General features: G+C 63.7%; 319 protein-coding genes, 7 tRNA genes, 1 pseudogene and 1 riboswitch (1 of these 328 only partly in view). Of the genes and pseudogenes, 197 read left to right on the top strand and 130 right to left on the bottom strand.

From position 1 onward, the window contains the following. Positions 1-580: 580 nt before the first annotated feature. The 4 genes from AC1DE1_RS04420 to AC1DE1_RS04405 all read right to left on the bottom strand — a co-directional run bounded on the left by AC1DE1_RS04420 (position 581) and on the right by AC1DE1_RS04405 (position 5,281). Positions 581-1,627: a DUF2955 domain-containing protein gene (locus AC1DE1_RS04420; protein WP_477177512.1), complete on the bottom strand. Its 1,047-nt coding sequence runs from the start codon at positions 1,625-1,627 to the stop codon at positions 581-583. Beyond that, a complete protein-coding gene (locus tag AC1DE1_RS04415; RefSeq protein WP_477177513.1) occupies positions 1,624-2,793 on the bottom strand; it encodes an HlyD family secretion protein in 1,170 nt (389 codons plus the stop codon). The genes AC1DE1_RS04420 and AC1DE1_RS04415 overlap by 4 nt, the downstream gene beginning before the upstream one ends. 20 nt (positions 2,794-2,813) lie before the next feature. Then, entirely contained in the window at positions 2,814-4,346 is a 1,533-nt protein-coding gene (locus AC1DE1_RS04410) for an efflux transporter outer membrane subunit (protein WP_477177514.1), read from the bottom strand. A gap of 92 nt (positions 4,347-4,438) precedes the next feature. Further along, the gene (locus AC1DE1_RS04405; RefSeq protein WP_477177515.1) at positions 4,439-5,281 is read right to left on the bottom strand and encodes a hypothetical protein; all 843 of its coding nucleotides are present in this window, start codon (positions 5,279-5,281) and stop codon (positions 4,439-4,441) included. Positions 5,282-5,708: 427 nt separating this feature from the next. On the opposite strand from AC1DE1_RS04405, the gene AC1DE1_RS04400 reads away from it, so the two are divergent. Then, the gene (locus AC1DE1_RS04400) at positions 5,709-6,167 is read left to right on the top strand and encodes a hypothetical protein (protein WP_441604601.1); all 459 of its coding nucleotides are present in this window, start codon (positions 5,709-5,711) and stop codon (positions 6,165-6,167) included. A 116-nt stretch (positions 6,168-6,283) separates the two neighbouring features. Then, the gene (locus AC1DE1_RS04395) at positions 6,284-6,640 is read left to right on the top strand and encodes a hypothetical protein (protein WP_441604602.1); all 357 of its coding nucleotides are present in this window, start codon (positions 6,284-6,286) and stop codon (positions 6,638-6,640) included. 90 nt (positions 6,641-6,730) lie between these two features. Here the strand turns inward: AC1DE1_RS04395 and AC1DE1_RS04390 are convergent, their stop codons facing one another. Further along, positions 6,731-7,249, bottom strand: a complete 519-nt coding sequence (locus tag AC1DE1_RS04390; protein WP_477177516.1) for a cytochrome P460 family protein — start codon at positions 7,247-7,249, stop codon at positions 6,731-6,733. Positions 7,250-7,323: 74 nt separating this feature from the next. Beyond that, a complete protein-coding gene (locus AC1DE1_RS04385; RefSeq protein ID WP_477177517.1) occupies positions 7,324-8,229 on the bottom strand; it encodes a LysR family transcriptional regulator in 906 nt (301 codons plus the stop codon). A gap of 128 nt (positions 8,230-8,357) precedes the next feature. On the opposite strand from AC1DE1_RS04385, the gene AC1DE1_RS04380 reads away from it, so the two are divergent. Continuing rightward, complete coding sequence (locus AC1DE1_RS04380) at positions 8,358-9,140, top strand: SDR family oxidoreductase (protein WP_477177518.1); 783 nt, start codon at positions 8,358-8,360, stop codon at positions 9,138-9,140. Between the two features lie 122 nt (positions 9,141-9,262). On the opposite strand, the gene AC1DE1_RS04375 is transcribed toward AC1DE1_RS04380, so the two are convergent. Beyond that, entirely contained in the window at positions 9,263-11,740 is a 2,478-nt protein-coding gene (locus AC1DE1_RS04375; protein ID WP_477177519.1) for a TonB-dependent receptor, read from the bottom strand. Positions 11,741-12,061: 321 nt separating this feature from the next. Here AC1DE1_RS04375 and AC1DE1_RS04370 point away from each other — a divergent pair, with 321 nt between their 5' ends. Next, positions 12,062-12,859, top strand: coding sequence for a TOBE domain-containing protein (locus tag AC1DE1_RS04370; RefSeq protein WP_477177520.1), 798 nt, complete (start codon positions 12,062-12,064; stop codon positions 12,857-12,859). A 93-nt stretch (positions 12,860-12,952) separates the two neighbouring features. Here the strand turns inward: AC1DE1_RS04370 and AC1DE1_RS04365 are convergent, their stop codons facing one another. The 4 genes from AC1DE1_RS04365 to AC1DE1_RS04350 form a co-directional block, all read right to left on the bottom strand. Further along, the gene (locus tag AC1DE1_RS04365; protein ID WP_477177521.1) at positions 12,953-13,525 is read right to left on the bottom strand and encodes a zinc-ribbon domain-containing protein; all 573 of its coding nucleotides are present in this window, start codon (positions 13,523-13,525) and stop codon (positions 12,953-12,955) included. Between the two features lie 181 nt (positions 13,526-13,706). Further along, complete coding sequence (locus AC1DE1_RS04360; protein ID WP_477177522.1) at positions 13,707-14,447, bottom strand: SDR family NAD(P)-dependent oxidoreductase; 741 nt, start codon at positions 14,445-14,447, stop codon at positions 13,707-13,709. A 103-nt stretch (positions 14,448-14,550) separates the two neighbouring features. Beyond that, positions 14,551-15,297 carry an SDR family NAD(P)-dependent oxidoreductase gene (locus AC1DE1_RS04355; RefSeq protein WP_477177523.1) on the bottom strand — a complete coding sequence of 249 codons (747 nt, stop codon included), beginning with the start codon at positions 15,295-15,297 and terminating at the stop codon, positions 14,551-14,553. A gap of 25 nt (positions 15,298-15,322) precedes the next feature. After that, positions 15,323-15,718, bottom strand: coding sequence for a DUF427 domain-containing protein (locus tag AC1DE1_RS04350; RefSeq protein WP_477177524.1), 396 nt, complete (start codon positions 15,716-15,718; stop codon positions 15,323-15,325). Between the two features lie 202 nt (positions 15,719-15,920). On the opposite strand from AC1DE1_RS04350, the gene AC1DE1_RS04345 reads away from it, so the two are divergent. The 10 genes and pseudogenes from AC1DE1_RS04345 to AC1DE1_RS04300 all read left to right on the top strand — a co-directional run bounded on the left by AC1DE1_RS04345 (position 15,921) and on the right by AC1DE1_RS04300 (position 26,496). Continuing rightward, entirely contained in the window at positions 15,921-16,820 is a 900-nt protein-coding gene (locus AC1DE1_RS04345) for a LysR substrate-binding domain-containing protein (RefSeq protein WP_441604612.1), read from the top strand. A gap of 409 nt (positions 16,821-17,229) precedes the next feature. Next, complete coding sequence (locus AC1DE1_RS04340) at positions 17,230-17,412, top strand: DUF3606 domain-containing protein (protein ID WP_441604613.1); 183 nt, start codon at positions 17,230-17,232, stop codon at positions 17,410-17,412. A 44-nt stretch (positions 17,413-17,456) separates the two neighbouring features. Then, positions 17,457-18,446, top strand: coding sequence for a cation diffusion facilitator family transporter (locus AC1DE1_RS04335; RefSeq protein WP_477177525.1), 990 nt, complete (start codon positions 17,457-17,459; stop codon positions 18,444-18,446). A 98-nt stretch (positions 18,447-18,544) separates the two neighbouring features. Beyond that, positions 18,545-20,647, top strand: a complete 2,103-nt coding sequence (locus AC1DE1_RS04330; RefSeq protein WP_477177526.1) for a catalase — start codon at positions 18,545-18,547, stop codon at positions 20,645-20,647. 134 nt (positions 20,648-20,781) lie between these two features. Continuing rightward, the gene (locus AC1DE1_RS04325) at positions 20,782-21,405 is read left to right on the top strand and encodes a (2Fe-2S)-binding protein (RefSeq protein WP_477177527.1); all 624 of its coding nucleotides are present in this window, start codon (positions 20,782-20,784) and stop codon (positions 21,403-21,405) included. Between the two features lie 9 nt (positions 21,406-21,414). Then, positions 21,415-22,419, top strand: a complete 1,005-nt coding sequence (locus tag AC1DE1_RS04320) for an FAD binding domain-containing protein (RefSeq protein ID WP_477177528.1) — start codon at positions 21,415-21,417, stop codon at positions 22,417-22,419. Positions 22,420-22,434: 15 nt separating this feature from the next. Next, a pseudogene (locus tag AC1DE1_RS04315) lies at positions 22,435-24,663 on the top strand (xanthine dehydrogenase family protein molybdopterin-binding subunit). Between the two features lie 636 nt (positions 24,664-25,299). Beyond that, complete coding sequence (locus AC1DE1_RS04310; RefSeq protein WP_441604617.1) at positions 25,300-25,455, top strand: hypothetical protein; 156 nt, start codon at positions 25,300-25,302, stop codon at positions 25,453-25,455. Positions 25,456-25,574: 119 nt separating this feature from the next. Next, on the top strand, positions 25,575-25,796 hold the full coding sequence (locus tag AC1DE1_RS04305) for a hypothetical protein (protein WP_477177530.1): 222 nt from the start codon (positions 25,575-25,577) through the stop codon (positions 25,794-25,796). 445 nt (positions 25,797-26,241) lie between these two features. Continuing rightward, positions 26,242-26,496 (top strand): hypothetical protein, encoded by a 255-nt coding sequence (locus AC1DE1_RS04300; RefSeq protein ID WP_441604619.1) that lies wholly within the window; start codon positions 26,242-26,244, stop codon positions 26,494-26,496. A 96-nt stretch (positions 26,497-26,592) separates the two neighbouring features. Here AC1DE1_RS04300 and AC1DE1_RS04295 read toward each other — a convergent pair whose 3' ends face one another. Continuing rightward, a complete protein-coding gene (locus AC1DE1_RS04295) occupies positions 26,593-27,066 on the bottom strand; it encodes a hemerythrin domain-containing protein (RefSeq protein ID WP_477177531.1) in 474 nt (157 codons plus the stop codon). A gap of 283 nt (positions 27,067-27,349) precedes the next feature. Here AC1DE1_RS04295 and AC1DE1_RS04290 point away from each other — a divergent pair, with 283 nt between their 5' ends. From AC1DE1_RS04290 to AC1DE1_RS04275, 4 genes are all read left to right on the top strand, one after another. Next, entirely contained in the window at positions 27,350-27,748 is a 399-nt protein-coding gene (locus AC1DE1_RS04290; protein WP_441604621.1) for an ArsR/SmtB family transcription factor, read from the top strand. Next, positions 27,726-28,226 carry an SRPBCC family protein gene (locus AC1DE1_RS04285; protein WP_441604622.1) on the top strand — a complete coding sequence of 167 codons (501 nt, stop codon included), beginning with the start codon at positions 27,726-27,728 and terminating at the stop codon, positions 28,224-28,226. Before AC1DE1_RS04290 ends, AC1DE1_RS04285 begins: the two co-directional genes overlap by 23 nt. A 421-nt stretch (positions 28,227-28,647) precedes the next feature. Beyond that, positions 28,648-29,403: a DUF1223 domain-containing protein gene (locus tag AC1DE1_RS04280; RefSeq protein ID WP_477177532.1), complete on the top strand. Its 756-nt coding sequence runs from the start codon at positions 28,648-28,650 to the stop codon at positions 29,401-29,403. Positions 29,404-29,552: 149 nt separating this feature from the next. Next, positions 29,553-30,053 carry a DUF6491 family protein gene (locus AC1DE1_RS04275; RefSeq protein ID WP_477177533.1) on the top strand — a complete coding sequence of 167 codons (501 nt, stop codon included), beginning with the start codon at positions 29,553-29,555 and terminating at the stop codon, positions 30,051-30,053. Positions 30,054-30,191: 138 nt separating this feature from the next. Here the strand turns inward: AC1DE1_RS04275 and AC1DE1_RS04270 are convergent, their stop codons facing one another. Next, positions 30,192-31,010 (bottom strand): alpha/beta fold hydrolase, encoded by an 819-nt coding sequence (locus tag AC1DE1_RS04270; protein WP_477177534.1) that lies wholly within the window; start codon positions 31,008-31,010, stop codon positions 30,192-30,194. 213 nt (positions 31,011-31,223) lie between these two features. Here AC1DE1_RS04270 and AC1DE1_RS04265 point away from each other — a divergent pair, with 213 nt between their 5' ends. Both AC1DE1_RS04265 and AC1DE1_RS04260 read left to right on the top strand, forming a co-directional pair. After that, positions 31,224-31,574: a DUF3147 family protein gene (locus AC1DE1_RS04265; RefSeq protein WP_477177535.1), complete on the top strand. Its 351-nt coding sequence runs from the start codon at positions 31,224-31,226 to the stop codon at positions 31,572-31,574. 842 nt (positions 31,575-32,416) lie between these two features. Then, positions 32,417-32,731 (top strand): HigA family addiction module antitoxin, encoded by a 315-nt coding sequence (locus tag AC1DE1_RS04260; protein ID WP_477177536.1) that lies wholly within the window; start codon positions 32,417-32,419, stop codon positions 32,729-32,731. A 331-nt stretch (positions 32,732-33,062) separates the two neighbouring features. On the opposite strand, the gene AC1DE1_RS04255 is transcribed toward AC1DE1_RS04260, so the two are convergent. Together AC1DE1_RS04255 and AC1DE1_RS04250 are read right to left on the bottom strand one after the other, a co-directional pair. After that, on the bottom strand, positions 33,063-33,812 hold the full coding sequence (locus tag AC1DE1_RS04255) for a Fe-Mn family superoxide dismutase (RefSeq protein WP_477177537.1): 750 nt from the start codon (positions 33,810-33,812) through the stop codon (positions 33,063-33,065). Positions 33,813-33,878: 66 nt separating this feature from the next. Continuing rightward, positions 33,879-34,850, bottom strand: coding sequence for a chromate resistance protein ChrB domain-containing protein (locus AC1DE1_RS04250; RefSeq protein ID WP_477177538.1), 972 nt, complete (start codon positions 34,848-34,850; stop codon positions 33,879-33,881). 386 nt (positions 34,851-35,236) lie between these two features. On the opposite strand from AC1DE1_RS04250, the gene AC1DE1_RS04245 reads away from it, so the two are divergent. Genes AC1DE1_RS04245 through AC1DE1_RS04235 form a run of 3 tightly spaced genes read left to right on the top strand, consistent with a single transcriptional unit; the run spans position 35,237 to position 36,966 of the window. Beyond that, entirely contained in the window at positions 35,237-35,599 is a 363-nt protein-coding gene (locus tag AC1DE1_RS04245) for a PadR family transcriptional regulator (RefSeq protein ID WP_046972573.1), read from the top strand. Then, the gene (locus tag AC1DE1_RS04240; RefSeq protein ID WP_477177539.1) at positions 35,599-36,516 is read left to right on the top strand and encodes a sensor domain-containing protein; all 918 of its coding nucleotides are present in this window, start codon (positions 35,599-35,601) and stop codon (positions 36,514-36,516) included. Before AC1DE1_RS04245 ends, AC1DE1_RS04240 begins: the two co-directional genes overlap by 1 nt. Positions 36,517-36,519: 3 nt before the next feature. Next, on the top strand, positions 36,520-36,966 hold the full coding sequence (locus AC1DE1_RS04235) for a DUF1579 family protein (RefSeq protein ID WP_477177540.1): 447 nt from the start codon (positions 36,520-36,522) through the stop codon (positions 36,964-36,966). 85 nt (positions 36,967-37,051) lie between these two features. Here the strand turns inward: AC1DE1_RS04235 and AC1DE1_RS04230 are convergent, their stop codons facing one another. From AC1DE1_RS04230 to AC1DE1_RS04220, 3 genes are all read right to left on the bottom strand, one after another. Further along, positions 37,052-38,254, bottom strand: coding sequence for a DUF1501 domain-containing protein (locus AC1DE1_RS04230; protein ID WP_477177541.1), 1,203 nt, complete (start codon positions 38,252-38,254; stop codon positions 37,052-37,054). A 9-nt stretch (positions 38,255-38,263) separates the two neighbouring features. Further along, positions 38,264-39,808, bottom strand: a complete 1,545-nt coding sequence (locus tag AC1DE1_RS04225; protein ID WP_477178909.1) for a DUF1800 domain-containing protein — start codon at positions 39,806-39,808, stop codon at positions 38,264-38,266. Positions 39,809-40,095: 287 nt separating this feature from the next. Beyond that, complete coding sequence (locus tag AC1DE1_RS04220) at positions 40,096-40,383, bottom strand: hypothetical protein (RefSeq protein WP_477177543.1); 288 nt, start codon at positions 40,381-40,383, stop codon at positions 40,096-40,098. A 107-nt stretch (positions 40,384-40,490) separates the two neighbouring features. Between AC1DE1_RS04220 and AC1DE1_RS04215 the strand changes: the two genes are divergently transcribed. Continuing rightward, positions 40,491-41,087, top strand: a complete 597-nt coding sequence (locus AC1DE1_RS04215; RefSeq protein ID WP_477177544.1) for a class I SAM-dependent DNA methyltransferase — start codon at positions 40,491-40,493, stop codon at positions 41,085-41,087. Positions 41,088-41,091: 4 nt separating this feature from the next. On the opposite strand, the gene AC1DE1_RS04210 is transcribed toward AC1DE1_RS04215, so the two are convergent. After that, positions 41,092-41,907, bottom strand: a complete 816-nt coding sequence (locus AC1DE1_RS04210) for a class I SAM-dependent methyltransferase (protein ID WP_477177545.1) — start codon at positions 41,905-41,907, stop codon at positions 41,092-41,094. 215 nt (positions 41,908-42,122) lie between these two features. Between AC1DE1_RS04210 and AC1DE1_RS04205 the strand changes: the two genes are divergently transcribed. Continuing rightward, positions 42,123-43,010: a hypothetical protein gene (locus AC1DE1_RS04205; RefSeq protein WP_477177546.1), complete on the top strand. Its 888-nt coding sequence runs from the start codon at positions 42,123-42,125 to the stop codon at positions 43,008-43,010. Positions 43,011-43,155: 145 nt separating this feature from the next. On the opposite strand, the gene typA is transcribed toward AC1DE1_RS04205, so the two are convergent. Next, positions 43,156-45,006 carry a translational GTPase TypA gene (typA, locus tag AC1DE1_RS04200; protein WP_441604636.1) on the bottom strand — a complete coding sequence of 617 codons (1,851 nt, stop codon included), beginning with the start codon at positions 45,004-45,006 and terminating at the stop codon, positions 43,156-43,158. A 315-nt stretch (positions 45,007-45,321) separates the two neighbouring features. On the opposite strand from typA, the gene AC1DE1_RS04195 reads away from it, so the two are divergent. The 3 genes from AC1DE1_RS04195 to AC1DE1_RS04185 all read left to right on the top strand — a co-directional run bounded on the left by AC1DE1_RS04195 (position 45,322) and on the right by AC1DE1_RS04185 (position 48,295). Continuing rightward, positions 45,322-47,100 (top strand): 3-hydroxybutyrate oligomer hydrolase family protein, encoded by a 1,779-nt coding sequence (locus AC1DE1_RS04195; protein WP_477177547.1) that lies wholly within the window; start codon positions 45,322-45,324, stop codon positions 47,098-47,100. Positions 47,101-47,193: 93 nt separating this feature from the next. After that, positions 47,194-47,703, top strand: coding sequence for a peptidylprolyl isomerase (locus AC1DE1_RS04190; protein ID WP_477163784.1), 510 nt, complete (start codon positions 47,194-47,196; stop codon positions 47,701-47,703). Between the two features lie 160 nt (positions 47,704-47,863). Further along, complete coding sequence (locus AC1DE1_RS04185; RefSeq protein WP_441604639.1) at positions 47,864-48,295, top strand: YidB family protein; 432 nt, start codon at positions 47,864-47,866, stop codon at positions 48,293-48,295. Positions 48,296-48,364: 69 nt separating this feature from the next. Here the strand turns inward: AC1DE1_RS04185 and AC1DE1_RS04180 are convergent, their stop codons facing one another. Then, positions 48,365-48,622 (bottom strand): GlsB/YeaQ/YmgE family stress response membrane protein, encoded by a 258-nt coding sequence (locus tag AC1DE1_RS04180; protein WP_477177548.1) that lies wholly within the window; start codon positions 48,620-48,622, stop codon positions 48,365-48,367. A gap of 242 nt (positions 48,623-48,864) precedes the next feature. On the opposite strand from AC1DE1_RS04180, the gene AC1DE1_RS04175 reads away from it, so the two are divergent. From AC1DE1_RS04175 to AC1DE1_RS04125, 11 genes are all read left to right on the top strand, one after another. Beyond that, entirely contained in the window at positions 48,865-50,064 is a 1,200-nt protein-coding gene (locus AC1DE1_RS04175) for an aminotransferase class I/II-fold pyridoxal phosphate-dependent enzyme (RefSeq protein WP_477177549.1), read from the top strand. Positions 50,065-50,136: 72 nt separating this feature from the next. Then, complete coding sequence (locus tag AC1DE1_RS04170; RefSeq protein ID WP_046972585.1) at positions 50,137-51,123, top strand: malate dehydrogenase; 987 nt, start codon at positions 50,137-50,139, stop codon at positions 51,121-51,123. Positions 51,124-51,269: 146 nt separating this feature from the next. Further along, on the top strand, positions 51,270-51,611 hold the full coding sequence (locus tag AC1DE1_RS04165) for a hypothetical protein (RefSeq protein WP_477163789.1): 342 nt from the start codon (positions 51,270-51,272) through the stop codon (positions 51,609-51,611). Between the two features lie 117 nt (positions 51,612-51,728). Further along, a complete protein-coding gene (gene prpE, locus AC1DE1_RS04160) occupies positions 51,729-53,630 on the top strand; it encodes a propionate--CoA ligase (protein ID WP_477177550.1) in 1,902 nt (633 codons plus the stop codon). A gap of 1,237 nt (positions 53,631-54,867) precedes the next feature. Continuing rightward, entirely contained in the window at positions 54,868-55,755 is an 888-nt protein-coding gene (gene prpB / locus AC1DE1_RS04155) for a methylisocitrate lyase (RefSeq protein ID WP_441603574.1), read from the top strand. A 75-nt stretch (positions 55,756-55,830) separates the two neighbouring features. After that, positions 55,831-56,976, top strand: coding sequence for a bifunctional 2-methylcitrate synthase/citrate synthase (gene prpC, locus AC1DE1_RS04150; RefSeq protein WP_441603573.1), 1,146 nt, complete (start codon positions 55,831-55,833; stop codon positions 56,974-56,976). 446 nt (positions 56,977-57,422) lie between these two features. Continuing rightward, a complete protein-coding gene (locus AC1DE1_RS04145) occupies positions 57,423-58,385 on the top strand; it encodes a hypothetical protein (protein WP_441603572.1) in 963 nt (320 codons plus the stop codon). 118 nt (positions 58,386-58,503) lie between these two features. Beyond that, complete coding sequence (locus tag AC1DE1_RS04140) at positions 58,504-58,923, top strand: hypothetical protein (RefSeq protein ID WP_441603571.1); 420 nt, start codon at positions 58,504-58,506, stop codon at positions 58,921-58,923. After that, positions 58,920-59,606, top strand: a complete 687-nt coding sequence (locus AC1DE1_RS04135) for a C39 family peptidase (RefSeq protein ID WP_477177618.1) — start codon at positions 58,920-58,922, stop codon at positions 59,604-59,606. Before AC1DE1_RS04140 ends, AC1DE1_RS04135 begins: the two co-directional genes overlap by 4 nt. A 9-nt stretch (positions 59,607-59,615) precedes the next feature. After that, on the top strand, positions 59,616-60,218 hold the full coding sequence (locus tag AC1DE1_RS04130; RefSeq protein ID WP_477177617.1) for a hypothetical protein: 603 nt from the start codon (positions 59,616-59,618) through the stop codon (positions 60,216-60,218). A 169-nt stretch (positions 60,219-60,387) separates the two neighbouring features. Next, complete coding sequence (locus AC1DE1_RS04125; RefSeq protein WP_477177616.1) at positions 60,388-61,791, top strand: coiled-coil domain-containing protein; 1,404 nt, start codon at positions 60,388-60,390, stop codon at positions 61,789-61,791. 19 nt (positions 61,792-61,810) lie between these two features. Here the strand turns inward: AC1DE1_RS04125 and AC1DE1_RS04120 are convergent, their stop codons facing one another. From AC1DE1_RS04120 to acnD, 4 genes are all read right to left on the bottom strand, one after another. Next, a complete protein-coding gene (locus AC1DE1_RS04120) occupies positions 61,811-62,419 on the bottom strand; it encodes a glutathione S-transferase family protein (protein ID WP_477177615.1) in 609 nt (202 codons plus the stop codon). Between the two features lie 55 nt (positions 62,420-62,474). Then, the gene (locus AC1DE1_RS04115; protein ID WP_441603566.1) at positions 62,475-63,161 is read right to left on the bottom strand and encodes a TerC family protein; all 687 of its coding nucleotides are present in this window, start codon (positions 63,159-63,161) and stop codon (positions 62,475-62,477) included. A 220-nt stretch (positions 63,162-63,381) separates the two neighbouring features. Then, positions 63,382-64,566 (bottom strand): 2-methylaconitate cis-trans isomerase PrpF, encoded by a 1,185-nt coding sequence (prpF, locus tag AC1DE1_RS04110; RefSeq protein WP_441603565.1) that lies wholly within the window; start codon positions 64,564-64,566, stop codon positions 63,382-63,384. 92 nt (positions 64,567-64,658) lie between these two features. After that, on the bottom strand, positions 64,659-67,268 hold the full coding sequence (gene acnD, locus AC1DE1_RS04105) for a Fe/S-dependent 2-methylisocitrate dehydratase AcnD (RefSeq protein WP_477177613.1): 2,610 nt from the start codon (positions 67,266-67,268) through the stop codon (positions 64,659-64,661). A 183-nt stretch (positions 67,269-67,451) separates the two neighbouring features. Here acnD and AC1DE1_RS04100 point away from each other — a divergent pair, with 183 nt between their 5' ends. The 4 genes from AC1DE1_RS04100 (at position 67,452) to AC1DE1_RS04085 (ending at position 72,549) form a co-directional block, all read left to right on the top strand. Continuing rightward, positions 67,452-68,903 (top strand): bifunctional 2-methylcitrate dehydratase/aconitate hydratase, encoded by a 1,452-nt coding sequence (locus AC1DE1_RS04100; RefSeq protein ID WP_477177612.1) that lies wholly within the window; start codon positions 67,452-67,454, stop codon positions 68,901-68,903. Positions 68,904-69,109: 206 nt separating this feature from the next. Beyond that, complete coding sequence (locus tag AC1DE1_RS04095; protein WP_441603562.1) at positions 69,110-70,225, top strand: OmpA family protein; 1,116 nt, start codon at positions 69,110-69,112, stop codon at positions 70,223-70,225. A gap of 349 nt (positions 70,226-70,574) precedes the next feature. After that, entirely contained in the window at positions 70,575-71,672 is a 1,098-nt protein-coding gene (locus tag AC1DE1_RS04090) for an OmpA family protein (RefSeq protein WP_441603561.1), read from the top strand. A gap of 118 nt (positions 71,673-71,790) precedes the next feature. Next, on the top strand, positions 71,791-72,549 hold the full coding sequence (locus AC1DE1_RS04085; RefSeq protein WP_477178908.1) for a pseudouridine synthase: 759 nt from the start codon (positions 71,791-71,793) through the stop codon (positions 72,547-72,549). Between the two features lie 139 nt (positions 72,550-72,688). Here AC1DE1_RS04085 and kbl read toward each other — a convergent pair whose 3' ends face one another. The 3 genes from kbl to tdh all read right to left on the bottom strand — a co-directional run bounded on the left by kbl (position 72,689) and on the right by tdh (position 79,055). Then, positions 72,689-73,882 carry a glycine C-acetyltransferase gene (kbl, locus tag AC1DE1_RS04080; RefSeq protein ID WP_441603559.1) on the bottom strand — a complete coding sequence of 398 codons (1,194 nt, stop codon included), beginning with the start codon at positions 73,880-73,882 and terminating at the stop codon, positions 72,689-72,691. Between the two features lie 252 nt (positions 73,883-74,134). Continuing rightward, entirely contained in the window at positions 74,135-77,854 is a 3,720-nt protein-coding gene (locus AC1DE1_RS04075; RefSeq protein ID WP_477178907.1) for a DUF748 domain-containing protein, read from the bottom strand. A gap of 166 nt (positions 77,855-78,020) precedes the next feature. Continuing rightward, on the bottom strand, positions 78,021-79,055 hold the full coding sequence (tdh, locus tag AC1DE1_RS04070) for an L-threonine 3-dehydrogenase (RefSeq protein ID WP_441603557.1): 1,035 nt from the start codon (positions 79,053-79,055) through the stop codon (positions 78,021-78,023). A gap of 143 nt (positions 79,056-79,198) precedes the next feature. On the opposite strand from tdh, the gene AC1DE1_RS04065 reads away from it, so the two are divergent. The 9 genes from AC1DE1_RS04065 to AC1DE1_RS04025 all read left to right on the top strand — a co-directional run bounded on the left by AC1DE1_RS04065 (position 79,199) and on the right by AC1DE1_RS04025 (position 89,245). Next, positions 79,199-81,361, top strand: a complete 2,163-nt coding sequence (locus AC1DE1_RS04065) for a S46 family peptidase (RefSeq protein ID WP_477178906.1) — start codon at positions 79,199-79,201, stop codon at positions 81,359-81,361. 161 nt (positions 81,362-81,522) lie between these two features. Next, a complete protein-coding gene (locus AC1DE1_RS04060; RefSeq protein WP_477177608.1) occupies positions 81,523-82,275 on the top strand; it encodes a carbonic anhydrase family protein in 753 nt (250 codons plus the stop codon). Between the two features lie 111 nt (positions 82,276-82,386). Continuing rightward, positions 82,387-83,334, top strand: a complete 948-nt coding sequence (gene miaA, locus AC1DE1_RS04055) for a tRNA (adenosine(37)-N6)-dimethylallyltransferase MiaA (RefSeq protein ID WP_477177607.1) — start codon at positions 82,387-82,389, stop codon at positions 83,332-83,334. A 159-nt stretch (positions 83,335-83,493) separates the two neighbouring features. Beyond that, positions 83,494-83,763: an RNA chaperone Hfq gene (hfq, locus tag AC1DE1_RS04050; protein ID WP_477163810.1), complete on the top strand. Its 270-nt coding sequence runs from the start codon at positions 83,494-83,496 to the stop codon at positions 83,761-83,763. Positions 83,764-83,913: 150 nt separating this feature from the next. Further along, positions 83,914-85,239 (top strand): ribosome rescue GTPase HflX, encoded by a 1,326-nt coding sequence (gene hflX / locus AC1DE1_RS04045; RefSeq protein ID WP_477178905.1) that lies wholly within the window; start codon positions 83,914-83,916, stop codon positions 85,237-85,239. A gap of 296 nt (positions 85,240-85,535) precedes the next feature. Next, entirely contained in the window at positions 85,536-86,708 is a 1,173-nt protein-coding gene (hflK, locus tag AC1DE1_RS04040; protein ID WP_441603552.1) for an FtsH protease activity modulator HflK, read from the top strand. Continuing rightward, complete coding sequence (gene hflC / locus AC1DE1_RS04035) at positions 86,705-87,574, top strand: protease modulator HflC (protein WP_441603551.1); 870 nt, start codon at positions 86,705-86,707, stop codon at positions 87,572-87,574. Before hflK ends, hflC begins: the two co-directional genes overlap by 4 nt. A 13-nt stretch (positions 87,575-87,587) precedes the next feature. Next, on the top strand, positions 87,588-87,773 hold the full coding sequence (locus AC1DE1_RS04030; RefSeq protein WP_441603550.1) for a DUF2065 domain-containing protein: 186 nt from the start codon (positions 87,588-87,590) through the stop codon (positions 87,771-87,773). A 179-nt stretch (positions 87,774-87,952) separates the two neighbouring features. Then, positions 87,953-89,245 carry an adenylosuccinate synthase gene (locus AC1DE1_RS04025; RefSeq protein ID WP_441603549.1) on the top strand — a complete coding sequence of 431 codons (1,293 nt, stop codon included), beginning with the start codon at positions 87,953-87,955 and terminating at the stop codon, positions 89,243-89,245. Between the two features lie 184 nt (positions 89,246-89,429). Here the strand turns inward: AC1DE1_RS04025 and AC1DE1_RS04020 are convergent, their stop codons facing one another. Continuing rightward, positions 89,430-89,585, bottom strand: coding sequence for a hypothetical protein (locus AC1DE1_RS04020; protein WP_477177605.1), 156 nt, complete (start codon positions 89,583-89,585; stop codon positions 89,430-89,432). A 565-nt stretch (positions 89,586-90,150) separates the two neighbouring features. Here AC1DE1_RS04020 and AC1DE1_RS04015 point away from each other — a divergent pair. The 6 genes from AC1DE1_RS04015 (at position 90,151) to AC1DE1_RS03990 (ending at position 94,283) form a co-directional block, all read left to right on the top strand. Then, on the top strand, positions 90,151-90,981 hold the full coding sequence (locus tag AC1DE1_RS04015; protein WP_477177604.1) for a hypothetical protein: 831 nt from the start codon (positions 90,151-90,153) through the stop codon (positions 90,979-90,981). A gap of 323 nt (positions 90,982-91,304) precedes the next feature. Beyond that, positions 91,305-91,649, top strand: a complete 345-nt coding sequence (locus AC1DE1_RS04010) for a hypothetical protein (RefSeq protein ID WP_477177603.1) — start codon at positions 91,305-91,307, stop codon at positions 91,647-91,649. 139 nt (positions 91,650-91,788) lie between these two features. Then, entirely contained in the window at positions 91,789-92,103 is a 315-nt protein-coding gene (locus AC1DE1_RS04005) for a HigA family addiction module antitoxin (RefSeq protein ID WP_477178904.1), read from the top strand. Between the two features lie 205 nt (positions 92,104-92,308). After that, the gene (locus tag AC1DE1_RS04000) at positions 92,309-92,752 is read left to right on the top strand and encodes a hypothetical protein (protein ID WP_477175906.1); all 444 of its coding nucleotides are present in this window, start codon (positions 92,309-92,311) and stop codon (positions 92,750-92,752) included. A gap of 81 nt (positions 92,753-92,833) precedes the next feature. After that, positions 92,834-93,346, top strand: a complete 513-nt coding sequence (locus AC1DE1_RS03995) for a demethoxyubiquinone hydroxylase family protein (protein WP_477175905.1) — start codon at positions 92,834-92,836, stop codon at positions 93,344-93,346. A 91-nt stretch (positions 93,347-93,437) separates the two neighbouring features. After that, positions 93,438-94,283, top strand: a complete 846-nt coding sequence (locus AC1DE1_RS03990; protein WP_477175904.1) for an RES domain-containing protein — start codon at positions 93,438-93,440, stop codon at positions 94,281-94,283. A 165-nt stretch (positions 94,284-94,448) separates the two neighbouring features. Here AC1DE1_RS03990 and AC1DE1_RS03985 read toward each other — a convergent pair whose 3' ends face one another. Then, a complete protein-coding gene (locus AC1DE1_RS03985) occupies positions 94,449-95,792 on the bottom strand; it encodes a carbohydrate-binding protein (RefSeq protein ID WP_046970478.1) in 1,344 nt (447 codons plus the stop codon). A gap of 417 nt (positions 95,793-96,209) precedes the next feature. On the opposite strand from AC1DE1_RS03985, the gene AC1DE1_RS03980 reads away from it, so the two are divergent. After that, positions 96,210-96,719, top strand: a complete 510-nt coding sequence (locus tag AC1DE1_RS03980) for a hypothetical protein (protein ID WP_477175903.1) — start codon at positions 96,210-96,212, stop codon at positions 96,717-96,719. 73 nt (positions 96,720-96,792) lie between these two features. Here the strand turns inward: AC1DE1_RS03980 and gcvP are convergent, their stop codons facing one another. Beyond that, complete coding sequence (gene gcvP, locus AC1DE1_RS03975; protein ID WP_477175902.1) at positions 96,793-99,684, bottom strand: aminomethyl-transferring glycine dehydrogenase; 2,892 nt, start codon at positions 99,682-99,684, stop codon at positions 96,793-96,795. A gap of 53 nt (positions 99,685-99,737) precedes the next feature. Beyond that, a riboswitch (glycine riboswitch) is annotated at positions 99,738-99,846 on the bottom strand. A gap of 200 nt (positions 99,847-100,046) precedes the next feature. Between gcvP and AC1DE1_RS03970 the strand changes: the two genes are divergently transcribed. Continuing rightward, positions 100,047-100,469, top strand: coding sequence for a VOC family protein (locus AC1DE1_RS03970; RefSeq protein ID WP_477175901.1), 423 nt, complete (start codon positions 100,047-100,049; stop codon positions 100,467-100,469). 192 nt (positions 100,470-100,661) lie between these two features. Here the strand turns inward: AC1DE1_RS03970 and AC1DE1_RS03965 are convergent, their stop codons facing one another. From AC1DE1_RS03965 to AC1DE1_RS03945, 5 genes are read right to left on the bottom strand one after another with little or no spacing between them, the layout of a single operon-like run. After that, entirely contained in the window at positions 100,662-101,261 is a 600-nt protein-coding gene (locus AC1DE1_RS03965) for a cytochrome c3 family protein (RefSeq protein ID WP_477163827.1), read from the bottom strand. A gap of 1 nt (position 101,262) precedes the next feature. Beyond that, a complete protein-coding gene (locus AC1DE1_RS03960) occupies positions 101,263-101,829 on the bottom strand; it encodes a nitrate reductase cytochrome c-type subunit (RefSeq protein ID WP_477175900.1) in 567 nt (188 codons plus the stop codon). Positions 101,830-101,836: 7 nt separating this feature from the next. Continuing rightward, positions 101,837-104,338, bottom strand: coding sequence for a periplasmic nitrate reductase subunit alpha (gene napA / locus AC1DE1_RS03955; RefSeq protein ID WP_477178903.1), 2,502 nt, complete (start codon positions 104,336-104,338; stop codon positions 101,837-101,839). After that, positions 104,335-104,631 carry a chaperone NapD gene (locus AC1DE1_RS03950; protein WP_477175898.1) on the bottom strand — a complete coding sequence of 99 codons (297 nt, stop codon included), beginning with the start codon at positions 104,629-104,631 and terminating at the stop codon, positions 104,335-104,337. The genes napA and AC1DE1_RS03950 overlap by 4 nt, the downstream gene beginning before the upstream one ends. Before the next feature lie 25 nt (positions 104,632-104,656). Further along, positions 104,657-104,815: a periplasmic nitrate reductase, NapE protein gene (locus AC1DE1_RS03945; RefSeq protein WP_477175897.1), complete on the bottom strand. Its 159-nt coding sequence runs from the start codon at positions 104,813-104,815 to the stop codon at positions 104,657-104,659. Between the two features lie 210 nt (positions 104,816-105,025). Here AC1DE1_RS03945 and AC1DE1_RS03940 point away from each other — a divergent pair, with 210 nt between their 5' ends. Then, on the top strand, positions 105,026-105,562 hold the full coding sequence (locus AC1DE1_RS03940) for a molybdopterin-dependent oxidoreductase (RefSeq protein ID WP_477175896.1): 537 nt from the start codon (positions 105,026-105,028) through the stop codon (positions 105,560-105,562). 111 nt (positions 105,563-105,673) lie between these two features. Here AC1DE1_RS03940 and AC1DE1_RS03935 read toward each other — a convergent pair whose 3' ends face one another. The 6 genes from AC1DE1_RS03935 to AC1DE1_RS03910 are packed head-to-tail and all read right to left on the bottom strand — an operon-like array spanning position 105,674 to position 113,371. Further along, on the bottom strand, positions 105,674-105,904 hold the full coding sequence (locus AC1DE1_RS03935) for a formate dehydrogenase subunit delta (protein ID WP_441603535.1): 231 nt from the start codon (positions 105,902-105,904) through the stop codon (positions 105,674-105,676). Between the two features lie 5 nt (positions 105,905-105,909). After that, positions 105,910-106,743, bottom strand: coding sequence for a formate dehydrogenase accessory sulfurtransferase FdhD (gene fdhD, locus AC1DE1_RS03930; protein WP_477175895.1), 834 nt, complete (start codon positions 106,741-106,743; stop codon positions 105,910-105,912). 2 nt (positions 106,744-106,745) lie between these two features. Continuing rightward, on the bottom strand, positions 106,746-109,628 hold the full coding sequence (fdhF, locus tag AC1DE1_RS03925; RefSeq protein WP_477175894.1) for a formate dehydrogenase subunit alpha: 2,883 nt from the start codon (positions 109,626-109,628) through the stop codon (positions 106,746-106,748). Between the two features lie 14 nt (positions 109,629-109,642). Further along, positions 109,643-111,199: a formate dehydrogenase beta subunit gene (locus tag AC1DE1_RS03920; protein ID WP_477178902.1), complete on the bottom strand. Its 1,557-nt coding sequence runs from the start codon at positions 111,197-111,199 to the stop codon at positions 109,643-109,645. Then, a complete protein-coding gene (locus tag AC1DE1_RS03915) occupies positions 111,196-111,696 on the bottom strand; it encodes a formate dehydrogenase subunit gamma (protein WP_477175892.1) in 501 nt (166 codons plus the stop codon). Before AC1DE1_RS03915 ends, AC1DE1_RS03920 begins: the two co-directional genes overlap by 4 nt. Before the next feature lie 19 nt (positions 111,697-111,715). After that, on the bottom strand, positions 111,716-113,371 hold the full coding sequence (locus AC1DE1_RS03910; RefSeq protein WP_477175891.1) for an OFA family MFS transporter: 1,656 nt from the start codon (positions 113,369-113,371) through the stop codon (positions 111,716-111,718). A 252-nt stretch (positions 113,372-113,623) separates the two neighbouring features. On the opposite strand from AC1DE1_RS03910, the gene AC1DE1_RS03905 reads away from it, so the two are divergent. The 11 genes from AC1DE1_RS03905 (at position 113,624) to AC1DE1_RS03855 (ending at position 123,135) form a co-directional block, all read left to right on the top strand. After that, positions 113,624-114,874, top strand: a complete 1,251-nt coding sequence (locus tag AC1DE1_RS03905; RefSeq protein WP_477175890.1) for a molybdopterin molybdotransferase MoeA — start codon at positions 113,624-113,626, stop codon at positions 114,872-114,874. Beyond that, positions 114,871-115,218 (top strand): DUF7009 family protein, encoded by a 348-nt coding sequence (locus AC1DE1_RS03900; RefSeq protein WP_441603528.1) that lies wholly within the window; start codon positions 114,871-114,873, stop codon positions 115,216-115,218. The genes AC1DE1_RS03905 and AC1DE1_RS03900 overlap by 4 nt, the downstream gene beginning before the upstream one ends. Before the next feature lie 74 nt (positions 115,219-115,292). Continuing rightward, positions 115,293-116,072, top strand: coding sequence for a molybdate ABC transporter substrate-binding protein (modA, locus tag AC1DE1_RS03895; protein WP_477175889.1), 780 nt, complete (start codon positions 115,293-115,295; stop codon positions 116,070-116,072). A 9-nt stretch (positions 116,073-116,081) separates the two neighbouring features. Beyond that, on the top strand, positions 116,082-116,765 hold the full coding sequence (gene modB, locus AC1DE1_RS03890; RefSeq protein ID WP_477175888.1) for a molybdate ABC transporter permease subunit: 684 nt from the start codon (positions 116,082-116,084) through the stop codon (positions 116,763-116,765). Beyond that, entirely contained in the window at positions 116,758-117,858 is a 1,101-nt protein-coding gene (gene modC, locus AC1DE1_RS03885) for a molybdenum ABC transporter ATP-binding protein (RefSeq protein WP_477175887.1), read from the top strand. Before modB ends, modC begins: the two co-directional genes overlap by 8 nt. A gap of 54 nt (positions 117,859-117,912) precedes the next feature. Beyond that, positions 117,913-119,115 (top strand): molybdopterin molybdotransferase MoeA, encoded by a 1,203-nt coding sequence (locus AC1DE1_RS03880; protein WP_477175886.1) that lies wholly within the window; start codon positions 117,913-117,915, stop codon positions 119,113-119,115. Position 119,116: 1 nt separating this feature from the next. Then, positions 119,117-120,163, top strand: coding sequence for a GTP 3',8-cyclase MoaA (gene moaA / locus AC1DE1_RS03875; protein ID WP_477175885.1), 1,047 nt, complete (start codon positions 119,117-119,119; stop codon positions 120,161-120,163). A gap of 95 nt (positions 120,164-120,258) precedes the next feature. Further along, on the top strand, positions 120,259-120,753 hold the full coding sequence (moaC, locus tag AC1DE1_RS03870; protein WP_477175884.1) for a cyclic pyranopterin monophosphate synthase MoaC: 495 nt from the start codon (positions 120,259-120,261) through the stop codon (positions 120,751-120,753). Continuing rightward, positions 120,750-121,349 carry an NTP transferase domain-containing protein gene (locus AC1DE1_RS03865; RefSeq protein ID WP_477175883.1) on the top strand — a complete coding sequence of 200 codons (600 nt, stop codon included), beginning with the start codon at positions 120,750-120,752 and terminating at the stop codon, positions 121,347-121,349. The genes moaC and AC1DE1_RS03865 overlap by 4 nt, the downstream gene beginning before the upstream one ends. Continuing rightward, positions 121,346-121,588: a MoaD/ThiS family protein gene (locus AC1DE1_RS03860; protein ID WP_477175882.1), complete on the top strand. Its 243-nt coding sequence runs from the start codon at positions 121,346-121,348 to the stop codon at positions 121,586-121,588. Before AC1DE1_RS03865 ends, AC1DE1_RS03860 begins: the two co-directional genes overlap by 4 nt. Next, positions 121,585-123,135, top strand: a complete 1,551-nt coding sequence (locus tag AC1DE1_RS03855) for a ThiF family adenylyltransferase (RefSeq protein ID WP_477178901.1) — start codon at positions 121,585-121,587, stop codon at positions 123,133-123,135. The genes AC1DE1_RS03860 and AC1DE1_RS03855 overlap by 4 nt, the downstream gene beginning before the upstream one ends. Positions 123,136-123,212: 77 nt before the next feature. On the opposite strand, the gene AC1DE1_RS03850 is transcribed toward AC1DE1_RS03855, so the two are convergent. Continuing rightward, positions 123,213-123,297: transfer RNA gene (locus tag AC1DE1_RS03850), tRNA-Leu, on the bottom strand. Positions 123,298-123,444: 147 nt separating this feature from the next. Between AC1DE1_RS03850 and rnr the strand changes: the two genes are divergently transcribed. From rnr to sugE, 4 genes are all read left to right on the top strand, one after another. Beyond that, entirely contained in the window at positions 123,445-126,096 is a 2,652-nt protein-coding gene (gene rnr, locus AC1DE1_RS03845; protein ID WP_477175880.1) for a ribonuclease R, read from the top strand. Continuing rightward, on the top strand, positions 126,093-126,839 hold the full coding sequence (gene rlmB / locus AC1DE1_RS03840; protein ID WP_441603518.1) for a 23S rRNA (guanosine(2251)-2'-O)-methyltransferase RlmB: 747 nt from the start codon (positions 126,093-126,095) through the stop codon (positions 126,837-126,839). The genes rnr and rlmB overlap by 4 nt, the downstream gene beginning before the upstream one ends. Continuing rightward, on the top strand, positions 126,836-127,123 hold the full coding sequence (locus AC1DE1_RS03835) for a CBU_0592 family membrane protein (RefSeq protein ID WP_046970454.1): 288 nt from the start codon (positions 126,836-126,838) through the stop codon (positions 127,121-127,123). The genes rlmB and AC1DE1_RS03835 overlap by 4 nt, the downstream gene beginning before the upstream one ends. Positions 127,124-127,250: 127 nt before the next feature. Continuing rightward, positions 127,251-127,574 carry a quaternary ammonium compound efflux SMR transporter SugE gene (gene sugE, locus AC1DE1_RS03830; RefSeq protein WP_477175879.1) on the top strand — a complete coding sequence of 108 codons (324 nt, stop codon included), beginning with the start codon at positions 127,251-127,253 and terminating at the stop codon, positions 127,572-127,574. 105 nt (positions 127,575-127,679) lie between these two features. On the opposite strand, the gene phoU is transcribed toward sugE, so the two are convergent. From phoU to rnt, 6 genes are all read right to left on the bottom strand, one after another. Beyond that, positions 127,680-128,414, bottom strand: coding sequence for a phosphate signaling complex protein PhoU (phoU, locus tag AC1DE1_RS03825; RefSeq protein ID WP_121879212.1), 735 nt, complete (start codon positions 128,412-128,414; stop codon positions 127,680-127,682). Positions 128,415-128,505: 91 nt separating this feature from the next. Beyond that, complete coding sequence (gene pstB / locus AC1DE1_RS03820) at positions 128,506-129,321, bottom strand: phosphate ABC transporter ATP-binding protein PstB (RefSeq protein ID WP_121879214.1); 816 nt, start codon at positions 129,319-129,321, stop codon at positions 128,506-128,508. Next, the gene (gene pstA, locus AC1DE1_RS03815; protein WP_441603516.1) at positions 129,314-130,189 is read right to left on the bottom strand and encodes a phosphate ABC transporter permease PstA; all 876 of its coding nucleotides are present in this window, start codon (positions 130,187-130,189) and stop codon (positions 129,314-129,316) included. Before pstA ends, pstB begins: the two co-directional genes overlap by 8 nt. Further along, positions 130,189-131,208 (bottom strand): phosphate ABC transporter permease subunit PstC, encoded by a 1,020-nt coding sequence (gene pstC / locus AC1DE1_RS03810; RefSeq protein WP_441603515.1) that lies wholly within the window; start codon positions 131,206-131,208, stop codon positions 130,189-130,191. The genes pstA and pstC overlap by 1 nt, the downstream gene beginning before the upstream one ends. Before the next feature lie 181 nt (positions 131,209-131,389). Further along, positions 131,390-132,424 carry a phosphate ABC transporter substrate-binding protein PstS gene (gene pstS, locus AC1DE1_RS03805; protein WP_477163853.1) on the bottom strand — a complete coding sequence of 345 codons (1,035 nt, stop codon included), beginning with the start codon at positions 132,422-132,424 and terminating at the stop codon, positions 131,390-131,392. Positions 132,425-132,608: 184 nt separating this feature from the next. Continuing rightward, positions 132,609-133,268 carry a ribonuclease T gene (gene rnt, locus AC1DE1_RS03800; protein ID WP_046970448.1) on the bottom strand — a complete coding sequence of 220 codons (660 nt, stop codon included), beginning with the start codon at positions 133,266-133,268 and terminating at the stop codon, positions 132,609-132,611. A 212-nt stretch (positions 133,269-133,480) separates the two neighbouring features. Here rnt and AC1DE1_RS03795 point away from each other — a divergent pair, with 212 nt between their 5' ends. The 4 genes from AC1DE1_RS03795 (at position 133,481) to AC1DE1_RS03780 (ending at position 138,097) form a co-directional block, all read left to right on the top strand. Beyond that, the gene (locus AC1DE1_RS03795; RefSeq protein WP_441603513.1) at positions 133,481-135,115 is read left to right on the top strand and encodes a hypothetical protein; all 1,635 of its coding nucleotides are present in this window, start codon (positions 133,481-133,483) and stop codon (positions 135,113-135,115) included. A 214-nt stretch (positions 135,116-135,329) separates the two neighbouring features. Continuing rightward, the gene (locus AC1DE1_RS03790; protein WP_441603512.1) at positions 135,330-135,680 is read left to right on the top strand and encodes a hypothetical protein; all 351 of its coding nucleotides are present in this window, start codon (positions 135,330-135,332) and stop codon (positions 135,678-135,680) included. Between the two features lie 208 nt (positions 135,681-135,888). Beyond that, complete coding sequence (locus tag AC1DE1_RS03785; protein ID WP_477175878.1) at positions 135,889-136,572, top strand: carbonic anhydrase; 684 nt, start codon at positions 135,889-135,891, stop codon at positions 136,570-136,572. Further along, positions 136,535-138,097, top strand: a complete 1,563-nt coding sequence (locus AC1DE1_RS03780; protein WP_477175877.1) for a SulP family inorganic anion transporter — start codon at positions 136,535-136,537, stop codon at positions 138,095-138,097. Before AC1DE1_RS03785 ends, AC1DE1_RS03780 begins: the two co-directional genes overlap by 38 nt. A 97-nt stretch (positions 138,098-138,194) precedes the next feature. Here the strand turns inward: AC1DE1_RS03780 and AC1DE1_RS03775 are convergent, their stop codons facing one another. The 10 genes from AC1DE1_RS03775 to metG form a co-directional block, all read right to left on the bottom strand. After that, positions 138,195-139,679, bottom strand: coding sequence for an efflux transporter outer membrane subunit (locus AC1DE1_RS03775; protein ID WP_477175876.1), 1,485 nt, complete (start codon positions 139,677-139,679; stop codon positions 138,195-138,197). Between the two features lie 4 nt (positions 139,680-139,683). Continuing rightward, positions 139,684-140,865 carry an efflux RND transporter periplasmic adaptor subunit gene (locus AC1DE1_RS03770; protein ID WP_477175875.1) on the bottom strand — a complete coding sequence of 394 codons (1,182 nt, stop codon included), beginning with the start codon at positions 140,863-140,865 and terminating at the stop codon, positions 139,684-139,686. Then, positions 140,855-144,094 carry an efflux RND transporter permease subunit gene (locus AC1DE1_RS03765; protein WP_477175874.1) on the bottom strand — a complete coding sequence of 1,080 codons (3,240 nt, stop codon included), beginning with the start codon at positions 144,092-144,094 and terminating at the stop codon, positions 140,855-140,857. Before AC1DE1_RS03765 ends, AC1DE1_RS03770 begins: the two co-directional genes overlap by 11 nt. 148 nt (positions 144,095-144,242) lie before the next feature. Next, positions 144,243-145,643 (bottom strand): sensor histidine kinase, encoded by a 1,401-nt coding sequence (locus AC1DE1_RS03760; RefSeq protein ID WP_441603506.1) that lies wholly within the window; start codon positions 145,641-145,643, stop codon positions 144,243-144,245. Continuing rightward, complete coding sequence (locus tag AC1DE1_RS03755; RefSeq protein WP_477175873.1) at positions 145,640-146,305, bottom strand: response regulator; 666 nt, start codon at positions 146,303-146,305, stop codon at positions 145,640-145,642. The genes AC1DE1_RS03760 and AC1DE1_RS03755 overlap by 4 nt, the downstream gene beginning before the upstream one ends. A 253-nt stretch (positions 146,306-146,558) precedes the next feature. Further along, the gene (locus AC1DE1_RS03750; protein WP_441603504.1) at positions 146,559-146,867 is read right to left on the bottom strand and encodes a hypothetical protein; all 309 of its coding nucleotides are present in this window, start codon (positions 146,865-146,867) and stop codon (positions 146,559-146,561) included. A 511-nt stretch (positions 146,868-147,378) separates the two neighbouring features. Next, a complete protein-coding gene (nth, locus tag AC1DE1_RS03745) occupies positions 147,379-148,014 on the bottom strand; it encodes an endonuclease III (RefSeq protein WP_441603503.1) in 636 nt (211 codons plus the stop codon). Further along, positions 148,011-148,634, bottom strand: coding sequence for an electron transport complex subunit RsxB (locus AC1DE1_RS03740; protein WP_477175872.1), 624 nt, complete (start codon positions 148,632-148,634; stop codon positions 148,011-148,013). Before AC1DE1_RS03740 ends, nth begins: the two co-directional genes overlap by 4 nt. A gap of 9 nt (positions 148,635-148,643) precedes the next feature. Beyond that, the gene (locus AC1DE1_RS03735) at positions 148,644-149,342 is read right to left on the bottom strand and encodes an alpha/beta fold hydrolase (RefSeq protein WP_477178900.1); all 699 of its coding nucleotides are present in this window, start codon (positions 149,340-149,342) and stop codon (positions 148,644-148,646) included. A gap of 33 nt (positions 149,343-149,375) precedes the next feature. Next, complete coding sequence (gene metG / locus AC1DE1_RS03730) at positions 149,376-151,475, bottom strand: methionine--tRNA ligase (RefSeq protein ID WP_477175870.1); 2,100 nt, start codon at positions 151,473-151,475, stop codon at positions 149,376-149,378. Between the two features lie 250 nt (positions 151,476-151,725). On the opposite strand from metG, the gene AC1DE1_RS03725 reads away from it, so the two are divergent. The 3 genes from AC1DE1_RS03725 to AC1DE1_RS03715 are packed head-to-tail and all read left to right on the top strand — an operon-like array spanning position 151,726 to position 154,338. After that, positions 151,726-152,898 (top strand): MFS transporter, encoded by a 1,173-nt coding sequence (locus AC1DE1_RS03725; RefSeq protein WP_477175869.1) that lies wholly within the window; start codon positions 151,726-151,728, stop codon positions 152,896-152,898. Continuing rightward, positions 152,895-153,539 carry an HAD family hydrolase gene (locus tag AC1DE1_RS03720; RefSeq protein ID WP_477175868.1) on the top strand — a complete coding sequence of 215 codons (645 nt, stop codon included), beginning with the start codon at positions 152,895-152,897 and terminating at the stop codon, positions 153,537-153,539. Before AC1DE1_RS03725 ends, AC1DE1_RS03720 begins: the two co-directional genes overlap by 4 nt. Beyond that, positions 153,532-154,338, top strand: coding sequence for a DeoR/GlpR family DNA-binding transcription regulator (locus AC1DE1_RS03715; protein WP_477175867.1), 807 nt, complete (start codon positions 153,532-153,534; stop codon positions 154,336-154,338). Before AC1DE1_RS03720 ends, AC1DE1_RS03715 begins: the two co-directional genes overlap by 8 nt. 105 nt (positions 154,339-154,443) lie before the next feature. Here AC1DE1_RS03715 and AC1DE1_RS03710 read toward each other — a convergent pair whose 3' ends face one another. Beyond that, the gene (locus tag AC1DE1_RS03710) at positions 154,444-154,890 is read right to left on the bottom strand and encodes a DUF2147 domain-containing protein (RefSeq protein WP_477175866.1); all 447 of its coding nucleotides are present in this window, start codon (positions 154,888-154,890) and stop codon (positions 154,444-154,446) included. A gap of 148 nt (positions 154,891-155,038) precedes the next feature. Here AC1DE1_RS03710 and apbC point away from each other — a divergent pair, with 148 nt between their 5' ends. From apbC to AC1DE1_RS03695, 3 genes are all read left to right on the top strand, one after another. Continuing rightward, the gene (apbC, locus tag AC1DE1_RS03705) at positions 155,039-156,127 is read left to right on the top strand and encodes an iron-sulfur cluster carrier protein ApbC (protein ID WP_477175865.1); all 1,089 of its coding nucleotides are present in this window, start codon (positions 155,039-155,041) and stop codon (positions 156,125-156,127) included. A 630-nt stretch (positions 156,128-156,757) separates the two neighbouring features. Continuing rightward, positions 156,758-157,324, top strand: a complete 567-nt coding sequence (gene dcd / locus AC1DE1_RS03700) for a dCTP deaminase (RefSeq protein WP_441603494.1) — start codon at positions 156,758-156,760, stop codon at positions 157,322-157,324. A 131-nt stretch (positions 157,325-157,455) separates the two neighbouring features. Next, a complete protein-coding gene (locus AC1DE1_RS03695) occupies positions 157,456-157,917 on the top strand; it encodes a hypothetical protein (protein ID WP_477175864.1) in 462 nt (153 codons plus the stop codon). Between the two features lie 67 nt (positions 157,918-157,984). Here the strand turns inward: AC1DE1_RS03695 and AC1DE1_RS03690 are convergent, their stop codons facing one another. Further along, positions 157,985-158,401 (bottom strand): HIT domain-containing protein, encoded by a 417-nt coding sequence (locus AC1DE1_RS03690; protein ID WP_441603492.1) that lies wholly within the window; start codon positions 158,399-158,401, stop codon positions 157,985-157,987. Then, positions 158,398-159,069: a dienelactone hydrolase family protein gene (locus AC1DE1_RS03685; RefSeq protein ID WP_477175863.1), complete on the bottom strand. Its 672-nt coding sequence runs from the start codon at positions 159,067-159,069 to the stop codon at positions 158,398-158,400. Before AC1DE1_RS03685 ends, AC1DE1_RS03690 begins: the two co-directional genes overlap by 4 nt. A gap of 117 nt (positions 159,070-159,186) precedes the next feature. On the opposite strand from AC1DE1_RS03685, the gene rimO reads away from it, so the two are divergent. The 4 genes from rimO to AC1DE1_RS03665 all read left to right on the top strand — a co-directional run bounded on the left by rimO (position 159,187) and on the right by AC1DE1_RS03665 (position 163,010). Then, complete coding sequence (rimO, locus tag AC1DE1_RS03680) at positions 159,187-160,506, top strand: 30S ribosomal protein S12 methylthiotransferase RimO (protein ID WP_477175862.1); 1,320 nt, start codon at positions 159,187-159,189, stop codon at positions 160,504-160,506. A gap of 13 nt (positions 160,507-160,519) precedes the next feature. Next, a complete protein-coding gene (locus AC1DE1_RS03675; RefSeq protein ID WP_477175861.1) occupies positions 160,520-161,323 on the top strand; it encodes a DUF3025 domain-containing protein in 804 nt (267 codons plus the stop codon). 80 nt (positions 161,324-161,403) lie between these two features. Beyond that, a complete protein-coding gene (gene phnD / locus AC1DE1_RS03670; protein ID WP_441603488.1) occupies positions 161,404-162,447 on the top strand; it encodes a phosphate/phosphite/phosphonate ABC transporter substrate-binding protein in 1,044 nt (347 codons plus the stop codon). 71 nt (positions 162,448-162,518) lie between these two features. Beyond that, positions 162,519-163,010: a hypothetical protein gene (locus AC1DE1_RS03665; RefSeq protein WP_477175860.1), complete on the top strand. Its 492-nt coding sequence runs from the start codon at positions 162,519-162,521 to the stop codon at positions 163,008-163,010. Here AC1DE1_RS03665 and greB read toward each other — a convergent pair whose 3' ends face one another. The 5 genes from greB to AC1DE1_RS03640 form a co-directional block, all read right to left on the bottom strand. Continuing rightward, complete coding sequence (greB, locus tag AC1DE1_RS03660; protein ID WP_477175859.1) at positions 163,011-163,508, bottom strand: transcription elongation factor GreB; 498 nt, start codon at positions 163,506-163,508, stop codon at positions 163,011-163,013. 99 nt (positions 163,509-163,607) lie between these two features. Further along, positions 163,608-164,039, bottom strand: a complete 432-nt coding sequence (locus AC1DE1_RS03655) for a hypothetical protein (RefSeq protein ID WP_441603485.1) — start codon at positions 164,037-164,039, stop codon at positions 163,608-163,610. 145 nt (positions 164,040-164,184) lie between these two features. After that, positions 164,185-165,459 carry a hypothetical protein gene (locus AC1DE1_RS03650; protein WP_477178899.1) on the bottom strand — a complete coding sequence of 425 codons (1,275 nt, stop codon included), beginning with the start codon at positions 165,457-165,459 and terminating at the stop codon, positions 164,185-164,187. Positions 165,460-165,498: 39 nt separating this feature from the next. Then, on the bottom strand, positions 165,499-165,657 hold the full coding sequence (locus AC1DE1_RS03645) for a hypothetical protein (protein WP_477163881.1): 159 nt from the start codon (positions 165,655-165,657) through the stop codon (positions 165,499-165,501). A 10-nt stretch (positions 165,658-165,667) separates the two neighbouring features. After that, positions 165,668-167,173: a helicase HerA-like domain-containing protein gene (locus tag AC1DE1_RS03640; RefSeq protein ID WP_477175857.1), complete on the bottom strand. Its 1,506-nt coding sequence runs from the start codon at positions 167,171-167,173 to the stop codon at positions 165,668-165,670. 141 nt (positions 167,174-167,314) lie between these two features. Between AC1DE1_RS03640 and AC1DE1_RS03635 the strand changes: the two genes are divergently transcribed. Beyond that, entirely contained in the window at positions 167,315-168,823 is a 1,509-nt protein-coding gene (locus AC1DE1_RS03635) for a transglycosylase SLT domain-containing protein (RefSeq protein WP_477175856.1), read from the top strand. 78 nt (positions 168,824-168,901) lie between these two features. On the opposite strand, the gene AC1DE1_RS03630 is transcribed toward AC1DE1_RS03635, so the two are convergent. The 3 genes from AC1DE1_RS03630 to AC1DE1_RS03620 form a co-directional block, all read right to left on the bottom strand. Continuing rightward, positions 168,902-169,336 (bottom strand): hypothetical protein, encoded by a 435-nt coding sequence (locus AC1DE1_RS03630; RefSeq protein WP_441603480.1) that lies wholly within the window; start codon positions 169,334-169,336, stop codon positions 168,902-168,904. 152 nt (positions 169,337-169,488) lie between these two features. After that, positions 169,489-170,334 carry an archaetidylserine decarboxylase gene (gene asd / locus AC1DE1_RS03625; RefSeq protein WP_441603479.1) on the bottom strand — a complete coding sequence of 282 codons (846 nt, stop codon included), beginning with the start codon at positions 170,332-170,334 and terminating at the stop codon, positions 169,489-169,491. A gap of 92 nt (positions 170,335-170,426) precedes the next feature. Next, positions 170,427-171,557 (bottom strand): FG-GAP repeat domain-containing protein, encoded by a 1,131-nt coding sequence (locus AC1DE1_RS03620; protein ID WP_477175854.1) that lies wholly within the window; start codon positions 171,555-171,557, stop codon positions 170,427-170,429. Between the two features lie 233 nt (positions 171,558-171,790). Here AC1DE1_RS03620 and prmB point away from each other — a divergent pair, with 233 nt between their 5' ends. The 10 genes from prmB to AC1DE1_RS03570 all read left to right on the top strand — a co-directional run bounded on the left by prmB (position 171,791) and on the right by AC1DE1_RS03570 (position 182,019). Next, positions 171,791-172,717: a 50S ribosomal protein L3 N(5)-glutamine methyltransferase gene (gene prmB, locus AC1DE1_RS03615; protein ID WP_477175853.1), complete on the top strand. Its 927-nt coding sequence runs from the start codon at positions 171,791-171,793 to the stop codon at positions 172,715-172,717. Positions 172,718-172,723: 6 nt separating this feature from the next. After that, complete coding sequence (locus AC1DE1_RS03610; protein ID WP_477175852.1) at positions 172,724-173,287, top strand: GNAT family N-acetyltransferase; 564 nt, start codon at positions 172,724-172,726, stop codon at positions 173,285-173,287. Positions 173,288-173,321: 34 nt separating this feature from the next. Beyond that, positions 173,322-174,410: a chorismate synthase gene (aroC, locus tag AC1DE1_RS03605; protein ID WP_477175851.1), complete on the top strand. Its 1,089-nt coding sequence runs from the start codon at positions 173,322-173,324 to the stop codon at positions 174,408-174,410. 49 nt (positions 174,411-174,459) lie between these two features. After that, on the top strand, positions 174,460-175,479 hold the full coding sequence (locus AC1DE1_RS03600; protein WP_477175850.1) for a 2-hydroxyacid dehydrogenase: 1,020 nt from the start codon (positions 174,460-174,462) through the stop codon (positions 175,477-175,479). Positions 175,480-175,591: 112 nt separating this feature from the next. Continuing rightward, positions 175,592-176,620, top strand: a complete 1,029-nt coding sequence (locus AC1DE1_RS03595) for an aspartate-semialdehyde dehydrogenase (RefSeq protein WP_477175849.1) — start codon at positions 175,592-175,594, stop codon at positions 176,618-176,620. Further along, entirely contained in the window at positions 176,620-176,910 is a 291-nt protein-coding gene (locus AC1DE1_RS03590) for a hypothetical protein (RefSeq protein ID WP_441603472.1), read from the top strand. The genes AC1DE1_RS03595 and AC1DE1_RS03590 overlap by 1 nt, the downstream gene beginning before the upstream one ends. Positions 176,911-177,092: 182 nt before the next feature. Further along, the gene (locus AC1DE1_RS03585; protein ID WP_477178898.1) at positions 177,093-179,453 is read left to right on the top strand and encodes a motility hub landmark protein FimV; all 2,361 of its coding nucleotides are present in this window, start codon (positions 177,093-177,095) and stop codon (positions 179,451-179,453) included. 117 nt (positions 179,454-179,570) lie between these two features. Next, complete coding sequence (gene truA / locus AC1DE1_RS03580) at positions 179,571-180,338, top strand: tRNA pseudouridine(38-40) synthase TruA (protein WP_477175847.1); 768 nt, start codon at positions 179,571-179,573, stop codon at positions 180,336-180,338. Beyond that, complete coding sequence (locus AC1DE1_RS03575) at positions 180,335-180,964, top strand: phosphoribosylanthranilate isomerase (protein ID WP_477175846.1); 630 nt, start codon at positions 180,335-180,337, stop codon at positions 180,962-180,964. The genes truA and AC1DE1_RS03575 overlap by 4 nt, the downstream gene beginning before the upstream one ends. 50 nt (positions 180,965-181,014) lie before the next feature. Continuing rightward, the gene (locus AC1DE1_RS03570; protein WP_477175845.1) at positions 181,015-182,019 is read left to right on the top strand and encodes a cupin-like domain-containing protein; all 1,005 of its coding nucleotides are present in this window, start codon (positions 181,015-181,017) and stop codon (positions 182,017-182,019) included. 245 nt (positions 182,020-182,264) lie between these two features. On the opposite strand, the gene AC1DE1_RS03565 is transcribed toward AC1DE1_RS03570, so the two are convergent. Continuing rightward, the gene (locus tag AC1DE1_RS03565) at positions 182,265-183,161 is read right to left on the bottom strand and encodes a LysR family transcriptional regulator (RefSeq protein WP_477175844.1); all 897 of its coding nucleotides are present in this window, start codon (positions 183,159-183,161) and stop codon (positions 182,265-182,267) included. A gap of 109 nt (positions 183,162-183,270) precedes the next feature. On the opposite strand from AC1DE1_RS03565, the gene trpB reads away from it, so the two are divergent. The 3 genes from trpB to accD are packed head-to-tail and all read left to right on the top strand — an operon-like array spanning position 183,271 to position 186,203. Then, positions 183,271-184,479, top strand: coding sequence for a tryptophan synthase subunit beta (gene trpB, locus AC1DE1_RS03560; RefSeq protein WP_204635509.1), 1,209 nt, complete (start codon positions 183,271-183,273; stop codon positions 184,477-184,479). Then, complete coding sequence (gene trpA, locus AC1DE1_RS03555; protein WP_477175842.1) at positions 184,476-185,276, top strand: tryptophan synthase subunit alpha; 801 nt, start codon at positions 184,476-184,478, stop codon at positions 185,274-185,276. The genes trpB and trpA overlap by 4 nt, the downstream gene beginning before the upstream one ends. A gap of 54 nt (positions 185,277-185,330) precedes the next feature. Further along, positions 185,331-186,203, top strand: coding sequence for an acetyl-CoA carboxylase, carboxyltransferase subunit beta (accD, locus tag AC1DE1_RS03550; RefSeq protein ID WP_441603465.1), 873 nt, complete (start codon positions 185,331-185,333; stop codon positions 186,201-186,203). A 632-nt stretch (positions 186,204-186,835) separates the two neighbouring features. On the opposite strand, the gene AC1DE1_RS03545 is transcribed toward accD, so the two are convergent. Together AC1DE1_RS03545 and AC1DE1_RS03540 are read right to left on the bottom strand one after the other, a co-directional pair. Beyond that, positions 186,836-187,408 carry a phosphatase PAP2 family protein gene (locus AC1DE1_RS03545; RefSeq protein ID WP_441603464.1) on the bottom strand — a complete coding sequence of 191 codons (573 nt, stop codon included), beginning with the start codon at positions 187,406-187,408 and terminating at the stop codon, positions 186,836-186,838. After that, positions 187,377-188,537, bottom strand: a complete 1,161-nt coding sequence (locus tag AC1DE1_RS03540) for a glycosyltransferase family 4 protein (RefSeq protein WP_441603463.1) — start codon at positions 188,535-188,537, stop codon at positions 187,377-187,379. Before AC1DE1_RS03540 ends, AC1DE1_RS03545 begins: the two co-directional genes overlap by 32 nt. A 170-nt stretch (positions 188,538-188,707) precedes the next feature. Here AC1DE1_RS03540 and AC1DE1_RS03535 point away from each other — a divergent pair, with 170 nt between their 5' ends. Then, on the top strand, positions 188,708-189,142 hold the full coding sequence (locus tag AC1DE1_RS03535; protein ID WP_477175840.1) for a DUF4399 domain-containing protein: 435 nt from the start codon (positions 188,708-188,710) through the stop codon (positions 189,140-189,142). Here the strand turns inward: AC1DE1_RS03535 and AC1DE1_RS03530 are convergent. After that, complete coding sequence (locus AC1DE1_RS03530; RefSeq protein ID WP_477175839.1) at positions 189,129-189,872, bottom strand: transporter; 744 nt, start codon at positions 189,870-189,872, stop codon at positions 189,129-189,131. The two genes, AC1DE1_RS03535 and AC1DE1_RS03530, sit on opposite strands and share 14 nt — an antisense overlap. A gap of 118 nt (positions 189,873-189,990) precedes the next feature. On the opposite strand from AC1DE1_RS03530, the gene gltX reads away from it, so the two are divergent. From gltX to AC1DE1_RS03500, 6 genes are all read left to right on the top strand, one after another. Next, positions 189,991-191,391, top strand: coding sequence for a glutamate--tRNA ligase (gltX, locus tag AC1DE1_RS03525; protein ID WP_477175838.1), 1,401 nt, complete (start codon positions 189,991-189,993; stop codon positions 191,389-191,391). Between the two features lie 35 nt (positions 191,392-191,426). After that, complete coding sequence (locus AC1DE1_RS03520; protein ID WP_477175837.1) at positions 191,427-191,711, top strand: hypothetical protein; 285 nt, start codon at positions 191,427-191,429, stop codon at positions 191,709-191,711. Positions 191,712-191,757: 46 nt separating this feature from the next. Beyond that, a complete protein-coding gene (locus AC1DE1_RS03515) occupies positions 191,758-192,264 on the top strand; it encodes a transcriptional repressor (protein ID WP_441603454.1) in 507 nt (168 codons plus the stop codon). Between the two features lie 114 nt (positions 192,265-192,378). Next, positions 192,379-192,804 carry a MerC domain-containing protein gene (locus AC1DE1_RS03510; RefSeq protein WP_477163907.1) on the top strand — a complete coding sequence of 142 codons (426 nt, stop codon included), beginning with the start codon at positions 192,379-192,381 and terminating at the stop codon, positions 192,802-192,804. Positions 192,805-192,864: 60 nt separating this feature from the next. After that, positions 192,865-193,845 carry a cation diffusion facilitator family transporter gene (locus tag AC1DE1_RS03505; RefSeq protein WP_477175836.1) on the top strand — a complete coding sequence of 327 codons (981 nt, stop codon included), beginning with the start codon at positions 192,865-192,867 and terminating at the stop codon, positions 193,843-193,845. Between the two features lie 71 nt (positions 193,846-193,916). After that, on the top strand, positions 193,917-194,078 hold the full coding sequence (locus tag AC1DE1_RS03500; RefSeq protein WP_121879330.1) for a 30S ribosomal protein THX: 162 nt from the start codon (positions 193,917-193,919) through the stop codon (positions 194,076-194,078). 60 nt (positions 194,079-194,138) lie between these two features. Here AC1DE1_RS03500 and hutI read toward each other — a convergent pair whose 3' ends face one another. Genes hutI through AC1DE1_RS03485 form a run of 3 tightly spaced genes read right to left on the bottom strand, consistent with a single transcriptional unit; the run spans position 194,139 to position 198,423 of the window. Further along, entirely contained in the window at positions 194,139-195,371 is a 1,233-nt protein-coding gene (hutI, locus tag AC1DE1_RS03495; RefSeq protein ID WP_477175835.1) for an imidazolonepropionase, read from the bottom strand. Then, the gene (locus tag AC1DE1_RS03490; RefSeq protein WP_477175834.1) at positions 195,368-196,852 is read right to left on the bottom strand and encodes a chloride channel protein; all 1,485 of its coding nucleotides are present in this window, start codon (positions 196,850-196,852) and stop codon (positions 195,368-195,370) included. The genes hutI and AC1DE1_RS03490 overlap by 4 nt, the downstream gene beginning before the upstream one ends. Then, the gene (locus AC1DE1_RS03485) at positions 196,849-198,423 is read right to left on the bottom strand and encodes a GNAT family N-acetyltransferase (protein WP_441603449.1); all 1,575 of its coding nucleotides are present in this window, start codon (positions 198,421-198,423) and stop codon (positions 196,849-196,851) included. Before AC1DE1_RS03485 ends, AC1DE1_RS03490 begins: the two co-directional genes overlap by 4 nt. A gap of 81 nt (positions 198,424-198,504) precedes the next feature. On the opposite strand from AC1DE1_RS03485, the gene AC1DE1_RS03480 reads away from it, so the two are divergent. Then, positions 198,505-199,875 carry a formimidoylglutamate deiminase gene (locus AC1DE1_RS03480; RefSeq protein ID WP_441603448.1) on the top strand — a complete coding sequence of 457 codons (1,371 nt, stop codon included), beginning with the start codon at positions 198,505-198,507 and terminating at the stop codon, positions 199,873-199,875. A gap of 133 nt (positions 199,876-200,008) precedes the next feature. Next, entirely contained in the window at positions 200,009-200,179 is a 171-nt protein-coding gene (locus tag AC1DE1_RS03475) for a hypothetical protein (RefSeq protein ID WP_441603447.1), read from the top strand. Here AC1DE1_RS03475 and AC1DE1_RS03470 read toward each other — a convergent pair. Then, on the bottom strand, positions 200,164-201,099 hold the full coding sequence (locus tag AC1DE1_RS03470; protein WP_477178897.1) for a LysR family transcriptional regulator: 936 nt from the start codon (positions 201,097-201,099) through the stop codon (positions 200,164-200,166). The two genes, AC1DE1_RS03475 and AC1DE1_RS03470, sit on opposite strands and share 16 nt — an antisense overlap. Positions 201,100-201,205: 106 nt before the next feature. Between AC1DE1_RS03470 and AC1DE1_RS03465 the strand changes: the two genes are divergently transcribed. Continuing rightward, positions 201,206-202,312, top strand: a complete 1,107-nt coding sequence (locus AC1DE1_RS03465) for an aldo/keto reductase (RefSeq protein WP_477175831.1) — start codon at positions 201,206-201,208, stop codon at positions 202,310-202,312. A gap of 206 nt (positions 202,313-202,518) precedes the next feature. Here AC1DE1_RS03465 and AC1DE1_RS03460 read toward each other — a convergent pair whose 3' ends face one another. Then, the gene (locus AC1DE1_RS03460) at positions 202,519-203,010 is read right to left on the bottom strand and encodes a Spy/CpxP family protein refolding chaperone (RefSeq protein ID WP_441603444.1); all 492 of its coding nucleotides are present in this window, start codon (positions 203,008-203,010) and stop codon (positions 202,519-202,521) included. A 161-nt stretch (positions 203,011-203,171) separates the two neighbouring features. Between AC1DE1_RS03460 and AC1DE1_RS03455 the strand changes: the two genes are divergently transcribed. The 4 genes from AC1DE1_RS03455 to AC1DE1_RS03440 all read left to right on the top strand — a co-directional run bounded on the left by AC1DE1_RS03455 (position 203,172) and on the right by AC1DE1_RS03440 (position 207,289). Continuing rightward, positions 203,172-203,858, top strand: coding sequence for a response regulator (locus tag AC1DE1_RS03455; RefSeq protein ID WP_441603443.1), 687 nt, complete (start codon positions 203,172-203,174; stop codon positions 203,856-203,858). Next, complete coding sequence (locus AC1DE1_RS03450; RefSeq protein WP_477175830.1) at positions 203,855-205,219, top strand: sensor histidine kinase; 1,365 nt, start codon at positions 203,855-203,857, stop codon at positions 205,217-205,219. The genes AC1DE1_RS03455 and AC1DE1_RS03450 overlap by 4 nt, the downstream gene beginning before the upstream one ends. Before the next feature lie 79 nt (positions 205,220-205,298). Next, positions 205,299-206,285, top strand: a complete 987-nt coding sequence (locus AC1DE1_RS03445; RefSeq protein ID WP_477175829.1) for a multidrug resistance efflux transporter family protein — start codon at positions 205,299-205,301, stop codon at positions 206,283-206,285. Then, a complete protein-coding gene (locus tag AC1DE1_RS03440) occupies positions 206,282-207,289 on the top strand; it encodes an alpha/beta hydrolase (RefSeq protein ID WP_477175828.1) in 1,008 nt (335 codons plus the stop codon). The genes AC1DE1_RS03445 and AC1DE1_RS03440 overlap by 4 nt, the downstream gene beginning before the upstream one ends. Before the next feature lie 6 nt (positions 207,290-207,295). Here AC1DE1_RS03440 and AC1DE1_RS03435 read toward each other — a convergent pair whose 3' ends face one another. Continuing rightward, on the bottom strand, positions 207,296-209,008 hold the full coding sequence (locus AC1DE1_RS03435; protein ID WP_477175827.1) for a sensor domain-containing diguanylate cyclase: 1,713 nt from the start codon (positions 209,006-209,008) through the stop codon (positions 207,296-207,298). 302 nt (positions 209,009-209,310) lie between these two features. Here AC1DE1_RS03435 and AC1DE1_RS03430 point away from each other — a divergent pair, with 302 nt between their 5' ends. After that, positions 209,311-210,528 (top strand): MFS transporter, encoded by a 1,218-nt coding sequence (locus tag AC1DE1_RS03430; RefSeq protein ID WP_477175918.1) that lies wholly within the window; start codon positions 209,311-209,313, stop codon positions 210,526-210,528. Between the two features lie 45 nt (positions 210,529-210,573). Here AC1DE1_RS03430 and AC1DE1_RS03425 read toward each other — a convergent pair whose 3' ends face one another. Next, complete coding sequence (locus AC1DE1_RS03425) at positions 210,574-211,863, bottom strand: alkaline phosphatase family protein (RefSeq protein WP_477175917.1); 1,290 nt, start codon at positions 211,861-211,863, stop codon at positions 210,574-210,576. Positions 211,864-211,971: 108 nt separating this feature from the next. On the opposite strand from AC1DE1_RS03425, the gene AC1DE1_RS03420 reads away from it, so the two are divergent. Then, on the top strand, positions 211,972-212,244 hold the full coding sequence (locus tag AC1DE1_RS03420) for a hypothetical protein (protein ID WP_441603438.1): 273 nt from the start codon (positions 211,972-211,974) through the stop codon (positions 212,242-212,244). Positions 212,245-212,267: 23 nt separating this feature from the next. Here the strand turns inward: AC1DE1_RS03420 and AC1DE1_RS03415 are convergent, their stop codons facing one another. Together AC1DE1_RS03415 and AC1DE1_RS03410 are read right to left on the bottom strand one after the other, a co-directional pair. Further along, positions 212,268-212,795 (bottom strand): methylated-DNA--[protein]-cysteine S-methyltransferase, encoded by a 528-nt coding sequence (locus AC1DE1_RS03415; RefSeq protein ID WP_477175826.1) that lies wholly within the window; start codon positions 212,793-212,795, stop codon positions 212,268-212,270. Then, the gene (locus AC1DE1_RS03410) at positions 212,795-214,285 is read right to left on the bottom strand and encodes an AlkA N-terminal domain-containing protein (RefSeq protein WP_477175825.1); all 1,491 of its coding nucleotides are present in this window, start codon (positions 214,283-214,285) and stop codon (positions 212,795-212,797) included. The genes AC1DE1_RS03415 and AC1DE1_RS03410 overlap by 1 nt, the downstream gene beginning before the upstream one ends. Before the next feature lie 144 nt (positions 214,286-214,429). Between AC1DE1_RS03410 and AC1DE1_RS03405 the strand changes: the two genes are divergently transcribed. Further along, the gene (locus AC1DE1_RS03405) at positions 214,430-216,091 is read left to right on the top strand and encodes a tetratricopeptide repeat protein (RefSeq protein ID WP_477175824.1); all 1,662 of its coding nucleotides are present in this window, start codon (positions 214,430-214,432) and stop codon (positions 216,089-216,091) included. Positions 216,092-216,107: 16 nt separating this feature from the next. On the opposite strand, the gene AC1DE1_RS03400 is transcribed toward AC1DE1_RS03405, so the two are convergent. Further along, the gene (locus tag AC1DE1_RS03400) at positions 216,108-216,647 is read right to left on the bottom strand and encodes a YybH family protein (RefSeq protein ID WP_477175823.1); all 540 of its coding nucleotides are present in this window, start codon (positions 216,645-216,647) and stop codon (positions 216,108-216,110) included. A 157-nt stretch (positions 216,648-216,804) separates the two neighbouring features. On the opposite strand from AC1DE1_RS03400, the gene hutU reads away from it, so the two are divergent. The 5 genes from hutU to AC1DE1_RS03375 all read left to right on the top strand — a co-directional run bounded on the left by hutU (position 216,805) and on the right by AC1DE1_RS03375 (position 224,023). Beyond that, the gene (gene hutU, locus AC1DE1_RS03395; RefSeq protein WP_441603433.1) at positions 216,805-218,475 is read left to right on the top strand and encodes a urocanate hydratase; all 1,671 of its coding nucleotides are present in this window, start codon (positions 216,805-216,807) and stop codon (positions 218,473-218,475) included. A gap of 124 nt (positions 218,476-218,599) precedes the next feature. After that, positions 218,600-219,622: a class A beta-lactamase gene (gene bla / locus AC1DE1_RS03390; RefSeq protein WP_477175822.1), complete on the top strand. Its 1,023-nt coding sequence runs from the start codon at positions 218,600-218,602 to the stop codon at positions 219,620-219,622. Positions 219,623-219,691: 69 nt separating this feature from the next. Then, positions 219,692-220,087, top strand: coding sequence for an MAPEG family protein (locus AC1DE1_RS03385; protein WP_477175821.1), 396 nt, complete (start codon positions 219,692-219,694; stop codon positions 220,085-220,087). Positions 220,088-220,427: 340 nt separating this feature from the next. After that, positions 220,428-221,201: an iron-containing redox enzyme family protein gene (locus AC1DE1_RS03380; RefSeq protein WP_441603430.1), complete on the top strand. Its 774-nt coding sequence runs from the start codon at positions 220,428-220,430 to the stop codon at positions 221,199-221,201. A gap of 71 nt (positions 221,202-221,272) precedes the next feature. Next, a complete protein-coding gene (locus AC1DE1_RS03375; protein WP_477175820.1) occupies positions 221,273-224,023 on the top strand; it encodes a putative bifunctional diguanylate cyclase/phosphodiesterase in 2,751 nt (916 codons plus the stop codon). A gap of 3 nt (positions 224,024-224,026) precedes the next feature. Here AC1DE1_RS03375 and msrA read toward each other — a convergent pair whose 3' ends face one another. Then, a complete protein-coding gene (gene msrA / locus AC1DE1_RS03370) occupies positions 224,027-224,731 on the bottom strand; it encodes a peptide-methionine (S)-S-oxide reductase MsrA (RefSeq protein ID WP_477175819.1) in 705 nt (234 codons plus the stop codon). Positions 224,732-224,907: 176 nt separating this feature from the next. Here msrA and AC1DE1_RS03365 point away from each other — a divergent pair, with 176 nt between their 5' ends. Next, positions 224,908-225,732: an arylamine N-acetyltransferase family protein gene (locus tag AC1DE1_RS03365; RefSeq protein WP_477175818.1), complete on the top strand. Its 825-nt coding sequence runs from the start codon at positions 224,908-224,910 to the stop codon at positions 225,730-225,732. Here AC1DE1_RS03365 and AC1DE1_RS03360 read toward each other — a convergent pair whose 3' ends face one another. The 6 genes from AC1DE1_RS03360 to AC1DE1_RS03335 all read right to left on the bottom strand — a co-directional run bounded on the left by AC1DE1_RS03360 (position 225,733) and on the right by AC1DE1_RS03335 (position 231,119). Continuing rightward, on the bottom strand, positions 225,733-225,954 hold the full coding sequence (locus AC1DE1_RS03360; RefSeq protein ID WP_441603426.1) for an RNA-binding S4 domain-containing protein: 222 nt from the start codon (positions 225,952-225,954) through the stop codon (positions 225,733-225,735). A 14-nt stretch (positions 225,955-225,968) separates the two neighbouring features. After that, entirely contained in the window at positions 225,969-226,403 is a 435-nt protein-coding gene (locus tag AC1DE1_RS03355; protein WP_441603425.1) for a barstar family protein, read from the bottom strand. Next, positions 226,400-226,825: a guanyl-specific ribonuclease gene (locus tag AC1DE1_RS03350; RefSeq protein ID WP_441603424.1), complete on the bottom strand. Its 426-nt coding sequence runs from the start codon at positions 226,823-226,825 to the stop codon at positions 226,400-226,402. The genes AC1DE1_RS03355 and AC1DE1_RS03350 overlap by 4 nt, the downstream gene beginning before the upstream one ends. Positions 226,826-226,888: 63 nt before the next feature. Further along, complete coding sequence (locus tag AC1DE1_RS03345) at positions 226,889-227,731, bottom strand: DUF72 domain-containing protein (RefSeq protein WP_441603423.1); 843 nt, start codon at positions 227,729-227,731, stop codon at positions 226,889-226,891. Positions 227,732-227,818: 87 nt separating this feature from the next. After that, the gene (locus tag AC1DE1_RS03340) at positions 227,819-228,634 is read right to left on the bottom strand and encodes an AraC family transcriptional regulator (protein ID WP_477175816.1); all 816 of its coding nucleotides are present in this window, start codon (positions 228,632-228,634) and stop codon (positions 227,819-227,821) included. 49 nt (positions 228,635-228,683) lie between these two features. Beyond that, positions 228,684-231,119 (bottom strand): DUF3772 domain-containing protein, encoded by a 2,436-nt coding sequence (locus tag AC1DE1_RS03335; protein ID WP_477175815.1) that lies wholly within the window; start codon positions 231,117-231,119, stop codon positions 228,684-228,686. A gap of 86 nt (positions 231,120-231,205) precedes the next feature. Here AC1DE1_RS03335 and nfi point away from each other — a divergent pair, with 86 nt between their 5' ends. Then, positions 231,206-231,895: a deoxyribonuclease V gene (gene nfi / locus AC1DE1_RS03330; protein ID WP_477175814.1), complete on the top strand. Its 690-nt coding sequence runs from the start codon at positions 231,206-231,208 to the stop codon at positions 231,893-231,895. A gap of 3 nt (positions 231,896-231,898) precedes the next feature. Here the strand turns inward: nfi and AC1DE1_RS03325 are convergent, their stop codons facing one another. Next, a complete protein-coding gene (locus AC1DE1_RS03325) occupies positions 231,899-232,255 on the bottom strand; it encodes a Fur family transcriptional regulator (RefSeq protein WP_477175813.1) in 357 nt (118 codons plus the stop codon). Between the two features lie 4 nt (positions 232,256-232,259). After that, a complete protein-coding gene (locus AC1DE1_RS03320; protein ID WP_477175812.1) occupies positions 232,260-232,904 on the bottom strand; it encodes a PadR family transcriptional regulator in 645 nt (214 codons plus the stop codon). Positions 232,905-233,202: 298 nt separating this feature from the next. On the opposite strand from AC1DE1_RS03320, the gene AC1DE1_RS03315 reads away from it, so the two are divergent. Then, complete coding sequence (locus AC1DE1_RS03315) at positions 233,203-235,059, top strand: ABC transporter ATP-binding protein (RefSeq protein ID WP_477175916.1); 1,857 nt, start codon at positions 233,203-233,205, stop codon at positions 235,057-235,059. Positions 235,060-235,190: 131 nt separating this feature from the next. Then, complete coding sequence (locus AC1DE1_RS03310) at positions 235,191-235,718, top strand: DUF6496 domain-containing protein (RefSeq protein WP_477175811.1); 528 nt, start codon at positions 235,191-235,193, stop codon at positions 235,716-235,718. A gap of 3 nt (positions 235,719-235,721) precedes the next feature. On the opposite strand, the gene AC1DE1_RS03305 is transcribed toward AC1DE1_RS03310, so the two are convergent. The 4 genes from AC1DE1_RS03305 to AC1DE1_RS03290 form a co-directional block, all read right to left on the bottom strand. Further along, positions 235,722-236,165, bottom strand: a complete 444-nt coding sequence (locus AC1DE1_RS03305) for a PaaI family thioesterase (protein WP_477175915.1) — start codon at positions 236,163-236,165, stop codon at positions 235,722-235,724. 2 nt (positions 236,166-236,167) lie between these two features. Beyond that, complete coding sequence (locus AC1DE1_RS03300; RefSeq protein ID WP_477175810.1) at positions 236,168-236,761, bottom strand: TetR/AcrR family transcriptional regulator; 594 nt, start codon at positions 236,759-236,761, stop codon at positions 236,168-236,170. 84 nt (positions 236,762-236,845) lie between these two features. After that, a complete protein-coding gene (locus AC1DE1_RS03295; RefSeq protein ID WP_477175809.1) occupies positions 236,846-237,472 on the bottom strand; it encodes a cytochrome b in 627 nt (208 codons plus the stop codon). Beyond that, positions 237,472-238,557, bottom strand: a complete 1,086-nt coding sequence (locus AC1DE1_RS03290; RefSeq protein ID WP_477175808.1) for a catalase family peroxidase — start codon at positions 238,555-238,557, stop codon at positions 237,472-237,474. Before AC1DE1_RS03290 ends, AC1DE1_RS03295 begins: the two co-directional genes overlap by 1 nt. Before the next feature lie 916 nt (positions 238,558-239,473). On the opposite strand from AC1DE1_RS03290, the gene AC1DE1_RS03285 reads away from it, so the two are divergent. Next, positions 239,474-240,328: a class I SAM-dependent methyltransferase gene (locus AC1DE1_RS03285; protein WP_477175807.1), complete on the top strand. Its 855-nt coding sequence runs from the start codon at positions 239,474-239,476 to the stop codon at positions 240,326-240,328. A 449-nt stretch (positions 240,329-240,777) separates the two neighbouring features. Beyond that, positions 240,778-241,896 (top strand): acyltransferase family protein, encoded by a 1,119-nt coding sequence (locus AC1DE1_RS03280; RefSeq protein WP_477175806.1) that lies wholly within the window; start codon positions 240,778-240,780, stop codon positions 241,894-241,896. Positions 241,897-241,962: 66 nt separating this feature from the next. Here the strand turns inward: AC1DE1_RS03280 and AC1DE1_RS03275 are convergent, their stop codons facing one another. The 3 genes from AC1DE1_RS03275 to AC1DE1_RS03265 all read right to left on the bottom strand — a co-directional run bounded on the left by AC1DE1_RS03275 (position 241,963) and on the right by AC1DE1_RS03265 (position 244,765). Continuing rightward, on the bottom strand, positions 241,963-242,937 hold the full coding sequence (locus tag AC1DE1_RS03275) for a GlxA family transcriptional regulator (protein WP_477175805.1): 975 nt from the start codon (positions 242,935-242,937) through the stop codon (positions 241,963-241,965). Positions 242,938-243,017: 80 nt separating this feature from the next. Further along, on the bottom strand, positions 243,018-243,578 hold the full coding sequence (locus tag AC1DE1_RS03270) for an RNA polymerase sigma factor (RefSeq protein ID WP_477175804.1): 561 nt from the start codon (positions 243,576-243,578) through the stop codon (positions 243,018-243,020). A 152-nt stretch (positions 243,579-243,730) separates the two neighbouring features. Then, on the bottom strand, positions 243,731-244,765 hold the full coding sequence (locus tag AC1DE1_RS03265; RefSeq protein ID WP_477175803.1) for an alpha/beta hydrolase: 1,035 nt from the start codon (positions 244,763-244,765) through the stop codon (positions 243,731-243,733). A 582-nt stretch (positions 244,766-245,347) separates the two neighbouring features. Between AC1DE1_RS03265 and AC1DE1_RS03260 the strand changes: the two genes are divergently transcribed. From AC1DE1_RS03260 to AC1DE1_RS03205, 12 genes are all read left to right on the top strand, one after another. Further along, a complete protein-coding gene (locus AC1DE1_RS03260) occupies positions 245,348-248,152 on the top strand; it encodes a helix-turn-helix transcriptional regulator (protein WP_477175802.1) in 2,805 nt (934 codons plus the stop codon). A 702-nt stretch (positions 248,153-248,854) separates the two neighbouring features. Continuing rightward, the gene (locus tag AC1DE1_RS03255) at positions 248,855-249,328 is read left to right on the top strand and encodes an NUDIX domain-containing protein (RefSeq protein WP_477175801.1); all 474 of its coding nucleotides are present in this window, start codon (positions 248,855-248,857) and stop codon (positions 249,326-249,328) included. Positions 249,329-249,451: 123 nt separating this feature from the next. Further along, entirely contained in the window at positions 249,452-249,877 is a 426-nt protein-coding gene (locus AC1DE1_RS03250) for a MerR family DNA-binding protein (RefSeq protein ID WP_441603412.1), read from the top strand. 137 nt (positions 249,878-250,014) lie between these two features. Next, positions 250,015-252,291 (top strand): heavy metal translocating P-type ATPase, encoded by a 2,277-nt coding sequence (locus AC1DE1_RS03245; RefSeq protein ID WP_477178896.1) that lies wholly within the window; start codon positions 250,015-250,017, stop codon positions 252,289-252,291. A 98-nt stretch (positions 252,292-252,389) separates the two neighbouring features. After that, on the top strand, positions 252,390-252,548 hold the full coding sequence (locus tag AC1DE1_RS03240) for a hypothetical protein (protein WP_441603410.1): 159 nt from the start codon (positions 252,390-252,392) through the stop codon (positions 252,546-252,548). Between the two features lie 85 nt (positions 252,549-252,633). Then, on the top strand, positions 252,634-253,038 hold the full coding sequence (locus AC1DE1_RS03235; protein ID WP_477175799.1) for a ketosteroid isomerase-related protein: 405 nt from the start codon (positions 252,634-252,636) through the stop codon (positions 253,036-253,038). 3 nt (positions 253,039-253,041) lie between these two features. Next, positions 253,042-253,638, top strand: a complete 597-nt coding sequence (locus AC1DE1_RS03230; protein ID WP_477175798.1) for a GNAT family N-acetyltransferase — start codon at positions 253,042-253,044, stop codon at positions 253,636-253,638. Between the two features lie 11 nt (positions 253,639-253,649). After that, positions 253,650-254,942 (top strand): bifunctional tetrahydrofolate synthase/dihydrofolate synthase, encoded by a 1,293-nt coding sequence (gene folC / locus AC1DE1_RS03225; RefSeq protein WP_477175797.1) that lies wholly within the window; start codon positions 253,650-253,652, stop codon positions 254,940-254,942. Positions 254,943-255,003: 61 nt separating this feature from the next. Beyond that, entirely contained in the window at positions 255,004-256,065 is a 1,062-nt protein-coding gene (locus AC1DE1_RS03220; RefSeq protein WP_477175796.1) for an SPOR domain-containing protein, read from the top strand. A gap of 35 nt (positions 256,066-256,100) precedes the next feature. Further along, positions 256,101-256,706 carry a CvpA family protein gene (locus AC1DE1_RS03215; RefSeq protein WP_441603405.1) on the top strand — a complete coding sequence of 202 codons (606 nt, stop codon included), beginning with the start codon at positions 256,101-256,103 and terminating at the stop codon, positions 256,704-256,706. Between the two features lie 16 nt (positions 256,707-256,722). Then, positions 256,723-258,198, top strand: a complete 1,476-nt coding sequence (gene purF / locus AC1DE1_RS03210; protein ID WP_046971130.1) for an amidophosphoribosyltransferase — start codon at positions 256,723-256,725, stop codon at positions 258,196-258,198. A gap of 115 nt (positions 258,199-258,313) precedes the next feature. Then, positions 258,314-259,126, top strand: a complete 813-nt coding sequence (locus AC1DE1_RS03205) for a ferritin-like domain-containing protein (protein ID WP_477175795.1) — start codon at positions 258,314-258,316, stop codon at positions 259,124-259,126. A 129-nt stretch (positions 259,127-259,255) separates the two neighbouring features. Here AC1DE1_RS03205 and AC1DE1_RS03200 read toward each other — a convergent pair whose 3' ends face one another. Beyond that, the gene (locus tag AC1DE1_RS03200; protein WP_477175794.1) at positions 259,256-261,286 is read right to left on the bottom strand and encodes an acyltransferase family protein; all 2,031 of its coding nucleotides are present in this window, start codon (positions 261,284-261,286) and stop codon (positions 259,256-259,258) included. Between the two features lie 331 nt (positions 261,287-261,617). After that, positions 261,618-261,694, bottom strand: a tRNA-Pro gene (locus AC1DE1_RS03195). Between the two features lie 200 nt (positions 261,695-261,894). Here AC1DE1_RS03195 and hisS point away from each other — a divergent pair. Next, positions 261,895-263,280, top strand: a complete 1,386-nt coding sequence (gene hisS, locus AC1DE1_RS03190; protein ID WP_477178895.1) for a histidine--tRNA ligase — start codon at positions 261,895-261,897, stop codon at positions 263,278-263,280. A gap of 88 nt (positions 263,281-263,368) precedes the next feature. Further along, positions 263,369-265,261, top strand: coding sequence for an HAL/PAL/TAL family ammonia-lyase (locus AC1DE1_RS03185; RefSeq protein ID WP_477175792.1), 1,893 nt, complete (start codon positions 263,369-263,371; stop codon positions 265,259-265,261). A gap of 126 nt (positions 265,262-265,387) precedes the next feature. Here AC1DE1_RS03185 and AC1DE1_RS03180 read toward each other — a convergent pair whose 3' ends face one another. The 3 genes from AC1DE1_RS03180 to AC1DE1_RS03170 are packed head-to-tail and all read right to left on the bottom strand — an operon-like array spanning position 265,388 to position 268,026. Further along, positions 265,388-266,014: a DUF998 domain-containing protein gene (locus AC1DE1_RS03180; protein WP_477175791.1), complete on the bottom strand. Its 627-nt coding sequence runs from the start codon at positions 266,012-266,014 to the stop codon at positions 265,388-265,390. Positions 266,015-266,023: 9 nt separating this feature from the next. Beyond that, complete coding sequence (locus AC1DE1_RS03175) at positions 266,024-267,571, bottom strand: MDR family MFS transporter (protein WP_477175790.1); 1,548 nt, start codon at positions 267,569-267,571, stop codon at positions 266,024-266,026. After that, positions 267,568-268,026 carry a MarR family winged helix-turn-helix transcriptional regulator gene (locus tag AC1DE1_RS03170; protein ID WP_441603399.1) on the bottom strand — a complete coding sequence of 153 codons (459 nt, stop codon included), beginning with the start codon at positions 268,024-268,026 and terminating at the stop codon, positions 267,568-267,570. Before AC1DE1_RS03170 ends, AC1DE1_RS03175 begins: the two co-directional genes overlap by 4 nt. A 285-nt stretch (positions 268,027-268,311) precedes the next feature. Here AC1DE1_RS03170 and AC1DE1_RS03165 point away from each other — a divergent pair, with 285 nt between their 5' ends. From AC1DE1_RS03165 to AC1DE1_RS03100, 14 genes are all read left to right on the top strand, one after another. Then, positions 268,312-268,647 carry a YerC/YecD family TrpR-related protein gene (locus AC1DE1_RS03165; RefSeq protein ID WP_441603398.1) on the top strand — a complete coding sequence of 112 codons (336 nt, stop codon included), beginning with the start codon at positions 268,312-268,314 and terminating at the stop codon, positions 268,645-268,647. Then, the gene (gene hisG, locus AC1DE1_RS03160) at positions 268,644-269,537 is read left to right on the top strand and encodes an ATP phosphoribosyltransferase (protein ID WP_441603397.1); all 894 of its coding nucleotides are present in this window, start codon (positions 268,644-268,646) and stop codon (positions 269,535-269,537) included. The genes AC1DE1_RS03165 and hisG overlap by 4 nt, the downstream gene beginning before the upstream one ends. A 27-nt stretch (positions 269,538-269,564) precedes the next feature. Next, positions 269,565-270,872: a histidinol dehydrogenase gene (hisD, locus tag AC1DE1_RS03155; RefSeq protein ID WP_477175789.1), complete on the top strand. Its 1,308-nt coding sequence runs from the start codon at positions 269,565-269,567 to the stop codon at positions 270,870-270,872. After that, entirely contained in the window at positions 270,869-271,966 is a 1,098-nt protein-coding gene (gene hisC / locus AC1DE1_RS03150) for a histidinol-phosphate transaminase (protein ID WP_477175788.1), read from the top strand. Before hisD ends, hisC begins: the two co-directional genes overlap by 4 nt. Further along, positions 271,963-273,027, top strand: coding sequence for a bifunctional histidinol-phosphatase/imidazoleglycerol-phosphate dehydratase HisB (gene hisB / locus AC1DE1_RS03145; protein WP_477175787.1), 1,065 nt, complete (start codon positions 271,963-271,965; stop codon positions 273,025-273,027). Before hisC ends, hisB begins: the two co-directional genes overlap by 4 nt. Continuing rightward, positions 273,027-273,617 carry an imidazole glycerol phosphate synthase subunit HisH gene (gene hisH / locus AC1DE1_RS03140; RefSeq protein WP_477175786.1) on the top strand — a complete coding sequence of 197 codons (591 nt, stop codon included), beginning with the start codon at positions 273,027-273,029 and terminating at the stop codon, positions 273,615-273,617. The genes hisB and hisH overlap by 1 nt, the downstream gene beginning before the upstream one ends. After that, positions 273,614-274,342, top strand: coding sequence for a 1-(5-phosphoribosyl)-5-[(5-phosphoribosylamino)methylideneamino]imidazole-4-carboxamide isomerase (hisA, locus tag AC1DE1_RS03135; protein WP_477175785.1), 729 nt, complete (start codon positions 273,614-273,616; stop codon positions 274,340-274,342). Before hisH ends, hisA begins: the two co-directional genes overlap by 4 nt. Next, a complete protein-coding gene (hisF, locus tag AC1DE1_RS03130; RefSeq protein WP_477175784.1) occupies positions 274,336-275,106 on the top strand; it encodes an imidazole glycerol phosphate synthase subunit HisF in 771 nt (256 codons plus the stop codon). Before hisA ends, hisF begins: the two co-directional genes overlap by 7 nt. A 23-nt stretch (positions 275,107-275,129) precedes the next feature. Further along, complete coding sequence (gene hisIE / locus AC1DE1_RS03125) at positions 275,130-275,762, top strand: bifunctional phosphoribosyl-AMP cyclohydrolase/phosphoribosyl-ATP diphosphatase HisIE (protein WP_441603390.1); 633 nt, start codon at positions 275,130-275,132, stop codon at positions 275,760-275,762. A 257-nt stretch (positions 275,763-276,019) separates the two neighbouring features. After that, complete coding sequence (locus AC1DE1_RS03120) at positions 276,020-277,414, top strand: FAD/NAD(P)-binding protein (protein WP_477175783.1); 1,395 nt, start codon at positions 276,020-276,022, stop codon at positions 277,412-277,414. 126 nt (positions 277,415-277,540) lie between these two features. Beyond that, positions 277,541-278,542: a sulfate ABC transporter substrate-binding protein gene (locus AC1DE1_RS03115; RefSeq protein WP_441603388.1), complete on the top strand. Its 1,002-nt coding sequence runs from the start codon at positions 277,541-277,543 to the stop codon at positions 278,540-278,542. 4 nt (positions 278,543-278,546) lie between these two features. Further along, positions 278,547-279,371: a sulfate ABC transporter permease subunit CysT gene (gene cysT, locus AC1DE1_RS03110; protein WP_441603387.1), complete on the top strand. Its 825-nt coding sequence runs from the start codon at positions 278,547-278,549 to the stop codon at positions 279,369-279,371. Further along, positions 279,368-280,231, top strand: coding sequence for a sulfate ABC transporter permease subunit CysW (cysW, locus tag AC1DE1_RS03105; RefSeq protein ID WP_441603386.1), 864 nt, complete (start codon positions 279,368-279,370; stop codon positions 280,229-280,231). Before cysT ends, cysW begins: the two co-directional genes overlap by 4 nt. A 9-nt stretch (positions 280,232-280,240) precedes the next feature. Then, the gene (locus AC1DE1_RS03100) at positions 280,241-281,359 is read left to right on the top strand and encodes a sulfate/molybdate ABC transporter ATP-binding protein (protein WP_477175782.1); all 1,119 of its coding nucleotides are present in this window, start codon (positions 280,241-280,243) and stop codon (positions 281,357-281,359) included. Between the two features lie 12 nt (positions 281,360-281,371). Here the strand turns inward: AC1DE1_RS03100 and AC1DE1_RS03095 are convergent, their stop codons facing one another. The 4 genes from AC1DE1_RS03095 to AC1DE1_RS03080 all read right to left on the bottom strand — a co-directional run bounded on the left by AC1DE1_RS03095 (position 281,372) and on the right by AC1DE1_RS03080 (position 284,437). After that, on the bottom strand, positions 281,372-282,403 hold the full coding sequence (locus tag AC1DE1_RS03095; RefSeq protein WP_477175781.1) for a C13 family peptidase: 1,032 nt from the start codon (positions 282,401-282,403) through the stop codon (positions 281,372-281,374). A 17-nt stretch (positions 282,404-282,420) separates the two neighbouring features. Further along, positions 282,421-283,107, bottom strand: a complete 687-nt coding sequence (gene mtnC / locus AC1DE1_RS03090; protein ID WP_441603383.1) for an acireductone synthase — start codon at positions 283,105-283,107, stop codon at positions 282,421-282,423. A gap of 119 nt (positions 283,108-283,226) precedes the next feature. Next, on the bottom strand, positions 283,227-283,793 hold the full coding sequence (locus AC1DE1_RS03085; protein ID WP_477175780.1) for a 1,2-dihydroxy-3-keto-5-methylthiopentene dioxygenase: 567 nt from the start codon (positions 283,791-283,793) through the stop codon (positions 283,227-283,229). Continuing rightward, complete coding sequence (locus AC1DE1_RS03080; RefSeq protein ID WP_441611055.1) at positions 283,790-284,437, bottom strand: methylthioribulose 1-phosphate dehydratase; 648 nt, start codon at positions 284,435-284,437, stop codon at positions 283,790-283,792. The genes AC1DE1_RS03085 and AC1DE1_RS03080 overlap by 4 nt, the downstream gene beginning before the upstream one ends. A 163-nt stretch (positions 284,438-284,600) precedes the next feature. Between AC1DE1_RS03080 and AC1DE1_RS03075 the strand changes: the two genes are divergently transcribed. Continuing rightward, positions 284,601-284,933: a high-potential iron-sulfur protein gene (locus AC1DE1_RS03075; protein ID WP_441603380.1), complete on the top strand. Its 333-nt coding sequence runs from the start codon at positions 284,601-284,603 to the stop codon at positions 284,931-284,933. 469 nt (positions 284,934-285,402) lie between these two features. Here AC1DE1_RS03075 and AC1DE1_RS03070 read toward each other — a convergent pair whose 3' ends face one another. Further along, positions 285,403-286,845: an amino acid permease gene (locus AC1DE1_RS03070; RefSeq protein ID WP_121879474.1), complete on the bottom strand. Its 1,443-nt coding sequence runs from the start codon at positions 286,843-286,845 to the stop codon at positions 285,403-285,405. Positions 286,846-286,920: 75 nt separating this feature from the next. Then, positions 286,921-288,426, bottom strand: coding sequence for an amino acid permease (locus AC1DE1_RS03065; RefSeq protein WP_441603379.1), 1,506 nt, complete (start codon positions 288,424-288,426; stop codon positions 286,921-286,923). Positions 288,427-288,671: 245 nt separating this feature from the next. On the opposite strand from AC1DE1_RS03065, the gene AC1DE1_RS03060 reads away from it, so the two are divergent. Then, on the top strand, positions 288,672-289,205 hold the full coding sequence (locus tag AC1DE1_RS03060; RefSeq protein ID WP_477178894.1) for an NUDIX hydrolase: 534 nt from the start codon (positions 288,672-288,674) through the stop codon (positions 289,203-289,205). A gap of 12 nt (positions 289,206-289,217) precedes the next feature. Here the strand turns inward: AC1DE1_RS03060 and AC1DE1_RS03055 are convergent, their stop codons facing one another. The 3 genes from AC1DE1_RS03055 to AC1DE1_RS03045 form a co-directional block, all read right to left on the bottom strand. Continuing rightward, positions 289,218-289,751, bottom strand: a complete 534-nt coding sequence (locus AC1DE1_RS03055; RefSeq protein ID WP_477175778.1) for a 3-hydroxyanthranilate 3,4-dioxygenase — start codon at positions 289,749-289,751, stop codon at positions 289,218-289,220. A 373-nt stretch (positions 289,752-290,124) separates the two neighbouring features. After that, complete coding sequence (gene parE, locus AC1DE1_RS03050; protein ID WP_204635612.1) at positions 290,125-292,014, bottom strand: DNA topoisomerase IV subunit B; 1,890 nt, start codon at positions 292,012-292,014, stop codon at positions 290,125-290,127. Continuing rightward, complete coding sequence (locus tag AC1DE1_RS03045; RefSeq protein WP_477178893.1) at positions 292,011-293,879, bottom strand: aminopeptidase P family protein; 1,869 nt, start codon at positions 293,877-293,879, stop codon at positions 292,011-292,013. Before AC1DE1_RS03045 ends, parE begins: the two co-directional genes overlap by 4 nt. A 225-nt stretch (positions 293,880-294,104) precedes the next feature. On the opposite strand from AC1DE1_RS03045, the gene cyoA reads away from it, so the two are divergent. From cyoA to cyoD, 4 genes are read left to right on the top strand one after another with little or no spacing between them, the layout of a single operon-like run. Next, the gene (gene cyoA / locus AC1DE1_RS03040; RefSeq protein ID WP_477175775.1) at positions 294,105-295,103 is read left to right on the top strand and encodes a ubiquinol oxidase subunit II; all 999 of its coding nucleotides are present in this window, start codon (positions 294,105-294,107) and stop codon (positions 295,101-295,103) included. A gap of 3 nt (positions 295,104-295,106) precedes the next feature. Then, positions 295,107-297,131 carry a cytochrome o ubiquinol oxidase subunit I gene (gene cyoB, locus AC1DE1_RS03035; RefSeq protein WP_441603375.1) on the top strand — a complete coding sequence of 675 codons (2,025 nt, stop codon included), beginning with the start codon at positions 295,107-295,109 and terminating at the stop codon, positions 297,129-297,131. 3 nt (positions 297,132-297,134) lie between these two features. Beyond that, a complete protein-coding gene (gene cyoC / locus AC1DE1_RS03030) occupies positions 297,135-297,767 on the top strand; it encodes a cytochrome o ubiquinol oxidase subunit III (protein ID WP_477175774.1) in 633 nt (210 codons plus the stop codon). After that, complete coding sequence (gene cyoD, locus AC1DE1_RS03025; RefSeq protein WP_477175773.1) at positions 297,767-298,135, top strand: cytochrome o ubiquinol oxidase subunit IV; 369 nt, start codon at positions 297,767-297,769, stop codon at positions 298,133-298,135. Before cyoC ends, cyoD begins: the two co-directional genes overlap by 1 nt. A gap of 49 nt (positions 298,136-298,184) precedes the next feature. Here the strand turns inward: cyoD and AC1DE1_RS03020 are convergent, their stop codons facing one another. After that, a complete protein-coding gene (locus tag AC1DE1_RS03020; RefSeq protein ID WP_477175772.1) occupies positions 298,185-298,346 on the bottom strand; it encodes a hypothetical protein in 162 nt (53 codons plus the stop codon). An 11-nt stretch (positions 298,347-298,357) separates the two neighbouring features. Here AC1DE1_RS03020 and AC1DE1_RS03015 point away from each other — a divergent pair, with 11 nt between their 5' ends. The 8 genes from AC1DE1_RS03015 to truD all read left to right on the top strand — a co-directional run bounded on the left by AC1DE1_RS03015 (position 298,358) and on the right by truD (position 306,294). Further along, on the top strand, positions 298,358-300,028 hold the full coding sequence (locus AC1DE1_RS03015) for a CTP synthase (RefSeq protein ID WP_477175771.1): 1,671 nt from the start codon (positions 298,358-298,360) through the stop codon (positions 300,026-300,028). Beyond that, positions 300,025-300,858, top strand: a complete 834-nt coding sequence (gene kdsA / locus AC1DE1_RS03010; RefSeq protein WP_477175770.1) for a 3-deoxy-8-phosphooctulonate synthase — start codon at positions 300,025-300,027, stop codon at positions 300,856-300,858. Before AC1DE1_RS03015 ends, kdsA begins: the two co-directional genes overlap by 4 nt. A 102-nt stretch (positions 300,859-300,960) precedes the next feature. Further along, complete coding sequence (gene eno / locus AC1DE1_RS03005) at positions 300,961-302,274, top strand: phosphopyruvate hydratase (protein ID WP_477175769.1); 1,314 nt, start codon at positions 300,961-300,963, stop codon at positions 302,272-302,274. A gap of 18 nt (positions 302,275-302,292) precedes the next feature. Then, entirely contained in the window at positions 302,293-302,619 is a 327-nt protein-coding gene (gene ftsB, locus AC1DE1_RS03000; RefSeq protein ID WP_204635621.1) for a cell division protein FtsB, read from the top strand. After that, a complete protein-coding gene (ispD, locus tag AC1DE1_RS02995; RefSeq protein ID WP_477175768.1) occupies positions 302,616-303,308 on the top strand; it encodes a 2-C-methyl-D-erythritol 4-phosphate cytidylyltransferase in 693 nt (230 codons plus the stop codon). The genes ftsB and ispD overlap by 4 nt, the downstream gene beginning before the upstream one ends. 28 nt (positions 303,309-303,336) lie before the next feature. After that, on the top strand, positions 303,337-303,810 hold the full coding sequence (ispF, locus tag AC1DE1_RS02990) for a 2-C-methyl-D-erythritol 2,4-cyclodiphosphate synthase (RefSeq protein ID WP_477175914.1): 474 nt from the start codon (positions 303,337-303,339) through the stop codon (positions 303,808-303,810). Next, positions 303,807-305,225, top strand: coding sequence for a magnesium transporter (gene mgtE, locus AC1DE1_RS02985; RefSeq protein ID WP_477175767.1), 1,419 nt, complete (start codon positions 303,807-303,809; stop codon positions 305,223-305,225). Before ispF ends, mgtE begins: the two co-directional genes overlap by 4 nt. Positions 305,226-305,277: 52 nt before the next feature. Then, positions 305,278-306,294, top strand: a complete 1,017-nt coding sequence (gene truD, locus AC1DE1_RS02980) for a tRNA pseudouridine(13) synthase TruD (protein WP_477178892.1) — start codon at positions 305,278-305,280, stop codon at positions 306,292-306,294. A gap of 650 nt (positions 306,295-306,944) precedes the next feature. Here truD and AC1DE1_RS02975 read toward each other — a convergent pair. Then, positions 306,945-307,496, bottom strand: a complete 552-nt coding sequence (locus AC1DE1_RS02975; RefSeq protein ID WP_477175765.1) for a Smr/MutS family protein — start codon at positions 307,494-307,496, stop codon at positions 306,945-306,947. A gap of 196 nt (positions 307,497-307,692) precedes the next feature. Between AC1DE1_RS02975 and surE the strand changes: the two genes are divergently transcribed. The 4 genes from surE (at position 307,693) to AC1DE1_RS02955 (ending at position 310,876) form a co-directional block, all read left to right on the top strand. After that, positions 307,693-308,487, top strand: coding sequence for a 5'/3'-nucleotidase SurE (gene surE, locus AC1DE1_RS02970; RefSeq protein ID WP_441603165.1), 795 nt, complete (start codon positions 307,693-307,695; stop codon positions 308,485-308,487). Between the two features lie 4 nt (positions 308,488-308,491). Continuing rightward, entirely contained in the window at positions 308,492-309,187 is a 696-nt protein-coding gene (locus tag AC1DE1_RS02965; RefSeq protein WP_082121017.1) for a protein-L-isoaspartate(D-aspartate) O-methyltransferase, read from the top strand. A gap of 25 nt (positions 309,188-309,212) precedes the next feature. After that, positions 309,213-309,821 (top strand): YqaA family protein, encoded by a 609-nt coding sequence (locus tag AC1DE1_RS02960; RefSeq protein WP_046971491.1) that lies wholly within the window; start codon positions 309,213-309,215, stop codon positions 309,819-309,821. A gap of 65 nt (positions 309,822-309,886) precedes the next feature. Next, entirely contained in the window at positions 309,887-310,876 is a 990-nt protein-coding gene (locus AC1DE1_RS02955; protein WP_477175913.1) for a peptidoglycan DD-metalloendopeptidase family protein, read from the top strand. A 108-nt stretch (positions 310,877-310,984) separates the two neighbouring features. Here AC1DE1_RS02955 and AC1DE1_RS02950 read toward each other — a convergent pair whose 3' ends face one another. Both AC1DE1_RS02950 and yhbY read right to left on the bottom strand, forming a co-directional pair. After that, complete coding sequence (locus AC1DE1_RS02950; RefSeq protein ID WP_477175764.1) at positions 310,985-311,359, bottom strand: Mth938-like domain-containing protein; 375 nt, start codon at positions 311,357-311,359, stop codon at positions 310,985-310,987. 13 nt (positions 311,360-311,372) lie between these two features. Next, positions 311,373-311,669 carry a ribosome assembly RNA-binding protein YhbY gene (yhbY, locus tag AC1DE1_RS02945; protein WP_441603167.1) on the bottom strand — a complete coding sequence of 99 codons (297 nt, stop codon included), beginning with the start codon at positions 311,667-311,669 and terminating at the stop codon, positions 311,373-311,375. An 82-nt stretch (positions 311,670-311,751) separates the two neighbouring features. Between yhbY and rlmE the strand changes: the two genes are divergently transcribed. From rlmE to AC1DE1_RS02905, 8 genes are all read left to right on the top strand, one after another. Then, positions 311,752-312,402 (top strand): 23S rRNA (uridine(2552)-2'-O)-methyltransferase RlmE, encoded by a 651-nt coding sequence (gene rlmE, locus AC1DE1_RS02940; RefSeq protein ID WP_477175763.1) that lies wholly within the window; start codon positions 311,752-311,754, stop codon positions 312,400-312,402. After that, positions 312,399-314,345: an ATP-dependent zinc metalloprotease FtsH gene (gene ftsH, locus AC1DE1_RS02935; protein ID WP_441603169.1), complete on the top strand. Its 1,947-nt coding sequence runs from the start codon at positions 312,399-312,401 to the stop codon at positions 314,343-314,345. The genes rlmE and ftsH overlap by 4 nt, the downstream gene beginning before the upstream one ends. A gap of 402 nt (positions 314,346-314,747) precedes the next feature. After that, positions 314,748-314,824, top strand: a tRNA-Arg gene (locus AC1DE1_RS02930). Positions 314,825-314,998: 174 nt separating this feature from the next. After that, positions 314,999-315,075: transfer RNA gene (locus AC1DE1_RS02925), tRNA-Pro, on the top strand. 27 nt (positions 315,076-315,102) lie between these two features. Then, a tRNA-Arg gene (locus tag AC1DE1_RS02920) sits at positions 315,103-315,179 on the top strand. A gap of 14 nt (positions 315,180-315,193) precedes the next feature. After that, positions 315,194-315,270: transfer RNA gene (locus AC1DE1_RS02915), tRNA-His, on the top strand. 29 nt (positions 315,271-315,299) lie between these two features. Continuing rightward, a tRNA-Lys gene (locus AC1DE1_RS02910) sits at positions 315,300-315,375 on the top strand. A gap of 336 nt (positions 315,376-315,711) precedes the next feature. Further along, positions 315,712-316,200, top strand: coding sequence for a DUF4760 domain-containing protein (locus tag AC1DE1_RS02905; RefSeq protein WP_477175762.1), 489 nt, complete (start codon positions 315,712-315,714; stop codon positions 316,198-316,200). Positions 316,201-316,311: 111 nt separating this feature from the next. Here AC1DE1_RS02905 and AC1DE1_RS02900 read toward each other — a convergent pair whose 3' ends face one another. Beyond that, a complete protein-coding gene (locus tag AC1DE1_RS02900) occupies positions 316,312-317,112 on the bottom strand; it encodes an SDR family oxidoreductase (RefSeq protein ID WP_477175761.1) in 801 nt (266 codons plus the stop codon). A gap of 357 nt (positions 317,113-317,469) precedes the next feature. On the opposite strand from AC1DE1_RS02900, the gene AC1DE1_RS02895 reads away from it, so the two are divergent. The 9 genes from AC1DE1_RS02895 to AC1DE1_RS02855 all read left to right on the top strand — a co-directional run bounded on the left by AC1DE1_RS02895 (position 317,470) and on the right by AC1DE1_RS02855 (position 327,820). Further along, complete coding sequence (locus AC1DE1_RS02895) at positions 317,470-318,093, top strand: XrtA/PEP-CTERM system exopolysaccharide export protein (protein WP_082121019.1); 624 nt, start codon at positions 317,470-317,472, stop codon at positions 318,091-318,093. Positions 318,094-318,126: 33 nt separating this feature from the next. Continuing rightward, positions 318,127-319,671 carry an XrtA system polysaccharide chain length determinant gene (locus AC1DE1_RS02890; RefSeq protein WP_477175760.1) on the top strand — a complete coding sequence of 515 codons (1,545 nt, stop codon included), beginning with the start codon at positions 318,127-318,129 and terminating at the stop codon, positions 319,669-319,671. A 2-nt stretch (positions 319,672-319,673) separates the two neighbouring features. After that, positions 319,674-320,453, top strand: coding sequence for a P-loop NTPase family protein (locus AC1DE1_RS02885; RefSeq protein ID WP_477175759.1), 780 nt, complete (start codon positions 319,674-319,676; stop codon positions 320,451-320,453). 83 nt (positions 320,454-320,536) lie between these two features. After that, a complete protein-coding gene (locus AC1DE1_RS02880; RefSeq protein ID WP_477175758.1) occupies positions 320,537-321,883 on the top strand; it encodes an outer membrane beta-barrel protein in 1,347 nt (448 codons plus the stop codon). Then, entirely contained in the window at positions 321,880-322,653 is a 774-nt protein-coding gene (locus tag AC1DE1_RS02875; protein ID WP_441603175.1) for a serine aminopeptidase domain-containing protein, read from the top strand. The genes AC1DE1_RS02880 and AC1DE1_RS02875 overlap by 4 nt, the downstream gene beginning before the upstream one ends. Beyond that, complete coding sequence (locus AC1DE1_RS02870) at positions 322,653-323,474, top strand: alpha/beta hydrolase family protein (RefSeq protein ID WP_477175757.1); 822 nt, start codon at positions 322,653-322,655, stop codon at positions 323,472-323,474. The genes AC1DE1_RS02875 and AC1DE1_RS02870 overlap by 1 nt, the downstream gene beginning before the upstream one ends. Positions 323,475-323,476: 2 nt before the next feature. Further along, entirely contained in the window at positions 323,477-324,481 is a 1,005-nt protein-coding gene (gene galE, locus AC1DE1_RS02865) for a UDP-glucose 4-epimerase GalE (RefSeq protein ID WP_441603177.1), read from the top strand. 68 nt (positions 324,482-324,549) lie between these two features. Then, positions 324,550-326,229: a hypothetical protein gene (locus AC1DE1_RS02860; RefSeq protein ID WP_477175756.1), complete on the top strand. Its 1,680-nt coding sequence runs from the start codon at positions 324,550-324,552 to the stop codon at positions 326,227-326,229. 46 nt (positions 326,230-326,275) lie between these two features. Beyond that, positions 326,276-327,820, top strand: coding sequence for an oligosaccharide flippase family protein (locus AC1DE1_RS02855; protein ID WP_477175755.1), 1,545 nt, complete (start codon positions 326,276-326,278; stop codon positions 327,818-327,820). Between the two features lie 593 nt (positions 327,821-328,413). Here AC1DE1_RS02855 and AC1DE1_RS02850 read toward each other — a convergent pair. From AC1DE1_RS02850 to AC1DE1_RS02835, 4 genes are all read right to left on the bottom strand, one after another. Next, complete coding sequence (locus AC1DE1_RS02850) at positions 328,414-329,166, bottom strand: glycosyltransferase family 2 protein (RefSeq protein WP_477175754.1); 753 nt, start codon at positions 329,164-329,166, stop codon at positions 328,414-328,416. After that, complete coding sequence (locus AC1DE1_RS02845; RefSeq protein WP_441603181.1) at positions 329,163-330,107, bottom strand: methyltransferase domain-containing protein; 945 nt, start codon at positions 330,105-330,107, stop codon at positions 329,163-329,165. Before AC1DE1_RS02845 ends, AC1DE1_RS02850 begins: the two co-directional genes overlap by 4 nt. A gap of 7 nt (positions 330,108-330,114) precedes the next feature. Beyond that, complete coding sequence (locus tag AC1DE1_RS02840) at positions 330,115-331,359, bottom strand: hypothetical protein (protein ID WP_441603182.1); 1,245 nt, start codon at positions 331,357-331,359, stop codon at positions 330,115-330,117. Between the two features lie 66 nt (positions 331,360-331,425). Beyond that, the gene (locus AC1DE1_RS02835; protein WP_441603183.1) at positions 331,426-332,058 is read right to left on the bottom strand and encodes a polysaccharide deacetylase family protein; all 633 of its coding nucleotides are present in this window, start codon (positions 332,056-332,058) and stop codon (positions 331,426-331,428) included. 439 nt (positions 332,059-332,497) lie between these two features. Between AC1DE1_RS02835 and AC1DE1_RS02830 the strand changes: the two genes are divergently transcribed. Then, positions 332,498-333,688, top strand: coding sequence for a glycosyltransferase (locus AC1DE1_RS02830; RefSeq protein ID WP_477175753.1), 1,191 nt, complete (start codon positions 332,498-332,500; stop codon positions 333,686-333,688). Further along, positions 333,685-335,784 (top strand): NAD-dependent epimerase/dehydratase family protein, encoded by a 2,100-nt coding sequence (locus AC1DE1_RS02825; RefSeq protein ID WP_477175752.1) that lies wholly within the window; start codon positions 333,685-333,687, stop codon positions 335,782-335,784. The genes AC1DE1_RS02830 and AC1DE1_RS02825 overlap by 4 nt, the downstream gene beginning before the upstream one ends. 755 nt (positions 335,785-336,539) lie before the next feature. Here AC1DE1_RS02825 and AC1DE1_RS02820 read toward each other — a convergent pair. The 7 genes in view from AC1DE1_RS02820 to AC1DE1_RS02790 are tightly spaced (at most 46 nt apart) and all read right to left on the bottom strand, a layout consistent with a single transcriptional unit that may run on beyond the window. Further along, entirely contained in the window at positions 336,540-337,721 is a 1,182-nt protein-coding gene (locus AC1DE1_RS02820; protein WP_477175751.1) for a glycosyltransferase family 4 protein, read from the bottom strand. After that, positions 337,718-338,833 (bottom strand): GT4 family glycosyltransferase PelF, encoded by a 1,116-nt coding sequence (gene pelF / locus AC1DE1_RS02815; protein ID WP_477175750.1) that lies wholly within the window; start codon positions 338,831-338,833, stop codon positions 337,718-337,720. Before pelF ends, AC1DE1_RS02820 begins: the two co-directional genes overlap by 4 nt. Then, positions 338,830-340,188, bottom strand: a complete 1,359-nt coding sequence (locus tag AC1DE1_RS02810) for a phenylacetate--CoA ligase family protein (RefSeq protein WP_477175749.1) — start codon at positions 340,186-340,188, stop codon at positions 338,830-338,832. Before AC1DE1_RS02810 ends, pelF begins: the two co-directional genes overlap by 4 nt. 46 nt (positions 340,189-340,234) lie before the next feature. Continuing rightward, positions 340,235-341,500 (bottom strand): O-antigen ligase family protein, encoded by a 1,266-nt coding sequence (locus AC1DE1_RS02805; protein WP_477175748.1) that lies wholly within the window; start codon positions 341,498-341,500, stop codon positions 340,235-340,237. Next, positions 341,488-342,594: a polysaccharide deacetylase family protein gene (locus tag AC1DE1_RS02800; protein WP_441603190.1), complete on the bottom strand. Its 1,107-nt coding sequence runs from the start codon at positions 342,592-342,594 to the stop codon at positions 341,488-341,490. The genes AC1DE1_RS02805 and AC1DE1_RS02800 overlap by 13 nt, the downstream gene beginning before the upstream one ends. Then, positions 342,588-343,718 (bottom strand): glycosyltransferase family 2 protein, encoded by a 1,131-nt coding sequence (locus AC1DE1_RS02795; RefSeq protein WP_441603191.1) that lies wholly within the window; start codon positions 343,716-343,718, stop codon positions 342,588-342,590. The genes AC1DE1_RS02800 and AC1DE1_RS02795 overlap by 7 nt, the downstream gene beginning before the upstream one ends. Positions 343,719-343,748: 30 nt before the next feature. Beyond that, positions 343,749-349,893: the 3' portion of an amino acid adenylation domain-containing protein gene (locus tag AC1DE1_RS02790; RefSeq protein WP_477175747.1), read on the bottom strand. Its footprint extends 299 nt past the window's final position; only the last 6,145 of its 6,444 coding nucleotides appear in the window; the start codon falls outside the window, past its right edge; its stop codon occupies positions 343,749-343,751.

Here is a 349,893-nt window from a genome sequence, read left to right as displayed (position 1 = left end):
CTACAAGGGAGCGGCTGCGTCCTTTCATTCGCAACCCAACACCGTAGGGCCACCCCTGTGGGAGCGCACCCTGTGCGCGACAGCCACGCCTGGGTGTATCGCTTCGTCGGCTTGTCGCGCACAGGGTGCGCTCCCACAAATGGCCGAACCGCAACGTTGATCCACCATTCGTCCGCCTGCGCCCCCTTTGTAGGAGCGCACTTGTGCGCGACCGCAGCGCTGTGGCGTACCGCTCCGTTGGTTTGTCGCGCACAAGTGCGCTCCTACAAGGGAGCGGCCCGGGTCATTTCATCCGCCATGCAGCGGCGTGCGAAAAACTCCTGTGGGAGCGCACCCTGTGCGCGACTGCCACGCCTGGGTGTATCGCCTCGTAGGCTTGTCGCACACAGGGTGCGCTCCCACAGGTTGGCACTACGCGCGTCGGTTCTCAGCCTTGGCGCTTGGCCATGTCCTCATGCAACGAGCGAACGCAGCCTTGCGCCGAACACATAATCACGCGATCCCAACACGCGGCTCACCGCGCGAAGATTATCCACGCCCGGCTCGTAGACCTGCGCAGGCTCATACCGCCCCATACCCTTCAATGAGTGGCGGAAGGGTGTTTCGCGAGCGGCCGACTCATCGCGCGATGCCAGGCCAGGGTCATCATGCCCACCGCAAAAGCACCGGCGAGGGCGAACTGGATGACGCGAGTCAGCCACAGCCAAAGCGTGCCTGTGTCAGAGGAAATCGACGTACTGAGGATGATCAACATCGCATTGCACGCCAGCACGGCCACGGCGGCGGCCGGCCCGCCGGCGCAAACGCGCTGTCCAAAGCCGATCAGCACCACCAGCAACAATCCGGCGAGGAAGGGCAGGCTGGGCGAGGTCAGCAAGAGCGTATGCATCAGCAAGCCGAGCAGACCGCCGGCAAAGTTGCCGATGATCATGCCCATCGCGTGGGCGCGGCCACGCTGCAGGTCGAAATTGGCCACCAGCATCACGGTGGCAATCATCACCGGCAAGACATCGGTCAGGCCAAAGAGCAGATAGACCAGCATCAAGGGCATCACGATGGCAACGCCGGCCACGGCCATAGCCACGGGCGCCTCCCGGCCCGGTGCGGCGTTGGCCGGCGGCTTGGGCGCCGCCGTGAGCGGCCACGCGGCGTATACCAGCCAGATCGCCAGCAGCGCGACCGCCATGCTGCGAATGAAGGCCAGTGGCAGGATGCCCGCCTGGGCCGGCGCCACCATCACGACCACGGGGATGGTCGCCAGGCTGATCAACAACAGCAGCGGCGGCAGCGGCGGCGCGCCTCGGAGTATGCGAAGAAAGGCCAGGAACACGCCCAGGCCGATCAAGCCAAACAGCACCACCGGCGTGTCGCGAAACAGCGAGGCGATGGCAAACGCGAACAGCGACGTCACCGACATCACCGCCATCAGGCCTATCGCCATTTTCAGCGGCGGTCGCATCGGGAGGTTCGACAGCAGCACCGCGGCAAGCACCGGCCCCAGAAAGCTTGGCGCCCATTGCAGCATCTCGCTGAGCACGAACGCCGCCGTGACACCCACCGCAAAGCGCAAGGTGGCATGCAAGGTCACATCGCCTTGCGTGGGAGCCTCGGTGCGCGAGGCGCTCATCGCACGTAACTGAGCATGGCGATCATCCAGATCCACACCCGCGCCAATGGATTCATCAGCGAGTTTTCGCGCGTGAGGACCACCACGTTGGCCTGCGCACCACTGCGGCCGGGCGGCAGCTGTTGGTCCGGGCTGCGAGGTGGATCGAGCATGATGCGCACCGGAAAACGCTGCGGCTCGCGCAGCCATCCGCTGGGTGCATTGACCGTGGGCAGCTGGCCGTTCGGCGCTTCATCGCCCTGTGCAATGCCCCAGCCCACGCTGTCGACGTGCGCGGGGAAGACCTTGCCCGGCTGGTCGTCGAACACCACCAGGGCGCGGTTGCCCGTGGCGATATGGCCGAGCTGGTTCTCGCGCATGGCCGCACTGATCCAGCGCGGACCGTCGGCGACGAAACTCATTACGGGCTGGCCGCGGCTGGCGAACTGGCCAGGCGAGAGGCGCAGATTGGTGACCACGCCATCGCTCGGAGCGACCACGGTCGTGTGGCGCAGATCGAGTTCGGCCTGGTCGAGGGCGGCGCGCGCCTGACGTACCTGCGCATTGCTGGCACCGGTCTCGCCCATGCGTATGCGTGCGCGTTCGGTTTGCGCCTCGCCCTGGCCGATATCGGCAATGTTCTTGGCGATATCGGAGCGGGCGCGGATGGCCGACGTTTCCGAGAGCGCGCGCTTGGCCGACAGATCCAGCACGATCTTGCCTAATTGCTGGGACGCGGCCAGATCCACGCGCTGCCGGTTCAGTTGCGCTTCGGCCACCTGGACGTCGGCCACCGACGCGTCCGCGGCCTGCGTCGCCAGCACCAGGTTGGCCTGGGCTGCCCGCAGCGCGATCTGAAACGGCCGCTGATCGATGCGGAACAACACGTCCCCTTGCTTCACCCGGCGGTTGTCGGACACCTCGACCGTCACCACCGGTCCGGTGACCTCCGGTGCGATCTGCACCAGGAACGTGTCGATCGCTGCCTGCGATGTGTACGGCGTAAAGCGATCAGCGATCATGTGATAGATGAAGATCACCAGCAACACCAAGAGCGTCACCAGCACGATGCGGCGTTCGCGCGACGCGCCGGCCGCGGGGGCGGCGGGTGATGCTGCGGGAGGCGGCGACTCGTTCGCTGGGCTCTCGGCGCATTCTTGACGATCGTTGGATGGCTCGGTGGACATGTGCGCTCTCGTCACGTGACTCACGGTAGGGGTGGTCGCGCGCCCGGTTGGCGCGACGTGCTGGTGGCACGGTCTGGGCTGGTCGCCTGATGCGCTACCGGCAGCGGCGCCACCTGGGCGATCCAGTCGCCACCCAGCGCACGGTACAAATCCACCAGCGAGCGATAGCCGTCGCCGCGCGCCGAACTCAACGACAGTTGCGCGGAGAACAGACTGCGTTCGGTATCGAGCACTTCGAGATAGTCGGTATAGCCGTTGTCGTAGCGCTCTCGCGTGAGCTCGACTGCACGCGTCAGCGCCGCCACCTGCCGTTCCAGCGAGGCGACCAGGACGCGCTTGGCCTGGATGGCCGCGAGCGCATCGTCGACATCGCGAAAGGCGCTCTGGATGGTCTTCTGATAGGCCTCCAGCGCCTGGTCGCGGCGCGCTTCGGCCTGACGGTTGGCGGCATCGATGGCGCCACCTGAAAAAATGGGGCCGAGCAGTTGGCCCGCATACGACCATGTGCGGGAACGTCCGGAGAACAGCCCATTGAGTTCCGGGCTTGCACCGCCGCCGGCAGCAGTCAGCGAGAGGGTGGGGAAGTACAGCGCGCGTGCTGCACCTATCAGGGCATTGGCCGCCACCAGCTGTTGCTCTGCCTGCAGGATATCGGGACGTCGCGTGATCAGCTCCGAAGGCAAGCCGGCAGGTACGCGCGGCACGCTCAATTGCTGCAGGGTGTGTCCGCGCTTGATTGGTCCCGGGTTGCGACCGATCAGCACCGACAAGGCATGCTCCTGCTGCGCAATGGCCTGCTGCAGCACCGGGATCGCGGACGCGGCGGTTTCATACTCCGCCGTGACCTGCATCATCTCGAACTCCGATACCGCGCCGCCATCCAGGCGCAGCTGAAACACTTCGACAGTGCGCCTGCGGCCATCCAGCGTGGCTTGGGAAATCTCCAGCTGGCGATCCAGATCGAGCAGCGTGATGTAACCGGAGACGATGCTGGACACCAGGGTCAGGGCGACGCCCAGTCGCGCTTCCTCAGTCGCGAACAGGTTGGCTCGCGCCGCTTCGTTCTCACGACGAATACGCCCCCAAAGGTCGAGCTCCCAGCTCGCCGACAGCAGGGCGGAATAGCTGGTGATTTCGGGATTGGCGCCCGCCGGCAGCGGCGTCGTGCTCTGGCTCACGCGTTGGCGGCTGGCATTGGCGCCATAGCCGATTTGCGGCAGACCTTGCGCCCGAGAGCTGATCACCAGCGCGGCGAATTCATCGACGCGAGCCGTCGCAATACGCAGATCGTGGTTGGCCGCCAATCCTTCATCCACCAACGCATCGAGCTCAGTGTCGCCAAAACTGCGCCACCAGGCGGGTACATCAGCCAGGGTCGCCGTGGGTATGGCGTAGCCTTTGGCGGCATCGGCAAAGCGATAGCCCTGCGGCGCATGGACCGTCGGCCGTGCATAGTCGGGGCCGAGTGTGCAGCCCGAACCCACGCATGCCATCGCGACGACGATCATCGCGATGGCTAAGGGGAGCTGGTCGATTCGCGGCTTGCGACTCACGCTTCCCCCTCTCGCGTTGGCTCAAGACCACGGGTGGCCAGGTCGCACGTTCGCCCGGGCGATCGGAAACGAACATGCTGTGGGATCTGCCACTAGAAGCGGACCTTGAGCAGCAGCTGGAATCCATTGAACTTGAAGCTCGTGTGCCCCTTGAAGCTGCTCTTGTCGATGTCGGCGTTGATCTTGTTATAGGCGTACTGGGTCACGACGCCGAAGTTGGGCCATGGATAGAACTCCACGCCCAGGCGCGCGTTGTAAAGCTTGGCGTCGATGTCGCCGATATTGGCCTTGAAGGCGCCGGCATCGGCGACAAAGCGGGCCCAATCTTCCAACTGGTAACGATAGGACACGCCAACGGACGGATCAGGCAAGTCGGTGGATGCGCTGGCCGAGACCGTGCGCGTCGCCGAGGCGCTGCCGCTTGCACCGGCCGCGTTGACCGTGCCCTTCAGACGCAGGTCGAAACTGTAATTCTGCAAGCCGCCGGCGAGAGCAAAGGCGCCCTTGTCGCCGATCCAGATCCAATACCGGTACGTCAACCCGCCCGCATCCAGCGTGAACTTGGAACTCAGGGTGCTACCGACCGCAATGGTCTGGTTGTTGAACACCAGCGTCCGGTTGACCGTGCGCGAATGGTCGTTGTCGTCATGGAAGTAGGTCAATTCAAATTCATGGCGCTCCCAGGGGCGCCAGCTTGCCGAGATGAAAGGCAGGCTTTTGGTTCCCCCCTGGCCAAGGTCGCGCGAAAAATCCAGCGACGTACCGGAGCGCTTGATATCGCCGTCGACACGCATGGTCGCCGACAAGTCATTGGAAAAAATGCCGGCATCGATGGCGACATAATCGAGCATCGGGTGGTCGTCGGCGACGGCGGGACCTAGCGCATCGGCAAGCATGCAGCACAACAGCGCAAAGGCGATGAGTGGATACTTCATATATCCCCCTTCGTTGAATCACTACCCGTGGACCATGCGCTGATGCGCACAGCCGGTCGTGGTCAGATGATTCACGCGACACCCCGATCGCATGGAAGATCCCTACCAAATCATGAGACGCGTGACGTAGCATCCTCGTGAATTTGCGCGCTATCGATCGCGCTCCCATCAAAAATGCGCATGGGTAATCTGAGCTATCCCGTCTTGATGACGCGACGCTCAGTAGATCTACCTAAAATCACTACGTATATCTTTTTCGCGTTCTCCAACATGCATCGATTAGGCATGCGCATCCACTCGCTTCGGGCGAATCAGCTAACCACCGCATCGACAAACTCTGCGCTATCTTGGGGTAACGGCGCGGGAGGTTGTCGTATCCGCAGATGGGCTGCCATGCGCCTTGAACTGACACCGTTGGGGAATAGCCATGACGAGCGAAGCGCTCCTGCCGGTCACAGGTGAAGCACCGTCGAACAGGCAGCGTCTGTTCGTGCGCTACTACACCGGGATCCTGATGGACCTGGTGGTGCTCAACCTTTTTGCCGAGTACTGGAAGAATGTCTACGTCGATACCTTCACGACGTCCTTGCTTTGCGCGATCGTGTTGCAGGTGCTGCTGAAACTGACGGTAGCCCTCGAACATAAAGTCGGCGGCTACTTCAAGAAGAAGCCCGGTGGGTGGATGAAGTTCCTCCGGTTCTTCTGTGCGTGGCTGATCCTGTTCGGATCGAAGTTCGTGATACTGGAGGCGATCGTCCAGCTCTTTGGCGAGGACGTGCGGTTCTACGGTGCATTCCACGGCATCGTCGCGCTTATCGTTGTGGTCGTGGTGATGCTGGTCGCCGAGGAGCTGATCGTGCGCCTGTATCGCAAGCTGGCCGACTGAGCGCGCAAGCTGGCGGATATCGGCCACGCTGGCTGCATTGCTCTCAATCCCGCCCTTGGGCCAAGCCGGAGCGGCGCTGTGGTGGTTCCTTCGGCCGACGCTAACGAGTGGCATTCATGCGTACGACTTCTGACTCTCTCATCGCCGGGCTGTTTGATCGAGGCGGCTTGAGAGCCATCTTCGACCATGCCAGAAATGCGGTGGTCGCCACGCTTATCGTGGCAGCGGGACTCGGCACGGCCCGCACCCAGGACCTGACCGACTTGATTGGTGTCCCGTATCCGCTGATCGCTGGCTATGTCGTTGCGGGGCTCGGTTGTGCGCTCGTTGCGCTCAACTTTCTCGACGGACTGCGCAAGCTGGCTCGCTTGCGCTGGCATGTGGTGCTGCAGATCGCCCTGGGTCTGGGTTACCTGTTCGCTTCGATTCGCATCGTGCAGTTCCTGATCTTCATGCGCACCCACGTCTGCTAGGCGGCCAGCGGCTGACGACTGCAAGCAGGTTGGCATAGCGTGCTGCCACTGAGTTCGAGCCCTGATGACCGCAGGCTTCCACCTGAATGCTCAGGGCGAATAGCGCGTAAACACAAAGTCACGTTTCTCGACCGGCACATGGCACGCATAGCAGGCGTGCGCATCCATGTGGGCCGGTTTCCCATCGTTGAACTGCACGAATCCCCAGCCGCCCGATGACGCATAGGCTTTGGAATCCTTGATCATGAACTGAACATTCGTCGGCTGGCCCGCGACGAAAGACTGGGCACGGCCGAACGCCTTGTTGTTCTCTTCCGACGGAACGTATTGCCAGGCGATTCGCGCAATGATGGCGCCGTCGGGGAAGGGCAGCTTGCCCGATCGATAGGCCTCGATCGCGATATCGTTGCCAAGGATGGCCCGTATATCGTTGAGACTCCCTTCCTCGTGGGCCACGGAGACCAGCTTCCAATCCCGGTAGCCCGCCGGCATGGCGTCGGCGATGGCGGCCGCATTCTTGGTGGCATCCTCCGCATGCACGGGCTGGATGGTCCCGGCGAGGCTCAGGGAAAGAGCGAGAAATAAGACAGGTGCGTCGATCTTGTTCATGGAGCCTCCACCGTGCATGCCGACGACTGATTCGCCATCATCGGCGGCTGGTCTGCAACAAGCAAGCCGCGCTGCTAAGCGTCCTGATACCGCGCATAGACCTCGGTAATCCAGCTGACAAAGACCCGGACCTTGGCATTCAATTGCCGACTCGGGGCGTAAACGATATAGACGTCCAAAGGATCGGGGCGCCATGGCTCCAGCATGGGAACAAGCTCCCCACGCGCGATCGAGGGTCGCACCATGAAATCAAGCGTGTGGATCAGGCCAAGGCCAGCAAGTGCCGTGGCCAGATGCGCATTGCTTTCGTTGACGGTCACGCTGGTGACCGGCTCGATCTGGAACGCACCGTCCTGGTCTTGGAAGTGCAGTGGCTGGACCAGGCCACTTCGTGCGGAGAAATAACCAGCGACGGGATAGCTGCCGGTGAGGATCTGGCGAGGATGGCCAGGCACGCCGTAGCGTTCGATATAGGCGGGGCTGGCGCAGGTGGTCCAACGGAGTTTGGCAATGCGACGGGCGATCAGCGAGCCGTCATTGGCCGTGCTTCGAATGGCGCAGTCGACATTTTCGCCGATGACATCCACCACGCGATCCGTCACGCCGATATCGAGATGGATGTCGGGATAGCGCTCGCGAAATTCCGGCAGGGCGGGTATCAGGATGCCGCTTGCGGTTGAACCTCCGGTGTCGACCCTCAGGCGGCCGCGCGGATTGGCATGGGTCCGGCCGAGCGTCGACTCGACATCGTCCAGTTCGGCCAGCAACTGGCGCATGCGTTCGTAATAAGCCGTGCCTTCGTTGGTGACCTGCACCCGACGCGTGTTGCGCTCAAGCAGGGCCACGCCAAGGTGGGTCTCCAGCGAGCGCACCCATTTGCTCACGGTGGCGTTGGGCATCTGCAGCGATTGGGCGGCTCGATTGAAGCCGCCGGTTTCGACCACGCGACTAAAGACTCGGATGGCTTGCAAATGATCCATGGGAGGCTCCAGAACTTCGCTCGATTATCCACGCGGGTGGATAAACAAACCACCGAAGCGGCATTTATTCACCAGATTGGACACCCATTAACTGAGCTCACCGGGCGAGTTGACCCACAGGAGAGCACATGAACACCGTAAATCTCAGCAAAATCAATGTCGAACGTCATGAGGGGAAGATCGCCCTGGTGACTGGCGGGAGTTCTGGCATCGGTCTGGCCACGGCCAGGCGTCTGGCCCTGGAGGGCGCCAAGGTCTACATCACCGGCCGTCGCCAGACCGAGCTGGACGCGGCGGTCGCCGAGATCGGTCATCACACGACGGCGATCCAGGGAGACGTGTCGGACAACGCCGATCTCGACCGGATCTATGAGGTCATCCAGACCGCCGAGGGGCGCCTGGATCTGCTCTTCGCCAATGCCGGCGGCGGTGAGTTTGCTCCACTGGGCGCGATCACCGAAGCGCAGTTCCACAAGTACTTCAACATCAACGTCAAGGGAACGCTCTTCACTGTCCAGAAGGCACTGCCGTTGATGGGGCAGGGCTCTTCGATCGTGGTGACAGGGTCGATCACTGCGGTCAAAGGGGCTCCCGCCTTTGGCGTGTACGCGGCAACCAAGGCCGCCTTGCGTTCGTTCGTCCGCACATGGGCATCGGACCTCAAGGGTCGGGGCATCCGCGTCAATATCGTCGCCCCCGGCACCGTGGTGACGCCGGCGTACAAGTCGGAACTTGGCCTCAACGACGAGCAGATCGAGCAATTCGTCGCCCAGGTATCCGAGAGCACGCCGCTGGGCCGCGCGGGAACTACCGAGGAAATCGCCAGCGCGATGTCGTTCCTTGCATCCGATGAAGCCAGCTACATCACAGCGACCGAGCTGTTCGTGGACGGCGGTCAGGCGCAGGTCTGACGGGATCTGCGGCGGGCAATCGGAAATCGTCTTGCTCTTTTCGCCGATGCCATCGTGATCGATCGCTGCGCGGGCCGAGTCAACGGTCCGCGCAGCGTTAAAGCTGCCCGGGCGAAAAAAACCTAGAAGTTCGCACGCACCGTCACGCCCACCATCCTCGGATCACTGGGCTGTCCCAGGATCAGGCCGGAATTGCCCGTCTGGATGGTGAGTGCCGTGATGTAATTGCTGTCGAACACGTTGCGCGCGAACACGTCTGCTTCCCAATGGTCGTTGAAGCGGTAGCCCACGCTCGCATTGGTGACGTTGTAGCCGGCAATCCTCGTATAGATGGAATTGCTGGTATCGCTGTTGTAGCCGCTGCGCGCACTCGAGTCGACATGGAAGAGGAAGGCGCCGCTGCGAAACGGCAATTCATAGTCGAAACCCAGCGAACCCGCCCATTTGGACAAGCCCGCCAGCGGCAAGCCGGTGAGCACGTAAGCTCCCGGCACATTCGGGTTGCCTCGCGGATTGGACGTCTTGATGGCCAGCGAGGCCGGTGCCTTGAACGGCTGGCAGCCGCCCGCGGCGTTGGGGTTCTGCCATTCCAGCGGGCAGGGTCCCAGCGGATAGTCGGAGTATTTGCCATCGGCATAGGCAAGCGATGCATGCACCACGAAACCCTGGAAGACCTGCGCGGCGAAGTCCGCCTCCAGGCCTTTCACCGTGACTTCGGGAATATTGGCCGGGTACGTTCGCAGCGCCGCCGTCTCCACGCTGGAGGTGATGTTGGCTTGGTAGTTATCGACAGTCGTGTGATAAGCGGCAAGGTTCAGTGTCGCGCGGCCGTTCCACCACGCCGACTTCAGGCCTGCTTCCCACGTCTTGTTCGTTTCGTCCTTGATCACGGCCGTGGCGAGCGCCGGATTGTTCAAGGCATCCAGCGGCAGGCCGGACATGTTGAGCCCGCCGGATTTGTAACCGCGTGCATAGCTCAAGTAGCTCATCAGCGAGTCGGTGAACTGATAGGCCAGATTCGTACGCCCTGAAACGTTGCCGCCGCTGTCGGAGGCCGAGTAACTCTGCGGCCGGAACAGCGAGAGCTTGGCGTTGTCCTGGATGCTGCCCGGCGTGGTCGGCAGGCCGCCCGACACCGTGGTCGAATAGTCGCCATTCTTGTCTTCGTACGTATAGCGCAGGCCCAGCGTCGCGGTCAGCTTGTCAGTGATGCGGTAGTTGGCCTCGCCAAAGGCGGCATAGCTCTTCATTTCGAAATGCGAGTTGCCGTATTGGCCATAGCCGTCGGCAAGATTGTCCGGCATGCGCGGGAAATTCGTGGTGCTCACCAGCCAGTACGTGGCGGCCGGACCATACACGCTGATCGGCTTGCCATTGATTTCCTGCGTGTAGAAATACAGGCCGCCGACGTAGCTCAAAGGCCCCTCGCCGTTGGAGGCAACGCGAAACTCCTGGCTGTACTGATCCTGCCGCGACGGTATGCGCTGCACTGTCTGGATCGGCAGGCCGATGTAGTCGCGATCATTGGCGACATCCCATTTCCAGTAGCGCCAGGCCGTGATCGAGGTCAGCGTGACGGCGCCAAGATTCCAATCGGCATTCAGCGACACGCCGCCATCCTGCGTATTGATGTGCAATGGCGCGTCGATATCGGTGAGCCGATCGTAGACGTTGCGGCTAGGCGGCACATACACCGGAAAGCCATGCGCGGGCAGGTTGAGGGCGAGTCCTTCGAATTGCCGCGCCGCGCTCTTCAGGCTGGTGCCGACGCGCAGATAGTTTTGCGTGCAGCAGTCCGAATCGAGATTGGACACATCGGCAATCAGGCGCACGTTGAGATCGTCGTTGGGCTTGAACAGCAACTGGCCGCGCAGGGCGTAGTTGTCCAGTGAGTTCTCATCCTTGCCGGTGTTGACGTTGTGCAAGACGCCATCGCGCTCGGTGAATTGCGCGGCGAAACGACCGGCGACCGTATCGCTGAGCGGGCCGGAGACATTCGCCTTGGCCTGCAGGAAGCCGTTCTCGCCGACCGAAAGCTCACCGCTGCCCTCCGGCACGAACGTAGGTTCACGGCTGGTGATGTTGATCGCGCCGGCCGTGGTGTTCTTGCCGTACAGCGTGCCTTGCGGGCCGCGCAGCACTTCGATGCGTTCGATATCGGTGAAGTCGAACGCGGCCGTCGCCGGGCGGCCGTGATAGACGCCATCCACATAGAAACCCACGCCCGGCTCGATGCCATCGTTGGCCGCACTGACTGACAAGGTGTTCGAGCCCAGCCCGCGTATCGTGTAAGCGGTGTTGCGTGGGTTGGCGGAGTTGTAATAGAGCGAGGGTACGAGCAGGCTCAGTTGCTGGGTGTTGACCGTGTACGAGCGGTCGAGCCATTCACCGCTCACGACGGATACGGCAACCGGAACTTTTTGCAGCTCCTCTTCACGCTGGCGGGCGGTGACGGTGATCTTGTCGAGCGTAGCGGCGTCGTTCTTGTCGGCGGGCGGCGGTGGTGTTGGTGCCGGCGCCGGCGCGTCATCGGGCTGGGCGAAGGCGGCCATCGTGGTCGAACACGCCAGCATGGCGGCAAACAGAGGTGCACGACGCATGGGTGGTGAGTCCTTTTGGTCGACACAGCGGTGGACTGGCGCACGTGAGGGCGGGGTAGCCTTGCCCTACCGTTATGTAGGCAACTATATAGCGAAGATCAGGCTTGCATCAGCTTCTTGCGACAAATTTTTGCGTCTGCTGCGCAATTATTTGTCTAGGCAGCTATCGAGGGCGTCGAGGTCGGGGCCTGAGCAGGCGCGACGGTGCGTGGGGCGTGGCCGGTCGATGCCTGCATCCACGGGATGTACGCTAGGACGGTCGCACCCCGGCACCCTCGGCGCGGGGACGCACGTGTCGGGCGTGAAGAAGGAGCAAGCCCCATGCTAGCCATCAAAGGGACACTCGGCCTGGAAGCCGATGGCCGCAACTTCGGCGGGCGCGAACGCATCGCGTTGCTGATGAAGATCGACGAATCAGGCTCCATCGCAGCCGCTGCCCGCGAAGTGGGCATGAGCTACAAGGGCGCGTGGGAGGCTGTTGACGCCATGAACAACCTGGCGGGCGAGCCGCTGGTGCTTCGGGCCGCCGGTGGACGCAGCGGCGGAGGCACCGTGCTGACGGCGCGCGCGCGGCGGCTCATCGACGTCTTTCAGCGCATGGAAGCCGTCCATCAGCAATTCCTCAAGCATTTGTCCCAGATTGCGGACAACCCGCTTTCCGATATCGACCTGGTGAGGCGCTTTACGATGAAGACGAGTGCACGAAATCAATTGGCCGGTACGGTGGCAGCCGTGGAGTCCGGCGTCGTCAACGACGTGATCCAGCTGGACATCCAGGGTGGACAGCAGCTGGTTGCCACCGTGACCCATGAGAGCACCCAGAACCTCGGTCTTGCAGCAGGCAAGAGTGCCTTTGTACTGATCAAGGCATCCTCCGTCATCATCGGCCTGCCGGATAAATCGACGCGCTTGTCCGCACGCAATCAGTTGCAGGGAAAAGTCGCTTCGATCAAGCGCGGCGCCGTGAACGCCGAAATCGGCATCGAGCTGGATGGCGGCAACGCCCTCGTTTCCATCATCACCATTGCGAGCCTCGATTCGCTTGCCCTGCGCGAGGGGACGCCCGTCGTCGCGATCATCAAGGCATCGAGCCTGATTGTTGGCACCTTCGATAGCTAAGCATCGAGCGCCAAGAAGGATTTCTCGCGGCTGCTGAAAGCGACTGTCACCTTGCGTGACGGTCTTCGATCTGCGCGCGACGAATGATATCTGTCACTGCAAGCGGACACGGGCAGTCACATCCATGCCCGTCTGCTGCGCACATGACTTCGCCCAAGAGGTTTGTTCGCTGCCGACATCGGCTTTGAGCTCCTGGCTATCCGGCAATAGGACAGCGGTTTTGGCGTCCGTGCCACCGGATGGATTTTGGGTGTGATAGCTGTAACACACGGTGCCATCGTCCATGAGCATCGCACGATCCACGCCGTAGCCATCCGTGTGGAGCTGGGCATCGTGAAGCATGATGCTGCCAAGCATCGCTCGGCGTATTGAATCATGGCGTTTCGCGTCGGCGTCGCTCCGCTCGCGCTTCTCTGCAGAGGGCGCCATGGCAGCATCGGCAGCTTTGCGGTAGTGGTTTGCGGACCAGACTGCAGCGATGACTCCCACGACGAGCAGTGCACCGACGAGCACCGGAAGCATGGGGAACGATCCCAAGGACTTCTTTCCGGTGACGGTATCCGCAGGTGTGGATGCCGCTTTCGAAAGGGTCACCCCGCAGGAAGGACAGACGAGCTCACCTTCGCTAACCTCTGCTCCACACTCAGGACAGGTGCTCAGGGCCATGGCGGCGCGTCCGTGTCTAGGTAAGCGTTTATCGCTCCAGCGGTGTCGATTTCGCGTGGACAATGGCTTGCGAAAGGCGGCACGACGCCGTCGTTGGGCGGGGTTTCATTACGCAGCGCGGAGCGGGTCTTTCGATCCGCTCCGCGCCCATGCTGGCTTACAGACGACTTGGCGCGTGCGCTTACGCGTTCGTCCCGCCATCAACAGTCAGATTAGCGCCGGTGATATAGGCGGCCTCCGGGCTGGCAATGAATGCCACCAGCGCGGCGACTTCATCCACCTGGCCGTAGCGATTGAGCGCCGTGGCTGCCTTCTGCGGCACCGCCCATTCGCCTGCGGCGGGATTGAGATCCGTATCGATCGGGCCGGGCTGCACGTTGTTGACGGTGATGCCGCGACTGCCCACTTCACGGGACAGGCCCTGGGTGAACATCTTCACGGCGCCCTTCGTCGCTGCATACGGCACCAGTCCGGGCGTCAGCACGCGTTCGCCCACGCACGAGCCGATCATGATGATGCGGCCGTTGTCATTCATGTGCTTCAACGCTGCCTGCGTCGTGATGAAGACACCGCGGACGTTGATATCGATCACGCGATCCAATTCGTCCAGCGTGGTTTCTTCAAACGGCTTGGGAATGGCCGTGCCGGCATTGTTCACCAGTACATCGAGCCGGCCGAGCGCGGCAACCGCTTTTTCCACCGCGCTCTTCACGGCGTCGGCGTCGGCGGCATCCGCCTGGATGGCCATAGCCTTGCCGCCATTGGCTTCAATGGCTTGAACCACGGCGGTCGCCATCCTGGCGTCCTTCGCGTAGGTGATGGCCACGCTTGCTCCATCGGCGGCCAGGCGCTTGGCGATGCCTGCGCCAATGCCGCGCGAACCACCGGTTACAAGGGCTACTTTCTTGGCTAACTTGGACATGGAATTTCCTCGGGTTTCATGGGGGTGGGGGGGGGTTGAGAAGAACGGGATTGCATGTTGCGTAGATGAACTGCGTTGCGCGCAGTCCGGGCGATGACAAAGCTCAGAGCTTGGAGCCACCATCGACGCGCAGGGTCTCGCCGGTCACCCAGCGCGCACCGTCGGTAGCGAGAAACAGCATGGCGTCGGCAATGTCCGCAGGCGTCGCGAGGTGCTTGAGTGCCTGCATCGACAGTGCGCGATCGCGACCTTCCTCGGTCTTGGTGAAGTTGGACATATCGGTATCGACCACGCCCGGCGCCACCGCATTGACGCGGATGCCGCGTTCACCCAGTGCCGCAGCGAAGTGCTTCACGAGCGTGTCGACGGCACCCTTGGTGGCCGCATAGGCAGACAGCGTGCCGGCAACGGCACGTGCCACCAGCGATGAGGTGAAGATGATGCTGCTGCCCTTGCACATGATCGGCAGCAGCTGCTGCACCAAGAAGTAGGGTGCGCGTACGTTTACTGCAAACAACTGGTCGAACTCATCCACGGTGAGCTCTTCGATCGATGCCGCTTTGGAGATGCCGGCATTGGCCACGAGGATGTCGAGGCGGTGGCCGACTATGTCGCGCACCTGCCTGGCCAATTCATGCGCGCCGTCGGGCTTGCTCAGATCGGCCGCTACCTTCTGCGCGCGGCCGCCCGCGGCGAGGATCTCCTTCACGACGGCATCGGCTTCCTTCTGCGCGTTGCCGTAGTGGACGATGACCTGCGCGCCTTCCTTGGCGAGCGCGAGTGCAGCAGCGCGACCGATGCCGCGGGATGCCCCGGTGACCAGGGCAGTCTTGCCAGTAAGCGTCGACATGGTTGAATCCCGTCAATGAGGGGCGTCAGACGATTTCTTCGATCGCATCGACGCGATCCGCATAGAACGCGACGTGGTCCTTGATGGAAGCAACGGCGCGGTAGGGGTTTTCATAAGTCCATACCGAGTTGATGGAGCGCTCGCCGCCGGACGGGATGCTGAAGTAGTTGCACTCGCCCTTGTACGGGCAATACGTGGTGTGATCCGAGCGCTCGAGCATGGACATGGCTACGTCCTCACGCGGGATGTATTGCACGGCCGGATAGCCCGCTTCCTTGAGCGTCAAGGCACGACGAGTATCGGCAACCACGCGTCCAGCGACGGTGACTACGACTCGACGGGCATTGAGGGCGATGTCGATCGGATGGTCGGGTCCCGGCTCTCTGATCGTGCGGGTGTTGGATGGCTGAGGCTGGTTCATGGTCGATCCTCCTGGGCAACACGTGCCGTTGGTTTCGGTGTCTGGGGCGGGCTGCGTTTGGTGCGGTCGGGAAGGCCTTTGAGGCATCGCCGCTGCGTGATGCGTTTTCCGATGGCGCGAAATTTAGGCCTTCATGGCGCTTTTGAATAAGACTTTGTAAGCTCCTCCCCATGCCGAGCAGGCATGGCCAAGTCGAGCCGCCATGGAGCTTCGCCATCTTCGCTATTTCGTGGCCATCGCCGAGACAGGCAGCCTTACCGTGGCCGCCGAGAAAAAGCTCTTTACCTCGCAGCCTTCACTGAGCCGCCAGATCAAGGATCTTGAAGACCAGGTCGGCACGCCCTTGCTCAACCGCAGTGCGCGCGGCGTTACCCTCACCGAGGCCGGCAAGGCATTCCTGGATCACGCCCGACTCGCACTCCATCAGGTGGATGCCGCGGTGGAGGCAGCACGACGTGCTGCGCAACCTGCCAAACAACGTTTCAGCCTTGGGTTTCTGACCGGTCAGGAGATGACGTGGCTGCCTGAAGTCATGCGTGTACTTCGCGCCGAACTGCCCAATATCGAGGTCATCGTGTCGAGCGATTACTCGCCCGATCTCGGCGAAGCAGTGGCCCGCGGGCGGCTGGATGTGGCCTTCATGCGAGCCGAGCCGGAGTTGGAGCTGACTTACCGGCGCGTAGCGAAAGAACCTCTGGTGGCCCTGATGCCGAGCGACCATGCGTTGACCGCGCGTGCTTCCGTACGTGCAAAGGATCTCGTCGGCCTGCCGTTCATCGCCATGGCGAGCAAGGCGAAAGTGCTGCGCGCGGTGATCGACCAATACCTCGAAGATGCCGGCATCGAGATCACGCCCGCGCAAGTGGTCGACAACCCCGCGATGGTGATGTCCCTGGTGGCGTCTACCCGCGGCATCGCACTTATTCCGTCCTACGTGGAACCGCTGATGCCCTGGTCGGTGGTCAGTCGACCGTTGGCGGGCAAGGCGCCGACCATCGACCTGGTGGTGGGTTACAGCGAGTCCAATCCATCGCCGATTCTCCAGCTGTTCCTCGCCCATCTGGATGAGTTGAGGGCGAGTGTGGGCAAGGCGGACGTCTAGTTGTTGCGTGTCGTCACCCGGAAGGTCGCTGCGACAAATCCGTCGCCTGCGAATGACAGGTTGACGCCCTCGATCAGCTCGCGGCCGCGCAAAGACGCGAGCGTTTCGGTCGGCGCCTCGGCATCGGGCTCTGAATCGTCCAAAGGAAGGGGCGCCGAACTGCCCTCGGGGTTCGGATCTGACGTCGTGCGTTTGCCGAAACCGTTTGGGCGCCGGGACTTGATGGAGGCGATACACAAAGCGAGCGGACCGCGCGATCAACGTCAGTTCGCTTGGGTGCACGCGGCAACAGGCCCGGCGGCACCCAACCTGACCCGGCCGTGATTGAAGACCTGCGCTTCACACGGGTGAGTGCTTCGCTTTACAAGCGCTGTGTCATTGCTCGTCGCAAGAACATGGAGGGTGCGCAATGAGCAATGACAAATCCGGAACAGGCATCAGGGACAGGCAGCGCATCAATATTCACGAGGACTATGAACTTCGCGCCTGGGCAAAGGAATTCGGCGTCACCGAGCAAGAGATCTGCGACGCCATCGCCAAAGTGGGGGTCATGTCCGAGGACGTGGAGCGCGAACTGAAAAGGAAAGCCTAGGCGCCGCTGCCAGGCTGGCAATCCAATCCCGGTAAAGGAGCGATATGGACGGCACCTCGGCCCAGCCGCAAAGTCAGGCCCATCGCTCCAAGGCGGTGGTCTGGGCAGCGTTGGGCGGCAATCTCGCCATTGCGATCTCCAAAGTCATCGCAGCAAGCTTCACCGGGAGCTCCGCGATGTGGAGCGAGGCCGTCCATTCGCTGGTCGATACGGGCAATCAGTGGTTGATGCTGCTGGGCATGCGCCGTTCGTCGAGGCCGCCGTCGGAGACACACCCGTTCGGGCATGGCCTGGAGCTGTATTTCTGGTCGTTTGTCGTTGCCATCATGATCTTTGGCCTGGGTGCGGGCGTTTCGATCTACCAGGGCATTGAGAAGATCCTCCATCCGGAGCCCATTCGGAACGTGTGGGTCAACTACGTGGTACTGGGCGTAGGGGTGGTGTTTGAAGGCGCCGTCTGGACATTCGCCTTGCGCGAATTTCGCCGCAAGAACAGCAAGCTCGGATGGATTCGAGCCATCCGCTCCAGCAAGGACCCGACCGTATTCACCGTACTGTTCGAAGACACGGCGGCCTTGCTGGGCCTGTTTGTCGCACTGGCAGGCATCTGGGTGTCGGAGCTCACGGGCGAGCCGATCTATGACGCCGTGGCTTCCATCGTCATTGGATTGATCCTGGCGGCCACGGCAACGCTGCTCGCCAACGAGTGCCGGGGCCTGCTCACGGGCGAAGCGGCCAGCGCAGCGGTGCGCAAGCAGATCTGCGCACTCCTGTACCAGAACACTGCCGTTGAGGATGTACACCGCGTACTGACCATGCATTTTGCGCCGGAGGACGTGCTACTCACGGCCAGCATCAAGTTCAGCGATCGCCTTACTGTCCCCCAGCTTGAGCAAGTCATCGCCGAAATCGAGGACCACATCCGAACCCACCATCCCGAGATCAAGCGAATATTTCTCGAGCCACGACGCCGACTGAGCCCCGCAGCCGAGCGCACGAAGGTTCAGCCACAGCGCTCTTCTGGCCCCGAGTAGGAAACACGAGTACGACATGGGTTTCACGTGGACAGGGACACTCTTTTTTTCTTGGTGGACTCGACCGTCACCCATCGTTGGATATCGGAGCTGAGATCATGGCATCGAAGAAATTGTCGCCCAAGCCAGGCAAGAAAACCCCACACTCCCAGCGGCAGGCGCCTAATCGCGGGTCAGGGGATGAATTGCACGAGCAAGCCGGTGGCGATCATCCGGTGCTGACGACGAACCAGGGCCTTCCCGTTTCGGACAACCAGAACTCGTTGCGCGCCACACCGCGGGGACCGACGCTTCTCGAGGACTTCGTTCTTCGTGAAAAGATCACGCATTTTGACCATGAGCGCATTCCAGAGCGCATCGTGCATGCGCGCGGCAGCGCCGCTCATGGTTACTTTGAACTCACCAAATCGCTGGCGAAGTACACGAGAGCAAAAATACTCACCGAAGTAGGAGTGAAGACGCCCGTGTACACTCGTTTTTCCACGGTGGCGGGTGGCGCCGGCTCAGTCGACACGCCGCGTGATGTACGCGGTTTTGCGGTGAAGTTCTACACCAAGGAAGGAAACTGGGACCTGGTGGGCAACAACATCCCGGTGTTCTTCATCCAGGATGCGATCAAGTTCCCAGACCTTGTTCATGCCGTCAAGATGGAGCCGGATCGCGCCTTCCCACAGGCAGGTTCGGCGCACGACACCTTTTGGGATTTCGTGTCACTCATGCCCGAAGCCATGCACATGATCATGTGGGCGATGAGCGATCGCACCATTCCGCGCTCCCTGCGCATGATCGAAGGCTTTGGCGTGCATAGCTTCCGCCTAGTGGATGCCGATGGGGCATCGACGTTCGTGAAGTTCCATTGGCGGCCCAAGCTAGGCATCCAGTCCACGGTGTGGGACGAGGCGGTGAAACTGCAGGCGGCTGACAACGATTTCCATCGCCGCGATCTGTTCGAGGCGATCGAAGGGGGCAATTACCCGGAATGGAACTTGGCCGTCCAGTTGTTCACGGAAGAAGACGCGTCAAAGTTTCCATTCGACCATCTTGATCCGACGAAGTTGATCCCCGAAGAGATGGTGCCGCTCACCATGATCGGGCGCATGGTGCTGGATCGTTGGCCGGACAACTTCTTTGCGGAGACGGAGCAAGTGGCCTATTGCCCTGCCAACGTTCCGCCCGGTATCGATTTCTCCAACGACCCGCTGCTGCAGGGGCGCCTGTTTTCGTATCTCGATACGCAGCTCTCGCGGCTGGGTTCGCCCAACTTCAACCAGATTCCCGTCAACGCGCCGAAGTGTCCCTTCGCCAACCTGCAGCGCGATGGCCACATGCAAATGCAGGTGCCAAAAGGGCGGGTGAACTACGAGCCGAGCTCGCTTCAGGCGGATTCGCCGCGTGAAACGGCAGACGGTTTTCGCAGCGCGGCGGTGCCGGAAGAAGAGGGCGCCAAAGGCCGTATTCGCGCCGAAAGCTTCGCCGATCACTACAGCCAGGCCCGGCTGTTCTTCCGGAGCCAGAGCAAGACGGAGCAGGCGCATATCGCCTCCGCCATCACCTTCGAGCTATCCAAGGTAGGCACGCCGCATGTGCGCGAGGCTATCGTTGGTCATCTGCGTCATGTCGATCCTGACCTGGCCCAGCGCGTGGCCAATGGGCTCGGACTGGCCTCGCTGCCTGCAGCCCCGCCCGCCGCCGTCCAGCCCATCGATATGGCGCCGTCACCGGCCCTGCAGATCATCGGCAAGATGAAGGACACGCTGGAGGGTCGTGCCGTCGGCATCCTCGTTGATGATGGCTCCGACGCTGCCGCGGTCAAGGCACTGCGGAAAGCAGCCACGGACGCCGGCGCCACCGTGAAACTGGTGGCACCCAAGCTGGGCACGACCCTGAGTGACGGTAAGCGATTGAACGCCGATGCCCAACTCGCGGGTACCCCATCGACCGTGTTTGACGCCGTGGCCCTGATCCTTTCCGAAGAGGCCGGTAAGCGCCTTGCCAAGAATGGATCGGCGGTGGATTTCGCGCGCGATGCGTTTGCTCACCTCAAGGCTATCGCAATGGATGCGGGCGGCCAGCAGGTGCTCAAGGCTGGCAACGTGGGCCGGGACGCCGGCGTGGTCGACGCAGCCGATATCAAGGCGTTCATCAAGGCTGCCAAGACGCGACAGTGGGATCGCGAGCCCAAGCTGCGCCTGCTTGCGTGATGGAGCGGAAGAGGGCTTTGGAAGCTATGCACATGCGTCCAACGTGACTCGCGCGAGCTGGCTTTCGCCCTCCCTGTACATCGCGCTAACTCGTTCTGGTTTGGAATGACGCCATTCCCTTGTGAGGTGTTGGCATGGCTCACCAACAACACTTGCCATTTGCGGGACTGCCCTTCAGTCGCCGGAAATTTTTGCAGATGATCACGGTCGCGGGTGCCACCACCGGTCTCGCGTCATTCAACTTGATTGCCGCGTCGGTGCCCACACGAGGCGCGCCAGAGAAAACGGCCGGTTCGGGCCAGGAAACCATCAAGCTGACGGTGAATGGCCAGACGCGAAACGTGTCGGTCGACAGCCGGACGTCGCTGCTGGACGCGCTGCGTGACCATCTTCAGTTGACGGGCACCAAGAAAGGTTGCGATCACGGCCAGTGCGGGGCCTGCACCGTCCACGTCAACGGTCGCCGCGTGCTCTCGTGCCTGAGTCTCGCCGTGATGCACGACGGCGACACCGTAACGACGATCGAAGGCCTGGGTCAGCCCGGCTCGCTGCATCCGATGCAGCAGGCGTTCGTCGATCACGACGGCTATCAATGCGGCTACTGCACCTCAGGCCAGATCATGTCGGCAGTAGCCGTGCTGAAAGAGCCGTGGGGCAGGGACGATGACAGCCTCCGCGAGGCGATGAGCGGAAACATCTGCCGATGCGGCGCGTACAAAAACATACTCGCAGCGATCAAGCAGGTCCAATCTGCCTAGGCCATCCCCATGCAGGCATTCAACTACACACGCGCAAAGAGCATCGACCAGGCAATCGCGACCGCCGCGCAGGCCACCACGGCTCAGCAAGGCGCCGAGATTCGCTTCGTCGCTGGTGGCACCACCCTGCTTGATCTGATGAAGCTGGACGTCGAGCACCCTGTGCACGTGGTCGACATCAACCGGCTTCCGCTGTCGTCCATCGAGTCGAGCGCGGAGGGTGGCCTCACGATCGGCGCCTTGGTGCGTAACTCGGATCTCGCCAATCATCCCGAGATTCGCGCCAAGTATCCGGTGCTGTCCCAGGCCATCCTCGCCGGGGCGTCGGGACAGATACGCAATATGGCCACGACCAGCGGCAACCTGCTTCAGCGCACCAGATGCGTCTATTTTCGTGATATTCACAGCGCCTGCAACAAGCGCGAGCCTGGCAGCGGCTGCTCGGCGTTGAGTGGTTATCATCGAAATCTCGCCATCCTCGGCGGTAGCGAGCATTGCATCGCTACCAACCCGTCGGACATGAATGTGGCACTGACAGCGCTCGATGCCGTTGTATCCATCCAGGGGCCGCAGGGACGGCGTGATGTACCGGTGGCGGAGTTCTTCGTCTTGCCCGGCGCGACGCCGCAGCGCGAGACCGTGATGGAGCCGGGTGACCTGATTACCGGGGTTCGTCTGCCCAAGGCGACGGACCATGCGAAATCGCTCTATCTGAAATTGCGCGATCGTGCTTCCTATGAGTTCGCGCTCGCTTCCGTCGCCATCGTGCTCGTGCTGCAGGATGGCCACATCCAACAGGTGGCCATGGCCATGGGCGGCGTCGGTACGCGCCCGTGGCGTTCCGCTTCCGCCGAACAGGTGCTGCGCGGCAACGCGCCCAGCCCCGACTTGTTCAAGCGCGCCGCCGACGCTTTCCTCGCCAACGCCCAGCCGCAGGCGGACAACCGATTCAAAGTGGAACTGGCCCGCCGTTGCCTGATCAAGGCCATGAGCGACGTGTCCACGGCGGCGTGACAGGAGACGCTGAGCATGAATCAGCCCGCAAACTACGTCGAACTGCCGATCGTTGGCAAAGCGATGAGTCGCATCGACGGCCCTCTGAAAGTCAGTGGTGCCGCTCGCTATGCCTCTGATTTCTCCTTCCCCAACATGGTTTATGCCGTACCTGTTTGCGCCACCGTGGCCAAGGCGCACATCGAGGACATCGATGTCGTGCGGGCGCAAGCACTGCCCGGTGTCCGCAAGATCTATACACGGGAGAATATTGGACGCTTCTATCGCGTCTCCAAAGGCAGCAAGGCTAAGATCGACGAGAGCCGGCCGCCGCTCGACGACGATGAGGTGCGTTACTACGGCCAGTACGTCGCTCTCGTCGTTGCCGATACCTTCGAACAGGCCACTGCAGCGGCGCGAGCCGTCGCGGTCCGTTACTCGAACGTGGAAACGCCATCCGTTTCGCCCACGCTGGACGCCAGCCAGCCGCCGCAGACCGAGACCGAGCGTGGCGATCCCGATGGCGCGTTCGAGCATGCTGCCGTCAAGGTCGACCACACCTACAGCACGCCGGTGGAAACGCATAACCCCATCGAGCTGCACGCCAGCGTGGCGCTCTGGGATGGCGTGCGCTTCACGTTGTATGAAACGACTCAGGCCATCATGAACTTTCGCGCCGTGATGGCGCAGATGCTCGGTGTCCCGACGGACCATGTGCGCGTCATCACCGAATATCTCGGTTCGGGCTTTGGCGGCAAGCTATGGCCATGGACACAGGCGCTGCTCGCCGCGGCTGCGGCACGCGATCTTCATCGTCCCGTGAAGTTGGTCGTCGATCGCCAGATGATGTTCCACAACGTGGGTCACCGACCATCCACCAAACAACGCATACGACTGGGCTGCGATGCGTCCGGCAAGCTCACGTCGTTGCGGCAGGACTACGTCTACCAGCGCGCACTGCTGGCCGACTACAAGGAGGACTGCGGCGAGGCCACGGGCTTCCTCTACAGCACGCCCCATCTGCGCGTGACCGGCACCTACGCAGAGCACTTCGTCGGACCGGCCACCTCCATGCGCGGGCCCGGCGCCGTGCCTGGGCTATATGCGCTTGAATCGGCGATGGACGAACTCGCCATCGCGCTGAAGATGGACCCCGTTGCGTTGCGTCTCAAGAATGAGCCCAAGATCGACGAGAAGGAAAACATCCCGTTCTCGTCGCGGCATCTTAAGGAGTGCCTCACGCGAGGCGCCGAATCCTTCGGCTGGGCTCGCCGCAATCCCAAGGTGGGATCGATGCGCGAGGGCGAGAGCATTCTTGGCTGGGGCGTCGCCGCGTGCAGCTGGATCGCCGAGCGATTCAGTGCGGAGGCCGCCGTTACGTTGCTCGCGGATGGTTCCGTGCGCATCGCCAGCGGTACGCAGGACATAGGCACGGGCACCTATACCGTGATCGCGCAGATGGTCGCCGGCCTTACCGGCGTCGATGTCGACAAGGTCAAGGTCACCATCGGCGACAGCCAGCTGCCGCCTGGCCCATGGTCTGGCGGTTCGATGGCCACCGGATCGATGGTCCCCGCGCTGGTGCAGGCCGTCGAGCAGGCGGGCAATCAACTTATCCAGATCGCCGCCGAAGATGCCAAGTCGTTCTCGGGCGCCACGCCCGACCAGCTTGCCTTTACACAGGGGAGGGTGCATCGCCAGGGCCAGGAGCCGGGCTCGGGCACGCATTTTTCCGACCTGCTGCGCTAGGCGCGCCTGGGACAGGTCGAAGGACATGGCAAGGCCGAGGGCACCTTCGGGCAGAAGAAAAAGAGCTATTCCACCCACTCCTACGGCGCGCACTTCGTCGAAGTGCGCTGGCAGCCTGAGCTGGCGCGGCTACGCGTCCATCGCGTGGTGACCGTGATCGATGCGGGCCGCATCGTCAATCCGTTGACCGGCAAAAACCAGATCGAAGGCGCGCTGGTGATGGGCATGGGCATGGCCCTGTTCGAAGAAACACAGTACGACGCGCGCAACGGCATGGCGGTCAACAGCAATCTGGCCGACTACATCATGACCAGCCATGCCGATATGCCGCCAGAGATGGAGGTCATTTTCCTCGATTACCCCGATACCAAGGTGAACGCCATGGGCGTGCGCGGTATCGGCGAAATCGGCCTGGCGGGCATCGCCGCGGCGATTACCAATGCGGTCTATCACGCTACAGGTAAACGCGTGCGTGATCTTCCCGTACGCATCGAAGATCTACTGGCAACGGGGTAGCGCCGTTCCACTCTGGCCGATTCGCGGCGGGTGGCTTGGCATGGTGACCACGGAGCTACACGCGAGTGAACCAGGACGTGCCGCACACTGTTTCGAAGCCGTTAGGGGTTCGATGGAGCCGTGTGCCGTCGGCCAGGAAGTAAGTCGGTGGACCTTCGGAGCTGGCATGCGGGTCGCTGGCCGATGCTGCCGGCAGCCGCGGCGTGACCTTGGTGATGGCAACACGCTTGCCGCTGTTGTCTACAGTCTCAATCCGTTCGTGACGCTCAGCCATGTCGAGACCTCTATGCCAAGTGGCGATTGTGTTGAGAGTGACACAAACGGGGCGCGTCGGTTCGCAAGCACGGATACGGAGGAAGCGAGCCAGGAAGATTAGTCGTTTGCGGCGTGCGACTGCACCTGCTTTTTTCACGGTGCGTACGCTTGAAGTGCTCGGCGAACGAATTGACCCGACTTCTCCTTGCAGTTCACGGTGGCGCACAGGAGACGTGATGGGTGTGTAGGTTTTTCATTCCGTTGCGGACAACTCGGAAGGAATGAATGCAAACATCAGCCCCCAACAGAGATGTCACGCTGCCGCGACCCTCCAATGGCCAGTGTGGACCCCGCGGCATACCTACCGCCCTGGAGTAGTACATGAGCAACGCCAACAACATGAATGCACCCCGCACCCCGCAGACGGATCCGTCCAAAGCGCCTCAAGAAAAGGAAGCGCAGCGTACCGATCGATCCAAGGATGAAAAGGACACGAAGGGACAGCCGTCCGATAACCCGGGACATTCGAAGAAGTAACGACCATTGGATCGCCATGAGGGCCGCCTTTGCGCGGCCCTTTGGTGCACGAGCGCGAGGTTGGGTACGCATGCTCGCGGGAGCAGCGTCTGCAGTGCGTCCTTCTAGAGATTTATTCCATGTTCGATGTAGCCGGCAATACCAGTGATGGAGTCAGCTTCACTGGGCTATACACCCATGCAGCCTCGAACAGTGTCGTTTGGGCCGCGACCTATCGTAAGGACGGGGTCTATAGCGGAAGGCGCAACGGGAGGGTCTTCGGCGTCGGTACCTTTACGGCAGTCGAAACCGACCAAGCCGTCGCTAACGATATCGAACAGGCATGGTTCGACCTGACATGAGGCATGCGGACTCCTCGTGGCTTTGATGCGCGCGTCGTATCGCGAGCTCCTTCGTCAAAGCGTGGCAACCCTGGCCATCATTAGCCGAYCGGCAGCTGAAGATCGATAGCCCTCGTCCCGCACAGCGCTCCATGGAGGCATACAGTGTCCACATGCATTGGGACGTGTATTGCGAGAAAGACTATAGCGGCTACTGGGTCGTGACCAATTATGCGCATCATAAGACCGACGTGGGGCCCTTCACATTAGAGTCCGACGCAGTCGATAACGCCGTCGATGCACGTGAGAAAATACGGGCGGTATACGGCTTTGACGCATTTTTGGAAGTCGCTGAGCATTAGCGACGTGCGCCTCCCCTGTTAACAGTGAATACCGCCGTGTTTCACGATGCCCTACAACCGTCTGGATAAACTCCAACGGCAGGGTGCCCTACAGGACATCGACCATGGGCGACATCAGAGGTGTGCACCGCACCGTCTCGTATCGAGCGACATCACGCGAGCAAGACGGGCAAACGCACTGGCACGCCAGGTTTCACTACGACGGACAAACATCCGAAGCGCTGGGTTCGGTCCGCAACGACTGGTCGCCGTTAGCAGATCCGGATATCAGAATGCACGTGACCCTGCAGCTCTATATCGAGGCTACCTTGCTACGCGGCGGCTATGAGTTGGAGCCGGACGGGTGGCCGGCGATATGAAGATACGCGCCACGTTCGGCTTCGATGTGCTCGCCGAGCAAAGACGGCGACTGAGCTGATCGACCGGCTTTGCCTTGCCAACTGGGGAGTGACTGCTCAGGCTGCCTGTTGCTTTTTGGCCTCGGCGACCAGTTCCTTTTTCCGCTCCGCCATCGCTTCGCCAAGAGACCGCAATTGGTCCTCGTCGAGCAGCTCCTTGGCCTGTTTGAACATCTCCTGTTCTTCCTCTTCGATGTGATGCTCAATGAGCTCCTTGAGCACCTTTGCGCGACCCGAAAATTTCTCTGAATCTGGCTCGGTCTTGAAGAGGTCGCCTAGAACCAGGTCCTTCGCAGCTCGATGCTCTTCAAGAGCCTCGTAATACATCTTCTCCTGCTCCTTGCCACCCGCATCCCGATAGGCCGGGTAGAAGATTTCTTCTTCGATGGCGACGTGTGCGGACAGTTTGGTTTGAATCGTCGCGATCAGCTCCGCGCGTCGTTTGACAGCACGTGATGTTGTTTCTGTGAGCTCAACAAGGAGCTCTTTGACTTCTTTGTGCTCGGATTTCAGCAATTGGATGGCGTCCACGGTGTTCTCGCGTTGAGTGGAAGAGTAGACGGAGCGTGCGGCCTGGCGTGTGAGGCGGATGGCGGTCGTGCGAGAAGGTGGCGTCAAGGCATCGTGTTCCCGCCAACCGGCACTCCTATGATCCAGCGAGTGGCGCACAGTGGCGACGCTGCTCTTATGAACAAAATCCAGCGCGGAAGGCCGAGGGCGCCAGTCGGAACGTTGGCTGCGCCAGGCATGCGCAGTTTGGGCTCGGAGCGGCCGAGCCCAAACTGCGCGCGATTTGCTCCCGCGGATCATCCGCTTGCAAACCCGCAATGCGTGCCATACAGTGAACCATATGGTTCACTATCAAGCCCGCCTCGACACAACGTTCGCCGCTCTCTCCGATGTCACCCGACGCGGCGTGCTGGAGCAGCTTGGGGGTTCAGACGCCTCGATCTCCGAGCTCGCCCAAAGGTTTCACATGACGCTCACGGGCATGAAGAAGCACGTCAGCATCCTGGAGCAGGCGGGCCTCGTGACTACGGAGAAGGTCGGGCGTGTACGAACATGCAAGCTCGGAAAGCGCCGACTTGAAGAAGAGGCCGCCTGGATCGAGCAGCACCGCCAACTATGGAGCGCACGCTTCGATGCACTGGACAAGCTTGTCGAGCACTTGAAATCCAAGGAGAAGGCAGATGCCCAACGAAGAAAAAGGTAGTCCCGCCGCCACGAACCGCACCACCGTGGAACGCATGTCCGACCGCGAACTCGTGGTGAGGCGAACGTTCAATGCCTCCGCGCGCATCGTCTTCGAAGCGTGGAGCAAACCCGAATTGTTCAAGCAGTGGTGGGTTCCCAAGTCGGTGGGCATGTCGCTGGTCTCGTGCGACATGGATGTTCGCACCGGGGGCACGTATCGCCTCGTGTTCAGCCATCCGGCCTTCGATCAACCGATGGCATTCTTCGGCACCTACAGAGAAGTAACGCCGCACAGGCGCCTCGTATGGACGAACGAAGATAGCGACCAAGGCGCATTGACCACGGTAACGTTCGAAGAAAATGCCGGCAAGACGCTGGTCACCTTTCACGAACTCTACCCCACAGAAGCGGCACTCGACGAAGCCCTCGCCGGTTCGGCGGAAGGCCTGCCCGAACAGTTCGCACAACTGGATGACTTGCTCGCAGGCCGATCGTGAACATACGGCGGCTACCGACGCATGGAAGGAGTGGCGATGAAGCACACCATTCCCCGCCGCGCTGATCAGTTCGGCGCCTCGTGAGAACGGTGTGCTCAGATGCGATTTCCTGAAGAGCGCCATGTCGACAAGGGAGTCACCTGGTCTGCGGCCGAAGCGGGCTGCGTGCAGCACATCGACTTGTCGCGTAGTCCGTTGAAGCGTTGAAGGGAATGTCCGCTATCGACCCAAAGCGGCCCCGGGAACAATCGACGTCCCATCATTCGGGTATCTTGGCTATCCGCTCGTCGAGTATCACCCTCCAATGACTTGGGCCGGATACGCGCATCCCGCTTCGTGTAACTTTGCCTCCGGCCGCAACGAAGTACTTTACGAAGGCGCGCACTAGGCGTAGCTGACCTGACAACCGACTCGGAGGGGCATGGCCATGATTGCTCGAGCGTTACTGAAGTTGCTTGTCAGCATCATCGGGGCAGGGGGATTCGCAGCCCTAAGCCACGCACAGGACGGGCCGCCGACGCCACAGCGTCCACTGGTCGTTGTCGAGCTATTCCAGAGCCAAGGTTGTTCGTCATGCCCACCCGCGCAGGACAACCTCAATGCCATTGCCGGAAAGCCGGGGATTCTCGCGTTGTCCTTTGCCGTGACCTACTGGGATAACCTCGGGTGGAAAGATACGTTTGCTCGAGACGCCTATACACAAAGGCAGTGGGACTACGCGCATAACAAGAAGCACGATAACGTCTGGACGCCACAGATCTATATCAACGGTCAGGTCGACCTGGTGGGAACCAATCGCCGCCAGCTCGACGAGGCCATTGAACATGCCTCCAGCCAAGGCCCCTCCATGAGCTGGGACAGAGGCCAACTTGCGATAGGCGCCGGCCAGGCATCGTCGCCCCGCGACGTGTGGCTGGTGCGTTATGACCCTCGTGCGGTCAGTGTCCATGTTCGTGCGGGGGAGAACAGTGGCCGTACGCTGCTGCATCGCAATGTTGTGCACGAGCTTGTTCACTTGGGGAGGTGGAACGGAGCGCCGCTCTCGTTCGCATTGCCGCCAAGGTCGTCGTCAGGTTTGTCGACCGCCGCGTTGGTACAGATCCCCAAAGGGGGTGACATTCTCGCGGCATCCGAGGAGCCGTCTGAGTCGGAAAAGGGGACGGAGGCAGTTAAATAGGTTAACTACCTCGGTCTCTTTTCCGATTGGTTTGCCATGCCCTCATCCCTCGAGACAGCGCATGAAACAATCTTCATGCGCCGCCGGTTGATCCTGCGGGGCGCGGCTTGTAGAAGAGGTAACCGAGCATCGTCCCAGGGAGCGTCGTCATGAAGATACGCAAGGGCAAGGTTTGGAATCTAGCCTGCTTCGCATGGCTGATGGCGAGTGGCGTTGCCATGGCGGGTCCGCAAAAAGATCTGCAGGCCGCCGAGCGCGATGCCTACATTAAGTCCGCCGGCCATGCGGTGGAAAGCATCGCCGATACCGCCGTCATGACTAGCGTGGATCCGCTCGGCGATCATCGTATTGCCGTCTATACCGTGGACGGATCGCATAAGGATGTCTGGCTCGTGACCACGGATGAAGGCTGCCCGCAACCGGTGCTGTCAGGGGGCCGCATCGTGTCGCTCGATGCCGGCGTTTCGCACGAATGCCGTTCCGTAGTTATCCAGACGATGGACAAGCGGGATCTGGGTCATCGCCTCAGGGTGATCGAGCCCCGCCCAGCGCGGAGCCCGGATGCCACCTACCCGTCGGAGCCAGAGACACTGCGCTGGCGAACCATGTTCCGTACCGACGAAATGACCGACGGTGGCCGTACACGGTAGAACATTGCGGCCGTTGCGGGGTTACATAAGGTCGATCGAGATGTCCCCGTTTCCGACGCGAAGCGGCAATTAGACTGAGTGGCACACCCATGGGCGCGCCACTCAAATTGCCTGGCTCTGGTTCGGGCGGGTGTCCCGTCAGGATTTGATAAATGCGAGAAGGTCGGGGTTGAGGACGTCCGCGTGGGTAGTGAGCATGCCGTGCGGGTAGCCAGGGTATGTCTTCAGCTTACCGTTCGCGAGCAGGTCGACCGCGCGCGGCACCGCACTGGCGAATGGGACGATCTGGTCGTCTTCGCCATGCATGACCAGGACCGGCACCGTGATCTTCTTCAGATCTTCGGTGTAGTCCTCCAGCCAGGAGGCGACGGTTTCGTAGTGGGCCTGAGCGCTGCCGGCCATGCCCTGGCGCCACCAGTTCGCGATCACCGCCTCGGACGGCTTGGCGCCCTGACGGTTGAATCCGTAGAACGGACCCTCAGGGACGGCCCGGTAAAACTCCGACCGGTTGCCAAGCACGCCTGACCTGACCCCTTCAAAAAACTCCTGCGGCTGGCCGCCAGGGTTCGCGTCGGTTTTCACCATGTTCGGTGTCAACGAGGCCACCAGCACTGCCTTGGCGACACGCTTCTGGTGGCGTGCGACGTAGCGGGCCACTTCGCCACCGCCGGTCGAGTGCCCGATGTGGATAGCGTCGTGGATGTCGAGGTGCTCGGTCAGTGCAGCGAGGTCAGCGACCCAGTGGTCCATGTCGTTGCCGGTGCCGACCTGCTCGGACCGACCGTGCCCGCGCCGGTCATGGGCGATCACCCGGTAGCCGTGCTGAAGAAAAAACGTCATCTGGGCGTCCCAGTCGTCGGCCGACAAGGGCCACCCATGACTGAAGACGATCGGCTGACCGGAGCCCCAGTCTTTATAAAAGATCTCTACGCCGTCCGGCGTGGTGATCGTAGCCATTACTGACACCTCCTCTCGTGGTCTGTCCCCTGGTGTCTCGGGCGGTTCGCACCGTTCAATAGCACCGCGAGCGTGATTCCGTTGTCACGACGTTCCCGCTGCATGTAAATCACCTGCTTGTTGAAGCGAGGCAGCTTGATTCACAGGGTCTGCCTTCGATCCATAGCGGACGTTTTTCAATCCGCAGATCCCGCCGCGCGTTAGACTCCGACCATGCTCTGGATCATTACGAAATACCTCATCACAGCCGCCATCGTCGTGGCTGTGTCAGAAGTCGCCAAGCGCAGCGATCGGGCGGGTGCTCTGCTGGCGTCGCTGCCATTGGTGACGCTACTGGCGCTGACATGGCTTTACATCGAAAAGCAGCCGGCTGAGAAAATCACCAACCATGCTTGGTACACCTTCTGGTATGTGGTGCCGACCTTGCCGATGTTCTTGGCGTTCCCGCGCCTCTTTGCACGATTTGGATTCTGGCCGGCGCTCGGTCTCAGCGCTATCATCACCATCGTTTGTTTTGCCTTGTTCGCGTGGGCTGTGCGCCCGCTGGGAATCAGGCTGATTTGATGCGAGAGCGCCACTAGCGGGACCGAGGTAATTAAGTCCCGTCGCCATGGTTCGAATTAACTATCTCCGTCGCGCTTGCTCCGCAGAAAGTCGCATGCTCTCTTCTGCTTTCAAAGGGAAGGGCGCTGACATTTCGCCGGCCCAGAGACCTCACGCTCGCCTGCGGCCACGCGGACGTCCATCTCGCTCAACCCTGACAGACGATGCCGCCCCTGCTTGTTAGGGTCGATCCGTCACTTTCGCTGTCGTAGTGCAAGGCTTAGAGGGTGACCATGACGACCAAGTCATGAGGCGCGAGCCGTGAGTGCTGAGAACACCCACGACCCGCTAACCATCACCAACTAAGTGGAGTTGATCATGGCTACCCGCGATCATACGGTACGCATTCGCTCGTCCGTTCCCCTTGACGACACCCTCACTCCTCCGCCTCGCGACTCGTCATCCTCGGCGGTTGCATGGCCCGACACCCCACGTCATAGCACTCGCAGTGACATCGCCCTTGCGGTACTCGCCCTCACGCGGCTGCGTCTCGACAGCGAGCAATGCCGCCACGCTCAGGCGAGGGGATTCCCTGGCAGAGCGCTGCCATGGCCGCTTCCCGTGGCCGTCTCGGCCAGCCTGGGCACGGCCATCCACTGCTTGCAGCAGTACGCCCGCCTGCTCGGTGACGAGCCTCGAGTGAACACCACACGCCTCCGATGATCGCCGTTACGGCGCATCGGCCAGCACGGCGATGCGCCGCACCCGGGCGACCACCGACGAAGCTGCTAAGCATTCACTGACACGGAGCGCTGTAAGCGCCTGAGCCGCTGCGCAGCCGTGTCCGACAGAGAGGAACCGCCATGGAACTGATCCAGCTCACACCGCACTCGGAAGTAGACCCCTCGCAACCACTGCGAGCCCCCGGCGACATTCTGCTGCACGCCTACCTGATCCCGAGCGCCCTCAACCCCGCACAACTCGCCCGCCGCACCGGCATACCCTCTAATCAGATCAAAGCCTTCATCGCCGACACTCACCCCATCACCCCCAAGGTCGCCATCCGCCTCTCCCTGGCTTTCGACACCACCGCCTTCTACTGGCTGGCACTTCAGGCGCGATACGATTTGGAAAGGGCGAAGCCTGTGGTCCGCGCCTATCGTCCGCTCGTTGATTAAGGACAAACGCGCGACACGACAAACCGGACGGAGATAGTTGAGCCCCACCGCCATTGTTCGAATTAACTACCTCCGTCCCGTTTGCTCTCGCTACGGGTAAAGCGTGCTTGATCTTCCGATTTGYATCGAAGATCTGCTAGCCGAGCGCTAACCGAAGCGTCCCGAAGAAATACCGTGGTCGACGCAATTTCGCCCGACGCACTCATCGCGAAGCTGATCGCAGTTCACTTCTGAGCGTTCCAGCTCGCGTTGCCTAAATTCTTTTCACTTAACGTCGGGCAACGGTCGGGCGAAGGCCAGCAAGTTACGCCCGCGATCGGCTTAGGAAGGTCTAACTCGCCTCGGCAAAGCGGTGGGCGCTAGCCAAACGCGCTGCCACCACGCTCCAGCGGATATTCTGGAAGAAGGCATCGACGTATTTGGGCGCGGCGGCGCCGTAATCCATCTGGTAGGAATGCTCGTACATGTCCATGACCAGTAGCGGCCAGGTCGCGGCGGGACCGTGCAGATGGTCCCACAGCCAGTAGTTTTCGATCTGCCCAGTGTGCAGGTTGTAGCCAAGTATCACCCAGCCCGATCCACCGCCCAGGCCCGCACCGATCTTGCGGAACTCTTCCTCCCAGGCCGTGTAGCTCCCGAAGGCCTCGCCGATGGCGCGGCGCAGCGTCTCGTCGGCCTGGCCATCGCCACCGAGGTTCTCGAAATAGAGTTCGTGGAACACCACCGAACCGGTGCGCATCAGGTGCTCGCGCTTGAGGTCGTCGTAGACGTAGGGCGGCGTTTCCTTGTCGGTCAGGGCCAGGGCCAGCTTCTGCTTGACGGTGTTCAGCGCTTTCACCGAACCGCCGTAGTTGTTCTCCCAGTGCGATCGGATCAACTTTTCGGATATGCCGTGCAGTTTGGTCGGATCGAACGGCAGCGGTTTGGGCTGGTGCCGCGGCGTGAAAGCAGGATTGGCGACTGTCGTCGCGCCAGCGGCAGCACCGACTTGGTCGGCGGCCTGAACCGTGCCAGCTAGCATGGCACCGGCCACGGCGACTGAGGCGGTTTGCAGGAATTGGCGGCGAGAATCATTGTTCATGGCGTTATTTCCTTGGGGACGGAAAACATTCATGGCATCGCTACATGCAGCATCGCGGAGAGCGGCTCATGAGCGCTTCTGTTGGGTATCGCTTTTGCCGAAATGGGCATAGAGGGAGTCGAGTACGTAGCCCGCCTGTTCGAGCAGTTGATCGTCATTGAGGCCACGTTCGCGCGCACCGCCGAGGAAGGCTTCAAAGCCACCCGCCTCCGGCACCGGCGCACCGCCGACGTCGAGCACGTGCACCATTTGGCCCAGGCGTAACAGGCCGCGATCGTCGTCCAGCCCGAAGCTGGCCAGCAGCACCTCGAAGGTCACGCGTTCGCCAACATGGGTGAAGGCTGCACCGTCGAAGTCGAAGCCCAGCGCTTTTTTTGGGCAGGCCGAGGGCTTCTCCAGCCATAGAAAGCGCGCCTGTGTATCGATGAAGCGCTGGATCAGCCAGGCACTGGCAACGCGGTCTACCCACAGGCCCCGCCGCGTCGCCCATGTACGAGCTTGGTAGTCGCCGATATTTCGCCGTGCAATCGATCCATGGGCGGCGTGTGGTTCGTCGGGTGAAAGCAGCATATCGACGACGCCTACGAAATCGCTCCACGTGGCTTCGGCGCGTACCGTAGCCTCGCCAGGAAAATAATCGATGGCTCGCAAGGCGTCGTACTCGCGGCGCAAACGACGTAGCAGGCGATTCACTTCGGGTGCGGACAGGCCCGATAGCGACTTGCGCACCGTGGACAGCGATTGGCCGAATTCCGTGTAGGCCTCGCTGCGATCGAACAGGCCGAGGAACAACATGTCCTGGGTCTCATCGCGGCTTGAGGTGTCGATCAGCATGGCCGTGCCGCCGGCTTCGACGATGGCGTCGGCCAGCTCCTGCAGCGCCTCCTGGTGTTGAGGGGCCTGGGGCAGCAGATAGACCCCGTCACGCAGCACCGCGCAGCCCATCGCTTTCAGAGCGCGCCAGAAGCGCATGCGCGCCGTGGCGTTCTCGGTCGGCAAGGTGAGAATCAACAGCAGCCAGCTTCGTGCCTTATGCATGGTCACGAACTCTACGTATCTGTAGGAGTTAATACAAGCTATCTCGCCTCGGGGTGCTAGGCCGGCGCGCGTCCGGCGACCACGACATACAGCATGGGATCGCATTCGGCATCGACGGTGGGGAAGGTCAAAATCGGCCTAGGCGATCAAGTCCGGGAGCTAGGCGGCCGAGCTGAGCCCGTCGTCCGACCCACGCGAACTGATCCCCGAGTCCCGAGGTGCCGCGTGTCCCCTCAGCCGCCTAAGCGCGCTGACACCAATGTCTGTACCCCCCCTCTGACACCAATGTTTGTATCTGGAGCGGCCTCCCATGACTTCATACCCATGCACTAGTGCGAACTTCACACTATTGTTCACTCCATGATGAGTAGCAGTGCGGGTGGGGCGTGGAAGACAACAGCAGCCATCTGAAGAAATTCCAGAAGGAGCTGTCGGCGGGCACGGTGTCGCTGGTGCTGCTGGCGGTGCTGGGGCAGTCGCGGCAGCCGATGTATGGCTACCAGATCGCCAAGCGGCTGGAAGAGGTGGGCGAGGGCGTGCTCGCCGGCAAGCAGAGCGCGCTGTATCCGGTGCTGCGCAATCTCGAAGGGGCGGGGTTGTTGGCCAGCGAGGTGGAGCCTTCCATCAGCGGTCCGCCGCGGCGCTATTACCGCATCACCAAACAAGGGCGCGAGGTGTTGCGCGACTGGGTGCAAGCCTGGGCGGCCACGCGCGATTCTGTCGACGGGGTTTTGCAAGGAGGGGTGTAATGAACGCACCACGCACGATTGCCGAATATCTGAATCAGTTGCGCGCTGCGCTCAAGGGCGCGGATCCGGCCTTGATCCAGGATGCGCTGTACGACGCCGAGGAACACTTGCGCGCCGAGCTGGCCGAAGACCCCAAGCGCAGCGAAGCGGACATGCTGGCCCATGTGGTGAGCACCTATGGCGCGCCGGAAGAGGTTGCCGATATCTATCGCGACCAGGAGATCAAGATCCAGCGCGCGCTGCGTCCGCCGCCGATGCCGCGTCGCCGCTCGGCACTGGGTCGTTTCTTTGGCGTAGCCGTCGATTCCCATACCTGGGGAGCCTTGTTCTACATGCTGCTGGCACTGGGCACGGGCATCTTCTACTTCACGTGGGCCGTGACCGGGCTTTCGCTTTCGCTGGGTCTGGCAGTGCTGGTGATCGGCATTCCCTTCATGATTTTGTTCCTCGGCACAGTGCGTGCGCTGTCGCTGCTGGAAGGGCGCATCGTGGAAACCATGCTCGGTGTGCGCATGCCGCGCCGGCCGCCGTATCCGACGAATGGAAGCAAGTCGTTCTGGGGGCGCGTCGGTGCGATCTTCACCGATGGCCGCACCTGGACCACGATGTTCTACATGATCCTGATGCTGCCGCTGGGTATCCTGTATTTCACGCTCACCATCACCTTCCTGAGCATCTCGCTGGGCTTGATCGCCACGCCGATCCTCAAGGCGCTCAGCGTGGCCGATGTGATCTACCTGCAATGCGGCATCCCGCATTGGCTGTGCGACAACAATTACTGGCCGCTGGCCATACTCACCTGCATCGGTGGCGTGTTCCTGTTGTTCGCAACGCTGCATATGGTGCGCGGACTGGGCAAGCTGCATGGCGCCATCGCCAAGGGCTTGCTGGTGCGCAGCGTGAACGAGGGCACCTGAGTCATGTCCGCGAACATGCTGACCCGCCTTGCAGGCGAATGGCAGGGCGAGGAAACCATCGCCACCACGCGCTGGGGACAAGGCGGAGTGGCGATAGGCTGGTTCTCGGCGCACATGCAACTCAATGGGCGCGTGCTGATCCAGGACTACCGCGAGGAACGCGACGGCAAGCCGTCATTGCAGGTACACGCGGTGTTCGTGGCCGAACCCGAGCATGATCAGTACAGCCTCTATTGGTTCGATAGCTACGGCTTCGTGCCGGGTACGCCGGCGCCGGGGCTGTGGAATGGCGAACGGCTGACCTTCGTGCGCAGTTCACCGCGCGGGCAGACGCGGCACGTCTACGCATTCGAGAGTGATGAGGTGTTTACGCTGAAGCTGGAGAGTTCGTTTGACGGTGGCGTGAGCTGGGAGTTGGTGATGACGGGGCGTTATGGCCGTTATGGGTGAAGAGCGTCGCGCACAGGGTGCGCTCCCACAGGGCTAGGGCGGCCCTCACCCTTTGTGGGAGCGCACCCTGTGCGCGACTCAACAGCTAGACAAGCTGTAAATCCCTCGGCTTCGCCCCCGGAAACACCGACAACAACTGGCTGTTCGACAATCCCCACATTCTTCCCATCACCCCAGCCAACACATCGCGGTAATTGTTGATCACCGGATAGTCGCGATTCTGCAGCAGGCTCTGCGCATTCACGGCCACTTGCTCGCCCGCAATGCGACCGCCGTTCACCTTGCCGCCCAGCACCCAGTACACCGTGCCGTGTCCATGGTCGGTGCCCTTGTTGCCGTTCTCACGGAACGTGCGGCCGAATTCGGACACGACGACCACGACGGTGTTGTTCCATTCGTCGCCCAGTGCATCGGCATAGGCGGCCAGTCCCTTGCCGAGGTTGGCGAGATTGTTGGCCAGTTGGCCTGTGGTATTGCCTTGGTTGACGTGCGTGTCCCAGCCGCCGACATCGACGAAGCCAAGCCGATACTGGTCGCGCATCATGGTGGCGATGCGCTGGGTTTCGTCGGCGAAATTCTTGGCGTTCGGCGCGCCGCGGTTGGCCTTCACCATCTCGTCCTGCAGCTCCTTGGACACGCTCTGGCGCAGTTCAAGGCCGTCCGCCGCGGCGGAGGCCAGCGAGGTATTACGGTACATGCTGGCGAGAATGCCTGCCTGGCGCTCGTCGTACACCGGCTTGGGATTGCCGCGCAGTGAGATATTGGGAATGTCGCGGCCGCTGCCCTGGAAGCTGAGGGGCAGTGCGTCGGTAAAGGCGATCGAGGGCACCGTACTCATCTGTCCCGACAGCCGCGCCATGAAACCCGAGCGATAATTGCTGCGCTGTGCCGATGGCTCGCCCGATTCGATATTGTCCTGCGTTTCGAAATGGCTGCGCGACAAATCATCGGTGCCGGCAAAGGGAACGAAGGCGACCTGGCGCTTCTGCCATAACGGATAGATGGAATCGCGCAGCACCGGGTTCAAAGCCCAGTTGCTGTCGAGGCCGATGGCGCTGTTGGTGTTGTACGGATCTGGCTTGGCGATGGCCAGGGTCGGACGCGACTCGTAGTAGAAATCGCTGCTATAGGGCACCAAGAGGTTGTTGCAGTCGTAGCCGCCGCGCAGAAACACCAGCAAAAAGCGCGGCGTATTCGCCGGTGCGGCAAACAGCTTGCCGGAGAACGACATCGCCGGTGCGGCAACGGCAGCGGTGGCAGCGGCAAGCAAAAATTCGCGACGATTCATGGCGATGCCTCAGCGATAATTGAAGTCGGGCGACGAGAGCAGGAAGGTGTTCCATTCCTGTTGAGTCGTCGCCTTGGCCAGCGCATCACGCGTGGGCGCGCTCAGCGTCGTATCAAACGTGTCGTAATACAGGCGCGTGGTGAGCATGGGGAAATCGCCGCCGCTCTTGGGCTGGCCTTCCGCCGTCAGAAGGCGGTTGTTGCCGGTGCCGATGGCGCCGGCAATCTCAAAACGTTTGGCCATCTGTCCGGAGCTGGACCAGCCGGCGCTGTCGAGCGGCCAGCCATCCGGCGTCAGGCGCCCAAACACCGGCTCACCCAGCTGATTGAGCCAGTTGAGCAGCGGTTTGGCGTTGGCGATCGGTTTGCCGTCATAGGCCATGCGCACCGAGGACACCATGAATTGCATCGGGTCCTTGAACTTCTTGCCATAGCTGGCGGCCAATTCCTTGGACTCGAACATCGTGCGCAACACCTGGGCGATATCGCCATCGGTGTGCTGGAAGGTGCGCGCCATCTTCGCCACCAGTTCGGGTGACGGATTATCGGCAACGAAGTACTCGGCGATTTTCTTCGAGACGAACTGCGCGCACGCCGGCTGTTTGGTGATCAGGTCCACCGCTTCGCTGATTTCATCGAAGCCGCTGCCCTTGATGGTGTGGCCGAGCAACACCTTGTCGCTATAGTCGTGGCGCTTGGGATTGAACTCGAACAGGCCATTGCGCACGACCATCTCGGCAAGGCGAGGGCGCATGACGCCGGGGGCACGCAATGGCGCCACGCCGGCGCCGGTAAGAATCAGGGCGAGCTGCTGCACGTCCTGTTGCGTATAGCCCGAGCCCACGCCCAGCGTGTGCAGCTCCATCAGCTCGCGCGCATAGTTTTCGTTGACGTGGCCCTTCGCGTTCTGCGCGTTGTCCAGGAACTCCATCATCGCGGGACTTTCCAGCGTCGCCATCACCAGGTCGCGGAACTTGCCCAGCGCGTGGGGGCGAATCGCGTTCTGCGTATAGTCGGCCGCCACCCAGCGCACGCGTCCCTTGGCGCCGTACACGCTGAAATGGTTGAGCCAGAACCACACCATCTGTTCCTTCAGCTGGTTCGGTCCGTAGATGGCGTGCAGCAGTTCGATTTCCTGCGCCTGCTGCAGCAGATCATTGGCGTGTTGTTGCTGCGCTTTCTTGGCGGCGGTCTTGTCATCGCCGTCGGGCATGTTCTTGATCTTCTCCTGCTCGTCGCGCAGGTTGCCCAGCAGTTGCTCGGTCGGCGTATTGGCGGCTTCGTAGGAGTTGATCAGCGACTGGATCGGTGCGGGAAGGTCGTCGCTGATGCGCCGATCGAGTTGTCGGTCGAGCAGGCGGGAACGGCCCAGGTCGCGATACATGGCGACGGTGGCGCTGTCGAGCTCGAAGCTGTCGCGGCGCAGCCAGTCCACATCGTCCTGTGACAGCGCATGCGCATCGCGTGCCGCTGCGGCGCCGAGACCGAGTACCAACAACAGGCTGCAGGCGGCCAGCCAGGGACGAATGCCAGGGCGGTTCGGGGTATCACGCATGCGGCGGATGTCCTGAGGTGAGGGCTGGGATTCAGTCATGGGAACGCGGTTCCGCACGCCCGGCTTACCGTCCGGCGCACGGCTCCCGCGATTTTGTTCGGCGCGGATTCATGCGGCGCAGCCTTGAGGCGCTCTCGGCGAGGCGCTTGCTTCGTTTTCGTCATACTCGCGAAAGCCAGGCGTGACGGCAGATTGCGACCGATGGTCGATGCATGGGGCCGGTGGGCGCTGTGACACGGCGCAGGTTTCGTTGCGCAAGACCTTGGGCAGGCAGCGCGGGCGGGTGGTCAGAATTCGTCGACGAATTCGACGACCGCACCAAGCAGGGAGGCTTCCACTTCGGTCACCGCGCGCACGGCGTCACTGTGCAAACGATCGGAGGCAAGCACCTCGATCATGAAGAGCTCACTGCCGTTGTCGTCGGGCAGTTCGGTGGAGCTGGAATCGTCGCGCGGGTAGGCGGTCTCGTCGTCGATTTCCTCGACGTGCTCGATGCCGTCGATCCCATGCAGGATCGAGAGCAAGGTGTCGGCATCGTCGCGCGTGCCGGTCATGCGGATGCGGATCGTGGGCATACGGGGCGGCTCCCAGGTTCCTGCGGAAGAATGCTGCGGCATGGCATGTTCAGGCCAGGTGATCGCCGTCGCTGGGCTATTATTTATCCTTAAGCCGGAGATCGCTTGTGCCCAAGATTTACGACCGCGACTATTTCGACAAGTGGTATCGCCACCCCGACCACACCGTGGCATCAGCCGCGGAGCTGCGCCGCAAAGTGGCCATGGTGGTAGCGCAGGCCGAGTACTACCTTGGCCGGCCCGTGCGCTCGGTGCTCGATGTGGGATGCGGGGAGGGGGTGTGGCGCGCGCCGCTACTGAAGCTGCGTCCCGGCCTGCTTTACCAGGGCATCGATGCGAGCGAATACGCCGTGGCGCGTTATGGGCGCAGCCGCAATATCGGCCTGGCGCGCTTTGGGCAACTGGAATATCTGCGCTTCGACCAACGTTTCGACATCATCGTTTGCACGGATGTGCTGCACTACCTCAAGCCTGCGGAAATTCGCGCGGGCCTTGGCGGCATCAGCGACATGCTCGAGGGCGTCGCCTTCCTGGAAGTGTTCACCAGCAAGGATGGGGTGGATGGCGATATGGACGGCTTCCATGCACGCGCGCCGTCCTGGTATTTGAAGGCGTTCAATGAGGTGGGCCTGATGCCGTGCGGGTCGCATTGCTATCTGGGGCCGCGTTTGGAACGGCGTGTGGCGGCGCTGGAGCGTGCTTGAAGCGTCACCAGGCCGGCGTTGCCACGATTCCGGACCGCTTCTCTTTTAGCTCAATTTCGGCATGAATATTGGGTCGCAATAGCGGACAAATATCCAGTGCTCTCTGTACGAATCGCTTCCAAGATACGTCTGACGGGCGGTAGGTACGCATCAATCGAAGTTTGACGACGCGGAAGTCGGGTGAAAGAAGCCGAAAATAGCGAGAGACCTCGCGTGCACTGTATTCCCGCCAGTGGTGGGCATAGGTGTGCTTGCCCAAGACCTCATCCACGGAAATGCTACCGCCAAAGCCGCGAAGGAATCGCAGGGGCTGCCACGCCCGACCCTTCCACGAGTAGTAGTTCGGCGTTGTGACCAGGATGCGGCCGCCTGGCTTCAGGATGCGGTGAATTTGCCGCCAGAAGCCAACCGGGTTGAAGGTGATATGTTCAAGGATCTCCGTGAAGATTACGACGTCGATCGAATCATCTGGAAGTTGATTCAATTCGTTGGCTTGTTCCATGTCCATGCAAGGAAGTAGGGAAATGCTGAGTTCGCCGGCGACGCTTTGGATTCGCGGATCTCGCAATGTACCTGGTAGATCCATGGCGACTATATCGAAGCCAGCTCGCCGCCATATCACGGCTTGATGCAGCCAGTGGGCTCCGACATCCAACGCGTGCTGACCCTCCTTTTGTGACGTTGAACAAAACTCGCGCAGCGTCGCTGTGAAGCGCAAGTAGTGGTCGTCGAGATACCCGTCAGCGGTGCCGCCGTGCCTGGCAAAGAAATCCAAAAATTGCCTGTAGTCGTTTGCCATCGCGGCCCTGGTGGACTTCATCGTGTGATCCTCGGCTTAAAAAATGAAGCTAAGTGCCGGTAGAAGATCGCCCACTCTTCGCTCGTGACCCAATGGCCTGAAGCTACGACGTTCGTAGGATTTCCCCCTTATGTGAATTGCATAGGGGTTGAGACACTGCGGGTCGCTGGATAGCAAAGGAGAGTTAACTCTCCGGGCGTCCAGCACTGCGTAGTTTCATATCGAAGGAGAGTTCCATGAAATGGAGAATCAGGTCGCTGCTGGTCCTTAGTCTGCTTTTTTTCTGGAATGCTTGTTTTGCCTCTGGATTGCTGCTTCCAGGACAAGGCCTATCTGCCGGTCAGCGTATCTACTCAAATAATTCGAGATATTTCGCGACCATGCAGGCCGACGGAAATTTCGTGGTTTACACGAGTGGCGGAAAGCCACTCTGGTCCACAAATACGACCGGGCGCGGGGCCGATTACGCGGCGATGCAGGGCGACGGAAATTTCGTGCTCTATAACAGTCGCACTGGGGGCGCTGTCTGGTCCTCGAATACAACCTATCGGATGAGCGGATTTGCTGCGATTTCTGATTACGGTCAGTGGATCGTGTTCAAGAACACGCCCGTTTGGTCTTCAAACACTTCAGATAGGAGTAACCCGATAGGCGCAAACGCCATGGTGTTCGGTTACAACTCGAAGTTCGATCGTGGCAAATCCTACGGCCTTGGGAAGTACAGCGTCACTTTTCAAACGGATGGAAACTACGTCTTATATGGGCCATCAGGGGCCATGTGGTCATCAAGGACGACAGGAAAGCCTGTCGACGTTGCCTACGTCTATCTGGGAAGATTGGTGGTGGACTACTCGTGGAGAACTGACTACTCCACCGCGAATCCATTCATTTTTCAAACGCCCAGCAATGTGCCGGTTTCGCAGTTCAGCAACACCGATTGGATTTCAACATATGTGGCCTTGCAGGCCGACGGAAATCTTGTCGTTTATGTACCCCAGCGGGTGTTCACATCACCTTCGCCTTACGCACCGGTGAGCTTTCCCATCAGTGATGGGCCCGGCTGTTATGGCCCGCCGGATGCGTGTTTTGGTTCGGCATTTCCCATCTTTCAATATAGCTGGTGAGGTGCGCCCGAGACCTTCGGTGTTTCAAGCGGAGCTGGGCATCCAGCGCGTACTGCAGGGCATCTGGTCGCCATACGGCCACCACTATCAAGCAAAAGGCCGCCTTTCGGCGGCCTTTTCTTTACACGTATCGCTGATCCAAAGATCAAGCCACGCCGCGCGAAGCCTTCTTGCGGTCGTTTTCCGTCAGGTGCTTCTTGCGCATGCGGATTTCCTTCGGGGTGACTTCGACCAGCTCGTCGTCGTCGATGAAGTCCAGCGCCTGCTCCAGCGAGAACTTGGTCGCCGGGGTGAGCTGGATCGCATCGTCCTTGCCGGAGGCGCGCATGTTGGTCAGCGGCTTGGGCTTGATGGCGTTGACGGTGAGGTCGTTGTCCTTGGCGTGGATGCCGATCAGCTGGCCTTCGTACACCGAGTCGCCTTCGGCGGCGAACAGCTTGCCGCGATCCTGCAGCGGTCCAAGCGAGTAGGCCGGGGTGGTGCCGCCGGCGTTGGCGATCATCACGCCGTTGAGGCGCTTGGCGATCGCCACCGGGGTGTACGGACCGTAATGGTCGAACACGTGGAACAGCAGGCCCGAACCCTGGGTCAGGGTCTTGAACTGGTTCTGGAAGCCGATCAGGCCACGGGCCGGGATCAGGTATTCAAGGCGCACGCGGCCCTTGCCGTCCGACACCATGTTCTTCAGGTCACCCTTGCGGATGCCCAGGCGCTCCATCACGCCGCCCTGGTGCTGCTCTTCGATGTCGACCACCAGCTGCTCGATCGGCTCCATCTTCTGGCCGTCGATTTCCTTGATGATCACTTCCGGACGCGACACGGCCAGCTCGTAGCCTTCGCGGCGCATGTTTTCGATCAGCACCGACAGATGCAGTTCGCCACGGCCCGAGACCAGGAACTTGTCGGCGTCGGAGCCGTCTTCCACGCGCAGTGCCACGTTGTGCACCTTTTCGCGGTCGAGGCGCTCACGCAGCTGGCGGCTGGTGAGGAACTTGCCGCCCGACAGATCCTTGTTGCCGACGAACGGCGAGTTGTTGACCTGGAAGGTCATGCTGATCATCGGCTCGTCGACGCTCAGCGCCGGCAGCGCTTCAGGCACTTCCAGCGAGGTGACGGTATCGGAAATGGTCAGCTCGGAAATGCCCGAGATGGCGACGATATCGCCGGCTTCGGCCGACTCCTGCTCGATGCGCTCGAGGCCGAGGAAGCCGAGCACCTGGCCGATCTTGCCCTGGCGCTTCTTGCCTTCACGGTCGATCACGGACACCGGCATGCCCTTCTTCAGGGTGCCGCGCTGGATGCGGCCGATGCCGATGACGCCGACGAAGTTGTTGTAGTCGAGCTGGCTGATGCGCATCTGGAAGGCGCCGTCCGGATCGACGTCCGGCTTGGGCGCGTGCTGCATGATCGCTTCGTACAGCGGGGTCATGTCGCCTTCGCGGGCGTTCTCGTCCAGCGAGGCATAACCGTTCAGCGCCGAGGCGTAAACGATCGGGAAGTCCATCTGCTCATCGGTGGCGCCGAGCTTCTCGAACAGATCCCACACCTGCTCGACCACCCACTCCGGACGCGAGCCCGGACGGTCGACCTTGTTGACCACGACGATCGGCTTGAAGCCCATGGCGAACGCCTTCTGGGTCACGAAGCGCGTCTGCGGCATCGGGCCGTCCATCGCGTCGACCAGGATCAGCACGGTGTCCACCATCGACAGCACGCGCTCCACCTCGCCGCCGAAGTCGGCATGGCCTGGGGTGTCGACGATGTTGATGCGGTTCTTGGCGCCGGTCTTCTTGTTTTCCCAGGTGATGGCCGTGTTCTTGGCCAGGATCGTGATGCCACGCTCCTTTTCCTGGTCGTTGCTGTCCATCACGCGCTCGGCCAGCACGGTGCGCTCATTGAGCGTGCCGGACTGCTTGAGCAGCTGGTCGACGAGCGTGGTCTTGCCATGGTCGACGTGGGCGACGATGGCGATATTGCGCAGATTTTCGATGGACATGAGGTCGGCTCGGGCGGGATAAAGCCGCCGCGTGAGGTTTCTGGAGGGATAACCCGAGAATTATACGGGGTTATGTGACAGCTTGCTTGAAAAGTCTTAGTAAATTGTTCAGACCGTGACTCGACGACGGTTTAAGGCCGCTCCGGGAGGGGTTCGTCACCCGGGAGCGACCGAACCTGTGCTGGACTGATCCCGAGGGCGGCCTGTCGCCCGAGAGGGATGGAGGGCATGGGCCATCGCCTTTCCCTGTGGATATGCTTGGTCGCACCGTTGCTGGCGTCGTGCGCCGCACCGCCGTTGACCAAGGATTCCGGCATGCATGCCCCCGATTTCGTGCGTGGCGAGGTGCTCCAGACCGAGCATCGCCAGGGCGACGACCTTCTGAGCGCGGGCCTGGGGCTGGATGGCCTGGCCGGTCCGCCATCGCCGATCGCACATCCCTTGCAGCCCACGGCCGCCGAATTGCGCCGCCGTGCGATCCAGGCGAGCTGGAAGGGCATTGCCGATCTGGGACCGCTGGGCGGTTACGGCCATGTCTATGGTGGAGTGCCCGATGTGCCCGGCCGCGAATACCAGGCGTTCGCCTGGATTTCCGGGGCAAACGCGCCGCACCGCGTGCTGTTGCAGGCGCCCGACAACTTCGACCGCTCGCGCCGTTGTCTGGTGGTAACGGCGTCGTCGGGTTCGCGCGGCATCTATGGGGCGATTGCGCTGGCTGGCGCCTGGGGCCTGCCGCGCGGCTGCGCCGTGGCCTATACGGACAAGGCCGCTGGCGCAGGTTATTTCGACCCCGCCAACGACTCAGGCGTCGCGCTCGACGGCACGCGGGTCAAGCGCGGCACGACCACACTGGAATTCGAACCGACCTCCCACGCCAGTCGCGTCGATCTAGGTGTGAAGCACGCCCATTCAGGCGACAACCCCGAGGCCGACTGGGGCCGGCATGTCCTGCAGGCAGCGCAATTTGGGCTGGCCATGCTCAATCGGGCCTTCCCCGACCAGGCGCCTTTTACGCCGGACAACACTCGCATCATTGCCACCGGCCTTTCCAATGGTGGCGGTGCGGTGCTGCAGGCGGCGGGTCTGGATGACGGCCGCATGCTCGCTGGCGTCGTGGCGCTAGAGCCCAATGTGCGCGTGCCTGAGCAGGGGCGTGCGTTGTTCGATTACGCCACCGATGCCTCGATCTGGTTGCCGTGTGCGCTCGCCGATGCGCGATTCGATGCGGCACCGATGGCACGCACGCCGCAGGGTGAGGTGCCGCCGCGCTGGGCACAGCGCTGCCATCAACTTCATGAGCGCCAGCTGGTCAGCGGCACACGCGTGGCGGCGCAGGCTGCCGAGGCGTATGAGCACCTGCGCGCCAGCGGCTGGACTGACGAGGCGATGACCACCGCAGCCTCCACCACCTCGCTGGATCTGTGGCGTGCCATCACGGTCGCCTATGCCTCCGCGTATATGCGTCGTGGGCCCGACGATATGCCTTGCGGATTTCGCTACGGCGGCGTGGCTGCATCAGGCGTATCGGTGCCGGTCGATGCAGCGGCACGTACCACCTGGTGGGCCGATGCCTCGGGCATTCCGCCCGGGAATGGCGTGGGTTTGTTTGGCGGCGCCGATCGTTCCGGCGATCCCACGCTGCCCGGCGTGCTGTGTTTGCGCTCGCTATGGGAAGACCGGGATGCGAGCACGCAGGCGCTGCGCGATGGCGTCGCCGCGACCACGGTGAAAGCACCACGCGCCAGCCTGCCGGTATGGGTGGTGCATGGCGCCTCCGACGGCTTGTTGCCGACGGCGTTCACCTCCGAACCCTATGTCACCTGGCTGCGCAGCAAGGGCGGCCATCCGCTGTACTGGAAAGTGCCGCACGCCCAGCATTTCGATGCCTTCCTGGCCATCCCCGGTTTCGGCGATCGTCACGTGCCCCTGCTGCCGTACGGCTATGCGGCGCTGGATCGTCTGTGGTCGCACATCTATGAAGGCGCACCGTGGCCCGCCCTGGTGCCGACGCCATCGCCACGGCCGCGCGGTTCGAACGCGTTGGCTCGCGATGCGCTGGATCTCCCCGCCACCTGGACCCAGGCCCCTCGCTGAACCAGAGGCTGGCGGCTCATCCCAGCTGCGGTATCCTTGCGTGCTTGCAGGGCGCCTGTGGTTGCGCGCTGCCTTTCAACGAAGGATCCCCTGATGACCATCAACGTCACCATGACCACCAACCGCGGTCCCATCCATCTGCGCCTGCACGATGACAAGACGCCGGTGACCGTGGCCAGCTTTGTCAATCTGGCCCGTCGCGGCTATTACGATGGCCTGTCGTTCCATCGCGTCATCGCCGATTTCATGGTGCAGGGCGGCTGCCCGGAAGGCAGCGGTCGCGGCGGCCCGGGCTACCGTTTCGAAGACGAATTCGACGCATCCTTGCGTCATGACAAGCCGGGCGTGCTGTCCATGGCCAATGCCGGCCCGCGCACCAATGGCAGCCAGTTCTTCATCACCCATGGCGCCACGCCGTGGCTGGACGGCAAGCACAGCGTGTTCGGCGAAATCCTTGGCCCGGAAGATCAGGCCGTCGTCGATGCGATCCGTCAGGGCGATATCGTCGAGAAAGTCACTGTGGAAGGCGACGTCGATGCCTTGCTGGCCGCCCAGGCCGACCGCGTGAAGGAATGGAACGCGGTGCTCGACGAGCGCGGCTGAGCCCGTTCGTAGTCATTGCGTGAAGAAGCCGCCGTCGTCATCGACGGCGGCTTTTTTTGTGGCTGCGCTGTCATGGCGATGTGGGAAACAGGGGCCTAGAATCGGACGGCTCCACGCAAGAAGCGATGTGCGTCAATCCCATTCCCAAGGAGATGCAGTCATGTCTTTTCTCAATGATCTGCTCGGCGGCGGTCAGGGTAACCCGGCAGGTGGTTCATCCCTGGTGGCCGTGGCGGGCCAGCTGATCGAAAAGGCCGGCGGTGTGCAGGGCCTGGTGGCCATGCTGCAGCAGCACGGTCTGGGCGATGCCGTGCAGTCGTGGGTCGGTACCGGTGGCAACCAGGCGGTGTCGGGCGACCAGCTCGGCCAGGCACTGCAGAACGGCGGGCTCGGCACCGTGCTGCAAGAGGCGGCAGGCAAGCTGGGTGTCGACCAGGGCCAGCTGCTGGGCCAGCTCTCGCAGGTGTTGCCGCATGCGGTCGATCATCTGACGCCCGAGGGCCAGTTGCCGGCGCAGGGGCAGGGTGGTTTCGACCTGGGCTCGCTGGCGTCGCTGGCAGGCAAGCTGTTTGGCGGGGCCAACCGGGCCTGAGTCCAGGCACTGAAAAAAACACCGGCGACGCGCAAGGCGTCGCCGGTTTCGCGTCCCTGCGCCAGGAGGTCAGGCGGAGGCTTTGCGCTTGAACAGCAGGTGATAAAGCAGGAGCAGGACGATCGCGCCGCCGATCGATCCGAGGAAATGCGCGAGGCCCGTCTCGCCCCACCATCCCAGCTTTTCGCCGATATAGGTGGAGATGACCGAGCCGAGGATGCCCAGGATCGCGGTGATGATGAAGCCGCCCGGATCCTTGCCCGGCATCAGCATCTTGGCGATCAGACCCACGACCAGACCCACGATGAATACCCAGAGCCAGTGCATATGCGTTCCTTGGCGGCCATTGGTGGGTCGAATCTAGGCTTACATCGTGCGCCAATCCATAGGCAGATCAGCCAGTTGACGGCACGGTTTTGCAAGTGACGAACGTCACTGGCATGGGCCTGACGATGTCTCGCACGGGCGGGGCCTTCGACCATCGGGTAAAGCGGAGGCGTCGGACAGCACGCTTCCACATGCTAAAATCGTGGAGTTTGCTGTCTTCGTTCCCCATACACGAGGAAGTCATGCCCCAGCTTGCCCAGCGTGTCGGTCGCGCCAAGCCCAGCGCGATCATGGTCATCGCCGAAAAGGCCAAGCAGCTCAAGGCTGCCGGTCGCGACATCATCAGCTTCTCGATTGGCGTTCCCAATTTTCTACCTGGCGAGCATGTGTATGCCGCCGCACGCGAAGCGCTGCAGCGTGATTCCGGCCAGTACGGCAGCAACCGCGGTGCGGATGCGCTGCTCGATGCCTTCCTGGTGCATATCGAGAAACTCGGCTTCACCGGCTACGGCCGCGCGAATCTCTCGATCGGTATCGGCGCCAAGCAGGTGTTGTACAACCTGGGCGAAGCGCTGTTGAACGAAGGCGATGAAATCTGCTTCGCCGCACCGTTCTGGACCACTTATCGCGACATCGCCGACATCCTGGGCGCCAAGGCCAACATCCTGCATTGCGGCCCCGAGCAGAACTACAAGCTCACGCCGGCGCAGCTCGATGCGGCGCTCGCGCGCAAGCCCAAGGTGTTCCTGTTCAACAACCCGTCCAATCCCACCGGCATGGTCTATACGCGCGATGAAATCGCTGCGCTGGCCGAGGTGCTGGCGAAGTATCCGGACACCTGGATCATCACCGACGACATCTACAACTCGATGGTGTTCGACGGCATCGGCTATCACAACTTCGTGCATGCCAGGCCGGAGCTGAAGGATCGTTTGATCTTCGTCGACTCGGTGTCCAAGACCTATGGCATGCCGGGCTGGCGCGTGGGCCTGATTGCCGCACCGGAAATCGTGGCCAAGGCCATCACCACGCTCAACTCCAACCACATCACCAGCCTGCCCGAAGTGATCACGGCCGCTGCCGTCGCCGCGTTTGCCGGACCGCAGGATATTCCGCAGGCCAAGTGCAAGGAATTTGCCGAGAAGCGCGACATCGTGGTCAACGCATTGCGTGCGATTCCCGGCGTGGTGTGCCCGTATCCGCAGGGCGCGTTCTACGCGTTCCCCGATATCTCCGTGGCATTCGGCAAGAGCTACAAGGGCGTGCGCATCAACGACGACGTCGAGTTGTGCGCCGTGCTGCTCGAAGCGGTGGGCGTGGCCTGCGTGCCGGGCTCGGCGTTTGGCGAGCCGCGTGCCCTGCGCATTTCCTATACCTGCCCAACGGCACAATTGCAGCCCGGGCTGGAACGCATCCAGGCGTTCTTTGCAGAACTGACCTGATGGTCTTGGGCCCGCGCCGCATGGCGTGGGCCTTGTCTTTTGTACGTTAGCCAAGTTGAAGGAGTTTCTCCGATGAAAGCCCCCGTTCGTGTTGCCGTTACCGGCGCTGCCGGCCAGATCGGTTACGCCCTGCTGTTCCGCATTGCCGCGGGCGACATGCTGGGTCCGGATCAGCCGGTGATCCTGCATCTGCTGGAAATCACCCCGGCGCTGCCTGCGCTGCAGGGCGTGGTGATGGAACTCAACGATTGCGCGTTCCCGACGCTGGCCGGCGTGGTCGCCACCGACGACCTCAACGTCGCCTTCAAGGACGTCGATTACGCGCTGCTCGTGGGTGCGCGTCCGCGCGGCCCGGGCATGGAGCGCAAGGATCTGCTCGAAGCCAACGGCGCCATCTTCGGCCCGCAGGGCAAGGCGCTGAACGATCACGCCAAGCGCGACGTGCGCGTGCTGGTGGTCGGCAACCCGGCCAACACCAATGCGCTGATCGCCCAGCAGAACGCACCGGATCTCGATCCGAAGTGCTTCACCGCGATGGTCCGCCTTGACCACAACCGCGCGCTGTCGCAGCTGGCCGAGAAGACCGGCAAGCACAGCACCGACATCAAGAAGATGACCATCTGGGGCAACCACAGCTCCACCCAGTACCCGGACCTGCACCACGCCACCGTCGGCGGCAAGCCGGCGCTGTCGCTGGTCGACCAGGCCTGGTACGAGAGCGATTTCATCCCGACCGTGCAGCAGCGCGGCGCCGCCATCATCAAGGCGCGCGGCGCTTCCTCGGCCGCTTCGGCTGCTTCGGCTGCCGTCGACCACATGCGCACCTGGGCGATGGGCACCGCGGAAGGCGACTGGGCCTCGATGGGCATCCCGTCGGATGGTTCGTACGGCATCGAGCCGGGCGTGATCTACGGTTACCCGGTGACCGTGAAGGACGGCAAGTACGCCATCGTGCAGGGCCTGGAAATCAACGATTTCTCGCGTGCCCGCATGGACGCCACCAACAAGGAACTGCGCGAAGAGCGCGCCGGCGTCGAGCACTTGTTCGCCAAGAAGTAAGTCGCACGCGCAAGCGTCGATGATGGAATGGGCAGCTTCGGCTGCCCATTTCTTTTTGGGGGCAGGGCAGCCATTTCCCCGGGGGGGTGGCTGGCGGCGTGCCCTAGGAACGGTAGAATCGGCGGAGCACTGACCGGAACCCAGACATGAAGCGACTTCTTGCGACCCTTTCCCTCTGCGCCCTGCTCACCGCCTGCGGTGGCACCCACGGCCTGCGCGACACCACGCCGAAGATGAGCAGCCGTACCAACAAGGACATTCCGACCTATCTGGAATGCGTGCGCGCAAAGTGGGCTGAAACCGCTGAAGTGAGCATGTCGCACAAGGACCAGTCGGGCGAGCTGTCGGGCAACGACAAGCAGGGCGCGCACGAGCTGATCAACGTGACCGCCGACGGTACCGGCGCCCTGGTCGTGATGTACGAAGGCCAGGACATGAAGAAGGACTACAACTCCGCCTATCGCGACGCGGCGGTGTCCTGCCTGTGAGCCATGCGCGTGGATGATCGACGCGCATGGCGATCATCCACGCACGACTCGACCAAGGTCGCAAAGCCCGTGGGGCGGCGCTGATCTAGGCTAGAACGATCAGCCGTTGAAACGAGGGTGATCGCGATGCGCTATGAGGAGTTCTATCAGCGTTCGATAGAGCAGCCCGAAGCGTTCTGGGCTGAACAGGCGCAGCGCATCCATTGGCATACGCCACCCGAGCGCATCCTCGATGTGTCCCGTCTGCCGTTCCGGCAATGGTTCGTCGGCGGCACCACCAATCTCTGCTACAACGCCGTCGACCGCCATCTTGAAGAGCGCGGCGGCCAGCTCGCGCTGGTCGCGATCTCCACCGAAACCGGTATCACGCGCGAGCTCAGCTATCGCGATCTCTATCGCGAAGTGAATACCTTCGCTGCTGTGCTTGCGTCCCTGGGCGTGGGCAAGGGCGATCGCGTGGTGATCTACCTGCCCAATATCGCCGAAGCGGTATTCGCCATGCTCGCCTGCGCGCGACTGGGTGCGATCCACTCCGTGGTGTTCGGCGGCTTTGCCGCGCACAACCTCGCGCTGCGCATCGACGATGCCGAGCCCGCGCTGTTGATCGCCACCGACGCGGGCATGCGCGGCGGCAAGATCATCCCGTACAAACCCTTGGTCGATGCGGCGCTCGAGGAAGCCAAACACCAGCCGTCAAACGTGCTCATCATCGATCGTGGACTCGATCCGCAGATGACGCGTGTCGCTGGACGCGATCTCGACTACGCCAGTTTGCGCGCTTCCTATGAGGGCGCCGAAGTGCCCGTGGTATGGCTGGAATCGAACGAGCCCAGCTACCTGCTCTACACCTCGGGCACCACGGGCAAACCCAAGGGCATACAGCGCGACGTGGGCGGCTACGCTGTCGCCATGGCGATGTCGATCGACGCGATCTTCGACATCAAGCCGGGGCAGGTGATGTTCTCCACCTCGGATGTGGGCTGGGCCGTGGGCCATTCGTACAACGTGTACGCGCCGCTGATCGGCGGCGCCACGTCGTTGCTATACGAAGGTCTGCCGGCACACCCCGATCCGGGCATCTGGTGGCGTCTGTGCGAACGCTACGGCGTGCACAGCATGTTCTCCTCGCCCACCGCATTGCGCGTGCTGAAGAAACAGGATCCGAGCTGGCTCAAGAAGTACGACCTGCTGAAACTGCACTGGTTGTTCCTCGCCGGCGAACCACTCGACGAACCCACCGCGCACTGGGCCACCGAAGGCCTGGGCGTACCCGTGATCGACAACTACTGGCAGACCGAAACAGGCTGGCCTGCGATCACCTTGATGCCAGGCCTGGACCTGAAGCGGCTGAAATTCGGCTCGCCCGGATTGCCCAGCCCCGGCTATCGCATGAAGGTGATCGACGAGAACACCGGCGAGGAACTGCCACCGCACCAGAAGGGCGTGCTCGTATTTGTTCCTCCGCTGCCGCCCGGTTGCCTGACCACGGTATGGCGCAACGACGAACGCTACGTGGCCAGCTACTTCAGCCACTTCAAGGAACTGCTGTACAGCTCGCTCGATTGGGCGATTCGCGATGAGGACGGCTACACCACCATCCTTGGCCGCACCGACGATGTGATCAATGTGGCGGGACATCGCCTGGGCACGCGCGAAATCGAAGAATCCGTGGCGATGCATCCCGCCTGCGCGGAAGCTGCGGTGATCGGCATGCACGACGACGTGAAGGGGCAGGTACCGGTGGTGTTTGCCACGCTGCGGCAAGGCGTGACGGAGGCTTCGGTGGATGTCGCCAAAGGCATGCAGCAATGCGTGGTGGATCAACTGGGCAAGATTGCGAAACCGGCGCGCATCTATGTGGTCAATGCGTTGCCCAAGACACGCTCCGGAAAACTGCTGCGACGGTCGCTGCAGGCTTTGGTGCAGCACACGGATCCTGGGGATCTTTCTACGTTGGATGATCCGGCGGCGTTGGAGGAGATTCGCAGGGCGTTGGAGAGGGGGCCCGATCAAGGTTGAGTTTCTCCCTCTCCCCTCCGGGGAGAGGGTTGGGGTGAGGGGCCAACCTAGCCCCATTGTGTGGCGGTGCCACAGTCTTCGTTCTGCTCGTCATCCCGGCGTAGGCCGGGATCCAGAGCCTCGGTATTTAGTTGTCGCGCTGCCGCGACCTGGCTCGCCTGCCGCGGACTTCCGACCTCCTGCCGGAGGCCGGGTCACTTTTCTTTGCTTGCCCAAAGAAAAGTAACCAAAAGAAAGGGCCCCCCGGATGACGCGCCTTCCGGGCTGCGCCCTCCATGTGCGCGGTCGGGTTCCGGGGTTTTTCGACAGGACATCCCTGTCCTGTCGAAAAACTGGCCGCATCCCTGCGGCCACCCTTCGGGCTTTCCTCCACCCGCCCGCCGCGTCATACGGGGACCCCGGGGCAGAGCCACATCAAGAGCCCAACACCCGGCGTTGCGGGGCCGAGCAGGTCTTTTTGTAGGAGCGCACTTGTGCGCGACCAACCGGAGCGATGCACTGCGACGCCGCGGTCGCGCACAAGTGCGCTCCTACAAGGGATCGCGCAAGCCAGTATCGATCGGCTCTTTGTGGGAGCGCACCCTGTGCGCGACGAACCTACGGAGCGGTACACCGCAGCGTGGCTGTCGCGCACAGGGTGCGCTCCCACAGACAAGCAGGCGCGGCAGACGGAAGAAGGGCTGACTAAAGCCGATGCGCAGCGAGGCCCGGCTTTAAGTCCTCAGCGATTCGGGCGCGTTGCGCAGCGCATTGAGGTACCCGCTGTGTACCCTCGGAGGTTGTCCCACAACAGCTCGCCTCAAGCGTTCGGGCTTATCCCAACACGATGCTGCGGGCGTTATCAAGCCATTCTCTTTGGGTTACTTTCGACGCGAAGCTAGTCCCGTGGGATCTCTTGGGCCAGCAAAAGAAAAGTGACTCGAGCGGCGGCAGCCGATCGAAACGCCCGCCGCGTCCCACAGGGACTAGCTTCGCGTCGTAGGCGGCACCCTGGCGGAAACGCAACAACCAGAAACCGAGCCTCCGGATAACCAGCCTTCGGCAGTTGAAAAGCGCCGGCCCTCGCCCCCACTTGTGGGGTGCGCCCAGACGACGAACAAATCGCCACCCCGCCGCGCGACGAAGAAAAAAACCACCCCCCAATCCACTACACGCTCCCTTCGAAACCATTCATGCTGCCGCGCAACAGCCCCCTTACAAACCCTGCGCTAAAATCTCCCCTTTAAGCGGAGGTTTCATGGCCCACATCGCATCCCCTGGCGCGGCATTCCGCGCGGCCCTGGCGGCCGAACACCCCTTGCAGGTGATCGGCGCCATCAACGCGAACCACGCCTTGCTGGCCAAGCGCGCCGGCTACCGCGCGATCTACCTCTCGGGCGGCGGTGTGGCGGCCGGTTCACTGGGTCTGCCAGATCTGGGCATCAATACGCTGGACGACGTGCTCACCGACGTGCGCCGCATCACCGACGTGTGCGATCTGCCGCTGATGGTGGACATCGACACCGGCTTTGGTCCTAGCGCATTCAATATCGCCCGCACGGTAAAGAGCCTGATCAAGTTCGGCGCGGCCGCCTGCCATATCGAAGACCAGGTGGGCGCCAAGCGCTGCGGTCATCGTCCGGGCAAGGAGATCGTGTCGACCAGCGAGATGGCTGATCGCGTCAAGGCCGCGGCCGATGCGAAGACCGATGCCGATTTCTTCCTGATCGCGCGCACCGACGCGATTGCCGTCGACGGTGTGGACGCCGCCATCGAGCGCGCCATCGCCTGCGTGGAAGCCGGTGCCGACGGCATCTTCGCCGAGGCCGCGTATGACTTGCCGACCTATCGCCGCTTCGTCGATGCCGTGAAGGTACCGGTGCTGGCCAACATCACCGAGTTCGGCCAGACACCGCTGTTCAGCGTGGAAGAGCTCGCCAGCGCAGGCGTAGGCATCGTGCTGTATCCGCTTTCCGCGTTCCGCGCCATGAACAAGGCGGCGGAGAATGTTTATCAGGCCATCCGCCGTGATGGTCATCAGCGCAACGTGATCGACACCATGCAGACGCGTGAAGAGCTTTACGACCGCATCGGCTATCACGAGTACGAGCGCCGCCTGGATGAGCTTTTCTCAAAGAAGAGCTGATCGTCCCCATCGAGATAACCGGCATCACGGTGCCGTCCACGTTTGACGCAAGCATGTCTTCAGGAGATGTACCGAATGACTGAGCAAACTCTTCCCAAGCCCAAGAAATCCGTCGCGCTGTCGGGTGTAGCCGCCGGCAACACCGCGCTGTGCACGGTGGGCCGCAGTGGCAACGATCTGCATTACCGCGGTTATGACATCCATGACCTGGCGGCCAAGGGTTGCTTCGAGGAAGTCGCCTATTTGCTGGTGCACGGCGTGTTGCCGAACTGGGCCGAGCTCAATGCCTATCGCGCCAAGCTCAAGCGCCTGCGCGGCCTGCCGGCGCCGGTGAAGAGCGCGCTGGAGCTGCTGCCCGCCGCCACGCATCCGATGGATGTGATGCGCACGGGTTGTTCGGTGCTGGGCACCGTGCTGCCGGAGAAGGACGACCACAACGTCACCGGCGCGCGCGACATCGCCGACCGCCTGATGGCGAGCTTTGGTTCGATCCTGCTGTACTGGTTCCACTTCAGCCACAACGGCAAGCGCATTGAAACGGAGACCGAAGACGAGTCCATCGCCGGTCACTTCCTGCACCTGCTGCATGGCAAGAAGCCGAGCGAGCTGTGCACGCATTCGTTGGACAAGTCGCTGATCCTGTACGCCGAGCACGAGTTCAACGCGTCCACCTTCACCGCGCGCGTCATCGCCGGCACGGGGTCGGACATGTACTCGGCGATCACCGGTGCGATCGGTGCGCTGCGCGGTCCCAAGCACGGCGGCGCGAACGAAGTGGCGATGGAAATCATCGCGCGCTACCGCAATGCAGCCGAGGCGGAAGCGGACATCCGCGCCCGCGTCGAGCGCAAGGAAATCATCATCGGCTTTGGCCACCCGGTGTACACGGTGTCCGATCCGCGCAACGAGATCATCAAAGAGGTCTCGCGCAAGCTGTGCACGGAAGGCGGCAACCCGACCCTGTTCGACGTGTCGGAGAAGATCGAGAAGCTGATGTGGGAGCAGAAGAAGATGTTCCCGAATCTCGATTGGTTCTCGGCCAGCGCGTATCACATGATGGGCGTGCCGACGGCCATGTTCACCCCGTTGTTCGTGATCGCCCGCACCTCCGGCTGGAGCGCCCACGTGATCGAGCAGCGCGAGGACGGCAAGATCATCCGCCCCAGCGCCAACTACACCGGTCCGGAAGATCTGGCCTACGTGCCGATCGAAAAGCGTTGATCGCGGCCTAGGCCTATGTCGAATGAAGGAGCCGAAAGGCTCCTTCATTCTTTCCAAGTTTCGTTATGGTTCAGGACCCTGTACGACATTGCTATGGTTTCGTATGCGTCGGTGTAAACCACCTGATACATGTGTTCCACAGCGTTATGAGAAGACAGCAACACGCGCTAAAGCGCTGAAATATAGACTCATGCACGAGCGTTTATGTCCCAGGTGCAAGGCCTGTTCGACGACGCGGTGTAACAGCCTTGATGCAGTCCTGCTTTCCAGGTCCCTGACCGTAGTCAAACTCAGCCTCCGTGATTCTCTTCAAGTGGCTGATTTCATGGTCTTCATGTTTGTGAGCTGACGTGCACAAGCCGTGGCACGCATGTTGCGACAAGAGCGTGCTGGATTTGCAACTCCGGCAACACAGGGGGTCACCGCATCGTTCCAGGAGAAAGACTATGCGCAAGACTCTAATAGCGACCGCGATTGTGTTGGGTCTGGGGCTTACGCTCCCTGCGTTTGCAGACGACAACAACACTTCGAAAGGTTCAAGCACGCTTACTAATACCGATTCGAGCACCCGTACACGGACTGACACCAGCACCTACACCACCTCAGCGGCTGGTGCGAATGGTTCAGCCGCTAGCAGCGGTGGCACGGCCAGTTCCTTCAACACCAGCAAGGCAGTAGCGAACAGCACCCTCAACGGCGAAGTCACCAAAGTAGCCGTGTGGGGCATCGGCAATTCGTCTTACAACGATGGCAACGCGAACGGAGGTCGTGGAGGCAGCGGCGGTGATGGCGGCAAGGGCTACGGCGGCAAGGCCGGCGGCGCCAACGGTGGCGACGGCGGTAATGGCGGTCGCGCCAGTGCTCACAGCGGTCGCGCCGGTGGTTCGGGCGCCGATTCGGGCGACGCCGGTGGTTGGGGTGCTTCGTTGGCTGGCGGCGGTGACGGCGGCGACGGCGGCAACGCCGGTGGCATCCGTAACCACAATCGTGCTGGCGGCGGTGGCGGTACGGCAGGTGGCGGCGCCAACACTGGTGGTACCGGTGGAGCGGGCGGCGCAGGCGCAGGTGGCACGGCAGGTGCAGCATCACCGACCGGAACCAGCGGCTCAGCAAGCGCGACGGGCGGCACGAGCGGTGCAGATACCGCTACGGCAGGTACCGGCGGTGCGGGCGGCGCAGGCGGCACCAATACTGGTGGCGCAGGCACGGGCGGCGCAGGTGCGGCTGGCGGTGCTGGCGGCGCAGGCGGTACGGCATCGTCGACGACTGGTGCGTTCGATATGTCGAACCAGATGAACGGCTCGGCAGCGGCGGCAGCCGGTGTGTCGATCCTTGCGCAGAACAGCGGCGCGGCAGCGCTGGTACAGCAGAGCGTCAACGTTCAGGCCAACCTGAACTTCGCGCACTGAGCCATAGGGCGGCTGGCACGAGGGAACGCTTGCGTTCCCTCGTGTCGGTTTCAAAGGGAATGGCCTCGCCGATATCGGCGTCGGTCATGGGTCAGCTCATGCGTGAGGGAGAAGTGCCGTGCAATCGTGCAAGTGGCTACTGGGTATCACCGCGCTAAGCGCGCTCGCTCTTCCTGCGGTTGTCTGCGCGGAAGACGCAGGCATTCCTCCCGCGTATATGGTGCAGGGCGCGGATTCTCCTCTTGCGATCTACAACGCGGCGGTCGAGGTGGATCACCAGGGCGTAGCGTCCGGACTGGGCGAAAGCGTCGACAGCGCGACGCTGGAGAAGCTCAGCGGCGGCACCTTGATCGTGCAGAACACCAATCTTACGGGCACCGTGTCCGACAACTCGGCTGACCATCTCACCACGGGCGACAATACGATCACCGGTGGATCCGTCGCAGGGGCAACAGGTTTCCCGACCATCATCCAGAATTCGGGCAACAACGTCCTGATCCAGAACGCGACGGTACTCAACGTCGAATTCAAGCAATGAACAAGCTCGCGGCGCTGCTGATCGTCATCGCGGCGCTGCCGCCGGGGAGTCATGCGTCCACGCCGGTAAGCGTGGTCAGCAACGGCCCCGGCAACTACACCGTGCATCTGACGAGCCTCAAAGAGGCCCGCTACAAGGCCACCATCCACCAGAAATACGACTTCAGCTGTGGATCGGCCGCGGTGGCGACGCTCTTGACTTATCAATACGGCTATCCCGTCAACGAGCAGGTTGCCTTCGAGCAGATGTACACGCACGGCGACCAGGCCAAGATCAGCAAAGAGGGCTTTTCGCTGCTGGACATCAAGCGCTTCCTTGCCGCCAATGGTTTCGAAGCCGATGGCTTCAAGGTGCCCATCGAGAAGCTGGCGCAGGAAAACCTGCCGGCGATCGTGCTGATCGACGAGAAGGGCTACCACCACTTCGTCGTCGTCAAAGGCATGCGCAACGATCGGCTGCTGGTGGGCGATCCCGCGCTAGGCACGCGCGTGATGTCGACTGCCAAGTTCAAGGCGCTGTGGAAGAACGACCTGGTGTTCGTCATCCACAACCGTCGCAACCTGGCCGTGTTCAACAGTCCCAACGATTGGAGAGTGGCGCCAGCGGCGCCCATCAGCAACGCGATCGATCGCAACGGTCTCTACAACACCGTGATGCCCAAGCACGGGCCGGACGACATTTGAGGACGGATGATGAAACCGCTCGCACACATCGCTGGTTTCGCCGTCCTTTGCGTGGCATGCGTATCGGGGATGGTGGGAGCACAGGCGCAGGACAGTGCTTCCACCCTGGCGTCGCCGCCGGCGATGGCGACTGCGGCGGCCCCCACGGCAGCACTGGAGACGGTGGTCGCAGGCATCCCCACCTCCAAGGATATGCCGGGCTGGACGCCGGTAGGCGAGGACACGCTCGACCAGACACGCGGCGGCTTCGACCTTGGCAACGGCCTGGTGGCCTCCTTCGGTATCGATCGCGCGGTCTACGTCAACGGCAACCTGGTGTCCTCGACCAGTTTCTACGTGCCCGACATCGCGCATATGACGCCAGCACAGGCGCAGGCCATGCAGTCGGCGCTGAACACCGTGCAAGTGACGCAGATCGGCCCGAACAACAGTTTCGATCCGTCCGCCCTGGCCGGCAAGATGGGCGGCACGGTGATCCAGAACACGTTGAACAATCAGAACATCCAGAACATCACCACGATCAACGCAGCGACCAATTCGCTCAACGCATTCCGGGCAGGAAGTCTCCAGGAAGCGTTGCAACAGGCGCAGCTGCAGTCCCTGGGGCACTGACATGGGACGCGCACCGCCAAGCTTTGGACCTTTCCGCGAATGCGCCGCGGCTCTCGCCGCGGCGCGTTCGTCTGCGCGATTTGAACAACGGGCATGAGGAAGCATGATGCGACACTCAGCGTTGCGATACGTATGGTCGGCAGGATGTGCGGGGCTGGTGGCGCTCGGCATGCCTGTCGCGGCCCAACAGGAGTCGCCGTCCCAGCAGGCCAATACCGGGACGACGCCGGCGGTAGCGGCTAACGCCATTGCGGCGGCCCCATCCGCGAAACCCGCGCCAATCGATCCAGCCGACTTGCGCAAACAGGTCGCCGAGCAGGGCGACCGCATCGATGCCATGCGCAGCCAGATCAGTGCGCAGATCGCGCAACTGGATGCAATGAAACGTGCGCTGGCCGAGCAGGAGGCCGACTATCAATCGCTGCGGCATGCCGTAGGCATGGACGTGCTGGACAAGCAACGTGGAGGCAGCATCGCCGCCGGCGGCCCGATGGCATCCGCGCAACCGATGCCGGCCGGCGATGCGGTGGCAGCCAACGCACCCCAGCAACAACAGCAACAGCCGGTCGGCGAGGCGCCCAAGGCCGATACGCGTCCGCCGGAAGTGGCGCCCATCTTCCAGCAGCCCGGCGTACTCACGCCCAAGGGCAAGTTCATCATCGAGCCGGCGTATCAGTTCGGCTATTCGAACGTCGATCGCGTGGCGCTGGTGGGATATACGGTGATTCCGGCCATCCTCATCGGCCTTATCGATGCGCGGCAGGTCAGGACGACCACGCAAGTGGGCTGGCTGACCGGCCGCTACGGCATCAGCAACCGGATGGAAGTGGAAGTCCGCGTGCCCTATGTCTATGCGCATGAAGACGTGACCAGCCGCGAGATATTCACCGGCAGCGCCACCGACAAGGCGTTTGGCAACAGCGGACATGGCCTCGGCGACGTCGAAGCCACCTTGCGCTACCAGTTGAATGTCGGTGGCCCGGACAAGGCGTACTACGTGGGCTGGCTGCGCGTGAAGTCGAACACGGGCAGGGACCCGTTCCAGGTCACCACTGATTGCGTGCAGCGTTGCGTGGAGAACGTGATCAACGAAGTGGACTTGTCGGCCACCGGCACGGGCCTGCCCCTGTCGCAGCCGGTGGGTACCGGCTTCTGGGCGATACAGCCAGGCGTGACCTGGCTGTATCCGACCGATCCGGTGGTGTTCTTCGGCAACCTCAGTTATCTCTACAACGTGCCGCGCGACAACGTGACCCGCAAAATCCTCCTGGGCGGTACGGAGGATCTGGGCAAGGTCAAGCTGGGCGATATCGTCGACGTGAGCATCGGCATGGGTCTTTCGCTCAACGAAAAGGCGTCGATCAGTATTGGTTACGACCAAAGCTTCGTCGGCGCGACGAAGCAGAACAATCACAATGTTCCCGGTTCGACCAAGGTCGTGCTGGGCACGCTGCTGATCGGTGGCTCATGGCGCTTCAGCGACAAGCGCACCCTCAACTTCACGTTGGGCGTAGGCGTCACGCGCGACACGCCGGATGCGACGGTGACGGTGCGCGTGCCGATGATGTTCTAAGCCCCGCGCGCAGGCCCGCTCAGAGGCCTTCCTGCTGCATCGCCGCCTTGACGCCGGCGTCGTCCTGCATGCGTGCATGGAAGCGGATCAGATTGTCCAGGCCTGACAGATCTACGCCCTTGCCGATGGCCCAGCGCAGCACCACGAACAGATACGGATCGGCGAACGAGCGCGTGCCCGTCAGCCAGTCGCGACCATGCAACTGCGCATCGAGGCGTTGGTAGTAGATGCGCAGCCGATCGACCGCCTTGCTGCGAAGATTTTCCTGCGCGTGCTCGCCATCGATGTAGCGCTCTGGGCGAAACACCGGCTTGAAGGTCGGATGCAGATCCGAATTGAGATAGGCCAGCCAGCGATTGACTTCGGCACGGCCGCGCGCGCCTTCGCCGCCGAGACCGGCGAGCGGAAACTTGTCCGCCAGGTAATTGAGGATGGCCGCGTTCTCGGTCAGCACCCAGCCGTCCGCTTCCTGCAGGGCAGGGACCACGCCCGAGGGATTGATGCGCAGATACTCGGGCGAGCCCAGTTCTTCGCGCGCGACGCGATGCGCTTCGTACGGCTGGCCGATCCATTCGAGCACGATGTGGTCGGCGAGCGAACAGGCGCCCGGCAGGTAGTACAACTTCATGGGAATTCCTTGGGTGGCGTCAGCCATGAAGTGTCGCCCGCCGGGTGCCTGCAGCTCAAGCCGACGCTTGCGCGCGCAGGCGGCGGCGCTGCATCCACCAACCGCCCAGGCACACGCTGATCACCAGTACCGCATCGAGCACGTAACGCGCCCACTCATGCGCATCGAACCACGGCGATACCCAATGATCGTGCGCGATCATGCGCGCGGCCGTCCATGCGATGGCACCTGCGCCGATATAGATGATCACCGGGAAGCGTTCGATCAGCCGCAGGATCAGCGAAGAGCCCCACACCACCAGCGGCACGCTGATCGCAAGGCCGATGATCACCAGCGCCATATGACCCTTGGCGGCGCCCGCGATGGCAAGCACGTTGTCCATGCCCATCAGCGCATCGGCAACAATGATCGTGCGCATGGCTGCCCAGAAGCTGCCGGCGGCGCCGACGTGATGCGACGCGTGGTCATCCGGCTTCATCAGCTTCCACGCGATCGGCAGCAACAACACACCGCCGATCAGCATCAGGCCGGGCAGCTTGAGCAGATAGACCACCACGCCGGTGAGCGCCAGGCGCACGATGATGGCGCCGAGGGTGCCCCATAGCACCGCTTTCCTCTGGATATCGCGGGGAAGCTTGCGCGCAGCCAGTGCAATCACGATGGCGTTATCGCCCGCGAGCACCAGGTCGAGCAGGATGATGGCCATCAGGCCGGAGAGGAATTCGGTAACAGCAAGGTCCATGTGCGGGTCTCTGCGCGTCAAGACGAATGCAATCAAGACGGACGCGCGCGGCCCGTCATGACTGCAAAAGTCTCGTTCGCGGCAGAACCGCCGCAGTGACCGGAGCGTTTTTGACGCTCGTGATGACGACCACTGCAAGGACACCGATGGAACCGGTGTCCTGAACTACTCCCTTTTGGGATCAGTATTTATCTATTGTCGATGCCATGGCGTGCGTGGGTCAAGCTGCCGGCACGCGCACCCAGCCTTCCATCAGCACGCGTGCGCTGCGGCTCATGACCGCCTTGGTGACCGTCCACGACCCATCCACCAGCGCCGCCGCGGCGCCCACCCGCAAAGTGCCCGACGGGTGGCCAAAGCGCACCGCCTGGCGTTCGCCGCCGCCCGCCGCCAGGTTCACCAGGGTGCCCGGGATCGCCGCCGCGGTGCCAATGGCTACGGCTGCCGTGCCCATCATGGCGTGATGCAGCTTGCCCATCGACATGGCGCGAACGAGCAAGTCGATGTCGGTCGCCTTTACCGGTTTGCCGCTCGAGGCGACGTAATCGGCGGGGCCGGCAACGAAGGCCACCTTGGGCGTGTGCTGGCGCGTGGCGATCTCATCCAGCGATGGGATCAGGCCCATGCGCAGCGCGCCGTGCGCGCGAATGGTCTCGAACTTTGCCAACGCCTCGGCGTCGCTGTTGATGGCGTCCTGCAGCTCCGTGCCGGTGTAGCCGATCGCGGCGGCCTCGATGAAGATGGTGGGAATGCCGGCGTTGATCATGGTCGCCTTGAGCGTGCCGACGCCCGGCACATCCAGCTCGTCGACCAGGTTTCCGGTGGGGAACATCGCGCCGCCGGCGCCATCTTCCTCGGCGGCCGGATCCATGAATTCCAGTTGCACTTCGGCGGCGGGGAAGGTCACGCCGTCCAGCTCGAAATCGCCGGTTTCCTGCACCGCACCGTCGGTCATCGGCACATGGGCGATGATGGTCTTGCCGATATTGGCTTGCCAGATGCGCACGATGGCGATGCCGTCGCGCGGCACACGCGCAGGGTCGATCAGGCCGCCTGCGATGGCGAACGGGCCGACGGCTGCCGAGAGATTGCCGCAGTTGCCGCTCCAGTCGACGAAGGCCTTGTCGATCGCCACCTGGCCAAACAGGTAGTCCACGTCGTGGTCCGGGCGCGTGCTCTTGGACACGATCACCGTCTTGCTGGTGCTGGAGGTGGCGCCGCCCATGCCGTCGATCTGCTTGCCGTACGGGTCGGGGCTGCCGATCACACGCAGCAGCAGTGCATCACGCGCCGCGCCCGGTACCTGCGCCGTTGCCGGCAGGTCCTCAAGGCGGAAGAACACGCCCTTGCTGGTGCCGCCGCGCAGGTAGGTGGCGGGAATGCGGATCTGGGGAAGCGATGCCATGAATGGATTGTCCTGTAATGACCAGGGCTCACCGCGTTGCACGCAGGAGCCACCAGGCGCGAGGCGTTGCCGCCCCGCGCATCAACATGTGATCACGCCGCCTGCGAGGCTTCGAGGAAATCCTGCGCAAAACGCTGCAGCACGCCGCCCGCCTCGTAGATCGATACTTCTTCGGCGGTATCCAGGCGACACGTCACCGGTACTTCGACGCGCTCGCCGTTGCTGCGATGAATGACCAGCGTGAGATCCGCACGCGGCGTGCGCGCGCCCATCACGTCGAAGGTTTCGGTGCCGTCGATGCCCAGCGTCCTGCGGTCGGTGCCCGGTTTGAACTCCAGCGGCAGCACGCCCATGCCGATCAGGTTGGTGCGATGGATGCGCTCGAAGCCCTCGGCCGCAATCGCTTCCACGCCGGCAAGACGCACGCCCTTGGCGGCCCAGTCACGCGACGAGCCCTGGCCGTAATCGGCGCCCGCGATGATGATCAGCGGCTGCTTGCGCTCCATATACGTTTCGATCGCTTCCCACATGCGCATCACCTTGCCTTCGGGCTCCACGCGCGCCAGCGATCCCTTCTTCACGGCGCCATCGACCACCGCCATTTCATTGCTCAGGGTCGGGTTGGCAAACGTGGCGCGCTGCGCGGTGAGGTGATCGCCGCGATGGGTCGCGTACGAATTGAAGTCCTCTTCCGGCAGGCCCATCTTGGCGAGGTATTCGCCTGCGGCGCTGTCGAGCATGATCGCGTTCGACGGCGACAGATGATCGGTGGTGATGTTGTCGCCGAGCACGGCCAGGGGACGCATGCCCTTGAGCGTGCGCTCACCGGCAAGCGCGCCTTCCCAGTACGGCGGACGGCGGATATAGGTGCTCTGAGCGCGCCAGTCGTACAGTGGCGCAGCGCTGGTGCCTTTGCTGCCGCTGCGCGCGAACATCGGTTCGTAGACCTTGCGGAACTGCTCGGGCTTCACGCTCGATGCCACGATCGCATCGATCTCTTCGTCGGACGGCCAGATGTCCTTGAGCGTCACCGGCTGTCCATGGGCGTCGAGGCCCAGCACATCCTTCTCGATATCGAAGCGGATGGTGCCGGCGATCGCATAGGCGACCACCAGCGGCGGCGAAGCGAGAAACGCCTGCTTGGCGTACGGATGGATGCGGCCGTCGAAGTTGCGGTTGCCGGAAAGCACCGCGGTCGTATACAGGTCGCGATCGATGATCTCCTGCTGGATCACCGGATCGAGCGCGCCGGACATGCCGTTGCAGGTGGTGCAGGCGAACGCGACGATGCCGAAGCCAAGCTGCTCCAGATCCGACAGCAGGTTCGCTTCCTTCAGATACATCTCCACCGCCTTGGAGCCGGGCGCGAGCGAACTCTTCACCCACGGCTTGCGCACCAGGCCGCGCGCATTCGCATTGCGCGCCAGCAGGGCGGCGGCGATCACGTTGCGCGGATTGCTGGTGTTGGTGCAACTGGTGATGGCGGCAATGATCACCGCGCCATCGGGCATCTGGCCGGGCTGCTCGGTCCACTCGCCGGCAATGCCGCGTGCGGCGAGATCAGAGGTGGGCAGGCGCTTGTGCGGGTTCGACGGGCCGGCCATGTTGCGCACCACCGACGACAGATCGAAAGTGAGCGTGCGCTCGTACTGCGCATGGTCCAGCGTGTCGGCCCACAAGCCGGCAGCCTTCGCATAGGTTTCGACTAGTTTGACCTGCTCGTCGCTGCGGCCAGTGAGGCGCAGGTAGTCGATGGTCTGGCCGTCGATGAAGAACATCGCGGCGGTGGCACCGTATTCGGGCGCCATATTGGAGATGGTGGCGCGATCGCCCAGGGTCAGGCTGGCCGCGCCTTCACCGCGGAATTCCAGGTACGCACCGACGACTTTTTCCTTGCGCAGGAATTCGGTGAGCGCGAGCACGATGTCGGTGGCAGTGATGCCGGGCTGACGCTTGCCGGTAAGTTCCACGCCGATGATGTCGGGCAGGCGCATCCACGACGCGCGGCCGAGCATCACGTTTTCTGCTTCAAGACCACCGACGCCAATGGCGATCACGCCGAGTGCATCGACGTGCGGCGTATGACTGTCGGTACCAACGCAGGTATCGGGATAGGCCACACCCCTGCCGTTATCGGCGTGTTGCACCTGGATCACCGGCGACATCTTCTCCAGATTGATCTGGTGCATGATGCCGTTGCCCGGCGGGATCACGTCGACGTTCTCGAACGCCTTCTTGGTCCAGTTGATGAAGTGGAAGCGGTCTTCGTTGCGGCGATCTTCGATCGCGCGGTTCTTGGTGAACGCGTTCGGATCAAAGCCACCGCACTCCACCGCCAGCGAGTGATCGACGATCAACTGCACCGGCACCACCGGATTGACCTTGGCCGGATCGCCACCTCGCTCGGCAATCGCATCGCGCAGGCCGGCCAGGTCGACCAGGGCGGTCTGGCCGAGAATGTCGTGGCATACCACGCGCGCCGGGAACCAGGGGAAATCGCGATCGCGCTTGCGTTCGATGATCTGCTTGAGCGACTCGGTGAGGATCGCCGGATCGCAGCGGCGCACCAGATTCTCTGCCAGCACGCGCGAGGTATAGGGCAGCGCGTCATAAGCGCCGGCTTCGATCGCCTCCACGGCGGCGCGCGCATCGAAATAATCCAGCGACGTGCCGGGAAGGGATTGGCGGTAGACGGTATTCATAAGTATCAAGAACCCTGGAGTAATCGCGCGGCTGACCGCAGGCCGAAATCGCACTATGAAGCCGGCTATTGTAACGCAGCGTTCCCGACCCGCCTCAGGCTGGTTCTGCGGGTGACGGCTATCAGTTAATGCGATGATCGCTCCGATCCTCCATGCAGCATCGTCCCCAGCCGCGAGGTCCCCATGAGTGCGCATGACATCCGCTCCGCCCAGCGTCCCGATCCGGATCAGCCGATGGTGGACGTCGCCGACTACGTGATCGATTACCGCATCGACTCCACCGAGGCCTATGACACGGCGCGCTACATGCTGCTGGATTCGCTGGCGACGGCGATGATGGCCATGAAGTTTCCCGAATGCGTCAAGCACCTCGGCCCGGTCGTGCCGGGGGCGAACCTGCCGGGCGGTGCCCGCGTACCGGGCACCAGCCACGAACTCGATCCGGTGCAGGCGGCATTCGCCATCGGCAGCCAGATCCGCTGGCTGGACTTCAACGACACCTGGCTGGCGGCCGAGTGGGGCCATCCCTCGGATAACCTGGGCAGCATTCTGGCGGTGGCCGACTACCTCAGTCGCAAGGCCGAGCGCGAGGGCGGGCAGCCGATGACCGTCCGCGACGTACTGACTTATGCCATCAAGGCCCACGAGATCCAGGGTTGCTACGCCCTCAAGAACAGCTTCAACCGCATCGGGCAGGACCATGTGATCCTGGTGCGCCTGGCCTCCACGGCCGTCGCCACGGCGATGCTGGGGGGCAATAAGGAGCAGATCGTCACCGCGGTCTCCCATAGCTGGGTCGACAACGGGGCGCTGCGCACCTACCGGCACGCCCCGAACACCGGCCCGCGCAAGAGCTGGGCTGCCGGCGACGCCTGCCGTCGGGCCGTCATGCATGCCATCAATGCGGTCTACCGCGGGGTGGTGGGCTACCCCTCGGCCCTCAGCGCCAAGACCTGGGGCTATTACGACGTGGCCTTCAAGGGCAACGCTTTCCAGTTCGAACGCCCGTTCGGCAGCTATGTGATGGAAAACGTGCTGTTCAAGATCAGCTATCCGGCCGAATTCCACGCCCAGACGGCGGTGGAATGCGCCATGCAGCTGCACGGCGCGGTCGCCGGCAAGCTTGGGCAGATCGACAAGGTAGTGATCGAGACCCAGGAGGCGGGCGCCCGCATCATCGACAAGACCGGCCCGCTGGCCAATTACGCCGACCGCGACCACTGCATCCAGTATATGGTGGCCGTGCCCCTGATCTTTGGCCGCCTGACCGCCGACGACTATGGCGACGAAGTGGCCGCCGATCCCCGCATCGACGCCCTGCGCGAAAAGACCGTGGTCAGCGAGAATCCACAGTTCACCAAGGACTACTACGACCCGGAAAAGCGCTATATCGGCAACTCGGTTCAGGTCTTCTTTAAGGACGGTAGCAGCACCCAGAAGGTATCCATCGACTACCCGATCGGCCACCGCAAGCGCAGGGGGGAGGGTATCCCGGTGTTGTTAAAGAAGTTTGAGGCCGCCATGCGCAGCCAGTTGCCCTCCCACCAGGTCAAAACCATCCTGAACGCCACGGCAGACCCCGTTAAGCTAGACGCCATGCCAATCCAGCAGTTCCTTGGTTTCTTCACGCTGTAAAGACGGCGTGAGCTGAAAATGAACGGGCGTTTGGGGTCGATTTGCAATTGCTTAACTTTTGCTAAGCTACTCCGCGCCCGTTTCGGGTAAACAAGCACTAGGTTAGAAGTCAGGTCCGAGATTCACTAGGAGTAGGAATCGAGGCTTGATCGCTTTTCCCGTCTGGGGTGAACGGACGCGTACACCAATAAACGAGGAGACACCTGATGAAACGTAAGGGCTTGTACATCCTGATTGCCCTGGCCCTGGGCGGCGCAGGCGCCGCCCATGCACAGGACAACACCGGCACTGCGGCACCGGTCACCACCACCGAAACGTCCAGCTACGACGACCGCTGGTATATCGCGCCGACGGTGGGTGGCTACTACAACGACACCGACCGCAACACCAATAGCCGCCAGTTCTATTACGGCATTGGCTTTGGTCGCTATTTCGCGCCCAACTTCTCGCTGGATTTCTTCGGTGACCGCACCAAGCGCACCGTGGATACCGCTGCCGGCGGCGGTCGTTGGTCGAACAACACCTACGGCGTGGCAGCTCGCTACTACTTCCTCGACTGGAACGCATGGCGTCCGTACCTGTTGGGCGGCGTGATGGGCAGCCAGCACATCAGCGACTTCGAGCACGGCTGGTCGCCGGCGGCTGAAGTGGGTGTTGGTGTATCCAAGACCGTCACCGACAGCACCGACGTCCGCTTCGAAGGCGGCTACCGCTACGACTGGGACGACAAGACCCAGCCGGACAAGAGTGGTTACGGCGACTGGTTCCTGGGCTTCAGCATCGTGTCGCGCATCGGTGCGCCGCCGGCCCCGCCGGCTCCGCCGCCGCCGCCGCCGGCTCCGGACTGCTCCAAGCAGTTCCGCAATGGCGTAAATCTGTGCGACAACAAGTGCCCGGATCTGCCGGAAGGCACCATCGTTGGTCCGGATGGTTGCCCGCAGAAGGTCGTCATCGACCTGCGCGGCGTCAACTTCAAGTTCGATCGTCCGAAGAAGGGCGAGAAGGACATCAGCAAGGCGCTGGCTGAGCCGACGAAGGATTCGTTGGCCGTGCTCGACCAGGCTGTCGATACCTTGCAGCGTTATCCGCAGGTGCACGTCACCGTTGCCGGTTACACCGACAGCGTGGGTACGGCGGAGTACAACCAGGGTCTGTCGGAACGTCGTGCGAAGATCGTGTACGACTACCTGACCTCGCACGGTATCGATGCAAGTCGTTTGGAAGGTCCGATCGGTCACGGCAAGAACGATCCGATCGACACGAACGACACGGATGCTGGTCGCGCCCGCAATCGTCGTACGGAGTTGCAGGTTCAGCAGTAATCGAACCACTGCGTTAGATGTAGGAAAAGCCCGGCAAAAGCCGGGCTTTTCTTTTTTGCAATATGGCTTATCGAAGTAAGGCGTTGTTTCGCAGTGACAGGTTGTCGCAGTTGTTCAACAACATCGTCATCGACGCGTTCGTTGCCTGAACAGTGGCTCACCAACAGCGTCTTGCGAGCCGTGCGATGCTCTTAACGATTTTGCTACACTCCGCCGCGCTTGAAGTCTTGTGACATTTCCCCCGATCGGGACGCAAAGCACGGGACAGGAAACGTCCCGTAGTAGGAGACGCGCGTTTTCCGTCTGGGGTGGAACGGACGCGAATACCAATAATATGAGGAGACACCTGATGAATCGTAAGGGCCTGTATTTCCTGATTGCCCTGGCTCTGGGCGGCGTAGGTGCCGCTCACGCGCAAGACAGCACCACCACGTCGACAACGTCGAGCTACGACGGCCGTTGGTACATCGCCCCGACCGTGGGCGGCTACTACAACGATACCGATCGCAACACCAACAGCCGCCAGGTCTATTACGGTCTGGGCTTTGGTCGCTTCATTGCGCCGAACACCTCGATCGACGTGTTCTTCGACCGCACCAAGCGCACCATCGACGGCGGTTCGGATCGTTGGGCCAACAACAACGTCGGCGTTGCTGCTCGCTTCTACTACGGTGACTGGAACGCATGGCGTCCGTACGCTCTCGTGGGCGTGATGGGCAGCTACCACATGAACCCGGCTGACCACGCCTGGTCGCCGGCTGCTGAAGTGGGCGTCGGCCTCTCCAAGACGGTCACCGACAGCACCGACTTCCGCGTGGAAGGTGGCTACCGTTACGACTGGGATGACAAGTCCCAGCCGGAGAAGAACGGTTACGGCGACTGGTTCCTGGGCTTCAGCATCGTGTCGCGCTTCGGCGAGCCGGCTGCTGCTCCCGTGGCTGCCGCTCCGGTGGCTCCGGCCGCTCCGGACTGCTCCAAGCAGTTCCGCAACGGCGTGAACCTGTGCGACAACAAGTGCCCGGATCTGCCGGAAGGCACGATCGTTGGTCCGGACGGCTGCCCGCAGAAGGTCGTGATCGACCTGCGCGGCGTCAACTTCAAGTTCGACCGCCCGAAGAAGGGCGAGACGGACATCAAGAAGGCGCTGGCTGAGCCGACCACCGACTCGGTTGCCATCCTCGACCAGGCTGTCGACACCCTGCAGCGTTACCCGCAGGTCAAGGTCACGGTTGCCGGTTACACCGACTCGGTCGGCAAGGACCAGTACAACCAGGATCTGTCGGAGCGTCGCGCTGCGATCGTGTTCAAGTACCTGACGGCCCACGGCATCACGGCTGATCGTCTGGTTGGCCCGATCGGTCACGGCAAGAACGACCCGATCGACTCCAACGACACGGACAGCGGTCGCGCTCGCAACCGTCGCACCGAACTGCAGGTCCAGCAGTAATAGGATCTGTTACAAGCTGTACGGAGAAGCCCGGCGCAAGCCGGGCTTTTCTTTTGTGGATGCACGCAGGTATCGCCTACCATGCGTGGTGTCGTCATCTGTTTTGCGAGTTTCACTCATGCGTCCGCCTCGTCCCGCTTCACGCCCGTCCACACCATCGGCGCCTCGCCATGGCCTGGCGCGCGTGCTCAGCAAGCTGGGCGTGTGTTCGCGCAGCCAGGCAGAGAAGGCGATACGCGAAGGGCGGGTCAGCGTCGACGGCAAGGTCGTGCTCGATCCGGAGCGTCCCGCCGATGCGGATCGCCAACGCATCCTGCTGGACAACGAACCCATCGTCGCCAGCACGCGCGTCTATATCGCGATCAACAAGCCGCGCGGGATCGTGGTCAGCGCCGCCGACGAACGCGGTCGCGACACCGTGTATGACCTGCTGAAAGATGCCGGCCTGCCATGGCTGGGGCCGGTGGGGCGACTGGACAAGGCCAGCGAAGGCCTGCTCTTGCTGACCAACGACAGCGTCTGGGCGGCGCGCTTGACCGAACCCAGGCATCACGTCGACAAGACGTATCACGTGCAGGTCAACGATATTCCTGACCAGGCTCTACTGGATCAGTTGGTCACCGGCGTGGTGGAAGAGGGCGAACGCCTTGCTGCACGTCGCGCGATCTTGCTGCGACATGGCGAAAAGAATGCGTGGCTGGAAATCGTGCTCGATGAGGGACGCAACCGCCATATCCGGCGATTGCTGGCTGCGCATGGGATCGATGTGCTGAGGCTGATCCGCGTGGCGATTGGTTCGATGCCGCTTGGCGAATTGCCGAAGGGGCAGTGGCGGAATCTGACCGCCGAAGAAGTGGGATTGCTCAGCGGCAAGTAGAACCTGTGGGAGCGCACCCTGTGCGCGACAGCCCCAGCTAGCCGACCATCCTGCACGTTGCAGTCGCGCACAGGGTGCGCTCCCACAGGAAGGCATGGCTGCGCCTCTCCTAAGAGGAAAGGCGCAGCTCCAAGCTGGGTTAAATCACGCCCAGCTTCTTACCCACCTTCGTAAACGCCGCAATCGCCTGATCCAGCTGCTCACGCGTATGCGCCGCACTCATCTGCGTGCGGATGCGCGCCTGGCCTTGCGGTACGACCGGGTAGAAGAAACCGGTGACATAGATGCCCTCATCAAGCAGCTCGGTCGCCATGGCCTGGGCTTTCTTGGCGTCGTAGATCATCACCGGCACGATGGGATGTACGCCGGGCTTGATGTCGAAACCCGCCTTGGTCATCGCTTCGCGGAAGTAGCGGGTGTTCTCTTTGACCTTGTCACGCAGGTCGCCCGCGGCGGCCAGCATCTCGAACACCTTGGTGCCGGCGGCCACGACGTGCGGCGGCAGCGAGTTGGAGAACAGGTAAGGGCGCGAACGCTGGCGCAACATCTCGATCACTTCGCGCGGGCCGGTGGTGAAACCGCCCAGCGCACCACCGAGTGCCTTGCCCAGCGTACCGGTGATGATGTCGATCTTGTCGAGCACACCGTTGACCTCGGCCGAACCGCGGCCGGTGTCGCCGAGGAAGCCCGTGCAATGGCATTCGTCGATATGCACCAGGGCGTTGTACTTCTTGGCCAGCGCAGTGATCTGATCCAGCGGCGCGATAAAGCCGTCCATCGAGAATGCACCGTCGGTCGTGATCAGCTTGGTACGCGCGCCTGCAGCATCGGCAGCCTGCAGCTGCTTTTCCAGATCGGCCATGTCGCAATTGCTGTAGCGGAAGCGCTTGGCCTTGCACAAACGAATGCCATCGATGATGGAGGCGTGATTGAGCGCGTCGGAGATGACGGCGTCTTCCTCGCCCAGCAGCGGTTCAAACAGACCGCCGTTCGCGTCGAAACACGCGGCGTAGAGGATGGTGTCCTCTTTGCCGAAGAACTCCGAGATCTTCTTTTCCAGCTCCTTGTGCAGATCCTGCGTGCCGCAGATGAAACGCACCGACGCCATGCCGAAGCCATGCGTGTCGAGCGCGTCCTTCGCTGCCTGGATCACTTCGGGATGATCGGCGAGTCCCAGATAGTTGTTGGCGCAGAAGTTCAGCACTTCCTTGCCACTGTCGAGACGGATCTTCGCCGACTGCGGCGAGACGATGATGCGCTCGGCCTTGAACAGGCCCTGCTCACGGATCGATTCGAGTTCGCTGGCGTAGCGAGACTGGCCGGGGTAGCTCATGGGGGAATTCCAGCTGGGTCAAAAGGCTATTTTGACCCCTTGGACGCGGGCTGGGAAGGCGAGCCTCTACTCCCTCTCCCCTCCGGGGAGAGGGTTGGGGTGAGGGGCGGGTGCTCGCGGCGACGTTTCTTCTTTAGCCAGGTCGCTCTTACGAAGCCAAGAGCAACGAACGAATCTATGAAGGCATGAGGCTAGGCCGGCCCCTCACCCCAGCCCTCTCCCCGCCGGGGAGAGGGAGCAGAGCAGAGCCCCTCACCCCTGGTGCAACCCAAACTCCACCCGTGTCGTCTTGCCCTTATCGTCGATGTCCTTGGTATCCAGCTTCGGATCCTTGATCGCGACGCGCTTGTCGTCGATCTTGCCCTTCAGCCACGCCTGCACCGCGGTGGCACGACGCTGCGCGAGGTCGCGCATGGCGGCATCGTCGACGGAGATGTTGGTTTCCATCAGGCTGCGCATCTCGTCCGGTTCCAGCGATTTCTTCAGGCCGATGATGTTCTTGGGCTTGCCCTTGAAGTCATCGTCCTTATAGGCGCGCTTGAGGTACTTCTCGTACTCGTCGGGCGTCACGTTGACCGAGGCGAGTGCAGCATCCGACGTATCCGCATTCTTGCCATCCTGGTCGAGCGCCTTCGCGCGGCGAACCATGTTGTCCACGGTCACCTTGCGCAGGCCGTCCTGATCCTTGGACGGATCGATACGGCCGATGATGTCCAGGTTCAAGGTGTTCTTCTGGTTGAGCATCGCCACGACCTTGCCCAGGCGATCCTGCGCATTCTTGTCGAGCACGGCCGAGCCCGCATCGAACTCCACGTAACCCAGATCCTCATGGCTGCCGCCGCCGAAGGCCGCGCCGAGCAGACGGAACGGCGCCGTGGCGGCCTTCGCGATCAGGTTGCCGATGGCGCGCCAGATCAAGCCGCCCATGCTGAACTGCGGATCGTCGAGCGAACCCGATACCGGCACGTCCACGTCGATATTGCCCTGGGTGTCCTTGAGCAAGGCCACGGCCAGCTTGACCGGCATGTGCTTGATGCCCGGGCTTTCATCGCGATCGCCGAAGGTCAGCTGGGTGATGAAGATATGGTTGTCGGCGTTGAGCTTGCGCTGGTCCAGCGTGTAATGGACGTCCATCGTCAGCTTGCCCGCTGTGATGGGATAGCCGGTGTATTTGGTGGAGTAGGCGCTGAGTCCGGTCAGCTCGACTTCGTTGGCCTTGCCCTTGATGTCGAGGAAGGCCACCGGCTGCAGCGGATTGATGGTGCCGTCGATATCCACCGGCGAGTTGTCGTTGAGCGCTGCCTGCACCGACAGCTCCGCCGGCGGATCGCCAGGCGTGGTCGCAATCGTGCCGATCTTGCCGGTGACCTTGGTGAGGTTGGCCGTGTAGTTGGGCTTGATGAAGTTGTCGGTGTAGTTGAGCTGACCGTTGACCAGGGTGATGCCGCCGATACGCACATCCGCAGCCGGCGTCGCCGGTGCGTTGGTGTCAGGGACGATCGCCGTGGTGGTGGTGCCCTTGGTGGTCTTGGACGGCGCAGCGGCGGTCGCGGCGGCAGGCGCTGGTGCCGTTGCCGCTGGTGCCGGGGCGGGCGGCACCGCTGCACCGGAAGGCTGCTCGTTGGCGGCACGCGTGACGGACACCGGTGCCACCTCGGGATTGGCCACCACTTCGGAGAGGTTCAAGGTGCCGTTGGGATTGACGATCACGCGCGCGTAGAACGAACTGAGCACCAGTCCGGCCACATGCATGCGCGGCGCGCCCGAGCCATAGGCGACATCCAGGTTCGAGCCACTGAGCGTGCGCCAGCGCAGGAAATCATCGCCGGTAAGTTTGTCCTGGATGCGCACCTGTTCCAGCGCCGCATTGCCCTTATAGGTGAACTTCGGTTCCGCACTGCGCCCGTCGTAATGCAGCTTGCCGTTGCTGGTGACGCGCGCGCTGGAAATGACCACGTTCAACGGCACGCTGATATACGGCTGGAAATTGGTGATATCCAGTCGCTTGGTATCGATCTGCAGGTCGGCCATCGTAGGCAGCGGTTGCAGCTTGCCGTTGGCGGTGAAGCTGCCCTTGGCCACCGTGCCCGACAATTTCATATCGCGCGGTTCGTTGAGCTTGTCGCTCAGGTTGTCCATCGAGCCGCTGACCGAATCGATCTTGATCTTCACCGGCTTGTCGCCGGCCGCCATATCGGTGAACGCAACCGCGGCATTGTCGAAGGTGAGGTGAGCCACGCTCCAGTGCCACGGCGGACCGCTGGCGGCGGTTTGCTTCTTCGGTGCATCCTTGGCAGCGAACAGATCGACCAGGCTGATGTACTTCTTGCTGTCGCGCTGCACGTCCAGGCTGAGGCCGGTGGCCTTGACCGTACCCAGCTGCGCCTGTTGCGTGACCAGGTCGACCTGGGTGATCTCCGCTTCCATCGTGTTCCACGACACGGGCGAACCATGTCCCTTGAATTGCGGCTCCATCGCAAAGTCGGTCACCGTGGCATGCGCATCGGCGAGATGGACGTTGAACGGTGCGCCCCAATCCACTTGCAGCTGGCCGGTGGCATCGATTTTGCCCTTGGTCAGGCGCGCATTGATGCCTTGATAGGTGGCTGCCTGCAGCGGCGCCATGTCGACCTGCTTGAGCGTCAACGCAGCGACCAGCTTGTTCTTGGCCAGATCCACCGTGCCCTTCATGCCGAGGTCGCCGCCGAAAAACTGCGCCGTCACATCAAGCTTTGCCACAGGGGCTGCCTGCAGACTCAGGCCCTGCATATTGCCGCGCAGATTGCCCAGGTCGATCTTGCTGCCGGCAGCATCCGTGTAATGGATGGCGCTGTTGGCGAGCGTCATCGAGGCAATGCGCAGATCGGTAGGTGCGGCCTTCTTGTCTGCATCGGCTTTGGCGGGGGCCGCCGTGAGCGCGTCGAAATTGCTGTGGCCGCCGGCGGCAGCGGTGTAATAGAGCTGCGCACGGTCCAGCACGAGTGCGCCCAGCACATAACGCGACGTCAGCGGCTGCACGTCGCTGAGCTCGGCCGTGCCCTTGCCCAGGCTCAGGATCGACTGGCCGTTGCTGCTGTTGAGCACGAAGTCGTCGATCTGCAGTTTGCCGGTGAGTTGCAGCTGCGGCGTCGGTTTGGCCTGCACGAAATGCAGCACCAGATCACCGCTGAGCAGGCCCTTGGGTATCGCCACCGGCAGGGTGGTGGGCGCATAACCGATGTAGCGCGCCAGATCGAGGCGATCCAGGCGGAAATTGATGGTGGAATCGCGACTGTCGGCAAACGGCTTGGTGTGGCCTTCGACACGCAGCGGGCTGCCATCCACGCTCATCGACAGCAGCGGCTGCACGAATACGTCGGTATCGCTGGGCAGGTTGGCGATGAAGGGAATGCCCAGCTCCAGCTGTTCCACGTGATGGTTGGCTTTCATCGCCTCATCGGCGAACTGGATATCGCCGTTGTGCACGCTGATGTTGGAAAGCGCAAAGCGCGCCGGTGCCGCCTTCGGGTCGGACGGCGTGGCGTTGAAGCGATCGATGATGTCGCTGAAATTGAAGCGCTGGTCGCCGGTGCGCACGATGCGGACGCGCGGATGCTGCACGACCAGTTCATCCAGCACGGGCGCCATGCGGAACAGCGAGGCCCATGACACATTGATCACGGCCTGATCCACATCAACGAAGGCCGACTTGCCATCGCTGTCGGCGATATGCAGCTGATCCAGCTGCAGCCGCAACGTATAGGGATTGAGATGCGCGGCACCGAGCGTGACGGGGCGTTGCAGCGCGGCGCTGGCGCGCTTTTCGATCTGACTTCGAATGATCGATGGCGCGGCAAGGAAGCCGAGGATGCCGAAGACAATCACCACGATCGCAACGATCAAGGCGATCTTGCGTGTGCGATGCGATTGGTAGACGGCGATGGCGCGGTCGCGTCCCGCGGCCAGATGACGATTGCTGAACAGATCAGCCATGCGGACGATGCTCCCGTGCCATCGCGCGCCGACCGTATCCAGCCCTTGGGCCGGATACCTTCACAATCCCAGCGATTAGTCGGCCGCCTTGGTCGAAGTGTACTAGGGCGGCCGACCTTTCAGGTTGGATTTCCCGCAGGAAATTCCGAGGTGTGACAGGGTTCGCTCAGCTCCAGGAGCAGACGACCTTGCCGCACTTGCCCGCATCCATCAGATCGAAGCCCTTCTGGAAATCGTCGATGTGAATCTGGTGCGTGAGAACTTTCTGAAGCGGGAAGCCGGTGAGCACCATCTGGGTCATCTTGTACCAGGTCTCGTACATGCGACGGCCGTAGATGCCCTGCATGGTGAGGCCCTTGAAGATCACCTTGTCCCAGTCGATGCCGGCACCCTTGGGCAGGATGCCGAGCAGCGCGATCTTGCCGCCGTGGTACATGCAATCGAGCATGTCGTTGAAGGCGCGCGGGTTGCCGCTCATTTCCAGGCCCACGTCGAAGCCTTCCATGTGCAGGTCTTTCATCACGTCCTTCAGCGACTGGTTGGCCACGTTCACCACACGCGTGGCGCCCATGTCCGCCGCCAGCTTCAGGCGGTAGTCGTTGACGTCGGTGACAACTACGTTACGGGCGCCCACATGCTTGGCGATGCCCGCGGCGATGATGCCGATCGGGCCGGCGCCGGTGATCAGCACGTCTTCGCCGATCAGGTCGAACTCCAGCGCGCAATGCGCAGCGTTGCCATACGGGTCGAAGAAGGCGGCCAGCTCGGACGGGATCTGGTCCGGGATCGGCCACAGGTTCGAGGCCGGCATGGTCATGTATTCGGCAAACGCGCCATTGCGGTTCACGCCGATGCCCACGGTGTTCGGGCACAGGTGCTGGCGGCCGGCGCGGCAGTTGCGGCAGTGGCCGCAGACGATGTGGCCTTCGGCGGAGACACGGTCGCCGATCTTGTAGCCGGTCACGCCCGGGCCGATCTCCACGATGCGGCCGACGAACTCATGGCCGATGGTGAGGCCGGGCTTGATCGTGCGCTGGGACCACTCGTCCCACTTATAGATGTGCAGGTCGGTGCCGCAGATCGCGGTCTTTTCCAGCTTGATAAGCACCTCGTTGGGGCCGACCTCGGGAACAGGCACTTCTTCCATCCAGATGCCCTGTTCGGGTTTGCGCTTGACCAGGGCTTTCATCATCTGAGGCATGGTATTTCCGTGGGGGAAGGGCGGGAAAACGGACATTATAGAAGCCTGGGCAGGGCGCCGCCTTCGTGCAGTGCAGCGTTGCCCCCGGGCCGGCCAAGGATTATGGTCGCAATTTTTTGCGACCACCCAGGTCGGGAACAGGCATGAAACGACGGACATTCACGCTGCTGGCGGCAACATGGGGCTTGATGATGGCCATTCCTAGCCACGCTGACGAAGGCATGTGGATGCCCTCGCAGCTGCCCTCCATCGGCAAGCAGCTGCATGCGGCGGGCTTCCAGGGCAATCCGGCCGACCTGGCCGACCTGACCAAGGCGCCGCTGAGCGCGGTGGTGAAGGTGGGCGGGGCCACGGGTTCGTTCATCAGCGACGACGGCCTGGTGCTGACCAACCACCACGTCGCATTCGGCGTGATCCAGTACAACAGCAACGCGCAGCGCGATCTGATCCAGAACGGTTTCGTCTCGCACGAGCGCGCGGAGGAGCTGCCGGCCAACCCTGATTTCCGCCTGCGCGTGACCACCGGTTTCGACAAGGTCAGCGAGCAGGTGCTGGCGGCCGCCAGGGGCAAGACCGGGCGGGCCTATTTCGATGCGATCGACGCCATCAGCAAGACCCTGGTGGCCGATTGCGAGCGCGAAGCCGGCGTGCGTTGCAGCGTGGTCAACATGTTCTATGGCCGCGACTTCTACCTGGTCAAACAACTTGAACTGCGCGACCTGCGTCTGGTCTACGCGCCGCCGCGCGCCATCGGCAACTACGGCGACGAAGTGGACAACTTCGTATGGCCGCGCCATGCGGGCGACTTCACCCTGTTGCGCGCTTACGTCGGCCCCGACGGCAAGCCGGCTGATTTCGCCAAGGACAACGTTCCCTATCACCCGCCTGCGCACTTGCAGGTGGCACGCGATGGCGTGCGCGATGGGGATTTCGTGATGCTGGCGGGTTATCCCGGTACGACGTATCGCCATCGCACGGCGGCGGAGTTTGCCGATCAGGTGCAGTGGCGCTTGCCGACCACGGTGGCGGTGATGCAGCAGCTGCAGCATGTGATCGAAGACGCCGGTCGCGATGATCGGCCTGCAGCCATCCGCTATGCCTCGCAACTGCAGTCGTTGAAGAACAACATCAAGCGCTATGAGGGCGAGTTGGATGGCCTCAAGCGCAGTGATGCGGTGACGATCCGCCGCACGGATGAGGACGCGATGATGGCGTGGCTGGCTTCACAGCCGCAGGCTGGCACGCTGCGTCCGCAGATCGATGAGGTCAATCGCCTGATTGCCGCCGGCAATGCGATGCGCGAACGCGATCTGCTGCTGGGCATGATGCAGACGCAAACGCAGTTGCTGCGTTCGGCCATCATGCTGCAGCGCCTCGCCATTGAGCGCGGCCAGGCCGATGCCCAGCGCGAGGCGGGCTATCAGCAGCGCGACGAAGAGCTGATCGCCGGCACGCTGCGCCAGGTTCAGCGCCGCTACGATCCAGCGGTCGAGAAACATCTGTTGCGGGCCTTGCTCACGCGCTATCAGGCCTTGCCCGATGCGCAACGCCTGCCTGAATTCGACGCTGCGTTCGGGCACACGCCTGAGACTTTGTCGCACAAGCTCGAGCAGGTTTACGGCGCCACGCAGCTGGGTGACGAAGCGAAACGGTTGGCTTGGCTCAAGGCAGAGCCTGCGGCGGTGAGCAAGTCCGATGATGCACTGCTCGCGCTGGCTGTCCAGCTGCAACCTGCACTGCTGCGCGTGGAAGACGAGCGCAAATCGCGCGAAGGTGACTTGCTGCGTCTTCGTCCGGCGTATATGGATGCGCTGATTGCCTATCGCGAAAAGCAGGGGCGCGCTGTCTATCCCGATGCCAACAGCACCCTGCGCGTGAGCTACGGCAAGGTCACACCGTTGAAGGCGCGCGATGCCGTGTCCTATGAACCGCAGACGACCACCGCGGGCATCGTGGAGAAGAACACCGGCGCGGAACCGTTCGACGCGCCCAAGCCCTTGCTCGACGCCATCGCCAAGGGCGACTACGAGGGCTATGCGGATGCGAAGACCAAGGCCATGCCGGTCGACTTCCTGAGCAATCTGGATACCACCGGCGGCAACTCGGGTTCACCCGTATTGAACGCCAAGGGCGAGCTGGTAGGCCTCAATTTCGACAGCAACTGGGAGGCGGTAAGCGCGAGCTGGATGTTCGATCCGCGTTACAAGCGCGCCATCCATGTCGACCTGCGCTACATGCGCTGGCTGATGGACAAGGTCTATCCGGCCCCGCAGTTGTTGAATGAGATGGGTGTGCCGAGGCGCTGATTCCCCCACTGTGGGAGCGCACCCTGTGCGCGACGGCCTCACCCTGTCGCGGCGCTAGTCGCGCACAGGGTGCGCTCCCACAGACAGCCGACGAACTGAGGTTCACACCGGTTTCATCCCCCCAGGCGTGCAGTAGTTCCTTCCATTAGGGAGGGGACGTTATGCAGCATGACGACGCTTGTTGCGCCGGCGCGACGGATCCCGCGCGCCGCTCGCTGTTGAAATCTGCCATCGGTGCCGCCGCGTTTGCCGCGGTGGGCGGCGTTTCCTGGCTCATGCCCGGTCTGGCACAGGCTGCCGCCTTGACCAAGGAGCAGCGCGATGCGATGACGCCAGACCAGGTCATCGCCATGCTCAAGGAAGGCAACGAGCGATTCTGTGCCGGCAAGATGCAGGGACACGACTATCTGGCACAGAAGCGTGCCAGCGCCGGCGGGCAATACCCGGCAGCGGTGATCCTCAGCTGCATCGACTCGCGCGCGCCGGCCGAAATCATCCTGGATGCAGGGATCGGCGACACCTTCAATGGGCGCGTCGCCGGCAACGTCGCCAACGACGATCTCTTGGGAAGCATGGAGTTTGCCTGCGCGCTTGCCGGCGCCAAGCTTGTGCTGGTGATGGGGCACACAGCCTGCGGTGCGATCAAGGGCGCCATCGACAACGCCAAGCTCGGCAACCTCACCGGCCTGCTCGACAAGATCAAGCCAGCCGTCGAAGCCACCAAATTCAGCGGCGAACGCACCAGCAAGAACGATGCTTTCGTTGATGCCGTGGCCGCGACCAATGTGCGTCAGACGGTGGCGGAGATCCGCCGTCGCAGCGATGTGCTGGCCGGCCTGGAGAAGGACGGCAAGATCAAGATCGTGGGTTCGATGTATCACCTCGTCGGCGGCAAGGTGGAGTTTTATTCCTAGGCGCGCGCACCTTCTGTGGGAGCGCACCCTGTGCGCGACTGGCGTGCCGCAGTCGCGCACAGGGTGCGCTCCCACAATGAGGATGGCAGGGTTCGCCAGTACAATGGCCCGATGCCGATCGATCAGCGCCCACTCGCCGTATTCCTGATGGGCCCGACCGCGTCGGGCAAGACCGCGCTTGCATGCGCCTTGAGCGATCAGTTCCCGCTCGACCTGGTAAGCGTCGATTCCGCCCTGGTCTATCGTGGCCTCAATATCGGCGCGGCCAAACCGGATGCGCCGACGCTCGCGCGCTACCCGCATCGACTGATCGATATCCGCGATCCCGCCGAGCCTTACTCGGCCGCGGATTTCCGCGGTGACGCCGTAGCCGCCATGCAGGACATCACGGCGCAGGGCAGGGTGCCACTGCTCGTTGGCGGCACGGGGCTTTATTTCCGCGCGCTGCAACAAGGCCTTTCGCAGCTGCCCGAAGCCCATCCGGCGGTGCGTGAGCGCCTCACTGCGCAGGCGGCGGATGATGGATGGCCTGCGCTGCATGCGCGTCTGCAACAACTCGATCCCTCCGCCGCCGAACGCATCGGGCCCAACGACGCGCAGCGTATCCAGCGCGCGCTGGAAGTGATCGAGCTCACCGGTCGCCCGTTGTCAGAGCAGCAGCGCGGCGGCAGCGGCGAGCGTTTCCCATGGCGCGTACTCAAGCTGGCGCTCGTGCCGCAGGACCGTGCGCCCTTGCACGAACGGATCGCACAACGTTTCGACACGATGTTGCGCGACGGCTTTCTCGACGAAGTTCGCGCCCTGCGCGCCCGTGGCGACCTGCATGCCGATCTTCCGGCCATACGCGCCGTAGGCTACCGACAGGCCTGGGATTATCTGGACGGCCAAACCAGCGAGGCGGAATTTCGCGACCGCGGCGTGTTCGCGACACGTCAGTTGGCCAAACGGCAGATCACCTGGCTGCGCAGCGTGCTCGACGCACGGATGCTTGATCCGGAGGGTTCTGCGACGTGGAATCTTGCCGAGGATGCCCTGCGTTTGTTTCTCGGCGAACAATAGTGTGCCGCCCAGTTCTCTAAACACCATTTTCACGCCTGACGAAAGCTGCATTCGCCCTTTCATCAACGATTTAAAAGTGGTTAATATTCCTCCGCCTTGGACCGGGGCGCGTCACGCGTCTTTTATCCCGGTCCGTCCGTTGCGAGGGGAGAACAAGAAATGTCCAAAGGGCAATCATTGCAAGATCCGTTTCTTAATGCGCTGCGCCGTGAACGCGTTCCGGTCGCTATTTACCTGGTCAATGGCATTAAGCTGCAGGGCACGATCGAGTCGTTCGATCAGTTCGTGGTGCTGCTGCGCAACCAGGTAAGCCAGATGGTCTACAAGCATGCCATCTCCACCGTGGTACCCAGCCGCAATGTGCGCATGGGCAATGGCCACGACGGTCCGGGCGATGCGCCGGGCGGTGCGCCCGAAGCGGAAGCTTGATTACGACGGGTGGTCGACCCATCTGAGTAGGGTAGGCGTCGCGGCATTATCGGCCGGCGGCGTATCCACATACACTTCCCACTCCGATCCGTGCCGTGGACCGTCTTAAGGTCCGCGGCATCGCGTCTTCATAAAGGTCTTCCCGCCCTCGTGTTTGATCGTCAAAAGAAAGGCGAACGCGCCGTCCTCGTGCTCCCGCATTCCCGTGGAGAGGGCGATACAGCGCGGCGCGCCGAAGAATTCGCCGAGCTCGTGCGCTCGGCAGGCGCCGAGATCCTCGGCAGCATCCCCGCACGCGTCGTCGAGCCCAACCCGCGCTATTACATCGGCACCGGCAAGGCCGACGAGGTGGCTGAGGCCGCCCGGGCGCTCGAAGCCGACCTGGTCCTGGTCGATCACCTGCTCACCCCGGTGCAGGAGCGCAACCTCGAAAAGCTGCTCAATGTGCGCGTGGTGGACCGCGCGGGCCTGATCCTGGACATCTTTGCCCAGCGCGCCCGTTCCCACGAAGGCAAGCTCGAAGTGGAGCTGGCCCAGCTCAAGCATCTTGCGACGCGACTGGTGCGCGGCTGGACTCACCTTGACGCCCAGCGCGGCGGTGCCATCGGCAACCGCGGCCCGGGCGAAACCCAGCTGGAAACCGACCGCCGCCTGCTCGCCGAGCGGGTGAAGATGCTGACCAAGCGCCTGGAAAAGGTGCAGACCCAGCGCGTCCAGCAGCGCCGCGCGCGCCTGCGCAACACCGTGCCGAGGGTCGCCCTGGTGGGCTATACCAATGCCGGCAAATCCACCCTGTTCAACGTGTTGACCGAAGGCGAAGTATTCGCCGCCGACCTGCTGTTCGCCACGCTGGACCCGACCGTGCGCAAGCTCGACGGGCTGTCCTGCGGGCCGGCGGTGCTGGCCGACACGGTGGGCTTTATCCGCGAGCTGCCGCATGACCTGGTCGCCGCTTTCCGCGGCACCCTGGCCGAGGCGCGCGACGCCGATCTGCTGCTGCATGTGAGCGACGCGGCCGACGAGGAGCGCGAGCGCCTCGCCCGCGTGGTCGACAACGTGCTCGAAGAGATCGATGCCGGCGACCTGCCGCAGCTGCGGGTGATGAACAAGATCGACCTGGCCGGCACCGAGCCGCGGATCGACCGCGACGCCGAAGGACGCCCCACCACGGTGTGGCTGTCGGCCGCCAGCGGGCAGGGCCTGGACCTGCTCCGGCAGGCCCTGGGCGAGCTGCTGGGCGGCGAGCGGGTGCAGTCCGAACTGCGCCTGCCGCATACCGCCGGCCGCCTGCATGCCCTGCTCAAAGCCGCCGGCGCCATCGTGGGCGAAGAGGTGGACGAGGATGGCTGGCGCTTGAACATCGACGCGCCGCGCAGCGTGATTGCGCCCTTGAGCGGCGGTAGCGCCAGCGAGGCAGCCTTGCTCCAGCCCATCCTTGACACGGCCGAAGAGGCCTTGCAGGACGGCACCCGCTAAACAGCGAACCCCCTATGGGAGCGCACCCTGTGCGCGACAGGCGCCCGAGCGCCCGGCGAACACCGGTTGTCGGGGTGGCCTTGCGGCGCCAGTCGCGCACAGGGTGCGCTCCCACAAGTGGAGCGCTTCCATGGGGAGGAATCCCTGGCGGGCTCTGTTAGAATGGTCGCTGTTTGTGTGCGGCCATTCGCGCTCGCGCGGTACCCATCTCAAGCAGCCGACCCTATGTCCAAACCCGTTCAACGCGCTTTCCGGCCAACGCAGCCGGCCTCCCAGCGGCCTTAAGGAGACTGACCATGGCCTGGAACGAACCCGGTAACGGGCAACGTGATCCGTGGAACAGGAACCGCCAGCCTGGCAACAAGCCGGGTCTGGAGGACATGCTCAGGCAGCTGCGCAACCGGCTGGGCAAGCTTGGCGGCGGCGCCGGCGGCATCTTCACCATCCTGCTGGCCTTCCTGATCGTCTGGATCGCCATGAGCAGCTTCACCATCGTGGATGCCCGCCAGGCCGGCGTGGTGCTGCGCTTTGGCCAGTACTCGCGCACCCTTCCGCCGGGTTTCCACCTTAAGTTCCCCAGCCCGATTGAAACGGTGACCAAGGTCGGCACCACCGAGATCCGTTCGGTGTCCGACAAGGTGCGCATGCTGACCAGCGACGAGAACATCATCTCGGTCGACTTCAACGTGCAATACCAGGTAGCCGACGCCCGCAAGTTCCTCTTCTCGTTGAGCGGCCCGCCGGAAGACACGCTGCGCCAGGCCTCCGAGGCCGCCGTGCGCACGGTGGTGGGCGCCAATGTGATGGACAACATCCTCACCAGCCAGGGCGAAGGCGAGACCGTCGCGCCCGCCGCTGCCAGCACCGTGGCGGGCGCCTCGTCCGTGGCGACCCCGGCCGTTGTACCCGTGACCGGCGTGAAGGCACAGACGCGCGACACCTTGCAGCAGCAGACGCGCGAGATCCTGCAGGCCACGCTGGACGAATACGACGCCGGCCTGGTGGTGACCGACGTGAGCTTCCAGAACGTGGCCCCGCCGCAGGAAGTGAAGGACGCCTTCGACGACGTCAACGCCGCACGCGAAGACAAGCAGGGCACCGAGAACAACGCACGCGCCTACGCCAGCCAGGTGGTGCCGGTGGCGCGCGGCGATGCGTCGCGCATTTCCGCCGAGGCCCAGGGTTATGCCGCTGCCCGCGTGGCCACCGCCACCGGTGATGCCTCGCGCTTCAACCTCATCCTAAAGGAATACAAGGCCGCGCCGGATGTCACACGCCGTCGCCTGTGGCTGGAAACCGTCGAGGATGTGATGTCGAACAATCCCAAGGTGCTCGATGGTTCCGGCGGTCGCAACATGATCTACCTGCCGCTCGATCGCGCGACCGGCAAGGATGTGCCGAACGTGGGCTCGGTGATGCAATCGGCAGGCAGCGACAGCAGCCTCGGCGGCAAGGAGAAGCAGCCATGAAAATCGTCTCCGCCATCATCGCCGTGCTGATCGTGTTGCTCGGCTTCAACAGTTTGTTTGTCGTGCACGAAGGGCAGACCGCACTCGTGCTGCAGTTCGGCCGCATCGTGCGCACCGGCGACCAGCCGGGCCTGCACGCCAAGTTGCCGTTCATCCAACAGGTGATGACGTTCGACAACCGCATCCTCACGTTGGAAGCGCCGCCCGAGCGCTACTTCACCTCCGAGAAGAAGAGCGTCAACGTCGACTTCTATGTGAAGTGGCGCATCGCCGACAACGCCGCCTATTACCGCGCCACCGCCGGCGACGAGCTGCAGGCGGCCAATCGCCTCACGCCGATCGTGAAGGATGCGCTGCGTTTTGAATTCAACGGTCGCACCTTGCAGGAGCTGGTCTCGGCCGGTCGCAAGGACGTCACCGAGCGCGTGCGCAAGCAGACCGACACGGCCGCCCGCAAGAATTTCGGCATTGCCGTGGTCGACGTGCGCATCAAGCGTATCGATCTGCCGGACGAAGTGAGCGAGTCGGTGTACAAGCGCATGCGCGCCGAGCGCACGCAGCTCGCCAACGAATTGCGCTACACCGGTCAGCAGGCCGCCGAAACCATCAAGGCCGACGCAGATCGTCAGGCCCAAGTCGTCAAGGCGGAAGCCGAGCGCGATGCGGCCAAGGTGAAGGGCGAGGGCGATGCCCAGGCCGCGGCGATCTACGCGCAGGCTTACGGCCAGGACCCGGAGTTCTTCGCGTTTTATCGAAGCCTGGCCGCGTACCGTACCTCCTTCAAGGACGGCAAGGGCGTGCTGGTGCTGCGACCGGATTCGGAATTCCTGAAGTATTTCAGCGACGGCGCATCGTCCAAGCATTGAGTGGCAGGGGACGATGTCGAAGGAATTGGCAGGCGCGTTGTGCCTGGTGTTGGTGTTTGAAGGGCTGGTGCTGTTTGCCGCGCCGCGCGGGTGGCAAGCCACCATGCGCGAGGCAGTCAACATGAGCCCGCGCACGCTGCGCGTGTTTGGCGCGCTGGCCATCGGCATTGGCCTGGTGGCGCTGCAGTTGGTGCATTGAAAAGATGCGGCGATGGGCCGTTCAACCCATCGGAAACCGCCACGGTTTCCTCATCGTCATCCCGGCCGATGTCGGGATCCAGCGACGTCGAAGGCGCTGGCGTGACGAGTTGAGGTTGCCAGCCGAATTCGCGGCCCCCGGGCCATCCGATTTTTCAAATTGACGAGAGCAACATCATCATGGGCAAGTCAGTAGTCATCCTTGGTGCGCAGTGGGGCGACGAAGGCAAGGGCAAGATCGTCGACCTGCTGACTTCGAAGGTCAGCGCCGTCGCTCGCTTCCAGGGCGGTCACAACGCCGGCCACACGCTGGTCATCGGTGGCAAGAAGACCGTGCTGCATCTGATCCCGTCGGGCATTCTGCGCGACGACGCGCTGTGCCTGATCGGCAATGGCGTGGTGCTTTCGCCGCAGGCGCTCAAGCAGGAAATCGAAGAGCTCGAAGCGCAGGGCGTGGAAGTGCGTTCGCGCCTCAAGATCAGCCCGGCCACGCCGTTGATCATGCCGTACCACATCGCCGTCGATAAGGCGCGCGAAATCGCTGCCGGCAAGAGCGCCATCGGCACCACCGGCCGCGGCATCGGCCCGGCGTACGAAGACAAGGTGGCTCGCCGCAGCGTGCGCGTGGCCGACCTGATGTATCCGCACGAGCTGCCCGAGAAGATCAAGGCCGCCGTCGAGTACCACAACTTCATCCTCACCCAGTGGCTGAAGGCCGAGCCGGTCGACTTCCAGACCGTGCTGGACGATGCGCTGGCCTATGGCGAATTCATCCGCCCGATGGTCGACGACGTCGCCACCATCCTGCACGACGTGCGCAAGGAAGGCGGTCACATCCTGTATGAAGGCGCGCAGGGCGCACTGCTCGACATCGACCACGGCACCTACCCGTACGTGACCTCGTCCAACACCACCGTCGGCGGCGCACTTGCCGGCACCGGCGTGGGCGCAGGCGACATCGACTACGTGCTGGGCATCTGCAAGGCGTACGCCACGCGCGTGGGCGGCGGTCCGTTCCCGACCGAGCTCAACGACGAGATGGGCGAACGCCTGCGCAAGGTCGGCAACGAGTTCGGCGCGAGCACAGGCCGTCCGCGCCGCTGCGGCTGGATCGACCTCGTCGCGCTCAAGCGCGCCGTGCAGATCAACGGTATCAACGGCCTGGCCATCACCAAGCTCGACGTGCTCGACGGCCTGCCGACCATCAAGGTCTGCATCGCCTACGAATACCGCGGCAAGCGCCGCGAACTGGCCCCGCTCGACGCGGACGGCTGGGCCGAGTGCAAGCCCGTCTACCTGGAATTCCCGGGCTGGGACGAATCCACCGCCGGCATCCGCGAGTGGGACAAGCTGCCTGCTGCTGCTCGTGCTTATCTGCGTGCTGTGGAAGAGCTGTCGGGCTGCAAGCTGTCGCTGGTTGCTACCGGTGCGGATCGTGATGACACGATCGTGTTGGATGATCCATTCGCCTGAGCGATTAGTGCGTAAGCAACAAGAACAAGAAAGCCCCGCAAACGCGGGGCTTTTTTTTGACTACCAGATGGCGTTGGAGTCAGTTCGCCTCGAACATGTAGCCGTTTTGGCTACGAGCGTAGCGTTATTGGCTGCACCATCGAGCGTTAACTACCGCCGTCCCGTTTACTCACCAAGTTTGGCCCTACCGCTTCTTGCCATTGCCTGCAGGCTTACGATCAGGCGCTTGTGTCAGAACTGATCCCGCCAGCTTCTTTGCCGCGCTGGAAGAGGATTTCTGCTGGAGGACCTTGCCGGCCAAGCTCGCCAGCTCCTTTGAGGACTTCTCGTTCTTGCTCATTGCGACTTACCTCGTGAGTTGTGGGAATGTTTCATCTGCACATCTGCAACCTTGCTTCATCGGGCTGTCCAGAGAAAGCGTGGGGCACGAGTGCCCCACGCCCCGCCCTGCATCAGTCGAACAAGTTCAACTGACCGGGATGCGACCGCCAGTGTTGGCATACAAACTCTGTCCGGTTGAACCGGAATCGCGTGTACGCCCGCACGAAGACGGATCTCACCTCGGAAAGCCTGACCATAGGCAAACCTCCAATTTGAGTAATTGGAGGGCAGTTGTTGCCCACGACTCTCGACAGTAGAATGCCGAGCTGTCCTCACAAGACTGTCGTAGGTGGCGGGTCGCCCTCGTTCACCTTCGCCACATGAGCCCCGGGTCACCTCTCTTGCAGGAGGGGTGGCGCCGGGGCTTTTCTTTGGCCGTTTTCACGCCTAAGAAAGCTTAGTCACACAACACGACGAGCAAGGTATCACCAGTTCTTTGCCGGTGCAAGACTTACGGAGACTGCGAATCTGACAAATTGAAGAACTGGTGTTAGACTGCGAGCGTCCCATCCAGGAGAGCGGCTATGAGCGATGCTGAGGCAAGCAACAAGGGGAACCGCGGCGCAGTGCACCGCAGCCCATCATTTCCTTCGATTGACCTGAAGACTGCGATCGAACGAGCACGGATCTTCTATCAGCATGAGAAGCGCCTTCCAGCCAATGTGGCAGTGGTGGCCAAGCACTGGGGCTACTCGCCGCAGAGCAGCGGCGGAAAGCAAGTTTTGGCTGCTCTTCTGTCTTTTGGCCTGATGGAGGACAAGGGCAGTGGCGACCAGCGACAGGTGAAGCTGACCGACCTGGCGCTGCGGATTCTTCTGGACGAGCGCCCGGGATCCTTGGAGCGCCGCGAGGCCCTTCAGCGCGCTGCATTCATGCCCAAAATTCATTCCGAGCTTTTCACGAAGTGGGATGAATCTCTGCCGTCAGATCCTAACCTGCGCCACTATTTGCTCATCGAAAAGAAGTTCAATGAGAACGGTGCTGCTGACTTCATCAGACAGCTTCGCTCGACGGCTGATTTCGCGGGGATTTATGCGTCATCATCATTGGATTCTGATTCGCCTGAAGAGCAGCTGGATGATATTGGAGTTGAAGAAGCCCGTCAGACTAGCCCCATGACGGCAGGTATTGCGGCACGTTCTGCCGCGCAGCAACACAGCACTCCTGCCGCACCCGCAGCTCCTGTCACCCATGTTGTAGGTGCGAACGTGCGCCAGGATACATTTTCCCTTGATGAGGGCATGGTTGTCCTTCAGTGGCCAGCTCATTTGAGCAAAGCAAGCTTTGAGGATCTAAAGGATTGGATGGAGCTTCAGTTGAGAAAAATTGCCAGAAGCGTGCAATCAAGCGATTGAAGTAAGCACGAAAACGTACCAGGGGCAATTTCATGAGTCTGAGTGCACGTTTTTGAGCGCGCTCTGCCTTCAGGTCGTCTAAGGGAATGGTGCTGACATTCAGTCGGCCTTGCGCCGTCACGCGCCGCCTCGCCCCGGTGGACACCCTTCTCGCCGATCCCTGACAGACGATGCCAACCCTACTCGTTAGGGTCAGTTAGTCACTCTCGCTGTCGTGTTTCAAGGCGCGTACGTGACCATGACCACCAGGTCATGAGCCGCGGGCCGTGAGTGCGGAAACACTCACGACCCGCTAACCATCACCAACTGACTGAGAGTTGATCATGGCTGTCCGCGATCATACGGTACGCATTCGCTCGTCCGTTCCCCCTGACGACACCCTCACTCCTCCGCCTGGCGACTCGTCGTCCACGGCGGCGGCATGGCCCGAAACTCCGCGTCACAGCACTCGCGGTGACACCGCCCTGGCGGTGCTCGCCCTCTTGCGTCTGCGTCTCGACAGCGAGCAGTGCCGCAACGCGCAGGCGCGGGGACTCCCCGGCAGAGCGCTGCCATGGCCGCTTCCCGTGGCCGACACAGCCAGCCTGGGCACGGCCATCCACTGCCTGCAGCAGTACGCCCGCCTGCTCGGTGACGAGCCTCAAGTGGATACACCACGCCCCCGATGATCACCGTTTGGGCGCATCGGCCGGTAGGGCGATGCGCCGCACTCGGGCGATCACCGACGAAGCTGCCAAGCATTCACTGACACGGAGCGCTGTAAGCGCCTATCCGCTGCGCGGCCGTGTCTGACAGGGAGGAACCACCATGGAACTGATCCAGCTCACGCCGCATTCGGAAGTGGACCCCTCGCAACCGCTGCGAGCCCCTGGCGACATCTTGTTGCACGCCTACCTGATCCCAAGCGCGCTCAATCCCGCCCAACTCGCCCGTCGCACCGGCATTCCCTCCAACTACATCAAAGGCTTCATCGCCGGCACCCACCCCATCACCCCCAATGTCGCCCTCCGCCTCTCCCTTACCTTCGACACCACCGCCTTCTACTGGTTGGCACTTCAGGCGCGGTACGATTTGGAAAGAGCGAAGCCTGTGGTCCGCGCCTATCGTCCGCTCGTTGATTAAGGACAAACGCACGACAAGCGGGACCGACAATCGAGACGGAGGCAGCTAAATCCCATCGCCATTGTTTGAATTAGCTACCTCCGCCCCGTTTGCGGGGGAAATGCCTGTTTGACGGGCCTCATCTGTCAGATTGAATCGGGCTGCACGAAAGGTCTGCTTCCGACCCGCAGCGGACATGTCGTCATCAGATTCTAAGGAGCGATCAGTGCACGAAGCCGCCGAGCAGTTCCTCGCCCTGGGCAGCGACAAGAAGCGCGCCGCCTGCATCCAGCTTTGTGAGCGTGCATTGAAAGTATGGGAAGCGAATTTCCCTGACAGTTGCCGCGTGGCTTATCAAGAGTCAGTAGCCGGGAGTCCCAGAATTTTGGACTGCGGGCTTCCTCGCGAGGCGCTGGCTGCGGTCCGTGCGGGGACGGATTCGGCGAATATCGGCCAACGTTACCTGGAGCCGCTTGCCGCCCTACAGGATGATGATCTCGTCCTTCCCGAGGCAGCCCAGTTTGCCTATTACGCGATCTACAACGCCTTTGAATGCTATGTCAGGCAGAAGAAGACGGACGAGTGGACAATCGTGAATCAGGCGCTCGCAAGTGCGGACACGCACGACCCAGGGGCTGTTCTCTCTCACCTGCTTCGTGAGGTAGTTTGATCTACATGTCGCTTAGGTCCGCTGCCGACCCACAGCGGACGTCGCAAACGTGAGGGGCGCAAATTGGAGGTGCCGGCACAGATGGATCTGGGAAGTCGAATCTTGAAAGTGGACCACGCGGGCGAATTTGGCGCGATATCCATTTATACAGGCCAGATCTGGATGGCCCATCTGCGGGCACCTGACCTCATTCCGGAGCTCATGGAATTCAGGTCGCATGAGCGTCGTCATCGCGCCATCTTCAGCGCAGAGCTTGAACGACGGTCGCAGCGGCGATGCAGAAGCTATGCCCTATGCGGGGTTGGCGGTTTCTTGCTTGGTCTGATCACGGGACTACTGGGACGTTCGGCGATAGCCGCGACAACGGTTGCTGTGGAGAGTGTGGTTCTAAGGCACTTGGAAGAGCAGTTGGGGCGTCTTCGCGGTATAGACGAAGACGCGGCTTCCGCGATTTCTGCCATCGTCTCGGAGGAAAGAGAACATCATGATCGATCCGCTGCACACGTTCCGAGCGCAAGCTTTTGGTACCGAACGCTGCGCCCGGTTGTAGCCGTGGCAACAGAGTCTGTCATTTGGCTCGGGATGCGACTTTGATCTGTTCAGAGCGTCCGCCTCCGACTCGTAGCGGTCCTCTTGCATAGGTGAGTGCTGCATCCTCACTGCTTAATTTTCGCGGACGATATACATGTTTTCTTCTGATATCAGCATTGAAGAAATGAGAGGCCGGGTCTTTGATTTTCGGGCTCGCGCAGAAGCCGGAATTGACGATAAAGATTGCATAGATGCCTTATTGTCATTGTTCGGAAGTCGTTTTTCGTTCCCAACGCAGATCAACCATTACGAGAAAGGGACATTGTTCTATCGTGCACGGGCGATTCCATTTGACGACGCCGATATCCCATTTCGGACAATCTGGAAGGTTGGCGATGCTTGGGAGCCGCCTACGGAAGTCGTGAAAGTACAGGGCCGCCTCAATGCAATTCATCAGAGCATTTTGTACTGCTGCGCGCATGACCCCTTTTTGGCGATCACCGAGGCCAGGGCAAACGGACACAAACATGTTGCAGTCATCGTATACAGATCACGCCGGCCGGTAGGTGTCTCGGTTCTTGGTAATTATGGCAATTCCAATCTCCCCAAAGATCTTGGGACGAAGTTCTTCTACTCGTTCTTGGACGAAGAATTTTCGAGGCATGTTCCGGCGGGAGGTGAGGGACGTTACTCCATCACTCGTGCAATTGCGGACTCATTCTTCAACTATCCTGAGCAAGACGCGTGGTGCTATCGCTCTGTTCAATCGCCAGATCAATTCAATACGGCGTTCTTACCCGGAAAGTCGAAAAAGGTCCTTGATTTGGTCGGTGTATTGATCTGCAATCTCGCAGGTTCTTATGGCACGCAGTTGAGTGTTGATTGGGTCGTGGATTTTGACGAAGCAGGGGATGCTCGTTATCACCGAATTGGTACGGAAGAGCAGAGGAAGATATTTCCCTCGATAACCCCGACTCCCATGGTGGCGGGGACCCCATGAGGGGACGTTTTTAGCACTCTGGCAGGGTCTTCTTCCGACCCAGAGCGTACACTTTCGATTCGGACAAACGGGACGGAGGTAGCTAAGTCCCGCTGCCATTGTCCAAACAAAAAACCCCGCCTTCGAGCGGGGCTTTTTTGTTTCTTTGACTAACGCGCGTGCCGCTTAACGGCCCAGGTCGCTGAGGAACCGCTTCGTGTATTGCAGCGGCGTCGTCGATGGCACCGAGTTGCACGTGGGCGAGGCGTAGTTCTGGTTGCACGGCGTGTCGCGATCGAGTGACCAGAAGTGGATGCCGGCGAGGCCGTTGGCGACGGCGTAGGTGGTGATGGCGTCGGCGTTGGCGATGGTGAAGTTTTCGCTCGCGGCATCGTTGATGCCGATCATCGGGGTGATCTCGATCTTGTTCGGCGAGATGCCGTAGGTGTGTTCGAGATTCTTCACCGCCTGGATGGCCGACTGGCCCATATCGCAGCTGCTGCCCGATACCACGCACAGGTACGAGGCGGCGGATGAGCCGTAATCCATGGCCATCAGGTTGATGGTGTAGTTGGTCAGCGAGGAGGCCTTGATCGCCTTCACCACCATATCGCCGAGGCTGTTGACGCCGCCGTAGCTGCCGTCCGACGCGCCCAGCGTGGCGAGGGTGAAGGAGAAGCGCAGGTTGGGATACAGCGACTGGCCGTACACGGCGGCAGCAACGAGATTGTTGATGGTCGCCTGCGATTGGCCGCCTTCGATGTCGAAGTCCACGCCCACCATCTTCGGCGACATGTAGCGCGACAGGAACGTAGCGAAGTTGGCGGTGCTTCCGCAGGTGAAGGTGCCTGCCTGTCCGCCGGTGGAGACGATGTAAGACACGCCGGCGTTGGAGAGCGCGGAGATATTGGCGCTGGCGAAGCTGGCGCCCGGGACGCCGCCCCAGTTCTCGCTGCCGCATTCGCCGGTGGCGAAGGCGAGGGTGATGGCGCCAAGGTTGGTCACGTAGTTGGACTTGAGGCTGCCGCTGCCGACCACCGGGATCGACGAGCCCGTGGCCGCCGCGGTCTGCATGACATTGGTGTTCCAGTTGAGGTTGATGGTCACGTCCTTGTAGGGACTGAACACCAGGTTCGCGCCGGTGCCGGGCGGATTGGTGGGACCTGTGCCACCGCCACCCGTGCCGCCGCCGCCAGTACCACCGCCGCCTGTGCCGCCACCACCGGACGATCCGCCCGTACACGCACCTTGCGAGGTCCACGGCTGGCCGGAGCCTGCACCGCCGCTGTTGGTGGCGGGGTCATTGCCCTGCGTCCACCAGTTGGCGAGGTAGTTGGTGCCGTTCTCGCTCGCGGTCTGGCCGCCGGTGTAAACCGTGCTTGCGCTCCACGCCGCGGCGCAGGTGGCCTGCGCATGTACCGCTTGAACGGGTGCGAGCGTCATCAGGCTCATGGCCATCGCACCACCTGCAGTGGTGCCGATCGCGTTGAGTGCCGTGCGTAGCCAAACAACCGACTTCTTCAAGTGCATGGAAGCGTCTCCTGGTTGTGTTGCGTCACTGAGGCGGAAGGTTTCCCTGGCGACGAGCCGAGTCCGATCGGCGGTGGGCGTCCCCTTGCGTTCCCTGCGGGTCATGACTTGCCGTGGTCATGACGATGTCGTCTTTGTGTCCACTATTGACAACGTTGTCCTTAAAAGGCGACGAGAACTGTGATGGGGGTTGTGAATTTGGGAAGCGAAATCGGTCGATATGGATGGATGGTTATATGGCGCGACGTGCCGTGTTTTTCGTGCGTTGCAGCGCGTTCGACGGCGGATTGCTTGAGGTCTATGGCGATGCGGGATGGTGCGTTGCGACTAGAACGATTCAGACGTTTGGATGGCTAGCCGTTTCCGTTGAGACTTTTCTGACAACGTTGTCTAAGGTCGGCATAGCGATCTGGCCAGGTGCCGAAACAGCAGATAGCCCTTACCATCGCTGAGCCGGCACGGGGGTGCCGGCGCAAGAAATCACAGGGGGGAGTTATGGGATCGCGTTACAAGCAGGAACGCTGGTACTGGCCGACGTTCGGAAACATCGCCGATGCCGAGCAGGCATCCAATCAGGGCTTCTGGGCCGCAGCGTTTTGTGCGGTCGTGACGGCAGTCGTCGCCACCATCAGCCTGCTGTCCAACCACAGCGTCATGGGCATCAATGCGTTCGCTTACGCCGACGCGCTGTTCCTGGCCATCATTGCCTGGCGCATCCGGCGTCGCTCGCGGGTGTTCGCGGTGATTGGCCTGGTGTTGTTTGTGCTGGAAAAGATTTTCCAGTTTGCCACGCAGCCGCAGGCTTACTTTGGCATCTTCATGGCCGTGGTGCTGTTGTTTTGCTTTATCAATGGCGTGCGCGGCACCTTCGCCTACCATCGCATGATCGCGGCCAAACCGCAGGAGCCCGCTGTCGCAAGCGTCTGACGTGCTGCATGGCTTTCAACAAAAAAAGGGCTCCGCATGCGGAGCCCTTTTTCTATTCACGCTGAGGGCAAGCTCAGGCGACGTTCGGTTCGCTGAAAGCCTCGATCTCGCCCTTGAACGCTTCCACCGGCACGCAGCTGCAGAAGACGTTTTTGTCGCCGTAGACGTTGTCCACGCGGGCGACTGGCGACCAGTACTTCTGGAACTTCAGGCTGGGCAGCGGGAAGGCGGCCAGTTCGCGGGTGTAGGCGTGGGTCCACTCTGAGGCGGACACCATCACGGCGGTGTGCGGGGCGTGCTTGAGCGGGTTGTCTTCGCGGTCGAGCTTGCCTTCGTCCACGGCGCGGATTTCGTCGCGGATCTGGATCATGGCGTCGATGAAGCGATCGAGCTCGGACTGCGATTCGCTTTCGGTCGGTTCGACCATCAGCGTACCGGCAACCGGGAAGCTCAGCGTCGGTGCGTGGAAGCCGAAGTCGATCAGGCGCTTGGCGACGTCTTCTGCGCCGATGCCGGTGGCGTCCTTGAGCGGACGCAGGTCGAGGATGCACTCGTGTGCCACCAGGCCGTTGCGGCCGGTGTAGAGCGTCTCGTAATGCGGCGCCAGGCGCTTGGCGATGTAGTTGGCGTTGAGCAGCGCGACCTGGGTGGCGCGGCGCAGGCCGCTGGCGCCCATCATGGTGATGTACATCCAACTGATCGGCAGGATCGAGGCGGAGCCGTAGCTGGCAGCCGACACCATGCCCACGGTGCTTTCAGCGCCATACGTTCCCGGGAGGAACGGAGCCAAGTGCGACTTCACCGCGCACGGGCCGACGCCCGGGCCGCCACCGCCGTGCGGGATGCAGAAGGTCTTGTGCAGGTTGAGGTGCGAGACGTCCGAACCCCACTTGCCCGGCTTGGCCACGCCGACCAGCGCATTCATGTTGGCGCCGTCGGTGTACACCTGGCCGCCGTGCTCGTGCACGATCTCGCAGATCTTGACGATGTCTTCCTCGAACACGCCGTGCGTGGACGGGTAGGTGATCATCAGGGCGGCGAGGCGATCGCTGAACTTCTCGGCGGCGCGCTTGATGTCTTCCACGTCGACGTTGCCGTTCGCATCGCACTTGGTCACCACCACCTGCATGCCGCACATCTGCGCGGAGGCCGGGTTGGTGCCGTGCGCGGACTCCGGGATCAGGCAGATATCGCGATGGCCTTCGCCGCGCGAGCGGTGATAGGCGCGGATGGCGAGCAGGCCGGCGTATTCGCCTTGCGCACCGGAGTTCGGCTGCAGGCTGACGGCGTCGTAGCCGGTGCATTCCACCAGCATCGCTTCGAGCTCGTCGATCAGCTGCTTGTAGCCGGTGGCCTGGTCAGCCGGGGCCAGCGGATGGATGTTGGCGAACTCGGGCCACGTCACCGGGATCATCTCGGCGGTGGCGTTGAGCTTCATGGTGCAGCTGCCCAGCGGGATCATCGTGCGATCCATCGCCAGATCCTTGTCGGCCAGCGAACGCATGTAGCGCAGCAGCTCGTGCTCGCTGTGGTGCGTGTTGAACGCCGGGTGCGTCATGAACTTCGACGTACGGGCGAGGCCGGCGGGCAGGGCGTCGTTGGTCTTGGCGTCGAGCGCGTCGATATCGGCGATGGTGGCGCCAAACAGCGCAGCGACGGCGATGACGTCCGCGCGCGTGGTGGTTTCATCGAGGCTGATGCCCAGGCTCTTGCCGTCGATCTGGCGCAGGTTGATGCCGGCGGCCTTGGCCTTCGCATGGATGGCGGCGGCATCGACGTTGACCACGTGCAGCGTGTCGAAGAAATCCGGACCGACGGTGACGCCGGCATCGCGCAGCGCACCGGCAAGGATCGCGGCGAGGCGATGCGTGCGGCGCGCAATGCGCACCAGGCCTTCCGGACCGTGGTACACGGCGTACATGCTGGCCATCACGGCGAGCAGCACCTGCGCGGTACAGATGTTGGAGGTGGCCTTCTCGCGGCGGATGTGCTGCTCGCGCGTCTGCAGCGTGAGGCGGTAGGCGGGCTTGCCTTCGGCGTCGATGGAGACGCCGATCAGGCGACCCGGCATCGAACGCTTGTAGCTGTCGCGGCAGGCCATGAAGGCGGCATGCGGGCCACCGAAGCCGAACGGCACGCCAAAGCGCTGGGTGTTGCCGACCACGATGTCCGCGCCCCATTCGCCCGGCGAGGCGATCACGGTGAGGGCGAGCAGGTTGGTGGCCACGCAGACCACGCCGTGGCGCGCGTGCACCGCGTCGGCCAGCGCCTTGTAGTCGTTGATCTGGCCGAAGGTGTTGGGGTACTGCAGCAGCACGCCGTAGCTGTCGACGCTGGCGGCTTCGCTGTCGTCGCCGATATGCAGGTCGATGCCCATCGCTTCGGCGCGGGTCTTGATCACTTCCAGCGTCTGCGGATGCACGGCGTTGGACACGAAGAACAGGTTGGACTTGGACTTGGTCGAACGCTTGGCCAGCGTCATCGCTTCGGCGGCAGCGGTGCCTTCATCGAGCAGGGACGCGTTGGCGATCTCCATGCCGGTGAGGTCGGCGCACATGGTCTGGAAGTTGATCAGCGCTTCCATGCGGCCCTGCGAAATCTCCGCCTGGTACGGCGTATAGGCCGTGTACCACGCCGGGTTCTCCAGAATGTTGCGCAGGATGACGTTCGGGGTCAGCGTGCCGTAGTAGCCCTGGCCGATGAAGCTGCGGAACACCTGGTTCTTGTCGGCGATGGCACGGATCTTGGCCAACGCTTCCACTTCGGTGATCGGCGAGGGCAGGGCCAGCGGCGCCGGCGACTTGATCTTGCCCGGCACGATGGCGTCGGTCATCGCTTCCAGCGAGTCGAAGCCCAGCAGCGCCAGCATCTTGGCGATTTCAGCGTCGTTGGGGCCGATATGACGCTCGATGAAGGCGTCGTGGTGCTCGAGATCACGCAGGGAAGGATGGGCGTTCTGACTCATGGCAGGGGCTTCCGAAAATGGCCAATAAAGGCCGAACGTGCATGCCGCACGCGAAGCGCCCCTCTGTCCTTTTGCCTGAGAGTTTGGAAGAGCAGGCTCAACGAGCCCACGCTTCGTGCCCCTTCGGCGCCGGATCTAACCGGTCTCTCCAGAGTTTCTGTGCGTGCGATGGTCTGGGGCCTGAGCGATTACGGGCGTTGCGCCTTCGGCAGCGGTTCTCACCGCTTCTCCCACCACACGCTAAACGACGATTATAAGCTGCCTCGGCCGGGATTTCCTCCCTGCCGGTCGGGGACGCCGTCCACCGTGCGGGCCTTGTCTCAAACGGCATAAGATGAAAGGCCCGCCCAAAGAGCCTCCCCATGCCCAAGCCCCCGTTTCAGCTGGCCCGGATCGACCACGTGGTGCTGCGCGTACGCGATGCCGAGGCCATGCAGCGTTTCTATGTCGACGTGCTGGGCTGCCTCGAAGAACGCCGCCAGGACGAGATCGGCCTGGTCCAGCTGCGTGCCGGCGACTCGCTGATCGACCTGGTGGCGCTGGACAGCAAGCTCGGGCGCCTGGGTGGCGCGGGGCCGGGCAGCGAGGGCCACAACATGGATCACCTGTGCCTGCAGGTGGAGAACTATGACGAGGCGGCCATCGTGGCCCACCTCAAGGCGCATGGCGTGCGCGTGGGGGAGATCGGGTCGCGCTATGGGGCGAAGGGCGAGGGGCCGTCGATTTACCTGTACGACCCGCAGGGGAATATGGTCGAGTTGAAGGGGCCGCCCGCCGCTACCTGACCGCCCTTGTGGGAGCGCACCCTGTGCGCGACGACCCAGCGGAGAGGTGCGCCGCAGCGGGACGGTCGCGCACAGGGTGCGCTCCCACAGGGAGGGCGGCCTCCTCAGCCCTGCGGCACGCCGGTCATATCTAGCAGGTGATGCGCGATACGGTCGCGCACAGGGTGCGCTCCCACAGGGAGGGCGGGCTCCTCAGCCTTGCGGCACGCCGGTCATATCCGGCAAATGATGCGCGATGCCCTTGTGGCAATCGATGCACGTCTTCTCGCCCGAGCCCAGCCAGCGCTTGTGGATTTCCGCCGCGCGCGTCGACTGGCGCGTGAGGTCCATCGATGTGTAGTTGTGGCAGTTGCGGCACTCCAGCGAATCGTTGGCTTTCAATCGCGCCCATTCGTGTTCGGCCAGTTCCAGGCGGTGGTCGAGGAACTTCTCGCGCGTGTTGACGGTGCCGAAAATCTTGCCGTAAACCTCCTTGGAGGCCTGCATCTTGCGGGCGATCTTGTCGGTCCACTGATGTGGCACGTGGCAGTCGGGGCAGGTGGCGCGCACGCCGGAGCGGTTGGTGTAGTGGATGGTCGACTTCAATTCCTGGAAGACGTTGTCGTGCATCTCGTGGCAACCGGTGCAGAACGCCTCGGTATTGGTCAACTCAAGTCCCGTGTTGAACGCACCCCAGAACATCACGCCCGCGATAAAGCCGCCCAGGGTGAGAAAGCCGAGGCTGTAGTGGACGCTGGGGCGGCGGATCGTCCGCCATAACGCGATGAGCCATTCCTTGAGCCGCGGCCACATATCAGTTCGCCTTCTGCTCGGGCTGCTCGGAGAGCACGGTGTCGATGTCTTTGAAGTTGTTCGCGACCAGCGGCTTGGCGTCGGTCTGCACCACATGGCACTGGTTGCAGAAATAGCGGCGCGGCGAGATGGTGGCGAGGAACTGGTCGTTGCGATCCATGTAGTGGGTGACGCTGACCGGCGGCGCCTGGAATTTGTCGGCGTTGGCGCGCGCGTGGCACAAGAGGCAACGGTTGGAATTCTTGTCGATTTGGTAGTTGTCGATGGAGTGCGGGATCGTCGGCGGCTGCATCGGATAGGCGCGGATGCGCTTGATGTCCGCGTTCTCCACGCGGGCCATCAGCGGGGCGGCGATTTCCTGGTTCACCGGGGCGCCGCGGCGGATGGCGTCGATCTGGTCGCCGGCGGCCACGGGTTCGGCGGTGCTTGCGATCGCCGGTGGCGCGGCGCTCTGCACGGTGGCTACGTGCGGCTCGGGCGAGGATTTCTTGCCCACCGCGAATCCAACCGCGGCGGCCACCAGCACCACGATGACGGCGAGGACGATGAGGGCTTTGTCGCGCATCATGTCTCTCCTAAACCGCTATGACCTTGACCGCACACTTCTTGTAGTCGGTCTGTTTGGAGATCGGATCAGTCGCGTCCAGCGTCACCTTGTTGATCAGCTGGCCGGCGTCGAACCACGGCACGAACACCAGGCCTTGCGGCGGCTTGTTGCGCCCACGCGTCTCCACGCGCGAACGCATTTCGCCGCGACGGGACACCACTTTCACTTCGTCGCCGCGCTTGAAGCCGCGCTTGCGCGCATCGTCGGGATTCATGAACACGACGGCTTCGGGGAACGCGCGATACAACTCCGGCACGCGCATGGTCATCGAGCCGGAGTGCCAGTGTTCAAGCACGCGACCGGTAGACAACCAGAGGTCGTATTCCTTATCGGGAATCTCGGGAGGTGCCTCGTAGGGCAGGGCCCAGATCACGGCGCGTCCATCGGGATTGCCATAGAACTCGAAGCCCGTGCCGGCTTTCACGTAGGGATCGGCGCCTTCGCGATAACGCCAGCGCGTCTCTTTGCCGTTGACCACGGGCCAGCGCAGGCCGCGCGCCTTGTGGTAATCGTCGAATGGAGCGAGGTCGTGGCCATGGCCGCGGCCAAACGCGGCGTATTCCTCGAACAGGCCCTTCTGCACGTAGAAGCCGAAAGCAGCTGCTTCGTCGTTGTCGTAACCCGCTTCCATTTCCGTGGAGGGGAACTTGTCCACGTTGCCGTTGCGATAGAGCACGTCGAACAAGGTCTTGCCCTTGAACTGCGGATTGGCGGCGAGGATCTCCGCCGGCCAGCATTCGTCGGTGGTGAAGCGCTTGGAGAATTCCATCAGCTGCCACAGATCCGAGCGGGCCTGGCCCGGCGCCTTCACCAGCTGGTGCCAGAACTGCGTGCGCCGTTCGGCGTTGCCATAGGCGCCTTCTTTCTCAACCCACATGGCGGCGGGGAGGATCAGGTCGGCCGACTGTGCGGTGACGGTGGGGTAGGCGTCCGATACCACGATGAAGTTGCGTGGATCGCGATAGCCCAGATACGTCTCCTGCATCAGGTTCGCGCCGGCCTGCACATTGTTGTTGCACAGCACCCAGTAGGCGTTGAGCTTGCCATCGCGCAGCATGCGGTTCTGCTGTACCGCGTGGTAGCCGGGCTTGGGCTGGATGATGCCGTGCGGGATCTTCCAGATGTCCTCGGCGTGTTTGCGATGCTCCGGATTGGTGACCACCATGTCGGCGGGCAGGCGGTGGCTGAACACGCCCACCTCGCGCGCCGTGCCGCAAGCGGAAGGTTGGCCGGTCAACGAGAATGGGCTGTTGCCGGGCGTAGCGATTTTTCCGGTGAGCAGGTGGATGTTGTAGACCATGTTGTTGGCCCACACACCGCGGGTGTGCTGGTTGAAACCCATGGTCCAGAACGACACCACCTTGATGTCCGGATTGGCGTAGAGCTCGGCCAGCTGCTGCAGCCAGCCTTTGTCCACGCCGGTCATCTCGACGGTTTTTTCCAGTGTGTACGGCGCCACGAAGGCGGCGAACTGGTCGAAGTCGATCGGCTCGCTGGCGGTCGGGTCCTTCGCGTTCTTGGCTTTTTCTTCCAGCGGATCGTCGGGGCGAAGGCCGTAGCCGATGTCGGTGACGCCGCGTTTGAAACTGGTGTGCTTGGCGACGAAATCCTTGTTGACGCGATTCGTCTTGATGATGTGGTTGGCGATGTAGTTGAGGATCACCAGATCGGTTTGCGGGGTGAACACGATCGGGATATCGGCCAGTTCGAAACTGCGATGCTCGAACGTAGAGAGCACGGCGACTTTGACATTGGGATTGGACAGGCGCCGGTCGGTGACGCGCGTCCACAGGATCGGATGCATCTCGGCCATGTTCGAACCCCACAGCACAAACGCATCGGCCGCTTCGATATCGTCGTAGCAGCCCATGGGCTCGTCCATGCCGAACGTGCGCATGAAGCCCATCACGGCCGAAGCCATGCAATGGCGTGCATTGGGGTCGAGCGTATTGCTGCGGAAGCCGCCTTTGAGCAGCTTGTTGGCTGCGTAGCCTTCCCACACGGTCCATTGGCCGGAGCCGAACATGCCGACGGCTTCGGGGCCTTTCTCCTTGAGCACGCGCTTGAACTGCTCGGCCATCACGTCGAACGCCTCGTCCCACGAGACTTCGGTGAAGGCACCGTCCTTGGCGTAGACGCCGTTCTTCTTGCGCAGCATCGGCGCAGTCAGGCGATCCGCGCCGTACATGATCTTTGAGAGGAAATAGCCCTTCACGCAGTTGATGCCGCGGTTCACTTCGGCGAGCTGATCGCCATGCGTGGCCACCACGCGGCCATCCTTCACCGCCACGTTGACGCCGCAGCCGGTGCCGCAGAATCGGCAGGGCGCCTTGCTCCACTTGAGCTGGACCATGTCGCCTTCGAGCAGCACATTGGTCGCGGCGGCGGGCAGCGCCAGGCCCGCCACATTGGCGGCGACGGCGACCGCCGTGTTGCGAATGAATTCGCGGCGCGTCATGGACAGGCTCATGGCTCGGCTCCTTGATGTATTGCGCCCGTGGACACCAGTTCGTCCATGACGGCGGCGGGCTCCACGTGGTGGTAGATCAGCGATACGTTGATGACCCCGGGCAGCATCTGCAGTGCGTCGATGTGATCCATCACGGCGCGCTGGTTGTCGGTTTCGCACACCATCACGCAGCGGCATTCGCCTTGTATGGCGATGTCCAGTGCGTCGTGATCGTTGACGAAGGCGCTAAGCGTTGGTGCGGCATCCGGGCGATGCAGCACGACCAGGCTGGAGATGTGATGCTCTTCCCTCATGGCAGTCCCCTGTGCTTGGCCAAGGTCAGACATGCGGCGGGCCGCTGACAAACATCTGCCAGAACCACACGGCGAAGCCAAAGGCGGCGATAAACATCACCGACAGCACGGGGAACAGAAAGAGCAGCAACAGGAACGTGGTGCGCTCCTGCTTGCGGGTGCTTGGGTTGGCCGATGGTTCCACGCGCACCTCCCACAGGCTGGACGTTACTTCCCAGATCTGCGCGTTAAGCTAAACCGATCATTCCCCTGGCCCCCTGACCTGGATCAGAGCAGCCTTCCGTGTTGGCGATCACTGGCAAGGCATGCTTGTATGCAACAAGCCGAGTGTACGCTTCACGCTTTTCCGCAGCGGTGAAAGCCGCGTGAATTCACTGCTCATAGGGAGCTAGGCATGGCAATCCGCAGGTGGCATCGATATGCCCTTAGTGCTCTGTTGCTTGGCGTTTGGGTGGTCCTTTTTGCCCATGGCGCTGACGCACCTTCGTCCGCTGCGCCGACAGCCATAGAAGTATCGGTCGCGGGCAAGCCGGCGCTATCGCTGGATGCCAAGACCTTGGCCGCGATGCCGCATGAAGAAGTCACGGCGTCCGCGCACGATGAGGCGGCCAGCCAGTGGCGGGGTGTGAAGCTGGAAGATGTGCTGGCGCGGGCAGGCGTGTCGCTGGACAAGCCGTTGCGTGGCCGCGCGCTGGCTTCGTTTGTGCGGGTGACGGCGGCTGATCAGTATCAGGTGGTGTTTGGACTGGCGGATCTTGATCCCACGCTGGGGCATACGCAGGTGCTGCTGGTGGATATGCGCGATGGCAAGGCGCTGGACAAGGATGGTCCGGTGCGCTTGCTGGTGCCGGGGGATGAGCGGCCGGCGCGCTGGGTGCGGAACGTGACGGCGATTGAAGTCGTCGATGGTGGGACGACCACGCGTCCGTGACGAGGCGAAGCGCCATGTGGGAGCGCACCCTGTGCGCGACAACCTGACGGAGCGTTGCCGCCGTTGTGCCGCGGTCGCGCACAGGGTGCGCTCCCACAAGGTGTCGCAGGTTTAGCGCACGTCTACCGGTGGCAGCTCCAACTCACTCACAGCTTCTCGCGCGAGCGGAATCAAACCCTCGCCGCCTTCCGCGACATAGGCCTTCAACTGTCGCCGCATGCTCGGATCCCAGAACCGCTTGAGGTGGTCGCGCACGCTGATCACCGCCGCCGCGTGATCGGGTTCGACGGTGAAATAGGTGGCGATGTCGTTCGCCATGGTGACGAGTCGTTCGATGCGCATCGTGCTTACTCTGACACCGGCGGCTGCAGGCGGCCGGGATGGGTATAGATATTGTGGCTGCCAGGTCGCGCAAAGCCCACCAGGGTGATGCCGGCGCTGCGCGCGAGTTCGACTGCGAGTGCGGTGGGTGCGGAGATGGCGGCAAGCATGGCGATGCCCGCGCTGGCGGCCTTGGTGACCATTTCGTAGCTGGCGCGACTGGTGACCACGGCAAAGCCTTGGTTGACGTCGATGCCCGCACGGGTCATCGCGCCGATGAGTTTGTCCAGGGCGTTGTGGCGACCAACGTCCTCGCGCACCAGCAGGATGCGGCCTGACGCGTCGGCCCAGGCGGCTCCGTGCACCGCACCCGTCGCGAGGTTCACCGGTTGGCGGCTCTTGAGTTCGTGCAGGGCGATTTCCAGCGCCTCGCGCGACACCCTCGGGCCATCACCCACGGAACCATCGTGGCGCACGGCATTCTCGAGATCCCGCGTGCCGCAAATGCCGCAACCGCTGCGACCGGGCAGCAGACGTTCCTGTTCGCGACCGAGGTGCGCGCCATGCGCGTCGTCGGTCACGCGCATCGCCAGCTCGATACCCTCGATCAAGGTACGTACTTCCAGCTGCAACAGTTGCGCGGGTTGGCCGATCAGGCGTTCGGTGAGCGAGAAGCCCAGCGCGAAGTCCTCCAGGTCGTGCGGCGTCGCCATCATCACGGCGAACGTGGCGCCGTTGTAGATCATGGCGATGGGTATTTCCTCGGCGACGAAATCCTCTTCGTGCGTCGCCTCGCCATTGCGCCAACGATCGACGGAACGCACGGCATAGCCGCGCATCGCTTCGTCTTCGTCAGCCATGGTCAAGCGGGCTTCGCCGATTGTTCGAGCAACGCTTCCTGCGCCTCGGTGAAGGCGCGATAACGCTTCTGCCACTCGGACGGCTGGTTGACGCGGGTCACCTGTACTGCGGTCACCTTGTATTCGGGACAGTTGGTGGCCCAGTCCGAATTCTCGGTCGTGATCACGTTGGCGCCGGAGCCCGGGAAGTGGAAGGTGGTGTAGACCACGCCGGGCTGCATGCGCTCGGACACGACTGCGCGCAGCACCGTTTCACCGGCGCGGCTGACGATGCCGACCCAATCGTTGTCGCTGATGCCGCGTTCCTCCGCATCGTGCGGATGGATTTCGAGGCGGTCTTCGTCGTGCCACATCACGTTGGCGGTGCGGCGTGTCTGGGCGCCGACGTTGTACTGGCTGAGGATGCGGCCGGTGGTGAGGATCAGCGGGTGCTCGGCGCTCACTTTCTCGGTGGTCGCCACGTATTCCGTCAGCATGAAGCGGCCTTTGCCGCGCACGAACTCATCGACATGCATCACCGGGGTGCCTTCCGGATGCTCGTCATTGCATGGCCATTGGACCGAACCCAGCTTCTCGATCTTGTCGAAGCTGACCCCGTGGAAGGTCGGCGTCAGTTCTGCGATTTCATCGAGGATCTGCGAGGCATGCGTGTAGTTCATCGGATAGCCCATGGCCTGCGCCAGCAGCTGAGTGATTTCCCAGTCGGCGTAGCCGCCCTTGGGTTCCATCACCTTGCGCACCAGCGACATGCGCCGCTCGGCATTGGTGAAGGTGCCATCCTTTTCCAGGAACGAACTGCCGGGCAGGAAGACATGCGCGAACTTGGCCGTCTCGTTGAGGAACAAGTCCTGCACCACGATGCATTCCATCGAGGTCAGCGCAGCGGTGACGTGCTGGGTATCGGGATCGGACTGCGCGATATCCTCGCCTTCGATGTACAAGCCCTTGAAGCTGCCATCCATCGCGGCCTCGAACATATTGGGAATGCGCAGGCCGGGCTCGCCCAGCAGCGGCACGCCCCAGGCCTGCTCGAAGGACTGGCGGACGGTGGTGTCGCTGACATGGCGATAGCCCGGGAATTCGTGCGGGAACGAGCCCATGTCGCAGGAGCCCTGCACGTTGTTCTGTCCACGCAGCGGATTCACGCCCACGCCTTCGCGGCCGATGTTGCCGGTGGCCATGGCGAGATTCGCAATCGCCATCACCGAGGTCGAACCTTGTGCGTGTTCGGTGACGCCCAGGCCGTAATAGATGGCACCGTTGCCGCCGGTGGCATAGAGGCGGGCAGCGCCGCGCACCAGGTCGGCCGGCACGCCGGTGACGCTTTCCATCGCCTCGGGGCTGTATTTTTCCTGCGACACGAACGCACGCCACTTGGCGAATGCTTCGGGCTCGCAGCGGAGCGCGACGAAGTCCTCGTCGACCAGGCCTTCGGTGACGATCACGTGGGCCAGCGTATCGAGCAGGGCCACATTGGTGCCCGGGCGCAGCCGCAGGTGATAGTCGGCTTTGATATGCGGCGTGCGCACCAGATCGATGCGGCGCGGATCGACCACGATCAACCTGGCCCCGGCACGCAGGCGCTGCTTCATCTGCGAGCCGAACACCGGGTGGGCATCCGTGGGGTTGGCACCGATCACCAGCACGACGTCGGTGCTGCGGATGGAATCGAAATCCTGCGTACCGGCCGATTCGCCGAGCGTGGCCTTGAGGCCGTAACCGGTGGGCGAATGGCAGACGCGCGCGCAGGTGTCCACGTTGTTATTGCCGAAGCCGGCACGCACCAGCTTCTGCACCAGATAGGTTTCCTCATTGGTGCAACGCGAAGAGGTGATGCCGCCGATGCTGTGCTTACCGTAGGTCGCCTGCAGGCGCTTGAACTCGCTGGCGACGTGGCCGATCGCTACCTCCCAGCTCACCACGCGCCACGGGTCGGAGATCTTGGCGCGGATCATCGGCGTGGTGATGCGATCCGGATGCGTGGCATAGCCGATCGCGAAGCGGCCCTTCACGCAGGAGTGGCCATGGTTCGCATGGCCGTCCATGTTTGGCACCATGCGCACGATGTCCTGACCTTTCATCTCCGCCCGGAAACTGCAGCCGACGCCGCAGTACGCGCAGGTGGTGATCACGCTGTGTTCGGCCTGGCCTTTGTCGATCAGCGATTTTTCCGACAGGGTCGCCGTGGGGCAGGCCTGTACGCAGGCGCCGCAGGAGACGCATTCCGAATCCAGGAAGCGGTTGTTCTGGCTGGCCGAAACCTTGGACTCAAAGCCGCGACCCTGGATGGTCAGCGCGAAGGTGCCTTGCACTTCGTCGCAGGCGCGCACGCAGCGTGAGCAGGCGATGCACTTGGATGGGTCGAACGTAAAATACGGGTTGGATTCGTCCTTGGCTGCAAACAAGGGATTGGCGGTGCCGTCTGTTTGCTTGGGCTTGACGTGATTGGCACCGTCGTAGCCGTAGCGCACATCGCGCAGGCCCACCACGCCGGCCATGTCCTGCAGCTCGCAGTGGCCGTTGGCGGGGCAGGTGAGGCAGTCGAGCGGGTGATCGGAGATATAGAGCTCCATCACGCCGCGGCGAATATCGGCAAGCTTCGGCGTCTGCGTCGCTACCTTCATGCCCTCGCTCACCGGCGTCGTGCACGAGGCCGGATAGCCCTTACGACCTTCGATCTCGACCAGGCACAGGCGGCACGAACCGAACGCATCGAGCATCTCGGTGGCGCACAGCTTGGGAATGCTGATGCCGGCCTGCGCGGCAGCGCGCATCACCGAGGTGCCCTCGGGCACTTCGATGCGACGGCCGTCGATATCCAGCGACACCATGGTGGACGACGTCGACTTCGGTGTACCGAGATCGATCTCGACGATAGATAGCATGCAGCGTTACCTCCTCAGGCTGCCGTGTCGGCGGAGCCCGCGAAATCTTCGTGGAAATGGTCCAGCGCACTCATCACGGGGAAGGGCGCCATGCCGCCGAGTGCGCACAGCGAACCTGCCACCATGGTCTGGCAGAGGTCGCGCAGCAGCACTTCCTCGCGTTGGCGTCCGGCATTGTCGCTGGTGAGCAGGCGATCGATCACCTCGACGCCGCGGGTGGAACCGATGCGGCATGGCGTGCACTTGCCGCAGGATTCGATCGCGCAGAACTCCATCGCGTAGCGCGCCTGGGCCGCCATGTTCACTGTGTCGTCGAACACCACCACGCCGCCGTGGCCGAGCATGCCGCCGATGGCAGCAAAGCCTTCGTAGTCGATCGGTGCATCGAGCTGTGATGCAGGAAGATAGGCGCCGAGCGGGCCACCGACCTGCACCGCGCGCACCGGTCGGCCGCTGGCGGTGCCGCCGCCGTAGCTTTCGATCAGTTCGCGCAGGCTAAGCCCGAAAGCACGCTCCACCAGTCCGGGCCGCTTGAGATTGCCGGCCAGCTGGATCGGTAGCGTGCCACGCGAGCGGCCGCTGCCGTAGTCGCGGTAGTAGTCAGCGCCCTTGTCGAGAATGATGGGTACGGAAGCAAACGTGACCACGTTGTTGATCACCGTGGGCTTGCCGAACAGTCCATGGATGGCCGGCAGCGGCGGCTTCACGCGCACCTGGCCGCGCTTGCCCTCCAGCGACTCCAGCATCGAGGTTTCTTCGCCGCAGATATACGCGCCGCCGCCAAGGCGCACTTCCAGGTGGAAGGCCTTGCCGCTGCCGCGCACATTGTCGCCGAGATAGCCGTTCGCCTCGGCGGCAGCGATGGCTTCCTTCAGCGCATGGTGCGCATGCGGATACTCGACACGCAGATAGATGTAGCCGCGCGTGGCGCCCGCCGCGATGCCAGCGATGGTCATGCCTTCGATCAGCACGAACGGGTCGCCTTCCATGATCATGCGGTCGGCATAGGTGCCCGAGTCGCCTTCATCCGCATTGCAGGCGACGTATTTCTGCACGGCCGGCGCGTCCAGGCAGGTCTTCCACTTGATGCCGGTGGGAAAGGCCGCGCCGCCACGGCCGCGCAGGCCCGAATCGGTCACGGTCTGCACAATCTCGGCGCCGCTCATGCGCAACGCCGCTTCCAGTCCGCGATAGCCGCCGTGCGCCACATAGTCGTCAAGGCTGCGCGGATCGACGATGCCGACGCGTGCGAAGGTGAGGCGCTGCTGGTTCTTCAGATAATCAATGGATTCGGTGAGGCCAAGCGCGAGTGCGTGCGCGCCGCCATGCAGGAAGTCGGCATCGAACAGTGCTGCGACGTCTTCGACCTGCACTGGACCGTAGGCGATGCGTCCTTCCGATGTCGCCACTTCGACCAGCGGCTCCAGCCAGAACAAGCCGCGTGAACCATTGCGCACGATATGGACGTCGACGCCCCGGCGCTGGGCTTCGGTAGCGATGGCGACGGCCACGGCTTCAGCGCCCAACGAAAGAGCGCTCGCATCGCGTGGCACGTAAACAGTGAAGCTCATGAAACCTCCGCAGCGAGCAACGCATCGAAACGTTCGGGCGTGACCCGACCCTTCAACTCGCCATCCACCATCATGGCCGGCGAGCACGCGCAGTTGCCTAGGCAGTAGACCGGCTCCAGCGTGTAGCGGCCGTCCTGGGTCGTCTCGTGAAAGTCTACGCCCAGGCGCTGTTTGACGTGTTTTTCCAGCGTGACGGCGCCCATCGCCTGGCACGACTCGGCACGGCACAGATAGATCACGTGCTTGCCCGCCGGCTGCTGCCGGAAGTAGTGATAGAAGCTGATGACGCCATGCACATCAGCCCGCGAGAGATTCATCTCGCGGGCGATGAGGGGCACGGCGGCTTCAGGTACATAACCGAGCGCGTCCTGAATGCCGTGGAGCACCGGCAGCAGGGCACCTGGCAAATCCTTCAGGCGCCCTGTGACTTCGAGCACGACGACCCGGACCGATTCGGGAATATCCGGCAACGACGAGCCTGTAACCGCGCGTTTCATCAATCAAATTCTCTATGCGTTAAAACAGTGCAGCAGCCTTGGTGATCGCTATCCATACGCCGATCAGGAAGGGAATGCCAACCAAGGCCCAGGACGCCGCACCGACGACACCGAACGGTCCGCGCGCTGCTTCCTGTGCGCGGGCCGACATGGCGGGCGTTTCGTGCTGCAGGGACTTTTCGTGCTCAAGTTCCGCATCGCTCATCAGCGCAGTTTCCTTGACCGGCTTGATCAGCAGGTTACAGATCATGCCCACCAGCAACAGGACGGCCAGGATATACAGCGTGCGGTCGTAGACCAGATTCTTGGCCACGCCCGCATCCAGTTGCGCCTGGCGCACCGCGGCGATCAGGAAGGGCCCCGCAATGCCCGCCACCGACCATGCGGTGAGCAGGCGACCGTGGATCGCGCCCACCATCTGGGTGCCAAAAATATCCGACAGATACGCCGGCACCGTGGCAAAGCCGCCGCCGTACATCGACAGGATCAGGCAAACCGCGATGACGAACATGCCCGCCAGGCCCATGTGTCCCAGGGTCGGCAGCGAGCAATAAAGCGCGATGCCCAGCGCAAAGAAGATGAAGTAAGTGGTCTTGCGGCCGATGAAGTCCGAGGTCGAGGCCCAGGCGATGCGTCCAAGGCTGTTGAACAGGCTGATCAGGCCGACCAGGCCCGCCGCCGAGGCGGCGATGGCGGCCTTTTGCGCCACGCTCAGCGCCGTACTGGCATCGAGACCGAGCAGCTTGCCGCCGAACACGTCCTGGAACATCGGGCTGGCCATCGACAGCACGCCGATGCCAGCGGTGACGTTCATGCACAACACCATCCAGATCAGCCAGAATTGCGGTGTTTTCCAGGCGCGGTTCAGATGCACGTGGCGATGGGTGATCAGTTTGTTGGTCGATGCCGCCGGCGGCGTCCAGCCCAGCGGACGCCAGCCCGACGGCGGCACGCGGAAGCCGAAGGCGCCGGCGACCATCGCCACCAGGTAGATCACACCCATGCACATCAGTGCGGACGACACGCCGGGTACGTCGCCGATGGAGAACTTCTTCATCAGCGCCACGGCCAGCGGGGCGCCGATCATCGCGCCGCCGCCGTAACCCATGATGGCGAAGCCGGTGGCCAGGCCCCGTCGATCCGGGAACCATTTGATCAGGGTCGAGACGGGTGTGATGTAACCCAATCCCTGGCCTATGCCGCCTAACACGCCTGCTCCTAGATAGACCAGCCATAACTGATGCATCGACACGCCGATGCCGCCGACGATCAGGCCGCCGCCCCAGCACAGGGCGGCAATGAAACCGGCCTTGCGCGGACCGGCATGTTCCAGCCATGCGCCCCAGATCGCCGCCGAAATGCCGAGCATGGCGATGAAGGTTTCAAAGATGTGGTTGACCGCCGGCACCGTCCAGTTGCAGGCGGTGGTGAACAGCTGCGCAAGAAAACCCAGCTTGGCGCAGGTCGCGGGGTCCGCTTCCGTCACCAGTTTGGTCATCGGCAGCCAGAACACGGAAAAGCCATAGGCCATGCCGATGCTCAAATGGATGGCCAGGGCCGCCGGCGGTACCAGCCAGCGATTGAAGCGAGGCCCGGCAATCGTGCTTTCTCGGGACAACACGGCCGACTTAGTGTCGGCCGTAGTCAGGACATCGGTTTCCGATACACCCACCATGAGCATCTCCCCCGGTTGTCGTCGGCCATGCGGCCGGATGGCAGACGCGATGTTTAGAGCCGCCATGTCGGTCGCGCCACCCGACCATGGTCGTACACATCTTCTTTGAACCTGAACTATGCCAAGGTGGCACCAACTGTGTTGCTGCAACGCAACGGATTGTGACAGCCGAGGCGCATCGAACTCTTGCAATGTGATGCGCACCACGCCGAGCATGTAGCGACTTCACTCTGCCGCAGGCCAGCCTTCCGCATGATCGGTTACGACGACGCACTGCTTGAGCTACTTCGGCACGTGCGGCCGTTGCCGGCGCAGTCATGCAAGACCGCCGATGCCTTGGGCAAAGTTCTTGCGGCCGATGTCGTCAGCCCGATGGACCTGCCGTCGTTCGATCACTCCGCAATGGACGGCTATGCGCTTCACGCGGCCGATCCGTTGACTGCCGGCAGCGAGCATGCGGTGCAGGGCTCGCAGGCCGCTGGCGATGTTTCGCGCGCCTCGGCTGGCATGGCCTGGGAAATCATGACTGGCGCCCGACTTCCGCAGGGGCTGGACACGGTGGTGCCGGTGGAACGCACGGCGCTGCTGGAGCGTCGTGATGATGGTTCGCCTGCACGCATCCGGCTGCTCGACGACGTCGCGCCCCAAGCCAATGTGCGCTACGCCGGCAGCGACGTGGCCAAGGGCGCGGTGGTGATCAAGGCGGGCACGCGCATCCAGGCCAGTCAGCTGATGCTGCTGGTGGCGTTGGGTGTGGCCCAGGTGGAGGTGCTGCGCGCGCCGCGCGTCGCCATCATCTGCACGGGCAAGGAGTTGCAGGACGATCTGACCCAGCCGCTGGGCGATGGCCAGATCTATGGCTCCAACGGGCCCTATCTGGTTGGCGCATTTGCGGCGATGGGCGTGCAGGTGTGGTCGTGCGAAACCGTGGACGATACGAGCCACACCTTTGTTGCCGCCGTACAGCGTGCACAGCAGGCAGGCGTGGATCTCATCGTCAGTACGGGCGCCGTGTCCATGGGGCGCTACGACTTCGTGCCGGATGCCCTGGTGAAACTCGGTGCCCAGGTGCTTTTCCACAAGCTCGCGGTCCGCCCTGGCAAGCCGCAACTTGCGGCGGTGCTGGGGGATGCATTGGTGTTTGCCTTGCCGGGCACGCCGATGGCCGTGGCCGTGGGCCTGCGCTTCCTGATCGATCCGGTGGTGCGCGCGATGCGCGGACAAGCCCGGGAACCCTTGTGGCGAGCGGTGCTGGACACGCCCCAACAACTCAAGCCGGGCCTGCGTCACTTCCTGCGCGCCTCGGTGACGCAGGATGAGCAGGGACGACTTCACGCGCACGTGCTGGCGCAGCAGCAACCCTTCCGCATCCAGCCGTTCGCTCAGGCCAACGCCTGGGTGGTGGTCGAGCAGGATGCCGTCGAGGTGGCGGCCGGCGCATTGGTGACCGTCGCCAGCCTGCACCCGGACGCTGGATGGGATCAAACGGGAGTCGCATCGTGAAACTGCAGATCGAAGCTCAAAGCCTGCGCGTGCGTATCGGCGAAGAGGAGTTATCCAGACTGCTCGCTGGCGAGCCCCTGGTATCGCGTACCCGTTTCACCAGCAGTCTGTCGCTGTCGTGCACGCTCAAGGCGGTGGCCAGCGAGGCCGCTCGTTTCAGCGGCCAGCCCGACGCCTGGTCGATCGACCTCCCACAAGCCCTGGTGCGAACCCATGCCGCCAGCCTGCCCACGCGGGAGGGTTTGACCTTCCAGCTGGAAAGCGGGGAGGGCGATCCGCTGGAGCTGCTGTTCGATGTCGACGTGCGCGACAGCGTCCGCCATCGTCGCGCGCCGAGGCAGTAGCGTTGACATGACGCTGGTTACGCTTGGGCTAGTCTTGGGCCGTTGCATCGGCCGCCACGATCAGGAATGACACGATGATGCGTCGAGTTTGGCAGGGCCTGCTGGTATTGGCGTCGGTAACGGCATCGTCGATGTCGATGGCGGCCGCTACCGACAATCACATCACGGTCGCAGCTGCGGCGGACCTGCATCAGGCGCTCGACGATGTCGTGGCGGCGTATCGGCACGAGCATCCCGATAGCCGCGTCGAGGTGGTCTATGGCTCCTCGGGCAATCTGTCCACGCAGATCGAGCAGGGCGCGCCGTTCGAGCTGTTTTTCTCGGCCGACAGCAGCTATCCGCAGCAACTGGTCGAGCATGGCAAGGCGAGCGGTACGCCGGTGCCTTATGCGCTCGGTCACCTGGTGATGTGGAGCGCCAGCATCGACATGAAGGGCGTGCAGGTGGCTGATCTCGCGCAGTCCCGGTTCGGCCGCATCGCCATCGCCAATCCGCAGCACGCCCCGTATGGCAAGCGTGCCGAACAGGCGCTGCGTGCTGCGGGCGTGTGGGACAAAGTGCAGCCGCGCCTGGTGTTTGGCGACAACATCGCGCAGACCGCGCAGTTCGCGCAAAGCGGCAACGCTCAGGTCGGCTTGGTGGCAGAATCGCTGGTGCTCGGATCGTCGGTCAAAGGCAGTTTCGAGCCGGTGCCGCCCGCGCTCTATGACCCGCTCAAGCAGAGTTTCGTGATCACCCAGCGCGGCGCGAACAATGCGCTCGCGCAAGACTTTGCGCGCTACGTGCAGAGTGCGCCAGCCAAGGCGATTCTTTCGCGCTACGGCTTCAACCTGCCGGAAGACGCCGCGCACTGAGCGCCCCTTATGGCCCTGTTGACCGAAGCGGACATCGAGGCACTGGGCCTCACCCTGCGACTGGCGACCACCGTCACCGTGTTGCTGCTCGTGCTGGGCGTGCCGTTGGCCTGGTGGCTGGCGCATACGCGCTCGCGCTGGCGGCGTCCGATCGCTGCCGTGGTGGCCTTGCCCCTGGTGCTGCCGCCGACCGTGCTGGGTTTCTATCTGCTGATGCTGCTGGGGCCCGATGGATGGGTGGGGCGTGCGTTTGCTGCGCTTGGCCTGGCAGCCTTGCCATTCACCTTCCAGGGCTTGGTGGTGGCCTCGATGCTGTATTCGTTGCCCTTCGTGGTGCAGCCGCTGCACAACGCATTTGAAGCGGTGGGCGAACGGCCGCTGGAAGTGGCCGCCTGCCTGGGGGCCAGTCCGCTGGATCGGTTCTTCAGCGTGGCCTTGCCGCTGGCCTTGCCCGGCGTGATCACGGCCGCCGTGCTTGGCTTTGCGCACACAGTGGGCGAGTTCGGCGTGGTCTTGATGATCGGCGGCAATATCCCCGGCCAGACCCGCGTGCTGTCCATGCGTATTTACGACCATGTGCAGGCGGGCGAATACCACCAGGCCAATGTGCTGTCGCTGTGCCTGCTGGTGGTGTCGTTTGCCGCCTTGCTTGCCATGTCGCTGTTGCGTACCCGCAGGCAGGCGCGTGACTGAGCGGCCTGGCGAGAGCCAGCTGGGACTCGACGCCAAGCTCGCCTGGCGCCGCGGCGCGCTGGCATTCGAGTTCGAGCTGACCCTGCCGCCGCGGGGCATCACCGCCTTGTTCGGCCCCTCCGGCGCCGGCAAGACCAGCTGTTTGCGCGCGATCGCCGGGCTGGAGCGCGAGGCCGTCGGCCGGGTGAGTTTCGGGCAGACGGTGTGGCAGGACAGCAGCCATCGGGTGTTCGTGCCGCCGCATAAACGGCGCATCGGTTACGTGTTCCAGGAAGCCAGTCTGTTCACCCATCACTCGGTGGCGGGCAATCTGGATTTTGGTTTTCGCCGCGCCGGACGCCCGGCGCATCTGGATCGCGACGGACTGATCGACCGCTTCGGCTTGCGGCCCTTGCTGGAGCGTCGCGTCGACGGCCTGTCCGGCGGCGAGCGCCAGCGTGTGTCGATGGTGCGTGCGCTGCTCTCGGATCCGGCCTTGCTGATGTTCGACGAGCCGCTGTCCGCGCTCGACGGTCCGGCCCGCACGGACTTGCTGGAATGCCTGGAATCCCTGCATGCCACGCTGCAGGTGCCGATGATCTACGTGAGCCACAACGTGGACGAAGTCGCCCGGCTGGCCGACCATCTGGTGCTGATGGAAGCGGGCCATGTGGTGGCGCAGGGCGGCCTGCAGGACACCTTGACCCGGCTGGACCTGCCGCCGGCCCTGGGCGATGCGGTGGGAGCCGTGATCGAAGGCGAGGTGGTCGCCTACGACGCCCACGACCAGCTGATCGAGCTGGCTTTTGCTGGCGGACGCCTGTGGTTGCCCTATCGCCACGAACGCGTGGGGCAGCGTTTGCGCTGCCGCATCAGCGCCCGCGACGTGGTGTTGAGCACCGCACCGCAGACCGGCACCAGTGCGCTCAACCAGCTGCCGTGCCGGATCGTCGCGGCCGTGGACGCCGGACACTCCTCCCAGGTGCTGGTGCAACTGGACGCCGGCGGCTGCCTGTTGCTGGCCCGCATCACGCGGCGTTCATGGCATGCGCTGGGCCTGCCGCCCGGCAGCAACGCCTGGGCGCAGGTGAAAGCCGTTGCGCTGGGAATCTGAGAGGCGCGCTATGCTCGACCCCATGCGGTCACCCTTCTTTGCATGATCCAAACCATGAGCGAATTGACCAGCGTCAGCCAAGCCGAAGCCCTGATCGCCGAACATATGCCCTCGTTTGGCAGCGAGCGCGTGCCCTTGGACGAGGCGGTGGGACGGGTACTTCGACAGCCGGTGCACGCCGAACACGATCATCCGCCGTTCGACCGCGTGATGATGGACGGCATCGCGATCCGCTGGTCCGCCCCCATGCCCCGTCGCCTGCACGTAGCGGGCGCACAGATGGCCGGCATGCGCAGGCAAGTGCTGCCCTCCGGCAACGACTGTCTTGAAATCACCACCGGCGCGATGCTGCCCGAGGGCGCCGATGGCGTGATTCCGATCGAGCAACTGCGGCGCGACGGCGAGGACTATGTGCTGTCCGACGACTGCGCGCCGGTGGCCGGGCAGTTCATCCATCGCCGCGCTGCCGATTGCGCACAGGGAAGCCTGCTGCTGTCGCCCGGGATGCGCCTGGGGCCGGCCGAAATGGCCTTGCTGGCGGCCAACGGCGTGGCGAGCGTAGAGGTGGCGGTGATGCCGTCGATCGCCATCGTGTCGACCGGCGATGAACTGGTGGAGGTGGGCGCGCCGCTGGGCGAAGGGCAGATCCGCCGCTCCAACGACAGCGCGGTGCGCGCCGCCTTGCGGCTGGATGGGTTCGCGCGCGTGGTGATGGAGCATATCGTCGACGACGAGGCCGTCACCGGCGAGCGCATTGCCCATCTGCTGGAGCGCCATGATGTGCTGCTGCTGTCTGGCGGCGTCTCGATGGGGCAGCGCGACTATGTGCCCGCGGCGCTGGTGGCACAAGGCGTGCGCAAGGTGTTTCATCGCATTGCCCAAAAGCCAGGCAAGCCGATGTGGTTTGGCGTCGGTCCGCGCGGCCAGGCAGTGTTCGCCTTGCCCGGCAATCCGGTCTCCGCGCTGGTATGCGCCACGCGCTATGCACGCCCGGCGTTGCTCGCCGCGCAGGGTCTGCTCGCCCCGGCGCCGGAATGGGTCTGCCTGGACAGCGACGTGGACGTCAACCCGCAGCTGGCGAGCTTCATGCCAGCGCGCGTGCAATCGGATGCTCAGGGACGGTTGATGGCGTATCCGGTACCGTCCAAGACCTCGGGTGATTTTTCCTCGTTGCCGCGCACGCAGGGATTCGTGCAGTTGCCGCCCGGCCAGGGCAAGGCGCCTGCGGGAAGCGTGGCGGCGTTTTATCGGTGGTGAGATGAGCGCGATCAACAGTCTCAACCAGACCTCGGCATGGCCGGTCGACCAGCTCGGCCGTTCGCTGCACGACCTGCGCATTTCGGTGATGGATCGCTGCAATTTCCGCTGCCCGTATTGCATGCCCGAATCGACCTATGGCGAGCACTTCAACTTTCTGCGCAACGACGAGCGCCTGAGCTTCGATGAGATCGAACGCCTGTGCCGGCTGGCGGCGACGCTGGGGGTGAGCAAGCTGCGCCTTACCGGCGGCGAGCCCTTGCTGCGGCCGCATCTGGCCGAGCTGGTGGAACGGCTGCGTCGACTCGATGGCATCACCGATCTCGCGCTGACCACCAACGGCGTGTTGCTTGCGCGGCACGCCGACGAATTGCGCGATGCCGGCCTCGACCGCGTGACTATCAGCCTCGACACGCTTGATCCCGCGCTGTTCCACCGCATGAGCGGCGGGCGTGGCGCGCTGGACGATGTGCTTGCCGGCATCGGGGCCGCGCAGAACGCCGGTTTTCCGCACGGCGTGAAACTCAATACGGTGGTGCAGCGTGGCGTGAACGAGCACACGGTGATCGATCTGCTGGAACGCTTTCGCGGCAGCGGCATCGTGGTGCGCTTCATCGAATACATGGACGTGGGCAATCGCAACGACTGGCACGCCGATGACGTGGTGCCCTCGGCGGCGCTCGTCCAGCGCATCCACGCGCGCTGGCCGTTGCGCGCCGTGCTGCCCAAGTACGCCGGCGAAGTGGCAACGCGCTATCGCTTCGAAGACGGAGCCGGCGAGATCGGCATGATCTCCTCCATCAGCCAGCCGTTCTGCGGCGGCTGCACGCGGGCGCGCCTGTCGTCCGAAGGCATGCTCTACACCTGCCTGTTCGCCACCCAGGGCGCCGATCTGCGGGGCCCCCTGCGTGCGGGCGCCAACGACGAGGCGCTGACCGAACTGCTGCGCCAGACCTGGCTGGGCCGTCACGACCGCTACAGCGAGGAGCGGGCGGAGCACCATGGCAAGGCGCCACGGAAGATCGAAATGCATTACATCGGGGGCTAAATATCCTGAAAGCACCGTGACGTAGACGGTTTCTTAATTCCACTCGCCCGCGGCAGGCCGATAATCCCCCTTAGCCGCCGCCTTCGGAGTCAGTAGTGACAGCCACGCCCACCCAGCTTTCCCACGTCGACGACGAGCAGCAGCCGCGCATGGTCGATGTCGGCGCCAAGGCGATCACGCGCCGTTCGGCTCAGGCCAGCGCACGGGTGACGTTTCCTGCCGAGGTGGCCGCGCGACTGCACGAGGCGGGCTATGTCACGCCCAAGGGCGCGGTGCTCACGGTGGCGCAGATCGCCGGCGTGATGGGCGCCAAGGCCACGCCGCAACTTATTCCGCTGTGCCACCCGCTGAGCATCGACAAGTGCGACGTCAGCATCCGCATGGAAGGCGTGCACGCACTGATCGACTGCACCGTGTCCTGCAACGGCCGCACCGGGGTGGAAATGGAGGCGCTCACCGGCGCCAGCATCGCTGCGCTGACCATTTACGACATGTGCAAGGCGATGTCCCACGACATCGTCATCCATGAAGTGCGGCTGGTCGCCAAGAGCGGCGGCAAGCAGGATTTTTCGACGACGGAGCGAGCATGAGCGATACACCGGCTCCGCTTTACGGTTTGCTCCTGAGCGGCGGCGCGAGCCAGCGCATGCGCCAGGACAAGGCCGCGCTGGACTATCAAGGCGAGCCGCAGTTATTGCGCGCGTGGCGATTGCTTGAATCGGTGACCGAGCGCGCGTTTGTGTCGGTGCGCGAGAGCCAGCGCGACGACGCCTTGCGCGCCACGCTGCCGCAGATCGTGGACAGCTACGACGCGGTGGGGCCGGTCGCCGGCATCCTCTCCGCCCAGGAACGTCATCCCGATGCCGCATGGCTGGTCCTGGCCTGCGACCTGCCGTTGCTGGACAACGACACGCTGCGTCGCCTGATCGACGCACGCGATCCGCAAGCCGATGCCACCGTGTTCGCCAGCAGCCATGACGGTCTGCCCGAACCGCTGTGCGCCATCTGGGAACCACGCAGCCACGCACTGCTGCGGCAGCGCTACGAGAACGGCAGCTATTGCCCGCGCAAGGCACTGATGCAATCCAACATCATTTTGTTGCCCGCGCCAGGCGATGCGCTGGACAACGTCAATACACCCGAGGAACGGCAAGCCATGCAGCAACGTCTGGAGTCTTTGGCATGACCGTGGTGAACCTCCAGTACTACGCGCAATTGCGCGAGCAGGCCGGCACCAGTTCCGAGCAGGTCGATACCATGGCGGGTTCGCTGCGCGAGCTGTATGAGGAGCTGCGTATCGCCCGAGGCTTCTCGCTGGCGGCCGATGCACTCAAGGTGGCGGTGAACGCGCAGTTCAGCGCATGGGAGCGCCCGCTGCGCGACGGCGACACCATCGTCTTCATTCCACCGGTGGCTGGCGGATGAGCCGTTTCGAACTTGCCAGCACGATCGTCGATACCCATGGCCAGCGCGACCGGCTGCGCCATCCGGCCAGCGGCGGCTATTGCGCGTTTGAAGGCTGGGTGCGCAACAGCAACGAAGGGCGCGAGGTCGACGGGCTGTCGTACGAAGCCTATGCGGAACTCGCCATGGCCGAAGGCGAGCGCATCGTCGCCGAGGCCGTCGAACGTTACGGCGTCACGGACGCCCGTTGCGTCCATCGCACGGGTGATCTGAAGATCGGCGATATGGCGGTATGGGTCGGCGCCTCCGCGCCACACCGCGACGAAGCGTTTCGCGCCTGCCGCTACATCATCGATGAGATCAAGCACCGGCTGCCGATCTGGAAGAAGGAACACTACGTTACCGGAGAATCGGACTGGGTCGCCTGCACGCATGTCTACCGCGAGCATGAGCACGAAGCTCATCACCATCATCGCCATGCGCATGCCGCACCCTTCGTTCCCGACTATTCGCGCCAGACGCGGCTGCGCGAAGTTGGCGAAGCAGGGCAGGCAAAGCTCGCATCCTCACGCGTGCTGGTGATCGGCGCCGGTGGTCTGGGCTGTCCGGTGATCAGTTATCTCGCCGGTGCGGGCATCGGCACGCTGGGCATCGTGGATGGCGATCGCCTGGATGCGAGCAACCTGCATCGGCAGACCATGTACGACGCGCACGACATCGGCCAGTTGAAGGCCGAGCTCGCTTCGCGCCGTGTGACGGCGCTCAATCCGACGGTCAAAGTGCAGGTGTGGACACAGCCGCTGGATGCCGGCAATGCAGTCGATGTGTTTGGCCAGTTCGATCTGGTAATCGAATGCACCGACGATATGCGCAGCCGCTATCTCAGCAGCGACGCTGCCCTGATCAGCGGCACGCCTTTGATCCTCGCCAGCATTTATCAATACGAAGGCCAGCTGCAGTTGGTGGCGGCCAAAGCGGGTGCGCCCTGTCTGCGTTGCCTGTGGCCGCAGGAGCCATCGCCGGAATCGGTAGGCAGTTGCGTGCTGTCAGGCGTGCTCGGTCCGGTGCCCGGCGTGCTGGGTGCGATGCAGGCCACTGAAGCGCTGAAATATCTGCTCGGCTTGCCGCAGCCGAACGCTGGCGCATTGTCGCTGGTGAATCTGATCGACCTGAGCATCCAGCACTTGCCGATCGATGTGGCCAACGGCTGCGCCGCGCATGGCGGTTGCATCGAGGTGGCGCGTCGCGCATTGGCCCGTTCGCTGGACGAGCAGGAGGTCGACCTGGCGTTCGATCGACTCGACGACGCCATCGCCGCGGGCTATCAGCTGGTGGATGTGCGCGAGGCCGACGAGTTGGTTAGCGATCCGATGCCGGTCGCTGGCGCGATGCACGTGCCCTCGTCTCAAGTCGGCGAACGGGCAGGAGAATTCATCGAGGGCCGTTATCTGCTGGTCTGCGCCAGCGGCCGGCGCAGCGGGCATGCTGCGCGTCTGCTGCGCGACGAAGGCAGGCAGAACGTGTATTCGCTCGCGGGCGGACTACATGCGCTGCGCGTGACTGAGTGAATGCGCGTGGCGTGTCGCATGCGCCTGTAAACGCCAGGCACGAAAAAGCCCGCATCGCTGCGGGCTTCGTCTACAATTGGTGCCCAGGAGAGGACTCGAACCTCCACGGTTTTACCCGCTAGTACCTGAAACTAGTGCGTCTACCAATTCCGCCACCTGGGCAGGTGTCACGTGAGCTTTTTGGGCTGCGTGAGCCGCGTAGATTAGGCATGTGTCGGTGGGTTGTCAACTATCCTTTCACGGATTTTTTTCGGACCGACACTCCTCGGGTCCGCAAGCCCCATAAAACCAACTAAAAAGGCATAGGAAGTGACCAGAAAAAAAGAACCGCGCAGCAGCAAGCCGGAGCCGGGTTCCAAGGCGCCCGCGCCCAAGAACGCCAAGAGCGGCAGTGGCCGCGGCCGGCGCTCGGCGGTAGAACCAGGCCGCCCGCGCGAGGGCGTGGTGGGTGACCCGCACGCGGAGCGCGAAGCGCAGCGTTACGAGCGCCCCATCCCCAGCCGCGAGGCGATCCTCGCGCTGCTCGAACAACGCGGCGAATTGCTGACCGAAGCGCGCATGGCCGAAGCGCTGTCGCTGTTCGACGAATACGAACTCAATGCCCTGCGCAAGCGCCTCGGCGCCATGGTGCGCGACGGCCAGCTGCTGCTGGGGCGTCGCGGCGGCTATGCGCCGGCCAACAAGCTGGACCTGATCCAGGGCGTGGTGCTGGCCAACGCCGAGGGCTACGGCTTCCTGCGTCCTGATGGCGGCGGCGATGATCTGTATCTCTCGCCCCAGCAGATGCGCATCGTGCTGCACGGCGACCGCGTGCTGGCCAGCGTGGTCGGCATCGACCGGCGCGGTCGCAAGCAGGGCGCGATTGTCGAAGTGCTGCAACGCCGCTCGCCGCGACTGGTCGGTCGCGTGGTGATCGAGAACGGCGTCACCCTGGTCGCGCCCGATGACCGTCGCGTGCACCAGGACGTGATGATCGTGCCCGGTCAGGACATGGGCGCCCGTTCCGGCCAGATCGTGGTGGCCGAGATCACCGACCCGCCGACGCCGCATCGCGGCCCAATGGGTGCCATTCGCGCGGTGCTCGGCGAACGCCTGCAGCCGTCGTTGCTGGTGGAGATGGCGATTGCCAGCCACGACCTGCCGCACGACTGGCCCGAAGCCGTGATACGCGACGCGGCCCAGGTCGAGCCGCAGGTGACCGCCGCCGAGCGCGAAGGCAGGGTGGATCTGCGTTCGCTGCCGCTGGTGACGATCGATGGCGCCGATGCGCGCGACTTCGACGATGCGGTGTTTGCCGAGCCCAAGCGCGGCGGCGGTTATCGCCTGGTGGTCGCCATTGCCGACGTCTCGCATTACGTGAAGGTGGGCTCGGCGCTCGACAAGGAAGCCTACGAGCGCAGCACGTCCACCTATTTCCCCGGCTTCGTAGTGCCGATGCTGCCGGAGACGTTGTCCAACGGCATCTGCTCGTTGAACCCCAAGGTCGAACGCCTGTGCATGGTGTGCGACATGGTGGTCAACGAGGAGGGCGAGGTCGTTCGTTCGAAGTTCTACAACGCAGTGATGCGTTCGCATGCGCGCCTGACCTACGACCGCGTGTGGCAGGCCATTGGCCTCAACGATGCCGATGCGCGCCACGAGCTGGCCGATGTGATGCCGCAGATCGAGCATCTGCACGGCCTCTACAAACTGATGGCGGCGCAGCGCAAGCGGCGTGGCGCGATCGACTTTGAAACGCCCGAGGTGAAATTCCGCCTCGACCAGCGCGGCGAAGTGGAATCGATGGGCGCCACCGAGCGCAACGATGCGCACAAGCTGATCGAGGAATGCATGATCGCCGCCAACGTGCAGGCGGCCTTGTTCCTCGAAAAGAAAAAGATCCCCGCGCTGTTCCGTGCCCACGAACCGCCGCCGGCCGAGAAATACGAAGACCTGCAGAACTTCCTGCGCGAATTCAAGCTGCGCATGCCGCCGGTGGAGGAAGTGACGCCGGGTGATTACGCAGACATTCTCCGCCTGGTGCACGACCGCCCCGAGCGCGAGCTGATCCAGTCGGTGCTGCTGCGCTCGCAGAGCATGGCGGCGTATCAGCCGGATAACCGCGGCCACTTCGGCCTGGCGCTGGAGGCGTACGCGCACTTCACCTCGCCGATCCGCCGCTATCCGGATCTGCTGGTCCATCGGGCGATCCGCTACGCCGTTGCCGGCGGCAAGCCCACTGCGTATAGCTACACACCGAGCGAGATGGCCGCGATGGCCGTGCATTGCTCGCAGCGCGAGCGTCGTGCGGAAGAGGCCGAGCGCGATGTGGACGAGCGCTTCAAGTGCGCCTGGATGTCCAAGCATGTGGGCAGCGAGTTCGACGGCACCGTCACCGGTGTGACCTCGTTCGGCTTGTTCGTGGAGCTGGACGACTCGAAGGTGTCGGGGCTGGTGCATATCAGCCAGCTTTCCAACGACTATTACCACTTCGATCCGGTGCGTCACCTGCTCAAGGGCGAGCGCAGCGGCGCGCAGTTCCGCCTCGGCGATCACGTGCGCGTGCAGGTGCTGCGGGCCAGCCTGGAAGACCGCAAGATCGACTTCCGCCTGGTCACGCCGCGCAAGGAAGGCAAGGAGGGCGTGGCCCCACCCAGCGGCGAGCGCCGCTACAACTACGCTGCAGCCGGGGATCGCTACTCGTTGCCCAAGGCCAAACGCGGGACGGAGCGCCCCGCGGCGCGCGATAATCCCACCCCTGCGGCGTCCCTGCCGTCGTTGCCGCCAGCGGATCGCAAGTCCGCCACGCGTGACGGCGACAAGGCGCCGGTTGGCAAGGGCACCTTTGCCAAGGCCAAAGCCGCTGCCAAGGGGGCTTTCGCCAAGGCGAAGGCGGCCGCCCAGGGCCGCAAGGCGAAAGCCTCTGCGCCGAAAGACACCACGAACGCACCGACAGCTGGAAAGAAGAAAGGCAAACGATGAGTGACAGTTGGATCGTCGGGATCAACCCGGTCGAAGGCGCGCTGAGCAACGACGCCGCGCGCGTACGCGAAGTGCTGGTGGAACAAGGCCAGCGCAATGCGCGCGTGCAGGAGCTGGCGACCCGCGCCAAGGCTTTGAATATTCCCGTGCATCATCGCTCGCGCGATGAGCTCGACCGCGTGTCGGGCGAGGCCCGCCACCAGGGCGTGGTGGCGCGTTACGAAGCGCCGCCGATGGCTTCGGAAAACGACATCGAGCGGCTTCTCACCGAGGCCGGGCAGAACGCGCTGGTGCTGGTGCTCGATGGCGTCACCGATCCGCACAACCTCGGCGCCTGCCTGCGCAGCGCGGCGGCGGCGGGCGCGACCATGGTGATCGTGCCCAAGGATCGCGCCGTCGGCCTGACGCCCGTGGTGCGACGCGCCTCGGCGGGCGGCGCCGATCGCGTGCCGCTGATCGCTGCGACCAATCTGGCCCGTGCGCTGCGCACGCTCAAAGATGCCGGCGTGTGGATCACCGGCCTGGCCGGCGATACACAGACCTCCGTCTACAGCATCGACATGCGTGGCCCGGTGGCCATCGTGCTGGGCAGCGAAGGCGAGGGCATGCGCCGCCTGACGCGCGAGACCTGCGATTTCGTGGCGCAGATTCCGATGCCGGGCGTGATGGAAAGTTTGAACGTGTCCGTGGCGACGGGCATCGTGTTGTTCGAGGCATTGCGGCAAAGGAGTGAAAAGCGATGACATTCTTCTGGTATGACTGGGCCGGTTATATCGGCGTGGTGCTGGTGCTGTCGTCCTTCCTGCTGTTGCAGGCGCGCAAGCTGCACGGCAATGGCCTGGTCTATCAGCTGATGAACGTGTTTGGCGCGCTGGGCGTGGTGTTGTCGCTGCTGTTTGGCGTGGCGATCAACTGGCCCGCGTTGCTGATGGAGGTGGCGTGGATCGCCATCGGCATCTTTGGCATCGTGCATTCGGCCCGGGCACGCCGCGAAGCCCGCGAGCTAGGCAGCAAGTTCACGCCCTGACGCTGCATTCAGGCGTTGCCGGTAAAATGGCGGGACCGGTTCTGCAATGGAACCGGTCTGCGGGGACGGCCCCGCACGCAAGTGCTTTTAGCGGGGACGGCCCTGCTCTCATCCAGAGGAGCGCCTCATGCCCTGGATTTATCTCATGCTCGCCGGACTGCTCGAAGTGGTCTGGGCGATTGGACTGAAATACACCGAAGGCTTTACGCGGCTGTGGCCGAGCGTGATCACGGCATCGGCGATGCTCGCCAGCATCGTGCTGCTTGCTATGGCGGTGAAGAGCCTGCCGATCGGTACGGCTTACGCGATCTGGACCGGCATCGGCGCCGTGGGCGCGGTGATACTGGGCATCGTGTTGTTTGGCGATTCGGCCTCGCCGTTGCGGCTGGCCTGCGTAGGGCTGGTGGTGCTGGGGATGTTGGGATTGAAGCTTACCGGCGGCGCGCACTGACAAGGCGATAGAAACCATTGTGGGAGCGCACCCTGTGCGCGACTGCCGGTCGGCGAACCGAGGCAGTCGCGCACAGGGTGCGCTCCCACAGCACAGCTCGTTGCCTTACTCGGGCTTGTTGCCCAGCTTGGTCAGCTCAGGATTGGAGGTGAAGTCGCGCTTGGCGCGCTGCGCCGTGAGCGGCTCGCCATTGACCTGATACCAGATGCTCTCGGCGATATTGGTGGCGTGGTCGCCGATGCGCTCGATGTTCTTGGCCATGAACAGCAGGTGCGTGCAGGGCGTGATGTTGCGCGGATCTTCCATCATGTAGGTGAGCAGCTGGCGGAAGTAGCCGGTATAGGCTTCGTCCAGCTCGGCATCGTCCTTCCACACCTGGTAGGCACGCTCGGCATCGCGGTCGCGGTAGGCGATCAACACGTCGCGCACTTCCTGCGCGGCAAGCTCGGCCAGGTAGCCGAGGCCATTGGTCGGGCTCACCGGCGCCACCATCGAAAGCGGGATGGAGCGCTTGGCCACGTTGGCGGCGTAATCGCCGATGCGCTCGATGTCGGCGGCGATGCGCAGCGCGGCGAACACGTTGCGCAGGTCGCCGGCGATCGGCGCGCGCAGCGCGAGCAGGCGCACCACGTCGTGGCTGATTTCCTGTTCGAGCAGGTCGATGGCGTCGTCGTTGTTGACCACGTGCTGCGCAGCGCGCTCGTCACGGCGGTCGATCACGTCGATGGCGGCTTCCAGCTGGCTCACGGCAAGCTCGCCCATGCGGACGATTTCGCCGGTGAGACGGGTCAGCTCGTCGTCGTAGCTCTTGATGATGTGTTCTTTGCTGCTGCCGCTCATTTGGATTCTCTTGTGAGTCCAGTAGGGGAGGGTGAGGTTTCGTGACCCCTCACCCCAGCCCTCTCCCCGGAGGGGAGAGGGAGCATAACGGTTAGCCGAAGCGACCGGTGATGTAATCCTCGGTCTGCTTCTTGCCCGGCTTGGTGAAGATCTGTTCGGTGCGGTCGAATTCGATCAGCTCGCCCAGGTACATGAAGGCGGTGAGGTCCGAGCAACGGGCCGCCTGCTGCATGTTGTGGGTGACGATGACGATGGTGTACTCGCTCTTGAGTTCTTCCACCAGCTGCTCGATGCGGCCGGTGGCGATCGGGTCGAGCGCCGAGGTCGGCTCGTCCAGCAACAGCACTTCAGGCTTCAGCGCGATGCCACGCGCGATACACAGGCGCTGCTGCTGGCCGCCGGAGAGGCCGAGCGCGCTCTGCTTGAGCTTGTCCTTCACCTCGTCCCACAGCGCGGCGCTGCGCAGCGCCTGTTCGACGCGGATGTCCATGTCGGCGCGCGAGAGCTTTTCGTGGTGGCGGATGCCGTAGGCCACGTTCTCGAAGATGGTCATCGGAAACGGCACCGGCTTCTGGAACACCATGCCGACCTTGCTGCGCAGGCGGTTCATCGAATAACGCGAATCGAGGATGTTCTCCTCGTCCAGCACGATCTCGCCCTTGGCCTCGAGCTTGGGGTAGATCGCATAGATGCGGTTGAAGATGCGCAGCAGCGTGGACTTGCCGCAACCGGAGGGGCCGATGATGGCCGTGACCTTCTTCTCCGGGATGTCCATGTTGATGCCTTTCAGCGCATGGAAACCGTTGTAGTAGAAGTGCAGGTCGCGCACCTTGATCTTGGTCGGCGCAAGCGGAGCGTGCGTGGCCGCGGACTGCGGGTGGATGCCGGCGGCGGCGGACTCAGTCATGGGACACCTTGTTGCGGGAAAGGACCAGACGGGAGGCAAGACTCAGCAAAAGCACGAACATGGTGAGCACGAAGGCACCGGCCCAGGCGATGGCGTGCAGGCCTTCACCCGGGTCGTTGGCGTACTGGTAGATCACCTGCGGCAGGCTGGACATCTTGTCCGACGGGTTGAAGGTCAGATAGTTGTTGCCGAACGCGGTGAACAGCAGCGGCGCGGTTTCGCCGCTGATGCGCGCCAGCGCGAGCAGCACGCCAGTGATGATGCCCGAGCGTGCGGCGCGGATCAGGATCTGCGTGGTCAGCTTCCACTGCGGAATGCCCAGCGACAGCGAGGCCTCGCGCAGGGTGGAAGGCACCAGGCGCAGCATTTCATCGGAGGTGCGCACGATCACCGGCAGGGCGATCAGCGCCAGCGCAATGCCGCCGGCCCAGCCGGAGAAGGTGGTGGAACCGTCGGTGAGCGCCGTGCTCGGCAGCACCACGATGGTGTACACGAACAGGCCCAGCACAATCGATGGCGCCGACAGCAGGATGTCGTTGAGGAAGCGGATCGACTCGCCCAGCTTGGTGCCGCTGGCGTACTCGGCCAGCCATGCGCCGGCGAGCACGCCGATCGGCGTGGCGATGACGATGCCGATCATGTTCACCGTCAGGCTGCCGACCATGGCGTTGAGCAGGCCGCCATCCTCGCCATAGGCGGTGATCTTGGTGAACAGCTGCGGGCGCAGCGCACCGATGCCCTGGCGCAGCGTTTCCCACAGGATCCACGCCAGGAAGATCAGGCCGATCAGCGTAGCCACCACGCTGAGTGACAGCGCGATGATGTTCTTGATGCGGCGCTGCGTGTAGAGACTCGAACCGGTGGCCATCAGCGACCCTCCTTATGGGCCATCTGTCGCAGCATCCAGCGCGCAATCAGCAGCACGATGAAGGTCACCACGAACAGCAGGAAGGCCAGCGCCATCAGCGTGGACTTCTGCAGGCCCGCAGCCTCGCTGAACTGGTTGGCGATGGTGGAAGCGATGGACGCGCCCGGATCGAGAATCGACGGCGACAGTTTCATCGCATTGCCGAGTACGAAGGTCACCGCCATCGTCTCGCCCAGCGCGCGGCCCAGGCCGAGGAAGATGCCGCCGATCACCGCCGAACGCGTGTACGGCAGCACGATGTCCCAGGACACTTCCCAGGTGCTCGAACCCAGCGCATACGCCGATTCCTTCAGGCGCGAGGGCACCGTCTGGAACACTTCGCGCATCACCGAGGAAATGAACGGGATGATCATCACCGCCAGCACGATGCCCGCGGTGAGGATGCTGGCGCCAAAGGGGTAGTCGCTGCCGAACAGCTTGCCGACGAAGGGCACGTGCTGCGCCACCCACGACAGCTTGCCGTCGTCGGGCTTGTCGCCGAGGTAGTTGGTCAACCACGGCTTGATATGGTCGGCGAAGAAGGGCGCAAAGATGAACAAGCCCCACATGCCGTAGATGATCGAAGGGATGCCGGCCAGCAGTTCGATGGCCGAGGCCACCGGCGTGCGCAGCCACGGCGGCGCCACTTCGGAAAGATAGAGCGCGATGCCGAAACTCACCGGCACGGCAAGCAACAGCGCAATGAACGAGGTGGCGATGGTGCCGTACACCGGCACGAGCGCGCCGTAGGTGTCGGAACTGGGGTCCCACGCATCGCTGACCAGGAAGTGCCAGCCGAACGTGCCGAACGCGTGGCGGCCGCCCCACAGGGTGGCGCCAGCGGCGCCGAGCAGGCAGGCCAGCACCAGCAGGGCGCAGCCCTTGAGCAGCCAGCTGAACAGGCGGTCGTGCAGGGCGTCGCGCTTGGCGCGCGCTTCCTGGGGCACGGAGGAGGCGATGGCGCCTACGTTCGCTTGCATGTGCGGAGGATTCCTCGGCATTCAGGCCAGTCCGGTGGGGGCCGGCTGGTTGATGGATGGCGCTTCCGGGCGCCTTTCAGCAACAGGCCGCCCGAGGTTAGTCGGGCGGCCGTCGTGGTGCGGTCAAGCCATCAGCTTAGGACTCGCCGGTTGCCGTAGCGTGACCGGCGAGACGCCAGCCTCAGTGCTTGTACTCGGTGCTCCAGTAAGCCTCGATCTTCTTGACCAGGGTGTCCGGCAGCGCGACGTAGTCGAGCGAAGCGGCGTCCTTCTGGCCATTCTCGAGCGCCCACTTGAAGAACTCGAACGCCACCTTGGTGTGCTCGGCGTTCTTGGGCTTCTTGTACATCACCACCCAGGTCGTCGCGGTGATCGGCCATGCCTGCGCACCGGAGGCGTTGGTCATGATCACGTTGAAGTCCTTGGCGCTGCCCCAATCGGCCGTGGCAGCGGCAGCGGCGAACGCATCGGCGCTCGGCGCAACGACCTGGCCGGCGGCGTTCTTGAGGTTCACCCAGCTGATCTTGTTCTTCACGGCATAGGCGTATTCGACGTAACCGATCGAACCGACGATCTGCTTGACGTACTGCGAAACGCCCTCGTTGCCCTTGCCGCCCACGCCGGTCGGCCACTCAACCGCCGTGCCGAACTTGACCTTGCTGGCCCAGTCGGTGCTGACCTTGGACAGGTAGTTGGTGAAGTTGAACGAGGTGCCCGAACCATCCGAGCGATGCACGACGGTGATCTTCTTGGAGGGCAGGTTGACGCCAGCGTTCATCGCGGCGATGCGCGGGTCGTTCCACATGGTGATCTTGCCGAGGAAGATGTCGGCGAGGGTGGTGCCGTCCAGCTTGACCTGGCCCGCTTCGATGCCCGGGATGTTCACCACCGGCACGATGCCGCCCACCACGACCGGGAACTGGCCCAGGCCGAACTGTGCGAGGTCTTCAGCCTTCACCGGAGCATCGGTGGCGCCGAAGTCGATGGTGCCTTCCTTGATCTGCGCCACGCCGGCGCCCGAGCCGACGGACTGATAGTTGAGCTTGTTGCCGGTCTTTTCGGCGTAGCCCGCGGACCACTTCGAAAGCACCGGGTAGACGAAGCTCGAGCCAGCGCCGGTGATGTCGGTCGCCTGCGCGCCCATGGCAAACAGCGAGGCCGTCGCGAACACCGCGGCCGTGCCGATGCGAGTCAGAGATTTGGTTGAGATCAACACGGTTGCTCCTTAGCGATAAGGGTTTCGGGGGATTCCCGCCCGCCGTTATTTCATGCGCGCCGTGTTGCAATGAAATGAGCTCAATGTTTCAGCGATATGACAACTTGCAGGGAATTGTCATATGGCACTGATAACGCAGGGGATTAAATCGTCGCCCGAAATCCGAGCGAGTCCCCTGGTGCCTTCACATCGACTCGATGCCGATCTGGTCCCGCTCGAACTCCTCCAACCGGCGCCAGCGGTTGACGATGGTGCAGAACAACTCCGCCGTCCGCTCCGCGTCATAAATGGCCGAATGCGCCTCACGCGTATCGAAGGGAATGCCTGCGGCCTGCACGGCTTTGCTCAGCACCGTCTGGCCGAAGGCAAGCCCACTCAGCGTGGCGGTGTCGAAGCAGCTGAAAGGGTGGAACGGGTTGCGCTTGTGGGCGACGCGGCGCACGGCCGCATTGAGAAAACCCAGGTCGAACGCGGCGTTGTGACCCACCAGCACGGCGCGCTGGCAATCCATGTCGCGCATGGCGTCGCGGATCGGCTTGAACACATGGTCCAGCGCCAGGCGCTCGTCCAGTGCACCGCGCAGCGGGTTGTCCGGGTCGATGCCGGTGATCTCCAGCGCGCGCGGGTCGATATTGGCGCCGGGGAAGGGGTGGACGTGTGCCGAGACCGCCGGCATGGGCTGCAGATAGCCCTCGGGGGTCATGCGCAATATGACAGCGGCGATTTCCAGCAGCGCATCGCGCTCGGCATCGAAGCCGCCGGTTTCAACGTCCACGATGACCGGCAAGAAGCCGCGAAACCGCTCGGCCATGCGGCCCGCCATGCTGTTATTGAGCTTATCCATCGCCTAAGCATATCAGCCGGGGCGGCGACCCCAAGTCCACTGCGGCGTTGGGCGGACGATCCGTACGTGCGCGAACGCATGTCTCCGTTCTGTCACATAACGTCCATGTAACGGTAAAGCCCGAAGCCCATCCTGCCCACCGAACCTGCTTGGACGGCCGGAGATCGAAGGGGGCGGTCCAGGTGATTCTTACCTACATGCGGAGATATTCCATGCGTTCCAAGTTGCTCGCGGTGGCCATTGCTGCCGGTTTGGGCGTTACCAGCTTCCACGTCATGGCCGACCCGGCCGGCGCCAGCACCAAGACCAGCACCCAGTCGACGCAGAACGCCGAGATCGAAGCGCTGAAGGCCCAGCTGCAGGCCCTGCAGGCCAAGGTCGTCGAGCTCGAGCAGCGCACTGACGCGCAGTCCGATATCAACGTGTCGACCGGCCAGGCTGTGGAGCAGGTGCAGAAGCAGGTCGCCACGACCGACGCGACGGTCAAGAAGTCGCAGGACAAGATCGCTTACAAGGGCGTGAACATCACGCTCGGCGGCTTCCTCGCTGCCGAAACGATCTACCGTTCGGCCAACGAAGGCGCGGACATCGCATCGAACTACAGCTCGATGCCGTACAAGAACGTGCAGACCGCGCACATGAACGAGTTCCGCATGACCGCCCGCCAGAGCCGCCTCTCGGCCCTGGCCCAGGGTGACGTGGATCCGACCACGCATCTGGCCGGCTACATCGAACTGGACTTCCTGGGCGGCGCCCAGACCGCGAACTCGAACGAGAGCAACTCGTTCAACCCGCGTATCCGCAACGTGTACCTGACGTCCGATTGGGACACCTCGGGCCTGCACCTGCTGGCCGGCCAGAACTGGTCGCTGCTGACGCTCAACAGCAAGGGCATCATGCCGCGCGGCGAGCAGATGCCGCCGCAGATCGACGCGCAGTACATCCCGGGCTTCACCTGGGCACGTCAGGCGCAGATCCGCCTGGTCAAGGATTGGGACAAGAAGTACTGGCTGGGCGTCTCCATCGAGAACCCGCAGACCACGTTCTATTCGAGCCCGAACCAGGCCAAGGCGCCGGTGCAGCAGACGGCTTACAACATGACCGCGGGTTCGGGTTTCGACTCGGCCAACACGCTGTCGCTCAACCACATCCCCGATGTGGTGGTGAAGTTCGCGGCTGACCCGGGTTTCGGTCACTACGAGCTGTTCGGCCTCGGCCGCGCCTTCTACAACCGTTATGCCGTCAACGGCAGCTACCAGAACCACAACACCTACGGCGGTGGCTGGGGTCTGGGCGTGATCCTGCCGCTGATCGACAAGACCCTCGACTGGCAGTTCTCCGGCATGTCGGGCAAGGGCATCGGCCGTTACGGCAGCGCCCAGCTCTCCGACGTGACCTTCAGCCCGAACGGCAATCTGGCTCCGATCAAGGAGAACATGATGCTGACCGGTCTGACCTGGCACACCAATCCGGATCTGGACATCTATCTGTTCGGTGGCCGCGAAGCTGCCAGCAAGAAGGACTTCACCGCTTACAACGCGGGCACCGTCGCCCTCGGTTATGGCAACCCGGCTTACAACAACAGCGGTTGCGACATCGCCGGCAACAGCAACTGCGTGGGCAACGCTCGCCAGATCTGGCAGGGCACGGCGGGCTTCTGGTGGAAGTTCTACCAGGGCAAGTTCGGTCGCATGCAGTTCGGCGCACAGTACTCGTACACCCAGAAGGAAGCGTTCCCGGGCCAGGGCTTCATCAATGGCGTGAGCGGTCCGGTTGCCAATGGCCTTGCTTCGCCGAAGGCCACGGAGAACATGTTCTTCACCTCCTTCCGCTACTACCCGTTCTAATCGGATCGGCGGTACGGCTATCGCAAGGGAGTTCTACCCAGGGATGGACAAACGGCGGGCTCTGGCCCGCCGTTTTTTCTTTTTGCGGCCGGGTGTTTCTGCGCGATGACAGCGCCCGGCGAAAATGAATGTTTGCTGGCGCATGCAAGAAAATGCGCGATGGAGTTCTCGCAAGGTCTTGCGATTTTCATGCGCTTTCCGATAACGTCGCGGCATGACTTCGCGTCTCCACCGCTCTCGTTTCGCCGCGTTTCTGGCGTGTTTGTTCGGCCTGCTATTGCTGGTCGGCACGCCTGTTCGTCCGGCGCAGCTGTCACCGGCATCGTCGGCTGACAAGGCGCTGGCCACGCTGGTCACGGCCGACGATGTCGCCGATAGCGCGGCCGACGACAGCGAGCACGGCTCGCTGGAAGACAACACCAGCAGCGGCATGGACGACATCCTCCATCCCTTTGATGTGGCTTACCTGTGGGCGCCCATGCCCCACCATGCTCCACGCTCGCTGCACGATGAGCTGAGCCCGCACGACCCCGCGCGACTGCTGCGCCCACCCGAAGTCGCCTGAATCGCGTCCGCTGAAGCGGCGCGTTCTCATCGCGTGCATGGCTTAGGCCTGCCGCCTCCCATGGTCCCGTCAGTGAACTGACCCGCTAGCGCGGCGCGCCCGTCGTGCCTGTGCTTGGCGTCGGCCATCTGTTCTCTTTTTTTCGTCGCCTCCTCTGGCGCGCGTTGCGCCGTGGGCGTCGTACCCGATTCTTGTCTGGAGTATTCGCATGAAGCGTTTGATCGAAGGTTTCGAACAGTTCCGCAACGAGGTTTTTCCCGCGCAGCGCGAAGTGTTCCGGAAGCTGGCGGCGGGGCAGAGTCCCAGCACCATGTTCATCACCTGCGCCGACTCGCGTGTGATGCCGGAACTGATGTTTTCTGCGCAGCCTGGCGAGCTGTTCGTGTATCGCAATATCGGCAACATCGTGCCGCCGTATGCGCAGCACGTGAGCGGCGTGGTGGCGGCGATCGAGTATGCGGTGAAGGTGCTCAAGGTCAGCCACATCGTGATCTGCGGCCATTCCGACTGCGGCGCGATGAAGGCGTTGCAACATCCCGAGCTGGTGCAGGACATGCCGTCGGTCGCGGCATGGATGAAACATGCGGATGTTGCGCGTTACGTGGTAGATCAGAACGGACCGGGCCTGCAGGGCTCGGAAGGTCTGCGTCGCCTCACCGAAGAAAACGTGGTGGGCCAGCTCGAACACCTGCGTACGCTGCCCACCGTGGCGGCCGCCATGGCCAGCGGACAACTGCGCATCCACGGCTGGGTGTATGACATCGAGCATGCCGGTTTGAAGGGCTTTGATGCACTTGAGGGTCGCTTCGTGCAGATCGAGCCCGGCACGGCGGGCTTTCCGGAAGCGACGCCGCATGCGCGCTTCGCTGTGCCTGCGGCGTCGGCTGCCTGAGGACGTCGTCGTGATCAGCAACTACTTCAAGCAGGGACTGTTCGGGCGTGACCTGCTCGGTTCCATCGTGGTGTTCCTGGTGGCCTTGCCCTTGTGCATGGGTATCGCCATCGCCTCGGGCATGCCGCCAGCAGCGGGACTCATCACCGGCATCGTCGGCGGCATCATCGTGGGCGCCGTCGCCGGCTCACCATTGCAGGTGAGTGGACCGGCGGCGGGCCTTGCCGTGCTCGTGTTCGAACTGGTGCGCGCTTATGGCGTAGCCGCCTTGGGCCCGGTCGTACTGCTGGCCGGCATGATCCAGATCGCGGCCGGCTTGTGTCGCGTCGGCGTGTGGTTCCGCATGTGTTCGCCGGCCGTGGTGGCGGGCATGTTGTCGGGTATCGGTGTGTTGATCGTGGCCTCGCAGCTGCATGTGCTGATGGATGGCTTGCCCAAGGCGCGAGGCCTGGAGAACTTCGCCGCGTTGCCGGGCGCAGTGATCGACGCGGTGCAAGGCGAGGTGGGCAGCCTGTCCGCACTGGGCGTCGGTGTGGCCACCATTGCGATCATGCTGGGCTGGGAGAAATTGCGACCGGCGAAACTGCGCTTCGTGCCCGGCGCCTTGCTGGCAGTGGTTGCGTTGACGGCGGCCGTGCAGTTCGCGGGCCTGGCGGTGAAAACGGTGGATGTGCCGTCGAACCTGATGGCCGCTGTATCGATGCCAACGTTGAGCAGTCTCTCCAGCCTGCTGGAACCGTCGCTGCTGATCGCCGCACTGACGTTCGCCTTCATCGCCAGTGCCGAGACATTGTTGTCTGCGGCGGCGGTCGATCGCATGCACGACGGCGCCCGCACCAGGTACGACCGCGAGCTCACCGCTCAAGGCATCGGCAATACCATCTGCGGCTTGTTCGGCGCATTGCCGATGACGGGCGTGATCGTGCGCAGCGCGGCGAATGTGCAGGCCGGTTCGGCCACGCGCATGGCGACCATCCTGCACGGCAGCTGGCTACTCGTGTTTGCCATGCTGCTGCCATGGTTGATGCGCATGACGCCGGTAGCCTGCCTGGCCGGCATCCTGGTCTACACCGGCGTCAAGATGGTGAACTTCAAGCAGGTGACCTCGCTGGCGCAGTACGGCAAGGGCACCGCATGGATTTACGTCGCAACCACCGTGGCCATTGTCGCCACCGATCTGCTGGCCGGCGTGCTGATCGGCTTCGCTTTGTCGCTGTTCCGCCTCGCGCTGCATTCGTCGCGACTCAAGGTGGGCCTGCATCATCACGACGAACCAGGCATGGCATCGCTGCGCCTGGAAGGTTCGGCGACGTTTCTGCGCGTGCCGTCGGTGGCGCGTACCTTGGAAAGCGTGCCGCCGAACACGCGCCTGCAACTGCAGGTGGATCGACTGCATCACGTCGATCAGGCATGCCTGGAATTGCTGCGCGAATGGAGCAGGAACGCGTCGGCACGCGGTTGTGAGCTGATTGTGGACTGGCAGCAGCTCAATCAACGCGTCGAAGGCGTACGACGGGCGGCATAGGCTCGCTCGTCATGAAAGGAGCCCTCGTGCCTCCCCTCTCTCCACATGAGGGCTCCTTGGGTCCCCGGGCGGTCGCAACGGAGTAGGTACCGTCGCGTCAGCGGGCCTGGGTCGTGCTGTCGGCCATCGCGTTGGCGGTGGTCGACAGCTGGGCTGCATCCCAGCCGCCGCCAAGCGCGCGGATCAGATCCACGCTGGCCTGCAGACGTCGTGTGCGCACTTGTTCCGCGCTGAGTTCGGCCTGCAGTTCGGCCGTCTGTGCGCTCACCACGTCGAGATAATTCACTGCGCCTTCGCGATAGCGATTGGTCGCGATGGTCTGCGAATCGCCTGCGGCACTGGCGGCATCGTCTTGCTGATGAGCCTCCTTGCCGAGCTGTTGCAGCAGGGTGAGGTTGTCTTCCACTTGCTGGAACGCGTCGAGCACTACGCCGCGGTAAAGGCCCGCCGCCGCATCCAGGTTCGCCTGCGCGGCCTGCACCTTGGAGCGGCGCAGGCCACCATCGAACAGCGTCATCGCCAGATCCGGGCCGAGCGCCCAGTAACGGTTGCCGGCGCTCAACAGATTGCCCATGCCGGTGTCCTGCCAACCCAAGGCAGCGGAAAGACTCAAGCGAGGGAAAAATGCCGCACGCGCCACGCCGATCTCGGCATTGGCGGCAAACACGCGCCGTTCGGCGGCAGCAATATCGGGGCGACGCTCCAGCAATTGCGACGGCACGCCAAGCGGAATCGCGGGCACCTTGATGGGTGCGTTGTCGACCGGCAGCGAGAAGCGCGACGCCGAGTCGCCCACCAACGTGGCGATGGCGTGTTCGGTCAACGCACGTTGCGCCTGCACGTCCGATACCTGTGCCTGGGCATCTGACAGTTGTGTCTTCGCGCGGCTCACATCGAGGCCCGAGGCCACGCCACCCTGGAATCGCCGCTGGGTGAGGTCGAGGCCTTGCTGGTACGCATCCAATGTGTCCGTGAGGATGCGCTCCTGTACGTCGTAGCCGCGCAGCCGCAGGTACAGATCGGCAAGCTGTGCTTCAAGACTCAGCTTCACCGACGCGAGATCGGCTTGCGCTGCGTTCGCGTTCGCCTTGCCGGCAGCCACTTCGTTGCGCACGCGCCCCCAGAGATCGAGCTCGTAACCCAGCCCGAAACCCAAGGTCTCGGCGCTGTATTCGTTGGGTTGGCCGCTGCCGCGCAGCGGACGGTTATTCGACTGACGATTGCGCGAATCGGCGGCCACTACGCCCAACGTGGGATAGAGGTCCGAACGCGCTTCGCCCAGCAGCGCGCGTGCTGCGTCATAGCGCGCCAAGGCGACGGCAAGCGTCGGATTGGAGGCATCGAGTTGCTGCTCCAGGCGATCCAGCGTCGGGTTGGCATACACCGACCACCACGGTCCACGCGCCGCAATGTCGGATGGATGCGCGGGTGACCACAGGCCGTCGGAAGTCTGGCCGGCGTAGCTGCCAGGTACGGTACCGACGTCCGGCTTGGTATAGGCCGGTGCAAGCGAGCAGGCCGGCAACAGCGCCACCAGTGCCAACGGCGCGAGTCGACGCAGGGAAGAGAGCACGGGCATCATGGCTTCACTCCGGCTTGGCTGCGCCGTCATTGTCCACGGCCGCCACTTGCACCAGATCGCCCTGCGTCAGTGAGTCGGACGGATGATTGATCACGCGATCGCCGGGCTTGAGGCCTTTGTCGATGCGCAAGCGGTCGCCGAGATCCATCGCGATGTGGATATCGCGCAGCTGGACCTTGTGGTCGGCGCCCATGACGGCGAGCTGGGGTCCTTGTGCGCGGAAGATCAGAGCGGTTGCCGGCACGGTAAGCACATGGCTGTTGCCAGTCATGGGCAGATGCACTTCGGCATAGGCGCCGGGCAGCAGCTCGCCCTTGCGGTTGTCCACTTCAAACTGCGCCAGCAGCGAGCCGGATGTCTGGCTCACCGCGCCGGAGTTGCCGATCAGGCGCCCGGTAAACTGCTCGCCCGGGTGATCGGGCACGTCCAGTTGCACGTTCATATCCGGGCGAATGGCGTCGGCATAACCCTGCGGCACTTCCACGTAGAGGCGCATGCGCGTGGTGTCCGACACGGTGAACAGGGCCGGCGCGTTCTCGCTGTTGGCGCTGATCAGGTCGCCGATATCGGTGTTGCGTGCGGTCACCGTGCCCGCGAACGGCGCGGTGATGTGCTTGAACGCTTCCAGCGCGGCGATGCGATCGACATCTGCCTGCGCGCCGAGCACGTTGGCCTGCGCAGCTTCGGCTTCGCCGGCTTTTTCGTCGGCTTCCTGCTTGGAGACGGAATTGGACTGGAGCAGGTTCTTCCAGCGTTTGTCGGTGAGCGCGGCCAGTCGTGCATTCGCCTGTGCGCGGGCGAGGTTGGCCTTGGCCTGTTCGAACTGCTGGTCGAGTTCCGGCGTATCGATCTCGGCCAGCGACTGGCCTGCGGCGACCTGGCTGCCGATGTCGTGGCTCCAGCTCTTGAGGTAGCCGCTGACGCGCGCGTGGATGGGCGCGCCGATCCACGCATCCAGACGACCGGGCAGCGTCATGTTCGCTTGCCCGTGGCCTCCCTCCGGGGTGACCAGCTGCACGCTTGGGGTGACCTGGGCGTTCGTCCACTTCACGACGCGGTGGTAGTCATAAGCGCGCACGGAAATGCCGGCGATGGTGGCGAGCAGGGCCAGCGCTAGCCCGATGCGCACGGCGCGGCCGAGCCTGGGCGTGCGCGTGGACGTGCCGATGGTGGCGTCATGCGACATGGATGGGTACTCCAGAGGCGGAATCGGATGCGAGCTGTGTCTGCGTGCGGCCGTGCACGATGCTGAAGATCACAGGGACGAAGAGCAGGGTGGCGAACGTCGCAAACAGCAGACCGCCGATCACGGCGCGGCCCAGCGGCGAGTTCTGTTCGTGCGTCAGCGCCATGGGCAACATGCCGATGATCATCGCCAGCGCGGTCATGCAGACCGGACGAAAGCGCGTGAAGCCGGCTTCGAGCGCGGCCTTCACCGCATCGCCATGTTCGGCCAGGCGCTCGCGACAGAAGCTGACGACGAGGATGGAGTTGGCCGTTGCCACGCCCATGCACATGATGGCGCCGGTCAGCGCCGGAACCGACAACGTGGTGTGCGAGAGGAACAGCACCCACACGATGCCGGCGAGCGCGGCGGGCAGGGCGGTGATGATCACGAACGGATCCAGCCACGACTGGAAGTTCACCACGATCAGCAGATAGATCAGCACGATCGCCCCGACCAGGCCGAACGCCAATCCACCAAAGGCCTCGTTCATGGTGCCCACCTGGCCATGCAGGCTGACCAGCGTGCCCTTGGGACGCGAAGCGGCAAACTGGTCCAGCACCTTCTGCACGTCGCCCGCTACCGCGCCCAGATCGCGATCCTGCACGGCCGCATAGATGTCGAACGACGGCAGGATGTTGTAATGCGAAACCACCGCCGCGCTGGGCACGCGCGTGAACGTGGCCAGTCCGCCCAGCACCTGGCTGGCGCCCTTGCCGGCCGGCGTCACCGGCAGGCCGGCCAGGTCGGCCATGCTGTCCATCTTGTATTGCGGCGTGGCGGCCACGATGGGATAGGACACGCCATTCCTGGGATTGAGCCAGAACGTCGGCGCCACCTGCGAGCTGCCGGCCAGCGAAGCCACCATGCTGTTGGTGACGTCGCGCTCGGTCACGCCCAGGCGGTCGGCGCGGGTGCGGTTCACTGTCACGTTGAGCTGGGGATAGCTGCTGCTCTGCTGCAGACGCACGTCCGCGATGCCGGGCACGCCGCGCAGGCGCTTGAGGATGTCGTTGGCGTACGCTTCATTGGCCTTGAGGTCGCGGCCGGCAATGGAAATATCCAGCGGCGCCGGCGCGCCGAAGTTCAAGATCTGCGAGCTCATGTCGGCCGGGAGGAACGCAAACTGCGTGCCGGGAAATTCGCGCGGCAGCCGCGCACGCAGCTCGCGCACGAAATCGGCGGTCGGCGCGTGGTCTTCTTTCAGCACGACCTGGATGTCGCCATCCTGCGGACCGATGGTGCCGCTGGCGTTGTAGACCATGTTCACGCCCGACAGCGGCAGGCCGATATTGTCGATCACCGTGTCCAGCTGGTCGGCTGGAATGACCTGGCGTATCGCATGTTCGATGCGGTCGAACTCGGCCGCGGTTTCTTCGACCCGCGTGCCCATGGGGGCGCGCACGTGCAGGGCGATGGCGCCGGCATCCACGTCAGGGAAGAAGTCGCGACCAAGCAGGGGCATCAGCGCGAACGATGCGATGACGAAACCAAGAAAGCCGATGACAAAGCGGCGGCGATGGGCAAGCGCCACTGTCAGGGTGGCGTGGTACACGTCACGCGCCTGCGAAAAACGGTGCTCGAAGCGCTGCTGGAATCGAACCATGGAAGCAACGAGCGCACGCCGCCCGCGTCGCGCCGGCTGGTCGCCCTCGTGATGGTTGAGGTAATTGTCCTCCGGGTGATCGCCCGGACCTTTCTCGGTGTGATGGGGTTTGAGCAGGGCCATCGCCAGCGTCGGCACCAGGGTGCGCGAGAGTACGAAGGACGACACCATCGCAAAGATCACCGCCAGCGCCATCGGCCGGAACAGAAAACCCGCGATGCCGTCCAGCAGGAACATCGGCACGAACACGATGCAGATGCACAGCAGGGATACAAAGGCCGGCGTCACGATCTGTCGGGCGCCGTCCATGATTGCCGTGCGGACGTCCTTGCCTTGCTCAAGATGCCAGTTGATGTTTTCGATAGTCACCGTGGCATCGTCAACCAGGATGCCCACTGCCAGCGCGAGTCCGCCCAGCGTCATCACGTTGAGCGTTTGCCCCGTGGCCGAGAGCAGGGCGATGGCCGAGAGGATGGCCAGGGGGATCGACACCGCGATGATCACGGTGGACCGCCAGCTGCCCAGGAAGATCAGGATCATCACCGAGGTAAGCAGGGCCGCGATGACGCCCTCTCGCGCCACCGACGAAATCGCCGCCTTCACAAAGATCGACTGATCGCTGAGCAACGAGACCTTCAGATTGGCAGGCAGCGACTCCAGCACCCGCGGCATCAGCTGCTTGATGCCGGACACCACGGCCAGCGTCGATGCATCGCCCACCTTGAGCGCCGGCATCAGCACGGCGCGCTTGCCATCCACGCGCACCACATTGGTTTGCGGTGCGGCGCCGTCGCGCACGTGGGCCACGTCGCCGATGGTGATGGTGGCGCCATGCACCGTTTTGACCGGCAGCTGATTGAGCTCGTCGACCGCGTCAGGGCTGTTGTTGAGCTGCACGTGGTACTCGGCCATGCCGATCTTGGCCGTGCCGACCGGGATGATCTGGTTCTGCGCGGCCAGCGCGTTACTCACGTCCTGCGCGGACAAACCGTTCGCCGCCAGCGCACGCGGATCAAGATCCAGCGTGACCTGGCGGGCAGCGCCGCCGTAGGGCGTGGGCACGGCGACACCCGGCACCGAGGTGAGCATCGGACGCATCACATTGAGGCCGAGATCGAGGATCTTCGCCTCGGACAGGCTCGTGCTCGACAGCGCCATCTGCAGGATCGGCACGGTGGATGCGTTGTAATTGAGGATCAGGGGCGGCGTGATGCCCGGCGGCATCTGCTTGAGCACCGTCTGCGAAATCGAGGTCACCTGCGCCGTGGCGGTGCGGATGTCCACGCCGGGCTGGAAGAAGATCTTGACGATACCCATGCCGGGCAGCGACTGCGATTCGATGTGCTCGATATTGTTGACCGAGGTGCTGAGCTGGCGTTCGTAGTAATAGACGACGCGGCCGGACATCTGGTCCGGCGGCAGCCCGTTGTAGCTCCACACCACGCTGATCACCGGAATACCGATATTGGGGAAGATATCGGTGGGTGTGCGCAGCGCGGCCAGCGGGCCGGCGATCAGGATAAGCACGGCCAACACGATGAAGGTCAGCGGTCGTGACAGGGCGATTCGGACAAGAGCAAGCATGGACGTTGCAGCCTGGAGGCCTGGGGCCCGACGCTGGCCATGATGGCAAGGCAATCTTGTGGAAACCTTTTGGCAGGCGCGGCTTGCTCTCCAGCTCGTCATTCCGGCCTGCGCCGGAATGACGAGCAAAAGCAGCGGGCGATGCCGCTTAGCCCGACGCTGCGGCCATCCGGATACGCACCAGCAACCCCCGCCCCAACGGTGACTCCAGCAACTCAATGGACGCCTCGTGCAACTCGATTGCTCGCTGCACGATGCTCAGCCCCAGACCATAACCGCGCGTCGCGCTTTCCACTTCGCGATGGAATCGCTGAAAAACCGCCTGTCGTCGATCCTCGGGTATGCCCGGACCGTTGTCGGAGATATCGATCACCACTTGCGCACCATCCCGGCGCACGGAAACATCCACCTGGCCTTCGGTTTCCGTATAGCGCAAGGCATTCTCGATCAGGTTGCGAAACATGGCGGTGAGCGCCACCTCGTGGCCAAGCACGACAGCCATGTCATCGTCGTGCGTGAGGCTGAGCGAGATGTCCTTTTCGGCGATCAGCGGCGCCAGCTCCTCGATCACTTCGGTGGCGATGCGTATCAAGTCCATCGGCGTGCGCTGTTGCGAGGCGGCGCCGGCTTCGAGCCGGGCCATCGCCAGGATCTGTTCGATGCGTCGCCCCAGCCGCGCCATGCTCTGCTGCGCGTGGCGCACGGTGAACTCCACTTCAGTGGGGTCGTCCGCGATCATGGCGCTTTCGAGATGGATCATGGTCGCCGCCAGCGGCGTGCGCAGTTCGTGGGCGACATCGGTGGCGAAGCGGTGTTCACGGTCCAATGCGTCTTCAAGCCGTTCCAGTTGCTGATTCAGCGCCACGATCAGCGGCTTGATTTCGCCGGGCGCGACATCGGCAGGCATCGGCTTTCGGCTGCCGGGAGTGCGACGATCCAGCATCTCGGTGAGCACGGCGACGGGGCGCAGGCCGCGCTTGACGGCGAGACTCACCAGTAGCGCCAGCAACGGCAGTCCCACCAGCAGCGGCAGCGTGTGCTCGATCACCAGCCCGCGCGCAATGTCCGCGCGGTTGTCGGACTGTTCACCGATGCGGATCACCAGGTCAGCGCGATTCTGCAGGGTGAACGTACGCCACTGCTTGCCTTCGCGCTGGATGTCGCGAAAGCCGCGCTCTTCGCGGGTCGGCGGCGGCAGGTCGGCGAAATTCGAAGTGGCGGCAATCAGCTCGCCCTGCGGATCGTAAGCTTGAAACCCGACCTCGGGCTCGTAGTTGTGCGGATGTACCGACACCACCACGCCATGTCGATGGCTGGTGGTGCCCTGCGCGATGGATGGCAGGTCCGCCTCGTGCAGCGGCAGTTGCCCGTGCGCGATCAGCGTGCCCAGCGTGCGGCCAGCCTGGGCGAGACGACCGTCAAGCAGCTCGTTCATCTCGCGCAGTTCGCGACGATAGCTGATCCAGCCAAGCGGTATCAGCACGGCGACCATCACGGCGATGATCAGCCAGGTCAGGCGGGTGCGCAGGCTGATCGGCTGAGTGATCATTGCGGCTCGCGGGGGATCATGTAGCCGATGCCGCGCACGGTATGGATCACCTCGGGGCTCAGCTTGCGGCGCAGCCAGTGCACCTGCACTTCGATGGCGTTGCGTTCCACCACGGTGTCGAGCCCATAGACGGAGTTTTCCAGCGCCTCACGACGCACGATACGACCGGCGCGCTCCATCAACACGCGGAGCAGGGCGAACTCGCGGCGCGTCAGGGTGACGCGCTCGCCGCGAAACTCCACTTCGGCCGTGGCCAGATTGAGACGCAGGCCGCCGACTTCCACCAGGTTGTCGGCAAGGCCTTGTGTACGGCGCGTGAGAGAACGGATGCGGGCAGCGAGCTCGCCCAGGTGGAAAGGCTTCACCAGGTAGTCGTCAGCGCCCAGGTCCAGGCCGCGGATTCGCATTTCGAGCGCGTCGCGGGCGGTCATCACCAGCACCGGTGTCTTCACGCCGGAGCGCCGGGCCTCGGCGAGCACTTCCAGGCCATCCTTGCCAGGCAGGCCCAGATCGAGCAGGACCAGGTCGACGGGATCGCCACGCAGCGCTTCCATGGCCTGGCGACCGTCGCGCAGCCAGGTCACCGCATAGGACTGGTGTTCCAGCGCGTGCCTGATCGCACCGCCCAGCTCGGCATCGTCTTCGACCAGCAGAATATGCATGCCTTCGCACCCGTGACGGACTTGGCGGCGGCACGGTCCAGGCCGCCGCCTGGACGCATGATCCGTGCACTACCTTTTGTGGATCTTTTCCCGGGCTGCTTTGAGCCTGCCCAGGCGTCACGGTGGCAAGTGAGACGGCTGGCGTCAATCAGGCACGACAAAAAGGAAAACGGCGAGTCTGCTCGCTCGCCGTTTTCCTTCCTGTTTCGACGCGTATGGGGGGGGCGCCGATAAAACTGTGAATGACGTGCGTTCAGGGAGTCTTGGCCAGGGCGGCCTGCACGATGGCTGCGCGCAGCTCAGTCTGGTTGAGGGCGACGCCCGACGACTGGTCGATGGCAACAGCCTTGATCGACTGCGGCTTCAACATCAGGTGACGCTGTGTTTCCCAACCATTCGCCTTCTGTTGGGCGCGAGCGAAATCGGCCGGAGTGTTTCCAACGAAACCAATGACGGCGTAGCCATTCATACTGACAGTATAGGTTTCGACCGAGGCGTATGCGGTGCCGACGCTGGCGAAACCTAGTGCAGCCACGAGAGCGGGGAGGATGAAGCGCTTCATGGTGGTGCCTCCTAACGGGGGAGTTCCGGGGGAGGCTCAACGTTAGGTCGATGCAGCGTTTCATGCTTGAGGAACTCGCACGAAACACTGAGGAATTTATGAGGTTTAAAGGCCCTCGCCACATGTTCTATGCCACTAGTCACAGGTATTTCTTGCCTGCATGACTGAAGACTGCAACACCTTGCCGCTTGCATGTGACGAACGGCGTGGAGGCATCGACGTGCGAGATGTCGCGTCGATGACATGGGCACATCAACGTGTGCATGCAGCGCGATGGTGGTTGCCAACGAAACGGATGGTTTGCACACAAGATGTCGATACGACGACAGCCTGCGCCGTGACTAGTGACCTATATTCGTCACGGCATCGTCATCGGCGCGCTCATCGACATCGCATTGCGCTTGCGCGTACCTGACCGCTGCGACGCTGCAGCGAAGTCGTTACTGGCGTAACTGATGAGGCGTGATCAAGCAAGTGGATTGCTCGCGTGGCCTTTCAGCGAAGCAATTGGTCAGGCCTTCGTCTTGTCCTTGTAACGGCACAAATCGCGAATGACGCATTGTGGACAGTCGGGTTTACGCGCCTTGCACACGTAGCGTCCATGCAGGATCAACCAGTGGTGAGCGTCCTGCTTGAATTCCAGCGGCACCACTTTTTCGAGTTTGTCTTCCACCGCGCGCACGTCTTTGCCCGGGGCGAGACCGGTGCGGTTGGAGACGCGAAAGATATGGGTGTCCACCGCGATGGTGGCGTGGCCAAAGGCGGTATTGAGCACGACGTTGGCGGTCTTGCGGCCGACGCCGGGCAGCGCCTCCAGCGCTTCGCGCGTCTGCGGCACCTCGCCGTCGTATTGCTCGACCAGGATCCTGCACAAGGCCATCACATGTTTGGCCTTGCTGTTGAACAGGCCGATCGTGCTGATGTATTGCTTGAGCTTCTCCTCGCCCAGATCGAGGATCGCCTGCGGCGTATTCGCCACCGGGTACAGCTTCTTGGTCGCCTTGTTGACGCCCACGTCGGTCGCCTGCGCCGACAGCACCACCGCCACCAGCAGTTCGAACGGCGTGGTGTAGTGGAGTTCGGTGGTGGGATGCGGATCGACTTCGCGCAGACGGGTGAACAGCTCGACGATGTCGGCCTTCTTCACGAGGTCTTTCCTTGTTGTTTGGCCTTGGCCCGCGCGAGCGCGGCGAGCACAGGATTGGTCGGCGTGCTCATGGCGGCCACCTCGGCCTTGCGCGCGGCCAGCTCGTCCTCGCGGCGCTGGCGTTCGCGCGTCAGTCGTACTTCGCGTCGCTGGAAATGGGCGCGTGATGCATCCGCGTGGGCCGGGTCGTCGACCTGTGCCAACGGCATTGGCTCAAGCACGATGCAATCCACGGGGCAGGCCGGCACGCACAGTTCGCAGCCCGTGCAGTCGTCGCTCATCACGGTGTGCATCACTTTGGACGCGCCGACGATCGCATCCACCGGACACGCCTGGATGCATTTGGTGCAGCCGATGCAATCGGCCTCGATGATGCGGGCCAGCGTGCGTGGCTTCTCGATGCCGTGCTCCGGATCGAGCGGCAGCACGGGCACCTCCAGCAGTGCTGCCAGCCTGGCGATGCCGATGGCACCCCCAGGCGGACACTGGTTGATCTTCGCCTCACCGCTCGCGATCGCCTCCGCATACGGGCGGCAACCGTGGTAACCGCATTGCTCGCATTGCGTCTGCGGCAGCAGGGCATCGATGCGGTCGGCGAGGGAGGGTGTAGCCAAAGTCATGGGGTTAGTTTAAGCGGCGAAGGTGCCAAGGGCGAAGTCGTAGCCGGCGCTCCATCGGGCCATGGCCTGGAAGCACGCCTTCGGCTTCGCCTCCAGGAGCAGGTGTGGCCCATCAATCGACTCTACGGTGGCTTGTGGTGCGGCAAGCACAAGGTTCCTCACGGCGGGTCCACTCAGCAGACGCTCATGGCCCGCTTGCAACAAAAGAATGGGCGCTACCAGCTCTCGCAGGGATGCCCTGACGTCCAGACGCTCTAGCGCAGCCAAACGCTGCGCCAGCGTCGCGCTATCGACTCCCCTCAGTGTGTTGGAGAGTCGCTGGACGAGGTCCGGTTCGGCATTGCTGCCAACGCAATAACGGCGCAAAAGAAAAGCCTGGCGCTTGCCGTGTTCGATCAGCATAGCGGGACAGCGGCGAGCAAGCCCAACGAGTGGGTGGGGAGTGGTGGCAAAACTCGCGCACAGCACGAGGCCGGCAAGCCGCGGTCCCAGTTTCGCTGCCAACAGGATGGCAATCGGGCCGGAAAAGGATTCGGCGACGAGCACCACGCGATCTAACGAGGTGATCTGCTGAGCCACGTGCTCTACGTAAGCTTCCAGCCTCGCGGACAGCGAGGCCGGATAGGCGATACATAGATAAGGCTCCCTACCGCACCAGTGCGACGTCAACGAAGAAAACATGTTGCCCGTGCCATCAATGCCTGGCATCAGCACCCACGTTGTGTCGATGGTGGGCGGCACTCAGCGAACGGTAGCGCCGGGCTTGGCGCCCTGGTCGGCGTCGAGCAGGAACAGGTCGCTGCCGCCGTCGCCGGCAGACAGGATCATGCCCTCGGACACACCGAAGCGCATCTTGCGCGGCGCCAGGTTGGCGATGAACACCACGTTGCGGCCGAGCAGCTTTTCCGGCTCGCCGTAGCCCGCGCGGATGCCCGAAAAGATCTGGCGCGTGCCCAGCGGGCCGGCATCCAGTTCGAAACGCAGCAGCTTGTCCGAACCGTCCACGAATTCGCAGGCGGTGACCTTGCCGATGCGCAGGTCGAGCTTGGCGAAATCGTCGATGCCGATGAGGGCAGGGGCTTCGGGTGCGGCGGTCGGTGCGGTGCTGGCTTCAGTCATGGTCTTGGCGGGTTCTTTGGTTTTCTTGGGGGCAGGTTTGCTTTCGGCAGGTGCAAGCGAATCCTTGGACGCTTCCACCATGGCCTCGACCTGCTTGGGATCGATGCGGCCGAGCAGCGGCTCGAACGCGTTGATGGTGTGGTTGTGCAGTTCGGCGCGTGCATCGTCGAAGCCGTTGATCGGGGCGGCGAGGAAACGCTCGGCTGCTTCCACCGTGGCCGGCACTACCGGCTTCAGCAGCCCGGCGAGCAGGCGGAACGCCGCCAGCGCAAACGAGCAGACCTGATGCAGTTCGTCGCGGCGCGACTCGTCCTTGGCCATGGCCCACGGCGCCTTGGCGGCGATGTAGCCATTGACCATGTCGGCCATGGTCACGAAGCGGCGCGCTACTTCGGCAAACTCGCCGCTGTTGTACAAGGCGGGAACGTCGCCGTAGAGCGAGAGCAGTTCGCGCCACAGCTCCTGTTCTTCAGCGCTGAAGGCGGGGGCGAGACGGCCGTCGAAATACTTGTGCACGAAGCCCGCGGTGCGGCTGGCGATATTCACCCACTTGCCGACCAGGTGCGAGTTGACGCGTTCCTCGAAGGTCTTCAGGTCAAGGTCTACGTCCACCGGCGTATCGCTGAGCATGGTGGTGAAGTAATAGCGCAGGAAATCCGGGTTAAGGCCCGAACTCAGGTACGTGCGCGCCATGATGAAGGTGCCGCGCGACTTGGACATCTTCGCGCCATTGACCATCAGATAACCGTTCACGTGCAGCGCCGTCGGCGTGCGGAAATTCGCGCCGTGCAGCATCGCCGGCCAGAACAGGCCGTGGAAATTGATGATGTCCTTGCCGATGAAATGGTGCAGCTCGGCACGGCTGTCGGGTGCGAGGAAATCCTCGAAGTGCAGGTCGGTGCGATCGCACAAGGCCTTGAAGCTGGCCAGATAGCCCACCGGCGCATCGAGCCACACATAGAAGTACTTGCCGGGCGCATCGGGTATCGGAAAACCGAAGTAGGGCGCATCGCGGGAGATGTCCCAGTCCTTCAGGCCGCTGTCCAGCCATTCGCGCAATTTCGCCGTGACGCCGCTGTTGGCGACGGGCTGGCCATCGGTGAACTTGCCGGCGAACCAGTCGCGCAGCAGCGGCTCGAACTTGCCCAGCTCGAAGAAGTAATGCTCCGAATCGCGCAGCACCGGCGTGGCGCCGGACATCACCGAGTACGGGTTGATCAGATCGGTGGGCGCGTAGGTCGCGCCGCAATTCTCGCAGTTGTCGCCGTACTGGTCGGGCGTCTTGCAGTTGGGGCAGATACCCTTGATGTAGCGATCGGGCAGGAACATGTCCTTTTCCGGATCGTACAGCTGCTGGATATCGCGGCGGCCGATGTAGCCGCCGTCGCGCAGGCGCGTGTAGATCAGCGAGGCGAGCTCGCGGTTTTCTTCCGAGTGCGTCGAGTGGTAATGATCGAACGCAACGCCAAAGGCCGCGAAGTCCGCTTCGTGGCCGACGCGGATGCCTTCGATATAGGTTTCCGGCGACAAACCGGCCTTTTCCGCTGCCAGCATGATCGGCGTGCCATGGGCATCGTCCGCGCATACATAGATGGTCTCGTTGCCCTGCATCCGCTGCGCACGCACCCAGACGTCGGCCTGGATGTAACCCAGCAGGTGACCCAGGTGGAGCGGGCCATTGGCATAGGGCAGCGCGTTGGTGACGAGGAGGCGTCGGCTCATGGGGCGGCAACGGTCTTGAGGGGGTTGTCCATTATGACATGGGGTGGGCGTGTCACTGCCGGATGCCGTCGTTTGGACGTCTGCGAAACTCGACCAGCGCTGCCGATGGCATCACGCGTGTCGTAGCTCGCCCGATTGCGCGAACATGGCAGCCTGATACCGGGCGCGGAACATCGCCGCCAATCCGTGATTGCACGATCTTGCACGTTTATGTACATTTAGTCCGAATCTTTCCATCAACGGGAATGCCGTGAACTCCACTTCCGACGCTGCGATTGCCGGCAAGCCCGATACGGCCTCACTCGCGGGCGCCCGACGGGCGACGCGGCTGATCTTCCTGGTGTCGGGCATCGGCATGTCCGCCTGGGCGCCGATGGTGCCTTATGCCAAGGCACGACTGGGGCTGGATGATGCCCAGCTAGGTCTGGCGCTGCTCGCGTTCGGCGGCGGCTCGATGCTGTCGATGCCGTTCGTGGGATGGCTGGCCCACCGGCTCGGCAATCGCACCCTGATCGTCGCCTCGGGCCTGTTGATGTGCCTGGCGCTGCCGGCGCTGGCCATGGTCACCAACATCACCGCGCTGATTGCCGTGCTGCTGTATTTCGGCGTGGTGCTGGGCGCGGTGGATGTCGCGATGAATGCGCACGCTGTCGATGTGGAACGCCTCGACGGCGGGCGACTGATGTCCGGTTTCCACGGCTTGTTCAGTGTGGGCGGCCTCACTGGCGCGGCCCTGACCAGCGCGTTGTTGGCCATGGGCGTGCCGCTCACGGCGGCCGCCAGCGTCCTGGCGATCCTGCTCGCCGCGGTGGTGCTGTGGCTGCGCAGTGACCTGCTCGATGACGCGCCGACGGCCGATACACCGCGCAAGGAACCGATGCGCATGCCGCACGCGCTGGCATGGCTGCTTGGTTTGCTGTGCTTCGTGAGCTTTCTCGCCGAGGGCGCCATGCTGGACTGGAGTGCGGTGTTCCTGCGCGACGTCCGCGGCGTATCGGCGGCATCGGCGGGCTTCGGTTATGCGTTCTTCTCGGCCGCGATGGTGGTGGGGCGTTTTTCCGGCGACCGCTTTGTCGGACGCTATGGCCCCGAGTCGGCCATGCGCTTCGGCGCGGCGCTGGCTGCGGCAGGGTTCCTGCTGGTGGCCTGCGTGTCGGGCGTGGTGATGTCGCTGCTGGGTTTCGTGCTGATCGGGCTGGGCGCCTCCAATATCGTGCCGGTGATGTTCAGTGCGGCAGGGCGTCTGCCCAATACCTCGCCCGCGATCGCGATCGCCACGGTGACCACGCTCGGTTACGTGGGCTTGCTCAGTGGTCCTGCGCTGATCGGTCTGGTGGCGCATGTCAGCAGCCTGCCCATGGCGTTTGCCGGCGTGGCCGGCCTGCTGGTGCTGGTGTCGTTCTCCGCGAGGATCGTCAAGTGAGCAGCCCCGTCATCGACACCGTGATCTTCGATCTGGGCAACGTGCTGATTGCCTGGGATCCGCGCCGTCTCTATCGGCAGCTGATCGACGACGAGGCGCAGATCGACTGGTTTCTGCGCGAGGTTTGCAACAGCGAGTGGAACGAACAACAGGATGCGGGACGTCCCTGGTCGGAAGCGACCGCTTTGCTGCGCGGCCGTTTTCCCGAACACGCCGAGCTGATCGACGCCTACCACCTGCGCTGGGAGGAAACCCTGGTGGGCGCGATGGAGGCCAGCGTCGCGTTGTTGGCCGAACTGCGAGCGCGCGGCGTGCGGTTGCTCGCGCTGACCAACTGGTCGCAGGAAACGTTCCCTATCGCACGGCAGCACTTCCCGTTCCTGCAATGGTTCGAAGGCATTGTCGTGTCTGGGGAGGAGCGCCTGATCAAGCCCGACTCGCGCATCTACCAGCGATTGCTGGAACGCTACGCGGTCGATCCGTCGAGGGCGCTGTATATCGACGATTCGGCCCGCAATGTGGCCGCCGCCGAAGCGCTGGGCATGCAGGGCTGGTGGTTCCGCGATGCCGATGGCCTGCGCCAGCGCCTGGTGGAACTGGAATTGCTTGAAGCATCCGCGCGCGAGGCATCCCATGGCTAAGTCGCCCATCGCCAGTGTCGACAGCAACGCGCTGCCGGAAGAACGCCAGCAACGCATCCTCGAACGCCTGCGTGCCGAAGGACGCGTAGTGGCCGCGGAATTGGCGCTCGCCTTCGAAGTATCGGAAGACTCCATACGCCGCGACCTGCGCGAGCTGGCGGCGCTGGGTCTGTGCAAGCGCGTCTATGGCGGCGCTCTCTTGCCCACGGTGACGCTGACGCCGCTGAAGCAGCGGCGCAACGAACATTCCGCACGCAAGCAAGCGCTGGCGCGCAAGGCGGCGAGTCTGGTGCAGGCCGGCCAGACGCTGTTGATCGACGCGGGCAGCACCAACGCGGCGATTGCGGCCGCCTTGCCTCGTGATGCGCGGCTGACCGTGATCACCAATGCCCCGCATATCGCCCAGGTGCTGCTCGATCGCGAGGGCTTCGATGTCTTGCTGATCGGCGGACGCATCGACAACACGATTGGCGGGGCCACCGGCGCGCAAGCCGTGGACCAGGTGCGCCGGGTGCGTGCCGACCTGTGTTTTCCCGGCGCCTGCGCCATCGATGCCGCCCATGGCCTGTGGGGCTTCGACAGCGAGGAAGCGCTGTTCAAGCGCGCGATGATCGAGGCGAGCGATGAAGCCGTGGTCGTGGCGACCGACGACAAGCTTGGCGCCGTGGCTGCACATCAGGTGGCCGAACTGGCCCGCGTGCAGCATCTGGTGGTGGAGCATTCTGCGGATCGCGCGACGCGTGCGTCGTTTTCGGCGCACGGCGTGGCGGTGCATCGCGCCGAGGCTACGGCGGACTGAACGCGCCGCTTGCTGTTTGTGGGAGCGCACCCTGTGCGCGACTGCCGCAACATGACATCGTGCCGCAGTCGCGCACAGGGTGCGCTCCCACAAGAGCAGTGCCGCTTACGGCTGGCGCTGCCACTCCTGACTGCGACCGAGCAGCGAGAACCCGATATACCCGCGCACGGTCAGCTTGCTGCCGTCTTCGCTGGGCTGCAGCTTCACCTTGTAGATCTTGCCGGTCTTGGGATCGAGGATCTTGCCGCCGTCCCAGATATCGCCGTCCTTGTGCACGCCCCACATGATGTTCATGCCTTCGACCGGCTTGTTCTTGCGCTCGCCGTCGCAGTTCTTGCAGATCGGGTGCGGGCCCTCGTCGGACTGCAGCACTTCCACCACCGTGGCCTTCAGTTCGCCGCCTTCGTCGGTGATCTTCACGATGGACTTGGGCTTGCCGGTCTCATCGTCGATGGTTTTCCAGGTGCCTACCGGGGTGACCTCGGCGGCAAACACGGCGCTGGTACCCAGCAAGAGTGCAGTGACCACAGCGATGCGTAGCAGTGACTTCATGGATGATCCTCCCGTACGAAAGCGTATGTTCCGAGCCTGACCGACCGGGCGCAAAGCCGTCAAGCTGCATTGCGAAAGCGCCGCAGGCCGTTGGGGGCTGCGCACACTGGCATAATGGGTGACCCCCATGACATCGCATCGAATCCCTATGACGCAGGCGAGTGAGGCCCTGGTCCGCCAGATCCTTGGCGAACTTATAGATACCCATACCGGCGCCCCCCTGGCCGAGGCCGTGCGCGCCGTGGGCGTGGATGGCGACCGCGTATCGGTGGACATCCAGCTGGGCTATCCGGCGGCGAGTGTGGCCGATGCACTGGCTGCCACCGCCAAGCACGCGCTGGAGGCCGATCCGGCCATCGCCGCGGCGTCGGTATCGATCAGTACCCGCGTGCACTCCCACAAGGTGCAGGGCACGCTGGCGCCCCAGCCGGGTGTGAAGAACGTGATCGTGGTCGCCTCGGGCAAGGGTGGCGTGGGCAAGTCCACGGTGTCGGCCAATCTGGCGCTCGCTCTGGCCGCCGAAGGCGCCAAAGTGGGCGTGCTCGATGCCGACATCTACGGTCCCAGCCAGCCGCGCATGCTCGGCATCAGCGGCAAGCCGCAGTCGCCGGACGGCAAGACCATCATTCCGCTGCAATCGCACGGCCTGCAGATCATGTCGATCGGTTTCCTCATCGAGGAGGAGACGCCGATGATCTGGCGCGGCCCGATGGTCACCCAGGCCATGATGCAGATGCTCAACGACAGCCGCTGGGAACAGCTCGATTACCTTATCGTCGACTTGCCGCCGGGTACCGGCGACATCCAGCTCACGCTATCGCAGAAGGTGCCGGTGTCGGGCGCGGTGATCGTCACCACGCCACAGGACATCGCCCTGCTCGATGCACGCAAGGCGCTGAAGATGTTCGAGAAGGTCGAGGTGCCGGTGCTTGGCGTGGTGGAGAACATGGCCACCCACGTGTGCTCGAACTGCGGCCACGAGGAACACATTTTCGGCGAAGGCGGCGGTGCCCGCATGGCCGAGCAGTACAACGTGGCGTACCTGGGCTCGCTGCCGCTGGACATCCGCATTCGCGAACAAGCCGACGGCGGCACGCCGACGGTGGCCGCCATGCCCGACTCCGATCTTGCTGCGCGCTATCGGGAGATGGCCCGGAATGTGGCGGGGCGGTTGTCGCGGATGCCGCGGAATAAGTCGTTGGGGTTGGGGAAGATCATGGTGCAGGGGGCGCCGTAGGGGCTTTTGCCCGTCATCCCGGCGTAGGCCGGGATCCAGGGCAGTGCGCTTGATTGTCGCCTAATCGCGATCTGGCTCGCCTGCCGCGGGCTTCCGTCCTCCTGCCGGAGGCCGGGTCACTTTCTCTTGCTTGCCCAAGAGAAAGTAACCAAAGAGAAGGGCCCCCGGATGACGCGCCTTCCGGGCTGCGCCCTCCAGGTGCGCGGTCGGGTTACGGGGTTTTTCGACAGGACATCCCTGTCCTGTCGAAAAACTGGCCGCATCCATGCGGCCACCCTGCGGGCTTTCCTCCACCCGCCCGCCGCGTCATACGTGGACCCCGGGGGCAAGAGCCTAGAGCGGAGCCTAGAAGCGGAGCCTAGAGCGGAGCCGAGGCGTGGAGCGGCACTGCGCACCTGTGGGAGCGCACCCTGTGCGCGACAGCCACGCTGAGGTGTACCGCTTCGTAGGGTTGTCGCGCACAGGGTGCGCTCCCACAGACAAACAGGTACATCTTCGGCTCCACTGGCTAGCCAAATCCCCACAAAACCCCGTCTCATCCAGTTCCGACTGGCGGCCACCCATCACTTTCCGCTATTTTCCCAACCTTTACGCCATCCGGCGCGACAGATCAGCCCCTCGGGAGCACGAGTGAGCATCAAATCCGACAAGTGGATCCGCCGCATGGCCGAGCAGCACGGCATGATCGAGCCGTTCGAGCACGGCCAGGTCAAGACGCGCGACAACACCAGGCTGGTGTCGTACGGCACGTCGAGCTACGGCTACGACGTGCGTTGCGCGCGCGAGTTCAAGATCTTCACCAACATCAACTCCACCATCGTCGACCCGAAGGCGTTCGATCCGACCAGCTTTGTCGATGTGGAAGCGGATGTGTGCATCATTCCGCCCAACTCGTTCGCGCTGGCCCGCACGGTCGAGTATTTCCGCATTCCGCGCAAAGTGCTCACCATCTGCCTGGGCAAGAGCACCTATGCGCGCTGCGGCATCATCGTCAACGTGACCCCGCTGGAGCCGGAGTGGGAGGGGCATGTGACGCTGGAGTTCTCCAACACCACCCCGCTGCCTGCCAAGATTTACGCCAACGAGGGCGTGGCCCAGATGCTGTTCCTCGAGTCCGATGAGGAATGCGAGACCAGCTACAAGGATCGCGGCGGCAAGTACCAGGGGCAGCAAGGCGTTACGTTGCCGCGCACCTGAAGCCGTCGTTCGCAGTTCTTTGCGATCGCCGTCACGTTCACCTGAATGGTTGCCGTCCGGGTTCGATGCATCAGGCCGGGGCGGCGCTACACTCTTTTTGTTCACATTGATGCCTTTGCAGGAGATCCCGCATGACCCGTTTTTCCACGCTGCTGTCCCGCGCCGGCGCAGCCATCCTGCTGGGCAGCATGCTGGTGCTGGCCGGCTGTCACCGCGGCAGCGCCAAGGATGAAGTGCGCACCGCGGACATGAAGAGCCAGTTCGACGCGGTGATCCAGGCCTATAAGAGCGGCCAGTTCGTCGTCGACGGCGCGGTGCTCTCGGCGCTGGATACCGGCAGCCACTTCGCCTACCTCAAGGACCAGGGCAAGCTGCCCAAGACGGTGCTGCTGGAGCCCAGCGACGACTCCAAGGTGCGCAAGCAGCATCTGCAGTACATGGCCCGTCTGCAGATCGACTACGGCTTCACCGTGTACTACGACGACGGCGGCACGCTGAAGAAGATCAGCGTGGTCGACACCAAGGCGCGTGATCTTGAAGATTACAAGGCGCCGGTGAAGGCGGAAGCCCCGCCGCCGCAGCAGCATATGTAAGCTCGCTGTTGCATTGAAAAAGCCCGCGGATTTCGCGGGCTTTTTTTGTGCCGCTGGAAGTGATGGCTCAGCCCTCCAGCGCGTCGCGCAGCCTCGTCTGCAGCGACGCCATGGCTTCGTCGCCATAAGGCGCTGCCGCGCCGCTGCCCCATACCGGGCCCGGCCACGCGGCATCGCCTTCGCGTCGGCCGACGACGTGCACGTGCAGCTGGCGCACGATATTGCCCAGGGCGCCGAGATTGAGCTTGTCGAACGCCCCAAGCGAACGCAGCGCCTGCGAGGCGTGACTCACTTCGCGCCACAGCATGGTCTGCTGCTCGATGGGGAGATCGCAGATCTCCACCATGCCGGGCACGCGAGGAACCAGCACCAGCCAGGGAAAGCGCGTGTCGTTCATCAGCAACACGTCGCACAACTCAAGCGAGGCGACATGGCGCGTGTCATTGCGTAGGCGCGAATCGAGCACAAACCCCGCATCGCTCATGCGCCTTGCACCAGGTGTTTGTCGAAGAAGGCCAGCGTGCGCTGGTAGGCGAGCCTGGCGCTGGCTTGGTCGTATTGCGGTCCCACATCGCGGTTGAAGGCGTGGCCGGCGGGGTAGGTGAACACTTCCATTTGCGGCAGCATGTCGCGGTGCTTGTGCACCGTTTCCGGCGGAATGGATGTGTCCTTTTCGCCGAAGTGGAACATCACCGGCGCCTTGGGCTTTTCGCCAAGAAATGCGCCATTGCGGGCGCCGTAGTAACTGACCGACGGCAGACCCAGTCGCAGCGCCGCCAGCAGCGCGACGGTGCCACCCCAGCAGTAACCCACGGTGCCGATGCGTCCGGCCGAGCTGATCGCCTCGGCGGCACTGGCGACGTCTTCCACCGCGCGATCCAGGCCTAGCTCGGTCACCAGTTCGCGGCCGCGCTGCATGCCTTCGTTGTCGTACTTCAGATCCACCCCGGTCTCAAGATGGTCGAAGAACGCCGGGGCAATGGCGGTATAGCCCGCCTGCGCAAAACCATCGGCGACATGGCGGATATGCTCGGTGACGCCGAAAATCTCCTGGATCACCACGATGCCGCCCTTGGGCTTGCCCTCGGGCTGGGCTAGATAGGCGCCGATGCACTGCATGCGCGTGGTGTTGAGATTGATGTGCTGACCCATGGGGCGTGCTCCTGAGGCGTCAAAAGGCAATTCTAGCCATTCAGCAAGTCAAGCCGGTGTGGCGGCCGGGTGTGCGATACAATCTCCCGTTTTCCGCATAGTTACGGTCCCCACGCCATGTCGCAGGTCTCGCCCAAAGTCGGTTTCGTCAGTCTTGGTTGCCCCAAGGCGCTGGTCGATTCCGAACGCATCCTCACCCAGCTCAAGGTCGAGGGTTACGAGATCGTGCCCAGCTACGGCGCTGCCGACGCCGTGGTGGTGAACACCTGCGGCTTCATCGATGCCGCCGTGCAGGAGTCGCTGGACGCCATTGGCGAAGCGCTGCATGAGAACGGCAAGGTGATCGTCACCGGCTGCCTGGGCAAGCGCTCGGAGCTGATCCGCGAGGCTTATCCGGATGTGCTCGCCATTTCCGGTCCGCAGGACTATGCGAGCGTGATGCAGGCGGTGCACGCGGCGCTGCCGCCCAAGCGCAATCCGCTGCTGGACATCATTCCGGACACGGGTGTGAAGCTCACCCCGAAGCACTATGCGTATCTGAAGATTTCCGAAGGCTGCAATCACCGCTGCAGCTTCTGCATCATTCCCTCGATGCGTGGCGACCTGGTGTCGCGTCCGGTCGACGAAGTGCTGTTGGAAGCCGAGCGTCTGGTCAAGGGCGGCGTGAAGGAGTTGCTGGTGATCTCGCAGGACACCAGTGCCTACGGCGTGGACGTGAAGTACGCCGAGCGCCAGTGGCGCGACAAGAGCTACCGCACGCGCATGACCGAGCTGTGCGAAGGCCTGTCCGAACTCGGCGTGTGGTCGCGCCTGCACTACGTCTACCCGTATCCGCACGTGGACGAAGTGATGCCGTTGATGGCGGAGGGCAAGATCCTGCCTTACCTCGATATCCCGTTCCAGCATGCCAGCCCGCGCATCCTCAAGCTGATGAAGCGCCCGGGCAATATCGACAAGACGCTGGAACGCATCCGCAACTGGCGCAAGGTCGTGCCTGATCTCACCATCCGCAGCACCTTTATCGTGGGTTTCCCCGGCGAGACCGATGCGGAGTTCGAAGAGCTGCTCGACTTCCTGCGCGAGGCCGAGCTCGATCGCGTCGGTGCGTTTGCCTATTCGCCGGTCGATGGCGCCAAGGCGAATGAACTGCCGGGTGCGGTGTCCGAAGAGCTGAAGGAAGACCGCCTGGAACAGTTCATGGCGGTGCAGGCAGAGATTTCCGCCGTCAAGCTGCAGCGCAAGATCGGCCGCCGCATGAAGGTACTGGTGGACGAGGCTGGCGCGAACGGCGCCGTCGCACGTTCGGCCGCCGATGCACCGGAGATCGATGGCGTGGTGCACATCGCCAGCGGTCAGTCGCTGAAGGCAGGGCAGTTTGTCGACGTGGTGATCGAAGCCGCCGACGAGCACGACCTGCACGCCCGCCTGGCCGGCTAAACGCGGTGGCGTGATGCGTTACGTCGCGCCATCCCGCGAAAGCGTCGATCCCGCAGTGTTCGCGCGCTGGCCGCTGCTCGGCTGGCGTGAATATGCGAGCTGGATGCAGGGGCCGCATTGGCCCTCCATCGATGAACTCAACGAAGCCAGGCCTGTCGGCCAGCGCGAGCGCTTCGTGGCGCAGACAGCCGCCTTGCTCGAAGACGGCTTGCACTACGAACAGCGCATTGCCGAGCGTGGCGCCATCGCCACGCGCGAGGCGAACTGGCACGATCTGTTCAATGCCTACGCCTGGTTGCGTTACCCCTCGTTGAAGCGCGCGCTCAATGCGCAGCAGATGGCAGAGATTGCAATCATGGGCACGCGCGATCGGTCGCGCGCCCAATATGCGATGACGCACTTCGACGAGGCTGGCGTGATCGTGAATCTGAAGGATCGCCACTTGCTCGATCTGTGGGACAGCCACGATTGGCATGGGCTGTTCTGGCGCGAGCGTTGTGCCTGGACGGATGGCCGGGCCTGCGTGCAGGTGTTTGGCCATGCCTTGCTCGAACACGCACTAAGCCCGGGCAAGCTGCTGGTGGGGAAGGCGCTGGTCTTCCTTGGGCCTGGCAGTGGGGACCAGATGGTGGCCGCCGCAGCCGATGGCATCGGCGCGGGAAAGCTGCTGCGCGATCCCCTGGACCTGCGCCCCTTGCCCCTGTCGGGCCTGCCGGGATGGCGTGCCGACAGCGAAGTGGAGTCGTTTCATCGCCACGCTGAGTGCTACCAGCCGCGTCGCGAAGGGCGCGCCTATCCCTCGCCCGTCGAGCTCTGAGCGACCGTTACGTCCCTGCAACAAATTGCGGCGGCCTGCCAATCGCGCTACAACGAAGCCAGCGGGGCTGGGGAGCGCGCATGGAAACGGCTGGGCGGGCACGCGTTGGACGGGGACCTGGATGGTGGCTCCGCACACTTTGTGCGGCCTGCCTGCTGGTGCCTGTCGCGCGCATACGCGCCGACGAGGTGGTGCAGGGCGCCGTCGCTCCAGCCATCCACTTCGGGATCTTGCCGATCGGCAGCGCCGCGGAATCGCGCGAGCAATGGCGCCCGTTGCTGGAAGACCTTGAGCGCAAGCTCGGCCACCCCGTCACCACCGTTTCCGTCAGCAGCTATGCGGGCCTTTCGGGAGCCATTGGCGACCAGCGCGTGGACATCGCGTTCCTGTCCGGGCGTCTGGCCATCGAAGCGGTGGAACACCAGCACATGAGCGTGGTGGCGCAATTCCTGCGCAATGATGGCGCGAAGGGCAATAACGCCATGCTGATCGTGCGAGCGGATAGTCCCATCCACTCGCTCAAGGATCTGCTCGCCAAGCCCGGACGCTGGCGCTATGCGCGTGGTGAAACCTTGTCGGTCACGGGCTATGTGGCGCCGGAAGCGGAGGTGTTTGCAGCCAAGGGGCTCAACTCCGATACGTTTTTCGCCCATGTGCGCGTGGGCAACCATCAGAACAATATCCTTGCCGTGGCCAACGGCGAGGTGGACGTGGCGACCTGCAACAACCCCGATCTGGATCTGTTCCGCCGCAATTTTCCGGCGGAAGGAACGCAGCTGCGGGTGATCTGGCGTTCCCCGCTGATCCCTTCAGGCGTGTTGGTGGTGCGCGATGGCATGAGTGAGCCGCTGCGTGGCCAGCTGATCGCTTTCATGCGCGGCTATGGCCGGGCGCCTGGCGCTGCCGGCGATCGCGAGCGCGCCAATCTCGCCCGCATTCCCGACCTGGCCGGCTTTGCCAAAGCCGACAACAACGTGCTGCGGCCTTTCGTTGATCTGGAATTTCGCCTGATGCGCGAGCAGGCCATGCACGCCCGTTGGGTGAACGATCAGGCCAAAACGATGCGGCTCAAGCAGATCGATGCGGATTATCAGCATGCGATGAAGCAACTTCTGCACGACTGAGCGGTCATTGAACTGCCCGATGCCAGGGTGACGCCTTTGCCAGCTAGAATGGCAGCTTCCCGGAGATACCTATGCCTGCTTTTGATCGTGTCGTTTCTGCGTGCCGCGTGGCCGTATTCGCGCTGGTGTTGGGCGCAACGACGCTGGTGCACGCGCAGGGGACACTGCCGGCATTGCCGGATGCGGACAAGCAGCAGATCAAGAAATACACGCTCAGCGAAGACGCCTTCGGGCGCCTTGCCGCCGCTACACGCGAAGCCCGCGCCACCGGCATTCCGCCGCAGGCGGCTCCCGATGCCAGCAAGGTGCACAGCCTGGACGACCTGGCCAATCAGGCGATGGCGGCCGATCCGCGCATCCCGGCCCTGGTGAAGAAATATGGCTTCACGCCGCGCGAATTCATGCTCGCCAATATCGCCTTGATGAATGCGGTGATGGCGGTGCAGGCACGCAATGATCCCGCCTTGTCCGGCAATCTCAACCAGGTATGGGTCAACGCGGACAACATCCGTTTTGTCGAATCGCACCAGGCAGACGTGCAGGCGCTGCTGCAGGGGCGATGATCAGTAGTTCACCGCCGCGATCACGAAGCGCGTGCGGCCACTGGGCAGCTCCGCTTCGAATTCGTCGTCCAGGCGTTTCTTCAACACCGCGCGGGCCAGCGGCGAGTCGATGCTGATCCAGCCCCGGCGGGCGTCGGTCTCGTCCGGCCCTACGATGCGGTAGACGACGCTTTCGCCGGAGTCGACGTTCTCCAGCTCGATGCTCGCACCGAAAAACACCAGCTCCTGATCTGCCGGCGAGCCCTCGGCCACCTTGAGCGACGGAATGCGTTTGCTGAGATAGCGCGCGCGTCGATCGATCTCGCCGAGCTGCTTTTTGCGATAGGTGTATTCGGCATTCTCCGAGCGATCGCCCTCGGCCGCCGCGGCCGCCAGCGCTTTGACCACTTCCGGGCGCAGCGTATGCCAAAGATGATCCAGCTCGGCCTTGAGCTTCTCGAAGCCTTCGCGCGTGATGATGGCGGTGGATGAAGGCGAGGGTGGGCGCCAGCGGCTCATGCGTGGGTCATTGCGTTGGGTTGCTCATCGCACCGATTTTAGCTGGACTGGCGCCTGAGCGGTGACGGGAGCGACGTCCGTGCACTCCCGTCAGTGGTTTCAGGGCGAATTGACCATCGCGTCCATGTCGCTGACATTCATCGGGCCAAAGGCGACGGTGTCGGTGTGCGAGGCGATGAACTGGCGGAATTCGATCGACGACTTGGCGCCTATCGTCAGCCCCTTGGCCTTGGCCGCATCGTCTTCCTTCTTCTGCTGCGCATCGGTCAATGCAGGTGCAATGGCGATGTAATCCCAGGAGTCGCCCTGGTAGTGCGCATACCACTGCGCGCGCGGCAGGCCGAGCTGCTTGTCAATGGCGTCGCGATCGGCCATCCATTTGAGAAAGGCTTCGTGTTTGCCGGGAGCGACCCGATACAGCGAAATGACCGCGCGGGGCGGCTCCTTGGCCGCCGAGGTGCTTTGGGCGAAGGCGACGGGGGTCGCCAGCATCAGGCCCAGCCATACGAACTTGCCGATGAAGTGACGCATGAAACTCTCCTTGTGCACCAGGTGTGAGCCGGTCGTGTCGACGGCCGCGGAGCGCCGGAATCGCTTGCGGACGGGGCGGTGCACCAAAGGAGTTGGCTTGCGCACGCTACACCCGCTTCCGGGCGAGCCGCAACACGACTTGCGACTAGTCGAGCGCCGGTGTCCGGGAGATGCCGGGCCCCTGTTGCAGCTGGGTTGCGTACGCCACCAGCGATGGATGCAGCGGATGCCCGCTCCACGTCGCTGCCAACTTGCCCAGCAGCACGGCTGCCTCGGCGTGTTGACCGAGCCGCTCGGCCATCTGCCTGGCGGCGAGCAGGCCCAGGCGCGGGCACTCGGACGAGCGCGGCCAGCGCGCGAGGTAGCCGCGGCCTAGCTTCAGCGACAATCGCGTCATGCCCGCGCTGGACGCGAGTTCGGCCAGCGTGGCAACGCTTTCCGGCGCATCGGGCAGGAAGTTCGGATCGATCTCCATACATTCCTGCACCAGCCCAAGCGCGCGACGTGGCTCGCCGTTGGCCATCAGCGCCGCGATCCAGATCTGCCCATGCTCGAGCAAACCGGCGGTCAGGCCTTCTTGCTTCAACAGCTCGCGATACGCCTGATGCAGCGACGGCGGCGCACTGTGTCCCTGCATGCGTTCCACCAGCATGCCGATGGCAGCGCGACGATCGACCTTCGCCATGTCGCGCACCGCGATCAGCAGGCGTTCGTCTTCGTCCTGGCCGCTTTCGCGCGCCAGCACGTCGGCTTCCGGCTGCAGATCGAAACGCTCGTGATGCCGATGGATCATGACGCCCATCAGATGCAGGTTGAAGATGATCAGGTAGGTGTAGCCGAACGCGAACAGCGGTTGCAACAGGATGGCCAGCAGGCTCGGCTGCAGCAGCGATGGCAGCATGATCAGCAGGCCGGTGACGAGGTTGATGACCACCGGAAGGAAATAACCGGCGCCCAGCCGACCGATCACCTTTTGCCAATGCAGCGGATTGAACGCGTTGGCCTCGTCGCCGAAGGCCAGCGACATGTCGATGGCGGGCAGGGTGAGCGAGAAGAACAGGATCAGCGGCCAGAACATCGGCGCATAAATCAGCTTGCAGGCGACGCAGGCGAGGACCACCAGCATGTGCAGCAAGGTGAGCGCGCGGCCGGCCGCGGCGTTTTCATCCATGCCGACATCGGGCGGCTCGGCAAAGCCATTGGCCGTGTGTACCAGACAGGCCGCCGCGTAGCGCCAGCGCGCCAGCCACAGGAAGAAAGCGAAGCACACGCCGATGATGCCGGGCAGTATCGTCAGGCACTGGCCCAACCCCAGCAGCACACAGGTAGCCAGCGCTGTGCCACGCAACGGATAGGACAAGCCCGCGATCAAGCGGTCCGCCAGCGGCGCATGTGGCGATACGGGTTTAGGTCGCGGCATGCGCAAGCGTTTTAACCTCAGGCGGCAGTGCTTTGAATGCTAGGGAGCGCGAACGCAGGTGATGAAGCCATGCTTTTCCAGCCAGCCATCTTTGTGGTGCCGACACAGGAAACGTCCCATCGAGCCGTTGGCATAAAGCAGCAACAGCACGACCAGGACGGTAACCAGAACCACGGCGATAACGCGTGTCTGCGACATGCGAGCTCCTTCAGCGCTTGCCGCCGAAGATGCCGCCCAGCACGCCACGCACGATCTGCTGGCCCAGGCGCGAGCCCGCCGCGCGCACGGCCGACTTGGCCATCGCCTCGACCATGCCTTGCCGGCGGTTGGTGCCGAGCAGGATCTCGCGTGCCGCATCCGTCCAGCCGCCGCTTTGCTGGGGCGCCGCACCGGCCGGTGCCTGCCTGGCCACCACCTGCGGATCGGCGGCCTTTTCCGCGGCGCGTTTGGCGAGCATTTCGGCGGCCGACTCGCGATTGATCGCCGTGTCGTACTTGCCGCCCACCGGCGAGCGTTGACGCACGGTGGCGCGCTCCGCCTCCGTGATCGCACCGATGCGTGCCGTGGGCGTGGTCACCATCACGCGCTCGACCGGCGAGGGCACGCCGCCGTCGCGCAAGGTCGACGCCAGCGCCTCGCCCACCGCAAGCTGGGTGATGGCCTCGCTTACGTTGATCTTGGGATTGGCCACGAACGTTTCGGCGGCGGCCCGGACTGCCTTTTGATCGCGCGGCGTGAACGCACGCAGCGCGTGCTGCACGCGATTGCCAAGCTGTCCGAGGATATTGCCCGGCACGTCATCGGGATTCTGCGAGCAGAAGTACACGCCCACGCCCTTGGAGCGGATCAGGCGCACGACCTGTTCCACCCGTTGCAGCAAGGCGGGCGGCGCGTCGTCGAACAGCAAGTGTGCCTCGTCGAAAAAGAACACCAGCTTGGGTTGATCCAGATCGCCCACTTCGGGCAACTGCTCGAACAACTCCGACAGCAGCCACAGCAGGAAGGTGGAATACAGGCGCGGTTTGAGAATCAGCTGATCGGCGGCCAGCACATTGATCACGCCGCGGCCGCTCATGTCCTGGCGCATCAGGTCGGCCAGTTCCAGCGCGGGCTCACCGAAGAACTGGTCAGCGCCATCCTGTTCCAGCTTGAGCACCGCGCGCTGTATCGCCGCGATGCTCTGCGTGCTGATCAGGCCGTAGTGGGTGGAAATGTCCTTGGCGTTTTCGCTGGCGAAGCCGAGCATGGCGCGCAGATCCGACAGGTCGAGCAGCAGCCAGCCCTGGTCGTCGGCCACTTTGAAGATCACCTCGAGCACGCCCTCCTGCGTGTCGTTGAGCTCCAGGATGCGGCCGAGCAGGGTAGGGCCCATCTCGCTGATGGTGGCGCGCACGGGATGGCCGAGCTTGCCGTAGATGTCCCAGAAAATGACCGGGTTGGCCTGCGGCTTCCAGTCGTTCAGATGCAGCTTGGCCAGGCGCGCCTTGAGCTTGTCGCCCGGTTCGCCCGCGGCCATCGACAGACCGGCCAGATCGCCCTTCGCATCGGCCAGAAAGCAGGGTACGCCGAGCTTCGAAAAGCCTTCGGCCAGCACCATCAGCGAGACCGATTTGCCGGTGCCGGTGGCGCCCGCAATCATGCCGTGGCGATTGCCGTAGCGCGGGTCCAGGCTGACGCTGCTGCTGTCGTTGCTGCCGATCAAGATCTCAGTCATGGCGTTCCATCCATAGGGTGCACCGCGATTGTAGCCATGCGTCAGCTTCTTGCGGTCGCCCATTGAATCAGGACATTTCCGGTTGAGTCCCTGCTCCGTGCGCAGTAAGGTCGCCGCTTCGGCCAGGTAGTGAAGTCATTCATGGTTTTTCCCGTCGTACACCGCTCCCTGCGCATGGCGCCTCTTGCCGTTGCCGCGATGCTGATGGCTGCGTGTTCCAGTGGCGGCGGCAGCAAGCCCGTCGCTCCCACGCCGCAGGCCAATCAGCTTTACGCGCAGCTGGACCAGGCCAGCAAAGGCTATGAAACGGCGCTGACGCAGGCGCGCGCCGGCAACGCCCAGGCCTCGCAGCAGACGCTCACCACGGCGCTGGATCAACTGCAAAGTGCCTCCGCGCATTGCCCGTCGACGCCGGGCTGCGATCCGCAGCGTTTCTTCTCGGCGTTCGATCGCCTGTTGCGCCTGAAGGATGGCAACTTCGACCTGGGCGACGATATGGGCAGCATGGGCGCCGACCTGCCCGAAGGCAGCGAAGCCGGCAAGACCGGTGCGGCCAGCCTGCCCGAGGCGCAGCGCAGCGTGACCCTGCTGCGCGGCCAGCAGCTGTCGCAGCTGATCGCCATGAATGGTCCGGTGAAAGCGGCTCTGGAAATGTGGCTCACCCAGTGGCGCGGCAACCTGATGGATGCCTACGTCAACTACCAGTTCCTGCGCTATCAGATGTGGCCGGAATACCAGAAGCAGGACCTGCCCGAGGCGCTGCTGTTCGGCATCATGGCCAAGGAATCGGGCGGCAAGGTGCATGCGATATCGCGCTCCGGCGCTGCCGGGCCGCTGCAGTTCATGTACGCCACCGGCCTGCGCTTTGGCCTCAATACGGAAGATGGTTTCGACTCGCGCTTCGATCCTGCCGAGTCCGCGCGCGCCAACGCGGAGTACATGGACGAGCAGCTCAAGGCGTTCAACAACAACCTCGAGCTGACCCTGGCCGCCTATAACGGCGGTGAGGGCCGCATGCGCCGACTGGTCGGCGACAACACCACGGTGAGCCTGTACGACCCCACCATCTACAACCAGCTCTCGCAGGAGACGCGCGACTACGTGCCCTCCGTGCTGGCGGCGGCATGGCTGTTCCTGCATCCGGAGAGCTACAACCTGCGCTTTCCGCACGTGGATGGCGCGCAGGGCAGCGTCGTGTTGAAGCGTCCCGCGTCGCTGACCGAGCTCACTGTTTGCCTGGGCTCCGCCGCCGGCATGCAGGATGGCTGGTTCCGCACCTTGCGCAACCTCAACCCGCGGCTGGATCCGCAGGTCAGCCAGCCCACCGGCGTGCGCATCATGCTGCCCAAGGTGCTGGAGAAGTCTTACGAAGCGCGTTGCACCACGGGGCCGTGGCCGATCCTGGCGAACGACCTGCACACCGCGGTGATCCCGGTGGTGCCTTCCTCGCCGTCACCGCCGCCTGCGGCTCCATCGCGCAGTTCCAGCACGTCGCGCACGCGCAACTACACGGTCAGGCGGGGCGACACGCTCACCAGCATCGTCAGCAAGGCGAGCTGCTCCTCGGTGCAGGAGGTGTCGGAGATGAACGACCTCAGGCATCACCAGATCAAGCCGGGGCAGGTGCTCAAGTTGCCGACTTGTCGGTGACGCCTGCGCCTTAGCCATCGCAACAACGAAAAGCGCCGCCTTCGAGGGCGGCGTTTTTTCATGGGCGAGCGGGAGGACTCAGGCCGCGGCAGGCGCCTGCATCCAGGTCTGCATGGGATCGGCGCGATGATCTTCCTTCAGCCCGCGCAGCAGCCGCATCAGGTCGCGGTGGTGCGGCTGCAGGTTCGGGTGCGGGGTGTTCTTGGTCTCGTGGTAGGCCACCGCCAGCCACAGTGCGATGCCGCGCATGGCCACCTCGGGGTTGTCCGAGCGTGCGCGGGCAAGGCCGATCTCGGTGCCCTGGCCCCAGGGCAGGTAACGCTCTTCCGGGGGCGTGCCGTACAGATGCGGAAAGTCGCCGCGCGAGGCCTGGCCGATTTCGCGTAGCGCCATGGTGCCGAGGCGGGCGCGGCTGCGCTTGGGCAGGGCATGGATCTGGCGCTCGATTTCGCGCAGCTGCCTGCCTAGCTGGCGACTGCGGTTCATCGCGATGAGTCGGGTGACGATGCGCATGGACGGTCCTCGGTCTGGCCTGGGGATGGCGCTCGCGCAGGGGCGTCGCCGAGCGGGAGCATAGCCGCGCCCGGCGCGGGGAATGCGCCAAAAAGGTCACAAAACGACGAAACGCGTCACTCGCGGCGTCAATAAATTGACGGGCGGCTTGCTTAAGCCCCGACTTCCACGCCCAGGCGCTGGCCCACCTGCACATGTTGCTGCGAGGCCAGCTGATCCAGTTCCGCCATGCCTTCGGGGAACAGCATGATCACGGTCGAGCCCATATTGAAGCGGGCCATCTCGGCGAATCGCTCCAGCGTGATCTGCTGGCCGGCGAACGACTTGCGACGGATCGACGAGGCATACGGCGGTATCACCAGCCCGTCCCATACGGTGGCCACGCTGGAGACCAGGATGGCGCCCACCATCACCACCACGAACGGGCCGTGCTCGCCGTCGAAATGGCAGACCAGCCGCTCGTTGCGCGCGAACAGGCGCGGAATCGCCTCCACCGCAAACGGCGCGACGCTGAAGATGCGGCCGGGCACATGCACGGTCTCCTTCAACGTTCCCTTCAGCGGCATGTGCACGCGGTGATAGTCGCGCGGCGACAGATAGATGGTCGCAAAGCGCCCGTTGCGGTACGGCGTGGCGCTGGCCTCGTCACCGAGCAGTTCCGCGGCGGTGTACTCCTGGCCCTTAGCCTGGAAGATGCGCCCATCAACGATCTTGCCCATCTGGCTGATCTTGCCGTCGGCCGGCGAAATCAGGGCCTTCGGGTCGGCATCGGCACGACGCGCATCCGCCCGCAGCTTGCGGGTGAAGAACGCATTGAAGTGCTGGTAGGCGAGCGGATCGGGCTGCGCCGCCTCGGCCATGTTCACCTGATAGTTGCGCACGATGGTGCTGATCAGGAAGTTCTTCCACGGCTTGAAAGTCCAGCGCGTGGCCCAGTAGACCACCCGCGACAGCGCGCGGTGGGGCAGGATGTATTGCAGGAGTACGTTGAAGGTCATCCCGCAAGTATGAACGATGACGGCGTCGATTGCCTCGGGCCGGGGCGCATCGGGGAAGGTCGGCGACCGGGCGGGCCGCCGACCTTCGTTTCTTAGTGACCTGACCCCAGCAAAGCCCAGCCGGTCGGATAGCTGGCGATGGCGGTGGCCTGCCAGATGTTGCTACCGGGCGTGAAGGCCCCGTACGTACTCGTGTACCAGGTCAGGCGTCCCGGCGCCTTCGGCGTGGTGGCCGCGTTGGCGGTGTCGTTGCCCCAGAGCAGCACGGCTTCGTTCGCTCCATCCATATTGCCGGTGGCGCCCAAGTAGTCACCTTGGTTGATCGGCAGGCTACGGATGGCATTGAACGTGGTCAGTCCTACATTGCCTTGCTGGTCGTAGTAGCGTACCCATTCGTACTGCGTGAACTGCATAGCGGCATCGTTCTGCACATACACGTTGATGCCGCCGCCGTCGCCGGCGAGAGCCGTCCCGATGATGTGACCCTGCGGGTCGTAGTTGCCCAGGAAAGTGGACGTGAAGCCCGAATCCGTGCCTGCCCATAGGTAGACGTCATGGGCGTCGCTAGTCCACAGCAGGTCCAGGTGATTGGATAGCAGGAAGTGTCCGAACCCGGCCACGTGATAGCCGCAGGTCGCCTTGATTACCTTTCTTTCCAGCACGGTGGCGCCTTGCATGCGCCAGTAGCCGAACTCGCACTTGCTGTCGTTCCACCACAGCAGATCGGCGTTGTTGTCGCCGTCGATGTCGCCTGCGCCCAGCAACTGCCAGCCTTCCGGGTACGTGCCGATGTGGATGGAGTCGAAGCCCGTACCGTTGGATGCCCACAAGAAGAGTTTGCGGTCGGCGTTGGTGAGTACCAGGTCGACCATGCGATCGCCGTTGAGGTCGCCCGTGGCGCCGACGTAATAGCCGGCGGGCACGTGAAATGCCTTGCGTGCGCCTGCGATGTACGGCTGGGGATAGGTGTCGCCCCAGCCTGACAGCCAATAGCCCACCTCATTTTTCTCGGCGTTGACCCAGAGCAGGTCACTCAGGCCGTCACCATCGACGTCGTTTGGCGCGACATAGGAGTAGTCCGCGCGAAACACTTCATTGGCTTCCTGCAGAAAAGCAGGCCAGGGCGTCACCGCCGTTGAGCCACCCGTGTCGGTTTGCGCCATCGCAGGCATAGAGAAACCCGCAGCCAATGCGGCCGCGATGACCAGCTTCCTTACGTTCATGTTTTCCCCTTGTTGAGTGAGTGCGACCCAGCGGACAGGTCCCCTCCCATGGCTGGTCGCGGGCGGATTTTTGCGAGCGCGCTCGGCGGCCCACAATTGGCCAAAGGGGGTGCTGGCCGCTAACTGTGAATTCCATCCACTTTTGGACGGCCGGGGTGGCCCCCGGCAGCGGCGGGCGGCCCCTGGCCGGCAGCGGCTATACTGTGCGACCCCTTCACGACCATGTGCCCGCCGTGACCCACGAACTCGCCTCCATCATCGACTTCATCCGCTACGGCGCCAGCCGCTTTTCGGCGGCCGGGCTGACCTTTGGGCACAGTCACGACAATCCCATCGACGAGGCCACCCATCTGGTGCTGGCGAGCCTGCACTTGCCGCCGGATATCCCGCCGGCGTATGGCGCGGGCCGGTTGACCAGCGAGGAGCGCGAGCGCGTGCTGGCGTTGATCGAGCGCCGCGTCAACGAGCGTCTGCCGGTGGCCTATCTGGTGGGTGAAACCTGGTTTGCCGGCCTGAAGTTCAAGAGCGATCGCCGCGCCCTGGTGCCGCGCTCGCCGATTGCCGAGCTGATCGAATCGGGCTTCCAGCCGTGGCTGGATCACCGCCACGTCGAACGCGCCCTGGACCTGTGCACGGGCTCGGGCTGCATTGGCATCGCCATGGCGGAGTTCAATCCGGACTGGCAGGTCGACATCGTCGACATCAGCGATGACGCGCTGTCGCTGGCGCGCGAGAACATCGTGTTCCAGCACGTGGAAGGCCGCGTCGAGGCAATCAAGTCGGACCTGTTCAACGGCCTGAAGGGCCGTCGCTACGACCTCATCGTGTCGAACCCACCGTATGTCACCGAAGACGAATACGCCGCGCTGCCGGGCGAGTACAGCCACGAGCCGAAGCTCGGCCTGACCTCGGGCGAAGATGGCCTGGACATCTGCGTGCGCATGCTCAACGAAGCGGCCGATTACCTCACCGAGGACGGCCTGCTGATCGTGGAAGTGGGCGAGAGTGAGCGTCAGCTGGGTGAGCTGCTGCCGGAAGTCCCGTTCGTGTGGATCGAGTTCAAGGTCGGCCCCATGGGCGTGTTCGCCCTGGAGCGTCGCGACCTGATCGAGCACGCCGAGGCGATCCGCGCGGCGGCCGAGGCGCGCAAGGGTCGCTGAGCGATCATGCAGCTGATCACGGCGCGGTTGCGTATCGATGCCCTGCATGAGGGCGATGCGGCCGCGCTGTTTGGGTATCGCGCCGATCCCGAGGTGTCGCGCTACCAGGGCTGGCGTCCGCAGACGCTGGCTGATGCGGATAGTTTCATTCGAACCCAAATGGCACTGGATAAGCCGCCGCAGTGTCGCTGGTTTCAGCGCGCCATTCGCAGGAGCGATGACGACGCCTTGCTCGGTGATGTTGGCTTCTGTCTCTCCGACGGGCAGGCTGAGATCGGCATCACCATCGCACCTTCGGCGCAGGGACAGGGCTACGCCAGGGAAGCGCTGGAGGCGCTGTTCCATGACTTATTTGGCAGCCTGGGCGTCCATCGCATCTACGCCTCGGTCGACCCGCGCAACACCCCGAGCATGGCCTTGCTGACAGCCGTCGGCATGCGCCAGGAAGCCCATTTCCGCGAGAGCCTGCTGTTTCGCGGCGAATGGGTGGACGACGTGGTATTCGCCTTGCTGGCATGCGAATGGCGAGATCGCGCCGCAAACGACGCAGGAATTGCTGCATCGCGCTAAGCTGTGGCGGTTATCCCGCAGACGATCGAGCCTCGTGTCCAGCAACTCCTTCGGCAAACTGTTCACCGTCACCACGTTCGGCGAAAGCCATGGTCCGGCCATCGGCTGCGTCATCGACGGATGCCCGCCCGGCCTGTCGATCGACGCGGAAGAGTTCCGCACCGATCTTGATCGCCGCGCCACCGGCAAGAGCCGCCACACCTCGCAGCGCCGTGAGGCAGACGAGGTGGAAATTCTTTCCGGCGTCTACGAAGGCAAGACCACCGGCACGCCGATCGCCTTGCTGATCCGCAACACGGATCAACGCAGCAAGGATTACGGCAACATCACCGAGACCTTCCGTCCGGGCCACGCCGATTACACCTATTGGCAGAAATACGGCATCCGCGATCCGCGTGGCGGCGGTCGTTCCTCGGCGCGCGAAACGACCATGCGCGTGGCGGCAGCGGTGATCGCGAAAAAGTGGCTGGCCGAACGCTACGGCGTGCGCGTGCGCGGTTATCTCGCGCAGATCGGCGATATCACGCCGGGCTCGTTCGACTGGAACGTGGTCGAGAAAAATCCGTTTTTCTGGCCCGATGCACACGAGGTGTCCACGCTGGAGTCGTACATGGATGCGCTGCGCAAATCCGGCGATTCCGTCGGTGCGCGCGTCAACGTGGTGGCCGACGGCGTGCCGCCGGGCTGGGGCGAACCGATCTACGGCAAGCTCGATGGCGACCTCGCCTCGGCGCTGATGTCGATCAACGCGGTGAAAGGCGTGGAGATCGGCGATGGCTTCGGCGTGGTCGCCCAGCACGGCAGCCAGCATCGCGACGAGATGGCGATGGACGGCTTTGCGTCCAATCATGCGGGCGGCATTCTCGGTGGCATCAGCACGGGGCAGGAGGTGCTGGCCTCGATTGCGCTCAAGCCGACCTCGAGCATTCTCATTCCCGGCCACAGCGTGAATCTGGCGGGTGAGGCGGTGGACGTGGTGACCAAGGGGCGTCACGACCCCTGCGTCGGCATCCGCGCCACGCCGATCGCCGAGGCGATGATGGCGCTGGTGCTGATGGACCACGCGCTACGCCATCGCGCCCAATGCGGCGACGTGGGCGAGGTTTTGCCGCGTATTCCCTGAGCTCTCCCGGTCTCTGTTGGGGCCGGGCCCCGTACGAAGAAGATCGTTGATGACTGCCAAACCGAAAGTCTGGGTATCGCGCCCCTTGTTTCCCGATGTACTGGCCCGCCTGGCCGAACATGTCGAGGTCGACGCCGAAGCCGTGGAACACCGCCACTCGGCCGATGAGCTCAAGCGCAAGCTCGCCGGCGTCGACGGAGCCATCGTGGGCCTGGCCGATCGCATTGATGCCGGCGTGCTCGAAGGCAATACGCGGCTGAAAGTGGTCGCGAACCTTGGGGTGGGCTACAACAACCTGGATGTGGACGCGCTGACCCGCGCCGGCGTTCTCGCCAGCAACACGCCAGACGTATTGAACGAAAGCGTCGCCGACTACGCCTGGGCGCTGATGCTCGCCGCGGCCCGCCGCGTGGGCGCCGCCGAACGCTGGCTGCGGGCCGGGCAGTGGCCGGGCAGCAATATGCGTTTCGACGACTGGCTGGGCCTGGATGTGCATGGCCGCACGCTGGGCATCCTGGGCATGGGCCGTATCGGGCAGGGCATCGCCCGCCGCGCTGCGGGCTTCGATATGCGCGTGCTCTATCACAACCGCTCGCGCCTCCCGGAAATGATCGAGCGCGAGTGCCAGGCCACCCTGGTCAGCAAGCCCGAGCTGCTCCGCCAGGCCGACTATCTGGTGCTGGTGCTGCCGTTCACGCCGGAGAACCGGCATGCCATCGGCGCGCCCGAGCTGGCGCAGATGAAGCGGTCGGCAGTGCTGGTGAATATCGCCCGCGGCGGCATCGTCGACGACGCGGCGCTCGCGGTGGCGCTGCGGGAAGGTAAGCTGGCGGCGGCCGGGCTGGACGTGTTCGAGGGCGAGCCGGCCGTGCATGCGGACCTGCTGGCGCTCGACAACGCCGTGCTCAGCCCGCATATCGCCAGCGCCAGCGAAGAAACCCGCCGTGCGATGGCCAACCTGGCGGCGGACAATGTGATCGCAGCGCTTGGCTTGGGCGAGGCGGCGGGAAAACCGCCGACCGCGCTCAATCCGGCGGTTTTGGCACGCAGGTCTGCACATAAAGCGTGATGACATTCACGCCCGCGCGAGTCGCAGGTTGTTTTGCGCGCCGCCCCGGCTAGATTTCCGCTAACGCGGAGATCGGGACGGTTTTCCGATTCCTCCTACCTGATTACGGAACATGAGCAAGAAGAGCAGCTACAAGGTGGCAATGGTCGGCGCCACCGGCGCCGTGGGCGAGACCCTGCTGGCGATCCTGGCCGAGCGCGAATTCCCCATCAGCGAACTGGTCCCTCTGGCCAGCGAGCGCTCCGCCGGTGAGAAAATCAGCTTCGACGGCAAACAGGTCACCGTGCGCAATCTTGCCGACTACGATTTCGACGGCGTCGACATCGCTTTCTTCTCGGCCGGCGGTTCGGTGAGCCGCGAACACGCGCCGCGCGCCGCTGCCGCGGGCGCCGTGGTGATCGACAACACCTCCGAATACCGCTACCAGGACGATATCCCGCTGGTGGTGAGCGAAGTGAACCCGCACGCCATCGCCGAGTACACCACGCGAGGCATCATCGCCAACCCCAACTGCTCGACCATGCAGATGCTGGTGGCGCTGGCGCCGATCCATCGCGCCGTGGGCATCGAGCGCATCAATGTGGCGACCTACCAGTCGGTGTCAGGCGCCGGTCGCAGCGGCATGGAAGAACTGGGCAAGCAGACCTCCGCGCTGCTCAGCTTCCAGGAAGTGGAAACCAAGAAATTCCCCAAGCAGATCGCCTTCAACGTGATCCCGCACATCGACGACTTCCAGCCCAACGGCTACACCAAGGAAGAAATGAAGATGGTGTGGGAGACGCGCAAGATCCTCGAAGACCGCACCATCCAGGTGAACCCCACCGCGGTGCGCGTGCCGGTGTTCTACGGCCACGCCGAGGCGGTGCACATCGAGACGCGCGAGAAGATCAGCGCCGAGCAGGCGCGCGAGCTGCTGGAACGCGCCGACGGCGTGGTGGTGATGGACGAGCGCAAGGCCGGCGGTTATCCCACGCCGGTGGGTGATGCCGCCGGGCAGGACCCGGTGTTCGTCGGCCGCATCCGCGAGGACATCTCGCACGAGCGCGGCCTGGACATGTGGATTGTCGCGGACAACATCCGCAAGGGTGCGGCGCTCAACGCCGTTCAAATCGCAGAACTTCTGATCGAGGACTATCTGTAATGAAGCATGTGCTGACCGGGTTGGTGATGTGCGCTCTGGTATCCGTGGTACCCGCTCGGGCGGCACAGCCGTCAACCTCGCCGGCTGCACAGGCCGCCGATCAGAAACAGTTGGATCAGGCCATCGAGAAGCAGCAGGCCGCGCTCAAGCAGCTGCAGGGCGACGTGGCGCGTGAAGAAAGCAAGTCTCACGACACCGATGCCAAGCTCAAGCAGCAGGATCAGACCATTGCCGAGCTCCAGGCCCAGCTGAAGGCCGCGAAGGCGGCCCCCCCGTCCACCGGGCATTGAGGGCAGGCGGCGACCCCCGGGTCGCCGTTTTACGAGAACAAGCACCTGCAAAGTGCTGTAAATACTGATCAACGCTATTGTTGATTGGCTTGTATCTAACTAAAGTGACGCCTCGTTGCAGGCGCTGCCGTTTTTCGGCATGCGGATAAGAAAACGTCACGGGGTCGTTCGGGGGAAACACGATGAATCGTTCGTTGAAGCTGTCGATGCTGCTGGCGCTTGCCCTCGGCAGCAGCCAGGCAGCCGCGCTGGAACTGGGTCAGATCCAAGTGAAATCCGCCCTCGGGCAGCCGCTGCTGGCCGAAATTCCGCTCAATCCCGCCAACGCGGCCGAGCTGGAGAATCTCACGGCCCGGCTGGCTTCCTCCGAGGATGCGGCCCAGGCCGGCGTCGCGGCCGGTCCCACGGTTCCCCTTTCCTTCGCGGTGGTGGATGGCGCCAACGGCAAGAAGGTGATCCGCATCACCAGCGCCGCCCCCGTCAATGACCCCTATCTCGACCTGCTGGTCGAAGTGAACAACGCCTCGGGCAAGAGCCTGCGCGAGTTCACGATTTTGCTCGATCCGCCGGGCGCCGCCGTTGCCAGCGTGCCGGCGACGCGTGCGCCGACCCAGTCCAGCGGCAAGTCGTCCCGCCACGCCACGGCGACCCCGCCGGCCGCGACCAGTACCGAATCCACGGCTGCCGCTCCCGCGCCGGCCGCAGAACCCAAGCCGGCCAAGCCCGCGCCGACGCCGCGCGTGGCCGCCAATGGCACGTTCACGGTGGAGCGCGGCCAGACGCTGTCCGCCATCGCCCACGAGACCGCGCCGCAGGGCGTGGACATGAACCAGATGCTGGTGGCCCTGAAGACGGCCAATCCGGACGCCTTCTATCGCGACAACATCAACGCCCTGAAGAGCGGCGCGGTGCTGCGCGTGCCGTCCAAGGAAGACGCCCAGTCCATGACCGCGGAGGCCGCGGTGGCCGAAGTGCGTCGCCAGAACAGCGATTGGCGCTCCGGCGCTGCCCGCACGCCGACCACGGTGGCCGACGCCGGCACCCGCGCCAACGCCACCTCGGCGCCCACCTCGGGTGCGGCCGGTGGCGATCACCTGGCCCTGGTTCCCGCAAAGGAAGGCTCGGACAACGCCGCCGGTCGCGGCAGCAAGGCTGATAAGGCCGCTGCGGAGAAGGGCATGGCGGCGCTGCACCAGGACCTCCTGCGCAGCCAGGAAGCCCTCACTTCGCTGACCAAGCAGGGCGATGAGCTCAAGTCGCGCCTGAAGGACCTGGAAGACATCAACAGCAAGAACGAACGCTTGCTGTCGCTCAAGGACAACGAGATCGCCGAGCTGCAGCACAAGCTGGCGGACGCCCGCAAGACGGGTGGCCAGCCGGCCGCAGCGGCCTCGGCGCTTGCCTCGGCACCCGCCAAGGCTGCCTCGGTGAAGACGGCCGAAGCCGATACCGTGGTGAAGGCCAACGAGCCGGCCACCACGCCGGCGGCAGCTGCAACCGTTGCCGGCGTCACGCCGGCTGCCAGCACCAGCGCACCGGCCCATGCCAGCACGGCAGCGCTCGCCGCCGCCAAGCCCGCTGCGGCCAAGCCTGTAATCCAGGCCAAGCCCGCTCCCGTGGCGGATGAAGAACCTTGGTTCATGCAGACCTGGGCCTGGGGTGCGGGTGCGGCGGTGGTCGTGCTCGGCCTGCTGGCTGCGCTGCGTGGACGCAGCCGCAAGACGGCGGCCCCGGCAGCGGCAGGCGCTTCGTCGCTGGCCGATCGCTTCGGCACCGTCCCCAACGGCGAGGGCCTCAGTGCCGATCCCGATCAGGACGAGCTGCTCGACCAGCTCGCCGAGCATCCGGATGACATCGGCCTGCACCTGGAACTGGTCAGCCTGTACTACAGCCGTCGCGACGTCGATCATTTTGAAGCCGCCGCCGAAGCCATGCATGCGCATATCTCCGACGAGCAGCAGCCGGAGTGGGTGGATGTGATGCACATGGGCGAAGACCTGGTGCCGGAGCATCCGCTGTTTGCCCATGGCGCTGTACATGCACACGCCGACGACGAGCACGAGGCACTGGATCAGTTCGACCTCGGCAACTATGCCAAGGATCACAACGACATCCCGCCGATCCCGACGCCGTCCGTGCAGCATGCGCCGAAGGTCAGCGGCTATCACTTCGACTTTGACCTGACCCCGCGTCCGGCGCAGGGGCAGGCTGGCGCCGCGGCATCGTCCGCCGCGAAGGAAGAACCGGCAGACACGAGCTGGCACTTCGAAGAGCCCGAAGGCGAGACCCTGGTCGAAGAGCACGCGCACAGCGTGAATCACGGCCTGGACCATGATCTGGAAGCGGAAGGCGAGCACACCCTGGGCAACCAGCTCGGCGGTCATTTCACCGACGATCCGGTGGATACCAAGCTCGACCTGGCGCGCGCCTACCTCGACATGGGCGATCCGGATGGCGCACAGGCCATGCTGGACGAAGTCCTGCACGAAGGCACGCAGATGCAGAAGGACGTGGCCAAGCGCTTGCTCGAGAGCATCCGATAAGCAGTGAAGCCGGCGGCTGCGCCGCCTCCGAAGGGTAAATAGTGAAAAACGGCGCCTTCTGGGCGCCGTTTTGCTTTTTCCCTTTACTATTCACTCTTTACCCTTCACTGCTCTCCCATGCGCATCGCTCTAGGCATCGAATACGACGGCACCGAGTTCTCCGGCTGGCAGCGGCTGACCCATGGCGAGACCGTGCAGGGTGCGCTGGAGCGGGCGTTGTCGTTCGTGGCCGCACAGCCGGTGGAAGTGACCTGTGCCGGGCGCACCGATGCCGGCGTGCATGGCCGCTGCCAAGTGGTGCATTTCGACACCGACGTGCAGCGCGACATGCGTGGCTGGATGCTGGGTACCTCGTCCAACCTGCCGAACACCGTCGCCGTGTTGTGGGCGCAGCCGGTCGATCCCATGTTCCATGCGCGCTTTTCCGCGCGCAGCCGCCGCTACTGCTATCGCATCCTCAATCGCCAGGTGCGCGCCGCGCTCGACGCACGCTATGTCACCTGGGAACGCCTGCCGCTCGACGCCGAGCGCATGCATCAGGCGGCGCAGGCCCTGGTCGGCGAACACGACTTCACCGCGTTCCGCGCCATCTCCTGCCAGGCGGCGCATGCGCGTCGCCAGGTGCATGCGGTGAGCGTTCGACGCGAAGGCGAACACGTCATCATCGAGATCGAGGCCAACGCCTTCCTGCATCACATGGTGCGCAATATCGTCGGTTCGCTGCTGCCGATCGGTCGCGGTGAACAGTCGGTGCGCTGGATGCACGAGCTGCTGGAAGGCCGCAGTCGCGACGTGGCTGGTCCGACCGCGCCTGCTTCGGGACTCACCTTTATCGGGCCGCGCTACGAGGCGCAATGGAACCTGCCCGCGGAGGTGACGCAATGACCCGCATCAAGTGCTGCGGCATGACCCGCATTGAGGACGCACTCCTCGCGGCGCAATTGGGTGCCGATGCCATCGGGGTGGTGCTGACGGCGCGCAGCAAGCGCCGTGTCACGCTCGAACAGGCGCAGGCCATCGTGCGTGCCTTGCCGCCGTTCGTGAGTTCCGTGGTGTTGTTGATGGACGACGAAGCGGGCTTTGTTCGCGAGGCGATCGAGGCGATCCAGCCGGATCTGCTGCAGTTTCACGGTGCGGAGTCGGATGACTGGTGCGCGCAGTTCGGGCGTCGCTATCTCAAGGCCATCGCGATGGGCGAGGGCGCTGCCGCATTGCCCGGCCTGCGTCGTTATCCCGGTGCGTCGGGACTGCTGCTGGATGGTCACGGCCTGGGCGAACCCGGCGGTAGCGGCAAGTCGTTCGACTGGTCGCTGATGCCGCGTGACCTGACGCAGCCACTGATACTCGCCGGCGGCCTCACGCCTGCCAACGTTGCCGAAGCCATGCGCATCGCCAAGCCCTGGGGCGTCGATGTGGCCAGCGGTATCGAGTCGGCGTCGGGCATCAAGGATGCGCACAAGCTGGCGGATTTCATCGCGGCAGTCCGCCGGGCCGACGACCAGCGCATGTAAACGCCGGCCCGCTGCTAGCATGGCCGCCAGCCTTGCCGCCCAGGTTTCGCATGCCCGTACCCATCGAAGCATTCCATTACGAAGGCCAGCCCGATGCGCTGCAAGCCATCGTCGGAGGCGATCGTCCGCGGGTCATTCGTGGGTTGGTGAAACACTGGCCGCTGGTCCAGGCGGCGCGCGAGTCGGACCGCTCGTTTGCCGGGCAGCTGATGGCAGCGGACAACGGCTCGCCGGTCGATGCGCTGTTGATGCCGCCCGAGGCGGATGGCGTGGTCGGATATCGCGGCGACGCCGAGGCATTCAATTTCACCCATCACCGCGCATCCGTCACGCAAGTGCTGCAGCGCCTGCTGCAATTTGCCGAGGCCGCTGACGCACCCGGCATGGCCTTGCAAAGCGCTCCCATCGCCGGCTGTCTGCCGGGTCTGCTTGAGCATCACCGCTTGCCGCTGCTCGACGAGGCGGTGAAGCCGCGCCTGTGGATCGGCAATCGCGTCACCACGCCGGCGCACTTCGACGAGTACGAGAACATCGCCTGCGTGGTCTGCGGCGTGCGCCGCTTCACGCTGTTTCCGCCGGAGCAGGTGCGCAATCTGTATATCGGTCCGTTGGACTTCGCGCCGACCGGCGCCGCCATCAGCATGGCGCGCCTGGATCAATTGGATGACCCGCGTTATCCGCGCCTGCAGGAGGCGGTGGCGCATGCGCTGGAGGCCGAGCTCGAGCCGGGCGATGCGATCTATATCCCGCCGATGTGGTGGCATCACGTCGCCTCGCTGGGCAAGCTCAACGCGCTGGTGAACTACTGGTGGAAGCGCACGCACGGCAGCGCTCTGGCGCCGAACACGCGCCTGGGCGGGCTCTTGCATTGCATCCTGCTGTTCAAGTCGCTGCCACCCGCGGAACGTGCCGCCTGGCGCGAGCTGCTCGACTACTACGTGTTCGACGACGAAGATCCCGCGGCGCATATTCCCGCAGAGCGTCGCGGCTGGCTGGGCGAGCTCGACGAGGAACAATCGCGCAAGCTGCTTGAGCGTATTCGCCAGTACCTGTGAGCTTGCGTGATGTTTTCCACAGCCAATGTGGATGCACGCAGGCAAAGCTTGTGGACAAGTGTCCTATCTCGTTGACGGCAAAGATGTCCTGACGCGTTGATGCGAGTTTGCGCATCGCTTGCATCGTCGTCGCGCAGGTTTTCCACAGCGCATGTGGATGCCTGCGGGAAAAGCTTGTGGATAGGTGGGCTATCTCACTGACGCAAAAGCACTCGGCACGCATTGATGCGCAAATGCACAGCGGGTCAGCTGCCTTGTTCGGCGAAGGCGGCCTTCAACCACTCGGCGAGCGGTGCGACTCGCGCATCGGAAACGCGGGCGGACGTGACCAACACCCACTGAGGGCGTATCTCGTGGAACCCCCACGGCGCCAGCAAACGTCCCGATGCCAGATCGCCCGCCACCAGTTGCGCCGGCGCGATAGCCAGTCCGCGTCCCGCCACCGCGGCTTCGATCATGTGATACAGGTGCGGATAGCCCTGTCCCAGCGTCAGCTGTTTTGCGGGCAGGCCCATGCTCTGCGCCCAGTGGTCCCAGGCCTCGGGACGCGATTGCGTATGCAGCAGCATCTGCTCCTGCACGGCCTGCGGGAGACTGCGTGTGAATCGTTGCGCCTTGGCGTAGCCCGGGCTCGCCACGGGGCCGATGCGCTCGTTCGCCAGCACAGTCACCTGCCAGCCGGCCGGCCACGGCGGTTCGCCTGCCATGATCGCCGCGTCGAGTCCGGCCAGTGTTTCATCGAAGCTGGTTTCCTGCGGGCGCAGATGCAGGTCCAGTTCCGGCAGCTCCTCCATCAGTCGTTCGAGGCGGGGAATCATCCAGCGGGCCAGCAGGCTCACCGGGCAACCCAGCACGAACGGCGCATGTGCCGTGCCGGTGCGCAGCTCGTCGCAGGTTTCGCGCAACTGGACGAAGGCCGCCGTGCTGGTTTCGCGCAGGCGCTGACCGGCCGGCGTGAGCGCGAGGCCGCGCCCCTGGCGCTGGAACAGCGACGTGCCCAGGTCTTGCTCGAGTGCGCGAATGTGCCGGCTCACCGCGCCGTGGGTGACATGCAGCTCGGCCGCGGCCCGGCTCACGCTGCCCAGGCGGGCGGCGGCCTCGAAGGCGAGCAAGGCGTTCAGCGAGGGCAGGGCGCGAGGCATGGTACCTGTGAGTTTTCCTGACAGATGGAAGCTATCATATCGCTTTTTGGAGCCGACCCTTTCGAGTAGCTTGGGCCAGGTCTTTCTGTGACTTTCCCGAGTGGCATCCATGAGCAAGATCGACTTCAGCGCCTATCCCGACGAACACGGGCGCTTCGGCAATTACGGCGGCAGCTACGTCGCCGAAACCTTGATGGCGCCCCTGGCCGAACTCACCGAGGCTTATCTGCGCCTGCGCAAGGATCCGGAGTTCATCGCCGAGCTGGATCGCGACCTGAAGTACTACGTGGGCCGTCCCAGCCCGGTGTATTACGCCGAGCGGCTCAGCCAGCACGTGGGCGGCGCGCGCATCCTGCTCAAGCGCGAAGACCTCAATCACACCGGCGCGCACAAGATCAACAACACCATCGGCCAGGCGCTGGTGGCCAAGCGCATGGGCAAGCCGCGCATCATCGCCGAGACCGGCGCCGGCCAGCACGGCGTGGCCAGCGCCACGGTGGCGGCGCGCTTTGGCCTCAAGTGCGTGGTCTACATGGGCGCGGTGGATATCGAGCGGCAGAAGATCAACGTCTACCGCATGAAGCTGCTGGGCGCCGAGGTGGTGCCGGTGACGTCGGGTTCGAAGACGCTCAAGGACGCGCTCAACGAAGCGATGCGCGACTGGGTCACCAACGTGGCCGACACCTTCTACATCATCGGCACCGTCGCCGGTCCGCATCCGTATCCGCTGATGGTGCGCGATTTCAATGCGATCGTAGGACGCGAGGCGCGCGAGCAGGTGCTGGAACAATTCGGCCGACTGCCGGATGTGCTCACGGCCTGCGTCGGCGGCGGTTCCAATGCGATCGGCCTGTTTCACGCGTTTCTCAACGACGAAGGCGTTCGAATCGTCGGCGCGGAAGCGGCAGGCGAGGGCATCGCCACCGGACATCACGCCGCTTCGCTGGCGGCGGGTCGCCCGGGCGTGCTGCATGGCAATCGCACCTATGTGCTGTGCGACGACAACGGTCAGATCACCGAAACGCATTCGGTCTCTGCCGGTCTCGACTACCCCGGCGTGGGACCTGAGCACGCCTTTCTGAAAGATGCCGGCCGCGCGGAATACGTCGGCGTCACCGACGACGAAGCGCTGGAAGCCTTCCATCTGCTGGCGCGCACCGAAGGCATTCTCGCCGCGCTGGAATCGAGCCACGCCGTGGCGCAGGCAATCAAGCTTGCCCGTGAATATCCGAAGGATGGCCTGGTGCTGTGCAACCTGTCTGGCCGAGGCGACAAGGACGTGCACACGATTGCCGCGCGCGAAGGAGTGCAGGTATGAGCCGCATCGACCGCCGCTTCGCCCGTTTGAAGGCCGACCGGCGCACCGGCCTTATCCCATTCGTGACCGCCGGCGATCCGTCGCCGCAGCACGCCGTGGCGCTGATGCATGCGCTGGTCGAGGCCGGCGCCGATGTGATCGAGCTGGGTGTGCCGTTCTCCGATCCGATGGCCGATGGCCCGGTGATCCAGCACGCCAGCGAGCGAGCCATTGAGAAAGGCGTCGGCCTGGCCGACGTGCTTGGCTGGGTCTCGGCATTCCGCCAACGCGATGCCGATACGCCCATCGTGCTGATGGGCTATCTCAACCCGATCGAAATCCATGGCTATGCGCGCTTCGCCGCTGAGGCAGCACAAGCCGGCGTGGACGGCGTGCTGGTGGTGGATTGCCCGCTGGAGGAATCGGCCGTGCTGGAGCCGTTGCGCCAGGCCGGTCTGCAGCAGATCCTGCTGGCCGCGCCGACCACCGCACCCGGGCGTATGGTGCGCTTGTGCGGGTCGGCCGAGGGTTTCCTGTACTATGTATCGTTCGCCGGCATCACGGGCGCGGCACGACTGAGCACTGGCGATATCGCAGCCCGCGTGGCCGATATCCGGTCGATGTCGAAGGCCCCGGTGGCCGTGGGTTTTGGCGTGCGCGACGCGCAGTCGGCCAAGGCCATTGCCGGCTTCGCGGATGCGGTGGTGATCGGCAGCGCGCTCGTGGAGCGCCTGGCCGGCGCGGAAGATGTCGCTGACATCACCGCGCGGGCGAAGGATTTCCTGGCGCCCATCCGCGCCGCGCTGGATGCGCATTGAGAACACGCTGCGTTCATGACGCGGCGTCGCGTCATGAACGTTTGAGGTGTTGCGATGAACTGGCTCCAGAAAATCATGACTCCCCGTGCCCGCACGGATGCCACCGGCAACGCCGGCAAGGGCAAGGTGCCGGAAGGCGTGTGGGAGAAGTGCGGTGGCTGCGGCACGGTGCTCTACCGTCCGGAGCTCGAACGCAACCTGATGGTCTGCCCCAAGTGTGGCCACCACCACACCATCGAGGCGCGCCTGCGCCTGGATGCCTTGCTTGATCCGGGTTCGGCGCAGGAGCACTGGGCCAGCATGGAGCCGAGCGATCCGCTCAAGTTCCGCGACACCAAGAAATACCGCGACCGCATCGTGGCGGCGCAGAAGTCCACCGGCGAGAAGGACGCGCTGATCGCCATGAGCGGTCGCCTCAAGGGCCGCCCGCTGATGGCCGTGGCTTTTGAGTTCAGCTACATGGGCGGCTCGATGGGTTCGGTGGTCGGTGAGAAGTTCACCCGCGCCGCCGAACGCGCCCTGGCCGAGCGCAGCGCCCTCGTGTGTTTCGCCGCCACCGGCGGTGCACGCATGCAGGAGTCGCTGTTCTCGCTGATGCAGATGGCCAAGACCTCCGCTGCGCTGGCTCGCATGCGCGATGCCGGCGTGCCGTACATCAGCGTGCTGACCCATCCCACCACGGGCGGCGTATCGGCAAGCCTGGGCATGCTGGGAGACATCAATGTCGCCGAGCCGAAGGCCTTGATTGGCTTCGCCGGTCCGCGCGTGATCGAGCAGACCGTGCGCGAGACACTGCCGGAAGGCTTCCAGCGTTCGGAATTCCTGCTCGAGCACGGCGCCATCGACCTGATCGTCGATCGCCGCGAAATGCGCGACAAGCTGGCCGACCTGCTCGGCATTCTGATGAAGGCGCCGCGCGTCGCGTAAGCGCCACGCTGCGTTGATATGCAAAAACAGCGCCCACGCGGCGCTGTTTTTTTTGTGCCAAGCCTTCACGACCTCCCTGTGGGAGCGCACCCTGTGCGCGACGGTGCAGCGCGCACAACTCGCACTTTCCACATGCTCCATCGAAGTCGACAGCAAACGGATGCGGGATGCGCGCCTGATCGATACTGAGGCAGCATGCGTCGCGCACAGGGTGCGCTCCCACAGGGAAGTGCCACACAGGAGTGCAGTCTCGAATCTTTTCCACAGTTCTCGTGGATAGCTCCTGCATAAGCCTGTGGACAACTGCATGCCATGGCTTTGCCGACAACGACTTGCGACACCGTGCTGATCTTTTGCTCAGCTGCGCCGATCTTTTCCACAGCGATTGTGGATGTCACTCGCGCAAACCTGTGGATAAGCAACGCAACTCGTTGCTGCGCAAGGCAGTCATTACGCGATGACGAAATAGTGACCAGTGATGCCGGCGCATGACAGGCCGGTTTTCCACAGCTGATGTGGATGGTCGCGAGCAAAGCCTGTGGATAGATGACCTATCTCACTGATGCCAAAGCGATGGCGACGCAGTGATGGCGAAATGCGCAACGCACGCTGCGCTGGTGGGCAAGCGGGCTTTACGCCACCAGCACGTGCAGCGGCAGCAGCCACAACGACAATGCGCCGAGCGCACTGCCGATCACTGTCGCGGCAATCACGTCGCTCGGATAGTGCAGCCCGAGGATCACGCGCGATGCGCCTACCAGTGCGGTGAAGGTCAGCAGCAGCGGCGCGAGCAGCGGATACCAGGCAAGCGCCACGACGGTGAAGCTCACCGCCTGCAGCGTGTGGCCCGAGGGGAAACTGAATTCATCCAGCGGCGGCACATGCGCGATCACGCCGGGGCAGGCGCGGAACGGGCGAGGGCGGCGCGTCCAGCGCTTGAGCAGGCGATAGAGCAGCAGCGCGGTAAGACCGGTAAGGGCCATCTGCGCGGCAGCCAGCAACCCGCGTCGGCCGTCGACCAGGGCCAATACTGCCATCAGCGAATACCAGAACACACCGTCGCCGAGCCGGCTGATGATGCCGAAGAACACGCCGACCGCGCGGCGCGTACCCCAGCGGTTGGCCGCCACGCACATGCGCCGATCGATGGCGAAGCGCGGGCCGGCGGGAAGTTCAGGCGTGTGCAGGGGCGGCAGCGTGCTCATGCGCGTTCTCCTTAGCCAGCTCAGCCAAAAGATGCTCGAACTCGTTGATGACCGCGTCGGGCGAGAGATTGGCGATGCTTGCGTGCGCCGCACGGCCCATGTGCCGGATCAGGCTGGCGTTGGAGGCAAGCATCACGGTCGATTCGATGAAGCTGCGTTCGTTGCCGGCATCGATGCGATAACCGTTCTGGCCGGTGTGCAGATGCTCGCGCGCGGCGCCTTCTTCATAGGCCACCACCGGCAGGCCGGAGGCCAGCGCTTCGAGGATCACATTGCCGAAGGTTTCGCTCAGGCTGGGGAACGGAAACAGATCGGCGCTGGCGTAGTGCTGAGCCAGGGCTTCGCCGCGCTGCATGCCTGCAAAGATGAAATCGGGGTTGGCCTCCTGCAGCGCTGCGCGTGCCGGACCATCGCCGACCCACACATAGCGGGCTTTGGGAATCTGCTGCTGTACGGCGCGAAATGCGCGCACGGCCAGGCCGAGGTTTTTTTCCGCCGCGATGCGCCCGACGTAGAGCACGACCGGCGTATTGCCATCCACGTTCCACTGCTCGCGCAAGGCCGCATTGCGATGGCGCGGATGAAACAGCTGCGTGTCGACAGCGCGGCGCAGCAGGCGGGCGGTATCCACGCCGAGCGCGTTCAGTTCGTTGGCGAGCGCTTCGGTGGGCACCAGGGTGGCGGCGGCGCGACGATGGAAGTTGCGCAGATAGTTGCGCACGATCGGCGTGAGAAAGCCTACGCCGTAGTGGTCGGCATACGCGTCGAAGCGGGTGTGGAAACCGGTGGCGGTCGGAATACCCAGGCGCTTGGCGGTGCGTACGGCTGACCAGCCCAGCGGACCTTCGGTCGCGACGTAGATGGCATCGGGGCGCAGCCGCGTCCAGCGGTCACGCAGGAGGCCTCCGGCAGGCAGACCGAAGCGCAGGCCCGGATAGCGTGGCAGCGATGCGCCGCGCACTTCCAGCGTGACGATGCCGGGTTCATCCTTGAAGGGGGTTTGCTGACGGGGACGTATCAGGTCGACCGTGTGTCCCTGCGACGCCAGTCCGGCGGCGAGGCTGTGCACGGTCAGTGCCACGCCATTGATTTCGGGTGGATAGGTTTCGCTGACTATGCCGATGCGCACTAGGGAGTACCGTTTGCTGGCCCGGCGCAGATTCCTCTGGTGGCGTTGCGGGGTCGTGGCGCAGGTATGACGCCCACATGACGGCCGTCGCGGCAGGTGTCGTCTGCGCACGCGCCCTTAGCGTTTCCATGGGTACACTCCAACCCTCTTGTCATGAAGGAGACATGCCGATGAAACGCTTTTTGCTCGCTGTTGCGCTTGCCGGCCTCACCGGCGGTCTGTTTGCCGCCGATGCACCGGGCCTGCCCGTGACGAAGGCGCCGGCGGGCGCCGAGGTCTACATCATTTCACCCAAGGACGGCGCCATCGTCGGCCAGGAAGTGACCGTGCAGTTCGGCCTCAAGGGCATGGGCGTGGCACCGGCGGGCGTGAAGAAGGAAGGCACCGGCCATCACCACCTGCTGGTGGATGTGAAGGAGCTGCCGGCCGCTGGCCAGCCCATCCCGAAGGACGATCAGCACCTGCACTTCGGCAACGGCCAGACCGAAACCACGCTGAAGCTGGCGCCGGGCAAGCACACGCTGCAGCTTGAGCTGGCCGATGAAAACCATATTCCGTTCGAACCGACGATCGTCTCCAAGGCCATCACCGTCACGGTGAAGTAAACCGTCCCAGGAACACCGACACGCCCAGGCTGACCATCCACAGCTGGGCGTGTCCGGCTACGCGGGCGCGCAGGCCGCCATCGAGCTGCACGCGCCGGTTCAGCTGCCAGGCCACGCCGGAGCCAGCCTCGGTGCCGCTGCGTTCACCCCGTTCGTGCACTTGGGCCAGCTCGACGTAGCCCACCATCGACTTGTTCAGCACGTGGCTCTCGTTGAGCGCGAAGGTGCTTTGCCCGTCGCTGCCGCTGGCCGTCTGTTCGAGATAGGCGCCGACGCCGTCGTTGTCGGTGATCTGCCGGTTGATGTCCACGCCCAGCAGGTATTGCCGGTGCTCGTTGCGCACGGCGCGATCGCCATCGGTGAATTCCACGCTGCCCAGCACGCCCCAGGTCCACTTCGCATCGGCTTTGTCGGGCGCGAATTTGAGCGCGAGGATGGTGTCGCCGCGGCCGTGGTCCCAGCTGTCGAGGCCGGGGCCGGTGGTGTGGATCGCATTGAACGGCGAGGTACCCAGCTGGGCCTCGAACGGACCGCCAAGGCCGAGTCGGACCAGGCTGTCCGTGGTGTATTGGGACTGGATCTGGCCGCTGCCCAGGTTGTCCCGGGTCCAGGTCGGAAGGCCTTGCTCGATGGTCACGTCCCCGGCATTGAGCGCTACCGGCGTGAAGCCAAGGCCGGGGCGGTCATAGCCTGGATTGTCGTCCGCGTGGGCGGCGTTGATTGCCAGCAAGCACGCCCATGCCGCCAAAAAAGCGACTGCGCGTGGGACCACGGTGATCCGTGGTCGGTTCTTGCTGCGGTATCGGCTAAAATTTCCCACTTCCTTATCGTCCCCGTCCAAGCAGCCCATGACCGTCCGCACCCGTTTTGCCCCCAGTCCCACCGGTTTCCTGCATATCGGCGGTGCCCGCACGGCGCTGTACTGCTGGCTGGAGGCACGCCGCCGCGGTGGTGAATTTGCGCTGCGCATCGAGGATACCGACCGCGAGCGCTCCACCGAAGAGGCCGTGCAAGCCATCCTCGATGGCATGAACTGGCTCGGGCTGACGCACGATGAAGGTCCGGTTTACCAGACGGCGCGCCTGGAGCGCTACAAGCAGGTCGCGGACGAACTCCTGAAGGCCGGGCTGGCGTACTACGCGTACGAGTCCAAGGACGAGATCGAGGCCATGCGCGAGGCCGCCTACGCCAAGGGCGAGAAGCCCCGCTACAACGGCTACTACCGCGATCGTAACGAGCCCTACCGCGACGATCCGAACCGAGTGATCCGCTTCAAGAACCCGCTGGAAGGCACGGTGGTGTTCGAGGACAAGGTGAAGGGCAGGGTGGAGTGGGCCAACGCCGAGCTCGACGACCTGGTGATCTTCCGCTCCGATGGCTGGCCAACCTACAACTTCGCCGTGGTGGTCGACGATATCGACATGGGCATCACCGAGGTGATCCGTGGCGACGACCATGTCAACAACACGCCGCGCCAGATCAATATCTACAAGGCACTCGGCAAGCCCGTGCCGGAGTTCGCACACCTGCCGATGATCCTCGGCCCGGATGGCCAGAAGCTCAGCAAGCGCCACGGCGCGGTGAGCGTGATGCAATACCGCGACGACGGCTTCCTGCCGCACGCGCTGCTCAATTATCTGGTGCGCCTGGGCTGGTCGCATGGCGATCAGGAGATCTTCTCCGCCGAGGAGATGGTCAAGCTGTTCGACATCGGCGACGTCAACAAGGCGGCCTCGCGCTTTGACGTGACCAAGTTGTCGTGGCTCAACCAGCATTACCTGAAGACCGAAGAGCCCGCGGCCATTGCGCCGGAATTCGAATGGCACCTCACGCAGGCCGGCATCGACTTCAGCAAGGGCCCGAACCCCGCCGACGTCATCGTCGCGCTGCGCGATCGCGTGCAGACGCTGAAGGAAATGGCCGAGCGCGCCAAGATCTGGTACGGCCCGATCACCGAGTGGGACGACAAGGCAGTCGCCAAGCATCTGCAGAACGACAGCGCCGTGGCGGTGCTCACCGAGGCAAAGAGCCTGATCGCAAACGTCGAATGGAAGCCCGAGCCCATCCACGGCGTGATCGAGCAGATCGCCGCCAAGCTCGAACTCGGCATGGGCAAGATCGCCCAGCCGCTGCGCGTCGCGATGACCGGCACGCAGGTGTCGCCATCGATCGATCACACCATTTATCTCGCGGGTCGCGAGGTGGCATTGCAGCGTATTGATGACGCCATCGCCAAGGCGAAGGGTTGATGATCCTCTCCATGCGCGGCCATCACTGAACCGCCATGGAGGAATTGCTCGCCAAAGCCACGCAAGGCGTCGACCCGGATGCGCCCGACGCCTTCCTGCACATCTTCCTCAACCTGATGGGCCTGGTGCCGTGGGTGGCGCTGTTCTGGTGGAGCGTGCTGTTTATGGTGGTGGGCGCGCTCCTGGGCTGGTGGCGTGGGCGCACGGTGGAGGGCGTCGTGCTGGCGGCCGTGCTCGGCCCGATTGGCTGGGTGGTCATTGTGTTGAGGCCGCGGCCCAAGCCCAGGGCGGTGCCGCCGCCGTTGCCATCGCGCCGTTGAGCCGGCTTGCGATGGGCTGCAACAGGCCTCACATAGACGTCGGTGTATGATGGTTTCCGAGGTGAATCCATTGAGTCATGCCGTAGACAAACCGCACACGCATCACCATCACCACGACGACGCGCAAAGCTTCGTGCGTGCGGTGGAGCATGCCAGTGAGGAACGCGGTCTCCGGTTGACCCCTCTGCGCAAAGAGGTGCTCGAACTGGTCGCCGCCGCCGGCAAGCCGGTGAAGGCGTACGACCTGCTCGATCAGCTGCGCGAGCGTCACGGCAACGCGGCGCCGCCCACGGTGTATCGCGCGCTCGATTTCCTGCTCGAGCACGGCTTCATCCACAAGCTGGAATCGATCAACGCCTTCGTCTCCTGCCATCACCCGGCCGAGGCGCACCAGGTGCCGTTCCTGATCTGCGACAACTGTTCCAGCGCCCAGGAAGTGTGCGACGAACGCGTGGCGGAGCTGATCGAGGCACAGGCCAAGAGCTTTGGCTTTCGGCCCCAGGCGCAGACGCTGGAAGTGCACGGTCTGTGCAAACACTGCCGCAAGAGCTGACTGCCGCCGCCTGAATGACCGTGGCCGGAAGGTTTGCGTTCATGGCGTTATAATGTAACATGGCGTCAATGGGTCACCTGACGACCCCTATGCTCCGTGCCGGTCCCCGATCCGATGGCAGCTCCCCAGCAGCACAACAATCGCTTTTGGTCTCTGGCTGACCGGGTAGGTGCGACAGCATCCTTCCTTTGCGCCATCCACTGCGCGGCGCTTCCGTTCGTGCTGGCGATACTTCCGTTCATTGGGCTGGGTTTCCTTGCCGACCACGCCTTCGAGCGTGGCTTCGTGATGTTTGCCTGCGCGCTGGCGCTGATCAGCCTGGTCAGCGGTTATCGACATCACCACCGGCCGCTGCCTTTGCTACTGGCGCTGCCGGGCCTGGCGTTGTTGATCTTCGGGGTCACCTTCGCCGAGAAATTCGGCATCGGCGTGCATAGCGTGATGGTCACCTGCGGCGGCTTGCTCGTGGCAAGCGCGCACTTCGTGAACTTGCGCACGCAGCGTGCGCTGCACATTCACGGTCCGCAGTGTGCTCACTGAACGTCACGGCGGAAAGGGCCGTGATTGTGTAACGGGGCCCGTGATTCCTAGCATTTGCGCATGAGTTCCGCCCACGCCCACAGCCACGATCATTCCGCCCATGACCATGCCCACGGTCATGCGCATGATCACGCTCACGACCACGCGCACGGCGGCATCAGCGGCCGAGAGAAAAAACTGATCTTCGCGTTTGTGCTCACCGCCGTGATGATGGTGGTGGAAGCGGTTGGCGGCTTCTGGTCCGGCTCACTGGCATTGGTGGCCGACGCCGGCCATATGCTGATCGATTCGCTGGCGCTGCTGCTCGCTGTGGCGGGGGCGTGGTTTGCCCGTCGACCGGCCGATGCGCGTCGCAGCTACGGTTACGGCCGCCTTGAAGTGCTCGCCGGCTTCGTCAACGCGCTCACTCAATTTGTGCTGGTGGCGTTTATTGCGTACGAAGCGGTGACGCGCCTGTTCGAGCCCACCCATATCCTGTCCGGCATGATGCTGGTGGTTGCACTGATCGGCCTGGTGGCCAATGTGCTGGTGCTGAGCACGCTGCACGGACACGCCCACGACGACGTCAATCTCGCTGGTGCGACGCTGCACGTGCTGGGCGACCTGCTCGGTTCGGTGGGCGCGGTCGCTGCCGCGCTGCTGGTGCGCTGGCTGGGCTGGAACTGGGCCGACCCGGTGCTGTCGCTGCTGGTCTCGCTGCTGATCCTCAACAGCGCGTGGCGCCTGCTGCGCCGTTCCGCGCACATCTTGCTGGAAGGCGTGCCCGAGGGCATGGATACCGGCGATGTGGCGGAGGCGCTGCGTGGCGCCGACGCAAGCATCCGCGATGTGCATCATCTGCACGTATGGCAGCTCGCTTCGGGTTCGCGCATGGCGACCTTGCACGCTGAATTGCACGAGGGTGCGAGCAGTACGACAGCGATCCGATCCATCAACGGCGTGCTGGCCGAACGCTTCGGCATTCAACACGTTACGGTGCAGATCGACGTCGAGCGCTGTCCCGACGAGCTGCGCGGCTGTGCTGGCCCCGGTTGTCGCTGACTATTGCGCTTTGGGCGGTCGCTGATACGATGGTTGGCCGTATTCACCCTAACGAATCAAGGAGTTCCCTCATGGGCAAGGGCGATCGCAGGACCCGTCGTGGCAAGACCTACCGTGGCAGCTACGGCAATAGCCGCGCTCACTCGCTGCAGCCGGCCGTAGCCGGTAGCAAGACGACCGTGACCAAGCCGGCTGCCGCCAAGAAGGCCGCGCCGAAGAAGAAGTCGGCCTAAGCGCCTGACTTCACAAGAAGGCCCCCGCTGAGCGGGGGCTTTTTTTTGCCTGAAAACCGCTCAGGCGGCCGCCTGGGCCTCGCCGCCGATGAAAACCTTGCGCAGGGCATGGCTGCCGCCGATCCAGTAGCACAGCTCCGCAGGCTGGTTCACGTTCCATACGGCCAGATCCGCCCGCTGTCCGGGCGCAAGCGTGCCACGGTCGCTGAGACCGAGCGCTCGCGCTGCATGGACGGTGACGCCGCGCAGCGCCTCTTCGGGCGTGAGACGGAACAGCGTGCACGCCATGCCGGCGGCGAGCCGCAGCGAGAGCAGGGGCGAGGTGCCCGGATTGCAGTCGGTAGCGACGGCCATGGCCACGCCGTGTTCGCGCAAGCCAGCAATGGGCGGCAGCTTGGTTTCGCGCAACGCGTAGAACGCTCCCGGCAGCAATACCGCCACCGTGCCCGCGGCAGCCATGGCGCGCATGCCGCTGTCGCTGAGATATTCGAGATGGTCGGCGGACAAACCGTGATAACGGGCGACCAGCGCCGCGCCATCGAGATCGGAAAGCTGCTCGGCATGCAGCTTCACGGGCAAACCCAGCTGCGTGGCACGATCAAATACGCGGCGCGTTTCCTCGAGCGTGAAGCCGATGTTTTCGCAGAAGGCATCGACCGCATCGACCAGGCCGTCGGCGGCAAGCGCAGGCAGCATCTCGTCGCATACCAGGGATACATAGGTCTCGCGATCTTCGCGATATTCGGGCGGCAGTGCATGCAGGCCCAGAAAGCTTGTGCGCACCGTGATGCCCAGCGCTTTGCCCAGACGCCTCGCCACGCGCAGCATGCGGCGCTCGGTTTCCAGATCCAGCCCGTAGCCGGATTTGATTTCCAGCGTGGTGACGCCATCGGCCATCAATGCATGGGCGCGCGGCAACGCTTGGGCAAACAGCTCGTCCTCGCTGGCAGCGCGAGTGGCTTTCACCGTGGACACGATGCCGCCGCCGGCGCGCGCGATCTCTTCGTAGGTGGCGCCATTGAGGCGCAGGTCGAACTCATGCGCGCGGTTGCCGCCGAACACCAGATGCGTATGGCAGTCGATCAGGCCGGGCGTGACCACCGCGCCGCCGAGGTCTTCCACTTGCGATGCGAGCGAGCTGGCATCGCCTGGCAGCGACGCCTCCGGTCCTACCCATGCAATGCAACCTTGATGCATCGCGATGGCGCCGTGTTCGATCAAGCCATACGGTTTATCGCCAGCGAAAGTGGCCAGCGTTGCGTTGATCAGCAGAGAGTCCCAGGGTGGCGTCATGACGGTCGGTGATCAGTGGGTTTGTCAGGAGAAGTGGATTCCGGCGGAAGCAGGGGCGTCGCGGGATCTTCCACGATCGGTGGCGCTTCGTTGAAGGCTTCGTCGTCATGCGCTTCTTCAGCGGCACGTCGCGCGCGTTCCAGTTCATAGCCTTCGATCAGCTTGTCCGCCAGCGCGCGGTAGACCGGCTTGCGCGACAGCAGCGACGAAGCAGCGCGCGCCAGCAGGCAAGTGGCCATGATCGGCAAGACCATCTGCTGGTTGTCGGTAAGCTCCATCGTGATCACCGTGGCGGTGAGCGGCGCCTGGGTGACGCCGGACAGATAAGCGGCCATGGCGAGCAGGGCGACCGCGGACGGATCAACCCCCGGCAGGATGGCGCACAAGTTATTGCCCAGCCCCGCACCCACGGCCAACGCCGGCGAGAAGATGCCGCCGGGAATGCCGGCCCAGTACGAAGCGATATTGCCGAGAAACTTCAGCACGCCAAAGCTGGATACCGTGTCGGCATGGCCTTGCAGGATGTCCTTGGCCTGCGCATAGCCGGTGCCGTACAAGCCGGTATTGGTCAGCTGGCTGAGCAAGACCAGCGCAAGCCCGCAAGCTCCCGCAAACAGCACCGGCTGGCGTGCGCGCAGCCGACCGACGACACCGCGCAAGCCGGTATCGCTGGGCAGAATCAGGCGCGCGAACAAACCACCGGCCAGTCCACACACGATGCCCGTGGCCAGCACCGCCCACCATGCCTTGCCCAATGGCAGGCCGATGTCGAAATGACCGAAGTAGGCGTAATTGCCGAGGATGCCCAAGGAAACGAGGCCGGCGATGAAGACCGCGGTGAGCAGAATGCCGCTCACGCGATGTTCGAACGAGCCACTCATCTCTTCGATCGCAAACACGATGCCCGCCAGCGGCGTGTTGAATGCCGCCGCCAGACCGGCCGCGGAGCCGGCGAGGATGAAACGCCCGGCGGCAGCAGGTTCGTCGAAACCGAAGCGACGTCCCAGCGAGTACAGCAAACCCGCACCCACGTGCACGGTTGGACCTTCGCGTCCCACCGATGCACCGCCAAGCAGTGCGGCAAGCGTGAGGCCCATCTTGCCGATGGCGATGCGCAAGGAAAGCAGGCTTTGCCGAAAACCTTCGTCCTCGACTTTCAGCGCGGCAATCGCTTGAGGAATACCTGAGCCTCGCGTTGGCCTGAGTGCTCCTTCTGTGAGCCACGCGAGCAGGGCAAACGTGACCGGTGTGATCAGGAAAGCCCAGAACCGGTTGTGCGTGACCACACCGTGGAACGTGTTGAACGCCCAGTCGGCCGCCTGGGTGAAGCCGATTGCCGCCAGTCCGACCAGCACCGCGCCGCCCCAGAACAGCACGCGACGCCGCCACTGGATCGGCGAAAACAATTCCGATCCGGCCAGTTGCTGGAAACGCCCGGCGACGGACGACGGGCGTGCGGGTTCTTTGTCCGCGTCGCTCACGAGGACGGCTCGGACTTGCGGGTCCAGCGGGTTTCGTAAAGATCGAAACGGCGGTCCTTGAGGTTTTGCACGGCGCCGGCATTGCGTGCGCGCGCCAGGCTTTCCAGGTGCAGATCGGCGAACAGCACGGTTTCGATATTTGGCGTGGAGTCGGCGGCAATGCCGTCGCGTGCAAACGGAAAATCGCTGGGCGTCAGGATGCAGCTCTGGCCGTACTGAATGTCGAAGTTGTTCACGCCGGGCAGGTTGCCCACGTTGCCGGATAGCACCACGTAGCACTGGTTCTCGATCGCCCGCGCCTGCGAGCAGTAGCGCACGCGCAGGTAACCTTCGCGCACGTCCGTGCAGAACGGCACGAACAAAATCAGTGCGCCCTGGTCGGTGAGATGGCGCGCCACTTCGGGGAATTCCGAGTCGTAGCAGATCATCACGCCGATCGGGCCGCAGTCGGTCTGGATGGTGGCCGCGGTGTCGCCGCCGGTGATGTTCCACACGGTGCGTTCGCTGGGCGTGGGGTGGATCTTTTCCTGCTCATGGATCGAGCCGTCGCGCAGGCATACGTAGCAGACATTGTGGATGTCGCCGTTGGCCTGTTCGGTCGGGTGCGATCCCGCCACGATGTTGATGTTGTAGTGCACGGCCAGCCGGCTGAAGAGCTCCTTCACCTGCGGCGTGTACTGGCTGAGCATGCGGATCGAATCGACCGGCGACAGCTCCTCGTTCTCGATCGACAGCAACTGCAGCGTGATGAGTTCGGGGAAGGTGACGAAGTCCGCGTTGTAGTCGGCAGCGATGTCGGTGAAGTATTCCACCTGGGTGGCGAATTCCTCGAACGAGCGGATGCGCCGCTGCTGGTACTGCACGGAGGCGACGCGCACCATGTCGGGCAGTCGCTGCGTCGAGGGAATCGAGGGGATATCCGGGTGATCGAGCAGCTGCGGATTGCGCCACACCAGATGCGCCGCATAGCCCAGCGACTCATAGTCGGACGGCACGTAGCCGCGCAGCAGGCCGACCACTTCGAACTCGTTGCTGAGCTGGAAGCTGAGCGTGAGGTCGCGGCGTTTGCCTTCGACCACGGCCTGCACATAGGCCTCGGCGCTGCCGTAGCGATGCAGATTGCGCGCAAGCCCGGGAATGCGTCCGCCGAACACGATGCCGCGCAGTTTCAGATCAGTGCACAGCCGCTTGCGCGCCTGGTATAGACGCTGGCCGATGCGCATATTGCGGTAATCGGGATGCACCACCACTTCCATGCCGTACAGCCAGTTGCCGTCGCGGCGATGGCGTGAGGCCATGCCGCCGCCGGTGATCTGCATCCATGTGTGCGGGGCGAGCGCGGTCTTTTCGTCGATGCGGAACGTGGCGCAATAGCCGACGATCCTGCCTTCGTATTCGACCACGAACTGGCCTTCCGGGAAGTGCGTCTGCTGGGAGCGCAGCATTTCCGCGGAGTGTCCCCATTCGGGCGTATAGACGCGGGCGGTGAGGTCGACCAGTGCGGGTACATCGGCGGCCTTGGCCTGCCTGACCAGCAGCTTGGGCGTGCGTTCCTGAGATTTTTTGGCCATTGCCGCATTATGCCGCAGCGATGTGAACGGCGCGGGGTGGCGAGCGGTTACACTCGAAGTCTGTCCTTACGGAGCTTGCTCATGGCAGCCACCATCCCGACCCGCTACGCCGCCGACCGACTCTGGACGCCGCAGGGCTGGAGCTCTGACGCCGTGTTGGATATCGATGATGGCGGCATGCTGGTCGAGGGATCGGGAGGGCACGCCGAGCGCCTCGGCCGATGGGTGCTGCCCGGCATGCCCAACCTGCATTCGCATGCGTTCCAGCGCGCCATGGCGGGTCTGGCCGAACGCAAGGGCAAGAGCGACGACAGCTTCTGGACCTGGCGCGAAACCATGTATGCGTTCGCCGCCACCATCGGCCCGGACGAATTGCAGGCCATCGCCGCGCAGCTCTACGTGGAGATGGTCAAGAGCGGTTACACGCAGGTCTGCGAATTCCACTATCTGCATCACCAGCCCGATGGCACGCCGTACGCGCAGCCCGAGGCGATGTCGCTGGCCTTGATCGAAGCGGCGCGCGAGGCAGGCATCGCGCTGACCTTGTTGCCCGTGCTGTACATGAGCGGTGGTTTCGATGGCCGTCCGCTGGCGCCGCGTCAATGCCGCTTCGGCCACGACGTGCCGTCCTATCTGCGCCTGCTCGAAAGCCTGCGCAAGCACGAGAGCGACAAGCTGCGTGTCGGCATCGCCTTGCATTCGCTGCGCGCGGTGCCGGAGGATGCCTTGCGTACGGTGCTCGCCAACGATGCGGCCAGTAAGTGCCCCATCCACATCCATATCGCCGAGCAGATCGGCGAGGTGCAGGATTGCCTGGCCACGCGCGGCGCGCGTCCGGTGGAATGGTTGTTTGATCACGCCCCGGTGGATGCACGCTGGACGCTGATCCACGCCACGCATTTGACCGACAAGGAAACGCTGCAGATCGCGCGTAGCGGCGCCGTGGCTGGTCTGTGCCCCACCACGGAAGCGAATCTCGGTGACGGGTTGTTTCCGCTGGCGGCTTATCTGGACGCGAACGGCACGCTTGGCATCGGTTCCGATTCGCATATCTCCGTGTCGCCGGTGGAAGAATTGCGCTGGCTGGAATACGGCCAGCGCCTGGCGACGCGTCATCGCAATATCGCCGGACGTCATCAGGGCGACAGCGTGGGCGAGACCTTGTGGCGTGCCGCCTTGCGCGGCGGTGCAACGGCTTCGGGATTGCCGATCGGCGAATTGCGCCCGGGCGCGCGCGCCGATCTGATCGTGCTGGACGATCGCGCACCCTTGCTTGCCGCACGCGACGAACGTTCGCTGATCGACAGCTTCCTGTTCGCCGGCAACGCGCCGCTGGTGCGCGATGTGATGGTGGGCGGCGAATGGATGGTGCGTGGCTTCACCCATCGCGATGAAGATCGCATTGCCGCGCGCTACCGCACGGTGATGGAACGGCTCGCCCAGCAGCACTGACGCGCAAGGATCAAGTCAGCATGAACGGTGGCTGCGATTTCGATGAATCGCAGCCATCAAAAGCGGGTGTTCGCGTCATCGGGTTTTTCGAGACCGGCGTTCTCCGGATCGAACCCACCCGAAGGAGAACACCATGCGTCGACTCATGCTGATCGGTCTCGGCCTCGCCGTCATGTTCAGCGCGAGCGTGTCACTCACCGGCTGCGTGGTGGTCGCGCCGCGACCGCACTATGCAGCGCGGGTCTGGGTGCCGGCTTACTACGCCCCGGGCAATGTCTATATTTCCGGTCACTGGCGTTCGTGAGCCGTCGCCAGGACAGCGCAGTGCTGGCGTAGGTGCTCGATGAAGGCGCGTAACTTCGGGGGCACCTGCAGCCGGCTGGGGTAATAGAGATAGAAGCCGTCGAACGGCGGCAACCAGTCGTCGAGCACGCTTTGCAGGCGGCCATCGGCCAGCGCTGCACGCACGGAAGGCTCCACCATATGCGTGAGCGCCAGGCCGTCGATGGCAGCGCGTATCGCCATGCTGGGGTCGTTGGTGGTGATGGGGCCGTCCACGTCCAGTTCGAACCACTGTCCCTTGGACGCACCCGTCGGGTGCGCAAACTCCCAGCGATAGATCGCGTTGCTGCTGAAGCGGAAGCGCACGCAGTCGTGCGTGGACAAGTCGCGCGGATGGATGGGGCGTCCGTGCACGGCGAAGTACGCAGGCGATCCCACCACCACGGCACGCTGCGGGCCGCCCAGCGGCAAGGCCACCATGTCGCGCGCCAGGCGTTCGCCCAGGCGGATGCCGGCGTCGAAACCATCGGCGATCAAATCGGTGAGGCGGTTCTCGATCTGGATATCCAGCTTCACTTCCGGCCATGCGCGCATGAAGGAGGCCACGCAGGGTGCGATCAGGTGATCGAGCACCATCTGCGGTACGGCGATGCGCAGCGTGCCGGCGGGTCGGTCGCCGTGCTGGCGCAAGGCGTCGATGGCGTCGTCGATTTCGCTTAAGGCGGGGGCGATGCGTTCGAGGAAGGCGTGGCCCGCCTCGGTCAGCCCCACGCGGCGCGTGGTCCGGTGCAGCAGGCGCACGCCCACATGGTCTTCCAGGTGCCGCAGCGTCTGGCTGAGCGCAGAGGGGGTGACCTCCAGCTCGGCGGCGGCACGGGTGAAGCTCCCATGGCGGGCGATCAGGCGGAAGGCGCGCAGGGCGGTCGCGTGGTCCTGAGCCATTAATTAGCCTCGCTTAATAACGCATGCACAAGATGCCGATTTTTCCCCGTAATGGCAAGGCGCATGCTCTGCCCATCCGCACCAGCCACCATCACGGGAGTTCGCCATGTCGCTCGATGCCTACTACACCCTCGGTCGCTCCGGCCTGCGCGTCAGCCGCCTCGCCCTGGGCACCATGACCTTCGGTGACAACTGGGGCTGGGGAGCGGCGCAGGACACCGCCCGCGCCATGTTCGACCGCTATCTGGAGGCCGGCGGCAATTTCATCGATACCGCCGACCTGTATACCGATGGCGCCAGCGAGGAGCTGCTGGGCCAGTTCGTGGCCGATAGCGGCACCCGCGACCGCGTCGTGCTGTCGACCAAGTTCAGCTACAACGCCCAGCCCGGCAACCCCAATGCCGGCGGCAACGGCCGCAAGAACATCCTGCGCGCCGTGGAAGGCTCGTTGCGCCGGCTGCGCACCGACTACATCGATCTCTACCTGCTGCACACCTGGGACCGGCTGACGCCCGCCGAAGAGGTCGTACGCACGCTCGATGATCTGGTGCGCGCCGGCAAGGTCCGCTACGCGGGTCTGTCGGATGTGCCGGCCTGGTACGCCTCGCGCGCGCAGACGTATGCCGAGGCGCATGCGCTGACTCCGCTGGTGAATCTGCAGCTGGAGTACTCGCTGATCGAGCGCCACATGGAACACGAATTCGTGCCCATGGCCGCCGAACTGGGCATGGGCATCACCGCGTGGAGTCCGCTCGGCATGGGCTTGCTGTCGGGCAAGTACAAGCCCGGTGCAGCGGGCGACGGCCGCCTGGCGAAGATCTCGGGCGCACCGGGTTTCGACCGCTTCACCGAACGCAACTGGGCGATCGTCGCCGCGCTGGAAGAGGTGGCCGCCAAGCTGGACAAGCCGATGGCGCAGGTCGCGCTCAACTGGGTGGCCACGCAGCCGGGCATCGCCTCGGTGATCGTCGGCGCCACCAAGCTGGCTCAACTGGATGACAACCTCGCTGCGCTGTCGTTCGACATCCCGGCCGACTTGCGTGCCCGCTTGAACGAAGCGAGCGCTCTGGAGCCGACGTTCCCGTACTGGTTCTTCGGCGACGTGCAGCAGTCGCGCATCCATGGCGGCGTGGCCGTGGGCAGCAAGCCGGAGAGTTATGCGCACAAGGTCTTCGTGCCGGCGGCGCAACAGGCAGGCTTCAAGGCCGATTGATCGCCGATTAGCCTGTTGTAGGAGCGCACTTGTGCGCGACAAACCTACGGAGCGGTACCCACGTGACTCCGCGGTCGCGCACAAGTGCGCTCCTACAAGGGGATTGAGGTCCCACAAAAAAACGGCGCCAGCATGCAGGCTGGCGCCGAGTTTCTTACCTGGCGCGGAGAAGGCGCCGTTACGTTGTTATGCCGTCGTCCGAACCGTTACTGGGCCGAGGACGAACCCGAGGTCGGGTGCGTGGCCTTGAACTGTTCCCACTGCTGGTGACGTGCAACCTGCTGGGCCTTGAAGGTGGCCAGCTGGGCCTGCTGGGCGGGGGTGAGGATGGCGTAGACCTGGGCGCGGATCGCGGCGCGCTGCTGCACGCGGGCCGTGGTGGCGGCGCCTTCGGCCTGGGCCAGGGCGGTAGCCGCGGACTGGTAACCGGAAGCATTCGGAGCCATCTGCTCGAACGCTTCACGCTGCTGGCGCAGCGCCTGACGCTGGGCCTTACCCTGCGAGAAGGAGCTCTGCATGATCTGCTTGATGCTGGCCTTCTGGGCGTCGCTAAGGTTCAGCTTGCTGTACGCCTCAAACGCGCCGTGGCCATGACCGTGACCACCGTGCGGGCCACCGTCCTGAGCGGAGGCGATGGCGAACGGAGCGAGAGCAACAGCCGAAGCGAGCACCAGAGCGAGAGAGATGTTCTTGCGCATGGGGATTACCTGTGTCGTGGTGGAGGGGTCTTGCGTGGTGCCTATTTGACGACAGCGCTATGTGTATGTTCTTTGCGGGAAGGTAAAGAACGGTAAAGCCGGTGGAGCAAGTTCCTTCGCACCGCTTGAATGGCCCTCCAGGCACCAGAAAAATCCCCGACATGCCCCGAATCCTCATCGTTGACGACGACCGCGCACTGGCTGAACTGCTGGCTGAATACCTGCGGCGCGAGGGCTTCGTGGTGGATGTCGCGCACGACAGCGAGGCCGGCCTTGCGCAGCTTCACAACCCGTCGACGCGCCCGGACCTGCTGATCCTCGACGTGATGATGCCGGGGCGCGACGGCCTGGACACGCTGCGCGAGCTGCGCCTCAAGCATCGCCTGCCGGTGATCATGCTGTCGGCCAAGGGCGAGCCGGTGGATCGCGTAATCGGTCTGGAACTGGGCGCGGACGATTACCTCACCAAGCCCTGCCTGCCGCGTGAATTGCTGGCGCGCGTGCGTGCCCAGCTGCGACGCAATACGCCGGCCACGGCGGGCACGCTGCAAGTGGGCGTGCTGCGACTGGAGCCGGGCGAGCGTCGCGCCTATGTGGGTGAGCAGGAGTTGTCACTCACAGGCGCGGAATTCCAGCTGCTGCTCGCACTCGCTCAACGCACCGGCGAGCTGGTCGATAAGTCCACGCTCACGCGCATGGCGCTGGGCCGCGAGCTCGAGCGTTTCGATCGCAGCATCGACGTGCACGTAAGCCGCCTGCGGCACAAGCTGGCCGAAGCGTCGCCGCAGGCGCCACGCATCGATTCCGTGCGCGGTGCGGGCTACAGCCTCGTGGCGGGTGGCGCGTGAGTCCGTTCAAGAGCTCGCTTTACTGGCGCGTGTTGATCAGCTTCTGCGCCGCCAACCTGCTGGCGCTGGCCCTGGGTATCTTTCTCACGCAGAGCTTCATCGAATACAGCACCGCGGTGGAGATCAACTGGTCCGCCGTGGCGCAAGGCGCGGATCAGGCGTTTGAAGCGGGCGGCCCGACGGCGCTCACCGAGTGGTCGCTGCAACAGCGGCGCGAAGGCATCGAGGCGACGCTGTACGAAAACGGACAGGCGCTGTCGCCGATCCGCATGCCCCCGTCCATGCAGGAATCGCTGCCGAGCTGGCTGGAAGAAAAGCGCGACATGGTGCTGCAGCCATGGCCGAATCTTTATCTCGCCGTGCAGCAGATACGTGGCAGCGATGGCCGCGTTCGCCAACTGGTGGCGCTGAGCCGCACGCATTCGCGCCTGCGCCAGCAGACGCGGCAGACGATTTTCCTGGCGTTCCAGGGCGGGCTCTCGCTGCTCTTCATCGGCTTCGTCGGCTGGTGGGTGGCGCGCAGCGTGGCCAAGCCGGTGGAAGCGATCAGCAAGGCCACGCGGCGCATGGCGGCGGGCGAATTGTCCGCGCGCGTCGAAGGGCAGGGGCGCCGCGCGCCGGAGGAACTCACCCAGCTCGCGAGCGATTTCGATGCGATGGCCGAACGCATCGAGGCCCTGGTCGCCCACGATCGCAGCGTGCTGCAAGACCTCTCGCACGAATTGCGCTCACCGCTCGCACGTCTGCACCTGATCCTCGATCTCGCCCAGCGCAGCACGCCTGAAGAAGCCGCGCGATATTTCCTGCAGGCGGAACAGGAAATTGGCCGCCTCGACCATATGACCGGCGAGATGCTGGCGCTGTCGCGGCTCGAAGGTGGTATCCCCGGCGTCAACCGCGAACCGGTGGACCTGGCCGCGCTCTTGCGCGAAAGCGCGCGACGCGCCGAACTGGAAGCCGCCGCGCGCCATATCACCTTGGCCTTGTTCGACAGCGCACCGGCCGTGGTATCCGGCAACGAGCTGCTGCTGGAGCGGGCGTTGGACAACCTTATCGCGAACGCGATCAAGTTCAGCCCCGAAGGCGGGCGGGTCGAACTGAGGGCGCAGACCGTGGGCGCACGTGTCGACGTTTCCGTGCGCGACAACGGGCCCGGAGTGCCTGAGGCGGAGCTTGGCTCCCTGTTCCGGCCGTTGTTCCGCGGCAGCAATGCATCGCGCGCCGATGGACACGGGCTGGGGCTGGCCATCGTCCAGCGCGTGGTCAAGGCGCATGGCGGCGACATCCACGCGGAAAACGTTGACGGCGGCGGATTGCTGGTCGCTCTGCAACTGCCACTGGCGCCGGCCACTGCCGGCTGATTCGAGCTTCGGGCAGCCCACGGCCTTCGAAAACGCCCGCGCGTCTGCGACACTCGGTGTTTTCGACCACGGCCTGCCGATGCGCTCCAACGCTATCGCCGCGGTGGGACTGGCGCTGTGCGCGGCGCTGTTCTTCACCATGACCTATGTACTCAACCGCAGCCTGGTGGCAGGCGGCGGTCATTGGGCGTGGGCGGTGATCCTGCGTTATCTGATCACCTTGCCGTTGCTGGCCATTGCCTTGCCCTGGCAGGGCGGCCTGGGCGAATTGCCGAATGAGTTGAAGCGCTATCCGCGCGCATGGCTGTTATGGAGTGCGGTGGGCTTTGTGCTGTTCGGCCTGCCGTTGACGTGGGCGGCCAACAGCGGTCCGTCCTGGCTGGTAGCAGGCAGTTTCCAGACCACCGTGCTGGCGGGCCCTTTGCTAGCGCCATTGATTTATCGCGACGCACGCCGGCATCTGGCATGGCGCAGCGTGGCGATCGGCGTGTTGATCGTGGCCGGCGTGTTCGCGCTGCAATGGGGGCACGCGCAAGGCCAGCTGCGAGCGAGCGATTGGCTGGCGATGGCCGCTGTCGTGTTTTCGGCCTTCATGTATCCGCTGGGCAACCGCATGGTGCTGCTGCATCTGGAACACAGCGGCGCGCAGATAGGCGCAACCCAGCGCGTGTTCGGCATGACGCTGTGCAGCTGGCCGCTGTGGCTGATCCTCGCCGTGGTGACGTGGATCGCGGTGGGCCCGCCGGGCTGGCGCGAAATCCTGCTGGCGGGCGGCGTGGCCTTGTCGTCGGGCGTGATTGCCACGGTGTTGTTTTTCCGTGCCACCGCGATGGTTCGTTCGGAGCCCACCGCACTCGCGGCGGTGGAAGCGATGCAGGCGGCCGAGCTGCTGTTCGCCACGGTGATTGGTGCGAGCTTTCTGGGCGAGGCGTGGCCGCATGGTTACTCAGCGTTTGGCGCGGTGATGATCATCGTTGGCATTGCATTGTTCGGTTGGGTAAGTGGTCGATCGGCGGCCGGGCACCGGGACGAGGTGCGCACATTGGAAACGGATCGTGGTGCATGAGCGCTGAGGGCGGCGGAGCGATGGTGATGCGTGCAGTTTGGAAAAGTGTGGCGATTTGCCTGCTCGCTGGAGCGCTGGTCAGGCCGCTGCCGGTACAGGCCGAGGAGCAAGCGCTGCCTCCGCCGGTAAAACTCGTGTTGGACGCGAAGGCGTTCGCGCCCGAGCAGATCAAGGTGACGGTCTACCTCCCTCCGGGCTACACGAGTTCCGACGCGCGTTATCCCGTGCTGTACGCGAACGATGGGCAGGACATGGACGCGGTTGGCTTGCAGCAGACGCTTGCAACGCTCTACGCGCAACACGCGATCCATCCGGTGATCGTGGTGGCGGTGGACATGCTCAAGGATCGTGCGTCGGGCTATGGGCTGTTCGATCGTGCACGTCGGCAAAGCATCGTGGGAGGCTCGCGCATCGGCCCGATCGGAGCGCGTGCGTACGATTACTCGGCATGGCTCGCCGGCACGCTGGTGCCTTATGTTGACGCGCATTACCGCACGCAGGCTTCGGCTCAAGGGCGCACGATGCTCGGCTGGTCGCTGGGTGCGCTCAATGCGTTCAACCTGGGCTGGGAGTACCCGGACGTGTTCGGACAAGTGGGCGCGTTCTCGCCATCGTTCTGGCTGGCGGCCGATCGCAGCGATGCGCAGGCGGTGGAAAGCACGCGCCTGGCGCAGGCCATGGTGGATCGTGCCGGGCAGCGCAAGCCGCTGCGTTTCTGGTTTGCCGTGGGCGGCCATGAAGAAACCAATGACCGCAACCATAACGGCACCATCGACGCCGTCGAAGATCTGCAGGACGTGATCAACGGTTTTGCGGCACCCGATGGCAGGCACCGGCGGGGACTGCGCGATCTGGGCTATCGCATCGAGACGGATCACCCCGACCAGCCGTCGCAAGCGGACGAGGTCGTCTACGATCTGCTGCCCGATGGAGAGCACAACCAGGCCACCTGGAAGCGCATGTTGCCGGTGTTCCTGCGCTGGGCGTATGGCGTCACGCCGTAACGGGAATCAGCCCGCCACGGCGGTCAACGGCGAGTGCGCAACCACGCAGTTGCGTCCCTGGGTTTTCGCACGATAGAGCGCCGCATCCGCGCGGGCGATCAGATCGTCCGCCGTATCGGCAGGTCCGGTGAGACTGGCCACGCCCATGCTGATGGTGGTCTGCAGCGAGTTGCCGCGCGAGTGCACATGCAGTGATTCGATGCTGCGGCGGATACGCTCGCCCACCGCCATCGCCTGCTCGTGCGTCGTGGCCGGCAGCAAGGCCACGAACTCTTCGCCGCCGTAGCGGCCCAGGCTGTCCGTCGGGCGCAGTTCGTCGGCGATGGCAGCGGCCACCGCGCGCAGACAGGCATCGCCCGTCTGGTGACCATAGCGGTCGTTCACCGACTTGAAGTGATCCAAGTCCAGGAAGATCAGCGCGAGTGGCTGATGCTTTGGTCTTGCCTGCGTGACGGCCTCATGCAGCCGGGCGACCAGGGCGCGCCGATTGAGCAGGCCGGTGAGCGCGTCGTGGTCGGCCAGGTGGTGCGCCACGTCGCGTTCGCGCCGCGCGCGCAAGGACAGATCAGCCAAACCGATGGTCACCACGATGCTGCAGAACGCAGTGGCGAACGGCAGGCCGTATTCCAGCCAGCGCGGCTGGTCCAGCGCCAGCAAGATCTGGCCCAGTCGCATGACGGTCAGCAGCACCTGGGGCAACCACGCCACCAGGAAAAAACGAGCCTGCCGCCCATGCCGGGACGCAGCCAGCACGATCGTGCCCAAGGCCCACAGCGAGGTGACGATAAACCACAGGTTGTACGCACTGGCCAGCAGATGCATGCGCTCCGCGAACGGGAAGCACAGCAGGGCGGCGATCAGCACGTACGGCCAGCGCATATAACCCAGTGCGCGCGCCGGGCGCGGGGTGATCTGGCGCAGCTCGCAGAATTCCAGGATGAAGGAGAACAGCAGCGGTGCGCTGAGCGCCACGAACAGCCATGGCGCATGCGTGCCCAGCGGCACCAGCAGCGAACCGCCGGGCAGTTCATACATCTCCCCGCTCATCAGCAGCTGGTTCATCAGCTGGCAACCGGTGTAGCCGATGAAATACAGCAGCACGCGATCGCGCAACACCAGCCACAGGCATAGCGCCGCAAGAATCATGGTGAACTGCACGCTGGAGAACAGCGTGGTCAGGCGCACGTGGGTCAGGTCCTGCGTCTGATACGTGGCCATGTCGGTGATGTCGGCGCGGATCTGCCGCGTGAAATTGTCGGCGGCGATCTGCACATAGATCGGCTGGTCGGCGCGCAGGTCATGCGGCAATTCCAGCGCCAGGTGATGGCGCGAGTAACGCGCCAATTGATCGGTCTGGGCAAACCACAGCTCGTGCGGCTGATAGTCCGGCGGCGCATACACGGTGATGCGTATATAGGTGGCGCCGGTGAAATTGAGCACGGGCGAACTGGTCTCGTGCCAGTCGCGATCGATGGTCAGGCGATACCAGCGCTGCGTCTCCACCGCATTGGGCGTATGCGTCGAGCGGCTGGGCAGGAAACGTCCATCCATGCCGCCGTGGATAACCTGTGCTGGCGTGGGCGCCGGCTTGAGCGGCACCAGCGACGCTACCTGCAGGGTCGGCATAGCGGAGCGCGCAGGCGTCGCCTGTGCGGCCAGTGCAAAGCACATGGCGCACATCCAGGTGAACAACACCACGATGAGCCCGCGTATCGACATATCCCCCCTTGCTGCCGGTCCCCTGTTACCGGCGTGCGGGGCGGGTCCTTCCTTCGGACAGCGACCCCGGCGTCTTTATGTATCACGTTCCACACGCGATATGGACTTTTTGGCCAGCCCGGGCCTGGGTCTTCACGATCCGGGTCGGCCATGAGCGGCGGTCGAACACAATCACGGCAAGTCTTATGCTTATCACCTCGGCAGTCGTTGGCGGTGGTGGCATGGCAAGGCGGGAAAGTGTGAAACCGGTCACTCAGGCAGATCATCGGCCCGGGGCCGACGAACTTGAGTCGCACGACTTTATCCGCCACGGCACGCCGGCGTTTCGACGGACCAATCTGGCGCTGTTTGCCGCCGGCCTGGCCACCTTCGGGCTGTTGTATTGCACCCAGCCACTGATGCCCGAATTCAGCAAGGACTATGGCGTCAGCGCGGCTGCCGCGGCGCTCTCTCTTTCACTGACTACGGGCGTGCTGGCCTTCACCATGCTGTTTGCAGGCGGCCTGTCCGATGCCCGGGGCCGCAAGACCATCATGACGGCCTCGCTGCTGTCCTCGTCCGTGTTGGTGGTGCTGACCGCGCTGGTGCCCGACTGGCACATGTTGCTGATACTGCGTGCGCTGCTGGGATTGACCCTCAGTGGATTGCCTGCGGTGGCGATGACGTATCTCAGCGAAGAAATGCACACCGAATCGATCGGCCTGGGCATGGGCTTGTACATCAGCGGCAATGCCATTGGCGGCATGGGCGGACGACTGGTGGCAGGCGTGCTGGCCGAGTTCTTCGGGTGGCGCGTGGGTGTGGCCACGGTCGGCGTGATCGGCTTGATCGCCGGCGTGGTGTTCTGGCGCAGTCTGCCGCCGTCGCGTCATCACGTGCGTCGTCCGTTTCACCTGGGCGCGCTGATGGGGCGCTTCGCCACGACCTTTCGCGATGCCGGCCTGCCGTGGCTATTTGCCGAAGGCTTCCTGCTGCTGGGCGCGTTTGTCACGCTGTACAACTACATCGGCTACCGCTTGCTGGCACCACCCTATGGGCTAAACCAGGCGGTGGTGGGCGCGATCTTCAGCGTGTACCTGATCGGCACCTTCAGTTCGGCCTGGATGGGACATCTCGCCGGCAAGCTCGGGCGACGCAAGGTGTTGTGGACGGCCTTCGCGCTGATGCTCGCGGGGCTGGCGCTCACGGCCACGCGGCCACTGTGGTTGATCGTGCTGGGCATCGTCGCAGTGACGTTTGGCTTTTTCGGCGGGCATTCCATCGCCAGCAGCTGGGTGGGGCGTCGCGCCGGCGACAACAAGGCGCAGGCCTCGTCGCTTTATCTGTTTTCCTATTACATGGGTTCCAGTCTGGCTGGCGCCAGCGGTGGCCTGTTCTACGCATCGCACGGCTGGAACGGCGTGGCGGTGTTTGTCGGCGCGCTGGTCGTCGCCGGACTGTTGATTGCGTGGCGCCTGTATCGGCTGCCGCCGCTGGTCAGTCCGTCCCGACCGGAAACGGAACCGCCGATTCCCCAGTGAGGCTGCGGAAGCGCGTTGCACGCCTCCGCAGCATGAGTTGCCGGCTTACTGCGCGTCCGGCTTGAGCATGCCCTTCACCGCGTCGTAGTCGCCATCGTTGGCGGCGGCCGGCAGGTCGAGCAGATGGGTCATCAGCGGATAGACATCCACGTTCGGAAACGACGGGATCTCGGCGCCTGCGCGGAAGGCCGGGCCATGCGCCACGAACAGCGCCTGCATCTGCGGCGCGGCGTTGTCGTAACCGTGGTCCCCGCGCATCGGTTCCTTCTTCTTGGCGAGGTACTCGCGGGTCGAGATACGCCAGCCGACATCGGCCAGGCACAGCAGCTGCGGCACACGCGCATTGCTGCCATAGGCGAGGCGCTCGGGTACGCGCGTCTTGTCCCAGCACGTCATATGCTGCTGGGGCCGCTCCATCCTGGCTTCAATCTTGGCGAAGTCGAACCCCGGCCTGGGGTTGAAACCGGCCAGCACGCCCACGCTCACCAGCTCCACCTGCTTGAGCGGGATGAGTTTGTCGATCACCACGACGTTGGCCTTCGGAGAACTCGCCATGCCGTGGTCGGCCACGATGATCATGTTGATGCGATCGAGCAGGCCCCGTTGCTGCAGGCCTTTGACGAGACGATCGAGCGCCGCATCGGTATGCGCGATCGCCTCGTTGACCTGCGGCGAATCGGGTCCGAAATGATGGCCGGCGTGATCCACCTCATCGAAGTACAACGTGAGGAAGGTCGGGCGCTCGCCGGCGGGAAGATCCAGCCACGCCAGCACCTGGTCCACGCGCTGGTCGGGCGTGACATTGCCGTCGTACGGCTTCCAGAAATTCGGATGGGCGCCGTGGATATCCGCTTCGGAACCCGGCCAGAACATGGTGGCCGTCTTCATGCCGTGCTGTTGCGCGGTTTCCCACAGCGGCGTGCCCTGAGCCCACCACTGGCCATTGCTGACCGCATCGCGATTGCCCAGCGAAAATTTGCCGAGCACCGGATCAGTCATCGTGTTGTTGACGATGCCGTGGTGATCCGGGCGCAGGCCGGTGACGATGGTGTAGTGATTGGGAAACGTCAGCGACGGAAACGACGGCTGCATGCCGTCGGTGGCGCGCACGCCTTGCTTGGCCAGCGATGCAAGCGTGGGGCTCAGTCCGCGTTCGATGTAATCGGTGCGATAACCGTCGATCGAGATCAGCAGCAGCGGTGCGGGCACGGGAGCGGGCTTTGCTGCGACAGCAGGCTGCGGCGCTGGCGTGGAAACCGGTTGCGGGTGAGGCGTGGCACAAGCTGCTCCGAGCGCGACTAGCGCACAGAGCAGCGGGCGAAACAGGATCTTCATGCGCAAGGACTTATCATGGGTACAAAGTCCGTATGATCGCCCAGGCGTATGACCATTACACGTCTTTTTCTTTGCGCAACTTTCGTCACTTGCTCGTGCTGGGCCGGTATGGCAGCGGCGCATCCGGAAACGGGTGGTGCGCCTGCGAGTGCTTCCACCGTTGCCGCGCCCGCGGCAATGTCGGCGTACAAGCCGGCATCGCAGGCGAATACGAAAGCATCGCATGTTGATGCGAATGCCACGCCCGCGCCTAAGGCCAGCAAGACCAAGCCGACGCCGGCGCCGTCCACGACGGATACGTATCATCTATCGCATCGGCCGCATCAGCTCGATTCCTACCAGAACGCGTTGACGCCGCCGCCGGCGGCGAACGAGCGCTGATCGATAGGGTGCCTGCGCGGCACCTAGTGTGCCGCGAGATGCAACTGGGCGCCGAACAGGTCGCCTTCGGCAATGCGGCTTTCCATCGACAACAGAAACTGCTTGGTCGGCAGGCCGCCACCGAACCCCGTGAGGCTGCCGTTCGCACCGATCACGCGATGACAGGGCAGCACGATCGGCAGCGGATTGCGTCCGTTCGCAGCGCCCACGGCGCGCACGGCCTGCGGATGCTGGATGCGACGCGCGAGTTCGCCGTAGCTGATGGTGGCGCCGTAAGGAATGCGCGCCAGCTCCCACCACACCTCCTGCTGGAACGGCGTGCCGAGGGGATGCAGTTCTAGATCGAATTGCTGTCGTACGCCGGCGAAGTATTCTTCGAGCTGCTGTCTTGCCTGGGCGAGTGGTTCGCGTGCGCGTATCCAGGCCGGGTTCGGCGCGCGTTGATGGCGGCCGGTGGAAAACCAGATCTCGCGCAAGCCCGCTTCGTCCGCGACCAAACGCAACAGGCCGATCGGCGTGTCCATCTCGTCGTGCCAGATCATCTCGTTCATCAGGCCACCTTCTTGCTCGATGCAGCAGCGTCGCTGGCGCTGCGCCACAAATGCATGACGGAATAGGCGCGCCACGGTCGCCAGCCCTCGGCGAGCGAGGTCAGCGCTTTCGTCGACAATTCAGGACCGTCACCGGCGGCCACGCGACGAAGAATAAGATCGGCCGCAGGGAAGGCATCCGGGTGGCTGAGCGCGCGCATCGCCATGTAATGCGCCGTCCATTCGCCGATGCCTGGCAGCGCGACCCAGCGTTCGACGAATTCTTCCAGCGGCTGCTCGCTGCGAAAATCGATGCGCCCATCCAGCAGCGCCTGTGCGACGCCGCGCACCGTCGCCGCACGGGCAGTGGTGAGGCCAATCGAGCGGAGATCTGCATCGACCAACAATGCCGGGCCCGGGAACAAGCGTTGCAGTTCGGCCACCGGCGACACAACCGGCGTACCGAAGTGCTGCACGATGCGCGTCGCCAGGGTACGCGCGGCGGCCACGCTAACTTGTTGCCCGAGGATCGCGCGCACCGCGATTTCAAAGCCGTCCCAGCCGCCGGGCAGGCGCAAACCCGGGCGCTTGCGCAGCAGCGGTCGCAGCACCGGACTTTCCTTCAGTGCATCGCTGATCGATTGCGGGCTCGCGTCCAGGTCGAACATGCGACGCAGCTTGTTCACCACGCCGAGCATCTGCGCCGGCTGCGGGCAGTGCAGTTGCAGTCGCAGCGCATGATCGTGGCCGGGCCATGCGCTCAGGCGCAGCCAGCCCGGTGCTTCAGGCGTACCGAATACACGCGCGTAGCTGTGCTCGTCTACGTGCTCCACGCCGGGCAGCGCGCGTCCGCGCAGGAACGCGAGGATCGCGTCGAAATCGTAAGGCGGCCGATACGCGAGCCGCAGCGTGATCGCATCGCCGGTCGCCGCGCCGGGGTGGCGACGCAAGTCGCGTGGCGCCATGCGGTTCGCTTGCAGGAACGCCGCATTGAAGCGGCGCAGGCTGCCGAAGCCGGATGCGAGCGCGACTTCCGTGACAGGCATCGTCGTTTCAGTGAGCAGCTGCTTGGCGAACAACAGGCGTCGCGTCGTATGGACGCTGATCGGCGGCGCACCAAGACGTTCCACGAACAGCCGGCGCAGCTGTCGCGCGCCGACGCCGACGCGCTCAGCCATCGCATCCACGGATAATTCGTCGAACGCGCCGCTGTCCATCAGTTTCAACGTGCGTGCAATGACGTGGTCGCCGCGTTGCCACGCGTCATTGCCAGGCGACAGTTCGGGCCGGCAACGCAGGCATGGACGAAACCCGGCTGCTTCCGCCGCCGCGGCACTCACGTAATAGCGCACGTTCTGTGGTTTCGGCGACGGGGCAGGGCATACCGGGCGGCAGTAGATGCGTGTGCTGGTGACGGCGGTGAAGAACAGTCCGTCGAAGCGTGCATCGCGGCTGAGGCGCGCCTGCTCGCAGGTGCGGTCATCGGGCAAGGGGGCGGTCTGGTGGGCCATGCGGCGAGATTAGCACCGGGGGCAGGCTCAAACTGGCCGTTTTCGGACATCAATACCGGGAGGTTCAGCCTGCACGGCCGCCGCGTGATTGGCGAACAAGGGCGTCAATGTTAGGGTTTTGCGCAATCACTGGGGGGCCAGGGAATGAACGTCGGAAACAAGTGGTGGCTCGCCGCGGCGGCCGGACTCGGTTTAGCCGTTGGCGGCGGCGTCTGGGCAATGGCTGCGAGCTGGCAGCATGCGATGGTCGCTCGCATCAATCGGCCCGCGCCCAAGCTGGCGCCGACCGTGGCTCTGCCGAACGGAGCCAAGGCGCATGTGTTCGACCGCAACAGCGTCTACAGATTCCTCGCCGGCGCCAAACGTGCCGAAGCGATCACCGATCCGCTGCAGCGCTGTCTCGCATATCCGGATCCACCCGGCAGCCATTGGTCGCCGGCCGCCGTCGCGGCGTATTGCCGGTATCGAACGTATCCGTCGATGTCGTTTGAACAGGTACACGCACTGCTTGAGCAGGGCCAGTACGTCGAGCTCGACCGGCGATTGGCGGGGATGCTCGACGACAAGTTGCACAAGCCGGACGTGGCAGGCGTGATGGATCATGCGTTCGAAACTTGGTTCAACCGCAGCGACCTTGATTTGCGCCCCCTGCTGGAACACTGGAAGCAGGCGTCCCCGCACAGCGCGTTTGCGTACACCGCCAGTGGCGTCTCCTACGTCGCCATGGCGTGGCATGCACGCGGAAAGGAATACATACAGGACACGCCGCGCAGCAACATCGACGCGATGGAACGCTTGCTGGCGCTCGCGGATGCGGATCTGCGCCATGCCGTATCACTCGATCCGCGCATGACGCCTGCGTACGTCGGCATGATCGACGCAGGGCAACTCAGCCTGGGCTCGGCCTATGTAAGAAACGCGGCCGATGCCGGCTTGCACACCGATCCGGCAAACTTTGCGATCTACAGCGAAATGATGCGCGCCCTGCAACCCCGTTGGGGCGGCTCGATCCAGCAGATGAAGCAGAACGGGCAGGCGGCGCTGAAGCATGCGTCCGACAATCCCTTGCTTATGCTGCTGCCGGAAAAGGCGGTTGCGGAGGAAGTGGATCTCGATGGCGATGACTGCAACGTACCGGGCCGGTTCGAGCAGTTCCGTCTCGTATTCGACCAGGTTGCCGTAGCCTCGCAGCTGTCCACGGCCGCCGAGTCCGCCGAGGCATGCAACCACCTGGATCTGTCGACCGTGTATTTCTCCGAGGATTTGCGCTTCTATCCCGAAGACCGCAGCGCCCGCGCGCGTCGGGTATACAACCTCAACGAATTCGATGAATCAGCATGGGCGGTCGCGCAGGCCAGCCAGCTGATGCGTGAGGAGCCCGGCAATGCCGACTATGTGGTTGCGCGCGGCAACGCCTATGAGATGTTGAACGACTATCCGCATGCCGAGCAGGACTATCTGGCCACGCTCGCTTTGTCGCCAAACCATAGGCAGGCAGTTGCCGCACTGGCAAACGTCTATATGAACCAGACGCATGACTGGGACAAGGCCTGGGCGCTGGACGAGCGTTTGGTGCAGGCAGCGCCCGGCGAGCCTTATGGTTGGTGGTTGCGCGCCGAGATTCAGATGCGCCAGCCAAGGAAGGGCTTGAAGGATACCGCGGACTATTTCGCGGCCCACTTCGATACCACGCCCGAGATGCATCGCGCGCTGTTGCGAATGAGGGCAGAACAGGCGCTGCAGGACGGCGCCGCCAAGGCTTCCGCGAAATCGGCGCCATCACCCCACCACGCATCATTGCAATGATGAAGGTGCGAGGTGCTCAGCGGACGATGGCAAGCGACACGAGATCGGGCGCGCACTCCGCACGGCGCCCTGACTCGAAATTCGCCACGTCCTGGGCGCTCGCTGCGCGTCCTTCGTCGCCGCCGTCGAACATCACGCGCCATACGCCGTCATTGCTGCGATGCCATACCGTGCTGAATGCGATCAGCGTGTAGCGCGGATTCGCGTTCGGCGCGAGGTTTTCCAGCAGGGCCGGTCCGCTCGACAGCACGGTCGATGGATCGCCTGCCTGCACCACCCAGGCGGGGTACCAGCGCACGCGCATGCTCTTGCCTTCGAGCAGGGTCTTCCACTGCTTGACGATCGCCGCCCGGCCGCGCTGCGGATGGGCAGTGTTCGCCGCGAAGACGGCATCGCTGTCGATATGCTCGGCAAACGCCTTCTCGTCGTGCCGATCCACTGACGCGGCGAACGACAGTTCTCGTTGCCACACCGCGCAACGCGATGTTTCAGCAGCCTGCGCATGACCAACGGACGCGGCCACACCCAGCACGGCCAGAATCAGGAAACGCTGCATGGGCGCAACCTCAGGGGGGGAGTGCGGCAAGCATGATTTCGCCTTGCGCGTCGCGAAAGTGCCGAAAGGTGGATGGGCGGGACTTTGCCGCAATGCGGTTTGCGGGCGCCGGCCAGCCTCGTCACAATGGCACTTTCCCCTGGCTGTGACGCTTCCCATGAACGCTCCCACCCGCATCGACACCACCCGTACCATCCGCGCGCCGCGCGGCACCGAGTTGAGCTGCAAGAGCTGGCTCACCGAGGCGCCGTTCCGCATGCTGCAGAACAACCTCGATCCGGAAGTGGCGGAAAATCCGGCGGAACTGGTGGTTTACGGCGGCATCGGGCGGGCGGCGCGCAACTGGGAATGCTTCGACGCAATCCTGCGCGCCCTGCGCGAGCTCAACGACAACGAGACGCTGCTGATCCAGTCCGGCAAGCCGGTCGGCGTGTTTCCCAGCCATCCGGATGCGCCGCGCGTCCTGCTCGCCAATTCCAACCTGGTGCCGGCGTGGGCGAACTGGGAGCACTTCAACGAGCTCGATAAGAAGGGCTTGATGATGTACGGCCAGATGACGGCCGGTTCGTGGATCTATATCGGCTCGCAAGGCATCGTGCAAGGCACCTACGAGACCTTCGTGGAAATGGGTCGCCAGCACTACGGCGGCAGCCTCAAGGGCAAGTGGATCCTCACCGCGGGTCTGGGCGGCATGGGCGGCGCGCAACCGCTGGCCGCGTCGCTCGCCGGCGCGTGCTCGCTGAATATCGAATGCCAGCAGAGCCGCATCGATTTCCGCCTGAAGACGCGTTACGTCGACGAGCAGGCGACCGATCTGGACGACGCGCTCGCGCGCATCGCGAAATACACCGCGGCCGGTGAAGCAAAGTCGATCGCGCTGCTTGGCAACGCCGCCGATGTGCTGCCGGAACTCGTGCGCCGCGGCGTGCGTCCGGACGCCGTCACCGACCAGACCAGCGCGCACGATCCGGTCAATGGTTACCTGCCGCAGGGCTGGACGGTCGAGCAGTGGTTCGAGCGCCGCAAGAGCGATCCGGCCGGCACGTCCAAGGCCGCCAAGCAGTCGATGAAGACGCACGTGGAAGCGATGCTCGCGTTCCACCAGCAGGGCGTGCCGACGTTCGATTACGGCAACAACATCCGCCAGATGGCGAAGGACGAAGGCTGTGCGGATGCGTTCGCGTTCCCCGGTTTCGTGCCGGCCTTCGTGCGTCCGCTGTTCTGCCGTGGCGTGGGCCCGTTCCGCTGGGTGGCGCTGTCGGGCGATCCAGAAGACATCTACAAGACCGATCAGAAGGTGAAGGAGCTGATCCCCGATGATCCGCACCTGCATCGCTGGCTGGACATGGCGAAGGAACGCATCAATTTCCAGGGCCTGCCGGCGCGCATTTGCTGGGTGGGTCTGGGCGTGCGCCACAAGCTGGGCCTCGCGTTCAACGAGATGGTGCGCAATGGCGAGCTGAAGGCGCCGGTGGTGATTGGCCGCGATCATCTCGATTCGGGTTCGGTGGCCAGCCCCAATCGCGAGACCGAAGCGATGCGCGACGGTTCGGATGCGGTGAGCGATTGGCCGCTGCTGAACGCCATGCTCAATGTCGCCGGCGGCGCGACCTGGGTGTCGCTGCACCATGGCGGCGGCGTGGGCATGGGTTACTCGCAGCATTCGGGCGTGGTGATCGTATGTGATGGCAGCGAAGCGGCCGACCAGCGCCTTGCGCGCGTGCTGTGGAATGACCCGGGCACCGGCGTGATGCGTCATGCCGATGCGGGTTATGAGATCGCCATCGAGTGCGCGAAAGAGCAGGGCCTCAACCTGCCGATGATCTGATCGAATCGCGGTGCCTTGCGGACGGCGCAGGGCACTGCTGTCGCGCCAAGGACAGGTGAGCGCCCGAGATTTGCCATAGTCGGCTGAGAAAGTGCCCGGGTCACCCCACTCGAAAGGACTCTCCATGGCTTTTTCGACTGCCCGCCGTGCATGGTGCACGGCGATGTTCGCGATCGCATGCACGGCTGTCTCGGGGGTGTCGCTCGCGGCCAGCCCACAACTGTCAGCCTCAACGAACGAGGCGCTCCAGCACGCATTGGATGCGTTGGCGCAGCGAGCGCATCCTGGCACGCTGGGTGTGGCTGTGCTTGATTTGAAGTCGGGTGCGACGGCTGGCGTCGACGCGGATCGCGCGTTCCCGATGATGAGCGTGTTCAAGGCGCCGGTAGCCGCAGCGGTGCTGTCGCGGATCGATGATGGATCGCTGTCGCTGCAGCAGACGGTGATGGTGACGCGCGATCAGGTGATGGGCGGCTCGGCGATACCTTCCATCGGCGCACACTTCCACGGCGAGCGCATGAGCTTCACCATCGAGCAGCTGCTGAAAGCCGCGGTGACCGAGAGCGACAACACGGCCGTCAATGCCTTGATACGCGCCGTCGGTGGTGCTGGCGTGGTGACGAGGTATCTGCATGCGCACGGCATCGATGGCATGCGCGTGGACGTGGACGAGGCAGACATCGCGCAGGTGTTCCACGGTCTGCGTCCGGGCGAACAGGCGCCGGCGCATGAAAGCAGTGCGGCCGCGGACCAGCGTTACCAGTCGGGCTATCAGGCCTTTCTCGCCGACCCGCGCAATCGCAGCACGCCGGATGCGGCGATCGCGTTCCTCCGCAAGCTGGTCCAGGGTGAGTTGCTGTCGCCGGTATCAACGCAGCGCCTGCTCGCGCTGATGGAAGCGCAAACCATCCCGAACCGCCTGCGCGCGGGTTTGCCGGCAGGCCTGACGTTTGCCGACAAGACCGGCACGTCCGGCGCGCTGGGCAAGCGCATGGCTGCATTCAACGATATCGGCATCATCCGCTGGCCCGATGGGCACACCGTGCTGGTGGCCGCGTTTCTGATGGACTCGTCGGCCAGCGATCAGCAGCGCGCCGCGCTGTTCGCCGATATCGCGCGTAGCGTGGCGTCCTCGGTACATCCATAAAACGCCCACCGGTGGTGCAGGGCCGCGCCCGGGCGCATCATGTCGCCACATCCAACGAGGAGTGGCGACATGCCGGTCGAACTGAAGATGTTGGCGTGGTCGGTGGTGTTGGGCCTGGTCTACGTGGTGTTTGCGGTGACGCTGGCCACCATGCAGCGAGGCATGGCCTGGAATGCCGGCAATCGCTCCGGCGAAGCCCCGCTGACCGGCGCCGCCGATCGGGCCAGCCGCGCCAGCCGCAATTTCCTCGAGACCTTTGCGTTCTTCGCGGCCGCCGTGCTGGTGGTCGTGGTGGGGCAATGCGCGAGTGGCACGACCGCGCTTGGCGCCGAGATCTACTTCTGGGCGCGCGTGGTCTACCTGCCGATCTATGCGGCCGGCATTCCCTATCTGCGCACCCTGGTGTGGGCGGTGTCGATCGCAGGCCTGTTGATGGTCTTGTCCGGCGTATTGGGTTCGCACTAACGGAACGGCGCTTGATGCCGCGGCCCGCCCGATGGCGGGCCACGTTTGTGTGCGCGTGTCTATCGGGTCGTGCTGCTCATGGCTCCCGCTTTAGCGTCAAAGACTTGGCGTGCGCCGGAATTCCGACGTCAGTTTTCCGCCAGTTCCGGGTCGGCAGCCAGCTGGCTTATTTTTGCTTTTCCTCTTTTAGTCAATCACTTGCGCAGGTTTTTCCAGGTTGCTTCGCAACGGGCGTTCGCAAGCCATTCGAGGCGTGACCACACTGGTGGTCCGGCACGGCTTGTGTCGGGCCGCCGGGCAGGGTCCGGCGGTTTCCTTGATTGACGACTGGAGAAACTGCATGAACACCAACACTGTACGCACCGGCTCGCTGACCGAACTGTCGAGCTACCCCAAATGGGCGCGCGAGATGATCGAAGCCTGCGAACCCGCCCGCCGGAGCGTCCGCGACCACGTGATGTGGGACATGATGAGCGAAGGTAGTATCGACTTGGCTACCGTGCGCAACTTCATGGTCGGCACCTGGTCGCTGATCGAGCGCTTCCCGGGCTTCATGGCATTGAGCCTGCTCAAGACGCGTTATGGACGCAGTGCCGGCGACAACATGGCCCGACGCTGGCTGGTCCGCAACATCCGCGTGGAGCAGAACCATGCCGAGTACTGGCTGGATTGGGCCGAGGGCTCGGGTGTGTCGCGTGAGGAGGTGCTCGACGGCATGCCCCCGCGCGGCACGCAGACGGCGGCGGAGTGGTGCCATGACGTCTGTGCCCGCGACACGCTGGCTGCCGGCATCGCCGCCACCAACTACGCCATCGAAGGCGTCACCGGCGAGTGGTCCCAGAAGGTGTTCGACAGCGTGGCCTACGCCAACAGCCTGCCGGCTGCCGGTCGCAAGTCCACCCTGCGTTGGCTTCAGCTACACGCCGCTTATGACGATACTCATCCGTGGGAGGCGCTGGAGATCGTTTGCACCCTGATGGGCAGCCAGCCCGCAGAGGAGGAAGTGGAGCATCTGCGCGAATGCATCGAACGTAGCTACGTGAGTCTGCACTACGGTCTGGAGCGTTGTCTGGTGCAGCACACGATGAACGAAGTGGCAGAGCAAGCGGCATAACGGGGATCTCGTCGTCGACAGCGTGACGGGACGAGATGTAGCTTTATGGAGTGGTCGTGTAAAAGGACGCCATGGATTTGATCCGTAGCACCTCTCCAAGACCGCTGTCCCGGCGCTTGAGGCCATTGGCCTATGGGCTGGTGGCCGTCATCGGCCTGATTCTCATGCTTACCTGGGGAGCCCTCCAGGTCCAGGTCACTCTCGCCGGTTTCCTCAACGGCGAGAGTGTCTGGAGCAAGGCGCAGAAGCAGGCGGTGGTGGACCTGCTCGGTTATGCCCAGTCCGGCGATGCGGCCCGGCTGGCGGCCTTTCGCCGAAACTACGGACTATTGACCTCCGATGGCTGGGCGCGCGACGCGATCGCCTCGGGCCATTACGACCGCAAGCTCATCCACGAGGCGTTCCAGCGCGGCAAGATCCTGCCGCAGGCCGAGCCCGGCATGATCTTCATGCTGCGCTGCTGCACTGATGTGCAGCACATGCACGAAGCCGTTTCGCTATGGCGCGCCGCCGATGGTCCGCTGGGCCAGCTCGATGGCGTGGCCAAGGAATTGAGCGAAGCCTATGCGCGCGGCCAGCCCGAGCCGGCATGGCTGCAGTGGCAGCTCGATCGGATCAACGGGCTCAACAACGATCTGGAGCCGCTTACCAACGGTTTCTCGCTGGAAGTGGCGCAGGGCGCGATCTGGCTCGGCAAGGTGCTGTTCGCGGCGGTGTTCCTCACCGCGTGCATCGCCTCCTTGCTGTGGCTGCGCATGGCCCAGCGCATCCTGTCGCGGATCCGCGGCACCGAAGAGCGCTACAGCATGCTGTTCAACAGCGCCGCCGACGCCATCCTGATGGTGGACGAAGAAAGCGGCCGCATCCTGGAGGCGAACCGCACGGCCTTGCAATGGACCGGTCGTGACGAGGACAAGCTCACCGGCGAAGCCCTGTCCACGTTCTTTACGCCGCTGCTGCACCGCGCCGATGGCGCCATCACCGGCGAGCTGCGCATGGCGGACGGCGAATTGCGCCCGGTGGAGATGCGCAGCAGCGTGACCCACTGGGGGGCGCAGAGCGTTCGCCAATCGATCCTGCGCGATATCACCGAACGGGTGAACCTGGAGCAGCAGCGGCGCATCGCGTCGGAGGCGCTGGCCAGCATTGCCGAGGGCGTGATCATCGCCGAGGCGGATCGGCGCGTGACGCGCGTCAACGCCGCGCATATCCGCATGACCGGCTTCACCGTGCAAGCCCTGCAGGGGCTGCGTTTCGACGACCTGCGCTGCCTGGCCGACGGTTCGCCGCTGCCCAACTCGGTGTGGGACGTGATCGAGGCCGAGGGCAACTGGGTCGGCGAGGTACGCAGCCGCCGCATGGATGGCACCAGCTATCCCGAGCTGCTCAGCATCAGCGCCATCCGCAACCCGGAAGGCGAGGTGCAGCATTACGTGGCAGTCATCAACAACATCAGCACCGCCAAGGCGAACGAACAGCGCCTGCAATACATGGCCGCGCACGATACGCTCACCGGCCTGCCCAACCGGGCCGAGTTCGAGCGTCGCTGCGTGCAGGCGGTAACCACTGCCGAGCGGGAGCGCGGCATGGCCGCCGTGGTCTTCATCGACCTGGATGCCTTCAAGGCGGTCAACGACAGCTACACCCATGCCATCGGCGATCACCTGCTGGTGAAGGTGGCCGAGCGCATCGTCTATGAGCTGGGCGATCGCGGCGTGGCGGGCCGCATCGGCGGCGATGAGTTCACCGTACTGCTGTCGGACCTGCATTCGCGCGAGCAGGCGAGCGCGCTGGCGGGTCGTCTGTTGACGGTGCTGTCGACGCCGTTTGCGGTGGGCGACTACGAGCTTGCGCTCAGCGCCAGTATCGGCATTGCCTGCTTCCCGCTCGACGGCACCGACGTGCCCACCCTGATCACCAATGCCGATGCCGCCATGTACGCGGCCAAGACCGAGGAGCGCAACGCGTTCCGCTTCTACTCGCCGCGCATGCAGGCCGACGCACGGCGCCGTATCGCGCTGGCCTCGGAACTGCGCAAGGCGCTGTCGGAGAACGAGTTCCGCCTGATGTACCAGCCCACGGTGGAAATGCGCACAGGCCGCATCGTGGCGGTCGAGGCGCTGTTGCGCTGGTATCACCCGCAGCGCGGGCTGATCGCGCCGGGCGAATTCATCCCGATGGCGGAGAAGCTCGGCCTGATCCGGCGCATCGACCAATGGGTGCTGCAGGCTGCATGCGAGCAGATGTCCGCGTGGGACAAGGCCGGACTGCCGCCCTTGCGCATGGCGGTGAATGTGTCGGCGAACTGGTTTGGACAGGCCAACTTCGTCGACGAAATCCGCATGCTCCTTGAAGCGCGCCGCCTGGCGCCCGAGCGGCTGATGCTGGAAATCACCGAGGGCGCCATTCTTCGCCTGGGCGAGGAGATGGAGCGGACCCTGCACGCGTTGCACTCGTTGGGTGTGGGCGTGGCGATCGACGATTTCGGTACGGGCTACTCGTCGATGAGCTATCTGAAACTGCGCGCCATCGATTACCTGAAGATCGACCAGAGCTTCGTCGCCGGCCTGCCTGACGACGTCAGCGACGGCGCCATCGTCGAGTCCATGCTGACGCTGTGCCGCCGTCTCGACATCAGCCCGATTGCCGAAGGCATCGAAACCGAAGAACAACATCGCTTCCTGCTGCGTGCCGGATGCACCGAAGGGCAGGGCTTCCTGTATTCGCGTCCGGTCGAACCCGATGTGATCGCCCAGTTGCTCAGCCCCGGCCGGCGCCAGGGCAATTCCCACCTGCGCCTGGTGCCGCCCGAGGCTGGCTGATCGTCAGTGCAGCGTGACGCTGACTATTTCGCGGTCAGGCTGATAAAGCGTCGGAAACTGTTGCTGAAGATGCGTGACCTTCGGTGCATCGTTGAACACGATGTACGGTTCGTTCGGATGACGCTTCGCATAGTCCTGGTGATAGGACTCGGCGACATAGAAACCCTTCAGCGGCACCACCTGCGTCACGATGGGATCGGCATAGGCATGCGCGGCGCTCAGCTGGGCGATGTACGCGGTGGCAACGCGCTTTTGGTCGTCGTTGCCATAGAAGATCGCCGAACGATACTGCGTGCCCACGTCCGGGCCCTGGCGATTGAGCTGGGTCGGATCGGTGGCCACCGAGAAGTACACCTTCAGCAACTGGCCATAGCTGACCTTGCTGGGGTCGTAGACGATCTTCACGGACTCGGCGTGGCCGGTGTCGCCGTCGCTCACGCGATCGTAGTCGGCGGTATTGGCGGCGCCGCCGGAATAACCGGCCCACACTTTCTTCACGCCTTTGACGTGCTCGAACACGGCCTGCAGGCCCCAGAAACAGCCGCCGGCCAACACGGCCACCTGATCGCCCTGGGCGGGCGCGGCATCGACCGCCGGGTCGGGAATCACGGTGTTGTCGCCGGCGGCGGCCAGCGTGCAGGCGCCGAGGCCTGCCATCAGAACTAGCCCAGCGAGGGCGGGGAACAGCTTGAATCGGCGGATGCTCATGAACGAACGCTCCATCGAGGAGGGGGACGGCATGCCCGCAGGATCGCGGGCCTTGCTTCCTTATTCGCCGCCGGGTCGCTTCCGGTTACCTGCATCCTGACAGCTTGCGTCCGGCCGGGTGCAAAGGCATCGCCAAGGCGGTGTTATCGTGCGGCTTTCTCGCCATGGAGGCCGCCATGCCGCACCAGCTTGATCTCGAGGGCTACCTGCAACGCATCGGGTTTGTCGGCGAGCCCAGGGCAGATGTAGCGACCCTGCGCGCGCTCGCTACGGCGCATATCGCGGCCATCCCGTTCGAGAATCTCGATCCGCTGCTGGACGCGCCGGTGTCGCTGGAGCTGGCGGCGATCGAAGACAAGCTGGTGAACGGCCAGCGCGGCGGCTACTGCTTTGAACAGAATGCGTTGTTCACCGCCGTGCTGAAGGCGGTGGGCTTCGATGTCACCGGGCTGATCGCCCGCGTGCTGTGGAACCAGCCCGAGGATGCCGAGAGCCCGCAAACGCATATGTTGTTGCGTGTGGAAGTGGAGGGGGAGAGCTGGCTGGCCGATGTGGGCTTCGGCAGCATGGCGCTGGGCGGCGCGCTACGCCTGGTGGTCGATGAGGCGCAACCCACTTCGCTGGAGCCGTTCCGGCTCATCACCGACGGCGTGCAGTGGCGCATGCAGGCACGGGTGGGCGAACAGTGGCGCACGCTGTACCGGTTTCGCCTGCAGCCCGCGGAGCCGATCGATTATGTGGTCGGCAACCACTTCACCTCGACTTATCCCTCGTCGCTGTTCCGGCACAATCTCATCGTGGCGCGCACCCTCGCCGATCGCCGGCTCGCCCTGCGCAACCGCGAGTTCGCCGTGCATGCCCTGGGGCACGAATCGGTGCGCCGCACGCTGCAGAGTACGGACGAGATCAGGCGAGTGATCGCGGAGCAATTTGGCATCCGCCTGCCGGCATCGTCGCTGCTCGATGCCAGGCTCGCCGCGCTGCCGATGCCGGAGGCGTGATCAGTCCAGCGCGTTCACGTGGATGACGAAGTCTTCCAGCTGCACCACCTGGCCCGCGTGGATCTTGCAGGTCTTGCGCAGCTCCTGCTGGCCGTCCACATAGACCACGCCCGACGCCACGATGGCCTTGCCGGCGCCGCCGCTGTCGCACAGGCCAACCAGCTTCAGCAGTTGGTTGAGTTCCACGTAGTCGCGGTCAAGGTCGAAATCGATGTCTTGCATGGTGATGTGCGTACTCAGTCGTCGGTATCGTCGAAAGCGCTTTCAGGCAGCGCGAAGAACACGAAGAACGGGGCGCCGGCGTCCTGCCAGTAGTCGACCGCTTCCTCGAGAATATCCAGCAAGGTGTCGAAGTCGTCCTCGTTGCGGCTGCGCATCTGTTCGGCGTGGTCGAACAGCAGGATATAGCCGCTGGCCTTGAGCCAGGACAGGTCGCGCATGCTGTCGGCCAGCGCATCCCAGTTGCGGCCAAAGTCGGCGGGCAGCTGCAGCGCCCGGGTCAGGCGATCGAACAGCGCCTCGTGATCGGTGTAGTCAGCCAGGCTGATGCGGCATACGCGCAGACCCTGCATGCCGGCCGCTTCGGCCAGGGGCTCCAGATCCTCGCTGGTGACGAAGAAGATGCCGCCGTCTTCGGCATCGCCGAAATCGAGATCAAATTGCGCGCTCATCGGGATACCTCGAACTGGCGGAACGTACGGTAGTGGTCGTCGGTGTAGTAGTAGGTCTGCGGCGGCGTGCCGCCGGTGATGATGCGCCGCGCGCCGCGGTAATCGAGTCCCGGCGTGTCCACCGTGTACTCGTGGTAATACCCCTGGGGCCTGGCCGGCAGGCGCCCTTCGCGATTCTGGAACACCACGCCGTCCTGGCGATGCTCGTACGGACCGCCGTTGGCGATGCGCCGCAGGATGTCGGCCGCTTCCGGCGGCAGGAACGAAGGCAGCGAGTCGCTGCGCGTCGGTGCGGCGCCTGGCGCGGTCGCGCTTTGCGACGCCACGCTGCCGGGGGGCGCGGGTTCCGAGGTGTGGCGACCCCACAGCAGCGCCGCCACGGCCAGCACGACCAGCAGAAGCAATGGTTTGAGTGCGCGCATCACGAAACGCCTGGTCAGAGTGGCGCGAGTGTAGATCCTTCGGCGTGCCCAGGCACGCGGGCATCAGCCCTTTTTGTCCACCCGCCGCTGCAGCGACATGGCCGCGGCGGGATTGCGTTCCTTCGCGCTGCTGATGAAGTAGATGAATACATCGCGCGGCGCCTGAGCTTTCAAGGGCGCCGACACGTGCGGCAGATCCGGCAGGTCGTGGCCCTCGGCCCAGGCACGTGCGCGCGTGGTCCAGATATCCAGGTCGCCCGATGGATAGCCCGTCTCCAGCTGCGCTTCGCTGCGCATCAGCCGCGCATAGGCGAAGTCGCCGGTCAGGTCGGCCAGCGACGGATGCTCGGGCGAATCGGTGAATACGGTGGGGATGCGATACGAGCGCGCCAGCTCCACGTAGCGCTCGTCGAGAAAACTGGGGTGGCGCACCTCCAGCACATGGCGCATCGGCTGGCCATTGAGTTCGCGCGGCAACAGATCGAGGAAGGCGGCCAGGTCGTTGGCATCGAACGGACGCGTCGGCCTGAGCTGCCACAGCACCGGTCCCAGGCGATCGCCGAACTCGGCCAGGCCGCCAAATACGAAGCCATCGATACCGCGACCGGCATCGGCCAGTCGCTTGCCTTCGGTGACGTAGCGCGGCGCCTTCAGCGAGAACACGAAACCTGCCGGCGTTTCAGCCGCCCACTTGGCGTACGTCGTGGGCTTTTGCGCGCCGTAATACGTGCCGTTGATCTCGATGGCGCGCAGATGTCGGCTGGCGTATTCCAGTTCACGGCGCTGCACCAGGCCGGTGGGATAGAAGTTGTTGCGCCACGGGGCGAAGTTCCAACCGCCGATGCCGACGCGGATACGCGATGCAAGGCCCTGCGCGGGAGCAGGCGAGAACAGGTCGGCAGACATGGCGGGGACTCGGAGGGGATGGCCGATCATGCCACGGGCGAGATGAAGAGAGGCATCAATCCGCCGTGATGGTAGCGGATACCGCCTTCAGTCCAGGGGCAGGTGATTGGGATACGGTCCGCGTGCCGCCATGAATGCCGTTGGCGTCATGCCGGCAAAGTCGCGGAACTCGTGCACCAGATGCGCCTGGTCGCCGTAGCCGCCGTCGATCGCCACGCCGCTCCAGTCCACGGCGGTCGATCGATAGACCGCATCCACCACGTGGCGAAAACGCATCAGTCGCGCATAGCGCTTCGGCCCCATGCCCACCTGCCGGCGAAATAGACGGCCAAAGCGATATTCCGACAGCCCGACATCGCGCACCAGCGGACCAATGCGTGCCACTTGCGGCCGTGCGCTGATCTGGTCCAGCGCATGCAACACCTCGGGGGCGAGTTGTGGTTTGCGCATATGGGCGAGCAGCCATTGCTCCAGCACAGCGAGTCGCTCGTGCGGGCAGGGCGTGTCCAGCAACTGCTCGCGCAGGCGGTGGGCGCTGTGGCCGAAGATGTCTTCCAGGCCGATGTCCTGGCCGACCAGCGCTTCGTGGTCTTCGCCGGTAAACGCATGCGCGCCACCGGGATGGAACACCGCGCCCATCACGCGTACCTGTTCGGCAGTGTCGATGATCTGGCTGCGCAGGCACGGTCCGCCGATCACCGAGGCGGCGGCGCGCAGGCAGCGGCGATCCGCGTCGTCGCTGTAGACGCGGGTCTCGTTCTCATGGAGGTTGATGATCAGCGCCGCGCCCGGCACCGGCAGCACGCGTTCGAAGTGATGCGCAGCCGGCGGCATATCCCAATCCCACAGGCGGGAAATCAGGGCGTTGAGCGGCGGCGCAGGTACGACGACGTGGTGTCCCATCGGCTGACTCCGGGTGACGTCCGGAGTTTAGGCCGATGCGGCATGACTGTCAGGATGGCTTGCCGGGAAAGACGGTGGTCGACGGGCTCGGTGCCGTCGCCGGATCGTGCTGCATGGTGCGCACCACCATGTCCTGCGGCGTGGTGAGCGGCAGATCGGCCTTGCGCAGGCGATCGAGGATCTCGAACAGCAGGTCGCTCTTGACCGTGCCCGAGTCTCGCGGATTGTTCACGTAGGCAGTACACACGAACATCATCGAGCCCGAATCGATACTGTCCAATTGCACGGTGGGTGCCGGCGTGTTGAGCGTCACCGAATGATTGCGCAGGATGTCGAAGATGATCTGCCGCACCTTGTTCGGATCGGTGCCCAGCGGCATCGGCAGGCGGATCTGCACGCGGCCCTGCGCATTGGCGAGCGTCACATTGCGCACGTTCTGGGTGATCAGCTGCGAGTTCGGCACGATCACGGTGGAACGATCGCCTTGCTGGATCTCGGTGGCGCGCACATTGATGCGCTTGATGTCGCCCTCCACGCCGCTGATGCTCACCCAGTCGCCGACCTTCACCGGTCGCTCGGCCAGCAGGATCAGGCCGGAGATGAAGTTCTGCACGATCGCCTGCAGGCCAAAACCGATACCCACGGACAGCGCACTGGCCACCCAGGCGATGCTTTGCACGTCCACTTTGAGCGCGCCCAGCACCAGCACGAACACCAGGATGCCGCCCACGTAACCGAGCAAGGTCACGATGGACATCTGCATGCCCACGTCCAGCGACGTTTTCGGCAGCAGCTGCTTGCTCAGCCAGCGCTTGATCAGGCGCACGACGACGTAACCGACCACCAGCACCACCATTGCATTGAAGATGCTGGTGGGATTGATGGTAAGCGTGCCCAGCGAGAGGCCGTTGAAGATGCGCGTGCCGCGATCCATCAGTTCGTTGGCGCCCGCACCATAGGGCGCCAGGATCAAGGGGATGGCGAACATCAACAGGAAAGCGCGGCCGACGCCGGACAGCACGGTCGCGGTCTGTTCGAGGCGGGCCGGTGCGATGCCGAAATTTTCCTGCAGTCGTACACCAGTGCGGGAGTCGGGCGAGAGCACCGATTCGCACAGATCGTTGATCAGGTGCATGACCACATACAGCGCGGCGATCAAGAAACCTGCGCGCAGCATCTGCCGCGCCACGTAGAAGGCGAGCGCGATATAGCCGGTGAACACCGAGATCAGGGTGATCAACATGCCCAGGAACGCACACAGCACCAGCACGCCCACCCACAGCGGCCGGGCCGCGGGTGTGGCGCCGCTGGTGAGCAGGGCACGGCGCGCGCGGCTCATCAGCACCAGCGCATAGGCCACCAGGCCGCCGATCAGCGTGGCCGCCAGCGCATTGGCGGCCATGGCGGTGGAGAGGCTGGCGCTGATGTCGTTGGTGACGCGTTCGATCACGCCCAGCAGCAAGGCGCTGTACGCCATCAGGCTGGGGAAGGGCCACAGCCGGGTCGCGAGGTTGTCGGAGATCGGCGGCAGGCGCCAGGATGGATGCTTCACCATCAACAGGGCACGGCCCAGGCCCGCCATGGTCGCGACGTAGAACATCAGGCGAACAATGGGGCGCACCAGTTCGTCCAGTTCCTCGTCGAACACGCCGTTCCAGTTCACCGCCAGATAGATCAGCCACGCGGCGATGCCATAGATCAGGGTCGTGCCGACGGTGACCACCACCGCCATGGCGCTGCGGCGCAGATGACCCGACGGCAGGTAACGCGCCGCGATGTCCAGCATCTTGTATTCGAAGACGCGCCGCCCACCCGCGAGCAGCGCGACGGCGGCAGTCAGGCACAGGATGAAGGGCAGGCGATTGCCCGGCTGCCAGGCCTGGGCGAGCGCGCCCTGCACGGACTGTGAGAGCTGCCGGAAGTTGCCGCTGTCATCAGGCAGGTTCTGCGCGAAGCGGCTCCAGAACGCCATGCTCAGCGGCGATGCGCTGCGCTGGCTGATCTGCGCCTGGAACAAGTTGCGGCGCAGCGCGGCGATTTCGGTGAGCAGCTGCTGGCTCTCGCGACTGAGCAGCTTGGACTGGGTGAGCTGGCCGGTGAGGTCGGTCTGGTCCTTGCTCAGTTGTTTGCGCTGGGCCGCCACTTCCGGCGTTTCCGCCGGGGCGCCTTTGGCCGGCGCCGGGCCGAGCACATCGAGCTTGGCCTTCAGCGCATCAGCCTGCGGAGCGAGGCTGGTGGTCAACTGGTCGGCTTGCTGCTGGATCGCCTGCGTCTTGCTGCGCGCGTCGGTGAGGATGTCGTCGGTGAGCTTGGTCTTGTCGGTCAGCGTCTTCTTGATCTGGTCGAGCTGTGTGCTCAACTGGTCAGGCGTGGCGAGCACGGTCTGCTGGATCTGCCCGTTGTTCTGGGTGTCCTGGGCGAAGGCGGGAGAGGCGCCAGCGACGGCGAATAGAAGGATCAGCAGCAAGCGAGACAGGGTAGGCATGCGGGCATGATCCCGACCGGTCCTGAACCGGTCAATGAATAAATGTTTTGACGGTGTGTTCAGGCCCGGGCATTCACGCTCTCTTGATGAGCGCCTTCGACCTCGCCAACACCATGCCGCCCTGGGACGGAAACGTCGCCAAGGCACGCCTGCTTCAGTCCGAACTGGCGGCGCAGGTGCGGCTGATGGACGACTATCCGCCACTGCGCCATGTCGCCGGCGTCGATGTGGGCTTTGAAGAGAGCGGTGCGGTGACGCGCGCGGCGGCGGTGTTGATCGATGCGCAGACGCTGGCGCCGATCGCCGAAGTGGTCGCGCGACAGCCGACGCGCATGCCCTATATCCCCGGGCTGCTCTCGTTTCGCGAGCTGCCTGCCTTGCTGCAAGCTTTGTCGGAACTGCCGGAATCGCCGGATCTGGTGTTCGTCGACGGCCACGGCATCGCGCATCCGCGACGACTCGGCATCGCCGCGCACCTGGGCGTGGTCACCGGCTTGCCGACCATCGGCGTGGCGAAATCGATCCTGGTGGGTGTGCACGAGGAAGTGGGGCCGCACCGTGGCGACCGTCAGCCGCTGGAGTACAAGGGCGAAGTGATCGGCTGCGTCCTGCGCAGCAAGGATCGCATCCGGCCCTTGATCATTTCGCCGGGGCATCGCGTGAGCATGGCGACTGCGCCGGAACTGGTGCTGGCATTTGGCACGAAGTATCGGTTGCCCGAGCCTACGAGGCTGGCTGATCGGCTGGCGTCGCGGCGAGGAACCGTGCGTCGCTGACTTTCAGCTGGTCGCGCGAACCAGGCGATAACCAAACGCCGCCGCCAGCCGGGCTACGGCAGCGATCGCTTCGGGCTGCCGCGACACTGATCCGCTCGATGCGCCCAGTCGCCAACGCGCTCGCTCGTGCGCCACGGCACGCGAACTGGCCAGCCCGTGCTGCTCCAGTTCGCGCAGAAAGCGATACACCGTGCCGAGACTGGTGCGTGGCTCCAGCGCCTGCGCCCGACACATCAGTTCCACCGCATCCGGCTCGTCACTCGCCTCGTGCAGCACCTGCCAGATCGCCAGGCGCGGCGGCGTGGCACGCATGCCCGCCTGCGCCAGCAGCTGATGAACGTCGGCCGGCGCAGTGGACATGGCGTCAGGCATCCTTGTTGCCCTTGGCGATCTCTTCCGCGGCCTTGCGGATGATGTCGCCGATGCGCTTCACCTCATCCGTATTCCACGGGCCGCCGTGCATGAACAGCGCACGCTTGAGGCTGTGCATGGCCTCGCGCAAGGCCATCGGGGCGGCAGCGCGGGCAAACATCTTGGCGGTCTGCTCCATGCGCGACATCACCGTGTCCACGGCTTCCTTGTTTTCGGCGAGAAACGCCTTGCCTTCGGCCGTGATGGTGTAGAGCTTCTTGCCGCCGTCGTTTTCCACGCTCGCGTGACCCAGCTCCTCGAGCAGGGTGAGGGTGGGATAGACCGCGCCGGGGCTGGGCGAGTAGGCGCCGTCGAACATCTCCTCGATGGTGCGGATCAGTTCGTAGCCATGACGCGGCTGTTCGGCGATCAAGGCGAGCAGGATCAGCTTGAGGTCGCCGTGGCCAAACACGCGGCCCCCGCGGAAACGTCCACCCATGCCACCCCAGCCGCCTTCACCCTCGTCGTCCCCGAAGCCCCGACCGCGTCCCCGGCCACGGCCCATGCCGATGGCCTCGCGGGCCCAGGCGTCGCGGCCTTCGTGGCAGTGGTGGTGATGGTGCGCGTGGTGCCGATCGAACAAATGACGAAATCCCATGACTAACTCCGATATATCGTAAGTAACAGTCTTAAGATATATCGTGAGTTTCGAAAAATGCAAGTGCGCGCCCATGACGGCGCCCCTGTCCCCCCTTGTGGGAGCGCACCCTGTGCGCGAACGCGGCGCGAGAGCGCCGCCCCGGTTTGATAGGCCGCCGCCGTCGCGCACAGGGTGCGCTCCCACAAAGGAGGAGTCGAAGCGCCTGGTGTCTTGAAACTCCCGTGACTTGCCTTCACCCAAGTGCTATCAAGCGCCTCCTCCCGCGCCGCCGCCTCCCAAGGACGACCTCCCCATGCTGTTCCGCTGGTTCGAATCGCTGATCGACGCGTTCCGCGAACCCGTCGACGGCATGCCGCCGTCGTCGGTCTGGCGCTTCTACGTGTTTTATCTGCGCCAGGTGTGGCCGGTGTTCGCCGCCGCGCTGGTGGTGGGCTTTGGCGTGGCGCTGGTGGAGGTGTCGCTGTTCGGCTTCATCGGCAGCATCGTGGATATGGCCAAGGGTGCGCCGGTCGCCGACTTCTTCCACCTGCACGGCAACGAACTGCTGTGGATGGGTTTCGTGGCGCTGATCGCACGCCCGATCCTGATCGGCGCGCACGACCTGCTGGTGAACCAGGCCATCGTGCCCAACCTCACCAACCGCATCCGCTGGCAGAACCATCGCTATGTGATCCGCCAGAGCCTGGGCTTTTTCCAGAACGACTATGCCGGTCGCATCGCCAACCGCATCATGCAGACCTCAGGCGCGCTGCGTGAATCGGCGGTGCAGATCGTGGATGCGATCTGGTACGTGGCGATTTACACCGGCAGCGCCATTTTCATGTTCGCCAAGGCCGATGTGTGGCTCGCCGTGCCGCTGGTGGTGTGGCTCATCGCCTATGTGGCCACGCTGCGCTATTTCGTGCCGCGCACCAAGGAGCGCTCATGGCGCCAGTCAGAGGCGCGTTCGCGCCTGATGGGGCGCATCGTCGATGGCTACAGCAACATCCTCACGCTGAAGTTGTTTGCGCATACGCAGCGCGAGGAGGCCTATGTGGCCGATGCGATGGGCGAACAGATCAGGCGCATGCGCGCGATGACGCGCCTGACCACGGCCATGGACGCGACCATCACGACTTTGAACGGTTTTCTGATCGTCGGCACCTCGGCGCTGGCGCTATGGCTATGGAGCCAGGGCAAGGTCACCGTGGGCGCGATTGCGCTGAGCACCGGCCTGGTCATCCGCATCAACAACATGTCCGGCTGGATCATGTGGGTGATCAACGGCATCTTTGAAAACGTCGGCACCGTGCAGGACGGCATCGAGACCATCTCCAAGCCCCGCACCGTGCAGGACCGCGACGGCGCCATGCCGCTGGAAGTGACTGAAGGCGCCGTGCACTTCGAAGACATCCACTTCCACTACGGCAAGAAGGGCGGCGTGATCGCCGGCCTCGACCTCAAGGTGCGCGGTGGCGAGAAGATCGGCGTGGTCGGCCCCTCCGGCGCGGGCAAATCGACTCTCGTGAATGTGCTGCTGCGCCTGTACGACCTCGAAGCGGGGCGCATCCTGATCGATGGCCAGGACATCGCCCAGGTGGCGCAGGAAAGCCTGCGCGCGCAGATCGGCGTGGTCACGCAGGACACCTCGCTGCTGCATCGCTCGATACGCGACAACCTGCTGTACGGCCGACCCGATGCCACCGAGGCGCAGGTGATCGAAGCCGTGCGCAAGGCGCGCGCCGAGGAATTCATTCCGCAACTGGTCGATGGCGAAGGCCGCGTGGGTTACGACGCGCACGTGGGCGAGCGCGGCGTGAAACTCAGCGGCGGCCAGCGCCAACGCATCGCCATCGCACGCGTGCTGCTGAAAGATGCACCGATCCTGATCCTGGACGAAGCGACCTCAGCACTGGATTCGGAAGCCGAAGCGGCGATCCAGGACAGCCTTGAAGTGTTGATGCGCGGCAAGACCGTGATCGCCATCGCCCACCGCCTGTCCACCATTGCGCGCATGGATCGCCTGGTGGTGATGGACAAGGGTGAGATCGTGGAAACCGGCACCCATGCGGAACTGATCGCACGTGGCGGCCTCTATGCGCGTCTCTGGCAGCGCCAGACCGGTGGTTTCGTGGCGGCGGAGGATCCGGCCGAGGACAACGCGCTGGCGTGAAAGCGGGCGAGCATGTCGCAGCCACTGCTGCCATCGCTGTGAATATTCGCCAGTGGCCTGAGCTTTATTTTGTTCTGCATTTCACGGGCATCACCGCAGCATGGTCGGTGCACACGCAGTGGAGTTTCGACATGCCTACCGAACGCGCTTTGGCTCGCGCCCGCAAAGATCAACGCCAGGGCAAGTCGGCCAGCACCCAGGCCGGCGAGTTCGTGCGCGAGGAAATCGAGCGCATCCGCGAAGGTGTGCATGGCGCGCGTTCGCCGGAACAGGCCATTGCGATTGGCCTGTCGCAGGCGCGCCGCGCCGGCATCGATGTGCCGGCGCAGAAGGGCGCCAAGAGCACCCGCAAGAAACCGGTCGCCAAGAAGCGCGCGATGACAAAGGCCGCCTCAGCCAAGCGCAGTCGAGCGACATTACAGGCGCTCAAGCGCGAGAGCACGGCGTCGGCTTCGAATGCCGCGCTGTCCAAGCACGCGCGCAAGGCCGCCGCTGCCCGCACCCCAGCCGAACGTTCCGCCGCGGCCAAGAAGGCCTCGCGAACCAAGGGGCCCGCGGTACGCAAGGCCGCGGCGAAGAAGGCCGCTGCGACCAGCAGCCGAGCGGCGGGCGCCGTGCGTGCAGCACGTACGCGCGCCATGCGCTCACGCGCGCGCTGACTGCTAGCGATCGAAGACCAACAGGGTTGAGGTGGCCGTACCGTACAGGCGGCCCTGGGCGTCCATCAGGCTGGCTTCCGCGAACGCCACGCGGCGCCCGATGGTGCGCACGCGGCCCTCGGCGCGGACGCGACCCGTATCGCGTGTCATCGCTTTTTGGAAGGTGACCTTGAGCTCCAGCGACGTATACGCCTGCTCCGCGGTGAGCCGCGAATGCACCGCGCAGCCGCATGCCGAATCCAGCAGCGTGGCGAAATAGCCGCCATGGACGATGCCCATCGGGTTGTACGCATGCACGCCGGGCACACCTTCGAATGCCGCGTAGCCTTCACCCACGTCCACGAGATCGAAATCCAGCGAGTCGCCGATGCCCGGGCGCTGGCCCGAGGCGATGAATGCGCGCAATTGCTCCAGCCCGCTAAGGCCCTGGCCGATCTCGGTAATCATGCTCACGATGCGGACTCCAGGCCCAGGCGCTGTTTCAGCAGGTGCCGCGAATCGGCCAGGATCGCATCAGAACGCTTGGCGTCCGTCTCCACCCGGGCCAGCGACAAGGCGCCGACCAATTCGGACACGGTGGAACGAGCCAGGGTCTGCGGATCGCTATAGCCCAAGGCGGTGAATCGCTCCGCCATGGCGTCGGTGAGACGGCGCGCGCCGTCGGCAAACAGCGCACGGGTCTGCTCGGGGAGGCGCGGCAGATCAGAGGCCAGCGCAGCCATGGGACAGCCGCTGGCGCGCGCGTCGCGATGCTTTTTCGACAGATAGAAATCGATGTAGTTGGCCAGCCCCTGGGCGGGGGCGTGGCCTTCCATCTCATGCTTCAGGCGTGCACGCGACTCCTCGAACATCTGCTCGATCGCCGCCGTGACCAGGTCGTCCTTCGACTTGAAGTGCGCATAGAAGCCGCCGTGGGTGAGGCCGGCCTCGGCCATTACGCCGGCGACGCCAATGCGGTCAGGACCATCCTGACGGATCGCCTTGGCCGCTACTTCCAGCACCTTGCTGCGGGTTTTCTGTTTGTGTTCGGCGTCGTAACGCATGGCCGCTCCACGTAGTTTGTATGATTTCAATCATACTATTGACAGCGGACATCGCAAGTGGCAGCGCCATGAGACGCCGCCGAATCACGCACGGGGCGGCTCGTTCGACGGCGGTTCGCTCGCGGCAGGGACTACGACCACCGGTTCCACGATCACCGTTTCACGCCGCGGGAAGGTCATGCTGGGCAGCACGTCGTCGCGTCGGATCAGCCCGTGGTAGAGCGCGGCGCCCATATGTCCGAGTACGGTGACGAACAGCAGATAGGCCAACCATCGATGCGTGACTCGTAGCCACGCATAGGTTTCGCCGTCGAACGAAAGCAGCGGCGGCAGATGCAACGAACCACCGAGCGAAATCGGGTAACCGCCCGCCGAAAGCATCGCCCAGCCCACCAGGGGCAGCGTGAGCATCAGCGCATACAGCACCCAATGCGAGGCATGCGCCACCCACTGCATCAACGGCGGCATATCGGCCGGCAAGGGCGGCGGCGGGTGGCGCCAGCGCACGGCAAGGCGGATCAGCGCCAGCACGAAGATGGTGGCGCCCAGCGGCTTGTGGAGGGCGAGCAGCCATTGGTGTTTTTCCGACACGGTCGACACCATGCCCACGCCAACGAACAGCATGGTGAGGATCAGCAAGGCCATCAGCCAGTGCAGCAGGCGCGCGAGCGGATGAAACGCGCCGGGATAGGTAGCGTGCTTGGCATTCATCACGGGTGCTCCGAGGGCGTGGTCGCGCGCGCGGCGCCGGGGACATGCGCTTCTTCGCTGGTGCGGCGCAGATAGGACACGGCATAGGCCGCGGAGCGCGCTGGCAGCAGCGGGTCGTCGGAGACTTCGATGCCTGCGGGAACGATGGTCGGGTCGTAATTCACATCGCGGCAGGGGCCGCTGTCCTGCGGCTGCTCGCTTTCGATCACCAGCGTGCCCGCGTCGATCGTGTGGCGATCGGCGGGCCATTGCTTGGTCGCGTCATTGGTGGGATCGCCGGGCTCGGCCAGGGTTACGCGCAGCTGCCAACGCTGTGGTCCTTGCGCCAATCGCTGCTGCAAGTCCTTGGCCAGATAATCCGGGTCGCCGGCTTGCGGGCCGGTGCCGGCATCGTCGTTCGCGACAGGGGTGACTTTCCAGCGCACCGCGTGGCGCTTGCCGGTGCCATCGACGAAATAGAACGCGTTGAGCCCCTCGTAGGTCTCGGTGACAAAACTCGCCGAGGGCTTGGTCGTTTTCACCCAGGCGAGAAATGCAGCGGTCTCCGGGTGTGAGGCGAAGAAGGCGCCAACCTTCTTGGGATCGGGCTTGCCGGTTGCCGGGTCGGGCAGGGTGGCCACCAGTTGCTCGTAAAACGCCTGCGGCGTCGCCACCGGGAACACCGGCATGCTGTTCATGCCGGTGCGCCACTGCTGGCCATTGGGTAACGCAAAGCGCAGCGCAAAGCTGCGGATCGGCACGCTGCTGTCGGGCGCATAAGGATTGCCGCCGGGCAGGGCAAAACGGCCCACCACGGGCGTGCGACTACCTGCCGTAAACACGCTGGCCGTGGAATACGCCGCGGCCTCACCATTGCTTTCGAAATAACCCGCCACGCACACACCCTTGGCGTGATTGCGCCGGAAGCCGGGATGCACGCCACCGCCTTCCTGCAGCGTATCCACCAATCGACGCGACGTCAGTCTTTGCGGCGTCAGCCAGCCGGCCACATAGGCAAACGCGCCGGCGAGCACGGCCACTGCAAGGCCGATAACCAGCCACCTCAAGGGTTGATGTGAAGGTGGCTGACGAGATGGATCGGTCATGCGGCGCTCCCGGGATCGCAGGTTGGATATCCTCACTTCGTCGGACGGCAGCAGCCGGTTACCTCGGTGCCGCGCGGCGTCTCCACACCGGCTGAGCATAGGCTCTGAGGCTGTCGCGACGCGCTAATTCTGTCAGTCGACGCAAGTTAATCTCTGGAAGAGCAATTTCTCGTGACAGGACACCAAGTCGGTCCCATCGTTAGGAGACTATTGTCGCCAAGTGACATCCTTAGGGGAGTTTGGCTCAAGGGGGGGGGCTGTGGGTACGAAGGATGAGCCTCCTGGTCCTGCACGAAGCTGCTGTCCGACCTGGCGGCAGAGTGCCTAAACCGCAGCGCCACGCTGAGAACTGGCGACGGCCCAATAAAGGTTGCGCTGACCACCTGGCTATTCGGACAGGCTGTCAAAACAAACGGGTCGTCACTGGAGCGTGACCTATGAGGTCGCCAACGGCAAATCGATAAAAGCCGAAGCCCGGAACACATGCTTCGCTAGTGACATTTCCGGGGCCACTGTTTGAGGATGTTCCGTATAGCTTGTTAGGCGACACCTCATGTCGATACGGAGACATCCGCATGACAAAGCCCTAGCCTTCTATGACACGTTTTGTTTTCGCTCTACTTTTCTTGCTCGGCACGATACAGCTATTGTTCGAGGGTCTTGCTAGCATCCAAAAACTCATCAAGATCGCCACGGATTACTCCGCGATCTCGTTGAGTGCCGCTACTTCGATCGCTGTAGTTCATTCGGCATCATTGTATTGAGCGGGAACTCTGCGAGTACATCAATCGGTTTCTTCTTCTCGCTAGTATTTTGTAGCAATTCCCGGCAGGCTGTCGGTACATTTTCGCATAGTGCTTTAAGCAGGGCGTCATTCAAGCGATCGTTTCTTTCAGTCACAACTTGGGAGGTGGGTGTGCTTTCTAAAGAAGCCATGAGTACGGAAGGCGAGTTGTTCAAGGCGCTTCTCGATTTTGCCGAAGTCACCCCACTGCTGGCGTCCACGCCGGAAACGGTGACGGCGAACTTGCCCAAGGCGCGCGAAGTAGTGGGGCAAATTGCTGCTCTAGGCCTGAGCCCGGGTTATGCTGATTATTTCAAGGCGTCTGAGGAGCGGTACGCGCACTACCTGGCCGCGGCTATAGGCCTGTTCAAGCCCGCGAGCAACATCTTAGATGTGGGGAATGCGCCCGGCCATGTCGGAATTGGACTGCACCTGCTAGGACATAAGGTCCGCGGCCTGAATATGAGTGCAGAATACCGGTCCAACTATGCGTCTCCAACGTGGTTGACCGAATTCGACATCATCGAAACGAATTTTGAGCACAATCCGATCCCCGTCCCCGATCAAAGCTACGACGCGGTGATGTTTACCGAGGTTTTCGAGCACATCGCGACTCGAAATCCTGTTGAAGTACTTTCCGAATTGAAACGAGCTCTGCGCAAGGACGGCCTGCTTATTTTTTCCACCCCAAACGTTTGCAACATCTCCAATATTTACGCGCTTCTGCACGGCCACAATATATTCTGGGACAAGGAGATTTTTTACGGGAGCCTTGATCGACACAATCGCGAGTTCACGCCGGCAGAGGTGCAGCGCTGTTTTGCAGAAGCGGGATTCGACGTCGTTGAATTCTGGGGGATGAACGATCATTCGAATTGGCGAGGGGGTGGCAACGTGTTCGCGTACGATTTCACCGCGAAATACGGCACAGATCATCCCATGCTTCGAAATACGACTGTCGCTGTCTATCGCAAGCGAGACTCGTAGAGACCTAATTGCGCCGGAGCGCGTCGTTCGCGTTTTGTTGCTGACGGTGACTCAGTGAACGGCCGGTCAAAGCCCCAGTGCCACGGCCAAGAGCCATTTGAAGTCCGATAACCGAGCTGTCGCCCGTTTCGGATCAGGTGTGGGTGGCCGTATGCCCGAGCACGAGCCTGTTCCGTGGCCTTGGCTGGCCGATACACGGGCATCAGGCGGGGCCGTGGCTGCGCCGGAAAAGAGCGACTTGGGGCCGCATCGCAACGGATTGGGCCGTGCCGGGCACTAACTGAGCGGAGCGATGAGGCAGTCCCACCGTCGCGAGCAGCACCGATGTATGGTGACGCCCAGTGTGCGTGCCCACCTTGGGAGAAAGCTGAAAATGCCGGCTCAACCGGGTTTCAAGCTCGCCGTTCGGATCGCGACATGTTGAACGCGTCGAGCCATCGGCAGCCCTCATGAAAGTCAGGTTTGCCCATCAGCTGCGCGCGATTGCGGCGCTATCGGTGGTCATCAACCACTATTGGGGCATCTTCTTTGCGCCCGGCGTGCGCGCGTTGATCGGGACGCCGGCCAGTTTTGTGCCGTTGAAGCCGGCCTATACGCAGCACGTATTGTCACCGGCATGGGGCGGATTCTTCTACGGCGTTTTCGGTGTCGCCGTGTTTTTTCTGATAAGCGGATTGGTCATACCGATAAGCCTTAGGAATATTTCAACCGGTCAATTTCTGACGAGGCGGTTCTTTCGCATTTATCCCGTCTACTGGTTCTGCCTGTTGATAAGCATTGCCCTGTATTTCATCTGTTCGTGGTACTGGTCGACACCGCTGTCTGACCGCATCAGCCTCTCGTTCCTGGCAAGGAATATCCCGCTCGTCCACAGCGCGGCTGGTTTGCCTTCACTGGATTTCGTGAGCTGGTCACTGGCGGTGGAGATCAAGTTCTATGTGATCTTTGCGCTGGTGAGCATGCTCGGAAAAAGTGCCCATCAAGTCATGCGGCTGTCCATTGGCTTGATGGCCTTGTGCTGCATCGTTGCTTTCTGCGCGACTCATGGGATGAATTCCCTGTCCTCTGTTTCATATGCGGTATCGGACATGAAGTTCATCACATTCATGTTCCTTGGCTGCCTGTTTTATTACGTCCTCTATCGCGAGCTCAGCGTAAAGGTCGCGCTTAGTTATGGGGTCATCGTCTATGCCTTGTTCGTGACGATCAATTCCTTCTATGGAACAGGCTTCTTTGGGCCGCTGACAAAAAATTACACTTATGCATTGATGCTGTTCTCTCTGTGCTATCTGCTTCGAAGCAGGTTCAAGGAAAACAGGGTCATCGACTTCCTGGCCGACATCAGCTTTCCGCTCTATCTGGTTCACTCCATGATCGGCTACGTCGCCATGCCCATCCTGATCAGCAGGGGCATAACCTTCACGTTCGCCTGGATGATCAGCCTGGGCCTGACCATTCTCGTCGCCTTCCTTGTCCATCGGTATGTGGAAATTCCCGCAAACAACTTCGGCAAGAAGCTGTCCAGCCCCAAGCAAAGCCAGGCAGCCAAATGCGGTCAGTTGGCTTGAGGGTAATGCGAGATAAGAGCCTTCGAAACGCGACGGACATAAAGGTCAGCGCAAGCTGTGTGCCGTCTAGGTGTGCGCGCGCCGTTTCCGGTATTCCCGTGGCGTGATGCCCAGGTTGCGCTTGAAGGTCGCCAGCATGCGCTGCTCGTCACCGAAACCGCAACGCCGTGCGATCGATTCGATACCGTCACTGGTTTCGTCGAGAAGTCGTTGAGCCGCCTCGAGCCGGAAAAGCTCGATGGTCTTCCCTGGGCTCCTGCCAATTCTCTGCTTGTAGCTACGCGAAAAATTTCGCGGACTCATGTGCACGCGATTGGCCAGTGTCTCAATGTTCAAATTCTCGTTGGCGTAATGTTCCACCAACCAAAGATGCAGGGCGTCGAACGAGTTGGAGTTCATGGCCTGTGCCTGCAGTGCTTGACTGAACTGCGGCTGCCCTCCCGTCCGCTTGAGGTAGACGACAAGCTTTCGCGAAATCTGCATGGCAAGTTCGTGACCATGATCGTCTTCGACCAGGGCCAGGGCCAGGTCGATTCCGGCGGTGAATCCGGCGGACGTCCAAATCGGATCGTCGCGAACGAAGATGGCTTCTTTTTCCACCTCCAGCGTGGGATACGACGAAGCAAGCAGGTCGCGAGCCGCCCAATGAGTGATCACGCGGCGATTTTGCAGGAGACCGCCCTCGGCGAGAAGAAAGGCGCCGGTGCCGACTGACGCTGTTCGGCGCGCCCTCGCTGATGCGTTTTGTAACCACGCAACGATGCGCTTGTTCTGGAGCATCCGCTCGACATTGGTCGACCCCGGCACGACGATCGTGTCAATCGCAGCCTCATCGAAGTCCGACAATAATTCGGTCTGGATGGGGACTCCCTCGATGCCGACGACAACACCTGCATCGGGGCTTACGATATGGGTCGCATAACCCACGCTACCGGGCAATCGCAGGTAATGCATGGCGGACCGGAATACCGTGATAGGTCCGACCATGTCCAGCATTAACACGCCATCGAACGCGAGAAACAGGACTGTTTTCGTCTGCATGCGGCGATCCCCGAAGCAAATTTCTGGCTGTGACCACGCTTCGGGCCGCAAACTATGGCTAGCGCCAAATCCTGCCACCGTTAACCGCCAAACACAGGCAGCACGCTGCGCAAGTTGACTCTTGCTTGAAACAAGCGCGCTTTCACCGTGCCCAAAGGTGTGCCAGTGATGGTGGCCACCTCGTCCAGGCGATGACCTGCGCCGTAGACCAGCTCGAACACCAGGCGCTGGTTCGGAGTAAGCCGGGCCAGGCCGTTCGTGATCCAATCACGCAAGTCGATGCCATCGCGGTCGCTCGAAGGGAAGGGATCAGGCGTGGCGTTATCTCCATTGACGGGCTCGCGAGCACGCTGACGCAGCGTCTTGCTTCCCACGCAATAGGCGATGCCAAAAATCCACGTGGACACGAGTGATGCCTGTTGAAAGTTCGCTGCCTCTTGCCAGACGACCCGGAAGCATTCGTTGATGACCTCATAAATCATTTCTGCGTGTCGGGTCAGGTGGTACAGGAACTCACATAGCCGCTCGTGGTAGCTGTCGTAGAGCGTCGCCAAAGCGTCGCGATCGCCATGGGCGATGCGTTCAAGAAGCAACCTATCCCTGGCTTCGGCGCCTTGCTTTCCATCGAAACGGGCATTCATGGACTTTCCGATACCTACGTTTGCCTGCCTGTCGGCTGCGCAGTCTTGATCTCCGACAGGGGAGCTTCGATCTCGACAAGTACAAGGTGGGGGGCCGGGGCCATGGCAAGAAGGCAGAACGCATACGCTGCCTTCGGCTTCATTCCTTTGAATCACGGCGCCAAATGGGCTTTGATCTCGGCGGACATCTGGCGGATCGCGGCCTGCGGCTCGGGAGCGGCCTGGATGCCGTTCAACAGCACGAAGTCGTGGATCATCCCGTTGTAGCGCGTGGCGATCACCGGGACGCCGGCCTCTTTGAGCTTGCGGGCGTAGGCTTCGCCTTCGTCGCGCAGCGGGTCGTTCTCCGCCGTGATAACGAGCGCAGGCGGAAGCCCACTCAACTCCCGCAAGCTGGCGCGCAGCGGCGACACGTAGGGGTTGTCACGGGTCTTGCTGTCGGGTGCGTACATATCCCAGCCGTATTTCATGAAGGCGCGGGCAAGGAAACGCCCGGTGCCGAACTCACGGTAGGAGGCGGTAGCCATGCCGGCGTCGGTGGCCGGGATCATCAGCACCTGATAGCTGATCTTGGGGCCATTGCGATCCTTCGCCATGAGCGCCAGCGCAGCGGACATGTTGCCGCCCACCGAGTTGCCGGCCACTGCGATGCGGCTGCCATCGGCGCCAAACTCGTTCGCGTGGGCCGCGACCCATTTGAGTACGGCATAGGATTGATCGAGCTGCGTGGGGAAGCGAGCCTCCGGCACGGTGGTGTACTCCACAAACACGCCGATCTGGCCGGAGCCAACGACCAGGTCGCGCAGCAGGCGCTGATGGTTGTGGAAATTTCCGACGATCCACACACCGCCATGAATAAACAGCAGCACACCCGGCGTACCGGTCACCTGCTCAGGCTTCATGATGTAGACCTTCACCGTCTGGCGGTCCTGAGTGATGGTCTGCTCGGTGATCGTTACTCCCGACATGTCGACGAGGGTCTTGTCCTGCAGGCCCGTCAGAATTTCTTGCGGCTTGGGCTGGGGAAGCTCCCAGAATGCGCTGGATTCTTTGTCGGTGTCGCGCAGGAAAGCACGAACTTGGGGATCGATCCGGGGATCGTTTGAGGCATCGGGCTCTGCAAAGACGGCTTGAATCATAAGGACTGCTCCCACGGCTCGTGTTGCGATCGAATAGTCGCGCTTCATGGTCGTTCTCCATCCAAAAACTGGACGGAGAGAAGCTAGTCCGCGAGCAGAGGGCGTCGCTTCTGCCATTTGACCAGTCTGATGACTGGAGCACTCGGGCAGGCTGAGCGTGGATTCGTGCGAGCGGGACGTAAGTACTTATCAACGAGTGCCCTGATCGCACTGAGCCATGAGCGTGCACAGTGTCGGCAACGACATGGCCACATTTCTGTTTCACGCAGCACGTTCGCTGCGAGCGTCGTCAGCTTTGCTCTTCGGAGAAAATCGCCACTTCGAGCAATAGAACTGGGCCAGCCTCTTCTGCGCAGTGAAGCCAGGAGCGAGCCCTCAAAAGCAGCTCTTTCATGTAAGCGTATCGACAGGGTTAGGGTTAATCATCGAGTCGATGCGACCGACATGCGCACCTGACCTGGTCGCGACGACTTAGCCGAGCGGTCGCCGCCCGGCAACATCCAGGCTCACGCATGTGCAAGACCCAACATCAGATGTCCCGAATGCATTCTGCGAACTTGGCGGCCTTTAAATTCGCCAGCCAAGCGATGTTCGACACTGTTTTAGTAGCGCCCCTGCGCCGGTTGTGGGATGAGCCAAAGCACAAGAAATACCCGGCCTGAAGGGCACGGACAGTCCACGAGCGCCGCCCGATCTGCATCGCTAGCCCTGCAAGGTCGACAAGAGGACATCGCCCTCATTGACCATCTGTTCGATCGGGTCGATCAGGGCGGAGCGGCGCTAGTTATCAGCGGCGAAGCCGGTATAGGGAAATCCGCGCTGCTCGAAATAGCCAAGCACCGCGCAATCGAGCGCGATTTCACCGTACTGAACATGACCGGCGTTCTCGCCGAAGTCCATTTGCCTTACGCTGCGCTGGAACAAGCGTTACGTCCATTCGGCAAGCAGATTGCAAGTCTGGTGCCTCGCCAGCGATCGGCATTGTTGTCCGCATTCGGCATGCAAGATGAGGGTGGGGCGCCCGATCTCTTCCTGGTGGCGCTCGCGACCTTGTTTGTTCTCAGCGAAAGCGCCACATGCGCACCCATCCTGTTCGTTGCAGACGACGTCCAGTGGCTGGATCAGGCAACTTATGACGTCCTGTCTTTCATCTCGCGCCGGCTCAGCTCGGACCCCATCATTCTTCTGGTTGCCATACTCGATGGTTTTGATCGCCCATTCGGCGACCCCGACACTTTGCGACTCAGGCTTTCGGCGCTCAACGATGCCGACGCGGAGCATCTCCTTGACGCCCACGCACCGGGCCTTTCGCCTGACCTGCGCAGCCGATTCCTCATGGAGGCTGCAGGCAACCCTTTAGGCCTGTTGGAGCTGCCTCACGCCGATCGCACGACCGATGCCGGCGACACGACATGGCTTCCCTTGACGGAACGCCTGGAGCGCACCTTCTCATCGCGTCTACGCGATCTTCCCGATACGGCCCGCACGCTGTTGTTCGTGGCGGCGGAAAACGATGAACCATCGCTCGAGGAAGTTTTGCGTGCCGGCGACATGGTGGTGGGTGAACGCGTGGGCGTGCATGACCTGGCGCCGGCCATTGCCGCCAAGCTGATCGAGGTGGACAGAACGGAGGTGCGCTTTCGGCATCCACTCGTTCGTTCCGCGCTCCATCAGGTCGCCGACCTGGCCACACGCCAGCGGATTCACGGCGCACTCGCGGCAACCATTCGCGGCCAGCTGGATCGTCAGCTGTGGCATCGCGCGGCTGCCATCATCGGCCCGGATGACGAACTCGCAGACGAGTACGATCGCATGGCGGAGCGCGCCGTACGACGCGGCGCCGTTGCGATGGCCATCGAGGTGTTTGAAAACGCGGCCCGACTGAGCACGACCGCAGAAGCCAGAAGCCACAGGCTCTTGCGGGCTGCCGAACTTGCTGCCGATCTGGATCAACCGGACGTGCTGGAGCGCCTGCTGCGCCAGGTCGATGTGGATGAGTCGGACCAGCTCGCGACCGTGCGTATCGATTGGTGCCGAGAGATCAGCAAGCCACCGGCGGTGTATGACCCCGCGAAAGTCGCGGCACTGGTTGGCTTCGCTGCGCAGGCCGAAGCCGCCGGTGCGAAGGACCTGGCCATCAATCTTCTCTGGCGCGCCGGGCAACGCTGCTGGTGGAGCAGTGCGAGCGAAGAACTCCGGGCGAGCGTTCTGGCTGCGGCAAACCGGTTGGGCTTGCCAGACGGCGACTTACGCATGATCGCCATCTGTGCCTATGTCGAGCCGCTTCGATGCGGCCGCAGCGTGCTCACAGCGTTGCAACAGCTCTCACCGATAGATCACTGCGATCCTTCGATCGCGCGAATCCTCGCAACCACCGCCAACATCATTGGCGCGTTCGATTTCAATGTGAGCCTGCTCGCCGAATTCAGTGCCGCGTTGCGTGCACAGGGGCGACTGGGCGAACTCGCCCGCGTACTTTTTACGCGAGGGTGGGCAGAAATGGAGATCGGCAACTGGGCGGGCGCGATGCGAGAGGCCGAAGAATCCGCGCGGCTCGCCGAGGAGACCGGTGAAACCCTGTGGATGGCGGCAGCCACCATCCTGAAGGCCATGCTGGTGGGCATGCAGGGCAACCTGGACCAATCCGAAGCGTTCGCCGCGCAGGCGGAGCGCCTTCTGCTACCGGTAGGTGCCGGATTTCTGCGCGCGATGTTACAGATCGCACGAGGCGCGTCTGCCATCGGAGCGGGCCAGCATTGGTTGGCCTATGAGCAACTGCAGCGTGTATTTGCGCCCGCCGACCCAGCCTTCAATTCAGGCCTGGAGTCTTTCGCGCTGGCGTATTTCGTGGAAGCCGCCGTTTTTTCCGGCAGCCCCGAGTCGGGCTGTCGTGTCATCGATCAGATCGAGCGCGCCGCAGCCCCAATGCCCATGCCATGGGTTCAGACCATGCTGTACTACGGCAAAGCATTGCTCGCTGCGCCCGAAGACGCTGAGCATTGGTATCTGCAAGGCCTTGGGCCAGCCGCGAAACACTGGCCATTTCTGCGAGGACGTCTTCTTCTGGCTTATGGCGGATGGCTGCGGCGCCAGCGCCGGTCCGCCAACGCGCGGGCTCCACTGCGTGAGGCGCGCGAAATCTTCGATGCGCTCGGCGCCTCACCCTGGAGCCATCGTGCGCGCGAAGAGCTGCGTGCTTCGGGCGAATGCAGCCGTCAACGAACCGAGCGCATGTGGGAAACGCTGACCCCGCAGGAGCTTCATATCGCGCAGCTCGCTGCCGAAGGGCTCTCGAACAAGGAAATAGGTACCAGGCTGTACCTGTCGCACCGTACGGTCGGATATCACCTGCATCGCATTTTTTCGAAGGCCGGCATTACGTCTCGGTCGATGCTGGGTGCCATGCTCGTCGGAGTTGAAAATCCGGCAGGTTGATGGCGGACCTCGCCCGCGGATTGGTGAGGCAGTGGCCTCCTTGGCATAGCAGATTTGGTGCCCATGCACTCGGCGAAGCGCCGTTACTGCGTGCCACATTGCGTTGATGCATTGCAGCAAAACAAGGATTTTTGTCGTTGCCAGGCGCTTCGCGCGTCCTCAACACTGGCTTCGGCTGCGGTGCGCTGCATCCGGCTTCCGGACTGCGTGAGACCTGTGACAGCACGATTGCCGATAGATCGTGCCGGTCAGGACCACGGCATCCACACAATCGCATCTCTCTTACGCAACCCACGCAATGGCGGAGGTGTGAGTGTGCGCGGCGTTCCGTCCGGATCCCGCACCCGCCTTCTGGCGGTGCCTGGTGTGTTCGTTTGGGAGAAAGTCGCATGACGAAGAAATGTCTGCTCTCGAAACAAACTGACGATTCTTGGCAATTTCGGCACGACGAGGTGCTGATCGGCGACATCGAAGCATTTCACCGAAAGAGCATTTGCATCGATACGTCGCAGTCGTATGCCTCGAAAGTGGCGGCGCGACGACGACGCAGGAATGCAGCGGAAGCGAGGCAAAGGTCCCGCTGGCTGGACCCTTTGTTCCGGATCTACTGAGTGCGCGGGCAGGAAACATCACAAGGTCAGTTACTGGCTCAGATCGAACATCAGTGACGCATGGTGCGATTGGATAGTGGAGAACCAGTTGATGCTGCATTTTCAGTTGAGCACGAACATCTTCGTTATCGTGCGTCGAGAGAAAAGAGTCCTGCTGCTGGGACAGAGCCATACCGGCTGGCAGGGCAGTTTTTCAAACCTGCCGGCCGGTTTACATCATGGCGGCGATCCATTGGTCGTGGCTGCGGCACGGGAGCTCCAGAAGGAAACCGGGTTGATGGCTGCGCCAGATGGGCTTCGCCTGGCGCATCTCATGCATTTTCTGTCCAGCGAGAGCGGAGCAGAGTGGTTGGGCGCATTTTTCCTTGCCGAGCGCTGGGCGGGGGAGCCGCGGCTCATTGAGAATGGCAAGTACAACTATCTTGGCTGGCATGATCCCAGTCGACTTCCTTCAGACGTGATTCCGCATACAGCGTTGGCCATCAAGCGCGCCCTTGATGGCGTGCGATATTCGGACTTTGGCTGGGCAGAACGATTGACCTGTTTTGGGGAGCAGGGCGATTAGGGCAGGTTATCGCGGGCAGCGTCCTCTTCGCGCTTGCCAGTGCCAAGGTTAAGGACTCTCGATACCAGTGCCGCCCCGGACCGCTTGACTCTGGACCTTGATCAAAGGTCTAGACTTGGCCCCATGAACACACCCCACACCTCCATGACCATCGGCGCCGTTGCCCGGCGCGTCGGCGTCGCCATCGACACCATTCGCTACTACGAGCGCGAGGGGCTGTTGCCCGAGCCGTTGCGCCGGGCTTCCGGCTATCGCAGTTATGACGAAGGGGCGGTGCGGCAACTGCGATTTATTCGTCGCGCGAAGGATCTGGGCTTCACGCTCGAGGAGATCCGCGATTTGCTGGCCTTGTCGGCGGATCGCCATCGGGGCGTCAAAGCGGTGAAGAAACGCGCGGAGGAACGGCTGGCCGCCATCGACGAGCGCATCGCCGAACTGACCCGCGTGCGCGATGGCCTGGAACAACTTATCGAGGCATGCCCGGGCCACGGCTCGCCGGATCAATGTCCCATCCTGAAGGCGTTGACCGATCAGGAAGACGAGGCATGAGCGGGGAGAAGCATGCATGCTGCAGCGCCAACGCAGCGGCCGAGCCGGCGGTGATATCGACTTGTTGCGGCACAGACGCGGCAGAGCCCGCACACCACCAGCATGATCACGGCTCATCTCACCACCACGCGCCTGCGATGAAAGATCCCGTATGCGGCATGACAGTGGATCCGGCCCACGCCAAGCATCACGCCGAACACGGTGGCGCGACCTACTATTTCTGTGCGCAGCGCTGCAAAGAGAAGTTTCTCGCGGAGCCAACGCGCTATTTGAATCCAGTCTCTGAGCCGACGCCGGTCATCGCAGGCGCGATCTACACCTGCCCGATGCATCCGGAAGTGCAGCAGATCGGTCCAGGCCATTGCCCAAAGTGCGGCATGGCCCTGGAACCCATGATGCCCAGCCTCGAAGACCACGGCCACGAATTGCGTGACATGTCGCGCCGCTTCTGGACGCTTGCCGCGTTGACGCTGCCGGTGTTCCTGCTGGCGATGGGGTCGCATCTGTTCGGCTGGCAGTTGCCGGCGCCATGGCATGCATGGTCCGCGTGGGCGGAGGCCGTGCTGGCTACCATCGTGGTGTTGTGGGGCGGTGCGCCGTTCTTCGCGCGCGGCTGGCATTCGCTCAAACCGTGGTCGCCGAACATGTACACGCTGATCGCGCTCGGCACCGGCGTGGCGTGGTTCTACAGCGCCGCCGCGTTTCTCATGCCCTCGTGGTTCCCTGCGGGGTTTCACGATATGCATGGCCGGGTGGGCGTGTACTTCGAATCGGCGGCGGTGATCGTCACCCTGGTCACGCTCGGCGATTTCCTCGAGCTGCGCGCGCGACGCCGCACGGGCGCGGCGCTCAAGGCCTTGCTTGGGCTGGCGCCGAAGACAGCGCGGCGCATCGAAGCCGACGGCACCGAACATGATGTGCCGATCGAAGCCGTCCACGCCGGCGATCACCTGCGCGTGCGCCCCGGCGAAAAAGTGCCGGTGGACGGCGTCGTGCTCGACGGCAGCAGCCATGTGGACGAGTCCATGCTCACCGGTGAGCCCATGCCTGTCGTCAAGCGCAAGGACGAGCAGCTGACGGGCGGCACGGTGAACCAGGATGGCGCGCTGCTCATGCGCGCGGAAAAAGTTGGCGCCGCTACCGTGCTCTCGCAGATCGTGACCCTGGTGGCGCAGGCCCAGCGCAGCAAGGCGCCGCTGCAACGCGTGGCCGATCGCATTGCCGCATGGTTCGTGCCTGCCGTGGTTGCGGTGGCGGCGCTGGCCTTTGTGTTGTGGGCCTGGCTGGGGCCCGAGCCCAGGCTTGCCTATGCGTTGATTGCGGCGGTATCCGTACTGATCATCGCGTGCCCGTGCGCACTCGGCCTGGCCACACCGATTTCCATCATGGTGGCGAGCGGTCGCGCCGCGCAGAACGGCGTGTTGTTCCGCGATGCGGCAGCCATTGAATCGCTGCGCGCCATCGACACGCTGGTGGTCGACAAGACCGGCACGCTGACGGAAGGCAAGCCTGCGCTGAAGGTGGTCGTGAGCCTGGGTGAGGTGCCGCGTGCGCAATTGCTGGGCATGGCAGCAGCCCTGGAACGGCTCAGCGAACATCCGCTGGCGCGAGCCATCGTCGTTGGCGCGGAAGCGGAAGGCATCGTCGTGCCGCAAGCCTCGCAATTTCGCAGCGTGACGGGTGCCGGTGTGGAAGGCGAAGTGGACGGACACGCGGTGACGCTGGGCAACCATCGTCTGTTGTCCAATGCCTGCGTGCCGCTCGACGACGAGGTGGGCGCGCGCGCCGATGCATTGCGCGGCGAAGGGGCCACGGTGATGTTTCTCACCATCGATGGCGTTCTCGAAGGCCTGATCGCCGTGGCCGATCGCATCAAGCCAAGCACGCCGCAGGCGCTTGCGGACCTGCGGGCGCAAGGGCTGCGTATCGTCATGCTCACCGGCGACAACCTCGCCACGGCGGGCGCCGTCGCCAGTGCGCTTGATCTCGACGAAGTGCATGCGGACATGTCGCCTACCGAAAAAGCGGAAGTGATCCAGCGTCTGCAGAAGCAAGGCCACCGGGTGGCGATGGCAGGCGACGGTATCAACGACGCCCCGGCATTGGCCGTCGCCGATGTCGGCATCGCCATGGGCAGTGGCACTGATATCGCGATGGAGAGCGCGCAGGTGACTCTGGTGAAGGGTGAGTTGAGCGCGATCGTGCGAGCGCTAGCGCTGTCGCGCGCCACGGTGCGCAATATCCGCCAGAACCTGTTCTTCGCTTTCGTCTACAACGCCGTGGGCGTGCCATTGGCCGCGGGCCTGCTATACCCGTGGTTGGGCGTGATGTTGTCGCCGATGGTGGCTGCCCTGGCGATGAGCCTGTCGTCGGTGTCGGTGGTGGGCAACGCGCTGAGGCTGCGGCAGGCGTGATAGTTGTCACCTGCGATGGTTGACGCCGCGCCCTGCCGCCAGAATGGGCGCGGACGGATGATTTCTCCCGCACCGATGGGGTGCGGGGAGACATCATCATGAACGTGATCAACAACTCGCGCAGCACGCTGGAAAAGTACATGCCCTTGCTGGTGGGTTTGCTCGCCGCGTGGCTTGCCGGCAAGGCGATCAAGAAAATGTTCTGGACCGCGTTCGGCATGTATTGGGCGCTGAAGGCGACGGGCATCCACTTCTGAGTCGCGGCGTGCATGACCAAGGGCAGGGCATGATAGGTGGCGATACATGCTTTAAGCTGTGCGCCCCTTGCCCCAGGAAACCGCCATGTCCGCCAGCATCGCCTTGATCGCCCGTTATTACGATGCGTTCAACCGCGGCGACTGGGAGGCCATGCTCGACTGCCTCACCGAGGACGTGGCGCACGACATCAACCAGGGCCATCGCGAAACCGGGCGCGACACCTTCCGTGCCTTCCTCGCGCGCATGAATCGAAGCTACCGCGAAGAGCTGCGCGATATCGTGCTGATGAAGAGCGCTGACGGCGCGCATGCCGCAGCGGAATACATTGTCCATGGTCAATATCTCGCCGACGACGAAGGCCTGCCGCCGGCCCGCGGCCAGCGTTATGTGCTGCCGGGCGGGGCCTTTTTCGAGATACGCGATGGTCGCATTGCGCGCATCAGCAACTATTACAACCTGTCCGATTGGATCGCGCAGGTATCTGGCTGAGCCATGGGCGTGCGCATCCTCACCAGTGTCGGCGAGGCGGTAAGGGCGCACCTGGAAGCATTGGCGCGCCTGCGCATCTCGGTGTTCCGCGACTATCCGTATCTGTACGACGGCGACATGGCGTACGAGCAGCGCTATCTGGAAGCGTACGCGCGCTCGCGACGCAGCGTGTTCGTGCTGGCACTCGATGGCGACGATGTCGTGGGCTGCTCCACCGGCATTCCGCTGGTCGACGAAGTGCCCGCCATCCAGCAGCCGTTCGTGGCGCGCGGGATGGTGCTGGGCGACGTGTACTATTTCGGCGAATCGGTGTTGTTGCCGGCGTATCGCGGGCAGGGCATCGGCCACCGTTTCTTTGATGCGCGCGAACACCACGCGCGCTCCCAGCCGGGTTATCGATGGACGGCGTTCTGCGCCGTGGAACGCGCCGGCAACGATGCACGCCAGCCGCCCGGTTACCGACCCAACGACGCGTTCTGGCGCAAGCGCGGCTACCAGCGGCAGGACGATATGTTCTGCGAGCTGGACTGGACCGAGCTCGACGCCCTGACACCTACCGCCCACCGCCTGCGTTTCTGGCTACGTCCGTTGGACGCATGAATACTGCACCTATGACCCGCACTCTCGACCAATGGTTGTCGTACCAGGAACGCGTGAACGTGCGCAGCATCGAGCTGGGCCTCGATCGCGTGCGTGCCGTATGGGAACGCATGGGCGCGCCTGCGCCGGCGCGCCGCGTCATCACGGTGGGCGGCACCAATGGCAAGGGCTCCACCGTCGCGATGCTCGAGGCCATGCTGAGCGCCGCGGGCCAGCGCGTGGGCTGTTACACCTCGCCGCATCTGCTGCGTTACAACGAACGCATCCGCATCGACGGACATGATGCGGACGACGAAGCGCTGGTTGCCAGTTTCGAGCGCATCGAGGCGGCGCGCGGCGAAATCTTGCTGACCTATTTCGAGTTCGGCACGCTGGCCGCACTGGATCTGTTTGCGCGCGCCGACCTGGACCTAGCGGTGCTCGAAGTCGGTCTGGGTGGCCGACTTGATGCTGTGAACATTATCGACGCCGACGTGGCCGTGATCACCACGGTCGATCTCGATCACATGGATTGGCTGGGCCCGGACCGCGACAGCATCGGCGGGGAAAAGGCGGGCATCGCGCGGGCAGGGCGCCTGGCCGTAGTCGGTGAAGCCGATCCGCCGTCGGGTCTGCTGCAGGCGCTGGAACGTATCGGCGCAAACGTCGAGCGAGCCGGCGTGGAATTCAGCGTGGAGCGACTATCGTCCGGCTGGCAGTGGCGTCATCGCGATGGCACGACGTGGACGCTGCCCGATCCCGCGCTGGCCGCACCCGTGCAATACGCGAATGCGGCTGCAGCCATTGCCGCGCTGTACGGCTTGCAACAACAAGATGCGGTGCTGGCGACGAAGGATCTCGCGCTTGCCGCCGCGATCGGCGTTCGTACTGCCCAAGTGGCGGCCCGGCTGCAGGTTCTGGCTGGCGATCCCGCCCTGGTGGTGGACGTGGGCCACAACCCGCAGGCGGCACGTGCGTTGGCCGAGTGGCTGGATGCGCGTCCCGGCATCCGTGTGCATGCCGTCTATGGCGCTCTGTCCGACAAGGATGTGGCCGGCGTGATCGGCGCGCTGGGCACGCGCATCGCGCACTGGCATCTGGCCGGGCTGGCTCAGGACACGCCGCGTGGACTGACTGCCGAAGCGCTGGCCGAGCAGCTGGCGGCTGTGCTGCCCGGTGCTGGCTATGAGGTCCATGCCGACGTCGGCACTGCACTGAAGGCGGCGCGATCTTCAGCCAGGCCCGGCGAATGCGTGCTCGCTTTCGGCTCGTTTTTCGTCGCGGCGGCGGTGCTTGCTGAATCGGGTGGGTCCGATTCGGCCTGAGCGGCAGCTGGCCCGGCTATAATCGCCCCGTTCTCGCTTCCCCGCCCGCTTGGAGCCCGTCTTGAAAACACGTCTGCTGGGAGCTGCCGTTCTCATCGCGCTGGCTGTGCTGTTTGTGCCGATGTTCATCTCCAGCAACCCGCCGACCACCAGTGGCGACGAATCGGTGAGCCTGGCGATCCCGCCGGCGCCCGATCGCGACCTGCAGACCAAGACCATGAGCCTGACGCCGGGCGCGGCTCCCGCTTCCACGGCGGCGGCGCCCAAGCCGGTCGTGCCGGCACCGGCGGCCACGGCCACCCCGGTGGGTTCGTCCGACCAACTGGCGACGGTGAACATCGGTTCCAACCGTCCCAAGGACGTGGAAACCGACCCCACCGCCGGCCAGAAGCCTGAACCCACCACCGTGACGCGCCCGGGCTCCAGCGCCTCCCAGCCGGTGATCCCGGTGCAGGGCAAGGCCGCGACCGGCGTGACGGGTTCGGCCACCACCACGGCCGGCAAGGCCACCACGCCGGCCGCCATTCCTGCCCAGCAGGAACCGGCCATGCCGCCGGCGACTGCCGCGCACGGTGCGTATTCGCTCAATCTCAGCGCCTATGCGTCCAGCGCCAGCGCCCAGAGCCTGATCCAGCGCGTGCGCGGTTTGGGTTACCCGGCTTCGGGTCGCTCCATCAACCAGGGCGGCAAGCAGCTGACGATGGTGACGGCGGGTCCGTTCGAATCCCGCGCCGGCGCCGAAGCGGCCCGCCTGAAGATCACCCAGACCATCCCGGGAGCGCCGGCACGCCTGGAAGGCAGCGCCTCCACGCCCACCCAGGACGATGCACCGGCAGCCAAGCCGGCAACGCCTGCGGCCAATACGGCAGCGGCGCCCGCATCGCATCCCGGCGGCTGGGCCGTGCAGGTGGCCGCCATGGGCAGCCAGAACGACGCCAATGCGCTGCGCGACAAGCTGCGCGCCAACGGCTTCGATGGTTACGTGGATACGGTCAATGCCAACGGCAAGCAGCTGTGGCGTGTGCGCGCGGGTCCGCAGACCCAGCGCGCCGATGCCGTGCGCGTGCGTGACCAGATCAAGAGCAAGCTGGGCGTGGACGGCAACGTCGTCACCGCTCCGTGAACTTCAACCTGAACCAGCGACGGTAAGGTGACCCGGTGAATTGGGCCGATTACATCATTCTTGCCGTACTGGGCGTCTCGGTCTTGATTGGCCTGTGGCGCGGCCTCATTTCCGAGGTGTTGGCGCTGGCCATCTGGATCGTGGCGTTCTGGGTGGCCTGGACCTACGGGCCCAGCGTGGCGGCGTATTTCGAACACAGTATCCAGCTGCCGTCGGCGCGGATCCTGGTGGGCTACGGCCTTTGCTTCATCGTGGTGCTGATCGTGGGTGCGCTGCTGCGCTTCCTGGTGAGCAAGCTGGTGGAAAGTACCGGTTTGTCCGGCACCGACCGCCTGCTGGGCATGGTGTTTGGTTTCGTGCGCGGCGTGCTGCTGGTGACGCTGGCGGTGTTCCTGCTCGGGTTTACCGCGTTCACGCGCGACCCGTGGTGGCACGATTCGGTGTTATTGCCGCAGTTCAAGGGAATGGCTGCGTGGCTGGGTGAGCGCGTGCCGGACAACGTCCGTCACTACCTCAATCCGCAGCCCCTGCTAGACCATTTACCCGCCTTGCCAGCGGGCATGCCAGGCGCTTCGCCAGCGACTGGACATGAAACCCATCCCGCGACCGCAACCACGGCCGCTCCGGCAGCGACTTTCTAATACAGGCTTTCAAACCATGTGCGGAATCATCGGCATCGTCGGCACCAGTGAGGTCGCCGCGTCACTTTATGACGGTTTGACCGTGTTGCAGCACCGTGGCCAGGACGCCGCCGGCATTGCCACGGTGGATGGCGCGCGCCTGCGCCTGCACAAGGGCAACGGCCTGGTGCGCGACGTGTTCAACCAGACCTCGATGAGCGGCCTGCGTGGCCGCATCGGCATCGGTCATTGCCGCTATCCCACGGCCGGTTCCGAAGGCTCGGCCGAGGCGCAGCCGTTCTACGTGAACTCGCCTTACGGCATCGCGTTCGCCCACAACGGCAACCTGGTCAACACCGAACAGCTGCGCCGCGAGATGTTCGAAGACGACCGTCGCCACATCAACACCGATTCCGATTCCGAAGTGCTGCTCAACGTGCTGGCGCACGAGCTGCAGATCCAGGATCGGATGGCGCTCACGCCCGACCACATCTTCAAGGCGGTGGCCGGCGTGCATCAGCGCGCAGCTGGTGGTTATGCGTGCATCGCCCTGGTGCTGGGCTACGGCCTGCTGGCCTTCCGCGATCCCAACGGCATCCGTCCGCTGGTGCTGGGCGAGCGCGTGACGCCGGAAGGCCGCGAATACGCCGTGGCGTCCGAGTCGGTGGCGCTGGATATCCTGGGCTTCAAGCGTCTGCGCGACCTGGACCCGGGCGAAGCCGTGATCATCACCGACGATGGCCAGCTGCATGCGCGCCATTGCTCCGAAGGCGCCACGCACGCGCCGTGCATCTTCGAATACGTGTATCTCGCCCGTCCGGACTCGATGATCGAGAATGTCTCCGTGTACAAGGCGCGCCTGCGCATGGGCCAGAAGCTGGCGGAGAAGATCCTGCGCGAGCGCCCGGACCACGGCATCGAAGCAGTGATCCCGATTCCCGACACCGCGCGCACCGCGGCTTCCGCCCTGGCCGAAGCGCTGGGCGTGCCGTTCCGCGAGGGCTTCGTCAAGAATCGCTATATCGGCCGCACCTTCATCATGCCGGGGCAGGGCGAGCGCGTGAAATCCGTGCGCCGCAAGCTCAATCCGGTCGAGCTGGAATTCCGCAAGAAGAACGTGCTGCTGGTGGACGACTCCATCGTGCGCGGCACCACTTCGCGCCAGATCATCCAGATGGCCCGCGAGGCCGGCGCGCGCAACGTGTACTTCGCCTCCGCCGCACCGCCGGTGCGCTACCCGAACGTGTACGGCATCGACATGCCGGCCGCGTCCGAGCTGGTGGCTTCCGGTCATTCGGAGAAGGAAGTGGAGAAGGTGCTCGGCGCCGACTGGCTGATCTACCAGGATCTGAAGGACCTGGTGTGGGCCGTGCAGGACGGCAACGAGAACCTCAAGCACTTCGACACCTCGTGCTTCTCCGGCGAATACGTCACCGGCCTGGACAAGCAATACCTGCAGCAGATCGAAATGCTGCGCTCGGACGACGCCAAGGCGGCCCGCCGCAGCGCCTAAGCACGACCGCAACCACCTGTGGGAGCGCACGCTGTGCGCGACTGCCTCGACGCAACATGTCGCAGTCGCGCACAGGGTGCGCTCCCACAACCCCACCTGCCAGCGTGTTCCGTCCATGACCGCCGACCTCCACGCTGCCGCCAAGCGCTGCCTCGACGCCACCGATCCCGCGGAAAAGCTGCGCCTAACACACGCCACCTGGGAAGCGTTCCTCGCCGGCGAATTGCGCCCCGATGACGCATCGCCCGCGCCCGAGCCGATCGGCGCGCCAGGCCGGCCCGAGTTGCCCCGCCTGGTACCGCAACGACAAGTGCCGCACCGCGGCCTCGGTTCCAACGAGGGGCGCGCCGCGCTGGTACACGCCGTCGCGCATATCGAATTCAACGCGATCAATCTCGCCTGGGATGCTGTCTACCGCTTTCGCGGCAAGCCGTCGGCCTACTACCGCGACTGGGCCAGCTGCGCGAACGACGAAGCACGCCACTTCACGCTGTTGTCCGGCCGACTGGCCGAGCTAGGCCACGCCTATGGCGACTTCGACGCGCACAACGGCCTATGGGAAATGGCCGAAAAAACCGCCCACCACGACACCGCGCGCATGGCGCTGGTGCCGCGCGTGCTGGAGGCACGTGGCCTGGACGTGACGCCGAGCATGATCGAGCGCCTGCGCTCGGTGGGCGACGATCGCACCGTAGCCATACTCGAAGTGATCCTGCGCGAGGAAGTGGCCCATGTGGCGGCGGGCACGCGCTGGTTCCGGCACTGCTGCGAACGCGACGGGCTGGAGCCGCGCGAGACCTTCCTCGACCTGCTGCGCGACTATATGGGTCCCACCCTGCGCGGCCCGTTCAACCGGCCGGCGCGTCTCGAAGCCGGTTTCGATGAGCAAGAGCTGGATCGCCTGGCCGAGCTCGCGTTGCAAGTCTGAGCGTGCCGTTGGTTTGGAGTCGTCGTAAGTGCTGAAGCGGCCCTGGACTTGGCCATAGCAAGCGGGTTAGAGCCGTGGCATGAAGGAATCTTTCACCGCCGGACGCCCCAGCTCCAAGTCGTCACGGAGCTAATTGCGTGTCAAGAACGCCTCAAATGACGGTAACAGCAAACGACTGCCGTAGCCGCTCACGTGATCGCCGTCAAAGAACAATGGCTTGCCTTGGCGGTACTCACTGCAGGTTGCTGCGGGAGGGCACAGGATCGGGAAAGGATCCCAGATGGAAATGTGATCATTAGTCGCTGCTATTTGCGTCAGCGCGTCGATGACCGGCTTGCGAAATGCCACAGCCTCCGCGCGATCGACCTCGGAGCCCGGCTTGCAGATGGAATTGGTCTGGTTATATTTCTCTGCGCATCGGAACGTTGGCGACCTGAAAATCGGTTTTGGCGCTTCGAATACAACACGAACGCCCAGCGCCGTAAATTTCTGGACGACGGCCTTTCCCTCGATGATTGCCTTTTCTCTGCTGGCCACCGCATCGGCGCCGTAGATCCTGTTCTTTACATCGTCCTCATTGAATTGAACCCACTGGTCGGCGAATCGCGGCATACGAAGCGAGGGGAGAAATACGACGTCGCCCGCGTGGACCTTTCCAAGCAAGTCGGTAAGCGATGCCCGAGTACTCGCTTTGCAATTTTCTTCATCCTCACGTCCCGGTTGCAGGCTCAGAAACGGGCACCCGCCGTTCTGATAGATGACCACAGGGGCGCCCGTCTCCATGGCATAGCTGGTGTATAGAGCCATGTAGCCGACCGCGTGAGAATCGCCCAAGGCAAATACTCGCGGCCCGGTCACGGATTCCTCGCAGTTCCTTTTGACAACACTCAGGTAAAAGCCAGTGTCAAGCGAAGTCATGGTCTGATTTACGACGCACCCGGGATGCTCCGGGCTGGTGGGGAGGCCGACGGGATACCAATCCGAGGCGTGGCGGGTGACGGTGCTGATGGAAATCTTCGGCTGCTTGGCCTCAAGTTTGGAAGCAGCCTTGCAGCCCACCCCGATCAGCGCGAATCCCGCAAAAACGACGACGACTTGTTTCAGTCTGCGGGCCGCCCGCCTCGGGGGTACCTCGACCCAGTAGTACGACGCGATGGAGAGGATCGCCACGATCAGGAGCGCAGCGAGGATCTGCGCTGGACTTTCCAGTCCGGTCGTCCATCGGAAGATGACAAATACGGGCCAATGCCACAGGTAAAGCGAGTAGGAAATTTTTCCTATGAAACGGGGCAGTGGGTGCGTCAGAAGGACCGTGGCAATGCCACCCGGTCGGCCATGAAGAAAGCCCAGTGCGGCCGCAGTGGCCACCACCGGCAGGACGCAGGTCGGAAAAGGTGCGTGCTCGGCTTTGGCTATGACCAGCCCTATGAGCAGTGCAATTGCTGCCAAGTCTCCTGACACTGCAAACCAGCGACGCGGCTCGCTCGCCTTGGTGAAGGAATGGCCGCGAAGCGACATGAACTGGAATAGAAGGACGCCGATGCCCAGCTCCCAGAAACGTCCCCAGGTCAGGTAGAAAGCTTTGGTCTCGTTGACCTGGGCCAACCAGATCGCGCAGACGAAAGAGGCAATAAGTGCAACAGCGAAAAGCACACTTGAGACGAGCTTGCGCTGGTAGATCCATGCGACGAAAAGGATGGGGAAAACCAGGTAGAACTGCTCTTCAACCGCCAGCGACCAGGTGTGCGTGAAAGGATTGAATTCGGCGATCGGAGAGAAGTATCCGACGCCCTGGGCGAGTAGGAAGTTCGAAAGCCCAAAAAAGGCATAGAGGCCCGTTTGTTGGTTTGAACGGGAAAGCCACGCGTCGGGTATCAAAATGGCCAGCGCCGCTGACGTCGCCACCAGGCACACCACCAGTGCAGGCGTAATGCGTGCCAGCCGCCTCGAATAAAAATAGAGAAAGAACTTCGGGAGGCTCAGTTGCTCCATGGTTCCCACGGATCCAGCCACCACGAAGCCGGAGATGACGAAAAAAACATCGACACCGGCGAAACCGCCAGGGAGCCAGTGGGGATTCAAGTGGTACACGATGACCGAAAGCACGGCCATTGCCCTGAGCCCATCGATGTAGGGAGCGTAGAGAACCTTATTGCTCATGCGCAGGACGTCCGTGTTAAGTCGCGGATCTTAGCGTATGCATCCGCATCGCTGTAGGGTGTGTGGCAGAAACGACGACAGTTACCTGGCACGCCGATATGGTGTCTAGCGCGTCTTATTGAAATGCCATTTGGACCTTGGGCACGCTTGCCGTGCCCCGACGAGGAACGCCTCGCAGTTGGCCGCGGAAGCTCCGGGATGGCTTCGCCAAATCTTGCCTACGGGCTCTCGTTGCCAGATTTTCAGGCGCGAGATGGCCTCAGGGCATCGCCCAATAAAAAAGCCGCCTTGCTAGGCGGCTTATCTATCCTTGAAATTCAAGGTTTTAACTTGGTCGGGGTGACATGATTCGAACATGCGACTTCTACGTCCCGAACGTAGCGCTCTACCAGGCTGAGCTACACCCCGTGGAAGCCGCGTATCTTAATGACACCTCGGAGGCTTGGCAACAGTTGCATGGAAAATTTTCGTCACAAACCTCGGTCGGCGCGTCGCAGGGCGATTGAGCAGGGTCTTGGGGCGGCCTTCTGCTAATCTATGCGGCTCTGTCGGACAGGTTGCCAACCGGCGTTTGCCGACGTTTTTCACACCGCTAAGCAGAGGACTTCATGGCGCTTACCCAGGCCCGCACCATGCCCGGCGTGCTCGAGCTGCTGCCGCTCGACCAGATCGCGTTCCAGCGCATGCTCGACGTGATCCGCCGTAATTATGAGCGCTTCGGTTTTCTGCCGGTGGAAACGCCGGTGATGGAGTTCTCCGACGTGCTGCTCACCAAGACGGGCGGTGAGACCGAGCGCCAGGTGTATTTCGTGCAGTCCACCGGCGCCTTGAACAACGCCGACAAGGGCGATGGCGTGCCCGAACTGGCCCTGCGCTTCGACCTCACCGTGCCGCTGGCGCGCTATGTGGCCGAGCACGAGCACGATCTGTCGTTCCCGTTCCGCCGCTACCAGATGCAGCGCGTCTACCGCGGCGAGCGCGCCCAGCGTGGCCGTTTCCGCGAGTTCTACCAGTGCGACATCGATGTGATCGGAAAGGACAGCCTGTCGGTGCGTTACGACGCCGAGCTGCCCGCGGTGATCTACAGCGTGTTCCGCGAACTGAATGTCGGCGCGTTCACCATCCAGCTCAACAACCGCAAACTGATGCGCGGCTTTTTTGAAAGCCTGGGCGTGGTGGATGGCGAACAGCAGACCCTTGTGCTGCGCGAAGTGGACAAGCTCGACAAGYGCGGCGCCGATTACGTGCGCGACACGCTGATCGCCGAGCCGTTCGGGCTGAGTGCCGAGACCGCGCAAAAGATCCTCGACTTCGTGCAGGTGCGTTCCACCTCACTGCAGGACGCGTTGGACAAGCTCGACGCACTCGGCCCCGGTCCTGAAACGATGGAGCAGGGCCGCGCCGAGCTGAAGGAAGTGCTGCTGCTGATCCATGCGTTCGGCGTGCCGGAATCGCATTACGCCTTGAATCTGTCGATCGCGCGCGGCCTGGACTATTACACCGGTACCGTCTACGAGACGACGCTCAACGATCATCCGCAGATCGGTTCGGTCTGCTCCGGTGGCCGCTACGAAAACCTCGCCGGCCAGTACACCAAGTCGCACCTGCCGGGCGTGGGCATTTCCATCGGTCTCACCCGCCTGTATTGGCAGCTGCGTGATGCAGGGCTGATCGGCACCGCGCGCAGCACGGTCGATGTGCTGGTGACCCAGATGGATCCGGCGCAGCTGCCGGCTTATCTGGCGGTGGCCAGCGAACTGCGCGGCGCCGGTATCGCCACCGAAGTGGTGCTCGATGGCGGCAAGCTCGGCAAGCAATTCAAGTACGCCGATCGCGCGGGCATCCGCTTCGTGATCGTGCTGGGCGAAGACGAGCTGGCCAAGGGCGTGGTGACGGTCAAGGATCTGCGTCGCGAAGACCAGTTTGAAGTGGCTCGCGCCGATCTCATCAAGACTTTGCGCGTGGAACTGGCGCAGGCCGAAATCGGCGCCTGAGCGCGGTTCGCTTTCATCAGATGCCGCCGCAGCCGCCAGGCGCGGCGGCTGACATAGACTTCAAGGCCCGTCCGGGCTGGAGCCAAGCATGACCGCAAAGACGATACTCCTGGACGGCAACAGCCTCACGCGCGACCAGCTGGTCGCGGTAGCCCGACAGGGGCTGCGCGTGGAGCTGGATGAAGCTCAGCTCAAGCGCGTGCAGCGCGCGGCCGATTTCCTCGCCGACAAGGTGAGTTGCGGCGAACCCACCTATGGCGTCACCACCGGTTTCGGCAGCAATGCCGACAAGCTGCTGGGCGCGCATCGCCTGCGCGATGAGCTGCCCGGTGGCGATCCCGACAAACCCGAAGGCACGCTGCTGGAAGAACTGCAGCACAACCTGATCACCACGCATGCAGTGTGCGTCGGCAAGCCGTTCGCGCCGGAAGTGGTGCGCGCCATGCTGGTGATCCGCATCAACACGCTGATGCGCGGCCATTCGGGCATCCGCGTTGAAACGCTGAAGGCGCTGACCGCGATGCTCAACGCCGGCGTCGTGCCGGTGGTGCCAGAGAAGGGTTCGGTGGGCGCCAGTGGCGACCTGGCGCCGCTGTCGCATCTGGCCATCGTGTTGCTGGGCGGTGGCGAAGCGTTCTATCAGGGCGAGCGCCTGGATGGCGCACAGGCGCTCAAGCGCGCCGGCCTCACGCCGATCCGCCTGTCTTTCAAGGAAGGTCTGGCGCTGAACAACGGCACGGCGCAGATGCTGGCCACTGCAGCGCTCGCGCTCGATGAGCTCGAGCACCTGCTCGAGCTCGCCGATCTTGCTGCCGCGATGACGCTGGATGCATTCGCTGGCCGCAGCGGCGCCTTGCGTCCGGAAGTGCACGCGCTGCGTCCGCATCCGGGCCAGGTGGACGCGGCCGCCCACGTGCGCGAGCTGCTCACGGGCAGCACCCTGGTCGATATTCCCTATCACCTGGTGCCACGCTTCAAGCAGTGGTCGGCCGAGGCGTGGGCCGATCCCGCCGATCAGGCACTCACCTTCGATATCGGCTGGGACTGGGTGCCGGCCAACCAGCGTCATGGTCGCGAAGCGTTCTACGCGCGCTTCCTGCCGTTCAAGGGCGGCAAGAAGCACCAGCCGCAGGACGCCTATTGCCTGCGCTGCATGCCGCAGGTGCATGGCGCCGTGCGCGACGCCTGGGCGCAGGCCTGCCGCGTGATCGACGTGGAACTGAACTCCGTCACCGACAATCCGCTGATCTTCCCCGATGCCGAGGACGCCCAGTTCATCGAGGAGCAGGTGATCTCCGCCGGCCACTTCCACGGCATGCCGCTGGCCTTGGCCATGAGCTATGTGAAGGCGGCCATCCCGGTGCTCGCTTCGATCTCCGAGCGTCGCCTCAACAAGCTGGTCGACCCGGCCACCAATGATGGTCTGCCGGCGTTTCTTACCGGCAACGAGGATGGCACCGATTCCGGCTTCATGATCGTGCAGTACACCGCGGCCGCGCTGGTGAACGATCTGGCCACGCGCGCGCATCCGGCCAGCGTGTACTCCGTACCGACCAGCGCGAATGCGGAAGATCACGTGTCGATGGGCGCCAATGAAGCGCGTCACGTGCTCGAGATGATGGAAGATCTCGGCTATGTGCTGGCGATGGAGCTGTACACCGCCGCCCAGGCGCTGGATTTCCGCCAGGCCATGCTCAACGCCGCGCGCCGTCTTGCCTCGCGTGGCGACTGGCAGGCCCTGGCCGGCAAGGTGGCCAACGCGCCGCGCGAAGATCATGCGCATTACGCGCAGTTCGTGGAAGAGGTGCAGCAACTCACCGCGGCGCTGACCAATGTCGGTGATTTTCACGCGGGCGAAGCCGTGCGCAAGGCTCACGATGCCTTGCGTCGACGCATTGATTTCATGCCGCGCGACCGGGCGATGGATGGGGATGTCCGCACGATTTGCGAGTTGGTGCGGCAGCGGGTGTTTGCCAAGTAAGCGTCTAAAGAAAGGGTCGCTCAGGCGGCCCTTTTCTTTTGGTGGGTTTGGGCGGATTGAGTCGCGCACAGGGTGCGCTCCCACAGGGCTGGCCGAACCTCTGTGGGAGCGCACCCTGTGCGCGACTCATTCCAGCGACGAGCCCACCCGCCACAATTGCCGCGCCACCCAGGCAAGCCACAGCAGTATCAATACGATCAGCACCTTCTGCGTGAGCCCTGGCGGCAAACCTTTCCACAGCGCCAAGACCCACATCTGCACGAAAGAAAGCCATGCCAGCGCAACGCCGAGATATCGACCGTTTCGCATATGCGCATCGCGCAGCCAGCGTGTCGACAGCACCAGCATGGCGACCACAAGGCACAGGAAGGTGGTTTGCGCTGCTTGACCATGGATGAGGCGCGCGAGATCTTCCCTGGGCGTGTGCTCGTAAAGCACCGTCCCTGCGACCACCGGCAGCGCCAGCGCGGCGAGAAGGAAGAGGGTGCTCGCCAGGCCGCTGCGCAGGTCTGCGCGCGTGGCTTGGAAGCTCGACCACGCGAGGCACGCCAGCGCACTCGCCATCAGATAGTAAGCGCCACGCAGCCAGCCGCCGCCTGCGCCACGCAGATACGCGCTCAATGGCATGGCGACTGGATCGAGGTCCGTGCGCGTCACTTGCAGCACGCCAGCCGCCAACGCGAACGCGATCACGACGAAAGCTATCCATCCGGCCGATAGCGCCAGCGATGTGTTTTGCCGCGAAGCGATCATGCGGTTCCTTTAGTCGGCGGCAGGAGTGGGCGCCCGGTGATGATGATCGCTCAACGGCACCTCCGGCAGCAGCAGGATCAGCACGAAGGCGCACGCCACGATGCACGCGCCCAAGGTGAAGGTGGAGGCAATCGCATGGCGATACATCTGCACCGCGGCATCGGTAACCTGATGCAGCAACGCATGGTCCGCCATGCCGCCGCCCTCGGGCGTCATGCTCACGACCGCCGCCGCTGCACTGCCGTGGCTGCGCAGCTGCCAGGCGAGGATGGCGCCCGATCCCGCCACGCCGACCAGGCCGCCGAGCGAACGGAAGAAGGTGAGCGTGGCCGTGCCAACGCCGCGATGAATCGGCGCCAGGGCGCTCTGCACCGCAATCGTCACGTTCGGCATCACCAGGCCCAGACCCAATCCCAGCGCAAAGATGGAGGGCTCGATGATCGCCAGGCTTTGCGCGGTGGCCGCGCTCCACGCCAGCACACCGAACGCCAGCGTCGCCAGCGCGAGCCCTGCCACCACGGTGGGCTTGTAGCGCCCTGCGCGCATCAGCACGCGTCCATTGAACAGTGAAGAGAGCGCGATACCTATCATCATCGGCCCTGTGAGCAGCCCGGAGGTTGCCGGGCTCACGCCCATCACCAGCTGGAAGAACAGCGGGAAGAACAGGCTCGCGCCCATCAACCCCATGAAGGTCAGCGCCATCACCAGGCTGGCGATCACGAACAGGCGATTGTGGAACAGGTCCAGCGGCAATACCGGTTCGGGTTCGCGCTTCACGTGCCGCACGAACATCACGCCGGTGGCCAGCGCGAAGGCGCTGAGCGTCATGATCGGCGTCGACGTCCACGGCCATTGGCCGCCGCCCAGCGTGAGCACCAGCAGCAGCGCGACCGTGCAACTCGTCATCAGCAAGGAGCCGAGATAGTCGATGCGTCGCGCATGCAGCGGCGTGTATTGCCTCAGTGTGCGGCTGATGATCACGAACGCCACCGCGCCCACGGGCAGGTTCACGAAAAAGATCCAGTGCCAGGACAGCAGGTCAGTGATGACGCCGCCAAGCACCGGGCCGACCACACTGCACAGCGCAAAGATGCCGGCCACCACGCCCTGTCGCTTGCCGCGCTGCGTGGGTGGCACCATGTCGCCGATGATGATCTGCGCCAACGGCAGCAAGCCACCCGCGCCGACGCCCTGGATGGCGCGGAACACGATCAGTTCGAGCAGGTTGCTCGCGGCGCCGCACAGCACGGAGCCAAGCAGGAACATGAAGATGGCGAAGTAGAGCACCGGCTTGCGGCCGTATTGATCGCTCAGCTTGCCGTACAGCGGCATGGTGGCCGTGGACGCGAGGATGTACGAGGTGACCACCCACGACAGATGGCTCATGCCGCCCAGGTCGCTCACGATGCGGGGAAGGGCAGTGGCGACAATGCTTTGATCGATCGCGCCCAGCGCAAGCACGATCACCAGGCCGGCAAAGACGCGGCGGATCTCGTGCTCGGTGGCGGGATGGATGGCGTCCGTGGATGCCGCGAGAGTGGCGCTTGGAGTGCTCATGCGTCGATGTCGTTCAATTCGATGTCGTTCAAGGCGGGAAGCGCGGCCCAAAGCGCGGCGCGTGACGAGGGCGGGAGCTGCAGCAGCGCCTTGGTGAGCTGGTCGGTGCGGCGCCGGCGCTTGGCCTCGATCACGGCACGACCATGCGCCGTGGCCACCAGGCCCACACGCCGCCGGTCGCCGTCGGCAGGCTCGGTGCGCTTCACCAGGCCGGCGGCCACCATGCTGTTGATATGCCCGGTCATGGTGGGGCTGCGCAGGCCTTCCAGCTGGGCCAGTTCGCCCACGCCGATGCCCGGGTTCTCCAGGACGTGCAGCAGCAAGGGGAGTTGTACCAGCGAGATGTCCTGGTGATCCGAGTGGCGGCGCAGCTGGCGAAAGAGCCGGCGCAGTGCCGGTCGCAACTGCTCGGCCAGTTCGCGGGCATCGCCTTCGGTGGACGGCTTCTGGCTCATGGGCGGCTTGGCTGGGTGGATAGATAGGCTACCTATCTAATTTAGCGCAAATCTGGGCGGGTGGCGAGTGCGGTGGTCGGGGCAGGGTTGCGTCCGAGTCAGCTACAGAGGGCGTCAATTGGCCTGGAAGCCGCTCCGGACAACCGAAACCGCGGCGGCTTTCCGCAAGATGTTGCCGGCCGGAGGGGTGTCCAGGGCCCTGTTTGTGGCCGTCGCGGCGCGGGGTTGCCCCGGCGGTCCGACGCACGTATCATCTGTTCCACTGTATTAACGCATTAGTACATTATGAAGCGCCGATCGATCGATCCCGAGCAACCTGCCGAGTCCGCCGAGCTGAGTCTGTGCGAGGCGCTGCTGTCGTTGAAGAATGCCGAGGAAATGTCGGCCTTCCTGCATGACCTGTGCACCCCCGCCGAACTCGAAGTCATGGTGGACCGCTGGCGCGTGGTGCCCTACCTGCTTGATGGCGTGTCGTATCGCGAAATCCACGAACGCACCGCCGTGAGCATCACCACCATCGGACGCGTTGCGCGCTATCTCAACCAGGGCAGTGGCGGCTATCTCGCTGCGGCGGCCCGCGCGGCGCGTCGTCGTGCAGCGACCAAGAAGGCAAAGGCATGAAACCGCGCGACCGACTGCGCATCGCGATGCAGAAATCCGGCCGTCTCACTGAACCGGCACTGGAATTGCTCAACCGCTGCGGCCTCACCTTCCGCCAGAGCCGCGACAAGCTGTTCTGTTTTGGCGAAGGCGAGCCCGTGGACCTGTTGCTGGTGCGCGATGACGACATCCCCGGCCTGATCGCGCAAGGCGTGTGCGATCTGGGCATCGTGGGCCGCAATGTGCTGAGCGAATACCGCCTCACCGGTGGTCTGGACGGTCCGGCGCTGGCCGAATGGCGGCCGCTGGGTTTCGGGCGTTGCCGCCTCTCGGTGGCCGTGCCGCAGGATCTGGATTATCGCGATGCCTCGCAGTTGCAGGGCAAGCGCATCGCCACGTCGTATCCGGGGCTGCTGGGCGAGTGGCTGCGCGAGCGCGGCATCGATGCCGGCGTGGTCACGCTGGCCGGTTCGGTGGAAATCGCGCCACGCCTGGGTACAGCCGATGCCATCTGCGATCTCGTGCAGAGCGGCGGCACCCTGGTTGCCAATCAGTTGCGCGAAGCGGATGTACTGCTGGAGAGCGAAGCCGTGCTGGCGGGGCCGCAGGCGCTGCCCACGGACGAGCGCGGCGACATGATCGAGCTGTTGCTAAAGCGCCTCGACGGCGTCATCCAGGTGCGCGAGTCGCGCCTGCTGTTGCTGCAGACCTCGCGTGGCGCGCTCGAGGCCGTGATCCGGCTCCTGCCCGGCGGTCCCCAGCCGACTCTGCTGCCGGTGGCGGGGCAACCGGATCAGCTCATGTTGCAGGCGCTGTGCGCCGGCGAGGTCAGCTGGCGCCAGCTGGAAGAGATCAAGAAGGCAGGTGCGCGCGAGATGTTCGTGCTGCCGGTCGAGAAAATGCTTGCGTGATGCAAGTGCAATGAACGAGCCCACCGTATGAACCGTCTAGATTGGAATGCCCTGGATACGCAGGCGCAGCGCGCGGCGCTGTCGCGACCGGCGCAGTCGCGCGCCGAGAGTTTGCGCACCGGCGTGGAGCAGATCGTTGCGCGTGTACGCGCGGACGGCGATCTGGCGCTGCGTGAACTCACCGCCAAGCTCGACCGCTGCGAGCTGCACGCCATCGAGGTCACCGAGCAGGAATGGCGCGAGGCAGAAGCTCGTCTGGCGCCGGTACTCAAGGCCGCCATCGAGGAAGCCGCCTCACGCATCGACGCCTTTCATCGGGCAGCCGCGCCGCAACCGGTGGCACTGGACACCGCCAGCGGGGTTCGGGTGGAGCGCATGCTGCGGCCGATTGGTCGTGTTGGGCTGTACGTTCCTGCCGGTAGTGCGCCGCTGCCGTCCACCGCGTTGATGCTCGGCGTGCCCGCCCGCATTGCCGGTTGCGCGGAGGTGGTGCTGTGTTCGCCTGCGCGCCCCGACGGCCGTTGCGATGATGCGGTGCTGTACGCCGCGCGCATCACCGGCGTGCATCGCGTGTTCAAACTCGGCGGTGCACAGGCGATCGCCGCCATGGCGTATGGCACCGAGTCCGTGCCCAAGTGCGACAAGCTGTTTGGTCCGGGCAATGCCTGGGTGACCGAGGCGAAGCTGCAGGTCTCCGGCGATCCCGATGGCGCCGCCATCGACATGCCGGCCGGCCCATCCGAAGTGCTGGTGATTGCCGACGAGGATGCCAACGCCGCGTTTATTGCCGCCGATCTGTTGTCGCAGGCCGAACATGGGCCGGACTCGCAGGTGATCCTGCTCAGTCCGTCGGCGTCGCTGCTTGATGCCGTGGAGAAGGAAGTCGCCAGCCAGTGTGCGGCCTTGCCGCGTGCCGGGATTGCGGAGAAAGCGCTGGCGCAGAGTCGCTTGATCGCCGTGGCGTCGCTGGCGCAGGCGGTGCAGGTGAGCAACCGATACGCGCCGGAGCACTTGATCCTCCAGGTCAATGAGCCGCGCGACTTGCTCGACGACGTGCAGAGCGCGGGCTCGGTCTTCCTGGGTGCGTGGACACCCGAGTCCGTGGGCGACTATTGCAGCGGCAGCAACCACGTGTTGCCGACCTATGGCTATGCGCGCAGCTACAGCGGCGTCTCGGTAGCGAGCTATCAGAAGCAGATCACCGTGCAGGAGCTGTCTCCCGAAGGCCTGCGCACGATAGGTCCGTGCACGGCGACGCTGGCTGCCGCCGAGCAGCTGGAAGCCCATCGCCGCGCCGTGACGCTGCGCCTCGCGGCGCTGGAGAACGCGGCATGAGCGTGCTCGACCTGGCCCGCCCCGAGATCCGCGCGCTGCAGCCATATTCGTCGGCGCGCATGGAAGCGAGCGGCGGCCGCATTTTCCTCAATGCGAATGAATCGGCCTGGGCGCCGCCGGGTGATGGCGATCTGGCGTGCAACCGTTATCCCGATCCTCAGCCCGTCGATCTGGTGGAAGCGTTGGCGCGCCTGTACGGTGTGGATCCCGCGCAGATCATCGTAGGGCGCGGCAGCGACGAGGTCATCGACCTGCTGGTGCGCGCGTTCTGCCGCGCCGGTGAAGATGCGATCGCGATCCAGCCCCCCACATTCGGCATGTATGCCGTGAGCGCCCAGATTCAGAACGCCGGCATCGTAGCCGTGCCATTGCAGGCGGATTTCACGCTGGATGTGGATGCGGTGCTCGCCGCCGTCACGCCAGCGGTGAAGCTGGTGTTCGTGTGCACGCCGAACAATCCGACCGGGCAGTTGGTGCCCTTGCGTGACGTGACGCGTCTTGCGCAGGCGCTGGCCGATCGCGCGCTGCTGGTGGTGGATGAGGCCTATCTCGAATTCTCTGATGCGCCCAGTGCGGCCTCGCTGGTGAACCAGTTCGACAACCTCGCCGTGCTGCGCACGCTGTCGAAGGCATGGGCGCTGGCAGGCGCACGCATCGGCAGCCTGGTGGCCAACGAGGCCGTCATCGGCTTGCTTCGACGCATCATCGCGCCTTATCCCTTGCCGCGCCCCTGTGTGGCATTGGCCATGCAAGCCCTGTCTGACGAGGGGCAGGCCGCAGCTCGTTCGCATATGGCCATCGTGCGCGAACAGCGTGAACGCATGCGTCGCGCGCTTGCGGAAATGCCTGGCGTCCGCGAAGCACTCCCTTCGCACGCCAATTTTCTGGCCATCCGCCACGATGACGCCGCCGCCGTCTATCAGTGCCTGCGAGACGCCGGCATCCTGGTGCGAGACATCCGCCGCTATCCGCGGCTGGGCGACGCACTGCGCATCACCGTTGGCTTGCCTGAAGAGAACGACCGGGTGCTCGAGGTGCTGCAGCAGACAGCGACGGCAACAGTGGACGGATCAGCCGCAGGACAAGGTGCATGAGCCGCAAGATTCTCTTTATCGATCGCGACGGCTGCCTGATCGAGGAGCCGGAAGATTTCCAGATCGACAGCTTTGAAAAATTCGCCCTGCTGCCTGGCGTGATCGCTGCCTTGCAGCGCTGCGTGGCCGCCGGCTACGAGCTGGTGATGGTGACCAATCAGGATGGCCTGGGCACCGGCAGTTTTCCCGAAGAGGATTTCATCGGACCGCATGAACTGCTGATGCGCATCCTTGCCTCGCAAGGTATCAAGGTCAGCGAGGTGCTGATCGACCGCAGCTTCCTGCATGAGCGCAAGGACACCCGCAAGCCCGGCATTGGCATGATGCGCCACTACCTGGCGGACGACGGCTGGAGTCGCGCGGCATCGGCCATGGTCGGCGATCGCGAGACCGACCTTCAGTTCGCCGCCAACATGGGTGTACGCGGCTTCCAGGTGGGTTCCAATGGCCTCGGCTGGGATGAGGTCGCACACCTGTTGCTCGACGCGCCGCGCCGGGCAACCGTGGAGCGCAACACGCGCGAAACGCGCATCGCGGTGAGCGTGAATCTGGACCAGACCGCGGAGCCGCAGATCCACACCGGCCTGGGCTTCTTCGACCATATGCTGGAACAGATCGGCAAGCATGGCGGCTTCGCCCTCGCGCTGCGCTGCGACGGCGACACGCATATCGATGAGCATCACACCATCGAAGACTGCGCGCTGGCGCTTGGGCAGGCCTTGCGCCAGGCGCTGGGCGACAAGCGCGGCATTGGCCGCTACGGTTTCGTGCTGCCTATGGACGAAGCGCAGGCGAGCGCGGCGCTGGATCTGTCCGGGCGTCCGTATTTCGTCTTCGAAGGCCAGTTCCCGCGTGAACGCGTGGGCGATATTCCTACCGAACTGATTCCGCATTTCTTTCGATCCTTGTGCGAAACGCTGGGCGCCAATTTGCATCTGAGCGTGCAGGGCGACAATGCGCACCACATGGTGGAAGCCTGCTTCAAAGTGGTGGCGCGCACCCTGCGTCAGGCGATACGACGCGAAGGCAGCGAGCTGCCCAGCACCAAGGGAGCACTGTGATGAGCGTGGTGCTGGTCGATGCCGGCGGCACCAATATCGGCTCGGTGCGCTATGCGTTGCAGCGCCTGGGTGTGGAGGCGTCGCTCACTGCGGATGCCGACACCATTCGCATGGCCGACAAGGTGATCCTGCCAGGCGTGGGCGCAGCAGGTCCCGGCATGGCGCGTCTGCATGAGCTCGGCCTGGTGGCGCTGATGCGTTCGCTGACGCAGCCGGTGCTGGGCGTATGCCTGGGCATGCAATTGCTGTGTGAGCATTCGGAAGAGGGCGATACCGCGTGCCTCGGGGTGATACCTGCGACCGTGCGCCGCTTCACCGAGCAACCGGGCTTGCGCGTGCCACACATGGGTTGGAACCGCCTGCAGCGCCAACGTGAGCATGCTCTGCTGGATGGCCTGGACGACGGCGACTGGGCCTACTTCGTGCACAGTTATGCGGTACCCGCGGGCGACTACGCCCTGGCTCTCACCGATTTTGGGGGCGACTTCAGCTCGGTCATCGCACGCGGCAATTTCCACGGCATGCAGTTTCACCCGGAGCGTTCGGCCAAGGTCGGCGCCCGCCTGCTGAAGAACTTTCTCGAACTATGAGCTTTACCGTCATCCCCGCCATCGATTTGCGCGCTGGCCGCGTCGTCCGCCTCAAGCAGGGCGACTACGAGCAGCAGACGACGTATGACTTCGATCCGCGTTCGCTTGCCCGCGACTACGCGCAAGCGGGCGCCCAATGGTTGCATCTGGTGGATCTGGACGGTGCCCGCGGCGGCAGCCTGGAAAATCTCGCGGTGATCGAGGCGATTGCCAGTGACGGCATGCATATCCAGGCTGGCGGCGGCGTTCGCAGCGAAGCTGACGTGCAGCGGCTGCTCGACGCCGGTGTGTCGCGCGTGGTCCTTGGAAGCCTGGCGATTCGCGATCCGGTGATGGTGGAAGGATGGCTCGCGGCGCGCGGCGTCCATCGCTTCACGCTGGCCTTGGACACCTTGTATCGCGACAGCGCCTGGCGCTTGCCCAGCGCCGGCTGGACGGAGACGGAGTCCAGCACGCTGGACGAGCTCGCGCCGTGGTATGCACAGCGCGGCGCCAAACACCTGCTGTGCACCGATATCGATCGCGACGGCATGCTCGCCGGCTTCAATCTCGACTTGTACCGCTATCTGGCAGCAACGGTGCCGACGATGGCCGTGCAGGCTTCCGGCGGCGTCCGCTCGCTCGATGACATCCGGGCCGCACGCGATGCAGGCGCGAAGGGCGTCATCCTTGGTCGTGCGCTGCTCGAAGGCCGCTTCACCGTGAAGGAGGCACTGGCATGCTGAGTCGTCGCATCATTCCCTGCCTCGATGTGCGCGACGGCAAGGTCGTGAAGGGCGTGCGCTTCCGCGATCACGTGGTGATGGGCGAGATCGTGGATCTGGCGCTGCGCTATCGCGACGAAGGCGCGGACGAACTGGTGTTCTACGACATCACCGCCAGTCCGGAAGGGCGCAGCGTCGATCGCGGCTGGGTCGAGCGGGTCGCCAGCGTCATCGATATTCCGTTCTGCGTTGCGGGCGGTATTCGCAGCGTGGAAGAAGCGCGTGCCGTGCTGCATGCGGGCGCGGACAAGATCTCGGTCAATTCGCCGGCGCTGGAGCGCCCCGATCTTATCGATGAGCTGGCCGCGGCGTTCGGCGTGCAGTGCGTGGTGGTCGGCATCGACAGCCTGCGCGATGCAGATGGGGAGTGGCATGTGCGCCAGTACACCGGCGATCCCTCGCGCACGCAGGCGTTGCCGCGGCGCACGCTGGACTGGCTGGTGGAAGCCCAGCAGCGCGGCGCCGGCGAGATCGTGCTCAATTGCATGGGCAGCGATGGTGTGCGCCAGGGCTACGATCTGGAGCAGCTTGCCGCCGTGCGCAAGTTTTGCCTGGTGCCTTTGATTGCGTCCGGCGGCGCCGGCACGCCGGAACATTTTCGCGACGCCTTCCTCACCGCCGATGTCGACGGTGCGCTGGCCGCCAGCGTATTCCACTCCGGCGCCATTGCCATTCCCGCGCTCAAGCAGTCGCTTGCTGCGTGGGGCGTCGCTGTACGCACGTAACCACGCCATATCCGGTAATCACCATGAACGCCACTACGCTCGATCCCGACCAACTCGACTGGAACAAAGGCGACGGCCTGTTGCCCGCCATCGTCCAGCATTGGCTGACGGGCGAGGTGCTGATGCTGGGGTATATGAATGCCGAGGCCTTGGAGGCGACCCAGCGCATCGGCCAGGTCACCTTCTACAGCCGCAGCAAGCAGCGCCTGTGGACCAAGGGCGAATCGTCCGGGCATGTGCTGACGCTCAAATCGGTGCGCATGGACTGCGACGCCGATACGTTGCTGCTGCAGGCCGCGCCGCATGGACCGACCTGCCACAAGGGCACCAGCAGTTGCTTCGGCGAAGAAGTGCGACCGCCCTTGGGTTTCCTTGCCGAACTGGATGCGTTGATCGAGCAGCGACACACGCAGCGTCCCGCTGGCAGCTATACCACCAAGCTGTTTGAAGGCGGCATACGTCGCATGGCGCAGAAAGTGGGCGAGGAGGGCGTGGAGACTGCGCTTGCTGCCGTGGCGCAGGACGACGAAGCCTTGCTCAGCGAAGCGGCCGATTTGATCTACCACCTCACGGTGACGCTGCGGGCCCGCGGACTAGGCCTTTCCGACGTATCCGCCGTGCTTGCCCAGCGACATGCGACGAGTGTGTCGTCATAACCTCCCGGGAATGAGCCGCGTCACAACTGCACGGATGGCTAGCACGGCCTTAACGGCTGCTGTGATTTCTTGTTACCCCATGCATTGACGTGCTTGCACTGCATGCGGCACGAAGCCGATGAGGCGACCGAGCCGCATCACGGTCTTGGGATGTGAAGGCAGTTTTCACCTGGGATTTCTTTCTGGGGGACGCAACGCGTAGTGATCTGCCTGCGGGCAGACCGCCAGGGGTTGGTGTCCCATTCGAGGATCGCGTTATGGCTGATGTGGCAGTGATCGGTGGTGGGGCGGCAGGCGCGGCGGCGTTCGGCGAGCTGCTCGCGCGATTCGATGGCGGCACGGTCCACTGGATCGTCGGTCAGCACGCACCGGGTCGCGGCGTGGCCTATGGCACCAGCGACAACCAGCACCTGTTGAACGTGCGCGCGGCCTCCATGGGCGTGTTCCAGGAGCATGCCGAGGATTTTCTCCAGCATGCATCGCGGCAGCTGGGCCAGGTGAAGGGTACGGATTTTCTACCGCGGCGGTTGTTCGGAGATTTCATCCAGGCGCAGGTTGGCGCGCGTATCGATGCGGCGCGCCGTGCCGGACGCAGCTTTCGTATTCACCCGCAGAGCGCGCGCGAAATCGTGCCGCGCGGCGAAGGCGGCTATGCGGTACGCGTGGGAGCCGATCGCTGGCTGGAAGTGGGTGATGTGGTACTGGCGGTGGGCGCGCTGGCCCAACGTCCGTTGCGCACCGTCTCGACCACGGCGCTTGCCAGCGGCGCCTATGAACTTGACCCGTGGCGCCTTGATCGCCACCCGCAGGCGCCTCGTCGGGTGGTGGTGATCGGCACCGGCCTGACGGCGGTTGATACGCTGCTGTCGGCGGCCATCAGATGGCCGCACGCCGAACTGGTGGCGGTATCGCGCCATGGCCTGCTGCCGTTCAACCATTCGGCGCTGCCGTTGGCGCCGTATGCGCAGCAGGAGGCGCTCAATCAGGCTCTGCTGGCCAGCGACGGGCCCGCGGCCATGTTCCATCTGGTGCGTCGTGCACTGAGCGACGCTGGCGACACCGACTGGCGCAGCATCATCGACGGCATGCGCCCGATCAATGCCCGGCTCTGGCAGCAGCTCACGCATGCGCGGCGCCGCCAGTTCCTGCGGCATGCGCGCTGGATCTGGGAAGCAGCGCGTCATCGCATGGCGCCGGCCACGGGCGAGGCGATTTACCAGCTGCAGGAAGAGGGCAGGTTGCAGGTGCTGGCGGCACGCGTGCTCGATGTAGACGGCTCTGCGCCGCTGCAGGTGAGTTTGCGCGAACGGGCGACCCAATTGGTCAGCGTGCTGGAGGCGGACCTGGTGATCCAGGCGACGGGCCTGGACACCGCCGTGGCGTACGGCGCCCACGATCTGTTGTCGCAATTGTTGCGCGATGGCCTTGCCACCGCCGACCCCTTGCAGCTGGGCGTGCTGGCCCAGGCCGACGGCCAGCTGGTGCATGCCGACGGCCGCCTGCAACGCGGCCTGTACGCCATCGGATCGTTGTTGCGCGGCAACCTGTGGGAATGCACGGCCATGCCGGAGATACGCGCGGCAGCGCATCGTCTGGCCGTCCATCTGTCACCAGCCGTTGTCACGCGCGAGAGTGCGAGCGAGCTGCCCTGAAGCGCAAATCAGACGATTCTGCGCTGATATTGCGCAGGGTCGCGACATGAGGATATGCCATATTGCGATTTCGTCCGTTCCTCCGCCAACGCTAGTCTGCCGTTTCACCCTTCCGCAGGAGGCGCCATGAAGAAGTCCATCCTCGTACTGCTGGTCGCCATCGGCGTGCTGCTCACGGCCGCCGCTGCCGCCAAGGATGTCTCGCTGCTCAACGTTTCCTACGACCCCACGCGCGAGCTGTACCGCCAGATCAATACGGCGTTTGCCGCGCAATGGAAGGCGCAGCACGGCGACAGCGTCGCCATCCAGATGTCGCATGGCGGTTCGGGCAAGCAGGCGCGTTCGGTGGTCGATGGGCTGCCCGCCGACGTGGTGACCCTGGCGCTGGCCTACGATATCGACGCCATCGCCGATCGCGGCCTGCTGGCCAAGGACTGGCAGAAGAAGCTGCCTAACAACGCCACGCCGTATACCTCGACCATCGTGTTCCTGGTGCGCAAGGGCAATCCCAAGGGCATCAAGGACTGGGCCGATCTGGTGCGCCCGGGTGTGCAGGTGGTGACGCCCAATCCGAAATCCTCCGGCGGCGCGCGCTGGAATTTCCTGGCGGCCTGGGGCTATGCGCTCAAGCAGCCCGGCGGCAGCGATGCCACCGCCAAGGCCTATGTGAAAGAGCTCTTCAAGCACGTCCCCGTGCTCGATACCGGTGCGCGCGGCGCCACCAATACCTTTGTGCAGCGTGGCATCGGCGACGTGCTGATCGCATGGGAGAACGAGGCCCTGCTGGCCCAGCGGCAGTTGGGCAACAACGCGTTCGAGATCGTGGTGCCGTCGATCACCATCGTGGCGGAACCGCCCGTGGCGGTGGTCGACAGCAATGTCGACAAGCACGGTACGCGTGCGGTGGCGCAGGCTTATGTGGAGTTCCTGTATTCGCCGCAGGGCCAGGAGATCGCCGCGAAGAACTTCTATCGCCCGCGTTCGCCCGAGCTGTCTGCGCGCTACGCCAGCCAGTTCCCGGTCACGCATACCTTCACGTTGAGCGATCTGTTCGGCGACTGGCGCCAGGCGCAGGCGAAGTTCTTCAACGATGGCGGCGTCTTCGACCAGCTGGGCGTGGGTAGCTGAGTTCATGCGTCGACGCGTGCTACCGGGGTTCGGCATCAGCCTGGGCTACGCGCTGGCCTATCTCGGGCTGATCGTCCTGCTGCCGTTGGCGGCCCTGGCGTGGAAAGCGTCGGGGATTGGTGTCGAAGGTTTGCTGCGCCTGCTGTCTTCGCCCCGCACGCTCGCCGCGCTGCGCCTGAGCGTGGTCGGTGCGGTGGTCGCAGCCCTTGTCAACGCCGTCGTCGGTCTTCTCGTGGGCTGGGTGCTGGTGCGTTATCGCTTTCCGGGACGCCGCCTGTTTGACGCCCTGGTAGACCTTCCATTCGCCTTGCCGACTGCCGTAGCTGGCATCGCGCTCACTACGCTGTACGCGCCCAATGGCTGGCTGGGACAGTGGCTCGAACCCTTGGGCATCAAGGTGGCCTATACGCCGCTGGGCGTGTTCGTGGCGATGGTGTTCGTGGGCTTTCCATTTGTCGTGCGTACCTTGCAACCGGTACTGGCATCGCTGGAGAGCGATGTTGAAGAAGCTGCCGAAAGTCTCGGCGCACAACGCTGGCAAACCTTCTTCCGTGTGATCCTGCCGATGCTTGCGCCGGCGTTGCTGACCGGCTTTGCGTTGGCGCTTGCGCGTGCCGTCGGCGAATACGGGTCGGTGATCTTCATCGCCGGCAATATCCCGATGCGCTCGGAAATCGCGCCCTTGCTGATTGTGCAGAAGCTCGAACAGTTCGACTACGCGGGCGCTGCGGCGTTGGGCGTAGCCATGCTGACGATATCGTTTGTCTTGCTGGTGCTGGTGTCTCTGCTGCAGCGCTGGAGTCATCGCTGGCAGGAGCGATCGCTATGAGCGCCGTGATGCGTTCCCGCCCGGTAGGGTGGCCGCGCCGCGTGGTGCACGTGGTGCTGATTGCCCTGGCGCTGGTCTTTCTCGTGCTGTTCCTGCTGCTGCCGCTGGCAACGGTATTCGTGGAGGCCTTTCGGCAGGGCGTGGCGCCGTATCTGGAGGCGATCAAGCAGCCCGAGGCGCTGTCTGCCATCAAGCTCACGCTGCTGGTGGCGGTGATCGCCGTGCCGTTGAACCTGGTGTTTGGCGTGGCAGCTGCCTGGGCCATGACGCGCTTCGAGTTTCCCGGCAAGGCCTTGCTTGGCGCCTTTATCGACCTGCCGTTTTCGGTGTCGCCGGTGGTGTCGGGCCTGGTCTATGTGCTGCTGTTCGGTGCGCAAGGCTGGTTCGGGCCGTGGCTGGACAGTCATGGCATCAAGATCATCTTCGCCGTGCCCGGGTTGGTACTGGCCACGATTTTTGTGACGCTGCCGTTTGTCGCCCGCGAACTGATTCCCTTGATGCAGGCCCAGGGTAGCGAGGAAGAAGAAGCCGCGCGCGTGCTGGGCGCCAGCAGCTGGCAGATGTTCTTTCGCGTCACCTTGCCCAATATCCGCTGGGCGCTRCTGTATGGCGTGCTGCTCTGCAATGCGCGCGCCATGGGCGAGTTCGGTGCCGTCTCGGTGGTTTCCGGTCATATCCGCGGGCTGACCACGACCATGCCGCTGGAAGTGGAAATGCGTTACAACGAATACGAATACGTCGGCGCCTTCGCCATCGCCTCGCTGCTGGCGATGCTCGCGCTGCTGACGCTGGCGCTGAAATCCCTGCTGGAATGGCGTTACGGCGACGAGATCGCCGCGCACGCACCCGGTGGCCATTGAGAGTGCGGCATGACGCTTGAATTGTCCCGACTCCATCGTCGTTTCGCCGGCTTCCAGGCGCTGGACGACGTAAGCCTGAGCATCGCCCCGGGCGAGTTCCTTGCGTTGCTGGGGCCGTCGGGTTCGGGCAAGACCACGCTGCTGCGCATTCTTGCCGGCCTGGACTATCCCGATAGCGGCAGCGTGCACAACGATGGCGAGAACTTCCTTGCCCAGCCGGCACGCGAGCGTCGCATCGGCATGGTGTTCCAGCACTACGCCTTGTTCCGGCATCTGACGGTGATCGAGAACATCGCCTTCGGCTTGCGCGTGCGGCCATGGCGGTTGCGCCCGTCACGCAGCGAGATTCGCGCACGCGTCGACCGTCTGTTGCGCCGCGTGCAACTGGAAGGATTGGGTACGCGTTATCCGGCGCAGCTTTCCGGTGGCCAGCGCCAACGCGTGGCGCTGGCGCGCGCTCTCGCCGTCGAGCCCGACATGCTGCTGCTGGATGAGCCCTTTGGCGCGCTCGACGCGCAGGTGCGCGTGACGCTGCGGCGCTGGCTGCGCGAGCTGCACGAGGAACTGGAGCTCACCACCGTATTCGTCACGCACGACCAGGAAGAAGCGCTCGAACTGGCAGACCGCGTGGCCGTGATGAACAACGGGCGCATCGAGCAGGTCGGCACGCCCGAAATCATCTATCAGCAGCCGGCCACGCCGTTCGTGTGCGAGTTCATCGGCAAGGTGAACCGCTTCAACGTGTGGAGCGGTAGCCAGGGCTTCGCGGCCGGCAGCTGGTCGCTGCAGGACGACCCGTGGCAAGGGCGCTTCACCGAGGCCGTGGCCTATGTGCGGCCCGAACAACTACGGCTGGCGGCGCCGGCCTCGCAACCGGCCTGGGAGGCGCGCCTGCGCCATATCTATCTCGCTGGCAGCGTGGCGCACCTGGATCTTTATGTGGCCTCACTCGACCTCTCGCTGGAAGCGGACGTGGCCAGTGAAGATCTGTCGCGACTGGGCCTGCAGGCCGGCATGGAGCTGAATGTCGCGCCGCGCGGTGCGGTGTTGTTTCCGCTCGATCGCGATGGACGGCCGCTGAGCGCGGAACGCTGGATCTGGCAGGCGCGCAGTCCCGTGCCTGCTTAAAGAACTGCGGACTCAGCGCGAACCGGTGGGGCGGTCCAACACGGCTGCCGGGGCGGCCGGCTTGAATGCCACCGCCGGTCCGGGCGTCACGTGCTTGCGCCACAGGGCGAGCTGCGCGGCAATGCCGTCGCCCGCGTTCATCTGCGGCTCGGACGGTGTCAGCTTGTCCTTCGCTTCCCACTGCGCGATTTCAGCGGATGCCTGGCGGAATGCTTCCATGAAGTCCGGCGTGCGATTGAGTCCATCGACCAGCCAGGCGCGGCCAAAATAGGTGATGTCCGAATCCGTGCCGCAACCGAACGAGCTGCGATCGGAGCGTGCCGCCGTGATCACCAGCGTGCCGGCTCCCTGCAGTGGTGGCACAAAGCCGCCCGAGTAGCAGGCATTGACCACCACGACCTTCCACTTGAAGGGACGCTTGCTGAGGATGTCCGACAGATCGCTCGCGCCGATCTGGTCCAGCGGCAGCGGATCCATGTCCACCAGCAGGTTGTGGTCTTCATCGCCGTGGGTGGTGAGGTAGAGCAGCAGGATGTCTTCATCCGGCTTCATCAGCGTGGCGAGGCCGTCGAGCGTGGCTTCCAGATTGCTCCAGCTGGCCAGCGGGTGTTTTTCCAGCGAACCGGGATTGTTCTCCAGCACCATCACGTGGGTGTCCGCGCCGAAGCGCTGGGGGAACATCTTGGCGGCATATTCCGCTTCGTTGCGGAACACATCCTCGCCACCATCGGCGCCGAACGCGACGACGTAGAGGTTGGGGCGACCGGCGGTGCGCGGGCCAAGTTCAGCCAGCGCCTTCTGCACCATCGTCCGCTGGCCGTACATCACCTGCTCGGGCGATGGCGCCTGCGCCGGCCAATTGTCGCCGGCGGAACTGTCGTCGTCGGTGGTCGCGCTGGTGGTCGCCGGTGTCGGCGCGCTCGCGCCAGCCGCAGGCAGCTGCCCTTGCTCGGCGACGGGCGCCAGGGGCAGGTGATGGGACAGGCCAACCATGAGCAAAACGCCGGCTGCAAATGCGAGCAGGGCGATCAGAGCGGTACGCATGGCGGGAGCCCGTGAGGTCAGAGAACGATGTCGTCGAACGTGCGATAGGCCGGATGGCGCGGCGCATCGGGAATCTCCAGCGGCTCGCGCAACAGCCAGCCGGTGCGCATTCCTGCGTCGCGGGCGGCGTCGAGTTCTTCCACGATGTCCGAAAGGAACAGGATATGCGCGGGTTGCTCGCCGAGCGCTTCGGCAATCAGCTCGTAGGAGCGGCGCTCGCGCTTGGGACCGGTCTCGGTATCAAAGTAACCGGAGAACATCGGCGAGAGGTCGCCCGCGTCGCTATAGCGGAAGAACAGCTTCTGCGCCGGCACCGAGCCTGACGAATAGACATACAGGTGCAGACCGTCCGCGCGCCAGGCATGCAGCTTGGCCGACACTTCCGGATAGACGTGGGCCTGGTAGTCGCCGGCCTCATAGCCTTCCTGCCAGATCATGCCCTGCAGCGCCTTGAGCGCGGTGGACTTGCGGTCCTGCTTGATCCAGCGCAGCAGCAGCTCGATCACCTCCTGGCGCGGCGCTTCGACAATGCCTTCTTCCTTGGCCGCCTCGTGCAGCCAGTGCTGCACCTCGGGCTTGTCGCCGTGCGTCTCGATGAAGGCAGGCAGCCGCTTATAGGCGTACGGAAAAAGTACGTCCTTGACGAAGCTGATCGAGCTGGTGGTGCCCTCGATATCGGTGACGATGGCGCGGATGACGGTCATACACAAAGCCGGGAAACAGGAGCGACAAGCTTACCCGGCGCCGGGTCCCCGGGCGAGCGCCGGTACGCCGGTTCATGATCCCGTTCACCCGGCGGCCGCGACGGCGGCCGGGAATCGTCTCAGGCAGCCGCCGTCGAGGCGTGCGGCGTCATGCGGGGAAACTGCAGGGCGATGTCTTCGCCGGTGAACTGCGCCACCCAGCCTTCCTTGTTGGTGAACAGGCGGATGGCCACGAAATAGGGCGATTCGCTCATGTCGAACCAGTGGCGGGTGCCGTCCGGCACGCCGATCAGGTCGCCCTGTTCGCACAGCACGTCGTACACCTTGCCATTCACATGCAGGGTGAACTGGCCGGCGCCGGCGACGAAGAAGCGCACCTCGTCCTCGCTGTGGGTGTGCTCGCTGAGGAATTTCTGGCGCAGCGTCGCGCGGTCCGGGTGGTCGGGCTTGAGGCTGATCACGTCGACCGCCTGATAACCCGCCTCGGCCATCAGCCGGTCGATGTCGCTGCGGTAGGCGGCGATCACCTCATCCTGGCTGGCGCCGGGAGCGATCGGCTGGTTCGCTTCCCATTGTTCGAAACGCACGCCGATCTTCGCCAGTTCGCGCGAGATGTCCGCGTGCTCGGTATGCACCGACAGCGGGGCTTGCGGTTGGGTGTCGTTGAAAATGCGCAGGCGGCTCATGCGGAGAGGCTCCTCAAGTCGAGTTCGCAGCCGAGCAGGAACTCCAGCGCCTCCAGATGGCGGCGCGTCTCGGCCATGTCGCGGCCCCAGGTGTAGATGCCGTGACCGTTGATGAGATAGGCGTGCAGCGAGCGGCCGCTGTCGAGCCAGGCTTCCACCTGCGCGACGAGCTCCGGCATGTGCTGCGTGTTCGGAAACACCGGGATAGCCAGCTCGGCATCGTGGGTGGTCTGTCCGGCAATGGCCTTCTGCAGCTCCCAGCCTTCCAGCTTCACCACGCCGTCGCGGGCGAACAGGCGCGAGGCCACGCTCTGCGTGCGCGAATGCGTATGCAGGACCACGTTGATCTCGGGAAAGCGGCGGTAGATCTGCGTGTGCAGGTCGGTTTCGGCGCTGGGGCGGGCGCTGGTGCCCACGGCCTGGCCGTTCATGTCGATCAGCATGATGTCGTCGCGGCCGAGCTTGCCCTTGTCGCGACCGGAGATGGTGATCGCGGCGTGATCGCCGTCGATGCGCATCGAGAAATTGCTGCTGGTGGCAGGCGTCCAGCCGGCAGCGGCAAGCTCGCGCGCCGCATCGGCAATGGCGTCGGAACGCTCGGCGAACAGCGCGGTGGAGATCGTGTCGGGGAGAACCTGGCTCATGATGTATGGACGTCCAAATGAGTTGGCACTATACCACGCCGGTTTCCGGCATATGCCGAAAATGCGATCCATTCTCACGACTTATCGCTGGCGCGAGTAGCATCGGCAGAAGGTTGGCCACGGGCGTGGCGAACATGAATGTTTCAAGACGGAGGTTGGACCTATGTCGCATGAGAAAGATATCGAATCGCGTCGCCGTTTTCTCAAGGCCGCAGCCGGGACGGCTGTCGCCGCGGCCATGATCGGCTCGCTGCCGCGCGTATCGCGCGCTGCCGATCTGCCGCACCTGGCTGACTCCGATCCGACGGCCAAGGCGCTCGGTTACGTCGAAGATGCCAGCAAATCGACCGATGCCAAGCGCAAGGCGGGCGATGTCTGCTCCAACTGCCAGTTCTATACCGGCGCGGCAACCGGCTACGGTCCGTGTCAGCTGTTCCCGGGCAAGGCGGTGAATGCGAAGGGCTGGTGCGTATCGCACGCACCCAAGAAAGCCTGATCGCAGCACACATCACGCAATCGAAGGCCGGCATGCGTGCCGGCTTTTCTTTGCGCGTGACATCAGCGTCACGCACGCGGCGACGCACATGGCATCGACGGTTTTACTACTCATGGGTAACAACTCGAACCGAAGAACTCGGTGAGAGAGAAGATGCTGCCCAGACGCGTCAGGCCGAGGAGCTGACCCGCCTGACGCGCCGGGCGGCAATCCGGGGCCCACTGCCAAGTGATCAACCCACGGAGCACAGATGATACTCCCGGCCAGGCATTTTTGGGCCCGTGGAGGCCAAAATTTTCTCGAAAAAGTCTCGTTAAATCCAATAAAAACAATAACTTGCTAGACTATTAGAGATTGGCGATCACGAATAGCCTTCCAGGGTCGATCATTCCTTCCTGGGGAGCAGGGTGTGGCTTTTTGGATTTTCGGCGACGTTGGCGGCAGATCGCCGCCAATATCGCCAGGCCCTTCAGGAAGGGCGGTGGAGGCGGCTGTGGCGGATGCCGTAGCCGAAGTAGATGGCCAGGCCAATGACCGTCCATATGATCATCAACAGCCAATTGAACCAGGCCATGGCGCCCAGCAGGGCCAGGCAGCTGATCACGCCAGCGGGGCAGATAAACCACACCCACGGCACGCGGAAGCCGCGATGCAGCTGGGGTGCCGTGTAGCGAAGAATCAACACGCCCGCGCACACCGCCACGAAGGCGATCAAGGTGCCCATCGAGGTAAGGTCGGCCAGCAGGTCGAGCGGAAACACGGCAGCGAGCACCGCGATGCCAATGCCGGTGATCACCGTGTTGATGTGCGGCGTGCGGTGCTTGGGATGAATGCGATTGAAGATCGGCGGCAACAGGCCGTCACGCGACATGATCATGAAGATGCGCGGCTGCGCGATGATCATCACCAGGATCACCGACGACAAGCCGATCATCGCGCCGATTTCCACCACCCAGCGCAGCCAGCCCAGTTCCGGATGGTTCTTGATCGCCGTCACCACCGGTTCGCTGGTGCCCAGCTCGGTGTAGGAGATCAGGCCGGTCAGCACCGCCGCCATCGCCAGATAGAGGATGGTGCAGATCACCAGCGACACCAGGGTGCCGAAGGGCAGATCACGCTGCGGGTTCTTGCATTCCTGCGCGGCCGTGGAAGTGGCCTCGAAGCCGATATAGGCGAAGAACACCATCGCCGCGCCGCGCATGATGCCGGACCAGCCGTACTTGCCCGGTGCTTCGTTGGCGGGAATGAACGGATGCCAGTTGGCCGGATCGATGTAGCGATAACCGGCCACCACCACCACGATGATCAGGCCCACCTTGAGCGCCACCATCAACACGTTGAGGCCCGCCGATTCGCGGATGCCGACGTAGCACAGCCAGGTGAGGGCGAGCACGATCGCCACCGCGGGCAGGTTCATCAGATGCCCGGTGGTGACCAGGTGTCCGTCGGTGAAGGCCAGCGGCGCTTCGGTCAGCGAGGTGGGCAGGTGGATGCCCACCTGATCGAGCATGCTGGTGAAGTAACCGGTCCAGCTGGCCGCAACGGCCGAGGCTGAGATGCCGTATTCCAGCACCATGTTCCAGCCGATAAACCAGGCCAGCAGCTCACCGAGCGTGGCATAGGCGTACGAATAGGAGCTGCCCGAGACCGGAATCAGCGTCGCGAACTCGGCGTAGCACAGCGCCGTAAAGCCGCTGCACAGCGCCGCCAGCATGAAGGAGATCAGCACGGCAGGGCCGGCGTGTTCGGCGGCGGCCTGTCCGGTCACCACGAAGATGCCGGTGCCGATCACGGCGCCAATGCCTAGCGCGGTGATGCCCCAGGGGCCGAGGGTGCGGCGCAGAGTGGGGCCGTGGGACGCGTCGTCGGCGTCGGAGAAATCGGTTTTGCGAGCGAATAACTGTTTGAGCATGCGTCGGCCTGGTGCCACGAGAGGCGCGGGATTCAAAACGAGAGGGCCGGCGCTAAGCCGGCCCTTCGTGTCAGATCAGGAGTTTTGCTTGCGTAGCTTGCTATGGGAATACCCATAGAGGAAATAGATGAGCATGCCGATGATGGTCCAGCCCAGCATCAGCGGCCAATTGGCGCGGAACGACTGCCAGAACAGATACAGGCAGATCACCGAACCGAGCACCGCCACCGTCCATACGCCGATCATGCCGCCCGGCACGCGGAACGAGCGCGGCAGTTCCGGACGCGTATAGCGCAGGATCAGCACGCCGATGCACACGGTGGTGAAGGCCAGCAGCGTGCCCATCGAGACCAGCTCACCCAGGATGCTCACCGGGAACAGGCCGGCGATCACCAGCGCAGCGACGCCGGCGATGATGGTGGCGACGTGCGGCGTGCGGTGCGAGGCGTGTACGCGCGACATGCCCTTGGGCAGCAGGCCATCCCGCGCCATGCTGAAGAAGATGCGCGAGGTGCCCAGCAACATCACCAGGATCACCGAGGACAGGCCCGCCAGCGCACCGAACGAGACGATGGCCTTCAGCCAGGTCAGCTGCGGATAGAGGCTCAACGCCGTGGCCACCGGTTCCGGCGTGCCCAGCATGTGATAAGGGGCAATGCCGGTGAGCGTGAGCGCCATCGCGATGTACAACACGGTGCAGATGGCGAGCGAACCGAGAATGCCGATCGGCATGTCGCGCTGCGGGTTCTTCGCTTCGCCGGCGGCGGTGGAAACCGCATCGAAGCCGACGTAGGAGAAGAACACCAGCACCGCGGCGCGGAAGATGCCGCTCGTACCGAAGCGGCCCGGGCCTTCTTCCGGCGGAATGAACGGATGCCAGTTGGCCGGATTGATATAGCGGAACGAGAAGATCAGGAACAGCGAGATCACCAGCACTTTGATCGTCACAATCAGCGAGTTGACGAAGGTGGACTGGGTGATACCCACGTAGCAGAGCCAGGTGAGTCCGGACACGATCAGCACGGCCGGCAGGTTGATCAGCGCACCGGTGGTCACGATCTGGTGCGTGTCGGTGAACTTCAGCGGCGCGCTTGCCAGATAGTCAGGCAGCGCCATCGGGATCCCGGTCCAGTGTCCGAGGATGGAGAGGCACTCGTTGAAATATCCCGACCAGCCTGCCGCCACCGTGGCGACGGCAAACAGATATTCGAGGACGAGATTCCAGCCGATGAACCAGGCGACGATCTCGCCGAGCGTGGCATAGGAGTAGGCGTAGGCGCTGCCCGATACCGGGATCATCGCGGCGAACTCGGCGTAGCACAGGCCCGCAAATGCGCAGGCGATGCCGGCGACGATGAAGCTGATGACCAGGGCAGGGCCCGCGTGTTCGGCGGCGGCCTGGCCGGTGATGACGAAGATACCCGCGCCGATCACTGCGCCGATGCCCAGCGTCACGAGATGACGCGCGGTGAGTACGCGCTTGAGGCTGGTTTCGCCTTGCAGGCCGTCGTGGGGCAGCTCGCCCGCGTCGACGTGTGGCGACGCCTCAATCGGGTGCGTCGCGAACAGGTTTTTAAGCATGTTTCTCCCCTACCGCCGGAATTCTCGTTTCTTAAAAGCGTGAAACCGTGACTTTCGCCATGGCCATTAACGTCGCTTCCCCTGCGACGACACGGAACCATAGCCCAGCGGGCCTTGGGGGTACAAGCTGCATTGCGGCTGGCGGGAAACGCGCTGCCGGCCCGTGCCAGTCTCGGCGGCGTCTGGAATAATGCGGCCCGCCGTGCCGCAGCTGCGCGGCCGGTTTTGACTGACACGGATTATCGATGGACACGTTGTTTGCACAGCTCCAGAACTATCGCCTGCAATGGCCGCAGGAGAGCGATGCCGGGCATTTCGAGGCATTTCTGGGCGAGGGCCAGCGTGTGTTCTTTCGGGAGGCGCTGGAAGGTCATTTCACCGGTTCAGCGTGGCTGGTGAGCGCCGATGGTGAGCGTGTGCTGCTCACCCACCACCGCAAGCTTGGCCGTTGGCTGCAGCTGGGCGGTCATGCCGACGGCGACACGAATCTGGCGCGCGTCGCGTTGCGCGAAGCCGAAGAGGAATCGGGTCTGGTGGACCTGAGTGTCGAGGCGGCGCCGTTTGACCTGGATCGTCACCGCATCCCTGCGCGCGGCGAAGAGCCCGAGCACTGGCACTACGACGTGCGTTACGTCGTTCGTGCGGGCGCCAACGAGAACTATGTGATCAACGAGGAATCGAATGCGCTGGCGTGGCGGTCCATTCGCGAGATCGCGGAAGATCCCTCGGCCGATGCATCGTTGGCGCGCATGGCGCGCAAGTGGTTGTTGCGCGCCTGAGCGGCGCTTGCCTCAGGCGGGCTGCCCGGAATATTTCGCCGGCGCCGGATTGAGGTGACCGCATTCGACGCAGGTACGTGCGTCGATCGAGCGATAGAAACGCTCAAATACCGGCGGAAAATCCCGCTCGATGCTGTCGAGGGTGAAATACTCCTCGTACAGCTTGTGGTTGCAGCGCTCGCAGTACCACATCAGGCCGTCTTTCTCGCCCGCCAGCCGGCGACGTTCGATCACCAGCCCGATGGACTCGGGCAGGCGTTGCGGCGAATGCGGCACGCATGGCGGCAGATAAAACATCTGACCGGCGCGGATGGGAATGTCGCGGGCCATGCCTTCATCCTGCACCTTCAACACCATCTCGCCCTCGAGCTGGTAGAAGAACTCCGGACCTTCGTCGTAGTGGTAATCGGTGCGGGAGTTCGGCCCGCCCACGATCATCACGATGAAGTCGCCGTCGACAATGCACTTGTTGCCGACCGGCGGCTTGAGCAGATGCCGATGCTCGTCGATCCAGCGCTGCAGGTCGATGGGAGGCGTGAGGGCCATGGGTGCTCCGGGGGCGGGAGATCATCAAGATAGCGCCGGCGGCATCCTTTGGGAAAGGGTGTCGCACGGTGTAGTTGCGCTGGGGCAAGCGAACGATCGAGGCCGTGGCGCCTCGGAACCCCTCAGGGCCACAGCCAGCCCGCTCTTTGTAGGAGCGCACTTGTGCGCGACCAGCCTACGGAGCGGTACATCTCCGCGCTGCGGTCGCGCACAAGTGCGCTCCTACAGGGGGTGCGCAGAACCTGGAATGCGGATCTTTGTGGGAGCGCACCCTGTGCGCGACAAACCTACGGAGCGATACACCCGGGCGTGGCTGTCGCGCACAGGGTGCGCTCCCACAGACACGCAGCGGACTAAAGCCGGTTGGGTCGACTCAGACTTCGAGCGTCGCCAGATCGCCCTTTTCCTCAAGCCACGCCTTGCGATCACTGGCGCGCTTCTTGGCCAGCAACATATCCATCAGCTTGGTCGTGCCGTCGTCACCGTCCACGGTGAGCTGCACCAGGCGGCGCGTGTCGGGATGGATGGTGGACTCGCGCAGCTGCGGCGGATTCATCTCGCCCAGGCCCTTGAAGCGGGTGGTGTTGACCTGGCCCTTCATCTTCTCGCGCTGAACGCGTTCGAGCATCGCGTTCTTCTCGTTCTCGTCCAGGCAGTAGAACACCTGCTTGCCCACGTCCACGCGGAACAGCGGCGGCATGGCGACGAAGACATGGCCCTCGCGCACCAGCGACGGGAAATGGCGCAGGAACAGCGCGCTCAGCAGGGTGGCGATATGCAGTCCGTCGGAGTCGGCATCGGCGAGGATGATCACCTTGCCGTAGCGCAGACCGGAGAGATCGTCCTTGCCCGGATCGCAACCGATCGCCACGGCGAGGTTGTGCACTTCCTCCGAAGCCAACACCGAGCCCGATTCCACTTCCCAGGTATTCAGGATCTTGCCGCGCAGCGGCAGGATCGCCTGGAATTCCTTGTCGCGCGCCTGCTTGGCGCTGCCGCCGGCCGAATCGCCCTCGACCAGGAACAGCTCGGTGCGGGTGAGGTCGGTGGCGGTGCAGTCGGCCAGCTTGCCCGGCAGGGCGGGGCCTTGGGTGATCTTCTTGCGCACCACCTGCTTGGCGGCTTTCAGGCGGGCGCTGGCGCGCTCGATGGCGAGCTGCGCGATGCGTTCGCCCAGATCCACATGCTGGTTGAGCCACAGGCTGAAAGCATCGTGGATGACGTTCTCGACCATGCCCGCGGCGTTGCGCGAAGACAGGCGCTCCTTGGTCTGCCCGGCAAACTGCGGGTCCTGCAGCTTGGTCGACAGCACAAAGGCGAGGCGTTCCCACACGTCTTCCGGCGCCAGTTTCACGCCGCGCGGCAGCAGGTTGCGGATGTCGCAGAATTCGCGGATCGCATTGGTGAGGCCCGAGCGCAGGCCGTTCACGTGCGTGCCGCCCTGCGCGGTGGGAATCAAGTTGACGTAGCTCTCCTGCACCAGCTCGCCTTCCGGCAGCCAGGCGAGGGCGACGTCGAGGCCGTCCGCTTCGCGCTGGATATGGTGCACGAACAGTTCGGCGGGAATCGCTTCCGCGCCGTCCAGCTCGTCGCGCAGGTAATCGCGCAGGCCGTCCTCGTAGTACCACTCGTTGACTTCGCCGGTCGCCTCGTCGGTGAGCTTCACGCTCAGGCCTGCGCACAGCACCGCCTTGGCGCGCAGCAGGTGGCGCAGCTTCGACAGCGAGATCTTCGGCGAGTCGAAGTATTTCGGGTCAGCCCAGAAGCGCACGGTGGTGCCGGTCTTCTTCTTGGGCACCGAACCGATGATGTCGAGATCGCTGGCGCGGTCACCGTTTTCGAACGCCATGCGGTATTCGTTGCCGTCGCGGCGGATGGTGACTTCCACGCGGTTGGACAGCGCATTGACCACCGATACGCCCACGCCGTGCAGGCCGCCGGAGAAGTTGTAGTTCTTGCCGGAGAACTTGCCGCCCGCATGCAGGCGCGTGAGGATCAGCTCCACGCCCGGCACACCTTCTTCCGGATGGATATCCACCGGCATGCCGCGGCCGTCGTCGCTCACTTCCACCGAACCGTCGGTATGGACGATCACGTCCAGCGTCTTGGCGTGGCCGGAAATGGCCTCGTCCACCGAGTTGTCGATGACTTCCTGCGCCAGATGGTTCGGGCGCGAGGTGTCGGTATACATGCCCGGGCGGCGCTTGACGGGGTCAAGGCCAGAGAGGACTTCAATGTCGGCGGCGTTGTAGCGACTGCTCATGGGGAAGGATCGGGTTGGCTAAGACGGGGAGAATGGGTTGCCGGGGGCGGGAAGGTCAAGCGTCCCTTTGTGGGAGCGCAGTGCCGCTCCAGCCACACCAGGTCCGCATCTTCCAGCAACGGCGCCAGCGCGGCGCGTACGGTGGCGTGGTAGTCGTCCAGCCAGGCCCGTTCCTCAGGATTGAGCAGCTCTGGCTCCAGTGCGCGGCGGTCGAACGGGCACAAAGTGAGCGTCTCGAACGCGTAGAACTCGCCGAACTCGGTCTTGTCCGCCTCGATCACCACCGCCAGGTTCTCGTGGCGGATGCCGTGGCGGCCCGGCTTGTACAGGCCGGGCTCGATCGAGGTGATCATGCCCGGGTCCAGCGGCACCAGGGTGGCGCCCGAGGCGGGCGGGCGAATGCCTTGCGGGCCTTCGTGCACATTAAGGAAGTAACCGACGCCATGGCCGGTGCCGTGGCCGTAGTCCATGCCGCTGGCCCAAAGCGGCGCGCGGGCCAGTGCATCGAGCTGCGGGCCGCTGGCGCCTTTGGGAAAGCGGGCGCGGCTGAGGGCGATCAGGCCCTTCATGACCAAAGTGGCGTCGCGGCGCTGCTCGGCGGTGGTGTCGCCCAGGGCGAGCACGCGGGTGACGTCGGTGGTGCCGCCCAGGTATTGGCCGCCGGAATCGACCAGCAACAGGCCCTGCGGCTTCAGCGTGCTGTGGGCTTCCGGCGTGGCGCGGTAATGGGGCAGGGCGCCATTAGCCTGATAGCCGGCGATGGTGGAGAAACTCTCGCCGACGAAATTGGGTTGTGCGGAACGTTCTTCGCGCAGCAGGGCATCGACGTCGAGCTCGGTCTGCTTCATGCCGGCGGTGACGCGTTCCTCCAGTCGGCGGAACGCGCGCACCAGGGCCGCGCCGTCACGGCGCATGGCGTCGCGGACGTGTTCCAGCTCGCCTTCACTTTTGCGCGCCTTGAACAGCGTCGACGGATTGGCCGCCTCGATCAGCGGCGCGGCAGCAGGAATCGCGGACGCCACGGCGACCACGACGCGGTTGCCGTCCAGCAGCAGTCGATCTTGCGCAGCCAGCTCGGCCAGCGCGTCGGTCACCGTGGCGTAGTCGGCGATGCGCACCTGGTCGGCGTGGAGCGCCTGCACCAGGGCGTCGCTGAGCTTGCCCCGATCCACGAACAAGGTGGCGTGTCCTTCGGCCTGCACCAATAGATGCGCGAGGAACACCGGGTTGCACTCCACATCACTGCCGCGCAGGTTGGTCAGCCAGGCGATGTCGTCGAGGCTGGACACCAGATGATGAGTGGCTCCCAGCTTGCGCATGGCGGTGCGCAAACGGCCGAATTTGTCGCTGCGTGGCTGGCCGGCGTAGCGGGCCGGATGTTCCACCACCGGCGCAGCGGGCAGAGCGGGACGGTCTGGCCAGATCAGCCCCGGCAGGTCCAGATCCGTGCGCAACTTTGCGCCGTTGCGTTCCAGGCGCCGCTCAAGCTGCCGCGCGGCGGACAACGAAAAGCTGTCGCCGGCAACGGCCAGTACCTGATCCTCGCCCAAGCGCTCGAGCAGCCACTCGATATGTTCCGGCGCATGCGCCACGCGCTGCTTCATCAGTTCGATGCCGCTGCCGGCCAATTCCGTGGCGGCCTGCGCGAAATAGCGGCTGTCGGTCCATAAGCCCGCGTGATCGGCCGTGACCACCAGCGTGCCGGCCGAGCCCGTAAACCCGGACAGCCATTGGCGAGCCTGCCAGTGCGCGGGCAGATATTCGGACAGGTGAGGGTCGGCGCTGGGCACGAGGCAGGCGGCGATGCCGTGTTGCTGCATGGCTTGCCGCAGGGCGGACAGTTTCATCGGCGTGGTGAGGTCCATCGGCGCATGTTAGCAGGGCCTCGGCGTCGTCGATTTTCTTGATTTTTTCGACCAAGGTCGACGATCGAATGCGGGTGCGCGCACTTGCTTTTTCAAGTCAAGTGGTCGCGACCACATGCGCAAAATGTTGCATGTGCGGCATTGTGTCTCTAGGAGGCGAAAACGCTCGGACAAATCGCTACCATGCCGCCCGTCCCCACGCTGTACCCCAGGTAGTCAGTGAACATGCATGCCCTTATTTCGCGCTTGCGCTACGCAGGCGTTGGCGCCGCTGTGTTGCTCAGCGGTTGCAACTTGGAAGTCCTCACGCCCAAGGGCGACGTGGGTTCCCAGGAGAAGTCCCTCATCCTGATCGCGCTGGGCCTGATGGCCATTGTGGCCATTCCGGTGATCGCGATGACGCTGTGGTTTCCCTGGCGTTACCGCAAGGCGAACAAGAAGGCCACCTACGCGCCGACCTGGTCGCACTCGAGCAAGATCGAAGTGGTGGTGTGGACCATCCCCGCGATCATCGTGGCGATTCTTGCCGTGATCACCTGGACGAGCTCGCATGCGCTCGATCCGTACAAGCCGCTGGAGTCCGAGGCCAAGCCGGTGACGGTGCAGGTTGTGTCGATGGACTGGAAGTGGCTGTTCGTTTATCCGGAATACGGCGTGGCTTCGGTCAACGAGCTGGCCTTCCCGGTCGATCGCCCGGTCAATTTCCAGATCACCTCCGATTCGGTGATGAATGCCTTCTTCATCCCGCAGCTGGGCAGCCAGGTCTACGCGATGGCGGGCATGGAAACCAAGCTGCACCTGATCGCCCGCGAGCCGGGTGCGTACGACGGCCTGTCGACCAACTTCAGCGGCGAAGGCTTCTCGGACATGCACTTCAAGGCCATCGCCACCTCGGAAGACGGCTTCAAGGACTGGATCGCCAAGGCCAAGGCCACGCAGGCCACGCTGGACGCCGACAGCTACAAGACGCTGGCCAAGCCCAGCGAGAAGACGCCGGTTGCCTACTACGGCAACGTCAGCAACGGCTTGTTCTCCAGCGTGCTCAACCAACACATGGACGGCATGCCGCATGACGCCGGCGCGCACGAAGCGATGTCGATGGACATGCATCACGACGCGCCGGAAGAAAGCATGCAGATGGACATGCACGAACACCAGGACGGGGGCGCCCCGCTGTCGAACAGCGTGTCCTCGAACATCACCCCGGCCAAGGCAGAGAAGTAAGCCATGTTTGGAAAGCTCACCCTTGACGCGATTCCCTATCACGAGCCGATCGTGATGGTGACGCTCGCCGCCGTCATCCTTGGCGGCCTGGCGATGCTCGCGGCTCTTACCAAGTTCCGTCTGTGGGGTTACCTGTGGAAGGAGTGGTTCACCTCGGTGGACCACAAGAAGATCGGCATCATGTACATCATCGTGGCGCTGGTCATGCTGCTGCGCGGTTTCGCCGATGCGCTGATGATGCGTTTGCAGCAGGCGACGGCTGCGGCCGATTCGGCGGGCTACCTGCCTCCGCACCACTTCGATCAGGTGTTCACCGCCCACGGCGTGATCATGATCTTCTTCGTGGCGATGCCGCTGATCACCGGCCTGATGAACATGGTGGTGCCGCTGCAGATCGGCGCGCGTGACGTGGCGTATCCGTTCCTCAACTCGCTCAGCTTTTGGCTGTTCCTGTCGGGCGTGTTCCTGGTGATGGTGTCGCTGTTCGTCGGCGACTTCGCTGCCACGGGTTGGCTGGCGTATCCGCCGTTGTCGGGGCTTGATTACAGTCCAACCGTCGGCGTCGATTACTACATCTGGGCGCTGCAGCTATCGGGCCTGGGCACGACGCTGAGCGGCATCAACTTCATCGTCACCATCATGAAGATGCGCACGCCCGGCATGACGCTGATGAAGATGCCGGTGTTCACCTGGACGGCGCTGGTCACCAACATCCTGATCGTGGCCGCGTTCCCGATCCTCACGGTGACGCTGGCGCTGCTCACGGCCGACCGCTACCTGGGCATGCACTTCTTCACCAACGATCTTGGCGGCAACGCCATGATGTACGTGAACCTGATCTGGATCTGGGGTCATCCCGAGGTCTACATCCTGGTGCTGCCGTGCTTTGGCGCGTACTCGGAAATCGTCGCCACGTTCTCCAAGAAGCCGCTGTTCGGTTACAAGTCGATGGTGTACGCCACCTCGGCCATCGGCGTGCTGTCGTTCCTGGTGTGGCTGCACCACTTCTTCACCATGGGCTCGGGTGCCAACGTCAATGCCTTCTTCGGCATCATGACGATGATCATCTCGGTGCCTACCGGCGCGAAGCTGTTCAACTGGTTGTTCACCATGTACCGCGGCCGCGTCGAAATGACCGTGCCGATGCTGTGGACGATCGGCTTCATGGTCACCTTCGTGGTGGGCGGCGTCACCGGCGTGCTGATGGCGGTGCCGGGTGCGGACTTCGTCCTGCACAACAGCGTGTTCCTGATCGCGCACTTCCATAACGTGATCATCGGCGGCGTGGTGTTCGGCTGCCTGGCCGCCATCAACTACTGGTTTCCCAAGGCGTTCGGCTTCCGCTTGAACGAGGCCTGGGGCAAGGCGTCGTTCTGGTGCTGGCTGGTGGGTTTCTACGTGGCCTTCGTGCCGCTGTACATCCTCGGCCTGAAGGGCATGACCCGTCGCATGAACCACTATGCGAACCCCGATTGGCAGCCTTACCTGATCGTCGCCGCCATCGGCGCGGCGATCATCGCGGCCGGCATCTTCTGCATCCTGGTGCAGTTCTACGTCAGCGTGCGCGACCGCAAGAAGCTCACCGATCCCAGCGGCGACCCGTGGGGTGGCCGCACCCTGGAATGGTCGATCAGCTCGCCCGCACCGTTCTACAACTTTGCAACGCTCCCCCAGGTCCGTGAACTGGACCAGTTCTGGGAAGACAAACAAAACGGAGTCGCCTACGTGCAACCTGCCAAGTACGAAGACATTCACATGCCCCGCAACACCGGCGTCGGTGTGGTCATGGGCGCGTTCGGTACGGTCCTGGGTTTTGCCCTGGTGTGGCACATCTGGTGGATGGCGGCGATCGGCCTGCTCGGCATGATTGCGTCCTTCATCGTGCGCGCCTACGACCGCGACGTCGATTACTGGGTGCCGGCGGCCGAAGTGGAGCGCATCGAGCGTTCGCGTCACGCCCAGCTCAAGCAGTTCCAGACCACGCAGGTGGCTCCGGTGGCCGCGCCGCAGCGTCAGAAGGTGGCGTAAGTCATGAGCAGTCCTGCAGTAAGCGCCACCCACGGCGCGCTCGACGGCATCTCCCACGGGGGAGATGCCCATCACCACGACGATGGATCCAAGACCCTGCTGGGGTTCTGGATCTATCTGATGAGCGACTGCCTGATCTTCTCGGGCCTGTTCGCGACCTTCGCCGTGCTGGGCAACGCCACCGCCGGCGGCCCCAGCGGCAAGGAGCTGTTCGAACTGCCGTACGTGCTCGGCGAGACCATGCTGCTGCTGATCTCGTCGGTCACCTTCGGCATGGCCATGCTCGCCATGCACGCCGGCAAGAAGAACCAGCTGCTGGCGTGGCTGGCGGTGACCTTCGTGTTCGGTGCCGGCTTCATCGGCATGGAAGTCCATGAGTTCGCCAAGCTGATCGCCGACGGCGCCGGCCCGAGCCGCAGTGCGTTCCTGTCCAGCTACTTCACCCTGGTCGGCACGCACGGTCTGCACGTGACCTGCGGCCTGATCTGGCTGGTGGTGATGATGGACCAGATGCGCCGCTACGGCCTGACCGACGCGACCCGTCGCCGTCTGTCCTGCCTGAGCCTGTTCTGGCACTTCCTGGACATCGTCTGGATCTGCGTCTTCACCTTTGTCTACCTGCGGGGGGCTATCTGATGTCCGCCAATCATTCCTCCCACGACGCGGCCCATCACGACGCCGCCCACGGCAGCACCAAGTCCTACCTGATCGGCTTCGTGCTCTCGGTGGTGCTGACCCTGGCCTCGTTCGGCGTGGTCATGAGCGGCAAGGTCCCGCACGACCTGATGATGCCGGGCATCATCGTGTTCGGCGTGGCCCAGCTGATCGTCCAGCTGGTCTACTTCCTGCACATGGGTACCTCGCCCTCGCAGCGCGGCAACCTCGCCATCATGCTGTTCACCCTGCTGATCCTGGCCATCGTGGTGGTCGGCTCGCTGTGGGTGCTGCACAACATGAATGTGAACATGATGCATCCGACGTCGCAGATGGTGCCGGTGGAGTAAGCCGGGGCTGCTGCGTGACGACAAAGGCGCCTTCGGGCGCCTTTGTTGTTTATGGGGCGACCTCAGACCTCCCAGCCGTCAATCCGGCGCGGGCCAGAATGACGATCAAAAACAGGGCCTCCAGACCCTCAACTTGAACGCCCCAGTCATTTAGCGACCGCAAACCCTCGCGGTAGAACCGTTCTTCCTCTAAAATGCCGATTTCCAGCACGGCTGCATCCCATGACCCCCCTGATTTTCGTCACCGGCGGTGTGGTGTCCTCTCTTGGCAAGGGCATCGCCGCGGCGTCGCTGGCTTCCATCCTGGAAGCGCGTGGCCTCTCGGTCACCATGATGAAGCTCGATCCCTATATCAATGTGGATCCCGGCACCATGAGCCCCTTCCAGCACGGCGAGGTCTACGTGACCGACGACGGCGCCGAGACCGACCTGGACCTGGGTCACTACGAGCGCTTCGTCAACACGCGCTTGACGGGCAAGAACTCGATCACGACCGGCAAGATCTACGAATCGGTGATCCGCAAGGAGCGCCGGGGCGACTATCTGGGCGCCACCGTGCAGGTGATTCCGCATATCACCGACGAGATCAAGCACTGCATCCATGAGGCCACCCGCGGCTACGACGTGGCAATGGTCGAGATCGGCGGCACCGTGGGCGATATCGAGTCGCTGCCGTTCCTGGAGGCCATCCGCCAGCTGCGCATCGAGCACGGCCCGGAAAAGGTGATGTTCATGCACCTGACCCTGGTGCCGTACATCAAGGCCGCCGGCGAGATCAAAACCAAGCCGACCCAGCATTCGGTGAAGGAACTGCGCTCCATCGGTATCCAGCCGGACGTGCTGCTGTGCCGTTGCGAGCAGCCGCTGCCCGATGGCGAGCGCCGCAAGATCGCGCTGTTCACCAACGTGCCCGAGAACGCCGTGATCAGCGCGGCCGACGTGGACATCATCTACAAGCAGCCCTTGTGGCTGCACAAGCAGGGCCTCGACGAGATCGTGGTCAAGCGCCTGGGCCTGCAGGTCGGCCCGGCGGATCTTTCCTCGTGGGTGCGTACCGTCGAAGCGGTGGAGCATCCCAAGGACGAGGTCACCGTGGCCATCGTCGGCAAGTACGTCGAGCACAAGGACGCATACAAGTCCCTGGGCGAGGCCTTGCGCCATGGCGGCATCAAGCAGCTGACCCGCGTCAATCTCAATTGGGTTGATTCGGAGCAGGTCGAGGCCGAGGGCGCCGCCAAGGCGCTGGGCAATGCCGACGCCATCCTGGTGCCGGGCGGTTTCGGCAAGCGCGGCTTCGAAGGCAAGGTGCTGGCGGCCAAGTACGCCCGCGAGAAGGGCGTGCCGTATTTCGGCATCTGCTACGGCATGCATGCAGCCGTGGTGGACTTCGCCCGCAACGTGGCGGGTCTGACCGAAGCCGATTCCAGCGAAAACGACCGCAACAGCCCCGATCCGGTGATCGGCCTGATCACCGAGTGGACTACCGCCACGGGTGAAGTCGAGCAGCGCAGCGAGCGTTCGGACCTGGGCGGCACCATGCGCCTGGGCGCGCAGGAGTGCCGCCTCAAGGCCGGCACGCTGGCGCGCGAGCTGTACGGCCAGGACGTGGTGCGCGAGCGCCATCGTCATCGTTATGAATTCAACAACCGCTACCGCCAGACCTTCGAAGACCTCGGCCTGGTGATCTCGGGCAAGTCGATGGACGATCTGCTGGTGGAAATCGTCGAGCTGCCGCAGCAGAAGCACCCGTGGTTCCTCGGCTGCCAGGCGCATCCGGAATTCACCTCGACCCCGCGCGACGGCCATCCGTTGTTTATCGGCTTCGTGCAGGCCGCCCGTGAGTTCAAGGCAGTGCGCGAAGGCGAGCGTCTTGCGAAGGAGTCGGTCGCATGAAGCTGTGTGGCTTCGAGGTCGGCCTGGACCAGCCGCTGTTCCTGATCGCCGGCCCCTGCGTGGTCGAGTCCGAGCAGTTGCAGATGGATACCGCAGGCTCGCTCAAGGAAATCACTGGCCGGCTCGGCATCAACTTCATTTTCAAGTCCAGCTTCGACAAGGCCAATCGCTCGTCGGGCAACAGCTTCCGCGGCCCCGGCCTGGAAGCAGGCCTTAAGATCCTCGGCGAAGTGAAGCGCCAGCTCGGCGTGCCCGTGCTCACCGACGTGCACGAATACACGCCGATGAACGAAGTGGCCGCCGTGGTCGACGTGCTGCAGACGCCGGCCTTTCTGTGCCGCCAGACCGACTTCATCCAGAACGTGGCGCGCGCCGGCAAGCCGGTGAACATCAAGAAGGGCCAGTTCCTCTCGCCGTGGGAGATGAAGAACGTGGCCGACAAGGCCAAGGCCGTCGGCAACAACGACATCATGGTGTGCGAGCGCGGTGCCAGCTTCGGCTACAACAACCTGGTGTCGGATATGCGCTCGCTCAGCGTGATGCGCGACACCGGCTGTCCGGTGGTGTTCGACGCCACCCACTCGGTGCAGTTGCCGGGCGGGCAGGGCACGAGCTCGGGCGGCCAGCGCGAATTCGTGCCGGTGCTGGCGCGTGCCGCGGTGGCGGTGGGCGTGGCCGGCCTGTTTGCCGAAACGCATCCCGATCCTTCCAAGGCGCTCAGCGACGGCCCCAATGCCTGGCCGCTGGACAAGATGGAAGCGCTGCTGGAAACCCTGCTCGAACTCGATCAGGTCACCAAGCGCCACCGGTTCCTCGAAGACACGCTGTAACGGCTCTGATCCGTCTCGGGGGAGGCGAATGAAGCGCGTCCCCCGCAGATCAGGCAGGATGTCTCCCCCTCGCTTCATTCACCTCATCAAGCAACGGATCCCATGAGCACCGACATCACCCGCATCCACGCACGTGAAATCCTCGATTCCCGCGGCAACCCCACGCTTGAAGCGGAAGTGACGCTGGCCGGCGGCGGCTTTGGCCGCGCTGCCGTGCCGAGCGGTGCATCGACGGGTTCGCGCGAAGCGGTGGAGCTGCGCGACGGTGACAAGGCCCGCTACCTGGGCAAGGGCGTCAAGAACGCGGTAGGCAACGTCAACGGCGCCATCGCCAGCGCGCTGAAGGGCTTTGACGCTGCCAATCAGGGCGGTCTCGACGCCAAGCTGATCAACCTCGACGGCACGCCGAACAAGGGCAAGCTGGGCGCCAACGCCATCCTCGGCGTGTCGATGGCTGCCGCGCATGCGGTCGCCGCGCAGAACCGCCAGCCGCTGTGGCAGTACCTGGCCAGCATCAACGGCACCACCGGCAAGCCGGGCTCGCTACCGGTGCCGATGATGAACATCATCAACGGCGGTGCGCATGCCGACAACAACGTCGACGTGCAGGAATTCATGGTGCTGCCGGTGGGCCTGCCGACGTTTGCCGAAGCGCTGCGCGCCGGCACCGAAATCTTCCATGCACTGAAGAGCGTACTGAAGGGCAAGGGCCTGAACACGGCGGTGGGTGACGAAGGCGGCTTCGCGCCGGACCTGCGTTCGAACATCGAAGCGCTCGACACCATTCTCGAAGCGATCGGCAAGACCGGCTACAAGGTGGGCAGCGAGATCCTGCTCGGCCTCGACGTGGCCAGCTCGGAATTCTTCAAGGACGGCAAGTACGACCTGGAAGGCGAAGGCAAGGTCTACACGCCGGAACAGTGGGTCGACGTGCTGGCCAGCTGGGCCAAGCAGTACCCCATCGTCACCATCGAAGATGGCATGGGCGAAGGCGACTGGGACGGCTGGAAGCACCTCACCGACAAGCTCGGCCAGAACATCCAGCTGGTCGGCGACGATCTGTTCGTCACCAACCCGACCATTTTCCAGGAAGGCATCGACAAGAAGATCGCCAATGCCATCCTGATCAAGGTCAACCAGATCGGCACGCTGTCCGAAACGCTGGAAGCCATCGCCATGGCCGATAAGGCCAAGTACGCAGCGATCGTCTCGCACCGCTCGGGCGAAACGGAAGACACCACGATTTCCGATATCGCTGTTGCTACGACCGCGACCCAGATCAAGACCGGTTCGCTGTGCCGCACCGATCGCGTGGCCAAGTACAACCAGCTGCTGCGCATCGAAGAGGCTCTGGGCTCGGCCGCGCGTTATGCCGGTCGTGACGCGTTCCCGAACCTGGCCAAGCTGCCGGGCTGATAGGAGCGCACTACGCCGATGCTGCGTTGGGTTGCCCTGATCCTGGTCCTGGTCCTGATCGCCCTGCAGGTGAAACTGTGGAGCGGCACGGGCGGCGTGCACGGCGTGGAAACGCTGCGTGCCGCCGTGAAAAAACAGGGCGAGGACAACGACAAGCTGACCCAGCGCAACCAGGCGCTGGGCGCGGACGTGAGCGACCTCAAGCACGGCGAGCAAGCCGTGGAAGCGCGTGCCCGTGCCGAGCTGGGCCTGATCAAGCCGGGCGAAACGTTCTACCAGGTGGTTGAAAAGCCGGGCGCCACGCAGGCGCCCGCGTCCGCAACCTCCACCAACGGCAACCCATGAACGCGCCGCTCTGGTGCGTGGTGCCGGCGGCGGGGCGCGGCACGCGCGTTGGTGGCAGCATCCCCAAACAATACCTGCCGCTGGCCGGCCGGCCGCTGATCCTGCACACGCTGGAGCGGCTGGCGTCGCATCCCCGCATCGCCGGTTTGATGGTGGTGCTTGGCGACAACGATGGTCATTGGCCGGGCGTCGATCTGCTTTACGGCAAGCCCGTGCGCACGACGCTGGGCGGTGCGGAGCGTTGCGACTCGGTACTGGCAGGCGTGCGCGCCTTGCCGCCCGAGGTAGGCGACGAAGGATTCGTGCTGGTGCATGACGCAGCGCGCCCCTGCGTGCGCGAAGGCGACATCACGCGTCTGCTCGATCTGGGTATGCCCGCCGGTGGTGGCCTGCTGGGGGCGCCACTGCGCGATACGCTCAAGCGGGCCAATGACGCGGGGCGCAGCGAAGTCACCGAACCGCGCGATCATCGCTGGCGCGCATTTACCCCGCAGATGTTCCGTCGCGGCGAGCTTTCGGCCGCGCTGAAGGCGGCTTACGCTGCCGGCGTGATGGTGAGCGACGAGGCCATGGCGATGGAGCGCGCCGGCTTCGCGCCATTGCTGGTCGAGGGCGCCGAAGACAATATCAAGGTCACCACGGCAACGGATTTCGCGCTTGCGGAGTTCCTGTTGTCGCGTATGAAATGAGCCCGCGAGGCTCCAAGGAGTACCCATGATGCGCATCGGACAGGGCTTCGACGTCCACACTTTCGGCGAAGGCGATCACGTGATGCTGGGCGGCGTGCGCGTGCCGCACACGCACGGCGTGGTGGCGCACTCCGATGGCGACGTGGTGATCCATGCGCTGTGCGACGCCATTTTCGGTGCGCTGGCGCTGGGTGATATCGGCCGGCATTTCCCGCCCAGCCAGGAACAGTGGCGCAATGCCGACAGCCGCGTCTTTCTCCGTCATGCAGCCAAGCTGATGCGCGAACAGGGCTACACGCTGGGCAACGCCGATGTCACCGTGATCTGCGAAGCGCCCAAGGTCGGTCCGCACTCGCTGGCGATGCGCGAGGCCGTGGCCGAGGAGCTGCGTTGCGAACTCCGCCGCATCAGCATCAAGGCCACCACCACCGAAAAGCTCGGCTTCACCGGCCGCGGCGAGGGCATTGCGGCGCAAGCCTGCGTGCTGCTGGTCCTGGCATGAGCGAGGTAGGAGGCCGCAGTTCGGCCTCGCGTCTACACGATCAGCTGGAGAACATCGCCGAACTGCTGCGGCGACTGCGCGGCCTTGGCCAATTGCCGGAGCCCGACAGCGACCAGGGTTTCCGCGAGGCGCAGATCGAGCTGCAGCGTCTGCTCGATGCACTGCATCCGGCCGATATCGCCTACGTGCTCGAAGCGCTTCCGTTGGTCGACCGCTTGGCCGTCTGGCAGCGCGTGAAGGCCGATCGCGATGGCGAGATCTTGCTCGAAGTCTCTGATGCGGTGCGCGAATCGCTGATCGCCGACATGGACGACCACGAGATCCTCGCGGCCGTCGAACCGCTGGACGCGGATGAACTGGCCGACCTGGTCGACGACCTGCCCAGCGAAGTGCTGCCCGAACTCATGGCCAGCCTCGATGCGCAGCAGCGCGAGCGCGTGCAGGCCGCGATGTCGTATCCGGACGATCAGGTCGGCGCGCTGATGGATTTCGAGATGGTCACCATCCGCGATGACATCAGCCTGGAAACCGTGTTGCGCTATCTGCGCCGCTTCGACGAACTGCCCGCGCAGACCGACAAGCTGTTCGTGATCAATCAGGACAATCTGCTCACCGGCGTGCTGCCGCTGAACTGGCTGCTGGTCACCTCGCCCGAGAAGCGCGTGAGCGAGGTGATGGCGCCGGACGTCAACACGTTCCATCCCACCGACGACGCGTATGAAGTCGCCCAGGCGTTCGAACGCTACGACCTGGTCAGCGCACCGGTGGTCGATGGCAATGGTCACCTGATCGGCCGCATCACCATCGATGCGATGGTCGACGTGCTGCGTGAAGAGAGCGAAAGCGAGGCCTTGAACCGCGGCGGTCTGCGCGAAGAGGAAGACGTGTTCGCCTCGGTGTGGAAATCGATCCGCAACCGTTGGGCGTGGCTAGCCATCAACCTGGTCACGGCATTCATCGCATCACGCGTGATCGGATTGTTCGAAGGCTCGATCCAGCACCTCGTGGCCTTGGCCACACTGATGCCCATCGTGGCCGGCATCGGCGGCAATTCGGGCAACCAGACCATCACCATGATCGTGCGCGCGTTGGCGCTCGATCAGATCACCGCCGCCAGTGCGCGGCGGCTGTGGCGCAAGGAAATCGCCGTGGCCCTGATCAACGGCCTGGTGTGGGGCAGCGTGATCGGTGCCGTGGCGTGGTGGCTTTACGGCAATTTCCCGCTAGGCCTGGTGATGACCACCGCGATGACGCTCAACCTCGTGCTGGCCGCGTTCTGCGGTGTCGGCATCCCGTTGCTGATGATGCGCATGGGGCGCGATCCCGCGCTGGGCTCCAGCGTGCTGATTACCGCCATGACCGATTCGGGCGGCTTCTTCATCTTTCTCGGTCTCGCCACGCTGTTCCTGATGTAATGCGCCCCCGCGCTTTTCTTCTTTTTGTTGCCGGTCCCGCCGGTGGAGTCCCATGTCCGATCTCGAACTGCCCTATGCCTATGGCAACCCGCCGCTGACCGCCGTGCTGCGCAGTGCGCCCGAAGACTTTCAGGTCGAGGAAATTCTGGGTTACGACGCCGACGGTGAAGGTGAACATGCCTTGCTATGGGTGGAAAAGCGTGGCGCGAACACCGACTGGGTGGCGCGCGAGCTGGCGAAGTTCGCCGGCATTCCGCCGCTCAACGTGGGCTATGCGGGACTGAAGGATCGCCATGCGGTGACGCGCCAGACCTTCTCCGTGCAGCTGGCGGGCAAGCCTGATCCCGATTGGTCGACCTTTGCCGCCGAGGGCGTGAAGGTGCTGGCGGCGACGCGTCATACGCGCAAGCTCAAGCGCGGCGCGCTGCGTGGCAACCGCTTCGTGCTGGTGTTGCGTCAGGTCGACGGCGATCGAGCGGTGGCCGATCAGATCCTCAAGCAGATCGCGCAGCGTGGCGTGCCCAATTATTTCGGCGAGCAGCGCTTTGGTCGCGAGGGCGGCAACGTGGCGCAGGCCCGTGCGATGTTTGCCGGGCGGCGCGTGGATCGCGACAAGCGCCACTTTCTGTTGTCGGCTGCACGCTCGCATATTTTCAATGCCGTGCTGGCTGCGCGTGTTGAGCGCGATGCGTGGGATTCGCCGATGGAGGGGGAGATCTGGTCGCTGGCGGGGTCGCGCTCGTGGTTTGGGCCGGAGCCGTTCGACGCGACGTTGTCGCAGCGATTGGCTACGGGGGATATTCATCCTTCAGGCCCCTTGTGGGGACGCGGCGACACGCCGGCCCAGGGTGAGGTGGCATCGCTGGAAAATGCCGTGGCTGCCGACAATGTCGATCTTGCCGATGGGTTGGTGGCAGCAAAGATGGATCAGGAGCGTCGCGCGTTGCGGATGATTCCGCAGAATCTTTCCTGGCGGTGGTTGGAGGATGGGGCGTTGGAGTTGAGTTTTGAGTTGGCGGCGGGGGCGTATGCGACGACCGTCATTAGAGAACTGGCTACGACAGCGTGAGTCCCGCTTTGCTCGTCATCCCGGCGCAGGCCGGGATCCAGAGCCTCGGTTTCTGATTGTCGCGTTACGGCCAGCGTGCCGCCTACGCGGCGGGCGTTTCGATCGGCTGCCGCCGACCGAGTCACTTTTCTTTTGCTGGCCCAAAAGAAAAGTAACCCAAAGAAAATGGCCTGATAACGCCCGCAGCATTGTGTTTGGATAAGCCCGAACGCTTGAGGCGCGTCGTTGTGGGACAACCTCCGAGGGTACACAGGGGGTAGTTCAATGCGCTGCGCAACGCGCCCGAATCGCTGAGGACTTAAAGCCGGGCCTCGCTGCGCATCGGCTTTCATCCTCCCGCCTTCCCTTTGCTACGACCGCTTGTCTGTGGGAGCGCACCCTGTGCGCGACAGCCACGCTGCGATGTACCGCTCCGTAGGTTTGTCGCGCATAGGGTGCGCTCCCACAGACAAGCGGCCCGCATGGTTGAAAACTTGAGCCACGGCGTACGCACCCCCTTGTAGGAGCGCACTTGTGCGCGACCGCGGAGCTCAGATGTACCGCTCCGYAGGGTGTTCGCGCACAGGGTGCGCTCTTACAGTTAGGTTAGGGCCAGGTCGCTTGTCGTGTCCCGATCGGTGTCGCCCGGCGCACTAAGGCAACGAAAAACCCTACCGCCCCTTCAACAGCACCACCACCGCCCCCGTCCCACCTTGCATCGGCCTCGCCGACGCAAACGCCACCACATCATCCCGACGTCGCAGCATGCGATCGGTCAGCACTTTCAGCACCGGTCCAGCGGCGCGGGAGCGCAGGCCTTTGCCGTGCACGATGCGTACGCAGCGGATGCCTTGGTGCTTGGCTTCGGCGAGGAAATCGGTGATGCACGCCTGCGCGGTGGCGGCATTCATCTGGTGCAGGTCGATTTCGTCCTGGATGCTGTACTGGCCGCGCTTGAGTTGGCGCAGCAACTTGGGTGGATAGCCGTCGCGCAGATAGCTCAGTTCCTCGCCCACTTCGAGGATGGTCGGGTCAAAGGCCATGTCCAGCAATTCGCCCGGCACGGCGGCCTCGTCTGCTTCCAGCATGTGCGCCTGGGGTTCTGGCTTGGGCGCGGCCGGGGTGGGCTCGACCGGATCGAAGGCACGCACCTGGTCGCCCAGGGCCTCGCGGAAGAGGCGCGCGTCATCATCGGAGACCGGAGAGGGCGGGCGATGTTTCATGCCATGAATCCTAATGCACGGGCGTCACGCCTGTGTCGCGGCCTGGTTGAGCCGGCGGCCATGGCGGGCCTTTGGAATCGGGCGCGGGTGCGCGCTTATCTGATGTGAAACCGCCGCCCCGGTCCGGTAGACTTCAAGCTTCACCGGCAGACGCAGCCCCATCCGCGTCGCCGCGACTGGCTTAGAACGGATCATCATGCGAGTTCTTGTTAGTAACGACGATGGCGTGGATGCACCGGGCATCCGCGTGCTCGCCGAACGCCTTGGCGCGGTCGGTCAGGTCACCGTAGTGGCGCCCGACCGCGATCGCTCCGGCGCCAGCAATTCCCTGACCCTGGACGCCCCCATCCGCGCCCTGCGGATGGACAACGGTTACTACCGCGTGGCGGGCACGCCCACCGACTGCGTCCACCTGGCGCTGGCCGGCATGCTCGACTACGAGCCGGACATGGTGGTGTCGGGCATCAACAACTCCGCCAACCTGGGCGACGACGTCATCTACTCCGGCACCGTTTCGGCGGCGATGGAAGGTCGTTTCCTGGGATTGCCGGCGATTGCCGTGTCGCTGGTCACCAAGGATCACAAGGGCGAGCACTACGACTCAGCGGCCAATGCCGTGTTGGCGCTGATGCAGCAGCTGCTGGTCGATCCGCTGCCGGCGGACACCATCCTCAACGTCAACGTGCCCGACCTGCCGTGGGATCAGATCCGCGGCTTCGAAGTCACCCGTCTGGGCAAGCGCCACCGTTCGGAACCATGCATCAAGCAGACCGATCCGCGCGGCAAGGAAATCTGGTGGATCGGCCCCTCGGGCGCCGTCGACGACGCCGGCCCGGGCACGGACTTCAATGCGGTGCATCGCGGCTATATTTCGGTGACGCCCATCCATGTCGACCTGACGCGCTTCCAGGCGCTGGAAAAGGTCAGCAGCTGGATCGGCGGCTTGAACAAGAGCGTGGCCGGCGGCAAGCCGGCCGATGAGGCAGCGTGAGGGCATGAACGTGCATCCTTTGCCGCCATCCGCACTGAAGGGCGAGGGCATGACCTCGCAGCGTGCGCGCGATCGTCTTGCCGTGAAGCTCAAGGAAGAAGGCATCCGCGATCAGCGCGTGATCGACGTGATCCGCAATACGCCGCGTCACCATTTCATCGATCAGGCGCTGCATTCGCGCGCTTACGAAAACACCGCGTTGCCGATCGGCCACGGGCAGACCATCTCCCAGCCGTGGGTGGTAGCGCGCATGACCGAAGCGCTGCTGGAGCGTCCCGACGGCAAGCAGGGCGTGCCGCAGAAAGTGTTGGAGATCGGCACCGGCTCCGGCTATCAGGCGGTGGTGCTGGCGCAGATCGTGCCGCAGGTGTTCACGGTCGAGCGCATCGAGGAGTTGCTGCGCCAGGCGCGCCGTCGCTTCCGCCAGCTCGGCCTCAACAATATTCGCTCGCGCCATGACGACGGCAAACTCGGGTGGCCCGACGAGGCGCCATTCGACGCGATCATTCTTACCGCCGCCGGTGATGCGATTCCGCACGCCGTGCTCGACCAGCTCAGCCCCACGGGCGTGCTGGTCGCCCCGGTCGGTTCGCCCAGCAACCAGACCCTGATCCGCATGCGCGGCGACGGGCAGGGCGATTTCATCCAGGAAGAACTGGCCGCCGTCAGTTTCGTGCCGCTGCTTGGCGGCATCGGCTGATGCGCTCACAAGGAAACGTTTAAGCATGCGTCTGTTCGGACCGCTTTACGCGCGTGCACTCACGTGGGCGCGCCACCCCAGGGCTGTGTATTACCTGTGCGGCCTGAGTTTCGTCGAGGCTTTCATCTTCCCGATCATGCCGGAAGTGATGCTGGCGCCGATGATGCTCGGCAAGCGTCACAAGGCGTTTTTCTACGCCAACATCAGCCTGTTGTTTTCGCTGCTGGGTTCGCTGGTCGGATACGCGCTGGGCCATTGGGCCTTCCATGCGCTGTCGCCGCTGCTCGACAGCCTGCATCTGCTGGCGCCCATCGAGAAGGGCGTGGACAACCTGCGCCTGCAGATGAACCAGCATTGGCTGGGTCTGTTGCTGGTGCTTGCGCTGGCTGCGTTGCAGCCGGTGGTCCCGATGAAGTTCGTCACGTGGGCGTCGGGCATCGTGGGCGTGCCGGTGATTCCGTTCCTGGTCTGCATGGCGGTCGGCCGCGGCAAGCGCGTGTGGCTGCTGGCCTTGCTGATCCGCATTTTTGGCGAGCGTGCCGAGCGCATCCTGCACAAGCATATCGAGCGCATTGGCTGGGCGGCGCTGGTGATTTTGGCCGGCCTTTTGGCCTGGTGGTTGCTGTCGCGCTGAACGCCGGCCGGCGGACTTCGGCTGCCGTGCAAGCAATACGCATGAAAATGACGCGTCGCCTAGTTATGCTGACCGATATGAATGGATATCTCCGGTCACTGATCCTGACCTCCGTCGTCCTGCTGGCTGCCTGCGGCACCCAGCGCTCCGTCGTGGTCGAGCCATCGGCCGGCAGCTCCTCGCGCGTGGTTACGCCGGCAGCTCGTCCGGTGCCAGGCGGCACCTATAAGGTGGCCAAGGGCGACACGCTCTACTCGATCGCCTTCCGCAATGGTGTGGACTTCCGCGACCTGGCGAGCTGGAACCATATCGATTCGCCTTACACGATCTGGCCGGGGCAGGAGCTGAAGCTGGCCCCCGCCGACGGCAAGCCGCCAGCAGCGGCGGCCATGCACACCGCGCCGGTGGTGGCGACGGCGACCAAGCCACCGCCGACGACCGGCCGCGTGGTGACGCCTGCGCCGGAAGCTCAGCCGGGCTTCCAGCCGGCAACACCGTCCACTGCAAATACGACGGCTGTCGTTACGCCCCCTGCGCCGTCGGCGGCACACCCCGCCACGCCGGCGCCTGCCGCCAGCACCACGCCAGTGGTTCCCGTGGCCGGCGCGCCGACTGCCACTGCAGCCAATACGCCTCCGCCCGCTCCGCCGGTACCGGCCGCTCCGGGCGCGACGCGCAGCAATGGCGGCGTGAACTGGCGTTGGCCAGCCGACGGCACGCTGATCAAACGTTTCCAATCCGGCGATGCCATTCCCGGTATCGAGATCGGCGGCAAATCCGGTGATCCGGTGCGCGCGGCTGCCGACGGCGTCGTCGTGTATAGCGGCAACGGCCTGGTCGGCTACGGCGAGCTGGTGATCGTGAAGCACAACGACAGCTATCTGTCGGCCTATGGGCACAACAGCAAGCGACTGGTGAAGGAAGGTCAGCGTGTCACCGCAGGTCAACCGATTGCGGAGATGGGCTCGACGGGCGCGTCGCGCGACGAGCTGCAGTTCCAGATCCGCAAGGATGGCAATCCGGTGGATCCGCTGGGATACCTGCCGCCGCGCTAAAACCGAAGTTGAAACACTGTGGGAGCGCACCCTGTGCGCGACGGGTCTTGCCTCAAGGTTCGAGGCCGTCGCGCACAGGGTGCGCTCCCACAGGAGAACCAGGTGCTTTTACGCGGGCAGGATAAACGCCGCCACAACGCGCCGACTCTCGCCAGCCAGCAAGTCATAGGTGCGCGCCGCCGCAGCGTTATCCATCACTTCCACGCCCACACCTTTGCGCAGCAGCCCGGCCATGAAGGCTTGCGCCGGGAAGACCTGGCGCTCGCCAGTGCCCACCAGCACCACTTCGGGCTTCAAGGCGAGGATGGCGTCGATATGACTGGCATCGAGCTCGGCGGCTGCCGCGACCGGCCAGTCTTCCACCAGGCGCTCAGGCGACAGCAGGAAGCTGCGGGTGAATTCGCGGTCCACCACGGTAATGGCATGGGCGCCGACACGGCGCACAAAGAGATAGCCTTCGGGGCGATCGAGCGACAGATCCATCGCTGGGTGGCCCTTAGCGGGGCAGGGCGAGCTTGGGCTCGTCCTCGTTGCGACGGAACAGCACCACGATGTGGCCGATCTGCTGCACGCTCTCGGACTGCGTGCCTTCAGCCAGGAAGTCGATCTGCTGCTGACGCTCGTCCTTGTCGCCGCCGGACAGCTTCACCTTGACCAGCTCATGCTGCGACAGCGCAAGATCCAACTCCTTGCGCACAGCCTCGGTCGCGCCCTTGGCGCCCAGCAGGATGACCGGGCTGAGATCGTGCGCAAGGCTGCGCAGGTAGCGGCGCTGCGAATTGGAAAGTGCCATGCGTTCAGTCTCGGATTCACTGCGATAGGACAGGTAAGGGTATCATGCGGCCATCTCCCCCGTATCTGTGGCACCTCGGCCTATGGCTCGCAGCAAAAGTAGTTCCCGCTGGCTGCGGGAGCACTTCGATGATGTTTATGTGAAGAAAGCCCAGGCTGAGGGGCTGCGTTCGCGTGCCGTTTTCAAGCTGGAAGAGCTGATCGACAAGGATCGCCTGCTCAAGCCCAATATGCGCGTGGTCGACCTGGGCGCCGCCCCCGGCGGCTGGTCGCAGCTGGTACGCCAGCGCCTGGGCGACACCGGTCATGTGGTAGCCATGGACATCCTGCCGATGCAGGGCATTGGCGGCGTGGACTTCCTTCAGGGCGATTTTCGCGAGGAATCGGTGCTGCAGGAGCTGGAAAGCCGCCTGCAGGGGCAACAGGTCGATCTTGTGCTGTCTGATATGGCCCCCAATATGAGTGGTGTGGCCCTGTCGGATCAGATCCGGGCAATGGACCTGGCCGAGCTGGCGCTGGACTTCAGCCGCCAATGGCTCAAGCCCGGCGGCTCGTTTCTGATCAAGTTGTTCCAGGGGACAGGCTTTGACGACTACATCCGCAGCTTGCGCGCAGACTTCACCCGCGTAACGATGCGTAAACCCAAGGCCTCCCGCGCACGTTCGCGGGAGGTGTATGCATTAGCTGTGGGGCGAAAGGTCCATGGCGGGCAATCCGGCGAGAACCGTGCATGAATGAAATGGCGAAAAACCTGCTGCTCTGGCTGATCATCGCGGTGGTCCTGCTCACCGTGTTCCAGAGCTTCAACCCGCATGGCGCCTCCTCGTCGGACCTGCCTTACAGCAGCTTCGTGCAGAGCGTCGACAACGGGAACGTGGCCTCGGCCAACATCAGTGCCGACCAGCCGGCCGCCATCAGCGGCAAGCTGAAGGACGGCAGCTCGTTCCGCACGGTCGCTCCGGTCCTGGGTTGGTCCACCAACGGGGTGGTCAAGCAGATGCAGGACAAGGGCGTCGAGGTCCGCCAGGAGCCTTCCAACAACGGCTTCTCGCTGCTGGGCCTGCTGCTCAACTGGCTGCCCATCATCCTGATCGTCGGCGTGTTCATCTGGTTCATGCGCCAGATGCAGGCCGGTGCGGGTGGTCGCGGCGCCATGAGCTTCGGCCGCTCGCGCGCCAAGCTGCAGGGCGAGGATCAGATCAAGGTCAACTTCAGCGACGTCGCCGGCTGCGATGAAGCCAAGGAAGAAGTCGGCGAGCTGGTCGAATTCCTGCGCGATCCGGGCAAGTTCCAGAAGCTGGGCGGCAAGATTCCGCGCGGCGTGCTGATGGTCGGTCCCCCGGGTACCGGCAAGACGCTGCTGGCCAAGGCCATCGCCGGCGAAGCCAAGGTGCCGTTCTTCTCGATCTCCGGTTCGGACTTCGTGGAGATGTTCGTGGGCGTCGGCGCCAGCCGCGTGCGCGACATGTTCGAGCAGGCCAAGAAGCACGCGCCGTGCATCATCTTCATCGACGAAATCGACGCGGTCGGTCGTCATCGCGGCGCCGGTCTGGGCGGCGGTCATGACGAGCGCGAGCAGACCCTCAACCAGTTGCTGGTGGAAATGGACGGTTTCGAAGGCACCGAAGGTGTCATCGTGATCGCCGCCACCAACCGTCCCGACGTGCTCGATCCCGCACTGCTGCGTCCGGGTCGCTTCGACCGCCAGGTCGTGGTGGGCCTGCCGGACGTGAAGGGCCGCGAACAGATCCTCAAGGTGCACATGCGTCGCGTGCCGATTTCCTCGGACGTCGATGCGATGACCATCGCGCGCGGCACCCCGGGCTTCTCGGGCGCCGATCTCGCCAACCTGGTGAACGAGGCTGCCTTGTTTGCCGCACGCGAGAACGCCCGCGACGTGCGCATGATTCATCTGGACAAGGCGCGCGACAAGATCCTGATGGGTGCCGAGCGCCGCTCGATGGCCATGAGCGAGGACGAGAAGAAGCTGACGGCGTATCACGAAGCCGGTCACGCCATCGTCGGCCGTCTGGTGCCCGAGCACGATCCGGTCTACAAGGTCACCATCATCCCGCGCGGTCGCGCGCTGGGCGTGACGATGTACCTGCCCGAGGGCGACAAGTACAGCATGAACCGCGTGGCGATCGAATCGCAGCTGTGCTCGCTGTACGGCGGCCGCGTGGCCGAGGCGCTGATCTTCGGCGAGGACAAGGTCACCACCGGTGCGTCCAACGACATCGAGCGCGCCACCAAGATGGCCCGCAACATGGCCACCAAGTGGGGCCTGTCCGACACGCTCGGTCCGGTGACCTATGGCGAGGAAGAGGACGAAGTGTTCCTCGGCCGCGCTGTCACGCAGCACAAGAACGTCTCCAATGAGACGGCGCGCAAGATCGACGAGGAAGTGCGTGCCATCCTCGATCGCAACTACGCCCGCACCAAGCAGCTGCTGACCGACAACATCGACAAGCTGCACGTGATGGCCGACGCGCTGCTGCAGTACGAGACCATCGACGCGCGCCAGATCGACGACATCATGGCTGGCCGCGTACCTGGCCCGCCGGCGGATTGGTCGAAGAACTCCAGCGGCTCTACGCCGCCGCCTCCGCCGCCGCGTGGCGACAGCGGCGCCAAGGTGGGTGATCCGGCCACTCAGAGCCGCGTCGCCGATCGCTGATCGCGCTACATGCACAGAAGAAAGGCGGCCATAGGCCGCCTTTTCTTTTGCGCGCGAACGCTGCGAGAGCGCAGCGCTTCTGGCGACGGACCACTGTAGGAGCGCACTTGTGCGCGACAACCAGGCGAAGCAGAGGCGACATGGCGCTGCGGTCGCGCACAAGTGCGCTCCTACAAAGGATCTGCAATTTTTTTGCGTGGAGGTGTAGCCGAAAGTGAAACAGAAGGCTAAAATAGCGGGCTCGAGTGAAGTGCAGTCATCGCCGAACGTGAAGATTTCCACACGGCAATGCAAAAAATCTGAAAAAAAGAGTTGACGCACCGCCCTCGAATCTGAATAATTCCGCTTCTCGCTTCGGCGCTTTCCACCTCGGTGGTTAAGCGACAAGGCAAAAGTTAAAACGCGCCCGTAGCTCAGTTGGATAGAGTACCAGGCTACGAACTTGGTGGTCGGGAGTTCGAATCTCTCCGGGCGCGCCATATAACAGCAAGATGTGATGTTCGCATCACGGCTTGCACCGCAAGGCAATGAATCGCCAGGCGGTCCGAACGTAAGGTTTAGAAGTTCGGTGTGCTTTGATACGGATTGACTAGGCTAGGCGTCACCCGTAGCATTTCAAAGCTTCAGCCCGAACAGGTTGAGGGTTTCGAAATCGGGGTATAGCTCAGCCTGGTAGAGCGCCAGCTTTGGGAGCTGGATGTCGGGGGTTCGAATCCCTCTGCCCCGACCATGCAGATGCTATGCACAATGTGCACAAGCGCCTGTAGCTCAACCGGATAGAGCATCGGCCTTCTAAGCCGACGGTTGCAGGTTCGATTCCTGTCGGGCGCGCCAGTTCAAAGTTTGCGGTGGATGTAGCTCAGCTGGTTAGAGCATCGGATTGTGATTCCGAGGGTCGTGGGTTCGAGTCCCATCTTCCACCCCAGTTGACGAAAGTAAGTACAAACAGTTTCAGGGCCGTTAGCTCAGTTGGTAGAGCAGTTGACTCTTAATCAATTGGTCGAAAGTTCGAATCTTTCACGGCCCACCAATTGAATCAGGCGCTTAGCGAAAGCTAAGCGCCTTTTTCTTTGCTCATATACCGGCTTAATACTACGAGCCGCTGAGCCTTGGCCTTGTGAGTCAGCTCGGGAATTCGGACATCGAAGTCCTGAGGGCTTTGTTAGGCTAGCTACGAAGCCAAGCTGCCACGTTGCCGAAAGCGCTGTTGAGCTGGGTAGTGTTGATAGTTCTCTAAGTTGTAGCCATGGAGGAGTGTGTATATGCGAGACACCACAGGCGGCTTCTAAAACCAGTCCCAACGTCAACACTACCCGCCGCACTGGCGGGTAGTTTCGTTTGGGGGATGGCAAACCAGGGAGAAAGCATGGACGTTGCTACATTCTTCAGGGACGACGCCTTTCGCAGTCTCGTTGTCACTGTCGGCGTCATCGTCGCCGTAGTGTCGATCCACACGCAGAGGTCAATCGCCCGTAAGAAGCAAACGGCAGATCTCTTGTTTGCGAGCCGAAGCGATAAAAAACTTCAGTCCGGATATCAATTCATCGGCGAGTACAGCACGGCCTGTACCAAGAACATCATCGCATTGGCCGAAGTGGACGCTCAAAGCGACCACGCCGAGGATGTTCGTTATGTATTGAATCACTTCGAGACTGTCAGCGTAGGTATCGATGCTGGAATCTATGACGAGCCGATGCTCAAGCGCAGCTGGTGCATGATCGTCCTGCAGACGTACGAACGAACCCAGCCGCTTATCGCTGCGATAAGACGAAGGCAGCAGCGGGAGACCATCCTTCAAGAGTTTGAGGCGCTGGCGGTACGTTGGAAGAAGAGTCCTCTCAAGCTGAGGAAGTAACGGCCGCGGCTCCAGAGGTGGATTCGACGAACGAGCGTATTGCCTGATGTCGCTCGATGGCCGACGTCTCCTATCCGGACAGCGCTATAAGCACCCTGGCGACTCGCGCCGTCACACGTACTGCATCTTCACCGTCATCCCACCGTCGACCACGAAGTGCTGGCCGGTGACGAAGGACGATTGCGTCGATAACAAATAGACGGCCAATGCGCCGATGTCCTCAGGAGTGCCTACGCGGCCCGCGGGATGTTGGGTGTGATCGCGGCGGCTGAGTCTGGGAGCGCTGCGTTCAGCAGGCTCGCGCCATGCGTCGGTGGCTATCCAGCCAGGAAGAATGGCGTTGACTCGCACCTTGGGGCCGGCGCTCACGGCCAGCGCGTGGGTGAAGGCGAGCATGCCGCCCTTGGTGGCGGCGTAGGCTTCGGTGTCGGGTTCCGATTGCAGTGCGCGGGTGGAGGCGATGTTTACGATGCTGCCGTGTTGATGCTGCAGTGATGGCAGGGCGTGTTTGCTGCAGAGAAAGGTGCCAGTGAGGTTGGTGGCCAGGTAGCGGTTCCATTGTTCCAGCGACAAGTCACTGAGTGGGCCGCTGTGCGGATCGGCGATGCCGGCGTTGTTAACCAGTCCGTCGATGCGGCCGTAGTGTTTGAGCGCACTGGTGATCCATCGTTTGACGCTGGCTTCGCGCGATACATCAAGCACCGTGGAGCGGGCGCGTTCGCCCACGTTCCATTCGTCGAGGCAGGCCTTGCCGGCTTCGGTACTCAAGTCGCCGATCAACACATTGCCGCCGGCGCCGAGCACGGCTTGGGCGATGCCGCGGCCGATACCTTGCGCACCTCCGGTCACCAGGATGGTCGTTCCTTTCAGCGGCTGGGCCTCGAAAGGCGTGATGGCGGGCGTTTGCGTCATGGCGGTGTCCTTGCGGGTGTCGGCAGCAGCTTGGCGAAGCGCATGCATAGGCCGGGTCGACAGTGTTTCGCGCCTGCGACAGGGCGGGTCTGCAGAAGCGTGAATTTCCGAGCTATCGGCCAAACGGCCTAAATCCGGCTGGCGTCATGGAGGGTCGACACCGCAAGGATCCCCATCCCCTTTGACCAGACTGGTGTTGCCATCGCCGCGGCGCTGGTACAGGCGCGCTGCGCAAACGCCTTTTCCCAGAATCCATGTGCGTCAAGACATAGAACGAATGGTTTTGTCAAGTTCTCGTGGGCCGTGGATATACTCGCAAGTGACGCAGTTCACACTTTATGCGCAGGGGGCCCCGCCATGAAAGTTCTCACTCTGTTGTTTGCTGTTTGCGTAGCCGCGGTGCTGACCGGTTGTGCCACCGGACGTGGCTCGACCGAGGCGCCGAAGATCGATCCTGCCGCGCAGGCGGTGTCCACGTACAAGATTGGCGTGGACGATCAGCTTCAGGTCACCGTCTGGCAGAACCCCGACCTCAGCGTCAGCGTGCCGGTGAGGCCGGACGGCAAGATCACCGTGCCCTTGATTGGCGATGTGATGGCCGGCGGCAAGACGCCCGAAGAGGTCGCGGCGGAGATCAAGGACAAGCTGCAGTCCTATGTACGCGATCCGCAGGTCGCCGTGATCCTCACTGCCTTGCGCAGTCACGAGTACTTGTCGCGCGTACGCGTGACCGGTGCCGTGCGCACGCCGGTATCGATTCCGTATCGCCAGGGCATGACCGTGCTGGACGCGGTGCTGGCCGCCGGAGGCACCACCGAGTTCGCGGCGCCTGACCGCACCGAACTGTATCGCGAAGACAAGAACGGCGTGACCACGCCTTATGCCGTGCGGTTGGACAACGTACTGCAGAAGGGCGATCTCGCCACCAATTACCCGGTGCAACCCGGGGATGTTGTCACCGTACCGATGCGCGCGTTCTAAACGCCGCACGCAGGGGAAAGGGAGGACGTCGCCATGAGTGGAGAACTCAGGCCGATGGCAAGCCTTGTGCCGGCATTGATCAATGAGGCACGTCGCCGCCGTCTCATGTTGGGCATCGCGTTTGCCTTGATTGCGCTGGCTGCATTGACTGCCGGCATGTTGTGGCCGCGCAAGTACGTCGCTTCGACGACGATTCTTGCGCAGGAGAGCAGCATCATCACGCCCTTGATGGCGGGTGCTGCTGCACCGACGGCTAACCAGAATCGCGCCAGCATGGCGCGCGACGTGATCTTCAGCCGCAAGGTGATGGCCAAGATCCTCGAAGCTGGTGGCTGGATGGCCACCCATCCGTCGCCGGTGGAACAGGACCGCATCGCCGAAGGCATCAAGTCGCGCACCCAGGTGCAGATCTCGCACGACAACCTGATCACCATTGCCTATAGCGACAGCAACGCCAAGCGCACCTTCGATGTGGCGCATGCCTTCGCTCAGCTGTTCATCAGCGAAAGCCTGGCATCGAAGCAGCGCGAGAGCCGCGAGGCCTACGAGTTCATCAACAGCCAGGTCGAGGCCTATCGCGCCAAGCTGACCGACGCGGAGGACAAGCTGAAGGCGTACCGCGATGCCAACGCCGACGCACGGCCGGGCAGCGAAGCGGATACCGCGGCACGCATCAGCCAGTTGCGCACGCAGATCGAATCCGCGCGCATGGACATGATGGAGCGTCGCTCGCAGGAAGGCTCGTTGGCGTCGCAGCTCAACGGCGAATCCGAAGTGAATACGGTGCAGACGGCGGATGGCCTGCTGCAGGCGCAGCTGGGCGAGCTGCAGGCGCAGCTCAACAAGCTGCTGTTGACGTATACCGATTCCTATCCCGATGTCGTGCGCATCCGTCATCAGATGGAAGACCTGAAGCGGCAGCTGGCCGCTTCCGACCAGCGCCAGCACGCAGCCCAGTTGGCGGGTACGCCCACTGCCTTGGACAGCAACGTCTCGTTCAACCCGGCTTATCAGCAGATCAAAACGCAGCTGTCTTCGGCTCGCGCAGCAAGTGCGGCAGCTGCCGCACGCATGGGAGCGAGCGAGGCGATGCTGCAAACCGAGTTGCAACGCAGCGCGCGTATTGCCAACTCGGAGAACGTCACGGCCGAATTGACCCGCGACTACAACGTCAACCGCGACGTCTACCAGGACTTGCTCAAGCGCCGCGAGAACGCCCGCGTGTCGATGAACCTGGACGCCGAGCAGCGTGGCCTGACCTTCCTGGTGCAGAACCCCGCCGTGATGCCGCTGTCGCCATCGGGCCTGCGCTTCATGCATTTCGGATTGGCGGGCATGGGTTTGTCGCTGGTCTTGCCGCTTGGCCTGCTGGTGGCTCTGGTGTGGTTCGACCCGCGCGTGCGCTCGGTTTGGCAGCTGGAGCAGGCTATCGGTGCGCCGGTGCTCGCGACGATTCCGTTCTATCCCACGCCGGGTGATCGCCGTCGCGATCGCATGCGCAACATGATCCTCGGCCTAATCGTGCTCGGGGTGGGCGCTGTCTATCTCATTGCCGTCTGGATACGGCTGAAGGGATGACCATGAAGAATATCGAAGACGACAACATGTCCGAACGTATCAGCGAAGTGTTGGAAGCGGCGGCGCACAACCTCGAGTTGCGCAAGACCTCAAGCCAGTCCATTGCACGCATGCACGAGGAGGGCGGCGCGCTGGCGCCGATCCAGCTCGAGCAGCGGCGGATGATTCATCGCGAAGAATCGGTGCGCCAGCAGTCCGATGCCTTCCGCGAAATCCGTACGCGCCTGCTCGCGATGGGCGGACACCACAACTTCACGACCCTGGTGGCGGCGGTGAGCCCGCGTTCGGGCAGCAGCTTCGTGGCGCGCAATCTCGCCGCCGCCTTTGCGTTCGATGAAGCCAAGACCAGTTTGCTGATCGACTGCAACGTGCGTTATCCGAACCAGCACAAGGTCATGGGCATCGAGCCTGCGCGCGGTGGACTGATCGACCTGATGGATCATCCGGCGATCGGCATCGAGTCGATCATCTATCACACCGGCGTACCGCACCTGCGCCTGATACCGGCAGGCAAGTCGCGTGAAAGCAGCAGCGAATACTTCACCTCCCATCGCATGCGTGCGGTGATCGATTCGCTGCGATCGCGCTATGCCGACCGCTACATCTTCCTCGACGGTCCCTCCATCAAGGGCGCGCCGGACGCGCGAATCCTCGCCGACCTGGCCGACTTCGTGGTGGTGGTGGCTGGCTACGGGAAGGACACGCCTGGGGCGATCAGCCAGGCGCTCAGTCATTTTGAGCCGAGCAAGCTCGCAGGAGTGGTGTTCAACCAAGCGCCCTAGACCAACAGGAATGAAGGATAGGGAAGGAGGCGCCGCCACAGGGTGGGACGGCGCCTCAAGGGGTAACGGTCAGAGGAATGGATATGCCGGCTTACAACAGGCTCGCCCGCGCCACCATGATCGCGCTCGTCGTTGTGCCTGGCACGTCATGGGCAGGCGACTTCGCGTATTCGGTGTTCGGTAGCGTGGAACACAGCGACAACATCGCCCTGTCCACGGAGAACCCCCAAAGCACCAATGTGTTCGTTCCGGGCGTCAACTTTGCCTATCGACAGGTGGGTTCCACGCTCCAGGCGAACGTAGTCGGTACGGTGGAATACCTCGATTACAGCAACAAGAATTTCGACAGCCAAGTGCTGGGCACGTTGGGCGCGCAGGCCAACTGGTCGGTGATACCGCAGCGATTGGATTTTTCCATCGAGGACGATGCGGGCGTCCAGCCGGTCGACACGCTGGCCAGCAATTCGCCCAATAACGAACAGCAGACCAACGTGCTGTCGTTGGGACCGATCCTGCATTTCCAGTTCAACGGCTCCACCCGCGGCCAGGCTGAGCTGAAGTATCTCAACAGCTATGCCTCGAAGGTGGACGATTTCGATTCGTCGCGCGGGCTGGGCGCGTTCCGCGTGATTCGCGACGTGAATCCCACGACCCAGGTGTCGTTGAACGTGGAGTCACAGCGCGTCGATCTGAAGAACAACGACGCCGGCCCCGACTACACCCGCAACGAGTTCTATGCGCACTACGTGCACACGCTGCGCGATTTTGACGTGGATGCGTCGCTGGGGTGGGCATACATCGACTTCACCCATGCTCCCAGCGCGTCCAAGCCCTTGGCCAACGTCACCGTGGGCTGGCGGCCGAGCGTGGACAACAGCTTCAGCCTTACCGGCCGCTACGAGTACTCCGATGCGGCCCAGGACATGTTGTTGCAGCCGGGCCAGACCATCGTCGACAGCATGACCAATGTGCCGACCAACCCGCTGGATCTGATCAACGACCCGACCCGCGGCGGCATCAACACCGGCACTATGGTGGTGGACTCGGAGGTGTACCTGGACCAAAGCCTCGAGGGCACCTACAGCTATCGCGGCGATCGCTTGTCCATCACCGTGCAGCCTCTCTATCGAAAACTGACCTATCTGAATGACACCGAGTTCAATCAGAAAGAGAAGAGCGGCGCCATCAGCGTGGAGTACAAACTGCGGCCCACGTTGTTTCTGTCGGCGTTCGGCAACTACCAGCATCTCGATTACACCAACATCATCCGTACCGACAAGACCACGCGTTTCGGTCTTGCGCTGAGCCACCAGTTCACTCAGCGCTGGAGCTGGCGCGCTGCCTATACCCGCCAGTTGCGCAACAGCACGGCCGTGCAGCAGAGCTACCACGAGAACGAATTTCTCGTGTCGCTGGTTTATCACCGATGAAAGCGCGCATCGAAGCCGAACTGCCGTTTTACTTCGGCCCCGGAAGGGAGCTGTTCGGCTTCTATCATCCCGCCGCCGGCATGCGCGCGGCGGTGTTGCTATGTCCGCCGTTTGGCGTCGAGCAGATCCGCTGCCACCGACTGTATCGCCAGTTGGCCCATGGCTTGGCCGAGGCAGGATTTCCGGTATTGCGCTTCGACTACTTCGGGACCGGCGATTCGGCGGGTGAGAGCCGCGCCTTTGAATGGACGCGTTGCCTCGCTGACGTGGTGACAGCCGCCACGGAGTTGCGCATGCGCCACGGCGGCGGGCGTGTGCTGGCATTTGGCGCGCGTCTTGGCGCCAATGCGGCGCTCGCGGCGGCCCAGGCGGCGCGACTGGACGGTGTCGTTGCGTGGGACGTGATTACCGATGGCGCAGCCCTGGTACGTCAGTACGACCACATGCAGGAATCCCTGAAGGTCGATCTGAACCGATTCGAATATGCGCGACCGGAGCTCGACGTCAGTACGCAATGGCCGGGCTTTGAGACCAGCGATCGCCTGCGCGGGCAACTGATGGATCTGCGCTTGCTGGACCCGGGTATCGCCTCGGCCTGGCTTGCCTCATCCGTATCCGATGACGCATCGCAACTGGATGAGCGTTATGCCGGCAAGTGCACCGCGGTCGAGGTTTCGCCGCGCTGGGACGATGTCGACAGCCTTGAGCTGGCGATACTTTCACATCCTTTGCTGGAGGCGGCCAAGCGCCACCTGAAGGAGATGGCCTGATGCACGAGCAGGCCTTCCGCTTTGGTGGCGCCAGGCATCTGGTTGGCGTGGTCGGTTTGCCCGCGCTGATCGACCAGGGCGTTGGCGTGATTTTTCTCAATGCCGGCATGGTGCATCGCGTGGGCCCGTTCCGCCTCCATGTGGAGCTGGCGCGGCGACTCAACGCCTTGGGTTACCCCACGCTGCGTTTTGATCTGTCCACCATCGGTGACAGCGGCGCCAGCGGGCAGCGCCTGTCGCGTCCCGAACAGGTGGTTGCCGATGTACGCGACGCGATGGAACTGCTGAAGCAGCAGTCGGGGTGCACGCGCTTTGTATTGTTCGGACTTTGTTCCGGCGCGCAGAACGCGCATTCGACGGCGTTTGCCGACGAACGCGTGGCGGGTGCGTTTTTCCTCGATGGCTATGGACATCGCACGCTGGGGCAGCGCGTGCGTCATTACCTGCCGCGCCTGTTGAGCCTGTCGGTGTGGCGCCAGCGATTGGCGCGTCGTGGCGTGGCAGTGGCGCAGCGTCCCGCCGAGCCGGCCTTCGTGGTCGAGCCGTTGCCGCCGAGGGTCGTGCGCGCGCAGCTCGCCGACATGCTCCAGCGTGGACTCAAGCTCGATTTCATCTACAGCGGCGGCGTGGCGCGTTACTTCAACCACGTCCGCCAGTTCCGCGAGTGTTTTGGCCGGCTGGCCGATCACCCGGGCGTGAGCGTCAATTATTTCAAGCAAGCGGACCACACCTACGTACTCAGCGGTGACCGCCAGCAGCTGCTCGAGCACGTCGCGCAGTGGATGGGTCGCCATTTCCCCGTCACACGACCAGGCACGTGATCATGCACAAAGTACTCGTCACCGGCGGCGCCGGCTATATCGGGAGTCATGTCGTCCAGCAGCTGACGTCACGTGGCGAGCATGTGGTGGTGATCGACAACCTGAGCTCGGGTTATCGCGAGGCCGTGCAGGGTGCCGAGCTGGTGGTGGGCAATGTGGGCGATACCGCGCTGGTGGCCTCGGTGCTGCAGCATCACGGCATCGATGCCGTGCTGCACTTTGCGGCTCACACCGTTGTGCCCGAATCGGTGAGCGATCCGCTCAAGTACTACGGCAACAACACCTGCAATACGCGCAACCTGCTGGCGGCCTGTGCGGATTCGGGTGTCGACAAGTTCATTTTCTCGTCCACGGCAGCCGTGTACGGCCTGACCGAGCATGGCGTCGCCGATGAAGATACGCCGACCCAGCCCGCCAATCCGTACGGTCGCTCCAAGCTGATGTCGGAGATGATGCTCTGCGACCACTGCGCGACCGGGCAGATGCGTCATGTGATCCTGCGCTACTTCAATGTGGCCGGATGCGATCCCAAGGGGCGCATCGGTCATTCGGCGCCGTCGGCGACTTTGCTGATCAAGGCGGCGTGCGAGCATGCGGTGGGCAAGCGTGCATCGCTCGCCATCTACGGCACGGACTACGACACGCCCGACGGCACCGGCATTCGCGACTATATCCACGTGGAAGACCTGGCCACGGCCCATCTGCGCGCGCTCGATTATCTTCGCGAAGGTGGCGATTCCCTCAAGCTCAATTGTGGCTATGGCCATGGCTATAGCGTGCGCGAGGTGCTCGATTCGGTGGCGAGGGTGGATGGTCACCCGCTCAATATCGTCGAGCTGCCGCGGCGCGCCGGCGATCTTGGGATGCTGATCGCCTGCAGCGACCGGCTCAAGCAGGTGCTGGACTGGCAACCCCAATACGACGATCTCGATTTCATCGTGCGCACAGCCCTGTTGTGGGAACGCAAGCTGGTAAGCAAGCCTGCGCCATTGTCGTCGGTGGCGTGATGACGGGAAGCGCGCCCGCGTTGGTTTCCCGCCCGATACGGGGACGTAGGCGCGGTGCAACTTCATTAGTGTGGCTCGCCCTGCTGCTGCCGATGACATGCTGGTCGGCGGGGCATACGCACAAGTCGCATGGCGCGCCCACCAAGACTACTGAAGCGCCCGCTGTTGCAGCACCTGCCGATAGTGCAGCTGCGCAACGCATCGTGGTGCATCAGAACGTGGGCGACGGGCCAGAGGTTCGAGTCTCCGTAGGCATTCCTTTTCCGCCATCGACGCTACGCGATGTGCAGCAGCTGCGCATACTCGATGCGGCGGGCAACGAAGTGCCATCGCACGTGGACGCGACCCTGCTCTGGTATGCGCGCGATCGCAGCATTCGGGCGGTACGCGCCCAGTTTCATGCCCAACTAACCAAGGGTGAGGGCACCTATTATTTCTCGATCAGCAAGCCGCGTACCCGCGACGCGCCCGGCTGGCCGTATGCGCAGGAACTGGTGACGGATGGGCAAGGCGTGCGTGTGGCTGCCGCTCTCGCAACACTGGAACCGGCGTGGCTTTGTGCGTCGCTGATTGCCGGCCCGCAGACGCCTGCCACCAAGGGCGAGGCCTACGCCAACTACGTGTCCACCCAATTCGATTGGGCGAAGAAGCTGCCGACCGACGATCACACCGCGTGGCTGTTCGATCGCCCCAGCACGTTGTTCAAGGCCTATGTGCGAACGGGCCGCTTTGATTACCTGCAAGCCGCCGATCAGAGCTATCACTTCTACATGAAGTACATCAAGAGGGATGGCATGCCGTTCAGTCCGTTCTGTGGGGGCGGCTGGACCATGGGTAAGGAGCCGTGCGACGTGAAATACGTCTACGTCGAGCCCATCCTGCTGGCTCTGGCGCTCACCGGCGACGATAGCGAACACGATAGGGAGACCGTCGACAAGATGGTCATCCTGTGGCAACACGGCGGCTGGAGCGGCACGCCGGGACCATATACGAATCCCGGCGAGCGCTTCACCGAGCGCTTGGCGGGTCTGGGCCTGCTGGCCACCATTAACGCCTATGAACTGACTGGCGAGACTCGCTATCTCGCCCATGCGCGCGAACGCGTGGGCTGGCTCTATGACCATCAGCGCAGCAACCCGGACAAACTCGGCGTCGACGGCTCGTGGCGCAACAGCTGGAACCTGCACGAAGACGATTCCTGGAACCCGCAACACGATGTGCGCGGGTCCTCGCCGTGGATGAGCGAGAACATCATCGATGGCCTCTGGCACACCTGGCTTGTCACGGGCGACCACCGCATCCCGGACATGATCACGGCCTTTGGGCGTTACCTGGAGCGCTACGGCTGGATCGACGTGAACACCATCGTGCAGGGTCACGAGTGGCGCAATCCGTGCTCCGGTGAGAAAGGGCAGATCGCCTGGTACTGGGCATCCTCGGGCGCCAGTCGCAGCAAGCTGGCCGAGATCGAGGATTCCGACGGCTGGTACAGCGACTCGCACAACGTCGAGCTGGTGATGCCGGTGGCGGCAGCCTATTACTTCGAGCGCGATCCGGCGCAAAGCGATGCGCTGAAGCGTCGTCTCGACGCACTGGCCTCCTCCTACAACACCGAGTGCGCGCAGATTGGCGAGACGGTGCGTCGCTTCAACTGGAACAACCGCGGCAGTGGCGTGGCGATGTGGTTGCTGCAGCAGCCGCCGGGCAGCGGATCGAACTCGCCGCTGGCGGCGCACACAACGCCCTAGGGCTTGGATGGGACGAATGGCAAGGTATCAGCAGGGGCAGGTTTAGATGAATCGTCGTATGGCAGCACTTCGCAGCATGGCGCTGGTGTCGGCTTCCACCTATGTGGAATACGCGCTGGGCCTGTTCATCAGCGTGTGGATTGCGCGCGCGCTGGGGCCGGCGGACTTTGGCCGCTATGCGTTCACGGTGTGGCTGTGCGGCTGGTTGATGACTTGCAGCAATCACGCATTGACGACTTCTTCGACCAAATTCATCGCCGAGGCCTACGGTGCGGAGCTGCCCGAGGTCGCCTCGCATATCTCCTATCGCCTGATGCGCAATCAGATGTGGAGTTGCGCGGTTGTGATTGCGCTGTTTTTCGCCGGTGTCGCGATCATCCGCCCGCAGGAATGGGCGGGCTTCATCTTGCCGATCACGGTACTCGTGGCTATCGGCGTGGTGGCCAAGGCCAATTACAGCCTGCTGGTGGCCATATCGAAAGGGCAGGAGCATTTCGAGCCGGTGTCCATCGCCACGGTGATCTCGGGCGTCATCATGCTGGCCCTGGTGGGGCTTGCCACCTGGTTCCACGCAGGCCTGCTCGCCTTCGTCGGGATCTTTGCGGTCTCCTGCCTGACGCTGAACCTGATCAACCGCATGGCGTATCGCCATTACTGCCTGCCGTTTGGCCCGGGCGACGTGCCCGATGAAATGTCCAAGCGCCTGACGCGCCACTTGCGGCTTACCGCGGTGCTGATCCTGTTGATTGCGCTGAAGACCAACACGATCGAAGTCTTTCTGCTCAACACCTATGCCAATTCCACGGCGGTGGGCTTCTTCGCCATTGCGGGCACCTTGACGCGCGGCGCGGTGGAGCTGTTCTCAGTGGGACTTACCTCGACACTGCTGCCCTACATGGCGCGCGCCTTTGGCCAGAGTGGACAATCGCACGCAACCCGCGTGCTGTCGGAGGCGACGCGATTCTATTGGGCCACCGGTCTGATGATTGCGGGGCTGGGTTTTGTCACCACGCCGGGGTTGGTGACGCTGATGTACGGCAACAAGTACATCGATGCGATTCCTGCGATCGAGGTCACCCTGGTATTGGCGGGGCTGTTGCTGATCACCAACAGCATCGCCGCCTTCCAGGTGGTGACGGATCGGCAGGGGGACCGCCTGCGCATCTCCGGGTCGGCGTTGATCATCAACGTGATCCTTGGGTTCAGCCTGATTCCGCACTTTGGTCTGCTGGGCGCGGTGCTTTGCTATGCGGGCACGCGTCTGGCTGAGCTGGCGATCTGCACGTTTTATATCCGGCGTGTGGCCAGTGCCGGGTTGCCGATCGCACCGATGCTGAAGCTGTTTGTCGTGGGGTTGGTGGCCACGGGAGCGGGATGGTTGGTGGCGGCGGTGACGCCGGGGCACTTTGCTTTCATCACGGGGGCGATCACGTTTGTGGCAGTGTTTTTGCCGGCCAGTTTCCTGGTGCGTTACTGGAGTGAAGAGGATTTCCGGTTGATGGGGATGATTTCGGATAAGTTGGGGCCGGTGGGGCGGGTGGCGAAGAGGGTGTTGGGGATGTTGCAGGGGCCGGTGCCTAGGGCACCGTAGGGTTCTAGCTTGTCATCGCTGCGCGGGTCGATTTTCAGTCCGCCATTCCTGGCAGACAGAGATCCGGTGACTATCCACTCGATTGTGGCGATGTCGCCAGCGTGCCGCCTGCGCGGCGGGCGTTTCGAGCGGCTGCCGCCGCTCGAGTCACCTTTCTTTTGCTGGCCCAAAAGATCCCACGGGACTAGCTTCGCGTCGAAAGTAACCCAAAGAAAATGGCCTGATAACGCCGGCAGCATTGTGTTGGGATAAGCCAGAACGCTCGATGCGCGTCGTTATGGGACAACCTCCGAGGGTACACAGCGGGTACTTCAAAGCGCTGGGAGCGCACCCTGTGCGCGACAGCCACGCTGGGGTGTACCGCTCCGTAGGTTTGTCGCGCACAGGGTGCGCTCCCACAAAAAGCCGACCGGCAAGATTGATCCGCCATCCACAGACCTGCGTCCTCCCTTGTAGGAGCGCACTTGTGCGCGACCGCGGCGCTGGGGTGTACCGCTCCGTCAGGTGGTCGCGCACGAGTGCGCTCCTACAAGGGGATTTTGGCCTTGGGGTGAGGGCGCGGCGGCGTTTCCGATATCGTGCATCGGCGGCCGTCACGCCATCCTTTTCCTCATCGCCTGCCACGCGTAGTGGCACATATATTGGGATGAGGAGAGCCAGCTGAGGTGGGCGATGTCGCGGTAGATGCGCCACTGCCAGCAGGCGGCGCGCCATTTGTCGGCGGAGACGGAGCCGTCGCGCACGCAGTAATAGGCGAGGGGCTGGTCGCCGGGGACGCATGAAGCGGAGCCGGCGCGGCGCACCATCTCCAGCCAGAACACGTAGTCCTCGTGACCTACCTTGCGAAATGCCGCGTCGCCCAGGCTGCGGTCGTAGAGGCCGGTAAGGTTGCCGATATGGTTGCTGCGCAGCATCTGCTCATAGCTGACGGTGGCGGGTGGTCTGACGCAGGAGAGCAGGTGGCCTTGATCGGTGACGCGGTCATAAGCCGTGAATGACACGCGTGCACGCGTCTCCTCCATATGCTCCATCTGCCACTCCAGCTTGCGCGGATGCCAGCCGTCGTCGCTGTCAAGAAATGCGATATGGCTGCCGCGTGCCGCTGCAATGGCGACGTTGCGTGCCGCTGCCACGCCTGCGTTTTCCCTGGCGTGGATCACGCGAACGCGATCGTCTACTTCGGCGAGCGAGTCCAGCAGCGCGGGTGTCTCGTCGGTGGAACAGTCGTCCACGATGACCAGCTCCCATGAGGCATAGGTCTGCGACAGCACCGAGGCAACCGCGCCGCGTATATAGTTCTGCGCGTTGTAAGCGGGCATCACCACGCTGACCAGGGTGCTGCTCATGGACGTGCTTCTGCCGCGTGCTTGCGGCCAATGAAGTCAATCGAGGTCACGCAAAGACGCTCCGGTGGAATGTGCGCGAACTGGGCGTGGACCTGCATGGCCGCCAACTGGGCGAGGCGCGTTTCACGCGCGCACTCGGTGTTGAGCACGATGTCGAAACCCACCGCCTTGGCCCGGTCGACGAACTCGTGCGCGCGCATGCGGTTCTGGTAGAGGAAGGCGTTGTCCCAGCGGCGCCATTGGCTATCGGAGTACTTCAGATAGTTGAGCTGGTTGATCTTGCGGTCGACATAAGCATAGTGATCGCCGCAGTTCACCGAATGGAACATGATGCCGCCGGGCGCCAGGATGCGCAGAGCTTCGCGGAAGATGCCATCCACTGCCTCGGGAGCGACGTGCTCCAGCACGCTGTTGGAGAAGACGCAGTCGAGCTGCTGTGAGCCGAGGCTCGTACGCGAGGCATCCGCCGGCGCCTCGTAGACCACCACGCCGTTGGTGGCTGCAGTCACGTCATCGCTCAGCTCCAGGCGCGCCACCAGAATCTGCTGACGCTGTTGAACAACGTGCTCGGGCACATCGCAGGCTTCGGCGATCAAGGCGGTGTGGCGGGCCAGATGGCTGGCGCATTCCCTGACCAGATCCAGCTTGATATGCCGGTTCAGGTCGACCGTGATCACTTGTCTTGCCCCGCCGAGATAGCAGGCGAACGGGAAGGTGGGATACCAGCCGCTGCCGATTTCGAACAGCCGCGCGCCGGCAATGGGAACACCGGCTTCGCGCAGGTGGCCGGCCATCAGGCGCCAATCATCCATCTTGATGTCGAATTCGCGGGTGAAGCCGCGCAGGCCGCCGAACCGGCGCTGCAGCTCGTAATGCGCGCGCTCGCCGCCAGGCACATGTCCCAGCACTTTCTGCAGCACGCCTTTGGCTCGCCAATGCATATCGTGGTTACTCCATGCCGGGAACGTCGACCATCGCTGCGGTGGCGCGCTGATCGGGCGATGACGCCGGGGATGTCCACCGGGTGACGCCCGGTGGCGGGGGTAGTTCAAAATCGCGGTAGCGCGCCGGGTTGCCTTGCATGCCTGCCTCGGCGGCCTTGATGATGTTGTACATCTCGCGCGAGGTGACGTAGTGCAGCACGTAGCGCTGCCCGTCGTTGTACGCCGACTCCAGATGTTCGTGCATGGCGTGCATGGGGGCGCCCAGCAGCGTCTCCATGTCACGTTCCTGGGTGCCATGCGTGTGGATCTTGATGAAGATCCATTCCGGGCGACCCTCCACGTGAATGCCCGTGCGCACCCAGGCATCGACACGTTCGGGCGTCGGCGGGCAGCTGTGGCGCACATCGGCGTTCTCGATGCGCGGCATGATCAGCTTGCGGCGGCGCTTCCAGTCCAGCCCCAGCGGGCCTTGTACGATCATCAGGTCGCCCGTCGGCGTGCCGTCGACACGAACCGGCATCCCGGTGTTGTGGGATTTCGGTCGGCAGGGATCATCGGTGGCGTAGTAGATCGAATTGATGGCGCGTGTCTGGGTTTCGCTGGGTGCGGAGGGCAGGGTGAAATCGGCGTAGCAGCCCAGTTCGCGCAACAGGATCAGCTCATTGTTGAGCCCGCACCAGCGACCGTCCGCGCGTGAGTTGTCCAGTGACCAGTTGCCATGGATGAAGCCAAAGCGCAGCTGGCCCGTGTGTGGATCACGCGACAGCGCCCCGTGCCGCGCATGCAGCAGCTCGTTGAAGCGCGAGATGGTGGCGCAGAAGTTTTCCGGCGTGTCGTTGTCATGGTGCAGGTGAATTTCGATCTCGCCATAGCCGTTGGCGCAGAGTTCGGCGATCTTGTCCAGGTGTTCGGGCAGGTACTCTTCTTCGGGATAGAAGAAAGTGTGCTGGGGCGGGCGTCCATCGGCGTCGCGATGGCGCGATGCCATGGCCGGATAGCCGCTGTGCCAGCGGTCGACGCGGGCACGCTGGGTGTCCAGATCCACACGACCCCAGGCCGGTTCGTAGTGATCGACGAAGCAGAACATGACGTGGGTGGGCCCAGTCACGGCGGGTCGCGGCCGGCGGCGCAGATAGCTGCCCAGCCACACCTGCATGTTGCGCGAACGTATGGCCATCCACGCCACGATGCAGAAGACGGCGGCGAGCACCGCCAAGATCAGCAACGCCAGGCCCAGTGCTAGGCTCATCTCACATCCCCTGTCAGCGGTCGCCGCGCCATGGCAGGCGCGTTCCGCATGGTGCGCTGCCCAGCGTCATGCAGGCAGCGCGCGAAAGGTGAAACCGTGTTGCTCCCATTCGGGCAGCAGCTGTTCCAGCATGCGGCGCGAGCAGTCGCTGTCGTCATGCATCAACATGACGTCACCTGCGCGCGGCGGTTGTGCGCGCAGGCGTGCGGCGAGTTCTTCCGGCTCGCGGCCTTGATAGTCGAGCGTGTCGTACGACCAGTAGGCGAGCTTGCGCTTGCTGAGGGCAAAGCGCAGCGTCAGCAAGAGCGAGAATACGCCGCGCGGCGGACGAAAGCCGTGATGAATGAGCCCGTCGAAATGGGACAGCACCTGGTCCGTGCGCTCCACTTCCACCCATTGCTCGGTGTGGGTCAGCGCGTCGAACATCGGGTGGCTATAGGAGTGGTTGCCCAGCGCATGTCCTTCTTCGACGATACGCTCCACCAGTTGCGGATAGCGTTCCGCTTCGCGCCCGATCAGGAAGAACGTGGCCTTGACGCCATGCCTGCGCAGCAGTTCCAGCAGGGCCGGCGTGTGGTCGGGATTGGGTCCATCGTCAAAGGTGAGATAGAGGGCCTTGTCGGCGCCAGGCGCGCGCGTGAATACCACGGCATGCGGTATCCATTGCAGCAATTGCATCTTTTTCGGTCGGAGCGTCATGACGACAGTTCGCACGGAAAGGATGTGAATGGGCGAGCGCCGCAAGGGCGTCGATCAGCGGCCTGGGCTGCCATCGGGCGCCGTCCTGCCAGGCTCCACTTTGTCGCCAATGGGCTTTGATATCCATCGGGCACATAGTCAATGGGGCATGCCACCGACAGGCTATGGCGAACGGCCGATAGGCCACGGTCCGACCACGCGTGATTGCGCGGAAATGGCTTGAAACAAGGCTTTTCGCTCCAGTTGCCTTGGCAATTCGACGGATGGGAGGGTCATCGGCATTGGGTTAGGCTGCTTGTGTCGAACAGTGGGCGTAGCAGGTGTCTGTGCCTACCCGGCGGCGTTCACCTTCGATGCGCCGCTCTTCACTTGGGGTGATCAACCTGGACAGGGGACAGGTCATGATGGATGTACGCCCGGCCCTCACGCGGGAGCTGGCATGCTAGAGCACTACGGCGTGGTCTATTTCGGCAACGACTGGTGGGCGGAAAACCGTACCAGCAGCCATCACGTTGCCACGCGTCTGGCCGCGCACATGCCGGTGCTATACGTGGATTCCCCGGGCATGCGCGCGCCGCAGGCCAGCGGACGCGACCTGCGCCGGGCATTTCGAAAACTGCGCGAAGCCTTTCGGTCGCCGCAACGCGTGGACACCAATTTCTGGCATTGCACGGTTCCGCAGCTGCCGTTCCGGCGCCTTCCCGGCGTGCCCTTGTTCAACCGCCTGTTCAGCCAGTGGGCGCTGCGACGCGCCATGCGTGTGCTTGGCACAAGGCGTCGCATCTCATGGTTCGTGACGCCTCATCCGGGCTTTCTCGCGCGACGCCTGGGCGAAAACTTCTGTGTCTATTACTGCATCGACGACTATGCCGCTCACCCTGGCGTAGACGCCGAAGTGATCGCTGCCAGCGACCTGGCGCTAACCCAGCGCGCGGACATCGTCTTCGTGGCACCTCCTGCCTTGCTGGCAATCAAGCAGGCGCAGAACCCTCAAACGCGCTACTCCCCGCACGGCGTGGACACCAAGCTGTTTGCACGCGCAGCCGACCCGGCGACGGAGGTTCCTGCCCTGGCACGCGAACTGAAGGGCCCCGTCGTGGGTTATTTCGGTTCGATCCACGAATGGATCGACGTGGAGCTGATCGCCTGGCTGGCAAGTTCACGGCCGCAATGGACCTTCCTGCTGGTGGGCTATGCCGCGATCAAGGTGCCCGAACTGGAGGCACTGCCGAACGTAGTGCTCGCCGGCGCGCAGCCGTATGGCAGCTTGCCCGGATGGGCCAAGGCGTTCGACGCTGCGATCATTCCGTATCGGCGCAATCGCCAGGTGGAAAATGCCAATCCGCTGAAGCTGCGCGAATATCTCGCCACCGGCAAGCCCATCGTTGCGGTGAGCAATCCGGAGATTGCGCGATTTGCGTCCGTGGTGCGCATCGCTGAAGGCCATGAGGATTTTCTGGCCGGTCTCGACCAGGTCCTGGCCGATGGACCGCTGAAGGGCGCTGCCGAGCGCATGGCCTCGGTGGCTGATCAAACCTGGGATCGCCGTGTGGAGGACGTGCTGCGCGAGGTCGCCATGTCGCTGGCCACGGCGGATATGACATTGGCCGACCGTCGGGTGCCTGGATGAATTTTTCTGTCGACAACCGTCTGCGCATCGGCATTGTGGGCGCGGGCTACGTGGCGCGCTATCACATCGAGGCGCTGCAGCGACTGGACTATGTCCAGATCGTCGGCATCTGCGATCTCGATGTGGACGCTGCGCGCAAGCTTGCCCAGGCGTTCGGCATCGAGCGGGTGTCTTCTGATCTTGCCGAGCTCGGCGAAATTCGCCCGCATGCCATCTATGTGCTGACGCCACCGTCCAGTCATTGCCCGTTGACCTTGCGCGCGCTCGACATGGGTTGCCATGTCTTCGTGGAGAAGCCGATGGCCGATTCGGTGGCCGAGTGCGACGCCATGATCGCCAAGGCGCGCGAAAAGGGCTTGGTGCTCTCGGTCGATCACTCGGACCTGTTCGACCCGATGGTGATGCGTGCCAAGGCGCTGGTTGACGCCGGCGCCTGCGGCGAGCTGGTGGCGGTGGACGTATGGCGCAGCTCCGATTATCCGCCCTATGGTGGAGGCCCGCTGCCAGGGATGGTGGCGCAGGGTTCTTATCCGTTCCGCGATCTTGGCGTGCATGGCTTGTACACACTGGAAGCTTTTCTCGGCGAGCTTGCGCAACCCGATATCCGATATCGCTGCACTGGCAGATCCACCACGCTGAAGCTCGATGAGTGGCAGGCCACGGCAGAGGGTGCGGCCGGTACCGGACGCATCATGCTCTCGTGGAATATCCGCCCGATGATCAACCGCATCGTGGTGCAGGGCACCGGCGGCGTGATCGAGATCGATCGCTTCCTGCAGGTGTGTCATGTACGCCGCGTGTTGCCGGGACCGAAATTCATCGGCATCGTCATGGGCGCGTTTTTTGGCGCGGTGCGCGATGTGTTCCGCATACCGTGGAATGTGCTTCGTTTTGCCACCGGTCGGCTGCGGCCGTCGCCTGGCATCCAGGCGGGCGCCCAGGCATTCGCCCAGGCATTGCGTGATGGCAAGGCGCCGCCGGTGAGCGCGGAGGACGGCCGTCGCCCCATTGCCCTGATGGAAGCGGCATGCCGCCGCGCCGATGACGAGCGCAGGCAGGAGCTGGAAGCGCGATATGTCGCGCTCGAACCGGTCGATGCCCTGGTGACGGGGGCGTCAGGCTTTCTTGGGCGCAACCTGCTGAGTGCACTCCGGCGCAACGGCCAGCGAGTGCGCGTCCTGGTACGCCGGCCGGACCCGCGTCTTGCGGCGCTGGCCGAGCAAGTGGTGGTGGGCGACCTGGGCGATCCGCGCATCGTGGAACATGCGGTGCAGGGCGTACGCACGGTCTATCACGTGGGTGCAGCGATGGGTGGTGGCCCGCGCGATTTTGAGGCCGGCACGGTGTGGGGTACCCGCAATATCGTCAGCGCCTGCGTGAAGCACGCGACGCAAAAGCTCGTGTACGTCAGTTCGATGAGCGTGCTCGACCACGCGGGGCGCGATCCCGCCGTGGCGATCCATGAAGGATCGACGCTTGAACCCCATCCCGATTGGCGCGGTAGTTACACGCAGACGAAGTTGGCGGCTGAGACGCTGGTTCGCGAGGCCATGCGCGATCACGGTCTTCCTGCCGTGATCATTCGGCCCGGCCAGATCGTGGGGCCGGGATCGGAGAACACCACGCCCAACGGAACCCTGGCCATCGCCGGTCGATGGATTGCGGTTGGTTCGCCGTCGCAGACGCTGCCGCTCGTTTATGTGGACGACGTGGTGGATGCGTTGTTGCTCGCGGCGCATGTGACGGCGGCGCAGGGGCAGGTGATTCATGTGGTCGATCCGGCGATCGTGACGCAGGGCGAATATCTCGATCGCGTGCGTCGCAAGCGCGGCAAGGGACTGCGGCTTATGCGCTGGCCGACCGGTTTGTTGCTCATGCTGGCGGTGGGTGTGGAAGGCCTCGGTAAATTGTTGCATCGGAATGTGCCGCTCACGCGCTATCGGGTGAGGTCGTTGCGACCATTGGCAAATTTTGATCAGCGGGCGGCGCGGGAGGTGTTGGGTTGGGAGCCGCGGGTGGGTTTGCGCAGGGGGCTGGATGTGATGTTTGGGGATGAGGTGGTGGGGGAGGAGTTGGCGCAGGTGTCGGATAAGTAGCGGTTGGGGGCGGGTGGCGCATTCAACATTCGCCTGTTATTCCAGTGCAGGCGGGAAGCGCTCTTCAACAGCGGGGCTGATCATCGAGAGCTTCGGTTCTGGGTTGCAGGGATATCGCCAGGGTGCCGCCTGCGACGCGAAGCTAGTCCCAGTGGGACGCGGCGGGCGTTTCGATCGGCTGCCGACGCTCGAGTCACTTTTCTATTGCTGGCCCAAGAGATCCCACGGGACTAGCTTCGCGTCGAAAGTAACCCAAAGAGAATGGCCTGATAACGCCCGCAGCATCGTGTTGGGATAAGCCCGAACGCTCGAGGTGCGTCTGATGGGACAACCTCCGAGGGTACACAGCGGGTACTTCAAAGCGCTGCGCAACGCGCCCGAATCGCTGAGGACTTAAAGCGGGGCATCGCTACATCCACATGCCGCGCCCGCTTGTCTGTGGGAGCGCACCCTGTGCGCGACAGCCACGCTGCGGTGTATCGCTCCGTAGGTTTGTCGCGCACAGGGTGCGCTCCCACAAAGAGCCGACCGGTACGGGCCTGCGAGATCCTTGTAGGAGCGCACTTGTGCGCGACCGCAGCGCTTAGGTGTACCGCTCCGCAGGCTGGTCGCGCACAAGTGCGCTCCTACAAAACATCAGCTCGGCAAGGCTGGGCGTTTAAGCGAGGGAAGGTGACCCGGCCTCCGGCGAGATGACGGATGCCCATGACAGGCGAGCGAGCTGGCGAAAGCGCGGCGGTAAAACACCGAGGCACTCACGACGCCGAATACTTCACCTCTCCCGTACGACTCATCGCCGCCGCCTCAAGGATGCCACCCAATTGCTGGACGTTCTCATCCCAGCGAAATCGACTCGCATGGGCAGCGATAAGCGGCGTGTCCCAGGCTTTTCCAAGCGCATCCACCAGCGCCCCCTCCAGACCAATCCGATCATGCACATCCACCAGCATGCCCGCGTGATCCGGCAATACTTCGGGGATGCCGCCGACGCGGGTGGCGACCACAGGTGTGCCGCAGGCCATCGCTTCGAGCACGACGTTGGGCACGCCTTCGTTATGGCTGGGCAGGCACAGCAGGTCGGCGGCGCGGAACCAGTCGCCGAGCGCGTCGTGCTCGACAGCGCCGACGAGGCGCACGCGCTCCTGGCAACCCAGGGCGGCGGCGCGCTGCAGTAGCGGCTCGCGACTCGGGCCGGAGCCGACGAACATCAGGTTCGCGTCCGGATGCATGGCCAGTACGCGTGGAAATGCCTCGAGCAAGTCGAGGCAGCCCTTGCTGTCCTTGAGGTTGCCCACGTAGAGCAAAATGCGTTCGTCCTGCGGCAGCGACAACCTGCTGCGCGCATCACTGAGCGAGCCTGGCGTAAAGAGATTGGGTTCGACGCCGTTGTACAGCACGTGCACCCGGGACGGATCCACACCCAGCGCAACCGCCTTGTCCGCCAGCGCCTGGCTTACTGCCACGACGGCCTGCGCACCGCGCAAGGCCTGGCGGATCTGCGGGCGGATCAAGCCTTGCTCGGCCTTCACGTTGAGATCCGTGCCGTGCACCTTGACCACGTAGGGAATGCCCAGATGCCGAGCCACCCAGCTCGCCGCCGCCGCATCCGGATAGGCCCAGCTCAGCAACATGCAGTCGTAAGGGACGCGACGCAGGCGCCGCCATTTCTGCGCCAGCAGCGAGGCCAGCCAGCATGCGGCATGCAGCGGGCGGCCGATCACCGGCGGATAGAAGAACACGAACTGCTCGCTGTTGACGTGGTTCACGCGAAACGGCTGGCGTTTGCGGCCGAAGCGCTCGCGAAAGTCCACGGCCGTGATCACGTCCACGTCATGATGTTGGCCAAGCCGTTCGAACTGTTGCCGGTTGAACGGACTTCGCAAGGGGTCCCACGGCGAGGGGAACAAGTTGGTCAGTACGAGTATCTTCAGGCTCACGCCGTGTACTCCACGGCCTGGTACAGGCGCTCGTAGCGCTCGGACATGGCTTCCAGCGATCCGTACTGCTCGACCCAGCTGCGTGCCGCCCGTCCGTACGCGGCGGCGCGATGCGGCTCGCGCAACAGCAGCAGGATGGCCTCGGACAGTGCGTCGGCGTCACCGGGAGGCACCAGTTGGCCCGTGCGACCGCTCTGGATGATCTCGCCGTTGCCGCCGACATCGGTGGCAACGATGGGCAGCGCTACTGCGCAGGCCTCCAGCAGCGCCATGGAATAACCTTCGCTGGCCGAGGACAGCACAAACAGGTCCAGGCCCTGCAACAGGTCGCGCACGTCGTTGCGATCGCCGAGAAAATGCACGGCGTCGCGAACGCCTTGCGTCGCTGCGCACGCCTGGAGCTGGGCGCGCAGTTCGCCGTCGCCGATCAGCAGCAGCACGGCGTGCGGATGCTGCTCGTGCACCTGCCGGAAGGCGCGTATCAGCCCGCTCTGGTCCTTGGTCCAGTTCAGCCGGCCGACGTTGCCGATAAGAAAGGCGCTGTCGTCCAGGCCCAGAAGGTGAAGCACGTGCTGCCGCATGGCGCGCGATGCGGGAGTGAAGCGATCAACAGCGATGCCATTGGGCACCACGCGCGTCATCGCCTTGGGCAACATGCCGCGCGAGACGCCGCTGCGTCGCGCGGCTTCGCAAACGGTGACCACCAGGTCGGTGCGGGCCAGCGCCCGGCGATAAAGCCACTCCTTGCGGCCGGTACGCTGGCCCGCGCCCATGCCGTGGCGCGTATTGAGTATGCGCAGCACATCGAGACCGCAAGAGGCGAGTACGGCCTGGTAGTGCGCCACCGCGTTATGCGTGTGCAAAACATCGGTATCGTGGCGATCGATCGCCCAGCGGGCGCGGGCAAGCGCGCGCAGATCAATGCCGCGTCCCTTGCGGCAGGCCACCACGGGTATGCCCGCCGCATCGAGCTCGTGCGCGAGCGCTCCGGTGTCGTACAGGCATACCACCTGGCACTGATGGCCTTGCCGCTGCTGCAACTGGACCAGGTCGAGCACCATGCGCTCGAGGCCGCCGCGATTGAGGTTTTCAACCACGTGCGTGATATTCATGCCAGTTCCGACAATGTCACGCGACGCTTGCCGCTGCGGGTCAAAGGAATGTCATCGACGAAACGGTAGTCCAGCACCACGCTGTCGCCCAGTACCTTGGCAGTCTCGCGCTGGATATAGGCGAGCGAGGCATCGTTGAACTCCCCGCTGCGCACAATGGAAAGTTCAAGGCGGTCCAGTTGCCGCTGCACCAGCTGGAAGCGCGACAGGCCCGGCACGTCCTTGAGCATATGCGGAAAGAACTCGCCGGGAAGGATGCGCCCGTCCGGCGTTCGAATCGCGTCCAGCACCCGTCCGTCGACGCGCTCAAGCAGCGGCAGCCCGCGACCGCAGGGGCAACTGCGTACATCCGACGCCGTGGCCAGATCGCCGTTGACGTAACGAATGAACGGCATGCCGTAGTTGGAAAGATCGGTGATGGCCACTTCGCCCGGGCCGTGCGCGGTTGGCTGGCCGTCGCCATCAAGCAGCTCCACCACCAGGTGATCGGCATTCACGTGCAGGCCATGGTGATGGCCGCATTCGGAGGCGATCAGCATGAATTCGCGGCAGCCGTAGGTGTTGAAGACAGGGCTGCCAAAGGCCTGCCGTATCGTCTCGCGCTGGTGCGGATGCAGCGCTTCGGCAGCGCCGATCACCGCGTCGGGACGATGCACCTTGCGCCCCGTCTCGACCATCCATTGCGCCAATTGCGCCAGCGGGTTGACATAGCCCACCAGGATCGACGGCCGGTATTGGTCGATCGCATCGGCATAGGAGGCCAGATTGGATTCCGTCATCTCGAAACTGTTGAGTACGCGCCGGGCAAACACCGCGTTGTAGATATTGTCCTTGAGCTGATGCGCGCGCCCCGGCGTACCGACCGCGCCCGCCCACAAATACATGGTGCGACGTCCCGGTCGCGAACCGGCCCAACCGTAGCCGCGCCACATGACGGCGATGCGCCTGTCGTAGCTCTCGCGCGTGTAGCCCAGCTCCAGCGGTTCGCCGGTGGAGCCGCCGGTGCGCTTGAACAGCAGTCGGTCGCGCCAGGAAGAGGCCTGCAGGTCCTTGAAATTTTCGCGGATGTCGGCCTTGGTCAGCACCGGCAATTGCGCATAGTCCTGCAGATTGCGGATGTCGTCCGGCTGGATGCCGAGTTCGCGCCAACGCTGCCGGTAGTAGGGCACCTCGCGATGGCAATGTTCGATCAGCGTCTTCAGTCGCCGCAACTGCAGTTCGGCAATCGCCTCGGGCGAGTACCACTGATCGCGCTCGTAAGACGCCAGCCAGGACAGCGTGCTGCGGCGGCGAAGGCCGCTCTCATACGCAGGATAGAGCACGCGGCGGAAAGCCTGCTCGTACCAACCACTCATGGCGAACACTCCATCGATCCGTGCTTGGACATCGAACGTGTAGTAGTCATCCCGTCGTCCTCAGCAGGATGCTCACCAGGACGAACAGGCCAGCGATGCTGCCGACCGCGGCGGGAATCCAGCGCACGCCGCTTTCGCTCATGCTGAAGGCAGGCAGGCCTTCGACGCGTTGACGGGCGCCGAGATAGAAACCGGTGACGATGGCCAGCACCACGTACAGCACGATCATGTAGCTGCGGCTGAGGAAGAACGCGCATACGAACATGCCGCACAGCGAAAGCAGCAGGGTCAGCGCCATCGGCCGTTCAGCGCTCCATGCCGCGTATCGCTCGGGCTCGGCGGCGGCGTCTGGCTTCAGGCGCAGTACGGCCGCCATCATCCAGAAGCTGTAGCCGATCAGCGCCAGCCACAGCAGGTAGCCCACGAAACCAGTTTCCGCCAGCACCAGCACGAACGAGTTGTGCGCGGTGAGATGGTTGTAGTCGGTGAAATTGCCCGGACCCACGCCGAAGATCGGGTGCTCCTTGAACATCTGCAGACCTTCGTACCACGCGTCCACGCGGCCGTTGGCGGATTCTTCGCCGGCATCGAGTTCCTGCATGCGCGAGGACAGCATCTTCATCGCCGCCAGGCCCAGCGCGCCGAGGACGCCGGCAACCACGAGGCCGCGGCGATACCAGATGTAGGCACCGATCACGACCAGCACGCCGAGCATGGCGCCGCGGGAATTGGTCAGGTAGACGCCGTACAGCAGCGTGAGAATGCAGGCCAGCCAGCACAGCTTGCCGATGAAGCCGGCGCGCTTGTACAGCAGGCTGGCCATGGGGAACACGGAAACGAACAGCATGCCCAGGTCATTGGGGTCGTTGAAAATGCCCACGTACTGGACGCGCCCATCCTCGCCGATGGGGATGCCGGTCCAGCCGACGCCGCTGTGGGCCTGACCGATGCTGTGCAGCGCGAGCAAGGTAGAGCACAACACCATCACCGCCATCAGGATGAGGATGCGGCGCTGGGTAGTGCATGCCGCTGCAATCATGAAAAAAGTCAGCACGATGGGGCCGAACTTGCCCATCTCTTCCTTCACCCCGCCGAGCCAGCCGTTGGCGACCTCCGATACCATCAACACCACGAAGAAGGCCAGCAGAATCCCGTACTGCGGTGCACGCGCCGTGCGCAGTCCGGACGCCAGCCACGCGGCAAACGCCAACACCAACACCACCGGCAGCACCGGCAGGCCGATCAACGCGGGAATGTATTCCTGCGGTCGGACGATGGTGAGTACGACGTAGAAGAGGATCAGTGGGAACATGATTCGTCGGTCGTGGCCAGATGAGCGGGTGTCGGGTAGCCGATAAGGCCGGGCAAGGTGAGCAACGCGGCGAACCACGCCTTGCCGTAGTAGCGCTCCACCGCGATGCGATTGAGCGAGTAACGATTGGCCGCCGGCTGCAGGTTGGTGCCGCTGATATAGCTGCAGGCCAGGTCGAAACCCGCGTCGCGGGTCACTTCGATCACCTGCTGGTCAAACGCCCGGTTGCTGCCCACCGGGTAGGACATCAGCAAAGACATCGGCCCCAGTTCGCGCAGCAGCGCGTTGCGCGAGTCGAACACTTCGCGTTCGAGCTCCTCGCGCGGCAGCTTGGAGAGCATCCAGTGATTGACGCCATGCGAGCCGATTTCCAGACCTGCCGCGCGCATTTCACGCAGCTGGTCCCAGTTCATCGGGCGGCAGTCGGCGGGATAGGCATGGTCGGACGGCATCTGCCACTCGCGTTCGAGGCGACGGATCATGGCCGCCTGTTCGATCGCGCTGATCTCTTTCATATGGTCGAGCACGTTGCCGGCGAGTTCGCGGCGTTCGGCGCGCGTCGCCGGCATGGGTACGTCCATGCCCAGTTCCGGCAAGGTCAGCCGATCTGTCTTCGCCAACAGGATCATGTGGACGAGCCAGTCATAGGCGTACGGCCGGCCGCTGTCGATGTGGCCGGTCGAAATGAAGAAAGTCGCGGGGACGCCCAATTCCTTGAGGATGGGGTAGACGATGCGGTAGTTGTCGTCGTAGCCGTCGTCGAAGGTGATCACCACGGCGTCCGGCGGCAGCGCATCACCGGCCTGGATCGCGGCGGCCACATCGGTTAGGCGCATGGGCCGATAGCGTTCCTTGACCAGCTGCATCTGCTCGCGGAATTCCTCCGGCGTGGTGCTGATCAGCTCCATGTCGAACTCGTACTGATCCGGATCGGGCACCGGCATCACGCGGTGATAGGCGAGGATGCGCAGGTCCTTCTGCCACAAGGCGCGCATCTTTTGCAGCGGACTCAGCAGGCCGGTGTTGTAGCAGAGCTCACCGAGGCGTTCGCGGATGCCGACGGTGCGCGCTTCGTTCGAAGTTGGGCTCACCATAAATGTTCCCCCCGGCTCCGCGCGTAGGCGATGGAGGCCTGCGCGGCGTATAGATTGAGATAGAAGAAGGCGACCACCAGTTGCACGGGCAGCCAGCGTCCGGCATGCGGACGGGCCCGCTCAATCGGCACCAGGCCCATACACAACAGCAGAACCACCAGCAGAGCGCCATACGCCATGTGGTGACGTGCGAGATAGGCCGTCGAAAGCAGGAGCGAGAGGAGCAGCCACGGCGCCAGCAGGCGCAGCAGCTTGTGGCTCACGAACTGGAACCACAGCGGATTGCGTGCCGGTGAAAGCAGCCATGGCGCCACGTCGGCGAGCTGGAAGCAGCCCACCATGGCGCGCATCCGGCGCGGCTGCTCGTCCAGCGGCAGTTGAGCGGTTTCGCCCCAGACCACGGCACGCGGTTCGAACACCACCCGGCGGCCGGAGGCGGCGACATCCATCGGTATCAGCACGTCGTCCAGCAGGGTGTCCGGCGGCAGCGGCTTGAACAGCTCGCTGCGCACGGCATACAGCGCCGCGCATACGCCGATGGACGATCCGCAACGGCTTTCCGCGTGGCGGATGAACTTCTCGTAGTGCCAATAGGCGCTCACCCCTCGCGCAAAGGTGCTACTGACGTTTTCCAGCTCCAGGCTGCCGCTGACCGCGCCCACGCGCGGATCGCCGAGATTGCTCACCAGTTCGCGCAGGGCGAGCGGCGACAGCTTGTGCTGCACGTCGGTCATCAGCAGCACTTCGCCGCGTGCCGTGGACACGGCATCGTTGAGACATAGGGCCTTGCCCCGCGACACGGGGAATTCCAGGACTCGCACGCGGGCATCATGGGCATGGCGCACGAGCGCGGCGGTGCGGTCCTTGCAGCCGTCGCAGGCCACGATGATTTCGATGTATTCCGGCGGATAGTCGAGCGCGCGCAGGTTCTTCAGCTTGGCCCGGATATGCCGCACGCCGTCGCGCACCACGATCACGATGGATACCGTGGGCAGGATGGGTTGCTTGCGCACGGGGCGTTGGGCCAGCTTGCCCCACAGCCACATGATCAGCGGGTAGCCGGCGAAGATGTAGAGCAGCAGCCAGAAACTGGCTGTACAGATGAAGATTGCGATCGTCGTCACCTCGGTTCCCCTGTCACCGATATGCTGCTGTCACCGCCGCCCGAACAATTGCCGCAGGCGTCCGCCCAGCGACGCCGCCTTGCCCGGTTCCGTGAGATCGCCTTCAGGCAACGCAGCCGCCAACGTGGCAAGCGGACTGGTGGCCACGTCCAGTAGATTGAGTTTCACGCCGGTTTCCTTGCGCACCTGCGTGACCATTTCGATGGCCAGCAGCGAGTGGCCGCCGATATCGAAGAAGTTGTCGCTGGCACGCACGTCGTCGGCGCCGACCAGGCGGCACCAAAGCTCGCCAAGGTAGCGCTCGCGCGGATCGTCGCTGGCACTGACACCGGGCTCGGCGTCCACTGGCGAGGCGTTGTGCAGCAGTGGCGGCGGCAGTGCCTTGCGATCGGTTTTGCCATTGGGTGTGCGTGGCAGTGCCGACAGGCGCACCAGGTGCTGCGGCTGCATGTAGCTGGGCAGGCGTGCAGCCAGTTGGGCTCGCAACTTGGGCCACAGCTGCTCCTCGTCCTCGTTGCACACGGCATAGAGCACGAGGCGCTCATCGTTCGGCGCGATGTCGCGCACGACCACCACGCAGTCAAGTACGCCCGGCTCGGTGCGAGCCACGGCTTCGATTTCGCCGGGCTCGATGCGGTAGCCGCGCAGTTTTACCTGGAAGTCGATGCGGCCCAGATGTTCCAGCGTGCCGTTGGCGAGCCAGCGTGCGCGGTCGCCCGTGCGATAAAAGCGGGCGCCGGGGGCGTAGGGATCGGCCGGGAAACGTTCGGCGGTCAACTCATCGCGATGCAGGTAACCCAGCGCAACGCCATCGCCACCGATGCACAGCTCGCCCGGCACGCCGATCGGGCAATGCTGGCCATGCTCGTCCAGGATATGAATGGTGGTGTTGGCAATCGGTGTGCCAATCGAAATGCCGCGCTCGGGGTGTTCCACGCGCCAGCAGGTGGACCACACCGTGGTTTCGGTGGGGCCGTACATGTTCCACAGTTCACAGCCGCGCGTGAGCAAGGACTCGGCCAGATCGGCCGAGAGCGGCTCGCCGCCGCACAGCGCATGGAAGCCATGCGGCGGCTGCCAGGGCGTTTGCAGCAACAGGCGCCAGGTCACCGGGGTGGCCTGCATCATGGTGGCGGCGTGGGTGCGCAGCAGCTGTTCGAGCGCGTCGCCGTCGGTGGCTTCCTCGCGTGTGGCCAGCAGGATTTCGGCGCCCACGCTCAGTGGACCAAACAGTTCCAGCACGGCGATATCGAACGACAGCGTGGTCACGGCGAGCAAACGGTCGTCCGCGCACAGGCCCGGGCGTTGCGTCATCCCAGCCAGGAAATTCACCACCGCGCGGTGCGCAATCGCCACGCCCTTGGGACGTCCGGTGGAGCCGGAGGTGTAGATCACATAGGCGACGGAGCAGCCATTGTGCGCGGGATCGGCGGGCAGGCGTGTGGTGGGCAGCGCATCGAGTTCGTCGGCCGCCTCGTCGAGCAGCAGGCGAGAGGTGCCTTCGCTGTCGATGCGGCTGGTCATCGCCGTTTCGGTCACCAGCACGCTGAGATTCGCATCCTGCGCCATGTACGAGAGGCGATCGGCCGGGAACTCCGGGTCCAGCGGCACATAGCCTGCACCGGTCTTGAGCACGGCAAGCACGGTGGCGAGCATGTCGATGCCACGGGTGAGCGACACACCCACCAGGGCGCCGTGGCGCGCGCCGCGCGCGCGCAGGGCGTGCGCGATGCGGTTGGCGCGTTGATCGAGCTGACGGTAGCTGAGCAACTCACCGTCGCAACGGATGGCGTTACGCTCCGGGGCGAGATCGCATTGCTGCTCAAACAAGCTGTGCAGCGCGACATCGGGAACGTCCAGCCGGGTCTGGTTCCACTCGGCCAGCAAGGCGCCTTCATGCGATGGCAGCAGGTCGAGGCGTGCCACGGTGCGCGCCGGATCGGCCAGCGCGGAAGCCAGCAGCGTCTCGTAGCAGTCGCGGAAACGTGCTGCCGTGCGCGCATCGAAAATATCGCTGTTATAGGTGATGCCGCCGAGCAGGCCGTGTTCCTGCTCGAGGAACCACAGGCCGATATCGTCGGCGGCGCCGCGCTGGAACACCGGCAGGTGCTCATGGGCCAGCTCGCCCCACGACACGATGCGACGGCGCGCGTCCTGGAAAGAGAACATCGCCTGCGAGATCGGCGGGCGGCTTTCGTCGCGTGCCAGACCCAGCGAGAACACCAGCTGCTCGAATGGCACATCCGGATGCGCAAACGCATCCAGCACCACCTGGCGCACCTGGCGCAGCACGTCGCGGAACGGCGCTTGGGGATCCACTTTCACCCGCAGCGGCAGCGCGTTGACGAACAGTCCCATGATGCCTTCAGTCTCTACCCGATCACGGCCGCGGACCGGCGTGCCGACGATCAGGTCGCGCTGTCCGCCAAGGCGATGGAGCAGCACGTAGTAGGTGGCCAGCAGCACCATGAAGGGCGTGGCTTCCTCGCGTTGGGCAAGCGTGTGTACGGCGGCCACGCGTTCGGCAGGAATGCGCACCCATTCGGTGGCGCCGGCGCCGGACATGCGCGCCGGGCGCGGGCGGTCGGCGGGAAGTTCCAGCGGTTCCAGTGCGCCGTCCAGCGTCTTCAGCCAGTGCGCGAGTTGCTGTTGCACGTTGTCGCTGCGCATCCAGTCGCGGTGCCAGGCGGCGAAATCGCTGTACTCGACGGCCAGCGCAGGCAGGCCTTGGCTCTCGCCAGCACAGCGGGACACATAGGCGCGCGAGAGGTCTTCGTACAGCAGATCGAACGACCAGCCGTCCCACACGATGTGATGGGCCATGAAATAGAACACGTGGTCGTGTTCATCGATACGGAACAAGCGCGCGCGATACAGTGGCGGCCGGGTGAGATCGAAGGGTACGGCGATGTCCTGCTCCAGCGCCTGGCGAATGGCGTCCAGACGCGCATCGGCGGGCAGGTGGGTCAGATCCTCCAGCGGCAGCTCCGGCAGCAGCCCGGCGTGAATACGCTGGACGCCACCGTTCTCGCCGGCTTCAATGGAGGTGCGCAGCGCCGGCTGGCGCTGCACCACGTCGCGCAGCGCCTGGCGGAAGGCATCCACGTTCATCGGCCCGCGCAGACGATGCGCCGAAGGTGTGTTGTAGACCACGCGCCCGGGATGCAGTTGTTCGAGATACCACAGGCGCTGCTGCATGGACGACAGCGGCGCGACCTGACGATCGGCAAGGCGCGGGATATCCACGGCAGCCGCAGCGCTGGCAGGCGCGCGATGGCTATCGATGGTGTCGGCCAGGCCCTCGATGGTCGGCGCATCGAAGAGCGTGCGGAAAGAGAGCGCGATGCCAAACTCGCGATTGAGCCTCGCGGTCAATTGAGCCGCGAGCAGCGAATGGCCGCCCAGCGCAAAGAAATTGTCGCGCACATCCAGCTCGGGCAGCGCAAGCACCGCTTCCATGGCGCAGGCGACGCGACGCTCAGTTTCGGTTTGTGGCGCACGACGGTCCCGGCGCGCTTCGGCGACCGCCTGCGCGGGCGCGGGCAATGACTTGCGATCGATCTTGCCATTGGGCAGCAGCGGTATCGGGCTCATCGCCACGAAGTGCTGCGGGATCATGTAGTCGGGCAGGCGCTGGCGCAGGGGAGGGCATAGATCCACCGTCTCAAGATCCACGCCTTCTGCAGGCACCACATAGGCCACCAGGCGCACATCGCCGGGGCGATCCTCGCGCGCCATCACCACCGCGCGTGCGACTTCAGGCAAATCAGTGAGTGCGGTTTCGATTTCGCCCAGTTCGATGCGGTAGCCGCGGATTTTCACCTGGAAGTCGAGGCGTCCCAAGTGTTCCAGCTCGCCCTTGGCCAGCCAGCGGCCACGGTCGCCGGTGCGATACATGTTCGCCTGTGCGTCGCCGGTGAAGGGATCGGGGATGAAGCGTTCGCTGTTGAGCTCGGGACGGTTGAGATAGCCCAAAGTGACGCCGTCGCCGCCGATATAGATTTCACCGGGTATGCCCAGCGGGCAGGGCGCGCCCAGTTCGTCGAGCACGTGCACCGTGGTGTTGGCGATCGGACGGCCGATGGTGATGCCCGAACGCGGATGTTGCGCGCACCACAACGTGGACCACACCGTTGTTTCGGTGGGGCCATAGGCATTCCACAGCTCGCCGCAACGGGCCAGCAGGGCTTCGGCCAGATCCAGCGGCAGCGGTTCGCCGCCGGCGATCGCCTTGAAGCCGGCGTGGCCTTCCCAGCCCGATTCCAGCAGCACGCGCCAGCCCGCGGGCGTGGCCTGCATCATGGTGGCGCCGCTGCGTTCCACCAGCTGGCGCAACGCGGAGCCGTCGCGCACATCGTCGTGTCCAGCCAGAACCACCGCTGCGCCCACGCTGAGCGGGAGCATCAGTTCGAGGAAGGCGATATCAAAGGACAGCGTGGTGACCGCAACCAGCCGGTCGTTCTCATGGATGCCCGGCTCGCGCTGCATGCTGCTGATGAAGTTGGCCGTGGCGCGATGAGGTACGCGCACGCCCTTGGGCTTGCCGGTGGAACCGGAGGTGTAGATCACATAGGCGACGGATTCGCTCGTGGCCGAGCGCTCGTCGCGCACCAGGCGCTCGGCGCTCATGGCATCGATAAGCGCGGCGTCGCGTTGCAGCGACAGCACGTTGGCCGCTGGGAAGTCGAAGATGGCGGAAGCTTCGTCGTCGACGACCAGGGCAGCCAACGCGGCGTCCTGAGCCATGAAGGCGAGGCGTTCGGCAGGGAAGCCCGGGTCCAGCGGTACATAACCCGCGCCCGATTTCAGCACGCCCAGCAGTGCAGCGATCATGTCGCTGCTGCGCGCCACCGACAGGCCGACCAGCTGGCCCTGGCCCACGCCGCGCTCGCGCAGGACGCGCGCAATGCGGTTGGCTCGAGCGTCCAGCTGCGCATAGCTCAGTGAGGTGTCGCCGGCGATGGCAACGCGTGCCGGGGCACGATCCACCTGCTTCTCGAAGTATTGGTGCGCGAGCTGCTCGGCGGGATAGGCCGAGCGCATCGGTTGCAAAGCCATCAGCGCGGCTTGAGCCGACGGCGACACCAGGCCCAATGCATTGCCGGCGGCGTCTGGTGTGCCGATGGCCTGGCGCAGCAGCGTGGCATAGGCATCCAGCCACGACTGGATCGTGGCCGGTTCGAAAAGATCCCGGTTGTACTGGCATTCCAGGCGTATGCCGGCGGGCAGTTGCACGGCATTGACGAAGAGCTCGAAGTTCTCGAAGACGCGCGGATTGCCCGCAAATTCGAACGACAGCCCCGGGAAGCTCACGGTGCGCTCGTCGAGCGCCTGATCCAGATTGAACAACACGCTGGCCAGCGGCAGCCGGCCCGGGTCGCGCGGCAGAGCCAGTCGTGCGAGCAGGCTGCCTAGCGTGTACTGCTGATGGTCAAACGCGTCGAGCAGATCGCCGCGCACCTGCTTGAGGCTATCGGCGAACGGTGCGGAGGTATCCATCATCACGCGCAACGGCAGCACGTTCACGCAGTGGCCCACCAGCTGATGCTGACCACCGGCCGCCTGGCCGGCGGAAGGAATGCCGATGACTACGTCGTCCTGCCCACTGAGGCGCTGCAGCAACAGACCGAACGCCGCGAGCAATGTGGCGTACAGACTGGCGCCACGTTGTGCACCCATGCGCTTGACGTCGGCCACCAGCGAGGCGTCCAACAGCAGGTCTTCGCGCAGCGAATGGAAACTGCGCTGGCGCGGACGCGGATGATCGGTCGGCAAGTCCAGTGAGGGCGTTGCGTTGGCGAAGCGGGAGATCCAGTACGCCTCGGCAGCTTTGCCTTCCGCGCTCTGCGTGTGTTCGGCTTCGGCCAACGCATAGTCGGTAAACGGATCAGCTGGCTCCAGCTCCTGTCCCATGCCCACTTGCTGCGCATACAGCGCGGCAAGATCGCGCACGATCACGCCGAACGACCAGCCATCGCAGACGATGTGGTGCGCGGTGAACACCAGCAGGTGTTCCTGCGAGGAGAGTTCCAGCAGCTCGGCGCGTACCAGCGGGCCGTTGTCCAGGTCGAACGGTTCGCTGACCACGCGGATCAGTGTGGCATCGATCTCGGCCTGCTGTTCGTCCGGCCCCAGCCACGACAGTTCGCGCAGCGGGCAGGGTAGATCCTGTTGC

The organism is Dyella sp. 05T440 (assembly GCF_056395965.1).
This window is presented reverse-complemented; position numbering and strand designations above follow the sequence as displayed.

What these genes read in the sequence shown, in the direction of transcription:
- AC1DE1_RS04420 (WP_477177512.1), bottom strand. Translation starts at nt 1,627, where the DNA reads ATGAGCGCCTCGCGCACCGAGGCTCCCACGCAAGGCGATGTGACCTTG.
- AC1DE1_RS04415 (WP_477177513.1), bottom strand. Translation starts at nt 2,793, where the DNA reads ATGTCCACCGAGCCATCCAACGATCGTCAAGAATGCGCCGAGAGCCCA.
- AC1DE1_RS04405 (WP_477177515.1), bottom strand. Translation starts at nt 5,281, where the DNA reads ATGAAGTATCCACTCATCGCCTTTGCGCTGTTGTGCTGCATGCTTGCC.
- AC1DE1_RS04400 (WP_441604601.1), top strand. Translation starts at nt 5,709, where the DNA reads ATGACGAGCGAAGCGCTCCTGCCGGTCACAGGTGAAGCACCGTCGAAC.
- AC1DE1_RS04395 (WP_441604602.1), top strand. Translation starts at nt 6,284, where the DNA reads ATGCGTACGACTTCTGACTCTCTCATCGCCGGGCTGTTTGATCGAGGC.
- AC1DE1_RS04390 (WP_477177516.1), bottom strand. Translation starts at nt 7,249, where the DNA reads ATGAACAAGATCGACGCACCTGTCTTATTTCTCGCTCTTTCCCTGAGC.
- AC1DE1_RS04385 (WP_477177517.1), bottom strand. Translation starts at nt 8,229, where the DNA reads ATGGATCATTTGCAAGCCATCCGAGTCTTTAGTCGCGTGGTCGAAACC.
- AC1DE1_RS04380 (WP_477177518.1), top strand. Translation starts at nt 8,358, where the DNA reads ATGAACACCGTAAATCTCAGCAAAATCAATGTCGAACGTCATGAGGGG.
- AC1DE1_RS04375 (WP_477177519.1), bottom strand. Translation starts at nt 11,740, where the DNA reads ATGCGTCGTGCACCTCTGTTTGCCGCCATGCTGGCGTGTTCGACCACG.
- AC1DE1_RS04370 (WP_477177520.1), top strand. Translation starts at nt 12,062, where the DNA reads ATGCTAGCCATCAAAGGGACACTCGGCCTGGAAGCCGATGGCCGCAAC.
- AC1DE1_RS04365 (WP_477177521.1), bottom strand. Translation starts at nt 13,525, where the DNA reads ATGGCCCTGAGCACCTGTCCTGAGTGTGGAGCAGAGGTTAGCGAAGGT.
- AC1DE1_RS04360 (WP_477177522.1), bottom strand. Translation starts at nt 14,447, where the DNA reads ATGTCCAAGTTAGCCAAGAAAGTAGCCCTTGTAACCGGTGGTTCGCGC.
- AC1DE1_RS04355 (WP_477177523.1), bottom strand. Translation starts at nt 15,297, where the DNA reads ATGTCGACGCTTACTGGCAAGACTGCCCTGGTCACCGGGGCATCCCGC.
- AC1DE1_RS04350 (WP_477177524.1), bottom strand. Translation starts at nt 15,718, where the DNA reads ATGAACCAGCCTCAGCCATCCAACACCCGCACGATCAGAGAGCCGGGA.
- AC1DE1_RS04345 (WP_441604612.1), top strand. Translation starts at nt 15,921, where the DNA reads ATGGAGCTTCGCCATCTTCGCTATTTCGTGGCCATCGCCGAGACAGGC.
- AC1DE1_RS04340 (WP_441604613.1), top strand. Translation starts at nt 17,230, where the DNA reads ATGAGCAATGACAAATCCGGAACAGGCATCAGGGACAGGCAGCGCATC.
- AC1DE1_RS04335 (WP_477177525.1), top strand. Translation starts at nt 17,457, where the DNA reads ATGGACGGCACCTCGGCCCAGCCGCAAAGTCAGGCCCATCGCTCCAAG.
- AC1DE1_RS04330 (WP_477177526.1), top strand. Translation starts at nt 18,545, where the DNA reads ATGGCATCGAAGAAATTGTCGCCCAAGCCAGGCAAGAAAACCCCACAC.
- AC1DE1_RS04325 (WP_477177527.1), top strand. Translation starts at nt 20,782, where the DNA reads ATGGCTCACCAACAACACTTGCCATTTGCGGGACTGCCCTTCAGTCGC.
- AC1DE1_RS04320 (WP_477177528.1), top strand. Translation starts at nt 21,415, where the DNA reads ATGCAGGCATTCAACTACACACGCGCAAAGAGCATCGACCAGGCAATC.
- AC1DE1_RS04310 (WP_441604617.1), top strand. Translation starts at nt 25,300, where the DNA reads ATGAGCAACGCCAACAACATGAATGCACCCCGCACCCCGCAGACGGAT.
- AC1DE1_RS04305 (WP_477177530.1), top strand. Translation starts at nt 25,575, where the DNA reads ATGTTCGATGTAGCCGGCAATACCAGTGATGGAGTCAGCTTCACTGGG.
- AC1DE1_RS04300 (WP_441604619.1), top strand. Translation starts at nt 26,242, where the DNA reads ATGGGCGACATCAGAGGTGTGCACCGCACCGTCTCGTATCGAGCGACA.
- AC1DE1_RS04285 (WP_441604622.1), top strand. Translation starts at nt 27,726, where the DNA reads ATGCCCAACGAAGAAAAAGGTAGTCCCGCCGCCACGAACCGCACCACC.
- AC1DE1_RS04280 (WP_477177532.1), top strand. Translation starts at nt 28,648, where the DNA reads ATGGCCATGATTGCTCGAGCGTTACTGAAGTTGCTTGTCAGCATCATC.
- AC1DE1_RS04275 (WP_477177533.1), top strand. Translation starts at nt 29,553, where the DNA reads ATGAAGATACGCAAGGGCAAGGTTTGGAATCTAGCCTGCTTCGCATGG.
- AC1DE1_RS04270 (WP_477177534.1), bottom strand. Translation starts at nt 31,010, where the DNA reads ATGGCTACGATCACCACGCCGGACGGCGTAGAGATCTTTTATAAAGAC.
- AC1DE1_RS04265 (WP_477177535.1), top strand. Translation starts at nt 31,224, where the DNA reads ATGCTCTGGATCATTACGAAATACCTCATCACAGCCGCCATCGTCGTG.
- AC1DE1_RS04260 (WP_477177536.1), top strand. Translation starts at nt 32,417, where the DNA reads ATGGAACTGATCCAGCTCACACCGCACTCGGAAGTAGACCCCTCGCAA.
- AC1DE1_RS04255 (WP_477177537.1), bottom strand. Translation starts at nt 33,812, where the DNA reads ATGAACAATGATTCTCGCCGCCAATTCCTGCAAACCGCCTCAGTCGCC.
- AC1DE1_RS04250 (WP_477177538.1), bottom strand. Translation starts at nt 34,850, where the DNA reads ATGCATAAGGCACGAAGCTGGCTGCTGTTGATTCTCACCTTGCCGACC.
- AC1DE1_RS04240 (WP_477177539.1), top strand. Translation starts at nt 35,599, where the DNA reads ATGAACGCACCACGCACGATTGCCGAATATCTGAATCAGTTGCGCGCT.
- AC1DE1_RS04235 (WP_477177540.1), top strand. Translation starts at nt 36,520, where the DNA reads ATGTCCGCGAACATGCTGACCCGCCTTGCAGGCGAATGGCAGGGCGAG.
- AC1DE1_RS04230 (WP_477177541.1), bottom strand. Translation starts at nt 38,254, where the DNA reads ATGAATCGTCGCGAATTTTTGCTTGCCGCTGCCACCGCTGCCGTTGCC.
- AC1DE1_RS04225 (WP_477178909.1), bottom strand. Translation starts at nt 39,808, where the DNA reads ATGCGTGATACCCCGAACCGCCCTGGCATTCGTCCCTGGCTGGCCGCC.
- AC1DE1_RS04220 (WP_477177543.1), bottom strand. Translation starts at nt 40,383, where the DNA reads ATGCCCACGATCCGCATCCGCATGACCGGCACGCGCGACGATGCCGAC.
- AC1DE1_RS04210 (WP_477177545.1), bottom strand. Translation starts at nt 41,907, where the DNA reads ATGAAGTCCACCAGGGCCGCGATGGCAAACGACTACAGGCAATTTTTG.
- AC1DE1_RS04205 (WP_477177546.1), top strand. Translation starts at nt 42,123, where the DNA reads ATGAAATGGAGAATCAGGTCGCTGCTGGTCCTTAGTCTGCTTTTTTTC.
- typA (WP_441604636.1), bottom strand. Translation starts at nt 45,006, where the DNA reads ATGTCCATCGAAAATCTGCGCAATATCGCCATCGTCGCCCACGTCGAC.
- AC1DE1_RS04195 (WP_477177547.1), top strand. Translation starts at nt 45,322, where the DNA reads ATGCATGCCCCCGATTTCGTGCGTGGCGAGGTGCTCCAGACCGAGCAT.
- AC1DE1_RS04190 (WP_477163784.1), top strand. Translation starts at nt 47,194, where the DNA reads ATGACCATCAACGTCACCATGACCACCAACCGCGGTCCCATCCATCTG.
- AC1DE1_RS04185 (WP_441604639.1), top strand. Translation starts at nt 47,864, where the DNA reads ATGTCTTTTCTCAATGATCTGCTCGGCGGCGGTCAGGGTAACCCGGCA.
- AC1DE1_RS04180 (WP_477177548.1), bottom strand. Translation starts at nt 48,622, where the DNA reads ATGCACTGGCTCTGGGTATTCATCGTGGGTCTGGTCGTGGGTCTGATC.
- AC1DE1_RS04175 (WP_477177549.1), top strand. Translation starts at nt 48,865, where the DNA reads ATGCCCCAGCTTGCCCAGCGTGTCGGTCGCGCCAAGCCCAGCGCGATC.
- AC1DE1_RS04170 (WP_046972585.1), top strand. Translation starts at nt 50,137, where the DNA reads ATGAAAGCCCCCGTTCGTGTTGCCGTTACCGGCGCTGCCGGCCAGATC.
- AC1DE1_RS04165 (WP_477163789.1), top strand. Translation starts at nt 51,270, where the DNA reads ATGAAGCGACTTCTTGCGACCCTTTCCCTCTGCGCCCTGCTCACCGCC.
- prpB (WP_441603574.1), top strand. Translation starts at nt 54,868, where the DNA reads ATGGCCCACATCGCATCCCCTGGCGCGGCATTCCGCGCGGCCCTGGCG.
- prpC (WP_441603573.1), top strand. Translation starts at nt 55,831, where the DNA reads ATGACTGAGCAAACTCTTCCCAAGCCCAAGAAATCCGTCGCGCTGTCG.
- AC1DE1_RS04145 (WP_441603572.1), top strand. Translation starts at nt 57,423, where the DNA reads ATGCGCAAGACTCTAATAGCGACCGCGATTGTGTTGGGTCTGGGGCTT.
- AC1DE1_RS04135 (WP_477177618.1), top strand. Translation starts at nt 58,920, where the DNA reads ATGAACAAGCTCGCGGCGCTGCTGATCGTCATCGCGGCGCTGCCGCCG.
- AC1DE1_RS04130 (WP_477177617.1), top strand. Translation starts at nt 59,616, where the DNA reads ATGAAACCGCTCGCACACATCGCTGGTTTCGCCGTCCTTTGCGTGGCA.
- AC1DE1_RS04125 (WP_477177616.1), top strand. Translation starts at nt 60,388, where the DNA reads ATGCCTGTCGCGGCCCAACAGGAGTCGCCGTCCCAGCAGGCCAATACC.
- AC1DE1_RS04120 (WP_477177615.1), bottom strand. Translation starts at nt 62,419, where the DNA reads ATGAAGTTGTACTACCTGCCGGGCGCCTGTTCGCTCGCCGACCACATC.
- AC1DE1_RS04115 (WP_441603566.1), bottom strand. Translation starts at nt 63,161, where the DNA reads ATGGACCTTGCTGTTACCGAATTCCTCTCCGGCCTGATGGCCATCATC.
- prpF (WP_441603565.1), bottom strand. Translation starts at nt 64,566, where the DNA reads ATGGCATCGCTTCCCCAGATCCGCATTCCCGCCACCTACCTGCGCGGC.
- acnD (WP_477177613.1), bottom strand. Translation starts at nt 67,268, where the DNA reads ATGAATACCGTCTACCGCCAATCCCTTCCCGGCACGTCGCTGGATTAT.
- AC1DE1_RS04100 (WP_477177612.1), top strand. Translation starts at nt 67,452, where the DNA reads ATGAGTGCGCATGACATCCGCTCCGCCCAGCGTCCCGATCCGGATCAG.
- AC1DE1_RS04095 (WP_441603562.1), top strand. Translation starts at nt 69,110, where the DNA reads ATGAAACGTAAGGGCTTGTACATCCTGATTGCCCTGGCCCTGGGCGGC.
- AC1DE1_RS04090 (WP_441603561.1), top strand. Translation starts at nt 70,575, where the DNA reads ATGAATCGTAAGGGCCTGTATTTCCTGATTGCCCTGGCTCTGGGCGGC.
- AC1DE1_RS04085 (WP_477178908.1), top strand. Translation starts at nt 71,791, where the DNA reads ATGCGTCCGCCTCGTCCCGCTTCACGCCCGTCCACACCATCGGCGCCT.
- kbl (WP_441603559.1), bottom strand. Translation starts at nt 73,882, where the DNA reads ATGAGCTACCCCGGCCAGTCTCGCTACGCCAGCGAACTCGAATCGATC.
- AC1DE1_RS04075 (WP_477178907.1), bottom strand. Translation starts at nt 77,854, where the DNA reads ATGGCTGATCTGTTCAGCAATCGTCATCTGGCCGCGGGACGCGACCGC.
- tdh (WP_441603557.1), bottom strand. Translation starts at nt 79,055, where the DNA reads ATGCCTCAGATGATGAAAGCCCTGGTCAAGCGCAAACCCGAACAGGGC.
- AC1DE1_RS04065 (WP_477178906.1), top strand. Translation starts at nt 79,199, where the DNA reads ATGAAACGACGGACATTCACGCTGCTGGCGGCAACATGGGGCTTGATG.
- AC1DE1_RS04060 (WP_477177608.1), top strand. Translation starts at nt 81,523, where the DNA reads ATGCAGCATGACGACGCTTGTTGCGCCGGCGCGACGGATCCCGCGCGC.
- miaA (WP_477177607.1), top strand. Translation starts at nt 82,387, where the DNA reads ATGCCGATCGATCAGCGCCCACTCGCCGTATTCCTGATGGGCCCGACC.
- hfq (WP_477163810.1), top strand. Translation starts at nt 83,494, where the DNA reads ATGTCCAAAGGGCAATCATTGCAAGATCCGTTTCTTAATGCGCTGCGC.
- hflK (WP_441603552.1), top strand. Translation starts at nt 85,536, where the DNA reads ATGGCCTGGAACGAACCCGGTAACGGGCAACGTGATCCGTGGAACAGG.
- hflC (WP_441603551.1), top strand. Translation starts at nt 86,705, where the DNA reads ATGAAAATCGTCTCCGCCATCATCGCCGTGCTGATCGTGTTGCTCGGC.
- AC1DE1_RS04030 (WP_441603550.1), top strand. Translation starts at nt 87,588, where the DNA reads ATGTCGAAGGAATTGGCAGGCGCGTTGTGCCTGGTGTTGGTGTTTGAA.
- AC1DE1_RS04025 (WP_441603549.1), top strand. Translation starts at nt 87,953, where the DNA reads ATGGGCAAGTCAGTAGTCATCCTTGGTGCGCAGTGGGGCGACGAAGGC.
- AC1DE1_RS04020 (WP_477177605.1), bottom strand. Translation starts at nt 89,585, where the DNA reads ATGAGCAAGAACGAGAAGTCCTCAAAGGAGCTGGCGAGCTTGGCCGGC.
- AC1DE1_RS04015 (WP_477177604.1), top strand. Translation starts at nt 90,151, where the DNA reads ATGAGCGATGCTGAGGCAAGCAACAAGGGGAACCGCGGCGCAGTGCAC.
- AC1DE1_RS04010 (WP_477177603.1), top strand. Translation starts at nt 91,305, where the DNA reads ATGGCTGTCCGCGATCATACGGTACGCATTCGCTCGTCCGTTCCCCCT.
- AC1DE1_RS04005 (WP_477178904.1), top strand. Translation starts at nt 91,789, where the DNA reads ATGGAACTGATCCAGCTCACGCCGCATTCGGAAGTGGACCCCTCGCAA.
- AC1DE1_RS03995 (WP_477175905.1), top strand. Translation starts at nt 92,834, where the DNA reads ATGGATCTGGGAAGTCGAATCTTGAAAGTGGACCACGCGGGCGAATTT.
- AC1DE1_RS03990 (WP_477175904.1), top strand. Translation starts at nt 93,438, where the DNA reads ATGTTTTCTTCTGATATCAGCATTGAAGAAATGAGAGGCCGGGTCTTT.
- AC1DE1_RS03985 (WP_046970478.1), bottom strand. Translation starts at nt 95,792, where the DNA reads ATGCACTTGAAGAAGTCGGTTGTTTGGCTACGCACGGCACTCAACGCG.
- gcvP (WP_477175902.1), bottom strand. Translation starts at nt 99,684, where the DNA reads ATGAGTCAGAACGCCCATCCTTCCCTGCGTGATCTCGAGCACCACGAC.
- AC1DE1_RS03970 (WP_477175901.1), top strand. Translation starts at nt 100,047, where the DNA reads ATGCCCAAGCCCCCGTTTCAGCTGGCCCGGATCGACCACGTGGTGCTG.
- AC1DE1_RS03965 (WP_477163827.1), bottom strand. Translation starts at nt 101,261, where the DNA reads ATGTGGCCGCGGCTCAAGGAATGGCTCATCGCGTTATGGCGGACGATC.
- AC1DE1_RS03960 (WP_477175900.1), bottom strand. Translation starts at nt 101,829, where the DNA reads ATGATGCGCGACAAAGCCCTCATCGTCCTCGCCGTCATCGTGGTGCTG.
- napA (WP_477178903.1), bottom strand. Translation starts at nt 104,338, where the DNA reads ATGAGCCTGTCCATGACGCGCCGCGAATTCATTCGCAACACGGCGGTC.
- AC1DE1_RS03950 (WP_477175898.1), bottom strand. Translation starts at nt 104,631, where the DNA reads ATGAGGGAAGAGCATCACATCTCCAGCCTGGTCGTGCTGCATCGCCCG.
- AC1DE1_RS03940 (WP_477175896.1), top strand. Translation starts at nt 105,026, where the DNA reads ATGGCAATCCGCAGGTGGCATCGATATGCCCTTAGTGCTCTGTTGCTT.
- AC1DE1_RS03935 (WP_441603535.1), bottom strand. Translation starts at nt 105,904, where the DNA reads ATGCGCATCGAACGACTCGTCACCATGGCGAACGACATCGCCACCTAT.
- fdhD (WP_477175895.1), bottom strand. Translation starts at nt 106,743, where the DNA reads ATGGCTGACGAAGACGAAGCGATGCGCGGCTATGCCGTGCGTTCCGTC.
- fdhF (WP_477175894.1), bottom strand. Translation starts at nt 109,628, where the DNA reads ATGCTATCTATCGTCGAGATCGATCTCGGTACACCGAAGTCGACGTCG.
- AC1DE1_RS03920 (WP_477178902.1), bottom strand. Translation starts at nt 111,199, where the DNA reads ATGAGCTTCACTGTTTACGTGCCACGCGATGCGAGCGCTCTTTCGTTG.
- AC1DE1_RS03915 (WP_477175892.1), bottom strand. Translation starts at nt 111,696, where the DNA reads ATGAAACGCGCGGTTACAGGCTCGTCGTTGCCGGATATTCCCGAATCG.
- AC1DE1_RS03910 (WP_477175891.1), bottom strand. Translation starts at nt 113,371, where the DNA reads ATGGTGGGTGTATCGGAAACCGATGTCCTGACTACGGCCGACACTAAG.
- AC1DE1_RS03905 (WP_477175890.1), top strand. Translation starts at nt 113,624, where the DNA reads ATGATCGGTTACGACGACGCACTGCTTGAGCTACTTCGGCACGTGCGG.
- modA (WP_477175889.1), top strand. Translation starts at nt 115,293, where the DNA reads ATGATGCGTCGAGTTTGGCAGGGCCTGCTGGTATTGGCGTCGGTAACG.
- modB (WP_477175888.1), top strand. Translation starts at nt 116,082, where the DNA reads ATGGCCCTGTTGACCGAAGCGGACATCGAGGCACTGGGCCTCACCCTG.
- AC1DE1_RS03880 (WP_477175886.1), top strand. Translation starts at nt 117,913, where the DNA reads ATGAGCGAATTGACCAGCGTCAGCCAAGCCGAAGCCCTGATCGCCGAA.
- moaA (WP_477175885.1), top strand. Translation starts at nt 119,117, where the DNA reads ATGAGCGCGATCAACAGTCTCAACCAGACCTCGGCATGGCCGGTCGAC.
- AC1DE1_RS03865 (WP_477175883.1), top strand. Translation starts at nt 120,750, where the DNA reads ATGAGCGATACACCGGCTCCGCTTTACGGTTTGCTCCTGAGCGGCGGC.
- AC1DE1_RS03860 (WP_477175882.1), top strand. Translation starts at nt 121,346, where the DNA reads ATGACCGTGGTGAACCTCCAGTACTACGCGCAATTGCGCGAGCAGGCC.
- AC1DE1_RS03855 (WP_477178901.1), top strand. Translation starts at nt 121,585, where the DNA reads ATGAGCCGTTTCGAACTTGCCAGCACGATCGTCGATACCCATGGCCAG.
- rlmB (WP_441603518.1), top strand. Translation starts at nt 126,093, where the DNA reads ATGAGTGACAGTTGGATCGTCGGGATCAACCCGGTCGAAGGCGCGCTG.
- AC1DE1_RS03835 (WP_046970454.1), top strand. Translation starts at nt 126,836, where the DNA reads ATGACATTCTTCTGGTATGACTGGGCCGGTTATATCGGCGTGGTGCTG.
- sugE (WP_477175879.1), top strand. Translation starts at nt 127,251, where the DNA reads ATGCCCTGGATTTATCTCATGCTCGCCGGACTGCTCGAAGTGGTCTGG.
- phoU (WP_121879212.1), bottom strand. Translation starts at nt 128,414, where the DNA reads ATGAGCGGCAGCAGCAAAGAACACATCATCAAGAGCTACGACGACGAG.
- pstB (WP_121879214.1), bottom strand. Translation starts at nt 129,321, where the DNA reads ATGACTGAGTCCGCCGCCGCCGGCATCCACCCGCAGTCCGCGGCCACG.
- pstA (WP_441603516.1), bottom strand. Translation starts at nt 130,189, where the DNA reads ATGGCCACCGGTTCGAGTCTCTACACGCAGCGCCGCATCAAGAACATC.
- pstC (WP_441603515.1), bottom strand. Translation starts at nt 131,208, where the DNA reads ATGCAAGCGAACGTAGGCGCCATCGCCTCCTCCGTGCCCCAGGAAGCG.
- rnt (WP_046970448.1), bottom strand. Translation starts at nt 133,268, where the DNA reads ATGGATAAGCTCAATAACAGCATGGCGGGCCGCATGGCCGAGCGGTTT.
- AC1DE1_RS03795 (WP_441603513.1), top strand. Translation starts at nt 133,481, where the DNA reads ATGCGTTCCAAGTTGCTCGCGGTGGCCATTGCTGCCGGTTTGGGCGTT.
- AC1DE1_RS03790 (WP_441603512.1), top strand. Translation starts at nt 135,330, where the DNA reads ATGACTTCGCGTCTCCACCGCTCTCGTTTCGCCGCGTTTCTGGCGTGT.
- AC1DE1_RS03785 (WP_477175878.1), top strand. Translation starts at nt 135,889, where the DNA reads ATGAAGCGTTTGATCGAAGGTTTCGAACAGTTCCGCAACGAGGTTTTT.
- AC1DE1_RS03780 (WP_477175877.1), top strand. Translation starts at nt 136,535, where the DNA reads ATGCGCGCTTCGCTGTGCCTGCGGCGTCGGCTGCCTGAGGACGTCGTC.
- AC1DE1_RS03775 (WP_477175876.1), bottom strand. Translation starts at nt 139,679, where the DNA reads ATGATGCCCGTGCTCTCTTCCCTGCGTCGACTCGCGCCGTTGGCACTG.
- AC1DE1_RS03770 (WP_477175875.1), bottom strand. Translation starts at nt 140,865, where the DNA reads ATGTCGCATGACGCCACCATCGGCACGTCCACGCGCACGCCCAGGCTC.
- AC1DE1_RS03765 (WP_477175874.1), bottom strand. Translation starts at nt 144,094, where the DNA reads ATGCTTGCTCTTGTCCGAATCGCCCTGTCACGACCGCTGACCTTCATC.
- AC1DE1_RS03760 (WP_441603506.1), bottom strand. Translation starts at nt 145,643, where the DNA reads ATGATCACTCAGCCGATCAGCCTGCGCACCCGCCTGACCTGGCTGATC.
- AC1DE1_RS03755 (WP_477175873.1), bottom strand. Translation starts at nt 146,305, where the DNA reads ATGCATATTCTGCTGGTCGAAGACGATGCCGAGCTGGGCGGTGCGATC.
- AC1DE1_RS03750 (WP_441603504.1), bottom strand. Translation starts at nt 146,867, where the DNA reads ATGAAGCGCTTCATCCTCCCCGCTCTCGTGGCTGCACTAGGTTTCGCC.
- AC1DE1_RS03740 (WP_477175872.1), bottom strand. Translation starts at nt 148,634, where the DNA reads ATGACTTTGGCTACACCCTCCCTCGCCGACCGCATCGATGCCCTGCTG.
- AC1DE1_RS03735 (WP_477178900.1), bottom strand. Translation starts at nt 149,342, where the DNA reads ATGCCAGGCATTGATGGCACGGGCAACATGTTTTCTTCGTTGACGTCG.
- metG (WP_477175870.1), bottom strand. Translation starts at nt 151,475, where the DNA reads ATGAGCCGACGCCTCCTCGTCACCAACGCGCTGCCCTATGCCAATGGC.
- AC1DE1_RS03715 (WP_477175867.1), top strand. Translation starts at nt 153,532, where the DNA reads ATGGCTAAGTCGCCCATCGCCAGTGTCGACAGCAACGCGCTGCCGGAA.
- AC1DE1_RS03710 (WP_477175866.1), bottom strand. Translation starts at nt 154,890, where the DNA reads ATGAAGTCACTGCTACGCATCGCTGTGGTCACTGCACTCTTGCTGGGT.
- apbC (WP_477175865.1), top strand. Translation starts at nt 155,039, where the DNA reads ATGACGCAGGCGAGTGAGGCCCTGGTCCGCCAGATCCTTGGCGAACTT.
- AC1DE1_RS03695 (WP_477175864.1), top strand. Translation starts at nt 157,456, where the DNA reads ATGACCCGTTTTTCCACGCTGCTGTCCCGCGCCGGCGCAGCCATCCTG.
- AC1DE1_RS03690 (WP_441603492.1), bottom strand. Translation starts at nt 158,401, where the DNA reads ATGAGCGATGCGGGGTTTGTGCTCGATTCGCGCCTACGCAATGACACG.
- AC1DE1_RS03685 (WP_477175863.1), bottom strand. Translation starts at nt 159,069, where the DNA reads ATGGGTCAGCACATCAATCTCAACACCACGCGCATGCAGTGCATCGGC.
- rimO (WP_477175862.1), top strand. Translation starts at nt 159,187, where the DNA reads ATGTCGCAGGTCTCGCCCAAAGTCGGTTTCGTCAGTCTTGGTTGCCCC.
- AC1DE1_RS03675 (WP_477175861.1), top strand. Translation starts at nt 160,520, where the DNA reads ATGCGTTACGTCGCGCCATCCCGCGAAAGCGTCGATCCCGCAGTGTTC.
- phnD (WP_441603488.1), top strand. Translation starts at nt 161,404, where the DNA reads ATGGAAACGGCTGGGCGGGCACGCGTTGGACGGGGACCTGGATGGTGG.
- AC1DE1_RS03665 (WP_477175860.1), top strand. Translation starts at nt 162,519, where the DNA reads ATGCCTGCTTTTGATCGTGTCGTTTCTGCGTGCCGCGTGGCCGTATTC.
- greB (WP_477175859.1), bottom strand. Translation starts at nt 163,508, where the DNA reads ATGAGCCGCTGGCGCCCACCCTCGCCTTCATCCACCGCCATCATCACG.
- AC1DE1_RS03655 (WP_441603485.1), bottom strand. Translation starts at nt 164,039, where the DNA reads ATGCGTCACTTCATCGGCAAGTTCGTATGGCTGGGCCTGATGCTGGCG.
- AC1DE1_RS03650 (WP_477178899.1), bottom strand. Translation starts at nt 165,459, where the DNA reads ATGCCGCGACCTAAACCCGTATCGCCACATGCGCCGCTGGCGGACCGC.
- AC1DE1_RS03645 (WP_477163881.1), bottom strand. Translation starts at nt 165,657, where the DNA reads ATGTCGCAGACACGCGTTATCGCCGTGGTTCTGGTTACCGTCCTGGTC.
- AC1DE1_RS03640 (WP_477175857.1), bottom strand. Translation starts at nt 167,173, where the DNA reads ATGACTGAGATCTTGATCGGCAGCAACGACAGCAGCAGCGTCAGCCTG.
- AC1DE1_RS03635 (WP_477175856.1), top strand. Translation starts at nt 167,315, where the DNA reads ATGGTTTTTCCCGTCGTACACCGCTCCCTGCGCATGGCGCCTCTTGCC.
- AC1DE1_RS03630 (WP_441603480.1), bottom strand. Translation starts at nt 169,336, where the DNA reads ATGCGCATCGTCACCCGACTCATCGCGATGAACCGCAGTCGCCAGCTA.
- asd (WP_441603479.1), bottom strand. Translation starts at nt 170,334, where the DNA reads ATGACCTTCAACGTACTCCTGCAATACATCCTGCCCCACCGCGCGCTG.
- AC1DE1_RS03620 (WP_477175854.1), bottom strand. Translation starts at nt 171,557, where the DNA reads ATGAACGTAAGGAAGCTGGTCATCGCGGCCGCATTGGCTGCGGGTTTC.
- AC1DE1_RS03610 (WP_477175852.1), top strand. Translation starts at nt 172,724, where the DNA reads ATGCAGCTGATCACGGCGCGGTTGCGTATCGATGCCCTGCATGAGGGC.
- AC1DE1_RS03600 (WP_477175850.1), top strand. Translation starts at nt 174,460, where the DNA reads ATGACTGCCAAACCGAAAGTCTGGGTATCGCGCCCCTTGTTTCCCGAT.
- AC1DE1_RS03595 (WP_477175849.1), top strand. Translation starts at nt 175,592, where the DNA reads ATGAGCAAGAAGAGCAGCTACAAGGTGGCAATGGTCGGCGCCACCGGC.
- AC1DE1_RS03590 (WP_441603472.1), top strand. Translation starts at nt 176,620, where the DNA reads ATGAAGCATGTGCTGACCGGGTTGGTGATGTGCGCTCTGGTATCCGTG.
- AC1DE1_RS03585 (WP_477178898.1), top strand. Translation starts at nt 177,093, where the DNA reads ATGAATCGTTCGTTGAAGCTGTCGATGCTGCTGGCGCTTGCCCTCGGC.
- truA (WP_477175847.1), top strand. Translation starts at nt 179,571, where the DNA reads ATGCGCATCGCTCTAGGCATCGAATACGACGGCACCGAGTTCTCCGGC.
- AC1DE1_RS03575 (WP_477175846.1), top strand. Translation starts at nt 180,335, where the DNA reads ATGACCCGCATCAAGTGCTGCGGCATGACCCGCATTGAGGACGCACTC.
- AC1DE1_RS03570 (WP_477175845.1), top strand. Translation starts at nt 181,015, where the DNA reads ATGCCCGTACCCATCGAAGCATTCCATTACGAAGGCCAGCCCGATGCG.
- AC1DE1_RS03565 (WP_477175844.1), bottom strand. Translation starts at nt 183,161, where the DNA reads ATGCCTCGCGCCCTGCCCTCGCTGAACGCCTTGCTCGCCTTCGAGGCC.
- trpB (WP_204635509.1), top strand. Translation starts at nt 183,271, where the DNA reads ATGAGCAAGATCGACTTCAGCGCCTATCCCGACGAACACGGGCGCTTC.
- trpA (WP_477175842.1), top strand. Translation starts at nt 184,476, where the DNA reads ATGAGCCGCATCGACCGCCGCTTCGCCCGTTTGAAGGCCGACCGGCGC.
- accD (WP_441603465.1), top strand. Translation starts at nt 185,331, where the DNA reads ATGAACTGGCTCCAGAAAATCATGACTCCCCGTGCCCGCACGGATGCC.
- AC1DE1_RS03545 (WP_441603464.1), bottom strand. Translation starts at nt 187,408, where the DNA reads ATGAGCACGCTGCCGCCCCTGCACACGCCTGAACTTCCCGCCGGCCCG.
- AC1DE1_RS03535 (WP_477175840.1), top strand. Translation starts at nt 188,708, where the DNA reads ATGAAACGCTTTTTGCTCGCTGTTGCGCTTGCCGGCCTCACCGGCGGT.
- gltX (WP_477175838.1), top strand. Translation starts at nt 189,991, where the DNA reads ATGACCGTCCGCACCCGTTTTGCCCCCAGTCCCACCGGTTTCCTGCAT.
- AC1DE1_RS03520 (WP_477175837.1), top strand. Translation starts at nt 191,427, where the DNA reads ATGGAGGAATTGCTCGCCAAAGCCACGCAAGGCGTCGACCCGGATGCG.
- AC1DE1_RS03515 (WP_441603454.1), top strand. Translation starts at nt 191,758, where the DNA reads ATGATGGTTTCCGAGGTGAATCCATTGAGTCATGCCGTAGACAAACCG.
- AC1DE1_RS03510 (WP_477163907.1), top strand. Translation starts at nt 192,379, where the DNA reads ATGGCAGCTCCCCAGCAGCACAACAATCGCTTTTGGTCTCTGGCTGAC.
- AC1DE1_RS03505 (WP_477175836.1), top strand. Translation starts at nt 192,865, where the DNA reads ATGAGTTCCGCCCACGCCCACAGCCACGATCATTCCGCCCATGACCAT.
- AC1DE1_RS03500 (WP_121879330.1), top strand. Translation starts at nt 193,917, where the DNA reads ATGGGCAAGGGCGATCGCAGGACCCGTCGTGGCAAGACCTACCGTGGC.
- hutI (WP_477175835.1), bottom strand. Translation starts at nt 195,371, where the DNA reads ATGACGCCACCCTGGGACTCTCTGCTGATCAACGCAACGCTGGCCACT.
- AC1DE1_RS03485 (WP_441603449.1), bottom strand. Translation starts at nt 198,423, where the DNA reads ATGGCCAAAAAATCTCAGGAACGCACGCCCAAGCTGCTGGTCAGGCAG.
- AC1DE1_RS03480 (WP_441603448.1), top strand. Translation starts at nt 198,505, where the DNA reads ATGGCAGCCACCATCCCGACCCGCTACGCCGCCGACCGACTCTGGACG.
- AC1DE1_RS03475 (WP_441603447.1), top strand. Translation starts at nt 200,009, where the DNA reads ATGCGTCGACTCATGCTGATCGGTCTCGGCCTCGCCGTCATGTTCAGC.
- AC1DE1_RS03470 (WP_477178897.1), bottom strand. Translation starts at nt 201,099, where the DNA reads ATGGCTCAGGACCACGCGACCGCCCTGCGCGCCTTCCGCCTGATCGCC.
- AC1DE1_RS03465 (WP_477175831.1), top strand. Translation starts at nt 201,206, where the DNA reads ATGTCGCTCGATGCCTACTACACCCTCGGTCGCTCCGGCCTGCGCGTC.
- AC1DE1_RS03460 (WP_441603444.1), bottom strand. Translation starts at nt 203,010, where the DNA reads ATGCGCAAGAACATCTCTCTCGCTCTGGTGCTCGCTTCGGCTGTTGCT.
- AC1DE1_RS03455 (WP_441603443.1), top strand. Translation starts at nt 203,172, where the DNA reads ATGCCCCGAATCCTCATCGTTGACGACGACCGCGCACTGGCTGAACTG.
- AC1DE1_RS03445 (WP_477175829.1), top strand. Translation starts at nt 205,299, where the DNA reads ATGCGCTCCAACGCTATCGCCGCGGTGGGACTGGCGCTGTGCGCGGCG.
- AC1DE1_RS03440 (WP_477175828.1), top strand. Translation starts at nt 206,282, where the DNA reads ATGAGCGCTGAGGGCGGCGGAGCGATGGTGATGCGTGCAGTTTGGAAA.
- AC1DE1_RS03435 (WP_477175827.1), bottom strand. Translation starts at nt 209,008, where the DNA reads ATGTCGATACGCGGGCTCATCGTGGTGTTGTTCACCTGGATGTGCGCC.
- AC1DE1_RS03425 (WP_477175917.1), bottom strand. Translation starts at nt 211,863, where the DNA reads ATGAAGATCCTGTTTCGCCCGCTGCTCTGTGCGCTAGTCGCGCTCGGA.
- AC1DE1_RS03420 (WP_441603438.1), top strand. Translation starts at nt 211,972, where the DNA reads ATGGCAGCGGCGCATCCGGAAACGGGTGGTGCGCCTGCGAGTGCTTCC.
- AC1DE1_RS03415 (WP_477175826.1), bottom strand. Translation starts at nt 212,795, where the DNA reads ATGAACGAGATGATCTGGCACGACGAGATGGACACGCCGATCGGCCTG.
- AC1DE1_RS03410 (WP_477175825.1), bottom strand. Translation starts at nt 214,285, where the DNA reads ATGGCCCACCAGACCGCCCCCTTGCCCGATGACCGCACCTGCGAGCAG.
- AC1DE1_RS03405 (WP_477175824.1), top strand. Translation starts at nt 214,430, where the DNA reads ATGAACGTCGGAAACAAGTGGTGGCTCGCCGCGGCGGCCGGACTCGGT.
- AC1DE1_RS03400 (WP_477175823.1), bottom strand. Translation starts at nt 216,647, where the DNA reads ATGCAGCGTTTCCTGATTCTGGCCGTGCTGGGTGTGGCCGCGTCCGTT.
- hutU (WP_441603433.1), top strand. Translation starts at nt 216,805, where the DNA reads ATGAACGCTCCCACCCGCATCGACACCACCCGTACCATCCGCGCGCCG.
- bla (WP_477175822.1), top strand. Translation starts at nt 218,600, where the DNA reads ATGGCTTTTTCGACTGCCCGCCGTGCATGGTGCACGGCGATGTTCGCG.
- AC1DE1_RS03385 (WP_477175821.1), top strand. Translation starts at nt 219,692, where the DNA reads ATGCCGGTCGAACTGAAGATGTTGGCGTGGTCGGTGGTGTTGGGCCTG.
- AC1DE1_RS03380 (WP_441603430.1), top strand. Translation starts at nt 220,428, where the DNA reads ATGAACACCAACACTGTACGCACCGGCTCGCTGACCGAACTGTCGAGC.
- AC1DE1_RS03375 (WP_477175820.1), top strand. Translation starts at nt 221,273, where the DNA reads ATGGATTTGATCCGTAGCACCTCTCCAAGACCGCTGTCCCGGCGCTTG.
- msrA (WP_477175819.1), bottom strand. Translation starts at nt 224,731, where the DNA reads ATGAGCATCCGCCGATTCAAGCTGTTCCCCGCCCTCGCTGGGCTAGTT.
- AC1DE1_RS03365 (WP_477175818.1), top strand. Translation starts at nt 224,908, where the DNA reads ATGCCGCACCAGCTTGATCTCGAGGGCTACCTGCAACGCATCGGGTTT.
- AC1DE1_RS03360 (WP_441603426.1), bottom strand. Translation starts at nt 225,954, where the DNA reads ATGCAAGACATCGATTTCGACCTTGACCGCGACTACGTGGAACTCAAC.
- AC1DE1_RS03355 (WP_441603425.1), bottom strand. Translation starts at nt 226,403, where the DNA reads ATGAGCGCGCAATTTGATCTCGATTTCGGCGATGCCGAAGACGGCGGC.
- AC1DE1_RS03350 (WP_441603424.1), bottom strand. Translation starts at nt 226,825, where the DNA reads ATGCGCGCACTCAAACCATTGCTTCTGCTGGTCGTGCTGGCCGTGGCG.
- AC1DE1_RS03345 (WP_441603423.1), bottom strand. Translation starts at nt 227,731, where the DNA reads ATGTCTGCCGACCTGTTCTCGCCTGCTCCCGCGCAGGGCCTTGCATCG.
- AC1DE1_RS03340 (WP_477175816.1), bottom strand. Translation starts at nt 228,634, where the DNA reads ATGGGACACCACGTCGTCGTACCTGCGCCGCCGCTCAACGCCCTGATT.
- AC1DE1_RS03335 (WP_477175815.1), bottom strand. Translation starts at nt 231,119, where the DNA reads ATGCCTACCCTGTCTCGCTTGCTGCTGATCCTTCTATTCGCCGTCGCT.
- nfi (WP_477175814.1), top strand. Translation starts at nt 231,206, where the DNA reads ATGAGCGCCTTCGACCTCGCCAACACCATGCCGCCCTGGGACGGAAAC.
- AC1DE1_RS03325 (WP_477175813.1), bottom strand. Translation starts at nt 232,255, where the DNA reads ATGTCCACTGCGCCGGCCGACGTTCATCAGCTGCTGGCGCAGGCGGGC.
- AC1DE1_RS03320 (WP_477175812.1), bottom strand. Translation starts at nt 232,904, where the DNA reads ATGGGATTTCGTCATTTGTTCGATCGGCACCACGCGCACCATCACCAC.
- AC1DE1_RS03310 (WP_477175811.1), top strand. Translation starts at nt 235,191, where the DNA reads ATGCCTACCGAACGCGCTTTGGCTCGCGCCCGCAAAGATCAACGCCAG.
- AC1DE1_RS03305 (WP_477175915.1), bottom strand. Translation starts at nt 236,165, where the DNA reads ATGATTACCGAGATCGGCCAGGGCCTTAGCGGGCTGGAGCAATTGCGC.
- AC1DE1_RS03300 (WP_477175810.1), bottom strand. Translation starts at nt 236,761, where the DNA reads ATGCGTTACGACGCCGAACACAAACAGAAAACCCGCAGCAAGGTGCTG.
- AC1DE1_RS03295 (WP_477175809.1), bottom strand. Translation starts at nt 237,472, where the DNA reads ATGAATGCCAAGCACGCTACCTATCCCGGCGCGTTTCATCCGCTCGCG.
- AC1DE1_RS03290 (WP_477175808.1), bottom strand. Translation starts at nt 238,557, where the DNA reads ATGACCGATCCATCTCGTCAGCCACCTTCACATCAACCCTTGAGGTGG.
- AC1DE1_RS03280 (WP_477175806.1), top strand. Translation starts at nt 240,778, where the DNA reads ATGAAAGTCAGGTTTGCCCATCAGCTGCGCGCGATTGCGGCGCTATCG.
- AC1DE1_RS03275 (WP_477175805.1), bottom strand. Translation starts at nt 242,937, where the DNA reads ATGCAGACGAAAACAGTCCTGTTTCTCGCGTTCGATGGCGTGTTAATG.
- AC1DE1_RS03270 (WP_477175804.1), bottom strand. Translation starts at nt 243,578, where the DNA reads ATGAATGCCCGTTTCGATGGAAAGCAAGGCGCCGAAGCCAGGGATAGG.
- AC1DE1_RS03265 (WP_477175803.1), bottom strand. Translation starts at nt 244,765, where the DNA reads ATGAAGCGCGACTATTCGATCGCAACACGAGCCGTGGGAGCAGTCCTT.
- AC1DE1_RS03260 (WP_477175802.1), top strand. Translation starts at nt 245,348, where the DNA reads ATGAGCCAAAGCACAAGAAATACCCGGCCTGAAGGGCACGGACAGTCC.
- AC1DE1_RS03255 (WP_477175801.1), top strand. Translation starts at nt 248,855, where the DNA reads ATGCTGCATTTTCAGTTGAGCACGAACATCTTCGTTATCGTGCGTCGA.
- AC1DE1_RS03250 (WP_441603412.1), top strand. Translation starts at nt 249,452, where the DNA reads ATGAACACACCCCACACCTCCATGACCATCGGCGCCGTTGCCCGGCGC.
- AC1DE1_RS03245 (WP_477178896.1), top strand. Translation starts at nt 250,015, where the DNA reads ATGAAAGATCCCGTATGCGGCATGACAGTGGATCCGGCCCACGCCAAG.
- AC1DE1_RS03240 (WP_441603410.1), top strand. Translation starts at nt 252,390, where the DNA reads ATGAACGTGATCAACAACTCGCGCAGCACGCTGGAAAAGTACATGCCC.
- AC1DE1_RS03235 (WP_477175799.1), top strand. Translation starts at nt 252,634, where the DNA reads ATGTCCGCCAGCATCGCCTTGATCGCCCGTTATTACGATGCGTTCAAC.
- AC1DE1_RS03230 (WP_477175798.1), top strand. Translation starts at nt 253,042, where the DNA reads ATGGGCGTGCGCATCCTCACCAGTGTCGGCGAGGCGGTAAGGGCGCAC.
- folC (WP_477175797.1), top strand. Translation starts at nt 253,650, where the DNA reads ATGACCCGCACTCTCGACCAATGGTTGTCGTACCAGGAACGCGTGAAC.
- purF (WP_046971130.1), top strand. Translation starts at nt 256,723, where the DNA reads ATGTGCGGAATCATCGGCATCGTCGGCACCAGTGAGGTCGCCGCGTCA.
- AC1DE1_RS03205 (WP_477175795.1), top strand. Translation starts at nt 258,314, where the DNA reads ATGACCGCCGACCTCCACGCTGCCGCCAAGCGCTGCCTCGACGCCACC.
- AC1DE1_RS03200 (WP_477175794.1), bottom strand. Translation starts at nt 261,286, where the DNA reads ATGAGCAATAAGGTTCTCTACGCTCCCTACATCGATGGGCTCAGGGCA.
- AC1DE1_RS03185 (WP_477175792.1), top strand. Translation starts at nt 263,369, where the DNA reads ATGACCGCAAAGACGATACTCCTGGACGGCAACAGCCTCACGCGCGAC.
- AC1DE1_RS03180 (WP_477175791.1), bottom strand. Translation starts at nt 266,014, where the DNA reads ATGATCGCTTCGCGGCAAAACACATCGCTGGCGCTATCGGCCGGATGG.
- AC1DE1_RS03175 (WP_477175790.1), bottom strand. Translation starts at nt 267,571, where the DNA reads ATGAGCACTCCAAGCGCCACTCTCGCGGCATCCACGGACGCCATCCAT.
- AC1DE1_RS03170 (WP_441603399.1), bottom strand. Translation starts at nt 268,026, where the DNA reads ATGAGCCAGAAGCCGTCCACCGAAGGCGATGCCCGCGAACTGGCCGAG.
- AC1DE1_RS03165 (WP_441603398.1), top strand. Translation starts at nt 268,312, where the DNA reads ATGAAGCGCCGATCGATCGATCCCGAGCAACCTGCCGAGTCCGCCGAG.
- hisG (WP_441603397.1), top strand. Translation starts at nt 268,644, where the DNA reads ATGAAACCGCGCGACCGACTGCGCATCGCGATGCAGAAATCCGGCCGT.
- hisD (WP_477175789.1), top strand. Translation starts at nt 269,565, where the DNA reads ATGAACCGTCTAGATTGGAATGCCCTGGATACGCAGGCGCAGCGCGCG.
- hisC (WP_477175788.1), top strand. Translation starts at nt 270,869, where the DNA reads ATGAGCGTGCTCGACCTGGCCCGCCCCGAGATCCGCGCGCTGCAGCCA.
- hisB (WP_477175787.1), top strand. Translation starts at nt 271,963, where the DNA reads ATGAGCCGCAAGATTCTCTTTATCGATCGCGACGGCTGCCTGATCGAG.
- hisH (WP_477175786.1), top strand. Translation starts at nt 273,027, where the DNA reads ATGAGCGTGGTGCTGGTCGATGCCGGCGGCACCAATATCGGCTCGGTG.
- hisA (WP_477175785.1), top strand. Translation starts at nt 273,614, where the DNA reads ATGAGCTTTACCGTCATCCCCGCCATCGATTTGCGCGCTGGCCGCGTC.
- hisF (WP_477175784.1), top strand. Translation starts at nt 274,336, where the DNA reads ATGCTGAGTCGTCGCATCATTCCCTGCCTCGATGTGCGCGACGGCAAG.
- hisIE (WP_441603390.1), top strand. Translation starts at nt 275,130, where the DNA reads ATGAACGCCACTACGCTCGATCCCGACCAACTCGACTGGAACAAAGGC.
- AC1DE1_RS03120 (WP_477175783.1), top strand. Translation starts at nt 276,020, where the DNA reads ATGGCTGATGTGGCAGTGATCGGTGGTGGGGCGGCAGGCGCGGCGGCG.
- AC1DE1_RS03115 (WP_441603388.1), top strand. Translation starts at nt 277,541, where the DNA reads ATGAAGAAGTCCATCCTCGTACTGCTGGTCGCCATCGGCGTGCTGCTC.
- cysT (WP_441603387.1), top strand. Translation starts at nt 278,547, where the DNA reads ATGCGTCGACGCGTGCTACCGGGGTTCGGCATCAGCCTGGGCTACGCG.
- AC1DE1_RS03100 (WP_477175782.1), top strand. Translation starts at nt 280,241, where the DNA reads ATGACGCTTGAATTGTCCCGACTCCATCGTCGTTTCGCCGGCTTCCAG.
- AC1DE1_RS03095 (WP_477175781.1), bottom strand. Translation starts at nt 282,403, where the DNA reads ATGCGTACCGCTCTGATCGCCCTGCTCGCATTTGCAGCCGGCGTTTTG.
- mtnC (WP_441603383.1), bottom strand. Translation starts at nt 283,107, where the DNA reads ATGACCGTCATCCGCGCCATCGTCACCGATATCGAGGGCACCACCAGC.
- AC1DE1_RS03085 (WP_477175780.1), bottom strand. Translation starts at nt 283,793, where the DNA reads ATGAGCCGCCTGCGCATTTTCAACGACACCCAACCGCAAGCCCCGCTG.
- AC1DE1_RS03080 (WP_441611055.1), bottom strand. Translation starts at nt 284,437, where the DNA reads ATGAGCCAGGTTCTCCCCGACACGATCTCCACCGCGCTGTTCGCCGAG.
- AC1DE1_RS03075 (WP_441603380.1), top strand. Translation starts at nt 284,601, where the DNA reads ATGTCGCATGAGAAAGATATCGAATCGCGTCGCCGTTTTCTCAAGGCC.
- AC1DE1_RS03070 (WP_121879474.1), bottom strand. Translation starts at nt 286,845, where the DNA reads ATGCTCAAACAGTTATTCGCTCGCAAAACCGATTTCTCCGACGCCGAC.
- AC1DE1_RS03065 (WP_441603379.1), bottom strand. Translation starts at nt 288,426, where the DNA reads ATGCTTAAAAACCTGTTCGCGACGCACCCGATTGAGGCGTCGCCACAC.
- AC1DE1_RS03060 (WP_477178894.1), top strand. Translation starts at nt 288,672, where the DNA reads ATGGACACGTTGTTTGCACAGCTCCAGAACTATCGCCTGCAATGGCCG.
- AC1DE1_RS03055 (WP_477175778.1), bottom strand. Translation starts at nt 289,751, where the DNA reads ATGGCCCTCACGCCTCCCATCGACCTGCAGCGCTGGATCGACGAGCAT.
- parE (WP_204635612.1), bottom strand. Translation starts at nt 292,014, where the DNA reads ATGAGCAGTCGCTACAACGCCGCCGACATTGAAGTCCTCTCTGGCCTT.
- AC1DE1_RS03045 (WP_477178893.1), bottom strand. Translation starts at nt 293,879, where the DNA reads ATGGACCTCACCACGCCGATGAAACTGTCCGCCCTGCGGCAAGCCATG.
- cyoA (WP_477175775.1), top strand. Translation starts at nt 294,105, where the DNA reads ATGCATGCCCTTATTTCGCGCTTGCGCTACGCAGGCGTTGGCGCCGCT.
- cyoB (WP_441603375.1), top strand. Translation starts at nt 295,107, where the DNA reads ATGTTTGGAAAGCTCACCCTTGACGCGATTCCCTATCACGAGCCGATC.
- cyoC (WP_477175774.1), top strand. Translation starts at nt 297,135, where the DNA reads ATGAGCAGTCCTGCAGTAAGCGCCACCCACGGCGCGCTCGACGGCATC.
- cyoD (WP_477175773.1), top strand. Translation starts at nt 297,767, where the DNA reads ATGTCCGCCAATCATTCCTCCCACGACGCGGCCCATCACGACGCCGCC.
- AC1DE1_RS03015 (WP_477175771.1), top strand. Translation starts at nt 298,358, where the DNA reads ATGACCCCCCTGATTTTCGTCACCGGCGGTGTGGTGTCCTCTCTTGGC.
- kdsA (WP_477175770.1), top strand. Translation starts at nt 300,025, where the DNA reads ATGAAGCTGTGTGGCTTCGAGGTCGGCCTGGACCAGCCGCTGTTCCTG.
- eno (WP_477175769.1), top strand. Translation starts at nt 300,961, where the DNA reads ATGAGCACCGACATCACCCGCATCCACGCACGTGAAATCCTCGATTCC.
- ftsB (WP_204635621.1), top strand. Translation starts at nt 302,293, where the DNA reads ATGCTGCGTTGGGTTGCCCTGATCCTGGTCCTGGTCCTGATCGCCCTG.
- ispD (WP_477175768.1), top strand. Translation starts at nt 302,616, where the DNA reads ATGAACGCGCCGCTCTGGTGCGTGGTGCCGGCGGCGGGGCGCGGCACG.
- ispF (WP_477175914.1), top strand. Translation starts at nt 303,337, where the DNA reads ATGCGCATCGGACAGGGCTTCGACGTCCACACTTTCGGCGAAGGCGAT.
- mgtE (WP_477175767.1), top strand. Translation starts at nt 303,807, where the DNA reads ATGAGCGAGGTAGGAGGCCGCAGTTCGGCCTCGCGTCTACACGATCAG.
- truD (WP_477178892.1), top strand. Translation starts at nt 305,278, where the DNA reads ATGTCCGATCTCGAACTGCCCTATGCCTATGGCAACCCGCCGCTGACC.
- AC1DE1_RS02975 (WP_477175765.1), bottom strand. Translation starts at nt 307,496, where the DNA reads ATGAAACATCGCCCGCCCTCTCCGGTCTCCGATGATGACGCGCGCCTC.
- surE (WP_441603165.1), top strand. Translation starts at nt 307,693, where the DNA reads ATGCGAGTTCTTGTTAGTAACGACGATGGCGTGGATGCACCGGGCATC.
- AC1DE1_RS02965 (WP_082121017.1), top strand. Translation starts at nt 308,492, where the DNA reads ATGAACGTGCATCCTTTGCCGCCATCCGCACTGAAGGGCGAGGGCATG.
- AC1DE1_RS02960 (WP_046971491.1), top strand. Translation starts at nt 309,213, where the DNA reads ATGCGTCTGTTCGGACCGCTTTACGCGCGTGCACTCACGTGGGCGCGC.
- AC1DE1_RS02955 (WP_477175913.1), top strand. Translation starts at nt 309,887, where the DNA reads ATGCTGACCGATATGAATGGATATCTCCGGTCACTGATCCTGACCTCC.
- AC1DE1_RS02950 (WP_477175764.1), bottom strand. Translation starts at nt 311,359, where the DNA reads ATGGATCTGTCGCTCGATCGCCCCGAAGGCTATCTCTTTGTGCGCCGT.
- yhbY (WP_441603167.1), bottom strand. Translation starts at nt 311,669, where the DNA reads ATGGCACTTTCCAATTCGCAGCGCCGCTACCTGCGCAGCCTTGCGCAC.
- rlmE (WP_477175763.1), top strand. Translation starts at nt 311,752, where the DNA reads ATGGCTCGCAGCAAAAGTAGTTCCCGCTGGCTGCGGGAGCACTTCGAT.
- ftsH (WP_441603169.1), top strand. Translation starts at nt 312,399, where the DNA reads ATGAATGAAATGGCGAAAAACCTGCTGCTCTGGCTGATCATCGCGGTG.
- AC1DE1_RS02905 (WP_477175762.1), top strand. Translation starts at nt 315,712, where the DNA reads ATGGACGTTGCTACATTCTTCAGGGACGACGCCTTTCGCAGTCTCGTT.
- AC1DE1_RS02900 (WP_477175761.1), bottom strand. Translation starts at nt 317,112, where the DNA reads ATGACGCAAACGCCCGCCATCACGCCTTTCGAGGCCCAGCCGCTGAAA.
- AC1DE1_RS02895 (WP_082121019.1), top strand. Translation starts at nt 317,470, where the DNA reads ATGAAAGTTCTCACTCTGTTGTTTGCTGTTTGCGTAGCCGCGGTGCTG.
- AC1DE1_RS02890 (WP_477175760.1), top strand. Translation starts at nt 318,127, where the DNA reads ATGAGTGGAGAACTCAGGCCGATGGCAAGCCTTGTGCCGGCATTGATC.
- AC1DE1_RS02885 (WP_477175759.1), top strand. Translation starts at nt 319,674, where the DNA reads ATGAAGAATATCGAAGACGACAACATGTCCGAACGTATCAGCGAAGTG.
- AC1DE1_RS02880 (WP_477175758.1), top strand. Translation starts at nt 320,537, where the DNA reads ATGCCGGCTTACAACAGGCTCGCCCGCGCCACCATGATCGCGCTCGTC.
- AC1DE1_RS02875 (WP_441603175.1), top strand. Translation starts at nt 321,880, where the DNA reads ATGAAAGCGCGCATCGAAGCCGAACTGCCGTTTTACTTCGGCCCCGGA.
- AC1DE1_RS02870 (WP_477175757.1), top strand. Translation starts at nt 322,653, where the DNA reads ATGCACGAGCAGGCCTTCCGCTTTGGTGGCGCCAGGCATCTGGTTGGC.
- galE (WP_441603177.1), top strand. Translation starts at nt 323,477, where the DNA reads ATGCACAAAGTACTCGTCACCGGCGGCGCCGGCTATATCGGGAGTCAT.
- AC1DE1_RS02855 (WP_477175755.1), top strand. Translation starts at nt 326,276, where the DNA reads ATGAATCGTCGTATGGCAGCACTTCGCAGCATGGCGCTGGTGTCGGCT.
- AC1DE1_RS02850 (WP_477175754.1), bottom strand. Translation starts at nt 329,166, where the DNA reads ATGAGCAGCACCCTGGTCAGCGTGGTGATGCCCGCTTACAACGCGCAG.
- AC1DE1_RS02845 (WP_441603181.1), bottom strand. Translation starts at nt 330,107, where the DNA reads ATGCATTGGCGAGCCAAAGGCGTGCTGCAGAAAGTGCTGGGACATGTG.
- AC1DE1_RS02840 (WP_441603182.1), bottom strand. Translation starts at nt 331,359, where the DNA reads ATGAGCCTAGCACTGGGCCTGGCGTTGCTGATCTTGGCGGTGCTCGCC.
- AC1DE1_RS02835 (WP_441603183.1), bottom strand. Translation starts at nt 332,058, where the DNA reads ATGACGCTCCGACCGAAAAAGATGCAATTGCTGCAATGGATACCGCAT.
- AC1DE1_RS02830 (WP_477175753.1), top strand. Translation starts at nt 332,498, where the DNA reads ATGCTAGAGCACTACGGCGTGGTCTATTTCGGCAACGACTGGTGGGCG.
- AC1DE1_RS02825 (WP_477175752.1), top strand. Translation starts at nt 333,685, where the DNA reads ATGAATTTTTCTGTCGACAACCGTCTGCGCATCGGCATTGTGGGCGCG.
- pelF (WP_477175750.1), bottom strand. Translation starts at nt 338,833, where the DNA reads ATGAATATCACGCACGTGGTTGAAAACCTCAATCGCGGCGGCCTCGAG.
- AC1DE1_RS02810 (WP_477175749.1), bottom strand. Translation starts at nt 340,188, where the DNA reads ATGAGTGGTTGGTACGAGCAGGCTTTCCGCCGCGTGCTCTATCCTGCG.
- AC1DE1_RS02805 (WP_477175748.1), bottom strand. Translation starts at nt 341,500, where the DNA reads ATGTTCCCACTGATCCTCTTCTACGTCGTACTCACCATCGTCCGACCG.
- AC1DE1_RS02800 (WP_441603190.1), bottom strand. Translation starts at nt 342,594, where the DNA reads ATGGTGAGCCCAACTTCGAACGAAGCGCGCACCGTCGGCATCCGCGAA.